This window comes from Lutibacter sp. Hel_I_33_5 (genome assembly GCF_007827455.1).
Lineage (GTDB): Bacteria > Bacteroidota > Bacteroidia > Flavobacteriales > Flavobacteriaceae > Polaribacter.
Genome location: NZ_VISM01000001.1, coordinates 1772571 through 2233943 on the forward strand (window position 1 = coordinate 1772571; position 461373 = coordinate 2233943).

396 protein-coding genes, 5 tRNA genes and 1 pseudogene (2 of these 402 running past the window's edge) are annotated in these 461373 nt (G+C 30.8%); 185 read left to right on the forward strand and 217 right to left on the reverse strand.

The window, feature by feature from the left end:
- Both OD91_RS07855 and OD91_RS07860 read right to left on the reverse strand, forming a co-directional pair.
- Window positions 1-267, reverse strand: partial view of a YHS domain-containing (seleno)protein gene (locus tag OD91_RS07855; RefSeq protein ID WP_144895835.1) — the 5' portion only. The gene continues 189 nt to the left of window position 1, outside the view; the window shows 267 of its 456 coding nt (coding positions 1-267); it begins with the start codon at window positions 265-267; the stop codon falls past the left edge of the window.
- Between the two features lie 42 nt (window positions 268-309).
- On the reverse strand, window positions 310-1284 hold the full coding sequence (locus tag OD91_RS07860; RefSeq protein WP_144895836.1) for an acyl transferase: 975 nt from the start codon (window positions 1282-1284) through the stop codon (window positions 310-312).
- A gap of 75 nt (window positions 1285-1359) precedes the next feature.
- On the opposite strand from OD91_RS07860, the gene OD91_RS07865 reads away from it, so the two are divergent.
- From OD91_RS07865 to OD91_RS07885, 5 genes are all read left to right on the forward strand, one after another.
- Window positions 1360-2049: a hypothetical protein gene (locus tag OD91_RS07865; RefSeq protein ID WP_144895837.1), complete on the forward strand. Its 690-nt coding sequence runs from the start codon at window positions 1360-1362 to the stop codon at window positions 2047-2049.
- 2 nt (window positions 2050-2051) lie between these two features.
- A complete protein-coding gene (locus tag OD91_RS07870) occupies window positions 2052-2453 on the forward strand; it encodes a hypothetical protein (protein ID WP_144895838.1) in 402 nt (133 codons plus the stop codon).
- A gap of 4 nt (window positions 2454-2457) precedes the next feature.
- A complete protein-coding gene (locus OD91_RS07875; protein WP_144895839.1) occupies window positions 2458-3015 on the forward strand; it encodes an RNA polymerase sigma factor in 558 nt (185 codons plus the stop codon).
- Window positions 3002-4342, forward strand: a complete 1341-nt coding sequence (locus OD91_RS07880) for an outer membrane beta-barrel protein (protein WP_144895840.1) — start codon at window positions 3002-3004, stop codon at window positions 4340-4342. Before OD91_RS07875 ends, OD91_RS07880 begins: the two co-directional genes overlap by 14 nt.
- Window positions 4343-4512: 170 nt before the next feature.
- On the forward strand, window positions 4513-4857 hold the full coding sequence (locus OD91_RS07885) for a hypothetical protein (protein WP_144895841.1): 345 nt from the start codon (window positions 4513-4515) through the stop codon (window positions 4855-4857).
- On the opposite strand, the gene OD91_RS07890 is transcribed toward OD91_RS07885, so the two are convergent.
- Window positions 4845-5888: an isoaspartyl peptidase/L-asparaginase family protein gene (locus OD91_RS07890; RefSeq protein ID WP_144895842.1), complete on the reverse strand. Its 1044-nt coding sequence runs from the start codon at window positions 5886-5888 to the stop codon at window positions 4845-4847. The two genes, OD91_RS07885 and OD91_RS07890, sit on opposite strands and share 13 nt — an antisense overlap.
- 111 nt (window positions 5889-5999) lie before the next feature.
- On the opposite strand from OD91_RS07890, the gene OD91_RS07895 reads away from it, so the two are divergent.
- Together OD91_RS07895 and OD91_RS07900 are read left to right on the forward strand one after the other, a co-directional pair.
- Window positions 6000-7541, forward strand: coding sequence for an aldehyde dehydrogenase family protein (locus tag OD91_RS07895; RefSeq protein WP_144895843.1), 1542 nt, complete (start codon window positions 6000-6002; stop codon window positions 7539-7541).
- A 263-nt stretch (window positions 7542-7804) separates the two neighbouring features.
- Window positions 7805-8617 carry a toxin-antitoxin system YwqK family antitoxin gene (locus OD91_RS07900; protein ID WP_144895844.1) on the forward strand — a complete coding sequence of 271 codons (813 nt, stop codon included), beginning with the start codon at window positions 7805-7807 and terminating at the stop codon, window positions 8615-8617.
- Between the two features lie 156 nt (window positions 8618-8773).
- Here the strand turns inward: OD91_RS07900 and OD91_RS07905 are convergent, their stop codons facing one another.
- The 5 genes from OD91_RS07905 to OD91_RS07925 form a co-directional block, all read right to left on the reverse strand.
- Window positions 8774-9442, reverse strand: a complete 669-nt coding sequence (locus OD91_RS07905) for a class I SAM-dependent methyltransferase (protein WP_370511744.1) — start codon at window positions 9440-9442, stop codon at window positions 8774-8776.
- A gap of 23 nt (window positions 9443-9465) precedes the next feature.
- Window positions 9466-10608, reverse strand: a complete 1143-nt coding sequence (locus OD91_RS07910) for an ATP-binding protein (RefSeq protein WP_144895846.1) — start codon at window positions 10606-10608, stop codon at window positions 9466-9468.
- A 3-nt stretch (window positions 10609-10611) separates the two neighbouring features.
- Window positions 10612-11364, reverse strand: coding sequence for an SDR family NAD(P)-dependent oxidoreductase (locus OD91_RS07915; RefSeq protein ID WP_144895847.1), 753 nt, complete (start codon window positions 11362-11364; stop codon window positions 10612-10614).
- A gap of 234 nt (window positions 11365-11598) precedes the next feature.
- Window positions 11599-12501 carry a hypothetical protein gene (locus OD91_RS07920; protein WP_144895848.1) on the reverse strand — a complete coding sequence of 301 codons (903 nt, stop codon included), beginning with the start codon at window positions 12499-12501 and terminating at the stop codon, window positions 11599-11601.
- Between the two features lie 79 nt (window positions 12502-12580).
- Window positions 12581-13069, reverse strand: coding sequence for a hypothetical protein (locus tag OD91_RS07925; RefSeq protein ID WP_144895849.1), 489 nt, complete (start codon window positions 13067-13069; stop codon window positions 12581-12583).
- A gap of 310 nt (window positions 13070-13379) precedes the next feature.
- Here OD91_RS07925 and OD91_RS07930 point away from each other — a divergent pair, with 310 nt between their 5' ends.
- The 4 genes from OD91_RS07930 to OD91_RS07945 all read left to right on the forward strand — a co-directional run bounded on the left by OD91_RS07930 (window position 13380) and on the right by OD91_RS07945 (window position 20449).
- A complete protein-coding gene (locus OD91_RS07930; RefSeq protein WP_144895850.1) occupies window positions 13380-16136 on the forward strand; it encodes a TonB-dependent receptor in 2757 nt (918 codons plus the stop codon).
- A gap of 1 nt (window position 16137) precedes the next feature.
- Window positions 16138-17889, forward strand: coding sequence for a hypothetical protein (locus OD91_RS07935; RefSeq protein WP_144895851.1), 1752 nt, complete (start codon window positions 16138-16140; stop codon window positions 17887-17889).
- Between the two features lie 82 nt (window positions 17890-17971).
- The gene (locus OD91_RS07940; RefSeq protein WP_222428674.1) at window positions 17972-19153 is read left to right on the forward strand and encodes a DUF4249 domain-containing protein; all 1182 of its coding nucleotides are present in this window, start codon (window positions 17972-17974) and stop codon (window positions 19151-19153) included.
- A gap of 24 nt (window positions 19154-19177) precedes the next feature.
- Complete coding sequence (locus tag OD91_RS07945) at window positions 19178-20449, forward strand: DUF4249 domain-containing protein (protein ID WP_144895853.1); 1272 nt, start codon at window positions 19178-19180, stop codon at window positions 20447-20449.
- Between the two features lie 154 nt (window positions 20450-20603).
- Here the strand turns inward: OD91_RS07945 and atpG are convergent, their stop codons facing one another.
- The 13 genes from atpG to trxA form a co-directional block, all read right to left on the reverse strand.
- Window positions 20604-21467, reverse strand: coding sequence for an ATP synthase F1 subunit gamma (atpG, locus tag OD91_RS07950; RefSeq protein ID WP_144895854.1), 864 nt, complete (start codon window positions 21465-21467; stop codon window positions 20604-20606).
- Window positions 21468-21536: 69 nt separating this feature from the next.
- Window positions 21537-23114, reverse strand: coding sequence for a F0F1 ATP synthase subunit alpha (atpA, locus tag OD91_RS07955; protein ID WP_144895855.1), 1578 nt, complete (start codon window positions 23112-23114; stop codon window positions 21537-21539).
- A gap of 21 nt (window positions 23115-23135) precedes the next feature.
- Entirely contained in the window at window positions 23136-23693 is a 558-nt protein-coding gene (gene atpH, locus OD91_RS07960; RefSeq protein ID WP_144895856.1) for an ATP synthase F1 subunit delta, read from the reverse strand.
- Between the two features lie 5 nt (window positions 23694-23698).
- Window positions 23699-24193 (reverse strand): F0F1 ATP synthase subunit B, encoded by a 495-nt coding sequence (locus OD91_RS07965; protein WP_144895857.1) that lies wholly within the window; start codon window positions 24191-24193, stop codon window positions 23699-23701.
- 77 nt (window positions 24194-24270) lie between these two features.
- The gene (atpE, locus tag OD91_RS07970) at window positions 24271-24477 is read right to left on the reverse strand and encodes an ATP synthase F0 subunit C (RefSeq protein WP_144895858.1); all 207 of its coding nucleotides are present in this window, start codon (window positions 24475-24477) and stop codon (window positions 24271-24273) included.
- Between the two features lie 20 nt (window positions 24478-24497).
- On the reverse strand, window positions 24498-25583 hold the full coding sequence (gene atpB / locus OD91_RS07975; RefSeq protein WP_144895859.1) for a F0F1 ATP synthase subunit A: 1086 nt from the start codon (window positions 25581-25583) through the stop codon (window positions 24498-24500).
- A gap of 130 nt (window positions 25584-25713) precedes the next feature.
- Window positions 25714-26115 carry a hypothetical protein gene (locus OD91_RS07980; RefSeq protein ID WP_144895860.1) on the reverse strand — a complete coding sequence of 134 codons (402 nt, stop codon included), beginning with the start codon at window positions 26113-26115 and terminating at the stop codon, window positions 25714-25716.
- Window positions 26116-26117: 2 nt separating this feature from the next.
- The gene (locus tag OD91_RS07985; RefSeq protein WP_144895861.1) at window positions 26118-26348 is read right to left on the reverse strand and encodes an AtpZ/AtpI family protein; all 231 of its coding nucleotides are present in this window, start codon (window positions 26346-26348) and stop codon (window positions 26118-26120) included.
- Window positions 26314-26721, reverse strand: a complete 408-nt coding sequence (locus OD91_RS07990) for a polymer-forming cytoskeletal protein (protein WP_186434422.1) — start codon at window positions 26719-26721, stop codon at window positions 26314-26316. Before OD91_RS07990 ends, OD91_RS07985 begins: the two co-directional genes overlap by 35 nt.
- Before the next feature lie 13 nt (window positions 26722-26734).
- A complete protein-coding gene (locus OD91_RS07995; RefSeq protein WP_144895862.1) occupies window positions 26735-28960 on the reverse strand; it encodes a tetratricopeptide repeat protein in 2226 nt (741 codons plus the stop codon).
- Between the two features lie 114 nt (window positions 28961-29074).
- The gene (locus OD91_RS08000; RefSeq protein ID WP_144895863.1) at window positions 29075-29770 is read right to left on the reverse strand and encodes an ABC transporter ATP-binding protein; all 696 of its coding nucleotides are present in this window, start codon (window positions 29768-29770) and stop codon (window positions 29075-29077) included.
- 16 nt (window positions 29771-29786) lie between these two features.
- Window positions 29787-31253 carry a DUF5687 family protein gene (locus OD91_RS08005; RefSeq protein WP_144895864.1) on the reverse strand — a complete coding sequence of 489 codons (1467 nt, stop codon included), beginning with the start codon at window positions 31251-31253 and terminating at the stop codon, window positions 29787-29789.
- Between the two features lie 125 nt (window positions 31254-31378).
- Entirely contained in the window at window positions 31379-31738 is a 360-nt protein-coding gene (trxA, locus tag OD91_RS08010; protein ID WP_144895865.1) for a thioredoxin, read from the reverse strand.
- 135 nt (window positions 31739-31873) lie between these two features.
- On the opposite strand from trxA, the gene OD91_RS08015 reads away from it, so the two are divergent.
- The 3 genes from OD91_RS08015 (at window position 31874) to OD91_RS08025 (ending at window position 35493) form a co-directional block, all read left to right on the forward strand.
- Window positions 31874-32248: a DoxX protein gene (locus OD91_RS08015; RefSeq protein ID WP_144895866.1), complete on the forward strand. Its 375-nt coding sequence runs from the start codon at window positions 31874-31876 to the stop codon at window positions 32246-32248.
- Window positions 32249-32346: 98 nt separating this feature from the next.
- The gene (locus tag OD91_RS08020; protein ID WP_186434423.1) at window positions 32347-34500 is read left to right on the forward strand and encodes a prolyl oligopeptidase family protein; all 2154 of its coding nucleotides are present in this window, start codon (window positions 32347-32349) and stop codon (window positions 34498-34500) included.
- A gap of 63 nt (window positions 34501-34563) precedes the next feature.
- Window positions 34564-35493 carry an ABC transporter ATP-binding protein gene (locus tag OD91_RS08025; RefSeq protein ID WP_144895868.1) on the forward strand — a complete coding sequence of 310 codons (930 nt, stop codon included), beginning with the start codon at window positions 34564-34566 and terminating at the stop codon, window positions 35491-35493.
- 93 nt (window positions 35494-35586) lie between these two features.
- Here OD91_RS08025 and OD91_RS08030 read toward each other — a convergent pair whose 3' ends face one another.
- From OD91_RS08030 to dinB, 4 genes are read right to left on the reverse strand one after another with little or no spacing between them, the layout of a single operon-like run.
- Window positions 35587-36036 carry a 3-oxoacyl-ACP synthase gene (locus tag OD91_RS08030; RefSeq protein WP_144895869.1) on the reverse strand — a complete coding sequence of 150 codons (450 nt, stop codon included), beginning with the start codon at window positions 36034-36036 and terminating at the stop codon, window positions 35587-35589.
- Window positions 36033-37139, reverse strand: coding sequence for an FAD-binding oxidoreductase (locus OD91_RS08035; protein WP_144895870.1), 1107 nt, complete (start codon window positions 37137-37139; stop codon window positions 36033-36035). Before OD91_RS08035 ends, OD91_RS08030 begins: the two co-directional genes overlap by 4 nt.
- Window positions 37140-37586 (reverse strand): GNAT family N-acetyltransferase, encoded by a 447-nt coding sequence (locus OD91_RS08040; RefSeq protein ID WP_144895871.1) that lies wholly within the window; start codon window positions 37584-37586, stop codon window positions 37140-37142.
- A gap of 57 nt (window positions 37587-37643) precedes the next feature.
- A complete protein-coding gene (dinB, locus tag OD91_RS08045; RefSeq protein ID WP_144895872.1) occupies window positions 37644-38726 on the reverse strand; it encodes a DNA polymerase IV in 1083 nt (360 codons plus the stop codon).
- A gap of 62 nt (window positions 38727-38788) precedes the next feature.
- Here dinB and OD91_RS08050 point away from each other — a divergent pair, with 62 nt between their 5' ends.
- Entirely contained in the window at window positions 38789-39802 is a 1014-nt protein-coding gene (locus OD91_RS08050; protein ID WP_144895873.1) for a carboxypeptidase-like regulatory domain-containing protein, read from the forward strand.
- On the opposite strand, the gene OD91_RS08055 is transcribed toward OD91_RS08050, so the two are convergent.
- On the reverse strand, window positions 39799-40641 hold the full coding sequence (locus OD91_RS08055) for a S9 family peptidase (RefSeq protein ID WP_144895874.1): 843 nt from the start codon (window positions 40639-40641) through the stop codon (window positions 39799-39801). The two genes, OD91_RS08050 and OD91_RS08055, sit on opposite strands and share 4 nt — an antisense overlap.
- Window positions 40642-40732: 91 nt before the next feature.
- Window positions 40733-42076: an NADP-specific glutamate dehydrogenase gene (gene gdhA / locus OD91_RS08060; RefSeq protein ID WP_144895875.1), complete on the reverse strand. Its 1344-nt coding sequence runs from the start codon at window positions 42074-42076 to the stop codon at window positions 40733-40735.
- Window positions 42077-42289: 213 nt separating this feature from the next.
- Here gdhA and pheS point away from each other — a divergent pair, with 213 nt between their 5' ends.
- Entirely contained in the window at window positions 42290-43309 is a 1020-nt protein-coding gene (gene pheS, locus OD91_RS08065; protein ID WP_144895876.1) for a phenylalanine--tRNA ligase subunit alpha, read from the forward strand.
- A 5-nt stretch (window positions 43310-43314) separates the two neighbouring features.
- On the forward strand, window positions 43315-43710 hold the full coding sequence (locus OD91_RS08070) for a hypothetical protein (RefSeq protein WP_144895877.1): 396 nt from the start codon (window positions 43315-43317) through the stop codon (window positions 43708-43710).
- On the opposite strand, the gene OD91_RS08075 is transcribed toward OD91_RS08070, so the two are convergent.
- A complete protein-coding gene (locus tag OD91_RS08075; RefSeq protein ID WP_144895878.1) occupies window positions 43711-45186 on the reverse strand; it encodes a Na+/H+ antiporter NhaC family protein in 1476 nt (491 codons plus the stop codon).
- Between the two features lie 92 nt (window positions 45187-45278).
- Between OD91_RS08075 and glpK the strand changes: the two genes are divergently transcribed.
- The 3 genes from glpK to OD91_RS08090 are packed head-to-tail and all read left to right on the forward strand — an operon-like array spanning window position 45279 to window position 48965.
- A complete protein-coding gene (gene glpK, locus OD91_RS08080; protein ID WP_144895879.1) occupies window positions 45279-46763 on the forward strand; it encodes a glycerol kinase GlpK in 1485 nt (494 codons plus the stop codon).
- 10 nt (window positions 46764-46773) lie between these two features.
- Window positions 46774-47319, forward strand: coding sequence for a pyridoxamine 5'-phosphate oxidase family protein (locus tag OD91_RS08085; RefSeq protein WP_144895880.1), 546 nt, complete (start codon window positions 46774-46776; stop codon window positions 47317-47319).
- Window positions 47319-48965, forward strand: coding sequence for a glycerol-3-phosphate dehydrogenase/oxidase (locus tag OD91_RS08090; RefSeq protein ID WP_144895881.1), 1647 nt, complete (start codon window positions 47319-47321; stop codon window positions 48963-48965). Before OD91_RS08085 ends, OD91_RS08090 begins: the two co-directional genes overlap by 1 nt.
- 1 nt (window position 48966) lies before the next feature.
- Here OD91_RS08090 and OD91_RS08095 read toward each other — a convergent pair whose 3' ends face one another.
- Genes OD91_RS08095 through OD91_RS08105 form a run of 3 tightly spaced genes read right to left on the reverse strand, consistent with a single transcriptional unit; the run spans window position 48967 to window position 51954 of the window.
- Entirely contained in the window at window positions 48967-50235 is a 1269-nt protein-coding gene (locus tag OD91_RS08095; protein WP_144895882.1) for an MFS transporter, read from the reverse strand.
- A gap of 4 nt (window positions 50236-50239) precedes the next feature.
- Complete coding sequence (locus OD91_RS08100) at window positions 50240-50899, reverse strand: hypothetical protein (RefSeq protein WP_144895883.1); 660 nt, start codon at window positions 50897-50899, stop codon at window positions 50240-50242.
- Window positions 50900-50958: 59 nt separating this feature from the next.
- Window positions 50959-51954 (reverse strand): NAD(P)H-dependent glycerol-3-phosphate dehydrogenase, encoded by a 996-nt coding sequence (locus OD91_RS08105; protein WP_144895884.1) that lies wholly within the window; start codon window positions 51952-51954, stop codon window positions 50959-50961.
- A gap of 96 nt (window positions 51955-52050) precedes the next feature.
- Between OD91_RS08105 and dut the strand changes: the two genes are divergently transcribed.
- Together dut and OD91_RS08115 are read left to right on the forward strand one after the other, a co-directional pair.
- A complete protein-coding gene (gene dut / locus OD91_RS08110; protein ID WP_144895885.1) occupies window positions 52051-52482 on the forward strand; it encodes a dUTP diphosphatase in 432 nt (143 codons plus the stop codon).
- Between the two features lie 18 nt (window positions 52483-52500).
- The gene (locus OD91_RS08115) at window positions 52501-52650 is read left to right on the forward strand and encodes a PspC domain-containing protein (protein ID WP_144895886.1); all 150 of its coding nucleotides are present in this window, start codon (window positions 52501-52503) and stop codon (window positions 52648-52650) included.
- Between the two features lie 6 nt (window positions 52651-52656).
- Here the strand turns inward: OD91_RS08115 and OD91_RS08120 are convergent, their stop codons facing one another.
- Both OD91_RS08120 and recA read right to left on the reverse strand, forming a co-directional pair.
- The gene (locus tag OD91_RS08120) at window positions 52657-53193 is read right to left on the reverse strand and encodes a GNAT family N-acetyltransferase (RefSeq protein WP_144895887.1); all 537 of its coding nucleotides are present in this window, start codon (window positions 53191-53193) and stop codon (window positions 52657-52659) included.
- A 78-nt stretch (window positions 53194-53271) separates the two neighbouring features.
- Window positions 53272-54279, reverse strand: a complete 1008-nt coding sequence (gene recA / locus OD91_RS08125) for a recombinase RecA (protein WP_144895888.1) — start codon at window positions 54277-54279, stop codon at window positions 53272-53274.
- A 98-nt stretch (window positions 54280-54377) separates the two neighbouring features.
- Here recA and dinD point away from each other — a divergent pair, with 98 nt between their 5' ends.
- Both dinD and OD91_RS08135 read left to right on the forward strand, forming a co-directional pair.
- A complete protein-coding gene (gene dinD, locus OD91_RS08130; RefSeq protein ID WP_144895889.1) occupies window positions 54378-55217 on the forward strand; it encodes a DNA damage-inducible protein D in 840 nt (279 codons plus the stop codon).
- Window positions 55218-55221: 4 nt separating this feature from the next.
- A complete protein-coding gene (locus tag OD91_RS08135) occupies window positions 55222-55791 on the forward strand; it encodes a pseudouridine synthase (protein WP_255513276.1) in 570 nt (189 codons plus the stop codon).
- Here the strand turns inward: OD91_RS08135 and OD91_RS08140 are convergent.
- The 4 genes from OD91_RS08140 to OD91_RS08150 all read right to left on the reverse strand — a co-directional run bounded on the left by OD91_RS08140 (window position 55780) and on the right by OD91_RS08150 (window position 58436).
- Window positions 55780-56220, reverse strand: coding sequence for a GNAT family N-acetyltransferase (locus OD91_RS08140; RefSeq protein ID WP_144895890.1), 441 nt, complete (start codon window positions 56218-56220; stop codon window positions 55780-55782). The two genes, OD91_RS08135 and OD91_RS08140, sit on opposite strands and share 12 nt — an antisense overlap.
- A gap of 46 nt (window positions 56221-56266) precedes the next feature.
- Window positions 56267-56701 carry a ribose 5-phosphate isomerase B gene (rpiB, locus tag OD91_RS08145; RefSeq protein WP_144895891.1) on the reverse strand — a complete coding sequence of 145 codons (435 nt, stop codon included), beginning with the start codon at window positions 56699-56701 and terminating at the stop codon, window positions 56267-56269.
- A gap of 541 nt (window positions 56702-57242) precedes the next feature.
- Window positions 57243-57413: a hypothetical protein gene (locus OD91_RS13500; protein WP_186434424.1), complete on the reverse strand. Its 171-nt coding sequence runs from the start codon at window positions 57411-57413 to the stop codon at window positions 57243-57245.
- Between the two features lie 114 nt (window positions 57414-57527).
- Complete coding sequence (locus OD91_RS08150) at window positions 57528-58436, reverse strand: diacylglycerol kinase family protein (protein WP_144895892.1); 909 nt, start codon at window positions 58434-58436, stop codon at window positions 57528-57530.
- Window positions 58437-58548: 112 nt separating this feature from the next.
- Between OD91_RS08150 and rnr the strand changes: the two genes are divergently transcribed.
- The 4 genes from rnr (at window position 58549) to OD91_RS08170 (ending at window position 63975) form a co-directional block, all read left to right on the forward strand.
- Window positions 58549-60771 (forward strand): ribonuclease R, encoded by a 2223-nt coding sequence (gene rnr, locus OD91_RS08155; RefSeq protein WP_144895893.1) that lies wholly within the window; start codon window positions 58549-58551, stop codon window positions 60769-60771.
- Between the two features lie 90 nt (window positions 60772-60861).
- A complete protein-coding gene (locus OD91_RS08160) occupies window positions 60862-63357 on the forward strand; it encodes a T9SS type A sorting domain-containing protein (RefSeq protein ID WP_144895894.1) in 2496 nt (831 codons plus the stop codon).
- 6 nt (window positions 63358-63363) lie between these two features.
- Window positions 63364-63687, forward strand: coding sequence for a YbjQ family protein (locus tag OD91_RS08165; RefSeq protein ID WP_144895895.1), 324 nt, complete (start codon window positions 63364-63366; stop codon window positions 63685-63687).
- A gap of 111 nt (window positions 63688-63798) precedes the next feature.
- The gene (locus tag OD91_RS08170; RefSeq protein ID WP_144895896.1) at window positions 63799-63975 is read left to right on the forward strand and encodes a twin-arginine translocase TatA/TatE family subunit; all 177 of its coding nucleotides are present in this window, start codon (window positions 63799-63801) and stop codon (window positions 63973-63975) included.
- 267 nt (window positions 63976-64242) lie between these two features.
- Here OD91_RS08170 and OD91_RS08175 read toward each other — a convergent pair whose 3' ends face one another.
- The 3 genes from OD91_RS08175 to OD91_RS08185 all read right to left on the reverse strand — a co-directional run bounded on the left by OD91_RS08175 (window position 64243) and on the right by OD91_RS08185 (window position 68036).
- The gene (locus OD91_RS08175; protein ID WP_144895897.1) at window positions 64243-65559 is read right to left on the reverse strand and encodes a LytTR family DNA-binding domain-containing protein; all 1317 of its coding nucleotides are present in this window, start codon (window positions 65557-65559) and stop codon (window positions 64243-64245) included.
- 133 nt (window positions 65560-65692) lie between these two features.
- Window positions 65693-66238, reverse strand: a complete 546-nt coding sequence (locus tag OD91_RS13505) for a LytTR family transcriptional regulator DNA-binding domain-containing protein (RefSeq protein WP_186434425.1) — start codon at window positions 66236-66238, stop codon at window positions 65693-65695.
- A gap of 877 nt (window positions 66239-67115) precedes the next feature.
- Window positions 67116-68036, reverse strand: coding sequence for an SPFH domain-containing protein (locus OD91_RS08185; RefSeq protein ID WP_144895899.1), 921 nt, complete (start codon window positions 68034-68036; stop codon window positions 67116-67118).
- Window positions 68037-68171: 135 nt separating this feature from the next.
- On the opposite strand from OD91_RS08185, the gene OD91_RS08190 reads away from it, so the two are divergent.
- Entirely contained in the window at window positions 68172-68864 is a 693-nt protein-coding gene (locus OD91_RS08190; protein WP_144895900.1) for a DUF4377 domain-containing protein, read from the forward strand.
- Here the strand turns inward: OD91_RS08190 and gltX are convergent.
- Window positions 68857-70392: a glutamate--tRNA ligase gene (gltX, locus tag OD91_RS08195; protein ID WP_144895901.1), complete on the reverse strand. Its 1536-nt coding sequence runs from the start codon at window positions 70390-70392 to the stop codon at window positions 68857-68859. The genes OD91_RS08190 and gltX overlap by 8 nt on opposite strands.
- 156 nt (window positions 70393-70548) lie before the next feature.
- Complete coding sequence (locus OD91_RS08200) at window positions 70549-71376, reverse strand: transporter (RefSeq protein WP_144895902.1); 828 nt, start codon at window positions 71374-71376, stop codon at window positions 70549-70551.
- 86 nt (window positions 71377-71462) lie between these two features.
- Here OD91_RS08200 and OD91_RS08205 point away from each other — a divergent pair, with 86 nt between their 5' ends.
- Genes OD91_RS08205 through OD91_RS08220 form a run of 4 tightly spaced genes read left to right on the forward strand, consistent with a single transcriptional unit; the run spans window position 71463 to window position 78125 of the window.
- Window positions 71463-74891 (forward strand): DUF4175 family protein, encoded by a 3429-nt coding sequence (locus tag OD91_RS08205; RefSeq protein ID WP_255513212.1) that lies wholly within the window; start codon window positions 71463-71465, stop codon window positions 74889-74891.
- Complete coding sequence (ybeY, locus tag OD91_RS08210; RefSeq protein ID WP_144895904.1) at window positions 74891-75304, forward strand: rRNA maturation RNase YbeY; 414 nt, start codon at window positions 74891-74893, stop codon at window positions 75302-75304. The genes OD91_RS08205 and ybeY overlap by 1 nt, the downstream gene beginning before the upstream one ends.
- Before the next feature lie 42 nt (window positions 75305-75346).
- Complete coding sequence (mnmG, locus tag OD91_RS08215; RefSeq protein WP_144895905.1) at window positions 75347-77224, forward strand: tRNA uridine-5-carboxymethylaminomethyl(34) synthesis enzyme MnmG; 1878 nt, start codon at window positions 75347-75349, stop codon at window positions 77222-77224.
- A gap of 43 nt (window positions 77225-77267) precedes the next feature.
- Window positions 77268-78125: a bifunctional 2-polyprenyl-6-hydroxyphenol methylase/3-demethylubiquinol 3-O-methyltransferase UbiG gene (locus OD91_RS08220; RefSeq protein ID WP_144895906.1), complete on the forward strand. Its 858-nt coding sequence runs from the start codon at window positions 77268-77270 to the stop codon at window positions 78123-78125.
- A 143-nt stretch (window positions 78126-78268) separates the two neighbouring features.
- Here the strand turns inward: OD91_RS08220 and OD91_RS08225 are convergent, their stop codons facing one another.
- From OD91_RS08225 to panB, 7 genes are all read right to left on the reverse strand, one after another.
- Window positions 78269-78667: a DoxX family membrane protein gene (locus OD91_RS08225; RefSeq protein WP_144895907.1), complete on the reverse strand. Its 399-nt coding sequence runs from the start codon at window positions 78665-78667 to the stop codon at window positions 78269-78271.
- A gap of 2 nt (window positions 78668-78669) precedes the next feature.
- Window positions 78670-78963, reverse strand: coding sequence for a TM2 domain-containing protein (locus OD91_RS08230; RefSeq protein WP_144895908.1), 294 nt, complete (start codon window positions 78961-78963; stop codon window positions 78670-78672).
- Between the two features lie 35 nt (window positions 78964-78998).
- Window positions 78999-79451 (reverse strand): hypothetical protein, encoded by a 453-nt coding sequence (locus OD91_RS08235; protein WP_144895909.1) that lies wholly within the window; start codon window positions 79449-79451, stop codon window positions 78999-79001.
- Between the two features lie 44 nt (window positions 79452-79495).
- On the reverse strand, window positions 79496-79885 hold the full coding sequence (locus tag OD91_RS08240) for a VOC family protein (RefSeq protein ID WP_144895910.1): 390 nt from the start codon (window positions 79883-79885) through the stop codon (window positions 79496-79498).
- Between the two features lies 1 nt (window position 79886).
- Entirely contained in the window at window positions 79887-80345 is a 459-nt protein-coding gene (locus OD91_RS08245; RefSeq protein ID WP_144895911.1) for a DUF1801 domain-containing protein, read from the reverse strand.
- Between the two features lie 23 nt (window positions 80346-80368).
- Window positions 80369-81307 carry a 2-hydroxyacid dehydrogenase gene (locus tag OD91_RS08250; protein ID WP_144895912.1) on the reverse strand — a complete coding sequence of 313 codons (939 nt, stop codon included), beginning with the start codon at window positions 81305-81307 and terminating at the stop codon, window positions 80369-80371.
- 95 nt (window positions 81308-81402) lie between these two features.
- The gene (panB, locus tag OD91_RS08255; protein ID WP_144895913.1) at window positions 81403-82221 is read right to left on the reverse strand and encodes a 3-methyl-2-oxobutanoate hydroxymethyltransferase; all 819 of its coding nucleotides are present in this window, start codon (window positions 82219-82221) and stop codon (window positions 81403-81405) included.
- Between the two features lie 152 nt (window positions 82222-82373).
- Between panB and OD91_RS08260 the strand changes: the two genes are divergently transcribed.
- The 4 genes from OD91_RS08260 (at window position 82374) to OD91_RS08275 (ending at window position 84560) form a co-directional block, all read left to right on the forward strand.
- Window positions 82374-82853, forward strand: a complete 480-nt coding sequence (locus tag OD91_RS08260; RefSeq protein WP_144895914.1) for a nuclear transport factor 2 family protein — start codon at window positions 82374-82376, stop codon at window positions 82851-82853.
- Window positions 82854-82902: 49 nt separating this feature from the next.
- The gene (locus OD91_RS08265; RefSeq protein WP_144895915.1) at window positions 82903-83475 is read left to right on the forward strand and encodes a sigma-70 family RNA polymerase sigma factor; all 573 of its coding nucleotides are present in this window, start codon (window positions 82903-82905) and stop codon (window positions 83473-83475) included.
- A 4-nt stretch (window positions 83476-83479) separates the two neighbouring features.
- A complete protein-coding gene (locus OD91_RS08270; protein ID WP_144895916.1) occupies window positions 83480-83743 on the forward strand; it encodes a hypothetical protein in 264 nt (87 codons plus the stop codon).
- Between the two features lie 175 nt (window positions 83744-83918).
- Entirely contained in the window at window positions 83919-84560 is a 642-nt protein-coding gene (locus OD91_RS08275; protein WP_144895917.1) for an O-methyltransferase, read from the forward strand.
- Here OD91_RS08275 and OD91_RS08280 read toward each other — a convergent pair whose 3' ends face one another.
- Genes OD91_RS08280 through mutS form a run of 3 tightly spaced genes read right to left on the reverse strand, consistent with a single transcriptional unit; the run spans window position 84561 to window position 88021 of the window.
- Window positions 84561-84842 (reverse strand): twin-arginine translocase TatA/TatE family subunit, encoded by a 282-nt coding sequence (locus tag OD91_RS08280; RefSeq protein WP_144895918.1) that lies wholly within the window; start codon window positions 84840-84842, stop codon window positions 84561-84563.
- A 38-nt stretch (window positions 84843-84880) separates the two neighbouring features.
- A complete protein-coding gene (locus tag OD91_RS08285; RefSeq protein ID WP_144895919.1) occupies window positions 84881-85441 on the reverse strand; it encodes a hypothetical protein in 561 nt (186 codons plus the stop codon).
- A gap of 6 nt (window positions 85442-85447) precedes the next feature.
- The gene (mutS, locus tag OD91_RS08290) at window positions 85448-88021 is read right to left on the reverse strand and encodes a DNA mismatch repair protein MutS (RefSeq protein WP_186434464.1); all 2574 of its coding nucleotides are present in this window, start codon (window positions 88019-88021) and stop codon (window positions 85448-85450) included.
- A gap of 122 nt (window positions 88022-88143) precedes the next feature.
- On the opposite strand from mutS, the gene OD91_RS08295 reads away from it, so the two are divergent.
- The 3 genes from OD91_RS08295 (at window position 88144) to OD91_RS08305 (ending at window position 91410) form a co-directional block, all read left to right on the forward strand.
- Complete coding sequence (locus OD91_RS08295; protein ID WP_144895921.1) at window positions 88144-88674, forward strand: RNA methyltransferase; 531 nt, start codon at window positions 88144-88146, stop codon at window positions 88672-88674.
- A gap of 71 nt (window positions 88675-88745) precedes the next feature.
- On the forward strand, window positions 88746-90728 hold the full coding sequence (locus OD91_RS08300; protein ID WP_144895922.1) for a sensor histidine kinase: 1983 nt from the start codon (window positions 88746-88748) through the stop codon (window positions 90726-90728).
- A gap of 4 nt (window positions 90729-90732) precedes the next feature.
- A complete protein-coding gene (locus OD91_RS08305; RefSeq protein ID WP_186434426.1) occupies window positions 90733-91410 on the forward strand; it encodes a response regulator transcription factor in 678 nt (225 codons plus the stop codon).
- A 749-nt stretch (window positions 91411-92159) separates the two neighbouring features.
- Here the strand turns inward: OD91_RS08305 and mgtE are convergent.
- The 4 genes from mgtE to OD91_RS08325 form a co-directional block, all read right to left on the reverse strand.
- Window positions 92160-93512: a magnesium transporter gene (gene mgtE / locus OD91_RS08310; RefSeq protein ID WP_144895924.1), complete on the reverse strand. Its 1353-nt coding sequence runs from the start codon at window positions 93510-93512 to the stop codon at window positions 92160-92162.
- Window positions 93502-94305: a 16S rRNA (adenine(1518)-N(6)/adenine(1519)-N(6))-dimethyltransferase RsmA gene (gene rsmA, locus OD91_RS08315; RefSeq protein WP_144895925.1), complete on the reverse strand. Its 804-nt coding sequence runs from the start codon at window positions 94303-94305 to the stop codon at window positions 93502-93504. The genes mgtE and rsmA overlap by 11 nt, the downstream gene beginning before the upstream one ends.
- A gap of 2 nt (window positions 94306-94307) precedes the next feature.
- Complete coding sequence (locus OD91_RS08320; protein WP_144895926.1) at window positions 94308-94637, reverse strand: DUF4286 family protein; 330 nt, start codon at window positions 94635-94637, stop codon at window positions 94308-94310.
- A 97-nt stretch (window positions 94638-94734) separates the two neighbouring features.
- Window positions 94735-96504 (reverse strand): tetratricopeptide repeat protein, encoded by a 1770-nt coding sequence (locus tag OD91_RS08325; protein ID WP_144895927.1) that lies wholly within the window; start codon window positions 96502-96504, stop codon window positions 94735-94737.
- A 123-nt stretch (window positions 96505-96627) separates the two neighbouring features.
- Here OD91_RS08325 and OD91_RS13510 point away from each other — a divergent pair, with 123 nt between their 5' ends.
- On the forward strand, window positions 96628-96771 hold the full coding sequence (locus OD91_RS13510; RefSeq protein ID WP_186434427.1) for a hypothetical protein: 144 nt from the start codon (window positions 96628-96630) through the stop codon (window positions 96769-96771).
- Here OD91_RS13510 and serS read toward each other — a convergent pair.
- The 4 genes from serS to OD91_RS08345 form a co-directional block, all read right to left on the reverse strand.
- Entirely contained in the window at window positions 96768-98042 is a 1275-nt protein-coding gene (gene serS / locus OD91_RS08330) for a serine--tRNA ligase (RefSeq protein WP_144895928.1), read from the reverse strand. The genes OD91_RS13510 and serS overlap by 4 nt on opposite strands.
- Before the next feature lie 58 nt (window positions 98043-98100).
- Complete coding sequence (locus OD91_RS08335) at window positions 98101-99033, reverse strand: bifunctional riboflavin kinase/FAD synthetase (RefSeq protein WP_144895929.1); 933 nt, start codon at window positions 99031-99033, stop codon at window positions 98101-98103.
- A gap of 96 nt (window positions 99034-99129) precedes the next feature.
- Window positions 99130-99549, reverse strand: a complete 420-nt coding sequence (locus OD91_RS08340) for a hypothetical protein (RefSeq protein ID WP_144895930.1) — start codon at window positions 99547-99549, stop codon at window positions 99130-99132.
- Window positions 99550-99607: 58 nt separating this feature from the next.
- On the reverse strand, window positions 99608-100819 hold the full coding sequence (locus OD91_RS08345; protein ID WP_144895931.1) for an aminotransferase class V-fold PLP-dependent enzyme: 1212 nt from the start codon (window positions 100817-100819) through the stop codon (window positions 99608-99610).
- A 96-nt stretch (window positions 100820-100915) separates the two neighbouring features.
- Here OD91_RS08345 and OD91_RS08350 point away from each other — a divergent pair, with 96 nt between their 5' ends.
- Window positions 100916-102238, forward strand: coding sequence for a serine hydrolase (locus tag OD91_RS08350; RefSeq protein ID WP_144895932.1), 1323 nt, complete (start codon window positions 100916-100918; stop codon window positions 102236-102238).
- Between the two features lie 6 nt (window positions 102239-102244).
- Here the strand turns inward: OD91_RS08350 and OD91_RS08355 are convergent, their stop codons facing one another.
- From OD91_RS08355 to OD91_RS08455, 21 genes are all read right to left on the reverse strand, one after another.
- A complete protein-coding gene (locus tag OD91_RS08355; RefSeq protein ID WP_144895933.1) occupies window positions 102245-104338 on the reverse strand; it encodes a T9SS type A sorting domain-containing protein in 2094 nt (697 codons plus the stop codon).
- A gap of 11 nt (window positions 104339-104349) precedes the next feature.
- Window positions 104350-106335 (reverse strand): DUF4114 domain-containing protein, encoded by a 1986-nt coding sequence (locus tag OD91_RS08360; RefSeq protein WP_144895934.1) that lies wholly within the window; start codon window positions 106333-106335, stop codon window positions 104350-104352.
- Window positions 106336-106432: 97 nt separating this feature from the next.
- Window positions 106433-107755, reverse strand: coding sequence for a glycosyltransferase (locus OD91_RS08365; protein ID WP_144895935.1), 1323 nt, complete (start codon window positions 107753-107755; stop codon window positions 106433-106435).
- Window positions 107755-109125 carry a hypothetical protein gene (locus OD91_RS08370; protein WP_144895936.1) on the reverse strand — a complete coding sequence of 457 codons (1371 nt, stop codon included), beginning with the start codon at window positions 109123-109125 and terminating at the stop codon, window positions 107755-107757. The genes OD91_RS08365 and OD91_RS08370 overlap by 1 nt, the downstream gene beginning before the upstream one ends.
- Before the next feature lie 26 nt (window positions 109126-109151).
- Window positions 109152-110516 carry a nucleotide sugar dehydrogenase gene (locus tag OD91_RS08375; RefSeq protein ID WP_144895937.1) on the reverse strand — a complete coding sequence of 455 codons (1365 nt, stop codon included), beginning with the start codon at window positions 110514-110516 and terminating at the stop codon, window positions 109152-109154.
- Window positions 110517-110727: 211 nt separating this feature from the next.
- Entirely contained in the window at window positions 110728-111747 is a 1020-nt protein-coding gene (locus OD91_RS08380) for a hypothetical protein (protein ID WP_144895938.1), read from the reverse strand.
- Window positions 111734-113146, reverse strand: a complete 1413-nt coding sequence (locus OD91_RS08385) for a hypothetical protein (protein ID WP_144895939.1) — start codon at window positions 113144-113146, stop codon at window positions 111734-111736. Before OD91_RS08385 ends, OD91_RS08380 begins: the two co-directional genes overlap by 14 nt.
- A 215-nt stretch (window positions 113147-113361) precedes the next feature.
- Window positions 113362-114072 (reverse strand): LytTR family DNA-binding domain-containing protein, encoded by a 711-nt coding sequence (locus tag OD91_RS08390; RefSeq protein ID WP_144895940.1) that lies wholly within the window; start codon window positions 114070-114072, stop codon window positions 113362-113364.
- Entirely contained in the window at window positions 114050-114391 is a 342-nt protein-coding gene (locus OD91_RS08395; protein WP_144895941.1) for an Hpt domain-containing protein, read from the reverse strand. The genes OD91_RS08390 and OD91_RS08395 overlap by 23 nt, the downstream gene beginning before the upstream one ends.
- Window positions 114392-114393: 2 nt before the next feature.
- On the reverse strand, window positions 114394-116112 hold the full coding sequence (locus tag OD91_RS08400) for an ATP-binding protein (RefSeq protein ID WP_144895942.1): 1719 nt from the start codon (window positions 116110-116112) through the stop codon (window positions 114394-114396).
- Window positions 116112-116651, reverse strand: a complete 540-nt coding sequence (locus tag OD91_RS08405; RefSeq protein ID WP_144895943.1) for a heme NO-binding domain-containing protein — start codon at window positions 116649-116651, stop codon at window positions 116112-116114. Before OD91_RS08405 ends, OD91_RS08400 begins: the two co-directional genes overlap by 1 nt.
- 6 nt (window positions 116652-116657) lie before the next feature.
- Window positions 116658-117062 (reverse strand): response regulator, encoded by a 405-nt coding sequence (locus tag OD91_RS08410; protein WP_144895944.1) that lies wholly within the window; start codon window positions 117060-117062, stop codon window positions 116658-116660.
- A 183-nt stretch (window positions 117063-117245) separates the two neighbouring features.
- Complete coding sequence (gene sufD / locus OD91_RS08415; RefSeq protein ID WP_144895945.1) at window positions 117246-118559, reverse strand: Fe-S cluster assembly protein SufD; 1314 nt, start codon at window positions 118557-118559, stop codon at window positions 117246-117248.
- 75 nt (window positions 118560-118634) lie between these two features.
- On the reverse strand, window positions 118635-119387 hold the full coding sequence (sufC, locus tag OD91_RS08420) for a Fe-S cluster assembly ATPase SufC (protein WP_144895946.1): 753 nt from the start codon (window positions 119385-119387) through the stop codon (window positions 118635-118637).
- Window positions 119388-119395: 8 nt separating this feature from the next.
- Window positions 119396-120238, reverse strand: coding sequence for an N-acyl homoserine lactonase family protein (locus OD91_RS08425; protein WP_144895947.1), 843 nt, complete (start codon window positions 120236-120238; stop codon window positions 119396-119398).
- 11 nt (window positions 120239-120249) lie between these two features.
- A complete protein-coding gene (gene sufB / locus OD91_RS08430) occupies window positions 120250-121698 on the reverse strand; it encodes a Fe-S cluster assembly protein SufB (protein ID WP_144895948.1) in 1449 nt (482 codons plus the stop codon).
- Window positions 121699-121708: 10 nt separating this feature from the next.
- Window positions 121709-122038, reverse strand: coding sequence for an iron-sulfur cluster assembly accessory protein (locus OD91_RS08435; RefSeq protein ID WP_144895949.1), 330 nt, complete (start codon window positions 122036-122038; stop codon window positions 121709-121711).
- 106 nt (window positions 122039-122144) lie between these two features.
- Window positions 122145-123161, reverse strand: coding sequence for a cytochrome-c peroxidase (locus OD91_RS08440; RefSeq protein ID WP_144895950.1), 1017 nt, complete (start codon window positions 123159-123161; stop codon window positions 122145-122147).
- Window positions 123162-123242: 81 nt separating this feature from the next.
- Entirely contained in the window at window positions 123243-124016 is a 774-nt protein-coding gene (locus OD91_RS08445; RefSeq protein WP_144895951.1) for an MbnP family protein, read from the reverse strand.
- A gap of 3 nt (window positions 124017-124019) precedes the next feature.
- Window positions 124020-125357, reverse strand: coding sequence for a hypothetical protein (locus OD91_RS08450; protein WP_144895952.1), 1338 nt, complete (start codon window positions 125355-125357; stop codon window positions 124020-124022).
- A gap of 10 nt (window positions 125358-125367) precedes the next feature.
- Window positions 125368-126786 carry a choice-of-anchor B family protein gene (locus tag OD91_RS08455; RefSeq protein ID WP_144895953.1) on the reverse strand — a complete coding sequence of 473 codons (1419 nt, stop codon included), beginning with the start codon at window positions 126784-126786 and terminating at the stop codon, window positions 125368-125370.
- 91 nt (window positions 126787-126877) lie between these two features.
- Here OD91_RS08455 and thiL point away from each other — a divergent pair, with 91 nt between their 5' ends.
- The gene (gene thiL / locus OD91_RS08460; RefSeq protein ID WP_144895954.1) at window positions 126878-127927 is read left to right on the forward strand and encodes a thiamine-phosphate kinase; all 1050 of its coding nucleotides are present in this window, start codon (window positions 126878-126880) and stop codon (window positions 127925-127927) included.
- Between the two features lie 57 nt (window positions 127928-127984).
- Here thiL and OD91_RS08465 read toward each other — a convergent pair whose 3' ends face one another.
- Entirely contained in the window at window positions 127985-128770 is a 786-nt protein-coding gene (locus OD91_RS08465; RefSeq protein ID WP_144895955.1) for an alpha/beta fold hydrolase, read from the reverse strand.
- A gap of 44 nt (window positions 128771-128814) precedes the next feature.
- On the opposite strand from OD91_RS08465, the gene brnQ reads away from it, so the two are divergent.
- The 5 genes from brnQ to OD91_RS08490 all read left to right on the forward strand — a co-directional run bounded on the left by brnQ (window position 128815) and on the right by OD91_RS08490 (window position 133013).
- The gene (gene brnQ, locus OD91_RS08470) at window positions 128815-130098 is read left to right on the forward strand and encodes a branched-chain amino acid transport system II carrier protein (RefSeq protein WP_144895956.1); all 1284 of its coding nucleotides are present in this window, start codon (window positions 128815-128817) and stop codon (window positions 130096-130098) included.
- Window positions 130099-130170: 72 nt separating this feature from the next.
- The gene (locus OD91_RS08475; protein WP_144895957.1) at window positions 130171-131010 is read left to right on the forward strand and encodes a helix-turn-helix domain-containing protein; all 840 of its coding nucleotides are present in this window, start codon (window positions 130171-130173) and stop codon (window positions 131008-131010) included.
- A 70-nt stretch (window positions 131011-131080) separates the two neighbouring features.
- Entirely contained in the window at window positions 131081-131752 is a 672-nt protein-coding gene (locus tag OD91_RS08480) for a DUF4386 domain-containing protein (RefSeq protein WP_144895958.1), read from the forward strand.
- Between the two features lie 291 nt (window positions 131753-132043).
- Window positions 132044-132592 carry a carboxymuconolactone decarboxylase family protein gene (locus tag OD91_RS08485; protein WP_144895959.1) on the forward strand — a complete coding sequence of 183 codons (549 nt, stop codon included), beginning with the start codon at window positions 132044-132046 and terminating at the stop codon, window positions 132590-132592.
- Window positions 132593-132623: 31 nt separating this feature from the next.
- Complete coding sequence (locus OD91_RS08490) at window positions 132624-133013, forward strand: cupredoxin domain-containing protein (protein ID WP_144895960.1); 390 nt, start codon at window positions 132624-132626, stop codon at window positions 133011-133013.
- A 132-nt stretch (window positions 133014-133145) separates the two neighbouring features.
- Here OD91_RS08490 and OD91_RS08495 read toward each other — a convergent pair whose 3' ends face one another.
- The 3 genes from OD91_RS08495 to OD91_RS08505 are packed head-to-tail and all read right to left on the reverse strand — an operon-like array spanning window position 133146 to window position 136429.
- Entirely contained in the window at window positions 133146-133763 is a 618-nt protein-coding gene (locus OD91_RS08495) for a GDSL-type esterase/lipase family protein (protein ID WP_144895961.1), read from the reverse strand.
- Window positions 133764-133771: 8 nt separating this feature from the next.
- Window positions 133772-135064 carry an aminopeptidase P family protein gene (locus tag OD91_RS08500; protein WP_144895962.1) on the reverse strand — a complete coding sequence of 431 codons (1293 nt, stop codon included), beginning with the start codon at window positions 135062-135064 and terminating at the stop codon, window positions 133772-133774.
- Window positions 135065-135121: 57 nt separating this feature from the next.
- Complete coding sequence (locus tag OD91_RS08505; protein ID WP_144895963.1) at window positions 135122-136429, reverse strand: DEAD/DEAH box helicase; 1308 nt, start codon at window positions 136427-136429, stop codon at window positions 135122-135124.
- A 45-nt stretch (window positions 136430-136474) separates the two neighbouring features.
- Between OD91_RS08505 and OD91_RS08510 the strand changes: the two genes are divergently transcribed.
- Window positions 136475-137512 (forward strand): tocopherol cyclase family protein, encoded by a 1038-nt coding sequence (locus tag OD91_RS08510; protein ID WP_144895964.1) that lies wholly within the window; start codon window positions 136475-136477, stop codon window positions 137510-137512.
- Between the two features lie 48 nt (window positions 137513-137560).
- Here OD91_RS08510 and OD91_RS08515 read toward each other — a convergent pair whose 3' ends face one another.
- Window positions 137561-137815, reverse strand: a complete 255-nt coding sequence (locus tag OD91_RS08515) for a hypothetical protein (RefSeq protein WP_186434428.1) — start codon at window positions 137813-137815, stop codon at window positions 137561-137563.
- Between the two features lie 166 nt (window positions 137816-137981).
- Between OD91_RS08515 and OD91_RS08520 the strand changes: the two genes are divergently transcribed.
- The 23 genes from OD91_RS08520 (at window position 137982) to OD91_RS08630 (ending at window position 166791) form a co-directional block, all read left to right on the forward strand.
- A complete protein-coding gene (locus tag OD91_RS08520; protein WP_144895966.1) occupies window positions 137982-140825 on the forward strand; it encodes a sialidase family protein in 2844 nt (947 codons plus the stop codon).
- Window positions 140826-140929: 104 nt separating this feature from the next.
- Window positions 140930-142681: a chondroitinase-B domain-containing protein gene (locus OD91_RS08525; protein ID WP_144895967.1), complete on the forward strand. Its 1752-nt coding sequence runs from the start codon at window positions 140930-140932 to the stop codon at window positions 142679-142681.
- A gap of 25 nt (window positions 142682-142706) precedes the next feature.
- The gene (locus OD91_RS08530; RefSeq protein WP_144895968.1) at window positions 142707-143333 is read left to right on the forward strand and encodes a hypothetical protein; all 627 of its coding nucleotides are present in this window, start codon (window positions 142707-142709) and stop codon (window positions 143331-143333) included.
- A 179-nt stretch (window positions 143334-143512) separates the two neighbouring features.
- The gene (locus tag OD91_RS08535) at window positions 143513-144589 is read left to right on the forward strand and encodes a Fic family protein (RefSeq protein ID WP_144895969.1); all 1077 of its coding nucleotides are present in this window, start codon (window positions 143513-143515) and stop codon (window positions 144587-144589) included.
- A gap of 120 nt (window positions 144590-144709) precedes the next feature.
- Window positions 144710-145387 carry a succinate dehydrogenase cytochrome b subunit gene (locus OD91_RS08540; protein ID WP_144895970.1) on the forward strand — a complete coding sequence of 226 codons (678 nt, stop codon included), beginning with the start codon at window positions 144710-144712 and terminating at the stop codon, window positions 145385-145387.
- A gap of 11 nt (window positions 145388-145398) precedes the next feature.
- Window positions 145399-147411: a fumarate reductase/succinate dehydrogenase flavoprotein subunit gene (locus OD91_RS08545; protein ID WP_144895971.1), complete on the forward strand. Its 2013-nt coding sequence runs from the start codon at window positions 145399-145401 to the stop codon at window positions 147409-147411.
- A gap of 27 nt (window positions 147412-147438) precedes the next feature.
- The gene (locus OD91_RS08550) at window positions 147439-147801 is read left to right on the forward strand and encodes a four helix bundle protein (protein ID WP_144895972.1); all 363 of its coding nucleotides are present in this window, start codon (window positions 147439-147441) and stop codon (window positions 147799-147801) included.
- Between the two features lie 39 nt (window positions 147802-147840).
- On the forward strand, window positions 147841-148587 hold the full coding sequence (locus tag OD91_RS08555; protein ID WP_144895973.1) for a succinate dehydrogenase/fumarate reductase iron-sulfur subunit: 747 nt from the start codon (window positions 147841-147843) through the stop codon (window positions 148585-148587).
- Between the two features lie 164 nt (window positions 148588-148751).
- A complete protein-coding gene (locus OD91_RS08560; protein WP_144895974.1) occupies window positions 148752-151568 on the forward strand; it encodes a TonB-dependent receptor in 2817 nt (938 codons plus the stop codon).
- Between the two features lie 92 nt (window positions 151569-151660).
- Entirely contained in the window at window positions 151661-152962 is a 1302-nt protein-coding gene (locus OD91_RS08565) for a 3-deoxy-D-manno-octulosonic acid transferase (RefSeq protein ID WP_144895975.1), read from the forward strand.
- Window positions 152962-153519, forward strand: a complete 558-nt coding sequence (locus tag OD91_RS08570; protein ID WP_144895976.1) for a YeeE/YedE family protein — start codon at window positions 152962-152964, stop codon at window positions 153517-153519. Before OD91_RS08565 ends, OD91_RS08570 begins: the two co-directional genes overlap by 1 nt.
- A 3-nt stretch (window positions 153520-153522) precedes the next feature.
- On the forward strand, window positions 153523-153936 hold the full coding sequence (locus OD91_RS08575; RefSeq protein ID WP_144895977.1) for a YeeE/YedE family protein: 414 nt from the start codon (window positions 153523-153525) through the stop codon (window positions 153934-153936).
- Window positions 153937-153941: 5 nt separating this feature from the next.
- The gene (gene moaA, locus OD91_RS08580) at window positions 153942-154934 is read left to right on the forward strand and encodes a GTP 3',8-cyclase MoaA (protein ID WP_144895978.1); all 993 of its coding nucleotides are present in this window, start codon (window positions 153942-153944) and stop codon (window positions 154932-154934) included.
- A gap of 300 nt (window positions 154935-155234) precedes the next feature.
- On the forward strand, window positions 155235-156422 hold the full coding sequence (locus OD91_RS08585) for a molybdopterin molybdotransferase MoeA (protein WP_144895979.1): 1188 nt from the start codon (window positions 155235-155237) through the stop codon (window positions 156420-156422).
- Window positions 156422-156913, forward strand: coding sequence for a cyclic pyranopterin monophosphate synthase MoaC (moaC, locus tag OD91_RS08590; RefSeq protein WP_144895980.1), 492 nt, complete (start codon window positions 156422-156424; stop codon window positions 156911-156913). Before OD91_RS08585 ends, moaC begins: the two co-directional genes overlap by 1 nt.
- Before the next feature lie 90 nt (window positions 156914-157003).
- The gene (locus OD91_RS08595) at window positions 157004-157921 is read left to right on the forward strand and encodes a tryptophan 2,3-dioxygenase family protein (protein ID WP_144895981.1); all 918 of its coding nucleotides are present in this window, start codon (window positions 157004-157006) and stop codon (window positions 157919-157921) included.
- A 68-nt stretch (window positions 157922-157989) separates the two neighbouring features.
- Window positions 157990-158766, forward strand: coding sequence for a DUF3108 domain-containing protein (locus OD91_RS08600; RefSeq protein WP_144895982.1), 777 nt, complete (start codon window positions 157990-157992; stop codon window positions 158764-158766).
- A 45-nt stretch (window positions 158767-158811) separates the two neighbouring features.
- A complete protein-coding gene (locus OD91_RS08605; protein ID WP_144895983.1) occupies window positions 158812-160077 on the forward strand; it encodes a peptidoglycan DD-metalloendopeptidase family protein in 1266 nt (421 codons plus the stop codon).
- A gap of 7 nt (window positions 160078-160084) precedes the next feature.
- The gene (gene pgi, locus OD91_RS08610) at window positions 160085-161656 is read left to right on the forward strand and encodes a glucose-6-phosphate isomerase (RefSeq protein WP_144895984.1); all 1572 of its coding nucleotides are present in this window, start codon (window positions 160085-160087) and stop codon (window positions 161654-161656) included.
- A gap of 214 nt (window positions 161657-161870) precedes the next feature.
- Window positions 161871-164561, forward strand: coding sequence for a TonB-dependent receptor (locus tag OD91_RS08615; protein WP_144895985.1), 2691 nt, complete (start codon window positions 161871-161873; stop codon window positions 164559-164561).
- Between the two features lie 102 nt (window positions 164562-164663).
- The gene (locus OD91_RS08620) at window positions 164664-165074 is read left to right on the forward strand and encodes a hypothetical protein (protein WP_144896947.1); all 411 of its coding nucleotides are present in this window, start codon (window positions 164664-164666) and stop codon (window positions 165072-165074) included.
- A gap of 3 nt (window positions 165075-165077) precedes the next feature.
- On the forward strand, window positions 165078-165806 hold the full coding sequence (locus OD91_RS08625; protein WP_144895986.1) for a 1-acyl-sn-glycerol-3-phosphate acyltransferase: 729 nt from the start codon (window positions 165078-165080) through the stop codon (window positions 165804-165806).
- A gap of 4 nt (window positions 165807-165810) precedes the next feature.
- Entirely contained in the window at window positions 165811-166791 is a 981-nt protein-coding gene (locus OD91_RS08630; protein WP_144895987.1) for an acyl-ACP desaturase, read from the forward strand.
- A gap of 83 nt (window positions 166792-166874) precedes the next feature.
- Here OD91_RS08630 and OD91_RS08635 read toward each other — a convergent pair whose 3' ends face one another.
- Window positions 166875-167657 carry an amidohydrolase gene (locus OD91_RS08635; protein WP_144895988.1) on the reverse strand — a complete coding sequence of 261 codons (783 nt, stop codon included), beginning with the start codon at window positions 167655-167657 and terminating at the stop codon, window positions 166875-166877.
- A gap of 156 nt (window positions 167658-167813) precedes the next feature.
- On the opposite strand from OD91_RS08635, the gene OD91_RS08640 reads away from it, so the two are divergent.
- Window positions 167814-170561: a PD-(D/E)XK nuclease family protein gene (locus OD91_RS08640; protein ID WP_144895989.1), complete on the forward strand. Its 2748-nt coding sequence runs from the start codon at window positions 167814-167816 to the stop codon at window positions 170559-170561.
- A gap of 1 nt (window position 170562) precedes the next feature.
- Here OD91_RS08640 and OD91_RS08645 read toward each other — a convergent pair whose 3' ends face one another.
- The gene (locus OD91_RS08645) at window positions 170563-171357 is read right to left on the reverse strand and encodes a universal stress protein (protein WP_144895990.1); all 795 of its coding nucleotides are present in this window, start codon (window positions 171355-171357) and stop codon (window positions 170563-170565) included.
- 75 nt (window positions 171358-171432) lie between these two features.
- On the opposite strand from OD91_RS08645, the gene OD91_RS08650 reads away from it, so the two are divergent.
- From OD91_RS08650 to OD91_RS08665, 4 genes are all read left to right on the forward strand, one after another.
- Window positions 171433-172767: an MATE family efflux transporter gene (locus tag OD91_RS08650; protein ID WP_144895991.1), complete on the forward strand. Its 1335-nt coding sequence runs from the start codon at window positions 171433-171435 to the stop codon at window positions 172765-172767.
- A 20-nt stretch (window positions 172768-172787) separates the two neighbouring features.
- On the forward strand, window positions 172788-173555 hold the full coding sequence (locus OD91_RS08655) for an enoyl-CoA hydratase/isomerase family protein (RefSeq protein WP_144896948.1): 768 nt from the start codon (window positions 172788-172790) through the stop codon (window positions 173553-173555).
- 107 nt (window positions 173556-173662) lie between these two features.
- Complete coding sequence (locus OD91_RS08660) at window positions 173663-174112, forward strand: 6-carboxytetrahydropterin synthase (RefSeq protein ID WP_144895992.1); 450 nt, start codon at window positions 173663-173665, stop codon at window positions 174110-174112.
- A 77-nt stretch (window positions 174113-174189) separates the two neighbouring features.
- The gene (locus OD91_RS08665; RefSeq protein ID WP_144895993.1) at window positions 174190-174723 is read left to right on the forward strand and encodes a hypothetical protein; all 534 of its coding nucleotides are present in this window, start codon (window positions 174190-174192) and stop codon (window positions 174721-174723) included.
- A 7-nt stretch (window positions 174724-174730) separates the two neighbouring features.
- Here the strand turns inward: OD91_RS08665 and pth are convergent, their stop codons facing one another.
- From pth to OD91_RS08685, 4 genes are all read right to left on the reverse strand, one after another.
- Window positions 174731-175297 carry an aminoacyl-tRNA hydrolase gene (pth, locus tag OD91_RS08670; protein ID WP_186434429.1) on the reverse strand — a complete coding sequence of 189 codons (567 nt, stop codon included), beginning with the start codon at window positions 175295-175297 and terminating at the stop codon, window positions 174731-174733.
- Between the two features lie 124 nt (window positions 175298-175421).
- Complete coding sequence (locus OD91_RS08675) at window positions 175422-177110, reverse strand: glycosyl hydrolase family 28-related protein (protein WP_144895995.1); 1689 nt, start codon at window positions 177108-177110, stop codon at window positions 175422-175424.
- A gap of 91 nt (window positions 177111-177201) precedes the next feature.
- Window positions 177202-177837, reverse strand: coding sequence for a 50S ribosomal protein L25/general stress protein Ctc (locus tag OD91_RS08680; RefSeq protein WP_144895996.1), 636 nt, complete (start codon window positions 177835-177837; stop codon window positions 177202-177204).
- A 19-nt stretch (window positions 177838-177856) separates the two neighbouring features.
- Entirely contained in the window at window positions 177857-178798 is a 942-nt protein-coding gene (locus OD91_RS08685) for a ribose-phosphate pyrophosphokinase (RefSeq protein WP_144895997.1), read from the reverse strand.
- A 130-nt stretch (window positions 178799-178928) separates the two neighbouring features.
- Here OD91_RS08685 and OD91_RS08690 point away from each other — a divergent pair.
- Window positions 178929-179010, forward strand: a tRNA-Leu gene (locus OD91_RS08690).
- A gap of 31 nt (window positions 179011-179041) precedes the next feature.
- On the opposite strand, the gene OD91_RS08695 is transcribed toward OD91_RS08690, so the two are convergent.
- Entirely contained in the window at window positions 179042-179524 is a 483-nt protein-coding gene (locus OD91_RS08695; RefSeq protein WP_222428675.1) for a hypothetical protein, read from the reverse strand.
- A 240-nt stretch (window positions 179525-179764) separates the two neighbouring features.
- Between OD91_RS08695 and OD91_RS08700 the strand changes: the two genes are divergently transcribed.
- The 16 genes from OD91_RS08700 to OD91_RS08775 all read left to right on the forward strand — a co-directional run bounded on the left by OD91_RS08700 (window position 179765) and on the right by OD91_RS08775 (window position 194874).
- Window positions 179765-180346, forward strand: coding sequence for a HupE/UreJ family protein (locus OD91_RS08700; RefSeq protein ID WP_144895999.1), 582 nt, complete (start codon window positions 179765-179767; stop codon window positions 180344-180346).
- 43 nt (window positions 180347-180389) lie between these two features.
- Window positions 180390-180812, forward strand: a complete 423-nt coding sequence (locus OD91_RS08705; protein ID WP_144896000.1) for a dCMP deaminase family protein — start codon at window positions 180390-180392, stop codon at window positions 180810-180812.
- Window positions 180805-182370, forward strand: a complete 1566-nt coding sequence (locus tag OD91_RS08710) for a S41 family peptidase (protein ID WP_144896001.1) — start codon at window positions 180805-180807, stop codon at window positions 182368-182370. Before OD91_RS08705 ends, OD91_RS08710 begins: the two co-directional genes overlap by 8 nt.
- 21 nt (window positions 182371-182391) lie before the next feature.
- The gene (locus tag OD91_RS08715) at window positions 182392-183156 is read left to right on the forward strand and encodes a UDP-2,3-diacylglucosamine diphosphatase (RefSeq protein ID WP_144896002.1); all 765 of its coding nucleotides are present in this window, start codon (window positions 182392-182394) and stop codon (window positions 183154-183156) included.
- Window positions 183157-183272: 116 nt separating this feature from the next.
- Complete coding sequence (locus OD91_RS08720) at window positions 183273-184262, forward strand: MoxR family ATPase (protein WP_144896003.1); 990 nt, start codon at window positions 183273-183275, stop codon at window positions 184260-184262.
- A gap of 86 nt (window positions 184263-184348) precedes the next feature.
- Complete coding sequence (locus OD91_RS08725) at window positions 184349-185215, forward strand: DUF58 domain-containing protein (protein ID WP_144896004.1); 867 nt, start codon at window positions 184349-184351, stop codon at window positions 185213-185215.
- Between the two features lie 10 nt (window positions 185216-185225).
- Complete coding sequence (locus OD91_RS08730) at window positions 185226-186146, forward strand: BatD family protein (protein ID WP_144896005.1); 921 nt, start codon at window positions 185226-185228, stop codon at window positions 186144-186146.
- Window positions 186133-187140 carry a VWA domain-containing protein gene (locus OD91_RS08735; RefSeq protein WP_144896006.1) on the forward strand — a complete coding sequence of 336 codons (1008 nt, stop codon included), beginning with the start codon at window positions 186133-186135 and terminating at the stop codon, window positions 187138-187140. Before OD91_RS08730 ends, OD91_RS08735 begins: the two co-directional genes overlap by 14 nt.
- Window positions 187141-187179: 39 nt before the next feature.
- A complete protein-coding gene (locus tag OD91_RS08740) occupies window positions 187180-187542 on the forward strand; it encodes a four helix bundle protein (protein ID WP_144896007.1) in 363 nt (120 codons plus the stop codon).
- 27 nt (window positions 187543-187569) lie between these two features.
- The gene (locus tag OD91_RS08745) at window positions 187570-188610 is read left to right on the forward strand and encodes a VWA domain-containing protein (RefSeq protein WP_186434430.1); all 1041 of its coding nucleotides are present in this window, start codon (window positions 187570-187572) and stop codon (window positions 188608-188610) included.
- 1 nt (window position 188611) lies between these two features.
- Window positions 188612-189415, forward strand: coding sequence for a tetratricopeptide repeat protein (locus OD91_RS08750; protein WP_144896008.1), 804 nt, complete (start codon window positions 188612-188614; stop codon window positions 189413-189415).
- Between the two features lie 41 nt (window positions 189416-189456).
- Complete coding sequence (locus OD91_RS08755; protein WP_144896009.1) at window positions 189457-191220, forward strand: BatD family protein; 1764 nt, start codon at window positions 189457-189459, stop codon at window positions 191218-191220.
- 1 nt (window position 191221) lies between these two features.
- Window positions 191222-191971: a tetratricopeptide repeat protein gene (locus OD91_RS08760; protein WP_144896010.1), complete on the forward strand. Its 750-nt coding sequence runs from the start codon at window positions 191222-191224 to the stop codon at window positions 191969-191971.
- On the forward strand, window positions 191972-192289 hold the full coding sequence (locus OD91_RS08765) for a hypothetical protein (RefSeq protein WP_144896011.1): 318 nt from the start codon (window positions 191972-191974) through the stop codon (window positions 192287-192289).
- A gap of 78 nt (window positions 192290-192367) precedes the next feature.
- A complete protein-coding gene (locus OD91_RS08770; RefSeq protein WP_144896012.1) occupies window positions 192368-194230 on the forward strand; it encodes a SulP family inorganic anion transporter in 1863 nt (620 codons plus the stop codon).
- 14 nt (window positions 194231-194244) lie between these two features.
- Entirely contained in the window at window positions 194245-194874 is a 630-nt protein-coding gene (locus OD91_RS08775) for a carbonic anhydrase family protein (RefSeq protein ID WP_144896013.1), read from the forward strand.
- 31 nt (window positions 194875-194905) lie between these two features.
- Here OD91_RS08775 and OD91_RS08780 read toward each other — a convergent pair whose 3' ends face one another.
- Entirely contained in the window at window positions 194906-195283 is a 378-nt protein-coding gene (locus OD91_RS08780; RefSeq protein ID WP_144896014.1) for a hypothetical protein, read from the reverse strand.
- A 66-nt stretch (window positions 195284-195349) separates the two neighbouring features.
- Window positions 195350-195865 (reverse strand): CvpA family protein, encoded by a 516-nt coding sequence (locus tag OD91_RS08785; RefSeq protein ID WP_144896015.1) that lies wholly within the window; start codon window positions 195863-195865, stop codon window positions 195350-195352.
- Window positions 195866-195927: 62 nt separating this feature from the next.
- On the opposite strand from OD91_RS08785, the gene OD91_RS08790 reads away from it, so the two are divergent.
- Window positions 195928-196287 carry a hypothetical protein gene (locus tag OD91_RS08790; RefSeq protein ID WP_144896016.1) on the forward strand — a complete coding sequence of 120 codons (360 nt, stop codon included), beginning with the start codon at window positions 195928-195930 and terminating at the stop codon, window positions 196285-196287.
- Here the strand turns inward: OD91_RS08790 and OD91_RS08795 are convergent.
- Window positions 196284-197078, reverse strand: coding sequence for an SDR family oxidoreductase (locus OD91_RS08795; RefSeq protein WP_144896017.1), 795 nt, complete (start codon window positions 197076-197078; stop codon window positions 196284-196286). The genes OD91_RS08790 and OD91_RS08795 overlap by 4 nt on opposite strands.
- A gap of 93 nt (window positions 197079-197171) precedes the next feature.
- Here OD91_RS08795 and OD91_RS08800 point away from each other — a divergent pair, with 93 nt between their 5' ends.
- Window positions 197172-198509, forward strand: coding sequence for a TlpA disulfide reductase family protein (locus OD91_RS08800; RefSeq protein ID WP_144896018.1), 1338 nt, complete (start codon window positions 197172-197174; stop codon window positions 198507-198509).
- Here the strand turns inward: OD91_RS08800 and OD91_RS08805 are convergent.
- On the reverse strand, window positions 198506-198865 hold the full coding sequence (locus tag OD91_RS08805; RefSeq protein WP_144896019.1) for a YraN family protein: 360 nt from the start codon (window positions 198863-198865) through the stop codon (window positions 198506-198508). The genes OD91_RS08800 and OD91_RS08805 overlap by 4 nt on opposite strands.
- Entirely contained in the window at window positions 198865-199839 is a 975-nt protein-coding gene (locus OD91_RS08810) for an LD-carboxypeptidase (protein WP_144896020.1), read from the reverse strand. Before OD91_RS08810 ends, OD91_RS08805 begins: the two co-directional genes overlap by 1 nt.
- Before the next feature lie 126 nt (window positions 199840-199965).
- Here OD91_RS08810 and metG point away from each other — a divergent pair, with 126 nt between their 5' ends.
- Window positions 199966-202035, forward strand: coding sequence for a methionine--tRNA ligase (gene metG / locus OD91_RS08815; RefSeq protein WP_144896021.1), 2070 nt, complete (start codon window positions 199966-199968; stop codon window positions 202033-202035).
- A gap of 45 nt (window positions 202036-202080) precedes the next feature.
- Here metG and OD91_RS08820 read toward each other — a convergent pair whose 3' ends face one another.
- Window positions 202081-202416 carry a single-stranded DNA-binding protein gene (locus OD91_RS08820; protein ID WP_144896022.1) on the reverse strand — a complete coding sequence of 112 codons (336 nt, stop codon included), beginning with the start codon at window positions 202414-202416 and terminating at the stop codon, window positions 202081-202083.
- A gap of 161 nt (window positions 202417-202577) precedes the next feature.
- On the opposite strand from OD91_RS08820, the gene OD91_RS08825 reads away from it, so the two are divergent.
- The 3 genes from OD91_RS08825 (at window position 202578) to OD91_RS08835 (ending at window position 204157) form a co-directional block, all read left to right on the forward strand.
- Window positions 202578-203117: a GNAT family N-acetyltransferase gene (locus OD91_RS08825; RefSeq protein ID WP_144896023.1), complete on the forward strand. Its 540-nt coding sequence runs from the start codon at window positions 202578-202580 to the stop codon at window positions 203115-203117.
- A complete protein-coding gene (locus OD91_RS08830; protein WP_144896024.1) occupies window positions 203110-203463 on the forward strand; it encodes a hypothetical protein in 354 nt (117 codons plus the stop codon). The genes OD91_RS08825 and OD91_RS08830 overlap by 8 nt, the downstream gene beginning before the upstream one ends.
- A gap of 130 nt (window positions 203464-203593) precedes the next feature.
- Window positions 203594-204157 carry a hypothetical protein gene (locus tag OD91_RS08835; RefSeq protein ID WP_144896025.1) on the forward strand — a complete coding sequence of 188 codons (564 nt, stop codon included), beginning with the start codon at window positions 203594-203596 and terminating at the stop codon, window positions 204155-204157.
- 3 nt (window positions 204158-204160) lie between these two features.
- Here OD91_RS08835 and OD91_RS08840 read toward each other — a convergent pair whose 3' ends face one another.
- Window positions 204161-204625, reverse strand: a complete 465-nt coding sequence (locus tag OD91_RS08840) for a CBS domain-containing protein (protein ID WP_144896026.1) — start codon at window positions 204623-204625, stop codon at window positions 204161-204163.
- 105 nt (window positions 204626-204730) lie between these two features.
- Between OD91_RS08840 and OD91_RS08845 the strand changes: the two genes are divergently transcribed.
- Window positions 204731-207034, forward strand: a complete 2304-nt coding sequence (locus tag OD91_RS08845) for a M28 family peptidase (RefSeq protein ID WP_144896027.1) — start codon at window positions 204731-204733, stop codon at window positions 207032-207034.
- On the opposite strand, the gene pyk is transcribed toward OD91_RS08845, so the two are convergent.
- From pyk to OD91_RS08870, 5 genes are all read right to left on the reverse strand, one after another.
- Window positions 207031-208458 (reverse strand): pyruvate kinase, encoded by a 1428-nt coding sequence (pyk, locus tag OD91_RS08850; RefSeq protein ID WP_144896028.1) that lies wholly within the window; start codon window positions 208456-208458, stop codon window positions 207031-207033. The genes OD91_RS08845 and pyk overlap by 4 nt on opposite strands.
- A gap of 1 nt (window position 208459) precedes the next feature.
- Window positions 208460-208930 (reverse strand): IPExxxVDY family protein, encoded by a 471-nt coding sequence (locus OD91_RS08855; RefSeq protein ID WP_144896029.1) that lies wholly within the window; start codon window positions 208928-208930, stop codon window positions 208460-208462.
- A 95-nt stretch (window positions 208931-209025) separates the two neighbouring features.
- Complete coding sequence (gene rnc, locus OD91_RS08860) at window positions 209026-209763, reverse strand: ribonuclease III (RefSeq protein WP_144896030.1); 738 nt, start codon at window positions 209761-209763, stop codon at window positions 209026-209028.
- A gap of 3 nt (window positions 209764-209766) precedes the next feature.
- Window positions 209767-211020, reverse strand: a complete 1254-nt coding sequence (gene fabF, locus OD91_RS08865; RefSeq protein ID WP_144896031.1) for a beta-ketoacyl-ACP synthase II — start codon at window positions 211018-211020, stop codon at window positions 209767-209769.
- A 7-nt stretch (window positions 211021-211027) separates the two neighbouring features.
- Complete coding sequence (locus OD91_RS08870; RefSeq protein ID WP_144896032.1) at window positions 211028-211264, reverse strand: acyl carrier protein; 237 nt, start codon at window positions 211262-211264, stop codon at window positions 211028-211030.
- Window positions 211265-211441: 177 nt separating this feature from the next.
- On the opposite strand from OD91_RS08870, the gene OD91_RS08875 reads away from it, so the two are divergent.
- Both OD91_RS08875 and OD91_RS08880 read left to right on the forward strand, forming a co-directional pair.
- Window positions 211442-212011 (forward strand): phosphoribosylglycinamide formyltransferase, encoded by a 570-nt coding sequence (locus tag OD91_RS08875; protein ID WP_144896033.1) that lies wholly within the window; start codon window positions 211442-211444, stop codon window positions 212009-212011.
- On the forward strand, window positions 212004-212639 hold the full coding sequence (locus OD91_RS08880; protein ID WP_144896034.1) for a viroplasmin family protein: 636 nt from the start codon (window positions 212004-212006) through the stop codon (window positions 212637-212639). The genes OD91_RS08875 and OD91_RS08880 overlap by 8 nt, the downstream gene beginning before the upstream one ends.
- A 120-nt stretch (window positions 212640-212759) precedes the next feature.
- On the opposite strand, the gene OD91_RS08885 is transcribed toward OD91_RS08880, so the two are convergent.
- The 11 genes from OD91_RS08885 to OD91_RS08935 all read right to left on the reverse strand — a co-directional run bounded on the left by OD91_RS08885 (window position 212760) and on the right by OD91_RS08935 (window position 229764).
- Complete coding sequence (locus tag OD91_RS08885) at window positions 212760-214838, reverse strand: gliding motility protein RemB (protein ID WP_144896035.1); 2079 nt, start codon at window positions 214836-214838, stop codon at window positions 212760-212762.
- The gene (locus OD91_RS08890) at window positions 214838-215410 is read right to left on the reverse strand and encodes an acyltransferase (protein ID WP_144896036.1); all 573 of its coding nucleotides are present in this window, start codon (window positions 215408-215410) and stop codon (window positions 214838-214840) included. The genes OD91_RS08885 and OD91_RS08890 overlap by 1 nt, the downstream gene beginning before the upstream one ends.
- Before the next feature lie 91 nt (window positions 215411-215501).
- Window positions 215502-215729 (reverse strand): energy transducer TonB, encoded by a 228-nt coding sequence (locus OD91_RS08895; RefSeq protein ID WP_144896037.1) that lies wholly within the window; start codon window positions 215727-215729, stop codon window positions 215502-215504.
- 102 nt (window positions 215730-215831) lie between these two features.
- Window positions 215832-216239 (reverse strand): hypothetical protein, encoded by a 408-nt coding sequence (locus OD91_RS08900; protein ID WP_144896038.1) that lies wholly within the window; start codon window positions 216237-216239, stop codon window positions 215832-215834.
- 99 nt (window positions 216240-216338) lie between these two features.
- The gene (locus OD91_RS08905) at window positions 216339-217058 is read right to left on the reverse strand and encodes an energy transducer TonB (RefSeq protein WP_144896039.1); all 720 of its coding nucleotides are present in this window, start codon (window positions 217056-217058) and stop codon (window positions 216339-216341) included.
- 64 nt (window positions 217059-217122) lie between these two features.
- Window positions 217123-217485, reverse strand: a complete 363-nt coding sequence (locus OD91_RS08910; RefSeq protein WP_255513220.1) for a VanZ family protein — start codon at window positions 217483-217485, stop codon at window positions 217123-217125.
- Window positions 217475-217855 carry a glycine cleavage system protein GcvH gene (gene gcvH, locus OD91_RS08915; RefSeq protein WP_144896041.1) on the reverse strand — a complete coding sequence of 127 codons (381 nt, stop codon included), beginning with the start codon at window positions 217853-217855 and terminating at the stop codon, window positions 217475-217477. The genes OD91_RS08910 and gcvH overlap by 11 nt, the downstream gene beginning before the upstream one ends.
- A gap of 17 nt (window positions 217856-217872) precedes the next feature.
- On the reverse strand, window positions 217873-225009 hold the full coding sequence (gene sprA / locus OD91_RS08920; protein WP_255513222.1) for a cell surface protein SprA: 7137 nt from the start codon (window positions 225007-225009) through the stop codon (window positions 217873-217875).
- 47 nt (window positions 225010-225056) lie between these two features.
- On the reverse strand, window positions 225057-225638 hold the full coding sequence (gene ruvA / locus OD91_RS08925; protein ID WP_144896043.1) for a Holliday junction branch migration protein RuvA: 582 nt from the start codon (window positions 225636-225638) through the stop codon (window positions 225057-225059).
- 30 nt (window positions 225639-225668) lie between these two features.
- Window positions 225669-227948, reverse strand: coding sequence for an NADP-dependent malic enzyme (locus OD91_RS08930; protein WP_144896044.1), 2280 nt, complete (start codon window positions 227946-227948; stop codon window positions 225669-225671).
- A gap of 79 nt (window positions 227949-228027) precedes the next feature.
- Complete coding sequence (locus tag OD91_RS08935; protein ID WP_144896045.1) at window positions 228028-229764, reverse strand: M48 family metallopeptidase; 1737 nt, start codon at window positions 229762-229764, stop codon at window positions 228028-228030.
- A gap of 484 nt (window positions 229765-230248) precedes the next feature.
- Here OD91_RS08935 and OD91_RS08940 point away from each other — a divergent pair, with 484 nt between their 5' ends.
- Together OD91_RS08940 and OD91_RS08945 are read left to right on the forward strand one after the other, a co-directional pair.
- Window positions 230249-232708: a DUF5686 and carboxypeptidase regulatory-like domain-containing protein gene (locus tag OD91_RS08940; protein ID WP_144896046.1), complete on the forward strand. Its 2460-nt coding sequence runs from the start codon at window positions 230249-230251 to the stop codon at window positions 232706-232708.
- 114 nt (window positions 232709-232822) lie between these two features.
- Window positions 232823-233515 carry a hypothetical protein gene (locus OD91_RS08945; RefSeq protein ID WP_144896047.1) on the forward strand — a complete coding sequence of 231 codons (693 nt, stop codon included), beginning with the start codon at window positions 232823-232825 and terminating at the stop codon, window positions 233513-233515.
- 48 nt (window positions 233516-233563) lie between these two features.
- On the opposite strand, the pseudogene OD91_RS08950 reads toward OD91_RS08945, so the two are convergent.
- Window positions 233564-234535, reverse strand: a pseudogene (locus OD91_RS08950) (IS110 family transposase).
- A gap of 323 nt (window positions 234536-234858) precedes the next feature.
- Between OD91_RS08950 and OD91_RS08955 the strand changes: the two are divergent.
- A complete protein-coding gene (locus tag OD91_RS08955) occupies window positions 234859-235101 on the forward strand; it encodes a MoaD/ThiS family protein (protein ID WP_144896048.1) in 243 nt (80 codons plus the stop codon).
- Between the two features lie 43 nt (window positions 235102-235144).
- On the opposite strand, the gene OD91_RS08960 is transcribed toward OD91_RS08955, so the two are convergent.
- Window positions 235145-235417 carry a DUF3817 domain-containing protein gene (locus tag OD91_RS08960; RefSeq protein WP_144896049.1) on the reverse strand — a complete coding sequence of 91 codons (273 nt, stop codon included), beginning with the start codon at window positions 235415-235417 and terminating at the stop codon, window positions 235145-235147.
- A gap of 138 nt (window positions 235418-235555) precedes the next feature.
- On the opposite strand from OD91_RS08960, the gene OD91_RS08965 reads away from it, so the two are divergent.
- Complete coding sequence (locus OD91_RS08965) at window positions 235556-235978, forward strand: molybdenum cofactor biosynthesis protein MoaE (RefSeq protein WP_144896050.1); 423 nt, start codon at window positions 235556-235558, stop codon at window positions 235976-235978.
- Here OD91_RS08965 and OD91_RS08970 read toward each other — a convergent pair whose 3' ends face one another.
- The 3 genes from OD91_RS08970 to OD91_RS08980 all read right to left on the reverse strand — a co-directional run bounded on the left by OD91_RS08970 (window position 235979) and on the right by OD91_RS08980 (window position 240056).
- Entirely contained in the window at window positions 235979-237748 is a 1770-nt protein-coding gene (locus tag OD91_RS08970) for a DNA mismatch repair protein MutS (RefSeq protein ID WP_144896051.1), read from the reverse strand.
- Between the two features lie 10 nt (window positions 237749-237758).
- Window positions 237759-238850, reverse strand: a complete 1092-nt coding sequence (locus OD91_RS08975) for a HesA/MoeB/ThiF family protein (protein ID WP_144896052.1) — start codon at window positions 238848-238850, stop codon at window positions 237759-237761.
- A gap of 69 nt (window positions 238851-238919) precedes the next feature.
- Window positions 238920-240056 carry a molybdenum cofactor guanylyltransferase gene (locus tag OD91_RS08980; RefSeq protein ID WP_144896053.1) on the reverse strand — a complete coding sequence of 379 codons (1137 nt, stop codon included), beginning with the start codon at window positions 240054-240056 and terminating at the stop codon, window positions 238920-238922.
- 264 nt (window positions 240057-240320) lie between these two features.
- Between OD91_RS08980 and OD91_RS08985 the strand changes: the two genes are divergently transcribed.
- On the forward strand, window positions 240321-241658 hold the full coding sequence (locus OD91_RS08985) for a deoxyguanosinetriphosphate triphosphohydrolase (protein WP_144896054.1): 1338 nt from the start codon (window positions 240321-240323) through the stop codon (window positions 241656-241658).
- A gap of 46 nt (window positions 241659-241704) precedes the next feature.
- Here the strand turns inward: OD91_RS08985 and dxs are convergent, their stop codons facing one another.
- Window positions 241705-243489: a 1-deoxy-D-xylulose-5-phosphate synthase gene (dxs, locus tag OD91_RS08990; protein ID WP_144896055.1), complete on the reverse strand. Its 1785-nt coding sequence runs from the start codon at window positions 243487-243489 to the stop codon at window positions 241705-241707.
- Between the two features lie 63 nt (window positions 243490-243552).
- On the opposite strand from dxs, the gene OD91_RS08995 reads away from it, so the two are divergent.
- Complete coding sequence (locus tag OD91_RS08995) at window positions 243553-244002, forward strand: nucleoside deaminase (protein WP_144896056.1); 450 nt, start codon at window positions 243553-243555, stop codon at window positions 244000-244002.
- On the opposite strand, the gene OD91_RS09000 is transcribed toward OD91_RS08995, so the two are convergent.
- Both OD91_RS09000 and OD91_RS09005 read right to left on the reverse strand, forming a co-directional pair.
- Window positions 243999-244205: a helix-turn-helix transcriptional regulator gene (locus OD91_RS09000; protein WP_144896057.1), complete on the reverse strand. Its 207-nt coding sequence runs from the start codon at window positions 244203-244205 to the stop codon at window positions 243999-244001. The genes OD91_RS08995 and OD91_RS09000 overlap by 4 nt on opposite strands.
- A gap of 1 nt (window position 244206) precedes the next feature.
- Window positions 244207-244737 (reverse strand): DUF2975 domain-containing protein, encoded by a 531-nt coding sequence (locus tag OD91_RS09005; protein WP_144896058.1) that lies wholly within the window; start codon window positions 244735-244737, stop codon window positions 244207-244209.
- A 77-nt stretch (window positions 244738-244814) separates the two neighbouring features.
- On the opposite strand from OD91_RS09005, the gene OD91_RS13515 reads away from it, so the two are divergent.
- Window positions 244815-244967: a hypothetical protein gene (locus tag OD91_RS13515; RefSeq protein ID WP_186434431.1), complete on the forward strand. Its 153-nt coding sequence runs from the start codon at window positions 244815-244817 to the stop codon at window positions 244965-244967.
- A 93-nt stretch (window positions 244968-245060) separates the two neighbouring features.
- On the opposite strand, the gene OD91_RS09010 is transcribed toward OD91_RS13515, so the two are convergent.
- The 7 genes from OD91_RS09010 to OD91_RS09040 all read right to left on the reverse strand — a co-directional run bounded on the left by OD91_RS09010 (window position 245061) and on the right by OD91_RS09040 (window position 252902).
- A complete protein-coding gene (locus OD91_RS09010) occupies window positions 245061-245501 on the reverse strand; it encodes a LexA family transcriptional regulator (protein WP_144896059.1) in 441 nt (146 codons plus the stop codon).
- 119 nt (window positions 245502-245620) lie between these two features.
- The gene (locus OD91_RS09015; protein ID WP_144896060.1) at window positions 245621-248938 is read right to left on the reverse strand and encodes a class I tRNA ligase family protein; all 3318 of its coding nucleotides are present in this window, start codon (window positions 248936-248938) and stop codon (window positions 245621-245623) included.
- Window positions 248939-249045: 107 nt separating this feature from the next.
- Window positions 249046-249588: a DUF2911 domain-containing protein gene (locus tag OD91_RS09020; RefSeq protein WP_144896061.1), complete on the reverse strand. Its 543-nt coding sequence runs from the start codon at window positions 249586-249588 to the stop codon at window positions 249046-249048.
- A gap of 95 nt (window positions 249589-249683) precedes the next feature.
- Complete coding sequence (locus OD91_RS09025; RefSeq protein ID WP_144896062.1) at window positions 249684-249797, reverse strand: FeoB-associated Cys-rich membrane protein; 114 nt, start codon at window positions 249795-249797, stop codon at window positions 249684-249686.
- Entirely contained in the window at window positions 249797-251911 is a 2115-nt protein-coding gene (gene feoB, locus OD91_RS09030) for a ferrous iron transport protein B (protein ID WP_144896063.1), read from the reverse strand. The genes OD91_RS09025 and feoB overlap by 1 nt, the downstream gene beginning before the upstream one ends.
- Window positions 251911-252135 (reverse strand): FeoA family protein, encoded by a 225-nt coding sequence (locus OD91_RS09035; protein ID WP_144896064.1) that lies wholly within the window; start codon window positions 252133-252135, stop codon window positions 251911-251913. Before OD91_RS09035 ends, feoB begins: the two co-directional genes overlap by 1 nt.
- Window positions 252136-252221: 86 nt before the next feature.
- Window positions 252222-252902: an SCO family protein gene (locus tag OD91_RS09040; protein WP_144896065.1), complete on the reverse strand. Its 681-nt coding sequence runs from the start codon at window positions 252900-252902 to the stop codon at window positions 252222-252224.
- Between the two features lie 169 nt (window positions 252903-253071).
- Between OD91_RS09040 and rseP the strand changes: the two genes are divergently transcribed.
- Entirely contained in the window at window positions 253072-254418 is a 1347-nt protein-coding gene (rseP, locus tag OD91_RS09045; RefSeq protein ID WP_144896066.1) for an RIP metalloprotease RseP, read from the forward strand.
- Between the two features lie 402 nt (window positions 254419-254820).
- Here the strand turns inward: rseP and bioB are convergent, their stop codons facing one another.
- From bioB to OD91_RS09070, 5 genes are read right to left on the reverse strand one after another with little or no spacing between them, the layout of a single operon-like run.
- Entirely contained in the window at window positions 254821-255918 is a 1098-nt protein-coding gene (bioB, locus tag OD91_RS09050) for a biotin synthase BioB (RefSeq protein ID WP_144896067.1), read from the reverse strand.
- 55 nt (window positions 255919-255973) lie between these two features.
- On the reverse strand, window positions 255974-257194 hold the full coding sequence (locus tag OD91_RS09055; RefSeq protein ID WP_144896068.1) for a beta-ketoacyl synthase N-terminal-like domain-containing protein: 1221 nt from the start codon (window positions 257192-257194) through the stop codon (window positions 255974-255976).
- A gap of 15 nt (window positions 257195-257209) precedes the next feature.
- Complete coding sequence (gene bioA, locus OD91_RS09060) at window positions 257210-258475, reverse strand: adenosylmethionine--8-amino-7-oxononanoate transaminase (RefSeq protein ID WP_144896069.1); 1266 nt, start codon at window positions 258473-258475, stop codon at window positions 257210-257212.
- Window positions 258472-259089 (reverse strand): dethiobiotin synthase, encoded by a 618-nt coding sequence (gene bioD, locus OD91_RS09065; protein ID WP_144896070.1) that lies wholly within the window; start codon window positions 259087-259089, stop codon window positions 258472-258474. The genes bioA and bioD overlap by 4 nt, the downstream gene beginning before the upstream one ends.
- The gene (locus OD91_RS09070; RefSeq protein WP_144896950.1) at window positions 259086-260231 is read right to left on the reverse strand and encodes a pyridoxal phosphate-dependent aminotransferase family protein; all 1146 of its coding nucleotides are present in this window, start codon (window positions 260229-260231) and stop codon (window positions 259086-259088) included. The genes bioD and OD91_RS09070 overlap by 4 nt, the downstream gene beginning before the upstream one ends.
- Before the next feature lie 54 nt (window positions 260232-260285).
- On the opposite strand from OD91_RS09070, the gene OD91_RS09075 reads away from it, so the two are divergent.
- The 5 genes from OD91_RS09075 to OD91_RS09095 all read left to right on the forward strand — a co-directional run bounded on the left by OD91_RS09075 (window position 260286) and on the right by OD91_RS09095 (window position 264939).
- Window positions 260286-260828, forward strand: coding sequence for a GNAT family N-acetyltransferase (locus OD91_RS09075; RefSeq protein ID WP_144896071.1), 543 nt, complete (start codon window positions 260286-260288; stop codon window positions 260826-260828).
- Window positions 260829-260861: 33 nt separating this feature from the next.
- Complete coding sequence (locus tag OD91_RS09080; protein ID WP_144896072.1) at window positions 260862-262118, forward strand: Y-family DNA polymerase; 1257 nt, start codon at window positions 260862-260864, stop codon at window positions 262116-262118.
- 66 nt (window positions 262119-262184) lie between these two features.
- Complete coding sequence (locus tag OD91_RS09085; RefSeq protein WP_144896073.1) at window positions 262185-262652, forward strand: hypothetical protein; 468 nt, start codon at window positions 262185-262187, stop codon at window positions 262650-262652.
- A gap of 49 nt (window positions 262653-262701) precedes the next feature.
- Complete coding sequence (locus tag OD91_RS09090) at window positions 262702-264111, forward strand: PAS domain-containing sensor histidine kinase (protein WP_144896074.1); 1410 nt, start codon at window positions 262702-262704, stop codon at window positions 264109-264111.
- Window positions 264112-264162: 51 nt separating this feature from the next.
- Window positions 264163-264939, forward strand: coding sequence for an enoyl-CoA hydratase/isomerase family protein (locus tag OD91_RS09095; RefSeq protein ID WP_144896075.1), 777 nt, complete (start codon window positions 264163-264165; stop codon window positions 264937-264939).
- 97 nt (window positions 264940-265036) lie between these two features.
- Here OD91_RS09095 and OD91_RS09100 read toward each other — a convergent pair whose 3' ends face one another.
- Window positions 265037-265621, reverse strand: coding sequence for a hypothetical protein (locus OD91_RS09100; protein WP_144896076.1), 585 nt, complete (start codon window positions 265619-265621; stop codon window positions 265037-265039).
- 194 nt (window positions 265622-265815) lie between these two features.
- On the opposite strand from OD91_RS09100, the gene OD91_RS09105 reads away from it, so the two are divergent.
- Both OD91_RS09105 and OD91_RS13520 read left to right on the forward strand, forming a co-directional pair.
- Entirely contained in the window at window positions 265816-266688 is an 873-nt protein-coding gene (locus tag OD91_RS09105) for an AraC family transcriptional regulator (protein WP_144896077.1), read from the forward strand.
- Window positions 266689-266704: 16 nt separating this feature from the next.
- Window positions 266705-266878: a hypothetical protein gene (locus OD91_RS13520; protein WP_186434432.1), complete on the forward strand. Its 174-nt coding sequence runs from the start codon at window positions 266705-266707 to the stop codon at window positions 266876-266878.
- Window positions 266879-267037: 159 nt separating this feature from the next.
- On the opposite strand, the gene OD91_RS09110 is transcribed toward OD91_RS13520, so the two are convergent.
- Together OD91_RS09110 and OD91_RS09115 are read right to left on the reverse strand one after the other, a co-directional pair.
- Entirely contained in the window at window positions 267038-267694 is a 657-nt protein-coding gene (locus OD91_RS09110) for an HD domain-containing protein (RefSeq protein WP_144896078.1), read from the reverse strand.
- A 114-nt stretch (window positions 267695-267808) separates the two neighbouring features.
- Entirely contained in the window at window positions 267809-268219 is a 411-nt protein-coding gene (locus tag OD91_RS09115) for a BrxA/BrxB family bacilliredoxin (protein WP_144896079.1), read from the reverse strand.
- An 81-nt stretch (window positions 268220-268300) separates the two neighbouring features.
- Here OD91_RS09115 and OD91_RS09120 point away from each other — a divergent pair, with 81 nt between their 5' ends.
- The 12 genes from OD91_RS09120 (at window position 268301) to OD91_RS09175 (ending at window position 332169) form a co-directional block, all read left to right on the forward strand.
- Window positions 268301-269056 carry a TerB family tellurite resistance protein gene (locus OD91_RS09120; RefSeq protein WP_144896080.1) on the forward strand — a complete coding sequence of 252 codons (756 nt, stop codon included), beginning with the start codon at window positions 268301-268303 and terminating at the stop codon, window positions 269054-269056.
- A 970-nt stretch (window positions 269057-270026) separates the two neighbouring features.
- On the forward strand, window positions 270027-291626 hold the full coding sequence (locus tag OD91_RS09125) for an Ig-like domain-containing protein (RefSeq protein WP_144896081.1): 21600 nt from the start codon (window positions 270027-270029) through the stop codon (window positions 291624-291626).
- Window positions 291627-291629: 3 nt separating this feature from the next.
- Window positions 291630-292547, forward strand: coding sequence for a type IX secretion system membrane protein PorP/SprF (locus OD91_RS09130; protein WP_144896082.1), 918 nt, complete (start codon window positions 291630-291632; stop codon window positions 292545-292547).
- A gap of 12 nt (window positions 292548-292559) precedes the next feature.
- Window positions 292560-294197, forward strand: a complete 1638-nt coding sequence (locus OD91_RS09135; protein WP_144896083.1) for an OmpA family protein — start codon at window positions 292560-292562, stop codon at window positions 294195-294197.
- 401 nt (window positions 294198-294598) lie between these two features.
- Window positions 294599-323410, forward strand: coding sequence for an Ig-like domain-containing protein (locus tag OD91_RS09140; protein ID WP_144896084.1), 28812 nt, complete (start codon window positions 294599-294601; stop codon window positions 323408-323410).
- A gap of 3 nt (window positions 323411-323413) precedes the next feature.
- On the forward strand, window positions 323414-324331 hold the full coding sequence (locus OD91_RS09145) for a type IX secretion system membrane protein PorP/SprF (RefSeq protein WP_144895660.1): 918 nt from the start codon (window positions 323414-323416) through the stop codon (window positions 324329-324331).
- Window positions 324332-324343: 12 nt separating this feature from the next.
- A complete protein-coding gene (locus tag OD91_RS09150; RefSeq protein WP_144896085.1) occupies window positions 324344-325984 on the forward strand; it encodes an OmpA family protein in 1641 nt (546 codons plus the stop codon).
- 119 nt (window positions 325985-326103) lie between these two features.
- A complete protein-coding gene (gene ileS, locus OD91_RS09155) occupies window positions 326104-329508 on the forward strand; it encodes an isoleucine--tRNA ligase (RefSeq protein ID WP_144896086.1) in 3405 nt (1134 codons plus the stop codon).
- Window positions 329509-329512: 4 nt separating this feature from the next.
- Window positions 329513-329890 (forward strand): TraR/DksA C4-type zinc finger protein, encoded by a 378-nt coding sequence (locus OD91_RS09160; RefSeq protein WP_144896087.1) that lies wholly within the window; start codon window positions 329513-329515, stop codon window positions 329888-329890.
- Window positions 329891-329926: 36 nt separating this feature from the next.
- The gene (locus OD91_RS09165; RefSeq protein ID WP_144896088.1) at window positions 329927-330583 is read left to right on the forward strand and encodes a hypothetical protein; all 657 of its coding nucleotides are present in this window, start codon (window positions 329927-329929) and stop codon (window positions 330581-330583) included.
- A 33-nt stretch (window positions 330584-330616) separates the two neighbouring features.
- The gene (locus OD91_RS09170) at window positions 330617-331207 is read left to right on the forward strand and encodes a lipoprotein signal peptidase (protein WP_144896089.1); all 591 of its coding nucleotides are present in this window, start codon (window positions 330617-330619) and stop codon (window positions 331205-331207) included.
- Between the two features lie 470 nt (window positions 331208-331677).
- Entirely contained in the window at window positions 331678-332169 is a 492-nt protein-coding gene (locus OD91_RS09175) for a DUF4230 domain-containing protein (protein WP_186434433.1), read from the forward strand.
- A gap of 50 nt (window positions 332170-332219) precedes the next feature.
- Here the strand turns inward: OD91_RS09175 and OD91_RS09180 are convergent, their stop codons facing one another.
- Together OD91_RS09180 and OD91_RS09185 are read right to left on the reverse strand one after the other, a co-directional pair.
- Window positions 332220-332402, reverse strand: coding sequence for a hypothetical protein (locus OD91_RS09180; protein WP_144896091.1), 183 nt, complete (start codon window positions 332400-332402; stop codon window positions 332220-332222).
- A gap of 27 nt (window positions 332403-332429) precedes the next feature.
- Window positions 332430-333740, reverse strand: coding sequence for a T9SS type A sorting domain-containing protein (locus tag OD91_RS09185; RefSeq protein ID WP_144896092.1), 1311 nt, complete (start codon window positions 333738-333740; stop codon window positions 332430-332432).
- A gap of 67 nt (window positions 333741-333807) precedes the next feature.
- Here OD91_RS09185 and OD91_RS09190 point away from each other — a divergent pair, with 67 nt between their 5' ends.
- Window positions 333808-333990: a hypothetical protein gene (locus tag OD91_RS09190; RefSeq protein ID WP_144896093.1), complete on the forward strand. Its 183-nt coding sequence runs from the start codon at window positions 333808-333810 to the stop codon at window positions 333988-333990.
- A gap of 15 nt (window positions 333991-334005) precedes the next feature.
- A complete protein-coding gene (locus OD91_RS09195) occupies window positions 334006-334254 on the forward strand; it encodes a hypothetical protein (RefSeq protein WP_144896094.1) in 249 nt (82 codons plus the stop codon).
- Here OD91_RS09195 and OD91_RS09200 read toward each other — a convergent pair.
- From OD91_RS09200 to OD91_RS09225, 6 genes are all read right to left on the reverse strand, one after another.
- Entirely contained in the window at window positions 334208-334558 is a 351-nt protein-coding gene (locus OD91_RS09200) for a hypothetical protein (protein WP_144896095.1), read from the reverse strand. The genes OD91_RS09195 and OD91_RS09200 overlap by 47 nt on opposite strands.
- A gap of 87 nt (window positions 334559-334645) precedes the next feature.
- Entirely contained in the window at window positions 334646-334933 is a 288-nt protein-coding gene (locus OD91_RS09205) for a hypothetical protein (protein WP_144896096.1), read from the reverse strand.
- Window positions 334934-334973: 40 nt separating this feature from the next.
- The gene (locus OD91_RS09210) at window positions 334974-335597 is read right to left on the reverse strand and encodes a phage tail protein (RefSeq protein ID WP_144896097.1); all 624 of its coding nucleotides are present in this window, start codon (window positions 335595-335597) and stop codon (window positions 334974-334976) included.
- Between the two features lie 109 nt (window positions 335598-335706).
- Entirely contained in the window at window positions 335707-336387 is a 681-nt protein-coding gene (locus tag OD91_RS09215) for a response regulator transcription factor (protein WP_144896098.1), read from the reverse strand.
- Between the two features lie 37 nt (window positions 336388-336424).
- A complete protein-coding gene (locus OD91_RS09220) occupies window positions 336425-337216 on the reverse strand; it encodes a sensor histidine kinase (protein WP_144896099.1) in 792 nt (263 codons plus the stop codon).
- 1527 nt (window positions 337217-338743) lie between these two features.
- The gene (locus tag OD91_RS09225; protein WP_144896100.1) at window positions 338744-339280 is read right to left on the reverse strand and encodes a hypothetical protein; all 537 of its coding nucleotides are present in this window, start codon (window positions 339278-339280) and stop codon (window positions 338744-338746) included.
- 164 nt (window positions 339281-339444) lie between these two features.
- On the opposite strand from OD91_RS09225, the gene uvrC reads away from it, so the two are divergent.
- Both uvrC and OD91_RS09235 read left to right on the forward strand, forming a co-directional pair.
- Entirely contained in the window at window positions 339445-341250 is a 1806-nt protein-coding gene (gene uvrC, locus OD91_RS09230) for an excinuclease ABC subunit UvrC (protein ID WP_144896101.1), read from the forward strand.
- The gene (locus tag OD91_RS09235) at window positions 341213-343426 is read left to right on the forward strand and encodes a patatin-like phospholipase family protein (protein ID WP_255513226.1); all 2214 of its coding nucleotides are present in this window, start codon (window positions 341213-341215) and stop codon (window positions 343424-343426) included. The genes uvrC and OD91_RS09235 overlap by 38 nt, the downstream gene beginning before the upstream one ends.
- A 368-nt stretch (window positions 343427-343794) precedes the next feature.
- Here OD91_RS09235 and OD91_RS09240 read toward each other — a convergent pair whose 3' ends face one another.
- Together OD91_RS09240 and OD91_RS09245 are read right to left on the reverse strand one after the other, a co-directional pair.
- Entirely contained in the window at window positions 343795-345324 is a 1530-nt protein-coding gene (locus tag OD91_RS09240; RefSeq protein ID WP_144896102.1) for an Rne/Rng family ribonuclease, read from the reverse strand.
- Between the two features lie 292 nt (window positions 345325-345616).
- Entirely contained in the window at window positions 345617-345907 is a 291-nt protein-coding gene (locus OD91_RS09245; protein WP_144896103.1) for an HU family DNA-binding protein, read from the reverse strand.
- Window positions 345908-346038: 131 nt separating this feature from the next.
- Between OD91_RS09245 and mutY the strand changes: the two genes are divergently transcribed.
- From mutY to gldD, 4 genes are read left to right on the forward strand one after another with little or no spacing between them, the layout of a single operon-like run.
- Window positions 346039-347076, forward strand: a complete 1038-nt coding sequence (mutY, locus tag OD91_RS09250; protein ID WP_144896104.1) for an A/G-specific adenine glycosylase — start codon at window positions 346039-346041, stop codon at window positions 347074-347076.
- Between the two features lie 45 nt (window positions 347077-347121).
- Window positions 347122-347556, forward strand: coding sequence for a single-stranded DNA-binding protein (locus tag OD91_RS09255; protein WP_144896105.1), 435 nt, complete (start codon window positions 347122-347124; stop codon window positions 347554-347556).
- 19 nt (window positions 347557-347575) lie between these two features.
- Window positions 347576-348898, forward strand: coding sequence for a gliding motility-associated protein GldE (locus OD91_RS09260; RefSeq protein ID WP_144896106.1), 1323 nt, complete (start codon window positions 347576-347578; stop codon window positions 348896-348898).
- Window positions 348891-349442: a gliding motility lipoprotein GldD gene (gldD, locus tag OD91_RS09265; RefSeq protein ID WP_144896107.1), complete on the forward strand. Its 552-nt coding sequence runs from the start codon at window positions 348891-348893 to the stop codon at window positions 349440-349442. Before OD91_RS09260 ends, gldD begins: the two co-directional genes overlap by 8 nt.
- Before the next feature lie 22 nt (window positions 349443-349464).
- On the opposite strand, the gene OD91_RS09270 is transcribed toward gldD, so the two are convergent.
- Window positions 349465-350511, reverse strand: a complete 1047-nt coding sequence (locus OD91_RS09270) for a heme A synthase (protein WP_144896108.1) — start codon at window positions 350509-350511, stop codon at window positions 349465-349467.
- A gap of 106 nt (window positions 350512-350617) precedes the next feature.
- Window positions 350618-351079, reverse strand: coding sequence for a cation transporter (locus OD91_RS09275; protein WP_255513227.1), 462 nt, complete (start codon window positions 351077-351079; stop codon window positions 350618-350620).
- Window positions 351080-351170: 91 nt separating this feature from the next.
- Here OD91_RS09275 and OD91_RS09280 point away from each other — a divergent pair, with 91 nt between their 5' ends.
- The 13 genes from OD91_RS09280 to tsaB all read left to right on the forward strand — a co-directional run bounded on the left by OD91_RS09280 (window position 351171) and on the right by tsaB (window position 360570).
- Complete coding sequence (locus OD91_RS09280) at window positions 351171-352043, forward strand: DMT family transporter (protein ID WP_144896109.1); 873 nt, start codon at window positions 351171-351173, stop codon at window positions 352041-352043.
- Between the two features lie 138 nt (window positions 352044-352181).
- Entirely contained in the window at window positions 352182-352871 is a 690-nt protein-coding gene (gene rplU, locus OD91_RS09285) for a 50S ribosomal protein L21 (RefSeq protein WP_144896110.1), read from the forward strand.
- Between the two features lie 33 nt (window positions 352872-352904).
- On the forward strand, window positions 352905-353165 hold the full coding sequence (rpmA, locus tag OD91_RS09290; RefSeq protein WP_144896111.1) for a 50S ribosomal protein L27: 261 nt from the start codon (window positions 352905-352907) through the stop codon (window positions 353163-353165).
- Between the two features lie 112 nt (window positions 353166-353277).
- Entirely contained in the window at window positions 353278-354180 is a 903-nt protein-coding gene (gene cyoE / locus OD91_RS09295) for a heme o synthase (RefSeq protein ID WP_144896112.1), read from the forward strand.
- Between the two features lie 3 nt (window positions 354181-354183).
- Window positions 354184-354768, forward strand: coding sequence for a cytochrome c oxidase subunit 3 (locus tag OD91_RS09300; protein WP_144896113.1), 585 nt, complete (start codon window positions 354184-354186; stop codon window positions 354766-354768).
- 53 nt (window positions 354769-354821) lie between these two features.
- Window positions 354822-355808, forward strand: coding sequence for a cytochrome c oxidase subunit 3 (locus tag OD91_RS09305; RefSeq protein WP_144896114.1), 987 nt, complete (start codon window positions 354822-354824; stop codon window positions 355806-355808).
- Between the two features lie 22 nt (window positions 355809-355830).
- On the forward strand, window positions 355831-356172 hold the full coding sequence (locus tag OD91_RS09310) for a cytochrome C oxidase subunit IV family protein (RefSeq protein WP_144896115.1): 342 nt from the start codon (window positions 355831-355833) through the stop codon (window positions 356170-356172).
- Between the two features lie 47 nt (window positions 356173-356219).
- Window positions 356220-356873 carry a hypothetical protein gene (locus OD91_RS09315; protein ID WP_144896116.1) on the forward strand — a complete coding sequence of 218 codons (654 nt, stop codon included), beginning with the start codon at window positions 356220-356222 and terminating at the stop codon, window positions 356871-356873.
- 88 nt (window positions 356874-356961) lie between these two features.
- The gene (locus tag OD91_RS09320) at window positions 356962-357606 is read left to right on the forward strand and encodes an SCO family protein (RefSeq protein WP_144896117.1); all 645 of its coding nucleotides are present in this window, start codon (window positions 356962-356964) and stop codon (window positions 357604-357606) included.
- The gene (locus OD91_RS09325; RefSeq protein WP_144896118.1) at window positions 357599-358138 is read left to right on the forward strand and encodes a DUF420 domain-containing protein; all 540 of its coding nucleotides are present in this window, start codon (window positions 357599-357601) and stop codon (window positions 358136-358138) included. The genes OD91_RS09320 and OD91_RS09325 overlap by 8 nt, the downstream gene beginning before the upstream one ends.
- Complete coding sequence (locus OD91_RS09330) at window positions 358131-358349, forward strand: hypothetical protein (protein WP_144896119.1); 219 nt, start codon at window positions 358131-358133, stop codon at window positions 358347-358349. Before OD91_RS09325 ends, OD91_RS09330 begins: the two co-directional genes overlap by 8 nt.
- Before the next feature lie 94 nt (window positions 358350-358443).
- Window positions 358444-359775, forward strand: a complete 1332-nt coding sequence (locus tag OD91_RS09335) for a TolC family protein (protein WP_144896120.1) — start codon at window positions 358444-358446, stop codon at window positions 359773-359775.
- A gap of 108 nt (window positions 359776-359883) precedes the next feature.
- A complete protein-coding gene (gene tsaB / locus OD91_RS09340; protein WP_144896121.1) occupies window positions 359884-360570 on the forward strand; it encodes a tRNA (adenosine(37)-N6)-threonylcarbamoyltransferase complex dimerization subunit type 1 TsaB in 687 nt (228 codons plus the stop codon).
- Here tsaB and OD91_RS09345 read toward each other — a convergent pair.
- From OD91_RS09345 to OD91_RS09355, 3 genes are all read right to left on the reverse strand, one after another.
- Window positions 360560-361360, reverse strand: coding sequence for a mechanosensitive ion channel family protein (locus OD91_RS09345; protein ID WP_144896122.1), 801 nt, complete (start codon window positions 361358-361360; stop codon window positions 360560-360562). The genes tsaB and OD91_RS09345 overlap by 11 nt on opposite strands.
- 78 nt (window positions 361361-361438) lie before the next feature.
- Window positions 361439-361792, reverse strand: a complete 354-nt coding sequence (locus OD91_RS09350; protein WP_144896123.1) for a DUF1304 domain-containing protein — start codon at window positions 361790-361792, stop codon at window positions 361439-361441.
- 74 nt (window positions 361793-361866) lie between these two features.
- Complete coding sequence (locus tag OD91_RS09355) at window positions 361867-362067, reverse strand: dodecin family protein (RefSeq protein WP_144896124.1); 201 nt, start codon at window positions 362065-362067, stop codon at window positions 361867-361869.
- Window positions 362068-362244: 177 nt separating this feature from the next.
- Here OD91_RS09355 and OD91_RS09360 point away from each other — a divergent pair, with 177 nt between their 5' ends.
- Complete coding sequence (locus tag OD91_RS09360) at window positions 362245-362595, forward strand: toxin-antitoxin system YwqK family antitoxin (protein WP_144896125.1); 351 nt, start codon at window positions 362245-362247, stop codon at window positions 362593-362595.
- 90 nt (window positions 362596-362685) lie between these two features.
- On the opposite strand, the gene OD91_RS09365 is transcribed toward OD91_RS09360, so the two are convergent.
- Both OD91_RS09365 and OD91_RS09370 read right to left on the reverse strand, forming a co-directional pair.
- Window positions 362686-364650, reverse strand: a complete 1965-nt coding sequence (locus OD91_RS09365; protein WP_144896126.1) for a hypothetical protein — start codon at window positions 364648-364650, stop codon at window positions 362686-362688.
- A 125-nt stretch (window positions 364651-364775) separates the two neighbouring features.
- Window positions 364776-367526 carry a TonB-dependent receptor gene (locus tag OD91_RS09370; RefSeq protein ID WP_144896127.1) on the reverse strand — a complete coding sequence of 917 codons (2751 nt, stop codon included), beginning with the start codon at window positions 367524-367526 and terminating at the stop codon, window positions 364776-364778.
- 337 nt (window positions 367527-367863) lie between these two features.
- On the opposite strand from OD91_RS09370, the gene OD91_RS09375 reads away from it, so the two are divergent.
- Complete coding sequence (locus tag OD91_RS09375) at window positions 367864-369063, forward strand: porin (protein WP_144896128.1); 1200 nt, start codon at window positions 367864-367866, stop codon at window positions 369061-369063.
- Window positions 369064-369132: 69 nt separating this feature from the next.
- Entirely contained in the window at window positions 369133-371403 is a 2271-nt protein-coding gene (locus OD91_RS09380; RefSeq protein WP_144896129.1) for an inorganic phosphate transporter, read from the forward strand.
- 57 nt (window positions 371404-371460) lie between these two features.
- Here the strand turns inward: OD91_RS09380 and OD91_RS09385 are convergent, their stop codons facing one another.
- From OD91_RS09385 to OD91_RS09415, 7 genes are all read right to left on the reverse strand, one after another.
- A complete protein-coding gene (locus OD91_RS09385) occupies window positions 371461-371832 on the reverse strand; it encodes a VOC family protein (protein WP_144896130.1) in 372 nt (123 codons plus the stop codon).
- 51 nt (window positions 371833-371883) lie between these two features.
- The gene (locus OD91_RS09390) at window positions 371884-374298 is read right to left on the reverse strand and encodes a helix-turn-helix domain-containing protein (protein WP_144896131.1); all 2415 of its coding nucleotides are present in this window, start codon (window positions 374296-374298) and stop codon (window positions 371884-371886) included.
- A gap of 1 nt (window position 374299) precedes the next feature.
- Window positions 374300-375022, reverse strand: a complete 723-nt coding sequence (locus tag OD91_RS09395; RefSeq protein ID WP_144896132.1) for a DUF2971 domain-containing protein — start codon at window positions 375020-375022, stop codon at window positions 374300-374302.
- A 140-nt stretch (window positions 375023-375162) separates the two neighbouring features.
- On the reverse strand, window positions 375163-376041 hold the full coding sequence (locus OD91_RS09400) for a bile acid:sodium symporter family protein (protein WP_144896133.1): 879 nt from the start codon (window positions 376039-376041) through the stop codon (window positions 375163-375165).
- A gap of 13 nt (window positions 376042-376054) precedes the next feature.
- Window positions 376055-376429, reverse strand: a complete 375-nt coding sequence (locus OD91_RS09405; protein ID WP_144896134.1) for a DUF2200 domain-containing protein — start codon at window positions 376427-376429, stop codon at window positions 376055-376057.
- A 99-nt stretch (window positions 376430-376528) separates the two neighbouring features.
- The gene (gene odhB, locus OD91_RS09410) at window positions 376529-377734 is read right to left on the reverse strand and encodes a 2-oxoglutarate dehydrogenase complex dihydrolipoyllysine-residue succinyltransferase (protein WP_144896135.1); all 1206 of its coding nucleotides are present in this window, start codon (window positions 377732-377734) and stop codon (window positions 376529-376531) included.
- A gap of 36 nt (window positions 377735-377770) precedes the next feature.
- Window positions 377771-380500: a 2-oxoglutarate dehydrogenase E1 component gene (locus OD91_RS09415; RefSeq protein ID WP_144896136.1), complete on the reverse strand. Its 2730-nt coding sequence runs from the start codon at window positions 380498-380500 to the stop codon at window positions 377771-377773.
- Between the two features lie 186 nt (window positions 380501-380686).
- On the opposite strand from OD91_RS09415, the gene OD91_RS09420 reads away from it, so the two are divergent.
- The 3 genes from OD91_RS09420 to OD91_RS09430 all read left to right on the forward strand — a co-directional run bounded on the left by OD91_RS09420 (window position 380687) and on the right by OD91_RS09430 (window position 381297).
- Window positions 380687-380760 (forward strand) — tRNA-Asn (locus OD91_RS09420).
- Between the two features lie 357 nt (window positions 380761-381117).
- Window positions 381118-381189 (forward strand) — tRNA-Gly (locus OD91_RS09425).
- Between the two features lie 22 nt (window positions 381190-381211).
- Window positions 381212-381297, forward strand: a tRNA-Leu gene (locus tag OD91_RS09430).
- A 35-nt stretch (window positions 381298-381332) separates the two neighbouring features.
- Here the strand turns inward: OD91_RS09430 and OD91_RS09435 are convergent.
- From OD91_RS09435 to pdxA, 8 genes are all read right to left on the reverse strand, one after another.
- Window positions 381333-381743, reverse strand: a complete 411-nt coding sequence (locus tag OD91_RS09435; RefSeq protein ID WP_144896137.1) for a hypothetical protein — start codon at window positions 381741-381743, stop codon at window positions 381333-381335.
- A 201-nt stretch (window positions 381744-381944) separates the two neighbouring features.
- Complete coding sequence (locus tag OD91_RS09440; RefSeq protein ID WP_144896138.1) at window positions 381945-382406, reverse strand: Lrp/AsnC ligand binding domain-containing protein; 462 nt, start codon at window positions 382404-382406, stop codon at window positions 381945-381947.
- Between the two features lie 95 nt (window positions 382407-382501).
- Window positions 382502-383839, reverse strand: coding sequence for an acetyl-CoA carboxylase biotin carboxylase subunit (gene accC / locus OD91_RS09445; RefSeq protein WP_144896139.1), 1338 nt, complete (start codon window positions 383837-383839; stop codon window positions 382502-382504).
- Window positions 383840-383936: 97 nt separating this feature from the next.
- Window positions 383937-384416 carry an acetyl-CoA carboxylase biotin carboxyl carrier protein gene (gene accB / locus OD91_RS09450; protein ID WP_144896140.1) on the reverse strand — a complete coding sequence of 160 codons (480 nt, stop codon included), beginning with the start codon at window positions 384414-384416 and terminating at the stop codon, window positions 383937-383939.
- A gap of 31 nt (window positions 384417-384447) precedes the next feature.
- On the reverse strand, window positions 384448-385443 hold the full coding sequence (locus OD91_RS09455) for a beta-ketoacyl-ACP synthase III (protein ID WP_144896141.1): 996 nt from the start codon (window positions 385441-385443) through the stop codon (window positions 384448-384450).
- Window positions 385444-385597: 154 nt separating this feature from the next.
- Window positions 385598-385795, reverse strand: coding sequence for a 50S ribosomal protein L32 (gene rpmF / locus OD91_RS09460; RefSeq protein ID WP_144896142.1), 198 nt, complete (start codon window positions 385793-385795; stop codon window positions 385598-385600).
- 1 nt (window position 385796) lies between these two features.
- Complete coding sequence (locus OD91_RS09465; protein WP_144896143.1) at window positions 385797-386333, reverse strand: DUF177 domain-containing protein; 537 nt, start codon at window positions 386331-386333, stop codon at window positions 385797-385799.
- 81 nt (window positions 386334-386414) lie between these two features.
- Window positions 386415-387449: a 4-hydroxythreonine-4-phosphate dehydrogenase PdxA gene (pdxA, locus tag OD91_RS09470; protein ID WP_144896144.1), complete on the reverse strand. Its 1035-nt coding sequence runs from the start codon at window positions 387447-387449 to the stop codon at window positions 386415-386417.
- A gap of 58 nt (window positions 387450-387507) precedes the next feature.
- Between pdxA and OD91_RS09475 the strand changes: the two genes are divergently transcribed.
- Window positions 387508-388092 (forward strand): riboflavin synthase, encoded by a 585-nt coding sequence (locus OD91_RS09475; protein ID WP_144896145.1) that lies wholly within the window; start codon window positions 387508-387510, stop codon window positions 388090-388092.
- Here the strand turns inward: OD91_RS09475 and OD91_RS13730 are convergent.
- The 3 genes from OD91_RS13730 to OD91_RS09490 all read right to left on the reverse strand — a co-directional run bounded on the left by OD91_RS13730 (window position 388089) and on the right by OD91_RS09490 (window position 389486).
- Window positions 388089-388274 (reverse strand): PID-CTERM protein-sorting domain-containing protein, encoded by a 186-nt coding sequence (locus OD91_RS13730; RefSeq protein WP_144896146.1) that lies wholly within the window; start codon window positions 388272-388274, stop codon window positions 388089-388091. The genes OD91_RS09475 and OD91_RS13730 overlap by 4 nt on opposite strands.
- A 106-nt stretch (window positions 388275-388380) precedes the next feature.
- Window positions 388381-388454, reverse strand: a tRNA-Ile gene (locus tag OD91_RS09485).
- 60 nt (window positions 388455-388514) lie between these two features.
- Complete coding sequence (locus OD91_RS09490; protein ID WP_144896147.1) at window positions 388515-389486, reverse strand: polyprenyl synthetase family protein; 972 nt, start codon at window positions 389484-389486, stop codon at window positions 388515-388517.
- A gap of 125 nt (window positions 389487-389611) precedes the next feature.
- Here OD91_RS09490 and OD91_RS09495 point away from each other — a divergent pair, with 125 nt between their 5' ends.
- The 6 genes from OD91_RS09495 (at window position 389612) to OD91_RS09520 (ending at window position 397173) form a co-directional block, all read left to right on the forward strand.
- A complete protein-coding gene (locus OD91_RS09495; RefSeq protein ID WP_144896148.1) occupies window positions 389612-390211 on the forward strand; it encodes a TetR/AcrR family transcriptional regulator in 600 nt (199 codons plus the stop codon).
- 46 nt (window positions 390212-390257) lie between these two features.
- A complete protein-coding gene (locus OD91_RS09500; RefSeq protein WP_370511745.1) occupies window positions 390258-391568 on the forward strand; it encodes a TolC family protein in 1311 nt (436 codons plus the stop codon).
- Window positions 391569-391575: 7 nt separating this feature from the next.
- Window positions 391576-392748: an efflux RND transporter periplasmic adaptor subunit gene (locus tag OD91_RS09505; protein ID WP_144896150.1), complete on the forward strand. Its 1173-nt coding sequence runs from the start codon at window positions 391576-391578 to the stop codon at window positions 392746-392748.
- A gap of 23 nt (window positions 392749-392771) precedes the next feature.
- A complete protein-coding gene (locus OD91_RS09510; RefSeq protein ID WP_144896151.1) occupies window positions 392772-393146 on the forward strand; it encodes a four helix bundle protein in 375 nt (124 codons plus the stop codon).
- 13 nt (window positions 393147-393159) lie between these two features.
- Entirely contained in the window at window positions 393160-396636 is a 3477-nt protein-coding gene (locus OD91_RS09515; protein WP_144896152.1) for an efflux RND transporter permease subunit, read from the forward strand.
- Between the two features lie 66 nt (window positions 396637-396702).
- Window positions 396703-397173, forward strand: coding sequence for a regulatory protein RecX (locus OD91_RS09520; RefSeq protein WP_144896153.1), 471 nt, complete (start codon window positions 396703-396705; stop codon window positions 397171-397173).
- A 48-nt stretch (window positions 397174-397221) separates the two neighbouring features.
- Here OD91_RS09520 and OD91_RS09525 read toward each other — a convergent pair whose 3' ends face one another.
- From OD91_RS09525 to OD91_RS09540, 4 genes are read right to left on the reverse strand one after another with little or no spacing between them, the layout of a single operon-like run.
- On the reverse strand, window positions 397222-400674 hold the full coding sequence (locus tag OD91_RS09525) for a T9SS type A sorting domain-containing protein (RefSeq protein ID WP_144896154.1): 3453 nt from the start codon (window positions 400672-400674) through the stop codon (window positions 397222-397224).
- 24 nt (window positions 400675-400698) lie between these two features.
- Entirely contained in the window at window positions 400699-403893 is a 3195-nt protein-coding gene (locus tag OD91_RS09530; protein ID WP_144896155.1) for a PA domain-containing protein, read from the reverse strand.
- A gap of 3 nt (window positions 403894-403896) precedes the next feature.
- Complete coding sequence (locus OD91_RS09535; protein WP_144896156.1) at window positions 403897-404424, reverse strand: nuclear transport factor 2 family protein; 528 nt, start codon at window positions 404422-404424, stop codon at window positions 403897-403899.
- Window positions 404421-405047 (reverse strand): hypothetical protein, encoded by a 627-nt coding sequence (locus tag OD91_RS09540; protein WP_144896157.1) that lies wholly within the window; start codon window positions 405045-405047, stop codon window positions 404421-404423. The genes OD91_RS09535 and OD91_RS09540 overlap by 4 nt, the downstream gene beginning before the upstream one ends.
- Window positions 405048-405358: 311 nt before the next feature.
- Between OD91_RS09540 and OD91_RS09545 the strand changes: the two genes are divergently transcribed.
- The 3 genes from OD91_RS09545 to OD91_RS09555 all read left to right on the forward strand — a co-directional run bounded on the left by OD91_RS09545 (window position 405359) and on the right by OD91_RS09555 (window position 407553).
- Complete coding sequence (locus tag OD91_RS09545; RefSeq protein WP_144896158.1) at window positions 405359-406327, forward strand: NAD-dependent epimerase/dehydratase family protein; 969 nt, start codon at window positions 405359-405361, stop codon at window positions 406325-406327.
- 47 nt (window positions 406328-406374) lie between these two features.
- On the forward strand, window positions 406375-406965 hold the full coding sequence (locus tag OD91_RS09550) for a thioredoxin family protein (protein WP_144896953.1): 591 nt from the start codon (window positions 406375-406377) through the stop codon (window positions 406963-406965).
- Window positions 406966-407055: 90 nt separating this feature from the next.
- Entirely contained in the window at window positions 407056-407553 is a 498-nt protein-coding gene (locus tag OD91_RS09555; RefSeq protein WP_144896159.1) for an ABC transporter ATPase, read from the forward strand.
- Here OD91_RS09555 and OD91_RS09560 read toward each other — a convergent pair.
- The 6 genes from OD91_RS09560 to mce form a co-directional block, all read right to left on the reverse strand.
- Entirely contained in the window at window positions 407540-408076 is a 537-nt protein-coding gene (locus OD91_RS09560; RefSeq protein ID WP_144896160.1) for a hypothetical protein, read from the reverse strand. The genes OD91_RS09555 and OD91_RS09560 overlap by 14 nt on opposite strands.
- 34 nt (window positions 408077-408110) lie before the next feature.
- Window positions 408111-408803, reverse strand: a complete 693-nt coding sequence (gene truB / locus OD91_RS09565) for a tRNA pseudouridine(55) synthase TruB (protein ID WP_144896161.1) — start codon at window positions 408801-408803, stop codon at window positions 408111-408113.
- Between the two features lies 1 nt (window position 408804).
- Window positions 408805-409599, reverse strand: a complete 795-nt coding sequence (locus tag OD91_RS09570; RefSeq protein WP_144896162.1) for an undecaprenyl-diphosphate phosphatase — start codon at window positions 409597-409599, stop codon at window positions 408805-408807.
- Between the two features lie 2 nt (window positions 409600-409601).
- Window positions 409602-409847 (reverse strand): DUF3098 domain-containing protein, encoded by a 246-nt coding sequence (locus OD91_RS09575; RefSeq protein WP_144896163.1) that lies wholly within the window; start codon window positions 409845-409847, stop codon window positions 409602-409604.
- A gap of 2 nt (window positions 409848-409849) precedes the next feature.
- Window positions 409850-410728 (reverse strand): ABC transporter permease, encoded by an 879-nt coding sequence (locus tag OD91_RS09580; protein ID WP_144896164.1) that lies wholly within the window; start codon window positions 410726-410728, stop codon window positions 409850-409852.
- A gap of 75 nt (window positions 410729-410803) precedes the next feature.
- Complete coding sequence (mce, locus tag OD91_RS09585; protein ID WP_144896954.1) at window positions 410804-411205, reverse strand: methylmalonyl-CoA epimerase; 402 nt, start codon at window positions 411203-411205, stop codon at window positions 410804-410806.
- Window positions 411206-411267: 62 nt separating this feature from the next.
- Here mce and rbfA point away from each other — a divergent pair, with 62 nt between their 5' ends.
- Window positions 411268-411663, forward strand: a complete 396-nt coding sequence (gene rbfA / locus OD91_RS09590) for a 30S ribosome-binding factor RbfA (RefSeq protein WP_144896165.1) — start codon at window positions 411268-411270, stop codon at window positions 411661-411663.
- A gap of 113 nt (window positions 411664-411776) precedes the next feature.
- Entirely contained in the window at window positions 411777-412919 is a 1143-nt protein-coding gene (locus tag OD91_RS09595) for an ABC transporter permease (protein ID WP_370511751.1), read from the forward strand.
- Window positions 412920-412954: 35 nt separating this feature from the next.
- Here OD91_RS09595 and dusB read toward each other — a convergent pair whose 3' ends face one another.
- The 5 genes from dusB to OD91_RS09620 form a co-directional block, all read right to left on the reverse strand.
- Window positions 412955-413953 (reverse strand): tRNA dihydrouridine synthase DusB, encoded by a 999-nt coding sequence (gene dusB, locus OD91_RS09600; protein ID WP_144896167.1) that lies wholly within the window; start codon window positions 413951-413953, stop codon window positions 412955-412957.
- 140 nt (window positions 413954-414093) lie between these two features.
- The gene (locus tag OD91_RS09605) at window positions 414094-414942 is read right to left on the reverse strand and encodes a DUF5777 family beta-barrel protein (protein WP_144896168.1); all 849 of its coding nucleotides are present in this window, start codon (window positions 414940-414942) and stop codon (window positions 414094-414096) included.
- A gap of 14 nt (window positions 414943-414956) precedes the next feature.
- On the reverse strand, window positions 414957-415343 hold the full coding sequence (locus OD91_RS09610; protein WP_144896169.1) for a hypothetical protein: 387 nt from the start codon (window positions 415341-415343) through the stop codon (window positions 414957-414959).
- Window positions 415321-415857, reverse strand: a complete 537-nt coding sequence (locus OD91_RS09615) for a YceI family protein (RefSeq protein ID WP_144896170.1) — start codon at window positions 415855-415857, stop codon at window positions 415321-415323. The genes OD91_RS09610 and OD91_RS09615 overlap by 23 nt, the downstream gene beginning before the upstream one ends.
- Window positions 415858-415874: 17 nt before the next feature.
- Window positions 415875-416216, reverse strand: coding sequence for a hypothetical protein (locus tag OD91_RS09620; protein WP_144896171.1), 342 nt, complete (start codon window positions 416214-416216; stop codon window positions 415875-415877).
- Between the two features lie 165 nt (window positions 416217-416381).
- Between OD91_RS09620 and lepA the strand changes: the two genes are divergently transcribed.
- On the forward strand, window positions 416382-418178 hold the full coding sequence (gene lepA, locus OD91_RS09625; RefSeq protein WP_144896172.1) for a translation elongation factor 4: 1797 nt from the start codon (window positions 416382-416384) through the stop codon (window positions 418176-418178).
- A gap of 52 nt (window positions 418179-418230) precedes the next feature.
- Here the strand turns inward: lepA and OD91_RS09630 are convergent, their stop codons facing one another.
- From OD91_RS09630 to OD91_RS09660, 7 genes are all read right to left on the reverse strand, one after another.
- Entirely contained in the window at window positions 418231-418494 is a 264-nt protein-coding gene (locus OD91_RS09630) for a hypothetical protein (RefSeq protein WP_144896173.1), read from the reverse strand.
- Between the two features lie 80 nt (window positions 418495-418574).
- Complete coding sequence (locus OD91_RS09635; protein ID WP_144896174.1) at window positions 418575-419339, reverse strand: LytTR family DNA-binding domain-containing protein; 765 nt, start codon at window positions 419337-419339, stop codon at window positions 418575-418577.
- A gap of 4 nt (window positions 419340-419343) precedes the next feature.
- Window positions 419344-420351 carry a sensor histidine kinase gene (locus tag OD91_RS09640; RefSeq protein WP_144896175.1) on the reverse strand — a complete coding sequence of 336 codons (1008 nt, stop codon included), beginning with the start codon at window positions 420349-420351 and terminating at the stop codon, window positions 419344-419346.
- Window positions 420335-420886 carry a hypothetical protein gene (locus OD91_RS09645; RefSeq protein WP_144896176.1) on the reverse strand — a complete coding sequence of 184 codons (552 nt, stop codon included), beginning with the start codon at window positions 420884-420886 and terminating at the stop codon, window positions 420335-420337. The genes OD91_RS09640 and OD91_RS09645 overlap by 17 nt, the downstream gene beginning before the upstream one ends.
- Window positions 420887-420891: 5 nt before the next feature.
- A complete protein-coding gene (locus OD91_RS09650; protein ID WP_144896177.1) occupies window positions 420892-421665 on the reverse strand; it encodes a CPBP family intramembrane glutamic endopeptidase in 774 nt (257 codons plus the stop codon).
- 5 nt (window positions 421666-421670) lie between these two features.
- Window positions 421671-424046: an outer membrane beta-barrel protein gene (locus tag OD91_RS09655; RefSeq protein ID WP_144896178.1), complete on the reverse strand. Its 2376-nt coding sequence runs from the start codon at window positions 424044-424046 to the stop codon at window positions 421671-421673.
- A gap of 209 nt (window positions 424047-424255) precedes the next feature.
- Window positions 424256-424954, reverse strand: a complete 699-nt coding sequence (locus OD91_RS09660) for a zinc metallopeptidase (RefSeq protein WP_144896179.1) — start codon at window positions 424952-424954, stop codon at window positions 424256-424258.
- 94 nt (window positions 424955-425048) lie between these two features.
- On the opposite strand from OD91_RS09660, the gene OD91_RS09665 reads away from it, so the two are divergent.
- The 6 genes from OD91_RS09665 (at window position 425049) to OD91_RS09690 (ending at window position 429389) form a co-directional block, all read left to right on the forward strand.
- Window positions 425049-426095 carry an asparaginase gene (locus OD91_RS09665; RefSeq protein ID WP_144896180.1) on the forward strand — a complete coding sequence of 349 codons (1047 nt, stop codon included), beginning with the start codon at window positions 425049-425051 and terminating at the stop codon, window positions 426093-426095.
- 236 nt (window positions 426096-426331) lie between these two features.
- On the forward strand, window positions 426332-427051 hold the full coding sequence (locus OD91_RS09670; RefSeq protein ID WP_144896181.1) for a MotA/TolQ/ExbB proton channel family protein: 720 nt from the start codon (window positions 426332-426334) through the stop codon (window positions 427049-427051).
- Between the two features lie 8 nt (window positions 427052-427059).
- Window positions 427060-427506, forward strand: a complete 447-nt coding sequence (locus tag OD91_RS09675) for a hypothetical protein (protein WP_144896182.1) — start codon at window positions 427060-427062, stop codon at window positions 427504-427506.
- Window positions 427507-427512: 6 nt separating this feature from the next.
- Window positions 427513-428142, forward strand: coding sequence for a biopolymer transporter ExbD (locus OD91_RS09680; RefSeq protein ID WP_144896183.1), 630 nt, complete (start codon window positions 427513-427515; stop codon window positions 428140-428142).
- A gap of 18 nt (window positions 428143-428160) precedes the next feature.
- A complete protein-coding gene (locus OD91_RS09685) occupies window positions 428161-428622 on the forward strand; it encodes a biopolymer transporter ExbD (RefSeq protein ID WP_144896184.1) in 462 nt (153 codons plus the stop codon).
- A 122-nt stretch (window positions 428623-428744) separates the two neighbouring features.
- Window positions 428745-429389, forward strand: coding sequence for a porin family protein (locus OD91_RS09690; RefSeq protein WP_255513232.1), 645 nt, complete (start codon window positions 428745-428747; stop codon window positions 429387-429389).
- Here OD91_RS09690 and OD91_RS09695 read toward each other — a convergent pair.
- The 11 genes from OD91_RS09695 to OD91_RS09745 form a co-directional block, all read right to left on the reverse strand.
- Entirely contained in the window at window positions 429384-429983 is a 600-nt protein-coding gene (locus tag OD91_RS09695) for a hypothetical protein (protein ID WP_144896186.1), read from the reverse strand. The genes OD91_RS09690 and OD91_RS09695 overlap by 6 nt on opposite strands.
- Window positions 429983-431440 carry an RNA polymerase factor sigma-54 gene (rpoN, locus tag OD91_RS09700; RefSeq protein WP_144896187.1) on the reverse strand — a complete coding sequence of 486 codons (1458 nt, stop codon included), beginning with the start codon at window positions 431438-431440 and terminating at the stop codon, window positions 429983-429985. Before rpoN ends, OD91_RS09695 begins: the two co-directional genes overlap by 1 nt.
- A 658-nt stretch (window positions 431441-432098) precedes the next feature.
- Window positions 432099-433532: an asparagine--tRNA ligase gene (gene asnS, locus OD91_RS09705; RefSeq protein ID WP_144896188.1), complete on the reverse strand. Its 1434-nt coding sequence runs from the start codon at window positions 433530-433532 to the stop codon at window positions 432099-432101.
- 82 nt (window positions 433533-433614) lie between these two features.
- The gene (locus OD91_RS09710) at window positions 433615-435990 is read right to left on the reverse strand and encodes an RND family transporter (RefSeq protein ID WP_144896189.1); all 2376 of its coding nucleotides are present in this window, start codon (window positions 435988-435990) and stop codon (window positions 433615-433617) included.
- Between the two features lie 97 nt (window positions 435991-436087).
- Window positions 436088-436642: a ribosome recycling factor gene (gene frr, locus OD91_RS09715; protein WP_144896190.1), complete on the reverse strand. Its 555-nt coding sequence runs from the start codon at window positions 436640-436642 to the stop codon at window positions 436088-436090.
- A 51-nt stretch (window positions 436643-436693) separates the two neighbouring features.
- Window positions 436694-437401 carry a UMP kinase gene (gene pyrH, locus OD91_RS09720; protein WP_144896191.1) on the reverse strand — a complete coding sequence of 236 codons (708 nt, stop codon included), beginning with the start codon at window positions 437399-437401 and terminating at the stop codon, window positions 436694-436696.
- A 109-nt stretch (window positions 437402-437510) separates the two neighbouring features.
- Window positions 437511-438482: a translation elongation factor Ts gene (gene tsf / locus OD91_RS09725; RefSeq protein WP_144896192.1), complete on the reverse strand. Its 972-nt coding sequence runs from the start codon at window positions 438480-438482 to the stop codon at window positions 437511-437513.
- Window positions 438483-438508: 26 nt separating this feature from the next.
- Window positions 438509-439366 (reverse strand): 30S ribosomal protein S2, encoded by an 858-nt coding sequence (gene rpsB / locus OD91_RS09730; protein WP_144896193.1) that lies wholly within the window; start codon window positions 439364-439366, stop codon window positions 438509-438511.
- Window positions 439367-439508: 142 nt separating this feature from the next.
- Window positions 439509-439895 carry a 30S ribosomal protein S9 gene (gene rpsI, locus OD91_RS09735; protein WP_144896194.1) on the reverse strand — a complete coding sequence of 129 codons (387 nt, stop codon included), beginning with the start codon at window positions 439893-439895 and terminating at the stop codon, window positions 439509-439511.
- The gene (gene rplM, locus OD91_RS09740; protein WP_144896195.1) at window positions 439895-440350 is read right to left on the reverse strand and encodes a 50S ribosomal protein L13; all 456 of its coding nucleotides are present in this window, start codon (window positions 440348-440350) and stop codon (window positions 439895-439897) included. Before rplM ends, rpsI begins: the two co-directional genes overlap by 1 nt.
- 102 nt (window positions 440351-440452) lie before the next feature.
- Window positions 440453-442426 carry an LTA synthase family protein gene (locus OD91_RS09745; protein ID WP_144896196.1) on the reverse strand — a complete coding sequence of 658 codons (1974 nt, stop codon included), beginning with the start codon at window positions 442424-442426 and terminating at the stop codon, window positions 440453-440455.
- A 98-nt stretch (window positions 442427-442524) separates the two neighbouring features.
- Here OD91_RS09745 and OD91_RS09750 point away from each other — a divergent pair, with 98 nt between their 5' ends.
- Window positions 442525-445143 carry a DUF5916 domain-containing protein gene (locus tag OD91_RS09750; RefSeq protein WP_144896197.1) on the forward strand — a complete coding sequence of 873 codons (2619 nt, stop codon included), beginning with the start codon at window positions 442525-442527 and terminating at the stop codon, window positions 445141-445143.
- A 1-nt stretch (window position 445144) separates the two neighbouring features.
- Here the strand turns inward: OD91_RS09750 and OD91_RS09755 are convergent, their stop codons facing one another.
- The 5 genes from OD91_RS09755 to aspS all read right to left on the reverse strand — a co-directional run bounded on the left by OD91_RS09755 (window position 445145) and on the right by aspS (window position 451001).
- Window positions 445145-446920 carry a chloride channel protein gene (locus OD91_RS09755; protein ID WP_144896198.1) on the reverse strand — a complete coding sequence of 592 codons (1776 nt, stop codon included), beginning with the start codon at window positions 446918-446920 and terminating at the stop codon, window positions 445145-445147.
- Between the two features lie 157 nt (window positions 446921-447077).
- Entirely contained in the window at window positions 447078-447785 is a 708-nt protein-coding gene (locus OD91_RS09760) for a DUF6503 family protein (RefSeq protein ID WP_144896199.1), read from the reverse strand.
- A gap of 4 nt (window positions 447786-447789) precedes the next feature.
- Window positions 447790-448632 (reverse strand): tetratricopeptide repeat protein, encoded by an 843-nt coding sequence (locus tag OD91_RS09765; RefSeq protein ID WP_144896200.1) that lies wholly within the window; start codon window positions 448630-448632, stop codon window positions 447790-447792.
- A complete protein-coding gene (locus OD91_RS09770; protein WP_144896201.1) occupies window positions 448604-449158 on the reverse strand; it encodes a hypothetical protein in 555 nt (184 codons plus the stop codon). Before OD91_RS09770 ends, OD91_RS09765 begins: the two co-directional genes overlap by 29 nt.
- A gap of 88 nt (window positions 449159-449246) precedes the next feature.
- On the reverse strand, window positions 449247-451001 hold the full coding sequence (aspS, locus tag OD91_RS09775) for an aspartate--tRNA ligase (protein ID WP_144896202.1): 1755 nt from the start codon (window positions 450999-451001) through the stop codon (window positions 449247-449249).
- Window positions 451002-451217: 216 nt separating this feature from the next.
- Here aspS and OD91_RS09780 point away from each other — a divergent pair, with 216 nt between their 5' ends.
- A complete protein-coding gene (locus tag OD91_RS09780) occupies window positions 451218-451577 on the forward strand; it encodes a cupin domain-containing protein (protein WP_144896203.1) in 360 nt (119 codons plus the stop codon).
- Window positions 451578-451579: 2 nt separating this feature from the next.
- On the opposite strand, the gene OD91_RS09785 is transcribed toward OD91_RS09780, so the two are convergent.
- Window positions 451580-452101 carry a DUF4287 domain-containing protein gene (locus OD91_RS09785; RefSeq protein ID WP_144896204.1) on the reverse strand — a complete coding sequence of 174 codons (522 nt, stop codon included), beginning with the start codon at window positions 452099-452101 and terminating at the stop codon, window positions 451580-451582.
- A gap of 80 nt (window positions 452102-452181) precedes the next feature.
- On the opposite strand from OD91_RS09785, the gene rsmI reads away from it, so the two are divergent.
- On the forward strand, window positions 452182-452853 hold the full coding sequence (rsmI, locus tag OD91_RS09790; protein ID WP_144896205.1) for a 16S rRNA (cytidine(1402)-2'-O)-methyltransferase: 672 nt from the start codon (window positions 452182-452184) through the stop codon (window positions 452851-452853).
- Window positions 452854-452859: 6 nt separating this feature from the next.
- Here rsmI and OD91_RS09795 read toward each other — a convergent pair whose 3' ends face one another.
- Together OD91_RS09795 and OD91_RS09800 are read right to left on the reverse strand one after the other, a co-directional pair.
- On the reverse strand, window positions 452860-453054 hold the full coding sequence (locus OD91_RS09795; protein ID WP_144896206.1) for a helix-turn-helix transcriptional regulator: 195 nt from the start codon (window positions 453052-453054) through the stop codon (window positions 452860-452862).
- A complete protein-coding gene (locus OD91_RS09800; protein WP_144896207.1) occupies window positions 453054-453497 on the reverse strand; it encodes a hypothetical protein in 444 nt (147 codons plus the stop codon). The genes OD91_RS09795 and OD91_RS09800 overlap by 1 nt, the downstream gene beginning before the upstream one ends.
- A 97-nt stretch (window positions 453498-453594) precedes the next feature.
- Here OD91_RS09800 and OD91_RS09805 point away from each other — a divergent pair, with 97 nt between their 5' ends.
- Both OD91_RS09805 and OD91_RS09810 read left to right on the forward strand, forming a co-directional pair.
- Window positions 453595-453936 carry a HopJ type III effector protein gene (locus OD91_RS09805; protein ID WP_144896208.1) on the forward strand — a complete coding sequence of 114 codons (342 nt, stop codon included), beginning with the start codon at window positions 453595-453597 and terminating at the stop codon, window positions 453934-453936.
- A 3-nt stretch (window positions 453937-453939) separates the two neighbouring features.
- Complete coding sequence (locus tag OD91_RS09810; RefSeq protein ID WP_144896209.1) at window positions 453940-454512, forward strand: uracil-DNA glycosylase family protein; 573 nt, start codon at window positions 453940-453942, stop codon at window positions 454510-454512.
- A gap of 49 nt (window positions 454513-454561) precedes the next feature.
- On the opposite strand, the gene OD91_RS09815 is transcribed toward OD91_RS09810, so the two are convergent.
- Complete coding sequence (locus tag OD91_RS09815; protein WP_144896210.1) at window positions 454562-455152, reverse strand: carboxymuconolactone decarboxylase family protein; 591 nt, start codon at window positions 455150-455152, stop codon at window positions 454562-454564.
- 78 nt (window positions 455153-455230) lie between these two features.
- Between OD91_RS09815 and OD91_RS09820 the strand changes: the two genes are divergently transcribed.
- Entirely contained in the window at window positions 455231-455653 is a 423-nt protein-coding gene (locus tag OD91_RS09820) for an OsmC family protein (RefSeq protein ID WP_144896211.1), read from the forward strand.
- Between the two features lie 15 nt (window positions 455654-455668).
- Complete coding sequence (gene recJ / locus OD91_RS09825; protein ID WP_144896212.1) at window positions 455669-457354, forward strand: single-stranded-DNA-specific exonuclease RecJ; 1686 nt, start codon at window positions 455669-455671, stop codon at window positions 457352-457354.
- Between the two features lies 1 nt (window position 457355).
- Here recJ and OD91_RS09830 read toward each other — a convergent pair whose 3' ends face one another.
- Window positions 457356-458408 (reverse strand): endonuclease/exonuclease/phosphatase family protein, encoded by a 1053-nt coding sequence (locus tag OD91_RS09830; protein ID WP_144896213.1) that lies wholly within the window; start codon window positions 458406-458408, stop codon window positions 457356-457358.
- A gap of 81 nt (window positions 458409-458489) precedes the next feature.
- Here OD91_RS09830 and OD91_RS09835 point away from each other — a divergent pair, with 81 nt between their 5' ends.
- Window positions 458490-461231, forward strand: a complete 2742-nt coding sequence (locus OD91_RS09835) for a TonB-dependent receptor (protein WP_144896214.1) — start codon at window positions 458490-458492, stop codon at window positions 461229-461231.
- Window positions 461232-461244: 13 nt separating this feature from the next.
- Window positions 461245-461373, forward strand: the 5' portion of a protein-coding gene (locus tag OD91_RS09840) for a DUF5689 domain-containing protein (RefSeq protein WP_144896215.1). The gene runs 1293 nt beyond the window's last position; only the first 129 of its 1422 coding nucleotides appear in the window; it begins with the start codon at window positions 461245-461247; its stop codon lies off the right edge, out of view.

A 461373-nucleotide genomic window follows, 5' to 3' on the forward strand; every position in this document is an offset into this window, starting at 1 on the left:
GTACGCACAATAACCCCCATATTGTGGAATATATTTCTTTGGATTTTTTTTAAAAGTTTCTAAATTTTCTTCTGATGAAAACTTAAATTTTGCGCCATCAAAAGTAGTTTGATGCTTCTTTTTTCCTTCAATCGGACTTTTTTCTATAAAGTAAGAAACTAAGTCATAGCCTTCTGCAACATACCCTTTCTTGGTGTTGTAATCAATCTGTTGTGAAAAAATGGAGGAAGTAAAAGTTAAAAATAGAATAATAATAACTTTTTTCATTTTTGTACGTTTTTAGTAGTTGTCGAAATAAAAAAAAGAAACTTACAGGGCCATTAAATTACAACCTCTAATATCAGAATTATCAAAACGTCCAATAACTTCAAAATTAGTATTCGTATGAACTTTTCCTAAGTCTTGGGTGGCGATAAAAGAACAAGAATTATAGTTTGCTAAATCAATGACATTAATTCCGCCAGTTTTTCCAGTCTTTAAAATTGTTAAAGCATCTTCGGTGTCACGCGTCAAAACTTTCATCCAAAGCGGGGTTTCAAATACTCCATTTCCTTTAGAATATGCTTGACTCAATAATTCTGTCATTCCATATTCCGAATGAATTTTATCCACATTAAAACCTTTTTTTAATATTGAATGCAACTCTTGACGTACCAATTCTTTCCTTCTACCTTTCATTCCGCCAGTTTCCATAATAATGGTATTTTTTAGGCTAAATTGATACTTTTCTATCAAATCTAACAACGCAAAGGAAACACCAATTAATAGTGTTTTTTGTCCGTTTTTGTCAATTTCTTGTAGATTTTTGGCTAATTCTGCTTCATTTTTAAGAAAAAAACCACTTTTTTTGTTTTTTGTTTTTTTGATTAAATCATCAACCATAAAAACTAAGGAAGAACCTTTTCTTTCTAAATAATTGGGTAACAAAGCAAGTACAACATAGTTTTCAATATCACCATAAAAATGTTTAAATCCTTTTAGGTAGCTTTTTTTATAAAAAGAAATATCTGTGACAAAATGTTTACTTGTTGCGCTTCCTGTTGTACCAGAACTAGTAAATGCTTCTTGAATTTTATCAGTGGATGAAAGTACTTCTCTACTTTTAAAAAACTGAATGGGTAAAAACGGAATTTCTTCTATCTTTTTAACATCAGATGGATGTACATTTATTAAATCGCAAAAAGAACGATACACTTTATTGTTTTTAAACTGATGTTTAAAAACATTTAACGCAACGTCTGTAAAATCTTCTTCAGATTGTATGTTAAAAATAGCTTCTTGCATATAATGTGCAAAAATAAGATTATTAAACGCAACCTTTTTATCAATTTTTCATCTACTTAAAAAACGAATGATATTTTGAAAAAAATCATTTTAATTCTATCTCTTTTTGTATTCGCTTCGTGTGAAAACAACTCGCCTACTATAAATCCAGACAATTTATTATTAGGCAATTGGTCTCATTCAGAATATAACAATGGCGAAATAACTTTTAAAAGAGTAGATCAATTACCGAACGAAGAAAATGGTATTTCTATTAAAGCCGAAGGGGTTTTTCTAGAGCGCACCTCTGGCTGGTGTGGTACACCTCCATTATCTTTTTTTGATATTGATGGAACTTGGACTCTATTAGAAAAAGATAAAATAGAAATACATACAGATACTTATCAAGGAACATTACAATGGAATATTATTTCTGTAACAGAAAAAGAACTTATTGTAACAAGAACTTTAACTGAACAGGAAAAAGAGCATCAAAATTTAATGAATTTGTTTGCAGAAATTCAAGATATAGCAAATAGTCTTTCTTGTAAAGATGCATTAGAATGGTTATTTACTGCTTATGGATCTAAAGCCTGCGGTGGACCACAAGGTTATATTGCTTATTCTAAAAAAATTGATACGGTGAATTTCCTAAATAAAGTAGCTATTTATACAGAGGGTGAAAAAGAATATAATATAAAATGGGATATTAATTCAACTTGTGATATTACACCCCAACCAACGGGAGTGAAATGTGAAAATGATTATCCAACGTTATTATTTTAATTATGAAAAAATTTATTTCGCTTTTTATAGGTCTTTTCATCTTTTATGCTTGCGCAGAAGATGATGAATTAAGTTATAAATATGAGTTTTTAAAAATAGATGAATATAATGTTCCTGCTAGTTTTAAACTTGGAGAAATCGATAGCATAACAGTAAAGTACACTTTGTTTGGTGGCTGTTATCAGTTTAATGATTTGTACTATGAATATCAAGATACAGCAAGGGTTGTTGCAATTACATCTGTAGTGTTTTTAGATCAACCATGTACAAAAGAATTAATTAAAAGAGAACATAAATTTGCAGTAAAAGCCACTCAAAAAGAAGATTATTTATTTAGATTTTGGAAGGGGAAAGATGCTAATGATAAAAATATTTTTGATGATGTAGTAATTCCTGTAAATTAGTATAATCAAATTAGAACAACTCATAAAAGAATGTTGTCAGCAAAAGTTAGCTGCCCAATCGCAAATTTATCAACTTTTTGCAGATAAATTATTTGTGGTTTGTTTAAAATATTCGAAGAATTATCAAGATGCGGAAGACACCTTGCAGGATAGTTTTTTAACTATTTTTAATAAAATAAGTCAGTATAAAAATAAAGGTTCTTTTGAGGGCTGGTTAAAAAGAATTACAATAAATACAGCCTTACAAAAGTATAGAAAGAAGGCGCCTTTACAGATTATAAAAGATGTTAATGAGATTGAAGAGGAAGAAATAGATTTAGATAACAATAGTTTTGATATAGATTATTTATTAAGCCTTATTCAAAAATTACCAGATAGATATCGATTGGTTTTTAATTTATATGTGTTAGATAATTATTCGCATCAAGAGGTTGCTGAGTTATTAAATATTACTGTCGGAACTTCTAAATCTAATTTATCTAGAGCACGACAAATTTTAAAAAAGGAGTTAGAAAACAACTCCAAACAAGAAACAAGAAGTATAATTAATGTTAGAAAATAAAAATATAAATCGGTTATTTCAAGAAAAACTAAAAGATTTGGAAGCCACTCCAAGTACTAAAGTTTGGAATAACATTGAAGCGAATCTAAAGAACAAAAAAAGACGTGTTTTACCAATGTGGTGGTATAGTGGTGGAGCTGCAGCTATCTTAATTCTTGGTCTTTTGTTATTTCCTTTTTCGGATAATAAAGAAATAAATGATCCCATTAAAAACAATAAAAATATACTAGTTACACCTATAAAACCTGATACTAATAGACAGATAATAAATGAAATAGACAAAAGTTTAGATCTTAATAGAGAAAGTGAAAACACATTAATAACACATCAAAAAAAGAAAACAAATACTAAAAAAAGAAAAAGAGTTACAGCTACAAATAACAACAATACAATAGTTGATTTTTCAGACAATAGTGCTGATTTGGTTAAAGAAAAAATTGCTATGAATAAAGAAAATTTCTTACCAAATAACACTCTTGAAAAAACTGATAAACAGCTTTTTACAGAAAAGATTCTTATTGCTCAAAATGATAAGGTTACTATAACGAAAGATTCTGTAAATATTAGTAGCTCTAAAAAAGATTTTATTGCAGAAGTAAAAAATGCTGCTATTATTGAAGAAAAAAAGTCAACTAAAAACCAATGGTTGGTGGCACCTGTTTTTGCAGTTTTAAACTCTAATTCGCTTACCAAAGCGTCTCCAATAGATAAAGATTTAGTAAATACAGAAGGAGAAAATAGTTACTCGTATGGTATTCAAGTTGAGTATAAATTAAATGATAAATGGGCAATTCAGTCTGGAATTCATCTTCAAGAAATGAGTTATTCTAATTCGGGATTAATTATTGACGTTTCATCTTCTTCTAAAGCTAGTGTTTCGTTTGATTCTGGAAATACATATTCTCTTTCAGAAACTTCATCAGATGCAATTAGCTCAAATGCATCTCTAAATTCTCTAAGTTTAAACGGTAATCTTTCTCAAAATTACGGGTATATAGAAATTCCTGTAGAAGTAAAGTATAATTTAACGGCAGCTAGTAAAAAATTAAACACTCAAATTGTGGCAGGATTTAGTTCGTTATTTCTTAATAAAGATGAATTGATTTTAGATATAGAAAATTCATCTAACGCTGGCAAATCTGGTAAGCTTAATAATCTTAATTTTAGTGGAAACCTAGGTGTTGAATTCAATTATAAAATTGATAAAAAGTGGTCTTTAAACTTAAACCCAATGATTAAGGCGCAATTAAATACCTTTAATACGGATTCTAATGGTTTTAAACCATACTTTGTTGGTGTTTATTCTGGAATAAAATTTCAATTTTAATTCTAAAAAAACTTAACAACCTCTATTTCAACGAATAATCTCTTCACCAATAATCTATCCTTTTTTAAACTTTACCGAAGATATTAACTCGTTTATCGAATTAATACCTTCTGATATTCAAATGATTACTACTTTTATTATGGATTTGACCCCACAATATATTTAGAATTATGAGATATTTAGCCACTACTTACAGAACCTTATCCGGTGTAAAAGAAATATTAGAAACACCTAAAAAAAAGGATACCCAATGGGTTGTTTATAGAGATAATAAACCTGCATATTTTGTAGACTTTTTCGATTTAGCCATAGAGTCAAATGCAATGATGAATAGTTTAGTTTTATGTACTAAAAGGTCTTTAGATGAAGTTTTAAGTATTATTAGCGAAAGAAATAATGTTAACTTATCTATTCCAAAAGTATCTAGATTAGGCTTAAAAATGAAGCTAAAATCAGAATATAGAGAATTAAATTTAGACCCAATACCAGAAAAATGGTTGGCTTATTCTTTATAGATTTTTAGCACTAATTTCCCTTTATCATTCATAGAAGCTCTGTACATTCCAGCAGTATTAAATTCAAAAGACATATTTCCTTTTTTATCTAAAGCAACAACACCACCGGTTCCACCCAATTTTGTTAATCTATTTTGAATGACATCCTTGGTTGCTTCTTTTAGTGTTTTTTGTTGATATTCCATTTGTGCAGAAATATCATAGGCAACTTGTCCACGTATAAAATATTCTCCCCAACCCGTAGAAGAAACTCCACATGTTTTATTATTTGCATAGGTTCCAGAACCAATAATTGGTGCATCTCCAATTCTTCCCCAACGTTTATTGGTCATCCCTCCTGTAGATGTTCCAGCAGATATATTACCGCTTTTATCTAAGGCTACACACCCTACAGTTCCGAACTTACTATTTTTAATATCCGCATCATAAAAAGCTGCTTTTTTATCATCATGATCTAATTCGGTTTTCTCTTTTTTCTTGATTCTCTGTAAAGAATTGAACCTTCTTTCTGTATAAAAATAACTAGGTTCAACAATTTCTAATCCTTGTTCTTTTGCAAAAATAGAAGCACCCGTACCAGAAAGCATCACATGGTCGGAATGTGTCATAACTTTTCTTGCAGCTTCAATTGGACTTTTTATATCTTTTACACCTGCAACCGCTCCTGCATTCTGAGTTTTTCCATCCATAAAAGAGGCATCTAACTCATTGGTTTCGTCATGTGTGAAAACAGCTCCTTTTCCAGCATTAAATAACGGAGATTCTTCCATTACCTGTATCGTTTTTACAACAGCATCTCCACTAGAACCTCCATTTTTAAGAATTGAATGCCCAACTTTTATCGCTTCTTCTAGTTTTGCTTTATAGGCAGCTTCAGTTTCATCCGTCATATTCTTTTTTAAAATAGTGCCTGCTCCACCATGAATAATGATTGCAAATTCATTTTGCTGTTTTTCTTCTGATGTTTTTTCTTCGGTTTTGCATCCAACAGCAATAACTAAAAGAGTTAGTAAAACGATTAATTTTTTCATGATTTAATGTTTAATTTTAAACAATTAATATTGTTTTTGTTAAATTTATGTAGTTGTAAAATAATTCGTAATTTCGTCCTTCAATTTAAACAACTTAAATCAATAAGCAAAATGGCAGATTTTGGGATTAAAGAAGCTTTATCAGCATTAGGATTAAAAGATATAAATAACGGAACTTCTACAGGTTCTAACAACTTTTCTAAGGGAGAAATTATTGAATCATATTCACCTGTTGACGGTAAATTAATAGGAAAAGTAGTTGCTACTACTAAAGAAGATTATGAAAAAGTGATGGAATCTGCAACTGCAGCTTTTTTATCATTTAGAAATATGCCAGCTCCACAACGTGGAGAAATTGTGCGTCAATTCGGAAATAAATTAAGAGATTTAAAAGAGCCTTTAGGGAAATTAGTTTCTTACGAAATGGGAAAATCTTTGCAAGAAGGATATGGTGAAGTTCAAGAAATGATTGATATCTGCGATTTTGCAGTAGGTTTATCTAGACAATTAAATGGGCAAACTATTCCGTCTGAACGTCCAGGACACGTTATGAGAGAACAATGGCATCCGATAGGAGTTGTTGGGATTATTTCTGCATTTAACTTTCCTGTAGCTGTTTGGGCTTGGAACACAGCATTAGCGTGGATTTGTGGTGATGTATGTGTATGGAAAGCTTCAGAAAAAGCACCTTTATGCTCTGTAGCATGTCAGAATATAATTGCAGAAATTTTAAAAGAAAATAACTTACCAGAAGGAATTTCTTGTATTATTAATGGTGATTATAAAGTTGGTGAAATGATGACAACCGACACTAGAATTCCGTTAGTTTCTGCTACAGGATCAACTAGAATGGGAAGAATTGTTGGTGCTACTGTTGCACAACGTTTTGGAAAATCATTATTAGAATTAGGCGGAAATAACGCTATTATAATTACACCAACGGCAGATTTAAAAGTTGTGGTTCCTGGTGCTGTATTTGGCGCAGTTGGAACTTGCGGACAACGTTGTACTTCAACAAGAAGGTTAATTATACATGAATCTGTTTACGATAAAGTAAGGGACGCAATTGTTGGAGCTTACAAACAAATAAAAATAGGAAACCCTTTAGATGAAAATAATCATGTTGGGCCTTTAATTGATCATGATGCTGTAAATACGTATTTAGCTGCTATTGAGAAAGCAAAAGCTGAAGGAGGAAAAGTTTTAGTTGAAGGTGGTGTTTTATCGGGCGAAGGTTTTGAAAGTGGATGCTATGTAAAACCAGCAATCATTGAAGCAGAAAATCATTTTGAAATTGTACAACATGAAACATTTGCACCTATTTTATATTTAATGAAATATACTGGAGAAGTGGAGGATGCCATTGCTAAACAAAATGGTGTTGCACAAGGATTATCATCAGCAATTATGACCAATGAAATGAAAGAAGCAGAAAAGTTCTTGTCTTATGCAGGTTCTGACTGTGGAATAGCAAATGTAAACATAGGAACTTCTGGTGCAGAAATTGGTGGAGCTTTTGGAGGTGAAAAAGAAACTGGTGGTGGACGCGAGTCTGGATCTGACGCTTGGAAAGTATATATGAGAAGACAAACAAATACGATAAATTACTCAGACGAATTGCCGTTAGCACAAGGAATTAAGTTTGATTTATAATATTTAGTATCTCCCAATACTATAATGATCTTTGTTAAAACTAACCATTTTATAAAGATTAAAGCCAACTCGAAAGAGTTGGTTTTTTTGTTTATAAAACAGTATATCATTACCCATAGGTTTTATTACTAACTAACTTTAAAAGAAATACAAATAAAAATTTAGTTTGATTCTAAACCAAAAATTCTCGAACTTCGCTAACTCTGAATTTAAATCGTTTAAAACGATGCATATTCGTAAAGTTGGCAACTATTTCTAAAAAAATGATTAAGAATTATTTATTCATCTTGTTTGCAATATTAATTTCAATTAATATTTATGCGCAAACTAAGAAAACACATTATTCTAATGGTAATTTAAAAACAGAAGGAAAATTATTAAATAATAAGAAAACAGGTATTTGGAAAATATACTATAAGAATGGAAATCTTGCAGCTATTCAATCCTATAAAAATAACAAAAAGACTGGTTTGTCAAAGTTATTTCATAAAAATGGTAAGCTAAAACAAATTGGGAAATTTGAGAATGATAAATTAATAGGTCTTTGGAAGTACTTTGACGAAAGTGAATACATATTACAGACTCAAAGATACATAAACGGAAAACAAACAGGAATAATAAAACACTATTTTAAAAATGGAAAAATAGAGAAATTTGGATTTGCTGAAAACAGAAGAACATATGGCATATGGAAAGTTTATTACAAAAATGGAGCTCTTTTTCAAATAGGCGAATTAAATAATGGAATCCAGCACGGTAAATGGAAAATGTATCATAGAAATGGAAAATTATTTACTGTTGGGCATTTTGAAAATGGAAAGCAAACTAAAAAATGGCATACTTATGATACATTAGGAAATTTAAATTCAATAGAAACGTATAAAAAAGGAATAAAAAATGGACTCTGTAAAATGTTCCACCTAAATGGAAAATTATTAGCAGTTGGACAAATATTGAATGGCAAACAAACAGGCGAATGGAGAGTGTTTTTTGAAAACGGAGAATTTCATAAAACATCAATATATAAAGAAGGTGAATTAATTAATAAAATTCCATCAATAATAAAAAAACAGTAGCCAACACCGTACAAAATTAATTTCTTGCTTTTAATCAACTTACGAAAATCCTCTCGGATTTAATTTGTCAATTATTATTTACTAAATTTAGTGCTTAAAACACGCAAATATTCTTATACAAACCGTTAGCGAAACATTCTTTTTTATTATAGAATCTTAAACCTCATACAAATTAGTTACAATTACTCCAAGATTATTTTTTAAATCAATAGCTACTAATTCTTTTACATATTTTACTTTAAAATTAAATGGAACTACTAATAAATTAATCCCACTTTGTTTTTTTAACCGAATTCCTTGTCCAGAGATAATGTCTTTATTTGGCGTGAAGTTTCCTGAAGGTAAATGCTCGGTTAGAATAATGTATCTATAATTGTATAATTTTTTTACGATATGTTGTACTTCAATATTCGATAAATGTTGTAAAACCTGCCGTATAATAACACAATCTGTCTTAGGTAAATCATCTGCTGCAATATCTAACTGTTGAAATTCTAAATTCGATTTTTTAAATATTACTTTATTTTCTTCAATAAGATCTTCAACGATGTCTACTGCTATATAGTTTTTAGTAAATTCTACCAATTCTTTACCTATATTAAAATCTCCGCAACCTAAATCACAAACAGAAAGTGGGTTTTTAAAAGAGGTTAAAAAAGATCTTACTGCGCTTAGATAAGGTTTTACAATAGTTGGATTATGAGAACCTTCTCCAGAATAAAACTTAGTATTATTAGTTCCCCAAAGGTTCATTTCATAAACTTGTTCCATCGCTTTTTTTGTTGGCCATGGTTTCTTGTTTCTTTTAAGGTTGGGAGTACTCATCATTAAAAAAGATAGTTGATTTTTTAATTATATTTCACTTTTCGTAAAACTCGCATTGCTTCTTTGTATTTTATATAGGTAGTTTTATCGTCGAGGTTTTTAATATAATTTTTAGCTTTTTTAAGTTGTTCTGGCGCGTCAAAAAATCCGTTTAAATAACAAATTAAATAGTTAGATGGCAGTCTAAAAACACCTTCCTGTTCAATGACAGAAAGCGCTATGTCATTTTCAATTTTTTTAATAATTGCATTGTTTTTATTATAAATATATTGAATATTGGATTTATCAAATTGCGGCAGTGTAAACAACAATTCTTTTACAATATCGTGCTTGCCGTTGTCCTTAAAATGAATGATTGTTTTTTCTAAAGGGTATCGTTTTTCGCTAGCATCAATTCCTAATAAAATATATTCGGTAATAATAAATGAGCTTTCGTTATAGGTAATTTGAACATCATCTAAAGAAGAAAAAAATAATCTAACTTGTTCGTTTATTAATTCAATATCTACGCGTGTAAAAAACTCTTCTTCATTAATAATTTTCTTTTTTCCTGCCCAACACAACACAAATTGCTCGTTAAAAACTTTATACTGTGGATTGTATTCTTCCTTATGATTCTTAATAAAATCGAACACGCCATTTAAAGTAAGTTCAATATTATTACTGGCGTTTTTTTCAATAGATTCAACAATAATATTGTTTGTATTTCTTAGTTCAAAATTGCTTCCCAAAAAAGGCATAGAATTACTTCCTCTTCTATAAAAAATAGTATTTCGTCTATATTTCCAAGCGTTTTTAAGTAATGATGTAACCAAATTATTTGAACTGATTGTTACCAATCCAACTACTTTATGACGCGGTAATCTTGGAAAAGGAACGTTTTCATATTGAATTTTAGGTGGGTTTTTTAAATAGGCATTTACCAAATTCTGAATCTTACTATCATCAAAAAAATCGACTCCCATAATTTTGTTTTCCTCGTCTTCTACTCCAATAACCATATAGGAATTATTGGCTGGATTAGAATTTGACAAAGCGCAAATATGTTTTAAAAATTTTGCTTTTCCTTCTTTAGAACCTAAGGATACTTTTTGCTTTTTATCATAAAAACTATTCTCATCATTATGAGAAAGTAGATTTTTGATAAGTAAGCGCTTATTAATCACAACTTACTTTTTATTGATTAAAGTAGCACTCGCTTGTGCAGTTGGATAAACGACTAAATCTTCAATATTTACATGATAAGGTCTTGTAATAACAAAATTGATAATGTCAGCAATATCTTCTGCTTGCAAGGCTTTGTAGCCATTATAAACCGTTTTTGCTCTTTCGGTATCTCCTTTAAAACGAACGTCAGAAAATTCGGTTTCTACCAATCCTGGGTGAATCCCAGCAACTCGTATGTTATATTGATTTAAATCTAAGCGCATAGACTTATTTAAGGCGTCTACAGCAAACTTTGATGCACAATATACATTTCCGTTAGCATAGACTTCTTTACCTGCTATAGAGCCAATATTTACGATAAAACCACTGTTTTCTTTTATCATTTTTGGAATGATGGCTTTAGAAACATACAATAAACCTTTTACATTAATATCTAGCATGGCATCCCAATCATCAATATTTCCATCTTGTATAGTAGAGAGTCCGTGAGCGTTACCTGCATTATTAACCAAAATATCTATCTGACTAAAGTTTTCTGGTAAACTTGCTATCGCTTTTTCTACTTGACTTCTTTTACTAACATCAAATTGCAATGTGATGACGTCTGTTAGTTTACTTAATGTGTTTTGTAAACTTTCTAATCGTTCTTTTCTGCGACCGCTGAGAATTAATCGAATCTTATTTTTTGCGAAGATTTCTGCGGTGGCTTTTCCAATTCCTGAGGTTGCTCCTGTAATAAATGCTGTTTTATTCATATTGTATATTATTGCTTAAAACCTTACCTTCTACATGCATAAAAAGGGTTCTATTTTTTCCAATTGATGGATGAATGATTTGTTATAAAAATATGAAATCAAGTGATTTAGAGTGTCTTTGTTTCTGTTAATTTTTCATCAAACTATCAACAACGAAAAAACCGCTCCTTGTGGAGCGGTTTTCGTTCAATTGGCTATTAAGAAATAACCAACCAAAAATCAACTAACCAAACTTTATTTTAAATTTCTTCTAATCTTTGTTTCTCTTTTTACCTTAGTTCGTTTTCTACCACTCTTCCTTACATCTTTTCTTAAGAATTGTATAAAATCTCTTCCTGAAAAATCATACGTGGTTTCAGAACTTATATGATATAGACGAATCTTATCATCTGTTATAACGCTTAATTCAAATTCTTCAATATCTCCGTCGTCATAATTAAGTGTTAATATTTTTAGATCTTCATAATCTTGTACATCATATATTTGATATCCTCCTACATAGTCCCACTTTAAATCTGCAATAGTTATGCCAAGATTATCTTGAGAAGAATAAAATGTTGTTATATTTTCTGGTGTAAACGCTAGATAATTCTCTTCATCAAATGCATTTGCTATACCACCAGTTGCATCTATTTTTTCCCAAGCATTAAATTCTTGTAAAAAATATTCTATATTTTCATAAAACAACTTATCATAATCAAACTCGTTTGTTTGATAGCCAATTAAATAATAGCTTACGTTTTGCGAAGCATCGTCAATTCTAATTTCATTAGCAGAAAGTTGATGTACATCAAAATTATATCCGCCATCTAAATCGTGAAAAGTTTCTAAATATCCTCTAGAAGTATTGTAATCTCCCACTAAAATACCAAGACCATTTCCAGTTCTACCAACATCAACAATGTTGTTGTTTGCATACATTCTTCCGTTTAAAAACGAAACCGTAAAGGCTTTTGATAAAAATGGAACATCTCCGTTTCCTGTAGTTCTATGATAATCGATATACCATAAATCATAATCTGAAACAACTTGTTCTAAAGAAATGTCATTGGTAACAACATCATCTAATAATACAGAACACGAGCTTAAGATTGATGTGGTAATAAATAATGTTAAAAGTAATTTTACAGTTCTCATAAGCTTAAATTTTATGGTTATGCTTAAGAGAATTCAAATTGCGTGCCAAAAATTATTGGTCGCCTAAAAAATTACGTAATTAGTTGTTATTATTGCCTTGAGGTTTTGCTGAAGGATAAAAAATTGTTCGCTGTTCTTTTAAGTGTTCTATTTTAAGATATTTTATTTTATCACCTACCATATAACTAATAACAGCCTCATTATCTTTTAATTCGAATGGAAACTTAGTTTCTGGAGCTTGATTCTTTAATTCTTTTACAGAATTTGAGTCTAATGTTAAGTCGTTATTTCTCTTTGCTGTACTAATATGACCAACTAAAATAGTCTTCCCATTACTGGTAGAAGTTTGTAATGTCCCAATTTTATTTCTAAAGAAAATTTCTTTAAAATCTGTTTTGTCATCTGCATTAAGCGCTAATTCTACTTTTATTCCACTAGCACCAGGAACTCCGCCTACCCAAGAATTAAAACTACCACTTGAAGCTTTAAAGGGTGGATTACTATCAAACTTTGTCGTTGCACATTGAGAAAATGTTAACGTTAGTATAAGTAAACTTAGATATTTCATGATTTTCATTTTTATGTTTTTTTGAGGTAGTTTCAAATGCTATGCCAAGGTAAAAAAAAAGAGCGAACCATTTGGTTCGCTCTTTAAATTAATTTTTGTTTTCTAATTCTTTATCCAAAATTACTTTAGCTCATTAAACTAGATTTTTCAAATCAAAAAGGTTTATATATTTAAATTGTTAATGGCTTTAAATCAAAAAAAAATATTATTTTTATATAATTCTTAATTATTACATATTAATTTTTAATTATTCTCTTTTTTTGAGAGACTTGTCATTGGTTTTGACAAAAAAAACGCTAGTATTAAAAAAATGAAATTACTTCACGTTATAATTTTATCCTTTTCATTCCTTGTTTGTAATGCACAAAATGCAAAAACTAATCTATCAATTAGTTTTGACAACTTAAGTATTGAAGATGCTATACTTAAAATAGAATCTCAAACAAACTATAAATTTTATTTTGTTAAAGACTGGTTGGATAAGGATATAAAAATTAATAAAAAATTTACAGATGTCTCAATTCAAAATATTCTTAAAGATATTTTTAAAGGAACATTACTTAATTTTTACATAACAAACACTACAGATATTATACTTACTAAAAATAACGCAATTCATGATATTATTCCTGATACTGAAATTTCAGATGCTTTGGAAAATAAACAAGAGGTAAACCCAATTTTTTATAATGATGACAAAAAAGTCATAGAACAAAAAGATAGTGTAAAAGAAAAACTTATAAAACTTGGAAAAGAGGAGGTAAATTCAGTTCAAAAAAAATATAAAATAAGCGGGTATATTCGTAATACAGAAAATGGCAAGCCAATAATAAACATCTCTGTTTCTGTAAAAGGGAGAGCAATTGGAACTTCTACAGATACCAATGGATTCTATGAGTTAATGCTACCTACTGGCTCTTATACTTTAGTAATAAAATCTATTAATGTTAAAACTCAAAAGAAAATACTAGTATATAACGATGGAGAAATAAATTTCAATCTGGTAGAAAAGTTTGAGGCTCTTGATGAGGTTTATATTGAAACTAAAGCAAATAGAAATGTAAAGGAAGTTATTGCTGGTGTTACTAAAATTGATGTGGAAAGCATAAAAAATATTCCTCTAGTATTAGGAGAAAGAGATATTTTAAAAGTGGCAACAACTCTGCCAGGGATAACAACAACTGGAGAAGGGTCTAATGGTTTCAATGTTAGAGGAGGTAAAACAGATCAAAACCTGATTTTACTTGACAATGCAGCCATTTATAATCCATCTCATTTCTTCGGAATTTTTTCTGCAATAAACCCCTTTACTACAGGAGAGGTAAATATTTATAAAGGTAATATTCCTTCAAAATATGGTGGGCGTTTATCTTCCGTTTTCGATATTTCTACTAAAGATGCCGATACTAAAAAAATTACTGGAGAAGTATCTGTTGGTCCCGTAACAAGTAACGTAACTGTAGAAGTTCCTGTTGTTAAAGGAAAATCAGGGTTATTACTAGGGGGCAGATCAACTTATTCGGGTTGGGTTTTAAGGTCTCTCAAAGATAAACAACTAAAAAACAGTAAGGCTTCATTTTATGATGTCATCGCTAAGTATAATCACAGCATTAACGAAGATAATGATTTGAGAATAACAGGTTATTACAGTAAAGATAGGTTTAGTATCACACCAGATTCACTTTATAGTTATAGTAACAGACTTATGTCTTTAGGGTGGAAGCACCGATTTAACGACAGACATAAAGGAGAATTAATACTTACCAATAGTCAATACCAATTTGATATAGAGTTCGATGGCGATTTTAATACAGATTTTAATTTAGGCTATAAAAACAACGAGACTGAAATTAAACTAGAGGCAAACTTTGACTATGATGATACAAAAGAGCTTAGTTATGGAATTGCATCGAAACTTTACAGTATTCATCCTGGAGAGTTTAAACCATTAAATAATGAATCAGACGTAAGCCCTATAACTCTTGATAAAGAAAAAGGGCTCGAATCATCAATATTTGTTTCTGGAAATTATGAAGTAAACGAGAAGCTTGCCTTTGATGTGGGAGCTCGCTATTCATTTTATGCATTTTTAGGCGATACCACTCAGCGAATATATGAAAGTGCGCAACCTAAGAATGTAACAAACTTGATTGAAACGCAAGATTTTGGGAATAACGAAGTTGTAAAAACCTATGGTGGTTTGGAGGGACGTCTTTCTGCTCGATATTTTTTAACAGAAGATTTTTCAGTAAAAACTAGTTATAACAACACGCTTCAATACATACATACATTATCAACAAATACAACAGTTTCGCCAACAGATACTTGGAAATTATCCGATAAAAATATAAAACCCCAGCGTGCTCAACAAGCCTCATTAGGCTTTTATAAAAACTTTAAAGAAAATCAATATGAACTGAGTTTGGAAGGTTATTATAAAACTTTTAATGATATTTTAGATTACAAGGTTGGCGCACAACTATTACTAAATGAATCGCTTGAAACAGAAGTACTTCAAGGTAAAGGAAAATCATACGGTATAGAATTCTTGATAAAAAAGAATAAAGAACGATGGAATGGATGGTTAGGATATACCTATTCAAGAACATTTCTAAAATTAGACAGTCAATTTGCAGAAGAGCGCGTTAATAATGGAAACTACTTTCCTGCTAATTATGATAAACCGCATGATTTTAGTGCGGTAATAAATTATAAATTGACCAAAAGATTTAGTTTTTCTGCCAATTTTGCCTACCAAACAGGGCGTCCAATAACTTACCCTGTAGGGGTTTACGAATTTGGAGGTTCACAGTTTACAGTGTTTAGTGATAGAAATGAATTTAGAATTCCCGATTATTATCGACTTGATCTAGGATTTAACTTTGAAGGAAATCACAAAGTTAAAAAGCTTTACCACAGTTTTTGGAACTTATCAATTTATAATGTCCTTGGAAGAAACAACCCTTATTCCGTTTTTTTTGTAACAGAAAATGGGCAGGTCAAAGCATATAAGAGTTCCATTTTTTCAATTCCGGTGCCAACATTAACATTTAATTTTAGATTTTAAAATGAAAAAACAGGTATATTTTATCATACTTTTTTTAGTAGGTGGCTTTACCTCAAAAGCACAATACATGCTGAAAAATGTAGAGGATGTAAAATGGTATAATAACATTGCGCAAGAAAAAATTTATGTGCATTACAATTCAAACCTTTTGTTGGCAGGTGAAGAATTGTTATACAAAGTTTATTGTAAAAATGCCAAAACAGATCAATTCACAACCAATAGCAAAATAGCTTATGTAGAATTGGTTGGAGAAGAAGGTGTGGTTTTTAAACATAAAATTCGTCTAGAAAGTGGTGTTGGTCAAGGGCACTTTTTTATTCCTTCAACTTTAGCTTCTAAAAATTACAAATTGCTGGCTTATACAAGATGGATGAGAAATGGAGATGGTAATCATTTTTTTAGTGCAGATATAAACATCATTAATCCTTATACTAGAATTAATTTTGATGATTCAGCACCTTTAATAAATATAAAGGCTAATAAGAACAAAAAGAATTCTAATCAAATAAACCTTACTATTAATAAAGACAGTTTAAATACCCGCCAAGAAGTTGTACTTACTATAGAAAGTTTAAATGCATCCAAAGCATTTGGAAAATATTCTATTTCTGTTAAAAAAAATGACAAGTTCCTTAGTACAATTAAACCAGATAACTCTCTTACATTTACGCGCCTTTTTACAGATTCAAAAGTAAGTAGAAAGCGAAACATTGGTGAAAAAGTATTTCTTCCTGAGTTTGAGGGAGAAATGATAACCGGAAAAGTTATAGAAAAAACATCAAAGCTGCCAGTCCCAAATGCTGAAGTTGCACTATCTATTTTAAGTAATGAAGCATGTCAAGATATGGTTTTAACCAATTCTAATGGTGTTTTCTTTTTTCATGTAAAATCAGATTACAGCTCATCCAAAGCAATGATTCAAGCACTTGGAGATAATAAACAAAATTATATTGTTGAGGTATTTAATCATCAAAAAGTTAATAAAGAAATGTTGAAATTCACTGAATTTAAAATTCATCCAACATTTAAACCAGCTATTCTACAACGTAGTATTTATAATCAAATTCAAAATGCATATCAAAACCAAGGTGTTAAAAAGAATAAAATAATTACACCCATTTACCCAAAACCCTTGTATGGAAATTATATGAAAACTTATGTTTTAGACGATTATAAACGCTTTCCAACTATTGCTGAAACCTTAATTGAAGTAGTAGAAAAAGCTTGGCATGAACGACGAAACGGTAAAACCAGATATGTAGAAATAAGAGGGCGTGAGAACGATCCGTATTTTGGAGTAAATTTACTACCAATGCTAATTGTTGATGGTGCATTAGAGGAGAATCATCAACGTTTTTTAGGTTTTAATGCAAAAAATGTGAAAACTATTTCTGTACTTCGAGACGAGTATTATTATGGAGACAGAGTATACCAAGGTGCATTACTTGTAAAAACCTTCAATGATAATTATACAAATGATCTTGAAGGTAGTTTTATAAAGAAATTCAACCTATTTAACCCTGAACTAAAAACAGCGTATTTTAATCAACTTTATCATAATAAAGAAGATTCTAAAAGAATACCTGATTATAGAACTCAACTATTATGGTTACCCTATTTTTATTTAAAAAAACAAAAAGATAAAATTCGATTCTTTACATCAGATAATAAAGGAACCTATGAAATATCATTAGAGGGGTTTACAAACGAAGGAGTTCCAATTTCTATAACTAAAAACTTTACTGTTAACTAGTATGAGAAAAATTATTATTATAAGTTTAATACTTACTTTTCTTAGCTGTGTTGAGAGAATAAACTTAATTAAAGAAACAACATTGAATAGCTTTCTTGTTGTAGAAGCTACTATTACAGATAAAATAGATTTTCAAGAAGTACACCTTAGGCGTTCTTCACCTTTAGATAGTATTCAATCTAATTTAGAAAATAATGCAACTATTAGGGTAATTGGAGATGAAGGGTCTGTTTATAGTTTCCAACAAAACGCAAATGGAGTTTATACTTCTCAAAATAAGTTTTCGGCTTCATTTGGAGTGAATTATTCTTTGGAAATTACAACACAAGATGGAAATCAATACAAATCAGAGAACTCATCTTTGACCTCAAAATCTAAAATAAAAAAACTTTATTTAAAACGCGATTTTAACGAAAAAAAGGAAGAAGGAATATCTATCTATGTTGATACTGAAAATCCTGAAAACCTGAACCAATTATTGAGGTTTGATTATCAAGAAACCTACAAAATTATTGCACCTACATACCACCCATATGAATTAATTATTCAAAATGATGATTTACCTTATTCTCCAGAAGTTTTAGCAGGTCTCACACCTAAAGAAGTAGTAGCATTTTTTGTTACCCTAGAACAAAAAGAAAAACAAGAACGTATATGTTATAATACAGTAAGATCTAAAAAAATTCAACTAGAAAACAGTAAATCTTTTGAACAAAATGTACTTGAGAAATATCGTATCAGATTTATAGATAGATTTAATTATATCATGTCTCATCGTTATAGCATATTGGTAAAACAATATACGCAATCTTCTCAAGCACACGAATATTACAAAACATTAAGACAATTTTCAGAGGGGTCTGGCAATGTGCTTTCTCAGGTACAACCTGGGTTTATCGAGGGTAATATCAAGGCTGTTAACAATCCTGATGAAAATATTATCGGATATTTTGAAGTGACATCGTTAGATGAAAAAAGAATTTACTTTAATTACAAAGACCTTTTTCCTGGAGAAGATTTACCTCCATATTACAAACCTTGCCATGGCACACATATACCAGAGTTGTATACTCGTGATCAGTTAACAGGTATTATTGATTCTTCTCCAATTCAAGAATATATAGTATGGACGGAAAATAAATATATACGCGATAACCCAGAAGATAATAATCTTAATTTTCCCTATGTAATGACAACTATTCCAGCTTGTGGTGATTGTACAGTATTAGGTAAAAATAGTGTTCCTGATTTTTGGCAAGATTAATAAAACGTTAGTAAAAAAACTAATATGAGAAAAATTATTATTATAAGTTTAATACTTACTTTTCTTAGCTGTGTTGAGAGAATAAACTTAATTAAAGAAACAACATTTAATAGCTTTCTTGTAGTAGAAGCTACTATTACAGATAAAATGGATTTTCAAGAAGTACACCTTAGGCGTTCTTCACCTTTAGATAGTATTCAATCTAATTTAGAAAATAATGCAACTGTTAGGGTAATTGGAGATGAAGGTTCTGTTTATAGTTTCCAACAAAACGCAAATGGAGTGTATACTTCTCAAAATAAGTTTTCGGCTTCATTCGGAGTAAATTATTCTTTGGAAATTACAACACAAGATGGAAATCAATACAAGTCAGAGAACTCATCTTTGACCTCAAAATCTAAACTAAAAAACCTTTATTTAAAACGCGATTTTAACGAAAAAAAGGAAGAAGGAATTTCTATCTATGTTGATACTGACAACCCTGAAAACCTGAACCAATTATTGAGGTTTGATTATCAAGAAACCTACAAAATTATTGCACCTACTTACCACCCATATGAGTTAATTATTCAAAATGATGATTTTCCTTATCCAATAAGAGTTTTAGCAGGTCTCACACCTAAAGAAATAGTAGAATTTTTTGTTACCCTCGAACCAAAAAAAAAACAAGAACGTATATGTTATAATACAGTAAGGTCTAAAAAAATTCAACTAGAAAACAGTAAATCTTTTGAACAAAATGTACTTGAGAAATATCGTATTCGATTTATAGATAGATTTAATTATATCATGTCTCATCGTTATAGCATATTGGTAAAACAATATTCTCAATCTCCTCAAGCACACGAATATTACAAAACATTAAGACAATTTTCAGAAGGGTCTGGCAATGTACTTTCTCAAGTTCAACCTGGATTTATCGAGGGTAATATCAAAGCTATCACCAACCCTAGTGAAAATATTATTGGATATTTTGAAGTAGCATCATTAGATGAAAAAAGAATCTACTTTAATTACAAAGACCTTTTTCCTGGAGAAGATTTACCTCCATATTACAAACCTTGCCATGCCACACATATACCAGTTTTGTTTACAGTTGATCCGTTTACAGGAGAAATTGTTGGTTCTCCAATTCAAGAATACATAGTATGGACGGAAAATAAGTATATACGTGATAACTTTGATAACCCACAAGATATTAATGTAAATTTACCCTATGTAATGACAACTATTCCAGCTTGTGGTGATTGTACAGTATTAGGTAAAAATAGTATTCCAGATTTTTGGCAAGATTAATAAGACGTTAGTAAAAAAACTAATTTAAAAAAAGCTAGAAAATGAATCAAAATAGTAGTTTTTAGATTCAAATAAAACAACAATACCAAGATAAATATACAGAGCGAACCAAATGTTTCGCTCTGTATATTTATTGTTCTATGTTTTGTTACCTTTAATTATTCAAAGCTTCCGCTCCACCAACAATTTCTAAAATCTCATTGGTAATTGCTGCTTGACGTGCTTTGTTATACGTTAATAATAACTCATCACGTAATTCTGTAGCATTATCTGTTGCTTTATGCATTGCTGTCATACGTGCCCCATGTTCTGATGCAAAACTATCTCTAATAGATTTATATAACTGAGTTTTTAAAGACTTAGGAATTAACGCTAAAACAATTTCTTCTTTAGATGGTTCAAAGATATAATCAGAGTTTGTAATTGCTTCTCCGCCTTCAATTGGCTTTATAGGTAAAAACTGCTCTACTTGTGGTATTTGTGTAGCTGCATTTTTAAACTGATTATAGACAATCTCAATTTTATCGTAAGATCCATCTACATATAAATCCATTAACTTTTCAGCAATTACAGCAACATTATCAAACGTTAAATCGTCATAAATATCATTTCTGTTTTCTATAACACTAAGCTGTTTCGCTAAAATAGCCTCTCCTTTTTTTCCAATAGCAAATAAATCTACAGTAGTATCTGAGTATTTTTCTTCAATAGTTTTAAGTACTTCTTTTGTGATTGATGAATTGAATCCACCACACAATCCTCTATTTGAAGTTACTACAACTAATAAAACCTTTTGTATTTCTCTTTGTGTTGAATATGCGCCACCAGCATCACTATCTAATGTAGCGCTTAAGTTTTGCAATAATTCTGTAAGCTTAGACGAATACGGACGCATTGCTGTAATTGCATCTTGCGCTTTCTTTAACTTTGCAGCCGATACCATTTTCATGGCAGAGGTAATCTGCATCGTAGATTTAATAGATGTAATTCTGTTACGTATTTCCTTTAAGTTTGCCATTGTTTAGGTGTTAGTAATTAGTAATTAATTTTTAGTAAATGTCTAAAAACTATAGACTAACGTCTTTTTTTATGCAAATTTTGCTGAAATCTCTTTCGCTGCTTCTCCTAATGCTTTAGTTACTTCATCAGTTAATTTACCTGACTTTAAGGTATCTAAAACGTCTCTATGTTTTGCGTTTAAGTAAGAAATAAAATCTTTCTCAAATTCTTTTACTTTCTTAACTGGAACATCTTTTAACAAGTTTTTAGATCCTGCATAAATAATTGCAATCTGATCTTCAACCGTAAAAGGATCATTTTGTGCTTGTTTTAAGATTTCAACATTACGTTGTCCTTTAGAAATTACATTCATTGTAGCTGCATCTAAATCAGATCCAAACTTTGCAAATGCTTCTAATTCTCTAAACTGAGCTTGATCTAATTTTAAAGTACCTGATACTTTTTTCATGGATTTAATCTGTGCATTACCTCCAACACGAGATACTGAAATACCTACGTTAATTGCTGGTCTTACACCTGAGTTAAATAAATCTCCATCTAAGAAAATTTGTCCATCAGTAATAGAAATTACGTTTGTTGGAATATATGCTGAAACATCTCCTGCTTGTGTTTCAATAATTGGCAATGCAGTTAAAGAACCTCCACCTTTAACAATTCCTTTTAAAGAATCTGGTAAATCGTTCATTTCGCTTGCAATCTTATCGTCATTAATCACTTTTGCAGCACGCTCTAATAATCTTGAGTGTAAATAAAATACATCACCAGGATATGCCTCACGTCCTGGAGGTCTTCTTAATAATAATGAAATCTCACGGTATGCTACGGCTTGTTTAGATAAATCATCAAAAACAATTAAAGCTGGTCTTCCAGAATCTCTAAAATACTCTCCAATTGCTGCTCCAGCAAACGGTGCATATACTTGCATTGCTGCAGGATCTGATGCATTTGCTGCAACGATTGTTGTATAAGCTAAAGCGCCTTTTTCTTCTAACATGTTTGCAATAGCTGCAACTGTAGAAGCTTTCTGACCGATAGCAACATAGATACAAAATACTGGCTCACCAGCATCGTAAAATTCTTTTTGATTTAAGATAGTATCTAAAGCAACTGTAGATTTACCTGTCTGACGGTCTCCAATAATCAACTCACGTTGACCTCTTCCAACAGGGATCATTGCATCAATAGATTTAATACCTGTTTGTAATGGCTCTGTTACAGGCTCACGATAAATTACACCAGGAGCTCTACGCTCTAAAGGCATCTCATACGTTTTCCCTTCAATAGGACCTTTTCCGTCAATTGGACTTCCTAAAGTATCTACAACTCTACCTACAATTCCTTCTCCAGCTCTTAAAGAAGCAATACGCTCTGTACGTTTTACTACAGAACCTTCTTTAATTGAAGTAGAAGCTCCTAATAATACAACACCTGCATTATCTTCTTCTAAGTTAAGTACAATACCTTCTAATCCGTTTTCGAATTCTACTAATTCTCCGTATTGAACGTTTGATAAACCGTAAACACGAGCAATACCATCACCTACTTGTAAAACGGTACCTACTTCGTTTAATGAAGCTGATGCTTCAAAATTTGTTAATTGTTGCTTTAAAATTGCTGAAACTTCAGCGGGTTTAATTGCTGCCATCTTGTATTATTTGATGTATAATTAAATTTTTGGAATATAATGACTATTGTCAAATTCCTTTCTTAATTCGTTTAAATGATTAGAGATACTTGCGTCGTATTGCACATCTCCAACACGTAATATAAATCCACCTAAAATAGCTGGATTAATTTCGTTTTCTAAATTTGCCTTTTTGCCAGTTAATGCTACTATTTTAGCTAAAACTTTCTCTTCTATTTCTTTTGTTAAAGAAACAGCAGTAGTAACTTTTGCTACTTGCATATGCTTAAGAAAATCATATATTATTGAATATTGCTTTGCAATAGACTCTAACATTGCTATTCTTTTATTTTCTTCTAATAAATTAAAAAGACCAAGCGAAATAGTATCTACTTTATCTGAAAACAACCCTCTTAAAACATTCATTTTATCTGAAGTTTTAATTACTGGGCTTTTTAACACTACTTCTAATTCGTCATTTTCTGCTATAGTAGACACAATTAATTTCATGTCTGCATCAACTGCAGTTTCAGAATTTGAATCTTTTGCAAGATTTAAGATTGCTTTTGCGTAACGTAATGCTGCTCTAGCGTCTTTCATGTTTCTTAATTTAAAGTAACTTCTTCTAACATTCCTTCAACTAATTTAAGTTGATCGTCTTTAGAAGTTAATTCTTTTTTAATCACAGATTCTGCAATACCAATAGACAAATCTGCAACTTGCTTTTTTAATTCTGCTAAAGCAGCTTGCTTTTCTTGTTGAATTGATGCTTGCGCTTTTTCAATTAAACTAGTAGTCACTTCTTTTGCCTCATCTTTTGCTTCTGCAATAATGCTTTCTTTAATCTCTCTAGCTTCTTTTAACATTGCGTCTCTTTCGATTCTAGCTTCTTTGATTAATTTTTCATTATCTGCAGTTAAGTTTTGCATTTCTTTTTTCGCTTCTTCAGCAGATGCTAAAGCATCTTTAATACTTTTTTCACGATCGCTTACTGCGCCTAAAATTGGTTTCCATGCAAACTTTTTTAAGATAAACAATAAACATAAAAATGTTATTGCTGTCCAAAAAATAAGTCCTAACCCAGGAGTAATTAAATCCATTTCTTTATTTTTTTTAAACTTAAATTTTAAAAACACAGAAGTAACCAACCGTTACTTCTGTTGTTTTTTTGTAATCCTTAAACGATTAAAGCTGCAACAACGCCAAATAACGCTACTGCCTCTACGAAGGCTGCTAAAATTAATGCAGAAGATTGAATCTTTCCGTGCATTTCTGGTTGACGTGCCATTGCTTCCATAGCAGATCCACCAATTTTACCAATACCAATACCAGCTCCAATAGCTGCTAAACCAGCTCCAATTGCTGCAATTCCAGTAATAGTCATAGTTTCAAAATTTAAATTAATTAATGATGTTGTTCTTCAGTTGCCATACCAAAATAAAGTGCAGACAATACTGTAAAAATATATGCTTGTATTGCAGTTACTACAATTTCTATAATTCCAATAAATAATGAGAAAGCTACTGAAACTGGAGCGACTGCTATTGTTTTAAATATAAATATTAAAGACATTAACGCTAATATAATTATATGACCTGCTGTAATATTAGCAAACAAACGAATCATTAACGAAATTGGCTTTGTAAAAATACCAATGATTTCTATTGGCATTAAAAATATTTTCATTGGTACTGGTACTCCTGGCATCCAAAAAATGTGCTTCCAGTAATTTTTGTTTCCACTTAAAGTTGTAATTATAAAAGTGAAAACAGCTAATGTTAATGTAAAAGCAATATTACCACTTACATTGGCTCCATTTAAAATTGGAATTAATCCAAAAATATTATTGATCCAAATAAAGAAAAATACCGTTAATAAATAAGGCATATACCTTTTATACTTCTGTTCACCTATCATAGGTATACCTATTTCATCTCTAACAAAGACAACTAAAGGTTCAATATATTTAGCGATTCCTGTAGGAACACCATCTTTAGATTTTCTATAGGATTTAGCTGTAGCTAAAAATATTAACAACAATACTAAGACAGAGATCCACATCATAAAAACATTTCTAGTGATAGAAAAATCAAGTGGTATTTTAGCATTTGTAGGGTGATGATCAGCATCAAAAGCAACAGTTGTTGCTCCTTCGTTTAACTGATATATTTTTTCGTGAAATTTTACGAATTTACCTCCGTTTGTTTCAACAATTGTATGCCCTTCGTCATCATGGTGAAATTCACTAGACATAAAAGTTGTTAAACCATTGTCAGTCCATAAAATAATAGGTAAAGAAAGAGAAACTGGTTTTCCTTTCCAATCCAACAAATGAAATTCATGAGCATCTTTTACATGATGTAGAATCATAGATTTTGCATCAAAATTCTTTGTCTCAGGTTCTTGATCTTTGTCAGATGCAAATCCATTTAAAGAATATGCTAAAAATAGCACTGAAAAAAGTACGTTTTTAATAGTATTTAATGTCATTGAGAATGTATTAAAACCCTGCTTAAAATTCGGTGCAAATGTAAGGACATTATCTTAATTGACAAACAATATTTTAAAGATTGTCTTCAAAGTTAATTAGCATTAAAAAAAAAGGCTGAAAAAGGTGTTTTTAATCTTTTTTTTGTAAAAACTTAGTGATCGAAAAAACTTCAAAAGCAAGAAGTAAAAAGTAAGGTATAAAGAAGTTAAAAACGTCTGGCTGCTTGTTTTTAACTTCAGAAAGTAACAGAGGTAATAAAAAAAGAATTACAAACACCATTTTTAAAAGTGTTCCAATCATAAAAACATTAAATATTTCAGTTTTTCCATGTGAATATTTATTATTAATTAAACTATATAATAAATAGGTAATTACTATATGAAAAACATAAATCTGCCAAAGTGGAAAGAAAAAAGCTGTTTTACTAGCAAAATGATGTAATAAATAAGAATGAACAGCTAATAGTAATCCTGCTACTATGATAAGTTGAATTAAAAAACTTACTTGTCTTTTTACAAAATCTGGATTCATTTTTATTCTTCTTTAGACATTGCAAGAATACGCCTTATTACAAAAACAATTGCCAAAATTACACTGGTTAATGATAATATAAGCGTAAAAAGATTGTTTTTATTAGGATATTTTTCATCTAGTTTTACACCAACAAAAGTACCAATTGCTATAATTGCTAACATTTGAAAGGCTATTCCAGAAAAACGAGCGTAATTACTAAGCGGTTTTTTCTTCTGCTTTTTTCCCTTCATTAAGATCTTTTACAGTTCCTTTCATACTACAAGTAGCGTTAAAAGTTGCTCCAGGTTCTACAGAAAGTTTGTTAATAACAACATCACCAGAAATTTTTGCTGTGGCTTTTACAGTCAATACTTCATGTACTAAAAGTTTTCCGGAAAATTTTCCTTCTATATCTGCATGAACTGCATCTACAACTCCGTTTATGTGTCCATCAACACCAATAATTACTCGTCCTTTAGTCGTTAAAGTACCTTCTAAAAGTCCATCAATTCTAAAATCTCCTTCAGATTTTATATCGCAACCGATAATTTTGGTTGTTTTAGCAACTACATTTCTTTCCATAGTTTTTGGGGTATAGTCTGTTTTTTCCTTGTTAGTAAACATAGGATAGTTATATTTAATTAATTAGTCTAGTTAGTATTTCTTTAGCTTTATCACCTTCTTCTGTACTCGCGTAATTTACAGAAACGAATTCTAGGGCTTGTTGATACGCTGCTTTACCGTAATACTTCCCTATAGCATAAGCTTTTAAAAGTTCAAATTTAGGAATTAAAACTGAATTCTGAATATTTGGTAGTGTTTCATCAACTTTTTTAATGGTTTCTGGATACTTTTTATCTTTATACAGATAATAAACTTCTTTATATAAATTCTGAGTTTCATCTACCGATTCTTCCTCTTTTAACGCTTCTCCTGGATTCTTAATAAGCTGTGCGAATTTAGTATCAGGAAAATCATTTAAAATAACGTATTCATGTTTTTCAGCCTTTGTTTTACTTCCTAAATCAGTATATAATTGATATAAATGATAATTTATTGGCAAAATCAAAGATTCGTCTTTATTAATTTTAGATACTCTTTCTAATCGGTTAATGGCTAAATCTGGATTTCTGAATTGCTCTTTATAAATAACACCTAATTCGTATAAAGCTTGATTTCTTTGCGTGAACAAACTATCTATTACTTCTTGTTTTTTAGGAATTTTAGCTAAGTAACTAGCTACATCATAACGTGAGTTTTTTAAAGAACTTACACTGTCTTTTTCAATTTCTGATCCAACCTCTGTAGGTTTTGAAGACCAGCGCCAATTATCTTCTTGTTTTCTTGTTCCCCAAATTTTTACAAACTCGGTTTTACCAAATTCTAATGATTGATTATTATAAAAATACCATCCGGCTTTACCAGCAGATTGTAAAGAACCACTTCCAAAAGAACCACCAAAAGCAATTGCATTTAACTGCTGTTGTGCTTTCTCTTCGTCTTCTTTTTTAATTCTTTCTACGTATTTTTCAAAAAATATTTTTTGTTCATCTTCAGATAAAGCAGCAATTTTTAGAATACTATCGTTTGTTACAAGCGTATTTTCGTACTTAATTAATGATGCTAAATTTTTATGCTTTCTTTTTACTCTTCTAATTCTAAGTTGCAAGGTGTCTTTAGTTGTTACTAATACACTATCATAATAAGAACTCGCTAATTGATAATTAGATTCTTTAAAATTTATGTTTCCAAGGCTTTCAAAAGAATATGTTTTTTGTTTTGTAGTCGCGTATTTGGTACGAATAGATTTTTTATAATATTCTCTTGCCGTATTTACACTGTCTCTATTTTCTTCTAAATTTCCTAATTGATAAAATAATCCGCTTAAATATTTTCTATTATCAATATCTTCAGTTAACTCAACCAACCTGTTTATTAATCCATTTGCAGTAGAATCATTAGAAAAATTCTTTGCTAATTCTATATTTGAATTAATACGATATTTATGAGGTGCTTTTTTGAAATTAGACAATTTTTGAAATACAGCGAAAGCCGAATCTTTTTTATTTTGATTGCTATAAATCTGACCCAAAATAAATAGATTTCTAGCCGATTGTTCTCTGTTTTCGTAGGTTTCTGTTGCTTTTGTTAAATGATGAATAACCTTCTGAATTGTATCTGTTTTTGCATACGCCATTGCTAAAGCAGTATGTGCTTGTTCTTTAATAATGTCAGGTAAATCTGCCTCTAAAGTATCACGAACCACCAATAATAAATTCATGGCCTCAATAGCCATTTCTTCATTATCTAATCTAATGTTTGCTTTTGCTCTCCAAATTTTAGTTTCAGCAATTAAATCTGCACTTGGATAATTAGCAATCACATAATTAAAAGCTTCTACCGCAGGAATAAAACGCTGGGTATAATATCTTGACTTACCTAATAATAAATACGCATCATCTATTTGACGATTTCGCTCTCTACCATAAATATTTATCGAATGTTTCTGTATTGCTTTCGTCGCTTTATCTTCTGCTTTATCAAAAGGAGAGTTCAATGTTTTTTCTTCCTCTTCTTCTCCATCAAACCCGCCACCAGGGCCATCAAAAGTTGTCGTTATTTTTACGTCTTCTTCTTTAAATTCAATCGGCTCTATAGGTAGTCTAGTAAAGAAATCATCTTCATACTTCTCATTAATCTCTTTAATTCCTTTTTTAAATTCTTCTTTTCCGTTAAAAAGCACATTATATTTTGTAGTAAGCGCGTGCCAATTTCTGGTAATTGCAGTATCTTTTTTTGTTGAACAAGCAACTGCCAATCCACAAAAAACTAAAACTAATACACTATTTTTAATATTTTTCATACAGACTAAAAAGGCTCTTACTACAACCTTTTTCTTTTAAAAATATTGTAATAGAGCCTGTAAAAATAGTAATAAAATCAGAAAGCCTTTTTTATTATCAAGAAAAGTTAATCTTTAAACCGAAAAATAACTTTCTAGTTCTTTCAAAGTTTTTGTTGATGTTTTAATGTCTTTTACTACATTTCCTTTGTCAAGAACAACAATACGCTCGCAAACTTCCGTTACATGTGTTAAATCGTGACTAGAAATTAATAACGTTACTTCTCTGTTATCTGTAATTTCTTTTATCATCTTTTTTAAACGGATTTGCGTTGTTGGATCTAAGTTGGCAAAAGGCTCGTCTAAAATAATTACTTGTGGATTTCCCATCATAGCAGCTACAATTCCTGCTTTTTTCTGATTTCCTTTACTTAAATCGCGTAAATATTTTCTCTTTCCTAGAATTTCTCCGTTAAAAAACTCATCAAACTGTGCTAAGAATTTTGTAACATCTGCCTTATTCATTCCTCGTAGATCTCCTATAAACTCAAAGTATTCTTCTGGTGTTAAATAGCCGATTAAAAAGCTTTCATCAATAAATGACCCCGTAAAGGTTTTCCAATCTTCACTTTTATTTACTTCAACATTATTATTTATAATTTTTCCTGTTGTTGGTCTAATTAAATCTAAAAGGATATTGAAATAAGTTGTTTTTCCTGCTCCATTATTTCCTACCAATCCAAAGCTTTCTCCAGTTGGTATGTCTAATGATTCTATATTAAGCACTTCTGCTTTCCCGTATTTTTTTGATATTTTTTTTGATTGTATCATGATGTTTTTTCTTTGATTATGATTCTTTTCCAAATGCGTTAATCATAGCATATTTGTCTTTAATGTATTTTTTTTCAATAAAATTCATTGCATAATTTTTTAATAAAAGGCTAATAATTCCGACTGCAGCAACTACAATAAACCCTGAATTATGACCGACAAACTTATCGAAAACCCAAAATAAAAGCATTGGGAAAAGCATTAACGGGATAATAATAATAAATTGTGTTGCACTAGTTCCCTGTGTATTTCCAAACCCACCTTTTGTTAAATCTATTCTTTTTCTATTGAATGAACCAGCATATAATAAAAACAATGAATTAAAACCAATATTAAAAATAGCTCCAGCAGTAATCATTAAAAAAATATTAGTTCCGAAATATAAATAAGGAAAACTTAATAAGTATAAAATAGTTGTCATTGTAACCATTAAGACCCATTTAGAATCTAAAAATTTTCGATACCTAAAACTCTGACTCATTAGCATTTTATAGTGTGCACTATCCCAGGCTGGGATAAACTGACCATAATTTAGTGTAAAGCCACCTGTAACAAATAACGAAGCAAACATTAACATTGGTAATGAATTTTTATATGCATCTAGCGTATAAAAAATCAATCCATAAAAAAGAAATAGGAAAGACATTAAAAACACTGTTTTCGTTCTTTTATTTCTCCAAATTAATCGAATATCATTTTTAATAAATGGCGCCACATCACCTAGCTTATCCGCCCAAGATAAATCAACAGAGTTTGCTTCTTCTACTTTTTTATTTACTGCCTCATCTAAATATACTTGATTACTTAGTTGTTTAAAATTTAAATAATAAACTATGATAAGAGCAACAAGTGGAATTAAACAATACAAAGGGGTGTTATAAATAGCGTCAAAAATTCTACCACCAAAACTGGCAACATCATATATATTATAGTATTGTAATCCAATTAAACTAGCTAATAAAACAACAATTGCTCCTAAAGCTATGTTGCTTTTGTTAATCAAAAAATTAATAAAATTTGCTATTTGAATGATTAAAATCATGGTAACTAACCATCCCAATACTCCGCTAATTATATATCCTTCTTTAATTAATACAATAGCAAAAGGGATGTAAAAAAACAGACCCATAAAATTAAAAAACGAAAAAGAAGATTTTCCTAAAACATAATGGACAAGTTTACTTTTTTTGATGGGTAAAAACAATAAAGGCTTGATATTCATTATTGGTAATTTCTGCATCAAATACCTAAAAATTAAATCACCTAAAATTGCAAAAACTAAATAAGAATTTACCATTTGCAGAGGATCTGCTTCTGGATACATTTTTTTAATGAAATAATACCCTCCAACTCCAATAGCTAAAAAAGAAACTATTAAGTACAGTGCAAAAAACACCATAATTACCTTAAGGGCAATACCTGATTGCCAATGAGACGAACGGAAATATTGCTTCCATTCTAAATTTAAGAATTTTGAAATCATGTTGGTTAATTAGTTTATTGGTAATAAGTAGTTTGTTTTTACTTTTTGTTACAAAATTTATGAAATAAAAAAAGTTCTAAGCAATATTGCTTAGAACTTTAAAGTTACTCATTTCTCTATAAAGTTTATTTCTCTACCTTCAAAACATCGGCAATAATACGCTCTAATTCTGGTTTTGGTAAGGCTCCATTTGCCATTTGTGGTTCTCCTTCTGCAGGACAAAATAACATAGAAGGAATACTTCTTATTCCAAACGCCGCAGATAATTCTGGTTGCGCTTCGGTATCAATTTTATAAATGTTTATTTTCTCTCCATATTCTTCAGAAAGCTTCTCTAAAACTGGAGCTAACATTTTACAAGGTCCACACCAATCAGCATAAAAATCTACTAATGCTGGTACTTTTCCTTCAAACTTCCATTCTTTATTTTCTTCAAAATTAAAAACCTTTTCTAAAAATGTTTCTTTTGTTAAATTTTCTGTCATATTTAATTTTATAATTGTGCTAAAGTAGTCGTTTTTATTAAACACAAATTACAATTATAAAAAACACATACTCTTAACTCTAAGTAATTTTTGTATCTTATACCCTCAACTATTTAATAATTAATCTTTTATATTATGAATTCTAAAGTAACTACAATTGCACAATATGTATTAGGTGTAGCCATGCTAATTTTTGGATTAAATAAGTTTTTTGGGTTTATGCCAGCACCAGATTTACCTTTAAAAGCAAAAATTTTTATGACTGCTCTAGATAGTAGTGGGTATATTTTTCCGCTTTTAGGTGTTTTTTACATTCTAGCCGGAATTTTACTAGTAACTAAAAAAGCAATACCATTTGCTTTATTGATTTTAGTACCTGTTTCTATAAATATTGTTGCTTTTCACTTAAAGCTAGATCCAAAAGGAGTATTATTTGCCTTAATTATTGCCACTCTAAACGGATACCTAATCTATGCTCATTGGGATCGATTTAAATCTTTATTTAACTAAAATAAAGTTAAAATTTAACAAAACCGTTTCATTTATTAACTGAAACGGTTTTATTTATATTAATTTTGATGAATTGTCAAATTTATAGACTCATAATTATGAAAAAACTAATCATACCTATTCTTTGCACCATTATTTTACAATCTTGTAAGGAAGAACAAAAACAAAGAAATATAGACGTGAATTATCCTGAAACAGCAAAAAAAGCAGTTATAGATACTATTTTTGGAACCGAAGTTATTGACAATTATAGATGGTTAGAAGATGATAGAAGCAAGGAAACAGAGGCTTGGGTAAAAGCAGAAAACGAAGTTACATTTAACTACCTTGATAAAATTCCATACAGAAGTCAATTAAAAGACAGGTTAGAGCAACTTTGGAATTATGAAAAAGTTGGGACACCTTTTATAGAAGGAGATTATACGTATTTTTATAAAAATGATGGATTACAAAATCATTACGTTTTATATCGTAAAAAAGATGACGGTAAAGAAGAAGTTTTTTTAGACCCAAATACCTTTGCAGAAGATGGAACAACTTCTTTAGGTTCAGTGAGTTTTTCTAAAGATGGAAAAACGCTTGCCTATTCTATTTCTGAAGGCGGTTCTGATTGGCGTAAAATATTAGTTATGGATGCCGAATCTAAAACCATAAAAGAAGACACCTTAGTTGATGTAAAATTCTCTGGAATATCTTGGTACAAAAACGAAGGTTTTTACTATTCTAGTTACGATAAACCTAAAGGAAGTGAATTATCGGCAAAAACAGATCAGCACAAATTATACTATCATAAATTAGGAACATCACAAAAAAATGATCCCGTAATTTTTGGTGAAAAAGCATCAGAAAAACATAGATATGTAGGCGGTTATTTAACAGAAGATGATAAGTATTTAGTAATTACAGCTTCAACCTCAACTTCAGGTAACAAGCTATTTATCAAAAATTTATCTGACAATAATTCGAAATTAATAACAGTTATCAATAATTTTGATAGTGATACATATATTGTAGAAAGTAGAGGAAGTAAATTATATTTAACAACTAATTTAAACACACCCAATAGAAAAGTAATAACCGTTGATGCTGCAAATCCAACCCAAGAAAACTGGAAAGATTTTATTCCTGAAACAGAAAATGTCTTGAGTTTAAATTCTGGTGCTGGGTATTTCTTTGCCAAATATATGGTAGATGCAGTTTCTAAAGTATTACAATATGATTTTGAAGGAAACCTTATTAGAGAGGTCAAACTTCCCGGAGTAGGTTCAGCCGGTGGTTTTAGCGGAAAAGCTAAAGCAAAAGAATTGTACTTTTCATTTACCAATTATAACACACCAACCTCTTCGTATAAGTTTAATCCGAAAGACGGAACCTATACTTCTTATTGGAAACCAGCAATCGATTTTAATTCTGATGATTACGAAAGCAAACAAGTCTTTTATGCATCAAAAGATGGTACAAAAGTTCCGATGATTATCACCCACAAAAAAGGAATAAAGTTAAACGGAAAGAATCCTACTATCTTATATGGTTATGGCGGATTTAACATCAGTCTAACACCAAGTTTTAGTATTACAAACTCTGTTTGGATGGAGCAAGGCGGTGTGTATGCTGTTCCTAATTTGCGAGGTGGTGGTGAATACGGAAAAAAATGGCATGTTGCAGGAACTAAAATGAAAAAGCAAAATGTTTTTGATGATTTTATTGCGGCTGCTGAATATTTAATCAAAGAAAACTATACATCTTCCGATTATTTAGCAATCCGTGGTGGCTCTAACGGAGGATTATTAGTAGGTGCGACCATGACGCAAAGACCTGATTTAATGAAAGTGGCTTTGCCTGCGGTTGGAGTTTTAGATATGTTACGTTACCATACATTTACAGCTGGAGCTGGTTGGGCGTATGATTACGGAACTGCCGATGACAACAAAGAAATGTTTGACTATTTAAAAGGATATTCGCCAGTACATAATGTAAAAGAAGGGGTGTCATATCCTGCAACTATGGTTACAACTGGAGATCATGATGATAGAGTGGTACCTGCACATAGTTTTAAATTTGCTGCTGAATTGCAAGACAAACAAACTGGTAATAACCCAACATTAATTAGAATTGAAACCAATGCAGGTCATGGTGCTGGAACTCCGGTTACAAAAACAATTGAACAATATGCAGATATTTTTGGATTTACATTATTTAATATGGGGTTTGACCGTTTACCAAATCCACCAAAAAGTAAAATAAAAGGATAATCAAATTATCTAAAAAACAAATACTTATTTTTGCCGCAGATATAAATTATCTGCGGTTTTTTTATGCTAAAAGTTAACACTATTTCTTTTTCTTACGATGATGATAAACCTGTTTTATCAAATATCAATTTCTCTTTAAAAAAAGGAGAACATTTATGTGTGATGGGAGAAAGTGGTTGTGGAAAATCGACACTTTTAAAAGTCATTTACGGATTATTAGATGTTAATAATGGAGATTTATTTTGGAACGAAACTCAGATTTTAGGACCAGAACACCATTTAGTCCCTGGAATGGATTTCTTTAAATATGTTGCTCAAGATTTTGATTTGATGCCGTTTATTTCTGTTACCGAAAACATTAAGAAATTTTTGTCTCGTTTTTATCCTGAAGAAGCTCAAAAAAGAACTGTAGAATTATTAGAAGTCATAGAAATGACTGAGTTCGCAAACGAAAAAGTTAAAAATTTAAGTGGCGGACAACAACAACGTGTTGCCATAGCAAGAGCTTTGGCAAAAGAACCTGAATTATTGCTGTTAGACGAACCTTTTAGCCAAATAGATAATTTTAAAAAGAACTCTTTACGCAGGAAATTATTTGGGTATTTAAAAGAAAAAAACATTGCCTGTATTGTTGCAACACATGATGGAAATGATGCTCTTTCTTTTGCCGATAACATGATTGTGATTCAAAATAATCGAATCATCGCAAATGATGCTCCAAAAAACCTATATACCAATCCGACGATAAAATATGTTGCAACGTTATTTGATGATGTCAACGAAATTGTTATCGACGGAAAAACTATTTTATTATTCCCACACCAATTAAAAGTGGTTGAGAATTCTAACCTTAAAGCGATTGTAAAAAAATCGTATTACAAAGGTTCTTATTGGCTGATTGAAGCTGAATTAGATGGAAATAAAGTGTTTTTTAATCATGCTTCTAATTTAAAAAAAGAAGAAAAAGTAAAGCTTCTATTTATTAAGAGATAATTTTATCGTACGATAAACCTAACATACAATAATTTTGATTGATATTTAGTAACCTATCACTAAGTTGAAATCAGTTCGCAGGAATGACATTTATTAACTAATTCCCTCTATTTTAATTGTATTTCCATTAAAAACAAAAACATCATTGAGTTCTTTTCCAAGTAATAGTTTTCCTATTGGTGAAGCTGAAGAAATTGCAAAATAAGTTTCATTTTCAACAGTTAATTGACCACAAGAAATAGATAAAAAATAATTTACTTTATTCGTTTTTACAATACTTCCTAAACGTATATTTTTTGAAGTTTTAGAAAAGTCAATTCTAACCAATACTTCCTTCATTTGTTGAATTCCCATAAGTTGCTGACCAGCTTTTTCCATTTCTAACTGCAACATAGCTCTTCCTGTTTCATGCTTATCACCAGCAGAACTTTTAGTTTCAGAACCTAGTGCTTTTTGATTGTCAGAAATTATCTTTTCAACCGTTTTTAAACGTTGATTTACATAGTTTTTACATTGGTTAAAAAGTTCTTGTTTTATCTTCATGTTAATTCTGCTAACTCTTTACCAATTAAGCTACCAATAGCAATTCCCATTCCGCCCAAACGAACTCCACAAAAAACATTAGTAGATAATTGATTTACAATGATTTTCTTTTGATTTCCAACACCCATAATTCCGCTCCAACGATGCTCAATTTCAAAGTCGGTATTCGGTAAAATGATATTTTTTAAAATATCTTCTAGTTTATTTTGAATCGTTTCTGTAACTCCAAAATCGGTAGTTTCTTCCGCTTTAAAGTCAAGGTTTCTACCGCCACCAAATAAAATCCGATTGTCAATATTCCTAAAATAATAATAGCCTTTATCTAAATGAAAAGTTCCTCTAATCTTTAAGTTATTAATCGGTTTTGTAATTAATACTTGCGCTCTAGCGGGTTGCACATTTTCATTTAATAACTGATTTGCAAAACCATTGGTTGCAATCAATAATTTGTTCGTTTTAAATTCAACTTGATTTGTTTTTACAGCAACCTGATCTCCGTTTTCAATAAACTTTTCTACGGTACAATTATTTATAATTTTAATGCCACTTTTTTTAGCTAAAGAAAGTAACTGCGTAGCCATTTTTCCTGTATCAATTTGTCCTTCAAACTGGTTAGTAATATAATTTTTATGAATATTATTAAAGTTAAAAATATTGTTATCAACTGTAAAAACATTATCATTAAAAAGAGGTTTTAATATGGTGTTTATCGATTCTTTTTTGGACAAACACTCTTCAAAAAGAGCTTCGTCTAAAAATAATTCATAGCCTTTATTTTGTTGAAAATCGATATTTTTATCTCCTAAATTCTGTCGTAATAATTGTAAACCTTCCCAACGTTTTTTCACCAAATTAAATACTTCTTTCTCAGAGTGTGTTTTTAAATCGTCTATCAGTTCAGATAAACTTCCAAAACAAGCAAAACCTGCGTTTTTTGTGCTAGCTCCTTGCGGTAACATTCCTTTTTCTATGATTAAAATATTCGCTTTTGGGTGTTTGTTTTTTAAAGTTAAAGCACAATTTAAACCTACAATTCCGCTACCAACAACCGTAAAATCAATGTTAGTAAACCATTCTTTTATTTCCCAATAACTATAGTTCATTTAAATCGTTTTTTCAAAACAAACACTGTTTTCTGCATCTTTATATTGACCATAATTCGGAATTTGATTATAACCACATTTTTTGTAAAATTTTAGCGCTTCAACCTGTCTTTTTCCTGTTTCTAGAACACACTTTTTATAGCCTAATTCAACTGTCCAAATTTCAAGTTCTTTTATTATTCCTTGAGCAAAACCCTTTCCTCTTCCATCCGAAGAAACAAACATTCTTTTTATTTCCATCGAATCGTCATTAAAATGTTTTATTGCTCCACAACCAACAGGAATCTCATCATTATAAATAACCACCACATTTTTTATAACATCAATATTATTATACTGATTATAAAAATCGTGCTCATCTCCGTCAGTAACTTTTAAGAATGCATCCAAATCTTTTAAAAGATTGATAAAATCTTGGTTTTTGGAATTGATTCTTATTATTTTCATATTGTAAATGGCATTCGATTCTGTGTCATTTTCAGTGAGACAAAATTAAAATTATCATCAGAATTCAAATTGTAATTGTACCCAAACAGGCTCCTTTTTTTCTGTGTCTAAGTTAGCAAAAGAAATGCCTAATAAACGAACAGAATTTTCTAGTTTGTTTTGATACAATAACTCTTTAACAATTGGTAAAAAGTCTTCTTTTTTTTGAATGAATTTTGAAATCGTTTTACTTCTAGTTTGTTGAGTAAAGTCTGAATATTTAATTTTTAATGTAATGGTTTTTCCTTTCGTATTTGTGCTTACCATTCTTCGCTCTAGTTCTTCAGCTATTTTCTCTAAACGCTCCATCATAAAAACTTCCGAAGAAATATTTTCATTAAACGTTCTCTCAGCTGCTATTGACTTTCTTATTCGGTTTGGTTTTACTTTACTATTATGAATTCCTCGAACAATATTAAAATAATGCGCACCAGATTTGCCAAATAACTTTGTTAGTTCTTCAATTGATTTTAGTTTTAAATCGATGCCTTTAAAAATCCCTAGATTGTACATTTTTGCAGCCGTAACTTTACCGACCCCATAAAATTTATTGACAGGTAATTCTTCTAAAAACTGAATAACTTCTTCTGGATGAACCGTTTTTTGCCCATTAGGTTTGTTAATATCAGAAGCAACTTTGGCTATAAATTTATTGATGGAAATTCCTGCTGATGCTCGTAACCCAGTTTCTTCAAAAATTCGAGCTCTAATTTCTCTAGCAATATCATTAGCAGAAGGATTCCCTTTTTTATTTTCGGTAACATCCAAATAAGCTTCATCCAAAGAAAGAGGCTCAACCAAATCTGTATATTCGTGAAAAATTTCCCTGATTTTAGTTGATATTTCTTTATAACGTGCAAAATCTGTTTTTACAAAAATTAAATGCGGACATTTTTGTTTCGCTAAAACTCCGCTCATAGCCGATTTTACACCAAATTTACGTGCCTCATAACTAGCTGCAGAAATTACACCTCTTGTTCCTCCTCCACCAACAGCAATTGCCTTTCCTCTTAATTCAGGATTATCCAATTGTGCTACCGACGCGTAATAGGCATCCATATCTACATGAATAATTTTACGGAACGGTTCTTGACACTTCATCTACCAAAAATAGTAACAAAGATTTTATTATTCAGATTTTTGTAACTTTAAGGAAAAAATTCATGAAACATTACTTTTTTTTATTGCTTTTTTGTGGAATTAGTGTTATTTCTTTTTCTCAAAAAATAACAGGTAAGGTATTAGATAATGAGACAAATGAACCTCTTTTAGGTGTTGCTATCTATTACGATAACACAAGTATTGGAGTCACAACAGATGACAATGGAGAGTTTTCTATCATTTTCAAAAACTTAAAAACCTCTTTAGTTTTTTCTTATTTAGGGTATCAAACAGAAAAAATTATTACATATAATCCTAATGAATCTATCGAGATTTCATTGAAGAGAAGTAATGAGAATTTAGACGAAGTGGTTATTTATAGCAAAGGTTGGACACGAGAAATGATGTTAAAAGAATTTACCAAGCATTATTTTGGAAAAACTTTAAACGGTAAAAGCTGTCAATTAATGAATCCTGAAGAACTAAAGTTAAGATACGATTCAAAAAAGAAATCATTAAATGCCTATTCTAAATCACCTTTAACTTTTAGAAATGTTAGGCTAAAGTATTTGATAACTGTAGAACTTGAAGTTTTTGAATTATATTACAAATATGTTAGCAAATCATTAAAAACAAAAACATTAGATTATGTTCATTACTTAGGAAGTAATTTTTACACATCAATGCAACCCAATCCTACAAAAGAAACAAAAAAAATAAGAAAAGAAACCTACCGTGGTTCTGTTTTACACTTTATGAGAGCTATCGCTAATAAAAGCCTTGCTAAAGACGGTTATTCAATTTTTGTTGCTGGAGTGCCTGTTAAAGCTGGAAGATATATAAATTCATACAAAGATGATTTTAGCGAATTTATCAAGGTGCGTCTAAAAATGCCTTTAACAATAAGGTATAAAAATGAATTTATTTCTCAAATTAAATCATTTACCGAGTACTTTACTATTGATTCTTTTGGAAATCACGCACCAACTGATTTGGTAAGATTTGGAGGGTATTTAGGAGGTCAAAGAATGGGCGACACTTTACCCTTAGATTATTTACATAAAAACAGGAATTAAGTTTTTAAAAACTTAAAACATAGTTCTAAAGTTTTTTTTAATTCTTCAGGTAAAATATTTTCTTCCCAAGGATGTTTTGCACCAAATACATGGTTCGCATTTTCTATAATTTCTAATTGACTTTCTGGATTCCATTGATGCTGGGTTTTTGCTTCATCAACCAAAACTGAAGTATCATTATCTCCATGAATAATTAAGTGAGGAATCTGAAGATTTTTAACTGCTCTTTTAATCGTTAAACGATTTTCGTTTTTGTAAAAATCTTCGTAAAATTGATAAAAATGTGGCATTTCTTGGTGAGTTCTACCATTTTTTACATAATAAACACCTTTTTCTTTCCATTTTATAAAATCATCATTTTTTGGAAAACGTGATTTATAATCTGAAACTCCTGCTAATGTTATTACGTTTTTTATCCGCATATCTTCTTCAGATTTTATACAAACAATTCCACCACCTCTACTATGACCAATTAAAGAAATATTATTTGTATTTATCTCATTTTGATATTCAGAATTCTCATAAATCCAATCTAAAACAGTTTCTAAATCGTCTAATTCTTTGGTATAATTATTATTTCCAAATGCTTTTAAATCTGGGAAATCTATAGGTTGTTCTGCGGTTCCTCCATTATGAGAAAAATTAAATTTTAGAAAGAAAAAATCGTTCTTAGCAAACGATTCTGCCATCAAATTCCATGCGCCCCAATCTTTAAATCCTTTATACCCATGACAAAAAATAATTATCGATTTTGGTGAGTTGTTTTCTTTATAAAAAACATCTAAAAGAATTGGTTTTTGATGTTTTCCGTTAAGTATAAGATTTGTAATTTTCTTCATGTAGGCTGAATTTATTTCAGTACCCATAAAAATAAAAAAACGCATCAAATAAATTGATGCGTTTTCTCGATTTAAATTTAAAAAAAGAAATTTATACGATTCCTTGAGCTAACATTGCGTCAGCAACCTTAACAAAACCAGCAATATTTGCGCCAGTAATATAATCTACAGAACCATCTTCTTTAGTACCGTATTGAACACAAGAAGCGTGAATTTCTTTCATAATTTGTTTTAACTTTTCGTCTACCTCTTCTCTTGTCCAACTTAAACGTAAAGAATTCTGACTCATTTCTAAACCAGAAGTTGCAACACCACCAGCATTAGATGCTTTTCCAGGAGCAAATAAAATATTTGCTTTTTGGAATTCTATAATTGCTTCTGGTGTAGAGGGCATATTTGCTCCTTCTGCCACACAAATACATCCGTTTTCAACTAATGTTTTTGCTTCTTCACCATTTAACTCATTCTGAGTTGCACAAGGCAATGCTACATCACATTTAACAGACCAAGGTCTCTCTCCTGCAAAGAATTTTGCATTTGGATACTTTTCTACATATTCGTTTATTCTCCCTCTTCTTTCATTTTTAATTTCCATCACATAGGCTAATTTATCAGCATCAATTCCGTCAGCATCATAAATATATCCAGAAGAATCAGAAAGTGTAACCACTTTTCCACCTAATTGGGTTGCTTTCTCAGTAGCATATTGTGCCACATTACCAGAACCAGAAACTACTACCGTTTTACCTTTAATAGAATCGTTGTTTCGGTTTAACATATTTTCTGCAAAATACACATCTCCATACCCAGTTGCTTCTGGTCTAATTAAAGATCCACCCCAAGTTGCTCCTTTACCAGTTAAAACTCCTGTAAAAGAATTTTTTAGTTTTTTATACATTCCGAACATGTAACCAATCTCCCTTCCTCCAACACCAATATCTCCAGCAGGAACATCTGTATTATGTCCAATATGTTTACACAATTCACTCATAAAAGCATGACAGAAACGCATAATTTCATTGTCTGATTTTCCTTTAGGGTCAAAATCTGATCCTCCTTTTCCACCACCCATTGGTAGTGTTGTTAAAGAGTTTTTAAAGACTTGCTCAAAAGCTAAGAATTTTAAAATACTTGCATTTACGGTTGGATGAAAACGTAACCCTCCTTTATAAGGACCAATTGCAGAATTCATTTGAACTCTATAGCCTCTATTTACTTGAATTTCTCCACTATCATCTACCCAAGAAACTCTAAAAGAAATTAAACGTTCTGGTTCTACCATTCTTAGTAAAATATTTTTACCGTGATAAATATCATTCTTAATGATATAAGGAATTACAGTTTCTGCAACTTCTTGCACCGCTTGCAAGAATTCTGGCTCGTGGTTATTTCTTTTTTTAACCAGGTCCATAAACCCTTTTATTTTTTCCTCCATAATTTTTAATGTGTTTTTTTATGAATCTTTCAAAAATTTGATGCGACAAATATAGTTATTTTCTTTATTCGCAAAATAAAAAAGATTTTTATTTATAATCTTAACCCCTAATTTCAATCGATTTCGTTTGGGGTTTAGGTTTTGTTATCATTTAAAATCTAAAACATCTTAAAAAACACTAAATTTGTACCCTTAATATTGGGAATTTTTAAGATGTTAGACAAAGTAAAAGAACTTATTGGTGATGTTAAAAGCTTTCAAACTTCGTCGAAAGAAGAGATAGAAGCTTTCAGAATTAAATATTTGGGTAGTAAAGGTTTGTTAAAAGATCTTTTTGCGGAATTTAAAAATGTAGATGCACATTTAAGAAAAGACTTTGGTCAAGCATTAAATAACTTAAAAAAATCTGCTGAAGAAAAAGTTAGTGAATTAAACGATTCTTTAGAAAATTCATCCGAAGAAAAAAGTTTTTATGGCGACTTAACACGTCCGTCTGAGCCTATTGAATTAGGTTCTCGTCATCCAATATCCTTGGTTAAAAATCAAATTATTGATGTTTTTAACAGAATTGGTTTTACCATTTCTGAAGGTCCTGAAATTGAAGATGATTGGCATAATTTTACGGCATTAAACTTACCAGAATATCACCCTGCGCGTGATATGCAGGATACCTTTTTTATTGAACAAAATCCAGATATTTTATTAAGAACACATACGTCTTCTGTACAAGTTCGTTATATGGAAAATAACGAACCTCCAATAAGAACTATTTCTCCTGGAAGAGTTTTTAGAAACGAAGATATTTCTGCGAGGGCACATTGTATTTTTCATCAAGTTGAAGGTTTATATATTGATACTGATGTTTCTTTTGCTGATTTAAAACAAACGCTTTTATATTTTACAAAAGAGATGTTTGGAAAATCGAAAATCCGTTTACGACCTTCTTATTTCCCGTTTACAGAGCCAAGTGCAGAAGTAGATATTTATTGGGGATTAGAAACTGAAACCGATTACAGAATAACAAAAGGTACAGGTTGGTTAGAAATTATGGGCTGTGGAATGGTAGATCCTAATGTGTTGAAAAACGCGAATATAGATCCTACAAAATATTCTGGTTATGCTTTTGGTATGGGAATAGAACGTATTGCCATGTTATTGTATCAAATACCAGATATTAGAATGTTTTACGAAAACGATAAACGTTTCTTAGAGCAATTTAAGTCAGTTATTTAAACTTTTTGAAAAAAGACATCCAAATACCAGAAGTTACTAATGTAGAAATTGCAGCGGTTTATGAATACAATGATATTTATAAAACTGATGATTGGAATATCTACATCATTAATAATAAAGATGTTGATTTAGAAATGATTGTTGTTGTAACACAGGGTTTTTCTGAAACCAAAACCACAACATTAACGAGAAAAAAATTAGATAAACTTCCTGCAAATTCATTTGCAAAATTAGAATTTATTCAACCTGAATTATTCAAATTAAACAATCGTTTTCAAGTCACTTTTTTTGATGGAAATACGTTGTTTGATAAAACATTTCTATTTGAAAAAAACACCGTTAAAGAAGGAGCTCTTCGGTTAATCCCTGAAATAAAAAAACGAGGGGTTTTGGCAAAATAGCTATCCAAAAAAACCAAACAACAAATACATTACTACTGTAATTCCGCCACCAATTAACGCATATGGTAATTGTGTTTTAACATGATCTATATGATCACTCGCCGACGCCATAGAAGATATAATAGAAGTATCTGAAATTGGTGAACAATGATCACCAAAAATTCCACCACCTAAAGTAGCGGCTACAATTAACGTAACATTTGCAGTATGAATATTTGCCATCGGAATTGAAATTGCTAACATAATTGCAAAAGTTCCCCAAGAAGTTCCTGTAGAAAAAGCAATAAACGAACTGATGATAAAAACGACTGCTGGCAATAATTCAGGAGACAACCAATCTTTTGTTACATTAGCAACATATATTCCTGTTTCTAACTCTTTACAAACATTTCCTATAGCAAACGCCAACAGCATTAATAAAGCTAAAGGCATTAACTCGCTAATTCCTTTTAAAGTTAAATTTACAGCTTCTTTTGGTTTCATAATTCCTTGAATAAAATACATTATCATAGCAACCAATAATGCAGTTATTACGGCATATAAAACAGAAGAAGATCCTGATCCTTTTCCAATAGCTTGCATAGCGTGATCAAAAAATGAAGTTGATTTTTCAATTGAACCCCATCCTGTATAAATTAAATTAATTGGCATCATGAAAACCATCACCAAAAGCGGTACAATCATATTATATGCTTTTGCTTTAATACCTTCTTTGGGCGGAAAAGAAGTCACCTCATCGGAAATCATCGGTTTAGAATTAGGGTTCATTAACTCTCCTGTTTCTAAAGTTCTTTTTTCTGCTTTTTTCATTGGTCCGATATCTTTTTTAGAAAAAATAACAATGAAAACAATTCCGATTGCCAATATTGGATAAAAATTATATTTAATAGAGGAAAGTAAAACTCCTATCGGATTTTTAATTCCTTGAGTTAACAAAAGTCCCATAATAAAAGCTCCCCAAGCATTAAAAGGAATTAAAATTGAAGATGGCGCAGAACTAGAATCTGCTATGTAGGCGAGTTTCTCTCTTGGTATTTTTAGTTTATCAAAAATAGGTCTGTATAAAGTTCCGACGGTTAAAGAACTTATGCTGGTTTCCACAAATAATAAAATTCCCGTTACGGTGGCTAAAATTTGAACCATCACTCTACTATAACCTGATTTTTTCTCTTCAAGTTTTACCAATTTTTTATTTAAAATATTAATAAAACCTTCAACACCTCTCGAGTATTGAATAAAAATTAACAAGGCTCCAACCAAAGCACTAAACATAATAGTTCTTGTGTTTCCTTCGGATTTAAAAACATTTACCATTCCTTCTATCATTGCAATCGTTCCTTCTAAAGGATTCCAATTGTTGATAATTAACCAAGAAAACCAAATACCAAATAATAATGCGATATATACTTGTTTTGTTCTTAACGCTAAAATTATTGCGACTATTGGCGGTAAAACCGATAAGAAACCATATTCCATAAAAGACTTGTTTATTTTGTTTAAAGATAGCAATAAAATCAAGATGCAAAAGCAGATTTTTTGTACATTGCTTCAACAGATTCTGTTTTATTATGGCAAATAAATACATTCTTTCCTTAGATCAAGGAACAACTAGTTCTAGAGCTGTTATTGTTGATGAAAAAGGTGTGATTATTGCCATGGAACAACAAGAATTTGAGCAACTATTTCCTCATTCTGGTTGGGTAGAACATAATCCTTTAGAAATTTTAGAATCGCAATTATCTACTTTAAAAAAGGTTGTAAAAACAACGAATATTCATCCTTCAGAAATAGTCGGAATCGGAATTACAAATCAACGTGAAACAACAGTTGTTTGGAATAAAAACACAGGAAAACCTATTTATAATGCCATCGTTTGGCAAGATAAAAGAACTGCGGTTTATTGTACTGAATTAAAAAATCGTGGATTAGAAAATCATATAAAACAAACTACTGGGTTAGTGATAGATTCCTATTTTTCTGGAACAAAAATTCATTGGATTCTAGAAAATGTTGAAAACGCGAGAAAAGAAGCTGAACAAGGAAATTTACTTTTCGGAACTGTAGACTCTTGGTTGTTATGGAATTTAACGGATAGGAAAATTCATGCAACTGATTACAGCAACGCAAGTAGAACCATGCTTTTTGATATTAAAAACTTGTGTTGGGATGATACATTATTATCAGAATTAAACATTCCTAAATCTATGTTACCAGAAGTAAAACCTTCATCATTTCATTTTGGTGATTATAAAATTGATGGTGTTAAAATTCCGATTGCTGGAATTGCTGGAGATCAACAAGCTGCTTTATTTGGACAAGCTTGTTTCAACAAAGGTGAAGCAAAAAACACGTATGGAACTGGTTGTTTTATGTTGATGAATACCGGTGAAGAATTACAGTTTTCCAAACACGGTTTATTAACTACAATTGCTTGGGGAATTGATACTAAAGTTTATTATGCCTTAGAAGGAAGCGTTTTTGTGGCTGGTGCGGCAATTCAATGGTTGCGAGACGGTTTAGAAATAATAAAATCTGCTGAAGAAAGTGAAATTTTTGCCAATAAAGTTGAAGGTGAAAATCCTGTTGTGGTCGTTCCTGCTTTTGCAGGTTTAGGCGCTCCATATTGGGACATGTACGCAAGAGGTGCAATTTTTGGAATCACTCGTGATACAGGAAAGAATCATTTAATAAAAGCGACTTTACAATCTTTAGCCTATCAAACAAAAGACCTTTTAGAGGTTATGCAAAAAGATAGTGAAGCTCCTTTAAAATCGTTAAAAGTTGATGGTGGTGCTTGTGAAAATAATCTATTAATGCAGTTTCAATCTGATATACTAAATACAATAGTAGAAAGACCAAAAGTTACGGAAACAACTGTTATGGGTGCAACTTATTTAGCGGGTATTTGTGTTGGTTTATGGACCCAAGAAGAAATTCTATCGCATAGAAAAATTGACACTAACTTCTCTCCTACTTTTTCATCAGAAAAAAGGGAGAAATTATATAAAAGATGGCTAAAAGCTGTTGAACGTTCAAAAAATTGGATTGATTAATAAAAATAATATGGCAAAATTTACAGATAAAATTACAAGTCGTGTTCAGAAATTTATAGAGGAACAAAAAGTGTTTTTTGTGGCTACAGCTGCAAAAACTGGACGCATCAATTTATCGCCAAAAGGAATGGATTCTTTTCGTGTGATTAATGATAAAACAGTGCAATGGTTAAGTGTTACTGGAAGCGGAAACGAAACGGCTGCTCACTTATTAAACGACAATAGAATTACGATTATGTTTTGTGCTTTTGAAGGCGCTCCGAACATTGTAAGAATCTATGGAAAAGCATCAGAAATTAAACCAAGTGATGCAAATTGGAATGAAGTATATTCTCAATTCAAGCCCATTCCGGGAGCCAGACAAGTTTTTAATATTGATATAGAAAGCGTACAAACTTCATGTGGAATGTCAATTCCTTTTTATGAATATACCGGAGAGCGAAATCAATTAAATGATTGGGCTGAAGATAAGGGTGAAGAAGGTATACAAGAATATTGGAAAGATAGAAATCAAACTAGTATTGATGGATTACCAACAAATATTTTAAAAAACTAATGAGCAACTTTTCATATTTCGATAGAGAAAATATTACCAAAGATTTAAAATCAACAGAGTTTGATGTCTTAATTATTGGTGGTGGAATTACCGGTGCAGGAATCGCTTTAGATGCAGCTTCTAGGGGAATGAAAGTAGCGATAATAGAAAAAAATGACTTTGCTTCTGGAACTTCAAGTAAATCTACAAAATTGATTCATGGCGGTTTGCGCTATTTAAAACAATTCGATTTTTGGTTGGTAAAAGAAGTGGGTACAGAACGTGCTATTGTACATAAATTAGCACCGCATTTAGTGATTCCAGAGAAGATGATTTTGCCTTTAATTGATGGTGGAACCTATGGTTCTTGGTTAACATCAATCGGGTTAAAAGTATACGATATTTTGGCTTCCGTTGAAGGTGAGGATAAGCGTAAAATGTTAGATAAAAAAGAAGCTTTATCAAAAGAACCCTTACTTCCAAAAAAGATTCTAAACGGTGCTGGGTATTATGCTGAATATAGAACAGATGATGCTCGTTTAACAATCGAAGTTTTAAAAACTGCTATAGAATTTGGAGCAAAAGCAATTAATTATACAGAGGCAACTGAATTTCTTTACAAAGAAAATAGAGTTGTTGGTGTAAAAGCAAAAGATTCAATAACAAATGAAGAATTTATTATAAACTCAAAATATGTGGTGAATGCTTGTGGTCCTTGGGTTGATGAATTACGTCAAATAAATCACTCTAAAACAGGAAAAAGATTACATCTAACAAAAGGTGTTCATTTAGTGGTTGCACATGAAAAATTGCCTGTGAAACAATCTGTTTATTTTGATATTCCTGATGGACGAATGATGTTTGCTATTCCGCGAGGAAAAGTAACTTATTTCGGAACTACAGACACTAATTATCAACAAGATAAAAATAATGTGGAAGTAAATTTAGTAGATGCTACCTACTTAATTTCTGCCGTAAATAATATGTTTTCAGACATCAATTTAAGTTTAGATGATATTCAATCTTCTTGGGCTGGATTACGTCCTTTAATTCATGAAGAAGGAAAATCAGCTTCAGAATTATCTAGAAAAGATGAAATTTTTGTTTCTGATACAGAACTTATTTCAATTGCTGGCGGTAAATTAACAGGATATCGTAAAATGGCTGAACGTATTGTTGATTTAGTAGCAAAGAAATATAAGCGAAGATTTGACAAAGAGTTTGACGATATAAAAACTGAAGAAATAGTGCTTTCTGGTGGAACTTTTAAAAACTCTAAAGAAGTACAAAGTTATACAGACGCTATATATAATAGAATTGCTGAAGTAGATTTCTCGCAAAAAGATGCTGAATATTTAGTACATAATTACGGTAAACAAACCGATCATGTTCTTAAAAAATTTGATGACCTTTCTGATGAAAATCAGCAAGAAAAAATGATTAAAGCTGAATTGTGGTTTACCTTAAATAACGAAATGGTTTGCACACCTACTGATTTTTTTATGCGTAGAACAGGGCGTTTATTCTTTGATCCTCAGAGTGTATTTTTATATAAAAACTTAGTTATAAAAGAAATTGGAAATCACTTTAATTGGGATGAACAAACCACTAAAAAATATCAAGAAGAATTAGAAGATAAAATAAAATTAGCAACTGAGTTTAAATAAATTACTCTTCTTTTTCACTAGCTTCGATATCTTCTGTCAAATCTAAGTTTCTTATTGTTGGACTTACAATTCCTGTGGTAACCGCTGTAATAATTGTCATAGTTCCACCAAAAACAACTGCGGCTACTGGGCCGATTAATTTAGCAGCTAATCCGCTTTCAAAAGCTCCTAATTCATTTGATGAACCCACAAACATAGAATTTACAGACGACACTCTTCCACGCATTTCGTCGGGTGTTTTTAATTGTAAAATTGTTTGACGTATTACCATAGAAATTCCATCTGCTGCTCCACTTACAAATAATGCTAACACGCTTACCCAGAAAATGGAAGACAATCCAAAAGCAATAATACTAAGTCCAAAAATAAAGACTGAAATAAGCATTTTTTTACCTGTATTTTTATTGATTGGAATATAGGTTGTTATCAACATTGTTAAAATACTTCCTAGTGAAATTGATGCGTTTAAAACCCCAAAACCTTCTGGGCCAACTTTTAAAATATCTTGAGCAAAAACAGATAATATCGCTACTGTTCCGCCAAATAAAACAGCAATCATATCTAAAGTTAAAGCTCCTAAAATAGCTTTGTTTTCAAAAACAAATTGTACCCCGACCTTTAAACTTTGCATCATTGGTTCTCCAATTTTTGTATTCAAAATTGGTTTCCTTTTTATTTGAAACATAAAAATAAATGACAAAGCAACCAATATAAAAACAAGGCATAAGGTATTATCAACACCAATCCAACTAATAAAAAAACCTCCAAAAAGTGCTCCAGTAACTGCTGCTGTTTTCCAGGTACTTGTACTCCATGTCGCTGCATTATGATAAATGTTTTTTGGTACAATTAAAGCAACCAAAGAAAAAATAGTAGGGCCAAAAAACGATCGTAAAAATCCACCAAAGAACACCAATCCATAAATTGAATATAAGACTGAATTTGTAGACCAACTGTTTACAATTGTATCTGTTGTTAAAAAATATAAGCCTAAACTAATTAATGAAAAAGCAGCGGTACAAATAGCTAATAGGTTTCTTTTTTCTTTTTGATCAACAATATGCCCAGCAAATAACGCCATAGAAAACGCCGGAATGATTTCCATTAAACCAATAATTCCTAGAGACAAAGGGTCTTTGGTAATACTATAAACTTGCCATTCTATGACAATAAACTGCATTGACCAACCGAACACTAAAAGAAACCGTACGAATAAAAAAATATTAAATTCTTTAATTCTTAGCGCTGCATAAGGGTCATTTTTTTTCATAAACCTAGCCTAGTTTCATATCCATTAAAATAGAAAAAGTCTCATTAATATCTTTTTCTTTTACAACAATTGTCATTTCATTTGTTGTAGAAATAATTTCTTGTAATGGAATGTCTGCCCAAGCTAATTGTTTTAAAATAAAATAATATATCCCAGATTGTTCAAGGTTTTCTTTTGGAAGTTTTATGGTAATTGACGCTAAATCTAATACGTTGTTGATTAAGTTTTCTTTCTTGAAAATTTCCTCAACAAAGGGTTGAAGGTTTTTACTTGTTACAATATTTGTTTCAAAAATTCCTTGAGAAACCGTTAAGAAGTAATCTTGATTTTCTGAAGACTTCGTTAATACTTTCGCTATTTCTTTTAATAATGAAGGTGTATTTGAAAATGTAAAATCACATAAATCTGAACGCACAATTACATCGCCTAAATCTAAGGCAATCTTTTTTATGTTCTTTCTAATTCGTAACTCACTAGCTGGAGATAGACGGTTTATAGCCATCATTACTGCGCCAACTTTTACATCTTTTTTAAGAATTTGTGAAATCTCTGGTAAAATAATTCGTGCTAATGAAGAAACATTAATCAGTTTTTCATTTAAAGCTTCTTCTATGAAAGGTGTTTTTCTTATGGTGCTTTCTACTGCTTCTTGAATTGTTTTCATTTTGTTTAAAATTATATCCTAAAGTGTAATTTTAAACAAAAGTACTAAAATTTAATCAATTAGTTTAATTTTTCGGTAAGACGATTAAATTCTTTCTTTGGATTTTTACCTTTATATAAAACCGCATAAACCGCATCTATTATTGGAGTTTTTGCTCCATTTTTTTGATTTATTTCAAAAGCACTTTTAGTTGCGTAATATCCTTCAGCAATCATATTCATTTCCATTTGAGCGGATTTTACAGTATACCCCTTACCTATCATGTTTCCAAACATTCTATTTCGACTAAATGTTGAATATCCTGTAACCAATAAATCGCCTAAGTAAGCTGAATTATTAATGTTTCGCTTCATCTTATGAACTTTTTTAATAAAGCGTTTCATTTCTCTAATCGCGTTGCTCATTAACACCGATTGAAAATTATCACCATAACCTAAACCATGAGAAATTCCCGCTGCAATCGCATAAATATTCTTTAATACAGCTGCGTATTCTGTCCCGATAATATCATCAGAAGTTTTTGTTTTAATATACCAACACTTTAAAGTCTTGCTGATAAACGTTGCTTTTTCTTCATCTCTACAAGCAATTGTTAAATACGATAATCGTTCCATAGCAACCTCTTCTGCGTGACAAGGGCCTGTAATTACACCAATATTATCAAAAGGAATGTTATACTTCTCATTAAAATGTTCTCCAACAATTAATCCTGTTTCTGGAACAATTCCTTTAATGGCAGAAAAAATGATTTTATCTTTTAACGGAATAGTTAATTTATCTAGTTCTGATTTTAAAAATGCAGACGGAATTGCAAAAATTAAAACATCATACGCTTCAACTATAGTGTTTATATCTGAAGACAGGTCTAATTTACTTGGAATAAGATCTGCAGAAGGTAAATAATTTGGATTGTGCTCATTTTCTTTTATATGCTCAATAACGCTTTCGTTACGCATATACCAACCAATTCTATCTCGATTTTCAGACAAGATTTTTACAATAGCAGTTGCCCAACTTCCTCCTCCTAAAACTGCTATTTTTAATTCTTTACTCATTTGTTTGGTTTTCTATGTGCGAAATTAATAAAACTAAAATGATCTTATTAAAATTGTGTTTAATATTCTATTTTTGGCATGACAAAATTCATATAAATGAACGTACAAATAATCAATAAATCTAAACATGCTACTCCAAGTTATGAAACTAACGGATCTGCAGGAATGGATTTACGTGCAAATATTGAAGAATCTATCACTTTAAAACCTTTAGAAAGAACTATTGTTAAAACAGGTTTATTCATTGCTTTATCTATTAGTTTTGAGGCACAAGTTAGACCTAGAAGTGGTTTGGCTGCTAAAAAAGGTATTACAGTTTTAAATTCTCCTGGAACAGTAGATGCTGATTATAGAGGAGAAATAGGGGTGATTTTAGTTAATTTATCGAATGATAATTTTGTTATTAATGATGGCGAACGTATTGCACAATTAGTTATTGCAAAACATGAGCGTGTGAATTGGCAAGAAGTTACGGTTTTAAACGAAACCGAACGTGGTGCTGGTGGTTTTGGTAGTACAGGAGTTTAATTTTAAAATAAATATAGTATGGTATTAGGAGTGTCTGAGTGGTTAAGTCCAAAATTAAATGTAGAAACAAAAATTATTAGAATTGGATTTGTTGTTGCTGTTTTATTAGCTGGGTTTGGTATTGGTTTATACTTAGTTTTATGGTTAGTAAAAATGTTTTCTAAGTAAAAATATTTATATTTTTTTATAAAGCTGACTCATTTTTCTTACCTCATCATGCAGTAATTCAAAAGGAAGAAAAGTATGAGAATGGTACTTAAAACCTAACTTTTTATAAAACTGAAAAGCTTGTGGTTGTTCGTCCATGGCATCTAGCCAAATAATTTTATAGTTTTTTTCTTTTGCTTTTTTCTCTAACCAAACAAGTATAGTTTTTCCTATTCCGTTTCCTTGTGTTTTTTGATGTAAATAAATACGGTGTAATTTAACTTGTTTTTCTTGTGATAAACCTTCTAGTCTTTCATCCCAAATAATTCTAAAGTTTCCAATAATTTCATCTTTATAAATAACCAAATAATAGGCTGCTTTCTCTTCTGAAATTTCTTTTAAAATATTTTCTTTTGAGTATTGAGTGTTAACATACCAATCTCCTTTATCCTCCCAAAAATGACTATATGCTAAAGGATATACTTCTTTCATTAATTGAAACAGCGTTTCACAGTCTGTTTTTTTAATCTCTTTTAATTGTATATTTTCTGATATTTTTATCATATTATAAATATAAAAAAACTGCTGTAGATTGATTACTTCTACAGCAGTTTTAATAATGGTTAGAACTTTTAAATTTACTTATTCTTGATTTTCAATAGCATCTTTTATTTTTCCTTCTAATTCTTCTGCTAAATCCGGATTGTCTTTAATTAATCCTTTTACAGCATCTCTTCCTTGACCTAATTTTGTTTCACCATAACTAAACCAAGAACCACTTTTCTTTACAATTCCTAATTCTACACCAATATCTAAAATCTCTCCAACTTTAGAAATTCCTTCACCATACATAATATCAAATTCTGCAATCTGAAAAGGTGGTGCAACTTTATTTTTTACAACTTTAACCTTCGTCATATTACCTATAACTTTATCGCCGTCTTTAAGTTGTGTTCTTCTTCTAATATCTAAACGAACAGAAGCATAAAACTTTAATGCGTTTCCTCCTGTTGTTGTTTCTGGATTACCGAACATCACTCCAATTTTTTCTCTTAATTGGTTGATAAAAATAACAGTACAATTTGTCTTAGAAATGGTTCCTGTTAATTTACGTAATGCCTGACTCATTAAACGTGCATGAAGACCCATTTTAGAATCTCCCATTTCACCTTCAATTTCAGATTTTGGTGTTAATGCAGCAACAGAATCAATTACAACAATATCAATTGCGCCAGAACGAATTAAATTGTCTGCAATTTCTAAAGCTTGCTCACCGTGGTCTGGTTGAGAAATAATTAAATTATCTATATCTACTCCTAAATTTTCTGCATAAAACTTATCAAAAGCGTGTTCTGCATCAATAAAAGCTGCAATTCCTCCAGCTTTTTGAGCTTCCGCAATTGCATGTAATGTTAAAGTTGTTTTACCAGAAGATTCTGGCCCGTAAATTTCAATAACTCTTCCTCTTGGATAACCGCCTATTCCTAACGCTAAATCTAATCCTAAAGAACCCGAAGAAATTGCATCTACTTCTTCAGTAACAACATCTCCTAATTTCATTACAGAACCTTTTCCGTATGTTTTATCTAACTTATCTAAAGTAAGTTGTAATGCTTTAAGCTTTGCTGTTTTTTCTTTATCTGCTGCCATAAAATGTTGTTGTTATTAATTTTTTTAGAGTGGTTAAAGTTACGAAAAACAGGATATATTTAATGCGTATTTTGTATTTTTATGAAAATTATTTTTTTATGAAAAAAGAAATTATACAAACTTTAGCAAATAGTTTTGAAGACCATTCTCAATCTACAGAAAACGAAATAGAGTTTTGGTTTGCGAGAGATTTACAACAACTTTTAGGATATTCTGAATGGAGAAATTTTCAAAAAGTAATTATAAAATCTAAAGTTGCTTGTGAAACAACAAATAATTTAATTTCAAACCATTTTGTTGACGTCAACAAAATGGTCTCTTTAGGTTCTGGTAGCGAAAGAGAAATACAAGATATTATGCTTACAAGATATGCTTGTTATTTAATTGCTCAAAATGGAGATCCAAGAAAAGAAAGTATTGCTTTTGCTCAAAATTATTTTGCAATGCAAACAAGAAAGTTTGAATTAATTGAACAAAGAATAAAAGATTGGGAAAGATTACAAGCTAGACAAAAATTAACTTTATCGGAAAAAGATTTATCTGAATTAATATATGAAAAAACAGGAAACGATAGAAATTTTGGATTAATAAGAAGTAAAGGAGACCAAGCTTTATTTGGTAGATCAACAAAAGATATGAAAACTAAATTAGGAATTCCTAATAATAGAGCTTTAGCTGATTATTTACCAACTATTACAATAAAAGCAAAAGATTTTGCTACAGAAATAACTGTTTTTAACACGAAAGAAAAAGATTTAAGAAATGAAAGAAGTATTTCTGCTGAACATATTACAAATAACCGATCTGTAAGAAAAATTTTACTAGAAAGAGGTATTAAACCTGAAAACTTACCAGCTGAAGAGGATATAAAAAAATTAGAAAGAAGAGTTAATTCAGAAACAAAAAAGTTAGGTAAAAATCCTGACAAATTGAATTAATTTGATAAAAAAACATCATCATTTTATAATTCATAAACCTTGGGGAATGATTTCTCAGTTTGTAAATCCTGCAAAAAGAAAGAAAAGGTTGCTAGGAGAATTACATCGTTTTCCAGAAGGAACTATGGCAATTGGGCGTTTAGATGTGGCTTCTGAAGGATTACTTTTATTAACTACAGACGGAAAAGTATCCGAAGAAATTAGATCTAGTAAATATGAAAAAGAATATTTAGTTCAAGTAGATGGAATTATAAATAAAGAAGCAGTAGATAGATTAAAAAAAGGCGTAGAAATCGGTTTTGATGGAAAAAAATACATGACAAAACCTGGTGAAGCTTTTTTAATTGAAAACCCTAAATTTCCTTTAAGAAGTCAAAAAATTAGAGATGCTCGTCATGGACCAACAAGTTGGGTAAAAATTATTATTAGAGAAGGAAAATTTAGGCAAGTTAGAAAAATGACAGCTGCCGTTGGTTTTCCAACATTACGTTTAATACGTGTTAGGATTGGAAATATTGAATTAAATAATTTAAAAGTTAATGAAGTTAAAGAAGTTAAAACTTTAATTTCGTAACATTTCAATATGTGGAATTCCATCTTCTAAATACTCCTCTCCTATTTTTTTAAATCCATGAGATTCATAAAATTTTTGAAGATAGGTTTGTGCAGAAATAGTAATTTTATCTGTATTAAATTGGTTTTTTATAGCAGTAATTGATGCTTTCATAATATCATGACCAAAACCATATTTTCTTTCGGAATTTAAAACCACTACCCTACCAATACTTGCATTATTAAAATAATCGCTAGGTTTAAAAATACGTGTATACGCAACTATCTTATCCTTTTTAATTCCAAAAACATGTAAAGATTTTTGATCTTTATCATCTATATCTTGATATACACAATCTTGTTCTACAACAAAAACTTCAGATCGTAATTGAAGAATCTTATATAATTCTGTTGTGTTTAATTCTTGGAAAGATTTAATAATTATTTTCATATAAAATAAGACCTTTCGACTGCGCTCAAGGTGACAGTAAAATTAATTAACAAGCACAAGAAATTTTATCAACTCTATTTGCATGACGTCCGCCTTCAAATTCTGTAGTTAAAAAAATATCTACAAAACCAATAGCTTGTTGTAAAGACACAAAACGTGCAGGAATCGTTAAAATATTTGCATTATTATGTTGCCTGGTTAATGCAACTAATTCATTATTCCAACATAATGCAGCTCTAATCCCTTGATGTTTATTTGCCGTCATTTGCGCACCGTTTCCAGAACCACATAAAATAACACCTAATTCTGCTTTATTAGTTTCTACAGCATCTGCAGTTGGATGAATTGCATCAGGATAATCCATAGAATCATTTGTATCGGTTCCAAAATTTAAAACAGTATATCCTTTATTTTCTAAATGTTTTATAATTTCGAATTTATATTTTGTTCCTGCGTGATCGTTACCAATGGCAATTGTCATAATAATTTGATTTTAATTTAGTTGTGTTCAACAAAAATACAGAAACTAAGGTTTATTTAAGGTTATTAACAATCTATTTTTTAAGTAATTTAATAACAAGTTAGTTTTTAAACTTTTACCTGTTTTATGTAATTGTTAAGAAGTATCTGTAACTTTTAAAAAGTTTTTTTGGTGGATTTAAAAATTATTACAATACAAGATCTTAGTTTACATACACAAGTTTTTTTATAAGAAACTCATAAAAGTTTATCAACATAAAAAAACCAGTTTATTTACATTAAAAATTATTTAACTATTAAAAAAATAAGGTTAAAATATGTTTATAAGTTATGTTAATAAGTCAATCTTTAATTTGATTTTAAACAACTTATCTATCTTATAAAATGTTACTAATTATTAATAAGTGATACTAAAAAATAAAAAGTAAAATTTTTATAGTAGCTATTCACATACTATTATAAACATCATATGTTTTTTAAAATTTATTAAAAGAAAAGTAATTATAATATAGAATGTTGATAACTGAAAAAAGAAAAAAAATTTAAACAGTTTTCTTTTCAGCTTCAATAAGATATAAAGTATCTTTTTTAGATTCTACAGTTTCTTGAGCAGGTTGTTTATTTAATGTAGTATTAATACTTCTTACAGTAATTAAAACTCCTGCAAGAAATATAAAGAGAAAAAGAGCAATTATTTTACGTAAGTTTTTCATTTATTAAATAACTTCTATACTCTAAAGACGAGTTATTTATGAAAACGTTACATTTTTTTTAAGATTTTCTTAACTTTTTATACTAAGCTTGTTTCAGTATTTATTTAAATTCTACTAATTAATAATAAATCGAATAGCTTTTTCTTTAATTTTTACTGTGAGTTTTCCAGTATTAATTATTTCACCATCTGCCTGAATAAAAGGATTTGAATTTTGAGGAAGTACTGTAATTTCTTTTGTTTTATAAGTTTCTATTTTTTGATGATTAACAATAGAACCTGAATATAATTTTCTAATATTAAAAATAATATCAAAAATTGTAAAATTCTTAGCAATCGTAATATCTAATAAACCATCGGAAGGGTTTACATCTTTTGTAAACTGCATTCCTCCACCAGAAAATTTACAAATTCCTATTAAAGTCATTAAACAATTAGTTTCTATAATATTATCTTTAATAAGAACTTTAAAAATAGATTTTTTATATAAAAATAAACCCGCTAAACCACTTAATAAATATGCAATTCCTCCAAAACGTTTTAAAGAATTTAGTTTATTAACAATATAACCATCGTACCCTAAACCAGCTACATTATTAAAATAAGAAATGGTTTTATTATTAGTTTCTAAAACACCAATATCTTGTAAAATTGTCTTTTTATGATGGATGATTTCTATAGATTTTTTGATGTTTTTAGGAATATCATACGTTTTAATCCAATCATTTCCAGTTCCAAGTGGAATTACTCCAATAGTTATATCAGAAGTTTTTATATATCTTTGCATCATTATTCCGTTAACTACATGATGTAGTGTTCCATCTCCACCAACAGAAATAATAGTTCTAAATCCATCTTGAATGGCTTTATTTACCAATTCAATTTCATGTTTAGAAAACCGAGTAAAAGCAAAAGAAAAGTTGATTTTCTTATTGTTTAATAGTTGCTGAATTTTTTTCCATTTTTTAGAAAAATTACCATTTCCTGAAGTAGGATTTGCAATTATAAAACAAGAATTAATCATAAATAATAATTAAAAAAAGACTAAAATAGAAGTTAGAAAGATAACGGTTTATTAATATAACAACCATCTTAAATAATTGTATTTTGGTATCACATAAAACAAGTAACATATTTTGACAAAAAAAAAGAAAATATATAAAAAGAAAGGTAATATCGTAAAAGATTTAACTAGAAATATATTTAAAGTATTAAACCAAGACAGTAGTAAATCATACAATCATAAACAAATTGCTGCAAAATTAAAAATTTCTGATACTGATGGTAAAACACAGATTATAAGAAAATTAGCAGAATTAACTGCAAATAAAAAAATTAAAGAAGTAGATAGAGGTAAATTTCAAATTAATATTGATAGAAAGTATTCTGTTGGTACCTTAGATGTTACCTCAAATGGAAATGGATATTTTATAACTGATGATTATGAAGATGATGTTTTTATACCAAATATTAATTTAGGAAAAGGATTACATCAAGATACTGTAAAAGCATTTGTATATTCTAAACGTAATGGTAAGAAATTAGAAGGAGAAGTTGTAGAAATTTTAGAACGCGCAAAAACAGAATTTGTAGGTGTTTTTCAAAAACATAAAAGCAAACCATTTGGATTTGTTATTCCAGATAATCATAAAATGTATGCAGATATTTTTGTTTCAGAGAATAAAATAAATGGTGCAGAAGATGGAGATAAAGTACAAGCAACAATTTCTGATTGGCCAAAGAACTCTAAAAATCCGTTTGGAAAAATTACAGCAGTTCTTGGTAAACCAGGAGAACATAATACAGAAATGCATTCTATTTTATTAGAATACGATTTACCTTATGAGTTTCCTAGAGAAGTAGAAAAAGATGCAGAATCGGTTTCTTTAGAAATTACAGATAAAGAAATTGCTAAGCGTAGAGATATGCGAGGTGATTTAACGTTTACGATAGATCCAAAAGATGCAAAAGATTTTGATGATGCATTATCATTCACAAAATTAGAAAATGGAAATTACGAAATAGGAATTCATATTGCAGATGTTTCACATTATTTACAACCAAAAACTATTTTAGATGATGAAGCTTATGCACGTGCAACTTCTGTTTATTTAGTTGATAGAGTAGTACCAATGTTGCCAGAAATTTTAAGTAATGGTGCTTGTTCTTTAAGACCAAATGAAGAAAAATTAACGTTTTCTGCTGTGTTTGAAATCAATGAAAAAGCACAAATTATAAAAGAATGGTTTGGTAGAACAGTTACCTATTCAGATCAGCGTTTTGCATATGAAGAAGCACAATCTATTATAGAAAATGTAAAATTATCTGATGATATTCAGCCGTACACAATGCCGCTTGATATTTCAATTATTGATAAAGAATATGAAGTAGCGCCAGAAATTGTAGAGGCAACTTTAAAACTAGATGAATTAGCTAAAATTCTTCGTAAAAAAAGAATGAAAGAAGGTGCAATTTCATTTGATAGAGTAGAGGTAAAATTTAATTTAGATGAAGAAGCAAATCCAGTAGGTGTTTTCTTTAAAGAATCTAAAGATGCTAATAAATTAATTGAAGAATTTATGTTGTTAGCAAATAGAAAAGTTGCAGAATTTATAGGTTTTTCAAAAGGAAAAGCAACTAATAAAACGTTTATTTATAGAATACATGATGAGCCAGATGATGAGAAATTAGCTTCGCTACAAAACATCATCAGTAAATTTGGATATAAAATTAATACAGATACTAAAGAGACTACTTCAGATTCTTTAAATAATTTATTAAGCGATGTAAATGGTAAAGCAGAATCTAATATGATTGAGACTTTAACCATTAGAACAATGTCTAAAGCGGCATATACAACTCAAAATATTGGACATTATGGATTGGCTTTTAACTACTACAGTCATTTTACATCTCCAATTAGACGTTATCCAGATGTGATGACACATAGATTACTCCAACATTATTTAGATGGCGGAGACACGCCAAAAGCAATTATTTATGAAGAAAAATGTAAACATTCTTCAAATAGAGAAGAATTAGCATCTAAAGCAGAACGCGCTTCTATTAAATACATGCAAATTAAATACATGCAAGATCATAATAATGAAGTATTTGATGGCGTAATTACTGGAGTTACAGAATGGGGAATTTACGTGGAAATTAAATCTAACAAATGTGAAGGAATGGTTAGAATTAGAGATATAAAAAGCGATCATTATATTTTTGATGAAAAACAATATGCTATTGTTGGTCAATCTTCAAAACAAATATATCAATTAGGTGATGATGTAAAAGTACAAGTAAAAAAAGCTGATTTAGAACGTAAACACTTAGATTTTAATTTAATTGAAGATTAATTTTTTTTTAAAGAAAACCTAAACGTTTTTTAAAGTAGGGTTTTTACTGTTTTAATTGTTTTATATTTATAATTCAGTAAATACCTCATAATGAAAAATAAATTTTTACTTATAACTATATTATCTTGTATATTAAGTTGTTCTCAGAAGAATAAAAATATAGAAAAAGAAGATGGATATTCCGTTTTTAAAAAACAGAAGAAATCTAAAAAAGGTTCTAAGAAAAAGAAACATATAGCTTCTAGATTTATAGAAAAATCAAGTAAAAAATCCATTCAAGAAACAGCAGCTATATTTCAAAAATATCAAAAAGAAATACTTGAATCCAATACTAGTTTTCAAGGTACTTGGGAAGAATTAGGGCCTACATATTATAATGATGAAACACCAAAAATTGGTAGAGTAACCTCTATAGCTGCAGAAAAAGGGAACAGTAATCATATCATTATTGGAAGTGAAACAGGTGGTGTTTGGAAAACGGTAGATGGTGGAACTAAATGGACTGTTTTAACCGATAATCAACCAAGTTTAGATGTTTTTTCTTTAGCGATTGATCCATCAAATGCTCAAAAATATTATTGGGGTTCAAAAGAAGGAACATTATATGTTTCTTCAGATGCAGGAAGTACTTGGAGTCTTTTAGCAGATGTCTCTGATAGAGAAGATAATAATGGTGTTAATAAAATTTTAATCCACCCTACAAATTCTAATATTTTATATTGTAGCTCCCAAGATGAGGGTATTTTTAGATCAACTGATAGTGGTGCAACATGGACAAAAATTCATCAAGGATCTTTAGCAGGTTTTGATATTGAATTTAAACCAGGAGATCCAAACATTGTTTATGCTACAGGAAATCATTTATTTATATCTAGAGATAATGGAGTTACGTTTAACAAATCTACATTATTACCAAACCCAGTATCATCACAAGGTCATCCTAATGCTAGAATGATTGGAGTAACTCCAGCTAATTCAAATGTAATTTATATTGTTGAAAACAATAGTGATCATTCGGGTTTTGGTGCTTTATATAAATCAATAGATGCAGGTGTTTCTTTTATAAAAATAGATGATAAAGGCAAAGATTATATTGGAGATAGTTTTGATGGTGGAGGCGAAGGCCAATCCCCAGATCATATGGATATTGCAATAGATCCAGCTAATGAAAATATTATACATATAGCAGGTATTTATATCAACTATATGGTAATAAATAATAATGCAGTGACTTTACCACTTACAAGACCACAAAATCAAGGAAATTTACATGTAGATTTTACCATAATGAAATTTATTGATAATAAACTTTATGTTGGTACAGATGGAGGAATTCAAATAATTGATAAACCAAATGATTTATCAGCTAGTAATAAATATTTAAATGATATATCAACAGGTTTGGGAATACTTCAAGTATATAAACTTGGAATTAGTCAAACAGATCCTGTAAATGTTATTGAAGGCGCTCAAGATAATGGTACTTTAATGTATGTTGGTAGTACAAAAAAATGGAAATTTGTTGGTGGTGGTGATGGAATGGAATGTTTTTTTGATAAGACCGATCCGTCAATTATCTATTATAGTGCGCAAGCAGGTGCGCTTTTTAGAATTACAGCGGATGATGAGAAGAGTATTTCTCCACAAGGAGCTGGTGTAGGAGCTTGGACTACACCTTTTGAACAAGACCTTACCTCTCCAAATACTATTTACAGTGGTTACAAACAAGTATATAAATCTACAGATAAAGGAGATTCATGGACTGCTATTTCTCAAACTTTCAATTTCGAATTAATAAATTTGAAAATAGCACCTTCAAATAATAAAATAATGTACTGTAATCCTTGGTTTGGAGAATTATATAAAACCGATGATGGAGGGGCAACAGAATGGAAAAAAATCACATCAATTCCATTAACAAGATCAGTATTTGGAACGTATCCCGCAATAAATACCATAGCAATACATCCAACAAATCCATTGAAAGTTGCTGTTGCAGCATCTGGAATTGGAGCACCTGAAAAAGTATACTTAACTAATGATGGTGGAGTAACTTGGTCATCTATAAAACACAATTTACCAGATTTTGAAGTAGATGCCTTAGAATGGGATAAAACAGCTGAAAATGGATTGTATTTAGGTATGAATTACGGAGTTTTCTATATTAATGATACATTTATAGCTAACAATAAATATTGGCAGCCTTTTAGTAATAATTTACCAAATGTTAGAATTTCTGAATTAGAAATAAATTATGCTGATAATAAATTATATACAGCCACTTATGGAAGAGGTATTTGGAGATCAGATTTATTTGATAGTAGTTTAGCTACGGATAAGTATAAATTTTCAGGATTAAAACTATACCCAAACCCTGTGAGAAATAATTTTAATTTAACCTGGAACAATACAGAAAAAGTAGCCGTTAGTATTTTTGATGCTTCAGGTAAATTAATTTCATTTAACAAAGACATTAGTTTAAATAACTCTTTTAAGGTTGATACAAGGAATTACTCAAAAGGAATTTACTTTGTAAAAGTAAATAACGCTAAAGGAATGACAGTTAAAAAAATAATAGTAGAATAATTACATATGATATTAACAACAACACCAAACATAGAAAATTTTAAAATAGTAGATTATTTAGGAATTGTAACAGGTACAGCATATAACACAAGCTATTCCTATAAAGGAAATAAAATATCTTTCAAAGATATGTTTAACACATCGAAATACTATAAAGCTTACGCAGAAGGTTTAGAGTCTTTAAAAGAACAGGCATTTCAAAATTTAAAAGATAATGCATTAAAACTTGGTGCAAATGCAGTTGTAGGAATACAATTAGATGTAGAACCTTTAGCAACATCCGCGACTGTTTTAGTATCTATTACAGGTACTGCTGTAAAAGTTGAATAAAAAGAGAGTAAAACACTAAAAAAGAAAAGGTTATCATTTAATAGGGTTAGAATTTTCTAACACTTTTTTTGTTTAAAATATTTGTACCTTTGTAGGATAAAATTTATTAAAATGATTACAAACAGTATTTTTTTAGGAATGATTGGGCCTTGGCAAATTGCAATTATAGTTGTATTGGTTTTATTAATGTTTGGAGGAAAGAAAATACCAGAGTTAATGAAAGGCTTAGGAACCGGAATAAAAGAGTTTAAAAGCGCTACAAAAAATGATGAAGATACAGATGAGTAGTGTCAAAATACAATTAATTATAAATAAGCCGAAACATTTGTTTCGGTTTTTTTATGCAATAAAAATCGATTGTCTTATTTCTTAAACACACAAAAGCTCATGAATACACATGAGCTTTCTGTTAATAAATAGATAGTCTAAAATTTGTCCCCACAAATATACTTAGATCTGAATTAACGACAGCTAAATTAGTCTTTTTTTTGAATTTAACAAAAAGAAGCCTGTTTTTGTTTTAATATGTTCTTTTTTGTGACAAACGGGAAGAAGTTATTTACTAATAATATCTAATATTTGTTTTTTACTAAAGATTCTTGATACTGGTATTTTTTCATTAACAATATCAGAATGTAAAATAAGCGCTTTAGAGTTTCCGGTAACTTGATTAAAAAATGAAGAGTTAACCATATAAGACTTATGACATTTAAAAAATGCTGAATATTCTTTTAGCTGCTCAGTTATTCTTTTTAATGAGATCCTTATTGTTTTAGAAAGTATTTTATCTTCTTGTTTATAAAAAAGGATCACATAGTTTCCATCAGATTTTATGTAAATTATATCATCTACGTTTTTTGAAAAAGTATCTTTAGCAACATTACTCAAAAAAGTAACAATATTATCTTTTGCCTCTTTTTTAAGATGAATACTGCTTATTAATTTTTCATTTATTTTTTTAACTTTTAAATAATCATCAAAAACTAAGAAAATCAAATTAGGTAGAAAACTCCCAAAAAAGCCAAATTTAATAACCTCTAATAAGGAGACGTTAATTGTTTTAATTCCTAAAAACAACGAACCATAGAAAATAATTGGACTACAGATGAAAACAAGTAAGACCATATATATAATAATATCTATTTTTCTAAGTGCAGTTTTAGGAATAAGCAATTGAGTAGTATAAACAACTATAAAGACAATTACACCTGAAAAAACCGTGTTAATGAAATAGTTTTCATTATTGTTTATTAAAACATAGGGCTTAAAGAGGTTAAAGAAAAGAAAAATATATAAACCATAGAAAAAAGAAATATAAAAGCGAAAATTTCCCTGCCTATTGTATCTATACCCAGGTTCAAATAACCATGTGTTTTTTATGTTGTCTATTCTAAGATGTCTGTCTGTTCTCTTGTTTAAATAAATTTTTTGAATGTGGTTATCTAAAATAAAGTATAATGAAGTGCATGATATAAAACAGATAGATAAATCTCTTAAATAAGGTAGAAAATTTTCATTAAAAATTTGGACATAATAATTATAGCCAAAACCTAAAACAAAAATGATAATGAAATTAAAAAGAATAAGTTTTAAAACACTTCCTTTGGTCCAATTTTTCTTTTTGAAAGAATCAAATTCAAAATAGATACCAATAAAAAAAGTTATAAAAAAAGATAAAAAGGAAATTAGTGCAGTACTCCACGCAACAGTCAAACACACTTTTGAAGTTGGTCCACAATCATAAAGTAATTCACAAAAAAGCATCAAAAACACTCCAGCATAAATTGCTGAAGTAATACAAGCTATAAACAAAAACTTAAATGTGCCTTGATAAAAAGAAGGCTTATTTAACCACTTTATTAATATTTTCAAGGTAAAACTATTAAATAAATTACAGGAGGTGACTGTCTCAAATATACTTAATAAAAACCAAAACAATTATTTTCTTTTGTAAAGTGTCGTTTGTAATTAATACATTTGAATTTATTTCCAATATTAATAACTATTAATATAATATTTTGTTTTGTAATTTTTTTTTAGAAAAACTTCTTGAAACAGGTATTAGCTGAGGAAATTTCTTTAATATCAATTTATAACCCTTAGAATTTCCTTTATAGTCAAGAATAAAGTCTTTGTTTACTATATAAGATCTATGAACACGAATTATATTTTCTTCTCCCTTTAATTCTTTTTCTATTTCAGAAATAGTATTTCTAATTACTTTTTCCTTTAACTCATTGTTTTTTAAAAGAAAAAAACTAACATAATTTCCTTGAGAATTTATATAAACTAATGAATTTGTTAAAAAAGAAAAACTCTCTTTTTTATTTAAAGAATAAATGGTTATTTTTTCCTTTTTATGACTTTTTTCATTTTTATCAAGTTTAATTTTAAAGTATTCATCAGAGATAAAAAAAATAAAATTTGGGATGATACTACCTAAAACTCCAAATTTTAATAAATCGAATAGTGTAATGCTAGGTGTATTAATATTTAAAAAAATTGAGCCGTAAAAAATGATTATTGAAATTATAATTGTTGCAAAAAGCATATATAATAAAACATCAATTTTTTTTATTTTTAAAATATTTAAAAGCGGGTTTTTTCTTTCAAAAATTTGGGATGTAATAAAAATAACAAAAAATACTACTATACTAGAAAAAACTGTCGACTCTAGATAGGTTTCATTATTTTTTGTTAATTCATAAGGTTTAAAAAGGCTAAAAAAAATAAAAACATATAAAGCATATAGTGTTGCAAACCAATAACGAATTTTTTTTATTGATTTAAAATTATAACTATTTTTTAAAAACCAACTATTTTTTAATGGGTTTAAATTGATTGGTTTACAATTATTTTTTAAGGATATGGATTTATCAAAAATAAAAAACAGCACTACAACAGAAATAAAACAAAAGGTTAAATTCTTTAGAAAAGGAAGAAAGTTTTTATCAAACACCCCGATATAATAATTATAAAGGAAACTTGTGTTGAAAATTATAAAGTAGTTAATAAAAATGTATTTTAATACACTTAACCTATTCCAATATTTTTCTTTAAATGACTCAAAATCAAATAACAAAGAAAATATAAAAGTTGTAAAAAACGATATAACCGTTGTTATAACAATACTTAAAGTTACTTTAAAGTGAAAATCATCCCAAAGGTTGTTAAATAACAGAAAAAAGCAACCTGTATAAAGACCTATAAATAAACAAAAAAATAATAGGCGATTATAAGACCCAAGATAAAAAGAAGGCTTATTTAACCATTTTATTAATATTTTTAAGGGGAAAATCATTAATTAAAAATGAGGGACATTACAACAAATATAAAAAATTAAACTAAATAAGTTTTTTTTTAATAAATAATCATTTTTACATACTTTTTTTTAATTATATAAAAAAAGAAATCTAAAAAAACTATAACTACTCTTTTTTCTTATTTTTTGAATTTTTCATTGCTTCCCCTATTTGATTACTTGCTGTAAAACTTGCTACCATATCATTAAGCATTTGGCTTCCAGCTTGAGGTGAATTAGGTAATAATATTAAGTTACTATTTGTTTCTTGACCTATAGATTGTAATGTATCATAATGCTGTGTAACAACAATTAAAGCTGAAGCTTCTTGAGAATTAATACCAACTTTATTTAAAACTTCTACAGATTCTTCTAAACCTCGTGCAATTTCCCTTCTTTGGTCTGCAATACCTTGTCCTTGTAACCTTTTGCTTTCTGCCTCCGCTTTTGCACGTTCTACAATTAAAATACGTTGTGCATCTCCTTCAAATTGAGCGGCAATTTTTTCACGTTCAGAAGCATTAATTCTATTCATAGCCTCTTTTACTTGACCATCTGGATCAATATCGGTTACTAAAGTTTTAATAATGTCAAAACCATAACCAGACATTGCTTCGTTTAATTCGGTTTTTACAGCAATAGCAATATCATCTTTTTTAACAAAAACATCATCTAATTTCATTTTTGGAACCTCAGCTCTTACCACATCAAAAACATATGATGTAATTTGATCGTGTGGATAATCTAGTTTATAAAAAGAGTCATATACCTTATCTTTAATTACTTTGTATTGAACAGAAACTTTAAGTTTAACAAAAACATCATCAAGTGTTTTAGTTTCAATAATAACATCTAATTGTTGAATTTTTAAGCTTAATTTACCAGCAATTCTATCAATCAACGGAATTTTAAGATGTAATCCAGATTGACGAATACTATGAAACTTCCCAAAACGCTCAATAATAGCAGCAGTTTGTTGTTTAACAATAAAAAAAGCAGATAAGATGATTAGTAATCCAATAAAAATAAAAGGAGCTATATATAACATAGTTGAAAAATTAAAAAGTTAACAGTTTTTTGTAAAGATATCAAAAGATATATCTAATTACAAGACGTTATTTTTTTAAATTGTTACAAATTTGGTTCAGTTTTTGTTATTTTTATGTAAAACAATTATCAAAAAATGAAAATAATAACACTTTTAGTAATGGGAATAGCATTTTTTTCTTGCGCAAGTCAAAAGAACATACATCAAGAAACGATATTAGTTGATAGTAAAAAAACAGACTGTATGGGTATGGTTATGATGAAATGTATGTCTATTAAACACTTAAATAAAAAAGATGCAAAATGGGAGCCTTTATTCGGTAAAATTGAGGGCTTTACTTATGAAGAAGGATTTACATATAAATTAAAAGTTTCTATAGAAAAATTACCAGATCATTTAGTTCCAGCGGATGCAAGTAATTTAAAATACAAATTAATTGATGTATTAAACAAAACAAAAGAGGAGGTTATTACTGAGAAAGAAAGTAAAATAACCGACAAAAAATGGAATTTAACTCATTTAGAGTCAGAAAAAATAGCTAAAAAATCAGATAAAAGACCTACACTTTATTTTGAAATTAAAGGAAAAAATAATGCAATAAGTGGAGTAGGTGCTTGTAATAATTTTTCTTCTGTGGTTGAAAAGTTAAATAATACTGAATTCATAGTAGCAGATAGAATGATAACTACCAGAATGGGATGTATGGATAATAATTTAGAATACCGTTATTTTCAAAAGTTAGTTGCAGCAAAAACTTATACTCTAAAAAATAACCAATTGTATCTATTAGATAAAGACAACAAAGAGATTTTACGCTTTTCTAATTAAGCGTATTAATTGCGTTTTCTATTCTAGAAATCGTCTCTTTTTTACCAATTAAAGTCATAATTTCAAATAAATCTGGCCCAGCAGGTTTGCCAACTAAGCTTAAACGCAACGGTTGCATTACCTTACCAAAACCGATTTCTTTAGAAGTTATCCACCCTTTAATTTCTGTTTGAGCGTTTTCTATGGTAAAATCATCTATTGAAGAAATAATTTTGATTAATTCTGCCATTAGAGAACCTGTTTCTGGCTTCCAATTTTTTCTTGAAGCTTTAGCATCGTATTCTGTTGGAGCGATGAAAAAGAAACTAGATAAGTCCCAAAAATCATTAACAAAAACAGCTCTTTCTTTAATTAAAGAAACTATTTTTTTAACGTAAGACTTTTCGATTTCGCTCGAAGTGTCATTAAGTTTATTTAATAGTATTGGTAAGTACAAATCAGTTAATTCTTCATCAGATTTGGTTTGTAAATATTGTTGATTAAACCAATTTGTTTTGTCTGGGCTAAATTTTGCACCAGATTTACTTACACGACTTAAATCAAAAGATTCAATTAACTCGTCTAATGAAAATATTTCTTGTTCAGTTCCTGGGTTCCAGCCTAATAAAGCTAACATGTTTATAAATCCATCAGCAAAATATCCATCTTCCTTATATCCACGTGAAACATCACCAGTTTTATCATTTTTATATTCTAAAGGAAATACAGGAAAACCTAATTTATCACCATCACGTTTGCTTAATTTTCCTTTTCCTACTGGTTTTAAAATTAATGGTAAATGTGCAAATTTTGGAGCGTCCCAACCAAAAGCTTTATATAATAAAACGTGTAATGCCATTGAAGGTAACCATTCTTCACCACGAATTACATGGCTTATTTCCATTAAATAATCATCAACAATATTTGCTAAATGATAGGTAGGCATTCCGTCTGATTTAAACAAAATTTTATCGTCTAAAACGTTTGTATCGATTTTAATTTCTCCACGAATTTCATCATTCATGATTAAAATTTCATCTTGCGGAGATTTAAATCGGACTACATATTTTTCTCCGTTTTCAATACGATTTTGCACTTCTTCTTCAGTTAAAACTAAAGAGTTTACTAATCGTCCTCTTTCTCTATTATGCCAATTATAAATAAAGGTTTTTCCTTTTTCTTCATGACCTTTTCTTTCATTATCTAACTGTTCTGCTGTGTCAAAAGCATAATACGCCTGTCCGCTTTTAATTAAAATATCTGCATATTTTTTATAAATATCTTTCCTTTCAGATTGACGGTATGGACCAAATTTTTCATTCTTATTTGGACCTTCATCAAAAGGAATATTACACCAATTTAATGCATCTATAATGTATTGTTCTGCGTTAGCAACATAACGTGTTTGATCTGTATCTTCTATTCTTAAAATAAAAGTTCCACCATTTTTTTTGGCAAATAAATAATTAAACAACGCTGTTCTTACGCCACCAATATGTAAAGGTCCTGTTGGACTTGGCGCAAAACGAACACGAATAGTAGATTCCATCTTTTCTAATTTTAGATGGCGCAAAGATACTTTTTATTGAAAAATATAGCGACTAATTCATATAATTATAGTTGTTATTGTGTTTTGGTCTGAACACATAGCTTCAAAGAAATCATAGAGGCACTATTAGCATTTAAAATAGTAAAGGTCAATTTTTTAAAACTTATGATAAACTCCAAACGTTAATGCTGGACTTTTAGCAACATTATTACCAAAGAAAGCACCACCTAAACCAGCATTTATTCCAAAATCATTTTTAAATTCATAAATACCTTTAAAACCGAAAGCACCATAATCTTGATCATTTACATACAAACCAGTAAAAGTATTTATTGCAGTTAAAACAGCATCTCCGTTTTTTAATGATTTTACAACATCTAGAAAACCTATTAACCACAATTTACTTGAAAGCTTTTTACCATATTCTCCTCCAATTTTAAAGTTGGAACTATAGTTGTTTGTTCTAATATTTGCCCCGATAAATGTTTGCAAATAACTTTTTCCAAAACTTTTCCCTGCTAAAAAAAGTGGTGTAAAAGACCATGCATCATATCCAGTTCTTATTCCTGAAGCAGCATCAAAACTACCAGTATTTGCTTCTACAGATAACTGACCTGATAGTACCCAATCTTTTTTGTAAAAGTTATGTTTTAATCCCAGTTCTATATTACCAAATGTAGATTCTGAAATATCCTTAAAACAAGGTGGCCCTGAACAAATAATGCTTTGTTTAACTTTAATTAGTTTATAGGGTAGGGTTAAAATTAAAGTGGTTTTGTCAGAAAGTCCAATTTCACCATAGAAATTAATAGTATTATCTGAAATACCATGTAGGTTCAATTCTGAATTACCAAAAATTTCAGTGTACTCCGGAATTATTGTATAAGATAATTGTGTGTATAATTTCCCCTTTTTTTGTGTCCACGGACTTTGAGCAAAAGTAATAGAAGTAACTAAAAATAATAGTAGGCTTAAATTTTTCATGATATTGATTTTACACATTAGTTGTTTAAAAAAAGAGTTGCTTACAAAGCTTTAACAAATTATTTATTCTTTATCATTTATAAAAAATGTATTTTTATGGGTTAGAGATGAAAAATTACCAACACATAGAATCAAAGTTACGTCAATTTGGACAAAAGTTTTATACAAACGAATTGATAAAAGGAATTATTCTCTTTTTAACTTTAGGTTTTTTGTATTTTTTCTTTACGTTGTTTATCGAATATTTTTTATGGCTTAAACCGAATGCTAGAACCTTTCTTTTTTGGCTTTTTATAGGTGTTGAACTTTTTCTTTTTGTTCGATTTATTTGTTTTCCAATATTTAAATTGATTGGTTTAAAAAAAGGAATTTCTTTAGAAGAATCTTCTAAGATTATTGGAAATCATTTTCCAGAAGTTCAAGATAAGTTGTTAAATATTCTTCAATTAAAAGAAAACGCGAAATCTTCTGAACTTTTATTAGCTAGCATCGAGCAAAAATCAACAGAATTACAACCCATTCCGTTTTCTAAAGCAATTGATTTTAAAAAGAATTCAAAATATTTAAAATACGCGCTTGTTCCGTTACTTATCTGGGTACTTGTTTTTTTTACCGGCTCAAACGGAGCGTTAACAAAAAGTTTACAACGTGTTGTAGATTATAAAACAAGTTATAATCCGCCAGCACCCTTTTCTTTTTTTATTGATAATGCTAGTTTAACAGTTATACAAGGAAAACCATATACGGTCAAAGTAAAAGTTAAAGGAAACGTGATTCCATCTGAAGCAAAAATTGCATATGATCATCAAGAATATTACTTACAAAACAATCTTGACGGTTCTTTTTCTTATACTTTTTCAGATGTTCAGCAGCCTATTAATTTTTATATAAAAGCGAATGAAATAACATCTAATGATTATGTATTAGACGTTATAAAAACACCTACAATTCAGCAGGTTAGTATGTTTTTAAATTTCCCTAATCATATAAAAAGAAAGAGTAAAAAAATCAACAATACGGGTAATATTACTGTTCCGGAAGGTACTTTTATTACCTGGCAAGTTTCTGCAAGTCAAACAGATACAGTTTCTTTTATTCAGCAAACAAGAAAGTCATTTACACAAAAAGAGGAGAATGTTTTTAGGTACGGAAAACGAATATTAAAACCAATTAACTATTCGATATCAAGTTCTAACAAGGCTTTAAAGGATTATGAAAAGTTACAGTTTTCAGTTGATGTTGTAAAAGATGAATTTCCTGTAATTTCTATGACATCTAATATAGATAGTATTTCACGTGGAACGGCGCAATTCGCAGGTCAGGTTTCTGATGATTATGGATTAAAAAAGTTGGAGTTGGTTTATTATAATGAAGAGAATCCCCAGCCGCAACAAACGCTAGAATTACCTCTTTCTAAAGAAAATATTCAGACGTTTTATTATCAATTTCCAGATCAATTAAATTTAGTTGAAGGGATAGATTACGAATTGTTTTTTAGAGTTTTTGATAATGACGCAGTAAATGGAAATAAGAAAGCGGTTAGTAGAAAATTCAACTACAGAAAGAAAACAAAAGAAGAGGTTGATGAAGAGTTAATGGAAGAGCAAAAAAACACGCTTAATTCTTTAGAAAATTCAATTCAACAACAAAAAAAGCAACAAGAAAAGTTAGAGAAAATTCAACAAGATATTCAGAATAAGAAAAATATTAGTTGGAACGATAAAAAGAAGGTTCAGGACTTCATAAAACTTCAGAAACAGTATAAAGAAATGATGCAGCGTCAAACAGATAAATTGCAAGAAAATTTTGACGAGAAAAAAGAAGAAACTCCTTCTTTACAAGAAAAGAAAGAACAGTTACAAGAACGTATAAATGAGTTAAAAAAATCAGCCTATCAAGAAAAGTTATTGAAAGAACTTCAAAAAATGTCTGAAAAGCTAAATAAAGAAGATTTATTAAAAAAGTCTAAAGAGTTAGCACAGCAAAACAAACAGCAGCAACGAAGTTTAGAACGTATGTTAGAAATGACTAAACGTTTTTATGTAGAGCAAAAAACAATGCAAATTGCAAGTAAGTTAGAAGAGCTTTCAAAAAAACAGGAAGAACTTTCTAAGTCTGAAGAAAATAATTTAGAGAAACAAAAAGAGATTAAAAAAGAGTTTTCAAAACTAGAAAAAGAGCTGAAAGAATTAAATAAAGAGAATGAGGAGTTAAAAAAACCGATGGAACTTCCAGAAACAGATTCTGAACAAGATGATATAAATAAAGAGTTAGAAAATTCTGAAGAAAAGTTAGAAGAACAGAATAAAAAGGAGGCTAAAGAAAGTCAAAAGAAATCTTCAAAGAAAATGAAAAAGATGAGTCAGAAAATGCAGCAACAAATGCAACAAAATTCAAGTGACTCAATAGAAGAAGATATGGGTGACTTAAGAAAAATTCTAGAAAATCTAGTTACTTTCTCATTTAAGCAAGAAGGCTTAATTAATCGTTTTTCTGAAAGCTCTACCAATCATCCTGATTTTGGAAAAAACCTAAAGAAACAAAATGAAATAAAAACGTATTTTAATCATATAGATGATAGTTTGTATGTGTTGTCGGTACGTGTTCCTAAAATTTCTGCCAGGATTCAAGAAGATCTTTCTTTAGCGCATTATAATTTGAATCAATCATTAGATAATTTTTCAGAAAACAGATTTTCTGCTGGGGTTTCTAATCAGCGTTATGTAATGACTGCAAGTAATAGTTTGGCAGATTATTTAAGTAATATTTTAAATAATATGAAAGAATCGATGTCTATGGGGAAAGGAAAAGGAAAGAAAGGACAGTCATTTAGTTTACCAACTATTATAGAAAAGCAAAAAGGGTTGTCTGAAAAAATGAAGAAAGGCATGGAAAAAGGTCAGAAACCAGGAGAAAAAGCAAGTGAGTCTGGAAAAGACGGAAAAGAAGGTAAGGAGGGTAAGAAAGGTGAAAAAGGAGGTCAAAAAGAAAATGGAAAAGACGGAGGTAAAGGCGGTAAAGGAAAGCAGGGCAAAAATGGTAAAGGTGGAGAAAAAGAAGGTGAAGGAGAAGGTGAAAGTGATGATTTAGATGGTGAGTTGTATAAAATATACAAAGAACAAAGTCAGTTGAGACAACAACTTGAAGATGCAATAAATAAAGGAAAATTTGGAAGTGGTGGTACCAAACAAGCTGCTAAAGTTGCTAAAGAAATGGAGCAATTAGAAAATCAAATTTTAGAAAAAGGAATTAATGCTCGCACATTCCAAAGAATGCAGCAATTAAATTATCAATTGTTAAAGCTTAAAAGTGCTGAACTAAAGCAAGGAAAAGATTCTAAACGTAAGGCAGCAACAAATTTAAAAGAGTATCAAAGAAAGAAACGTAAAGAGCTAGAATTCAAAAAATTGTTTTATAATCAAACAGAAATATTAAATAGACAATCCTTACCTTTGCGCCCGAATTATAAAAAGAAAGTACAAGAGTATTTTTCTTTACCTAAGAGCAAAAATTAATGATTCAATTTAATTACGAAACCAATTTCTCTATTGATAATGAAGAAGTATTTTCTAATTGGATACAAGGATGTATTTCTGAAGAGAAATTTGAGTTAGGAGAAATCAATTATATTTTTTGTGATGATGAATATTTACATAAGATTAATCTTGAGTTTTTAAAACATGATACCCTAACAGATATTATTAGTTTTGATTATAGTTTAGGGAAACAAGTTTCTGGAGACATCTATATTTCTATAGAAAGGGTAAAAGAGAACGCAAAGGATTTTAACGTGTCTTTTGAAGAAGAGTTGAATCGAGTTTTAATTCATGGGGTATTGCACTTTATGAATTATAAAGATAAGACAGACGAGGAAAAAACAATAATGAGAACTAAAGAAAACAATGCAATAAATACATTAAACAATTGATAGCCAGTTGATTAATGTGTTTGTTTCACGTGGAACGATACAATGAGTTTATTTTCAACAACATATGATGTTATAGTAGTTGGTGGTGGTCACGCAGGTAGTGAGGCGGCTGCAGCAAGTGCCAATATGGGTGCTCATACGTTACTTATAACTATGAATCTACAGAACATTGCACAGATGAGCTGTAATCCAGCTATGGGCGGAATTGCTAAAGGGCAAATAGTTCGTGAAATAGATGCTTTAGGAGGGTATAGTGGAATTGTTACTGACAAAACAGCTATACAGTTTAAAATGCTAAATAAATCCAAAGGACCGGCAATGTGGAGTCCAAGAGCTCAGTCAGACAGAATGCAGTTTGCAGAGACTTGGAGAAACATGTTAGAGAAAACCGATAATTTAGATTTTTATCAAGATTCCGTAAACGGTTTGTTGTTTGATGAAGATACAATTGTTGGGGTAAAAACTGCATTGGGTTTAGAGATAAAAGCTAAGACAGTAATTGTTACTGCTGGAACTTTTTTAAACGGGTTAATTCATATTGGAGAAAAGACTTTTGGTGGAGGTAGAGCAGGTGAAAAAGCTTCTACAGGAATCACTGAAGATTTATCTAAAAAAGGATTTGATCATGGTAGAATGAAAACTGGAACACCGCCAAGAGTTGATGGAAGATCTTTAGATTATTCTAAAATGACCGAGCAACCTGGTGATGAAAACCCTGAGAAATTTTCTTATATACAAGACATTAAACCGCTTACAAAACAACGTTCTTGCTACTTAACATATACGAGTCAAGAGGTGCATGATTTATTACGAGAAGGGTTTGATAGATCACCAATGTTTAATGGTAGAATTCAATCTACAGGGCCACGTTATTGCCCTTCGATTGAAGATAAAATTGATCGTTTTGCAGAGAAAGATAGGCATCAAATATTTGTAGAACCAGAAGGATGGAATACCGTTGAAATTTATGTAAACGGATTTTCTACTTCGTTACCCGAAGATATTCAAGACAAGGCAATTCGTTCAATTGCTGGATTTGAAAATGTTAAGTTTTTTAGATATGGATATGCGATTGAATATGATTATTTTCCACCGACTCAATTAACTCACTCTTTAGAAACAAAGCTAATTAAGAATTTATTTTTTGCTGGTCAAATTAATGGAACTACAGGTTATGAAGAGGCGGCGGCGCAAGGTTTAATGTCGGGTGTAAATGCGGCTTTAAAATCGCAAAATAAAGAGCCTTTTATATTAAAAAGAAGTGAAGCTTATATTGGTGTTTTAATAGATGATTTAATTACAAAAGGGACAGAGGAGCCTTATAGAATGTTTACTTCTAGAGCAGAATATAGAACATTATTAAGACAGGATAATGCAGATTTACGTCTTACTGAAAAGTCGTATGAACTCGGTTTGGCTTCAAAAGAACGATTTGACAATGTCCTTTTAAAGAAAGAAAATACAGCAAAATTAATTCAGTTTATAGAAAAGTTAAGTGTAAAAAAAGAAGAGGTAAATCCAATTTTAAAAGCAAAAGGATTAGCGGAAGTTAATCAAACAATGAAGCTTTTTAAAATTGCTGCTAGACCTCAATTACAGTTTTCAGACTTTTTTATTATTGATAAAGTAAGCGACTTTATTACCGAAAATAATATCAATAAAGATGTTATAGAGCAGGTAGAAATTCATTTAAAATATTCTGGATATATAGAGAAAGAGAAGAACAATGCAGATAAGTTAAATCGACTAGAAAACATTTCTATTCCCTCTAATTTTAAGTACGAAAAAGTAAAATCGTTATCTTATGAGGCTAGGGAAAAACTAACTAAAATTCAACCTACAACTATTTCTCAAGCTAGTAGAATTAGTGGAGTTTCACCAAGTGATGTTTCTGTATTATTAGTTTATATGGGAAGATAATTTTTAAATGTTCCTCGTGGAACATTTAATTAATTTGTAATTAATGTCAATAGAAAATAAGCTTAATATTAATCTCGATTCATACTTGACTTGTAAAGATTATACAGTTTCTAACACGTCTTTTCAAGTTCAAAAAAACAAAGAATACGAGTTGTTAGTTACACAACCTATTCCTAAAAATTTAGAAGATTATTATAAAAGTGAAGATTATATTTCTCACACAGATAGCAAAAAATCACTTACCGATATTTTATATCAAACAGTAAAAAATTATACTCTTAAGAAAAAGATTTCTCTTTTAAATTCATTTAAAACAGACAATAAAAAAGTCTTAGATTTTGGAGCTGGAACTGGTGACTTTTTAGGAGCATGTAAAAATAACAATTGGGAAGTTTTTGGTGTCGAACCAAATCTAAAAGCTAGAGAAATTGCTGCTAAAAAAGGCATCACTATTTTATCAGATATATCAGAATTAAAGAACATACAATTTGATGTAATTACACTTTGGCATGTGCTAGAACATGTAGAGAAATTAGAAGAAACAATTTTGCGCTTAAAGGAACTTTTAACTCAAAATGGCGTTTTAATTATTGCGGTTCCAAATTATAAAAGTTATGATGCAAATCATTATAAAGAATTTTGGGCAGCATATGATGTTCCAAGACATCTTTGGCATTTTTCTCAAACTTCGATTTCAAAAATATTTTCTGAGTTTTCTATGAATGTAGAAAAAACACTTCCAATGAAATTTGATTCGTATTATGTTTCTTTATTAAGTGAAAAATATAAAACAGGTAAGACAAATTTTTTCAAAGCATTTAAAGTAGGTTTTCTTTCAAATAAGAAAGCAAAGAAAACAACAGAGTATTCATCGCTTATATATTGCCTAAAAAAGAGTTAAAATCGATTTTAAAAACACTTGTTTAAGTTTTCTGAAAGAAAAGACAGAATCTATTTACTAAAAAAATAAAACCTCTTAAAACGCAAGTTTAAAGAGGTTTTATAATAAGTATTATTTATAATTATGTTTTCTTTGAATAGGTTTTAGTTATTTAGAAGAAAAACACCAAAAATTGTAATTATAAAATATACAGCTAAAGACATTGCTCCAGCATAATCTTTTGCCAATCGCTGACCGATTAATAAAAAAATTAACGTTAAAGCAGATAATTCTGCTCCAAGTAAAGCAAGATTTTTTATTCCTGATGTTGCTAATTGAAAAATTCCAACAACCATTAAAATTCCGGCAATTAATTCTATCACTAAAATAATTCCTAATAAAAGAGGAACACTATTTTTAAATGGTGAGTTTTTAAAATGATCTTTTATAAAAGAGACATTTCCGTTCCAATCTAGAATTTTATCAAAACCAGATTGTAAAAAAGTTATAACTAAAAAAAGTAAAATTAATATTTCTGTGATGTGTTCTTGTAAATATGCCATCTTTAAAACCAAGGTTTTTTATTATTTTGATAAGTTTCTATAAATTCATCATCAGATTTTGTTAGGTAAATAATTCCTTCTATCAAACCAATTAATCCAACAGCTCCAGATAATACCCCTAAAGAAATACACCCTAAGACAAAAGTTCCAGCTAACATTATTAAGCCTTCGTTTGTATAGCCTAAGACAAATTTATGTACACCTGCCCAGCCTAATAATATTCCTAAAACCCCAGTAATTATTCGTTTGCTTTCTTGATTTGGAATTACTTTTCCGTTTTCGTCTATTACATTCATTAGTTTAGTTTTTATAGTTAATTTTTAAAGTTTAGTTATTTACCAAATAATCGTTGAAAAAAGTTTTTCGTTTTTTTAGTTGCCTCTTCGATTTCTTCCTTAGCATCTTCAGCAAAATCGACAATATGCTCTCCTGCCTCACCAGCTATTTCAGCAGCTTTTTCCCCTACATCCTCTAAAACTTCTTTAGCTTCGCTTGCAAATTCTGTTGCTTTCTCTTTGGCAACTTCTGTGTATTCACCAACTTTTTCTTTTACTTTTTCAATATTTTCATCTGATAATACTTCGTTAATTTTTTCTTTCGCACCTTCTAAAGCTTCTTTAGCATCACCAACAAATTCGGCAGTTTTCTCTTTTGCTACATCAGCAAATTCAGCGGCTTTTTCCTTAGCATTTTCTAGCGCCTCTTTTGCATCATCTTTAATAGATTCTTTGTTGTTTTCTACAATGTTGTTGGCTTCTTCTAAATTGTTGTTTTCTTCTGACATTATCTTTTGATTTTTTTGTTAGTATGTAAAGCTAATCAATTATTTTATAAAAATGCTGCATCATTAGGTTCCCAAAGTTCAATTTTATTACCATCTAAATCTACTATCCAACCAAATTTACCATAATCAAACTCTTCAACTTTATCCATTACAGTAACCCCATTTTCTTTTAATTCAGCTAATAATTCGGTTAAATTTTCAACCCTATAGTTAAACATAAAGTCTTTTTTAGAAGGTTTAAAATAATCGGTGTCTTTTGTAAACGGACTCCATTGTGTAGAACATTTATTACCGTTTTCGTCTTTCCACCAAAACGTACAACCCCAATCATCTGTATTAAAACCAAGATTATTTTTATACCAATCTTTTGTTGCTTTAGGATCTTCAGTTTTAAAAAATAAACCACCAATACCTGTTACTTTACCTTTTTTCATCTTACCTGTTTTTTACATTAGACTCATATGTATCAACCCATTCATTTACAGATATTTTACGAACTAATTCTGCAATAAGTTCATAAGGTATTTCATCTAGTTTTTTAAAACGAACACAACTTTTGCCCATATCTAATTTACGTTTACAGTATTTTGGATACTCTGCAACAAACCAATCGTGAATTTTTTTATTCGCATAAATCCCTGAATGATAAAAGTTTACAGAGTTTTTTTGTGATGCAAAACTCATAAAAGGCAAAGGTTCTTTAGGATTACAATGATAGCCATCTGGATAAATAGAATGTGGTACATAATAGCTAATAAAGCTATATTGCATTCCTTCTTCAAAACCTTCTGGTAAATTATCTTTTATGGTCTTACGTAACTTTTTTAAAGTCTCTTTACGTTCCTCAGGAACTTGATTGATGTAATCTTCTGGCGAATTGGCTTTGTATTGCATAACATTAATTTAATGCTTACAAGTTAGCAAAATTTTCTTTTTATTTTATCCACAATAGTTTGTGCTAACTTTTCTTTACTTTCAATAGTCCATCCAGCAACATGTGGAGAAAGAAGTACGTTCTCAGAATTGATTAAATAGTTGAATGCTTCTGGCAATTTATTGTCAGAAAATAAATTCTCAAAAGACGATTTTTCATATTCTAAAACATCTAAACCAGCTCCGAGAATTTTACCCGATTTTAATGCGGTAACTAAATTTATTGTATTTACTGATGTTCCACGTGCAGTATTTATCAACCAAAAAGAGTTCTTAAAACCATTGATAAAGTCATGATTTACCATGTTTTTTGTTAGTTCGGTTTGTGGTGTATGTAAACTTAAAACGTCTGCTTTTTTTTGTAGTTCTGCTAAAGAAACCTGTTTGCAATTTTCATCACCTACATTCGGTTTTATATCATAACAAAGAACTTCAACATCAAAACCACGTAGTTTTTTTGCAAAGGATTTTCCCATGTTTCCGTAACCAATTAACCCAACAGTTTTTCCGTCTAATTCAATTCCGCGATTTTCTTCGCGCAACCATTTTCCGCTTCTAACTTCTTTATCAGCCTTGTTAAGTTTATTAAAAAGAGACAATAACATTCCTAACGAATGTTCGCCAACGGCATTTCTATTTCCTTCTGGAGCAGCAATTAATTTTATCTCTTTTTTTACTGCGTATTCACAATCAATATTTTCTAAACCAGCACCAACTCTACCAATAAATTTTAAGTTTTTTGCTTTGTCTAAAAAAGCTTTATCAATAGAAAAACGACTTCTAATAATAAAACCATCATACAAATGAATTTTAGCCTCAATAGCAGTTTTAGAAGACGTATAATCTTCATCATTTGTGTACCCTAAATCATTGAGTTGATTTATTATTAAGGGATGATTTGTATCTAAATGAAGGATTTTCATAAATCTGATTATTAGATTGTTGTCATTCCTGCGAAGGCAAGAATCTAAACTTACTTTTTATGGATTCCTGCCTTCGCAGGAATGACAAGTAGAACTTAATACTGCTCTTTATCACTAGGAAAATCACCACTTTTTACATCGGTAATATAGCCTTTAAAAGCCCCCGTCATATCAGCATATAAATCTAAATAACGTCTTAAAAAACGAGGATTAAATTCATGTGTCATTCCTAACATATCGTGAGTTACTAAAACCTGTCCGTCAACACCATTTCCAGCTCCAATTCCAATAACAGGAATGGTTAATGCTTCTGCTACTTTTTTTGCAAGTTTTGCTGGAACTTTTTCTAGAACAATTCCGAAACAGCCAATTCTTTCTAACATTAATGCATCTTCCATTAACTTTTCTGCCTCTTCTTCTTCTTTTGCTCTAACGGTATAGGTACCAAATTTATAAATGGATTGTGGAGTTAATCCTAAGTGACCCATTACTGGAATCCCAGCATTTAAAATTCTTTTAATAGATTCTTTAACTTCTTTTCCGCCTTCTAATTTTATAGAATGTCCGCCAGACTCTTTCATAATCCTAATCGCAGAACGTAGCGCTTCTTTTGGATCAGATTGATAACTCCCAAAAGGTAAATCTACTACTACCAAACAACGATCTATTCCTCTAACCACAGAACTAGCATGATAAATCATTTGGTCTAGTGTAATAGGTAATGTAGTTTCGTGTCCCGCCATTACATTAGAGGCAGAATCACCAACCAGTATAATATCAATTCCTGCGCCATCAACAATTTTTGCCATGGTGTAATCATATGCGGTTAGCATAGAAATTTTTTCACCATTGGCTTTCATTTCTGTTAGAGACTTAACCGTAATTCTTTTGTATTCTTTTTTTGCTGCAGACATTTTCTACTTTTTTTAATCTTTGTAAAAATACACATTTATTCTATGTGAAGAACGTACTTTTTACAGCGTTAATCTTCTGTTAATCTTTTTTAGAAATACTTTTTAAGTGATTGGTTTTAAATAGTTTTACAAAAGAAAATAAAAGAATAAACATGCATAGAATAATTACGGCACTGCTAGTTTTAGTAATAACTACCACAATTAAGGCGCAAGAAACATCTGAAGAAAAAGCAATAAAACTTACTATAGAAACATTCTTTAAAGGTCTTCAACAAGGAGATAGTGCTATTGTTAGTTCTACGTTAAATAAAACGATTAAATTACAAACTACATATACCAATAAAAAAGGCAAAAGAAAGTTAGTTACCGAAACAAAAGAGCAGCTTTTAAAGGGGATTGCAAATAAAAAACCAGAACATACATATTTAGAAAAATTAATGTCTTGGGAGATTAAAATTGATGGAAATTTAGCTTCTGTCTGGACGCCCTATGAGTTTTATTTAAACGGAAAATTTAGTCATTGCGGTGCAAACTCTTTTCAATTATTTAATAACGATGGAGGCTGGGAAATTATTTACTTAGTTGATATGCGAAGAAGAAGTAGTTGTGAAGCTTATAGTGACGAAAAATAAAACCTGTTAGTTGAATAATTTATAATATCTTTGATTTTCATTTTCCTCAATGTCAGAAACAACTAAAATCAACCTTTTAAATCCAGATAAATGGATTGATAATTACGCAGATTACCTGTTTAATTATGCTGTTTCTAGAGTTAACGATAGTGATTTAGCAAAAGATTTGGTGCAAGAAACTTTTTTTGCAGGCTTAAAATCTGCTAAAAACTTCCAAGGGAAATCAACAGAACGTACTTGGTTAGTGTCTATTTTAAAAAGAAAAGTGATTGATCATTATAGAAAAATCAATTCTAAAAAAGGACAAGCAGAGGTAAAAATGAATTTCTATTCCGATGGTGAAAATGAAGGGAATTGGTTAGAAGAACGTGTTCCACAGTCTTGGGATAATCAATCAGAAAAAAACTTAGAAAATCAAGAATTAAAAGATCAATTAGAAGATTGTATTAATAATCTTCCAGAAAAATATGGAATGGTTTTTAGGTTAAAAACTATTCAAGGTTTTGAAACAGAAGAAATCTGTAAGGAACTAGATATCACGGCGTCAAATCTATGGGTTATTATTCACAGAGCAAGAACTCAGTTAAGAAAATGCATGGAAGATAACTGGTTTAATAATTAAGATTATGTTTAAAAGTTTACTAATTTCTTGTGATGAAGCTACCATGATTTGTGATAAAAATCAATATGGTGAAACCAATTTTTTTGACAAGATTAAACTACAACTTCATTTTATTCGTTGTAAAATATGTAGATTGTATACCAAACAGAATATGTTTTTAACCAAAGCATATAAAGATCATGCACATAGTTGTAGTAAACAGAAGCAATGTATGAGCGAGGAAGACAAAGATAAATTGAAGAAAGAGCTTGAAAAGCAAACGATATAAACAATATTTTTTCGGTTTTTAGAAAACCGTATTTTGATTTTTTGTTAGATTGAACGGAGTTTATTGTAATGATAAACTCCGTTTTTTGTTACTTTTGAATTGTCTTCTCGAGCGCAGTCGAGAGGTTTTATTCTTATAACTAAATTAGGTCTCGACTGCGCTCGACCAGACAGAAATGCATTTTTTACCAGAAAAAATAGATAGGTACGCTGTAGAACACAGTCAAGAAGAGCCAAAAATTTTACAGGAACTAAGTAAAGAGACTTGGCAAAAAGTGTTAAATCCAAGAATGCTTAGTGGCGCTTTTCAAGGAAGAGTATTATCGATGATTTCTAAATTAGTTCAGCCTAAAAAAGTGTTAGAAATTGGTACATATACTGGATATTCCGCCCTATGTTTAGCTGAAGGGATCCCAAAAAACGGAACGATTTACACCATTGATAAAAACGAAGAGTTAGAAACGTTACAACAAAAATATTTCGAAAAGTCAAAATACACCAGTCAAATAAAACAGTATGTTGGTAATGCCTTGGATATAATTCCAGAATTAGAAACCACCTTCGATTTAGTTTTTATCGATGCCGATAAAGTAAATTATATCAACTATTTTAACTTAATTATTGATAAAATGAATTCGGGAGGAATTATACTTTCTGACAATGTTTTATGGAGTGGAAAAGTTGTAGAAGCGTTAGATCCAAAAGATAAAGACACCGCTGTTTTATTGGAATATAATAAACTATTGTCAGAAGATAAAAGACTAGAAACTATTTTGTTACCAATAAGAGATGGATTAACAATAAGTCGTGTAAAATAACTATAAACTACGTTTTATTGGCCCAGTAAAATCGTCGATATTGTCTTTTACATCTTCAACACTTTTTTTAATGTCTTTTGCAAATTCGGTATCGATTCCTTGGTTTTTTGCCGTTTCGTTTATTTCGTTTTTAATATCGTTGGTAGCATCTTTAATTTGACGCATTCCTTTACCCAGGCCTCTAGCAATTTCTGGAATTCTTTTAGCACCAAATAACATAACCACAATTAATATGATCACAAATATTTCTGGTCCGCTAATAAATAAAAGGTGCGTTTTCATGAGTACAAAGATACATATTGTTGTTATAAATGAGAAGTTTATCTGTAATATTCAGTAGAAAGAAAAAACCTTTTATATCCAATAAAAAATCTATAAAGTTGAAATAAGATAACTCCAATTAATAAAATTATTAAACTTTGGCTTTCTTTATAATTTATATTTCCGAAAAATAAAATAATAAATGAAAGAAAAATCCAAAAAAATAAACTCCCTCTATCTAAAATTAATCTTTTAAGTCTATATTTAAAAAGCTCTTTTTTTTTATTTTTTTTGACTAAAACTTCAACAAATCTTTTAGAAAAACAATAGTCTATAATTCCTAAATTTTCAGGATAAAGATAAACACATGGTACTTTATTTATTGAATAAATATTTTTCTTTTCTCTATACCTTTCTCTTTCTGCCTTACTGTGATTCCATCTGCCATAAAACTCAATATATACGTCATAATCACTTAAATAAAAATCAGCAGATCTAAATGATTTAGTATCTTCAGAAAGGTTAACAATTTTCTTTTCAATTTCAAAACGAATATTTTCAGATCTAAGATAGTCAGCTATAAATAATTCTCCTTCAGATTGTTTTTTATTGTCTTTCATTAAAGCTTATTTCTTAATCAACATTCTTTTAATCTCATTCAATTTCATGAGTGCCTCAATAGGCGTAAGAGTATCAATATTTGTGGCTAAAATTTCTTCTCTAATATTTTCTAACAAAGGATCATCTAATTGAAAAAAGCTTAATTGCATTTCTTCATGCTGTGCTTGATTTAAAACTTCTTTAACCTCAGCGTTTTTGTTGTTTTTTTCAAGTTGTTTTAAGATTTTATTAGCTCTATGAATCACCATATTTGGCATTCCAGCTAGTTTTGCTACATGAATTCCGAAACTATGATTAGAACCACCAGAAACCAATTTACGTAAGAAAATAATGTTGTCTTTTAGTTCTTTTACAGAAACATTAAAGTTTTTAATGCGTTCAAAAGTTGCGGTCATTTCATTTAATTCATGATAATGTGTAGCAAATAATGTTTTTGCTTTAGAAGGATGTTCGTGTAAAAACTCTGCAATTGCCCAGGCAATTGAAATTCCGTCATACGTTGATGTTCCACGACCAATTTCATCTAACAACACCAAACTTCTGTCAGAAATATTATTTAAAATAGACGCAGTTTCGTTCATTTCTACCATAAAGGTAGATTCGCCCATAGAAATATTATCGCTTGCACCAACTCTCGTAAAAATTTTATCTACAATTCCGATTTTTGCATTTTGAGCAGGAACATAAGAACCCATTTGGGCTAATAAAACAATGAGTGCAGTCTGACGTAAAATAGCAGATTTACCAGACATATTGGGTCCAGTAATCATGATTATTTGTTGCTGATTTCTATTTAAAACAACATCATTTGCAATATAATCTTCGCCAATTGGTAATTGTTTTTCAATAACTGGATGACGCCCATTTTTAATTTCTAAATCGGTGCTTTCATCCATCAATGGACGAACATAATTATTGTCAACTGCTAAAACTGAAAAAGACAATAAACAGTCAATTTTTGCAATAATTTGTGCATTTTCTTGTACTTTTTGTACAAATTGGATGATATATTGCAATAATTTAGAAAAAACTTCTTGTTCTATTTTGCTGATTTTTTCTTCTGCGCCAAGAATTTTTGTTTCGTATTCTTTTAGTTCTTCAGTAATATAACGTTCCGCATTTACAAGTGTTTGTTTTCTAATCCACTCTTCTGGAACTTTGTCTTTATGTGTATTTCTAACTTCAATATAATAGCCAAAGACGTTGTTAAAAGCAATTTTTAAACTGCTAATTCCTGTGCGTTCCGTTTCTCGCGCCAACATTTCATCTAAATACTGTTTTCCGGAAGAAGAAATTGCACGTAAATCGTCTAATTCTTGATGAACATTATTCGCAATTGCATTTCCTTTATTGATGTTTACTGGCGCATCATCAAATAAAGTTTCAGAAATTTTAGTGATTAAATCAGCACAATCATGTAATTGATTCCCTAATTCTTTTACCGTTTTGTTTTTACTTTTTACCGCGGATGCTTTTATCGGTAAAATTGCTTTTAACGAATTTTTTAAGTAAACAATTTCTCTTGGTGAAGCTTTACCTGTAGCCACTTTAGAAATCAATCGCTCAATATCTGAGATCTGTTTTAATTGATAAGTAACCGTTTCAGAAAATTCATCAGAATCAATAAAAAACTTTACTAGTTCATGACGATTTTTAATGGCTTCAATATTTTTTAACGGAAGCGCCAACCATCGTTTTAACAATCTTCCGCCCATAGGCGAAATGGTTTTATCAATTACATTTAAAAGTGTAACTGCATTTACAGAATTAGGATTGTATAACTCTAAGTTTCTAACCGTAAAACGATCCATCCAAACATAATTATCTTCAGCAATTCTGCTGATCGCTTGAATGTGTTTTAGTTGATTATGTTGTGTTTCAGATAAATAATACAACACTGCACCAGCAGAAATAATTCCGTTTTTAAGATCTTGAACTCCAAAACCTTTTAAGTTTTTTACTTCAAAATGATTTTGTAGTGTTTCGTTTGCGTATTCAGTTTGAAAAACCCAATCTTCTAAATAAAAAGAATAATACCTGTTTTCAAAAATTTCTAAAAACTGTTGTTTATGTTGTTTTTGAACCAAAACTTCACTCGGGTTAAAGTTTTGCATCAATTTATCAATGTATTCTGCATTTCCTTGCGCCACTAAAAACTCACCTGTAGAAACATCAAGAAAAGAAATTCCGAGCTGTTTTTTATCAAAATGAATGGCTGCTAAAAAGTTGTTTGTTTTGCTTTGTAAAACTTCGTCATTTAACGAAACTCCAGGCGTAACCAATTCCGTAACACCACGTTTTACGATGGTTTTGGTCATTTTCGGATCTTCTAACTGATCGCAAATTGCAACACGCATTCCTGCTTTTACCAACTTTGGTAAATAGGTATTTAAAGAATGATGCGGAAAACCAGCCAAGGCAGTTTCTGTTTCACTTCCAGCACCACGTTTTGTTAAGGTAATTCCTAATACACCAGCTGCTTTTTTAGCATCATCTCCAAAAGTTTCGTAGAAATCTCCTACACGAAAAAGCAACATAGCATCAGGATATTTATTCTTGATTGCATTGTATTGTTTCATTAAAGGAGTTACCTTTTTTACTTTGGATTTTGCCAAGTTTTAGAAATTTAGATTAGTTTTGCGAAGTTACAAAAAGTGTTTAGTTATTGGTTTTTAGTTGTTAGTGAATTTATCCACAAAGTATGAGAAAATTAAAGAATAATGAACTTGGTAGAATTAATGTTGAAGAATTTAAATCAGCAAAAAAAACACCATTAATTGTTGTTTTAGACAATATTAGAAGCTTAAATAATATTGGTTCTGTTTTTAGAACTAGTGATGCTTTTTTGATCGAAAAAATATATTTATGTGGTATTACGGCGACTCCGCCAAATAAGGACATTCATAAAACTGCTTTAGGCGCAACAGAATCTGTTGATTGGGAATATGTTGAGGATACACTTACTTTAATTCAAAAATTAAAAGATTCAAAAATTAAAGTTTTGGCTATTGAACAGGCAGAAAATAGTACTAAATTGAATGATTTTACTCCTGTTAAAGATCAAAAATATGCAATTGTAATGGGTAATGAAGTAAAAGGTGTTTTGCAAGAAGTTGTAAATAATTCCGACAGATGTATTGAGATTCCACAATTAGGTACAAAACACTCGTTAAACATATCTGTTACTACTGGTGTTGTACTTTGGGATTTGTTTCAGAAAATGTTAAAATAGCACTTGATTTTTCTGTTATTATAAGTTTTATTACTTTTACAATAAATAAAAGAGCTTCCCCCCACAAATAAATGATAAGAAAAAACACATTACTCCTAATGTTTTGTTGTTTTATTTTGACAGGATATAGTCAACAAAAACTAACAAAACATCAAGCAAAAGATTCTATTCTTAAGCTATTTGATTATTCTTTAATAGGCGAAGATAGCGTTAGTGTAGAAATCTTAAAGAACGCAAAAAATTTAGCATTAAAGTATTCGCTAGATTCTTTAGCTGTAGTAAGCTATTGTTTTCTATCTGATGGTTTGCTTTACAATAAAGATACTATAAGCTTTTTCAATAATTTAAATAATCTTTTAGCCTATTCTAAAGCAAAAAAGAATAAGTCTGCATTAGCACAATATTATAAAAATAAGGGAGTTTTTTTTAGTCAACTTCATGAACAAGATAGTGCCTACTATTACCACCATAAAGCTAAAGAAACTTTTGTAGATGCAAATGATTTTGAAAGAGCATCTATTATGTATATTCCTCTTATTAACATTCAATCTGAGGCTGGTGATGTTTTAGGCGTAGAAGAAACTGCAGTTGAAGCATTATCTTTTTTGGAAAAAACAAAACATAATGACGCAATTGCTAATGTTTATATGACCCTAGGTTTGAATACTCAAAAAAACAACTTAGAAAAAGCGTTAAATTATTTTGATAAAGCGCTACTACATAATGAAAAAGTAAGGGATCCGAATTGGAAAACAATTAATTTAATACAAACATATATTTATATAAGTTACTCGTATACCTATCATGAAAAATTTAATAAATCTTTAGAATATTCTAAAAAAGGGATAAAAATTGTAAATGATTCTACTCTTTTAAATGATAAAAATAAATTTTTAGTAACCTTATACCAAAATTTGGGCGTAAGTCAAATAGGTTTAAAAAAGAAGAAAGAAGGTTTAAAGCATTTAAAATTTGCACTTTCATTATGTACAGAGCGAGAACTACACCAAAAAGCAGAAATATATTATGACTTAGCGTACTATTATTTTAGTGAAGAGAATAGTTTATTGATGGGATTTGATTATGCAAATAAAGCATTAATAAAATCAAAAAAAATAAAGTTTACCCAAAAAGAATTAGAGATTTATTCTTTGTTATCTGAATATTCTACTGGTAAAACTAAAATTAACTATTTAAATCAGGTTGTAAAACTAAAAGACAGTTTATATAAAATTGAGGCTAGTGAAAAGGATAAATTTGCACTTGTTAGATTTGAAACTAAAAGAAAAGAGGAAGAAAACAAATTGTTAAAACAGCAAAATTTATCTAACAATATTCAAATACAAAACACACAGCAAAAAAATAAAATAATATTATTAATTTCTGCCGTAGTTTTATTGTCTGTATTGTTTTTTATAATTTCCTATACGCTAAGACAACGATCACTAACATACAAAAGAAACTTAGAAAAAGCAGAAGTTAGAGAAGAAGAACGTAAAGAAATATCTAAAATTTTACATGATAAAATTGCAGGAGATCTTAGAGTTATTTATCAAAAAACATTAAATAATTACATTCCAGAAGTATCAGATTCGCTTTTTAAGGTAAATCAAGAAATTAGAAATATATCACATAAATTAAGTACTATTAATTTTTATGATGTCAGCTTTAAAGATCAAATTATTAATTTAGTAAGCGATTATTTTTCACCTGATTTTAAAATTAAAGTTTCTGGTTTAAACGATATCGACTGGTCTTTAATAAATACTCCAATAAAAAGAACCTTGTATTTAGTAGCTAGAGAATCAATACAGAATAGTAAGAAACATGCGATAGCGTCTGAATTAAATATCGAGTTTCATACAGACAAGAAAAAGTTAAGCTTAAAAATAAATGATAACGGTAAAGGGTTTGATGTAGATTCACCTAAATACGGTTTAGGCTTAAAAAGTCAAAAAGAAAGAGTAGAAGAGTTAGATGGTTTGTTTACTTTACGGAGTATTTTAAATAATGGAACGACTACTATTGTTAATTTACCTTTAACTAATATCTAATATTTTGAAAAAAAAAATACGTGTTTTATTTTCTGACGATCATGCCGTAATTTTAAAAGGGCTTATAGCCATGGCAGAAGAAATAACTTCTTTTGATTTAGAAATTATTTCGAAAACCACTTGTGATGGAGCCTATGAAACAATTCTTTTTTCAGAAAAAAAGAATCCTTATGATGTATTTTTTACTGATCTAAGCTATAATAATCAACATGGTAGACTCAAGTCTGGAGAAGATTTGATTACAGCAGTAAGAAAAATTGCTCCTAATCTTAAAATAGGAGTTATTACTGGTCATTCAGAAACCAATAGAGTGTATAATGTTATAAAAAATCAAAATCCAGATGCTTATATATTAAAAGACGACTGTAATTCAGAAGAGTTGAATTTTGCTATTCAACAAATGCTTAACGGTCAGAATTACTATACGCATTTAGTGCATCAAAAAATATTAAAAAGAAGTATTGTTCAAATTTCTATGGATGATATAGCTTTGCAAATACTAAAAGAATTACCGAAGCACCATAAATTAAGTAATATGGTAGGTCATATTTTAAAAAGTGATGGTAATCCTTTAAAAATTAGATCTATTGAGAATAAATTATCTGACTTAAGATTAGATTTAAATGCTCAAAATAATACTGATTTGGTGTTAAAAGCTAAAGAATTAGGGATAATTGATTAGAGTTTTGCTGTAAACCACATTTATTATTGCGTAATTCTCCAAAACAAAAAAATCATTCGATTTATTTTTGTGCTCATATATTTAATTATATAGTTTTTTGCTATTATTGGAGGATAACTAGCAAAATTTTTTCTCAAGACTTTTAAAGGTCTTGGGTTTTTTTTGGTCTTTACTTATTTAAAGTAATGATTAAGTTGCAGAAAACCACATTTATTATTGCGCAAAACCTCAAAACAAAAAAGCCATTCGATTGTATCTTTGTACCAGTATATTTAATTATATAGTTTTTTGCTATTATTGGGGGATAGCTAGCAAAATTTTTTCCCAGGACTTTTAAAGGTCTTGGGGTTTTTTTTTGGTCTTTACTTTTTTAAAGCAACTATTAAGTTGCAGAAAACCACATTTATTATTGCGTAAAACCTCAAAACAAACAAGCCATTCGATTGTATCTTTGTACTAGTATATTTAATTATATAGTTTTTTGCTATTATTGGGGGATAGCTAGCAAAATTTTTTCCCGGGGCTTTTTTAAAAGTCTTGGGATTTTTTTTGGTCTTTACTTTTTTAAAGCAATGATTAAGTTGCAGAAAACCACATTTATTATTGCGCAAAACCTCAAAACAAACAAGCCATTCGATTGTATCTTTGTACCAGTATATTTAATTATATAGTTTTTTGCTATTATTGGGGGATAGCTAGCAAAATTTTTTCCCAAGGCTTTTTATAAAAGTCTTGGGATTTTTTATGGACTAAATTCCCAAAATAGATTTTGCAATCATAAAGTAAATAAGTATTCCTAAAATATCATTACTTGTAGTAATAAATGGACCAGTTGCTATAGCAGGGTCTATGCCTCTTTTATCTAAAAAAAGTGGAACAAAAGTACCAATAAGTCCCGCAACAATAATAACTGCAATTAACGAAACAGAAATTGCTAAAGAAATTGTAATTTCTTGCTTATATGCCCAAACAAATAGAAATAAAAACAAGGCTAATATGACCCCATTTAAGGTTGCTAAGAGCATTTCTTTTAGTAAACGACTATTGATACTCCCTTTTACATCATCATTGGCTAAACCTTGTACAATAATTGCAGAAGATTGAACTCCAACATTTCCAGCCATTGCGGCAATTAGTGGAGTGAATAAAAATAAGATGGAATACCCTTTATCAAACAACTTTTCAAAACCTTCCATTATTAAAAATGCACCAACGCCGCCAATTAAACCCAGTATTAACCAAGGTAATCGCGCTCTGGTAAGTTGAATAATACTATCATCAGAATCTACATCTTCTACTAAACCAGCTGCTAATTGATAATCTTTATCAGCTTCTTCTTTTATTACATCTACAATATCATCAATGGTAATTCTACCTAAAAGAACTTTGTTGTCATCTACAACAGGAATGGCTTCTAGATCGTATTTACGCATAATATTTGCTACATCTTCTGCTTCATCATTTATATGAACGGAATCTACTTTTGGAATATAAATTTTTGAGATTGCTGTTTTAGTAGAAGCTACTAATAAGTCTTTAAGTGATAATCGTCCTTTTAATTTTCCTTCATCATCTACAACGTAAATGGAGTGAACTCGTGTAACTTCTTCAGCTTGTTTGCGCATTTCTCTCACGCATTTTAAGACTGTCCAATTTTCATTGACTTGAACTAACTCTTTTGCCATTAAACCACCTGCAGAATCTTCATCATAGGTTAACAGTTCTTCAATCTCCTTTACATGTTCTTCATCTTCAATTTTAGACATTACTGCCTCTTGTCTTTCTTCAGACAATTCGGCAATTACATCGGCAGCATCATCAGAATCTAATTCCTCAACCTCTTCTGCAATCTCTTTGGCGGTAAGTTGTTTTAAGATTTTTTCACGAACATCATCATCAACATCCATTAAAACTTCCGAAGTCGTTTCTGAGTCTAATAAACGAATGATATAAACAGCTTCATCAAAAGATAATTCATCTAAAATTTCTGCAATATCTGCATGGTGCATTTCGCTAAAAATTGCAGAAAGCGCTTTATTATTTTGCGCAGTAACTTGTAGCGTTACATTTTCTAGAAGTTCTTTTGTAATCTCAAATGCCATTGTTTGCGATTTTAGACGTCAGTTCTATAAATTGATTTACAGACAATTGTTCTGGACGTTTCGCAAATATAGGTTCTTCTTTTAAAGAATCCGAAAGTTTGAATGATTTTAAACTACTTCGTAACATTTTTCTACGTTGATTAAATGCAGTTTTTACAACGGAAAAGAATAACTTTTCATCTACTGGAAGTGTATAATTTTCTTTTCTAATAAATCTAATAACACCAGAATCTACCTTTGGTGGTGGATTAAAAACTGATGGAGGCACTGTAAATAAATACTCAACATCAAAAAAAGCTTGGGTTAAGACAGAAATAATTCCGTAGACTTTGCTCCCCTCTTTTTCTGCGATTCTCATAGCTACTTCTTTTTGAAACATACCTGAAAATTCTGGAACAAATTCTCTGTTTTCAATCGCTTTAAAAACAATTTGAGAAGATATATTATAAGGGAAATTACCAATAATAGCTACTTGTTTTTTATTAAAAATTTCTGAGATTTGTTTCTTTAAAAAATCACCTTCTAGAATGGTAAATTTTTCTGATGAGGTATCTAAACTTATATGTTCTAAAGGAAAAGTTTCTTTTAGGTAAGCAACAGAATCTCTGTCAATTTCCATTACCGTAACTTTTGACTTTTTCTGTAATAAATATTTGGTTAAAACACCCATTCCTGGGCCAATTTCTAAGACATCATCATAGCCGTTTTCTGTTAACGAGTCTGCTATCTTTTTAGCAATATTCTCATCAGTTAAAAAATGCTGACCTAGGTGTTTTTTTGCTCTTACAGACATCTTTAATTATTAACAGAAGTTGGATAAAACTCTTTAATCACTTTTAATTCGGTTCTAAATGTTAGCATTTTATCAGCAAATTTTTTCATCCCTTCAGAACGTAATTTTGGAGCATCTTCTTTATAATACTCATCTAAATCTTCTCTAGAATTTGCTGTATATTGAATAGAATAGGTTATACCGCCCATGTCTTCTTCTACCAAAACCTGGGTTAATTTTGCGCTAATAAATTTACCAGTATTTAATACTTCAGATATATGATCTTGCATCCATGCCAACCATTCTTCATGAACACTTTCTTCAATATTTACGGTTACGTTGTATATGTACATTTTAGTGTTTAGTTGTTAGTGTTTAGTTGTTAGAGTCTGGATTAGTGTTTTATTTACATGGTAAATTTACCAGCAACTAATCCCTTATAACCAGTAACTATATTGTGTCTCCCCGAAGTTTTCTAAATTTCTTTCTGGCATCTACCAGATAAATACTTGAAGGATGTTCAAAAATAATCTTTTGATAGTATTCTTTTGCTTTTTCTGGGTTATTTAAATGATAATTATAAAGTTCTGCCATTTGATAATAGACATCATCTTTAAAAATCTCTGTTTGATCTGCAAGAATTGTTTTTTCAAACGATGAAATAGCCAAATCATATTGTTTAGATTTAACAAAGAGTTTCCCTTTATTAAAATGAGATTTACTCTCAATTGGCATTCCTTTGTATTTTGATAAAACCGTATCTAACAAAACCATCGCTTCTTGATTTTTATTTTGATAGCTAAACAAATCTGCTTGCGCAAATTCTTTTAAGCCAGACGGAATAGAATCTATAGGTTCGTTATCTGTAATCGTTAAGAAGAGATCTGCAGCATCATTTGCGATGAGTTGTGTAGTTGAACCTTTTAAGATTTTTAGTTGCGTTTTAGCCCATTTAAAGTCGCCTTTAAAATAACTGGTTTGAGCTACTTTAAAACGCGCTTCTTGTGCTAAAGGATGATTTTTTAATTGTGTTTGAATTTGAGAAAAGTAAATAAGTGCTTTATTAAATTTTCCTGTAAAGACTAAAACATCACCAAGTTTTAATTTAATTTTTGCTTTTTGAAACTTGTTTTTTGTCAGTTTTAAAGCCTTGTTAAGTACTTTTTTTGCCTGTAAAGGTTCGTTCTTTTCAAACGTTAAATAATCGGCATATTCGCTTTGTAAATTGATGGTATTTGTATTTTCTCCAAACTGTTTAAATACCGTTTTAAACTTATTCTCAACCTCATCATCTTTTTTGGCTATAGCAACTTTTAGTAAGTATAAATGTGCCTCTACCTTTTCTTCTATAAAGGTTGTGTTCTCTATGATATACGAAAAACATTTTGTGGTTGCGTCATAATCTAAATTGTCAAAGGCGACCAATCCTAATTCTGAAATTTTTGATAAATCTCCTTTATCTCTTTGATAAATTGCCTTTTCTTGATTAAAGGCTTTTCCATAGTCTTTTTGTTGTGCAAATAACCAGCTTAAAAGTTCGTTCCAAACATTTTTTGGTTTGCTAACCGCTTTTCTAAGCAGTGCTTTTTTTAATAAAGTATTGGTTTCATTTTGCGCATCTTCAGTAATATATTTACTCGCAAAACGCTTCATAAAGGTTACATTTTTTGGGTTTTTATCCACCAAATCTACATACGAATTAAACATCTCTTCAAATTTTCCTTGCTCTCCATAAATTTGAGCTATTTGAAAATTATAATCAGCATTTGGATTTAAAACCATTGTTTTTTTAAAGACAGAAACAGCCTGGTCTAGTAAATTATAATCTTTAAACATTCTACCTACAATTCCTCCATAACTAGGGTTTTTGCTAATAGAATTTATTGCGTTATTATAATATTGATTTGCGAGTTCTTTTTTCTGTTGACGTTCAAAATTATAGCCTAGTAAAACGTTTAAATACGTTAAAGTAGGTTGTCTTTTAAGTCTCTTTTGTAATAACTTTTCAGCTAATAAAAAATCATCAGTTTCTTGATAACATGAAATCAGTCTTTTTAAATACGTTGTGTTGTATGGACTTTTGTCATACAATGTTTTATAAATCTGAGTAGCTTTTTCATATTCTCCTTGTCGGTAATAGTTTTCACCAAGCATAAAGTTATTCTGTCCAAAGCTGGCACTACAAAAAACTACAAAAAAGAGGATTAAAAAACGCTTCATTATCAATCAAAGATAGGTAAGAAAATTGTTAAATTTTTATTAAACTCGACTCTTTTTAGGAATCATTTGTAACATTTTGGCACGGATATTGTCTATATAATAAATAACCAATCAATTTATATTATGAAAGACTTAACCAAAAAATACGAAACATCAAAAAAGAACTCAATCGAGTTTATGAAAATGGGTTTAATCTCAGATTATATTAATTCTCTTGTTGAGATGAATAGATATAAGAGATTAATGACGGCTATTGTTGCAAACTAATTTATACTAGTAAAACCAGTATAGGGAATCAAGACTTCCGGAACTTGAATTCCGTCTTCGGTTTGGTAATTTTCTAAAATTCCAGCTAAAACACGTGGTAGCGCCAAAGAACTACCGTTTAATGTGTGCGCCAATTCGCTTTTTCCTTCTTTATTTTTAAACCTCAATTTCAATCTATTTGCTTGAAATGTTTCAAAGTTTGATGCAGAACTTATTTCTAGCCATCTATCTTGCGCGGTAGAAAAGACTTCAAAATCAAACGTTAATGCTGCAGTAAAACCAGTATCGCCACCACATAATCGTAAAATTCTATACGGTAATTTTAATTCACGTAAAATATCTTTTATGTGTTCTACCATGCCATTTAAAGCATTATAAGAATTCTCTGGATGTTCTACACGAACAATTTCTACTTTATCAAATTGATGTAGTCTATTCAATCCTCTTACATGCGCACCATAACTCCCAGCTTCTCGTCTAAAACAAGGTGTATAACCTGTGTAGGTAATTGGAAAGTCTGACTCTTGTACTAAATTTCCTCTAAATATATTAGTGATTGGCACTTCCGCTGTCGGAATTAAATATAAATCGTCTATGGTAGCATGATACATTTGTCCGTCTTTATCTGGCAATTGCCCAGTTGCGGTTGCAGATTCTGTATTTACCAAATGAGGAACTTGTACTTCTGTATACCCTGCTTTAATGTTTTTATCTAAAAAATAGTTGATTAATGCGCGTTGTAATCGTGCGCCTTTTCCTTTATAAACAGGAAAACCAGCACCCGTAATTTTTGCACCTAAATCGAAATCTATGATATCGTATTTTTTTGCTAATTCCCAATGAGGTAATGCATTTTTACCTAAATTAGGAATCGTTCCTTCGTTAAATATTTCCTCATTATCTTCTTCACTTTTTCCTGCTTTAACAGAAGCATGAGGAACATTCGGAATTTGATACAAAAGATTTTCTAAGGTAGTTGATGCAGCATTTAATTGCTCATTTAATTCTTTAGATTTTTCTTTTAATTGACCAGTTTTTTCTTTTAAAATGTTTGCTTTTTGTACTTCTCCAGATTTAAAAAGGTTTCCAATTTCTTTGGATAGTTTATTAGATTCTGCCAGCGTGTCATCTAAAGAAACTTGTGTTTTTCTTCTGTTTTCATCCGCAGTTAAAACGTCTTCGATTACTGTTTCTGCATTCGCAAAACTACGTTTTGCTAATCCGTCTAAAACAGTTTGCTTGTTGTCTCTAATAAACTGTACTTGTAACATCTTTTAGATTTTAAGAACCGCAAAGATACAGGAAGTATAAGACTTAAACAATGGAAGCTTACAGCTTATTTTTAATGAAATCTAAGGAAGATTCTTGGTCTTTTTTTAACTGTTGAACTAAGGTGTCTATAGAATCAAATTTTTGCTCATCACGCAGAAAATAGAGGAGTTCAATTGTTAATTTTGTATCGTATAAATCGTTATTGAAATTGAAAAAATGAACTTCAATAGTTTGGTGTTTTCCGTTAACTGTAGGTCTATTTCCAATATTCATCATTCCATAAACTTCTTTCTTATTTATAGATGATTTTACCACATAAACACCAGTTTTAGGAATTAACTTATAGGTTTCTGTAATATCAATATTTGCTGTTGGAAAACCAATGGTTCCACCTAATTGTTTCCCGTTAACAACCGTTCCGTTTAACACAAATTGGTAGCCTAAATAGCGATTAGCAGTATTTAATTTACCTGTTGCTAAAGCTTTTCTAATTTTTGTAGAACTTACAGATACTGAATCTATATCTTGAACTGGAATCTCGTTTACTTCAAAATCGTACAACTTACTATATTCTGTAAGTTGTTCAATATTACCTTCTCTGTTTTTTCCGAAATGATGATCGTATCCTATTACTAGCCTCGAAATATTTAGTTGATTCACTAAAATATTACGCACAAAATCTAAGGCTGTTAATCTAGAAAATTCCTTAGTAAATGGATGAATAATTAAATAATCTAGTCCTGTTTTTTCTAAGAGTTTTGCTCGTTCATCAATGGTGTTAATCAATTCCAATTTCATGTCTTTTTGTAAGACCATTCTTGGGTGCGGAAAAAAGGTAAGTAAAACAGATTCTTTATGTTCTTTCTTGGCAACGGCTACTAATTTTTCAATTATTTTCTGATGACCAATATGTACGCCATCAAAAGTACCAATGGTAACAATGGTTTTTTTTGTTGAAGAAAAGTCTGAAATGGAATGAATTATTTTCAAGCGAAAATCTATATAAGATAAAGTACAAAGATACGATATGTTATTGTAAAAAAAAGACCTCAAATAGAGGTCTTTTATATTTTATATGGTGTTTTATTATTCTTTAAATGACAGCAATAAATCTACCAAAGCTTTTAATTCAGCTGGTGGATTCCCATGATCAAAGTTTGATGAGGTGTATGTTTTATCACCAGATTTTATACTTACCGTTGCATGTAGTGCTGCATCAAAGGTTCTTTTTTTACTTGGCGCTATTAAATCTCTTATTCCTTCAAGATTGATTTTAGTAATTTCAGCAACCATATTATTGCGTTGATCTTTATTAATAGATTTTGTTATAGAATCTTTTCTTGTTTTGTAAAAAACATTATTATTTACAATAGTAACACTCATAGAACTTCCTCTTGTGTGTGCTTTATAGATAACTTCTTTAATGTTATCGTCGTTTTTTTGAGCTGCACAATTTGCAAGTAAAATTAAAAAAACAATACTAAGTTTTGGAAGGAATTTTTTCATATCAGTAGATTTTATAGATGTAAATATATAAAAATAAGATGAGAATAATTTGCTGTTATTAAGACAGCATCATTTTAGCTTTTGTAACCGCGTTCACTAAGACGTCTATTTCTTCTTTAGTGTTGTAAAAAGAGAAGGAAGCTCTTACGGTTCCTGGAATGTTGTAGAAATCCATAATGGGTTGTGCACAATGATGACCTGTTCTAACTGCTACACCTAATTTGTCTAAAATAGCACCAATATCATACGGATGAATTCCTTCAATATTAAAAGAAATAACAGCTGTTTTAGAAACTGTACCATAGATTTTTAACCCGTCTATTTTAGAAAGTTCTTGAGTACCGTATTGTAAAAGTTCGTTTTCATAATCAGCAATAGTATCAAAACCAATGGCATTCATATAATCTAACGCAACTCCAAATGCAATGCCGCCACAAATATTAGGTGTTCCAGCTTCAAATTTATGAGGCAAGCCTGCATAGGTTGTTTTTTCGAATGTTACAGTATCAATCATTTCTCCACCACCTTGGTAAGGAGGTAGTTGTTCTAACAGTTTTTGTTTTCCGTATAAAAGGCCAACACCCGTTGGGCCACAAATTTTATGGGCAGAAGCCACATAAAAATCTACATCTAATTCTTGAACATCTGGTTTTATATGTGGTGTTGCTTGTGCACCATCAACTAAAACAACTGCACCAAATTTATGTGCTGCATGTATAATTTCTTCTATTGGATTTATAGTTCCTAATGCATTTGAAACATGATTACAGAAAACTATTTTAGTTTTAGAATTCAATAATTCGTGATAGATATCGATGCGTAAAGAACCATCTTCATCCATAGGAATCACTTTTAAAACAGCGCCAGTTTTTTCACAAAGCATTTGCCAAGGAACTATATTTGAATGGTGCTCTAAAGCAGAAACAATAACTTCATCTCCTTTATTTAAAAGTGCTGAAAAACCAGAAGCAATCATATTTATTCCATGCGTTGTCCCCGAAGTAAAAATTATTTCGTGTGATTTTTTTGCATTAAAATGTTTTTGAATTTTAATACGCGCTTCTTCATATTTATCTGTAGCTTCCTGACTTAGTGTATGAACTCCTCTATGAATATTGGCATTATAGTTAGAATAATAATCTACTATAGCGTCAATTACGATTTGTGGTGTTTGAGACGTGGCTGCATTATCAAAATACACCAATGGTTTTCCGTTTACAGAACGTTGTAAAATTGGAAAATCGGCACGAATTTTATCTACAGGAAACATAATAGGATGATTTATAGTACAAAGGTAGCAGTTGCAATTTAAAACTTACAAGAAACCTAGAATTAAATTCTTATTTTTACAAGTGAATAGCAGAATATGAAAACAATAAAAAGATTTTTTTTACTAGTGTTAACCATTTTTTTGGCTGTAATACTTTACAATTACCCAAAACTGAATATTATTGCTGGATATTCAGCAAAAAACACCGCTTCATCAGTTTTTGTAGCAGATAGAAGTTTAACATTTACAGATGTAAATGATAATGCATTTTCACCCATTAATTTAGCAAAAGATGAAGTAAATTCGAATGAAAAATCCGCTATTTCTTCAGTATTTGGATTACTAACAAGAACAGCTTTTAACAGAGAAGGTTTAGGGAGTGTATTAGCTTTAGATAAGGATGATATTAACAAAACGTATTTAAAACCTAAGAGAACACAACCAAATACGACAACACCTTTTCCTTACGGAAATTTAGAACCAAAAGATTCAGTTTTTACAACAATTGGTTATAAAACACTCGATTCAACATTTGATGTATTATTTGATTCGATTAATAAAACAAGAGCAGCTTTGGTAATTTATAAAGACCATATTGTAGCAGAACGTTATGCTGAAGGATTTACTAAAAAATCTAAGATTTTAGGTTGGTCGATGACTAAAAGTATTACAAGTACTTTATTTGGAATTCTACAAACCCAAGGAAAAATAAACGTGCAAGATAAAGCACCAATTGAAGAATGGAAAAATGATGAACGAAGCAATATTACCATCCATAATTTATTACAAATGAATTCTGGTTTAGCGTGGGTAGAAGATTATAATACTATTTCGGATGTTTCTAAAATGTTGTTTTTAGAGCGTGATATGACGCAACAACAAATTGATAAGTCTTTTGCAGGAAAACCAAACGAAACATGGAATTATTCTTCTGGTACCACCAATTTATTAAGCGGAATTTTACGACAACAATTTAAAACGCATCAAGAATATTTAGATTTTTGGTACACCGCTTTAATTGATAAAATTGGGATGAACTCTATGCTAATAGAAACAGATTTAGCTGGTAATTATGTGGGTTCATCTTATGGTTGGGCAACACCAAGAGACTGGGCAAAATTAGGGTTACTTTATTTAAAAAATGGAACTTGGAAAGGTGAACAGCTCTTTACAAAAGAATGGGTAGATTACGCAACCACACCTACACCGAATTCTGATGGTTGGTATGGTGCACAAATATGGTTAAATGCAGGAAACAGATATCCAGATGTGCCAAAAAACATGTACTTTTTTAGTGGTTATCAAGGGCAAAATGTGTATATTTTACCTGATGAAGAATTGGTAATTGTAAGAATGGGTTTAACTAAAAATGCAGATGTTAATGAGTTTATAAAAGGAGTTCTTTCTTCAATAAAATAAAACCTTTTATTTAACTATTATTTTTTTCATGAAACTCCCGTTTTCACCAGTTTTTAAAGTACAAAAATAAATTCCAGACACAATATTTAAAGTTGATTTAGATAAATTTATGTGTTGTAATCCTGAACTGTAATCCTTTGATTTAGATTTGTAAACAGTTTTACCTTGTATATTTCTTATTACAATTTGAAGTTTACTAAGATGCTTTAAGTCAACTTCTATATGAAGTTCATCTTTAATTGGATTTGGAAAAATTCGAAGTAAATCATTTAAACTTGGTGTTGATTCAACATTTAATGAACTTGTTAAATACGTTCTTAAAACATCTTTTTTGTAAAAAAGAAGATCATTTGTTTTCCATTTTTTAGAAAGAAAATTAATACTATTTCCATCTTCATCAGCTATAAATACATCTTCTAATTCTTGACCATCATTTATAATAAAACTTACGTTATTATTTATTGCTTTATTTTCATCAGATACAGTTACAAAAGCCATATTATTTGATATTTCTGTAGTGATATCTATGGTTTCCCTAGCTTTCCAATAATCACCAAAAACATTTAATTCTTCTACAAACATCCCTTCAGGTAATTTTGAAAGCAATAATTTTTGCGCTTCAAGTTTATAGTTTCTATTTGGGTGAATTAATAAAACAGCTGGTGCTTCATTTGCATCTGTTTTTTTAAGGACATCTAACCAAACGGCTACTTTATTAATATAATTATTCTCAGTAATCGGAGTCTCTTTAAAAATATCAGAAATTGTAACAGGTATTTCATAAACTTTAGATGTTTTACCACTAAAACTTCTGTTCATTTTATTTTGATAAGGAAAATGTGTTAAAACATCGTTTGCATTATTGCTAGAATTGTAAGAATACCCTAATGAATCTAACACATTTATTAGATAATTATTATAAGCAAGATGTCCAGACCTAAATGATTTAATTTCTAGTGAATAATCTTTTTCTAACATGTTTTTTGATACTTCGCATTCTCCAAAAACACTTCCGTTTTCTGTACTTTTTCCATCATTATAAGGAGTATAATTTTCTTTTGTATTGCCAGTTTTGCCTTCAGGAAATATACTACTGCTTGCAAAATCTGGAAAATGACCAACAGAATGTGATCCTATTGAATGACCCTTATTTATGATATTATTAATTTCAGTTTCTCTATTATTATAAAAATCTGAATTAAGTGCATCAGAAAAATAACGGACTGTTATATTAAAATTTGAATTAATATTCATTTCTCTTTCAGTGTCAGCAAATAAAGACATCATATCCATTCCAGAAGAACTATCTACATCATGTGTAATCATTAATGTTGATGTAGAATTACCAGGACTGGTATGTTTCCATGTTAAAAATTGAATGTGTTCTTTGGCTATAGATCTTATAAATAAGATAAAAACATCTTGAGTTGGTTCAAAACCATTCCCATTTGTTCTTTGAGCTTCATAATCTCGATTAAATTGATTTCGAAGAATTACATCTTTCCAAGAAACCCCAAAGCTATATGTAAAACCTTTACCACTTGGGCTTTTAAAAGCTGCAGTAGTTCCATTATTATAAGTTCCTAAAGAGGTAGCAGTATCAACAATATAACTATAGGTTTTAATTACTTTTTCTAAATCTTTATCTCCTAAAGAAATTTGTTTTTCATAATCATCATCCATCCAATTATAGTTTTTTGTAGAAAGATTTTTCGACCAATTTATAGTATGATTTGTTTTTGTACTCGAAAAACTAGAGATGTTAAACAAAGAAAATAAATCAGCATCTAACATTCTTGGAGTAATTAAAACACCTCCTTTAGCAACATAATCTATAAGTGATAATTTTTCATCATCACTAAAACTTTTAGAATTAATTTCTGATGAACAAAAAATAATAGCATGATCTAAAGATTCTATTAAGCTTTCTTTAATAATATACTGAATACCAGTAACTTTAAGAATGTGTTCTGCAGAAAACAAATTACTATCATTTGTTTCTGAGTTTCGCAAACTCATATCTAAAATAGCAATGTTTCTATTTTGATTAGTTGCGCTAATTGTTGTTATGGTAAACAGTATTATTATTAAAAGTTTCATGTTTTTATTTATTAGTTTCCTATTTGATTAAAACTTGCTGTGTTTAATGCATTAGGATTTGATGCCGAGATTTCAAATATCGCATCGTTAAAATCATTATCACCGTTTGGTACCGTAATGTCTTCAAAAGCAATCACAGTAGAATTACATGTTGCATCATAAAAAATAATACTTTGCTGTCTTCCACTTCTATTAAATTCAATATCTGTATGTTGAGAATAATAACCATCCGTTATTTTTCCATCCCTCCAGCCATTTGCTATTAAGAAAAAACTAATAACGGTTCCTGGTTCAAAATTGCCTAATAAACGCATTGTATTTCCTCTAATTAATTCTCCTCCAGAACGATCTGCTGATGCATTTGGAAATATGACTATTTTGTCTAATTGCTCTTCAGCAGTTGGTTTATTTCCTTCTTGGTAAGTATAATATCCTAAGACATTTTTATAACCAGCACCTTCATCAATAAACGTTAATGATAATTCTGTTTCTTCAGTTACTACTATGTTTTTAACTGGATTAGAAAAATACTCTGGATGATCTCTCATAGCGTTTCTTCTCTCGGGTAAAACATTAGCGTAAATGTTAGGTAATAATGTGCTACATACAATTTTATCTTCTTCTAAACCATCTGGTTTTCCGTTATTATTATAAGTAGTTATTGTTTTGTACTCGTCTTTTTTCCTTTTTCTTAAAATTTTAAAACCACCATTTCCTTTGGCTACAAAAACCCATTCACCATCAGCAATTATATAATTTGCAGATGCATCTTCTTCTGCTAAATCCCAATAAAAAACTGGATTAATTTTTTCTCCTGTAGTGGTTGGATGCGGAGAAATTGAAATACCATCAGAACCATTGGCAGCATAGACATAATCGATATCTGTAGAAACACCGTTGGTGTTTCCTGCAACTAACATAGTACCTTTAGATTCGTTTTTTATAGTTCCGTTTGTAACATCTACTAAAGCCAATCCATCTTTTCCTTTAGCTATATAAAGTTGATTATCATTAATTGGAGAAAATTCCATCGTAGATTTCCCTCTGTAGGTTTCAACAACATTTTGATGAAAAATTTCGCCAATAGTAAATGTTTCAGTAGTTAGATTATCGTCCACATTATCAACTTTAATTTTAGCATTATCACCTGTAACCAAACTCACTACTTTTTTACCATTTGATGTTCCGTTTACAGCGACATATTTTGCATTGCTATATTTTTCTGAAGATATTGGTGACAAATCGCTTTTACGTAATTGAATAGTACCACCAAAGGTTTTACCGGAAGTAACATATAGATAATCATCTGTTACAGCAATGCCATTTGCAGAAGCAGAAACACCATCTTTAAATATGTTTGATAAGTTTACTCTTTTATAATTTTCAGTAAATAAACCATTGCTTGTTTCTAATTCAATTAATTGCCCTCCATGAGTTGCATCAGACATTGCTAGCCATACTTTTCTTGCAGATGAATTTCCAGAAAAACCTGAAGTGATTGCATTAATATCAGATTTTAAGAAGGTTGCTTGAGTGCTGATTTCTGGAAAATTTGCATTGGTTAAATCTATAATTTCTACTGCTCCTAAATGTTCATCTCCTTGTTTATGATAACTTACATAAGCTTTATCATCATTTAATGTAATATGCGTTGCACTTAATGTTTTGCCTTGTAAAACTAGTGGTGCAACTTCTGCAACATGTTCCCAGTAATATAATTCTTGCGCTCCATTAACATTGGAAGCACTTTGTAATCTCCCGTTTGATAAACCACTTATAATTGGTTTAATGGTAGCTGTTCTATTGATATAATTAATTCTTGATGATAAAAGCGCAGTAGAATTGTTAATTTTATAAGGTACTTCCTCAATTTCTGCTTCAATTAAGGCATCCTCTTCTATAGTTGTTTGACAACTCGAAAAAATAATTAATATGATGAAACTATATAGTTTCATTTTTTTAGTAATTCTGAATAGGTACATAATTTTTGTTTTCATTTTTATTGATTTTATAAGTGTAAATGTATTTTTAAAGTCAAGTTTTATAGTTTGTTTTTAGACTATTGACTTTTTGCTTTTGACGAATGCCATTCGTCTACAGTCCAGCTCTTTTAGCTTGTATAGATGACTTGTATGGATTCCATGGATCTTCAAAAGAGCGTTTAAAAAAGAACTCTTTATAGTAAGCTATGGTTCTAATGATTCTTAAATATGTACCCGTATATAATGTCATAATTGACACGTAAGGCCACAAGTATTTTTCTTCTTTTCTTCTTTCTGAAAAAATATAAATACTTAACATCTGTATATAAGACATAACTAGATAAAGTGTAAAATTCATTGGAATAATAAATTTTAGCGAGCTACTGTAGTTTACAATAATGTCGATAATATAAATCCACCAAAGGATGTCTAAAACTACATTGTAAAACACATTTTCTGTAAGTGAAATAAAGTTTGACCAGTTAAAATTTGCCGTAGGAAAATACACATCTTTATGTTTTCTAACTCTAAAGCGAATAATCGATTTGTCCCAACGTAAGCGTTGTTTGGTTAATACTTTAAATTTTGACGGTGCGTTTGTTAGGCAAATTGCTTCTGGTTGAAAGTAAACTTTGTAACCAGATTTTCTAATTTTAACAGTTATATCTCCATCTAATCCTGGACCAATATCCCAACCACCAATACTATCGATTACATCTTTTCTAAAGGCACCAAAAGCACCAGAAATTATCTTGTAAATTCCTAAATAAGAGGTAATAATTCTACCAACAGAAACAGTTTTTAAATATTCAATTGCTTGTAGTTTTGCACATAAACTTTCTTTATAATTTCTCACTTTTACATTACCACCAACAGCGGCAATTTTATTATCTAAATAAAAAGGAAGTAATACTTTTTCTATAGCATCTGCATCAAAAGAACAATCTGCATCTAAGTGTACAATATATTTTCCTTTGCTATAACGTAAGGCTAAATTTGCTGCGGAAGCTTTTCCACCACGCATTTCATTTCTAATAAACATATCTATTAAGCCTAAACGTTCTAAGTTTTTTCCGATAATAGGCGTATCGTCATCAGAACCATCATCAACAATAATTAATTCAAAATTTTTAAACGTTTGTTCTGCTAATGATTTTGTGAGTTTAAATAAATGTTTTCCTTCGTTTTTACCAGGAATAATTACTGATACAAATGGATTTTCTTGAAAGAGTTTTCTTTTGGCTTCCTCAAATTTTTGACTTCTTTTTTTTCCTGTTAGATAAAAGATAAATGCAATGATATAGTCTATCACAATGTATCTGGTAAACTCGAAAATGATGAAATACCAAAACACTCTAATAAATTTTGGCAGACCAACTACAAACCAATAATTTAAATATTCTGGAACTAAATTATGTACACTTAAAAATATCATTAGAAAAAAGTGGTTAAGCTATCGGTTCCTAAAATTTTATGTGTATGGATTTCAATTTGTTGTTGTGTTCCTTCCAAATTATCTGTTAATAATTTGGTAAGGTTATATTGTATATTTTCTAAACGTTTAAGTTCAGTTTCATTTGTTTCTGGTAACAGTAAAAAGTAGTTATTATAAGAGTTTGCAGATAAAACATCCGAAGGATTTAAATAGGACTTGATGATAGTACTAATTTCTTTTGTTAGATCTTGTTTTAGATCTTTATTTAATAATGCTAATTGTTCATATTGAAAATGAATTTTTACAAACAAACTGTTTCCGTTTGTAACTTTAATTCTATTAATTTCTTGATTTAATAGTAGCTTAAATAAATTGGTGTTTAAAGAACCAATTGGAACAACATCATTTTGTTTTGTTGCATTTTCTTTGGTTTTGAAGAGGTATTGTTCGCCAATTTCTGTGATCTTATAATTACCAATAGTTTTTTCTAGCAATTCGTTTAACGTATTTTCTGTAGAACAGTCTAAACAAAGAGCTTTCATTTCTGCATTCTGAAATTCATGACTACAAGAATTACAAGAATAAATAGAAGATGGTTTGTCATAATCTATTCCGATATGACGCAAATGTTTGTCACATTTTGGGCATTCTAAACCATCATCAATTTTAAAATCTTTTTCTGGAGCAACGTGGGCACACACAAAATGATGCACCATATCGTTGGAAATAATATCTATAGAACTACATTTAGGACAACATTCTCTAAAGTTTAAATAATTACTTGTACAGCTTTTACACAAATGCACATAATCTTCTAATTTAAACGATACATAGTTGTTTTTTTGAGCTAATTCTAAGTTTTTTAATAATGATATTGCTTCATTATTTTTATAAAAAAGAGATATAAATGGATACTCATATCCTATTAAACTTTTTCTATTAGAAACTGGTGTTAAGAGTAAGTTTCTCGAATATAAAAACGCCAATGTTTTAAACTGAATTAAATTTTCATGTGTAAAATTTCTAGGTGATTTTAGAGTTGAAATTCTTTTATTAATTGTAATAATTCTTTGAATATATGAGGACAACATAACGGCATCTAATGTACCATCCGTATTGATCATAATTTCGTTGGATAATGAATACATGTTATTAATAAAAAGAGGTAATAAACTAACTTGAATATTTTGATGTGTTCTTACTTCTTTTACAATTGAATAAGCCTCTTTTTCTGAAGCTGTGTCTATTACAAAACCATCTAAACGCTCTAAATCCACTCCTTTAAGTTCGTTAACATGAGAGAGTAATAACAATTCATATCCCTCATGGATTAACGTTCTTTTATCGGATTTTTTTAAAATATTTAACATGATTTTTAATTTTATCAATTGGTAGTTTATAGAGACATATAAATCTCTTCTGGAAAACGATCTTTTTTATCACCTTTTACATCAAAAATGATAGTTTCTGAAGTGCCGTTTTTTAAATAATCGTAGTATGCTAAGTGCTTGTAGTTTTCATGATCTACCGCCAAAATAATAGCATCATATTCTTTTTTCGGGGTTTTTACAATATCGATTCCATATCTAGATTTTACCTCATCAGCTTCTACTAAATAATCATGAACATCAACATTAAAACCTCTACTAATTAGGTGTAAGCATAATTCTGCGGTTTTAGAATTCCTGATGTCATTTACATCCTCTTTAAAAGCAATTCCTTTTACTAAAATGCTAACTTGTTGTTTTCTAAATCTTTTAGAAAATAACCTTCTTTCTAGTTGCACGCCAATATGTTGAATCATACTTTCATTAACCTCTCTTACTTGTTCTAATAATTTAGGCGTGTACTTCATTTCTTTTGCTTTGCTGATTAAATAATATGGATCTACGCCAATACAATGTCCACCAACTAAGCCTGGAAAATAATTATGAAAATTCCATTTGGTACCTGCCGCTTCTAAAACATCTTTTGTATTAATGTTTAAATGACTAAAGATTTTTGATAACTCATTCATTAAACCAATGTTTACATCTCTTTGTGTATTTTCAACCACTTTTGCAGCTTCAGCAACTTTAATTGTTGGTGCTTTATGAACACCGGCAATCACAACTTCTTCGTACACTTTTGATACAGTTTCTAAAGATTCTTTAGTACTTGCAGCAACAACTTTTTTAATTTTAGTAAACGTATGTTTCTTGTCTCCGGGATTAATTCTTTCAGGTGAATAACCAACCGTAAAATCTTCATTAAATTTTAATCTAGAAATTCTTTCTAAAATAGGGACACAAATTTCCTCTGTACAACCTGGATAAACCGTAGATTCAAAAACAACACAGTCGCCTTTTTTTAAGTATTTAGCAATGGTTGCTGTGGCAGATTTTATAGGTGTTAAGTTTGGTTTCTTTTGATCGTCTATTGGAGTTGGAACTGCAACAATATAAAATTTAGCGTTTTTTAGTATTTCATCATTGGCTGTAAAGTTGATGTCTTTTCCTAAAAATTCATCTTCAGATAATTCGTTGCAAGGATCTTTATGTTGTAAAAGCTGTAATACTTTTCCTTCATTTAAATCAAAACCAATAACCTTAAATTTTGACGCCATATGAACTGCTAAAGGCAATCCAACATATCCTAAACCAACAACAGCCATTGAATTTTTCTTGTTGATTAAATTGTTAAATAATTGATCTTTTTTGTACGCTAATTTTGGAAAATTTTCCCCTTTACTTTCTTTGTTAATTTTAATTGCTGTATTCATATCTATTAGATTTTATAATGTTTTTATTTATACATCAAATTTACTTCAACATCAAGTATTTTGTTTGTATTATTGGCTTATCAAATAGTTCTCTGTGGATAAAATTGCAGTGAGTGTAGACGAATGGCTTTTATCGATTTTTAATCATTTAGCAATAAAAAAACCTCAACATAGTATGTTGAGGTTTAGAAGCTTGAATGATAAATTATTTTTAAAATTTCCCAATTTTTATTTTTAGGTTTAGCTTATAAAATTTAGCCCATTCTTTTGTTTGAGTTGTGTCTAGTGGCACAATTTCTGTAAGTATATTTCTTTCTGTAGGCTCATATTTTTTTTGAAATTCAGTCGGAGCTTTATAGGTAGAAATGTAGAGTTTATTTATAATTCCTTCGGATGTTGTTTTATCTGGAAATTCAACTTGAACGAGATCTCCTTTTTTAATATTTGCCAAATCTTTTAAATCAAAATACGCTTTAATAAATACTTTTTCTACATTATGTATGGTCATAACATTTTCTGCTTTATAACAAGATTCTTCGCTATTTTTCAAAATCTGACCCACAACACCTTTAATTGGAGAGATATACGTATTTTGATAGTTGTTTGAATTGTTTAATAAAAGGTTAGAACTTGGCTGTAACATCTTTTTTTGCAAAGACAGAAAGTACAATTCGTTTTTTAGGACATTAATATCATTTTCTACTTGTAGTTTTAAGGAAATTACACCGTCTAATTTTGTTTTTGTATATACGTCTAACAAGACTAATTTTGTTACTTTTTTTTCTTGAATTTTTAGATATGCTAACTTTTTTTGTAAACCTTTTAAGCGGATACTATTTAGATGTATCTGTTTTAAAATAGTTGCTAAATTATTAGATGTTTGTTCTTTTTTATCTAAATTTTTTAATACTAATGAAGCATCACTATCAAAATTATTTTGAAAATAATTAAACAGTTTTGTTCCAACTGTAACAGTATCTCCTTCATTTATAAAAAGTTGTTTTAAACGAATATCGTTTGTAAAATTTACATCTACTTTATCCATTAACATTTGTCCATTACCTTCTAACCAGACAGTTTTTTTATAAATAAAACTAGAGAGCCAAATAAACAATCCAAGAATAATTAATAAGTATAAAACTCTATCAAAATTAAATTTCTTCTTTTTTATTTTTGGTTCTTTTAAGGTTCTTATAATTGCTTTTCCTTTTTTATAATTAAATGCTTTCATGTTGTATTCTTTTAAGTTCTTCTTCAATAAAATTTTCTACTGTTTTTATTGTTTTTTGTTCTTTTTCAAGGATTATGATTGATGATTTTTTTAGTTTATTTCTTAGCTGATTATCCTCTAAAACAACTTCCCTAATTTTTTTAGCTTCAAGAAATTCTAATTGAAATTTGAGAGAATATTTTTTACTTTCTTTTAATAATAATGGTTGTTTTTTGTTCTTTTCATCAAAATAAAAATGTTTAAAAAGTGTGTTTAGATTATTGGTGTCATTTAATTCAAAAAAACGTGTAATAACTTTATACAACTGTCTTTTTAATTGCAGCATATTTTCTAGAACTTTAAATTGCTCTTCCATCATTTCTAAAATTAGCAAGCCAGAATTTTCTGTTTCAACTTCTTGTTTTAGAAGTTTTAAAACTCTAATCCGCTCATCTATTACTTGCCAACTTTTATATTGATTTCTTAAGTCTTTTAACTTTTCATTATATTCATTTACATAAGTAATTGTTAGATTATACCTACCTAAAGATTTGTCTGTTTCTTGAGCTTGTAAAATTTTAATTTTTGTTTTAATTATTTTTTTGCGATTATTAAATCTAATAGGAGCTTTAAAACGGAAACCAACAGCAGGAAAATAACGCTGTAAAGTTGGTGTTTGTAGATAATTCTGATTGACATAAAACGATAAGTTTATATCATTTAATGCATGATTTTGAAGTCGAATATTTTCTTCTGCGAATTGTTTTTTTTGAGGCGAATTTGTTACAGAAAAACTGTCTAAATTAACGACTAATAGAGGTAGTTTTTTAGTAGTTAAATATTTTTCAGAAACACTGTCTTGTAGTAGTATATTTTCCTTTTCTACCGTTTTAAGTTGATTTTTTAAAACCTGAATTTGATTGCTTACTTTTAGTAAACGTTCTCTTTTAATTAGTTTTTGGTAGTACAGTTTATTTAAAAAATCGAAAAAGCTATTTTCAAAGGCTAAGAAGTTTGTGTGAAGATTAATTACCTCTTTATTTAAAATAAAATTATAATCAATTCTAAACTGTCTTCTCCATAATTGTTTTTCAACTTTTTCTGAATCAAGTTTTAAAATTTCAATGATATTTTTTATTCTTTTGGCTTTAACCTTATTATAAACAAAACCCATTTTTAAAACATTCCACTCCAATTCTGCTCTAAAACTTGTTTTGATATAACTGTTGGTTTCTTCGTCTATTATATTTCTAAAATTATGATTTCCACTAGCTTTAAAAACTAATCCGATATCTTTTTTATATTGATTCGATTCTAATTCTTTTAAATCTATTTCTAATAAATTAAGGTTTTTATTTTTTTTGACTCCGGGTTTAATAAATGATAAAGAAGTGTTTTTTTCTTGATGAGGAAACGTCAAAAAAGGAGCTGTTTTATTGATTAAATTTTCAGATTCTTTAACTAACTCTAGTAAAGATTGACTGGAAATTTTACAGGTAAAGAACAATAATAGTACGATATATAAATTCCTCGGTTTCATTACTCAAAGCTATGAATAACAAGGGTTTTAGGTGTTTTTTATCGACTAATGATTCATTTACTGTGGATAAATGGTTTGTGAGTATTGCTAAAAGGTTACAATAAATTTAAACGTCTTTTAAGTTCATTCCTATTAGATCTACTTACCGGAATAATATCTTGTTTTATAAGCACACTACTATCTTCTATATCAACAATTTTATTGATATTTATTACATAAGATCTGTGTACTTTTAAGAAACTTTCCACAGGTAATTTTTCTTCAATCTTTTTTAAAGGACAATGTACAATGTGGTTTTTTTCTTCGGTTTTTATTTTAATATAATCTCCTCTAGCTTCAATTACATAAATACTTGGAATATCAATTTTAACCAATCGTCTGTCAATATTTACATAAAGTGTATCGGTACTATTTTGACTTTCCACTTTTTTTGTTGGCGTAGAAGTATTAACTAAACTAATGGCTTTTACTTTTGCAACAGCTTTCTTTAAACGTTCTAATTCTATAGGTTTTACGATATAATCTACCACAAAAGTATACTCAAAAGCTTCTATTGCAAAGTTTCTATCGGAAGTAGTTAATATAATTTTAGGTGGATTCTTTAAACTTTGAATAAAGTCAAAACCATCAAAATCTGGCATGTGGATGTCAAGAAAAATAACATCTACGGTGTTTTTATTTAAAAACTTCATAGCCTCTAAAGCATTAGAAAATTGCCCTACTATATTTAACTCAGGAATATCTTCTGCAACCTGACTTAAAATTGTTCTTGCCACTAATTCATCATCTACTATTATACATTCCATCTTGTAATTTATTTATATAATTTTTCATTAGGGGTAGCATTGATTCAAAATATTTTTGATTTATTATTTTTTCTTCTCGTAAGCTATTTTCAAAATCGTTGGTTAATTCATAACTTTTTTCAAGTCCCAAAATCACCATTTTATGTTTAATTCTATGTACTATTTCTTTAGTTTTCTTTAAATCAGATTCTTTAAAAAAACGATAGTAGTCGTCTATTTCTGTAAATAATTCTTCTTTAATTATGGTAATTATCTTTTTTTCAAAGTCGAAATCACCTTTAGAAATTGTTTTAATATATGATAAATTGGGTTCTTCCATCGTTACTTTTTTATGGTGAAATAAAAGGTAGTTCCTTTATTTACTTGAGATTCTACCCAAATTTCGCCTTTATAGATATCAACTATTTTTTTTACAACAGAAAGACCAATACCTGTAGAGTCTTTTGCTTTTTTAAGTGATTGAAAGATTTTAAAGATTTTAGTAAAATGCTTTTTCTCTATTCCAATACCATTGTCTTTTACAGAAAACTTATAAAAAGATTTATGTTCTTTAACATCAATTTCTATGGTTCCTTGCGGCTTATCATTAAACTTTATTGCGTTTTCAATTAAGTTCTGAAATAATCTTTGATATAAGGTTTTATCACCATACAATATAGGTAATTTCTTAGTAGTTTTTATTGTAATATTTTCTGGAACATATAAAAGTTGGATAATATCCTTTATTAAAACGTCTAATGCTACTGGGTCTTTTATTTGTTGATTTGCTTCTAAACTAGAATAACTTAAAACATCAGAAATTAATGATTCCATTTTTTCTAAGGTCAATTCTATATCATTAAAATACTGCAAGCTTGTTTGATTATAACTATCAATATTATCGGTTTTAAGCCAAGATGTTAATGCATATAAACTTCTTAATGGAGATTTTAAATCGTGCGTAACAATGTGCGCATATTCTTGTAATTCTTCATTATTTTTTTCAAGCGTAAGTAGCAATTCTTTGTTTTGGGTTTCTGCTTTTTTTCGTTCTCTTAAATTAATAGCGCTTTTAAGTTGTAGCGCCACCAAATTTGCAATGTTTTGTATGGTAATTAAATGCTCGGGTGTAAAATGGTTTTTATTTTTATGTTCTGCATCAATAATACCAATCACATTTCCTTCACTTATAATTGGTACAGTTATTTCTGACAAACGATTTTCATCATCCAAAACATACCGATTATCAATACTTGTATCATTAATTATTTCTGGATTTCCAGACTTTGCTACGCTGCCTACAATTCCTTTACCAATTGGTAAAATTATTTTATTTGCTATTTCTTTTTTAGGGTTTAGTTTGTTATCAAAAGCTGCTATTTGTTCTAAGGTATTTGTTGAATGATCTACTAAATATATAACACAATCATTTGTGCCAAGATAATTAGCTATCGAGCTCGATATTTCCCATGCTATTTCATAAATATTTTCTTTTCCTAGAATAGATTTTACGGTATTATTAATCATATCTAGGATAATTCTTTTTTCTCGTTGATGAGTAACATCTCTAATAATACCTTGAACAGCAATAGCATTTTTTTGATTATCGTACACTACACTAGCATTAATATTTACCCATTTTATTTGATTTTCTTTAGTGAGTATTCTAGCATTATAATTAGTGAAATTCCCAGTAATTAATAATTGTTTAAATGAGTTAATTGCATATGTATAATCCTCTTTATAGACTAAGCTGTTAATATTTAAATGATTGTTATTTAGAGTATAACCGAGAAGTTCCTCAGCATTTTCATTCATTTTTAAAACATTTCCTTCAATATCAACAACTATATAAGCATCGTTTATATTTTCAAAAATTCCTTTTAATTGCGAAGTTTTTTCGTCTAATAATGATTCTAATTTGGTATTTGCAACTTTTAATTTTTCTGAAGTATTATATAATTCCAAAGACTTTTCTTCAAGAATTTTTTCTGCTTGTTTTCTAGCTTTTATTTGCCTTTCTAGGGCTCTTTCTAATATTTCAATTTTTGAATTTTTCACTAATTTTTTTTGATAAAAAATCGGACTTCAGTACCATCTTCTTTAATTTTTTCTAATAAAATAGTTGCTGTTGAATTAAAATGTTCAAAAGTCTTATTCATTAAACCCAATCCAAAATGATGCATGGCTCTACTAGATTTATAGACCATTGTTAATGAGTTTTCGGTTTTTTCTTCTACAATAAAAGTAGGTAATTCTGCATCAGGATATATTTTTCTTACTTCTATATGAATATGATTTTCTATAGAAGACAACATTTCTATAGGGTCTTTATACGTATTTAAAAGACCAGGATAACTCTTCTCTAAAACACTAAAAAAGTGTTCTGCATAGACCAATAATAAATTGTCTATAGAAAGCCCTGTATTATTACTTAAATTACTTAAAAGACTTAACATTTCTGCAAACTTGTACGTGCCGATAGAGGTATAACTTCCGCCAGATTCTAATTTAGATTGTTCAATAATAGTATCCACCATTTCTAAACCAAATTTATCTTCAACTAAATCTAGAAACTCAGTAAAAACAATTCCTTTCATATTGTATTATGTTTTAAATTCATTAAGATTCCAGTATTTAATAACTGTAAGAATCTTTTCTTCGTACTCTTCATATTTTAAAGGTTTAATAATATATCCAGCTATACCAATTTCGTAACATTCTTTTATATCTTTTTTGTTGTTTGATGTAGTTAATACGATGGTAGGTATATGTTTTAGTGTACGATTATTTTTTAAAATTGTTAGAAATTCGATACCATTAGTATCTGGCATGTTTAAATCTAGTAAAATAATATTAGGTGTTTCATTTTTAAGTGAAATCAACGCTTCTTTGCCATTTATAACGTGCGATATATTGAAGTTATTTGCATTATTAGAAGTAGCTCTAGTAAATTTTAGCACTTCTAATCTATCGTCTTCTATCAATAAAATATTTAGTTTTTTTTCCAAGGATAAAAAGTAATTTTATATAAAAGTAATTTTTTTATCCTTAGAAATAGATTTGCTTAGTTAATTATCTGTTTTACTGTAGACCAATGGAATTTAAGTGTAGACGAGTTGTAGTTTTTGATTTAAAATAAAAAACCACGCAAAAAGCGTGGTTATATTTTATATAAAAAGTATTTTAAATGCTTACAAATCAAACCCAATATTAACACCTAATTTAGTTGCAATTAGCTTATTGATACGTTGTTTTACTTCTGGTATTTTTACACTTTCTAAAACCGTATTTGCAAAAGCATACATTAATAATGCTTTACCTTCTTTTGCAGGAATTCCTCTTTGTTGCATGTAAAATAAGGCATCATCATCTAATTGACCAATAGTACAACCGTGAGAACATTTTACATCATCAGCAAAAATTTCTAACTGAGGTTTTGCATTAATTGTAGCTTTATCACTTATTAAAACATTATTGTTTTGTTGATAAGCGTTTGTTTTCTGCGCCTCTTTTTCTACAATCACTTTTCCATTAAAAACTCCCGTAGAACGCTCGTCAAAAATACCTTTATAATCTTGATGAGATTCACAATTTGGCTCAATATGATGTACCAATGTGTGATGATCTACATGTTGTTTTCCTTCAATAATTGTAATCCCTTTTAAGATAGAGTCCATATGCTCACCTCTTTGATAAAAGTTTAAATTATTTCTAGTAATATTTCCTCCAAAAGAAAATGTATGAACAGAAACAACAGAGTTTGTTTTTTGCTCTATGTACGTATTATCAACCAATGAAGCGTTGATGTTATCATTCTGAATTTTATAAAAATCTACTGTCGAATTTCTAGCAGCAAAAACTTCGGTTACGACATTTGATAAAACTGCATTTGATGTTAAAGATTGATGACGCTCTATAATTTGAACATGTGCATTTTCTTCAACAACAATTAAATTACGTGGCTGAACCATTGTTGCAGCTTCAGAACCTGTAGTAAAATTGATGATTTGTATTGGCTTTTCTACCTCAACATTTCTAGGAATATAAATGTAAGCTCCTTCGTTTGCAAAAGCAGTATTTAACGATGTTAAATTATCCTGTTTTGCTATTTTATTGAAATAATTTTCAATAACTGGGCTATATTTTGATTTTGATAATGCTGAAGATAATAAACAAATATCTTTTTCATCATGCGTTACATCAGATAAAAAAGAGCTGTATTTTCCATCGATAAAAACAATTTTATAGGTGTCTATATCATGAATAAAGTACTTTTTTACATCAGCAAATTCAATCGTGTTTTCTTTGTTTGGAAAAATACTGTAATCATTCTTTAAAACTGAGTTTAAAGACGTGTATTTCCAAGCTTCTAACTTCTTGGTAGGAAACCCTAGTTTCTCAAAATTTTGTAGTGCTTCTGTTCTAATTTCATGAATATCAGAATTAATATCCAATCCATTTTCAAACGCTACATAAGATGATACTATTTTATCTTTTAATTCCATTATTTATGAGTCTTAAAGTCTAAAGTTAGAAAGTTAAAAAGGAAACCTTCTTTTAGACTTTTGGCTTTTCAACTTTTAACTATTTACTTCTTCTTTAATCCAATCGTATCCTTTTGCTTCTAATTCTAAAGCAAGTGAAGCATCACCAGATTTTACAATTTTACCATCGTGTAAAACATGTACATAATCTGGAACGATATATTCTAATAAACGTTGGTAATGTGTAATAACAATTACAGCATTGTCTTTAGATTTTAACTTGTTTACACCATTTGCAACAATTCTTAACGCATCGATATCTAAACCAGAATCTGTTTCATCTAAAATTGCTAATTTTGGTTCTAACATGGCCATTTGAAAAATCTCGTTACGTTTCTTTTCACCTCCAGAAAAACCTTCGTTTAAAGAACGTGATAAAAATTTACGGTCTATTTCTAATAATTCTGATTTCTCACGAATCATTTTTAACATGTCCTTTGCAGGCATGTCTTCTAACCCTTTTGCTTTTCTTGTTTCGTTAATCGCAGTTTTTATAAAATTTGTTACCGAAACTCCAGGAATTTCTACTGGATATTGAAACGATAAAAACACACCGTTATGCGCTCTTTCTTCCGGTGCTAATTCACCAATATCTTCTCCATTTAATTCAATAGATCCACCAGTAACTTCATATTCTTCTTTACCAGCAATAATATTTGCTAACGTACTTTTTCCAGCTCCATTTGGACCCATGATTGCGTGTACTTCACCTGCTTTTACTTCTAAATTCAATCCTTTTAAAATTGATTTTTCTTCTATTTCTGCCTGTAGGTTTTCTATTTTTAACATTGCTTACGCTATTTGTTTTTTAATATTTCTTCTAATTTTTTAAAGGCGATTGGAGAATGTTGAATAATAACTTCTGCGTTTTTTTCTTTCGCAAAAGCCTCAAATTTATCCATACTTTCCAATGTTTGTTTTACATCATAATTAAATGATGGAATCCCTTTTGTTGCTCTATTTTCTTCAAAATGATATAAATCTCCAGTCAATAAAATTGGTTTTTCTACACCAGAAACTTCAATATATAAAGCTTGGTGACCAATGGTATGACCCGGCATGTATTTAATGACCACTGTTCCGTCACCAAAAACATCATGATCTCCGTTTAATTTCTGAATTTTTTCCAACTTTTTTACTGCTGGGTTTTTCACTTTTGCAGAATCACCAGCAACAGCATTATATTCGTTTTCTTGAACGAGCCAAGTTGCATTTTTCATGTAGTTTGCATGCCCAGTATGATCGAAATGAGAATGTGATAATGCAAAATGACTAAAATCTTTAATTTTAAAACCAATTGTTTTTAATTGATTTACTAAGGAATCTGGTCTTTGTACTGCAAAAACTCCATTTTGAGTATGAAATGGTTCTGGAACAACTAATTGTTCTGGCAGACCTGCGTCCCACATTAAGTTTCCTTTTGGATGAGAGATTACATAATATGAGTCTGTAAATTGTTTTGTTTGACCTGTATATGTTGTGTCTTGAGAAAAAGCTTCTAGTTTTTTTACTAAAATAGAACCACCAACTAATTGATATAATTTTACAGTAGCTTTTTCAACTAATTTAGCTTCTTTTTTTTCTGTGTTTTTACAGCTAACAATCGCTAAACTTAAAAATAATAAGATAATTTTTTTCATACGAATTGATTTTATCCTACAGAACCTTCTAAGCTAATTTCTAATAATTTTTGAGCTTCTACAGCAAACTCCATTGGCAACTTATTTAATACTTCTTTACTAAATCCGTTTACAATTAAAGCAATCGCTTTCTCTGTATCTATACCACGTTGGTTACAGTAAAATAATTGTTCTTCACCAATTTTACTTGTTGTTGCTTCGTGTTCTATCTGTGCCGATTTATTTTTTGCCTCTATATAAGGAAATGTGTGAGCTCCACATGCATTACCCATTAATAAAGAATCACACTGAGAAAAATTACGTGCGTTTTCTGCTCTAGAATTTATTTGCACCAATCCTCTATATGAGTTTTGAGATTTTCCAGCAGATATTCCTTTAGAAATAATGGTTGATTTTGTGTTTTTTCCTAAGTGAATCATTTTAGTTCCAGTATCAGCTTGCTGATAATGGTTAGTTACAGCAATCGAATAAAATTCACCTACAGAATTATTTCCTTTTAAAATACAACTTGGATATTTCCATGTTACAGCAGATCCTGTTTCTACTTGTGTCCAAGAAATTTTTGCATTTGTTTCGCATAAACCTCTTTTTGTTACAAAGTTAAAAACACCACCTTTTCCGTTTTCATCTCCTGGAAACCAGTTTTGAACGGTAGAATATTTTATTTCTGCATCATCCATTGCAATTAATTCTACAACAGCGGCATGTAATTGATTTTCATCTCTTTGCGGAGCTGTACAACCTTCTAAATAAGAAACATAACTTCCTTCGTCTGCAACAACTAATGTTCTTTCAAACTGACCAGTTCCACCTTCGTTAATTCTAAAATAGGTTGATAATTCCATTGGACAACGAATTCCTTTTGGAATGTAACAGAAAGATCCATCAGAAAAAACAGCCGAATTTAACGCTGCATAAAAGTTATCTGTTGTTGGTACAACGGTACCTAAATATTTTTTTACCAATTCTGGATGTTCTTGAATTGCTTCTGAAATTGGCATAAAAATAATACCCTTTTCACCTAATGTTTTCTTAAAAGTAGTTGCAACAGAAACAGAATCCATTACAATATCAACAGCAACATTTGCTAATCTTTTTTGCTCATCTAAAGAAATACCTAACTTTTTAAAAGTCTCTAATAAATCTGGATCAACATCATCTAAACTATCTAATTTAGGTTTTTGTTTTGGTGCAGAATAATAAGCAATTTCTTGAAAATTAGGTTTTGGATAGTTCACGTTTGCCCAATCTGGTTCTTCCATTTGTTTCCAAACTCTAAACGCTTCTAATCTCCATTCGGTCATCCATTCTGGTTCGTTTTTCTTTTTAGAAATTGCTCGAACTACATCTTCATTTAATCCTTTTGCAAAAGTTTCACTTTCTATATCTGTATAAAAACCATATTCGTATTCTTTGGTTTTTAATTCTTCTGCTAAATCGTCTTCAGTATACTTTGACATTCTCTAATTTTTAAAGTGAAAATGATTCTCCACAACCACATGTGCGATTTGCGTTTGGATTGTTAAACACAAATCCTTTTCCGTTTAATCCACCTGAATATTCTAAAGTAGTTCCTACCAGGTATAAAAAACTCTTTTTATCAACGACGAGTTTAACGTTATTTTCTTCGAAAATTTTATCGTTTTCTTGAGTACTTTTATCAAAAGTTAAATCGTAAGATAAACCACTACATCCGCCACTTTTAACACCAACACGAACAAAATCTGTGCTTGCATCAAAACCGTCATCAGTCATTAATTCTACGACTTTCTTTTTAGCTGTGTTTGAAACTTTTATCATTTTTAAATAGATTAAATCTAAATTGGAGTGCAAATATACGATATAAGTCTCAATTTACCACCCAACCTTTCATTGTGATTGTTGATACTCTGATTGACTTTTTTGATTATTCTTGAAATGCAGGATTATTAATAAAGTCGTAATCTGAAAGAGTAAGTAAAAATGCTTTTAAATCTGACTTATCTTGAGTTGATAATTTAACCCCACCATTAGCAACTTTTTTCATTAAAGGATCTATGGTTGTTGAGTTTACTAGACCTTCAGAATAATGATTAATGACCTCTTCTAAAGTTGTAAATCGACCATCGTGCATATACGGAGAAGTAAATTCTAAGTTTCTTAACGAAGGTGATTTAAATTTTCCATTATCATTTGGATCACCAGTTACAGCTCCTAAACCTAAATCGGTAAAAGTAGCATCTAATCCGTTATTATGGAATTTGTTATCTGTCCAAAGAGGATTGTTATTACTTCCATGGCAATGAAAACAATCTCCTCTAGCTTCATCCATAAAAACGTTAAATCCGTTTTGTTCTTCTGGGGTTAGTGTAGTTTCTCCACGAAGATGTTTATCAAATTTAGATTCTCCAGAAATTAAGGTTCGTTCAAATTGTGCAATCGCTTTTGTAACCAATAAAGAATCTATTGTTAAGGTTGCAAATGCTTGTAAAAACAATGTTGGATATTCGGAATGATTCTGAAGTTTCTGAACAACATTCGTCCACTTACTATGCATTTCTATCGGATTTCGAACAGGTTCTAACGCTTGCCTTTCAAGACCTAATTCTTTACCGTCCCAAGCAAAACGTTCGTCAAAATTCCATGCTAAATTAAAAAGCGGCATTGAGTTTCTTTTACCAAACTTTCCATCTACACCATCACTAAATCTAGTGTCGTCTGTAAATGCTTTTTTAGGATTATGACAACTTGCACACGATTGTGTATTGTTTTTTGATAATATTTTATCAAAAAAAAGTTTCTTTCCTAAAGCAATTCCTTCTTGAGTAAGTGGATTATTACTTGGAATTAAAGGCGAAATTAGTTTATCTGAAAATAGTTTTGGAATTTCTAAGGTTGCAGGAATTGGTGTATAAACTTCTTCTTCTTTTGATGCGCAATTCATTATAAGAAAAAGAGCAAAAAAAGATATCCAATAGTGTTTCATTATTCAGACTTATCGACTGCACCGAAGTGACATTTAGATTTAATTTTGTGTTATTTCTCCTAAAGAGAAAACGCCTTCACCATTTTCACTCATCATTTTCTGAGCATCAAAATTTGGCATTAAAACGGTATTTAATACATTTAAATCCCACGTATTTGGGTTTTTAAACCATTCTGCAATGTTCATTTTAATTTCTATACTTGCATTATTGTCAATAATTACCTCTCCAAGATCTACAGCAATTGATGTGTCTTGAAACTTAAGATTATTTGGATCTGTTCTATCCACTGCTCTTATAGCGTGATAATTAAAGTTTGAATCTTGAATGTTTGTGTCTTTATACTTTCCATCAAATTGCATAAAATGATATCCGCCACCTAACATTGCAGGAACATTAAAATTAGCAGTATTCAAATCTTTATAGGCACTATCAACATTATCTGCATCTTTAAAACCAAAAATAAAAGTCAAATCATAAATTCCAGGATGTACAGTTTTTGGCGATTCATAAGATAACCCAGAATTTTCACCAATATTTATTAAATGATAGTTACTTAAAGTATCGATATTGTTTTTTGCATCAGTTAATAGAACATTAGAAATTACATAACGTAATCTTTCTATACTTAACTGTTCTCCGTTTTTAGTTGTGAATTTTATACTATTAAAATCTTCATTTGTGACTGGTGTTTCGTCCCAATGATGTGTAAAGTTTAATGTGATTTTAGCATTAATTATTGGAATATCATTATCTGAACTACAAGCGTTAAAAGTAATAATTAGGATTAAAAAAAGTAATATACTATTTCTCATGTATTATTTAATTGTAATGATTAATGCGTCTGTAAATCCTTTATTTACAGAGATATCTCTGTCTGAACTATTACTTTCTCCAACGGCAATTATGGTTCCATTATTCAATTCTGTTGCGTCATATGCAAAATCAATTTCAAAACCACCAACGGTTGTACTCCAAACTAAATTTCCGTTTGAATCTATTTTTAAAACCAACGCATCATTTTGTCCATTATTGATTAATTTATTGTCTGAACTTCTTGAACTCCCAGAAATTATAAATCCATTATCCTGAGTTTTTCTAACACCTCGACCAACATCAAAACTTGACCCGCCAAATGATTTTTCCCAGATGATTTTTCCATCAAGATCAATTTTTATGACCCATAAATCTGCTCCTCCTTTATTAGTAGAAACGTCTTGGTCTGAACTTCTAGTATCTCCAACAATTAGATAATTTCCATCATGTGTTTTTGTAATGGCTCTTGCTTCATCTATTTCTGATCCACCAAATGATTTTTCCCAAATCAATGTACCGTCATTAGCAACTTTTATTACCCAAAAATCATAGGTTCCTTTATTTGCTTTTATATCAACATCATTACTGTCTGATGAACCAACCATAATAAATCCTGCATCATCAGTTTCTACAACTCCGTATGGTGTATCTGTAAAAGATCCGCCATAAAACTTACTCCATTTTTTTTCGCCGTTTGCAGTAAGTTTAATAGCCCAATAATCTCCACCAGCATGTCTTCTAGCTATTTTTGAGTTTCCCTGTCCGTTTGATGCTGAAACATCTAAAACACCTGTTATTAAAAAACCGTTATCGGAAGTTTCTATTAAAGAAATACCAGCATCATTTCCTGAAAAGCCAAATGATTTTTGCCATAGAATTGTTCCACTCGAGTTTAATTTTGCAACCCAATAATCTTTAAAACCTGCATTTAAAGCAACGTCTTTATCGGCACTTTTAGAATAGCCAAGAATTGCAAAACCGCCATCTTTTGTTTGAATAATATCGCTACCTCTATCATCATTAGTTCCACCATAAGTTTTATTCCATTGTGGTTGATTTAATGTAGAAAATTTAAGTAGCCAAAAATCGAAATCTTCGCTAGTTTTATTAGTAATATCTCCATCATTACTTTGTGTATAACCTAAAACTGCATAACCGCCATCTACAGTTTTAGTAACTGCATTTGCTAAATCATTTTTAGAGCCTCCGTATGTTTTTATCTGTTCTATTTTCCCAGAAAAAGCAGGTGCTTTTGTAATATTTATTCCGTCATCAGAAGAACAAGAATAGTAAGTTGAAGTGATAATAATAAGAGAACAAACAAGTGCTTTTTTAAGCATATTATATCATTTATCGAACAATAAATTTCTTAGAAAAAGCATTATTTATTTTAACTAAATACAATCCTTTAGCAAAATCACCTATTTCTAATATATACTGTGATTGATTTATATTTTCCTTAGAAAACACTTCTTTACCTAAAAGATTAAACACTTGGATCGATTTTATTGTGTTTTTGTTGGATGCATTTATTACAGGGTTACCAATTGTAGGGTTAGGGGAAATAGAAAAGGATGATCTTAATTCTTCAGAATTTATCGATAAAGAATTACTTTTCTTAATAATAAATAATCCAGAATTAGAATCACTAACAATAATATTTCCACTTGGTAAATAAGGATACACATTCCAAACACCATTAAAACTTGCGTTGTCATTAGATGGATACGTGTCAAAAAAACCAATTTCAGAAAGATTTTTATTAGCGATATCAGCAATATCAATCATTCTAACTCCAGCCGTGTAACTTGCCAAATAAAAAGTATTGCCTTTCACATATCCGTTGTGATCAATAGCATTGTTTGTGCCTAAATATTCAGTATGAACAACCGGAACGTCTAGATTTGTTAGATCAAAAACAATAGATCTTGTTTTATGACCTAACCGTTGTTCATCTAATTCATCTCCTAAAATAAAATATTTTTTATCTTCTGTAAACCAACCTTGATGTGAGTATTTTACATTTGGATAGCTTAACCTAGCTATTTGTATAGGATTTGTTTTGTTGGAAACATCAACAATTGTAATAGTATCCTCATTACACGCAATTAATATTTCTTTTCCAGTATAATCTGTGTCTGGGCCATTATAAGTAACAACTTGTGCATCATGAGTATATCCATCTCCAGAAAAACCGCCAGGACTTGTTGGATTTTTTGGGTCTTGAATATTTATAAAATAAGGTCCCGCAGCAGATTTAGCAGAACCAACAATATAAGCAAAGCCAGAATCTTCATTAATAACAATATTATGCGCTTTACCGAATTCTGTATAGTGTTTATCTGCAGTAAAAGTTACTGGCGGATTTGAAACATTTCTTAATTTAGTTAAATCAAAAACTTGCATTCCATGATTAGATGCTTCACTTACTATAAATGCATGATCTTTATAAACTTTGACATCTCTCCAAGTACTATTAAACGTTGCAGTTGGTAGCTTTCCTAAAATAACAGGATTTGTTGGATTAGAAATATCTATAAAATGGACTCCATCATTTGTACACATTAATGCATACTCTTTATTTGTTGTTGAATCTACCCAACCCCAAGAATCGTTTCCAGAGCTACTTCCAAATTGAGCTAAAGAAACATGAGATTGTAAATCATAATCTTTACAAGGATAATTTCCTGCAAAACCATTTACACAAGGTGTTTGACTATATGAAAATATAGAAAACAAAAAAGCGAATAAGAGTAGATTTTTGTTCATAAAAAAGAGTTAACTCAAACAAATGTACCATTTTATGTATTTCTTCTTATAGAAAAGGTGTTAAAAATGATGTAAATAGTATCTTTGCGGCATGTTAGAAGACAAAAATCAAGGTAAAACATCGTTAGCAGAATTAGGTGAATTTGGATTGATAAACCATATCACTCAATATTTTAAAATTCAGAATTCAACAACTGTAAAAGGAGTTGGGGATGATGCTGCTGTAATTTCAGCAAAAGAAAAACAAACGTTAGTTACCACAGATTTATTAATTGAAGGCGTGCATTTTGATTTAAGTTATATGCCTTTAAAACATTTAGGTTATAAAGCTGTAATGGTTAATTTATCTGATGTGTATGCGATGAACGGAACTGCAGAACAAATAACAGTTTCTATTGCGGTTTCTAATCGTTTTCCTTTAGAAGCAATTGAAGAATTGTATGCAGGAATTCAATTAGCTTGTGACACGTATAAAGTTGATTTAATTGGTGGGGATACGACCTCTTCTACCAAAGGAATCTTAATTTCTGTTACTGCAATTGGTTCGGCTAATAAAGAAGATATAGTATATAGAAATGGTGCAAAAGCAACCGATTTAATTGTTGTTTCTGGTGATTTAGGAGGTGCATATTTAGGGTTGCAGGTTTTAGAACGAGAGAAACAAGTTTTTAATGTTGATCCAAACAATCAACCAGATTTAGATAATTACTCGTATTTGATTGAACGTCAGTTAAAACCAGAAGCACGTAAAGATATTTCGGGATTATTAAAAGAATTAGAAGTAAAACCAACTTCTATGATTGATATTTCTGATGGATTGTCTTCTGAGCTTTTTCATATTTGCACACAGAGTAAAGTAGGATGTAAAATTTATGAAGATAAATTACCTTTAGATCCGCAAGTAATTTCTACATGTGAAGAGTTTGAGTTAGATTCAACCATGGTTGCATTAAGTGGTGGTGAAGATTATGAGTTGTTATTTACAGTGCCTATTTCTGATTTTGAAAAGATAAAAGCAAATCCAAATTTTTCTATTATTGGTCATATTACAGAAGAAAACCAAGGTTTAAATTTAGTCACCAGAGCTAGCCAAGAAATTGAACTAAAAGCACAAGGTTGGAATGCTTTGAAGGGTAAGTAAAACTATTTTGAAACTTCGTATAATGGAAGTTAGCTGTTTTTTTTGAGAAAATCAAGTTTAACAACCCTTCACAAAATCAACTAAAGTAGCATTTAATTTTTCTTTATTCTCAACATGACTCATATGTCCATCTGGGAAAACAACAAATTCTGTGTTGGTCTCTTTTGCTTCTTTTAAAGATGTTTTATAGTCTAAAACTGGGTCTTTTTCGCCAATAATAAGTAGCTTTTTAAAATCGTTATTTTGTAATACACGATTTCTGTTTTTACGAATTCTCATGCCTTCATTTGCTGCAATATATCCTTGAAGTGGTGTTTTTAATGCCTCTTTTTTTACGAATGAAATTTCTGACTTAAAACGCTCTAAATTGCTTTGTCCAAATAAATTTGAAACGGATATTTTAACCATACTTTCAAAATTAGTCTGAATCATTTTATTAGCACGTGAGCGTAGTTTTTTTCGTTCTTCATCATCATCATTAGAGGTCGAATTCATTAAACACAACCCTTTTATTTTTTGTGGATTTTTTTCTGCGAAAGCTAACGCTACATAACCGCCCATAGAATGACCAATTACAATAAAACGCCTTAATCGTAAATGATTTAAAACGGCTTCTACAGCTTCTGCCATGGTTTCCATAGAATGGATATACCCTAAACATGCAGTTTTTCCATGTCCTAATAAATCGATGGCAATAATTCTATTTCTTTTAGAAAGTTCAGGAATTATATCTTTCCACATAGTTGTGTTTTCTAAAAATCCATGGAGTAAAACTACGGCAGTTCCTTTACCAACATCAGAAAATGATATTTTGGTGTTCTTAAAAAGAATAGAATTTTGCATCAAACAAAAATATGTATATTTCAAGAATAAAAATCTACTAAAAGATGAACAAAACAAAAGAAATTTGGATTGCTGGTTTTGCGTTATTTTCACTTTTTTTTGGTGCAGGAAACTTATTGTTACCACCACTTTTAGGTTACAACGCAGGTAATAATTGGTTTTGGGTAACCATTGGTTTTATGATTACCGCTGTTGTAATTCCTATTATCGGAATTATGGCGCATGCTAAATTACAAGGTACTTTATACGATTTTGGTAAAAAAGTTTCACCGACTTTTAGTTTAATTTATTGTGTTATAGTGTACATTATTTCTATAGCTATTCCATCACCAAGAACAGCATCTGCAACTCATGAAATAGCTATTCATCCAATTTTTGGTACAAGTCCACTTTTAACAAGTTGCGTTTATTTTGCTTTGGTATTGGTTTTTGTTTTAAATCGTTCTAAAATTTTAAATTTAATAGGTAAATACCTAACACCTTTTATTGTAATTATTTTGGTATTAGTTATTGGTATTGGATTGTTTTCTTCTGATATGATTATGAACCCAAGTAAATTTACAACACCAATTGTAGATGGTATCTTAGAAGGTTATCAAACTTTTGATGCAATAGGAGCAGTTGTAGTTGGGGGTGTAGTAATTATTTCTTTAAACTTAAAAGGACTAAATTCTTTTGATGAAAAAAAGGAATTGATAAAAAAAGCAGGAATCATTGCAGGTTCAGGACTCTTTATTATTTATGCAGGTTTAATAGCTGTAGGAGCATTTTATGGGTCAGAAGTTTTTGTAGATGGCTCTTTATCTAATGATATGCAAAGAGCTAATTTATTAAGAGGAATAAGTAAATCTACCTTAGGAAATATTGGAAATGTGTTTTTAAGCACATTAATTGCTTTAGCATGTTTTACTACTGCTGTTGGAATTATTACAGGAACAGCAGATTATTTTAAAGGATTATTTAAAGACTCGCAAAAAGCGTATATATCTACAGCAATTGTAGGTTGTTTAATCGGAATTTTAGTTGGACAAATGGATTTTCATTCTATTATTGTAATTGCATTGCCGGTGCTAATGTTTATTTATCCAATAACAATTGTGTTGATTTTATTAAATATTCTACCTGATAAATATGCTTCTAAATCAGTTTTTAGAACTGTAGTTTTGGTGACGTTTATTTTTAGTATTCCAGATTTTTTAGGTTTTATCATTCCAAGAGAAAATTTAATGGGTATAAAAAACATGATTCCGTTAGCAAACCAAAGTTTAGGTTGGGTGATTCCTGCAATAATAACCTTTATTGGTTTGAATCTTAAGAAGTTTCGCTAACTTTTGAATTAAGAATTAATATGAGTAAAGTTTACTACTATTTTTACGACTACTTTTTTGTAACAAACAAAAATGGCAATAGAAGACATTACAAAATATTCTTTTAAAAACACTTTTTCTTTAAGTACAGTTCAGTTTGATAAAGCTTGTACAATAGATCATCAAGAACAAATAGATGCCTATTCTATTTATTGGATTCAAGAAGGAAAAGGAACCTATAATATCGATTTTGAAAGTTATACTTTTGACGATAATGTGTTGTTTTTCTTATCACCAGGACAAGTATTTTCTGTAGATTCTGAAAAAATAAAAACTGCTTATAAATTGAGTTTTGTACGTGATTTTTATTGCATTCAAACCCATGATAAAGAAGTGGCATGTAATGGTGTTTTGTTTAATAATATTTATGAAACTCCGTTTGTAAAACCTTGTGCAAAAGACACCGAAAAACTCAACTTTATATTAGAAAGTTTAATTGAGGAATTTCAGCAAAATGAAACTGCGCAATATGATATGTTGCAATCTTATTTAAAACAATTTATTATTCATGCTGTGCGTGTGCAAAAAGAAAACCATGTTCTTAAAGAAGATACAGAAACACGTTTATTTAAAGACTTTAGTTTGTTGGTAGAGCAGAACTTTAAAAAACTTCATTCTGTTACTGAATATGCAAATAGATTAGGAGTTTCACCAAAATCGATCTCTAAACATTTTCAAAAATTAGGCACAAAAACGCCATTAGAATTTATTAAAAACCGTATTTTATTAGAAGCAAAACGTCAACTTGTTTACACAAATAAAACCGTAAAAGAAATTGCTTTTGAGCTTGGTTTTAATGATCCAGCTTACTTTACACGCTTCTTTACCAAGGCAATATCTAAATCTCCACTTCAGTTTAAAAAAGAATATTAGTATCTTGTAGGCAACTATTTTAAAGACAATTACGTCTTACTATTAATTGCTAACCAATTAAACATATACTATGAATTCAAACAAAAAAACAGGAAGAATTGCAGGTGCTTTGTTATTATTTACCTTTATTTCTGGGGTTATTATTTTTCAAGTTTTACAAAGCTCTGTACTCTCATCAAAAGATTTTTCCGGCATAGCTTTAAACAATGAAAACAATTTAATACTATCAACAATTTTGGGAACTTTTAGCGGAATTGCCTCAATAATTGTATCCATTTTATTATTACCAATTTTTAAAAAACAGCATTATAATTTAGCATTTTTATACGTCGCTTTTTGTATCGTTAATTTTGTGGCGATAATGATAGATAATCATAATGTTTTAGAGATGTTAGAATTCAGTAAAGCTTTTGCACAAAACGCTAACGAAGCTTCGAATTCGCTAAATATTATGAAAACTGTACTTTCTGAGAAACATTTATGGACACATTATTTTTACCTTCTAATTTCTACTTTTCCAGTATTTGTATTGTATTATACATTGTTCGTTTCTAAATTAGTCCCAAAAATTTTATCTGTCTTTGGTCTTATTGCTGTTTTATTAATGTTTATTCAAATAACGGCTACAATTTTTGGTAAAAATGTTAGTGGAAATATAATGCTACCAATGGCATTAATTCAATTAGTTTTTCCAATTTGGTTAATTATTAAAGGATTAAAAGCAGCTACTAGTACAGAATAACTTAATCTTACTTTTAAATAATAATAACCCATTTGTTACTCAAATGGGTTTCTTTTTTCTTCATTTTTTCTATCGTCCAAATCAAAGGAACTTTTGTCCATTTTTAAAGGTTGATTTGGGTCGCATCTTTGTATCAGAATTAAAAACAACCGATTATGAGAGCAACAGAAAATACACAATGCCCTAACTGTTGGGGATATCAAACTTATGATGAGCAAAACCCAGAACAACAACTTTGTGAATGCAAAACAGAAAAATAATTAATAATAAAATAAATTTAAAATAGAAATTATGAGCACATTTAATGTACCAACAAAAAACGAAGTATCAGAAAATAATCAAGCAATTTTTAATCAATTAGAAAAAGGACTAGGATTTGTACCTAACTTATATGCCTCTTTTGCACATAGCGAAACTGCATTAGGTAACTTTTTAGCATTCGGGAATGCTATAACAAGTTTTTCAGCCAAAGAAAAAGAAGTAATTAATTTAGCGGTAAGTCAAGTAAATGAATGTGTATACTGTTTATCTGCACACACTGCTATTGGTAAAATGAATGGTTTTACAGAAGATGAAATTTTAGAATTAAGAACAGGAGAAGCTTCTTTTGATTCGAAATTAGATGCATTAGCAAAATTTGCTAGAAGTGTTGCAATTAATAGAGGTGCAGCAACCCAAGAATCAATTGAAAACTTTTATAACGCTGGATATACCAAAGGAAGTTTAGCAGATGCAATTTTACTAATTGGTGAAATTACAATTACAAACTACTTCCACAGAACAACAGAAGTTCCTGTAGATTTTCCAGTAGCACAAACTTTAGAAATAGTAACAGCATAATTATAAACAAATAGTTAAAACAATAGAAAAGATGAAAAAAGTAATCGCAATTTTAGTAGTAGTATTAGGTTTTGCATTTAACACAAATGCACAAGACAAAATGATGAAAAAAGAAACAGTAAAAACAGTTTCTTTAGAGCAAACAAAAGGTGAGTTTACACAGAAACAAATTACGTTATCAGAAGGAACTTATGTTTTTGAAGTGTCAAATAACGATGCAGCTCCACAAGTAGGATTGGTTTTAATTGAAGATGGAAAAGATGGTTCTAAACCAGAAAATCATATAAAGAACGCTTACGTTTCTAAAATGGTTAAGCATGGTAAAAAAGAATCTTCTAAGAAAGTAACGCTTAAAAAAGGAACGTATAAATACTTTTGTCCTTTTAATAAGACTCCTCAATATACTTTAGTTGTAAAGTAATCGTTATATTGGCATAGTCTTTGAAATAAAGGCTATAATGTTAAGTAAGTATTTGTGGGGACAATTTCTCTTAACTAGAAAAAAAGCTTGCCAACTGGCAAGCTTTTTCATTTTTAAATATGGTAGTTTTTTTTAGATTTGAGTGTTTACAATAGGGTTTAAAATTTCAGCGATAAATTGATACCCTTTTTCGTTAGGATGAACACCGTCATGAGAAAGAAAAACTTCTTTATTTTTTATAAATTTTTTATGTAAATCAACATACTGTAAATTGTATTTTAACGCAATTTTTTGAAGACATACATTATATTTTATTACATCAGAACTTACTCTTGTTTTTCCAGGTTCCAATTGAATTCCGTCTATAGCATCAGAAATAGGTAAGATACTTAAGAGAATAATTTTTTGAGTTGTTTTTTTTGCAAGTTGAATTCCTTTTTCAATATTGTTTTCAAAAATTGAAAGAGGAACAACAAAGTTAGTATCAACAATTGCTAAATCGTTGGCACCATATCCTATAAAAATAATGTTGTTTTCTGGTGATTTTCTAGCATCAGTTTCTACTTCAATTCTTTTTAAGAGACCATGAGTAGTTTCCCCGCCAATTCCTAAATTAAAGATTTTTACTTGCGGATTTCCAGTATTAAATTCTTTAAAATAAGTTCTTTTTAAGATATCTACCCAACCTCCAAAAACAGAATCATTTTCGCCTAAAGTAATGCTGTCACCAAAAAAGAAACATGATGTCATAAAGAAAATTATTTATTCATTAAATCTTCAATTTCATCTGCTTCTATAGGAATATTGCGCATTAAGTTAAAAGGTTCTCCAGTTTCTTGAATCACAACATCATCTTCTAAACGGATACCAAAACCTTCATCAGGAATGTAAATTCCAGGTTCAACTGTAAAAACCATATTGGCTTGCATTGGCTCGTGCAACAAACCATAATCATGCGTATCTAATCCCATATGATGACTTGTACCATGCATAAAATATTTTTTATACGCTGGCCAATCTTTATCTTCATTTTGCACATCAACTTTACTCAATAAGTTTAAATCAATTAATTCTGATGTCATTATTTTACCAACTTCTTTATGATATTCAGCCCAATCTGCACCAGGAACTAACATTTTTGTCGCTTCTTTTTTTACACGATTTACAGCATTATAAACAGCTTTTTGTCTATCAGAAAAACGACCAGAAACTGGAATTGTTCGTGTCATATCCGAAGAATAATTTGCATATTCTGCACCAACATCCAACAACATTAAATCGCCAGCTTTACACTCTTGATTATTCTCTATATAATGTAATACGTTAGCGTTATTTCCACTAGCAACAATTGGTGTGTATGCAAACTTTTTAGAACGATTTCTTAAAAATTCATGCATAAACTCAGCCTCAATTTCATATTCCCTAACACCAGGTTTTGTAAACCCTAAAATTCTTCTAAACCCTTTTTCAGTAATATCACAGGCTTGTTGAATTAAATCAATTTCTATCGCGTCTTTTACAGATCGTAATCGCTGTAAAATAGGATTGCTTTTAGCCACTGCATGCGCAGGATATTTAGCTAATAACCATTTATTAAAACGATCTTCACGTGTTTCGGTTTCTACATTTGCACGATAATGTTCGTTGGTATTTATATAAACTGTTTCAGCTTGGGTCATGATTTCAAAAATCACTTTTTCCATATCTTGCAGCCAATACACGGTTTTTACTCCGCTTGTAGCTAAAGCAGCTTCTTTGGTTAGTTTTTCGCCTTCCCAAACCGCAATATGCTCATTGGTCTCCTTTAAAAATAATATTTCTTTATGATGTTCTCTCGGACAATCTGGAAACAAAACCAACACACTTTCTTCTTGATCTACGCCAGATAAGTAGAAGATATCTCTATTTTGTTCAAAAGGCATGGTGCTATCTGCACTGATTGGATAAATATCGTTAGAATTAAAAAAAGCAAGACTATTTGGCTTCATTTTAGAAGCAAAGTTTGCTCTGTTTTTAATAAATAATTGCGAATTAATTTTGTCGTATTTCATGAAGAAAAATTTAGAATAAGACAAATGTACTAATATAATCTTCTAAAAAAAAGACACTTATCTGCGTCTATTTCTTTTTGATCTCGATCTATTTCTATTATTAGAATTTTCCGATTTATTTTCTGGTGAATTAGATTTTCTAGAAGAACCACCTCTATGAGAAGCACCAACACCATTTTTCTTTTTAAAAGAACCTTTTTTCTGTGTAGCTGCTCTTTTTGGCGGAGCAGTATCAGTTGGTTCAAAACCTTCTAGTACTTCAGTTTTTAACTGCTTTTTTAGAATTTTTTCTATCTCTTTTTGATATTCAGTTTCTTCACTACACACCAAGGAAATAGCTTCTCCACTTGCGCCAGCTCTACCAGTTCTACCAATTCTATGTACATAATCTTCTGGTACATTAGGTAATTCAAAATTAATAACATGTGGTAATAACGGAATGTCTAAACCACGGGCAGCAATATCGGTTGCAACCAAAACACGAATGGTGTTATTTTTAAAACTAGCTAACGCTTTTGTTCTTGCTCCCTGACTTTTATTTCCATGAATTGCTGCTGCAGAAATTTTAGCACCAATTAATTTCTTTGTTAATTTATTAGCACCATGTTTAGTTCTAGTGAATATTAAAACTTGATTCCAATTTCCTTCACTAATTAACTTTATAACAAGTGCTGTTTTTTTACCTTTATCAACACTAAATGCTTTCTGAGAAACCATTTCTGCCGTAGAGTTTTGTGGAGCAGCTTCTACCGAAACAGGATTTCTTAAAATACCTTCAGCTAGTTTTTTTATGTCTTTAGAAAACGTTGCAGAAAACATTAAGTTCTGACGTTTTGAAGGCATAAAACTCATGATTTTGTTAATATCTCTAACAAAACCCATGTCTAACATCCTATCAGCTTCATCTAAAATTAAGACCTCAATACGCTTAAAAGACAGCGCTTTTTGATCGTGTAAATCTAATAATCTACCTGGAGTTGCTACTAAAATATCAACACCTCTACGAAGTGTTGCAATTTGACTTGCAGCTTTTACGCCACCAAATACAACAGCAGAATGTATATTTAAATATCTACTATATTCTCTAACATTGTCATAAACTTGGGCTGCTAATTCTCTTGTTGGTGTTAATACCAAAGCTCTTAATGGCCTGTATTTTGGATGTTTAGTTTCTGCTAATCGTTGTAAAACAGGCAAAGTAAAACCCGCTGTTTTTCCAGTTCCTGTCTGAGCAGAAGCCAAAAGATCTTTTCCATCTAAAATATGTGGTATTGCTTTTTGTTGAATTGGTGAAGGTTCTGTATATCCTTTTTCTTCGACAGCTTTTAATAAAGCATCAGATAATCCTAATGATTTGAATGACATAAATTTTTTTTAAAGCGATTTCACTTTTGTGTCATCCCTAAGAAGTTGCAAAGATACATCGATTTCTTTGTAGAAAAGAAGAAAGCAAAAAACAAATTTGTACATTTAAAAATGATTTTTAAAAGACTGAAAGCTTTATTTAACCCTGAAATTTATCATGGGTGGGGGAAATCAAAAAAATATTTTGAAGGCTGGTATTTTAAAATTGTAAATGCAGATGAAACTAAGGCGTTTGCAATTATTCCAGGAATCTCGATGGATTTAAAAGGGAATCAACAATCATTTATTCAAGTATTAGATGGAAAGAATTTATCAGCAGAATATCTTAAATTTTCTGCGGATGAATTTCAACCTAATCCAAATAAATTTGAGGTAACGATTAAAGACAATTATTTTTCAAAAAATAAAATCAGACTCAATTTGCCTACTATAAATGGAGAATTAGAGTTTAAAAACAATGTTTCTTGGCCAAACAGTTTTCTTTCTCCAGGAATTATGGGGCCTTTTTCATTTGTTCCATTTATGCAATGTTATCATGGAATTGTGAGTATGAATCATACTATTTCTGGTAAGCTAATTATTAATAATGATGAGGTAGATTTTACAAATGGTAAGGGGTATTTAGAAAAAGACTGGGGAAATTCTTTCCCTAGTGCCTATATCTGGATGCAATCCAATCATTTTAGCAATCCAACTATTTCTATAAAAGCATCTGTAGCAAAAATTCCGTGGTTAAAAAGTTCATTTGTTGGTTTTATAGCTGGAGTTTTAATAGATGATAAAATCATTCAGTTTACAACCTATAATTTTACTAAATTAAAGAAATCTTTTGCTGATAAAAATCACGTAGAAATTGAATTGGAAAACAAAAATTATAAACTTACTATTTTTGCTAAAAGAGAAAAGGCAACAGCTTTAGCATCTCCTATTTTAGGTTTTATGGACGGAAGAATTGAAGAAAGTATGACAGCAAATTTGGAAGTTATTCTGTATGATAAAAAAGCCAAGAAAATAATTTTACAAGACGTAGGAAGAAATGCAGGGCTAGAAGTAGCGGGTAACATAGAAGAAATAATCACATAAAAAACCACTCTAAATTAGAGTGGTTTTAAAGTTTGAAAAATTGATTCTCTATTTGTTCATCATGCCTTTTATCACACCAATAATTGCCATTAAAGCTCCACCACCTACTCCACCACCGGCAATACTTCCAATTATACCACTAAGGTCTAATCCAAGTGTGCTTAATAATTGCGCACCTAAACCACCACCAAGAATTCCTACAACAGAGTTCCAAAGAGTACCCATAGAAAACTTTTTAAGTAAAGCTCCAGCTAAGTTACCACCAACAGCACCTGTTAGTAAGCTAATAATCAATTCAGTCATAATTAATTGTTTTTAATTAGTTAATAGACTGTAATTTAGTTCTTTTTTTTAAAGAATCTTCATTTTGTTAATAACTTCGCTGTTATCAATATGTTAGTTTTTTAGTTAAAAATTTTGAAATCCTTAAATCTAATGGTAATTTCATTGCCTAAATTATAACCAAATCATGAAAACGTTATCAACAATTATTTGCCTTATTTTTTGTGCTTTATCATTAAAAAGTGTGGCACAACAAGTTGCAACTCCAGCTTCTACCATTAAAAAAGGAATTGAAGCTAAAGAGAAATTAGAAAAAACTTCACTCGTAAAAAACATAGCATTTACCAATATTGGTCCTACAATTATGAGCGGGCGTGTGGTGGATATTGATGTAAATCCAAATAATACAACTGAATTTTATGTTGGTTATGCTTCTGGCGGATTGTGGTACACAAACAATAACGGAACAACTTTTACACCAGTTTTAGATACTTCGTCGACACAAAATGTAGGTGACATTGCAATTGATTGGAAAAACGGAACTATTTGGGTAGGAACTGGAGAAAATAATTCGTCACGTTCTTCGTATGCAGGAATCGGAATTTTAAAATCTACAGATAAAGGTAAAACTTGGACAAATGTTGGACTTACAGATTCGCATCATATCGGTAGAATTTTAATCAACCCTAATAACCCAAACGAAGTTATTGTCGGTGCTTTAGGTCATTTATATTCAGCAAATCAAGAAAGAGGAATTTATAAAACTATTGACGGCGGAAAAACGTGGTCTAAAAAATTATTTATTGATGATAACACTGGAATCATAGACATTCAACCAGCACCAAATAATTTTAATGTATTGTATGCTGCTTCCTGGGAACGTGAAAGAAAAGCATGGAATTTTGATGGTGATGGGAGCAATTCTGCAATTTATAAAAGTTCAGATGCAGGAAATTCTTGGACTAAAATTTCTGAGAATAATGGTTTTCCAACTGGGAACGGAGTTGGTAGAATCGGCTTAGCAGTTTTTAATGAAAATGTTGCTTATGCGTTTCACGACAATCAGTTTAGAAGAAAAGAAGAGAAGAAAAAAGATAAAACTTCAAATGCGTTAACAAAAGACGATTTTAAAAAAATGTCTGTTTCAGACTTTTTAAAATTGACTGACAAAAAATTAAACACCTACTTAAAGACAAATGGATTTCAGGAAAAATATAGAGCAGAAAATGTGAAGCAAATGGTTCGTTCTGGAAATGTAAAACCTGTTGATTTAGCTAAGTACTTAGAGAATGCAAATTCGTTGTTATTTGATACGCCAGTAATTGGAGCTGAAGTTTTTAAAACGACAAATGGCGGAAAGTCTTGGAAAAAAACACATGAAGGCTATTTAGATGATTTGTATTATTCGTACGGATATTATTTTGGAGAAATTAGAGTAGATGAGCAAGATGAAAACGGAATTTATGTTATGGGAGTTCCTATTTTAAAATCTAAAGATGGTGGAAAAACCTTTACATCCATCAGCAAAGAAAACGTGCATGCAGATCATCAAACGCTATGGGTAAACCCTAAAAAACAAGGTCATTTAATTGATGGTAATGACGGTGGTTTAAATCTTTCTTATGATGATGGAGAAAGTTGGACGAAGTTAAATGTACCTTCTGTAGGTCAGTTTTATGCGATTTATGCAGACAATCAAAAACCCTATCGAGTATATGGCGGATTGCAAGATAACGGTGTTTGGGTTGCAAAACACAATGCAAGAATTAACAAACGTTGGCATCAATCTGGACAAAATCCGTATGAATCTATTATGGGTGGAGACGGAATGCAAGTACAGGTTGATGATAGAAATCCGAATATTGTGTATACAGGATATCAATTTGGAAATTACTTTAGAATTGATAGAGAAAGTGGAAAAAATAAATATATACAGCCGAAGCATCAGTTAGGAGAAAATCCCTATCGTTTTAATTGGCAAACACCAATTTTATTGTCTAAACACAATCAAGATATTTTATATTTAGGAGGAAATAAATTACATCGTTCACTTAATAAAGGTGATGATTGGGAAACTATTTCTAACGATTTAACACAAGGCGGGAAAAAAGGAAATGTTGCATACGGAACAATTACTACTATTGCAGAAAGTCCGTTTCAATTCGGATTATTAGTTGTAGGTTCTGATGATGGTTTGGTTCATATTTCTAATAATGGTGGCGGAAGTTGGACAAATATTTCTAGCACTTTTCCTAAAGATTTATGGGTAAGTAGAGTTGTTGCTTCCGCACATAAAAAAGAACGAATTTATGCCTCGCTAAATGGTTACAGATTTGACGATTTTACACCATATATCTATGTTTCTGACGATTCTGGAAACACATGGAAAAATATTGGAAGTAACATTCCAACATCCGCAGTAAATGTAATAAAAGAAGATCCTGCAAATGAAAATGTACTTTATGTTGGGACAGATAATGGAGTCTATGTTTCTTTTAATAAAGGTAATTCTTGGCAAGCATTTAGTAAAAATTTACCCAATGTTGCAGTGCATGATTTGGTAATTCAACCAACAGCAAAACATTTAATTATTGGTACGCACGGACGTAGTTTATATAAAGTTAATATTGCACCTTTACAATTGTTAACAGACGATTTAGCAAAAAAATCTACACATTTATTTGATATAAATACAATCAGAAAAAGTAGAAACTGGGGTAGTTCATGGAGTAAATGGTTAAAACCGAATACACCTAAAGTTAACATTCCTTTTTATATAAACAATGCTAAAAAAATTACGCTTAGCATTTTTTATAAAGATGTAAAAGTTAACGCAATTTCTGTTGAAGCAGACAAAGGTTTTAATGAAGCCATTTATGATGTTTCTTTTTCTAAAAAAGGATTAAAAAATTATTTAAAGGCGAATAAAGACGCAAATATCAAGAAAGCAAAAAATGATATGTATTATTTACCTAAAGGAAAGTACCTTGTAAAAAGTGAAGGTTCAGAAAGTGAATTTGAGGTGAAATAATTAAACAATTATTATTAAATCAGTAAATTCTTTAAAAAAAGTTCAGCTATTTAGAAGAAACACCTTAGATTTGTAAATTGGTTAACCAATTTACAAATCTAAAAATGAAACACATATTTTTAAAAAAGGGACTTCTTTTATTGTTATTAGTTTCTTTTATCAATGTTAAAAGTCAAACCATAGTAAATAATAGTTCTGAACTACAATCTGCGATTTCTTCTGCAACTGCGGGTTCAAAGATTTTATTGGCTGATGGAACTTGGAATAATATTTTTATAAATATTAATAAAAACGGCACAGATTCTCAACCTATTATAATTACTGCTCAAAATCTAGGTGCTGCTTTTATGACTGGTAACTCAAGAGTTTATATGAGAGGTAATTATATTACTGTTTCTGGCTTAGTTTTTCAAAATCCCTCAAACTTAGTTGTAAGTGGTTCTACAATTGAACCTATATTTGAGTTGAATCAATGTGATAATTGTCAAGTTATTAATAACAAAATTGATGCTTATAATGGTACAGATGCTCAAAAAACGATGAAGTTTAAGTGGGTATATATTGTTGATGGTCAGTATAATGAAATTGCCCATAATTCTTTTATTGGAAAACATGGAGTAGGTAGTATTATCAATGATAACAGATCCTTAGCGAATGCAGATTATTTGAAAATTCATCATAATTATTTTGCTGACAGAACACCGGTAAACAATGATATAAATGGATTAAATGATCAAGATGCAATTAGAATTGGAACAAGTACAACTTCTTTATCAGATTCTTATTCAGAGGTTTATAATAACTTTTTTTACAATTGGTCTGGTGAAGTAGAAATCATATCTAACAAAAGTGGAAAAAACAAATACTATAACAATACCTTTAGAGATTATCAAGGTACACTTACATTAAGACACGGTAATGGATGTGAGGTTTTTAACAACTACTTTTTTGCAAATAATAACTCATTTACTGGCGGTGTTAGGATTATTGGAGAAGACCATAAAGTATATAACAACTATATTCAAGGTATTAATTCATTTAAACCTAGTGGATCTTCATCCAACGTAACTGGTGGAATTAATGTAATGAATGGAGTAACAAATTCAGCTTTAAATCAATATTATCAAGTAAAAAATGTTCAAGTAGTAAACAATACTTTGGTAAATTGTGATTATGCAATAAGAGTTGGTACTTCTTTAGGAGGTACAGAAGAACCAGAAAATTTGAAGGTTGCAAACAATATTATGTATAATACAAGTAAAAATGCATACCAAATAAAAACTTCGCCTTCTGGAGCTTCTATTGCTGAAGGAAATATAACCCAAAATGGAAGTTGGGATTTAACCAATAATACAAATAATAATAAAACTGTTAGTTCTGGATTAATAAAATCTAGTTTAGATTTTTATAGAATTCCTTCAACAAGTCCAGCAATTGACGCGGGTGTTGGATCTTATACTTTTTTAACTAACGATATTTTAGGTTCTAGCAGAACATCAAGTTTTGATGCGGGAGCTGAAGAATTTGGAGGTTCTGGAAATAACATTCCATATATTGTTGCAGATGTTGGAAATAAAGTAGGTTTTTTATCAGTAAACAATGCTTCTTTAAATGTTGAAAAAAATTCATTAAAAGAACTTGGAATAAAAGTTTATCCTATACCAACAAATACTTTTTTATCAATTAATTCACAAAAAGAAACTATAGGTAAAATTGAGGTTTATGACATTCAAGGAAAGTTGTTATTAAAGAAAGAAAGCAATAATCAATTAGAAAAAATTAACACTTTAGAATTCAAACCAGGAATTTACATTCTTAAAATTAAAGGAGTGTATTCAAGATTTATTGTAAATTGAAAAATCTTTAATTAGATGACTTTTTATGAATAAACTTTTGCTTTTTCTTGTGCTACTATTTGCAACACAAACATTTTCTCAATCTAATTGGAAAAGTTTTAAAAAATTATCTGGACCAAAACAATGGTGGGTAATTTGGCATCCATTTAAAGCAAAAAAATCACATGAAATTTCTAAAGAGGTTACTAGAATTTCTGATTCGATCATAAAATCTAACTTATTAGATGGTGATGCTTCTGGTGGACAAGTAGATGCTTTTAGACATGCCTATTGGATGGCAAGATTAAAGCAAGAAATAGGAGAATCTGCCGCAAGAAAATTAGGAAAATCTCACGAAAAAGAAAATTATCAGACGTACAAAAAACAAAAACTAGAAGACGGAATTGTACCCGATAAGATTTCTTCAGAAATGGATCTACATAATAATGAAGAAGGTTTAAAACTAGTTTCTAAAGGAGGAAAAACACCAAGAAAAGGATTGATTTACCGAATTGTAAATGCAATTCAAGCTGGTAAAATGAAAGTGATAAAAAAAGATGAAAGAGGAAATTTTCTAACTTGTGAAGGCAAAACGATAACACCAAAATCTTTACAAGGGAAATGGAAAAATGATAAGTGTTTGGTAAGTTCAAGTATTTTACCTTTTGAATAAAATATTTACTACTCCTTGAAAATAAAGAAAAAGCCTATAAGCTTTACATATCATTAAAACATGTAAAGAAAATTGATTTTTCTTTACATGAAATATTATATATTTGTAAAACGTGTAAAGAGAATTAAATTTTCTTTACACAAGGTAATAATATATAAAAAAGAACCAAAAATATTAATATGATTTGGAAACCATCTAATTTGCCATATGATAAAGATTTAGAAACCAGGGTTGTTCTTAAAAAGTTAGCTGGGGCTCATCGAGCTTTAGCAGAATTGAAAGGAATTGCACAAACAATTCCAAAACAAGAAATTTTAATAAATACTTTAATGTTACAAGAAGCCAAAGATAGTTCTGAGGTTGAAAACATAGTTACGACTCATGATGATCTATATAAAAGTTCATTGGGGTTAGAAAAATATATTTCTCCTGCAGCTAAAGAAGTTCAAAATTACGTTGCTGCAATTAAGCGTGGGTTTGCCATTGTTTCTGAGAAAAAAATATTAACAACGAATAACATTATTGAGATTCAAGAAATTCTAGAGAAAAATAAGGCTGGGCTTCGTAAAATCCCTGGAACTAATTTAAAAAATCAACAAACAGGTGAAGTGATTTACGAGCCTCCACAAAGTGCAAAAGAAATTAAGGAATTAATGGAGAATCTTGAGTTATTTATTAATGACAATTCACTTATTGATTATGATCCTATAGTAAAAATGGCAATAATTCATTTTCAGTTTGAAAGTATTCATCCGTTTTATGATGGTAATGGAAGAACAGGGAGAATTCTTAATATTTTATATTTAGTCTTAAATGATTTATTGGAAATTCCTATTTTGTATTTGAGTAGATTTATAATAAGTGATAAAATGGCTTATTACCAAAACTTACAAAACGTTCGGGACAATGAAAGTTGGGAGACTTGGCTTTTATATATGATTTCTGCTGTAGAAGAAACTGCATATGATACTATTCGTTTGGTAAATGATATTAAGAAAGAAATGATGAAAATGAAAAATATATTACGAAATAATTATAAATTTTATAGTCAGGAATTACTCAATCACTTATTTAAACAACCATACACTAAAATTGAATTTTTAAAAAAGGATTTAGGCGTAAGTCGTGTAACCGCTTCGGGGTATTTAAATCGCTTAGCAGAAGATAAGGTTATTTTTAAATTTAAATTAGGGAAAACTAATTATTATATAAACATGGCTTTAATGAATGCATTAAGTCCTGAAAATAAAAACTAAACTCAAAATTTTCATAACCTATTTAAACCCATTCTAAATATTTAATAAAACAAAACATATAGCTTGTTAGAGAAACGCAATCGTTGTAAATTTGTAGTAATTATTTAATCAACAAACAAAATAATGGGATTCTTTAAATCTTCAATCGGAAGAAAATATGCAATGGCACTTTCTGCATTCTTCCTCATGTTTTTCTTATTACAACATTTTGCAATAAACATCACATCAATTTTTCCAGATAATGGAGCAACTTTTAACGAACTATCTCATTTTATGGGTAGAAATCCGTTAATTCAGTATGTAATGCAGCCTGTTTTAATTTTCGGTGTTATCTTTCATTTTGTTATGGGATTTGTACTAGAATTTAAAAATTGGAGTGCACGTAAAGTCAGTTATGCAAAAAACAATGGTGCTGCAAATTCTACTTGGATGAGTAGAAATATGATTTATAGCGGCGCTGCAATTTTAGCATTCATAGTTTTACATTTCATCGATTTTTGGTTTCCAGAAATCAACACAAAATTTATTCAAGGAGATTGGTCTGGTATGCATAATGGCGAACTTAGATACTTTCATGAATTACAACACAAATTTGTAAATCCGTTAAGAGTGGGTGCTTATATTATTGCATTTGTGTTTTTAGCACTACACTTATTACACGGTTTTACTTCTGCTTTCCAATCAGTAGGAGCAAATAATAAATACACTAAAGGATTGAAAACGTTTTGTAACATTTACTCAATTGGTATTCCGTTAGGATTTATCATTATTGCGTTATTTCATCACTTCAATCATTAATACGAAAAAGTATGGCTTTAGATTCTAAAACTCCAAAAGGTCCATTAAAAGATAAATGGACGGATTATAAAAATCACATCAATTTAGTAAATCCTGCTAACAAACGTAATATTGATATTATTGTTGTTGGTACAGGTTTAGCGGGTGGTTCTGCTTCTGCTACTTTAGCAGAATTAGGGTATAATGTAAAAGCATTTGCTTATCAAGATTCTCCACGTAGAGCGCATTCAATTGCGGCGCAAGGAGGAATTAACGCAGCAAAAAATTACCAAGGTGATGGAGATTCTGCTTACCGATTATTTTACGATACGGTAAAAGGTGGAGATTATCGCTCACGCGAATCCAACGTATATAGATTAGCAGAAGTTTCTGCAAATATTATCGATCAATGTGTGGCGCAAGGAGTTCCTTTTGCTCGTGATTATGGTGGATTGTTAGACAATCGTTCGTTTGGTGGTGTATTAGTTTCAAGAACTTTTTATGCCAAGGGACAAACAGGTCAGCAATTATTATTAGGAGCGTATTCTGCAATGAATCGTCAAATTGCTCGTGGTAAGATTGAAATGTTCAATCGCCATGAAATGTTAGATGTTGTTTTGGTTGATGGAAAAGCACGTGGAATTATTGCTAGAAATTTAGTTACAGGAGAGATTGAGCGTCATTCAGCACATGCTGTAGTTATTGCTTCTGGAGGATACGGAAATGTATATTTCTTATCAACTAACGCAATGGGTTCTAACGCAACAGCAGCTTGGAAAATTCATAAAAAAGGAGCGTATTTTGCAAATCCTTGTTATACGCAAATTCACCCAACATGTATTCCACGTTCAGGAGATTATCAATCTAAATTAACGTTGATGTCAGAATCTCTTAGAAATGATGGACGAATTTGGGTTCCTAAAAATTTAGAAGATGTAAAAGCGATTAGAGAAGGACGTAAAAAACCGACTGATTTATCGCCAGATGAAAGAGATTATTATTTAGAAAGACGTTATCCTGCGTTTGGTAATTTAGTACCTCGTGATGTGGCTTCTAGAGCAGCGAAAGAACGTTGTGATGCTGGTTACGGTGTAAATGCAACTGGTGAAGCAGTGTATTTAGATTTTGCTTCGGCAATTGAACGTTACGGAAAAGAGCAGGCGAAGATTCAGAATATTTCTAATGCTTCTGCAGATAAAATATACGAATTAGGTCAAGCAATTGTTGAGGCTAAATATGGAAACTTATTCCAGATGTATCACAAGATTGTAGATCAAGACCCATACAAAACTCCAATGATGATTTATCCAGCGGTTCACTACACAATGGGTGGTGTTTGGGTTGATTATAATTTGATGACTACCGTTGATGGATTATACTGTTTAGGAGAAGCAAATTTCTCTGATCACGGAGCAAACAGATTAGGAGCATCAGCTTTAATGCAAGGTTTGTCTGACGGATATTTTGTGTTACCTTATACAATCGGAGATTATTTATCTGATGATATTAGAACAGGAAAAATTCCAACGGATACTAAAGAGTTTGAAGATGCTGAAAATGATGTTAAAGAACGTTTAGATTTCTTCATCAACAATAAAGGAGAACATTCTGTAGATTATTACCACAAAAAATTAGGAAAAATTATGTGGGAAAAATGTGGAATGTCTCGTAACGAAAAAGGTTTAAAAGAAGCGATGTCTGAAATTAAAGCTTTACGTGAAGATTTCTGGAAAAACGTAACAGTACCTGGAAGTCAGTCAGAAATGAATCCTGAGTTGGAAAAAGCAGGTAGAGTAGCAGATTTCTTAGAATTAGGTGAACTTTTTGCTAAAGATGCGTTGGATAGAAACGAATCTTGTGGAGGTCATTTTAGAGAAGAATCTGTAGAATTAGACGGTGAACAAGAAGGAGAAGCAAAGCGTAATGATAAAGACTATGCGTATGTTTCTGCTTGGGAATACAAAGGAGAACCTGCTGATGCAGTTTTACATAAAGAAGAATTAGAATTTAACGATATTGAACTTAAGCAGAGATCTTATAAGTAAACTAGAAATTTAGCCAAAAGGCAAAAGATGGGCAGTATTTCTACATATAAAGATTTATTAATTTGGCAAAAAGGAATTCAAATTGTTAAAGAAGTATATCTAATTTGTAAAGAAATTCCGAAAGATGAGTTGTATGGTTTACAAAGTCAAATTAAACGATCATCAGTTTCAATACCTTCTAATATAGCAGAAGGTTGGGGTAGAAATTACACCAAAAGTTATATTAAGTTTTTAAAGTATTCGAGAGGATCTTTATTAGAGTTAGAAACTCAAATTATTATTGCAAAAGAACTAGAATTTATTTCAATCGAAAGTTTTAATAAAATTCAAAATTTAATCACAGAAGAAAGTAAAATGTTAAATGCCTTTATAAAATCAGTAGACAAATAACTATTTGCCTTATGACTATTGGCTAATAAACTAAATAAAATGAATTTAACCTTAAAGATTTGGCGTCAAAAAAACGCAAGTGATAAAGGAAAAATGGTTGACTATAAGGTAACCGATATTTCTGAACATATGTCTTTCTTAGAGATGATGGATGTATTGAACGAGCAATTAATTAATGCAGGTGATGAACCTGTTGCTTTCGATCATGATTGTAGAGAAGGTATTTGCGGAATGTGTTCGATGTACATTAACGGGGAAGCTCACGGTCCAGATAGAGGTGTAACAACCTGTCAATTACATATGCGTATGTTTAAAGATGGTGATACAATTACCATTGAGCCATTTAGAGCAGCAGCATTTCCAGTAATAAAAGATTTAGTGGTTGATAGAAGTTCTTTTGAAAGAATTCAGCAAGCTGGTGGATATATTTCTGTAAATACTTCAGGAAATACACAAGATGCGAATGCAATTCCGATTCCGAAAGAAGATGCAGATAAAGCTATGGATGCTGCAACCTGTATTGGATGTGGAGCTTGTGTTGCTACTTGTAAAAACTCTTCTGCAATGTTATTTGTAGGTGCAAAAGTATCTCAATATGCTTTATTGCCACAAGGACAAGTAGAAGCTACAGATAGAGTTTTAAACATGGTTGCACAGATGGATGCAGAAGGTTTTGGAAACTGTACAAATACAGGTGCTTGTGAAGTGGAATGCCCGAAAGGAATTTCTTTAGAAAACATAGCGCGTATGAATACTGAGTTCTTAAAAGCGAGTTTAAAAGGATAAAAAACATGTCACTTCGAGCGGAGTCGAGACGTCTTTAAAAATAAACATATAAAACGTTCAAACTTTGTTTGAGCGTTTTTTTCAATATTAATGTTAGATAATTCATTTTCTTATTCTAAATTGATATTTTTATAGTAGCTAAATATTTTTATAAATTATTAATTATGCGCTTATTATTAAATTTATTTGCTTCAGTTTTATTTTCTTTTAACATGTTGTATGGCATGCAATCAAATGTAATAAAAGGGATTGTTCAAGATGCTAAAACTGGTGTTTACTTAGAAGGGGTTACTATTGTTATAGAAGAATCTGATTTAGGAACATTTACCAATGAAAATGGTGAATTTTTAATTTCAAATTTAAATGCAAAAACAGTAGTATTAACTTGTACTTATTTAGGTTATAAAAAGTTTAAAAAGAAGATAGATTTAAGAAAAATTACAACATTTACTTTAAATATAAAATTAGAACCAATTAAAGAAGTTGTTTTAGATGAGATTGTTATAGTAGGATATCAACTTCAAAATAATAATATTATAAAAAAGAAAGCTGAAGCAATTCAAATAGCAGACTTTTTAATTCAAGATGATATTTCAAGGTATCCAGATTTTGCAATAGCAGATGTTGCTAGTAGAATTGTAGGTGTTACTGCTAATTTTGAAGAAGATGAAGCAACAAGAATAGGAATTAGAGGGTTATCTCCAATTTTTACATTTTCATCTTTAGATGGTATGATAATTCCAAGTGCAGAAAACCAAACTCGAATTGCAAATTTTGAAGCGATTCCTTCTTCATTAATAAATAGCATAGAAGTATATAAATCTAGAACTGCAGATTTAGATGGTAATGCAATTGGAGGTGTTTTTAATTTGAAAACAAGAAGTGCTTGGGATTCTAATAAAACATTTTTAAACCTAAGAAGTTTTTTTGGTAAATATAATTTTGATGAAGTTCCAAGAACAGGAAAAAGAAATGATATTAACAAAAACGGTTTGTCTTCAAGACATGAGGCTACTTTTGCAACTAAATTCGGTGCAAATAAAAATTTTGGAATAGTTCTAGCAGCAAGTTATAACTTAAAAGATAGAGATCAAACAAAACATCCCAAAGCAAATTATTCTTTTTTAGATAATAATCCTTTAAAACCAATTCCTTCAAGAATAAGAATTGATTCCTATGATAATATAGTAGAACGTTATGGTGGATTAGTAAAGTTTGAGTATAAACCAGAAAATAACCTATACATGAGTTTTTCTGCAGGACATTTTGTGAAAAATGACGATGAAATACGTCAAGGAATAAGGTTTGATCAATTATCTTTTGATGAATCTACAGCTTCTGCAAATAGTGTTAAATTTACTAAAGCACGTAGTAGAGTTTCTAGTAATATTTGGGACATTAATAGAGAAATTACAAACCTTGTTTATAACGCAAATTATGATATTAATTCTGATAGTAAATTAGAATTGATGTTTGGGTGGGCTTCTGGTAAACGAAAACAAGATAGTGGTTTCACAGAGTTTAGAGGGAGTTCAATCGAAGACAATTCAGGTTTTTTTAGTAGTAATGGAGCTTCTGCTTCATTTAGTTTAGATGATCCATCAACTTACAATGGAAATGCATCTAATAACTATTATAGCTTAAATACTCTTAATAATAGAAGGTCAAGTAATGTTGAGAAAAATACATCTTTAGCTATAAATTATACATTAAATTTTAAAGACAAAAATTGGACATTAAAAACTGGCTATAAGTTTAGAAATCTAGATTATGTACATAATGATTATTCATTAATTGCAGATTATATTGGAGGAACTCCTCTTAATATTTCAGATTTTTTAATCAAAACAAACTATATACCTAATGGTACAGATTATGCTATGCCTTTATTAGATCCTTATGCTATTAATAATTATATAACTTCAAACTCATCTCAGTTCAAAATACCAGATAATAGTATGGCTACTATTTTTGGACGAGGGTTAGTGTTTTTGCCAGAGGCTGAATTTAAAATAGAAGAAGTTGTAAATGCAGGATATATATCTACAAGATATAATAAAGATAAATTAAAATTAAATTTTGGGTTAAGAATAGAAAATACAAATTCAAAGTCTAATCGTTTAGTAAATATAAATAATCAATATGATGGAACTTTAAGTAATGTTAATACCAACTACACTAGCTTTTTGCCATCTTTAGGAATGTCTTATAATATCACTAATAAATTAAAGTTTAAATCAGCTTATAGTAAAGCTATAGGACGTCCCGATTATTTACAATTAGCGCCTATTGAAATTATTGATGAAGTTAATAATAGAATAAGTAAAGGAAACCCAGATTTAAAGCCTAGAATAGCAGATAATTTAGACTCATTTATTGAATTTTATTTTGGAGAAAAAAATCAAAACTTACTAACACTAGGTTGGTTTTATAAATATATAAAAGATGATATTATTAATGAAGTCAGTACTTTAGGACCAAATCAAGTAACAACTTTTGTGAATTCCGAAAGTTCTACCATTTCAGGAATAGAGCTTAATTTTATAAAAAACAAACTTGATTTTTTACCTGGTTTTGTATCTAATTTTGGGATATCTACTAATTATTTATTTATACAAGGAAAAACTCAATTAAATTCTGGAGAAAAGATTCCACTAGTTAATTTGCCAAAACATACTATAAATGCACAATTATTTTATCAACAAAATAAGTTTGATGCACGTTTGTCTTGGAATTGGACTGATAATACTTTAGAATCTTATGTGAAAAATAATGAATTAGAAAACAGTTACATTTTTTCTTATGGCACTTTAAATTTTTCTACTAGGTATAATATTTACGACAATTTATCTGTAATCTTAGAAGTAAGAAACTTAAATGATGCCAATAGAGGTTCATTTGTAGGGACAAATAATATAAACCCGATACGAGTAGATGAATTTGGGAAATCTTTTTGGTTTGGCTTAAATTATGCTCTTTAGTATTATTGTAATCTACAAGTTATAATTATTTAAAAGTATTGCTTCCTTTTTTATGCTTTTATATTTAGGTTGAATTTGTACATTTACAATTCATGAATTTCTTTTATAATATATTGGTTTTTAAAGCGTCAATCTTACTTTGGATTGTGTCTTTTTTCAATAAAAAAATCAAACTTTTTGTTGATGGAAGAAAAGAAACATTTTCTAAGCTTTCAGTATTAAAAAAAGAAGATACAATTATTTGGATTCATGCTGCATCTTTGGGTGAATTTGAGCAAGCAAGACCAATTATAGAGAAGTTAAAATTAAAGTATGAAGATTATAAAATTGTAGTCACTTTTTTTTCGCCTTCGGGATATGAAATCAGAAAGAATTACGATTTAGCTGATGTTGTTTGTTATTTGCCGTTAGACAGTAAATCGAATGCTAAAAAGTTTGTAGAAAAACTAAATCCGAAGTTTGCAATTTTTGTAAAATACGAGTTTTGGCCAAACCTATTAAACGAGTTAAAAGAGCGAAAAATTCCAACAATTTTAGTTTCAGGAATTATTAGAAAAAATCAACTATTTTTTAAATGGCATGGTGGTTTTATGCGAAAATCATTAGGGGCTTTTCATCACTTTTTTGTTCAGAATATTTCTTCAAAAGAATTGTTATCGTCAATTAACTTCAAGAATGTTTTTGTTTCTGGAGATACTCGTTTTGATCGAGTTTCAGAAATTTTAGATCAAGATAATTCTCTTGATTTTATAGCCAATTTTAAAAACAATAATTATACTGTTGTTGCAGGTAGCACTTGGAAAGAAGATGAAGAATTATTAGTGAATTACATTAATAATGAAGCTTCAAAAAATGAAAAATTTATTATTGCTCCACATAATATCAATCCAAAAGAAATTGAAAATTTACAGAAGCAAATAAACTTATCTTCAATAAAGTTTACTGATGTCATGTCGAGCGGAGTCGAGACTTCTAATAGACAAAACCTCTCGTCTGCGCTCGAGGTGACAGAAAATAGGTTAAAAGAATATCAGGTTTTAATCATAGATACGATTGGTTTGTTAACTAAGATTTATTCTTATGCAAATGTAGCTTATGTTGGCGGAGGTTTAAAAACGGGCTTGCATAATATTTTAGAACCTGCAACTTTTGGAATTCCAATTGTAATTGGTAATCAATATCAAAAATTTAATGAAGCTGTAGAATTGGTTGCTAAAAAAGGATGCATTTCTATAAGTAATCAAGAAGAGTTTTCTGTTATTTTTAATAAATTGAAAGAAGATGAAAAATATAGAGTTACAACAGGAGAAATCAACAAAAATTATATTAAAAATAATATTGGAGCAACTGCTCAAATACTAAATTATATTGAAGAACATTTAAATAAAAAATAATGGATTTTATATTACAACCTTGGCCTTGGTATGTTGCAGGGCCTTTAATTGCATTCGTACTTTTTCTGCTGTTTTATTTTGGGAGAAGTTTTGGTGTATCAACAAATTTAGAAACATTTTGTACCATTGGTGGTGCAGGAAAAGTGTCAGATTATTTTAAAACAGATGTAAAAACGAGAACTTGGAGCTTGGTTTTAGTTGTTGGTGTAATCATTGGTGGATACATTTCAAGTCATTTTTTAATGACTTCACAAGCAATCGATTTAAATCCTGAAACTGTAAAAGATTTAGCAGAACTAGGTTTTGCAAATGCTGGAAGTTCATATTTACCAACAGAAATTTTTGCTACAGAAAATATATTCTCTTTAAAAGGAATATCAATTTTAGTTGTTGCAGGATTGTTTATTGGCTTCGGTACACGTTACGCAAGCGGATGTACTTCTGGACACGCAATTACAGGATTAAGTAGTTTACAATTACCATCGTTAATTGCAACAATTGGTTTTTTTGCAGGCGGATTATTAATGACTTGGATAATTTTTCCACTAATTTTTTAAGATATGAAAAACATCAAATTTTTAATTGTAGGAATTATTTTCGGAATCATTTTAAGCAAATCAGAAGTAGTTTCTTGGTACAGAATTTACGAAATGTTTAAGTTTCAATCTTTTCATATGTATGGTGTTATTGGTTCTGCAGTTGCCATCGGAATTGTAATAATGCAACTTTTTAAAAGAGGAATTGTTAAAGATTTTCAAGGGAATCAAATCATCATAAAAGATAAGAAAAAAGGTTTTATAAGAACTTTTGTTGGCGGAAGTATTTTCGGTTTAGGCTGGGCTTTGGTTGGTGCGTGTCCTGGACCCATATTTGTTTTGTTAGGACATGGAGCATTATCTATTGTTATTGTTTTGTTGGCAGCCATTTTTGGTGCTTTTATTTATGGAGTTTTAAGTAAAAAATTACCGAATTAAGTTAGATGAGCAAATTAGTTGACAGTTTTGGTAGACAAATAAATTACGTACGTTTAGCGGTCACAGACCGTTGTAATTTGCGCTGTCAATACTGTATGCCTGCTCACGGAATTGATATTGTTCCAAGAAAAGAATTACTCACCTTCAAAGAAATGTATCGTTTAATTCGTGTGTTAACAGAATTAGGCGTTAACAAAATCAGATTAACTGGTGGTGAACCTTTTGTCCGTAAAGATTTTGTGGGTTTTTTAGAAATGTTGTCTTTTAATGATTTATTAGAGGATATTAATATCACCACAAATGGTGCGTTAATTTCTAATCATATTGATGATTTAGAAAAACTTAAAAAAGTGAAAAACATCAATTTAAGTATTGATAGTTTACAGGCGGATAAATTCAATGAGATAACAAGAAGAGATGTTTTTGATGAAGTTTTTAAAACGATGAATGCGCTCGAAAAAAGTTCGTTAAATTTAAAACTCAACATTGTTGTACAATCTGGAATTAACACCAATGAAATTACTGATTTTGTTGAATTAACAAAAGATAAAAATATTGCTGTTCGTTTTATTGAAGAAATGCCTTTCAACGGAAAAGGGCAGCGTGAAATGCAAGAAAATTGGACACTTAAAAAGATTTTAGAAGAAATAAAAACGAAGTTTGATGTTACTGAAATTCAATCAGAAAAATCATCAACTTCAAGAAATTATTCCATAAAAAATCATTTAGGTACTGTTGGAATTATTCCTGCATTTACAAGAACAATTTGTAATGATTGTAACCGAATTAGAATTACAAGCACAGGAAATTTTAAAAATTGTTTGTTTGATGATGGCGTTTTTAATCTTCGCGATTTTATAAGAAACGGAGCTTCTAATGATGATTTAAAAGAACTCTTTTTAAGTTTGATAAAAGAAAAACCAGAAAATGGTTTTATAGCAGAAGCAAATAGAACAAAAGGAAGTGTTTCTGAAAGTATGAGTACAATTGGAGGCTGATTAGATTATTAAAGATATGCTTGAAAATATTAAAACGTTTTTAAATAACAAGGAAAACAATAAAACAGGAGTATTAATATCATCAATTTTCACAATTCTAATTTTAATAATATTTCCTCAATTTTTTATCTTCTATTACATAATCTATATTATAATAATAGCTATTTTAATAGTGGTTATTCACAAATTTTTAAGCAAACAAGATAATGCTAATAGTTATTCTTGGTTGGTTTCTTTATTTGGAATAAGTTATATTTTATACTTTGGAATTAACTATCTTTTAGTAAATTTATATTGATAATGATTTCAGTAGAAGAAGCAAAAAATATCATATTAAAAACAACTCAAGACTTTGGTGTTGAAGAAATTCCGTTTATAAAATCTGTAGGTAGAATTTTAAAAGAAGAAATTGTTGCCGATAGAGATTTCCCTCCTTTCAATAGAGTTTCAATGGATGGAATTGCAATCAACTATTCATCGTTCAAGAAAGGGCAAAGAAACTTTAAAATTGAAGGAATTCAAGCTGCAGGAAGCAAACAAATAACACTTCAAAATTCAGAAAATTGTATCGAAGTAATGACTGGCGCAGTTTTACCAAATAAAACAAGTGCAGTAATTCGTTATGAAGATCTAACTATAAAAAATGGAATTGCAACAATTAATATTGAAACGGTCAATGACCGCCAGAATATTCATGGGAAAGGAAAAGATGGTAAAACTGGCGATGTTTTAATCAAACAAAACACTAAAATATCTGCAGCAGAAATAGGTGTTTTAGCAACTGTTGGAAAATCGACTGTAAAGGTTGTAAAACAACCGAAAGTAATGATTGTTTCTACAGGTGATGAATTAGTTGGGGTAGAAGAGAAGCCGTTAGAACATCAAATTAGAAGAAGCAATGTTTTTACATTGGTTTCTTTGTTAGAAAGAATACATATTTCTTCAGAAACAGATCATATTACAGATGATAAACCAATTTTAAAAGAAAAGATAAAAAAGTATTTACAAGAATATGATGTCTTACTTTTCAGTGGCGCAGTAAGTAAAGGGAAGTTCGATTATCTGCCAGAAATTTTTGAAGAATTAGGCGTTGAAAAATTGTTTCATAAAGTTGCGCAAAGACCAGGGAAACCATTTTTCTACGGAAAAACAGATAAATGTAATGTTTTCGGATTTCCTGGAAATCCAATTTCTACATTTGTAAATTGTTTAGCGTATTTTTATCCTTGGTATCATAAATCAGTTGGATTAAAAACAAAAGTAGAAACCGCAATTTTAGGAGAAGCTATTTCTTTTAAACCTAATTTAACCTACTTTTTACAAGTAAAATTAGAGAGTAAATTCGGGCATTTAGTTACTTTCCCTATTAAAGGAAACGGTTCTGGAGATTTAGCAAGTTTGGTAAAAACAGATGCTTTTATTCAGCTACCAAAAGAACAAATAGAATTTAAAAAAGGAGAAGTTTTTCCGATAATAAAATATAGATAATGAGTGATTTTAGTCATTTAAATTCTCAAGGAAACCCTAAAATGGTAAATGTTTCTGACAAGAAAATTACCAAAAGAATTGCTATTGCAAAAGCAACTATGTTTTTAGGAAAAGAAGTGATTTCTCATTTTACAAATGATGAATTAATTACCAAAAAAGGACCAGTTTTTCAAACAGCAATTATTGCAGGAATTCAAGGTGTAAAAAAGACATCAGAGTTAATTCCTATGTGTCATCCATTATTAATTAATGGTGTAGATATTGATATACAAATTATAGATTCAGAGAATATTGAAGTGTTTTGCAAGGTAACAATCGAAGGAAAAACAGGTGTAGAAATGGAAGCTTTAACAGGTGCAAATATTACATGTTTAACTATTTATGATATGTGTAAAAGTATCAGTCAAAAAATGGTGATTAAAGAAGTGAAATTAGTAGAAAAAACAGGTGGGAAATCTGATTTTAGAAATAAAACAGGAATTAGTTATTAAATAAGAAAATTTATATTAAGAAACAATACCAAAGAATTTAGATTTTTGTAAAAAGTCTTGTTTCTTTGCTTTTTATCTTTAAAAACAACAATGAGCAAAGACGAAATTTTAAAAGCCATAGAAGAAAAGTACGAAAAATTAGGAGTTCCTGTTGATGCTATGTTAGAAGGATTACTTTGGAGTACACCAATTACTTATTGGGATTATATTCAGACTGATGCCCTTTTAGGTTTGCAAACACCGCGTACAAATCAACCAGATGAGATGGTTTTTATCATGTATCATCAAGTAAATGAATTGTTGTTTAAAATGATTTTATGGGAAATTGATCAAGTTGCAAAATCCATAGAAATTTCCGCAGATAAATTTTCTACGCATTTAATGCGAATCAGTAGATACTTTTATATGTTGTGTAGTTCATTTTCAGTAATGGCTGATGGTATGGAACGTGAACAATATTTAAAATTTAGAAACACATTAACACCAGCAAGTGGTTTTCAAAGTGCACAATACAGAAAAATTGAGTTTGCTTCAACAGAGTTAATCAATTTAATTGATGTTCGTTATAGAGATTCTATCGATAGAAATTCGTCATTTAAAAATGCGTACGATCATTTGTATTGGCAAGCTGCTGGCGTAAATCATAAAACAGGAAAAAAATCGACTTTAATAAAATTGTTTGATAAAAAATATGTTGGAGATTTTATCGATTTTATGGAAGATTATAATGATTGTAATTTGTCTAAAAAATTCCAACAATTACCAGAAGATATTCAGCAAAATCCAGCATTAATTAAAGCAATGCGTCATTATGATTATACAGTAAATGTAAAATGGGTTTTGGCACATTACAATGCTGCTGGTAAGTATTTAGGTGGAGAAGAAAAAGAACTAGAAGCTACAGGTGGTAGTAGTTGGCGTAAATATTTGCATCCTAAATATCAAAGAAGAATCTTTTATCCTTATTTATGGAGCAAAGAAGAACTAGAAAATTGGGGGACTTTTTAAAATAATAACACTAATTTTTCGTTTTTGGAACAGTAATTGTCTTTACTTTTTTATAAGTTTGATTTTTTATGAAAAAAATTAGTGTACTTCTTTTAGTTTTTCTTCTTAGCACATTCGCTTTTGGGCAAGAAAAAACAGTACCATTTAAAGATGGTGAATGGCTTCGCTATAAAATGAGTTATAGTGGTTTTTTAAGAGCAGGTACCGCAACATTAGAAGTTAAAGAAGAAGAATTAAATTCTAAAAAAGTATATCATACCATTGGTAAAGGCTGGACTACTGGAATGATAAAATGGTTTTTTAAAGTAAATGACACTTATGAGAGTTATTTTGATAAAGAAACTACAAAACCTTACCTTTTTAAAAGAGATATTAATGAAGGAGGTTACACGATAAAAAGAGACATTGAATTTGATGTTGATGGTAAAAAAGCAATTGTAAAAGATTACAAAAAAAATACGACTAAAGAATTTACAGCAGATAATGTGCAAGATATGTTATCGTCTTTTTATTATCTAAGAGCACAAAACACTAAGAACCTTAAACCTGGTGATGAAATAAAATTGAATATGTTTATTGACTCCAAAATTTTTCCATTTAGGTTGAAATTTTTAAAGTTTGAAACTTTGGAAACCAAATTCGGAAAAGTTAATACTATGGTTTTTAGTCCTTTAGTTCAATCTGGAAGAATTTTTAAAGAAAATGAAAGTGTCGCTATATGGATTACAAATGACGATAATAAAATACCAATTAAACTAAAAGCGGCTATATCAGTTGGTTCTTTACGAGCAGAATTAGAAGCATATAAAGGTTTAGCAAATTCTTTTGAAATTATATTTGATTAAATTGTATTTTTGATGATTAATTTTTAATAGTTCAATTCTGTTTTTTTGAAAAAATTTATCGTCCTCCTCATTTTATCAAACTTCCTTTTTTCATGTAAATCTGATGAAAAAAAACCTATTCTTGAAAAAATTATTATCCCTAAAGTATTTTATGAGTATGGTTATAAACTAAACGACTTTAAAGTTATAAACGATACAATTAAAAATGGTGAAAGTTTTGGAATTATCCTTGATAGACATCATGTTTCTTATCCTAAAATAAATAAAATTGCAGGCTCAATTAAAGATATATTTGATGTAAGAAGAGTTAGAGCCGGTAAACCTTATACCGTGTTAGCTTCAAAAGATTCTACCGAAAAAGCAGAAATTTTCATCTATAAGCATGATAAAATAAATTCCACAATTGTAAATTTAAAAGATTCAACAATCACTGCTTATAAATATAAAAAACCAATAAAATTAGTTGAAAAAATTGCGGCTGGAAAAATTTCATCTAGCTTATCTGAGGCAATGGATAGTTTACATCTTAAACCTAATCTAACCTATACAATCGCAGACGATATTTATGCTTGGACTCTAGATTTTCAAAAACTTCAAAAAGGAGATGAATTTAAATTTATCTATGAAGAAAAATATATAAATGATACTGTTTTTGCAGGGTATGGTAAAGTAAAAGCAGCTGTTTTTAAACATAAAGGTAAGGATCTATATGCTTTTAGATATGTACCAGATTCTATAAAAGGAATCTATGAATATTATAATGAAAGTGGCGATATGCTTCGTAGTCAATTTTTAAAATCACCCATAAAATTTCAATATAGAATATCATCAAGATACAATTTAAAGAGGAGAATTGCTCATTATGGATATAGAATTAAAGCACATAGAGGTACTGATTTTGCTGCCGCAAATGGAACTCCTATTATGTCCACAGCAAATGGAACTGTTATAGAATCTACAAGAAGAGGTGGTAATGGTATTTATGTAGCTGTAAGGCATAATAATACGTATACTACTAAATATTTTCATATGAGTAGAAGAAAAGCAAGGGTTGGTGATTTTGTAAAACAAGGAGATATTATTGGTTATGTAGGTTCTACCGGAAGTAGTTCTGGAAATCATGTTTGTTATCGTTTTTGGAAAAATGGTAAAGAGGTAGATCCGTTTAAACAAAAATTACCATCGGCAAAACCATTGAAGAAAAGTTTAATTCCTACGTATAAAAAACATATTATTCCCTTAAAAAACAAACTTGAAAATTTTTCTTTTACTAAAGAAGAGAGAAACAAAGAACTCATTGTGAAACATTAACTAAGAAATGGCATTAAAAAATACCAATCCAACACAGACTAAATCCTGGAGTGAATTAACAACTCATTTTCATCAAACAAAAAACAAAACACTTAAAGAATTATTTAATGATGATCATCAAAGGAAAGAACACTTTTCTCTTGAATTTGATGATTTATTAGTCGATTTTTCTAAAAATAGAATCACAAAAAAAACAATCAATTTATTGGTTGAATTAGCAAAAGAAGTTGATTTAAAAGATGCAATTGAAAAACAATTTTCTGGTGCAATAATTAACGTTACAGAAAATAGAGAAGTTTTACATACTGCATTAAGAAGTAATTCTGATGAACCATTATTAATCGACGGAAAAGATATAAAACCTAAAATTCAAAGTGCTTTAAGAAAAATTAGAGCTTTTTCTAATAAAGTAATTTCTGGAAAATGGAAAGGATATACAGGTAAATCGATTACAGATGTTGTAAATATTGGGATTGGTGGATCTGATCTTGGACCAGATATGATTGTAGAATCTTTAAAATTCTATAAAAATCAATTAAACACCCATTTTGTTTCTAATGTAGATGGAGATCATGTTTCTGAAATTATAAAAAATTTAAACCCAGAAACTACACTTTTTGTCATTGTTTCTAAAACATTTACAACCCAAGAAACTATTTCTAATGCAGAAACTATTAAAAATTGGTTCTTAAAATCTGCTACTATATTCGATATTCCAAAGCATTTTGTAGCGGTTTCAACAAATTTAGAAGCTGTGGACAATTTTGGAATCGATAAAAGCAATGTTTTTCCTATGTGGAATTGGGTTGGTGGACGTTTTTCACTTTGGTCTGCTGTAGGATTGTCAATAAGTTTATCCGTAGGTTTTGATCATTATAGAGCATTATTAGATGGTGCTGAAGAAATGGATTTGCATTTTAGAAATGAATCTTTTGATAAAAACATTCCTGTAATATTAGCTTTAATCAGTATTTGGTATAATAATTTTTACAACGCAGAAACTGAAGCTATTTTACCCTATTCTCAATACTTAAAAAAATTACCCGATTATTTACAACAAGCTATTATGGAAAGTAATGGTAAGTCTGTAGATAGAAATGGTGATAAAATTGAGTATCAAACAGGAACAATTATTTGGGGAAGTACAGGTACAAATATGCAGCATGCATTTATGCAATTAGTGCATCAAGGAACAAAACTAATTCCAGCAGACTTTATTGGTTATAAAGAATCATTATATGGTTTGTCAGACCATCATAAAAAGTTAATGGCAAATTATTATGGACAAATAGAAGCATTGGCTTTTGGTAAAACGAAAGAAGAAGTTCATTTAGAATTAAAAACAAATGGAGAACTTGATAAAGTTTCTCAATTATTACCTTTCAAGGTATTTGAAGGAAATAGACCAAGTAATGCTATTTTGTTTGATAAGCTAACTCCTAAATCTTTAGGGAAATTAGTCGCTATGTATGAGCATAAAATATTCGCACAAGGTATTTTATGGAATATTTATAGTTATGACCAATTTGGAGTAGAATTAGGGAAGGAACTAGCAAAAAAGTTACTAAAAAACGAATAAAAAGTAGTTTTTGTAAAACATGGTTAAAATATTAACTGTGATTTTCTTTTTTGTTAACAACTCTGTTAATATTTAAAAGCCTAAAAATCAAAATTATACTTACAATTTTGATAATTTACATATCATAAATCAATGTTAAAAGTTAACATTAAATTAACATTAGAACTGTATGAAAGCAGGACTTTTGCAGTGCAATTAATTCAAATAATATAACATGAAAAATCTTAAAAACTTATTATTCGTAGCGTTGTTTTTTACATCAGCTATGGTCTTAGGACAAACTAAAGTGTCTGGTACAGTTGTAGACGAAACTGGAGAGCCTTTACCTAGTGCTAGTGTAGTAGAAAAAGGAACTTCTAATGGTACCTCTGCTGATTTTAATGGTGTTTTTACACTGACTACCGAATCAGATTCTGGAACAATTGTTGTTTCTTTTGTGGGTTACAAATCTATTGAAGTTAGTTTTTCTTCATCAAAAACAAAATTAGGAAACATTACGCTTGCTGAAGACGGTAACTTATTAGAAGAAGTAGTTGTTGTTGGAAAAGGTGTAATTGATTTAGCAGGTGGGAGAAAAACTCCTGTAGCTGTATCAACAATAAAAGCTGCTGAAATACAAAAGAAAATAGGTACACAAGATGTTACTATGACTTTAGTTAATACTCCTTCTGTATATGTTGCGGGTCAAGCTGGAGGTTACGGTGATTCAAGAATGGCAGTTCGTGGTTTTGAACAAGACAACACTGCTTACCTTTTAAATGGACAACCTATTAATGGTATGGAAGACGGTAAAATGTACTGGTCTAACTGGTCTGGTATTAATGATATTGCAAGTGCAATTCAAATTCAAAGAGGATTAGGTGCTTCAAAATTAGCGATATCTTCTGTTGGAGGTACAACTAACTTTGTTACTAAAACTACCGATAAAAGAAAAGGTGGTTATTTTTATGGAGGTGTTGCTAACGATAGTTATTTTAAATCTACGTTATTTTATAGTACAGGTAAATCTGAAAAAGGTTTTGGTACTTCAGTAATGTTTTCTCACTGGCAAGGTGAAGGGTATAATGAAGGAACTAAAGGACAAGGTCAAACTTATTTTATCTCTTTTGGGTATACGCCAAACGAAACACATAACTTTAACTTTTTAATTACTGGTGCTCCACAATGGCACGATCAAAACTTTTCTAAAAATATTTCAACGTATCTACAATATGGTAGAAAATATAATAATAACTGGGGTACTTATCAAGGTGAGTATTTAACAGAAAGAAGAAATTTCTATCATAAACCAGTAATGAACCTTAACTGGGACTTTAAAATTAGTGATGACACTAATTTATCTACTGTGCTTTATGGTTCTTGGGGTCGTGGAGGCGGAACTGGTGGTCGTGGTAGAAGAGAAAGAACTGCAGATGGATATATAGATTATAGTGCTATTTATAATAAAAATGCAAAAGCTACTGACGGTTTAGGAATTAACTTTGGTAATGATACATATATTACTAGAGCTTCTATGAATTTACATAGTTGGTATGGAGTTGTTTCTAATTTAGAAACTAAAATAAACGATAACCTAGTATTTAATGTAGGTTTAGACCTTAGAACATATTACGGAGAGCACTTTAGAGTTGTTGAAGATTTTCATGGTTTAACTTCATGGAAAGAAAATATTCGTTTAAGAGATCAAAATAATAATCATCAAACGTATGGAAGTTTTGGTACTCACAAACAAGTTACTACAACTAGAAGTATGCAAGCAAACCCTTGGGATGCATTATTTGCTGATTTTGAGCAAAAAGATAAAATAGCATATAGTAATGATGAGAGAATATCTTATGGTGGTATTTTTGCACAATTAGAATATGCAACAGAAGATTTTTCTACATTCTTCCAGGGATCTTTATCTCAACAACGTCACCAAAGATTTGATTACTATCAATATGCTGATCAAACGTTAATCGATGGTACTTCTACTCAAGCTACTGGTGCTTTACCAGCTGGAATTGAAGATGGAGTTACTTCAGAAAAAATTTCTAATGTTGGGTATAATGCTAAAGGTGGTATCGGGTATAACGTAAACGAAAATAGTAAAGTATTTGCTAATGCTGGTTTTTATTCTCGTCAGCCTTATCATGATAATATTTTCCCTGCTTTTAATAATCAAATAAATCCTTTTAGTGAAAATGAAAAGATTTTAAGTCTTGAAGCAGGTTACACATACTCTTCTAGTAACTTTAGATCTAATGTGAATCTATATAGAACATCTTGGAAAAATAGAGTTACAAATTCATCTAATTTTGTAGGTGGTTTAATACAGAATACTTTAGGTTTTGGAGTTGAACAATTACATCAAGGTATAGAAATTGATTTTAGTACACGTTTATTAAATGATCAATTAAGATTAAAAGGTTTTACTTCAATAGGAGATTGGCAATATAAAGGCTCTGCAATTAGTAGAGTACAAGACGAAGATCAAAATATTATCTCTGAAACTCCAGTTGATGTAGATGGAGGAAAAGTAGGTGATGCTGCTCAATTTACATTGGGTCTTGGGTTAGATTATAACTTTACACAAGATTTCTCTGCAGATATAGATTGGAGATATTACAATGGTTTATATGCTGATGTTGGTCCTGTAAAAACCAACTTAGAGTTACCTTCTTATGATATTGTTGATATAGGAGCTTCTTATAGATTAAAAATTGGAGAAGATAACAAATCGTTAAACTTCAGATTAAATATGAATAATGCTTTTAACGAAGTGTATTTATCAGATTTAAGAACCAATATTGTTGCTGGAGATACAAATGCAGATGGTACAGATTGGAACGGAATAGACACTGCTAACCAAGGTTATTTTGGTTTAGGTAGAACTTGGAACTTTAGTGTTAGATATAGATTCTAATTACTAGTCAAAATAAACATTTAAAAACCACCTCAAATGAGGTGGTTTTTTTATTTATAAATTCTGTAACTTTACCAAAAAATTAAAAACTAACTAATTATGATGAAAACGTTACACTCATACTGGGCATATGTTGTTTTAGCAGTATTAATTTATGCAGTAATAAATGCAATCATTGGATTAGCTAAAAAGAAAGAATTTACTCATAAAGACTTTAGATTAGGGCTCTTTTCTTTAATTACAATGCATATCATGTTTGTTTTAGGATTGATATTATATATTATTGAAGGAAGGTATCAAAACTTTGGAGAAACTATGAAAGTTGCTGAAGCAAGATTATTAGCATTAGAACATCCTTTAATGATGATTATAGCTATAGTTTTATTGACTATAGGCTGGTCTAAACATAAGAAACAAGTAAAAAGCGAATCTAAATTTAAGACATTTACAATTTTTTATGGATTAGCTTTATTAATAGTTTTATCAAGAATACCTTGGAGTAACTGGTTTTAAATCATGAAAATTTTAAGTTATATACTCTCACCAATCTTTGCATTGGTGTTTTTTTTACTATTACTCTTTTTTCATCCAATTCAATGGATAGCATATACTCTATTTGGTCAAAAAGGACATCAAAAGATAGTAAATATTATGAATTGGTTCTTGGTAAAATCCTTACTTATTTTATGTGTGCCAGTATATTTTAAAAACGAATACGACATTCCGAAAGACACAAATAACATCTTTGTTTCAAACCATCAAAGTATGTTCGATATTCCTCCAATTATTTGGCATCTAAGAAAACATAATCCAAAATTTGTATCTAAAATAGAATTGGCCAAAGGAATACCTAGTGTATCTTATAATTTAAGAAAAGGTGGAGCAGCTTTAATCAATAGAAAAGATTCTAAACAAGCATTGTTAGAATTAGGTAAATTCGCAAAAAACATCAATAAAAATAAATGGTCTGGAGTTATTTTTCCAGAAGGAACAAGAAGTAAAACAGGAAAACCTAAGACTTTTTCCCCAAACGGATTAAAAATGCTTCTTAAATACAATCCTGAAGCTTTTATTGTACCTTTGACCATCAATAATTCTTGGAAAGTGTATAAATACGGAAAGTTTCCCTTAGGAATTGGAGCTTCAATAAAAATTGAAACACATCAACCAATACAAGCAAACTCTTTACCTTTTGATGAATTATTAAAAAAAGTAGAAACTACTATAACCAACAGTATAAAATAATAGCATGTCTATAAAAAACATCCGAAAGGAAGTAATGCAAACACTAGAAAAAAATATTGATAGTTTTGTAGATGAATTTTTAATTCCCGCAGAAAAAATTTGGCAACCAACAGATTTTTTACCCAATTCTCAAAAAGATACTTTTATTAGTGAAGTTGAAGAAATTAGAGAACTTTCTAAAGAATTAGACGACGATTTTTGGGTAGTTTTAGTGGGGGATACCATTACAGAAGAAGCTTTACCAACCTATGAATCTTGGTTATTAGATTTAGACGGAGTTCATCAAGACCCTGATAATGGATGGGCAAAATGGGTGCGTTCTTGGACAGCAGAAGAAAATAGACATGGTGATACTTTAAACAAATACTTGTATTTATCTGGAAGAGTAAATATGCGTGAAGTAGAAATTTCTACGCAACATTTAATTGCTGATGGTTTTGATATTGGAACTTCTACAGATCCATATAAAAACTTTGTATATACTAGTTTTCAAGAATTAGCAACCTATATTTCTCACAATAATGTAGCTAAAATTGCACGTAAAAAAGGACATAAAGCCTTGGCAAAAATGTCTAAAATTATTGCAGGTGATGAAATGCGTCATCATGTTGCATATACACGATTTGTAAAGGAAATTTTTAAAATAGATCCTTCAGAAATGATGTTGGCTTTTCAGCACATGATGAAGTACAAGATTGTAATGCCAGCAATGCATTTAAGAGAGTCTTTTGGAGCTAAAGGAAGTTTATTTGATGATTTCTCTGCGGTTGCTCAAAGAGTTGGTGTATACACAGGATACGATTATGTAGATATTCTTAAAAAACTAACAGAGAGTTGGGAGATTGATAAGATTACAAATTTAACTCCAGAAGCAGAAAAGGCTAGAGATTATTTGATGAAATTACCAGAAAGAATGTATAGAATTACAGAGCGAATTGTAATTCCTGATACAAAGTTTAATTTTAAATGGATGATTCCAGCCTAAACAACTTTTTTCTTTGTCAAACTAAACTTGTTTTAGTTTCTCATATTTTTATTAAAGATTCGTAGCTACAATTTATACGACGTTTAAAGGAATTCAAAATTATCTTTATCATCTAAAAATCGAAATCTTTTTCGAGTGTTATTTTGACTTTCTTTATCTAAAGAAACTAATAAAACAGTTTCGTTATTTTTGTTGAAACATAGTTCTTTTCCTAAAGAATCGTAACAAGCAGAATGCCCTGAATATTCGTAATTATTAGCATCTTTACCAACACGGTTAACGCCAATTGTATAAGACATATTTTCAATAGCACGTGCTTTTAATAACGTGTCCCAAGCATTAATTCTTGGTTTTGGCCAACTTGCAACATACAATAACAAATCGTAGTTTTGAGTATTTCTTGCCCAAACAGGAAAGCGCAAATCATAACAAATTAGTGGATTAATTTTCCATTCTTTATAATCAATAATAGTATGATTTTTTCCTGCAGTAAATACTTTGTTTTCACCAGCTAAAGTAAAGGTGTGTTTCTTATCGTAAAATTCAATTTTTCCTGAAGGAAACACAAACAATAGACGGTTATAGAATTTAGATTCTTCTTCAATAATTAAACTTCCAGTTATAGCTGTATGTTTTTGTTGCGCAATTTTTTGCATCCACAAAACAGTCTTTCCATTCATAGTTTCAGCAACATTTTCTGCATTCATAGTAAAACCTGTAGCAAACATTTCGGGCAGAATAATTAAATCAATAGAAGAAGAAATCGTATTAATTTTCTCTTCAAAAACTTTTCTGTTTTCAGAAGGATTTTCCCAAATCAAATCAGATTGAATAAGTGCAATTTCTAAAGTAGATTTAGATTTCAAAGTATGTTATTTAGCATAAATGAGTTTCTCAAAAATAAGATAAATATTGTACATTGGTACAATAAAAAATGTCTCTTCGCTGTCATTCCTGCGAAGGCAGGAATCCAATTACGCTAATTTAATAGATTTCCATTTTTATGGGAAAGACAAGTTTATATGCAATCTTTTATTTCAGAAACTTTAGATGATATTTTAAAAAGTACAACTTCTTTTGAAAATGTGGTTTTTGTTTTGCCATCACAACGTGCAGGAGTTTTTGTAAAAAACACCTTAAAAGATAAAATTTCGACAGGTTTTTTACCTCAGATTTTAAATATTGAGCAATTTGTTAGTGAGATTTCTGAAATCAAAAAAATTGATTCGATTCAATTATTATTTCATTTTTATGCTATTTATAAAGAGATAGAGGGCAAACCAGATTCTTTTGATGTTTTTTCTTCATGGGCTATTACAGTGTTACAAGATTTTAATGAAGTAGATCAACATTTAATTAATTCTAAAGAAATATTTATCTATTTAAGAGATATTGAGCGCTTAAGAAAATGGTCTGTAAAAGGAACTTTTAAAGAAACCGAACTCATGAAAGATCACTATTCTTTTATGGAAAAACTAGGTGAATATTATACTGCTTTTTATCAATTTTTAATCAATAACAAAAAAGGATATCAAGGAGTTTTATATAGAGAAGCAACGAATAAAGTAGCAGGTTTTATTGAAAAAAACATACATAAAAAATTCTTTTTTATAGGATTTAACGCATTAAATAAATCAGAAGAATTCTTATTTCAACGGTTTTTAGAAACAGGAAAATCTCAAGTTTATTGGGATATTGATATCTCATTTTTAAAGTCAAATCATCAAGCAGGAAATTTTATAAGAAAATATAAAAGTAAGTGGAAATATTATGAAAAGAATGCGTTGAAAATAGTTGGAAATAATTTTTCAACTCCAAAAAATATTCAGGTAATTGGCGCATCAAAAAATATTACACAAGTAAAACATTCGGGAGAAATCTTACAAAACTTCTCTAATCATAATAATACTGCATTGGTTTTAGCAGATGAAACTTTATTACCAATCACCTTAAATTCTTTGCCAAAAAATGTAGAAGCGATTAATATTACGATGGGATATCCGTTAAAAGATATTCCGACAAGTAATTTAATCTTTGCTGTTTTTCAGTTGTTTTTAACTCAAGATAAATTACAGAAATCAGCATCAAATCAATTCTATTATAAAGATGTTCTGCGATTTATAAAACATGCTAATATTTATAAATTATTTTCTGAACAAAATATTGCTATTGATGTAATTTTAGATAAAACTATTATAGCTCGGAACTCAATGTTTGTTGATGTGGAAACTATTGAATCCATCAGTAAAAAACTGACAAATAAAGAAGTTTTATTATCGATTTTTAATCCCTTCAACGGAATTTCTGATTTTTTAGAGAGAATTATTAACCTAATCAACCTTATAAAAGAAAATACGACCGATTTAGAAAAGGAGTATTTGTACCGTTTTTATACGGCATTTAGACAATTACAAAATTTGCATTCAGAGTTTCATTTTATCCAAGATTTAAAGACCTTACATCAATTTTTTATACAATTAATTCAGTCGGAAAGTTTGTCTTTTCAAGGAGAACCATTACAAGGTTTACAATTAATGGGAATGTTAGAAACACGTGTTTTAGATTTTGAAAACGTAATTATTACCTCTGTAAACGAAGGAATTTTACCTGCAAATAGTAAGCAAAATTCTTTTATCCCTTTTGATGTAAAAACAGAATTTAATTTACCGACTTATCGAGAAAAAGATGCAATCTTTTCGTATCATTTTTTTAGGTTGATACAAAGGGCTAAAAACATTTTCATTTTATATAATACCGAAAATGATGCTTTTGGTGGCGGTGAAAAAAGTAGATTTATCACACAATTAGAAATGATGAATATTCATATTGATCAGAAAATTGTGAGTCCAAAAGTAGTATCATCATCTATAGATTTAAAAGAATTTAAAAAGAATGAAGAAGTATCAAATCGACTAAAAGAATTAGCAGAAAAAGGACTTTCTCCATCAGCAATTACCAATTATTTATATAATCCAATTGCTTTTTACAAACAGAAAATTTTAAAAATTAAAGAGTTTGAGGATGTTGAAGAAACGGTTGCAGTAAATACAATGGGAACCGTAGTTCATGAAACGTTAGAGGAATTATACAAACCTTTTATTGGGCGATTTTTAACTTTTGATGATGTGTCTGCAATGCAAAAAAAGGTCAAAAATTTGGTTGAAAAACATTTTGCAATTCAATTTAAAAATGGCGATTTAAAAACAGGTAAAAATAGATTGATTTTTGAAGTAGCAAATCGATTTGTTGTAAACTTTTTAAAACAAGAATCAGCAATTTTAAAAGATGAAAAAAATACACTTAAAATTATTGCGACTGAACAAAATTTAAAAACGGATATTTCTATTGACGGAATTGATTTTCCAATAAAAATTCATGGGCAAGTAGATAGAATTGACGAATTGAATGGCGTTACCAGAATTATTGATTATAAAACAGGAATGGTAAAAGCGTCTGATTTAAAAATCACTGACTTTACGAGTATTCAAGATTATAAATATAATAAATCGATACAAGTATTGCTGTATGCTTTTTTATATACTCAAAACGAAAACTACGATTTTAATACACCGTTAGAAGCTGGAATTATTTCTTTTAAAAACTTAAAAAGCGGCTTTTTAAAAATGAATTTTTCTTCAAACTATAGAACTCCAGATAATTTAATTACACAAGAAAAATTAGATGAATTTATGGAGGAAATAAAATCATTGATTTTAGAAATCTACAATCCAGAAATATCGTTTAAGGAACCTTTAGAATTGGCTTTTTAACTTACTCTTGCCCACTTAAAACTAACAAAGGAATAGTACAATAAAATTCAGATTTTAAAATTGTATTCTTTTCCCATAATTTTTTAAAGAAGCCTCGTTTACGTCTAAATACACATAACATATCTGGATTGTTAGATCTAAAATGTTCTAAAACTCCCTGGAATGTTGTCGCATTTTCTGAAACCGTTAGCTTGTTTTCTAACGATTTTAAGTTTTCATTAATTTCTAAATCTTCTTCTGTATAAGAAGGTGTTTTTACTAATAATAAATTCACATCAGCTTTAAATGTATCTTTAATATCTTTAAGAGGACTTAAAACTTTACTTTTATTAATAATCCCAGATTTAAAAGCAGTTAACACTCTTTTTACTGGCGAAAAAGTAAATCCATGAGGAACTACTAAAACAGGAATTTCTGTCTGCTTTACAATACTTCCAGAAGTATTTCCTAAAAACACCTCTTCCTTAATCGAATTACTTTTTGGTCCTGTAACTATTAAATCAATCGTTAATTCTTTATGAACCGCATTAATACTATCAATTACACTTCCTTTAGCAGCAATTAATTTTACAGCTACCTTTTTTGTGTCTACAGATTTTACAATTGTACGTAAATACAAGTTCGTTTCACGTTCAATAATACTATCAACATTTATAATAGTTCCTGCTTTTGTTTGCACATTATAGGCTCTAAAAACAAAAACATCTGCATTAAATTCTGCAGCAAAATCAATAGCGTATTGCAAGGTGCTTACTGCGTTTTCTGAGGATCCAATAGGAACTAAAATATGTTTCATTTCTTTAATTTTTTGTGGTACAAAGTTACGTTTTTTTTAAATGAAAGCGAGTAACTTTACATTTTGCAAAATAGTTTGAAAACAGATATTAGTTTTAAGAGTATAAATAAGTTAGCGATGCCTGCATTAATTGCTGGTATTGCAGAACCTATACTTTCTATTACTGATACTGCAATTGTTGGGAATATTGATACAAATGCTACCGAAAGTTTGGCTGCCGTTGGAATTGTTGGTGCATTTATTTCGATGCTTGTTTGGATTTTCGGACAAATAAGAAGCGCTATATCATCTATAATTTCACAATATGTTGGCGCAAATAAATTGGATGAAGTAAAAACCTTACCAGCGCAAGCAACATTAATTTTAGTCGCAACAAGCTTTTTAGTTTTATTAATTACTTATCCTTTTGCAAAACAAATTTTTCAGTTTTATAACGCAAGAGGATTAATTTTAGATTTTTCTATTACCTATTATAAAATAAGAATTTTTGGGTTTCCTTTTTCCTTATTTGTTTTTGCCATTTTCGGAACTTTTAGAGGATTACAAAACACTTTTTATCCAATGATAATTGCCATTATTGGCGCAATTTTAAACATCTTTTTAGATGTCATTTTAGTGTATGGAATTGAAGGATATATCCCCGAAATGCATATTGAAGGTGCAGCATACGCAAGTGTTTTAGCACAAATTACGATGGCAATTATTGCTGGAGTTTTATTACTAAAGAAAACATCAATTTCATTAAAATTCACATTGCCTCTTAATGTAGAATTAAGGCGATTATTAGGCATGGTTGCAAATTTATTTATTAGAACTTTAGCTTTAAATATTGCTTTATATTTCGGAACATCATTCGCAACAGCTTATGGAAACGAATACATTGCAGCGTATACAATCGGGTTAAACATATGGTTTCTAGGAGCTTTTATGATTGATGGATATTCATCCGCAGGAAATATTTTATCAGGAAAATTATTAGGTGCAAAAGAGTATGATACATTAGTCAAACTGAGCAATAAATTATTGATTTACGGAATTGCTACAGGAACAATTTTAGCTATTTTAGGATTTATTGGTTATGAAGCCATTGGTAGAATTTTCACAAAAGAAGAAACTGTTTTAAGAGAGTTTTACAACGTTTTTTGGATTGTTTTAGCAATGCAACCTTTATGTGCGGTAACTTTTATTTTTGATGCTATTTTTAAAGGAATGGGAGAAATGAAGTATTTAAGAAACCTTTTATTAGTTGCAACATTTCTAGTTTTTATTCCTTCTGTTTTCTTTTTTGATTCTTTAGAGTATCATTTATACGGAATTTGGATTACCTTTATTTTATGGATTGCAGCAAGAGGTTTTCCTTTAATTTATAAATTTAGAAGAAAGTTTTTACCGCTTGCGCAAAAAATGTAATTTTGATAAAAATAGCAACAATGACCACAAATAGACAAAACGGAAGTTTATATACCAGTATTCAGCAACAAGTAGCTACGGTAGAATTTGGTCATCCAGCAAGCAATTCTTTCCCTAGTATTTTGTTAGATCGATTAACAAAAGAACTAAATAAGTTATCTGAAAATGATGCTATTTCTGTTATTGTTTTAAAATCAGAAGGAGAAAGAGCTTTTTGTGCTGGTGCTTCTTTTGATGAATTAATTGCTATTTCTAACTTAGAAGAAGGGAAAAAATTCTTTTCTGGTTTTGCAAATGTTATCAATGCAATGCGTACTTGTTCTAAAATTATTATTGGTAGAGTTCATGGAAAAGCAGTTGGTGGTGGTGTTGGTTTAGCAGCAGCTTGCGATTATGTTTTAGCATCTGAAAATGCTGCAATAAAATTATCAGAATTAACCATCGGAATTGGTCCTTTTGTGATTGCATCTGCGGTAGAACGTAAAATTGGAGTCGCTGGTTTAGCAGAATTAACTTTAGATGCTAGTAATTGGAAAAATGCCTATTGGGCAAAAGAAAAAGGATTATATGCTAAAGTTTATGATGATGTAAACACGTTGGATAAAGAAGTTGAAATCTTATCAGAAAAACTAGCTTCTTACAATCCAGAGGCTTTATCAGAAATGAAAAAAACTTTGTGGAAAGGAACTGATAATTGGGGTTCTTTATTAATTGAAAGAGCAGAAGTTTCTGGAAAATTGGTATTGTCTGAGTTCACAAAAAAAGCATTAGAAAAGTTTAAAAAGTAGCATTGCTACATTAATTATAAAATTATGGGTGGAGATTATTTATTTATCGGATTAGCAATAGGTCTTGTAGTCGTATATTTTTACAACAAAAATAGAAATAGACGATAATGAGTACTATTAGAATTACCAAACAATTCAATTTTGAAACAGGCCATGCTTTGTATGGGTATGATGGAAAATGTAAGAACGTTCACGGGCATTCTTACAAACTTTCAGTAACTGTTTCTGGTCAGCCTATTACAGATAACTCTAATGTAAAATTTGGAATGGTTATCGATTTTTCTGATTTAAAGAAAATTGTAAAAGAAGAAATTGTTGATTTGTTTGATCACGCAACTGTGTTTAATAAAAACACGCCGCATGTAGAATTAGCGAAAGAATTAAAAGACAGAGGGCATCATGTTATTTTAGTTGATTATCAGCCAACAAGTGAAATGATGGTGATCGATTTTGCTAAAAAAATTAAAAAAAGATTACCTGAAAACATCAATTTATTTTCTCTTAAACTACAAGAAACGGATACTAGTTTTGCAGAATGGTTTGCAAGTGATCAATAATTTTTCGCTTAAAAACTAACATATTTTAACAATATCGTTTGTTTTTAAGAGTTATATTTGATGAAAAATATATTCTTATGAAATTATCAAAATTTATTTTAGTTGCATTTTTTGTTCTTGCTTTAACAAGCTGTAGTCATGATAATGAACCTTTACCATTTACCTTATCAAATGATAATTTAGCTGGGACATACAGTGTAAATACTATTGATATTGAAGAAATAGAATCTGCTACTTCTGCTGCTGGTGTTACTGTTGAACTTTCAAAGAATGAAAAAACTGGAGATACTTTTCAAGTAGACTTTTTAATAAATTCTAACGGAACATATGTTGTTACTGGTGAATATAGATCGACATCTACTGTTACTCCAACCCCAGACAAAGGTCAGGCAAGTCCAAAAATAATTATATTAAATGCTTCGGGTACCTATGCTATTAATGCACTTGAAAACTCAATTAACTTTAGTCAAAGTAATGGTAACTTTATTAATGGCGTTTTTAAAACGCTTATTTTTAATGAAACCGGCGTTAGTATTAATCAAGATGTAACTAATACCCAAGGTGGGATTTCAAATAATATAAAAACGGCAATTTCACTTAAAAGAAAATAAGCTTCAATTATTTACCGTTAAAAGTATTCATCGTATTAGCTAAACCTGCAGTACCAAAAGAAGTAATAATTTTTGCCGAAGTAGGAAGTCGTTCAATTAATTGACTCGTTTCCTCTTTATTCCATTCTCCTAAAACAAAATCTACTTGTCTGCCTTTTGAGTAATTACCACCTACTCCAAATCGAAATCTCGGGTATTTGTTAGTAGCTAATTTATCTTGAATGTCTTTTAATCCATTATGACCGCCATCACTACCTTTTCCTTTTAGTCGAATCGTGCCAAAATCGATGTTTAAATCATCTGTAATAATTAGAATATTATCGATCCCAATCTTTTCTTTTTGCATCCAATATTTTACAGATTTTCCGCTTAAATTCATATAAGTAGATGGTTTTAATAGGATAAAAGTTCTTCCTTTAAACCTAAACTGCGCAATGTCTCCAAGTTTTTCAGTTTCAAAATTTACATTGTGTTCGTCTGCAACTTCATCAACAATTTTAAAACCGATATTATGACGTGTATTTTCATACTTTTCGCCAATGTTACCCAAGCCAACAATTAAATATTTTTTCATGAGATCTTCTTTGCTTTCTTCATGGATTCCAAATAACTTCAAAAAGAATTTGTAAAACTTCATAGAGCAAAAATAATATTATTTATACGAATTTAGGTTTTGACTGCGCTCAACCTAATACAACTTATTTTTTCGATGCTAAACGCATTTTTAATTGAGTATCATATAAAGACACCATATTCGTTTTCTTATTTAATCCTTCAACATAAATCCATTCATCTGCTCTATCTTCCGTATTATTTTCAATTGAAAGTGTTTTTTCTGGATGATGAATTCCGACCATAATTGTTCTTAAATATTGTTTATGACAATCGATATGAAACTCGTTTTTAAACTTCTTCGGGTTTTTCCAAATCCATGAATAAAACAACTCATTAAAACCTTTTTCTTCATAACCTGTCATCTCTATATTCCAAAATGTGTTGTACTCTCCAGCATGCGGAATGTTAAAGGTTGCTCCTCCACCAGCAATACTTTTCACCATCGAAATATTTTCATATAAATTATACATCGGTGGACATAATTCTGATGATCCCATTCCATGTAAATCAATATCTATCGCATTTTTTTGTTTGATGTCTTTGTAAATATTTCCAAAACTTGCTCCTTCCAATCCTGGTCCATGAGTTCTGTCTGCTTCTAGATTGATGTTTTTTACCAAGTTATCTGAAGAACTATACATTTTTGGTCCATAATGTCCATTTCCACCAGTAATTGTTACATCAGAAATTGTAACGTTTCTAGAATTCATTAAATGTGTAGTTTGAGTATAATTATCAATAGTAATGTCTTTAATCCAACCATGTGAAACACGTTGCAAACAAATTGCTCCCCAACCATAATCATGGATTTTAGTTTTATGATGCGCATAATCTCCTCCTTTATATGCAGATTCAAAACGGAAGTTTTCTATACCAATGTTTTTTAGCATTTCAATTTTAGAAATAAATGCTTCAAATTGTGTTTTAATTGCTCTTCTTGCTGGTTGTTTTATTCGGATTGAAGTATCATTTATTACTTCATCAATTTCAACTGCCCATTGAAAAGAAGGCATTTTATTTTTCCCAGCTTCGGTGTACGATTTTTGAAATTCTTCAAATTTTAAAGGCGACATTAATTCGTTAATTAAATCACCTTTATCAGTTGTGTTTTTCATGGCGATAATGATAATATCACCGGATTTTAATTCTTTAGTATGTTCTAAATTGATGATTTTATCACCTTTTTTTACATCTGCAGTTATTTTAGAATGGATAGGCTCTTTACTTACAGAATACATATCTTGATTAGTATCTAAATTTAATCCAGAATGAAAAACAAAGGAAGATAACCATGGACTTTCTCCATGTAATGTTGTTGTCTCACTTCCGCTAAAAATAATAGTTCCACTTTTATCTTTCCCAGAACCACGTAAAATTAAATTAGAATAATTGATTCTGATAATGTCTTGTTTTGTTGTATCAGAATTAATTAAAAAACGTCCTTTTGGAAATAAAACGACTCCGCCTCCGTTTTTACCAGCTTCATTTATTGTTGCTTGTACAGCCTTAGTATCATCTTTTTCATCATTAGCTATGGCCCCAAAATCTTCTACCTTATAGGTTTTTAAATTATCTCCATTTGGTAATGCTGATTCTCCATAATTATAGCCCGCATAAGAATAATCTGGAAGTATGCTCTTAGTTCCATTTTCTTTAAATGTTTTTAAGATTTTTGGCGTCCAATCGCTACTTACTTTTGTTTCTTTTTCTGTTTTACAATTACTTAATAATAGGCAAATTAAGCTGATAGAAATATATTTACTAAGGTTCATCTGGAAGAATTTTGAGTTTGTTTGTTTTGCTAAAATAAAAAAGCGTTACTAAAATAGTAACGCTTTTAAAATATATTTATTTAGAATATGCTTATTCTGCTGCTGGAGCTGCTGCTTCAGCACCTTCTGCTGCTGCTTCAGTTCCTTCTCCTTCTTCTCCTTCTAATTCTTCATCTTCAGCTGCATTACGAGATGTTCTAACTTGAACAACTACTGTATTGTCTGGGTGTAAGAATGTACAGTTTTCACTTTTAATATCTGTTACTAAAAATTTACTTCCAATTTTTAAACCAGAAATATCTGCTTCAAAAAAGTCTGGTAAATCTCCAGGTAATGCTTTTACTCTTAATTTACGTTTTGGAAAACGTAAAGAACCTCCATTTAAAACCCCAGGTGATGTTCCTACAAGTTGAACAGGAATGTTCATTGTTACTTCTTTATCATCAAATAATTGATAAAAATCTACATGTATAATTTTATCTGTTACTGGGTGAAATTGAATATCCTGTAAAATTGCAGCATATTTTGTTCCATCAACATCAAGACTTGCAGTATATACATTTGGAGTGTATACCAAGTTCTTAAACGCTAATTCTGTAGCTGAAAAGTGAACAGGTTTGTCTCCTCCGTATAAAACGCAAGGAACCTTTCCAGCATTACGTAAGGCTTTGGTTGCTACCTTGCCCACGCTTTCTCTTTGTGATCCTTTAATTGTAATTGATTTCATTACTTTTTTATTAATTATTTTACATTAAAAATTGTCCGCTTATCGATGTGTTATCTTGTACTTTACGCATAACATCAGCGAATAAGGGCGCGCAAGATACTGCTTTTATTTTAGATGTACTCTTTTTTAATGGAATTGTATCTGACACTATTAACTCTGTTAAACTTGAGTTTTCTATTTTTTCATAGGCTCCTCCAGAAAGGATAGGATGCGTACAAATTGCACGTACAGAAATAGCACCTCTTTCCATCATTAAATCTGCTGCTCTTGCTAACGTTCCTCCAGTATCAATCATATCATCTACCAAAATAACATTCTTACCTTTTACATCTCCAATTAACTCCATATGACCAATTACATTGGCTTTTTTACGTTGCTTATAACAAATTACAACATCAGAATGTAAATGTTTAGAATATGCATATGCTCTTTTAGATCCACCCATATCTGGCGAAGCAATCGTTAAGTTTTCTAAATTTAAACTTTTGATATACGGCATAAAAATAGTAGACGCGAATAAATGATCTACTGGTTTTTCGAAAAATCCCTGAATCTGATCTGCATGTAAATCCATTGTCATAATTCTAGTTGCACCTGCAGATTGTAATAAATTGGCAACTAATTTTGCCCCGATAGCAACTCTTGGCTGATCTTTTCTATCTTGTCTTGCCCAACCAAAATACGGCATAACTGCTGTAATATGTCTTGCTGATGCTCTTTTAGCTGCATCTAACATTAATAACATTTCCATTAAATTATCTGCCGTTGGAAAGGTTGATCCAATAATAAAAACACGTCGTCCTCTAACAGATTCTTCTAATGCTGGTTGAAATTCGCCATCACTAAAAGGTGTAATTTTAACGTTTCCTAGTTCTGCTCCATATTCTTTAGCAATCTTTTCTGCTAATTTAATACTTTGTCTACAAGGAAATAATTTTGGTGTTAATGAATTCAAAGACATATAGTTGTGTGTTAAAAATATTTGTTAATTTTTTGTCGATGAGCAAAAATAAAATTAATTAACGAGTTACAGATTAAAATAACCGAGAAACTAAAATTATTTTTTAGATTTGCAATCCAATTGCTAAAATGCTCAAGTGGCGGAATTGGTAGACGCGCTGGATTCAAAATCCAGTTCTTTCGGGAGTGTGGGTTCGATTCCCACCTTGAGTACTAAAAAACCAAGATTAAAAATCTTGGTTTTTTACTTTTTAGTATACACATTCTTAACAAAAGGAAGCCAAGTTTTACCTGAGTCTTTAGTATAGCCAATAAGAATTTCGTGTTGTACAAAAGATATTTTTTTAAAGATTAGTTTAAAAGAATAACTAATTCCTTTTTTATTTTTTCTTTCTATTCCAGAATCAAGATTATTAAGTTCTAGTTTTTCATTTTTAAAAGTTCCTTTATAGGTATCTATAAGTCCAAAAGTAGTATCTAAAGTTAACATTGTATAGGTGTTATCATCAGAATTAAAACAAATAGTATTAATAATAATAATGTTTTTATTCTCTTTTACAACTTCTATTCGTTCCCTTATGGACATATTTTCAATAGAGTAATTAGAAAACCCTTTTCCACACTTTTTCCATTCGTTTCCTTCATCATGCTTAAAAACATCAACCGAAAAATCTCCTTTTAAATATTCAATATCAATAAAATGAGATGTAACAATTTCTTCATTCATTGTCGTCATGTAACTTAACATAGTCTTTAATGTTTAAATTAATTTTTCTGAAGTTGGCTGAGTTGATTGCAATTTATTCTCTTATAAAAATACTAGGGAAGTTTAACTTTGTCGGCAAGCCTTATAATAGTTTTCTAATCCGATAAAAATTTACTCTTATTTTACTGATTTTTATTAAAAAGATACTTAGCAATAAATTTTAGATTTTAATATATTTGAAATTAAAAAAACTCATAATAAATGGACGATTTTATTTTATATTTTAAAATGGGACTCAATCATGTGCTAGACTTTACAGCTTATGATCATATATTATTCCTAGTCGTTTTAGTGGTTGTCTACAATTTCAATCAATGGAAAAAAGTACTATGGCTCGTAACTTTTTTTACTATTGGACATTCTATAACATTAGCTTTTGCCGCTTACGGAATATTAACAATTAAGATGAAAATTATTGAATTTCTAATTCCGTTAACCATTTTTATCACTGGATTTGTTAACGTGCTAAGAAGTAATAAATCATCAAAAGAAAAAGAGAATATTAACCTGATTTTTGCATTATTTTTTGGATTGATTCATGGTTTAGGTTTTTCAAACTACTTTAAAATGATGATTGGAAGAGAAGAAGATAAATTTTTACCATTAATAGAATTTGCTCTCGGAATTGAAGCTTCACAAATCATTATTGTCTTAGTTATTTTAATTATAGGCTCCCTATTACAAAACCTTTTTAGGGTTAGTAAAAGAGATTGGATTTTAGTAACCTCAGCTATCGTTATTGGCTTTTCTATACCCATGATGATAGAACGTGTATTTTGGTAAATAATTAACGCTCAATTTTTTTAAAACTCCTTACTTTAGCTCCATGGATAAAAAACAACTCAAATTTGCTAGAGCTTACTTAAGAATGGCACATGAATGGGCAAAATTATCACATTGTAGCAGAAAACAAGTTGGTGCTTTAATAGTTAGAGACAGAATGATAATTTCTGATGGTTTTAATGGCACACCTTCTGGTTTTGAGAATTGTTGTGAAGATGATGAAGGAGTTACAAAATGGGAAGTTTTACATGCAGAAGCAAACGCAATTTTAAAAGTTGCAGCATCTACACAATCATGTAAAAATGCAACCCTATATATCACCTTATCACCCTGTAAACAATGCAGTAAATTAATCCATCAATCTGGAATAAAAAGAGTGGTGTATGCCAAAGAATATAAAGACATTTCGGGTGTAACTTTTTTAGAAAAAGCAGGTGTAGAAATCATCCATTTACCAAATGAATAAAAAGAATTTACCAATATATTTATCTATTGCTGTAATTTTCGGAATCCTTATCGGAACAGTTTTCAACGGAAATTCATCACAATTATTTTCATTTTCAGGAAAATCATCCAAAGAAATTAAGATAAAACGTTTAATAGATTATATTCAAAAAGATTATGTAGATACTATTAATACTGATAATCTTTTGGATGGAGCAATAACACAAATGTTAGGAAAACTAGATCCGCATTCGGTATATATTCCCAAAGAAAATTTACAAGCCGTTACCGAAAATATGCAAGGTAATTTTGTAGGAATTGGTGTACAGTTTAGAATGGTAAAAGATTCAATAACAGTTATTCAAACTATAAAAGATGGGCCAAGTGTAAAAGCTGGAATTAAGGCTGGAGATCGAATTTTAATTGCAAATAAAGACACCTTATTCGGTAAAAATTATGGCAGCAATAAAATTCCAAAATATTTAAAAGGCAAACCAGACACCAAAGTTTCTTTACAAATTTATAGAAAAACCAATGACAGTTTATTTACGGTTGATATTACAAGAAATAAGGTAAATATTAAAAGTGTGGATATTGGCTATATGCTAAATGATACTATTGGATATATTAAAGTTGATCGATTTGCACGTAACACATATAAAGAATTTAAAAGTTCATTATCTACTCTTTTAAATAATGGAATGACTGATTTGGTTCTTGATTTACGTGGAAATGGTGGCGGATTTATTGATATTGCGAATGATATTGTTGATGAGTTTTTAGAAGATGATAAACTGATTGTTTTTACAAAAAACAATAAAGGAAAAATTTCGAAATCATATGCTACATCAAAAGGGAACTTTGAAAAAGGAGGTTTATATGTTTTAATTGATGAAAACTCAGCTTCAGCGTCAGAAATTGTTGCAGGAGCTTTACAAGATAACGACAAAGGAACTATTATTGGTCGCCGTTCTTTTGGTAAAGGATTGGTGCAAGAAGAAATTGATTTAGGTGATGGTTCTGCGGTACGTTTAACAACCGCTAGATATTACACGCCAACGGGGAGATCCATTCAAAAACCTTATGAAAAAGGCAATACAAATGCGTATCAAAATGAATCATTTAAAAGATTACAAAACGGCGAATTAATTCATAAAGACAGTATAAAAACCAACAAAGATTTAGAGTTTAAAACACCTAAAGGAAAAGTGGTTTATGGCGGTGGTGGAATTATTCCTGATGTTTTTGTACCCATTGATACTACTGGATATTTACCTCCATTTTATTTTAATAAATTAAATAATTTTGCATTTAATTTTGTCGATAAAAATAGAGCAGAACTCAAAGAATATTCAATAAAAAGTTTTGTATCTGATTTTGATACAAATCAAAAAATTACAGATAAATTTTTAGCAACACTAAAAGATTTTAATCCATCCTATCAAACACAGGAATTGCTAAAAAAACATGTAAAAACAATAATTGGTAGAGAGTTATTTGGTGATGAAGCCTTGTATCGTTTAAATCAATCAGATGATAAAATGCTACAAAAAGTGTTCCAGTTGGAAGCTAACAATTAAAGCCGTTTCTTTGTTCTAACAATGATACAAATTACTACCAAAAAAAACACTAAAGTTTACTTCGCTTCAGATCAGCATTTAGGTGCTCCAACTCAAGAAGCAAGCTTTCCTAGAGAACAAAAATTTGTTGCTTGGCTACATGAAATAAAAAAAGACGCAGAAGCTATTTTTTTATTAGGTGATTTATTTGATTTCTGGTTTGAATATAAAACTGTAGTCCCAAAAGGATTTGTAAGAGTATTAGGGAAATTAGCAGAACTTAAAGACAGTGGAATCCCTATTTATTTTTTTGTTGGAAATCATGATTTATGGATGCGCGATTATTTTGAGCAAGAATTAAACATACCCGTTTATCACAATCCACAAGAATTTGAGATTGATGGAAAAAAGTTATTCATTGGTCATGGTGATGGTTTAGGGCCAGGAGATTATGGATACAAAAGGATGAAAAAAATATTCACTTTTAAACCTTTTCAATGGATGTTTAGATGGCTACATCCAGATTTAGGAATGAAATTAGGACAATACATGTCCGTTAAAAACAAATTGATTTCTGGAGACGAAGATGCTACATTTTTAGGCGAAGAAAATGAGTGGTTAGTTCAATATTCAAAAGAAAAACTAAAAGAAAAACAATACGATTATTTTGTATTTGGTCATAGGCATTTGCCGCTAGAAATTCAACTATCAGAAAACAGCACCTATATAAATCTTGGTGATTGGATTCATCATTTTACATTTGCATCATTTAATGAAGGAAAAATTAGTTTAACAAAGTTTAACTGAAATAGGTTGTAAAACCCCTATTTTCAGTGATATCTTTAACCTTCTTTTAACAAAATATTTTTGTTAGTTTTGTAGCTTTGTTTTTCGAAAAATTTAACACATAAATATATTAAAATATGGATGTAGATGTAAGAGCCATTAATGAAAAAATAGAAAGAGAAAGTGCTTTTGTAGACATACTTACTACCGAAATAAATAAGGTAATTGTAGGTCAAAAAGACATGATAGAAAGATTACTTATTGGTTTATTAGGAAATGGACATATCTTACTAGAAGGTGTACCTGGGCTTGCAAAAACGTTAGCTATTAACACATTATCAAAAGCTGTACAAGGAAGTTTTAGTAGAATTCAGTTTACGCCAGATTTATTACCTGCAGATGTTGTTGGAACGATGATTTACAACATGAAAGAGAATGATTTCTCTATAAAAAAAGGACCCATTTTTGCAAATTTTGTGTTAGCAGATGAGATAAATCGTGCGCCAGCAAAAGTACAATCAGCTTTATTAGAAGCAATGCAAGAGCGTCAAACAACCATTGGAGATACTACATTTAAATTAGACGAACCGTTTTTAGTAATGGCTACTCAAAATCCTGTAGAACAAGAAGGTACATATCCTTTACCTGAAGCGCAAGTCGATCGTTTTATGTTAAAAACTGTAATTGATTATCCATCGTTATCAGATGAACAAATCATTATGCGTCAAAATTTAAAAGGAGAATATGCAACTGTAAATCCAGTAGTATCAATTGAAGAAATTGTTAAAGCTAGAAAAATTGTAAACGAAGTTTACATGGACGAAAAAATAGAAAAATATATTCTTGACATCGTTTTTGCAACTCGTTATCCAGAAAAATATAATTTACCAGATTTACAACCATTAATTAGTTTTGGATCTTCTCCTCGTGGAAGTATTGCTTTAGCAAAAGCTGCAAAATGTTATGCTTTTATTAAACGAAGAGGGTATGTAATACCAGAAGATGTAAGAGCTATAGTAAATGATGTTTTACGTCATAGAATTGGAATTACTTATGAAGCTGAGGCTGAAAATATTTCTTCTTTAGATATTATCAACTCAATAATAAATGAAGTAGAAGTACCATAAAAAATTGTTGAATCGTGGAATTGTTTAACTGTTTGAAAAACAGATAAACACCCAATTAAACAAATACCCAATTAAACGATTAAACATTGGATACAAAGGAATTACTAAAAAAAGTTCGTAAAATTGAGATTAAGACACGTAGGTTGTCTAATCATATTTTTGGAGGAGAATATCATTCTACTTTCAAAGGTAGAGGTATGACTTTTTCTGAAGTACGACAGTATCAATTTGGTGATGATGTGAGAGCTATCGATTGGAATGTTACTGCGCGTTATAACGAACCTTATATAAAGGTTTTTGAAGAAGAGCGTGAACTAACCATGATGCTTTTAGTAGATATTTCTGGGTCAGAATTCTTTGGAACATCAACACAATTTAAAAAAGATACAGTTACAGAAATTGCTGCAACGCTAGCTTTTTCTGCAATCCAGAATAATGATAAAGTTGGTTTGATTTTATTTTCTGACGATGTAGAATTATACATTCCGCCAAAAAAAGGGAAAAGCCACGTTCTTAGAATTATTAGAGAATTAATAGAATTCAAACCTAAAAGTAGAAAGACAAATATTGATGAAGCTTTAAAATTTTTATCAAATGTGATGAAAAAGAAAGCGATTGTTTTTATGCTATCAGATTTTATGGATGATGATTATGAGCGTACGCTTAAAATTGTTGCCAACAAACATGATATTACAGGAATTAGAGTGTACGACAAACGTGATGAGGAAATTCCAAATTTAGGAATGGTTTCTATGGTAGATGCAGAAACTGGAAAGGTTGGATTAATTAATACAGCTTCAAAAGCTGTGCGTAAACAATATCATATTAACTCTTTAAAATTAACAGATTATTTTAAAAAAACCTTTAAAATAAGCGGTGCAGGGACTATTAACACCCGAGTTGATGAGAGTTATGTGAAAAAATTATTAGGATATTTTAAACAAAAAGGATAATCGTTTTATAGTGAAAAACCATTTATTATATATACTTTTTTTAGTTGCTTCACTTAGTTTTTCTCAAGAAAAACCAAAAGTGACTATAGCTGTAGACACTACTAATATTAGAATTGGTGAACAGTTTGAATACACTATTTCTGTTGATGGAACTGATAATGTAATTTTACCAAAACTTAATAACTTAAACAACTTAGAAGTAGTTGATTCTACTAAAATTGATACCATAAAAAACAGCTTAATTAGAAAATATATTTTAACTGGTTTTGATAGTGGTGCATTTTACATTCCGCAACAACAAGTGTTTATAAAAAATCAGGCATATTTAACCGATTCTTTATTAATAAATGTTGCTACAATAGCTGTTGATACTACCAAAATTAAAAAATTTCCTATTAAAGGAATCAAAGGAGAACCTTATCAATTTAATGATTTTAAACATTATTTATGGTGGGTTTTAGCAGCATTAGTTATCATTGGATTATTACTTTATTATTTTGTTTTTAGAAAGAAAAAAGCTGAAGAAGAAATAGAAGTTGTTCCAGACATTCCTCCTTATGATGAAGCAATGCAAAAGTTAAAAGCATTGGATACTAAACTACTTTGGCAAAACAATAAGGTTAAAAAATACTATAGTGAGTTAACGGAAATTGTACGTGGATATATTGAGCGTGAACTAAAGATTCCTGCGCTTGAAATTACTACTGATGAAATTATTGAAACATTATCAGGTTTTCAAAAAACAGAAACTATAGATACTTCAAAAGAAACCATTAAAAAATTAAAAGGACTATTACAAGAAGCTGATTTAGTAAAATTTGCGAAATCTAAACCAATGGCTGAAGAAATTGAAGATGATAGAAGAGATGCGGAAAATATTGTCAATAATTTGAAACCAAAAATAATAGAAGAAGAAAATGAAGTGGAATAATTTTGAATTTCATAATCCAGAGTTTTTATGGCTTTTAGGAATCATTCCTTTATTAGCGGTATGGTATTTCTTTACCCGTAAAAAAGATGGAGCAAAATTAACCATTCCAAGTGTTAAAGGATTTTCGGTCAAAAATTCATTTCTATCAAAACTAAAACCTTTTTTATATCTATTAAGACTAGCGGCATTGGCAGTCTTAATTGTAGCTTTAGCAAGACCAAGAAATGTTTCGGTAAGTAAAAAGACAAAAACTAATAGAGGAATTGATATTGTTATGGCAATAGACGTTTCTGCCAGTATGTTAGCAAAAGATTTAAAACCAAATCGACTTGAAGCATTAAAAAAAGTAGCGACAGATTTTGTGAATCGTCGCCCTAATGATAGAATTGGAATTGTAGTTTACGCCGGAGAAAGTTTTACTCAAACACCAATAACTAGCGATAAAGGAATAGTAAAACGTACAATTTCTGAAATTAAATGGGGTCAATTAGAAGGAGGAACAGCTATAGGGATGGGCTTAGGATCTGCAGTTAATAGATTAAAAGAAAGTAAAGCAAAAAGTAAAATTATTATTCTTTTAACCGATGGCGTAAATAATTCTGGATTTGTAGATCCAAAAACTGCTACAGAATTAGCAAAAGAATTAAGTATTAAAGTATATACAATTGGAATTGGAACAAACGGAATGGCTCCTTTTCCATGGAGTAGAGATCCAAGAACAGGGAAATTACAATTCAGAAATCAACAGGTAGAAATTGACGAAGCTTTATTAAAACATATAGCAACAGAAACCGAAGGAAAGTATTTTAGAGCTACGAATAATACAAAGTTGAAAGATATTTATGATGAAATTGATACGCTAGAAAAAACAAAAATAGAAGAATTTAAATACTATAATTATCAAGAAAAATATAGATTACTAGTGTTTTTAGCTGGCGGATTATTGCTGTTAGAGTTTTTATTAAGAAACACTGTATTCAAAAGTTTTATATAGTTATTGTTGAAAAGTTAAATTGTTAAAACGTAAAATTGAATGCATACATTTTCATTTGAAAAATTAGAAGTTTGGAAAGAAGCAATTAGCCTTTCAAAAAACATCTATGGATTAACTGGAAAATTTCCGACATCTGAAAAATTTGGATTAATTAATCAATTAAGAAGAGCATCAGTTTCAATTTCATCTAATTTAGCTGAAGGAACATCACGAGCTACTAATAAAGATAAAGCTCATTTTACAACAATATCGTATAGTTCTACGATGGAAGTTTTAAATCAATTAATCCTTTCTAAAGAATTAAAGTATATTTCTGAAGCAGAATATATCAATTTAAGAACTAGTATTTATAAAATAACAAACATGCTTAATGCTTTGAGAAAAGCACAATTAAACAGTTAAACAAAAAACAATTAAACCATCCAAAGGATGTACAAAATAGAAGAACCAATATATTTTTACTTTTTTGCAATTATCCCTGTGATAATTGTCATATTTCTGTTGGTTTTATGGTGGAAAAAAAGAGCACAAAAAAAGTTTGCTTCACCAGAATTATTACAGCAATTAGCACCAAATTCATCAACGTTTAAATCAGTTTTAAAGTTAGTTTTTTTAATTATTGGTTTATCATTTTTAATACTTTCATTGGTGAATCCAAAAATGGGAACAAAGCTACAAACTGTAAAACGTGAAGGTGTAGACGTTGTTTTTGCGTTGGATGTTTCTAAAAGCATGTTAGCAGAAGATATTGCGCCAAACCGATTAGAAAAATCGAAACAAATCATTTCTAAAATCATAGATAAATTAGGTAGCGATAGAGTTGGGGTAATTATTTATGCGGGGAATTCATATCCTCTTTTACCAATTACAACAGATCATGCGGCAGCAAAAATGTTTTTGCAAAATGCGAATCCAGACATGGTTTCAAGCCAAGGAACAGCAATAAACGAAGCCTTAGAATTGGCTAAAACATATTATAATAATGATGAGCAAACCAATCGTTTTTTAATCATTATTTCTGATGGAGAAGATCATCAAGAAGAAACAAAACAAGTTGCTCAGAATATTGCTAACGAAGGCATAAAAGTTTATACTATTGGTGTTGGAACAGAAAGTGGTGGTCCAATTCCAATGAAATTAAACGGTTCTTTAATCGGTTATAAAAAGGATAGAAAGGGTGAAACGGTAATCACGAAAAGGAAACCTGATGTTTTACAAGGAATTGCAGATGCCGCAAACGGAAATTACATTGACGGAAACAAAACAGATAATCCAGTAAAAACTATTGAAGGAATTATTACGAATGCACAAAAAAGTGAATTTGAAACAAAACAATTTTCGGATTATAAAGATCAATTTCAATGGTTTATAGGAATAGGAATATTGTTTTTAGTGTTAGATATTTTCTTGTTTGACAAGAAAACTAAATGGCTACGGAAAGTTGATTTATTTAACGAAGAAAAGAAATAACATGAACCATTTACAAAACATACTATTGGTTATTTTGATGCTATTTTCATCAATAAATATTCATGCACAACAAGACACATTAAAACTACAACGTGAAGCTAGAACTTTATTACGTAATGGTAATAAATTATACAATCAGCAAAAATTTACAGATGCTTCAGTTGCGTATAAAAAAGCCTTAGGTAAAAATAGTAAGTACGATAAAGCAAGCTATAATCTAGGGAATGCTTTGTATCAAGAAAAAAATTATAAGGAAGCTGTTCCGCAATTTGAATTAACCACAAAGACTGCAAAAACGAAAGTAGAAAAATCTGAAGCATATCATAATATCGGGAATGCTATGATGGAACAAAAGCAATATCAACCTGCTGTAGATGCCTATAAAAATGCGTTAAGAAACAATCCTAATGATGATGAAACTCGCTATAATTTGGCTGTTGCTCAGAAACTATTAGAAAAAGAAAAGCAAAAAAATAAGGACAAGAAAGACGATAAAAACAAAGACAAGAATAAAGATAAAAAGGACGACAAGAACAAGGATAAAAAAGATAATAAAGACGGAAAGGATAAGGACAAAAAAGACGATCAAAACAAAGATAAAGGAGACAATAAGCAGGATAAAAACAAAAATCCTGACAAGAAGAAAGATCAGAAAGAAAAACCTAAGCCAAAGCAAGGTCAAATGACACCTCAACAAATAAAACAATTGTTAGAGAATTTAAATAATGAGGAAAAGAAAACTCAGAAAAAAATGAATCTTAAAAAGGCAAAAGGTAAAAAAGTAAAACAAGAAAAAGACTGGTAAAATAATAGTTGTTAATTACTATTTTTGCTCAGATTTATAAAATGAAATTACGTTTTTACATATCATTAATTATTACGCTACTTACGTTTAATTTATATGCGCAAGAAGGTACTTTGGTTGCTAAAGTGAGTAAAAATAAATTAGGGCTAAACCAACGTTTACGTGTAGAGTTTTCTATAAACAAACAAGGTTCAGATAATTTTACACCACCCAATTTTAGAGATTTTAAAGTAGTTGGTGGTCCAAATCAATCTGTAAGTCAGTCTTGGGTTAATGGACGAGCAAGTTTTTCGCAATCATATACATATATCATTCAACCAAAAAGAAAAGGAGAGCTTTATATTCAGTCTGCAACAGTAGAAATCGGTGGAAAAACGGTTAAATCTACTCCTGTAAAAGTAGTTGTTTTAGATGCTGTAGATCTTCCTAAAGATCCTAACGATCCAAATTATATTGCACAACAAAATATTCATTTAGTTGCAGAAGTTTCAAAATCTAGACCATATGTTGGTGAAGGAATTTATGTAGAATATAGATTATATGTTAGTCAAAATATTAATGTATATGATTTTAGTACATCCGAAGCACCGCAATACAATGGTTTTTGGAATCAAGAAATAAAAAGAGATGGGTTGTCTGTAAAAAACGGAACCTATAATGGTGAGAGTTATCGTTATGTCGTTTTACAAAAAGCCTTATTAGTACCAACAAAATCTGGAAAACTTACTATTGATCCGATGAAAATGGAAATCCTTATTGGTGTTCCAACGGGTAGAGCAGATTTTTTTGGAAATGTAATTACAAAAAATATTCGTCGAGATTTTGCATCGCCTAAAAAAACAATTATTGCTAAATCATTACCATTAGAAGGTAAACCAGATAATTTTAATGGTGCTGTTGGTGATTTCTCTTTTAGTGTAAACTTGAGTAAAAACGCTTTAAAAGCAAATGAATCTTCGCAAATAAAAGTACGTGTAAATGGAAAAGGAAACTTAAAATTATTTGAGATTCCTAAGATTACAACTCCAGAAGAATTAGAAGTGTATCAGCCAGAAAGAAAAGAAAAAACAAGAGTGACTTCTACCGGAATAAGAGGTGAAGTTTATGATTTGTATACGGTTGTTCCACAATATAAAGGAAAATATAAAATTCCAAGTACTTCTTTTTCTTACTTTAATGCAAAAGAAAAAAAATACCATACAATTACTACTGAAGATTTATTTGTAAATGTTTTAGAAGGAAAAGAATTAAAAAGTAATTCTGATGTAAGTTCAGTTGTAAAACAAAACGTAAATACTACAGGAAATAATTTTAGATACATACAAACTAAAACATCTTTTTCAACTATAAAAACAGACGATTTTTATAACTCTAAATTGTTTTATATTTTATTGTTACTCCCTTTAATTGCTATTCCAATAGGAATTTTTATCGCCAAGAAAAATGAAGCAAGAAGCAATGATATAATTGGTAATAAATTAAGAAAAGCAGAGCGTTTAGCTAAAAAATATTTAGCTGATGCTCAAAAACAATTAGGAAAAAAAGAAGCGTTTTATGAAGCTTTAGAACGTGCTTTGCACAATTATTTAAAAGCAAAATTAGGCGTTGAAACTTCTGATATTAGTAGAGATAAAATATCTCAAATTTTAACTGATAAGAATGTAGAAAATTCAACCATAGATCGATTTATTGATGTATTAAAAGATTGCGATTTTGCACGTTATACACCAATAACAAATGTGCAAATGAAGGAAGAGTACGAAAAAGCGAAACAGATAATCATGGATTTAGATAAACAACTATAAAATGAAAAAAATATTCTTTTTATTGTTTTTACTTCCCAGCATATTGTTGGCACAAACCGCTAATGATTTATTTACAACCGCAAATAATTTATACAAAGAAGGAAAGTATAAAGAAGCCATAAAGGTTTATCAAAAGATAGAAAAAAAAGACCAAGTTTCTTCAGATGTATACTATAATTTAGGGAATTGTTATTATAAATTAAATGAAGTGGCAGCAACCATTTATAACTATGAAAAAGCCTTATCTATTAACCCGTTACATAAAGATGCAACCAATAACTTAGTCTTTGCAAAACGATTAACTTTAGACAGAATTGAAGAATTACCGAAGTCTATTTTACAAAAATTCAATGAGAATTATTTGCAAAAACTCACGTATAATCAATGGGCAATTGTAGTTGTGGTACTATCTTTTTTAGCTTCCATACTGTTTTTATTATTCTATTTTTCTGAAATCCCAACTAAAAAAAGGTTCTACTTTATAAGTAGTATTCTTAGTTTTATCATGTTGTTCTCTAGCTTGTTAATCACCATAAATCAATATAATTTAAGTACCTCTAAAAGGCATGCAATTGTTTTTTCTAAAAAGATAGATGTAAAAAATGCACCAACTTTAAACGGAAATGATGTCTTTACAATACATGAAGGAACAAAAATTATGGTTTTAGATGAAGTAGATAACTGGAAAAAAGTTAAATTAGCTGACGGTAAAATTGGCTGGCTAATTGCTGATGAAATCAAAGAACTATAAATGATTACATTATTTAAACATCACATTTTTAAATTTATACTTTTAGCTGTATTATCGCTAAAGGTATGTGTGTTTGTAGCAGATAATCTTTCTATTCTTTCTGATACTCCAACAGCTTCTCATATTGTTTTAGACGATTTTGAGAATGAAAATGAAGAGAATAAAGAAGTTGATGAATCAGAGAAAATTAATCAATCAATGTATCCAAACGCTTCAGAATCATCCTATATTATTGATAAAAACTTATCAATACATATTATAGAGAATTATAGAATTCAATATTTAGAGTATACAACTCCGCCTCCAGAATTTAGTTAATCAGTTTCTGGAAAAAAATCAACATTAATTTACAAACACGACTTGTCTAAAAGCAAGTAATTTTAAAAAATTTTATTCATGAAAAATTTATTTTCAAACATAAAAGGTGACGCTTTTGGTGGAATTACAGCAGGAATTGTTGCTCTACCGTTAGCATTAGCTTTTGGAGTTTCATCTGGTTTAGGCCCAAGTGCTGGATTATATGGAGCCATATTTATTAGTTTTTTTGCTGCATTATTTGGCGGAACTAGCACACAAATTTCGGGACCAACTGCACCTATGACAGCAGTAAGTATGGTTGTAATTGCAAGTATTATTGCTGCTAATGATGGTGATGTAAATAAAGCACTACCTATTATTTTAACGGTGTTTTTATTAGCTGGATTAATGCAAATTGGTTTGGGAGCTATTGGTTTAGGGAAATATATACGATATATTCCATACCCTGTGGTTTCTGGTTTTATGACAGCAATTGGAGTTATCATTCTAGTAACTCAAATTTTACCATCTTTAGGATATTACGCAAAAGAAGATGCTCAATTTGTTGAACAATTTAAACCTCAAGCAGAAGAAATTATCCTTGAGAATATTCTTAAAGAAGAAGCTGGAGAAGGAATTTTAGTTTTAGAAAATTTCAAAGAAACAATTACTAGAGCTGAAAAGATTTCTCAAGCAGATATTCTAAAGGAATCTAAAACTTTGGCAGGTAAAGAAGCTTCTGGAGTTTTAGGCGCGTTTAAAGTATTACCTAAAGCGTTACAAAATATTAATTGGCTAGAATTACTATTAGCGTTGGGTACTATTATTATAATTTATGGGTTTAAACGGATTACCACGGCAGTTCCAAGTACATTAGTCGCCTTACTGGTAATGTCTGGAATAGCAGTCGGTTTTGGGCTAAATTATCGTCCAATTGAAGAAATTCCAAGCGGATTCCCAATTCCGAATCTAGAAATATTTTCTAGTTTCTCCTTATCAAGTATTACACCTTATATATTTACTGCTTTAACATTAGCGTTATTAGGTGCAATCGATTCTTTGTTAACTTCTGTTGTTGCAGATAATATGACAAAAACGAAACATAAACCCAATAAAGAATTGGTAGGTCAAGGTATTGGAAATAGTATTGCAGCTATTTTTGGAGGGATTCCAGGTGCTGGAGCAACCATTAGAACCGTTGTAAACATCAATTCTGGTGGAAAAACGAAACTTTCTGGTATGATAGCTGGTATTATGTTATTAGTTATTTTATTAGGTTTAGGTCCCATTGCTTCACAAATTCCTGCAGCAGTTTTAGCAGGTATTTTAATTACCGTAGGTATTGGTGTAATGGATTATAAAGGATTAAAAGCAATTCCTAGTTTACCAAAAGACATTAAACTAGGACCACTAAAATTAAGTTCAGAAGTATTAATTATGTTAATCGTATTATTACTTTCTACTTTTTGGAATTTAGTATATGCAGTAGGAATCGGATTGGTAATTGCTTCTTTAATGTTTATGAAAAAAATTGGGGATTTAACCGCAGAGCGATCGGACGTAAAATCATTAAAAGAAGAGCCATGGGCAGATGAAAAGGATTTCCCTAAAAACTTAATAGAAGAAGTATTTATTAAACACATTAAAGGGCCATTATTTTTTGGATCTACAAGTGATTTTCAAGCATTAGCAAAACAGATTCCTGATACCGCATCAACTGTTATTTTGCGATTAGGAAGAATGCAATACATGGATCAATCTGGATTGTATGCAATGGAGGATATGTTACAAGATTTAAAATCAAAAAATGTTGAAGTCTTATTTGTAGAGTTATTAAAACAACCTAAATATATGATGGAAAGAATCGACATCATTCCAGATTTTATTCCAGAAAATCATATCTTTAGTTCTTTTGATGAATGTGTAGAATGGGTAAAACAAAACGTAAAGGATAATAATTAAAAAATATTAGAAAGATGAAAAATATAGCAATTAATAAAGAAGTTCAAGGAAAATTATCTCCAAAAGGAGTTTTAGGAGATTTACTTGATGGTAACGAAAGATTTAGAAACAATGAGTTACAAGCAGCAGATTATAACGCCTTAGTAAAAGATACTGTTGGTGGTCAGTTTCCAAAAGCTGTAGTATTGTCTTGTATAGATTCTCGTGTGCCTGTAGAGCAAGTTTTTGACCAAACTATTGGTGATATTTTTGTTGCCAGAGTTGCTAGGAATTTTGAAAATACAGACATTTTAGGAAGTTTAGAATACTCGTGTAAAGTTGCAGGAAGTAAATTAATCTTAGTTTTAGGTCACGAAAGTTGTGGTGCTGTTAAAGCGGCATGTGATGGCGTAGAATTAGGTAATATTACCGAAATGCTAGACAATATTATGCCTGCTGTTAAGAAATCTTCTGATGAAGTAGATGGAGAAACAAATTCTTCGAATAAAGAGTTTGTGGCTAAAACAGTTGAAAATAACGTACTGTTAACTATTGATAGAATTCGTGAAAAAAGTGGAATTCTTAGAGAGATGGAAGACAATGGAGAAATTGAAATAGTTGGTGCTGTTTACAAACTTTCCAGTGGTAAAGTAGAATTAGTATAAAAAATGAAAGGCTGGTTTTAACCAGCCTTTTTTATTTTAAAGTCATTCTACCCTCCCAGGTATTACCACCAAGGGTTGACTTATAATAGATTTTTTTTCCTCTTTTTCCAGTAATCTTTACATGGAGTTTTGAGCCTAGTTTAAAAGGGAAATTTGGAAGTGTTGCTTCGTTTATAATTAAATAATACTCGCATTCTGAAATCCATTTAATATCAGATTGAATAATATATTTACCTTCTTCGTGATATTCTGTGTGTTTATCTTCATTAAAAACAACCAAAACTTTATCCTTACCTAGCTTATAGGTAAAAGAATTATTCTTTAAAACAGTACAGTCTTGTTTTATTGAAAATGAGGACAGTGCAAAAAAGAGGCACAGAAATAAAAAGAGTCTTACTACAACTTTCATTATTCTTATTTAGCGGATGAGCAAGATACAATTTTCTTATGAGAAAAAAATATTTTTGTTGTTAAACTAGCTAAATTTGTTGAGATCAATTTCTTTTTCTTCACCTTTGATTATTGATGGTAAAATAGTTGGTGCAATCATTTTAACTGGACCATAGAGAATTGACTTATCTAATGTCTCCTTTTTAATAAATGGAAGTGTATCATTCATCTTTCCAAAAAAGATAAAAACAACACTTAAAATCAGTCCAATTTTTAAAGCGCCAAACACACCGCCTAATATTTTATTAATAATACCTAGTGCTGCAAAATCTGCAATTTTTGTTAATATTTTTCCCAATAATCCAATGACAATAATAATAACAACAAACGTTCCTGCAAAAGCGGCTAACGATATATATTCTTCGCTCCAAGAAACAGATTCTTTTAAATAATCGCCAATAAAATAAGAGAAATGTATTGCGCCATAAACACCTCCAACTAAAGCAACCAATGAGGCTACTTCGACAAATAACCCTTTCATTAATCCTCTAACGAATCCAAATAATAATAACGCTGCGATAATAATATCAAAAATATTCATTTACTAAATTTTTAGGTAAATATACATAACTCATTTGTATCTTTGATTTTATATTAACAAGTATGACTGAAGTTACTAATTTAAAAGAAAAATGGAATCTTTTGGTTACAAAATTAACCGATCGATTTTCTGAAGGAGAAACCCTTAATGTAGATGGAATCATCTATTTAATTGGTGTACAAGAATTAGGGCAAGGGCATAGAACTTTTAAAAAAGATGAAAAAGTTAACTTAATGCATATTGCAATTTGTAAACTTTTAGAGCCTTATGGGTATTATGAGTTTGATTATTTTGATGGTGATGGTTGGCCACATTATAAAACAATAACTGAATTACCGAATCTAAAACCCGGTGAACAAACAGTTTTGATGAAAGAAGCTATTGTTAATTATTTTGATGGGTTAAAATACATTACCGATTAAGTAACACTTAATTTACGAATCATATACGATAACAATTTAGGATAAAAACGTTTTGCATACACGCCTGACTTCTCTTTTAAACCAGCAATATAAACTTCTTCTTTTTTCTTAAAAATCGCTTTTGCCATTAGTTTTGCAAACTTCTTTGGATGAATTCCGTTTTGAGTGGCAACATCCATTTTTTGCTGTGGAGAACCATCACCAGTTAAAGCATTTTTAGAAACATTTGTTTGTACAAAACCTGGACAAACTAACGTTACTGGTATATTATCTTGATAATGTTCTGCTCTAAGGCTATCAAAAAAACCATGCAAGGCATGTTTGCTTGCAGCGTAACTAGAACGTAAAGGTGTCCCAATTTTTCCAACTATACTGGTAGTTACTACAAATTGACCTTGTTTATTTTTTATAAAATGAGGTAAAATTGCTTTTGTTAGTGCAATAGTTCCTAAATAATTAATATCTAATAACCGTTTATCAACATCAATAGAAGTGTCTTTTGCAAAAGATCTTTGACTAATTCCACCATTATTTACCAAAATATCAACTTTATTAAAACAAGAAATAGCCTTATCAACTGTATTAGAAAAATTGGTGTAATTTTCTAAATCTAACGGAAGAACTTTCACTTCTGAAGGATGTTTACATTCATTTTTTACAAGTTCTAATGCTTCCTTTTTTCTAGAGGATAAAATAATTTTCGCATTTAAATTAGAAAGCTCAATTGCCAGTGTTTTTCCTATTCCAGAAGAAGCTCCAGTAATCCAAATAACTTTATTAGAAAAATCCATTTTTGTAAATTTTGACTTACAAGATACCTATTTTAACAGAGAAATAGTATTTTTGGTACGTTTCTTGAAATTCTTTAGATAAAATCAATATTGATGAAATATATTCTACTTCTTTTGTTATTCCCTTTTATAACAAACGCACAACACACGGTAAAAGGAACTTTTAAATCTCCTAAACAATATCAAACAGCTTTATTATATAAGGTTGAAGGAGCAAGACAATTATATAAAGCGCATAGTCCTATTACATCTATAAAAAACCCAATAATTCCTTCAAATCATATTGGTAGCTTCACCTTAAAAGTTCCAGAAAACTTAAAACCTGGAGCTTACAGAATATTTTATGATACACAAAATAACGGGTATGTAGATTTTCTTTATAATAAAGAAGATGTTGTTTTTGAGTTTATTCAGAAAATAGAAGGAGAAATAAAATTTAAAGAATCTAAAGAAAATTTATTGTACACTAATTTTTTAGATGAAATAACTCCTGCTCAATATGTAACAGATTCCTTACAGCAAGTCTATTTAAAAACTCCTAAAAAAAGTATTGTAAAACAATATAAAAAGTCCTTAAAAAAAACAAAATCTATTCAAAATTCGTATTTAGAAAAATCTAAAGAAACAATGGCTTTAGACTTTATTAAAGCTTCTTTTAACCATAGATCAGCATTGCCTTTACCTGCAAATGAATTAGTTGAATATAATAAAAAGCATTATTTTGATAACATAGATTTTACGAATCAAAATTTACTAAATTCTTCTTTTGTTATAGAACGAGTTGCTAACTATATAAATACTTATAAAACTGAAGGGAAATCATCGTTACCACTTATAAAAACAGCTTTAGATAAAATTAATGATACTGCTTTTAAAAGTGGTATTGTCATGTATTTTATATCTCAATATGCACATTTAAAAGATGCGGAAATTGTTAATGAATTGTTTGAAAATTACTTTGATAAGCTGCCTAAAGAACATCAAGATGCAAGCTTTAAAGAAAAAATGAAAGAGCAAATAAAGGTTGCTTATAATGTTGTTGCACCAGATTTTTCTTGGAAAGATGGTAAAAAAACTAGTAAACTTTCAGAATTAAAAGATGGAGAAAACTACATCCTAGTTTTTTATAGTACAGGGTGTTCTCATTGTGTAAGAGAAATTCCACAATTATATACATTTATGAAGCAATATAACAACATAAAAGTTGTTGCTTTTGCTATGGAAAAAGATGAATATGATTGGTTAAATTTTAAGGCTGATTTAGAAGATTGGCATCACGCAATTGGTTTAGGAAAGTGGGAAAATAAAACAGCTAGAACATACCAGGTTCACTCCACTCCAACCTATTACATTTTAGACAAAGACAAAAAATTTATTGATTTTCCAGATAGCTTAAAAGATTTAAAAAAGGGAATAAAAGCCTTGAATTAAAAATGCAAAAAAGCATCTTTTAAGTGCTCAATTTTTGATGTATTATTTTGATAAATGATCCCAATAATATCAAACCGTACTTCTACATCTAAATCTTTTTCTATCACATAATAATCGATTGCAGAAAGTAATAATTTTATTTTCTTTGGATTGACAAAATCTTGTGGATTCCCAAAATAATCGGTACTTCTTGTTTTAACCTCAACAACAGCTAAGATATCTTCTTTCTGAGCGATTATATCTACCTCTGCTTTTTGATAACGGTAATTTTTCTCAAGAATAAGATATCCTTCTTCAATTAGAAAATCAATAGCTAATTGCTCTCCTTTTTTGCCAAGTTCATTGTGGTCTGCCATTATTCAAAAACTACTGAAGACTGATTACTGCTAACGGCCAACTTAATACTTCTTCCTAAAATCATAGCTCTATTATCCGATTCGTGCCCCGCAGGAAAATCAAATAATACTGGAATGTCTTTAGGTACAACATCTAAAATTAATTGCTGAATAGAACTTCCCCAAGGTGTTGAGTTTTTCTTCACTTTTGTCATATCACCGACAATAACGGCTTTTACTTTCGTAAAATATGCTGCACGTTTTAAACTTTGTAACATTCTATCAATAGAATATTTATATTCTCCAATTTCTTCAATAAACAAAATTTTTCCTTCAGTAGAAATCTGACTTTTAGAACCCAACATCGAGGCTAAAATTGCAATATTACCACCCACTAATTGCCCGTTTACATTTCCGTTTCTATTGTATTTTGAGGAAGGAATTGTGTAAGATAAATTATCTCCAAAAAGTGCTTTCTTGTATGTAGCAATTGTTTTAATAATTTCTTCAGGTTTTTCTTCTAAACTAGTTGGCATCATTCCATGAATAGTTTCTACACCTAAATTATGAATATGGTTGTGAAATGCAGTAATATCAGAATATCCAATAATCCATTTCGGGTTTTTTAAAAATTGGGTAAAATCTAGTTTGTCTAAAATTCGTACAGAACCATATCCCCCACGAGCAGCCCAAATTGCTTTTATGTTTGGATTGTCTAAAGCTTTTTGAAAATCTTCGCAACGTTCATCATCTGTTCCTGCAAAATGATGCGCTTGAGTAAATAAATTCTTTCCTAAAACAACTTTTAAACCCCAACTTTCTGCTAATTTTTTTGCCTTAGCAATTACATCTTTTCTATTTTTTAAAATTCCAGCAGGCGCAACAATAGCAATAGTATCTCCTTCTTGTAAATATGCCGGAGTAATTAATTTTATAGGTTTAGTTTGTGCTGTTAAAGAAGCACTAATCATCAATAAGAAAAGTATTTTTTTCATAATTCTGGCTTAAATCTTTTGGAATAGCAATCTAAAAATCTATTAATTGTAAATGTATTTAATTTCAATCAGTTTAAAAAATTGCTTTTTTGTACTTTTGTCAACCAAAAATCAGTCCAAAAGAACATGAGTTCACCGAAAAGATATACAATTACAGCCGCATTACCTTATACAAATGGTCCAATTCATATTGGGCACTTAGCTGGAGTGTACGTTCCTGCAGATATTTATGCACGTTTTTTACGTTTAACAAGTAAAGATGTTGCCTACATCTGTGGTTCGGATGAACACGGTGTTGCCATACCAATGCGTGCTAAAAAAGAAGGTATTTCTCCACAAGATATTATTGATAAATACCATGGAATGATTAAAAAATCCTTTGCAGAATTTGGTATTTCTTTTGATAATTATTCACGTACATCTGCAGAAATTCATCATGAAACAGCATCAGAGTTTTTTACAAAAATGTACAATGATGGTGAGTTTGTAGAAGAAGTTACGGCTCAATTGTATGATGCTGAAGCAAATCAGTTTTTAGCAGATCGATTTGTAGTTGGAACTTGTCCTAAATGTAATTTTGAAGAAAGTTATGGAGATCAATGTGAAAATTGTGGAACTTCTCATAACGCTACCGATTTAATCAATCCAAAATCTGCTATTACTGGAAATGTTCCATCAATAAAAGAAACAAAACACTGGTTTTTACCCTTGGATAAACACGAAGATTTTTTACGTGAATGGATTTTAGAAGGGCATAAAAAAGATTGGAAACCGAATGTGTACGGACAAGTTAAAAGTTGGGTTGAAGACGGTTTAAGACCAAGAGCAGTAACTAGAGATTTAGATTGGGGAATTCCTGTTCCTGTTGAAGGAGCTGAAGGAAAAGTATTATATGTTTGGTTTGACGCGCCTATTGGATATATTTCATCAACTAAAGAATGGGCAGCAAGGGAAGGTAAAAACTGGGAAGATTATTGGAAAAAAGAGGATACAAAGTTGGTTCATTTTATAGGGAAAGACAATATTGTTTTTCACTGTATTATTTTTCCATCGATGTTAAAAGCGCATGGCGATTATATCTTACCAGAAAACGTTCCAGCAAACGAATTCTTAAATTTAGAAGGAAATAAATTATCAACATCTAAAAATTGGGCAGTTTGGTTGCATGAGTATTTGGAGGAATTTCCAAATCAGCAAGATGTATTACGTTATACCTTAACGGCAAATGCTCCTGAAAGCAAGGATAATGATTTTACTTGGAAAGATTTTCAAGCAAAAAACAACAATGAATTAGTTGCTATTTTTGGTAATTTTATCAATAGAGTAGTTGTATTAACAAATAAATATTATTCAGGAATTGTTCCAACTCCTAATGATTTTACTGAAGTTGATGAAGATGTTTTAGTGGCTGTAAAAGAGTTCCCAAATGTCATAGCTAAATCTATTGAACGTTACAGATTTAGAGAAGCAAGTCAAGAATTAATGAATCTTGCAAGACTTGGAAACAAATATTTAGCAGACGAAGAACCTTGGAAAGTAATTAAAGTTGATGAAGAACGAGTTAAAACAATTATGTATGTTGCTTTGCAAATTTCTGCTGCTTTAGCAGTAGTTTCTGAGCCTTTTTTACCCTTTACTTCAGATAAGTTAAAATCAATCCTTAACCTGTCACCTCGAGCGCAGTCGAGAGGTCTTAGGTGGAAAGACGTTTCTGAAAAAGCTGTTTTAATTCCAGCAGATCATCAATTAAACAAAGCAGAATTGTTGTTTTCTAAAATAGAAGACAAAACAATTGAAGCTCAATTAGCGAAATTAGAAGCAACAAAATTAGCCAACGAACAAGAAAATAAAGTTGTAGAACCGCAAAAAGAAACCATAGAGTTTGATGATTTTACAAAACTAGATATTAGAGTTGGTACTATTTTAGAAGCAACTAAAGTTCCGAAAACTAAAAAGTTATTGCAATTAAAAGTAGATGTTGGAATTGATGTTAGAACCATTGTTTCTGGAATTGCAGAAAGTTTTTCTCCTGAAGAAATTATCGGACAACAAGTAACAGTTTTATGTAATTTAGCTCCGAGAAAATTACGTGGTGTAGAAAGTCAAGGAATGATTTTAATGACCGATACTCCTGATGGAAAATTAGCTTTTGTTGAGCCTCAACAAGCTATTAGGAATGGAGAACAAATAAGTTAAAAAAAGCCGCTAATTAGCGGCTTTTCATCACAGCAATATTCCCACTTATTTATTACCCAGCATCAAAAGTTCATTACAAACTACCTCAGTAACATATCTCTTTTCTCCTTCTTTAGTTTCATAAGATCTAGAAGTTAATTTTCCTTCAATAGCAACTTCATTTCCTTTTTCTAGATATTTTTCTATGATTTCTGCTGTTTTATTCCAGGCAACTACATTGTGCCATTGTGTGTCGGTTATTTTTTCACCTTGCGCATTTTTATAACTTTCATTTGTAGCAATAGAAAATTTTGCTAATTTTTTTCCACTCTCTAAAGTGATGATTTCTGGATTGTTTCCTAAGTTTCCAATTAACTGTACTTTGTTTCTTAACGTATTCATAAGATAAGTTTTAATGATTTATAAATTGTCAATTCGTTTTGACATTGCAAAGATGAAACATGATAAAAATTTAAAATGGTTGTTAAATACTTGTTTTCGTTTGTAAACGAATGTTGTCGTTTAATTATTTTTAATATATTTGTAATCAAATAGTTATAAACATGAAGTTTTATTTAGAAACAGAACGGTTAATTTTAAGAGAGGTCTTAGATACAGATATTGAAGGAATGTTTACCTTAGATTCTAATGTTGAAGTACATAAATATTTAGGGAAAAAGCCGATAAAAAGTTTAGAACAAGCAAAAAAGAATCTCAATTTTATAAGACAACAATATCAAGAATTAGGAATTGGGCGTTTTGCCTGTATAGAAAAATCGACTGGAGATTTTATAGGTTGGTCTGGTTTAAAACTGAATGTCGGAGAAAAAGAAGCACTAAACGGATTTACAGATTTTGTTGATATTGGTTATCGATTTATTCCTAAATATTGGGGAAAAGGATATGGATATGAATCTGCAAAAGCTTGTTTAGAATATGGTTTTACTACCATGAAATACAACACAATTTACGGAGCAGCAGATATAGAAAATATAGGTTCGAATAAAATTTTACAAAAAATAGGATTACAATTTGTCAACGAATTTGAATTTAAAGGGGTGGATGTGAATTGGTATGAACTTACTAAAGAAAACTATGAGTGATAGAAAATGTTTAGAATGTTCGGATAAAGTTGTTGGCAGGATAGATAAAAAGTTCTGTTCAGATTATTGTAGAAATGCCTACAATAACAAAGTAAATAAAGAAAGTAAAAACTTAATTAGAAATACTAATAATAGGTTACGGAAAAACTATAAAATATTAACCGAATTAAATCCTTCTGGAAAAACAAAAGTATCTAGAAGGAAGCTATTTGATCATGGTTTCGACTTCCAGTTTTTTACATCAATCTACACCACAAAAACAGGTAATGTATATTACTATATTTACGACCAAGGATATTTAATTCTAGAAAACGAACTCTATTTATTAATTAAAAAAGACAATTAAATTGCTATTATTCCAAATTAATATTTCTGAATACTTATTTCCAATATTGATTATAAGTGTAATAATTATCTGCGCAATTTTGTATTACTATTTCAGTAACAAGCAAGTTATTATTAGGGTATTAAAAAAGTTGCCAAAAAAATCTATTGGCAGTATAAGAACCAATGAGTTTACTAAAATTACAGGTAAAGCATTACATGTAAAAGAACCCCTGATTGCTCCTTATAGTAAAAGAAAATGTATTTTTTATACAATAAAAATTGAACAAGAAAAGAATAGTGGTAAAAGTTCATATTGGGATACAATTGTAAAAGAAGAAAAATTTCAAAACTTCTTTATTGAACAAAATGGAGATTATGTAATGGTTAAACCTATTGATTTTCCTAAAAATTTTAAAAGTCATTTAGTCATTGATAAAAATACATCATCAGGTACTTTTAATGACCCGAATCCGAAATTTAAAGCGTTATTAGATTATTATGACATTAAAAGTGAAGGTTTTCTTGGTTTCAATAAATCTTTGCGATTTACTGAAGCAATTATTGAAGTTGGTGAACAGATAACTGTAGCAGGAATTGCAAAATGGAAAAGTATAAAAGAACCTATAGAAGGATATTCTTATTCTAAAATTGCAGCCTTAGAAGCTTCTGATAAACAAAAAATTATTATTACAGATTTACCCAATTTGGGATAAAAATTACCAAGTAGTTCCGCTTAATTTCATGGCAGCTTTTAATACATCTTTCTGACTAATTTGACCTATTAATTTACCGTTTTCTACTACTGGAAAACGTCTTCTTCTAGAATTGATAAACTTATTTGCAGCATCAAAAACATTCATGTTTTTATCAATAGTATCAACTTTTGTATTCATGTTTTTACCAACCGTATTGTCACTATCCATTGGCATATTGTAGTATTTGCTATCAGAAATGTGCTTTATACAATCGGTTTCAGAAATTATTCCAACTAATTCATTCTTATCGTTTACAACAGGTCCACCAGAAATTTTGTTATTAATAAGCGTGCTAATTACATGATCTATAGGGTCTTCAGCTTTAAAAGTAATCAGTTTTTTTGTCATATAATCAGACACTAAAATAGGTTCACTTTGTTTCCCTTGCGATGCGTCTCTTTTTCCTTGAAAGTTAATTATCCCCATAATATATAGTTTTTATTGTAACTAAAGTTACTGATTTTAGGCTGTTTATAACAATGTTTGAAGTACTTTTTTTAAATTCATTACTTTTATATAAAATATTTACGAATGAAATTCGCTTCAAAACTTATATCAATATTCATTATAATCGCAACAATCTATTGGGGTTTTTCTGACATGAAACCTTCGTTATCATCTTATAATGAATCTACAGATAAAACTACATTTTCTTTAAATAATGCATTACATCATCTAAAAAAAATTACTCAAAAAGCGCATCATGTTGGATCTGATGAACATACAATCGTTCAAAAATATTTAGTAAACGAATTAGAAAAATTAGGGTTAGAAACACAGATTCAAAAACAAGTTGCCTCAAACGAAAAGTGGTTAGCAGTAACGACAACCGAAAATATTATTGCCAGAATTAAAGGTTCTGAGAGCGGAAAAGCATTACTCCTTTTAACACATTACGATTCTAGTCAACATTCTTCTTTAGGAGCAAGTGATGCTGGTTCTGGGGTAGTGACAATATTAGAAGGAATTAGAGCTTTTTTAGCAAAGAATCAACAACCAAAAAATGATATAATCATTCTTATTTCTGATGCTGAAGAATTAGGCTTGTTAGGAGCAAAAGCATTTGTAACCAAACATGATTGGGCAAAAGATGTTGGTTTGGTATTAAATTTTGAAGCAAGAGGAAGCGGCGGTGCAAGTTATATGTTGATGGAAACTAATGGTAAAAACAGTTCACTTATTCAGGAGTTTTTAGAGGCAAAACCTAATTACCCTGCTGCAAATTCATTAATGTACAGTGTTTATAAAATGCTGCCCAATGATACAGATTTAACAGTTTTTAGAGAACAGGGGGATATTAACGGATTTAATTTTGCCTTTATTGGAGATCATTTTGATTATCATACAGCGCAAGATTCTTATGAAAGATTGGATAGAGAATCATTACTACATCAAGCAGATTATCTAGAAACTACTCTTAACTATTTTTCAAATTCCGACCTAAGCAATCTAAACAGTAATGAAGATTATGTGTATGTAAACTTTCCTTTTAAAGGGCTTTTAACCTTTCCTTTTTCTTGGATTAACTACTTATTAATTGCTGCAATACTATTGTTTTTTGTTTTATTATTTTTTGGAATCTCATTAAACAAATTTTCACTTTCTGGGATCGGAAAAGGATTTTTAGCATTTCTTTTATCATTAATACTATGTGTTGGAATTTCATTTGGTTTATGGAGATTGTTATTAATAATTCATCCGCATTATCAAGACATGCTACATGGGTTTACCTATAACGGATATCAATATATTATTGCCTTTAGCTTTTTAAACCTTTGGATACTATTTAAAATTTACAACCGATTTTTTAAAGAACAAAAAACAACTGATTTATTAATCGCTCCAATAACTTTTTGGATTATTATTAATGCCTTAGTATTATTTTATTTACCCGGTGCCGGATTTTTTATTATCCCTATTTTTTGTGCTTTATTGATTTTATCGATTCTTGTTTTTATGAGTCTTAAAGAAAAATCTAAACCTATTTTATTTGCTATTCTTTCTATTCCAACTATCTATATTTTTGCACCAATGGTAAAGTTATTTCCTGTTGGTTTAGGTTTAAAAAACTTATTTATTTCAGCCATTTTTATTGTGCTAATTTTTGGATTGATATTCCCAATTTTTCATCAGAAAAAAAGAAAAAACAGGTTACAAACTATATTCGGTTTCTTAACAATTATATTCTTCGGAATGGCAACGTATAACAGTGGTTTTTCAGTTGATAAAAAGAAACCTAATAGTTTGGTTTATATACAAAATAACGATACTAATTCTGCCTCTTTTGGCACATATAATAAAAAAATAGACGCATATACAGAACAAATTTTCGGAGAAAACCCATCAACTGAAAAAAAGAATAATGCGGAGACAAAAAGCAAGTATAACACTCGTTTTAATTATATCAAAAAAACTGAAAATAGAAATATTGCTAGCGCACTAATTACCACGCAAATTGATACACTAATTGGAGAAGAAAGAGTATTAGATTTGATAATCACACCCCAAAGAAAGGTTCATAAAATTGAATTAAAAACTGAAGGAAAAGTAACATTTACTTCTATTTGTGCAAACGGAATTTATTTAAACGATAAAAAACCGTTAACAAAAGAAAACAAGTCTTTTCTGATCTATCATTTAGGAAATTCTGATAAACAAATACATCTATCACTTTCATTTGACAAGATGGTTAATCCAACTATACTAATGAATGAGATATCTTATGATTTGTTAAAAAATCCTGCGTTTAATTTCCGTCCAAGAAATGAAGAAATGATGCCAATGCCTTTTGTAACAAATGATGCTATTATTTGCGTACAAAAACTAACCTTTTAATCAACTTCAGAAACACGTAGGGTATTCACCATCCCTTTTGCTTCAACTGGCATAGACGTTAAGTTAATCATTAATTCACCTGGTTTTACAAAACCTTTTTCTTTGGCAATTTTATTAATGTCAACAACAGTATCGTCTGTACTTAAGTTTTTATCATAATAAAAAGCTTTAACACCCCAAAGCAAGTTTAGTTTTCCTAAAATTCTTCTTTCTGATGAAAATGCTAATACATGAGATTTTGGACGCCAAGCTGAAATTTGAAATGCTGTATAACCACTATTTGTTAGGGTTGATATTGCTGCTGCATTCGTGTCATTTGCCATTAAGGCAGCATGATAACAAACCGATTTAGTAATAAATCTATTGGTTCTAATATGTGGTGGTTTATGTGATAATTGAATTAATGGAGACATTTCTACGCTTCCAATAATTTCAGTCATCTTTCTAATCACTTTTATAGGATGTTTACCAACCGAAGTTTCTCCAGATAACATTACTGCATCTGCACCATCCATAATAGAATTGGCAACATCATTAACTTCTGCTCTAGTTGGAACAGAATTTTCAATCATGGTTTCCATCATTTGCGTAGCAATAATTACAGGAATTCTTGCTTTTTTAGCACGCATCACTAACATTTTCTGTATTAATGGAACTTCTTGCATCGGAATTTCTACCCCTAAATCTCCACGAGCAACCATTAATCCATCGCAATACGGAATTAAAGCATCAATATTTTCTACAGCTTCAGGTTTTTCAATTTTAGCAATTACAGGAACTCTATAATCAGAATGCAATGCAATTAAATCGCGTAACATTCTTAAATCTTCAGGAGTTCTTACAAATGATAAAGCAATCCAATCTACTTGCTGCTCTAAAGCAAAAACAGCATCTTTTTTATCTTTATCGGTTAGAGCTGGTAAAGAAATTGCTGTATTAGGAAGATTCACTCCTTTTTTAGAATTTAAAGGCCCTCCATCAATAACTCTGGTAACAACTTCTGTTTCTTTATTGGTAGAAATTACTTCAAATAATAATTTACCATCATCAACTAATATTTGTTCTCCAACTTTTACATCCTTTGGAAATCGTTGATAGGTCATAAAAGCCTTTTCATTTGTTCCAATACATTGCTCTGTAGTAAAAGTAAATGTGTCTCCATCATTTAAAATAACCCCATCTTCCATCACTCCTACTCTAAGTTTTGGACCTTGTAAATCACCTAAAATGGCTACATTAAAATTATTCTCTTCATTAATTTCTCTAATGATTTTTACCTTTTCTTTTACATCGTCATAATCTGCATGTGAAAAGTTAATTCTAAAAACATTTACACCAGTATTTGCTAAATCAAATAAAATTTCTTTCGTATTTGTTGCTGGTCCTAATGTAGCTACTATTTTAGTCTTTTTGTTATGAGGCATATTAAAAAATTAAAAAGTCTTTAGACTTTAATGTTGTTGAATCTATTGTGTATGAGGTTATTACTTGACTAATATTTTGAATTGCATCTATAGTTTTAGAAATATAACTATACTCTACATCGCCAATAATTTTAATAAAATAATCTACTTTTTTTTTCTCTGGAATTAAATACGTAGTTATTTCACTATCAAATAATACTTCGTTTGTTGATTTTATATTTTCTTGTTTAAAGCTATTTGCGATTAAAAACCAATCGAAATCGTATTGCTGATTTGTATAATTGTAAACAGAAAATGATGCATTGTTCTTTTCACTTTCAAAATCTAAATTATAATCAGCTCTATTAAAATTTGTTCTTAAATTCTGATTCAATAAATAAGCAAGTTTGTAATCTTCTAATGTTGTATGAACACCAATTAATGTGTACGAATCTTCTTGAAAATCATTAAAATCTAAAGAATGTACTTGCATAAAAACGGTAACCTTTATTTAGCTTTATAACTAGCTAAATTAAACATTGTTTAGCAAACGTGTTAAAAAAATAACGAAAACGTTATCGGGAGTGTTTAAGAATTAGTAATTAAATGCTGAAATGTATAATACACTCTTTTAGATGCTTGCTCTTCAGCTTTTTTCTTAGATTTTGCTCTTCCTTTTGCAATTAATTCTCCATCAATACTAACTTTTACACTAAAGTGTTTTATAGCTTGATTTCCTGTATCTTCATAGGTATCAAAGGAATATTTCTTTTTTTGTTTCTGACACCATTCAATAATCAATCCTTTATAACTGGTAATTTTTCCTTCTAGTTTTTCTATATCAACATAAGGCACAATTACTTTATCATAAATAAATTGCTTACAATAATTATAACCTCTATCTAAATAAATTGCTCCAACAAGCGATTCGAAAATATTTCCATGAATGTTATCTCCAATATTTCTACTGTCAATATTACTTTTTACATATTTTATTAACTCTAAATCTTTTCCTAACTCATTTAGATGTTCTCTACTTACAACTTTAGATCGCATTTGAGTTAAGTATCCTTCTGTACCATTTGGTACTTTTTGATAAAGATAAGAAGCAATTACAGAACCCAACATGGCATCACCTAAGAATTCTAGTCTTTCGTAATTTATTGGGATCCCTTTTTTATCAACCATTTTTACAGAACGATGTGTAAACGCCTTTTTGTAATGTGATAATTTTATGGGTTTAAAATTGAGAAGTTCTTTTATCTTATAATAGAATTCCTCATCTTCTTTATTCTGAGGTTTTACAATTCTACGAAGATAATTCATATGTTATTCCTCTAATTTTTTAAAGGCTACACAAGCATTATGTCCTCCAAAACCAAAAGTATTACTCATAGCAATGTTAACTTCTCGCTTTTGAGCTTTATTTAACGTAAGGTTTAAATCTGGATTGATTTTTTCATCAATAGTAGCATGATTAATTGTTGGTGGAATAATTCCATGTTTCATAGCTAAAATGGAAGCAATAGATTCAATTGCACCAGCAGCACCCAACAAATGACCTGTCATTGATTTTGTAGAGTTTATATTGATATTCTTTGCGTGATCTCCAAAAACTTCAGAAATAGCTTTTAATTCTGCTACATCACCTAATGGTGTCGAAGTTCCATGTGTATTAATATGATCTACATCTTCTGGATTAATTCCAGCGTTTTCTAAACAGTTTTTCATCACAGCAATTACACCTATTCCTTCTGGATGTGGTGCGGTAATATGATGTGCATCAGAAGACATTCCGCCTCCAATAACTTCTGCATAGATTTTTGCACCTCGTGCTTTTGCGTGCTCGTATTCTTCTAAAATAATAGCACCTGCACCTTCACCTAAAACAAAACCATCACGTTCTGCATCAAAAGGTCTTGATGCCGTTTCTGGACTTTCATTTCTTGTTGATAAAGCTTGTAAGGCATTAAAACCACCGATTCCTGAAATGGCAACCGCAGCTTCCGAGCCACCAGTTACAATAACATCACAATGTCCTAATCTAATATAATTTAGCGCATCAATCATTGCATTTGCAGATGATGCACAAGCAGATACGGTAGTAAAGTTAGGCCCCATAAATCCATTTTTTATAGAAATATGTCCTGGCGCTATATCTGCAATCATTTTTGGAATAAAGAAAGGGTTAAATCTTGGTGTTCCGTCTCCAGCACCATAATTTATAGCTTCGTTCTGAAAAGTTTCTAATCCACCAATTCCTGCTCCCCAAATTACGCCTACTCGTAATTTATTAAGTTTGTCTAAATCAAACTCAGCATCAGCAATTGCTTCATCGGAAGCAACAACAGCATACTGCGTAAATTTATCCATTTTACGAGCTTCTTTCCTGTGAATAAAATCATTCACAGTAAAGTTTTTAACTTCACATGCAAAACGAGTCTTGAACTTGGTAGCATCAAAATGTGTAATTGGTGCAGACCCGCTAACTCCGTTAACTAAGTTATTCCAATATTCTTCAATATTGTTACCAATTGGTGTTAATGCACCAAGTCCAGTGACTACAACTCGTTTTAATTGCATATAAATATTACTTTTTTGCTTCTTCTATATAGCTAACTGCTTGACCAACAGTTCCAATATTTTCTGCTTGATCGTCTGGAATTTGAATATCAAATTCTTTTTCGAATTCCATAATTAACTCAACAGTATCTAAAGAATCTGCTCCTAAATCGTTAGTGAAGCTAGCTTCTGAAGTTACTTCGTTATCGTCTACTCCTAGTTTGTCTACGATAATCGCTTTTACTCTTGATGCAATGTCTGACATAATTTTCTAATTTTTAAATTTAAAATCGAGGCAAAAATACCAATTTTATCAATTTAATCTAGTATTTACTCGAAAAATGAATCCCAATGTAAAGAAAAATGTTTAATCTTTCTTCTTAGAACCCATTATTGTTAATAATAATTCTTTTTTTTGTACCCATAAAATAGTTTGAAAAATATGAAACGTATTGTGATTTTTGCTTCTGGTTCTGGCACCAATGCTGAAAATATTATTAAGTACTTTCAATCATCTGAAACTATTCTGGTTACCAAAGTGCTAACTAACAATGAACATGCCAAAGTTATAGATAAGTGTAAAAATCTAAAAATCAATCATTTACATTTTGACAAAAATGCATTTTCAATTACTGACAGCGTACTAAACCTATTAAAAACAGAGGCTGATTACATAATACTTGCAGGGTTTTTATGGAAAATACCATCAAAAATAGTAGAAGCTTTCCCTAATAAAATCATTAATATTCATCCTGCGTTGTTACCTAATTATGGTGGAAAAGGAATGTATGGAATGAATGTTCATAAAGCGGTAAAAAAGAATAATGATAAAGAATCTGGTATCACAATTCATTATGTAAATGAAAATTATGATGAAGGCGCAATTATTTTTCAAGCAAAAACATCTATTTATGCAAATGATACTCCAGAAGATATTGCAAAAAAAATTCACAAATTAGAGTATAAGTACTTTCCAAAAATTATTGAAAAAGTAATTTTAAAAAATGGCTAAAAAAAAGTTTTATGTAGTTTGGAAGGGTCGTAAAAAAGGAGTTTTTACGTCTTGGAATGATTGCAAAAAACAAATAGATGGTTTTGAAGGTGCCCAATACAAATCTTTTATAAATAAGAAAGAAGCAGAAGATGCTCTTAAAAAAAACTACATCGATTATAAAGGGAAAAACACAAAGAAAGTAACACTAACTGCTACAGAAAAAGCTGCATATGGTTCTCCTATTTTAGAAAGTATATCTGTTGATGCTGCTTGTGCAGGAAACCCTGGTAAAATGGAGTATAGAGGTGTTTTAACCCATAACAAAAAACAAATTTTTATTAAAGGACCTTTTAAAAAAGGTACTAATAATATTGGTGAGTTTTTAGCTTTAGTGCACGGAATTGCCTTATTAAAAAGTAAAAACAATACTTCAACTCCTATTTATTCCGATTCAAAAATTGCCATGAGTTGGGTAAAAAAGAAACAATGTAGGACTAATATTGTCTTTGATGCTTCCAACAAAGATTTATTGGAATTGATAAAAAGAGCTGAAAAATGGCTCAACGAAAATACATACACAAATCCAATTTTGAAATGGGAAACAAAAGCTTGGGGAGAAATTCCTGCAGATTTTGGTAGAAAATAAAAACCCACTTTAATTAAATAAAGTGGGAAATTGCTATGAAAAAGAAAAAGAATGTGGTTAATAAATTAACCACACTCAAAGATACTTTTTATTTTTTATAAAAAAAAGTCTTTACAATTCTTAAAAGTCAAAATACCAATTAAATAATTCTGCTCTTAATCCAACTGTAAACCAAAGATTATTTCCTGGTGTTATTCTGGCTAAAGCAATATCTGATGTTAACTTTCTATAAGAAAGCCCAGAAAATAAACTTAAACCATTAGCTGGATTTAAAAGATAATTTACTTGTGTATCAATATGTAATATTATTGCTGTATTTCCTTGTGCTAAAGAGTTATTGGTATCGCTAAACCTATTATCATAAGATTGATAAATATTTCCACCATAACTTACTGTTTCATCTAAATCAAATCCTTTTTTTCCTAAAATAACCTTTCCGAAACCACTCCATCTATCTTTCTTATAACGAGCTATTCCAATAACTTCCCAGAAGTTTGAACCCCATAAATGACCTAGTGGTTGACTATAATGTGCGTAATTTAAAACTGGACTTCTATGCGCAAAAGTATAAGGTCTAGCGGTATTAAATTCCCCTTGTAAAAATAAATTCTCTACACCAAAAGCATCAAAATATTTTGCTCCAAATTGAAGCGCAAACTTATTTCTCCAATCTGATAAATTTCCTAAGTTTCCAACGGAAAATTCATCAATAACTAATTGAGAATATAAAGAAATATTATCGTTTAACTTATATTTAGTTGTTAATCCTACCATTGCATTTCCAGAATCTTCACCTCTATTAAACTCAACAGCTCGGTAAAAAATTATTGGATTTAAAAACCCTGCATCAAATCCATTTTGTCCAGCAGAAATAGCCGTTTCAAATAATCCGATATTCAACCTATCAGTAATATTAATACTTAAATAATGTGCAGCAATATATTTTCGTGCGTGTTCATTATTTATTACAGCTGGCGCCCTTACATCTCTTCCCCAAAGCCAAACGTTTGTATACTGAAACTTCCAGAAATCTACCTTCATTTTTAAATATAATGATGGTGCGCTAACATCTGATAGTAAAAAAGATCGATATCCATCACCTATAAAATTCTTTCCGTGTCCAAACTGGAAATTCATATATTTTGTTGGTGTAAAGGATAAATATCCTTCTGCAACAGGGTAATCAAATGCATCTGCTTTAAAACCTTTAGCTTTTCCTCTTCCTGGAACTAAACCTTCAGAAAAAGCTGGTTTAAAAAGTCCTGATTTATTACCTATATAATTATTAACATATTCAGCAAATCGTCCTTGACTTTCATAAATCGTTGCAGAAAATGAAAAATTATTACCAAAACCTCCATTAGCATTAAATACTCTTGTATTATTAAATGTATAGGCAACATTAGAATTATCTTTTCCTAATTGTACGTCTAATAATGCATCAATTGTAAACCAATAATCTTGATGTTTTATCTGCAATAAGTGTTCGTTCCATAATTTTTTACCCCACCAAGAATTCATTTCGGGTTTTAAAAATTGCCTTTTCTCGGCTGCAATATCAAAATGTTTTGAAATTTCACTATATAAATAGGGTTTTGAAGCTGTATGTGTTCCACTAGATTTATGTAAAGCAAATTCATAATCTACATATTTCTGATGTACAAACGGAATATTCAATTGACTGTTAACTTGTAGAAATATAGAATCTGTTTCTATACTAGTATCAACAACCTCTCTAATATCTTTTTTTTCCGATTGATAATTTGTTGTTGTTTCTACTTCGTCTTCGGTTACAACTTTGACTGAATTTTCTGAATATGGAAATACAAGCGGTAATGCAAACCTCATTTCTATATTATGATTATTATAAGTTGCTGGTTGTATTTCTGGAAATCTTTTAAAGGTTCTTTTTAATTCTGTCTTTAGTTCTTTATAAGGTGAATTTGCATAGATATAATTAAAAGTTCCGTCTGAATTTACTAGAAAAATAACATTGACAACTCCACGATAATTTTCATTTAATAAAATTGGTGGCACAATAAATTCTGAGAAAAAAGTTTCTTTAGTTTGTTTTAAAAAACAATTTTTTAATGCAGTTTGTGATGAACCTCTACAAGCATCAAAAACAGGAAATTTTTCTGATTGACTATAAGAAACCAGTGTAAAAAATAACACTAAAAAAAGACATAATTTTTTCATTATAACTTACTTACTTTTTCTTCTATTAATTGATATGTATCTTTTGATTCTGGGCAAATTGCCATTCCTTTTTCATCAAATTCTAACCGATGCCCATATTCACTTATCCAACCAATTTGCTTTGATGGATTTCCAACAACGAGCGCAAATGGTTTTACTTCTTTTACTACTACGGCTCCTGCACCTATAAATGCATATTCTCCAATATCATTTCCGCAAACAATAGTTGCATTTGCACCAATACTTGCGCCTTTTTTTACTTTTGTTTTTAAATATTGATCTCTTCTTTTGATAGCACTTCTAGGATTGATAACATTTGTAAAAACCATTGATGGTCCTAAAAAAACATCATCCTCACAAATAACGCCTGTATAAATTGATACGTTATTCTGAACTTTAACATTATTTCCTAAAACTACTTCTGGAGAAACCACTACATTCTGACCAATATTGCAATTTTCTCCAATCACACAATTAGACATAATATGACTAAAATGCCAGATTTTTGTTCCGTTTTTTATGGTGCAATTATCATCTATAACTGCTGTTTCATGCGCAAAATAATCGTTCATTACCAATCAAAAAGATTTAGCGTGAAAATACAATTATTTATTGATTTAGAAAGGTAAATGAAAAACCCAACTTAAAAAGTTGGGTTTATAATTATTGAATCATAAAAGTAATTGGAAGATTGTATTTTACTTTTACTGGTTTTGTTTGCATTTTTCCGGGAGTAAACTTAGGAAATAATTGAACTAGTTTTTTAGCTTCTTTCTTTAATTTTATATGTGGTGCTCTTACTTTTACATCGACCACATTTCCTTGTTTATCAATTATAAATTCTGTTTGTATTCTATATTTTCCTGATGCTAAACCTAGGTTTTCTGCCATTTCTATATTAAACTTTCTTTGAATATGTTTTTTTACTTTTTTATCGAAACATTTTTTGTTTTCTATTTCCGATAAACCTTCGCAGCCTTTATATATTGGTGTTTACTCTACTAACATATAAGGGATATCATTATCAATAACAGGCGGCTCAATTATTTCTACTATGTCATCAGCATTAATTATTTCTGGAATATCATTATCGGTAGGTATATCAATAATATCTTCAAATTTAATATCATCTCCTTTTGTTATTATATCTAAAATTTGAGGTTTTATTTTTTTAGGCTTAGTTACTTTTGGGTTATCTGTTTTAATAATTATAGGGTTATCTATAGGAATAAAATCTTCTTTGTGAATCCTTTCAGAAATAGTAGGAGAAATCTGTTTAAATAATGTTTTATGCTCTAGGGTAACATACACTATAAAAAGAGCTAATACTAGTCCTAACTGCATAAAAACAGCAGAATACTTTTCTAATTGTTTTCTTTGATACTTTTTTTTTGCTTTCATAATTATATTTTTTTAATGTTAAAATTATGTTAATCCAAAAAGTATGCCAATAAAAAAACCCAACCGTTAGGTTGGGTTTCGTATATGTTTTAACGAAATTTATTCTACAATTAAAGTAAAAGGAATTGCGTATTTAACTCCTACTGGTTTTCCACGTTGTTTCCCTGGTGTCATTTTTGGTAGTTTATTCATCACCTTAAGAACTTCTTTCTTAATTTTTGGGTGTGGTGCTCTAGCCATAATGTTAGTTACTTTTCCACTTCTATCAATTACAAATTGTATAGAAACTCTTTTTCTTCCTGGTGATAATCCTAATTCATTAGGTAACTCAGCATCAAATTTTCTAGTAAAGTGCTTTTGTACTTTTTTACTAAAACATTTTCTAAGCTCTGTATTACTTCCTTTACATCCTGGAAAAACTGGTACATTTTCAATAACCATAAAGTTTACATCTCCAACAATTTCTTCTTCTTCTTCTTCTTCTACAATGTCTTCAACCTCAACAGCTTCCGTTTCATCAGTTTCAGTAGATTCAATTACTGTTTCTTCAACTTCTTTTTCATCCTCAACAACTTCAATTTTTTCTGGAGCTGGTGGTGGTGGAGTTTTTGGTTTTGGTTGTTCTATACGCTCCGTGATTGGAATTTCTTCCTCTAATTCATCAGACATATTTGCCATTCCTAAGTCACCAAAAGTTCTATCATAGGTTTTTTGCTCAATGGCTGCATAGGTTACAAATAACGCTAGGACTAAACCAATTTGCATAAAAATCTTACTGTAGTTCTCCAAATTAGATTTTGGATTTTTCTTTATTTCCATCCTAAAAAGTTTTTAATAGTTTGCTAATTTAATTAAATTATTGTGTTTTAAACAAACGATATTGTTAATTAACTAATTTTTTTTGAAAAAACTTGTTAAAAATCAATAAAGCTATCAATACTCCTATAGAATTTGCAATCATATCTTTCCAGTCTGCTGTTCTATATGAAGTTAAAGTTCCTTGAAGAACCTCAAGAAGTATGCCATAAGAAATACACAGAAAAAAAACAGTTTTCTTAAGAGAATTATTTTTTGTTTTTAAATGAATTGTACAGAACCAACATATAGCAAGTACAAAATATGCTATTATATGTTCAATTTTATCTAAATATGTAAATTTGATAGATGGTTGATGAATCTTTACTAAACTTAATACTGCAATTAAAATAGTAATTGCAATAGAAAAGTATACAATACTACCCTTCAATAAGCTTTTTATATGCTTCTGCATCAATTAAATCATCTATTTGTGATGTATCAGAAATTTTCACTTTTATCATCCAACCTTTACCGTAAGGATCTGTATTTACTGATTCTGGTTCATCTTCTAATTCTTCATTAAATTCGATTACTTCTCCTGTTAACGGCATAAATAAATCAGACACTGTTTTTACTGCTTCTACAGAGCCAAAAACTTCTCCTTCTTCAACAGTATCATCTAGTGTATCAACATCTACATAAACAATATCACCCAATTCACTTTGTGCAAAGTCTGTAATACCAATTGTTGCTACATCATCTTCAATAAGAATCCATTCGTGGTCTTTTGTGTATTTTAATTCTGATGGAATATTCATCTTAATCTATTATTTTGTTAGTTTCCTAAGTTATAAATTATATTAAATCCTGCGTTTATCGATTGTCTAGGGAATGTTGTTGAAATAGCATACTTAGACGATTGATGGTTGTAATAAAACGATGCGGTTAAATTACTATTTAATCTGTAATCTGCTGTAAATTTTATTGAAAATAAATTTTGCCCACCACTTACTTGATTATTGTCTAAATCAACCGAACGTATCAAGGTAATATTATCTCTTAATGAAACATCTGCGCGTAAATTAATATCTCCTTTTAATGTTTCTTTTTTCCCAGTAAATCGTGTACTAAATTTAACGTCTTTAATAACATAACCAACTCCAAAAACATATTCTGTCCCTTTGATATCTGTTAATGTACTATTATTAAAATTTAATGTTAACGCTCTATCTCTTTTGATTTCTCCTCTTAATGAAATTGAATTTTTCATTTTCATATCCACTTTAATTAATGGCGAAAATTCATCAATTAAACTTACTGAAGAAATTAGTAATTCTGGCTCAAAATCTCCCGCAGCATTTTTTACTGGTTGATTATTAGTATCTAAACCGTATTGTAAATTATTAGTAAAACTTGCTACTGTATAAGATGATTTATAACCATGAGACACTACAAAAGTGCTAAAGTTTTTCTTAAACCATTTAAATTTCATGAATCCATTATAACGTAATGTCCAGTTTGGAATTGGTATATTCTTAAATAAACCAGTACTAACAGAATTTGGACTGTCGCCAGAGTAAGCAGCAACAAATGCTGGCATTAATACTTGTTGACTATTTGCTCCAAATCCTTTTATTGTTCCATCAATAGCATCAACATTATTAGGATCGTTTATATCGATTCCATTTTCTACAGCTAATCTTGAAGATAAAGCAACTCTATTATCTTTCATTTTCTGAAACAAAACATCCGAATCAGAAAAAACAGTTGATAGCATAGAATAACTAGTACTAAAGTTTCCGGTTTCTAATCCAGGAATACTTCTGTCTATTACTCCATTTAAATTACTTGGATCGCTATAATCTTTAATAATATCTAGTTGTTGAGATAAATCTCTTGTTTTAATTCTATTGGCTCTTAAATCGATATTTAAATCTCTTACAGGTTTTACAGTTAGATTATAATCAAACTTATTATAATGTGTTCTACTGTACGTTTTATTAAAATAAGCATTAGCGATTGGATCTGCCGTAGAAATTGTATCTCTCGGCGTAATTAACCAACCATTTTGTAAGGCTGTATTTCTGATATCTACTTGACTACCAAAAGCAAAACTTGTACTTGGTCCACCTAAGAAACCAAATTGCTCTCCGTAACCAGGTAAAAACTGTCCGTTATTTTCAGAATAACTCAGTTTTGCAGTTTTTACAGATGTAATAACATCATACAATCCTTTTAAAATTTTTGCTCCAGTTTTTTGCTTTTTCTTTACTCCTGTTTTTGCTTTACCTGGTACAGATGGTAAACCAGGTGTTTTTGGTGCTGTCTTTTTAGAACGCTTAGTCAGTAATTTATCTAAACCAATAGTTTTATAAAACTTAGAAAAGTTAATATTTGCGTTTAAATTATGTGTGTTTGCATTTTGTACAACATTCCCGATTTTATCAGAGATAGAAGTATCTTGAGAGGATGCTTCCCAATTAAAATCAGCGGTATACCCATAATCAGCAGTTAAAAAACCTAAATAAGGAATCTTATTTAAAGGTAATTTATAAGTAGCATTTAACTTTTGATTATACCTATTTGCATTCCCTGTATTAAAGAAATTATCAAATATTTCTAACTCTTCTCCACTTCCAAATGCATCATAGATATAACTATTAGTCGCATTAAAGTTAAACTGTAATGATTTTGTTAAATCAAAACCAATAGCATAATCCCAATCAAATAAAAATCTTCGTTGCGCCAATCTTGGTTGTGCCGCTAATCCTTGAATTAAATTTCTTGACCGTTGCGCTGTAAAATTTCTATTAATAGTAGAATTTACTGCAAAGGTTTTTGGAAAAGGATTTACATTAATATCTCTAATAAACTTCCAATATTTTCCTTTAAAAAAGTCTGACTTTTTAAACGGTTCATACGATTTTGCTGGAAAACTAAAATTATAAGATGCCGATGCACGAACACTCTTGTTTTCGTAACGTTCTATATTGTAATCTCTATGTTCTTCTTTATTAAATGCATAAGAAACCGACACATTTTCTACATCATAAAACTTAGGTTTTTTAGATGAGTTCGGATTTCTATTCTTTTTAACATTATTAAAACTAATACTTGTTCTTTTAGTATAATCACTAGAAAATTTACTGTTTGGGTTTTGATCTATTGCATCTTCTAATTTTACATCTTGGTATTGTGGATCAAATTTTGGGTTGATAAATTCTTCACCAATACTATAATTCATAGGTAATTGAATACCCCATTTTTTTGGCGTAAACATTTTTCCTAAATTTAAACTAGTATTAACAGTATATTGTTTTGTTTCGTCTAAACTACGTTGCTGTACTCTATCTTCTACATTTCCAAAACCTATGGTTTGCATTCTACCAGATAATGAAACATTAGCAACATCTGCAAAGTTTGCATCAGCATTAATTACTGCTGCCCAACCACCTTTGTTATCAAAACCAACAGACCTCAACTCATTAAACCAAACTTCTGCACTTTTAGTTTGTGACGAACGGTTTTTTACTCCTAACATAATTGTTCTTAATTGTGCTAAGGTTGGATTTCCTTTCACTTTAATAACAACTCCTGAAGGATCTGTATTATTTATTGAAGTATAGAGTTCATTTGGCAATAAACCCAAACCATCTCTTTCTAATTTTACTTTACCTAACTCTTCTAGTGCAGCATCTAAATTATTAGCTTCTGGCCAAACTTCTAGTGGAGATAAACTTCCTGAAGATTTTTGAAGTGGAATTTCTAATTGATAAAAGTTATCATTTAAATCAGTTCCTAAACGTATAATAGCAAGTAAATCAGTATTATCAACATTAGAATTTAAGATTTCTTCCATATGCACAAACATTTTTAATTGCTTGTATCTACGTAAATCTACACTAATGTTTTTGTAAATAGCTCTAATACCATCAGACGGTAAATCTTTTACTTTTAAAGAAACCGATTGTTCATTTTGTTGTTGTATCGTTGTTGTTCCTTGTAATTGTTCTCTAACAATTCCAGGAGGTAATACATACCTGTTTTCATTTTGTTCAATATTAACAACACCTACTTCAAAATCATTTAATTCTGGTTGTGTTAATTCTCTATCAGGATCAATGTTTTCATCTAAAGTTCTAGTGTAACGTCTCCAATCTCCTCTAACCAAACCTAATTCTCCAAAACGTAAAACAACTGGCATTTTAAAATTCGTCATAAACATTCTTATAAAACGAATGCTATTAAAATCTGAAACGCCATTTACTGGAGTTCCACTTCTTACAGGTACTCTAAATTGATACCATTTTGTGTTTTGAGTTCCTCCGTTTTCTAAAGTAACAGTGGTTGTTTTTTCATCAACAACAAAATTTCTTCCTACCACCAAATCACTTTTATTCATAGAGATTTTATATTCAAAATAACTCTCTACGGTATTCATGGTTTGATCTCTGTTGATGTCTTCTACATCTGGATATGTATTTGCTGATGTTGGAAACGCCTCTGGTGATTGATTTGATGTTGGCGAATTCCCTTGTGTATTATTAAACTTTTTATAACGCTTTAAGATTGAAGCATTTTCATTATCTAATTCAGTTCCTCTAAAAAACTGGTAATTATCATTAGATGGATCGTTTTGATCTAACCTAGAAAAATTCGGAATTAATGGATGATTCTGATATTTATTAATTTCTTCCGTATCATTTAAACCATCAAAACCAACATCTTGATTCACTCTTGCAGCATCATCTTCATCAAAAGCATAAACTATAGATTGATTTATTGGTACAAATCCCCATTTAAGATTATCATTAAAATCTTTAGGCTCTAATACATTTAATTTATCAATTTTATTACCATCAGCAGGTAATCCGTTTTCATACATTTTAAATCCATCTCTATTGATGTCTTCAGATACATTTCCTAAATTAATATATAAATCTCCTACTTGATTTGTTTGATCTTGTGGATTAACGCCAGGTCGTAAACCTTCTTCTTCTGTAATTGAATAATTTTCATATGGATCCATAATCCAAAACTGAATATATTCTACGTTTGCTTGATCGAAGTTATTAGTATTTAACGGGCGCATAATTCCACCCCATTGATCTTGCGGATTTAAAAAGTTACCGTTTCCATCAACTGTGTTATTTCTAGTATCAAAATTATAAGAACCTCTTTCACTTGGAAAATATGCTAAATCTAAGGTTCTAACTAACGTATTTTGAGTGATATCTAATTGTGTATTTGGAAATAATTCTTGGAAACTAATTTGTCTTGTTTCTGCTCTAGATAATTCATCTGCATCAACACTATTTGGTGTTTGTCCAGCACCATAAAATATCTGATCTACGCTATACCAAGCCAATCTAGATCGTTTAAAATTATAGCTTAAATCGTTACTTGCTCCATTATAAGTATTTGCTTGATTTTGTGGTGTACTTGCATTATACCATTGTAATGGCGACAATAAACTTATAGGAATTTGAGATGCTTCAAAATCATCTACATATGAAGTTGCTGCACCGGCTACATCAATACCGCTTGGACTCCCAGGAATTAAATATGCCATATCTGCTTTTACAGATATTTTAGACTCAACTTCGGTATCTACAAAAGGTAATTTATTTGCCCATTTAGTAAAGATTGGCATGTCTCTAGAAAAGTCTAAATTCAAACCTAAAATCGTATTATCTATAGGTTCTGCACCAAAATTAACTTTAGGTGTTATTGGTCTTTCATTTACATTTAAAAATGTACCTCCAACAACTAAATTATCTGAGAATTTATGCTCAACATCAATTCCGAAAAATGTTTTTCTTTGTTGATTAAAAATTGAATTATTCTCTGTAGAAACATTAATAGGTATTCCAGATGATTGTAATCCTGGATCAATAATTTGAACTCTTCCTAATTGATAATCTACCACATAATCAACACCTTCTACTAATTGACGTCCGCCAGCGGTTACTTTTACCGAACCTCTAGGAACATTAAATGCTCCAATAGGAATTCCGCCAGAATTTTCTGATTTAAAATATCCTTTTAATAAATATTTATCTTTATTCTGAAAATTGTTTTTTACGTTAATTTTTGTGTTTAAATATAGTTCGTTAAACAAATATTTTTTCTTGTCATCTGGAGTAGTTAATTGACTATCTAAATCTTCTCCAAAAGGTTCTGGTTCAGGAAAAATTACATATCCGTTTTGAGAATTTACAGTAATTCCTTCAACATAATCAAAAAATCCATCAGCAGTTTTAAACTGACTTTGATCTAATTGATCTAATCCAAAAACTTGTATTAATGGATCAATCGATAAATTAGGTGTTGTAGCATTTTGCAAGGTATTAGATGGAATACCTGTTTCATCATCTCTATATTGAATTTCAAACCGAAAACCTTCTTGTGTTAGCGGAAAAGCGCCTAATGCATATACGTTTTTCATCATTAATTTCCATGTTGGAAATGCTACATCAACACCACCTACTTCTCTTTTGGTTTGTAAAATTTCACTACGTAATAACTTTACTGCTAAATTATCTGGAGCCTGAATTCCATCATTAGAAAATTCACCAACTTTAAAAGAAGTATTTCCTCCTGAAGCACCAACAACGGTATATTCATAAGAAACAGCTAAAACTTCACCATCATTTAATCTTCTGTTTAACGAAATAAATCCTAGTTGCGGGTTTAACGTAAACTCATCTTGCTCTAATTTTCTTGCATTTTGTAGCAAAGAATAATCTGTTCCTTGTTGCATTTGAAAAGCTCCAAGATCTAATGTTTGACTTACTGAAGAAACATCTCGTATTCCACCTGACTGTACTAATAATGTTGATAGATTATTTGCTTCGTTTGCAGGTAAATTATTTGCTCCTACTCTTGGTGGATTTGTCGCTTGAATAGAACCGTTTGTACTTACTAAATTAACATTTTTAGACTCACCAATATCTGCAAAGGCAACAATACTTCTAAAATCTTCTACACTTGCATTTCTATTAGTAATCCAAACTTCAATTCTTGTAATATTTATAGGACTGTTTATTAACGGATATTGACTTAAGGCCTGCTTGTAATTTTCTCTAAAATATTGACCAAGAAAAAAGTGTCGGTCATTATCGTAATCTGTTGCTCTAATTTCAAAAGGTTGAATAGATGCTCCCGCTTCTGCAGTTACAGTTTTACTTTCTGAGTTTTGCTGAGAAAATACTGCCGTAATATTTGTATTTCCAAACTTTAATTGGGTTTTTACACCAAATAAACTTTGCGCTCCGTTTATTAACGAATTCTTAATTGGCATTGCAACATTACCAGCTTCAAATCCTTGCAGAATATCATCTTCTGTTGGCGTAAATTCTACTTTTACTAAATTTTGAAAATCAAACGTAGATTGCGTATCGTAATTTGCAGTAAAAGTTAATCGTTTTCCAACTTTAGCCTGAATACTTGCATTAATTTGTTGATCAAAATCAAACGTAAAACTACTTCTGTTTTCTTCTGATAGCTGTGGATTATCAGTATTCTGATAAATAAACCCAAGTTTTAAATTTAAATTTCCAGTTGGTGTAACTTTTATCGTATTTCCACCAAAAATAGATTCAAAAAAATCTGAATTTACATAATAGGTTGGTAATAAATTTCTTTGTGCAGCTTTAGATCCTTTTTTCTTACTATTTGTTGCGCTTACTTTAGATTTATAATAATCTAACATGTCTCGTTGAAGACGATACTTTCCGTATTCTCTAGGTGACATAAAAATAGGGTTACGTGCATAGTAATCTCCTATTTTTTCCACCAATACATATTTGTTTAAGTTCTTGTCAAATATGATGTCATACTTCGCTGGATCTTTTAAAAATAAGCCACCATTCTGAGCATGTTTAAAGTTATACTTTAATTTTATGGTATCTTTTTTTACTGCTAGTGTATCTTTTTTAGCATCTGCTTGTGAGAATGCAAATGTAGTCACCAAAAAGGCGCATATTAAAAATATGTGTTTTAAAAATTTACTCAATTTTATAAATTCTTTAATGCTAGTTTAATCAGCTGTTCTACTGTTGCACCTGCGTTTTCTTTTAAAATAGTTGTAATTACTTTATCAGATTGCTTTCTTGCAAACCCTAAAACTTCTAAAGCAGATAACGCTTCTTCTTTGTTTGTATTGCTTGCAGACACAGAAACTTCATCAAAATCAAAGGTTTTTAAGATTTTATCTTTTAAATCTACAATAACACGTTGGGCTGTTTTAGCCCCGATTCCTTTTACAGATTGAATAACAGCAACGTTTTCCGACGCAATTGCTTGTTGAATTTCTTCTGAAGTCATAGAAGATAACATCGTTCTTGCAATACTTGGACCAACACCCGAAACAGAAATTAAAAATTTAAAAATTTCTCTTTCTGTTTTATTAATAAATCCGAAAAGTGTGTGTGCATCTTCTCTTATTGATAAATGTGTGTATAATAAAACTGCTTCAGTATCTGGTAAACTAGAAAAAGTATTTAACGATATATGTAGTAAATATCCAACACCATTACAATCAACAACTGCATACGTTGGATTTTTTTCTACCAGCTTCCCCCTAACCTGTGTAATCATCTATTTATTTTAAGCGCACTAATGTAACAATTATTTACTTCTTTTTTCTCTTTCTTGCGCATCAACTACTGCTAACGCCGCCATATTTACCATTTCATCTACACTTGCTCCTAATTGCAATACGTGAACGGCTTTACTTAATCCTAAAATAACAGGTCCAATAGACTCTGCTTTATTCACTTCTTTTAAAAGTTTATAAGTAATGTTTGCTGATTCTAAGTTGGGGAAAATCAACGCATTTACTTTTTTACCATTTAATTTAGAAAACGGAAATTCCTTCGCTAACATTTCTGAATTTAAGGCAAAATCTGCTTGAATTTCACCATCTATAACCACTTTCGGAAAATGTCTATGAATATATGAAACTGCTTCTCTAATCTTTTTTGAAGTTTCAGTATTTGAAGATCCAAAATTAGAAAACGATAACATGGCAATGTTTGGTTTCATCCCAAACATAGAAACTAATTTAGATGTTAACTGTGATATTTTTGCTAAATCTTTAGCTGTAGGATTAATATTAATCGTAGTATCTGCTAAAAATAAAGGCCCCTGCTTTGTTAACATTATATTTGCCGCAGCAACTTTAGAAACACCTTTGTCTTTTTCAATTAGCTCTAAAATTGGCTTTACCACTGTTGGATACGGTCTAGAATACCCAGTAATTAATGCATCTGCTTCACCCTCATTAACCATCATTGCTGCAAAATAATTTCGCTCTCGCATTAATTTTTTTGCTTCAGATAAAGTTCTTCCTTTTCGTTGACGTCTTTTCCAATAAGCTTCTCCAAAACGATCTCTACGCTCGTTTTCTTCATCAGTTTTTGGATCGATAATAGGCACATTCGCTGTAAAACCTATTTCTTCTTTTAATTCTTGAATTAATTCTTTTCTTCCCAATAAAATTGGTTTTCCAAGTTTTTCATCATGTATTCTTTGGGCAGCTTTTAACACATCTAAATGATCTGCTTCTGCAAACACAACTCTTTTTGGTTTTCTTTTTGCTCTATTATGAATTAATCTAATTTCTTTACTTCCCGAACCAGAACGTTCCATTAATTCTTCTCGGTACTTTTTCCAATCAGTTATTGGCTCTAACGCAACTCCAGAATCCATTGCTGCTTTTGCAATTGCTGGTGGAATTTCATAGATTAACCTTGGATCAAAAGGTTTTGGAATGATATATTCTTTTCCGAATGATAAACTTACCTCATCATACACAATATTGACTTGTTCTGGTACCGATTTTTTAGCTAAATCTGCTAATGCATGTACAGCAGCCATCTTCATTTCTTCATTAATCTTAGTAGCTCTAACATCTAAAGCACCTCTAAAAATAAACGGAAATCCAAGAACATTGTTTACTTGGTTAGGATGATCTGATCTTCCAGTTGCCATTATAATATCCTCTCTTGTATCTATGGCTAAATCATAGGTTATTTCTGGGTCTGGATTTGCCATTGCAAACACAATTGGATCTTTTGCCATAGATAATAACATCTTAGGCGTTACTACATCTGCAGCTGATAATCCAATAAAAACATCTGCATTATGCATTGCCTCCTCTAATGTGTTTAAGTCTTGATTAGTAGCAAATTCTGCTTTTTGAGACGTTAAGTTATCCCTATCTTTTCTAATCACACCTTTGCTATCACACATAACGATGTTCTCTAGTTTTGCACCTAATTTCACATATAATCTGGTACAAGAAATAGCGGCAGCTCCAGCTCCATTAACAACTATTTTAACTTTAGAAATACTTTTTTCAGTAATTTCAATGGCATTTTTTAGTGCAGCAGCAGAAATAATTGCTGTTCCGTGCTGATCATCATGCATTACAGGAATATCTAACTCTTCTTTCAGCCTTCTTTCTATTTCAAAAGCCTCAGGAGCTTTAATATCTTCCAAATTAATTCCGCCAAAAGTTGGTGCAATTGCTTTAACAGTTTCCACAAATTTATCTACATCTGTTGCATCAACTTCAATATCAAAAACATCAATATCTGCAAAAATTTTGAAAAGCAATCCTTTTCCTTCCATCACAGGTTTTGAAGCTTCAGGACCAATGTTACCAAGTCCTAAAACAGCTGTTCCGTTAGAAATTACAGCAACTAAATTTCCTTTAGAAGTGTATTTGTAAACGTTGTTTTTATCTTTTGCTATTTCTAGACATGGTTCTGCAACACCTGGTGAATACGCCAAAGCCAAATCATGCTGAGTCGCATATTTTTTTGTAGGTACAACCTCAATTTTACCTGGTTTTGGTTTTGCGTGATATAGTAATGCTTCGCTTCTTTGTCTAGATTTGCTCATAAATTATTATTTCTAAGAGCCAACAAATATAATGTTATTCAATGAAAAGCAAACATTAATAAAGAAGCGTTTACTAACTTTAAAGTTTAATTAATTGAACTTTATCGTAGGTATTATTAAGTTTAAATAATTTAATTTTTTGACTTTGATTTGGTTTACTCCAATTGTAATATGTAGTTACCTTAAAGTATGTTGGTACTACTTTTTTATTTCCGTAATACTGTAAGTTTATTAACCAGTTTCCTTTATTTAATTCATCAATATAAAACTCTTTACTAGAAAATCCTTTGGTTTTTTCTTTATTAATAAGTTCTTGATTATCGGTTAAGGTATGTTGAAACTTAAACACCCTTTTGTCTGGATTTACAAATTCTATATCAAATTCTGCTTCAGAAGTATTCCATTCAAATACTAATCTTACATCTTTACTAAACTCTTTTACATCTTTATTTTTAGGAATAAAAGCTCTTTTTATTCCTGCTTGATTTTTTCTATTAAAAAACATCCACTCCATTTCGTTATAGATTGTTTCTCCAATACCTTCATCATTTGTGTCGTTGCCTTTTAACACATAACTCATATACAATCTCCAAGCTTTACTATACTGATCATTATCTATATATGCATTCGATAAGTCTCTAACAGACTGTGCATACTTAGGTCGTAATCTATAAGTTTTCTCATACAATTTAATTGCATCTCTTTTTAAACCAAGATCTTGCATTTGGTATGCTATTGCTTTTAAAATTTCTGGATTTTTTTGATATTTCTCAGTTAAGTTATTAAATATCAAATAACCCGTTTGTGGATCTTTAAAATGCTTAATAAATTTTTCTGCAACACCTAATTGAATATTAAAGTCAACCTTATCTTCTAATTCTTCTAAATAATATTTTTTTGCAGCCACTTTATCTTTAAATGTCAACAACTTGGTTTCGTATTTACTCAAAGTAGTTACATCGCCTGAAACCGCATCATCTTCATAAAAATTTTGATTTCTATATTTTTCTGCTACTTTCTCTTGTGCGGCTTTCGGGTTATAATTTCCTAATGAAGTTTTTATAACGATTACACCTCCAGCTCCTAAAGTTCCATATTTGTTGGTGGCAGAAAGACCTTTTAATGCATAGACGTTACTTATTTGGTCTAAATCTAATGCAACTGGCGGGTCACTTGTAAAAACTCCATCTACTTCCCATGCTACTGGTATAACATTATTAATAGACATACCAACACCCCTCATAAATGCTTTTTCTGTTACTTGATCGTAGACATATCCAGGTATCTTTCCATTTAATGCTTGTTGGATATTTGAATATAAACTTCCAATTTTTTTACCATCTACAAAAGAAACTGCATACCCGGCTTTTTTAGCGCTAAATTTTCCTCTCGAAGTAGAAAATTCTTTTTCTGCATTTAAACTATTATTATAACCCTCTCTACCAGAAGTTGATTTACCTTTTATAATAACCTCGTCTAATTTATTATTCTTAGGAACAAGATTGATAATTAATTCAGAAGTAATGTCTTCTACTAATATTTTAATTGTCTTAAAAGAAACATGACTATATTTAATTGATTCTCCAATTTTAGCCTCTATACTATAATTACCTTTGTTATCAGATTTTACAATTCTATTGGTATTTTCAATAAGAATATTTACATCTGATATTGGAGAACCTTGATACAAGGTTTTTCCATAGACAGTTCGCTCAGTAGATTGTGAAAATCCATGTTGAACAATATTAAAATAACTAATAAAAAGTATAGAAAATAATATAGCAGTCTTAATCTGTGGGGTTTTAAATAATTTCATTTTTCATTTTTTTTTTGCAAAACAAAGAAAACATCTTTTATTAAAATAATAAGTTAAAAAAAATAAAAAAATTACTATTTTGTTAAAAATTTAACATTTCTGGTTAGCGTCTTAAATGTTGTTCTTATTACTGCCGATTTATTAAAAACTCTATCAAAAATTTCTTCTATAATTTCTAATCAATTATTTTTTGGTTGAAAAAAATGTTTCATGGTGCAATTTTAAAAATCAATTCCAAGGACAAATATCTCCAGTTTTCTATTCATGATACTTCTTCTTCTAAAAAAACTGCTTTGTAAATTCGACAATCTAAAAAAAACCTAACCTTTTGGCTTGCTTTTTGATTAAATTGGAATATTATACTTAATATTTCAAATAGAAATGAAAAATTAAATTTAAGACTTTATTGTATCTTGTTTAACAAAATTTAAAGAATGCTTTTTCTTAGATAAAGTATGTTTGCAAATTATCAACCAAACCAGTTATGAAAAAAATCACTTTACTTTTTTGTATCCTTAATTCTTTTCTGACCTTTTCTCAAGTAAAGGGAAAAGTGACCGATACAAAAAATAAATCTTTATCCTTTGTTAATATTTATTTAGAAAATTCTTTAACAGGAACTTCTTCCAATGATAATGGCGAATATCTATTAGCAATTAACAAAAAAGGAAAACATACTATTGTTTTTCAATTCTTAGGATATAAAACCTTTAAAAAAACGATTAATATTCAAAAATTTCCGCATCAATTAAATGTAAAATTAGAGGAAGAGCAAATGATGTTGGATGAAATCTCAATCACTTCAGGAGAAAACCCAGCCATTAAAATTATTAGAAACGTCATTTCATCAAAAGAAAAAAACACCAATAATTTATCGAAATATACAGCAGATTTTTATTCTCGAGGGTTGTTTAAAATAAAAGATGCTCCAAAGAAAATATTGGGACAAGAATTGGGTGATTTAGGTGGCGGATTAGATTCTACCAGAAGTGGAATCATCTATCTTTCTGAAACAGTTTCTAAAATTACCTCGCTAAAAAAACCAAAGAAATTTAAAGAGATTATTGTTGCTTCTAAAGTAAGTGGAAGAGATAATGGTATTTCTTTTAATCAGGCTGCAGAAGTGAATTTTAACTTATATGAAAATCAAGTTCTGATTGCAGAATCTAAACTTTTTTCTCCAATTTCTGATTATGCTTTTTCATATTACAACTATAAATTGACAGGTAGTTTTTATGATAAAGAAAAACGATTAATCAATAAAATTGAATTAATTCCTAAACGAAAAAATGATCGGGTTTTTGGAGGTTTTTTATATGTTGTTGAAGATTCTTGGGCAATTTACGGATCAGATCTAACTGCAACAGGAGCGCAAATTGGAAATCCTGGAATTGATGTTTTACATATTAAACAAAATTATAATTTTGATCATAAAACAACTTCCTGGCCACTTATTTTACAAACCATCGATTTTAAAGTTGGGGCTTTAGGATTTTATTTAAATGGTCGGTTTTCGGCAGCATATTCAAACTATAATTTTAACCCAACTTTTACAGATAAAACTTTTGGAAACGAAATTTTAGCTTTCGAAGAAAATGCTACTAAAAAAGATGCTGCGTATTGGAATAATTTACGATCTGTTCCACTAACTAAAGAAGAAACGAACGATTATAAATTAAAAGACAGTATAAAAACAATTCGAAAGTCTAAAAAATATTTAGATTCTGTTGATAGTAAGAGAAATCGATTTAAAATTACCTCACCTATTTTAGGCTACACCAAAAGAAATACATTTGAAAAAAAATGGTTTAATTATAGTGGTATTATAGACAACTTAGGTTTTAATACAGTTCAAGGATTTAACACAACCGTGAATTTTAATTTCTTTAAACGTAAAAATGACAAAGGAAATTGGTGGACAATTGGCTCAGACATCGGCTACGGTTTGTCTGACAAAAAAATTAGACCTGTTCTATATTTCACAAAAAAATGGAACAGTATTACGAAAGATAGATTAGGTATTTCTGGCGGAAATACAATTCAACAATTTGATGCTAGAAATCCTATCTCAAATAGAGATAATAGTATTTATTCGGTATTCTATAAACGAAACTTTGCTAAGTTTTATGAAAAGACTTTTGCTAAAATTTATTTTTCTAAAGATATCGCCAATGGTGTTTATCTGTATTCTTCATTAGAATACGCTAATAGAAAACCGTTAACTAACACTACCGATTATTCTTTTTTTAAAAAAGATAGAGTTTATCAAACAAATAATCCATTAAATCCTATAAGTACTGCAGCTATCTTTAATCCTCATAAAATAATTACTGCCGAAGTTTCTACACGAATAAATTTTGGAAACAAATACTTGAGCTACCCAAATTTTAGAGCCAATATTAGCAACACTAAATATCCAATATTAATTTTGGGATATAGAAAGGCTTTTGGAACAAGTAATTCAAACTTAAATCATGATATTGTATTTACAAGAATTTACCAAAATGTTTCTTTAAGTAATTTTGGTGAGTTTAAATACAACACCCGTGGAGGCATCTTTTTACAACAAAAAAATATTGCATTTATGGATTATTATCATCCGTTAGGAAATGAAATAGATTTTGCACCAGAAAATAGAATGAGCAGCTTTAATTTATTGCCTTATTATACATTTAGTACCAATGATAAATATGCAGAAATGCATGTAGGGCATAATTTTAAAGGGTTTATTTTAGGGAAAGTTCCGCTACTAAATAAACTGAATTTTCATGTAGTTGGTGGAACAAAAGCATTATTTTCTGGTGGAAGAAAACCCTATACGGAATATTCAATTGGAATAGATAATATTGGCTGGGGAAAATGGCGTTTTCTAAGAGTAGATTATGTGCGTTCTAATTTTGGAGGCGTTAAAAATGATGGGTTCTTATTTGGAATTAGTTTGTAGTACTAATTTAGCTTGTTTCTAAGCGAAAAAATCTCGAACTTCGCTAACTCCGAATCTAAATCATTGAAACGATGCATATTCGTAAAGTTGCCCACCATTTGAAAAAAAATCGAAATGAAAATTAAAATTCTGATTTTAATAATGTTTACTAACATTAGTTGTCGACAAAAAGGTGTTGATATTTTGGAAACAAAAGTGAATCAAATTAATAGATTAGAAACAAAATCAAAACACAACCAGATTCCGGAGAAATGGAATATGGAACTTTATAAAAATGATAAAAAATGGTTAAAAAATACGAATTCTAAACCTCTGAATTCTTTAGCCTTTCCTGTTGAAAAATATGAATATTACGTTTTTAATGAACCTTTTAATTTTCAAATAAATGGTTTTCATTTTTCTGGAATTTCATTCGGAGAAAATACTGGAGGAAAAGATGACAAGTTTATATTCAAACATGAATTAACTTTAATATTTTATTCGGGGGAAAAAGATTATCAAATAAATGGAGATGTTTCTTCAAGAAATTTTCCTTATTTAACAATTCAAGGACAACTAAAATTGAATAATATTTATGATTTCATTGGAGTAAAAAGCCCTGAAAACTCTGGATATCTGATTGTTAATCTAAAATCTTTTGATTTGAAGTTTGGGCAAACTGTTATTATTTTTCCTAATAAAGATAATTCATTCTATTATTTACAATCAAATGAAAAACCCCAAATTAATGAAGACATTAAGAAATATGTTTACAGATTAAAAACAGACAAAAGAATTATGAAAATGATTAAATTGGCTGAAGAATAAAAAACGGTGGGCAACAAAGTACTGTGGTAAAAAACAAGTAAAAACTCATTAAATATTCACTAAAGTACTTCTATAAGTATCATCATATATTAATCCTGATTTAGCAATGGCAAATGCTTGTTTTAATAGTTTATTACACACCGCTATTAATGCTAATTTTTTACTCTTTCCTTTGGCAACTATTCGTTCATAAATTTCTCTACAAGCCTTGTTGTATTTACAAGCATTAAAACTACACATAAATAATAAATTTCGAAGCTTCTGGTTGCCTATTTTACTTATTCTGGATCGTCCATTTATACTACTTCCACTTTGTCTAATTACAGGAGTTAATCCAGCATAACTACACAATTCACTTCCGCTTTTAAAACGATCAAATCCATCTGTTAAAACAACTAACATTAGCGCTGTTTTATTTCCAATTCCAGGTATTGTTTTTAGGCGTGTTAAAACATCTTGATGTAGCTTTCTTACTAAAATTAATAATGCTGCCTCTACCTTTTCTATTTGTTATGTTACCTGTCTCAAACTACTTTTTAATGAGCTCGTAACTACTTTACTTGGATTGCCCAAAACTTCTTCTCCATGTATTTTGTTTTTTAACATAGTACTCTGTTTTGTATACACAGAAAGAAGTCTTGTCATTTGTAAGCTTTCTAACTGATGTTTTGAATTACCTTGCCATAACTTTAATTCAACTTGTTTTGCATACTCACAAATCAATCTTGAATCGCTTTTATCTGTCTTTATTTTTGATAACTTCATCTGGATAAAGCGTTTCACCGACAGAGGGTTTTCTACAGATACTTTTATACTGTTTTCCTGTAAAAAATAAGCCAACCTGTAATGGTAATAACCTGTAGCTTCCATTACACAATGACTATTGTAATCTAGATGTTTTACAAATTTTTTAAATCCAGTTACATTGTTTTTAAACTGATAATAATTACCAGAAGAATCTGTAACATCAAATACTAAATGACTAATGTCTATTCCAAAATATTTAATATCTTTATTCATAAGAAAATGTTTTAACGAAAGGACAACCTACGCGAGTTTCAACGACTTAAAATCGAGGTCTGAAGCCTCATAAAACTGTACGAAATCTGTGTAGAAAAGATAGGGGATTTTTAATGTTGACGAGATCAATAGTCTCTCCGTGTATAATAACCTTAATCCTCTCTTTTGTGCTTTCTAATTTATATGGCTTAAGTTAACCTTTTTATTAAAATGCTCACTTGCGAAATTCCTTCGGAATTTTGTCGTTCGTGTTTTATTTAGTAAATTTATTGCTTAAACAACGCATCAAAGCTTATACAAACACGTTAGCGAAACTCTAAAAAATGACCATTAAACTTTTACTTTTCGGAATCTCTTCAGATCTATTAGAAACCTCTTCTTTAGATTTTGAAGTAGCGAATAAGCATTCTGTTCAGAATTTAAAAAATGATTTATTAGAAAAATATCCGCAGTTAGAAAATATCGATTCTTATGCAATTGCCGTTAATGAAACCTATGCTACAGATGATGTAATTATACAAGAAAATGATATTGTGGCTATTATTCCACCAGTTAGTGGAGGGTAATTCATGTTATGTGATTCTGAAACAAGTTCAGAATGACGAAATGTTAACGTAAATACTTTTTATCAATATAAAAAGTACCAAAAGGAATTATTGAAGCTAATAAAACAATTCCTAACGTTTTGTTATCCCAATTCATTTGTTTTTTAATTACAATTGCCAAAACTATATATAACATAAAAAGAATTCCATGTGGCATTCCTAACATTTTTACATAGGCTTCATGTCCTTGTAAATACTTAATTGGAGTTGCAATAAATAATAAAAGCAGGTAAGAAACACCTTCTAAAACACTTACAATTCTAAATATATTTTTCATTGAAAACATTATTTAACACGTCATTGCAAATAAAATGAAGCAATCTCATAATTAAAAAAAGATTACTTCGTCGTTTCTCCTCGTAATGACAAATTTTGACGCAAAGATACATTTTGATTTCCTATTTTTGCGATAGTTATGAGTCAAACATCTATAAAAATAACTTCAGAAAAACTCGATTTACAAGAATGTTACAATTTTGTAAGGGATGATTCTTGTGGCGGAATTTCTGCATTTCTTGGCACTGTTAGAAATGACACAAAAGGAAAAGAAGTTCTTCAATTAGATTTTTCTACTTACAAACCAATGGCGATTAAAGAAATGCAAAAAATTGCAGATATCGCTTTAGACAAATTTGATATTAAAAAAATTGCGATTCATCATGCAGAAGGCATGTTGCAGATTGGTGATATTCCTGTAATTATTACTGTTTCTTCTAAACATAGAAAAGCTGCTTTTGATGCCTGTGAATTTGCAATTGACACCTTAAAAGAAACAGTTCCTATCTGGAAAAAAGAGCATTTTAAAGATGGTGAAGTTTGGGTTAATGCACATCCATAATTAAACAATCTCCATTTTCTTCAATAAAAAGGAAGCGTTCATATTTTTACAAATTCCGTTTTTTAAAGTATAATCAAAATGTAATTCGTCATTGATAATTTCCGCATCAAAATAGCAGTTTTTAATTTCAGAAAATTCATTTTCTAATTCACACAAACTCACATCATGCGTAGCAATAATTCCTGTCGATTTAGACTTGGTTAATTTCTCAACAAACTTTTTAGACCCAATTGCCTTGTCTTTACTATTGGTTCCTTTTAAAATTTCATCAAGAATGATGAAGTATTTCTCAGTATTAATTTCATCAACAATAAATTTTAGTCGTTTTAATTCCGAATAAAAATACGATTCATCTTCTGTTAAAGAATCTGAAGTTCGCATGCTGGTTATCAATTTTATAGGCGAATAATCAAATTTCTCAGCACAAACAGGCAAGCCACAATTTACCATAACAATCGATAAAGAAACCGTTCTTAAAAAAGTACTTTTTCCTGCCATATTTGCTCCTGTAACAATAAAAAATTGCTCGTCCTCAATTATAAAATCGTTGTCTATTCTTTTATTAGCATCTAATAAAGGATGCCCTAAATTGATTCCGTTTATGATTTCTTTATTTGTGTTTAATTCTGGAAAAACAAAACTTGGATGATTAAATTTAAAATTTGCTAACGAATTTTGAGCATCAAAATAGGCAACAACTTCAAACCAGTTTTCTACAATATCTTTGTACTTAAAAATCCACTGTTCTACTTTAGAAGCACTTCTAAGATCCCACAAGAAAAAACCATTTCCGATTACGGCAATTATAATATTATTTCGTTGATCGAAAGCATCTAGAATTTTAGCAAACTCTTTAAAAATTGATGATGCTTTTTTATCTTCAGACTTTATTATTTCTTGTTGATGATTTAAATTCTCAGCAGAAAAATTCTCTGTTTCAATCTCATTTAATAAAAGATGATATTGCTTAAATGTTTCTCTAAACAAGTCTGTTTCTGTATATAATTTTTGAGTTTTTTTAAAGAACTTTCCAGAGATAGAAAGGCCTATAAAAAACCATGCTATTAAAACAGAAAAAGGTAGTATACTAAAAGAGATTAAACCAATTAACACTAAAGATACTAGTGAAAATACTTTAGTTAATATTGATATATAACTTGGTAATTTCTTTGTGTAATTCGATACCCAATCAACAATTAATTTAGAGCTAGTTTTAACTGTAACCAAACTTGCCAATGCAGAAAAATGTTGACACCAAGTTACTTTTTTTGAAAGCTCGTTTATAGCATTCTGTTTTTCTAAAATTGCATCAATATTGTTTTCTGTAAATAAATTTGCTAATCTATTTTTACCATCAATAGTTGTAGTTCTATTCGTATATTGAAAAAACGAACCTTTCCCAAAAAGATCAATATCATTGCTATAAAAATGTACAGGATTTACAAATTCTTGTCCTGAATCTAAATGAAAAAAATCACGATTTAAAACCTTTATTTCAGTTTTGGTGATATTAATTTTTGCATCTACAATAGCTTTATCTCTTTTTAAATTGATGTATTTCAACACTAAAAAAGAAAATAATAATATTCCTAAAAAAGCAATAATAAAAACATCTGGATAGTTACCAAAAGTGAGATAAATTAAAAAACATATTCCTAAAAAAACGAATAATCTAACAACTCCCAAATTGATAAGTTTTTTCTTAAGATTAGAAGATTGATTTTCTAAATCAGAAAGTTGTTGCTTGTAAAATTCTAGTGGATTTTTCATTTATATAAAACTAATTATAGCTAGAAATTCCGCCAGTTAAATTCAATACTTCTAATTCTGGATATTCCTCTTTTAATAATTTTGTAGCCTTATAACTATTAAATCCACGTTGGCAAACCATTACATATGTTTTGGTTTTATCTACCTCAATATTATCAACATTAAAACTCTGAATAGGTATTGTTTTATCAACTTTAAAAGGTAATTTTAAATTAGGTAAAACTGCTATAATTTCTAGATTTCTCGACTCCGCTCGAAATGACAAACGTTCTTTTAATTCTGATGGAGAAATTTGCCAATCAGAATTTTGAGAACTACAAGCAGCATCAAAATAAGTTTGAAGTTTAAAAATTTTAGCAATCTTATCTTTTAAAACGGTTGGTTTCAATTTCATTTTTAGTTGCGAATTTTGAAGCGAATTATAGATCAATAATTCATTTGTTAAGGGTTTACCAATTCCTGTAATTAGTTTTAAAACTTCGTTTACTTGCTGAGTTGCAATCATTCCAACAATAGCATTTAACGTTCCTGCTTCCTCGCAATTTGGGACATCAGTTGCCATTTCTGGAAAAGCATCTCGTAAGTTTGCAGAATAACTTCCGTCATTTTGCAAAACATTAAAAGTAGCAATATATCCATCAAATTTATACAAAGAACCATAAACTAAAGGCTTCCCATTCATCACACAAGCGTCATTAAGCAAGTATTTTGTTGGTAAGGAATCTGTTCCGTCAACTACAATATCAAAATCTGAAATAATTTCAATCACATTTTCTTTTGTGATGGGTTTATTGGTATAACTAACTTCTGTAAAAGGTGCTCTTTTTTTTATAAATTCTGATAAAACTGCTGCTTTTGATTTACCAACATCATGTAAACTATAAAAAACCTGTCTATGCAAATTAGTTTCATCTATGGTGTCAAAATCCACTAAATGAATTTTCCCAATACCACTTGATGCTAAATAAACCGCTATCGGACTTCCTAAACCTCCACAACCAACTACCAAAACAGATGCGTTTTGTAGTTTTAGTTGCCCAACTTCACCAATATCAGACAAAGTAATTTGACGTTTAAAAAGTTGATTTTTTGTTATTTTCATTTTTTGTCATTGCGAAACTTTTAAAAAAGTTGTGGCAATCTCATTTTAATTAATAGATTACTTCGTCTTTCATCCTCGTAATGACGAACTATTTATCTCTTTTTTAGCAATTTCAAACTCTTCAGGAGTATTAATATTTCTGATAAAAGAATCGTCAATTTCTACAATTTCTACATCAGAATTAATCAACATTTTACGTGGACAAGAATATCCTTGCGCTAAATATTGTAATAAAATTGGATATGCTTTTGGCTCATAAATGGTAATTAACGGCTCAACAAATTCTTTGTTTTTTCCTTTTATTGCTGTTGCAACTTTAGATGAATTTCTTTTTTGTAACAACAACTGAATTATTTCATCATTTACAAAAGGAACATCAGTTGCTAACACAAACCAAGCGGAATTTGGGTCTTTTTGAAAGGCAGAACAGATTCCACCAAATGGTCCTAAATTCAAAAAAGTATCGTGAATTTCAGTTACATATTCAGAAGAATTTTGAACAGAATAAGACGTTTCTAAATTATTACTTTGTAGCAAATCTTTAGCAACTTCTTTTTGAGGTTTTCCAAAATAAATTAATTCAGATTTATCTTTCCCCATTCTTGTGCTTTTTCCTCCAACCAAAACTAATCCTTTTATGGGTGCAATTTTTTCTTGAATTAAATTATTGATATGATTTGCTATTTTATCAACTTCATCAATTGTATAAGAAATAAGGTTTCTTATATGAGGATATTTTTCCTCTAAAAAAGGAAAAAATTCTGTTTCAGATTTTAACTTTATAACAAACTGAATTCTATCTAATTGCTCCAATCTTTTTAAAACAGAAGCTTCTTTTGTTTTGTCTAAAATTAAAATTTGTTTTGCTCCTTGATAATGATTTCCGTTGATAAAAACATAATCGTATTGTGAGAAATTTAATCGTTGTTGAAACTTATTTATAGTTCCAGAAGTTGTAATCTGCACATTTCCTTGATGGTGAAAAGTATATTCTGATAACTGATAAGTGTCATCTCGAGCGGAGTCGAGAGATTTTGCATGAGAAGCATCAAAATATGCCAATTTATAATTGGATAGTTTTTCAGAAACTTGATTTACTAAATCAGAAATTACACCACAATTTGATCCTAAAATAGCAATCTCATTTGGTGCGAAAATGTCATTATCTCGCCTTTCTAAATTTGTATGTTTTTTGTGTTTTTTCAAATTTATTGTTCATTTTTTCATTCATTGACAAGTTAAGAAATCCGAAGACAAAATTAGCAATAATAAATTTTGTTGAATTAATAACTTTTAAGAATTAATTTTAGTTTTAAAAAATCAAAAAAGTAGGAGAGGAGTTGATAATCTTAATTCAAATTACTAGTTAGTATTTAAAACACTTTTTGATTTCAATATTATTCTTAAGAATTAAATGAAACAATAGAATTAAAATAAAGATTTCGTATTTTCGAAAAATTTACAAAACAAATGAACTGGCAACAATTACTTTCTTTAAAACGATTTGGCGATACCGAAAAACGTTTACGTGCAGCACAAGATGAAACACGTTCTGGTTTTGAAGTAGATTTTGATAGAATCATATTTTCATCCCCTTTTAGAAGTTTACAAGATAAAACACAGGTAATTCCGCTATCAGAAACCGATTTTGTACATACGCGTTTAACACACAGTTTAGAAGTTTCTGTTGTAGGAAGAACGCTAGGAAGACGTGTTGGAAAAGTACTGTTAGAACGTCATCCAGAATTGATTGAATTAGGATATACCTTCAACGATTTTGGGGCAATTGTTGCAGCAGCTTCTGTAACGCATGATATTGGAAACCCACCTTTTGGTCATTCTGGAGAAAAAGCAATCGGTGAATACTTTAAAACAGGAAATGGCGTAAAATATAAAGATCAGTTATCCGATAAAGAATATCAAGATTTAATTGATTTTGAAGGAAATGCAAACGGATTTAAAATCTTAACCGAAAGCAGAGAAGGAATTTCTGGCGGTTTGCGATTAAGTTATGCAACCTTAGGGGCTTTTTTAAAGTACCCTAAAGAGAGTTTACCAAAAAAACCAACCCAACATGTAGTAGATAAAAAATATGGCTTTTTTCAGTCTGAAAAAGCAGAATTTTTAGATGTTGCTACAGATTTAGGGCTACAAAAGAAATCAACCACTAATGATGTTTCTTTTTACCGTCATCCACTAGCTTATTTGGTGGAAGCAGCAGATGATATTTGCTATACAATTATCGATTTTGAAGACGGAATTAACTTAGGCTTAATCGACGAAAGTTACACATTAGAGTACATGTCTAAGTTGATAAAAAACATCAACAGAGAAAAATATTACGCATTACAACATAAAAAAGATAGAGCTGGTTATTTAAGAGCAATCGCTATAAATGCATTAATTGACGAAGCTGTCAATATCTTTTTAGACAATGAAAAATTGATTTTAAAAGGTAATTTTGATAGAGGTTTGTTAGATCGATGTCAATATGAAGCTCAGATAAATGATATTATAAAAATTAGTGTTGATAAAATTTACAACAGTAAAGAAGTAATAGAAAAAGAGGTTGCTGGGTATAAAATTATTGCTGATTTATTAGATGTTTTTGTTACCGCTTTAAATAATAAATTTGACGGAAAACCTTCTAATTTTGACAAACTAGTACTGAATTTATTACCGAAAGAATATCAAACAAAAACATCCAAATTGTATAGTAGAATTATGGCTATTTGCAGTTATGTTGCAGGAATGTCTGATGGATATGCCATGCGATTACATAAAAAATTAACGGGGAATATTTTCTAGTGTCTGGTTGAGTGTAATCGAAACCTATTTGTCTGAGACCTCTCGACTACGCTCGAGGTGACATATATTGGTTAATTTTTTTAGCAATAGATTTTGCATCTAAACCACAAATTTCTTCTAATTCTGTAACTTTTCCATGATGGATGAATTCATCAGGAACACCTAACAATTCAATTTTATTCTTATAGTTGTTTTTTGCAGCAAACTCAAGAACAGTTGAGCCAAATCCACCTTTTATCGTTCCATCTTCAATGGTAATGATGTTTTTATATTTCTTAAAAACTTCGTGTAATAAATTTTCATCTAAAGGTTTTACAAAACGCATATCATAATGCCCAATTTCTGATGAATTTTCTAAATTATTGATGGCTTTTGAAACATTATTTGCAATCGTTCCAATAGATAAAACTGCAATATCTTTTCCTTCTTGTAAACAAACTCCTTTTCCAAGTTCTATTTCTTGAAAAGGTTTTTGCCAATCGATTAAATTTCCTCTTCCACGAGGATAACGAATTGCAATCGGATTGTTTAATCCTAATTGCGCTGTGTACATGATGTTCCGTAATTCAATTTCGTTTCTAGGAGCAAAAACAATCAAATTAGGAATGCAACGTATATACGCCAAATCAAAAACACCGTGATGTGTTGCGCCATCTTCACCAACCAAACCAGCTCTATCTAAACAGAAAATTACTGGTAAATTTTGCAAGGCAACATCATGAATAACCTGATCGTAAGCCCGTTGTAAAAAAGTAGAATAAATATTACAAAACGGCACTAAACCTTGTGTTGCCATTCCTGCTGCCAACGTAACGGCGTGTTGTTCGGCAATACCGACATCAAAGGTTCTTTTAGGAAATTCTTGCATCATAAATTTTAATGAACTTCCTGTTAACATCGCTGGAGTAATACCTACTATATTTTTGTTTTCTACTGCTAATTCAACAATCGTTTTTCCAAAAATATCTTGAAATTTCGAATAGTTACTTTCTTCTTTTTTGATTCTCTCTCCAGAAATTTTATCAAATTTACCTGGTGCATGATATGTTACTTGATCTTTTTCAGCTTGCTCTAACCCTTTTCCTTTCGTAGTAATAACATGCAAAAATTTTGGTCCTTTTACCGTTTTTAAACGTTCTAATTCTGATAAAACCTTTGGTAAATTATGCCCGTCTATTGGACCTGAATAATCAAAATTCAAAGCTTTTATAATATTATTTTGTGCTGCTAATCGTTTATCAGATTTTACTTTTGTTAAATACTCTTTTAAAGCTCCTACCGCAGGATCAATTCCGATGGCATTATCATTTAAAATAATCAGAAGATTTATATCAGAAACACCTGCATGATTCAATGCTTCAAAGGCCATTCCGCTTGCAATTGAAGCATCACCAATAACCGCAATATGATGTTTTTCTAAATCACCTTTTAAATTAGAAGCAATTGCCATTCCTAAAGCTGCCGAAATTGACGTAGAAGAATGACCAACACCAAAAGTATCAAATTTACTTTCGCTTCTTTTTGGGAATCCTGAAATTCCGTTTAATTGACGATTGGTATGAAAATTTGCTTTTCTATCAGTTAATATTTTATGTCCGTATGCTTGATGTCCAACATCCCAAACCAATAAATCGTTTGGTGTATCAAACAAATAATGAAGTGCAATTGTGAGCTCAACAACGCCTAAACTAGCGCCTAAATGACCTTCTTTAGTTGCAACAATATCAATAATAAAATCACGTAACTCTTTTGCAACCTGTACAAGCTGCTCTGGATTTAATTTTCTTAAATCAGACGGATTATTGATATGTTGTAACAAATTATTTGTCATCCTGCAAAAATACAATTTTAGGCATCAAAAAGATTTTGTAATATTACTTTTTAAATATTTAGCATGATTCAACCTTTTGACGATACTTATTTTATGAAAAAAGCTTTTCAAGAAGCTGAAGCCGCTTTTGATAAAGGTGAAGTTCCTGTTGGTGCAATTATCGTTTTTAAAGATCAAATTATTGCAAGAGCACATAATCTTACGGAAACGTTAACTGATGTGACTGCTCATGCAGAAATGCAAGCATTTACTGCTGCTGCAGACTTTTTAGGTGGAAAATATTTAAAAGAATGTACGTTGTATGTTACTTTAGAGCCTTGCCAAATGTGCGCTGGCGCAAGTTATTGGACACAAATCGGTAAAATAGTTTTTGGTGCTTCAGAACCTGAACGTGGATTTGTAAATCTAAAAACAACCTTACACCCTAAAACAAAAGTAATTTCAGGAATCTTAGAAAACGAGTGTTCGCAATTGTTAAAACGGTTTTTTATTGAGAAACGGAATTTGAATTAATCGTTATTATATTCTAAAATATCAGCTGGTTGACACTCTAAAGCTTTGCAAATTGCCTCTAAAGTAGAAAAACGAATGGCTTTTGCTTTTCCAGATTTTAAGATGGATAAGTTTGCTGTTGTAATGCCAATTATTCCTGCCAATTCTTTACTTCGCATTTTACGTTTGGCAAGCATTACATCTAAATTTACTATGATTGCCATATTATATTGTTAATTCATTTTCTTTTTGAAGTATTTTAGCATTCTCAAATGATTTACTAAAAATTAAAAAGAATAAGCCTATAATAATTAGAAATGTCATACCTATATCTATTGATGATAAGTAAGATATAGCAATAGCATTTTGAATAGATTCATACATAGCTAATACATTAAGGAACTTTATTAAAATAGTAATTATACCAATAAAAAAAAATAAGTAACCAACTACCTTCAGATTTTTTATTACACTTTCAGAGAAAAATAAATTGTTTTTAAAAGGAATTATACATTTTTTTAAAAGTAATATAGCGTAAATAAAAACAAAGAAATTAATTAATGTAGTTATTGGTATTATAAAAAAACGCCAATCATTCATAAGATTAAAGACTTGTTTAAATTGTCTTAAATTATAAGGTAGGTAACTTTCGAAAAACATAAGCCCAAATATTAAAAATACTATTATTAAGGCAAAAATCACTAAGGTGTAAAATAAAAGATTAATTAAAAATCCAAGTGTATTTATAGTTTTCATAGTTATATTGTTAAGTCATTTTCAGATTGAACTTTCACTTCTTTTTTAAGTAGATAAATAATAAAAACAACCAAGAAATGAATAAAGAAAAAGAAGTGGGTTCATCAAAATTTAAATTTTTGTATTTAATAAAACTAATTACAATACCAAAGCCAAAAACTAAAAGAGAAAAAAATAATACAAATCCTGAAAAGAGACTAAACCCCCAAAAGAATATTTTTGATAATTGATATGCTATATTTTTCATCACAATAATTTATTTGATGAGACAAATATATAAAAATAATCGTAAAACGATAATAAATTATCAAAAAAGAGTAATTTTATATTTTTTTAATGACATTTGTTACAATTCCCCAAATAACAAAATCGTTGTCTTCAGTAATGTTTATAATTGGGTAATTAGGGTTTTCTGGTTGTAGCCAAACTTCATTTTTTTCTACTCTTAAACGTTTCACAGTAAACTCGCCATCTAAAAAACAAACAGCAATTTTGTTGTTTTTTGGTTCTAAACTTCTATCGATAACCAATAAATCATTGTCATCTAATCCAGCACCAATCATAGATTGCCCACTAACTTTAGCAAAAAAAGTAGCTTCTTTATTACTTATTAATTCTTCATCTAAAGAAATACGTGTTTCTCTAAAATCATCCGCTGGAGACGGAAAACCTGCAGAAATACCGGAATCAATAAAAATAGCACCGTTTGAATCTGTAGATTTTGGTGTAAAAAAAGTCAAACGATGTTGTGTTTTTGTAGTCATTTTATTTTTGTTATATGCTTAAATAAAGATTGTTAAAGTTAAAAAACATTTTTCACATTCTTTTAGTAACCTAAAATTAATCTCACAAACAAAATAATACCTATTGCAGATTGTGACTGCTAACCCACTATATTTACAATTTTACCTGGGACAACAATAATTTTCTTTGGTTCTCGTCCTGCGAGTTGCGCAATTGTTTTTTCGTGTGCCATTACTGTTTTTTCTATTTCTTCTTTAGATAAATCCAAAGGAAGTTCTAGGGTAAAACGCATTTTACCGTTAAAAGAAATCGGGTAATTTTTAGCACTTTCTACCAAATGTTTTGCATCAAAAACTGGAAATTGAGCAGTTGAAATACTTTCTTTATTTCCTAACTTGTTCCATAATTCTTCTGCAATATGTGGCGCATATGGCGATAATAAAACCAATAAAAGCTCTAAAATTTCACGCTTATTACATTTTAAAGTTGTTAACTCATTTACTGCAATCATAAAAGTAGAAACAGATGTATTAAAAGAGAAATTCTCGATGTCTTCTTCTACTTTTTTAATAGTTTTATGTAATGTTTTTAATTCGTCTTTTGTAGCTTTATCTTCTGAAACTTCAAATACTTCTCCATTAAAATACAGTTTCCATAATTTTTTTAAGAATGATGAAACTCCAGAAATACCTGAGGTTTTCCAAGGTTTAGCTTGCTCTAAAGGCCCTAAAAACATTTCAAACAAACGCAATGCATCAGCTCCATATTCTTCACAAATAGCATCTGGATTTACAACATTGTACTTAGATTTAGACATTTTTTCTACTTCTCTAGAAACTTTAAAAGTGCCATCTTCTTCTGTTATAAATTCTGCATCATTAAATTCTGCTCTCCAATTTTTAAAAGCTTCAATATCTAATTCATCAGAAGAGTTTACAAATGAAACATCAGTGTGTAATGAAAAAATTCCGTCTATTTTATCTTTTCCTGTTATTTGATAAACAGGATCTAACATTTTAAATAAAAACTTGCTTAAATCTTTTTCCTTACTCTTCGAATCTAATGTTAATAAATCAGAAGAAATAAAAATTGGACCTCCAGAATATCCTTTAATATTTAATCTATTCACAAAAGCAGAAGTCCCCAAAATCATTCCTTGGTTAATCAGTTTTTTAGCAAACTCATCAACAGGTACAATTCCTTTATCAAACAAGAATTTTTGCCAAAAACGTGCGTATAATAAATGTCCTGTTGCGTGTTCAGATCCACCAATATATAAATCAACTTCTTTCCAATAATCTAATGCTTCTTTGCTTGCAAACTCACTTTCGTTATTCGCATCCATGTATCGGTTAAAATACCAAGAACTTCCTGCCCAACCTGGCATAGTGTTCAACTCTAAAGGATAGACGGTTTTATTTTTTAGTTTTTCGTTGCTTACTACTTTATTTGCACGCGAATCCCAAGCCCATTCTGTTGCGTTTCCTAAAGGTGGTTTTCCATCTTCGGTTGGTAAGTATTTTTCTACTTCTGGCAACACAATTGGCAAGTGTTTTGCATCAATCATTTGCGGCATTCCGTCTTTATAATAGACAGGAAAAGGTTCTCCCCAATAACGTTGTCTGCTAAAAACAGCATCACGCAATCGGTAGTTTATTTTTCCTTCTCCATAACCTTGCTTTTCTAATTCGTAAATGGCAAGTTTCATCGCTTTTTTGTACGATAATCCATTTAAAAAATCTGAGTTTGCAATTTTGGTTCCTTCTTTATCTGCATGAGCGGCTTCAGAAATATCTACATTTTCAAAAATGTTAGGAATTTCGATTCCAAAATGTTTTGCGAAATCGTAATCACGTTGATCTCCACATGGAACCGCCATAACAGCACCTGTTCCGTAATTTGCTAGAACGTAATCTCCGATCCAAATCGGTACTTTTTTTCCCGTAAACGGATGCAATGCATACGCACCTGTAAAAGCACCTGAAATAGTTTTTACATCTGCCATTCTATCACGTTCAGAACGTTTTGCTGTTGCTTTTATATAAGCTTCAACTTCTACTTTTTGAGCGTCGGTTGTAATTTTTGAAACTAATTCGTGTTCTGGAGCAAGTGTCATAAATGAAACTCCGAAAATTGTATCTGGACGTGTAGTAAATACATCTATATTATGAGATTTCTCGACTGCGCTCGAAATGACATCCTTCTTAGTTTTCTTTTTTTCAATTTTTGGAAATTGAATTGCAAAATTAATTTCAGAAACTACTTTTTCAACATTTTTAATTATTTCATCGTTCGTAAAACGAATAACGTTAAAACCTTCATTATTGAAATATTCAGTTCTTGCATCTTCATCTTCTTTTCCCGAAAATTCAACAATTAAACTCTTTGCTAAACACACGTAATCAACCAAAAAAGCACCAATTGTGTATTTTTTTCTGAATTTTGAAGCACCTTTTTTATTTTTTAATTCTCCCCAAAGTGTGTTTTCTGCTTTGGAAGAGTTTAAACGTAATTCTTTTAAAGCTTCGAGCTCTTTATAAGATAATTTTACTTCTGAATTCTCTTTAGAAGGAAGTCCTTCAACTTTAAAGGTCACCATTGCACCTTGACTTCTTCCAATCCAATTTGTTTGCGAATCTTTTAAAGGTTGCGGCCAATCAATTGTATTTAAACCATCCAATAAACGTTGTGCATATGCAGAAATTCGCATAGACCATTGTGTCATTTTTTTTCTGACTACAGGATGACCTCCTCTTTCTGAAACTCCGTTTATAATTTCGTCATTTGCTAAAACAGTTCCTAAAGCAGGACACCAATTTACTTCGGTATCTGATAAAAACGTTAGTCGATATTGTAATAAAATTTCTTCTTGTTCTGTTTTTGAAAACGCTTTCCATTCATCCGAAGAAAAAGGTTTTATGTCTTCATCGCAAACAGCATTTACAGTTGCATTTCCTTCTTTTTTAAAGATTTTAATCAATGTAGCAACATCTTCTGCTTTGTCTGAATCTTTATTATACCAAGAGTTAAAAAGCTGAATAAAAATCCACTGAGTCCATTTGTAATATTCTGGACTTGAAGTTCTTACTTCTTTACTCCAATCAAAAGAAAAACCTATTTGATCTAATTGTCTTCTATAGGTTTTTATGTTTTCTTCGGTAGTTTTTGCAGGATGCTGTCCTGTTTGAATAGCATACTGTTCTGCTGGTAATCCAAACGAATCATAGCCTTGTGGATGCAACACATTAAAGCCTTTATGGCGTTTATAACGCGCATAAATATCGGACGCAATATATCCTAACGGATGTCCAACATGCAGCCCTGCTCCACTTGGATAAGGAAACATATCTAACACATAATATTTAGGTTTTTCACTTTCATTACTGGCTTTAAAAGTTTGGTTTTTAGCCCAAAATTGTTGCCATTTCTTTTCTATCTCTTGATGATTGTATTGCATTGCGTTTCTTTATGAAGCTGCAAATTTACGTTTATTGTTTGGAAGTAGAAAGCATAAAAAAACCGCAAACTTTGTTTGCGGTTTTTAACTCTTTCAAAAAAAGTTTTTTATCCTTTTAAAGGAAGAGATACTAATACCTTCCCCCATCCTAAATACATAGTTGCGTTGTTATCTTCACCTTCAAAAGCAATACCAAACTCCTCTAAAGTTTTTTCTGAAGTGGAAACCTCTGCACTTACTCTTACAACATCTTCCGATTCTTTATAAAAATAAGAACCCCAAACGTTAGAAGCTGTACTTAAAATAACAGTCCAATTTTCTTTATTTGGAATTGTAAATAGAGTATACGTTCCTGCTTTTACTTCTTTCCCTCCAAAGGTTACATCTTTATAAAAAGTAATTTCCGCTGCTTCGTTTGCACCCGTTCTCCAAACTTTTCCTTCTGGGGCTAATTTAGAAATACTTCTTCCTTTTAATTGCGGTCGACTGTACACTACTTTTACTAGTTTATTAGAAACTCTATAGCTACTTGGAAACGATGCTGCATCCATAGGGCTTTTGTCTAAATTTGGGAATTTTTGAGCAACTGTATCTAAAGAAAAGATAAGTGTCATTGCAATAACTGCAATTGATAAGATTGATTTTTTCATTTTTAGTATATTTTTATATTAAATTTCGGTTTAATCAGTCTTCAAAAATAAATTTCCTTACTAACAAGACTATTAATATTTTGTTAAGTTTTATGTTAACATCCACAGTCTGTACTACAATTTTTATCTTTTTTTGTTGGTAATAAAAACTTCTTCACAAGAAAAACAACTGCTAAAACAACTAAAATATAAGTAACTATTTCTTGCATTAACTTAGTATTTGATAAATGATAAGTGAGGAAATATAGGCTAAAGCTCCCATTCCAAATAATTGAATAAGTGGCCATTTCCAACTTTTTGTTTCGCGCTTAACAATGGCTAAAGTTGCCATACATTGCATAGCAAATGCATAGAAAATTAGTAAGGACATTCCGGTTGCAAAATTGAACCGTTTTTTACCAGTATCTGGATTTATTTCTGCTGCCATTTTTTGCTTAATGGTTGTTGTATTTTCCTCGTCAGCTTCAACACTATAAATAGTTGCTAGCGTTCCAATAAAAACTTCTCTTGCAGCAAAAGATGCAAGTAAACCAATCCCAATTTTCCAATCGTACCCTAATGGTTTTACAACAGGTTCTATGGTTTTCCCCATAATACCGATATAGGAATTTTCTAATTTTTTAGAAGCAATTTTTTGTTGAACTTCTTTTGAAGTTAACAATGAGTTTTCGCTATTTTCTATCACATTTTTTTCAACTTCATCAAAGGAATTTGGTCCATGAGAAGCCAAAAACCACAATACAATTGAAATTGCTAAGATGATTTTACCCGCATCAAAAACAAACGATTTGGTTTTTTCTAGTACCGAAAAAAGTACATTTTTTATTGAAGGAATTTTATAGTCTGGCATTTCAATTACAAAAAACGATTTGGTATTTATTTTCAATGTTTTTTGTAAAATAAATGCCGCTAGTATCGCAGTAGCAAAACCTAAAATGTATAGTGCTAATAAAGTTAATCCTTGATAGCCAAAAACACCTCCAATTGTTTTCTGTGGAATTACCAATGCTATTAAAATTGCATATACAGGTAATCTTGCAGAACATGTTGTAAATGGCGTTACTAAGATGGTAATTAAGCGCTCTTTCCAACTAGATATTGTTCTAGTTGCCATAATTGCTGGTATGGCACATGCTGTACCAGAAATTAGTGGAATTACGCTTTTCCCATTCATCCCAAAACGACGCATTATTTTATCCATTAAAAAGACAACTCTACTCATATAACCTGTTTCTTCTAAAATGGCAATAAATAAAAATAGAATGGCGATTTGTGGTATAAAAATAATAACTCCTCCAATACCTGGAATGATTCCATCTGTTAATAAATCTGTAAGAATTCCTTGTGATAGATTGTTTTTTACAAATTGTGATAATTTTGCAAATTGCGTATCTATAAAATCCATCGGAACACTAGCCCACTCAAAAATAGATTGAAAAATCAATAATAAAATTCCGAAGAAAATTACATATCCAAATATTTTATGGGTAAAAATTTTATCTAATTTTGCTCTCGTTCCTGTTGCTTTTTTCGCATCAATTTTATACGTTTTTTTAAGGATTTCATTTATTCGTTGATAGCGATAAATGGTTTCTTTATGTTGATACTTTTTTAGCTTAAAAATATCTTCTTTAAACGCTAATAATTGTTCTTTTTCTTCTTTCGTAACGCTTGATGGAAAATTATTTTGAGTTATCATTAGCCACAATTCATACAAGGTATAATTTGGACTTACCTTTTTTAACTCGGCAAAATAATCAGCATCAATTTTAGTGTTTACCGCACACATGGGTGCCGTTTTTGAAGCTACAAAACAAGTAACAATCGCTTTTTTTAAGTTTTTAAAGCCTTCATTTTTTCTCGCGCTAACTAAAACGATATCAGATTTTATTTCTTTTTCTAGCTGTTTAATATCAATAAAAATACCTTTACGTTCCATTTGATCTGCCATGTTAATCACCAATAATGTTGGAATGGCTAAATCTTTTATTTGAGAAAATAGTAAGAGATTTCTTTTTAAGTTTTGAGGTTCTGCTACTACTACAATTACATCAGGAGAATCGGCATCCTTCTTTTCTAACAAAGTTTTTAAAACAATACTTTCATCCAACGATGTTGGATTAATACTATACGTTCCTGGTAAATCTGTAATTGTTGCAGATTGTTGATCGGAAAGTTTAGAAGTTCCTTCTTTTTTATCAACTGTAACACCAGGATAGTTTCCTACTTTTTGATGTAATCCTGTAAGTTGATTAAAAAGTGATGTTTTTCCAGTATTTGGATTTCCTATTAAAGCTACTTTTATGTTTTTTTTTGTAGCCATTATTCTTTAATAATTGAAATTTTTGCAGCGGTTTCTTCTCTAATTGCTAAATGACTTCCATTTACACAGATATATAATGGATCTTTTAAGGGAGCAATTTGAATTAGTGTAACTTCTGCTCCAGGTAAACAACCCATTTCTAGTAATTTTAACGGAATATTATCTAAAGCAACTTCAGTAATAATTCCAGTTTCACCAATTTCTAAAGAAGCAATTGTATTCAATTATTGTTTTTTATAAAAAAATCCCTGAAAATGCAGGAATTATAAATGAAGTACAAAGATATGAATTTAGAATGATTCTAAACAAGTTATTTTCTGCTATACTCTTCTTTTAATAATGCAATGTCGTCCATGATTTTTTTCATGTCTTTTTGTTTTGTTCCATCGTACAACCCTACAATTCTTCGTTCTTTATCAATCAAAACAAAGTTTTCTGTATGAATGAAATCGTTTTCATCACCATTTCCTTCATCCAAAGCTGCAAAATAGCTTTTCCTAGCTAAGGCATAAATCTGCTTTTTATCTCCCGTAGTAACATGCCATTTAGCATCATTAACACCTTTTTCAATAGCATATTTTTTAAGTATAGAAACGCTATCAATTTTTGGTGTAACCGAGTGTGATAAAAACATAATATCATCATCATTTTTATAATAATCTTGTAACTCACTCATATTATAAGCCATCATGATACATATAGATTGGCAACGAGTGAAAAAGAAATCAGCGATATAAATTTTGTCTTTAAATGTATTATTAGTGACAAACTCTCCGTTTTGATTGATTAATTTAAAATCTGCAATGGTATGATTCTTCTTTTTATTTCTAACCGAAATATCCACTAAACGTGGGTTGATATCAATCGGATTTAAACGAGGTAACTTTTTATCAACCTTTAATAAATTATAAAAAACTGGAATTACAATGGCTGAGAAAACCACAAAAAAAAGGATGGTGAATTTAGATTTTTTTAAAAACTGTAGATTCATTTTGTAAACATCTTCTGCAAATTTAATACTTAAAAAATCACTGTAAAACTAAAGCGAGTTAATACTTATCAAAAAACTTTGTTAAAACAAAAATTCATTGATTTTAGGGCTTTTACAACTCTTTTTAAAAACGTACATTTGTGGCTATCTAAAAATTGAATTACAGCAGATGGAAATATTAATTAAGGCGTCGCAATTTATTTTAAGCCTTTCTTTATTAATTGTACTACACGAATTAGGACATTTTATACCCGCAAAAATATTTAAAACCAAAGTAGAGAAATTCTATTTATTTTTTGATTATAAATTCTCATTATTCAAGAAAAAAATAGGCGAAACTGTCTATGGTATTGGTTGGATTCCGTTAGGTGGTTATGTAAAAATTGCTGGAATGATTGATGAAAGTATGGATACCGAGCAATTAAAAGAAGAACCTAAACCTTGGGAATTTAGATCTAAACCAGCATGGCAACGTTTAATTATTATGCTAGGTGGAGTATTTGTAAATTTTGTTTTAGGTATCTTAATTTATATCTGTTTAATGTGGGCGTATGGTGAACAATATTTACCAAATGAAAATGTAAAAGATGGTGTTTGGGTACAAGATCAACTAGCTGTTGATTTAGGTTTAGAAACTGGAGATAAAATTTTAACCATTGATGGACAAACAATTAAAAAATTTAGAGATTTACCTATTGAATTTATTAATGGAAACAACTATCAAATAGAGAGAAATGGTCAAGTTTTAGATAAAGAAATTCCGATTGATTTTATTTCTAAATTAGTTGATAGAGGTAAAGATGCAGGTGGATTTTTATTTCCGAGATACCCTTTTGTTATTAGAAATCTAGAAAAAGATTCTTTAAATAGTAATGCCGATATAAATCCGAAAGATATTATTACTGCAATAAACGGTAAAAACCTACCTTATTATGATTTAGCTAAAGAAGAATTGGCAAAATATAAAGGTCAAGATATTTCTTTAACTATTAAACGAGGTAATGAAATTAAAGAAGTTTCTGTTAAAGTTTCTGATTATGGAAATATTGGTGTTGGTTTTGCAGGCACTACAAACAAAGATTTAGAAAAATTAGGGTATTACAAATTAGAAGATATTAACTATTCTTTTACAGAAGCTATTCCAGCTGGAACTAAAAAAGCATGGACTACATTAACTAGTTATATTAAACAATTAAAGAAAATTTTTAACCCAAGTACGGGAGCTTATAAAGGTTTAGGTGGTTTTATTTCTATTGGAAGTATTTTCCCATCAGAATGGAGTGCCCAATCTTTTTGGAACATTACAGCGTTCTTATCAATTATGTTAGGTTTTATGAACTTATTACCAATACCTGCTTTAGATGGTGGACATGTAATGTTTACTTTATGGGAAATGATTACAGGGAAAAAACCGAGTGATAAATTCCTTGAATATGCGCAAGTAACTGGTTTTATTTTATTAATTATATTATTGGTTTTCGCAAACGGAAATGATATTTTTAGACTATTCAATTAGTAATAAGAACTACTTTATTGATTTTTTAATATTTATAGAAAGGTTAAATGGCTTGATATAAAGATATCTTGCAAGGCATTTTTCGCATATATATGCTTTAGACATAGGAATAAATTTAAGTATAAATTTACGCTTACGTCTTTCTCTTTCTTTTGAGCCACAAGTTGGGCATGCTTTCATAAATTGGGGAACTTTAAAAGCAAGTTACATTATTTCTCATTAAAAAGAAAAAATAAAGCACTTGAACTTTATAGGGGAAACACCTGTTTTTAAAGAATATACTATTTATTTGTTCGTAAAATTGCTTGTTTATTTTTCCATTTTAGTATCAATTGTTGTAAAAACAGAAAATCATCAATAATTTTATTGATGATTTTTATAGTCTAAAAAGTAAAATAAAACTTACACGGTAATTTTTTTCCCTTTCAATTTTGCAGCTTCATTTCTATCAATTTTATGATCTGGTCTTGTCCATTTAGGCTTTTCTCCTAAAGATTGAAATTGAGAATCTTCTGCTTCAACAGTTTGAGGTTGCACCTTTTTTGTAAATGGTTTTTGAGGATGTAACCCTAAAAGTTTAAACATTTTCATGTCTTCATTTACATCAGGATTAGGTGTAGTCAATAATTTATCGCCTGCAAAAATTGAATTTGCACCAGCAAAGAAACACATTGCTTGTCCTTCTCTGCTCATTTGTGTTCTTCCTGCTGATAATCGAACTTGAGTTTCCGGTAATACAATTCTAGTTGTTGCAACCATACGAATCATATCCCAAATTTCAACAGGTTTTTCATCTTCTAAAGGCGTTCCTTCAACAGCAACTAAAGCATTAATTGGTGTAGATTCTGGCTGTGGATTCAACGTTGATAATGCCACCAACATTCCAGCTCTATCTTCAGCAGATTCTCCCATTCCAATAATTCCACCAGAACAAACAGTAACATTTGTTTTACGAACGTTATCAATCGTATCTAATCGATCTTGATACCCACGCGTAGAAATTACTTCTTTATAATATTCTTCAGACGAATCTAAATTATGATTGTATGCATACAAACCGGCTTCGGCTAATCGTTGTGCTTGATTTTCGGTAACCATTCCAAGCGTACAACAAACTTCCATATCTAATTTGTTGATACTTCTAACCATATCTAAAACTTGATCGAATTCTGGTCCATCTTTTACATTTCTCCAAGCAGCACCCATACAAACACGAGAACTTCCACTTTCTTTTGCTCGTAATGCCTGTGCTTTTACTTGATTCACAGTCATTAAATCATTCCCTTCTACACCAGTATGATAACGTGCTGCTTGCGGGCAATATCCACAATCTTCTGAGCATCCACCAGTTTTAATAGATAATAACGTTGAAACTTGAACCACATTAGGGTCGTGTTGTTTTCTGTGAATTGTTGCTGCCTCATACAGCAATTCCATCATCGGTTTATTATATATTTCTAGAATTTCTTCTTTGGTCCAATTATGTCTTACTTCGCTCATAAATATTGAGTTAATTTGGTGTCAAAAATAAGGATTATGAATTGTAATTTACGAATTATTTTGTCAATAAAATAGAAACTGCATTTCCGCCAAAACCAACGGCATTAACCAATATTTTTTTAACGGATTTTGGTTTGACTTGCTCTTCAGCAAAAGGGACAGGTATTACTTTTTGATATTGCAACATTAAGATTCCTAATTCTAGACTTAGCAAACCTGACGCCCCAAAAGTATGTCCGAGTTTCCATTTATTAGTAGTTAGAAAAGGAATTTTGTTACAAAAAAAATTTTTTATCGCGTTAATTTCCGATTGATCTCCTTTTATAGTTCCTGGTGCGTGCATTACAATAACATCAATTTCATCTAAAGAAATATCTCCTAAAGCCATTTTCATAGATTTCTGAAAACAAATTGCATTTGTAGAAATAGACGTATTATGTTTTAACACTTCTGTAGCAAAACCAATTCCCGAAATCTGCGCGATTGCATTCTTAGAGATACCTTTTTCTAAGCAAATAGCTGAAGCGCCTTCACCTAAAACCATCGTATTTTTTTTCTTCGTTAGATCAAAAGCTTTACATGGATAAAACTGCTTTGTCATTTCGAACGTAGTCGAGAAATCTATTTTATTTTGATGAGATTCTGAAACAAGTTCAGAATGACGGTTTGCATACACTTTTAACGCTTGCATCTGCGCGATTGTAAAATCGGTTAAAGCTGCTTCGCTTCCGCCAACTAAAAACTTGTCGGACATTCCTGAATTAATCCAAGCAACGCCATTTAGCAAGGAATGTAAAGCTGTGGAACAAGTAATAGAATGTGAAATTTCAGGACCGTTAGTTTGTAAATCATGGGCTACCCAAGATGAAATATTTCCCAATGTTGTTGTTGGCGAACTTAACGTTGAAGATTTTTTTGTGTCTAAAAATTCTTTGTAATAATTTTCAAAAAGCGTTGTTGCTCCTCTCGAAGATCCAAAGTTTACTCCAAAATTATCATCTTCTTTCCAGTCCGTTTGTTCAATTGCTTTCCTAGAAACATATATTGCAAAAAGAACCGTATCATCTAAATTTTTGTACTTAGAATCAGTATTCTTTAATAGCTCTATTTCTTTTTTATCTTCTTTAGAAAGTTGGGCTACTAAAGCTGAAAAATGATCAAACTTCTTTTCTGTTAGAAAATGATTATCGTTTAGATAATTATTCCAAATTTGAGTTTGATTACTTCCTAACGCAGAAAGTGATGCAATAGCTGTTATAGAAATTGGTTGCTTCATAAATAGATTGCAAAACTACACTATTTCTAAAGCTGCTTCAATAGTTTTATATACTTTTTGCAGTTCTAAGTCTGTAATTATATAAGGTGGCTGAATGTAAATTGTATTTCCCAACGGTCTTAGAAAAACACCTCTATCCATAAAAAACTGTAATAACTGATCGCGTAATGTACCGTAACGGCTAGAATTTGTATTCAAATCGATAGCAAGAATAACGCCTTTAGATCGTGTTGCGTTTACTTTAGAATGATTTTTTATACGTGCTTCAAATGCTTTATGTGCGTTTGAAATCTGTTTAATGTTTTTTTGAATTTCATCAGTTTGTAATAATTCAATGGCTGCTATAGCTGCGCTACAAGCAATTGGATTTGCAGAATACGTATGACAATGAAAAAAACCTTTTGCCATGTCATTACTCAAAAACCGACTATAAATTTCTTCTGTACATGAGGTAATTGCCATAGGAATCAAGCCTGCTGTTAATGCTTTGCTTAAACAAATAATGTCGGGTTTGGTAGCTATTTCGTTGGATGCAAAATGATTTCCTGTTTTACCAAAGCCAGTCATTACCTCATCTGCAATAGTTAAAATTTTATTTTCTGAACAGAATTTTAGGATTTCATTTAAATCGTCTGCTTTATGAATTTGCATCCCTGCGGCACCTTGTACTAAAGGCTCATAAATAAATCCTGCGATATTATTTTCTGCAATTATTTTTTCTAGTTGATGTATTATTTCTTTGTTATTTGTTCCATTTGGAACAGGAATTCGTTCAATATCCATCAGAAAATCTTCGAATGGGCCATTGTAAACAGACAATCCAGAAACAGACATAGCACCAAAAGTATCACCATGAAATCCGTTTTCTAAAGCAATAAAAGTATTTCGTTTTTCCCCTTTATTAAAATAGTATTGCAATGCCATTTTAATACCGGCTTCAACTGCGGTTGATCCATTATCGTTAAAGAAAATTCGATTCTGATTTTCTGGCAAAATTTTAATTAATTCTTCTGATAATTTTACGGCAGGTTCATGCGTAAAGTCACTAAACATTATTTGATCTAATGTTTGCATTTGTTTGTAAACACAACTCGTAATAAATTCATTACAATGACCAAACATGCAGGTGTACCAAGAAGAAATGGCATCTATATATTCGTTGCCTTTTTCATCGGTTAAAATGCATCCTTTTGCTTTTACAATACCTAAACTATTTGGATGCGTTTGATGCTGTTTTAATGGATGCCACAGATGTTTTTTGTCTCTTTCTTGTAAACTCATAACTTTTCTTTAAACAATTCTGCGTATTCTTTTATCACATTTTTATCAAAATAAGGTTCTTCATCTATGCGTCCAATAATTGGAATGTTTGTCATTTTTTTGATAATGCCTTCTGTTGTTTTATGTTCGCTTCCAGAGAAAATAATGGAGACATTAAAACCTCTTTCTTTTAATAAATTTACGGTTAATAAGGTGTGATTTATACTTCCTAAATAATGACGTGAAACCACAACTACATGATATTCAGGTTGAATAATATCTAAAATTGTATCAGTATCGTTTAGCGGAACTAGCAATCCGCCAGCTCCTTCAATTACTAAATTGTTACTAGTTTTAGGCGCTGTAATTTCATTTAAATCAATTGTGATTTTATCAATTTCAGCTGCTGCATGCGGACTTATAGGAGTTTCTAGCGCATACCTATTTTTATGAAAAACGGATTTAGAATTTGAGATTAAACTTTTAACTTTTTTGGTATCGCAAAACTCTAATTCTCCCGCTTGTACAGGCTTCCAATAATCGGCTTCTAAAGCTTCTGTTATAATAGCAGAAGCGACGGTTTTACCTACTTCAGTAGAAATTCCGGTGATGAAATATATTTTTTGTTTTTTCATGTTTTGGCAAAAGTATTGAACAACTCTAAAACTTTAGTTATTTCTTTTTTTGAATTGTAGCTATGTAAACAAAAACGTAAGCGTTCTCGATTTTTAGGAACCGTTGGTGATAAAATTGATTTCACGTCAAATCCACTTTTTTGTAAATTTTCTGAAATTGATTTTACTTTTTCATTTCCAGAAATTACACAGCAGTGAATTGCAGAACAACTCGGTATAAAACTTAATTGCAGACGTTTTATTTCAGCTATAAAATGATGGATATTTTCTTGTAATTTTTGTTGATGAGACTTAGAAGACTTCAACTCATTATAACTCATCTTAATAGTTGCTAAACTATGAGGCGAAAGCCCTGTTGTGTAAATAAAACTACGTGCAAAATTTACTAAATATGTTTTTAAATCTTCACTTCCTAAAATAGCCGCGCCATGACATCCAAAAGCTTTTCCAAAAGTAATTATTCTGGCAAAAACATCATTTTCTATGTTCATTTTTTGAACTAAGCCTTCATTAAAAACACCTACAGAATGCGCTTCGTCAACAATTAAAAAAGCATTGTTTTTAGTGCTTAATTCGGCTATTTTTTTTAAATCAGGAGAATCGCCATCCATAGAAAAAACAGCTTCAGTTACAATATAAATTTCGGATTCCTTAGTTCTCGACTGCGCTCGAACTGACAATACTCGTTTTTCTAAATTTGTAACATCATTATGTTTAAATTTATATGCTTTTGCATTACTTAATTGAATGCCGTCACGAATAGAAGCGTGTATAAATTCATCATATAAAATAATATCTCCTCGTTGTGGGATTGTTGAGAAAAACCCCAAATTTGCATCGTAACCAGAATTAAAAATAATAGCTGATTCTGATTGATGACATTCAGAAAGCATGTTTTCTACATCTTGATATAGAGAATGATTCCCTGATAGCAACCTGCTTCCGGTAGCGCCGTTAACTTTAATATTTTGATCGATTAAAAATTGATGAGTGTTATCGAAAATGGTTTCCGATTTTGCAAAGCCTAAATAATCATTTGATGAAAAATCAACGAGTTCAGATTGCTCTTTAAGCGTCCGTAAAGCGTTATTAGATAAGCGCGCATTTAATTTTTCTTTATTTTTTTTAGAAAGAGATTTCATCATTACAAAAATACAAAATAGGTTTCCTAAATTAGTGGAATATTTTCATTGATTATGATTCGCTATCACAGAGTAAAAAATGACGAAGATTTAGAAGATATATTAGCGCTTCAAAAAAGAAATTTAGGTATTAACCTGTCAGATGATGAAAAACTACATGAAGGTTTTGTAACCTTACAACACGATTTTGAAATTCTTAAAAAAATGAATGACGCTTGTCCTCATTTTGTAGCTAAAAAAGAAGGTAAAATTATTGGTTTTGCATTATCTATGTTAAAAGAATTTAAAGATGAAATTCCTTTATTAATACCCATTTTTAAAGAAATTGATACTGAAATTAGAAATCAGAATATCAATGATAATTATATTGCTATGGGTCAAGTTTGTATTGCTAAAGAAGCTAGAGGAAAAGGAGTATTTAGAGGCTTATACACAACAATGCAATCTGAATTCAAAAATAAATTTGATTCCATAATTACAGAAGTAGACACCAAAAACCTTCGTTCTTCTAACGCCCACAAGTCTATGGGGTTTAAATTACTTAAAAATTACACGAGTAATCATCAACTTTGGGAAATAATTATTTTAAAAGTATAGTTTCAAAAATCATTTTTTGGTACTTTTATAGACATGTTTGCTCTTGTAGATTGTAATAACTTTTATGCTTCTTGCGAGCGGGTTTTTAACCCTGCCTTGCAAAAAAAACCAATGGCTATTCTTAGCAATAATGATGGTTGTGTAATTTCTATGAGTGATGAAGCAAAGGAAATTAAACTTCCTTTTGGTGCTCCTATTTTTAAATGGGAACAGTTTTGCAAAGAAAATAATATTACAATTTTATCTTCTAATTATCCTTTATACGGCGATATGAGCGAACGTATTATGAAAATTTTAGCGCAATTTTCTCCAGATATTGAAGTATATTCTATAGATGAAGCTTTTTTGCAGTTTAAAGGCTTTGATAAATACGATTTTAATGAATACGGAAATACCATTAGGAAACGGATTCTAAAATGGACAGGAATTCCGACTTGTGTTGGTGTTGCACCTACTAAAGCATTGAGTAAAATTGCCAATAAAGTAGCGAGAAAGTTCCCTAAAGAAACAAATGGGGTTTATCTAATTGATTCTGAAGAAAAACGCATAAAAGCGTTAAAATGGATAAAGATTGAAGATGTTTGGGGAATTGGACGTCGTTTATCTAAAAAATTACGCGCGAAAGGGTGTAAAAACGGATTTGACTTTACACAGCTGTCAGAAGATTGGGTACGTAAAAACTTTTCCATTGTTGAGTGGAAACTTCAAAAAGAGTTGAAAGGAATTTCTAAAATTCCGTTAGAAGAAATTACATCTAAAAAGATGATTGCAACTACAAGAAGCTTTGAATATACGTATGCAGATATTGACAATATTAAAGAACGAATTTCTACGTTTGCAGCAAGTTGTGCAGAGAAATTGAGAAAGCAACAATCAAGTTGTCATATGGTTATTGTACAACTTTCTAGCAATCGTCATAAAAAAGAATTAGAACAACATAGAGTTAGTAAAACAGTTGTTTTTCCATATCCAACAGATTCTACTTTATTGATTAGCGAAGCTGCTGTCAAAGCTGTTGCCACAATTTTTAAAAGTGGAATAAAATACAAACGTGCAGGTGTTTTGGTTACTGGTTTAGTGCCGAATGATAATTTTCAGTTAGATTTATTTTCTCACGAAAACCCAAAACATAAACCATTAATGTCGGCAATTGATAAGTTGAATCATAAATTTAAGTCAGATAAAATTAAGTTAGGAAATCAAGATTTAAAAAGGACTTGGAAAATGCGTCAAGAAAGATTATCTCCAAAATTTACAACCAATATTAAAGAAGTAATTGTTGTGAAGTAGTGTATTTTCTATACATTCAAAAATAATATTATTTACCTATCTTGTCATTCTAAACTATTATAAAAAATGAAAACTAAAACTTTTTTGTTTTTATCAATTTTAGGAATACTTTTTGTTAGTTGTAAACAAGAAAAACCATTACAAGATTTTATGATAAATTCTTGGGAAACTACCTACTTAAAAATAGAAATGCCAACGGTAAATAATACAGATTCATTATCGGTTTATGAAGATAAATTTGATGCTAATCCACAGCAAATTGCGCAGTCTAATTATAATGCAGACGGAACTTTTTCTGCATGGTTTATAAAACCTGATAAAGTGAAATTTGGTGAATCTAAAGGCACATGGAAAACAGTAAATGATTCATTATTTATTGAATATGTTTACGGAGGTAGAGAAGTAAAAGTAAGCTATCATATTACAAAAACACCAGAAGGTTTTCTAGGGAAAAGCAAATATGATTGGGACGAAGATGGCGCATTTGATGATCTTTTAATTATGAAAACGAAGCGAATAAAAAACACAAATTAATTTGTTTAAAATCAGTAATATATCTCTTAGAATTAGGATATTTTTAGCAATGATTTTGCTAATTTTATTAGCGTCAGTGTTAATTCTGGGCGTGACTATTTATCAATATGATGAGCAAACAAAAGAATATAATATTCATCGATTTGGACGTAAAGAACAAGCTACAAATCAAAGTATAGATTTAGAGCTGAAAACGAAGACATCCTATCCAGTAAATACTAAAAATTTACCTAAAATTTTTCAAGAGCGTATTTATGAAATCTCTTCTATTCATAAGTTAAATATCACTATTTATGATATGAATGGAAAGCTTTTAAAATCATCTATACCAGCCGCTTTCGAAAAAGTTGAACAAATACCATTATCAAAAGAAGTAATTGCAGAATTAGCCAATAATTCTAACCATAGAATTTTAAAAATTGATAACAAAAAAGAAATAAGCTATCAATCTTCATACGCCTATATAAATGACCCAAAATTTAAGAGAATTGGAATTTTAGAACTTGAGTTTTCACAAGATAATTCGGAGCAAGAAAGAGAGCTAAGAGAGTTTATGTATCGCCTTGGTTTGGTGTATTTATTAATGTTTGTTATAGCTATTGCATTTGCGTATTTTTTATCTAGTTATATTACAAGATCAATTAAAAAAGTATCTGATAAAATGCAGCAAACACGTTTAAATAAACGTAATGAAAAGATCACTTTAGATGCAGCAAGTTCAGAAATAAATAATTTGGTAGATGCCTATAATAGCATGATAGATGATTTGCAAGAAAGTGCAGTGAAATTGGCAAAAAGTGAGCGTGAACAAGCATGGAGAGAAATGGCAAAACAAGTAGCGCACGAGATTAAAAATCCGTTAACGCCCATGCGATTATCTGTCCAAAGTTTTGAAAGAAAATTTGACCCAGAAGATCCAAAAATAAAAGAGAAATTAACAGAATATAGTCAGACATTAATTCAGCAAATAGACGTGATGAGTTCCATTGCATCAGCATTTTCAGATTTTGCTAAAATGCCAACTCAAAAACGTGAAAAAATTGAGGTGATTTCAGTTGTAAAATTGGCTTTAGATATTTTTAATGAAGAAGGAGTTTCTTACGTGCCTTTAGAAAATGAATTATATGCTAATCTAGACAAAACACAGCTGATTAGAATCGTTACAAATTTGATTAAAAATGCATTACAAGCATCAGAAAAAGAAGAAAAACCCATCATTGAAGTAAAAGTGAAATCAGAAAAAAACAATGTAAAAATTATAGTTTCTGATAACGGAAAAGGGATTTCTGAAGAAGTAAAAGACTTGATTTTTGAACCTAAGTTCACCACTAAATCAAGTGGAATGGGACTTGGTTTACCAATGATAAAAAATATAATTGAAGCTTATGACGGAACAATTTCTTTTACTTCAAAAGAAGGAATTGGAACTGTTTTTACTGTGATGCTACCTAAAACTTAATTTTAATCAGTCACCTTGAGCAAAGTCGAAAGGTCTTAAAATAAAAATATCATGAATTTCGAAAATTTACTTGTTACTATTGAAAACGGATTAGCAACAATAACGATCAATAGACCTAAAAAATTAAACGCATTAAATAAAGTTACTATAGAAGAATTAAATACAGTTTTTGAAGCTTTAGAAGATGACACATCTGTAAAAGTTATTGTGTTAACGGGTAGTGGAGATAAAGCTTTTGTTGCCGGAGCAGATATTTCTGAATTTGCACATTTTTCTGCTGAAGAAGGAGGAAGGTTAGCAAAAAATGGACAAGAAATGTTATTTGATTTTGTAGAAAATTTATCAACACCAATAATTGCTGCCATTAATGGTTTTGCTTTAGGCGGAGGTTTAGAATTAGCGATGTCTTGTCATTTTAGAATAGCATCAGAAAATGCAAAAATGGGCTTACCAGAAGTTTCTTTAGGTGTAATACCAGGGTATGGTGGCACACAGCGATTACCTCAATTAATAGGGAAAGGAAGAGCTATGGAAATGATTATGTCTGCCAATATGATTTCTGCTGAAGATGCAAAAGAGTATGGTTTGGTAAACCATGTAGTTTCCCCCGAAGAATTACTGCCGCTAGCAGAAAAAATAGCGAGTAGAATTATGCGTAACTCTTCAGTTGCCATATCAGCAGCAATAAAAGCAATTAATGATAATTTTAAGGACGGAATTAATGGTTTTGAAACTGAAATTAATGAGTTTGGAAATTGTTTTTCTACACAAGATTTTAAAGAAGGGACATCTGCTTTTTTAGAAAAGAGAAAGCCAAAATTTTCGTAAAAAAAAAACAATATATATGCAAAAAAGCAAGTCAAACTTGACTTGCTTTTTCTAACTAAAATAAATATGAAATAATTAACGTTACTTTTTCTTTTTTCTAGATTTTAAAGTTTTTAACATAGCTTCTATTATTATTTAAAATAACTAAACTATAATTCCCTTTTTCTTTTTCATCTAGTTTATAAACTCTATTGATTATTTTATCATTAGTTAAAGTTTCATTATAAATTATAGCGTCTTTATAATATAAAATAACTTTAAGAGGGGTTTTATCAAAAGATATTTTAGAAATCATCACCAGGTTTTTTTCATTTCGTATTACTGGTTTTAAAATAGACTCTTCTAAATTTTTATAAAAATTTACCTGATTCGAATTCACCTTAAAAGGCTTTATTAAGATTTCAAAATCTTTGTTTAACTCTATCTTGTAGTTACCATCTTTTAAAGAAGAAAAGTCAAAGAATTTAGTTAAATTTCCTTGTGCAATTACATTCTCTGTATGAAGTGTGAACCCACTTTCGTCTTTTATAGTTAATGTGTGTCCTTTTTTTACATTTTTAAATACAACCTTTACTTTTTTTGAGCTAGCTGTGTAAATAAAATCATTCTTGTCGTTTGCGTAGTTAAATAATGTTCCTAACATAAATACTACTACTAAAATTTTTCTTTCTATTGTTTTCATGATATAAACTTTTTAAAGATTTATACTGCAAATTTATAACAGGTTTTTGATTTTGATATCAACAGAATTGGCATATATATACGCTAAATTAACCCAAAAACTTATGTTAAATTAATGTAAAGTTAAAATAGAACACATTAATGGTAATTCTAAATACTTTTTCATTATTTTAGTGTTGTATTTTTGTATAAAGGATGAAACAGAAAAAACCTACATTAGAAAAGATTACTCCAAGTTTTAATAGCTCAATTTTAGTGAAAAAACATGTCGAGTTTTTAAAAACAAATACTCCTTTATGGCATTTTCATCCAGAAATGGAATTGGTATATGTTAATAAAGGAAAAGGAAAGAGGCATATTGGCAATCATGTAAGTTATTTTAATAATAGTCAATTAGTATTAATAGGTTCTAATCTTCCGCATGTTGGGTATATGGACAGGTTAACTAATAATGGATCTGAAACATTAATTCAATTTAAACCTAATTTTTTAGGTGATGTTTTTTTTGATATCCCAGAAATGGTAGCAGTTAAAACACTTTTTGAAAGAGCAAAAAAAGGAATTCGTTTTAATATAGATATAAAAAAAAGAGTAGGTCCAAAAATTGAAGAACTTGTTGATTTGGAAGGAGCTAATAGAATTATTTCTTTTTTAGAAATCTTAAAAGAACTTGCCCTAACAGAAGATTATACGTTGTTAAACGCAAATGGTTTTGCTTTTGAAACGTTACCACAAGACAGTGATAAAATAGAAGTAATTTATAAATATATAAATCAGCATTTTCAAGAACATATTAGTTTAGATGATATAGCAAATTTGGTAAGTATGACAGTACCAGCTTTTTGTAGGTATTTTAAAAAATCTACTGGGAAAACATTCACAAAATTAGTCAATGAATATAGAGTAGTACACGCTACAAAATTATTAGCAGAAAGTACCATGAGTATTACTGATGTTTGTTATGAATGTGGATTTAATAATTTCTCACATTTTAATAAATTATTTAAAGAATTTACAAGTAAAAGTGCTTCAGTGTATAGAAATGAAATGAAAAACCTGATTCAGTAATTAAAAGAAAAAAAACATGAAAGATAAAATTGATTTAGCATTAGAATATTATTCATTTAGAAGTAAAAAAGTGTTAGATTTTGTAAATTCTAATCAAAATTTAACACCAGATCAAATAATAGAATCTGGAGAAAAATTATCTATTTTAGAATATAAAATTACCTCTTTGGAAGTGGCAAAAGAAAATTAATTTTTAAGTAATTAAAAGGTGTTTTTCTAGAAAAAAGTAATTTTTACAATAAGTCAAAAAAAGCGAATTTTACTTAAAAACAGGTCAAAAAAGAAATAAAATAACTAAAAAAACATCAAAAACAGCATTTTTTAATAATTTTCGTTTTTGCTAAAAAAATCACTTTTCACCATTCCATTCATCAAAAAAACGTTGTAAAAAACCTTCCATAAATACATGTCTATCAGAGGCGATTTGCCTCCCAGTTTTTGTGTTCATTTTGTCTTTTAAAAGTAATAATTTTTCATAAAAATGATTAATGGTTGGCGATGTAGAATTTTTATATTCCTCTTTAGTCATGTTTAAATTTGGAGCAATATCAGGATTGTATAAACTTCTGTTTTTAAATCCACCATAATTAAAACATCTAGCAATTCCTATAGCACCAATTGCATCTAACCGATCTGCATCCTGAATAACTTCTAACTCTTTCGACGTAAATTTTTTATCAGAAGAAAAACTTGTCTTAAAAGAAATAAAGTTGATGATGTTTTCTATATGAACAATAGTTTCTTCATCAACATGTTCATTTTCTAAAAATAATCGTGCTTTTTTTGGTCCAATAGATTCATCACCATCATAAAATTTAGCATCAGCAATATCATGCAATAAAGAACCTAAAGAAATAATAAAAAGATCTACAGGTTCATGTTTTGCAATTAATAAGGCATTTTTATAGACACGTTCTATATGAAACCAATCATGACCCCCTTCAGCATTTTTTAAAGTTTCTTTTACAAAGATAATTGTGTTGGCTATAATTTGTTTTTTATTCATTAGTTAAAAATAAAAAAATCCATTCGTATTGAATGGATTTTTGTCTTAATTCTTATTCTCTAAAATCGTGCTTCTTTTAAAATATCTTCCTTTAGGGAAGGATTTAGGAAAGGATTAACAGAATTCTTCGTAAGCACCTGCTAAATTTTGTGCAATCATTTGTGCCGATCTTCCTTCTATGTGATGACGTTCTAACATATGAACTAAAGCACCATCTTTAAACAATGCAATAGCTGGAGAAGAAGGAGGAAAAGGAATCATAAACTCTCTTGCTTTAGAAGTAGATTCTTTTTCTACACCAGCAAAAACAGTAGTTAAGTTATCTGGGAATTTATCTGCGCCTAAAGAAGCAATGGCTCCCGGTCTTGCAGTTCCTGCTGCACAACCACAAACAGAATTTACCATTACTAAAGTTGTTCCTTCTTTTGCTAAAGCAGTTTCTACATCTTCCGCTGTATATAAAGCATCAAAACCAGCGTTAATTAATTCGTCACGCATTGGTTTTACTAATTCTTCTGGATACATAAATATTTATTTTTAGAGTACAAAGATACTGATAAAATCGAAATGTTTTTAGCTATATTTGAATCTAAATAAAATAAGAGTATGGCAAGTTTTGCAAAATGGTTAGGAGCAAGTTTAGGATTTTCTTTTGGTGGTCCAATAGGTGGTATTATTGGTTTTGCAGTAGGAAGTTTTGTTGATGGTTTTTCTGGAGACGATTTTTCTAAAGAACAAGAAAAATATGCTAGGCAATCTAGAGTAGGAGGAAAGGCGGAAATACAATCTGGTGATTTTGAAATAAGTTTATTAGTCTTAGCGGCTATCGTAATAAAAGCAGATGGTAAAATAGATAAAAGAGAATTAGAATATGTGAGACAGCAATTTATTGGCATGTATGGCAAGCAAAGAGCAGAAAATGCATTTAAGTTGTTTAAAGGAATCATAAAAAAACAAATCTCTGCCAGACAAGTATGTATGCAAATTAGACAGCATATGCCACATGCTTCTAGATTACAATTAATTCATTTTCTTTTTGGAATTGCAAAAGCAGATAATTTTGTTGAAACATCTGAAGTAGACGAAATAAAAAAAATAGCTGGATATCTATATATAAATCAACGAGATTTTGACTCTATAAAAGCCATGTTTTTTAATGAAATAAATAACGCATATACCATCTTAGAAATTGATAAAAATGCAACTGTTGCAGAGATAAAAAAAGCCTATAGAAAAATGGTTAAAAAATATCATCCAGATAAGCTTCAAGGTATGGGAAAAGAGCATATTAATGGTGCAGAAGCTAAATTTCAGAAGGTTCAAGAGGCATATGACCAGTTAAAAAAGGAGAAAAACTTCTAAAAAATACAATCGTATGTATTGATTTTATTGGAGTTGTAATTTTTTTTAAAGTTTTTGCGGTTTTTGTTTGGATATTTAAAAAAAATATTCATAGATTTGAACCGTAACTTATTCGTAGACTATAGATAGCTACATTTTAAGTTTCTTATTATAACATTTTAGTCCCCGCAAAGAAGAATTAACGTTCCTCTTCGTGACCCTTGTAAAACACAAGAAAATACATTACGATTGCTATCCCAAAAAAAGAACTTTAAATAGTTCATCCAATTAGGTATTATATTTAAGTTATTATTAACTTAAAGTTTAAAATTTAGGTGTTCACTCACCTAAACAAGTAAACATCCCTCATTATACCAAAATAGTATGCAAAAAACTATGTTGTAAAAACATAACATGGCTTTTGCCTATAAAATAATATTTTGATATGAAATTTTGCGCCCCACAAAGAAGAAGTAACATTCCTCTTCGTGATTCTTGTTAAGAACAAGAACACAGATTACGATTGCTATCCCAAAAATGAACTTTTAATAGTTCACCCAATTAGGTATTTTATTTAAGTTGTTTTTTACTTAAAGCTTATTATTTAAGCATTCCCTCATAATACCAAAAAGAATATGTAAAAAATTATGTTGTAAAAAAACATAACATGGCTATGCCTATAAATAATATTTTGATATGAAAATTCGCACCCCACAAATATCTGATCTTTTAAGATCATGTAAACAATACTTGAAAAAGAGTAGAAGTTTATGGAGTATTAATAATACTTCCAACAATGAAGTTTTCTTTATCAGAAGGTCAGTTTATCTAGCTCCAATTTTGGTGCTAGATAAATATGACCATTTTCAGTATGTGAATAAACAAACATCTCCCAAATACATTTTTTCAGAAAATAGAGTAAGTAAAAAATAAACAACGAGTAAGAGGATTTTATTAATGCCTCTATAATAAAAATTAAAAAATTTTAAAGATGAGAAAAAAGTTACATTTATTAGTAGTCTTATTGGCTTTTGGTTTTAACCAAACCCTAAAAGCAAATGTGTCCCTAGACCATAACGGCAGTATTTCTAAAACTATTACTACAAATACTCATAATTCAGGGACGAAATTTTTGAGTATTAACCCATTCTTCAAAGGGAAAAGAGGTACATGTTTGGTTGCTGCCGTTTCTAATAACTATTATTTAGAAACGAACGTCCAAGAAAAAACTCATCTTATATCAGCGTTAGAAAAACAAAGCGCTAATAAAACGTTTCACCTATTTACACATGGTAAATCAGGAGAACTTTTTATTAATAATAAATGGTTAAACGCTAGTCAGATAGCAGAATTTTTAAAAGAAAAAAATCTTTTAAAGAACAACAAACATCTTAATATATATGGTTGTGAATTTGCCAAAGGAGAAAAAGGTGAAAAAGCAGTATTACTTTTAGAGCATGAGCTTAAAATAATTATTTCGGCTTCAACTAATATTACCGGTAAAAAAGGAGATTGGATCTTAGAAACTAATAAAACGAATACTTCTGTACAACCTAAAAACTACAACTATAGTTTACAATGTGCAGGTACTGTTGGTGGAAAAGACGATGGCGATGATTTTGATGGAGACGGTATATGTAACGATACAGATCTTGATGATGATAATGATGGTGTTTTAGATACAGATGAATGTGGTTTATCTACTGGAGGAGGACAGTTTTTAACTCACTTAACAGATATTGTTCAATCATCTTTTCATTCTGTAATTGTAAAAACGGGTTCAGAGTTTACTGTGCATGGTGAGAATTCTAGAGCTAATGGAACCTCCGACCATTTGGTTCCTACACCAATAACTTCAGCAAATAGCTATAATTATACAGGAACACCACTTCATGCTACTTTAGGTTCTAATGGTGATGCTAAAGTGCAATTTGCCTTGATGACAACTACTGGTTTATATGTATGGGGTAATTATGATGTTTTTTCATCAGTAGGAAATAGTTTTCAGTCTCTAAATATGCCGCCTTCAGTTAGTCCTACAGATGTTAAAAAAATAACAGCTTCATCAAAAGCAATTATGATATTAACTAATTCTGGAGATGTTTGGGTATTAAATGATGGTGCAAATTCTATAAATGCTGTTTTAGGAAATGGAGGAGATGATCAAAATGACGATACAATATGGAAAAAAGCAAATTTAACATCAGTAAAAGAAGTTCGTTATAATGGACGATCTGCTTTTGCTCTTACTAATAGTGGAGATCTTTATACATGGGGTAGAGGAGGTTATCTTGGAAATGGAACAGGTATAGATGATGAAGATGGATTACTTGTCCCTACATTAATGACAAACCCTTTACCTTCTGGAGTTACGGCTATTCAAATTGCAACAAGTTATAGTGCAGAAGTATCAGCATCTGTATATTATGTTTTAGGAAGTAATGGTAAAGTATATAGTTTAGGAGCTAATAATGTTGGTCAATTAGGAATTGGTTCAAATATAACAGAATCAAGAACATGGGTAACTGTTCAAAACCCAGCTGGTACAGCAGACTTAGATAATGTTGTTTTTCTTTCTGCACAAGATAACGATGGAGAATCAAACGCTACTGCTTCAGTATTATTATCAGATAAATCTTTATTAAGTTGGGGTTTTAATGATGAAAGAAAAATAGTTGGACTAGATAATGACATTGAGAGATTACCATCAATTCCAAATGGTACAGCGTCTAATACTTACGATTTAGTAGAAAACGGAGGACATTTAACTCCATTAATATCTGCATCTGGAGATTATTGTAATGTTGGTCATAATTCAAATGGAGCTTTTGGAGATGGTACTACTACAAACAGGTCTTCATATATATGTAATAATATAAATAATTTTACTGTAGATACCTCAGTACCTACTTGTAATACAGATAATGATGCAGATGAAAATCGTTTCGATTTAGACAGTGATGGAGATGGTTGTTCGGATGCACTAGAAGCAGGAGCAACAACAGATACAACAGCTGATTATAAGTTTCCTGATGTAGATACTAATAACGATGGATTAGTAGATGCAGTAGATAATGGAGCTAATGGAGGTACTGCAAACGATGGTACAACAGATTATACGTTAACTTATGCAAAAGCCATAGACAATACTTTAAAAGATTGTACAGACACAGACGGAGATGGTGTATTAGATGGTGTAGATTTAGATGATGATAATGACGGCGTTTTAGACACCGTAGAAAACATGTGTAGTTCTTTTGTAAATGGAAACTCAACAACTGGATCTGTAGGTGTAGATCTCGAAAGTAATTCAACAGGAGCAATTTTGGCAGAAGGTACAACAGCAACAAATGCAAATAGTGCATATTTAAGAGCAAACGATATTCTTGTACTTACGCTACCTTCAGAAATAGCTACAGGTGGTGTTATCACATTAAGCATGGCAGATAGAAATGGCTCAGGTACAATCACTGTTACAGACGAAGGTACAGGTAGTTTAAGTGTTACCAGTTGGACAGCAGAAGATCAATTACAATATTTTAGTTTTACAGTAACAGCGCCAACAGATGTTTTAACATTTACAAGAAATACAGGTTCAGTATGGGTAGATGGTGTAAGTACATGTCAAACTTCAAACTTTTTAGACATAGATAATGATGGTATTATAAATAGTTTAGACTTAGATTCTGATGGCGATGGATGCCCAGATACTTTAGAAGCAGGAGTTCCAACGAACAATTCAGATTTACTAGCAGCAACTGTAACTAATGGAAATGGAACAGATGCAAGTGCAAACACTACATCTAGTATAGATAATGCGCAATTAAACGCTAATGGTACAGATACAAATAATGATGGTTTAAATGACAGTGTAGATAATACCCCAAAAGATGGGACTCCAGATTATGCACCTTCCTATGCAGCAAATGCATTAGATAAAAATGTACAAGGAGCAAATTGCCCGCTACCAGCATGTTCAGATCCAAATAAATATGCAGACAACTGTGATTTTGATGGAGATGGAATTGTTAATAGTTTAGATTTAGACGATGATAATGATGGAGTTTTAGATACTGAAGAGAAACATCAAAATTGCGTAGTACCACCGTCTGAAACATGTATGGTTGATAGACAATTTGATCAATTTATTACTTGGATAGAGGTAGACCCAACAGATTCAAATAAATTACTAGGAGAACTAGTAGTAGAAGGAGTTACAATAGATGTGAGCTTAAAATTTCCTACAGGTATAAATGCAGTTATTGGGATTCAAAATCATCCTCCTTATTTTGATGACCCTACGGGTTTCTGTCCTGCAACTCCTGATATAACAAAACGAAAAGTACCTCAAATTACAAAAGCTGGAGATTATAAACTTACCTTTTCTGAGGCTGTACTTTCGCCTAGAATTCATATATGGTCTTTGGGAGGTTTAGGTGTTACTCCAATTATGACTTTTAATCAACAGGTTACATTAGAGAAAAACTTTTCATTAACTCAGCTAGATTCTTTTAAAATACAAGCGCAAAATAATCCTTCACAAGGAGGTAATGGAACATTAGAAGTTAATGGAGCACAAACAGAATTAAATTTTAATTTTGATAGAAACGAAACATGGTTTGGTTTTTCTGTATCAACAATCCCTTTTGCGGGTTCTGCTGATTTATTAGCATGTAATATTGATACTGATAATGATGGTGTTCCGAATCATTTTGATTTAGATAGTGATGGTGATGGTTGCCCAGATGCTTTAGAAGCAGGAGTACCAGCAAACAATGTTGATTTTCAATCAGCCACTGTTACTAATGGTAATGGTACAGATGCCAGTGCAAACACAATGTCAAGTATAAATAATGCACAATTAAACCCAAGTGCAGGGAATACTAATGGATTAAATACTAGTGTAGATTCTGGTGGAGATGGAACAACAGACTATACATCAACGTATACAACATATGCGTTAGATAAAGATATACAAGGAAACAACTGCCCTTGTCCAGATCCAAATCATTACGGTGATAGTTGTGATTTTGACGGTGATGGAGTAAGTAATAGAGATGATTTAGATGATGATAATGATGGTGTATTAGATACAGATGAATGTAATCCTGTTGGTACAATAACAAGTTTTAAAGAATATGATGGTAAATGGTTAGATGATGATGGAAACGTAGCTGTTAGTCTAACAGCTAACAATGATACTTTTCCGCAATTAGTTGCAGATAAAGATGATGATGGTCAACTAACAGTAAATACAAATTCTTGGAGTGTTGGGCAAACACTACCAGAAGAACTTAGCTTACCGCTTACTGTTGCATGGCATAAAAGAGGTGATAATAGTGATTTCTTTTTAAATATATTTCCTTATGCTAATATTGGTACAGATGATCCAGCATATACATTAAGTACAGCTTTATCAATACAATCAAATACAGGTTTAGGAGCCTTTACATGGGGATTGTTTGGAGTTGGGGTTGGTGGTTGGAATGGTTTAGATGATCATGATTTTAAAATTGAAGTTTTTGATGCTGGAAATGGAACATCAACGGCACAATTATGGAGTAGACCTTCTGGAGGAACATATACAATGCATGTTGAAAAAACAGGACTTCCAATACAGACTTGGGCGTTAGCAGTTGGGTATCTTGCAGATATTAATTTATCTATAACAAGCCCAACATTTAGTGAAGGACCTACTTGTGATACTGATGGAGATGGTATTTATAATCATTTCGATTTAGATAGTGATAAAGATGGATGTTCAGATGCTTTAGAAGCAGGTGCTACTACAAATGCTACAGCTAATTTTCAATTCCCAAATGTAGATGCTAATAATGATGGGTTAGTAGATGCTGTAGATAACGGAGCTAATGGTGGTACTGCAAACGACGGAACAACAGATTACACTTCTACCTACTCAAATGCTTTAGATAATACGATAAAAGATTGTACAGACACAGACAAAGATGGTATTTTAGATACTGTAGATTTAGATGATGATAATGATGGTATTTTAGATACTGTAGAAGGATCTGGAGATATAGATGGAGATGGAATTATTAATAGTTTAGATTCAGACTCAGATGGAGATGGATGTTTTGATGCTTTAGAAGGTTCAGAAAATTATACCGAAGCTAATTTAACAGATGGTAGATTGCCAAGTACAGGTGTAAATCCAAATGGTCAAGTAGATGGTATAAATCAAATTATTGGAGATTCACAAAACGATTTAGTAAAAAGTTGCCCATGTCCTTTCGCGTCTGGTATAGATACAGATGGAGATGGTATAGATAATAGATGTGATTTAGATTCAGATAACGATGGTATTTTAGATACAGAAGAAAGTTGTCAAGCAGTTACAGACTGTTTAACTCAGAATTATGCAGGTTTTGATCGAACAGCAATCATAACACCAATAACAACAGACATAACTTTGCAAACAGGTGCCATTGCTAATGTTATAGATGGGGCTTTCCCAGATGCTAATTCAGTTTATTATACAAATGGAGAAGATATCGCAAATAAATCTCTTTATGAGTTTACAACAGCATGTCCAATTTTAATTAATAGAATTAGACACGATCATGGTACAGCAAATACAAATACTTTTTTATCAAATGGATCTAAAGTAATATTACAAGCTTATGATAATAATAGTGGTACATGGAAACCAATTTCTAACGAATTCACGGCTTCAGGTTCTCAAATAAATGCAGCAGGTGGAGGAGAATTTATTACCACAACTAATCTTAAATTCTTAGCGAACAAATTTAGATTGTATGGTATTTCAGGAACAACAGTAAATACAAAACTAGAAGAGATTTATATAGATAGATCTACAGAACTTAAAGACAATGTAGGTATTTGTGATACAGATAGTGATGGTATACCAGACAATTTAGACTTAGACTCTGATGGCGATGGTTGTTTTGATGCCGTAGAAGGAGCTGGAACTTATACCGAGGCAGATTTAACAGATGGAGAGTTACCAAGTACAGGTACAAATCCAAATGGTCAAATAGATGGTACAAATCAAACCAAAGGAGATTCACAAAATGCATTATTAAAAAGCTGTGTGTGTCCAAACCCATCAGGAGTAGATTCAGATAACGATGGTATTGATGATGCTTGTGATTTAGATGATGATAATGATGGTATCTTAGATGTAGATGAAGGTGGAGGTGGTGATTGTAGTCCAGTATTTAGAAAAAAGACAACAGTTTCTTCATCTGGATCTGGAACTTCTGGAATACCAACAATGACATATGAAGCGAATCCTAAACTAGGAAAAAAATTAATTTTTATAGTTTCTATAGAAAGAGACCATACACCAACTCCATATGGAGATAATTACGAAGAAATTAATAGTAATCCATTAACTAATGGAGCAACAATACCAGATCTTAAATATGGAACTACGACTATAAGAAAAAGGACAGGAGCCCAATCAGCTTTTAAAAAGAGCGGTTTGGAAGCTAAGATATCAAATTCTCTTTATATTTATGAGTTGTCTGGTACTGATATTCCTTCTGGTATACAAAACATTGATTTTACAGATTTTAGTATACCAAGTAATTCAGGAGATGAAATGATTGTTACTATTTTAGAATATGATAATGTTTCCTCAATAGAGGTTGATAGTGGTTCTGCCGAATCTGAAAGAAATGTAGACGGAGGTATTAGTCCAATAGAATATAATTTCCCAATATCAATACCATCTACAGCAACAACGTTTCCAGTTGGAGGCTCTTTGTCAGATAATCATTTTTTAGCTATTTCAACCAGTTCTACAGAAGCTTTAATTGCAACAGCAGAAAATAATTGGAAAACTATTTCTGTTCGTAAAGTGACAAATACAGCAGGTTCTTATGGTCAAGGTTCAGACTTAACAAATTCTACAGAAAATGACGGTTTAAATACCTTAATACAATACGAAACAGGAATTACAGCACAAAGCAACTTAACACATACAGTTGCAAATGGAACAGAGTCTTATAACCGAGCTGTTTTAAATTTAATTGGAATTTGTCCACAAGATACAGATAGTGATAACATACCTGATTACTTAGATTTAGACAGTGATGCAGATGGATGTTTTGATGCTGTAGAAGGTAATGGAACATTTGTAGAATCAAATTTAACAAGTGGAAGATTAACAGGTGCCGATGCAAATAAAGACGGTGTTATAGACACTATTACTACCCAAACAATTGGAGAATCTAGAAACGCAGCAATTACAGCTTGTTCTTGTCCTAACCCGTCTGGTATAGATTCAGACAATGATGGTATAGATGATAAATGTGATTTAGATGATGACAACGATGGTATTTTAGATGCTGTAGAGTGTCCTACTTTGGTAGCTAATGCTACACAACCTTTAGGTTACTGGCATGTTTCTTATTATGATGGTCATTTTGGAGTTACTAATGTTGATGGTATCGATAGCAATAATGATAAACAATCTAGAGATGCTAATAATGTATTAGGTAATCAACCAGAATTAAGGTGGACAAGTACAACAGATTCGAGTAGTAATAATTATATGTTAAATGCAGGAGAATCTAATGAACAACCAGATGGTTCCAATACTGCTGTTACTGGAGATATAAATAGCACATCACCCTATAATAATCCTATAAAGACATTTATAGCTCATTCTACTACATTACTTCCAGGTACTTATGTGGATCCAATGTATTCTGCAGATGGGAAAGGAACATGGGTGTTTGTTTTCAAGCAAACGATGGCAGCAAATGCTACGATTCAAATTGGTGTAGAGGATGAAACCATTGATGATTATGTAGAAGTTTTTGTAAATGGAGTTTTAGAAAGTTATATTGATGGATACGAATGGAAACTTCCAGCTAGTGAGGTTATTAACCAAAGTGTTCAAGCTGGAGATGTTGTAGAAATAAGATTAACAAACGGTTCAAGTGCAGGAGGTTTTATTATGAATATTACTACCCCGTCATCAACAGGAGTAGCCTGTGTAGATACCGATAACGATAGCATACCAAATTACTTAGATTCAGATTCCGATGGCGATGGCTGTAATGATGTATTAGAATCAGGTGGAGTAGATACCACACCAGCGGATGGTAAATTAGATGGAACAGGCTTTGATAGTGATGGTAAAGTCACAGGCGGCTCAGGCGGATATGATGGAGTTACTGGAAAAGAAATAATAGCATCCAAAGTAACGGTAGATGCTGCAACACCAGCCAATAGAACGGTAAGAGATACAGTAGATACAAGTTTAACCGTAACAGCTTCAGCAGAAAACGCAACAGCTTATAGCGGAGGAACACCCACCTATGGAACAGCTAATAATGGCGATTCAGATTTACGATACCAATGGTATTTAGGCGATCCAGCAAGTGGCGGAACAGCCTTAACAAATACAGCACCTTATGGAGGCGTTACCACAAATACGTTAGCCATTACAGGAACTCCATTGAGTTTAAATGGGAATGTATATTATGTGGAGGTTACCCATCAAAACAATAGTTGTTTTACATCCACAACCAGTGCTACATTAACGGTAGAAAAAGATACCGATGAAGATGGCGTTTCGGATGTTAATGATTTAGACGATGATAATGATGGTATTTTAGATACAGTAGAAGGAACAGGAGATATTGATGATGATGGCATCGCAAATGATAAAGATTTAGACAGTGATGGCGATGGATGTAAAGACTCAATAGAATCAGGAGGAATCGATGCAAATAATGATGGTCTTGTAGATGGCGATGGCGTAAACGCTATGGGTCAAGTAACTACATCAGGAGCTATTTTAGCAACCAGTTATAATGGCGCTACAGGCGATGAGATTATCGCAGTAAAAGCTACTGCCTTAGCTTCAACCCCATCTAGTACCACCACAGTAGAAGGTAACGACACCAATTTTACGGTATCCGCCTCAGCAGAGAGTGCAACGGCATATAGCGGAGGAACACCAACTTACGGTACAGCCAACAATGCAGATTCAGGATTACGATATACCTGGTATTTAGGCGATCCATCAGGATCAGGTGTTGCATTAACAGATGCAGCCCCTTATGGCGGAACAACCACCAAAACGTTAACAATTACAGGTACCCCATTAAATTTAAATGGTAAAGAATACTTTGTAACGGTTACCCATGCAAACAACGCATGTTTTACCGCAACAAGTAGCGCTTCATTATCAGTGACGGCAGCCAATGTAGGACCAGACACCAATGCGGTAACCAGTCCAACAATCAGTACCGAAGCAGGAGCAACTCTATTACCACCACCAACAGGAACCGATACAGATGGAACGATTGCAGGTTATATATTTACCAATTTACCAACAGGAGGTAGCTTACAATATACAGAAGACGGAACAGGCACTATAAAAACAGTTACAGAAGGCGAAGAATTAAGTGTCGCAGAAGCGAACACCTTAACCTTTGACCCAGCAGGAACTACCAGTACCGATCAAACCTTTACTGTTGCAGCCAAAGATGATGACGGCGTAACAGATACAAGCGGAGCAACCTATACCATTCCACTGAATGCACCACCAACAACGGATAATAAAACAGCGCCAGCTATTAGTAGCTCGGCAGGACCAACAGCATTGCCAACCTTTACGGCAAATGACCCAGATGGAAGTGTTGCAGGTTATGTTATAAAAACCTTACCAAGTGGAGGCGTTTTACAATACACAGAAGATGGAACAGGTACAATAAAAACAGTAACATCTTCAGAAGAGTTAAGCCCTACAGAAGTAGCGACCTTAACCTTTGACCCAGATGGAACAAGCAATGTAAATACAAGCTTTACCCTTGCGGCAAAAGATAATGAAGGCTTAGAAGATGCTAGTCCAGCAACGATTAGTATTCCATTAGCAAACACACCGCCAATAGCGGCAGAAGATACCTATACAACTCCAGAAGAAATGGCAGTTACATTAATGCCATTAACAGGAGATAGTGATCCAGATGGAGGTACCGTTTCGATTACTAAAATAGGAGGCACTACCTTAACAGGAAATGCACAAACGATTACCTTAACAGATGGTGTAGTAACAATAGATGCATCAGGGGTGATTAGTTTTACACCAAAAGATGATTTCAATGGATTGGTAACAATTCCATATGAAATAACCGATGGACAAGGAGAGACAACCACTTCAAATCAAAAGATTACAGTAACGGTTGTTAATGATGCACCGATAGCAGTAGAAGACACCTATACAACCAATGAAGAAACACCAGTTACTTTATTGCCATTAACAGGCGATAGTGATATCGATGGAGGAACTTTATCAGTTACTAAAATAGGAGGAGTTGCTTTAACAGGAGGAGCACAAACAATCACGTTACCAGAAGGCGTAGTAACAATCGATGCATCAGGAGCGATAAGTTTTGATCCAAAAGATGATTTTAATGGATTGGCAACAATTCCGTATGAGATAAGTGATGGACAAGGAGGAACAGCTACTTCAAATCAAAAAGTTACTGTAAATGCAGTCAACGATGCACCTGTAGCGAACAATGATGCTAAGACAATTAGTGAAGATCAGACAGGAACAATTGATGTAGTTTCAAATGATACAGATGTCGATGGTACGATTAATAAAGCAAGTGTAGATTTAGATCCAAGTACCCCAGGACAAGACACGAGTATTACGACTCCAGAAGGAACTTGGAGTGTTGATACAAATGGGGTCGTTACTTTTGATCCAAAAGATGATTTTAACGGAACAGCGACATTACCATATACGGTAAAAGATGATAGCGGTACGGTATCGAATCAAGGAACTATTACCATGAGCGTAACTCCAGAGAATGATCCACCAGTAGCCAATGCAGATAGTGCAACCACTACAGAAGATGTGAATGCTACGGTAAATATCATCACCAATGATACAGATTTAGAAGGAGCAGCGACTATTGATAAAGCAACGATAGACTTAGACCCAAATACAGCAGGCGTACAAGATAGTATCACTACTCCAGAAGGCGTTTGGACAGTAGATGGCAATGGTCTTTTAACCTTTGATCCAGTAGACAACTATAATGGAACAGCGAGTATTACTTATACAGTAAAAGATGATCAAGGCGCTGAGTCTAATAGTGGAGCAGTCTCGGTTGTAGTAAGTGCAGTAAATGATGCACCAGTAGCTACTAATGATGCGATAGGAACCAATCCAAATACACCCGTTATTATACCCGTATTAACCAATGATAATGATGTAGATGGCGATGATTTAACAGTTTCTTTAATCACTACCAATCCAACCAAAGGATCGGTAATGATTAATCCAGATGGAACGATTACTTATACACCAAATGCAGGTTTTATCAATGGAACCGATAGTTTTGAGTATCGCGTTTGTGATACCTCAAATGCATGTGATACAGCAACGGTAACAGTAAGTGTACCAAACACGCCATTATCACCAACAGCAAATCCAGATACTAATACCGTAGCGGAAGGCGGAACAGTAAGTGTTCCAACCCTAGGAGTATTAGCCAATGATACAGATGCAAATTTAGATGGTTTAACGGTTGTCGGAATTAAGATAGGAGCTCAAACCTTTACGGTAGGACAACCCGCAACGATAGCAGGAAAAGGAACGATTACGATCAATTCAGATGGTAGTTATGAGTTTACTGCCTTAGGAGATTTTAACGGCGCCTTCCCAGAGATTACCTATACGGTAAGTGATGGAACCAGTACAGCAGATTCAGAGGGTACTTTAAACATCACAGTAACCCCAGTCAATGATGCACCCGTTGCAAACAATGACGCTGTTACTATTGATGAAGATGCAACAGCTACTGTAAATGTAGCGACTAATGATACGGATGTAGATGGGGCTATCGATCCAAGTACGGTAGATTTAGACCCAAGCAGTCCAGGTGTACAAAATACATTAACAACCCCAGAAGGAGTTTGGAGTGTCAACACCAGTGGAGTAGTAACCTTTGATCCGGTAGATAACTTTAATGGAACGGCAAGTCTGCCATATACTATAAAAGATAACAATGGCTTAGAATCTACTACACCAGGAACGATTACCGTTACGGTAAATTCAGTGAATGACGCACCAGTAGCGACTAATGATACAGTTACAGTAGATGAGGATACGAATGCTACGATCGATGTAACGGCTAACGATACAGATTCAGATGGAACGATTGATAAGACAACGGTAGACTTAGACCCAACCACAAGTGGGGTTCAAAACACGATTACTACCCCAGAAGGAGTTTGGAGTGTTGATGCTAATGGAATTGTAACTTTTGATCCAAAAGATGATTTTAATGGAACGGCAAGTCTGCCATACAATGTGAAAGACAATGGAGGTACAATATCGAATAACGGAACTATAACAGTAACGGTAGACCCAGTCAACGATGCACCTGTAGCGAACAATGATGCTAAGACAATTAGCGAAGATCAGACAGGAACAATTGATGTAGTTTCAAATGATACAGATGTCGATGGTACGATTAATAAAGCAAGTGTAGATTTAGATCCAAGTACCCCAGGACAAGACACTAGTATTACGACTCCAGAAGGAACTTGGAGTGTTGATACAAATGGTGTCGTTACTTTTGATCCAAAAGATGATTTTAACGGAACAGCGACATTACCATATACAGTAAAAGATGATAGCGGTACGGTATCGAATCAAGGAACTATTACCATGAGCGTAACTCCAGAGAATGATCCACCAGTAGCCAATACAGATAGTGCAACCACTACAGAAGATGTGAATGCTACGGTTAATATCATCACCAATGATACAGATTTAGAAGGAGCAGCGACTATTGATAAAGCAACAATAGACTTAGATCCAAATACAGCAGGCGTACAAGACAGTGTAACCACACCAGAAGGCGTTTGGACAGTAGATGGCAATGGTCTTTTAACCTTTGATCCAGTAGATAACTATAATGGAACAGCGAGTATTACCTATACAGTACAAGATGATCAAGGCGCTGAGTCTAATAGTGGAGCAGTCTCGGTTGTAGTAAGTGCAGTAAATGATGCACCAGTAGCTACTAATGATGCGATAGGAACCAATCCAAATACACCCGTTATTATACCCGTATTAACCAATGATAATGATGTAGATGGCGATGATTTAACAGTTTCTTTAATCACGACTAATCCAACCAAAGGATCGGTAATGATTAATCCAGATGGAACGATTACCTATACACCAAATGCAGGTTTTATCAATGGAACCGATAGTTTTGAGTATCGCGTTTGTGATACCTCAAATGCATGTGATACGGCAACGGTAACGGTAAGTGTACCAAACACGCCATTATCACCAACAGCAAATCCAGATACTAATACCGTAGCGGAAGGCGGAACAGTAAGTGTTCCAACCCTAGGAGTATTAGCCAATGATACAGATGCAAATTTAGATGGTTTAACCGTTGTCGGAATTAAGATAGGAGCTCAAACCTTTACGGTAGGACAACCCGCAACGATAGCAGGAAAAGGAACGATTACGATCAATTCAGATGGTAGTTATGAGTTTACTGCCTTAGGAGATTTTAACGGCGCCTTCCCAGAGATTACCTATACGGTAAGTGATGGAACCAGTACAGCAGATTCAGAGGGTACTTTAAACATCACAGTAACCCCAGTCAATGATGCACCCGTTGCAAACAATGACGCTGTTACTATTGATGAAGATGCAACAGCTACTGTAAATGTAGCGACTAATGATACGGATGTAGATGGGGCTATCGATCCAAGTACGGTAGATTTAGACCCAAGCAGTCCAGGTGTACAAAATACATTAACAACCCCAGAAGGAGTTTGGAGTGTCAACACCAGTGGAGTAGTAACCTTTGATCCGGTAGATAACTTTAATGGAACGGCAAGTCTGCCATATACTATAAAAGATAACAATGGCTTAGAATCTACTACACCAGGAACGATTACCGTTACGGTAAATTCAGTGAATGACGCACCAGTAGCGACTAATGATACAGTTACAGTAGATGAGGATACGAATGCTACGATCGATGTAACGGCTAACGATACAGATTCAGATGGAACGATTGATAAGACAACGGTAGACTTAGACCCAACCACAAGTGGGGTTCAAAACACGATTACTACCCCAGAAGGAGTTTGGAGTGTTGATGCTAATGGAATTGTAACTTTTGATCCAAAAGATGACTTTAATGGAACGGCAAGTCTGCCATACAATGTGAAAGACAATGGAGGTACAATATCGAATAACGGAACTATAACAGTAACGGTAGACCCAGTCAACGATGCACCCGTAGCAATGGATGATGCAGTAGCTACTAATTCAGAGACACCAGTGGTGATTCCAGTATTAAGTAATGATACAGATATTGATGATAGTGGATTGGTAATTTCAAACATTACATCCAATCCAGCAAAAGGTACGGTAAATGTGAATCCAAATGGAACCATTACCTATACACCCGATGCTACATTTATCTCAGGAACGGACACATTTGAATACCAAGTTTGTGATTCAAGTGGATTATGTGATACAGCAACGGTAACGGTAACTACACCAAATATTCCTTTACCACCATCTGCAAATGCAGATACCAATACGGTGGTAGAAGGCGGAACCATTACAGTTCTAGCATTAGGTTTATTATCAAATGATACCGATCCTAATCAAGATAGCTTATCGATAGTAGAATTTAAAATAGGAACAGATACCTATCCCGTTAATCAACCCGTTACCATTGCAGGAAAAGGAACCTTAACAATAAATGACGATGGTAGTTATGAGTTTACGGCTTTAGGAGATTTCACGGGAGCATTCCCAGAGGTAGTTTATACCGTAACAGACGGAACAGGTACACCTACAGATACTAGTACATTAAATATTACGGTAAGTGCTGTTAATGATGCACCCGTTATTGTAGATGATATGGTAACGATTACCGAAGAAAGTAAAGCGACTATAAATGTAGTTTCTAATGATACGGATGTAGATGGATCTATAGATCCAAATACGGTAGATTTAGACCCTATTACACCAGGAGTACAAAATACAATAACCACACCAGAAGGTCTTTGGACTGTAAACCCAAGTGGTGTTGTTACCTTTGAACCGGTAACGAATTTTACAGGAACGGCAAGTTTACCGTATACAGTACAAGATAACAACGGATTAGAAGCTACCACACCAGGAACTATTTCTGTAACGGTGACTCCAGTAGATGATTCACCAGCAGCAGTAGATGATACAGCAACAACTACAGAAGGCGCTAATGTATCTGTAAATGTAACGAGTAACGATACAGACCCAGATGGAACTATAGACGCTACTACAGTAGATTTAGATCCAAGTACACCAGGACAACAAAGTACGATAACCACTCCAGCAGGAGTTTGGACAGTAGATCCTAGTGGTGTAGTTACTTTAGATCCAGCAGATAACTTTACAGGAACCGCAACAATACCTTATACTGTAAAAGATGATAGTGGATTAGAGTCTAACCAAGGAACGATAAGCATCATTGTGGAGAAAGACACTGATGGCGATGGTATAAAAGACTCGGTAGATTTAGACGATGATAATGATGGTATCCCAGATACAGTAGAACAAGGAGGAAATCCTACCTTAGATTCAGATGGTGATGGAATTCCAAACCATTTAGATTTAGATTCCGATGGCGATGGTATGACAGACACGCAAGAAGCAGGAGGAACAGATGCTAATGGTGATGGAAAAATAGACGGTTTTACCGATGCCAATAATGACGGATTAGATGATGCTACAGCTGCAACACCATTAACCACAACAAATACAGATGGAACAGGTAAGCCAGATTACTTAGATGTAGATTCCGATGGCGATGGTATTACAGATAATTTAGAGTCCCAAGCACATGCTTCTTATATAGCACCAAAAGGGATGGATACCGATGGCGATGGAATTGATGATGCGTATGATCCAGATAATGGAGGAACACCCATAACAACTCCAGAGAATACCGATGGAACAGGAGGTCCAAATCATTTAGATTTAGATGCTGATGACGATGGAATTGTAGATACCATAGAAGCACAATCTACTATAGGATATCAAGCACCAGGTGTTGATACCGATGGTAATGGCTTGGCAGATAATTATGAAACAACACCAGGGTCAGGTATTTTAAAGAATGCTCCTGTAAATTCAGACGGAACAGATGTTCCAGATTATTTAGACAGCGATTCAGATAATGATGGTATTTCAGACTCGATAGAGGCTTACGATACTAACGGAGATAATATCGCAGATACAACAGCGACAGGAAATGATACTGATGGTGATGGAATTGATGACGGATATGATTTAGATGCAGCAGGTATTACATCAATTGACGCAGCAACAAATGGAGGACAAGATGTAACAGGATTCCCGAATGATCAGAATGCAAATACAGCAGAAGTAGATTTTAGAGATGATAGTACACCAGCTTCAGAAGCGAATAAAGATACAGATGGCGATGGTATAAAAGATACAGTAGATAAAGATGATGATAATGATGGAATCTTAGATTCAGTAGAATCATTAGGCTTTACACCAACAGCAAATGCTGCTGACCCATGTGGATTCCCAACAGTTAATTTTACAAGCCCAACCTATGTTGCAGGAACAGGATTAACAGGAGATGGTTCTATTAATGCACAATACAGATTTGAGAATGTAGCAGATTATGGAGGATCTATAGGTATTGTAGATGCTATTGTTGAGATTACAGATATTGTAGGAGGAGCCTCTTTATTAAATATTGATAAAGGAACCACAGGAGATCCAAATGCATGGCAACCAGAATTTACGGTACCAGTAGGAGGTAATCCAGCACAGATGGCATTTAAAGTAAAATTTGTGTTAGATGGAACCTCAAATCAATTTAATATAGGAAGAATCGGTGGAGTTATTTATGATATCGATGGAGCTAATGCGCAAGAGGCCGTGATTTTATCACGACCAGGGTTGTATGCAATAGATAGCCAAAGTTTAATCACTGTAAATTCAAATCCTTCATCAGGTAAGGTAACATTTACAGGACCAGACGATACGTATTCAGGAGTAGATTTATCGCCTAAATTGGCAGCCTACTTTAACTATTATAATTCATCAGAATTTGAAATTAGATTCTCAGCAAATTTATTGTCCGCTACGGCCAATACAAACTTAGGATCTGTGTTATTTAATATTTGTGGAATTAACGGATTGTTTGAAGGAAATACAACGACAGCCACTCCATCACAAGTTAATGGAACATCTGAGCCTTCAGGACCAGGAACGTTCCCAGTCTTTACAGTAAATGATGGTATAGACAGTGATGCCGATGGGATTCCAAATGAATTGGATATCGATTCAGACAATGATGGAATTCCAGATAATGTAGAAGCACAAACAACGTCAGGTTATGTAGTACCAGGAAATTCAGATACCGACGGTGATGGCTTATTAGAGAATTATGAAGGTACAGGCGATCAAGGATTACAAGCAGTGGATACCGACGGTGATGGAACCCCAGATTATTTAGATACCGATTCAGATAATGATGGAGAAAATGATACGATAGAAGCAGGTTTAATGTCTTCTAACTCAAATAATGATACCGATGGAGATGGTCTTATAGATGTGTATGATGATGTAGCTACAACAGGAGGATTATTTGATGTAAATGATGACCAAAACAATGGAGCAGCAGATACAGCAAATACAGATGACCCATCAACACCAGAGGTAGATTTTAGAGAAGCATTAGATACCGATGGTGATGGTATTCCAGATATTACAGATATCGATGACGATAATGATGGAATTCCAGATACGGTAGAACAAAAAGGAAATCCAACCTTAGATACCGATGGCGATGGAATCCCAGATCATTTAGATCTAGACTCAGATGGCGATGGCGTAAAAGACATTGTAGAAGCAGGAGGAACAGATGCTAATAATGATGGAAAAATAGATGACATCAATCCAGATGGAAGTTTAAAAAATGATACAGACAATGATGGATTAGATGATGCAGTAGATTCAGATAATGGAGGAACAGCACTGCCAATAACAGATACCGATGGCGATGGTATTCCAGATTTCCAAGACACCGATGATGATGGCGATGGAATTGATACCAAAGACGAAGATGTTGTTACAACCAATGGAAATCCAAGAGATGATGATACCGATGGCGATGGGATACCAAACTATTTAGATACCGATGATGATGGAGATGGTGTAGCTACCAAAGACGAAGATGTAGATACTGATGGTGATTTAACCGACGATGATACCGATGGCGATGGTATACCAAATTATTTAGATGATGATGATGATGGCGATGGTGTTGATACCAAAGATGAAGATGTCAATAACAATGGAGATTCAAAAGATGATGATACCGATGGTGATGGTATACCAAATTATTTAGATACCGATGATGATGGTGATGGCGTTGATACTAAAGATGAGGATGTCAATAACAATGGAGATTCAAAAGATGATGATACCGATAAAGATGGTATTCCGAATTATCTAGATACTGATGATGACGGAGATGGAGTAGACACTAAAGATGAGGATGTCAATAACAATGGAGATTCAAAAGATGATGACACCGATGGCGATGGTACACCAAACTATTTAGATACCGATGATGATGGTGATGGCGTTGATACTAAAGATGAAGATGTCAATAACAATGGAGATTCAAAAGATGATGATACGGATGGTGACGGAACACCAAACTATCTAGATACCGATGATGATGGTGATGGTGTAGATACTAAGGATGAAGATATCGATAAAGATGGAGATTCAAAAGATGACGATACGGATGGTGATGGCACACCAAACTATTTAGATACCGATGATGATGGCGATGGTATTGATACTAAGGATGAAGATGTAAATAATAATGGAGATTCAAAAGATGATGACACTGATAATGATGGCACACCAAATTATCTAGATACCGATGATGATGGCGATGGCGTAGATACCAAAGATGAAGATGTAGATAAAGACAATGATGCTACCAATGATGATACCGATAATGATGGTACACCAAATTATCTAGATACCGATGATGATAACGATGGAGTTGATACTAAAGATGAGGATAATAATAATGATGGTGATGCAACTAATGATGATAGTGATGGTGATGGTACCCCAGATTATTTAGATCCAGATGATACTGATGGCGATGGGATTCCAGATTCAATTGATATCGATGATGACAATGATGGAATTCCAGATGCTGTAGAGCAAAAAGGAGATCCAAATAGAGATACCGATGGCGATGGTACACCAGATCATTTAGACTTAGATTCAGATGGTGATGGAGTAAAAGATATCATTGAAGCAGGCGGAATAGATACCAACAATGACGGAATAGTTGATGCGATTAATCCAGATGGTAGCCTTATGAATGATACTAATAACAATGGATTAGATGATAGTGTAGATTCAGCTAATGGAGGAGTTAGTTTACCAATTACTGATACCGATGGTGATGGTATTCCAAACTTCCAAGATGTAGATGATGATAATGATGGCGTAGACACTAAAGATGAAGATGTAGATAAAGACGGTAATCCAGCAGATGATGACTCAGATGGAGATGGCATTCCAAATTATTTAGATACCGATGATGATGGCGATGGTATTGATACTAAGGATGAGGATGTGAATACTAATGGAGATTCAAAAGATGATGATACCGATGGAGATGGTATTCCTAACTATTTAGATACCGATGATGATGGTGATGGCTTAGATACTAAAGATGAGGATGTTGTTACAACAGATGGAGATCCAACCAATGATGATACCGATGGCGATGGTATACCAAACTATTTAGATACCGATGATGATAATGATGGAGTAGATACCAAAGATGAAGATATCGATAATGACGGTAATTCAGCAGATGATGATAGTGATGGAGACGGAACACCAAATTATTTAGATACCGATGATGATGGAGATGGTGTTGATACTAAAGATGAAGACATTGATAAAGATAACGATCCAAAAGATGACGATTCAGATGGCGATGGTATTCCAGATTATTTAGATACTGATGATGATGGCGATGGTGTTGACACCAAAGATGAAGATGTAGATAAAGATGGAGATCCAGAAAATGATGATAGTGATGGAGATGGCGTTCCAAATTATTTAGATACAGATGATGATGGCGATGGTATTGATACTAAAGATGAAGACATTGATAAGGATGGGAATCCAACAGATGATGATAGTGATGGAGACGGAACACCAAACTATTTAGACTCAGATGATGATAATGATGGCGTAGATACTAAAGATGAAGATGTAAATAATAACGGAGATAATTCAGATGATGACACCGATGGCGATGGTATCCCAAATTATTTAGATACCGATGATGATGGTGATGGAGTAGATACCAAAGATGAAGATGTCAATAATAATGGAGATAACTCAGATGATGATACCGATGGTGATGGAACACCAGATTATTTAGATACTGATGATGATGGAGATGGAGTAGATACCAAAGATGAAGATGTAGATAATGATGGTGATAACTCAAATGATGATACCGATGGCGATGGTATCCCAGATTATCTTGATACTGATGATGACGGAGATGGAATTGATACTAAAGATGAAGATATTGATAAGGATGGAGATGGTACAAACGATGATACCGATAATGATGGTATCCCAGATTACTTAGATCCAGATGTTGATGTAGATTCAGACGGAGATGGCGTGCCAGATAATGTGGATATTGATGATGATAATGATGGGATTCCAGATTTAGTAGAGAACGGTGGAGATTTTACCTTAGATACCGACAGTGATGGTATTCCAGATCATTTAGATTTAGACTCAGATGGAGACGGTGTATTTGATTTAGTAGAATCAGGATCAGGCGCTCCAGATGCAAATAATGATGGAGTGATTGATGGAGATAGTTCAGCCTTTGGAAAGAACGGATTGTATGACGGAATCGAAGTAGTTCCAGATAGTGGCGTATTAATTGTTAATCCAATTGATACAGATGGAGATGGTATTAGAGATTTCCAAGATGTAGATGATGATGGTGATGGAATAGATACTGCTGATGAAGATGTAGTCACTGTAGATGGAGATCCAACTAATGATGATTGGGATGGTGATGGTATTCCTAATTATCTAGATACTGATGATGATAATGATGGAACATTTACAGAGAATGAGTCTATGTTAGATTGTGATGAAGATGGAATACCTGATCATATTGATATTACTGACTGTGATCTAGTACCAGAAGGGTTCTCTCCAAATGGAGATGGTGTAAATGATACATTAATAATACCAGCTTTAGCGGATTATCCTAACTTCAGGTTAGAGGTTTATAACCGATGGGGTAATAAAGTCTTTGAACATGATAACAAAGGAAAAGGCAAGGTTACCTGGTGGGATGGAAAGTTTAATGTAGGGTCAAGTATTAACAAGGACTTAGGTGTCCCAGCGGGAACCTATTATTACATTATTTATTTCAACAAAGACAATAGAAAGCCGATTGCAGGTTGGGTTTATTTAAACAGATAAGATATGAAATTAGAGAAGATATTAGTAGGGTTATTAATGCTATTGAGCGTAAGTATTTACGCTCAGCAAGACCCACAGTACACGCATTATATGTACAATATGAACATTGTGAATCCGGCCTATGCAGGATCACAAGAAGCGATGACGGTTAACTTTTTAGGGAGAAGCCAGTGGATTGGTATCCAAGGCGCCCCCCAAACAGTAACTCTAGGAATTCATGCACCTGTAGGAAAAAAGGTAGGATTAGGACTCTCTATTATAGCAGATAGACTAGGACCTGTAAGAGAACAAAGCTCGTATGCAGATTTTAGTTATACCCTGCAAGTAGGAGAGGACAAACACTTAGCCTTAGGATTAAAAGCAGGATTCTCCTTTTTAGATGTGAACTTGCCTTTTATCCAAACAACCAACCCAGGAGATGTGGCTTTTGCCAATCGAATTAACAGAGCGCTCCCAAACTTTGGAGCAGGAGTTTTTTATTATACTGATAAGTTCTATGCAGGAGTCTCTTTACCCAATATGTTAAAGACCCTCCATTTTGATAAGGCAGGAGGAAGTATAACAAAAGCAAGTGATGTAGCCCATTACTTTATTACCAGTGGATATGTATTTGATTTAAGTGAAACTTTAAAGTTCAAACCTTCATTTATGGTCAAGACCGCACCTGGAGCACCAACCTCGATAGACCTATCAGGAAACATACTATTGAATGATAAACTAGAATTTGGACTCTCATACCGTTTTGATGATTCTATATCAACCCTTATCAATGTACGAGCAACTAACAACCTGAGATTAGGCTATGCCTATGATCATACGGTTAGTAATTTAGGACAATTTAATTCAGGCTCCCATGAGGTGTTTTTATTATTTGATTTTTCATTTGTTAGTGATAAGATAAAATCACCAAGATTCTTTTAAAAACGATAGGCCATGAAAACATATGTACACAATATTAAAAAGACAATAAAACAAAGTATCATCGTAGCATTAGTACTGCTACTGGGTACTACACAAATAAACGCACAAGAAACTACTTATAGCGTTTATAGCGTAGAAGGCATCAACACAGAAGGAGCAGACTTTAGTCCGATGTATTATAAAGACAATGTAGTTTTTGCTTCAGAAAGACCAGACAAACGTACGGTAAGACACCGTTGGGGAAAAGACAAGAGAACCTTTTTAGACCTATACATAGCCAAAGTAGAAGATTCAACGAACTTAGTTAAAGAGATAGACTACTTCTCAATCGATAAGTTAAACACGACCTATCATGAATCTAATGCCGTGTTTACAAACGATCATCAAACAATATATTTTACACGCAATAATTATTATAAGAAACGTTATAGAACCGATAAGCGAGGAATCAATAAACTAAAACTCTACAAAGCAACAAGAAACGAAGAAGATACAGCTTGGGAAGATTTAGAAGAACTCCCTTTTAATAGTGATGAATTTTCCACAGGACATCCAGCATTAAGTGCAGATAATAAAACACTGTATTTTACCTCAGATAGAGAAGGCGGCTTTGGAAAGACGGACATCTATAAAGTTAAAATAAATGAAGATGGAAGTTATGGAGAAGTAATGAACCTAGGACAAGATATCAACACAACAGGAAAAGAGATGTTTCCGTTTGTAACCAAAGACAACAAATTGTATTTTTCATCAGACGGAAGAAAAGGTTTAGGAGGCTTAGATATATATAAGTACAACCTAAATAGTAAAGATAAAGCAACAAGTTTAGGAACATCAATAAATAGTAGTGCAGATGACTTTGGAATTGTCATCAATGAAACTCAAAATCCAAGAAGAGGGTATTTCTCATCGAACAGAGCAGGTGGATTAGGAGATGATGATATTTATGGATTTACCGAACAGCGAATCGCAGAAGAAATCAAACCCTGTGAACAAAGTGTAACAGGGTATGTAAGAGACAAAGAATTAAAGATTCCATTAGCCAATGCAAAGGTGACTATTAAGCAAAGAGAAGATAGTAAAACAATAGCAACAATAACAACAGACTTACAAGGAAAGTTTAGTTATAAACTACCTTGTAATAACAACTACACTGCTATTGCATCAAAGGAATATTATAAGCCAGATCAAGATATTTTTAGTACAACAGATACAGCTAAATTAGATTTAGATCTAGCCTTTGATTTAGGTTTAGTAGATGGCTTGACTTATAACAACAGGAATGAAATTATCATCAATATAAAACCAATTTACTTTGCTACTAATAAGTCAACAATTAGACCAGATGCTGCGAGAGAGTTGGATTATATTGTAAGTATAATGCAGAAGTATCCAAAGATGATTATCAAAGCAGCATCGCATACAGATTCAAGAGGAAGAGATTCTTATAATGAAGCTTTATCAAAAAGAAGAGCAGAGTCAACGATGAACTACATCACAAGAAAAGGAATTAGTTCAAACAGAATCACAGCACAGGGATATGGAGAAACTCAATTGACCAATGGATGTATAAACGGCGTACGATGTTCTAAAGGAGAACATCAATTGAACAGAAGAACTGAGTTTATCATTATAAGATTAAAAGAGTAAAAATTTCTAACAATTGATTAAAATTAAAAAGCATCTCTTTAAAAAGAGGTGTTTTTTTTATCTAAAAATTTATTAACAAGTAAAATAAATTTTAACAATAAAAATCTACTAACAAACGATTAAAAGACACCACTTGTCTAAAAAAAAGAGTTATTAACAATGTTTTATATTATATTTGTTTTAATAGGTCTAATTTTATTTGTTAAAAAAGTCTGAAAAATAAAGAAATTTTATAGTTTCTTAAAAAATTGCTAGCATACATTATTTGTATTGCTGGCATTTTGTGTTATTAAAAATGCCTACAAATAAATTAAACCTTTTTGTTGTTTATATGTCTTATTTATTAAATAATAACACATATAAGCATAATTAAAATTTTGCCCCAGATAATACAATAAAGTATGATACGTTATTCTCGTTTTAAAAAATCACAAAACAAACCATTAATAATACTAGTGTTTATGTTATTAATGGTTTTTAGCATTAATGCTCAAACCTATAGTATAAATGAGGCCGCAGATGTTACTACATGCTCAGGTACATTTGTAGATTCTGGAGGATCAGGTGGTAATTATTCTAATGATGAAACGTTTTCTAAAAAGTTTACTTCAACTACAGGCACGCCTTTACAATTTGAATTCACATCTTGGAATGTTGAAGATGAGACAAATTGTAGTTGGGATGTTTTAAAAATATACGATGGGGCAGATGCTACAGCAACTTTATTAGGTACTTATTGTACAAATTCTCCAGGAACTATAACATCAACTGGAGATTCATTATTTTTTGAGTTTGAGTCGGATTTCTCTGAAAATGAATCTGGTTGGGAAGCAACAATTACTTGTGTGGTAATGCCATGTACAGATGGAGCAATAGTAGGAACAGTTACAGCAAATGATCCTGATGCAGATGGAATAAATAATGAGTGTGATACAGACGATGATAATGATGGTATTTTAGATACTGAAGAATCATGTACAGGAAATGCAAATCCAAATTCAGGAACAGGTAAAAGAAAAGAAGAAATTTATATTTTCGATTGGGCAGGAGCGCCTTTAGACGATGGTATTCAAGATGGAGACACAAAAACAGTAACACTTGCAACTGGATTAGAAGTTACAGCTACATTTTCTGTAGATGCAGCAAACGCTACTAATGCAGCTGCGGTTAGAGCAGTAGATTTAAAAAAATGGGGAGGTTCGAATTTATATAATTTATATGATACCCCTAGTGATTTTGATGCTTTAGAAATTACAGGTGCTAGAACTGTTGAATATTCGGTCAATTTTACAGCAACATTAAATGGTGTTGCAACTCCCATAAATTTACTTGCTTTAGATGGAGAAGAGACAAACACCAATGAATTTATAAGCTTTGAAACCAATGGAGATCCTTGGGAATTTTTAGAATCACAAGGAGATGGAGGTAATTGGACTGGCGTAAATACAAATACGGTTTCTACTGATAGTACAGACAATGGAACTAGTGTACATTATTCAACAAATGCAAGCACAATTACTATAAATTTAACTGCTGTAGGAGGTGCACAAGCAAGCTCTATAGGTCTTTGGTTTGAATGTAGTGTAGATACAGATAATGATGGAATAATAAATAGTTTAGACTTAGACTCTGATGGTGATGGTTGTAATGATGTTTTAGAATCTGGAGGTAACGATCCAGATGGCGATGGTATATTAGGTGAAGCACCTTATACTTATAACAATACAACTAATGACGCTACATATGGTCAAGTAACTGGAACAAATGCTACAAATGGTTATAATGGTCTTACGGCAAACAAAGAAGAAACAACTGCAATCCAAACAGTAATTACTACACCAACTGCAAATCAAAATGTTGCAAGTGAAGGAGATGCAGCTAGTTTTACAGTTGTAGCAAGAGCAGATACTGCAACTGGTTATACTTCAGGTACACCAACGTATGGTACAGCAGGTGATGCAACAGGTCTAAATTATCAATGGTATTTAGGAGACCCATCTTCTGGTGGTACAGCGTTAACCAATACAGGGGTTTACAGTAATGTAACTACGGCAACATTAAATATAAGTAATTCTACAGGTTTAGGAGACAACCAATATTTTGTAGAAATTACGCACAATAATAATGCATGTTCAAAAGTACAAAGTGGTGCTACATTACTTTTACCAGATGCATGTGTAGTAGGCGCAATTGTTGGCACAGTAACAGCAAACGATAGAGATGCAGACGGTATAAATGACAGTTGTGATCTAGATAATGATAACGATGGAATTCTAGACACCAACGAAGGTTGTGTAGATTCTACAACAGATTATGATGGATATTGGCCAATGGATAATTCTACCAATGACCAATCTACACCAGCATTTAATGCAGACAATCCAGGAAGCGTTAATGCACCAGGTTTTTCATCTACAGATAAAAAGTTTGGTACACACTCAGCTACTTTTAATGGTACAAATCAAGGAGTAAGATTTGGTTTAGGAGCTAGTGATTTTTTAGAAGCAGCAATTACAAATTTTACACATGCATTGTGGTTTAAAGCAAATGATCTTACAGGTATTCAAACAATAATAGACGAAGGTGGTGCTACAAATGGAGTTGGAATTAGATTAGATGGTTCAACCTTAGAATTTGTTGTACAAGAAGGACAAGACATGTATAAAACGTTTTCTTCAAACATATCAGCAAACGTATGGTATCATGTTGCCTTAGTTTATGAAAATGGTGTATTTACTTCCTATTTAGATGGTGTTGCAAATACTTCACTTTACCTAGTAGAAGATAATAACGTACTTCAAAATCCTATTGTATTACAGCCTAATAATAATACAGGTTTTGGTGAATTAGCAAGACATACTAGCGATTCTGGTTTAGGGTTTTCAAATGCAGGAGATGCTTTTGATGAAGGGAATGGTGAAATTAACTTCTTTCACGGTTTAATGGATGAAGTTTATCATTACGATAGAGCTATTACCCAAGCAGAAATAAATGCAATTATAAAAAATGAACCTTTAGTTTCCTGTGTAGGTGCTAGAGATACCGACAATGATGGTACACCAGATGGTTTTGATTTAGATTCTGATGGAGATGGTTGTAAAGATGCCATAGAATCTGGAGGTACAGATGCCAATGATGATGGAATTTTAGATGGAGATGGTTTTAATGCAACAGGACAAGTAATTACATCTGGAACTATAGCAACAGGAACTTACGACGGTGTTACAGGAAAAGAATATGAAGCTACACAAGTAACTGTTACACCTGCAACCTTAGCAGATAAAAACGAAAATGAAGGAGTAGCTACTACTTTTACAGTAACTGGAAGTGCAGAAACAGGAGTAACTTATGTAGGAGGAAATCCGGCATATGGTGCAGCAGGAGGTGCAAATGCAGGGCTAAGATATCAATGGTATTTAGGAGATCCAGATGCAAGTGGTACCGCTTTAACAAACACAGGAGTCTATACAACAACAACTACCAATACATTAAACATAAGTAGCACTACAGGGTTAAATAACAATCAATATTATGTTGTTGTTACTCATGTAGATAATGCGTGTACTAGAATTATAAGAAGTGCAACACTAACAACTACAGATCCTTGTGCAAACCCTACACCAGGTTTTGTAACTCCAAGTGATTCTGATGGCGATGGTGTAAATGATATCTGTGATGTAGATGATGATAATGATGGTGTTTTAGATACCGATGAAGTTGGAAACACAGACGGTGTTACACCAGTAAACAGCTTAGATTTAGATTCTGATGGAGATGGTTGTTCTGATGCTTTCGAAGCAGGTGCAACTACAGATAAAACTGCAGACTTTAAATTTCCATCTACTACTTTAAGTGGTGATACTAATAAAGATGGTTTAGCAGATTCATTAGATACAAATTTAGATGGTATTCCAGATTATTCGGTTTCTTCATCAACCTATACAACCTATGCATTAGAAGGTACAATTAATGCTTGTACAGATACAGACAATGATGGTGTACCAGATGTTACCGATCTAGATGATGATAATGATGGGGTATTAGATACAGAAGAATCATTAAGTTGTGGAACTGAAGAAGATTTAACTAGTTTAACTTTTCATGGGACAACAGCTATAATTGATAGTTTTAATGGATCAACATTAGAGTTAACAAGTAATAATGCTTGGAGATCAGCTTATTCAGATCAAGAATATTCTTTACCCATACACTTAGAATTTACAGCTAAAGATACAAATGGTACTGCTATGATTGGTTTAATATCTACAAACCAAACAGAAACACCAATTGGTTATTTAGATAGAGGTGAAAAAATTTATCTAAGCCACGGTGGCTCACTTTCGAGATTGCATAATAATGTACAAACAGGGATTGGATCTTTTTCCGCGAATGATAAGTTTGAAATGGATATAGATAATACAGGATTTATAACCTTAAAGAGAAACGGTACACAGATTGCCGCTTATCAAGGTACAAATAGTAAATATAAAATTGTTTTTTCTGCAGGAGTTTTTGACAAATCAATTGAAGGTTTTAAGCTTTCCGAAAAAGATTCAAAATTTTCTTGTATAGATAAAAATACAGATGGAGATGCTTTAGTAGATAGATTAGATCCAGATTCTGATGGAGATGGATGTTCTGATGCTTTTGAGGCAGGAGCAACTACAGATACAACAACAGATTTTACGTTCTCTACAACAACTGGTACAATTACTGACGCCAATAGTGATGGACTACCAGATGCAGTTGATGCTGCACCAGGATCGGACGGTGTACCAGATTATGCATCTACTTATTTTAGAGCCCTAGATAATATGGTAAAAGCTTGTTTAGATACAGATAATGATGGGGTACCAGATATTACAGATTTAGATGACGACAATGATGGTATTTTAGACACAGTAGAATTAAATTGCGGTATAGGTGCAGCACAAACAACTACCTATGGTACTGCAACAAAAATGATTGCAGGAAACTTTTCTAGAGGGAATGCTACAGTAGATTATACAATTGATCTTTCAGATGCTGTATTTGCTTTAGTAGCAGCAAATAATTATTCCACTGCAGAAGGGGTACATTATATATTTAATGATAATGTTACAGCTTTTACTTCAACAACTACATTAACGCCACAAGCAAATAGTTTATTAAATAAAGTAACCTGGGGACCAGGAATTTTAAGTAATGCTGATACAGAAAACGATAATATAAGTCAAACAATTGTTTTAACATGGTCGCCAAATGTACCAGCTACTATTATGGATCCAGACGGGCAACTTTCAGGATCACTTGATAATACTACCATTAGTTCTGGAGCTTCAATCACTCAAACAGCTAGTTTTACAGATACAAATCAACCAACTTGGCAAATTGTATTCGACACTTCGTTTGCATCAACAGCATTTACGATAACAACAGCTCATACAGGAACAGCAGCTTTAGGAACAGAAGGATATGGTTTAATGACAGATGTTTGTTTCTTAGAAAACACAGATGGTACAGGAGAAGCAAATCACTTAGATTTAGATTCTGATGACGATGGTTGTTCAGATGCTTTTGAAGCAGGAACAACAACTGCAACCACAGCTAACTTTAAGCATCCAGCAATGGCAGGTACAGCTACAGATCAAAATAGTGATGGTCTTCCAGATGCAGTAGATTCAAATACAGATGGTAATCCAGATGCAACTCCAACGTATTATTTAGCCATAGTAAATTCATTAAATAAATGTACAGATACCGATGGTGATGGCGTACCAGATATTTCAGATTTAGATGATGACAATGATGGTCTTTTAGATACAGCAGAACTAGAATGTGGTGTAGGAGAAGCAGCAATAACCACAGCTAATACTGTAATTACAGGAGCTACAAAATCATTTGAAGGCGCTTTTACAAAAGGAGCAGTTTCTGCAGATTATAAAGTTTCATTAAATAATGTTGCCACAAATTTAGCAGCATCAAATTTAGTTGCAACTGCAAATGGAGTACATTATAATTTAGACGACTCTTCTACAAACGGATCTTATCAGGCAGTAATTTCGGTAACTCCACAAGCAAATACTGTATTAAATACAGTAGAATGGGGACCAAATTTAGTAGGAAGCACCAATGCTAAAAATGATAATGATGAACAATCAATTAAATTAGTTTGGAATCCTGGGGTTACTGCAACAGTAATAGATCCAGATAATCAATTAAATATAGCAGACGGAACAATTATTACCTCTGGACAATCTATTTTACAAGGAGCAGAATATGATAATGGAACTCCACCAACATGGAAAATAGTTTTTAATACACAATTTTTAGATCAAAAATTTGAATTTACAGCAAGTCATACTGGATTTACTTCACCACAAGCAGATTTTAGAAACGAAGGATATAGTTTAGTATCCAACATTTGTCAATTAATAAATACAGATGGTACTGACTTAGCAAATCATTTAGATACAGATTCAGATGACGATGGATGTTCAGATGCCGTAGAAGCTGGACATATAGAAAGTACAACCAAAGCAGGTGAAGTAGCTGGAACAGGATATGATGCAACAACCGGACAAGTAACAGGTTTTGCAACAGCATATACAGGTACTTCTGCACCAGTAACTACTGTAGGAACAGCACCAACTTTTACAACACAACCTGCAGATCAAACAATTGCGGTAGGAGCGACTATAACAATCCCTTCTGCTTCAAACGGAACTATATTTCAATGGCAAATTAGTACCGATGGAGGAACAACGTTTACAGATGTTACAAATGCTGGAAATTATTCAGATGCAACCACCAATACATTAAAAATTACTGGCGCAACGGCTGCAATGGACACACATAAATTTAGAGTTAAAATATCGACTACAGATTATAAGTGTGAAGTAATTTCTGATGTGGCAACCTTAACGATTCCAACACCACCCGTAGCTGTTGATGATTTAGGTTTTTCTGCACCAGAAGATTCAATGGTAATTGTCCCAGCAATAGGAGGTAACGATACGGCTTCAGGTAGTACAACATTAGTCCTTGGATCCATTGTTTTAATAGACCCAGCTAATCCATCAAATACTGGTAATTCAACAACACCATTAGTTATTGTAGGTAAAGGATCTTATACTGTAACCAATATGGGACAAGTATCTTTTACACCTGAAATGGGTTTTAATGGAGATGCAAGTATAAACTATACGATACAAGATGCATTAATGCAAACATCGAATCAAGCTACTATTGGAATCGCAATAAACGGAGTTAACAATCCGCCAATGGCAGTAAATGATACAGATGATACGCCAGAAGATACACAATTAACGGTCTTAGGAAGTAGCCCAGATGGATTATTAAAAGATGATACAGATTCTGATAGTGCAACCCTAAATATTACACAGTTTACTATAAACAGCATGAATTATCCAGCTGGAACAACAGTAATGTTAACCGAAGGAAATTTAACAATAAATTCTGATGGTGGATATGTATTTAACCCTGCAAGTAACTTTGTTGGTACAGTGCCTGTAGCTACTTATACAGTTAGTGATGGAGAAGATATAGATACTGCAACGTTAGCATTAACGGTAACACCAGATAATGATACACCGGTTGCAAACCCAGATACAAATACAACTACAGAAGAAAATCCAATTACGGTTGATAAAGCAAACGGATTAATAGATTTAAACGATACAGATGTAGAAAGTAATACCTTATTAATTACCAATATAGAAATAGGCGGAACAAACTTCACAAACATTGGTGATCCTATTACGATTATGGATGGGGCAGTTACGGTTGGTGTTATAGATATAGAGCCAGATGGTAGTTATGTATTTACACCAGCATCAAATTATAATGGAACTGTACCACAAATAACGTATACAGTTACAGAACAAATTGCAGGAGGTTTAACAGCTTCTAGTACATTAGATATTACAGTAACTGCAGTAAATGATCCACCAGTGGTAGTGGATGATACAAATACAGTTACAGAAGATACAACATTAACTGTTTTAGCTGGAAGTGGTGATGGATTGTTAGATGACGATTCAGACCCAGAAGGATCTGCATTAACAGTTACACAATTTACAGTAGGAGGAACAACATATCCAGCAGGAACAACAGTACCATTAGCTACTGGAAGTTTAACAATCAATAGTGATGGTAGTTATGTGTTCATTCCAAATGAAAACTCAACAGGAACAATTCCAACTATTACGTATACAGCAAGTGATGGAGTATTAACAACTAACGGAACATTAACTTTATCTATTACACCAGTAAATGATGCACCGGTTGCAGAAGATGATACAGCAGCAACAGATCCAGGCGTAGCAATAGATATACCAGTTTCACCTAACGATAATGATCCAGATGGAGATACTTTAACCACAACTATTGTTGCAGCTTCGGGGCCAAGTCAAGGAACAGCAACAATAAATCCAGATGGTACAATAAAATATACACCAAACCCAACTGTTACAGCAGCAACAGATAGTTTTATGTATCAAATTTGTGACCCTGCTGGTTTATGTGATACTGCAACGGTTACGATAACAGTACCAACAAGTAATTTACCACCTGTTGGAAATAATGATGCAGGAAGTGTAAATGAAGACACAACATTAACAGTGGTTACTGCAAATGGTTTATTAACCAATGATACAGATCCAAACTTTAATGACACAAAAACTGTTACAAGTTTAAGTGTAAACGGAACAACATTTACAGTAGGTGATCCTTTTGATGTAAAAGATGCAATGGGAACAACTGTTGGAGTTTTAGATGTAGAATCTGATGGTAGTTATGTGTTTACACCCGCTGCAAACTTTAGCGGAATGACACCGACTATTATATATACAGTAACAGATTCAACCAGTTTAACAGATACAGCAGAATTAAAAATTACCGTTACAGAAGTAAATGATGCTCCTACAGTTGTTGATAATACAAATACAACAACAGAAGATACTACACTAACAGTTGCTAAAGCAGATGGTTTAATAGATACGAATGATACCGATGTAGAAGGTGCGTCATTAGCAGTTACAACATTTACAGTTGCAGGAGATGCAACCGTTTATAATGCAGGACAAACCGTAAATTTAGCAAAAGGAGATTTAACCATTAATTCTGATGGTAGCTATACATTTGTTCCTAATGCAAATGAAACTGGAGCAATACCTCAAGTAACCTATACAGTTACAGACGGTGCAACTACCAATCCAACAGCATCTGCAACATTAGATATTAATATTACACCAGTAAATGATACACCAGTTGCAAGACCAGATACCAATACAACAGCAGAAGATGTTACTTTATCTGTAGTTGCGGCAGATGGATTAATAACTTCGGGAGGAAATGCAGGTTCTGAAGATACAGACACAGAAAGTGATGCACTTTCTGTAACAGAATTTACTGTTAATGGAGCAACTCATGCAGCAGGTACAACAGTTACGTTAACTGAAGGGATTTTAACCATAAATTCAGATGGAAGTTATGTTTTTGATCCAGCAGATAATTTTATTGGAGATTTAGATGTAACCTACACAATTTCTGATGGGAATTCGCTTGCTACAAGTACATTAAAAATTACGACAACTGCAGTAAATGATGCACCAGTCGCAAACCCTGATACTAACACAACTATAGAAGATACAAATTTAACGGTAGACAAGGCAAACGGATTAATAGACTTAAATGATACGGATGTAGAAAATAATGCGCTATTAATTACCAATATAGAAATAGGAGGAACTAATTACACAACTATTGGAGCTCCAATAACTATTATGGATGGTGCAACTACAGTAGGTACAATTGATATTGAAGCAGACGGAAGTTATGTATTTATGCCAGCTTCAAATTATAGTGGAACTGTACCAACAATTACCTATACAGTTACAGAACAAATTTCTGGAGGTTTAACAGCTACGAGTACGCTAGATTTAACAGTTACTCCAGTAAATGACCCACCTGTTGTAAATAATGATACTAATACAGTTACAGAAGATACAACACTTACAGTAGACGCAGCAAATGGTTTGCTAAATAATGATACTGATACAGAATCACCAACAGGATTAACCGTAACAGAATTTACAGTTGGCGGAATGACATACCCTGCTGGAAGTACAGTGACAACACCAGAAGGAACAATTACTATTAATTCAAATGGTAGTTATGTATTTATTCCATCACCAAATACAACGGGTGCAGTACCACCAATTTCTTATACAGCGACAGATGGTACTAATACAGATTCAGGAATATTAAATTTATCAATTACAGCTGTTAATGACGAACCTGTAGCTACCGATGATGTTTCAGGTACAGATCCAGGTGTTCCAGTAACCATAGCAATTTTACCAAATGATGTAGATAATGATGGTGACCCATTAACCGTAACAATTACTACGCAACCACCAAACGGAATGGTCGTTGTGAATATAGATAATACAGTTACTTATACACCTAATGCAGGATTTGATACAGGAACAGATACATTTACCTATCAAATTTGTGATAATAATTCACCAACACCAGCTTGTGATACAGCAGATGTTGTTGTAACAGTACCAATTAATCCATTGCCACCAAATGCGAATCCAGATACAAATACCTTAGATGAAGATTCAACATTATCAATAAATGCAGCTAATGGATTATTAAATAATGATACAGATTCTAATGGAGATAACTTTTCTGTTACAGCAATTACAATTGGTGGTACAAGTTATACTGTAGGTTCGCCAATTACTATTCCAAATGTTGGAGTATTAGAAATAGAATCTGATGGTAGTTATACTTTTGCGCCAGCTGCTAATTTTAGCGGAACAGTACCAGAAGTAACCTATACAATTACTGATACAACAGGATTATCAGATGCAACAAATAGTGTTAGTACACTTAATTTAACTGTAAATCCATTAAATGACGCTCCAATAGTAGCACCAAATACAAATACAACAGCAGAAGATACTACATTAACTGTTGCTAAAGCAGATGGAGTAATAGATACCAACGATTCTGATGTAGAAGGAGCAAACTTAGACCTTACTACATTTACAGTTGATGGAATGACATATAATGCAGGTCAAACTGCTAATTTGGCCAAAGGAGATTTAACAATGAACTCTGATGGTAGTTATACATTTGTTCCAAAAGCAAACGAAACTGGAGCAATCCCACAAGTTACGTATACAGTAACTGATGGAGCTTCAACAAATGCAATAGCAACAACAACGTTAGATATTACCATTACACCTGTTAATGATGCACCAATAGCACAACCAGATACTAATTCTACATTAGAAGATACCGCTTTATCAGTAGTAGCTGCAGATGGATTAATTGTTTCAGGAGGGAATGCAACTTCTAATGATACCGATATAGAAAATGCAACATTAACCGTTACAGAATTTGTAATTGGTTCAACTACCTATGCTGCAGGAACAACAGTTACAGTTGTAGACGGAGGAGTTACACAAGGAGATTTAACCATTAATTCAGATGGTAGTTATGCATTTATACCAGCTACAAACTTTAGCGGTACAGTTGCAACAGTAAATTATACGATAAGCGATGGTGCAGCAACAGCAACAAGTACATTAAATCTTTCAGTTGGTCCAGTAAATGACCCACCAGTTGCAGTAGATGATACCGCTTCTGTAGATGAAGATTCAATATTAACATCTACCGCGGCTACTAACTTATTAGCAAATGATACAGATGCAGAAGGAACCGCTTTAACTATTATTACCAACCTAGAAATAGGAGGAAATATGTATCCAGTAGGTTCTGAAATAAATTTACCTGAAGGTAAACTTACTATCAAAAGTGATGGTAGTTTTACATTTGATCCAGCAGATAATTTTACTGGTTCATTACCACCAGTTACTTATACAGTAAGTGACGGTAGTTTAACTGATACAGGTGTATTTAATGTTACAGTAAACCCAATAAATGATGATCCAACTTTAGTTGCAGATACTAATTCAACTTCAGAAGACACCGATTTAATTGTTAGTGCTGCTAATGGAGTATTAATGAATGATTCTGATACAGAAGGAACAACATTAACAGTCTCAGGTATAAAAATTGACGGGGATGCAACAGTATATCCAGCGGGAACAACAGTAACAATTACTGACGGATCAACTGTACAAGGAACTATTACTTTGAATAGTAACGGTAGCTATGTATTTGATCCAGCAGCAGATTTTAACGGAACTGTAAAAGAAATAACGTATACAGCAACAGACGGTGTTAATTCTAAAGACACAACATTAAACATTAGTGTTAGTCCAGTAAATGATGCACCAGTTGCAAATCCAGATACAAATACAGTTGCAGAAGATAGTGGTACAACTACAGTTGCAGGGCCAGGAGTATTAGCCAATGATACAGATGTAGATACAAGCACAACCTTAACAGTTAAAGAGTTTAGTGTTGGAGGAATGACCTATCCAGCAGGTACAAAAGTTACCTTACCAGAAGGAGAAATAACATTAAATCCTGATGGAGGCTATACATTTACACCAGCTGCTAATTTTAGCGGTAGTTTCCCAGAAATTACATATACAACTACAGATGGTACATTAGACAATAGTAGTACATTAAACTTGGCTGTAACCCCAGCTAATGATATTCCAGTTGCAACGGATGATACTTCTGGAACAGATCCTGGAGTTGCAGTTATTGTAAATGTTTTATTAAACGATTCTGATGGTGATAATGATGCCTTAACAGTAAATAGTATTGCTACAGCACCATCAAACGGAACAGCTACTATAAATGCAAATGGAACAATTACATATACTCCAAGCGCAGGATTTACAGGTACAGATACATTTGAATACCAAGTTTGTGATGGTTCATCAGCGTGTGATACAGCAACGGTAACAATTACAGTTCCTTTAAATCAATTACCACCAGAAGCGAATCCAGATACAAATACAGTAACAGAAGATAGCGGAACAACTTCGGTTCCTGTGGCAAGCGGATTATTAAGTAATGACCAAGATGTAAATCCTGGAGATACTATATCTATTACCGATATAATGATTGGAGCAACTTCTTACACAGTTGGAGATCCGATAACAATTCTAAATGTTGGAGTATTAGATATAGAAGCAGATGGTAGCTATACATTTACACCAGATACAAACTTTAGTGGAGCAGTACCTCAAGTAACCTATACGCTTTCAGATAATAATGGAGCAACAGATACTAGCACTTTAGATATTACGGTAACAGAAGTAAATGATGCACCAGTTGCAAAACCAGATACTAATGCTACAAATGAAGATACCTTGTTATCTGTTTTAGCAGCGGACGGATTGATAACATCAGGCGGAAATGCAGCTTCTGAAGATACAGATGTAGAAGGTTCTAATTTAACAGTGTCAGAATTTATTGTTAATGGAACAACATATGCTCCAGGAAGTACAGTTACGTTAACAGAAGGACAATTGACAATTAATGGAGATGGTAGTTATGCATTTAATCCAGCAGAAAATTATAATGGAGCTGTACCACAAGTAACTTATACCGTTACTGATGGTAATAAAACAGCATCGAGTACATTAGATATTACGATTAACGCGATTAATGATGCTCCAGTTGCAAATCCAGATACAAATAATGTAACAGAGGATACAAAACTAGAGATTACAGCTGCAAATGGATTAATTACTCCAAATGATACAGATGTAGATAGTACTACATTAAAAGTGACTCAGTTTACTGTTAACGGAACAAATTATACCGTAGATCCAACTACAGGAGCTACAGCTAACTTACCAGAAGGAACGTTAGTTATTTTAGAAGATGGAAGTTATTCATTTGATCCAGCTGCAAATTATAATGGACCAGTTCCACAAGTAACCTATGTAATCAGTGATAATAATGCAGTGAATCCATTAACAAGTAGTAGTACGTTAGATTTAACTGTAATGCCACAAAATGATCCACCAGTTGCAAATCCAGAAACGAACAATACAAATGAAGACACTGATTTAGTAGTTGATAAAGCAAACGGATTATTAATTAATGACACAGATACAGAAAATGTAGCGCTAGTTATTACAGAATTCACTGTAAACGGTGTTACAAATCCAGCAGGAACAGCAGTAACAATTCCAGAAGGAGTGATCACAATAAATGCAGATGGTAGTTATATTTTTGATCCAAAAGATAACTTTAGTAGTGCGCCAAATGTGGTTGCAACCTATACAATTACTGATGGAATAAACACTGCATCTACAACATTAACAATTACTGTAGATGAGGTGAATGATACACCAGTAGCAGAAAATGATACAAACACAGTAACTGAAGATTCACCATTAACAGTAAATGCTGCTAGTGGTTTATTAGCAAACGATACAGATTCTGATGGCCCTGCATTAATGGTTTCAGAATTTACTGTAAACGGAATGAGCTATACTCCTGGAACAACAGTTAATCTTACCGAAGGAGATCTTACAATAAATGCAGATGGTAGTTATACTTTTGCACCTAAAGCAGATTATAATGGCCCAGTACCACAAGTAACGTATACTGCTACAGATGGTACTTTAACAGATACTGCAACGTTAGATTTAACAGTTCAGCCAGTAAATGATGTTCCAGTAGCCGATGTAGATTCTGTTACAACTCCAGAAGATACCGATGTATCTGTCGATGCAGCAAATGGCTTGTTAAATAATGATTCAGATCCAGAAGGAGTTGCATTAACTGTTACAGAATTTAGTATTGGAGGAACAACCTATCCAGCAGGAACAACAGTAACACTTACAGAAGGAGAATTAACAATTAATCCAAATGGTAGTTATGTATTTAAACCAGCCGAAAACTTTAGTGGTTCAATTGCACCTACCTATACAATTACAGACGGTGTAAATACAGCAGGAAGTACATTAACTATTAATGTTACTGAAGTAGATGACCCACCAGTTGCGGTTGCAGATACAAATACAACACCAGAAGATACAGATTTAGTGGTAACAGCTGCTAATGGAATTTTAGCGAATGATACCGATTCAGATGATCCAGCAGCGAGCCTTATGGTTACTGCATTAAGTATTGGAGGAACTCCATACACAGTTGGTACTGAAATAGTTTTACCAGAAGGTAAGTTAACAATAAATGCAGATGGAAGTTATACGTTTGATCCAACAGATAATCAAACTGGAGCAGTTCCACAAGTAACCTATACAGTTACAGATGGAGATAATTCTGTGACCAGTACATTAGATATTTCTATAACTCCGGTTAATGATACACCAGAAGCAGAAAACGATGTAAATGAAGTTACAGAAGATGTAACTTTAACAGTGTTAGCTGCATCAGGATTATTATCAAACGATACAGATTCTGAAGGAACTACATTAACATTAACTCAGTTTAATGTTGATGGAATGAATTATCCAGCTGGAAGCACAGTAGATTTAACTTCAGGAAAATTAACAATTAATTCAGATGGAAGTTATGTATTTGTTCCAACACCAAATTATGATGGAGCAATTCCACTTGTAACCTATACAGTTTCCGATGGAGCTATAACAGATACTGCAACATTAATACTTACTTTAAAAGCAGTAAATGATGCACCAGTTGCCGTTGATGATGAATCAACAACTAATCCAGGAGTTGCAGTAATTATTTCAGTATTACCAAATGATACAGATGTCGATACAGGAGATACCTTAACTATTTCATCAATAACACAACCTATTCCTGCAGAAGGAGTAGTAGTTGATAATGGTGATGGTACATTAACTTTTACACCAGCAGCAGGATTTAATGCAGGAAAAGCAACCTTTACATATACAGTACAAGATTCTGGAGGAGGTACTGATACAGCAATAGTAAGTGTAAAAGTTCCAAAAGACCCATTACCTCCACAAGCAAATCCAGATACAAATACGTTGGATGAAGGAACTATGGTTTCTGTAGCAGCTTCTAGTGGTATATTAAGTAACGATATAGACCCAAATAACGGAGATGTTATTATGGTTACCGGTATTTCTGTAAATGGAATGTCACATACAGTAGGAGATCCAATTACAGTAACAGACCCAAGTAATGGTGGAGCAACAATTGGTACTTTAGAGATAGAAGCAGATGGTAGTTATACGTTTGTATTAACAGATAAAGATTTTAACGGTACTGTACCAGTAATAACTTATACGGTAAGTGATAATGATGTTACGATGATTCAATCGGATTCAAGTACATTAACAATCACGGTTAATCCAATCAATGATGCACCAGTAGTTGTAAACGATACCGAAGAAACCAATGAAGATGTAACAATTAATAAAGATGCCGCATCAGGTGTATTAAGTAATGATTCAGATGTTGAAGGAGTTGGTTTAACAGTTACACAGTTTGTAATAAATGTAAACGGTACAGATAAAACCTATACAGCAGGTTCATCAACAGGATCAGATTTATCAGAAGGAACATTAACATTAAATTCTGATGGTAGTTATACATTTGTTCCTGCACCAAATTATATTGGAGCAGTTCCAAAAGTTACCTATATAGCAACAGATGGTTCATTAACAACCGATGGAGAATTAAACATCACTGTTAAACCAGTAAATGATCCACCAGTAGCAACAGATGATACTGGAAATACAGATGAGGATACAACCTTAACTGTTAGTGCTGCAACAGGATTATTAAATAATGATACCGATACAGAAAATAATACACTAACAGTAACACAATTTTCAGTTTCTGGAAATACATATGTAGCAGGAAGTACAGCTAATTTAGCAAAAGGAAAACTGACTATAAATTCTGATGGTAGTTATGTATTTGTACCTACGGATAATGAACATGGAGCAGTTCCAACAGTTCTTTATACTGTTTCTGATGGAAATGATACAGACACAGCAGATTTAGATATTACAATTAATCCAATAAATGATAATCCAATAGCTGTTGATGATACAAATACCACAGCGGAAGATGCAGACTTAACTGTAGATGCAGCAAATGGATTATTATCAAATGATTCTGATATAGAAGGAACTACAATTTCAGTAACTAAAATTACTGTTGGAGGAATGGATTATACACCAGGAGCTTCAATTCCGTTAACAGAAGGAACAATTGTAATCAACCCTAATGGTAGTTATACATTTGAACCAGCAGATAATTATAGTGGAACAGTACCAGTAATTACGTATACAGTTTCAGATGGCGTAAATACCAGTACAGCAAACCTTAATTTAACAGTAACGGCAACAAATGACCCTCCAGCTGCATTAGCAGATACAGGAGAAACAGATGAAGATACCACTTTAACAGTTACTGCAGCAACAGGATTATTAACTAATGATACCGATACAGAAAATGCATCGTTAGTCGTTGCAAGTTTTGATGCAGGAGGAACAAATTATCCAGCTGGAAGTGCAGTAACCTTAACAGAAGGTACGCTTACAATTAATTCAGATGGTAGTTACATTTTTGTACCAAAAGACGATTACAATGGTACAGTACCAGCAATTTCTTATACAACATCAGATGGTTCGTTATCAGACACAACAACATTAACAATTACTGTTAAACCAATCAATGATGCGCCAACAGCAGTTGCAGATACAAATACAACTTCAGAAGATACGGCACTTACAGTTGCTGTTGCAGATGGATTGTTAAATAATGATACGGATACAGAAAATTCTACCTTAACAATTACAGCGTTATCCATTAATGGAAATCCTGAAACTGTTGGTAGTCCTATAACAGTAATGGATATCTCTGGAAATACTGTAGGAGTATTAGATATAGAACCAGATGGAAGTTATGTATTTACACCAGAACCAAACTTTAATGGAACGGTTCCACAAGTAACGTATACAGTTTCTGATGGAGATAAAACAACAACAAGTACCTTAGATATCACAGTAACATCAACCAATGATGAGCCAATTACAATGATAGATATGGTTACAGTTGCAGAAGATGGTAATGTATCTGCATTAGCAGCTACAGGTTTATTAAGTAACGATTCAGATCCAGAAGGACAACCTCTAAGTATTACACAGTTTACAGTTGCAGGAATGACATATCCAGCAGGAAGTAAAGTAACACTTACAGAAGGTGAATTAACTATAAATTCTGATGGTAGTTACATATTTACACCAGCAGAAAATGTAAATGGAGCAGTACCAGATGTTGTTTATACCGTAAGTGATGGTGTAACTACAAGTACAGAAACATTTAAAATAAACATTACTCCAATAAACGATGCGCCAGTTGCAGCAGACGATGTTTCAGCAACAGATCCAGGAATAGCAGTACCAATTAGTATTTTACCAAATGATGTAGATGCAGATGGAGATACATTAACAATTACAATTACAAATCAACCACCAAATGGAAATGTAGTTGTAAATGGAGATAATACAGTAACCTATACTCCAGATGCTGGATTCCAAACAGGAACTGATACATTTACATATCAAATATGTGATGCTTCAGGTGCTTGTGATACAGCAGATGTTGTGGTTACAGTTCCTAAAAATCCATTACCACCGCAAGCAAATCCAGATACAAATTCTGTGAATGAAGATGCAACGTTAACAGTTGCTGCGGCAGACGGATTATTAAAGAATGACGTAGAACCAAATATTGGTGAAACAATTTCAGTAACAGGAATAGAAATTGGAGGAACAACATATACCGTTGGAGATCCAATAGTATTAACAGGAGTTGGTACATTAGAAATAGAAGCAGATGGTAGTTACACATTTACACCAGAAACAAACTATAGTGGAGCAGTACCTGTTGTAAATTATACAATTAGTGATACTGGAACTACAGTACAAACTGCAAGTAGTACATTAACATTAAGTATTGTTAGTTTTGACGATACACCAGATGCAACAGATGATACAGGAACAACAAATGAAGATACAGATTTAGTTGTAGATGCTGCAAACGGATTATTGAATAATGATACAGATCCAGAAGGAGCAAGTTTATCGATTACAGAATTTAGTGTTGCAGGTGGAACATATCCAGCAGGAACAACAGTAAATTTACCAGAAGGAATGTTGACTATAAATTCTAATGGTAGTTATACATTTGATCCAGCTGATAATGTAAATGGAGCTGTACCGCAAGTAACCTATACAGTTACTGACGGAAATTTACTAGATACGGCTAATTTAGATATTACTATTACGGCAGCAAATGATGCACCAACAGTAATGCCAGATACCAACACAACTACAGAAGATACGTTATTAACAGTAGCGGTAGCAAATGGAATACTAAGTAATGATTCTGATACTGAAAATGGGCCATTAACAGTAACAAGTCTTTCTGTAAATGGAATGAATCATGTTGTTGGATCTCCAATCACTTTAACAGAAGGAGTATTAACAATAAATGCTAACGGTAGTTATTCTTTTGATCCAGCAGATAATTATGTAGGAACAGTACCACAAGTAACTTACACGGTTGCAGATGATAAAGGAACTACAAGTGCATCAACATTAGATATAAGTGTAAGTCCAATTAATGACGCACCAGATGCGGTTGCAGATACAAATACAGTAACAGAAGATACTTTATTAACTGTTGATGCAGCAAACGGATTATTAAATAATGATACGGATGTAGAAAATGCAACATTGTCTGTTCAAGAATTTACAGTTGCAGGAATGACATATCCAGCAGGAACAACAGTAACCCTACCAGAAGGAGTATTGACAATTAATGGAGATGGTAGTTATACATTTGATCCGGCAGATAATGCAAGTGGTAATGTGCCTCAAATTACATATGTAGTAACAGATGGAACTTTAACAGATTCAGCTACATTAGATTTAACAATCAATGCTATAAATGATGCACCTTCTACTAATCCAGATACAAACTCAACAGATGAAGACGTAACATTATCTGTTTTAGCAACAGATGGATTATTAAAGAATGATTCAGATACCGAAGGGACAACATTAACGGTTTCACAATTTAATGCTGGCGGAATGAATTATCCAGCAGGAACTACAGTTAATTTACCAGAAGGAGACCTTACAATTAATGCCGATGGTAGCTATACTTTTGTTCCAAAAGCAAACTTTAATGGAACAGTTCCGCAAGTAACTTATACAGCTTCAGATGGTAGCTTATCACAAAGCAATACTTTAGATATTACTGTAAATGCTATTAATGATGCCCCAGATGCGGTTGCAGATACAAATACAGTAACAGAAGATACCTTATTAACGGTTGATGCTGCTAATGGATTGATAAATAATGACACGGATGTAGAAAATGCAGCCTTAATGGTTGAAGAGTTTACAGTTGGAGGAATGACTTATCCAGCGGGAACAACAGTAACTTTAACAGAAGGAGTATTAACAATCAATGCAGACGGTAGTTATACGTTTGATCCAGCAGATAATACTAATGGAACTGTACCACAAATTACATATGTTGTTACAGACGGTGTATTAACAGATTCAGCAACCTTAGATTTAACAATCAATGCAGTAAATGATGCGCCAATAACAAATCCAGATACAAATACAGTTGTAGAAGATATGGCATTAACAGTTTTAGCTGCAGATGGATTATTAAAGAATGATTCAGATACAGAAGGGACTGCATTAACAATTGCACAATTTAACGCAGGCGGTACGACATATCCTGTAGGAGCAACGGCTATTTTACCAGAAGGAGCATTAACCATAAATGCAGATGGTAGTTATATTTTTACTCCAGCGGAGAACTTTAATGGTAATGTACCACAAGTTACTTATACAGCAACAGATGGTAATTTAACCCAAAGTAATACGTTAGATATTTCTGTAACACCAGTAAATGATGCACCAGTTGCAACAGATGATATTTCAACAACAGACCCAGGGGTTCCAGTAGTGGTAAATATATTACCTAATGATGTAGATGTTGATGGAGATACGCTTACAGTAACAATTTCATCGAATCCTACAAATGGAACTGTAGTTATTAATCCTGACGGAACAATAACATATACGTCAACAGCAAGTACAATTGCACCAACAGACTCTTTTATTTATCAAATTTGTGACCCTTCAGGGGAATGTGATTTAGCAACAGTGAATCTTACGCTTTCTAAGAATTTCTTAGATCCACAAGCAAATCCAGATACAAATACAATAGATGAAGACAATACGTTAACGGTAAATGCAGCAGACGGATTAATAAAGAATGATATTGATCCAAATAGTGGAGAAGTAATTACTGTAACTCAATTTGTTGTTAATGGGGATTCTACGGTTCATACTGCAGATGGATCTAATGTTACAATTAGTGGAGTAGGTACAATTGCAATTAATGCAGATGGAAGTTATGTATTTACACCAAATCAAAATTATAACGGAATAGTTCCTGTAATTCAGTATACAATAACTGATGATAGTGGAATGACCCAAACAGATTCGAGTACGTTAAGCATTACTGTAAATGGTATTAATGATGCACCAGATGCACAAGATGATTCAGTAACAACAAATGAAGATACACCTATAAATGTTACTGATGCAGCACAAGGATTATTAAAGAATGATTCAGACATAGAGAATGCAGCCATAAGTATTACAGAGTTTACTGCAAACGGAACTACATATCCAGCAGGAACAACTGCAACACTTCCAGAAGGAATGTTAACCATAAATTCTGATGGAACCTATTCATTTGTTCCAAATACAAATTATAATGGAACCGTTCCTGCAGTTACGTATACACTTACAGATGGGGCTGAAACAGACACAGCTACATTAACAATTAATGTTGCAGCATCTAATGATGCTCCAATGCTAGTAGCAGATACTAATACCACACCAGAAGACACTGCTTTAAATGTGTTAACTGCTCAAGGATTATTATCGAATGATACGGATACAGATAGTTCATTAACAGTTACTCAATTTTTAGTTGCTGGTGATACAACGCCACATACGGCAGATGGATCTAATGTAACTATTACAGGAATTGGAATTATTGCAATAAATACAGATGGTAGTTATACATTTACACCAGATGCTAATGTAATTGGCACAGTTCCACAAATTACTTATACAGCAACAGATGGACAAACTCCAGTAACGTCAACATTAGATATCACTATTTCACCAATTAATGATAAGCCAGATGCACAAAATGATACGGCAACTACTAATGAAGATACACCTATAAATGTTACAGATGCAGCACAAGGATTATTAATGAATGATTCAGATGTTGAGAATGCAACCATAAGTATTACAGAGTTTACAGCTAATGGAGCAACGCACCCAGCAGGAACAACTGTTACACTTCCAGAAGGTGCATTAACCATTAATTCTGATGGAACCTATTCATTTGTTCCAGTAGCAGATTACAACGGAACAGTTCCAGCAGTAGTATACACACTTACAGATGGATCAGAAACAGATACAGCGTCATTAATTATAGAAGTGACCGCTGTAAATGATATGCCAATGTTAGAAGTAGATACTAATACAACGTTAGAAGATACAACGCTAAGTGTATTAGCGGCAAACGGATTATTATCTAATGATACAGATACAGAAGGAGAGTCATTAACTATTTCACAATTTGTTGTAGGAACGATGACATATCCAGCAGGAGGAACAGCAAATCTTACAGAAGGTAATTTAACCATCAACTCAGATGGTAGTTATATCTTTGTTCCAAATACAAACGTTACAGGTACTGTTCCTCAAGTAACTTATACAGCTACAGACGGTACAACACCACAAACGTCAACATTAGATATAACTATTACACCAGTAAATGATTCGCCAATTACGGTAGCAGATACAGCTTCTGTTGCAGAAGGTTCTAATGTTGAGGTTACTGCTGCAAATGGTTTATTAGCAAATGATTCAGACCCAGAAGGTATTGCACTTTCTGTAACAGAGTTTACGGTTGGTGGAATGACATATCCAGCAGGAACAACTGTAACTTTACCAGAAGGAGAATTAACTATAAATTCTGATGGTAGTTACACATTTGTACCAGACCCAACATTTAGTGGTTCAGTTCCACAAGTAACTTATACAGCAACAGATGGAGTATTAACAGATAGTAATACATTAGATATTACAATTACTCCAGTAAATGACACACCAGTTGCAGTAGATGATTTAACAGGAACAAATCCAGGAGTACCAGTTACAATTAATGTATTAGCAAATGATACCGATGAAGACGGAGATACATTAAATGTTTCAGGAATTTCTACCCAACCAACAAATGGAACGGTATTAATAAATCCAGATGGAACAATAACCTATACACCAAATGCAGGATTTATTACAGGTTCAGATACATTCGAATATCAAGTTTGTGATACAAAAAGTGCTTGTGATACGGCTACGGTAACTGTAACAGTTCCGTTAGGACCATTACCACCAAATGCAAATCCTGATACGAATACAATTGCAGAAGACATGACATTAACTGTTGCTGCAACTGCAGGATTATTAATTAATGATACAGATCCAAATACAGATCCATTAACAGTAACTCAGTTTAGTGTTGCAGGCATGAGTTATATGGCTGGAGATACTGCTACTTTTGCAGAAGGAACACTAAAAGTTAATGCAGATGGTAGTTATACATTTACACCAGCAGCAAACTTTAGTGGAAGTATTCCTGAAGTTACCTATACAATTTCAGATGGAACAGGATTCTCAAATTCATCAACATTAAACATTAATGTTACAGATGAAAATGATGCGCCAATAACAAATCCAGATACAAATAGCACAAACGAAGATGTTAATTTAATCGTGAATGCTATGAATGGATTATTGGCAAATGATTCTGATACTGAAGGAGCAAACTTAACGGTAACCGATTTTACCATTGATGGAAATAATTATCCATCTGGAACAACAGTTACATTAACAGAAGGAGTATTAACTATTAATTCAGATGGTAGTTATGTATTTAATCCAGCTGAAAACTTCAACGGAAATATACCAGAAGTTACGTATACATCATCAGATGGAGCAATTACAAATACAAATACATTAAACATTGCAGTTAACCCTGCAAACGATGCACCAACTGCAACACCAGATTCAATAACAACACCAGAAGAGCAAACATTAACAGTAACTGCTACAGAAGGATTGTTAAAGAATGATAGTGATATTGATGGAGACAACATTGCAGTAACAGAATTTACTGTAGGTGGAATGACACAACCAGTTGGAACAACGGTAACATTGCCAGAAGGAACAATCACAATTAATTCTGATGGTAGCTATACATTTGTACCAGCAGATAATTTCTCTGGCGCTGTGCCACAAATCACCTATGTAATAAGTGATGGAACGTTAATAGCTTCTAGTACATTAGATATATTAGTTGATTCTGTAAATGACGCACCAGAAACACAGCCAGATACCAATACAACATTAGAAGATGTAGACTTATTAGTATTTGGAACAAACGGATTATTAGCAAATGATGCTGACCCAGAAGGTGTGAATTTAACATTAACTAAGTTTACTGTTGGTGGAATGACTTATCCAGCAGGAACGAAAGCTACCATTCCAGAAGGAGAAATTACTATTAATGCAGACGGAAGTTATTTATTTAGTCCAGCAGAAAACTTCAACGGAAACGTACAACAAATAACATATGTTGCTTCCGACGGAGTATTAGAAGCTGTAAATACATTAGACATTTCTGTTACACCAGTAAATGATGCGCCAGATGCAATGGACGATTTAGGAACAACAAATCCTGGTGTGCCAGTTACAATATCAATTTTACCAAATGATGTTGAACCAGATGGAGAAGCATTAACAGTAACCATTACTATGAATCCACCAAATGGAACAGTACTAGTAAATGGAGATGGAACAGTAACTTATACACCAAATGCAGGATTTATAACTGGAGATGATACGTTTGTTTATCAAGTATGTGATGCAGCTGGATTATGTGATACTGCAACGGTAACAGTAAAAGTACCAGAAACAGATTTACCACCAACAGCAAATCCGAATACAAACGCTACAGACGAACCAACAACGTTAACAGTAGCAGCTGCAGATGGGTTATTAACCAATGATACTGATCCAAATGGAAATAACACCATAACGGTAACAAGTTTCCAAATTGATGGAATAACAACTACTTATCCAGCAGATGGAAGTGCAGTAACAATTCCAAATGTTGGTACTATTGCGTTAAATGCAGACGGTAGTTATGAGTTTGTTCCAAATGGAACATTTAACGGATCAGTTCCTCAGATTACGTATACGGTTACAGACAATAAAGGACTTACAGATACAAGTACGTTAGACTTAGTTGTTAATCCAGTAAATGATGCACCAACTGCAAATTCAGAAACTGTAGATACTTTAGAGGATACACCAATAAATGTTGATGCAGCAAACGGATTATTATCGAATGATACAGATGAAGAAAACGGAACATTAACAATTACTAATTTTGAGATTGATGGCGTAGTGTATCCAGCAGGAAACACGGTACAATTAACAGAAGGAGCGTTAACCATTAATGCAGACGGTAGCTATACATTTGTACCAGCAGAAAATTACAGCGGTACAGTACCACAAGTTTCGTATACTGTAACTGATGGAACAGATACAGCTAAAACTACATTAGATATTACTGTTACACCAGTAAATGACGCACCAGTTGCAGTAAATAATACGCAAAATGGAAATATTGGAAGTCAAGTTACAATTCCTTTAGTAGCAGATAATGATACAGATATTGATGGAACTATAGATCCTACATCAATCATTTTAATTGACCCAACAGATCCAACAAATACAGGTAGTACAGGTACATCGTTGGTAATTGCTGGTCAAGGAACATATACAGTTGATGCAACAGGAAATGTAGTCTTTACACCAGAAAGTGGATTTACAGGAAACATTGCAAGTATTAACTATACAGTAAATGATAATGACGGATTAAACTCTAATGTTGCTACCATCAGTCTATCACTTACTTTAGATTCAGACGGAGACGGCGTTCCAAATAGTTTAGATTTCGATGATGATAATGATGGAATCCCAGATTTAGTTGAACAAAATGGTAATTCAACAAGAGATACAGATGGTGATGGAATCCCAGATCATTTAGATTTAGATTCAGATGGCGATGGAATTAAAGATATTATTGAAGGAGGCGGAATAGATGCTAATAATGATGGTGTTGTTGATAATATCAATCCTGATGGAACATTGATAAATGATTTAGATAACGATGGTTATGATGATACGTATGATTCAGATGCAGGTGGAGTAAGTTTGCCTTTAACAGATACAGATGGTGATGGTATACCAAACTTCCAAGATGTAGATGATGATGGTGACGGAATAAATACTACCGATGAAAATGTAATTTCAAATGATGGTGATCCAACTAATGATGATACAGATGGTGATGGTATCCCTAACTATTTAGATACAGATGATGATGGAGATGGCGTAGATACTAAAAATGAAGATGTTGTAAATAATGATGGTAATCCAACCAATGATGATACAGACGGTGATGGTATCCCAAATTATTTAGATACCGATGATGATGGCGATGGCGTTGATACTAAAAATGAAGACGTAGTAAGTAGTGATGGTAATCCAACCAATGATGATTCAGATGGCGATGGCGTTCCAAATTATTTAGATACCGATGATGATGGCGATGGTATTTTAACATCAGAAGAAGATGTAGTAAGTAGTGATGGTAATCCAACAAATGATGATACAGATGGTGATGGCGTTCCAAATTATTTAGATACAGATGATGACGGTGATGGTATTTTAACATCAGGAGAGGATGTTGTAAGTAGTGATGGTAACCCAACCAATGATGATTCAGATGGTGATGGCGTTCCAAATTACTTAGATAAAGATGATGATGGCGATGGCGTTGATACTAAAGACGAAGATGTTGTAAGTAGTGATGGAAATCCAACCAATGATGATACAGATGGTGATGGTGTTCCAAATTATTTAGATACCGATGATGACGGTGATGGTATTTTAACATCAGGAGAGGATGTTGTATCAAGTGACGGAAACCCAACTAATGATGATACAGATGGTGATGGCGTTCCAAATTATTTAGATACCGATGATGACGGCGACGGTATTTTAACATCAGGAGAAGATGTAGTAAGTAGTGATGGAAACCCAACCAATGATGATTCAGATGGTGATGGCGTTCCAAATTACTTAGATACCGATGATGACGGTGATGGTATTTTAACATCAGGAGAAGATGTTGTAAGTAATGATGGAAATCCAACCAATGATGATACAGACGATGATGGCGTTCCAAACTATTTAGATACAGATGATGATGGCGATGGTATTTTAACATCAGGAGAAGATGTTGTAAGTAGTGATGGTAATCCAACCAATGATGATACAGACGGTGATGGCGTTCCAAATTACTTAGATACCGATGATGACGGTGATGGTATTTTAACATCAGGAGAGGATGTTGTATCAAGTGACGGAAACCCAACGAATGATGATACAGATGGTGATGGCGTTCCAAATTATTTAGATACCGATGATGACGGTGATGGTATTTTAACATCAGGAGAAGATGTAGTAAGTAGTGATGGTAATCCAACCAATGATGATTCAGATGGTGATGGCGTTCCAAATTACTTAGATACCGATGATGATGGCGATGGTATTTTAACATCAGGAGAAGATGTTGTAAGTAGTGATGGTAATCCAACCAATGATGATACAGACGGTGATGGCGTTCCAAACTATTTAGATACCGATGATGATGGCGATGGTATTTTAACATCAGGAGAAGATGTAGTAAGTAGTGATGGAAATCCAACAAACGATGATACAGATGGTGATGGCGTTCCAAACTATTTAGATACCGATGATGATGGCGACGGTGTTTTAACATCAGACGAAGATGTTGTAACAAGTGACGGTAATCCAACGAATGATGATACAGACGGAGATGGCACACCAAACTATTTAGATACAGACGATGACGGTGATGGTATTTTAACGTCAGACGAAGATGTAGTATCAAGTGATGGAAATCCAACAAATGATGATACAGATGGAGATGGTACACCAAATTATTTAGATACTGATGATGATGGTGATGGCGTTTCAACAATAGATGAAGATGTTGATAACGATGGAAATCCAAATGATGACGATACCGATGGAGATGGTACTCCAGATTATTTAGATACTGATGACGATGGTGATGGAATAGATACTAAAGATGAAGACTCTAATAATGATGGAAATCCAGCAAATGATGATACAGATAATGATGGTATACCAAACTATTTAGATAATGATGACACAAGTTTAGATACAGATGGCGATGGCGTTCCAGATACGATAGATATCGATGATGATAATGATGGTATTCCAGATTTAGTAGAAAATGGAGGAGATTTCACATTAGATACTGATGGTGATGGTACACCAGATCATTTGGATTTAGATTCAGATGGCGATGGTATTTTTGATTTATATGAATCAGATTCAAATGCACCAGATGTAGATGGAGATGGAGTTATTGATGGAGATGGATCGTTATTTGGAAGAAACGGATTATATGATGATATTGAAACATTTACCGATAGTGATATATTAAAGACAGACCCAATCGATACAGATGGCGATGGAGAAAGAGATTTCCAAGATGTAGATGATGATGGAGATGGTATAAATACAATTGATGAAGATGTGGTTTCTGTAGATGGTAATCCAATCAATGATGATACCGATGGTGATGGTATTCCAAATTACTTAGATATCGATGATGATAATGATGGAGTTTCTACCGCAAGTGAATTTATGTTAGACTGTGATGAAGATGGTATTCCAGATCATATTGATGTTACACTTTGTGATTTAGTACCTAATGGATTCTCTCCAAATGGAGATGGTGTTAACGATACTTTTATTATACCAGCTGTTGCAAAATATCCTAATTTCCAATTGAAGATTTATAACCGATGGGGTAATATTGTTTATGATTATGATAATAATGGTAAGTCTAAACCTACTTGGTGGGATGGTACTTCCGCAGAACGATTGACCTTTAATAGAGAGAAAGGCGTTCCAGTGGGTACTTATTATTATACTATTTATTTCAACAAGGACAATAGAAAGCCAATTTCTGGTTGGGTTTATTTAAACAGATAAAATATGAAATTAGAGAAGATATTAGTAGGGTTATTAATGCTGTTGAGCGTAAGTATTTACGCTCAGCAAGACCCACAGTACACGCATTATATGTACAATATGAATATTGTGAATCCAGCTTATGCAGGATCACAAGAAGCGATGACGGTTAACTTTTTAGGTAGAAGCCAGTGGATTGGTATCCAAGGCGCACCCCAAACAGTCGCACTAGGAATTCATGCACCTGTAGGAAAGAAGGTAGGATTAGGACTCTCTATTATAGCAGACCGACTAGGACCTGTAAGAGAACAAAGCTCGTATGCAGATTTTAGTTATACCCTGCAAGTAGGAGAGGACAAACACTTAGCCTTAGGATTAAAAGCAGGATTCTCCTTTTTAGATGTGAACTTGCCTTTTATCCAAACAACCAACCCAGGAGATGTGGCTTTTGCCAATCGAATTAACAGAGCGCTCCCAAACTTTGGAGCAGGAGTTTTTTATTATACTGATAAGTTCTATGCAGGAGTCTCTTTACCCAATATGTTAAAGACCCTCCATTTTGATAAGGCAGGAGGAAGTATAACAAAAGCAAGTGATGTAGCCCATTACTTTATTACCAGTGGATATGTATTTGATTTAAGTGAAACTTTAAAGTTCAAACCTTCATTTATGGTCAAGACCGCACCTGGAGCACCAACCTCGATAGACCTATCAGGAAACATACTATTGAATGATAAACTAGAATTTGGACTCTCATACCGTTTTGATGATTCTATATCAACCCTTATCAATGTACGAGCAACTAACAACCTGAGATTAGGCTATGCCTATGATCATACGGTTAGTAATTTAGGACAATTTAATTCAGGCTCCCATGAGGTGTTTTTATTATTTGATTTTTCATTTGTTAGTGATAAGATAAAATCACCAAGATTCTTTTAAAAACGATAGGCCATGAAAACATATGTACACAATATTAAAAAGACAATAAAACAAAGTATCATCGTAGCATTAGTACTGCTACTGGGTACTACACAAATAAACGCACAAGAAACTACTTATAGCGTTTATAGCGTAGAAGGCATCAACACAGAAGGAGCAGACTTTAGTCCGATGTATTATAAAGACAATGTAGTTTTTGCTTCAGAAAGACCAGACAAACGTACGGTAAGACACCGTTGGGGAAAAGACAAGAGAACCTTTTTAGACCTATACATAGCCAAAGTAGAAGATTCAACGAACTTAGTTAAAGAGATAGACTACTTCTCAATCGATAAGTTAAACACGACCTATCATGAATCTAATGCCGTGTTTACAAACGATCATCAAACAATATATTTTACACGCAATAATTATTATAAGAAACGCTATAAAACCGATAAAAAAGGAATCAACAAACTAAAACTCTACAAAGCAACAAGAAACGAAGACGATACAGCTTGGAAAGATTTAGAAGAACTCCCTTTTAACAGTGATGAATTCTCCACAGGACATCCAGCATTAAGTGCAGATAATAAAACACTGTATTTTACCTCAGATAGAGAAGGCGGCTTTGGAAAGACGGATATCTACAAGGTTAAAATAAATGAAGATGGAAGCTATGGAGAAGTAATGAACCTAGGACAAGATATCAACACAACAGGAAAAGAGATGTTTCCGTTTGTAACCAAAGACAACAAATTGTATTTCTCATCAGACGGAAGAAAAGGTTTAGGAGGCTTAGATATATATAAGTACAACCTAAATAGTAAAGATAAAGCAACAAGTTTAGGAACATCAATAAATAGTAGTGCAGATGACTTTGGAATTATCATCAATGAAACTCAAAATCCAAGAAGAGGGTATTTCTCATCGAACAGAGCAGGAGGATTAGGGGATGATGATATTTATGGTTTTACAGAGCAGAGGAAAGAAGAAATAAAGATTATCAAACCCTGTGAACAAAGTGTAACAGGGTATGTAAGAGACAAACAATTAAATATTCCACTAGCCAATGCTAAGGTGATTATAAAACAAACAAAAGACAGTAAAACAATAGCAACAATTATGACAGACTTACATGGAAAGTTTAGTTATAAACTACCCTGTAATAATAATTACACCGCTATTGCATCAAAAGAATATTATAAGCCAGATCAAGATACTTTTAATACTACAGACAAGGCAGAGTTAGCATTAGACCTAAACTTTGATTTAGGCTTAGTAGATGGGTTGACATATAATGATAGAAATGAGATGATTATCAATATAAAACCAATTTATTTTGCAACGAATAAGTCAACAATCAGACCAGATGCCGCAAGAGAATTGGATTATATTGTAAGGATTATGAATCAATACCCAAAGATGATCATCAAAGCAGCATCGCATACAGATTCAAGAGGAAGAGATTCTTACAATGAAGCTTTATCAAAAAGAAGAGCAGAGTCAACGATGAACTACATCACAAGAAAAGGAATTAGTTCAAACAGAATCACAGCACAGGGATATGGGGAAACTCAATTGACCAATGGATGTACAAACGGCGTACGATGTTCTAAAGGAGAACATCAATTAAACAGAAGAACTGAGTTTATTATTATGATAGAAAAGTAATAATATAAATTTATTAAAAAATAATAGTTAAAACATCTCTTAATCATAAGAGATGTTTTTTTATACCAAAAAACCAAGAAAATACGTAATTTCGCAAATCGATTATAGAGAAGGACGAAATGAGTAAACAATTTACTGAATATAAAGGACTTGACTTGCCAAAAATAGCCGAAGAAGTATTAGGTTTTTGGGAAGAAAATAATGTTTTTGAAAAAAGTATTTCTACAAGAGAAGGTAAAAAGCCTTTTGTGTTTTTTGAAGGACCACCATCTGCAAATGGATTACCAGGAGTACATCATGTTTTAGCGAGAGCTATTAAAGATATTTTTCCGCGTTATAAAACCATGAAAGGATACCAAGTAAAGCGTAAAGCAGGTTGGGATACACATGGTTTGCCAGTAGAATTAGGTGTTGAAAAAGAACTTGGAATTACTAAAGAAGATATCGGTAAAAAAATTACGGTAGAAGAGTATAACGAAGCGTGTAAAAAGGCTGTGATGCGTTATACAGATATTTGGAACGATTTAACTCAGAAAATGGGGTATTGGGTAGATATGGATGATCCATATGTTACTTACAAGCCAAAATATATGGAATCTGTTTGGTGGTTGTTAAAACAGATTTATAATAAAAACCTGATATATAAAGGATATACGATTCAACCGTATTCACCAAAAGCAGGAACTGGTTTAAGTTCGCACGAATTAAATCAACCAGGGACTTATCAAGATGTTACTGATACAACTGTTGTTGCTCAATTTAAAGCAATAGAAAATACATTACCAGAATTTTTAAAGCGATACGATCATTTACACTTTTTAGCTTGGACAACTACTCCTTGGACGTTACCATCTAATACCGCATTAACGGTTGGTGCAAAAATCGATTATGTGGTTGTTGCAACTTATAATCAATATACTTTTGAGCCAATTCATGTAATTCTTGCTAAGAATTTAGTTGGAAAACAGTTTGGTGGTAAATACGAACAAACAGAAGAAGTTTCTGTACTTTCTGGGTATACTAAAGAAGATAAAAAGATTCCTTTTTTAATTGCAACTGAGTGTAAAGGAAAAGATTTATTAGAAATAAAATATGAGCAATTGTTGGATTATGCATTGCCATATGAAAATGCAGAAAATGCTTTTAGAGTAATTCCTGGAGATTTTGTTACTACAGAAGATGGAACAGGAATTGTACATACAGCACCAACTTTTGGAGCAGATGATGCATTAGTTGCTAAACAAGTAACACCAGAAATTCCGCCATTATTAGTATTAGATACAAATGACAATCCAGTTCCTTTAGTAGATTTACAAGGTAAGTTTCGATCAGAAATGGCTGAGTTTGCAGGTAAGTATGTAAAGAACGAATATTATAATGATGGTGAAGCGCCAGATAAATCTGTAGATGTAGAATTAGCTATCAAATTAAAAACAGAAAATAAGGCCTTTAAGGTTGAAAAATATGTGCACAGTTATCCAAATTGTTGGAGAACAGATAAACCAATTCTATATTATCCTTTAGATTCTTGGTTTATAAAAGTTACTGATGTTAAAGATAAAATGCATTCTTTAAATGAAACAATCAATTGGAAGCCAAAATCTACAGGAACTGGACGTTTTGGAAATTGGTTAAAAAATGCTAATGATTGGAATTTATCTCGATCACGATTTTGGGGAATTCCGTTGCCAATTTGGAGAACTGAAGATGGTACAGAACAAATTTGTATCGGTTCAGTTGAAGAGTTAAAAGCTGAAATGGAACGTGCTGTAGATGCTGGTATGATGGATTCTGATATCTTTTCAGAATTTGAGGTTGGAAATATGACTGAAGAGAACTATGATAAAATCGATTTACATAAGAATGTAGTTGATAAAATCACATTAGTTTCTGCATCCGGAAAACCAATGAATCGAGAAAGTGATTTAATTGATGTTTGGTTCGATTCTGGTTCTATGCCTTATGCACAATGGCATTATCCGTTTGAAAATAAAGAAAAAATTGATGAAAATAAATCGTTTCCAGCAGATTTTATTGCAGAAGGTGTAGATCAAACCCGTGGATGGTTTTATACATTACATGCTATTGGAACGATGGTTTTTGATTCTGTTGCCTATAAAAATGTAGTGTCAAATGGATTGGTATTAGACAAAAACGGACACAAAATGTCTAAACGTCTTGGAAATGCAGCAGATCCTTTTGAAACATTAAAGAAATACGGAGCAGATGCTACGCGTTGGTATATGATATCTAACGCAAATCCGTGGGATAATTTAAAGTTTGATATTGCTGGAATAGAAGAAGTAAGAAGAAAGTTTTTTGGAACTTTATATAACACGTATTCATTCTTTTGCTTGTATGCTAATATTGATGAATTTAGTTATTCAGAAGCTGATATTGCAATAAATGAACGACCAGAAATTGATCGCTGGATTTTATCAGAATTAAATTCATTAATAGAAAAAGTAGATACTTTTTATAATGATTATGAGCCAACAAAAGCAACACGAGCAATATCTGATTTTGTACAAGACCATTTAAGTAATTGGTATGTGCGTTTGTGTAGAAGACGTTTTTGGAAAGGGGAGTATCAACAAGATAAAATTTCTGCATATCAAACATTATATACATGTATGCTTACGGTTGCAAAATTAAGTGCGCCAGTTGCACCATTTTTTATGGATAGATTATACAAAGATTTATCAGAAGCAACATCAACAGAAAGTTTTGAAAGTGTGCATTTAGCTGAATTTCCAGTATATAATGAATCATTTGTAGATAAATCTTTAGAGAGAAAGATGGAAAATGCGCAAACTATCTCTTCTTTAGTTTTATCGTTAAGAGCAAAAGAAAAGATTAAGGTTCGTTTACCATTACAGAAAATAATGATTCCTGTATCTGATACTACTCAGAAAGAAGAAATTTTAGCTGTTGCAGATTTAATAAAATCGGAAGTAAATGTAAAAGAGATTGAAATATTAGATGATGCATCGGATATTCTTGTAAAACAAATCAAGCCAAATTTTAAAACTTTAGGACCAAAATTTGGAAAAGATATGCGTTTTGTAGCTGCTGCAATTCAAAACTTTACACAAGATGAAATTTCTACTGTTGAAAAAGATGGAAAAATTTCTGTAAAAGTTAATGATAAAATGATTACTTTGGACGTGAGTGATGTTGAGATTTCATCCAAAGATATTGAAGGATGGTTAGTTGCAAATGCTGGCGGATTAACAGTTGCGTTAGATGTTACTATTACCGAAGAATTACGTAAAGAAGGAATTGCTAGAGAATTGGTAAATAGAATACAAAACGGGCGAAAAGATACCGGTTTAGAAGTAACAGATAAAATTAAGTTAACAGTAGAAAAGTTTGCTGATTTGCAGGTTTCTATTGAAGAAAATAAAGAATATATTATGAGCGAAACATTAGCTAAAGAGTTAGTTTTTGTAGATGCTTTAGAAGATGGGACAGAAATTGAATTCGACACCATAAAAAGTAGAATATTAATCCAAAAAGTGTAAGACTATGCCCGAAATAAAAGCAAGGTATTCTGATGAAGACTTACAAGAGTTTAAGGAAATTATCTTAAAAAAAATAACAAGAGCAGAGGAAGATTTAGCACTATTACAAAGTGCGTATAAAAACGATGCTAATAACGGAACAGACGATACGTCACCAACTTTTAAATCGTTTGATGAAGGTTCTGATACTATGGCAAAAGAAGCCAATGTTCAGTTAGCGATACGGCAAGAGAAATTTCTTCGTGATTTAAATAACGCGTTAATGCGTATAGAAAATAAAACGTACGGAATTTGTAGAGTGACTAAAAAACTGATACAAAAAGAACGTTTAAAATTAGTTCCTCATGCTACTTTAAGCATAGAAGCTAAAAGAAAACAATAATCCTAAAGCATCCAAATTTGGATGCTTTTTTGTTTTATGGTAAAATACCTTAGCATATTATTTCTATGTTGCTTTTCTATTGTTAATGCACAGCAAAAAACGCATAAAACAATTTCTAGTGATGCGCCTTTTATTGAGATTCACACCAAAGGAGTTGATCTCTTAAAAATAGAAACTTCTAAAACGAATAACATAGAATTGATATTAACCGATGATGACAATATTGGTGTTATCGAAAATATTTCTTGTAATGATTACAATTGTGTTTTAAAAATTGAAACTCAGCTTAAAATTGTAAATGCTACAACCGATAAGATGAATCAATTTTCATTGCCACCACCAAGTAATGTTAGTATAACTATTAAAATACCTAAAGATAAAAAAGTAACCGTTTTTGGAGGTTTGTTAGATGTTGAAGAAAATAATTACAACGGAATTCTACGGCTTTTAATTGATAAAGGAATTGTTAGAATTAAAAAAAATCATGGAATTACAGAAATAGATTTACTTTCTGGAGCTGTATTTGCAAATACAAAAAATACTGATTTACATATTAAATCAAGAAAAGGGACGATAATTAAGAACGGAGAAAAAGTAAAATCACCTTTAAAAGAGAAAGTAAAAAAAGGAGCAAAACTGATTGTGAAATCTGTGTATGTAAATGTTGAGTTAATTACTGAAGAAACACAATAATATTCTTATTTTTGTCTGAAATAAATCACCAAAATGTCTAAAAAAAATATTGCAATCCTTACTGTTATAGTCGCTATTTTGATAGATCAAATAAGTAAAATATATGTAAAAACACATTTTTATTTAGGCGAAGAAGTTGTGGTATTTGCAGACTGGTTTAAAATTCATTTTACCGAAAATAACGGAATGGCTTGGGGTTTTGAGTTTGGTGGTAGAACGGGTAAACTATTTTTAACTTTGTTTAGAATTGCTGCAGTTTCTGGAATTTGCTATTGGTTATGGCAAACGATTAAAAGAAATACTCATACAGCAGTGGTAATTGCAATTTCATTAATCTTAGCAGGTGCCGTTGGTAATATTTTAGATTCAGTTTTTTACGGAATTATTTTTGACTCTTCTCAACATAAAGTGGCAACTCTTTTTGCAGAAAACCCATATGGTGAATTGTTTTATGGAAAAGTAGTTGATATGTTATATTTCCCGATGTACGAAGGTGAAAGCTTCACTTTTTTTAATGCGATCTTTAATGGAGCAGATTCTTGGATTAGTATTGGTGTTGTCATTCTTTTTATATTTAATAAACAAGCTTTTCCTAAAGAGGAAGAAAAAGAAATTGTAGAATAAATATTACCATTTAGCCTCTGTCTTAAATTGAGTTCGACGTAAGAGATTAAATATTTATCAGTATTATAAAACGTCTAGTCATTCCAACGAAAGTCGAAATCTATAAAAATATTGGTATTTAGATTCCCGTTTTCACGGGAATGACATTAATCCTTTCTGATTAATACTACAATTAACTGATAGTTAAAATTTACTATGATGAATTTACATTTTTTTAGGTTTCTCTACATTTTTGGTTAGCAACGGGCTTAAATTCTAAAAAGATAAGTTTTCGTATATTTCTAACACCTAACACCTAACACCTAACACCTAACACCTAACACCTAACACCTAACACCTAACACATGCGCTACTTAAAATATTTTGCAATCTTTTTACTAGGTTTTTTTATCGCCAAGTTTTGGTTTGAAAAAAATGAAACGAAACATCAGCAAGAAGAAATACAGGTTGTACTTAACCAAATAAAAAGCATGAGTAAACTAGTGGTTTCTGAAGGAACTTTTTCTGAAATCTATAATTATTCTGATGCTAAGAAATATTTTTATGACTATCTGTCTTTTGATAAAAAAGCCATTGTTTCTGTAAACGCAAAAGTTGAGGTTGGCTATGATTTATCTAAACTTGAGATACAGATTGATTCTATTGGAAAGAAAATTGTCATCAATAAAATACCAAAAGAGGCAATTGTAATTTCTCCAGATATAAAATATTTTGACTTACAACAAAGTAGTTTTAATTCTTTTACTAAAGATGAATTGAATAAAATCAATAAAAAAAGTATTGAAAAAATAAAAGAAACAATAGAATTAACCGAGTTAAAAACTAAAGCTAAAACTAGATTGTTTGAAGAGCTTTCTAAAATTTATCAACTATCTGTTGTTTATGGTTGGGAAGTAGAAGATAACACAAATTCAACAATACTAAGCGGCCTTAAAAAATCTAAGGCAGTATTTATTCATTAAAAAAGGTTGCCTAAAATTAGACAACCTTTTTTATTTTATATTTTTTTAATCTAATTAAATCCACTACCTGGAGCTTCTGGAGAAGCTGCTTGAGCTTTTTGTGGATTTAAAATTAGATAGGTTCCTAAAGCTGTTAAGGCTGCATACTTACCGTAATTACCTATTTTTTTAATTGCTTCTTTACGAGTAATTTCTTGAGCTTTATCTTGAGTATTTTTGTTTTGTTTTTTCATGATGTTTTGTATATAAAATTCTCGTTATTATTCTAAAATTATTTTCTTGTTCAACCTTCCTTTATCGGTTTGGAGCTGTATAAGATAAACACCAGAGGCTAATTTTGGTAAAGAAATATCTTTAACACCATTAGATGTAAACGATGTACTTAAAACTTGCTTACCAACAATATTAAATAGTTTAAGAGAAGTTTTACTGTTTTGTTGTACACCTACAATTCTTAATGTGTTCCCATTCGTTTTATAGATACTTACATTGTCTAAAACAACATCTTTTGTAGTTAATGAATTTCTAGAGGTATGCATATAAAACCTTCCAATCCCTTTTAAGGCAGAAGAAGTAGTAATTTTATAGCTACTATTTGCTTCATCTAAACGCGTAAATGTATTGGTTTCTCTATCTTCTAAGAAAACTTTTAAATCTGTTGGTAAATTTAAGTCTTCAGCAGAAAAGGTAATTTCTTTTCCAGCCGCTGCATTTAATCCAACAGGAATCACCATGTTTTCATAATTATCTATAGGTAAAGCTTGCTTCATAAAATTAATACCTTTACTATCACTTACTAAATGCGTATAGATTTGAAAGCTTGTAGACTGACCAGTAAAAGTACCCGAGTCATATCTAGGATCTAACCCTGTGGTTTTATCAGCTAGATAATTAATTTCTGTAGACCCAGTATTTGTACCATCGCTCATCATTAATGTAATACTTGGATTAGTAGCTGTTCTGTAAAATGTAATTCCATTTTGATCACTCTGCATTGCTTTTGTAAAAGTAACAGTAGTTGAAACTACATTAGAATTTACAAAGAAACCTTGTCCTGGATGAATATGCCCAGTAGTTAATGGTTCGTATAGTCCAGTGGCTGCGTTCCAAACATAAACGTTTTCATGCGAATCTTTTAAAGGAGTAGCATTAACTGATAAAAAAGTAGCAATGTTAACGTGTGCTGGAAATGGATTACCTACCAATGTCCACCTGTTTTCTGTTGCAGGAGTACCAATATTACTTGCTGAGATAGTTGGATTAATTGGTGAAACTGGAAAACCACCATTAAAAGTATATTCTCCAGCACTTGTTCTTTTAGTAGAGTAACCTATACCAGCACCAAAAGTTGTAGCACCTGCGCCATCTTGATAATACACCCAATCACCATCTGCATCACTAGTATTAATATAAGAAGCAACGGCTTCGTTATTTCCTGCTCCAGCAGTATTTATACTATTAGCATCATTCCACGTATCATCAAATTGCTCACCAACAACAGGAGAAGAAATTAAATGCCAATCAGTCTCAGGAATGTTTACTTTGTATATAAAGTCTCCATTTTTAGTCATTACACCATCTATTATTAAAGACCCTCCGCTATTTACTGTTAAAGAACTACTTGCGTCTATAGTAATATTGTTTGCTACTGCCCCAACATCGCTATCAATAATTGGTTTAGTTCCTACATTTGGTATTACTACATTATCAGTAGCAATAGGAATAGAGTTAGGATTCCAATTAGTAGCAACATCCCAATTAGCATCTGTTGCACCAGTCCAACGTTTACCAGCAGTAGTTAAGTCTGTAGCTGCTCCATAAGAAGTCCCTACATTATTGGTAGCGTATGCTTTAAAAGTATATGTTGTACCTGGAGTTAAACCTGCAATAGATTCTGAAAAGACTCCTGTTCCGGAACCGTTGGGATCATTTGTAACACCACCACCACCAATTAATGGATCAGCATTTGTAGCTTTTACAGCATATACAATCCCTCTAGCTGTAACAGTAGCACCGCCATCTGCGGTAACATTACCTGCTAAAGTAGCAGAATTGCTAAGAACAGAACTAGCGCCGTTGTTGTAACTGTAGGTGCTGTAGCTGGAGTTAAAACAGTAACACCGGCTTCTGGAACTCTAACTTCCTCTATCCTAATATATTCTTGAAAACTATCGAAATTAGCACATACACTGACATTTAATTTGTTAGCACCAGAAGCTATCGCACCACTAGGAACAGTAGCTGAAGCATCACCAGTATCAAACCCCAAATATTCTATTGTATGAGGACCTCCTCCAACTTGATTTGCTACTTGAGTCCAAGCTCCTTCATCAATACTATATTCAACATCTATATAATCACTAGCACTATCAAGCCCTACCCAACTCACATCAACAGCAATATTTATAGTCCCTCCTATTGCAGAAATATCGAGTACAGGAGATTCCCAGCATACCTCTCCATCAATGTCAGAAAATTAAAACAAACCACAGATTGTTTTTGCATAATCACCTGCTGCCATACCAGTTAAGACCCCATTAATTGTCCAATTCACACCAGTAAAATTATTATTTGTACAATTAGTACTAATATTATCACCACAAGGTCCGTTAACAATTCCTCTATCTGCTGTAGCAAATGTTTCTGTATATTGTCCTAAGGAAAGATTACTAAAACTAATAAACATTAAAAATGTAAATACATACAATTTTATTCGATTATTCATTAAATTTTGTACATCTAAAATTTTTGTATTTTTTTTCATAAAAAGAAATTTTGATTGAATAGCAATTATTTAAAAAAGATTAATTCCTAGAAGGATAAATTCCTTGTAAACAAATAAGGTAAGTCATACCTAAACTTGGTTGTATATTGCTAAAAGGAGTATTAGAACCTGTAGTACCAACCGCTACATTACCACCAGTTGCAGTTATAGCTACAGGTGCTGTAAAAGGTTTTAAGGTTTTGTTTGCAGCAGCTGATGAATACATGTTGATTTCATTTTTGCCTGATATAACTTCTCCTGCACCAAAAATAGCATTATTACCAGGCTCATAAGTATTTGCTACACTACCTGTAGCAGGAATTGAAACAGTTGCTTCTGCAGTTGCATTAATATCACTAACTGTAGCAGTATGCTTATGTGCTGGAATATTAGGAATTGCTAATGTTGTTTTGTCTCTACCTACTTTTTGTCCTATAGGTATTTCTATAAGCCCAGGGCCAGCTCCTGTTCCTACAGGTACTCTACCTCGTAGATCGGGTAAAGCAAAAGTAGTTCTTCCGTCTCCACCATAGGTGGTTCCAATAATTGAAAATAACGCTGTGTTACTAGCGATTGATAATAATTGTCCTTCGCATTTTGCCCAGTTTCTAATTGGAAAATCTCCTGCGAATAAAATAATTGACCCTATAAATGATGGTTCCATGTTATTAAGTTTTTTTTTTGGTTAAACAAGTTCTAAATTTAGTAAAAATAAATTTTCCGAATAGAGAGAAAATACTGTGAAACTAAAACAGGTAATTTTACCTTTAGGATTAAAAATTAATATCTGGAGTAATTTCTATAAATTTTTTTTGGATTCCATATATTACCAATCCAGCCACATTTTTAGATTGAGTTTTTAATAATAAATTATTTCTATGCCCTTCTACAGTTCTTGGACTAATAAATAGTTTTTCACCAATTTCACTTGTAGTTAATTGCTCGCATATTAATTCTAAGACTTCTATTTCTCTTTTAGAAAGTAAATTGTTATCCAAATCACTTTTTATACGTTTTCCGCTTGAAGAAATTATATTAGTATGAATAATTTCTAACACTTTTTCATCGTAATAAAATCCTTTTTCAAAAACTTCATTAATAGTGTTAATTACTTCTTTTGGTGTGGTATTTTTAAGTAAGTAAGAAGAAGCGCCAACATCTATCATATTAGTAATAAAAGATTTACTTCCGTAACTTGTTAAAGCTATAATTTTTATATCGGGATATTTTTTATGAATTGCCTTAGTAGCTTCAACACCATTAATTTCGGGCATTTTTAAATCCATTAATATAATATCTGGCAATTCTTCAGTAACATCAATAAAGTCTATTAACTCTTTACCATTAGACGCTTCAAAAATAATGTTTAGATTTTTTTCTCTTTCTAACAAAAAACTGATGCCTTTTCTAAAAAGCTCTTCGTCATCTGCAATGATTATATTAATATTTTCCATAGTAGTTTGGTTAAGTTACTATTAAGTAGAAGTAGGTTTATATTTTTATATTTATTTTAAATCCTTTTCCGTCTTCACTTTTTATTTCTTTTTCTCCATTTAATAAAGAAATTCTAGTCTCTATATTCTTCATCCCTAAACCTTTGGAAAATTTTTGATCATTCATGTTAAATCCTTTACCGTTATCAGTATACTTAAAAAGTAATTTTTGATCTTCAAAATTAATATCTAATGTGCTAATTTTTGCTTTTCCATGACGTACAGAATTATTGATTAACTCTTGTACTATTCTAAAAAGATGTAACTCGTTTTCTTTAGTTAAATAGTTTTTATGATAGTTGATAGTGTAGTTTATGGTAATCTTTTTACTGTTATTAAAAGAATCTGCAAGTTCTTCTACAGCGTCTTTAAAACCAAACTTTTCTAGAATTGGCGGTAACAAATTATGTGCGATTTTTCTAGCGCTTTCTAATGTTTTGTCGGTTGCTTCTAAAATATTATTATTTACCGTTTTATATTCTTTTGTATCTAAATCACCATCCTTTAATAAGTTGGCGTTTAAATTGATGACATTCAATTTAGAGCTAATATCATCATGTAAATCTTGGGCAATCCGCTTTCGTTCTTTTTCTTGCGTTACAATTATAGATTGTATCATCTTTTTCTGATGATTAATTTCCAACGATTTTTTTTCCAGCTCTTTTTCTACTATTTTTTTTCTAGAAAAGAAAAAGAATAATAGTAGGGCAACTCCCATAAGTAGGAGTAATAAAACACCAATTAATACAATAGCAATCACTTGATTTTCTTCTGCCAAGAGTTCTTCCATTAGTGCTTTTGAGAGTTCAAAACAAATCTACGGAAAAATCTCTTTTAAGTAAATTTACAAGTAAGAAACTTAAAAAGAAAGCTTAATGGTAAAAACAGGTGTTTATACGGGGGTAAAAAAAGTTAAGATTATTAATTAACTTTTGACGGATTTCTAAAGTTTTTGTACCATTCTATAAAGATTAATATTTGTAAAAGGATATAAAGAATATTATTGAATAACCATAACCAAATCTTTACTTCTTTTATAGCATCAATAATTCCACAAGAAAAAAGCAGCGTACTACAAAATAAATAAATAAAAAAACCAGAATTTATGTAGATAAATTTTTTATTAGTGTTATTTAAACTTTCGATTATGAAATAAAAACTATAAAATATTAGAGGAATATTTGTGGTAATAATTTCCACTATATTAAACTTATAGTAATAAGAAGTATTATAGTAATAATATATTATAAAGCTTAGAACAATTAAAACTAAAAGTATACTTATTAGCTTTTTTAATAACATGTTTTTTAATACACTTCGATAGAATAAACTCAATAAAATAAACTGTTCTATAAAATAATAATGAGATAAAAATAAATTATTAGCTTTAAAAGAGCTTAAATAAGCGGAATAATATTGAATTATTAAAGTTGATAAAAGGTATAATAATACTAGTTTATATGGTTTAAGTTTTATTCGATAATTTTTGAGATAAACAATACAATTAATAGCTAAAATTATATACCCAATATTGTTTAAGCAATCTAATAAAGTTTTCAATTATTAAAGTTTTGTCTGGTCATAATTGACTAAACAAAGCTAAGAAATATCTTTCTAAGTGAATTTAATAAGTATGAAACTTAAAATCATGGTTTTTTGTTGTTTAAAAAATGGTGATCAAAGTTCAACTTTAGTGGGTTTTCTAAAGTTTTTGTACCATTCTATAAAAATTAAGATTTGGAAAATTACATATAAAGACATGTTAAAATACCATATAAAATTCTTAATCGAAGATTTTAAATTTCCAGCAGAAAATAATAATAAACTACATGATAAATATAAAAATAATCCTGAATTTAAATGTAAATACTTTTTATCAACTGTATCTATTTTTTGAAAAAAGAACAAAAGGCTATATATAATTATCGGTAAAGAAGTAATAAAAATTTCAAACAAATTAAATTTAAAAAAATTTACTTGAAAAAAAACTAGATAAAATGTTAAAATTAGTAATGTGAAAATTAAATAAAGTTTAATAATTTTTTTTAGACGTTCTTTAAAAAATATTTGATAATAAAAAACACTTAGTATCAAAAATTGACCAATAAAAAAAACATGACTAAGGAATAAATTATTTTCTTTGTATAAAAATAAAACGTAGTAAATACCTTGTATAATTAAACTAAAGAAAAGATAAATAGTAAAAGTTTTAAAAGCTACAGAATATTTTCTGTAGCTTTTAAAATAGTAAATAGTATTTATTAGTAATAATAAATTACCAATATTAACTATAATTTCATAAGATTTCAATGAGTAATTAATTATATAAAGGACTACCATTGTCGCATAAATCAGGACACGGAGTTGTTAAATCATAAACGTTACCACCACCTTCCGCTAACTTCTTAATTTCAAGGTTATTGTCTATTCTTTCAGATAATATGTCTTTATTGTCTTTTACCCCAACAATCATTAATTTTTGTTCATAGGTTCCAAGATCATTAGGATTCTTGCTTTTAATATTTTTTGGTTTAGTTAAATCTTCTACACCTGTATAAGCTCTTATACCATCGCTTTTGCCAATTTCACCTGACATTATTTTTTCTTCTAACTCTACTAAATTAGTAGCGCCAAAAACCTCAATTAATGCTTCAACTAAATCTATAGCAGGAATAAAGAATCCTTTCACTCTTTCAACTCCAAGTTTAATTTTTGTGGCTTTAGGATCTTTTTTCGATTTGGTTTTTACAATATTAAAATTGGAAGTGTCTTCTCTCCAGTGTTTCGCCCAATCTTGAGCTGTTTCTAATGAAATAATGTTTTCTGGGTTTGGTGTAGGTACGTCAATTGACATAATAATTTAAGTTTTGGTTAATAATAAGTTTTTGGTTGCCATAAAACTATATAAAAAATTAAACAAAACAGGTACTTCTACCTAAAAATAATATAAAAACAGGTGTTTCTACTTATTAACTTTATCTAAACTTATTTTGCAACAAAAATGTGTATTTTCGTTGTATGCCAACAAGTTTAGAGCTTCAAATAAAAACATTACCACAATCACCTGGTGTTTATCAATATTATGATAAAGATGAGGTAATACTCTATGTGGGTAAGGCTAAAAACTTAAAAAAACGTGTTGCTTCTTACTTTACCAAAAACCATGATAATGCGAAAACAAGAATTCTAGTCAGAAAAATTGTAAGCATCAAACATATTGTAGTAAATACAGAAACCGATGCTTTATTATTAGAAAATAACCTCATAAAAAAATACCAGCCTAAGTATAATATTATGCTTAAGGATGATAAAACTTATCCGTGGATTTGTATAAAAAAAGAACGTTTTCCTAGAATTTTTTTAACGAGGAGAGTCATAAAAGACGGGTCGGAATATTTTGGACCTTATACTTCTGTAAGAACGGTACGAATTTTACTAGACTTAATAAAAGAGCTTTATACGCTTAGAACCTGTACCTATGATTTAAGTGAAGAAAAAATAAACGCAGGTAAATACAAAGTATGTTTAGAATACCATTTAGGCAATTGTAAAGGGCCGTGTGAAGGGTTGCAATCGGAAGTCATTTATCAGCAAGATATTAAAGCAATTAGAAATATTATTAAAGGTAATTTTAAAGAGAGTTTGGAAGTCTTTAAACAAATGATGTTTACTTTTTCTGAAAAAATGGAGTTCGAAGAAGCCCAAAAAATTAAAGAAAAACTCGATTTATTAGCTAATTACCAAGCAAAATCTACCATTGTAAATCCGTCTATAAATAATGTAGATGTGTTTTCTGTAATTTCTGATGAAGGCTACGGATATCTTAACTTTTTTAAGATTTCTAATGGATCTATTATTCAATCATACACCACAGAAGTAAAGAAAAAACTAGACGAATCTGATAAAGATTTATTGGAGCTTTTTATTGTTGAAACTAGACAACGATTTAATTCTCAATCTACAGAAATCTATGTTCCGTTTACCGTTTTTGTAGGTGATACAATTAAAGTGACGGTTCCTAAATTGGGTGATAAAAAAAGAATTGTAGAGCTTTCTGAAAGAAATGCAAAATATTACCGACAAGAACAATTTAAGCAAATTAAAATTGTAGATCCAGATAGACATGTAAAGCGAATTATGGCGCAAATGCAAAAAGATTTACGCTTGCAAAGTGAACCAAGACATATTGAGTGTTTCGATAATTCTAATATTCAAGGAACGCATCCAGTTGCTGCTTGTGTGGTTTTTAAAGACGGAAAACCAAGCAAAAAAGAATACCGCCATTATAATATAAAAACAGTGGTCGGTCCAGATGATTTTGCTTCTATGGAAGAAGTGGTTTTTAGACGCTATAAGCGATTATTGTCTGAAGACGAGCCATTGCCTCAATTAATTATTATTGATGGTGGAAAAGGACAACTATCATCTGCTTTAAAAAGTTTAGATATTTTAGGCTTACGAGGTAAAATTGCCATAATAGGAATTGCTAAACGTTTAGAAGAAATCTATTACCCTGGAGATTCTATACCGATGTATTTAGATAAAAAATCGGAAAGTTTAAAAATCATTCAACATCTAAGAAATGAAGCACATAGATTCGGAATTACCTTGCATAGAAATAAACGTAGTAAAAGTGCCATTCAATCAGAATTAGAACAAATTCCTGATGTTGGTAGGCAAACTATTACAACTTTATTGCGTAAATTTAAATCAGCAAAAAGAGTAAAAGAAGCTTCGTTAGAAGATTTAATTGCTGTTATTGGAAATGCGAGAGCAAAAAAAGTGCATGAATATTATCACGCTAAAAAAGAAAATGAGAGCTAAAATTCTATTATTTTTTATTCTAATTCCAATGTTGTTTTTTGGTCAGAAAAAGCAACCAAAAGTTGGTTTGGTATTAAGTGGTGGTGGTGCAAAAGGATTTGCGCATATTGGTGTTTTAAAAGAAATTGAAGCATCAGGAATTCAGATAGATTATATTGGAGGAACAAGTATGGGTGCTATTGTTGGCGGATTGTACGCAGCAGGTTTTAGTGCATCACAAATAGAACATATTGTGATTACTACCGATTTTTCTGATGTGTTAACAGGGAATTTACCAAGAAATGCACGTCCATTTTTTACCAAAGAACATGGCGAAAAACATGCCATAAAACTACCTGTTATCAAAGGAGTTATTGGTTTACCTAAAGGAGTTTCTAAAGGGCAGGAGGTGTTAAATATGTTAACGACACTTTTATATTCATCGGGTAACGAAACATTTTCTAAACTAAAGATCCCTTTTTTCTGTATTGCCACCAATGTAGAAACTGGCGGACAAATTTTGCAAGAAACAGGTTCGTTACCCTTAGCATTACGAGCAAGTGCATCATTTCCAACCTTACTAAATCCAGTTGAAAAAGATGGTAAATTATTGATTGATGGCGGTATTGCTAATAACTTCCCAATAGATATTATGCAACAAAAAGGCATGGATATTATTATTGGCGTAGATGTTCAAGGAAGGTTGTTTCAAAAAGATAAATTAAAGTCCGTTGTTGCTATTTTAAATCAAGTGATAAGCTATCAAATGTATAGTAAAAATAGTGATTTAAAAGACACTATTGATCTTTATATACAACCTGATATTTTTGAATTTAATGTGGTAGATTTTAATAAAAATAAAGAATTATTACAAAAAGGAAAAGAGGCGGGGAAAAAATATAGAACCGTTTTTAATGAAATTGCAAAAAAACAAGCTCATAAAAAAGAGCGAAAAATAATGCCCTTTAAAAGCGAAAAAATTAAGGTTGATGAGGTTCGTGTTACTGGATTTAAAAATTATACTCCTGCGTATGTTTTAGGGAAATTAAATATAAAAAGAGGCGATAGTATCAGTCATAAAGAAATTGCTGAAAAGATGCCTTTTTTGTCGGCAACCAACAATTATGAGCGTATTGATTATGAAGTTGTCTCTAAAAAAAATAAAAATCATTTAAATTTTTCGGTCATAGAAAATGAAGAAAAAGCCAACGTAAAACTAGGCGTTCATTACGACTTTCTTTACAAAACAGGAATTTTAGCAAACTACAATCATAAATATTTATTTATAGAAAATGACATCCTTTCTTTGGATGCTATTTTAGGTGATAACTTAAGATTTAACCTTAACTATTTTGTAGATAATGGTTTTTATTGGAGTTATGGCGTGCGTTCTAGATTCGATCATTTTAGAACCAATACATTGTTTAATTCGCCAGAGAATCCAAATATTAATAATATCAATTTAAGTTATACAGATTATACCACAGATCTTTTTGCACAAACAACTTTTAATAGAAAATTTGCCTTAGGTTTTGGTGTAGAGTATAAAATTTTAAGGGCGTTAACAGAAACTATTTTAACCAATAAAGAGCCTACTTTTTTTGATAAAAGTAATTACGTAAATGCATTTGCGTACCTAAAATTAGACACTTACGATGAAAAGTATTTTGTTACCAAAGGTTATTTTGCTGATATAGAATTTAAATGGTATTTAAGGTCTTCAGATTTTCTGAATAACTTTAATAGCTTTTCTCAAGTAAAGGGAAAAATAGGCTTTGCAACTTCTATTTGGGATAAAGTTACTTTTCAAATTAATGGTGAAGGTGGTTTTTCTTTTGAAAACCCTGTGTCTACAGTTTTTGATTATCGTTTAGGCGGATACAATCAAAATTATGTAAATTCTTTTGTCCCTTTTTACGGATATGATTTTGGTGAACTATCAAACAGTACGTTTATTAAGTCTGAATTTAATATCCGATATCAATTTGCGAAAAATCACTACTTTTCATTTATAGCAAATTATGCTCGATTAGATAGTAACGTTTTTAGAGATGCCGATATTTTTAAAGACATAAAATCGGGTTACGCTTTTGGATATAGTGTAAATACGTTTATAGGACCTATCGAGTTAAAATATACCTTGTCTCCAGATCATAAAAAAAACTACGTATTATTTAATTTAGGATTCTGGTTTTAGAATTTTAAATAATTTTTGTTAGTTTTTAAAAAGTTGGTTACTTTTGCATAGCTTCTTCCCACAAAAGATATCCCTATTTTAAAATTTGATTTTTCATTTAAGTAACTTAAATGGTTAGTCGCCCATCCCTTAAAATATATAATTAGAAATACAAAAAATAGAAATAAAGAGGTTTTTACAGGCTTCAATAAAAAATTATTTTATGTATGTATTAAAGTTAGTACTAAGAAAACCTTACGTTACAGGTTTATTAGTGTTGTTAGTTTTATTTGCTATTTCTTTTTAGGGATAAAGAAAGAAATATTGTTATAAAACAAAACCCCGCAACTTAATAGTTGCGGGGTTTTTTGATAAAAATTTATTGCCTCTTATTTACGTTGTACTTTAAATTTGTAGTGTAAATAAGTGTAAGCGTCTCTAGGTATAATTGTAATCCACTTTTTATGTTGTAGAAACCAATTGAATCTAATTGATTTAATTCCTTGGCTTAAATAAGCAGCAATAAAAGGATGCACATTTAAGCTTATCTTTTTATTTTTAGGATTAGAAACTAAACGTTCTAATTCTCCTTCTATCTTATCTACCAATACAATTGGTGCTTCTACTTCTCCGTTTATATTTGGATTTTTCTCTTTCGTTTTAATACTTAACTCTTGTCTTACACGTTGACGAGTTATTTGTATCAATCCAAATTTACTTGGAGGTAATATTTTATGCTTTGTTCTATCAAAAGACATTTGATCTTTTAAATGCTGAAAAAGTTTTTGTCTATTCTCTGCTTTGTGCATATCAATAAAATCAATAACTATAATTCCGCCCATATCACGTAATTGTAATTGACGCGCAATTTCTGTTGCAGCAATTATATTAACTTCTAGTGCGGTTTCTTCTTGAGATCCAGCTTTGTTAGAACGGTTTCCGCTATTTACATCAATAACGTGGAGTGCTTCTGTGTGCTCTATTACTAAATAGGCACCACGACTCATTGAAACTGTTTTACCAAACGATGTTTTTATTTGGCGCTCGATACCATATTTTTCAAAAATTGGTACTTGAGATTTGTGATACTTTACAATTTTTGTCTTTTCAGGATAAATTTCTTGTAAATAATCTTTAATCTCTTCTTTAAGCGTTTCATCATTGGTAACAATGTTTGTAAAAGAATCATTCATTACATCTCTTAATATAGAAGATGCTCTGTTAAGCTCACTCAGAATCTTTGTTGGTGTATTTGTGTTTGCAATATGCTTACACAAAGTTTTCCAGCGTTCTAATGAGTTTTGCAAATCTTTGTCTAATTCTGCTACCTTTTTTCCTTGGGCAACAGTTCTTAGTATTACACCAAACCCTTTTGGTTTAATGCTTTTTGCTAATCTTTTTAAACGTTCTTTTTCTTTATTATCTTCTATCTTTTGCGATACAGATACTCGGTTAGAAAAAGGAACTAACACTAAAAATCTACCTGCTATTGATAGCTCGGAACTTAATCTTGGTCCTTTGGTAGAAATAGGTTCTTTTACAATTTGTACTAATAAATTTTGTCCTGATTTAATGACATCATTTATTTTTCCGTCTTTGTTAATGTCTTTCTCGTGTCGAAAGTTTTTAAAAGTGAATTCTTTATACTTACCTGTGCTTACCTTCTTAATGAATGAATTTAAAGAGTTTACTTGCGCACCTAAATCATGATAATGTAAAAAACCATCTTTTGGATAGCCTACATTTACAAATGCTGCGTTTAAGCCTGGTAACACCTTTCCTATTTTGGCTAAAAAAATATCGCCAACAGAAAATTTGTTATCAGTTGTTTCTTTATTTAATTCAATAAGTTTTCCATCTTTTAATAAGGCAAAATCGATATCAGTTGAATGCGAACGAATTATTAATTCTGTTTTCATACTGAAATAGTTTTAACACTACACATAATTGTGTAGATGGATTAATATTGTCAGGTATTTTTAATACCATGCGAGGTCTAACGATAACCTCTTATGTCAATGAACTTTTAGCTAAATGCCTACTCTAAGTAGGCAAGCAAAAACGAAAAAATAAGTAGAAACTACTTATTTTTTCTTATGTCTATTTGCTCTAGCTCTTTTCTTACGTTTGTGTGTAGAGATCTTAGCTCTCTTTCTTTTTTTACCACTTGGCATAATTGTCTTCTATTTTTTACCTGTTAGGTATTAATTATTATTTTACTAACACTTTGCTTTTTACACCATCAGTAAAAACTTTTGCTGGCTTAAATGCTGGAATGTTGTGTGCTGGAATTTTAATTGTAGTATTCTTAGAAATATTTCTACCAGTCTTTTCTGCTCTTGTTTTAATTATAAAGCTACCAAAACCTCTTAAGTATACATTGTCTCCATTTTCTAATGCATCCTTAACTTCATTCATAAATGCTTCAACTGTTGCTAAAACATCTCCTTTTTCTATACCTGATTTGTCTGAAATTTTTGATACGATATCTGCTTTCGTCATGTCTTTATTTTATATTAATTTTATTCCAAAAATGCGGAGGCAAATATATGATAATTAATCAATTCCAAAAAGATATACACTTAAATTTATGTGAATTTTAAAATGTAATATTGTAAACTGATTATTTATCGATGAAATTTTCTAACACATTAATTTACTGGTATTTACAAAACGATAGAGATTTGCCTTGGCGCAAAACTAAGAATCCTTACCATGTGTGGCTATCAGAAATTATTTTACAACAGACAAGAGTTGCTCAAGGTCTGCCATATTTTTTGAAATTTATGGAAGCTTTTTCAACAGTTTTCGACCTTGCAAAAGCAGAAGAAAATACCGTATTAAAACTTTGGCAAGGACTCGGATATTATTCGAGGGCTAGAAACTTGCATTTTACAGCAAAATTTGTTGCAAATGAATTAAACGGAACGTTTCCAGATAATTATAAGGATTTACTGAAATTAAAAGGAATTGGAGATTATACCGCTTCTGCAATTTCATCAATCTGTTTTAATGAAGCAGCAGCAGTTGTAGACGGAAATGTATATCGAGTATTGGCAAGGTATTTCGGAATTAAGACAGCTATTAACTCCTCTAAAGGCGTAAAAGAATTTAAAGCATTAGCGCAGACTTTAATTGACCCAAAGCAACCAGGAACGTTTAATCAAGCAATTATGGATTTTGGCGCGTTGCATTGTAAGCCGCAAAATCCGTTATGTGAAACTTGTCCATTTGCTGATAGTTGTGTAGCTTTTGATAAAAAGCTGATTAAAGATTTACCTGTAAAAGAAAAGAAGTTAAAAGTTAAGAAACGCTTTTTTAATTATTTAGTTGTGATTACGGACGATAACAAAACAATTTTATCAGAAAGAAAAGGAAAAGGTATTTGGCAAGGTTTGTATCAATTTCCATTGTTGGAAACTAAAAATAATATTGATGAAAAAGAGTTGGTGAATCACCCTGAATTTATCGATTTATTTAAAGAAGAAACAACAATTTCGTTATTCAATCAAAAAGAAATCATTCATAAATTATCACATCAACATTTGAATACCAGATTTTGGATTGTGAAAATCAAGAAACATCAAGAAGCAAAAATAGAATGGAAGCAAGTAAAAGAATTTCCTGTGCCTGTTTTAATTGCAAATTTTTTAAAAGAAAATCAATCGTAAATCAATCAATATTTTTGGTATATTTGATTAGTTAAATTTTAAGCTATGGCAGGAACAATAAACAAAGTAATTTTAATAGGTCATTTAGGTGATGAGGTTAAAATGCATTATTTTGAAGGAGGAAATTCTATTGGAAGATTCCCTATAGCCACCAACGAAAGTTATACCAATAAGCAAACTGGAGAAAAAGTAACGTCTACAGAATGGCATAATATTGTTGTTCGAAATAAATTAGCTGAAATTTGTGAAAAATATTTATCCAAAGGAGATAAAGTGTATTGCGAAGGCAGGATTAAAACACGCCAATGGGAGCAAGAAGGGCAAAAGAGATATACAACGGAAATTCATGTTCAAGACATGACTTTTTTATCGACTAAAAAAGATCCGAATGCAACAAATGTTCCGCCAGTTAGTAATCAACCAACAACAGAAGCGCCAAAATCTGTTGCGCCGCAAGAAAATGATGATTTACCATTTTAGTTCAATTAAATTTTAACTTTTGGATCCAGACCCAGAACCTTTATTGCTTTTATTAAACATTAATTTTTTAGCTACAATTAGTATTGTCGTTCTACTCGTATTACTTATTTGTTCTGCATTAGTTTCTGGAACAGAAGTAGCGTTTTTTTCTTTATCGAAAACACAATTAGATGAACTTCTATCTACATCTAAAACCAAAAACTTAGTCGTAAAATTATTAGAAAGGCCAAAGAAATTACTGGCAACAATATTAATAACCAATAATTTTATAAATATCTTAATTGTTTTATTATTTGCTTCTTTAGGTGAACAATTATTTAGTGAATTTGATTATTCAGTAAATTTATATTTCTTCCAATTACCTATTCGTTTTTTAATAGAAGTTGTGCTAGTTACTTTTCTAATATTATTATTTGGGGAGGTTTTACCAAAAGTATACGCGTCTAGAAAATCCTTGCGTTTTGCTAATTTTATGGCAAAACCAATTAATATTTTAAATACTTTATTAACGCCTTTAAGTATTCCGTTAACAAGTCTAACGAATGTTATTGAAAATAGGTTAGGAAGTAAAAACACCAACTTATCGGTAGAAAAATTATCACAAGCATTAGAATTAACTTCTGATGATGCAACGACTAAAGACGAACAAAAAATATTAGAAGGAATTGTGAGTTTTGGAAACACAGAAACGGTTCAAATTATGAAACCAAGAACCGATGTTTTTGCAATTTCTGATGAAGAATCTTTTGAGTCGGTTTTAAAGAACATTCTTAAAAAAGGATATTCTAGAAATCCAATATATCAAGAAAATATTGATACAATAGTAGGTGTTTTATATGCAAAAGACTTATTAGCGCATATCAATAAGAAAAATTTTAAATGGCAAAAATTGATCAGAGAACCCTTTTTTGTTCCTGAAAATAAAAAGTTGGACGATTTATTAAGTGAGTTTCAAGAAAAGAAAAATCATCTTGCTATTGTGGTTGATGAGTATGGCGGAACAAGTGGAATTGTAACACTAGAAGATGTAATTGAAGAAATTGTAGGTGATATAAATGACGAATTTGATGACGATGATTTATCGTATTCTAAAATAGATAAGAGCAATTATATTTTTGAAGGTAAAACAACTATTAAAGATTTTTGTAGAGTTTTAGATGTTGAAGAAGAGTTGTTTGAAGATGAAAAAGGAGAATCTGAAACCTTAGCGGGATTCATTTTAGAAATTTCAGGTAAATTCCCAAAGAAAGGAGAGAAAATAAACTTTAGCAATTTTACGTTTACCATAGAAGCGTTGGATAGAAGGCGCATAAAACAAGTAAAAACGACTCTAAATGCGTAATCTTTTTTTTATACTTTTTATTTTGATTTTTGTTTCCTGCAAAGAAGATGTTTTGCCAAAACCAAAAGCTTATTTAAGTTTAAAATATCCTGCAAAATCATATAAAAAACTACACTTTGAAAGACCTTATGTTTTTGATGTGGAAAAAAATGCTACCGTTAAAGACTCAAAAAATAATTGGTTAACAATTAAATACCCAAACTTAAAAGCGACCATTGATATTACTTACAGACCTATAAAAAACAATTTGAAAGAATTATTAATAGAATCTGAAAAATTGGTTTTTAAGCATACTGTAAAAGCCGAACAAATTGTTTCAAATGATTTTATAAACGAGTCTGAAAAAGTCTTTGGATCTATTTATGAAATCACTGGGAATGCAGCTTCACAAATACAATTTCATGCTACAGATAGCACAGAACATTTTATAAAAGGTGCTTTGTATTTTTACACACAACCTAATTACGATTCTATTTTACCAGCAGTTGATTTTGTGAAAAAAGATATTGTTAGAATTATGGAAACACTTCGATGGAAGGATTAGAAAAAAGGAATGATATACTAAATTATTTTTTCACTTTGCGAGACTGCATCCACAAATAAAACTGAAGTCCAAATAATATTGCTCCCGTTAATAAATGTGTTGCTTGTGTACCAATTGGGAATTCTGCATAGTACATTAATATTCCAGTAATGGTTTCTAAAAAGATTAAAAACAAAATCCAATTCACTAATTTATAACCTAGATTTTTAACCTGATTCAAATAGAATAAACCAAGATTTACTAATACGATGGCAATGGTGAATGATCTATGAAAGTAAAACTTAAAACTAGGGTTTAGTAAACTAAATTGTTTGTTTTCAAATCCAAATAATTTTACTTGTTCATCAATGAATTGTCGGACTTGAGTTCCCATTGCGATTTGTATCACAGAAAAAATCACAGAAATTAGTACTAGTTTATTAAATAGTGAATGATACTTTTTCTTTTCTGTCACTTCCTGGACAGTCAAGTGGTTTTTGTTGTTTGAAACGATTGAAAGCAGCCATAACAACAACGCAACAATTATTAAACCAACCACCATATGAATGGTAATAATGGTAGGAGTTAGGTTTGAGTCTACAACGGTTTTTCCTAGCCAAGCTTCAAAAAGAAACAGCAAAAAAACTCCAAAAGAAATAAGCGTAATTGCTTTTTTCTCTTTCCAATATTTAAATGAAAAAACTACCATTAACAATAACGGAATCCCAGCTAAAGCAGAAGTTAGTCGATTAATATATTCTGTCCAAGTATGATATTTATTAAACTTTGCGTAATCGTGTTTTGTGTATTCTTGCCAATGTGTTTGATTAAATTCAGAAGTAGTTTTCACATCATTTTCTGCAACAAATAAGGTTTGATTTTTAATGATAATCATTCCCTCTTTATACTCAGCGTTTGGTTGCCAAGTAATTTGTGCTTCAGATGTAGGTGGAATTATATAGCCAAAACATTTTGGCCAATCTGGGCAACCCATTCCAGAACCAGTCATTCTAACAATTGCGCCCGCTAAAAAAATTAAATAGACCGCAATTAATGTCAGTTTTACTAGAAGAGGAAAGTGTTTTTTCATTAAAAATAACTAATCAAATAAATGTCATATCGAGCGCAGTCGAGATGTTATTAATTAAAGAATTTTCTTGAGTTCTCGACTACGCTCGAACTGATAACTATTTATTTTAAGCTTTTTTTTCAGTTTCTTTAATGCAACATTCTTTTTTGCATTCGGTAGAACATGTTTTTTTACTTTTAGTATCACATTCTTTCTTGCAATTTTCCTTACAAATGTGTGCTTTTTTTGCACATTCAGACGCTTTGTATAATCCGCCATCGGCAATCCCATCAACAAAAGCGATTAAATCTTTTTTAGAAGTTTTATTTGCGTCGTATTCAATGTTAGCAATACTATCTTTAAAAACAACCTTAGCTTCTAAAACGCCAGCTTTTTTAGATAATTTAGATTGAATTGTTTTTGCACATCCAATCTCACAAGTCATTCCAGAAATATTTAAAGAAACTTTTTGAGTATTTGCTGCTAATTCAACTTTAGGAGCGTCTGTTTTTTTACTTTCTGTTTTGCAAGAAGTTAAAAGAACACAAACTACCAATACTGCGGAAATATATTTTTGGATTTTCATCATTTTAAATTATAGATTAATAATGCAAATTTATTAATTAAAGCCCTGATATCGATATAAAAACACGAATTTTGCATAAGATTTAACATGCTTTATGAATAATCAACAACAAAAATGGCTCTATTTAATAATACTTTCTCTTGTTTGGGGGAGTTCTTTTATTCTGATGAAAAAAGCATTGATTGGTTTAACGCCAATTCAGGTAGGAGCTTTACGAATGATTATTACCGCGATTTTTTTACTGATTGTTGGATTTAATAGTATTAAAAGAATTCAGAAAAAGCATTGGATTTACATTTTATACACGGCGCTTTTAGGAACGTTTTTTCCAAGTTTTATGTTTGCGTATGTTGTAAAAGGGTTGGATAGTTCTATTGCATCTATTTTAAATTCATTTACACCATTTAATACATTAATATTTGGAGCTATAGTCTTTGGTTTTGCTTTTAAAAAGAAACAAGTTATAGGTGTTTTAGTTGGTTTGGTTGGAACAATACTGTTAATTTTAAAAGGAGCAGATTTAAATCCAGATCAAAATTATTGGCTAGCTTCTTTGATTTTATTAGCCTCTGTAGGCTATGCGTTTAACGTAAATATTGTGAAAAAACATCTTTCAGATTTAGATGCTTTAGCAATTACAACTGGTAACTTTATATTGTTATTAGTTCCAGCATTAATTGTTTTAGGGTTTACAGATTTTTATACCGCTTTTGAATATACAGAAACTAACATAGAATCTTTAGTATATATTACAATTCTATCAATTGTTGGTACTGGGATTGCAAAAACCATGTTTAATAAAATGGTACATATTTCTTCGCCAGTATTTGCTTCATCAGTTACTTATTTAATTCCGATTGTTGCAGTTTTTTGGGGGATTCTAGATGGCGAAAAACTTAGTTATATTCAGTTAATTGCTGGTCTTGTAATCTTGTTCGGTGTTTATTTGGTGAATAAGGCAAAATAAACCTATTTATTCTCTTGATTTTGATGCTATTATTTTTGTAAAACAACATTGTTTGTTATTAAAAATAATGTATATTTGCACCCGCATTTTCTGAAAAAAGGAAGTGTTTAATAAGTATAAATACGCAAAACAAAAAGTATGTACGCAATCGTAGAGATAGCAGGGCAGCAATTTAAAGTAGCAAAAGACCAAAAAGTTTACGTTCATCGTTTACAAGACAAAGAAGGATCAAAAGTAACTTTTGATAACGTTCTTTTAGTAGAGGATAAAGGAAATGTAACTATTGGCGCCCCAGCTATAGAAGGAGCCGCAGTAACGGCCAAAATTTTAAGTCACCTTAAAGGTGATAAAGTAATCGTTTTCAAGAAGAAAAGAAGAAAAGGTTACAAAAAGAAAAATGGACATAGACAGTATTTAAGCGAGATTCAAATAGAATCTATCGCTGCTTCTGGTGCTAAAAAAGCAACTAAGAAGAAAGCTGCTCCTAAAAAAGAAGAAGCTAAAGTAGCAGCTCCAAAAGCTGAAGCTAAAGCTCCAAAGGCTGCCGCTCCTAAAAAAGCTGCACCAAAGAAAGCTGCTAAAGCAGATGATTTAAAGAAAATTGAAGGAATTGGTCCTAAGATTGCAGAAACATTAGTAGCTGCAGGAATAGCAACCTATGCAGATTTAGCAAAAGCTAAACCAGCAAAAATTTCTGAAATTATAGAAGGTGTTCGTGGAAATCACGTAACAGACACTTGGCCAGCACAAGCTAAATTAGCAGCTGCTGATAAGTGGGATGAATTAAAAGTATTACAAGATAAGTTAGACGGAGGCGTTGAAAAATAAATCCGTAAGTTTAACCTATAAAAATATAATAAAATGGCACATAAAAAAGGTGTAGGTAGTTCGAAGAATGGTAGAGAATCAGAATCGAAACGACTAGGAGTAAAGATTTTTGGAGGACAAGCTGCAATTGCAGGGAATATTATTGTTCGTCAAAGAGGAACAACACACAATCCAGGTGAAAATGTTTACATGGGTAAAGATCATACTTTACACGCTAGAGTTGATGGTGTTGTAGAATTCCGTAAGAAAAGAGATAATAAATCGTATGTTTCTATAGTTCCTTTCGAGGCTTAAGAAATTTAGATTTTATAAAGTATAAACGCCCAAACATTGTTTGGGCGTTTTTTTATGTTCTACCTAGGTAAATCCATTATTATAGAATATCTTTGCAGTCGAATTTTAAGCAATGAATTCTTCAGCAATAACAAATACTAAAACGTCTGTAAAAACTTTGGTTTCAGACTTTAAACAGCTTACTAAAGTTGGTCTGTCCTTAAGTGTCGTTTTTTCTTCAGTAGCGGGATATTTATTAGCTGTAGAATCCATAAACTACACTACACTAATTTTATTAGCATTTGGCGGTTATTTAATGGTTGGTGCATCCAATGCATTTAATCAAGTAATAGAAAAAGAAACCGATGCGTTAATGCAACGTACAAAAGATAGACCTTTACCAACAGGTAGAATGAGTGTTTCGGTAGCGTTAACTATCGCAATTGTATTTACTATTGGTGGCCTTGCAATATTATATAGTATCAATCCTAAAAGTGCATTGTTTGGCGCCATATCCATATTTTTATATACTTGTGCATACACACCTTTAAAAGCAGTTACACCTTTAGCTGTTTTTGTGGGGGCATTTCCAGGAGCAATTCCGTTTATGTTAGGTTGGGTTGCTGCAACAAATGAGTTTGGTGTAGAAGCAGGATTTTTATTTATGATTCAGTTTTTCTGGCAATTCCCGCATTTTTGGGCAATTGGTTGGTTACAATTTGAAGAATATAAAAAAGCAGGTTTCAATATGTTGCCGATGAATAAAAAAGATAAAAACGCTGTAAAGCAAATTATCTTTTATACCATTATTATGATTTTAGTTTCTGTGTTACCAGTTTTAAAAGTAAGCGGAACATTTTATATACTTCCTGTAACAGCAGTTGTAGTAGCTATTTTAGGAATTGTAATGTTGTATTACGGAATTAAATTACATAAATCTGAAACCAATGTTGATGCTAGAAAATTGATGTTATCTAGTGTTTTATATATTACAGTTGTGCAAATAGTGTATGTAGTTGATAAATTTTTACATTAAAAAATGAGCGAACAAACTTTACAAGACGAATTAAAAGGAGCTAAGAAAAAATCTGCAAAACCTATGTTATGGGTTTCTATGATAAGCATGGTAATGTTTTTTGCAGGGTTAACAAGTGCCTATGTAATTAGTATGAATCGTGAAGATTGGGTTACTTTTGATCTGCCTCAGGCGTTTTATATCAGTACTTTTTTAATTGTTGGGAGTAGTATTACTTTATTTTTATCGCAACGATTTTTAAAGAAAAGTAATCTTTCAGCCTCAAGAATATTATTGGTAATCAGTTTAATTTTAGGAATTGGATTTATTTTTTATCAATATGAAGGCTTTAATCAATTAAAATCTGTAGGATTATATTTTACGGGTAAAGGGAGTACAGTTTCTACATCTTTTATCATCGGAATCACATTAATGCATGTTTTGCACCTAATTGCAGGTGTAATTGTGTTGCTAGTTGTAATTTATAATCATTTTAAAAATAAGTACTCAGCTACCGATATGCTTGGGTTTGAGCTAGGTGCAATCTTCTGGCATTTTGTAGATGTATTGTGGATTTATTTATTTTTCTTTTTCTATTTTATTAGGTAACAGAAATTGATTAATTTTGGCAAACTATTTAAAAAATAATTAATAGAAAATATATGGAAGCAAATGTTGCTCTTTCTTCTAATGACAAGCAAACCTGGAATGGTGGAGGTGCTAAACCTTTTGGTGCTAGTTATGGTAAAATGATGATGTGGTTTTTTATCGTATCGGATGCTTTAACCTTTACAGGATTTTTAGCTGCTTACGGTTTAACACGTTTTAAATTTATTGATTCTTGGCCAATTGCCGATGAAGTATTTACTCACTTTCCGTTTTTACACGGGGTTCATGCGCCAATGTATTATGTAGCGTTAATGACGTTTATCCTTATTTTCTCTTCTGTAACGATGGTATTGGCAGTAGATGCTGGTCATCATATGAATAAAAAGAAAGTAACTATCTATATGTTTTTAACCATTATTGGTGGTGCTATTTTCTTAGGATCTCAAGCTTGGGAATGGAAAAACTTTATTACAGGTTCTTACGGAGCTGTAAAAACTACTGATGGTAAAATTTTACAATTTGTAGACGGAACAGGACATCAAATAGCCTTATCTGATTTTGTACATGGAGAAAGACAAGATCATAGAGAAGAACATGTAAAAAATAATGGATTGTGGTTTGAAAGTGAAGAAACTATTTCTCAATATTCTATAGCACAAGTACAACAAGCATTTGCAGCAAATCCATATATAGGAATTCGTACAGAATTAATTGATGCATCAACAAAACAAAAAACAATATTATCTAGAGAAAAAGCTTTAGCCGAGTTAGCTAAAACTAAGTTGGTTGTAGAAGGCGCAAACCTAAAAGTAAACGAATACGGAAATGCAATCTTTGCAGATTTCTTCTTCTTTATTACAGGTTTCCACGGTTTTCACGTATTCTCTGGAGTATTAATAAATATTATCATTTTCTTTAATGTAATCTTAGGTACTTACGAACGTAGAGGACATTATGAAATGGTAGAAAAAGTAGGATTATATTGGCACTTTGTAGATTTAGTTTGGGTATTTGTATTTACCTTCTTCTACTTAGTTTAATTATAAAAGATTTATAAAAGAAATGGCACACGCAAACGAATCTAACGTAAAAAGAATTTGGATAGTTTTTGGAATTTTATCTCTAATAACTATTGTAGAGGTAGGTTTTGGTATTGTAAAACCTGCATCATTACACTTAACAAGTATTTTAGGAACAAGTCCTTTAAACTGGATATTTATCATTTTAACATTAGCAAAAGCCTACGGAATTACATGGGTTTTTATGCATATGGAAGGGGAGAAAAAATGGTTTAGACGTTCTGTAGTTTGGACAACAGTTTTCTTAGTCTGTGTATTAATTACGTTTTTGATGGTTGAAGGCGATTATTTATATAGCACACTTGCACCACTAGTAAGTTGGTAAACAAAAAATAACAAGGTGGTTTTATCCACCTTTTTTTATATAAAAAAATGAGGTTTACAAGTAAAAAGTTTTTAGTGCTTTTTGCACTTTTCATTCTCCCGTTAATATTTTATCTGTTTCTATCTTCTGGAATCAATAATTTTGCAAAATTACCAGTGGTAACAAAGTCTGTTGGAGATATTTCTTTAATAGATAGTACGAACACACATACGTTTAAAAGCAAAATATCTGTTGTCTGTTTTTTAGGAAATGATATGCAATCTGTAAAAGGAGGTTTTTTTAACCTGAATCAGAAGATTTATAAACCTTTTTACGGATTTAAAGACTTTCAATTGATTGCGATTTATCCAAAAAGTAAACATGCAGAAGCAGCTATTATAGAAAAAGAAATAGGAGCGTTTACAGATATGGCGAAATGGAAATTTGTAAGTGCTTCAGATGAAGAAATAAAAATAATATTCGATAGTTTTAAAACAAACGGATCTTTAGCAAATCTATACACTAACAAAGCTTTTTTAATTGATAAAGAAGGAAACTTACGTGGTAGAAATGATGATAAAGACACCGTCAATGGAACTTTATTTGGTTATAATATGCAATCTGTTGCAGAGCTAAATAAAAAGATGAAAGACGATGTTAAAGTTGTTTTAGCAGAATATAGATTAGCGTTAAAAAAGAACAACGCAGATAGGGAAATATAATCATTTGTCTGGTCGAGCGCAGTCGAGACCTCATATTAAGTTAAAAAAAAGACCTCTCGACTCCGCTCGAGGTGACAAGAAAAACAACATGACTAAAAAATATTCATACGTCGGGATATCATTTATCATACTTATATTCGGAATTTATTCTGTTCCTAAAATTGTAGATCGGTTTAAAAAAGCAGACTTACATACGTTTAATAAAGTACCAGCTTTTGAGTTTATCAATCAAAATGGAAAAACTATTACCAATAAAAGTTTTGAAGGAAAAGTGTATGTTGTTGAATTCTTTTTTACAACATGCCCAACTATTTGTCCGATTATGAATAGAAATATGGTGACCATTCAAGATGCTTTTTTTGGAAACCCAGAATTCGGAATTGCTTCAATATCGATTACACCAGAAATAGATACACCAGCAACGTTAAAAGAATATGCTAAGAATTTTGGAATAACGCATAAAAACTGGCATTTGTTAACTGGTAAATCAGATGATGTTGTTTTTGCATTATCGAATAGCGGTTTTAAATTATTCGCAGGAAAAGGAGAAGATAATCATGGAGGTTTTGAACATTCTGGTTTGTTTGCTTTAGTGGATAAAAATGGATTTATTAGATCTAGAAAAGATGAGATTGGGAATCCAATTATGTATTATAGAGCTATAGAAGAACATGGATTTAAAGATCAAATAGCTGAATTAAAAGAAGATATAAAATTACTGTTAAATGAATAATGAAGCACGCGAGAAAAAAGATAAAAGACTAATCACCATAGTTTCAATTATAATACCAGTTGTAGTTGCAGCACTTTTTGGAGTGAATCTAAAAAAGTTAGGCTTCGATGTAGAACCATTAACTTTTTTACCACCAATTTATGCATCTATAAATGGATTAACAGCTGTACTTATAATTGCGGCCGTTGTAGCTATAAAAAAAGGGAATAGAAGATTACATGAACAATTAAATACTTCTGCAATAGCATGTTCAGTGCTGTTTTTGGTTTTGTATGTAGCATACCATATGACATCAGATTCTACAAAATTTGGTGGAGAAAGAATTATAAAATATATCTATTATTTTATACTTATTACACATATAGTATTATCAATAATTATCATTCCTTTTGTATTAACAACGTATTTAAGAGCAATTACTGGTAAGTTTCCAGAACATAAAAAAATTGCAAAAATTACGTTTCCGCTTTGGTTATATGTGGCAATTTCGGGCGTTGTTGTTTATTTAATGATATCTCCATATTATGGGTAAGAGAATAGTTATACTCTTTTTTTTGTTGATTTTTTTTATTGAAAAATCTGTTGCACAATGTGCTATGTGTAAAGCTGTGGTAGAAAACGGAGACGCATCTATGGCAGAAGGAGTAAACAATGGAATTACCTATTTAATGGTATTTCCTTATATTTTAGTAGGTCTTTTATTCTACTTTATTTTCCGATATAAAAAGAAAGTTAAAAATTAACATTTCAATAAGAGGAAAATTCTGTAACATATTTTACTTTTAGTCGTCATATAACAGACTCGATAAAAAACCAACGAACCAACGAATACAATTTATGAAAACGAAAATCATAGTTCTTATTGCATTACTTTCTGTAACTTTTGGGTATTCACAGAAAAAATGGACACTTAAAGAGTGTGTAGATACAGCGTTAAAGAATAACTTAACCATCAAGCAAAATAAATTAAACTTAGATATTGCAGAACAAGATGTAAAAAGTGCCGATGGTAATTTTTTGCCAACAGTTAGTGCAAGTACAAGTGGAAACTTAGGTTTTGGTTCTACTTTTGATCCTGTATCAAATAATAGAATTTCTACAACTAATTACGGTGGATCTGTAGGTGTACGAGCTGGATATACTGTTTTTAGTGGATTTAGAAATTTAAATTTACAAAAGCAAGCTGAACTTGGTGTAGAATCTAGTAAACTGAATTTAGAAACCATACAAAACGATATTTCATTAAGAGTTGTAAACTCTTACTTAAATGTATTGTTCGCTAAAGAGAACTTAAATGTTGCGAATGTTCAATATGAAATTAGTCAAAAACAAATAGAAGCGGCACAAAAACGTTTTGATGCAGGGGCAATACCTAAAGGAGATTTATTAAATGTACAATCTACAGCAGCATCAGATGCACAAAATGTAGTTACTTTCGAAAATACGTTAAACATTGCGTTATTAAATTTAGCACAATCTTTACAAGTTCCTTTTGAAGGTTTTGATGTTGCATCTCTTAATGTAGGTACACCATCTGCAAATTTATTATATAATAATTCTAATATCGTATATCAAAAAGCACTAGATACGAGACCGGAAATTAAAAAGGCAGAAATTGATATTGAAAGTGCAGGTTTAGGTGTAGAAATTGCAAAATCAGCTTATATGCCTACAGTAACTGCATCTGGAAGTATCGGTTCAAATTATGGATATAGTTTTGATTTACCTGCTGGTGTTTCTAATACGGCATTATTTACTCAATTAGATAATAACTTAGGATATGGATTAGGTTTTAATGTAAGTATTCCAATCTTTAACGGATTTAGAACTGATGCTAGTGTAAGTAGATCTAAAATAAATAGAGATATTGTTATTAATAGTTTGGAGACCCAAAAATTACAACTACAACAATTAATTGAACAAGCATTTTTAGATTCCAAAGCTGCTGCAAAATCATATGAAGTTGCGCAAATATCATTAGAATCTCAAAAAGAAGCTTTTAAAAATGCGCAAGAAAGATATACCCTTGGAGCTATGACATTATTTGATTTTGATCAAGTACGTAATAGATACGTAAATGCTCAAGGAGCAATGATTAGAGCAAAATACGATTATGTTTTTAAATCTAAAGTATTGCAATTTTATTACGGAGATTTACAATTAGACTAATTGAAATTGTCATCCTGAACTTGTTTCAGGATCTAAAAAAATATAGACCTCGTAGAAATACGAGGTTTTCTTTTTCTATGAACTATATTTGTCAAAAATTTTACTGAATTGGCTACCATTTTAAATATAGAAACTGCAACTAAAAATTGTTCTGTTAGCATTGCTAAAGAAGGAAAAGTGATTGCTATAAAAGAATTAAATGATGGTAATTATTCTCATGCAGAAATGTTACATCCTTTTATTAAAGAATTAACCGAAGAGTCTGGGGTTTCTTTATCTGAAATTGATGCTTTTGCAGTCAGTAAAGGGCCAGGTTCTTATACAGGTTTAAGAATTGGTGTTTCTGCCGTTAAAGGGTTGTGTTTTTCTTTTGATAAGCCGTTAATTTCTATCGAGACTTTAAAATCTCTGGCATCTAAAATCTCAGAAAAGAAAGGTTTAATTATTCCAATGATTGATGCAAGACGTATGGAGGCCTATACTGCGGTTTTTGATGCTAATCATCAACAAATAAGAGAAACGAAAGCAGAAATTATTACATCAGAATCTTATCTTGAATATTTAGAAAAAGGTATGGTCTATTTTTTAGGAGATGGAGCAGAAAAATGTAAAGAAGTAATCACACATAAAAATGCAGTATTTGTAGATAATCAATTTCCTTCTTCCAATGAAATGGCAGGATTATCATTTGAAAAGTACAAAAAAAACGACATCGAAGATGTCGCTTATTTTGAACCTTTTTATTTAAAAGATTTTATTGTGATTCCTGAAAAGAAAAAGAAATCTATTTTTTAATCTCTACAGTATGAGGATAAGGAATTTCAATTCCTGCTTCATCCAATGCTAATTTTACGTTTTCGGTAACATCAAAATATACATCCCAATAATCATCTGTATTACACCAAGGTCTTGTCGCAAAATTTACTGAACTATCTGCTAATTCAGAAACTGTTACAGCTGGTGCAGGATCTTTTAAAACCTTTGGATGAGAAGTTAATACATTTAAAAGAACTTCTTTCGTTTTTTTAATATCTGCATCATAAGAAACCCCAAACGTTAAATCTACACGTCTTGTGCCTTCAGAAGTGTAATTAACAATGTTGCCATTTGATAAGGCTCCATTAGGCATTATAATTTCTTTGTTTGATAAGCCTGTTATTTTGGTAGTGAAAATCTCAATTTCTTTTACCACCCCTAATTCACCTTGCGCTTCAATTAAATCACCTACTTTAAAAGGTTTAAAAAGCATGATTAATGTTCCGCCAGCAAAATTAGATAACGAACCTTGTAATGCTAAGCCAATTGCCAAACCAGCAGCACCAATAATGGCTGCAAAAGAAGTTGGCGCAACACCTAGTTTAGAAATTACAGCGATAAATAAAAAGGCTTTTAATGCCCAATTAATTAAATCACTTAAAAATTTCTGAACTGTTATATCTACCTTTCTTCTTTTCATGATAGATTTTGTAATTCTAGTAATAAAACCGATTACAATTAACCCAATAATTAATATTGCTAAAGCAATTAAAATATTTGGTGCATATTCAAAAAGTAATTCTTTTGATTTTTCAATATAATTTTCCATGTCTAAATTTTGATAAAAATAAAGCGCAAAAATAGTTGTTATCTTTAATTAAAGAAAAGGAAAGTTGATAATTTACAGTTAAATTAATAAGAAAATTATTCCTAGTGCAGCTGGGATAGATTGGATGTATAAAATACTTTTTTTCTTAGTAGAATAAGCGCCGTAAAGACCAGCTACAAATACACAACCTAGAAAGAAAAGCGCAACATCTGTTTTAACAGCAACTAAAGACCAGATTAAACCAGCAACTAAAAAACCATTGTATAACCCTTGGTTAGCAGCAAGTACTTTAGTTTCTTCTGCAAACTCTTTGCTTTTTAAGCCAAAGGTTTTAATACCTTTAGGTTTTGTCCATAAAGCCATTTCGATGTAAACAATATAAATATGAATGATTGCCACAAGTCCGACTAATATAATTTGTACGTATGTCATGTTGAAAAAAATTAAAAAAGCGATTTGAGGTTAATCCAAATCGCTTAATAGTAGTATTTAATTAATATAGAAATTTACTTTACTTCGAAAGTAACTTTTAAATTCACTCTAAATTCTGCAACTTCATCATTATTTACAACAACACTTTGCGATTGTACAAATGCAGATCTAATGTTCTTTACAGATTTAGAGGCTTGCTTAATTGCTTTTTTTGTTGCTTCTTCCCAACTTTTTTCTGAGTTTGCTAAAATCTCAATAACTTTCATGATAGCCATAACTTTTCGATTTTTTTAGATTAATACAGTAAATATAAGGATTTTAACTTAAAATAAGTAGAAGCTTTTATGTTTAGGGAAATCCTAATGTTAATTTAATGTTACGTAATTGTTTGTTAATTGTAAGTTTTTATATATATTTGAGTAAGTATTATATTAAATAAAAATTTTAGGAAGATGAAGAAAATTATATTATTAGCAGCAATTTTTGTGTCAAGTTTAGGATTTTCACAAGAAATTAAACCTACATATAAAAAACAAGGAGATTTAGTAAAAGCAACATATTATCATGAAGATGGTAGTAAAAGTGTAGAAGGTTTTTTTAAAGACAAAAAATTAACAGGTACTTGGACTAGTTTTGATACTGAAGGAAATAAAACTAAAATAGCCAATTATAAAGAAGGTAAAAAGGTAGGAAAGTGGTTTGTTTGGAATAAAGATGCTTTAAAAGAAATCACATATGACAATAATGTTATTGTTAGTGTTAACGATTGGAAATCTGAATCTAGATTAGCATTCAACAATTAACAACTCAATTCAAATATTTATACAATAAAAAAGCAGGCATTTGCCTGCTTTTTTAATTAATTCAGAATCTAAAATTTTACTAAACTGTTATTATAATCCTTTATTTCTCCAAGACCAAGCAGAAATATCTACTTTAGTACCTGTTTTATAATCTTTTGCAGGATCTGCATCTGCACCATCAATAATTACATTAGCTAATGGTCCACCATCTTTCATGTCTATATTTTTGGTATAACCTTCTAACCATATGTTAGTGATTGTAGCACCTGAAGTCTTTTTAAATTGTAATCCAGTTCCACCTACAGTTGAGATTGCTGTTAAGTTAATAAATTTAGGATTTCCGTTATCTTTATCACCTTCAAAAGCTGTAGAAAACCCTGCTATGGTATGTGAAATATAAGTGTTTGTTACGGTTCCATTCCAACCTTCTGTCCAATCTACTGAATCATCTTCATTGTTTTCTAGGTATACATTCTTAGCAGAAACAGTTCCTCCAAAAAATTCAACTCCATCATCTGCACCATTTATTACAGAAACATTTTCTATAGTTGTTCCAGATCCAACAGCATATAATGAAATTCCGTTGTATTGAGAATCTGCATTAATTTGAGCTCCAGTTCCTTTTATTACTAGATACTTTATTGAACCTGAATTATCAGTATCGGAAGTACCACCATAAATAAATCCACCAACTTCAGCAGTTGCATCTACACCAGCTGTAGTAGTAGCTTTTCCACAAATAGTTAATCCTCCCCAATCACCTGGATTAGCTCCTGGAGATGAAATTACTACAGGATTATCAGAAGTTCCTTGAATATCTATTTTCCCGCCTTTTAATACTGCAATGTAAACACCAGTTCCACCATTTCTAGCCTCAATCTTTGTTCCAGCTGGAATTACTAAGGTTCCACCATCTTGAACAATATAAGATGAGTTTAATTGGTATTTTGTTCCGGCATCTAAAGTAATAGTTCCAGAAACAGTTCCTTGTAATACAGAAGAAGGTATAGAAACATTTGAGTTTACCCAACCAAAACTTGCTTTAGTAGTTACAGGAGTGTTTGTATAGTTTAATGCAGGATCTGCTGTAACACCATCAATAATAACATTTGTTAATGGGCCACCATCTTTCATATCTATAGACGTATCATATCCTGTTAAAGATAATCCCGTAATAGTTCCACCAGATTCTTTTTTGAATTGTAAAGCTGTTCCACCAACAGTAGAAACTGCAGTAATATTATTAAATTTAGGGTTATTATTGTCTTTATCTCCTTCAAAAACAGTTGAAAATCCAGCGATTGAATGTGAAATATAGGCATTATCCACTGTACCATTCCAACCTTCTGTCCAGTCGATTGAATCATCTTCATTATTTTCTAAATATAGGTTGCTAACAGAAACTGTACCACCAAAAAACTCAATTCCATCATCAGAACCATTTAATACAGCAATATTATCTATTTTAGTACCAGAACCAACGGCATATAAAGAAACTCCATTGTATTGAGAATCTGCATTAATTTGTGCCCCTGTTCCTTTTATTACTAAGTAGTTTATTGAACCTGAATTATCAGAATCATTAGTACCTCCGTAAATAAATCCACCAACTTCTGCTGTTGCATTTTCTCCAGCTGTTGTAGTAGCTTCTCCACAAATAGTTAAGCCTCCCCAATCTCCAGGATTACCAGAAGCAGAAGACATAAATACAGGATTAGAAGAGGTTCCTTGAATGTCTATTTTACCCCCTTTTAGAATAGCGATATAGACATTTGTTCCTCCGTTTGCTGCTTGAATTCTAGTTCCAGCAGGTATTGTGATTGTTGCTCCTTTTTCTACTATAAAAGAAGAATTTAAATTATACACAGTATTAGCGTCTAAAGTATAATCTTCTTGTAAATTACCATTTAATATTCCGGCTTTTAAGTTTTTTACAACTTCGGTAGAAGGCTCTTCAATAATAATATCTGGTTCATCACTCCCACAATTTGTTAATGTTAACGTAACAAGAATAAATGCTACTAGGCTTAAAGTTTTTAAAACTGATTTTTTCATTTTTATATTTTGTTGTTTTATGCTACAAAGAAATAGCCTTATCTTTTATTTTACTTTACCTAAATATTAATAGTATGTTAGGTTTTTTTAAGATTCTTCATATTTGTTAACTAATAGTTAATTGGTTAAAATTTATAATTAAAACTAAGATTTAACTGACTTCCTTTTTTATAAGAAAGTACTGTTTCATTAGTTTCTATATTGGTAATTAAATTTCTAACCAATTGAGTTTGTTTTATGTTTGGGTTTATTAAATTTCTACCAACAAACTTTACAGATAGGTTTTTTGTGATTTTTTTACTCATAACTAGGTCAAGAGAAACAAATCCTTTTTCTATAATTTCATCATTATATAAGGTTGCACTATTTGTTTTATCTTCCGGAGAACCTAAAGCAAATATTTTATCTGAAGAATAATTACCAGTTAAGGTTGCAATAAATTCCTTTTCTTTATTATTATTAAAACTTAAAGATCCATTAACAATAAAATCGGAAGCACCTTGTAAACTAGATGTGTTCGTGTTTTTATATTGAAAATCTTCTAATAAATCTTGAGATAACCACATCTTAGTAATATTCCCAGTTATATTTAAAATACTTTGGTCATCCTCGTTTTTAATCAAGTCAGATCTTGCTTCTATTTCTAAGCCATAAATATTTGCTTTTTCACCCGTATTAAAATAACTGAAATACCCAGAAGAACCTCTACTTAAAGCTAAGTTGATTGGATTGTTAATTTGTTTGTAAAATGCTGTAGCTGAAAATAATTGACCTCTTTGTGGAAACATTTCATACTTTAAATCTAAATTATAGATTTCAGATTTTTCTAAATTTTGATTTCCTGCAATTACACGACCAGTTGGAGAAACATATTCAAAAGGTGCTAATTCTTTAAATTCTGGTAAGGTCTGTGTAATACTTGATGCAAAACGTAAAAACGTATTTTCATTTAATTCATACTTTAAATTTACACTTGGATATAAACTTTCGTAATTTTTTTCAATAGTTCCAATTCTACCAACAAAGTTTGCTACATCCCAAATGATATCAATTTTATCTTTTTCAAAACGTAAACCTAAATTACCAGATAAGTTATTGTCAAATTTAAAATCAAAATTAGCATATGCCGCCAAAATGTTTAAATCTGCTTGATATCTATCTGTTTCTCTTGTTTTTAAATCTAGACCATTGTTAAAACCTGTAGAGGTAAATGTTGATGATAATTCATCTATCGATGGAGCCGTAAAACCTTTAGCTCTAACTCCTACAAAATTAGATCTAAATTTACGTTCCTTATTTCTAAAATTAATACCATAATTTAATGAATATGGTTTATTATCATCTTCATCTTTAAAACCTAATTTCCATTTGTTTTCTATAAAGGCATTGACTTCTTGATCTTCAATTTTTTGACTAGATTTTCTTTGTTGAAAGTCTCCAACATGCGCATATTGAATTGTAGGAGAAGAAGCAATATCTAAAATGTTTACTTCATTTCTAATTCTATTTGGCTCTTCTGCTAAAACAAAATTGTAACCACCAGCCCAATTTAAAGTATTGTTTTCATTTAATTTATGCTCTCCCATTAATTGATTGACAAATAAGGTTGTTTGTTTAAAATTTTGATCTCTAACAAATGCGCCATTTTCTTGTGGATCTTGATCGAAAACATACCCTAAACCATCTCTACCTTGCTCATATAAATTATCTGTACCAGTATTAACAAATAATGTATTGTATTTAATTTTATGATTATCATTTAATTTTAATCCTACATTTATATAGCCAGTAGTATTAGAATTTAAATTGTATTGTTCTGCATCATTGTAACTAGTATTTAACACATTAGATCTATATGATTTAAATACTCCTTTAAAATGATTAAAAGTTTTAGAATGTGAACCTGTTAGAAAAATAGATAATTGTTTTCCAAAAATTTCAAATTTTCTAGCCGCAGAAAAAGAACCACTAAAATTTATAGGTGTAGATTGTGTTTCCGTATCCCACCCTTGAAAAGTGATTAAATTCTGTAGTGCATATTTTTTTTGATGAAAACCAAAAGTAACATCATTATTTATTAAGGTTGTTCTAAAATCATTGTCTAGTTTCAAAATATTTGTATTTGTTCCACTAGATAGAGATATTGAATATCCTTTTTTAGAATATTCCTTAGAATTTACATCTACATTTCCAGAACCTTGATCAGCATAACTTGATGTGTCATAAGTTTTACTGATACCCACATTTTTAATAATGTTAGTAGAAAATAAATTTAAATTTATATTTTTATTTGAAACATCATCAGAAGGAATTGTTAATCTGTTCATTGTTGTAGATAAATATCGATCTCCTAAACCTCTAATGTAAATATCTCCAGTACCTTCACTTTTTGTTACCCCAGAAATTTTTGTGGTAGCGTTTGCAGCATTAGAAACACCAATTTTTTTAAGTCTTTCTGCCCCAATACTTTCTTTAATTACTGTTGCTTTTTTCTGTTCTAAGATTAATGCATTTACAGTTTCCTTACTAGAAGAAGACTTTATAACAACTTCATCTAAAGAAACACCTTCTTCAGCTCCTAAAACTTGATTGATAGTTATTGTTTGCCCTGCAGTTATAGTTACCGATTTTTCAACAGTTTTATATCCTAAAAAACTAAATACAATGGTTTGATTTCCAGCAGGAACAGATAATGTATAGTTTCCATCAAAATCTGTTGTTACACCAATTGATGTTCCTTTAATAAATACATTTGCAAAAGGTAACGGTTCATTATTTGTTTCTTTATCAGTTACTAAACCTTTAATAATTCCTTTGTCTTGAGCAAAAGCTACTTGACTTAATATTAATAAACTTGCGATTAAAAATTTCTTCATTTCTATTGTTATGTTTAACAAGTGCAAAAGTCTATTAGAAATGTAAAATCAATGTAAGCTTTAGATTAATCTTAGTTTATGGAAAGTTTAAATTAAGGTTAAGATGTAAAATTTGATAACATTTATTTAATTTTTAATAAACAATAACATTAAAGAATAGCGAGAGATTTGCAGTAATCTTATAGGATTAATGTCATTTTAAAATTATTAGTTTTTGTCGACTATTTTTATTTGACTAACTGCCTTTGGCCAAGGCAGTTTTATTTATTTATTAATATTTCAATAACATTAATTTAACATAGCTATTGGTTCTTTGCAGCGACAAAAACTAATAATTATGAATTATAAATCAATACTTATAACTTTAAGTATGGTTGCTTTCTTAAGCGTTAATGCTCAAGAAACAAATGCTCCAAAATTTGGAAAAGGACTTTTCAATTTAGTTGGAAAAGATAGTAGCTTCACAATGAATATTGGAGCTAGAATGCAATTTCTTGGAACTTCTCAATGGGATTCTGATGGTGGTTTAACCAACCCAGAATCAAATATGCTTGTTAGAAGAGCTCGTTTAAAATTTGGAGGGTATGCATTTACACCAAAATTACAATACAAATTAGAATTAGGATTATCTAATAGAGATATTGGTAAGGCATCTGCTTTTACAAATGAAGCACCTAAATATATTTTGGATGCTGTTGTAAAATGGAACTTTTCTGGTAATTGGGTACTTTGGTTTGGACAAACAAAATTACCAGGTAACAGAGAGCGTGTAATTTCATCTGGAAATTTACAACAAGTAGATCGTTCTTTATTAAATAGTAGATTTAATATTGATCGTGATATGGGAATGCAATTAAGACATAAATTTAAACTTTCTGATACATTTATTGTAAAAGAAGCATTTTCTATTGCGCAGGGTGAAGGTAGAAATATTACTACTGGTAACTTAGGAGGTCATCAATATACAGCGAGAGTTGAATTATATCCTTTCGGAAATTTTGCAAGTAAAGGAGATTATAAAGGAAGTGATTTAAAATTTGAAGAGAAACCAAAATTAGCTGTCGGTTTTTCATATGATTTTAATAATGATGCAGTAAAAAACAGGTCTAATCAAGGATCTTATATGACAAACGATACTGGTTTTTATTCAACAAATATTTCAACATTATTTATTGATGCCATGTATAAACATAAAGGATTTTCTTTTATGGCAGAATATGCAAATAGAGATGCAGAAGATCCTTTTGCAAAAAATTCTGATGGTTCTTTAACGGGTGATGAGGTTCAAGTTGGAAACGCTTTAAACTTACAAACAGGTTATATGCTGTCTAAAACTGTTGAACTTTCTGGTAGATATACAAATATTGAATGGGATAAAACGGTTACAGGAAAAGGTGCAGAAAATCAATATACATTAGGATTATCAAAATATATTGTAGGACATAAATTAAAAGTACAAACAGATTTGAGTTATTTAGATTTAACAGGTAAAACAAATCAACTTTTATATAGATTACAGGTAGATATACATTTTTAAAAAAATAACATTTACATAACATCTTAGCAAAAAACTCTATTGATATTTGCTGAAAATTAAAATTAAAGTATGGATAATATTTATTTACTTATGTTAATCGCTATTATAGTGTTAGCTGTTGCTGATATTATAGTAGGTGTTAGTAACGATGCAATTAACTTTTTAAATTCTGCAATTGGTTCTAAAGCTATCTCTTTAAGAACTATTATGATTGTTGCAAGTTTAGGGATATTTATTGGTGCAGTGTTTTCTAGCGGTATGATGGAAGTTGCTAGAAAAGGTATTTTTATTCCAGCTCAATTTGAGTTTGGAGAAATCATGCTCATTTTTATGGCTGTTATGATTACTGATATCTTGTTGTTAGACTTTTTTAATACATTAGGAATGCCTACATCAACTACGGTTTCTATAGTATTTAATTTATTAGGTGCTGCAGTAGTGATGTCTTTAATAAAAATTAGTCATTCAGAATCTGAAACTTTTGCAGATTTAGCAAACTATATAAACACAGCAAAAGCGATTGAAATTATTTCAGGAATTTTACTATCTGTGGTGATTGCTTTTTCTGTTGGTGCATTAGTACAGTGGATTTCTAGAGTATTATTTACCTTTAATTATGAAAAAAGAATAAAGAACTTTGGTATTTTATTTGGAGGTGTAGCTTTAACGGCTATCACATATTTTATCTTCTTAAAAGGTTTAAAAGGAACTCCTTACTATAAAGAATTAAAAGGAATATTAGTAGGTAATGAAGTGTATATTATCTTAATAAGTTTTGTTTTTTGGGTTTTATTTTCTTTCATTTTTGAAAAACTAACTAAAAAAACGGTATTGTTAGTTGTAATAGCAGTAGGTACTTTTGGATTGGCTTTAGCTTTTTCTGGAAATGATTTAGTAAACTTTATTGGAGTGCCAATGGCAGCTTATCATTCTTATGAAGCTTGGGTTGCTGGAGGTATGGATTCTACAATGTCTATGGCTGTATTAGAGAAAAAAGTGCCAGCAGAACCAGTTTTATTATTTATTGCTGGGACTATTATGGTATTAACATTATGGTTTTCTAAAAAAGCAAAGACCGTTGCCGAAACAGAAATTAGTCTTTCTCGTCAAGGAGAAACACATGAAAAATTTGAGCCAAACAGTCTTTCTAGAGCTGTAGTAAAAGTAACTACAAGATTATCTAATTCATTTTCTGCAATTGTACCATCCTCTTTAGGAAATAAAATTAGTAAGAGTTTTGAAAAACCAAATTATACAATGAGTAAAGATCAAAGTATAAAAGCACCTGCTTTTGATATGATCCGTGCTTCTGTAAATTTAATGGTTGCTGGTGTATTAATTGCAATTGCTACTTCTATGAAATTACCTTTATCTACCACTTATGTAACTTTTATGGTTGCTATGGGAACATCTTTAGCAGATAAAGCTTGGGGTAGAGAAAGTGCTGTTTATAGAGTTGCGGGTGTATTAAATGTAATTGGTGGTTGGTTTGGAACTGCTATTGGAGCATTTATTGCTGCAGGAACCGTTGTGTTTTTAATTAGTTTTAATCCACGTGTTATCATACCAATATTACTTTTATTAACAGTAATTTTATTATACAGAAATTACAAATCTCACAAAACTAAGTCAACAAAAACAGACGACGAAGATACTTTAAGTGAAGCAGAAAGTAGTTCTGTACAGGGTGTTATACATGAAAGTGCAAAAAATATTTCTAAAGTGGTTAAGCGTACAAATAGAATTTATACAAATTCGATTGCTGGTTTAGCAGAACAAAAATTACCACTACTTAAAAAGAGTAAAAGTCAGGTAATTAAGCTGTCTGATGAAATAGATGATTTACGTGATAATATTACTTATTTCATTAAAAATTTAGATGCTTCAAGTTTAAATGCTAGTGGATTTTACATAAATATTTTAGGCCATTTACAAGATATGTCCCAATCTTTAGAGTATATTTCTAAGATTAGTTATAAGCATATTAATAATAATCATAAGAATTTAAAATCTTCTCAGATTAATGAGCTTAGGGAAATTGATGACAAGTTAGAGGTTTTATTTTCTGATACTGAAAAAGCTTTTAAATCTGAATCTTTTGATGAGATTGGAGTGATTTTAAACGGTAAGAAAGTAGTTTATGATTTAGTAAATGAAAAGATTGCAAAACAAATAGAGCGAACTAGAACAGAAGAATCGAGCCCAAAGAATACAACATTATATTTTGGTCTTCTTATTGAAACAAAAGATTTATTAGATTCAACAATGAGTCTTTTAGAAGAGTATCATAGTTCTTTTGATGGTTCTATTGAACCAGCAACAATTAGTCCATCAAAATAGTATAATAATATTTGACATGAAAAACCGAGCTTTTAGCTCGGTTTTTTTATGTTCAATTTAAACATGTTGATCTATTAATATCATATTTCCATCAGGATCTAATACCATAAAGCTTGCAGGTCCAGAAGTGGTTTCATCTGCTTCTGTAGTTAATTGTACTTTTTCACTTTTTAAATGTTGTTGTATCGTTCTAACATCAACAAAATCCTCTAATTTGTTAGCGCTTTCATCCCAACCAGGATTAAAGGTTAAAATATTATTTTCAAACATTCCTTGAAATAGCCCCACTAAAGAATTACCGTTTTTCATAATTAAATAATTCTTTTCAATCTGACCTGCAAAAACAGTAAAGCCTAATGTTTCATAAAACGCCTTAGATTTATGGATGTCTTTTACAGCTAAACTGATGGACATTGCACCTAATTTCATAATCGAAAGTTTTTAGTTAATCCATTAAAGTTAAGAAATAAAAAATTGAAGTTACAGTTCTAATGTCATTAGAACCATTTTTAACTCAACATAAGTGTAAGATTTATCTACCTTTTCTTTTAATTCTGTTAGGTTTTTAAATTTAGTATTTTCAACAGCATTTAATATTTTTTTATACCTTTTTTCTGGAATCAATTCTAAAATATTTACTTCTCCAGACGGAATAAAGTTTGCTAAATGATTTTCTATAGTACCAACAGTTAAACTTCTTTCTTTGGCAATCTCTTTAATAGACAAACCAGATTTAAAGAGCTCAAAAGATATTTGTTTGGTCGATTTTTTATCTTCCTTTTTTTGTTCATTGAATTTATTAATTCCGTTTTCAGAACAATAAATTTCAATAACTTCTAAGATTTCTTCTCCGTATTTTTTAACACGGATTTTACCCATTCCATTAACTTTTAATAGTTCTTTTTCCGATCTAGGTAAAGCATCACAAATTGCATACAACGTTTCTTGGGTAAATATTTGAAAAGCTGGTATGTTTTCTGCTATTCTAATTTCATCTCTTAATTCACGTAATTTTAAAGCTAATAAAGGATCTTTTCTGGTTGATAATTTCTTCTTTTTAGTGGGAGCTGTTTTTTGTAAAACAGCATTTGCTCTTACTTTTAAATATTCTTTAACTTTAAACCTATCAGTCATTTTTTGAAGTGCAAATAATTTTTCTTCAAGTTTTTCTTGAAGACTATCAAACTGTTTAGAAAAGTCTTTTTTTACTGCTTTATTATCAGAAGAAAAAGAAATTGCATCCAATGGTTTTTGAATGTTGTTTTTAGTATTGCTTAAAAAATAATCAACTGCTTTTGTAAATCGTTCTTGAATTTGAGAACTGTTTTCTGGAAGGACGCTGTCCTCTGAGAGATTATTTAATTGATTTTTAAATCCATTTGAAACTTTCATTAAAGCAACAATACCATCATCTTTAATGGTTTGTAAATGATCAATTACATCTCCTTTTATACTTGTTCGATTTTTGTAAAAAATGTCAATTAATCTTGTTGTTGGATATAAAAATGACTGATAATCAAATAATTCTGAAATTAAATTCAACTGAAAATGTTTTTCAGATTCGTTTAAAATAGCTTCATCAGGATGGTTTTCTTCAACACTTTCGTTAAAGACACTTACTGTTTTATCATTGATGATTGCATTACTAGAAATAGGCGTTTTTAAAACCAACCCTTCTAAAGAAGTACATCTACTTAAAGCAACATAGGTTTGTCCGTGAGCAAAAGAAGCTTCTGCATCAATAATCGCTTTTTCAAAGGTTAACCCTTGACTTTTATGAATAGTAATTGCCCAAGCCAATCTTAAAGGAATTTGAGAAAAAGAACCAACAATATCTTCTTTAATTTCTTTGGTTTCTTCATTGATAGAATAATTTACATTATCCCACATTTCTCTTTCTGTAACAATTTCATCAATTTCATTGGCACATTGTACTGTAACATTTTCTCTAGAAATAGCTGTAACAATTCCTATTTTACCATTATAATACCTTTTTTCTGGCGATGAATCATTTTTGATGAACATTACTTGCGATCCAACTTTTAACTCTAATTTTTCATCATTAGGAAAAGCATTTTCATTAAACTTTCCAGAAACATCTGCTTTAAAAAAGTAACTTTTATTTTTGAGTTTATTCAGTTCAGAATCATTAATTAAATTCGCTCTTTTATTATGAGTAGTTAATGTAATATAACCTTCTTCTTTATCTGGTGAAAAAGCGGGATTATATCGCTCATTTAAAATTTTTGCAGATTCATTTGATAAATTATCGTTTCTAATTTCATTTAGAATTTTGATGAAATCTTCGTTTTTCTGACGATAAATATGCTTTAATTCTATAGAAACCACATTTGCTTCTTGATAGGCTTTAGAACTAAAAAAATAAACTGTATTGTAATATTGTTGTAGTAAACTCCATTCATTTGGTCTAACAACGGGCGCTAATTGTTGCAAATCACCTATCATTAAAACTTGTGCACCACCAAAGACTTTGTTTCGGTTTTTATAACGCCTCATTACCTGATCTATTCCATCCAATAAATCTGCTCTAACCATAGAAATTTCATCAATAATTACTAAATCTAACGATTTAATAATATCAATTTTTGTTTTCGAAAATTTGCGTTGCGCATTAGAAGTATTTGCAATTTGATTGGGTAAAATAGGACCAAAAGGCATTTGAAAAAACGAATGAATGGTAACACCTTTTGCATTAATTGCTGCAACTCCTGTTGGAGCAACAATAACCATTCTTTTTAAAGATTCGTTTTTTATTTTATGTAAAAAAGTAGTTTTACCTGTACCAGCTTTTCCTGTGATAAATAGATTTCTATCTGTTTTATTAATAAAGTTAAAAGCAAGATCTAGTTCAAGATTTTTGAGCGTATTCGACATATTATCTATTTATTTCCCATCTTTTTATTTCATTTCTTTCATAATAAACTTTGTAAAAAGGAAGACTTATGTTTAATAAGTCAAATATACATGGGTAATAGTATGTGCTCATAGACAACCCAACGTAAACACCAGATAAAGATTTTTTTATTTTTAAATAATTTCTTGTATTATCAATTAATAACAATCTTATTTCAGATTCTTTTTCCCAATATTTTGATTTTGTAAGAAATAGAGATTTGTAATTCTTCTTAATTATATTATTAATATTTTCCTCTTTTGAAAGTCTTTTATCCCAATAAATTGAAGGTTTTTTTTCAAACAAGTATTTAATATTTTCAAATTTAAAAAAATTAATAGAAGTATTTTCTTCTATAAATTTATCTACATCGATTTCTAGACATAAACCTTTATGATTTTTTCCATAATGAGCCCACATCATTTCATTTTTAAAACCATCTTCTTCATCAGAATTGACAAAACTTAATGCTTGTACTTTTCCTTTAATTTCTTCACCTAATTTTTGCTGACAGAATATATGAGTATCATTTGAATACTCATTTGGATAAATACTTTTATAATCTATGTTTATTCCACCAAATGCCCATTGTTGATTTTCCTTTGGGTCATTCATTTCACTTAAATAATTTGTTCTTAAAGATTTATGAGGTAGGATAAACTCAATGGCATTTTCAAAACTTGTATAGTGATATAATTTAGGCATAGTAACTTTTTAATGCAATATAATCATTAAAAGAATAAAGTCAACAAACGAGCTTAACCCTTATAGAGTTTTTGTTTGAGCTCTTTTTGAGGTGGGAAAAAAACGAGTTACAAAATCGAAAAAAAGCTTCAAATAAAAAATTATTCAGAATCTATTTCAGTTCTTTTACCAAAATACCACATTAAAATTCCGCCAGTAATAAACATCCATAAAGAATAGGCACCAATAGGGATTCCCATTTCTACATTATTTAATATTGTTGTGGCAATTACAAATGCAAGTGTTCCATTTTGGATTCCGCTTTCAACTGTAATAGAAATTGTATTTTTTAAATTTAATTTAAAGAATTTTGCAGTTACATATCCTAAACCCATTGTTAGAATATTTAATGATAAGGTAACCAAACCAACTTCTTTCATTCCTACACCAATCATTTTATAATTTGCTGCTAAGACAGCAATAAAGACAAGAATAAAAATTACTGTTGAAGCAATTCTCATGGGTTTTTCCATTCGTTTTGCAAAATCTGTTTTGTATTTTCGAATTAACATTCCTATAGATATTGGAATCACTGTAATGACCATTATTTGCAGGATAGTATCAACAATTGGAAGTTGAATAGTAACATTAGTTTCGGTACCAAAATAGGATAATGCATAAGACAAAATAAAAGGAATTGTTAGAATACTAATGATACTTGCAATTGCAGTTAACGTAACTGATAAAGCAATATTTCCTTTACAAATTTGTGTTATTAAATTACTTGTTGGTCCTCCAGGACACGTAGCTAAAATCATTAAACCAACAGCCATTGTTGGGTTTAAATTAAAAATGATTGCTAATAAAAAACCAATAATTGGTAATAAAACAAGTTGATTTGTTAGTCCAATTATTGCAGCTTTTGGGTATTTAAATATTCTTGTAAAATCTATAGGAACTAAAGTCATTCCCATTCCAAGCATAATAATTGCTAAGGATAGAGGTAAAAATATTTTACCTATAATTTCAGCTGCTGTCATAATTATTTGATAGTTATTTTTGTTTTCTTAAAATCTTTTCCATTTTTCTCCCTTTTGCTAATTCATCAATCAGCTTTTCCATTTGCCTACATTGTTTATATAATTCGAATTCATCGGCTATTTCTTCAATTCTATAACCACAAACTACTCCTTTAATCATGTGTGCATTTGGATGGATTTTTGCTTCCTCAAAAAATGTTCTAAACGTTACTTTTTCTTTGATAAGAGATTGTAATTTATTTTCATTAAAACCTGTAAACCATTCTAACACTTTATGGAATTCTTCTCTTGTTCTTCCATGTTTTTCTAATCTATTCCAGTAAAGTGGGTAAATAGATGCAAAGATCATATTAGCAACCTTTTCGTTTTTTTCAGCTGTAACCTTCATTTTATGAATTGTTTATGTAGCAATTTACGAAATTCTAACTAACAAAAAATCCCAAGCTATCAGCTTGGGATTTTAATATCTATATGGCAAAATGGTTGCCTACATTTCTAATGCTTTTGTAGGATTATTATCCATTAATAATTCAACTGGATTTTCTAGTGCTTCTTTAACAGCAACTAAAAATCCAACAGATTCTCTACCATCAATAATTCTATGATCGTAAGATAAAGCAATATACATAATAGGTTGTATTACAACTTCTCCATTAACAGCCATTGGTCTTTGTACAATATTATGCATTCCTAAAATTCCACTTTGAGGAGGATTAATAATAGGAGTAGAGAGCATAGAACCAAATACACCACCATTTGTGATTGTAAAAGTTCCACCTGTCATTTCATCAATCGTTATTTGTCCATCTCTTGCTCTTAAAGCTAAACGTTTTACTTCAGATTCTACACCTCTAAAAGATAAGTTTTCAGCATTTCTAATAACTGGAACCATTAACCCTTTAGGACCAGAAACTGCAATTGATATATCTTGAAAATCGTGTTTTATTTGGAAGTCTCCATCTATCATTGAATTAACATCTGGATATAGTTTTAATGCTCTAACAATGGCTAACGTAAAGAAAGACATAAATCCTAAACCAACTCCATGTTTTGCTTTAAAGTCTTCTTTAAATTGTTTACGTAAGTCAAAAATGGGTTGCATATTAACTTCGTTAAACGTAGTTAACATAGCTGTTTCGCTTTTTACAGCTACTAAACGTTCAGCAACTTTTCTACGTAACATAGACATTTTCTTACGTTCAGAACCACGTTGTCCATTATCTGGTAAACTTCCCATAGAAGGAACTGCTTTTACAGCATCTTCTTTAGTGATTCTTCCATCTTTTCCTGTTCCTTTTACGCCATCAGAAGACATTCCTTTTTCAGCTAAAATCTTCTTTGCTGATGGAGAAGCTGTACCAGTAGCGTATGTTTCTTTTGCTGAAACAGATTCTTGAACTTTTGCTTTTGGAGCTTCTTCTTTTTTAACAGATGATGAACCACCTTCTGGTTTTTCAGCACTTGTATCAATTAAGCATACAACCGCACCAACGGCAACTGCATCACCTTCTTCAGCTTTTAGTGTAATAATACCACTTTCTTCAGCTGGTAATTCTAAGGTAGCTTTATCAGAATCTACTTCTGCAATAGGTTGATCTTTTTCAACATAATCGCCATCTTCAACTAACCAAGTTGCTATTTCTACTTCTGTAATAGATTCCCCAGGTGAAGGAACTTTCATTTCTAAAATCATCTTTATAATTTTATATTTTGAATTTATTTTTAATTCTTAATCGAATACTTTATCAATAACTTTTTGATGTCTTTTCTTAAATCGTGCGCTAGAGCCCGCAGCTGGAACTGCATGATATTCTCTAGAAGCAACTTCTAATCTAATTTTTGGGAAACGCTCTAGCATAAAACTCCAAGCTCCCATATTTTTTGGTTCTTCTTGTGCCCAAACAAATCGTTCGGCATTTTTATAACCATTTAAAATAGCTTCTAACTGACTTTCGTGTAATGGAAATAATTGTTCTATTCGTACTAAAGCAATATCATTTCTATCTAACTTTTCTCTTTCTGCAAGTAAATCGTAATAGAATTTACCCATACAGAAAACTACTTTCTTCACGTTAGATTTATCAACAGATGTATCATCAATTACCTCTTGAAAAGTACCATCTGCTAAATCTTCTATTGGATTTACAACTTTTGGATGACGTAATAAACTCTTTGGTGTAAAAACAACTAATGGTTTTCTATAAGTACGTTTCATTTGTCTACGTAACAAATGATAAAAATTTGCAGGTGTTGTACAATTTGCAAGCGTCATATTGTCTTTTGCACATAACTGTAAATAACGTTCTATTCTTGCAGATGAATGCTCAGAACCTTGTCCTTCATATCCGTGAGGAAGTAAGACAACAATTCCGTTTTGCATTTTCCATTTATCTTCGGCAGCAGAAATATATTGATCGAACATAATCTGCGCACCATTAGAAAAATCTCCAAATTGAGCTTCCCAAATAGTTAAGGTATTCGGATTTGCCATTGCATATCCATAATCGAACCCAAGAACTCCATATTCTGATAATAACGAATTATAAATCGTCATTTTTCCTTTGTTCTTCGGATTGGTATTTAAAAGATTAATACGTTCTTCAGAAACTTCATCTCTTAAAATGGCATGTCTGTGTGAAAAAGTTCCTCTTTCTACATCTTGACCAGAAATTCTAACATTAAATCCTTCTTCCATTAAAGAACCATAAGCTAAATTTTCCGCCATTCCCCAATCTAAAGAATTTGTTTCGAAAGCCATTTTTGCTCTTCCTTGTAAAATACGTTCTGCTTTTCTAACAAATTTTACATTTTCTGGAACAGTTGAAACTACTTTGGCTATATTTTTTAAACTATCTAAACCGTATTTTGTGTCTATTGGTTGTAGCATGGCATCTAAACGCTGACGTTTAAAATCTTTCCATGTAGATTCCATAAACTCCTTTACTTTAGAAGTCTTTACTTTTTTAGATGCATCAAATTCTTTTTCAAGCATTTGTTTAAATTCAGAAGTAATTGATGTTAAATAGTCATCATCAATACTTCCTTCACTAGTCAATTGTTCAGCATAAATTTCTTTGGTGTTTTTATGTTTTGCAATTGCTTTATATAACTTTGGTTGTGTAAAACGAGGTTCATCACCTTCATTATGACCATATTTTCTATAGCCTAATAAATCAATGAAAATATCTGTTTTAAACTTCATTCTAAATTCTAAAGCCATTTCCATAGCATGGCAAACAGCTTCTGTATCATCTGCATTTACATGCAATACTGGCGATAAAGTTACTTTTGCAACATCTGTACAATAGGTACTAGAACGTGCGTCTAAATAATTTGTGGTAAAACCTATTTGATTATTTACAACAATATGGATAGTTCCACCTGTTTTATACCCATTTAGTTTTGCCATTTGAGTAACTTCATAAGCAATTCCTTGACCTGCAATTGCAGCATCACCATGGATTATAATAGGTAATATTTTACTTTCATCACCATTATATTTTCTATCAATCTTAGCTCTCGTAATTCCTTCTGCAACAGAAGCAACGGTTTCTAAGTGGGATGGATTTGGAACCAAATTCATTTTGATTTCATTTCCGTCTCTATAAGTTTTACTTAACGTTAATCCTAAGTGATACTTTACATCTCCGTCAATATTTTGATCTTCAAAATCCTTGCCTTCAAATTCACTAAATAGATCACGAACAGGTTTTTTAAAGATATTCACTAAGGTGTTTAATCTTCCTCTATGCGCCATTCCTAAAACACATTCTTTAACACCAAACTTTTCTGCTGCATCACGAAGTAAAACACTAATTCCAGGAATTAATGTTTCTCCGCCTTCTAATGAAAAACGTTTTTGACCAACATATTTTGTTTGTAAAAAACTTTCGAAAGTTACCGCCTGATTTAATTTTGATAGAATGTATTTTTTTGCGTCAATAGAATAATTAGGGTGATTATCGTTCGAGTTTAATTGATCCTGCCACCATTTTAATTTTTCTGGGTTTCGCATGTACATATACTCAACGCCAATAGAGTCACAATAAACAGTTTCTAGGTGTTGTACAATTTTAGAAAGTGTGGTTTTACCCAGTCCTAAAACTTCTCCTGCGTTAAAGGTAGTATTTAAATCTTCTTTAGAGAGTCCAAAATTTTCAATTGCTAGCGTAGGAGTGTACTTTCTTCTATCTCTAACTGGGTTTGTTTTGGTAAATAAATGACCTCTTGTTCTGTATCCATTTATTAAGTCTACTACTAAAAATTCTTTTCTAACTTCTTCAGGAATTTCAGAAGAAATATCCTCATCAGTTAAAGAGTAGTTTTCATTAGCTAAATCATATCCTTGAAAAAAGCTTCTCCAGCTTGGTTCTACAGTATCTGGCTTTTGTAAATACTGTTCGTATAAATCGGCAATAAATCCTGTATGTGCTGCGTTTAAAAACGAAAATTTATCCATAAAAAAAGTAGCTCTTATTTTGCGAACTAATAATTATTACAAAAATACAACTTTTAGAAAAAGTAGAATTCATTTTTTTGATGAATAATCCTCAAAAAAGAGGGTTATTTTTAGTAATATTTTTTTGGCAGTGTATTAAAAAGGTATATATTTGCACTCGCAAAACACAAAATTTGTGATGCAAACTCCTCCTTAGCTCAGCTGGTTAGAGCATCTGACTGTTAATCAGAGGGTCCTAGGTTCGAGTCCTAGAGGGGGAGCAAAAGCCATAACTATTTAGTTATGGCTTTTTTATTGACTAAATAATTTGTTTAGTATAAGTAAGTTATGTGTTTTACGGATTAAAAATTTATAACTTACGTATGTTAACATTCGAAATCATTGATTTTCATCTTCATTATTTTTTATGATTAGGTAATAAAAAGTATTTTTTTTGTAGAAAATTTAAGATGAGTTGTCATTTTTTTATTTGTGGTTTAGTCGTTAATTTTTTCGAATAAAATTTAGATTAATTTTATTCAAAAAATAATTTTTAAATTCAAAAAACTTTATATATTTGCACCTCTCTTATAAAAGCTCATTAAGCTTGTAGAGATTGTTCTTTAATATACGACTACGCGAAAGTAGCTCAGGGGTAGAGCATCACCTTGCCAAGGTGGGGGTCGCGGGTTCAAATCCCGTCTTTCGCTCTATACCTTATAAAATACCAATGCTGAAGTGGTGGAATTGGTAGACACGCTGGACTTAAAATCCAGTGGGCAGTAATGCCCGTATGGGTTCAAGTCCCATCTTCAGTACAAAAGCCTTAACAGAAATGTTAAGGCTTTTTATATTATAAATAGTTTCTAATAAATCGAATCTTTTTCACCTTTAGACTGTCTTGAGATAAATAGACAATTTTCCACATTTTTTTACTGTACCGAATCGAATCTTTATATTCTAAGATTAAAATATTATTTACTTTATTAAATATCCATTTCCCCGATTTTTTAGGAGTTTTATATTTTAATGAAGGATGTGAGTAAGAAAGAAACAATGTACTGTCTCTATTAAATCTATATTTACTTCTGCTTTTAACAGCATTGCATTTTTTGTTTTCAAATACTTTAGCTTTTCTACTGTCTGAAATTATCTCCCAACAATTATTTACTAAAGAATTTATTTTTTGCTCTTGAGTGTTTGCCTTTTGAATATTAAAAAAAGAAATGAGGGAAATTAAAAGAATAATACCTTTTATTTTCATGATAACTGATACTTTAGGCAAAATTAAATGCGCAAAGATTTTTTAAATATTTATAAAAATTAAATATTTAATTAAGTACAGTTTTTTGACTTGGATATGTGATGGAGGAGATATATTTGGGGTTGCAAACAAATTGTGAATAACAATACTGGAGGTTGTTATTTGAATGGCTCAAAGATACAATTTTAAAATTAATAGTATTTAAACCTTAATCTGACGTTTAATTTGTTGATCTAAAGAAATAAAAGTTTCTGTTCTAGAAACCCCTTTAATACTTTGAATTTCTTTATTCAATAAATTCATTAAATCCTCATTATTTTTACATAGAATTTTAATGAATACAGCGTAATTACCAGTAGTATAGTGGCTTTCTACAACTTCTGGAATTTCTTTTAGTCTTTTAATAGCTGAAGAATATAAGCTAGATGAATCTAAAAATACGCCTACAAATGCTGTAGTATTATATCCTAAGGCTTTTACGTTTATAGATAAATTATAGCTTTCAATTAAATCAGATTGTTCTAGTTTTCTTAATCTTTGATGAATAGCTGCACCAGAAATACCTACTTCTCTTGCAATACTAAGAATAGGTGTTCTTGCATTTTCTACTAATCGTTTTATGATCGTTTTATCAATTCCGTCTATTTTTAATTTTAAAGCCATGAAGTTATAGATTATAATTGGTAAATATAAAAAAAATAGAGAATACAAACTGTATTCTCTATTTTGATTTATTTTATAAGAAATAAATAGGTTTATTATTTCATTTCGAAATCCTCCATAAATTTAGTTGTGTAGTTACCTGCAACATAATCTGGATGATCCATTAATTGTCTATGAAATGGAATGGTAGTGTTAACTCCTTCAATTACAAATTCATCCAAAGCACGTTTCATCTTATTAATTGCTTCTTCTCTGGTTTGAGCTGTTACAATTAATTTAGCAATCATAGAATCATAGTTCGGCGGAATCATATAACCAGCGTATACGTGTGTGTCCATTCTAACTCCGTGTCCACCTGGTGCATGAAAAGTAGTTATTTTTCCAGGAGCTGGTCTAAAGTTATTGTAAGGATCTTCAGCGTTAATTCTACATTCTATAGAGTGTAATTTCGGAAAATAATTTTTTCCAGAAATTGGCACACCAGCAGCAACTAAAATTTGCTCTCGAATTAAATCGTAGTTCACAACTTCTTCAGTAATTGGGTGTTCTACTTGAATACGAGTATTCATCTCCATAAAGTAGAAATTTCTATGCTTATCAACTAAAAATTCTACAGTACCAGCGCCTTCATATTTTATATATTCAGCAGCCTTAACACCAGCAGCACCCATATTCTCTCTCAATTCATCAGTCATAAATGGAGAAGGAGTTTCTTCTGTTAATTTTTGATGACGACGTTGAACAGAACAATCTCTTTCTGATAAATGACATGCTTTTCCAAAAGAATCTCCAACAATCTGAATTTCTATATGACGTGGTTCTTCAATTAGTTTCTCCATGTACATATCATCATTTCCAAAAGCAGCCTTAGATTCATGTCTTGCAGAATCCCAAGCATCTTTTAAATCCTCAGCTTTCCAAACAGCACGCATTCCTTTTCCACCACCACCAGCAGATGCTTTAAGCATTACTGGATATCCAGTTTCAATAGCAAGTTTTTCACACTCTTCAAAATTTTCAATAACACCTTCACTACCAGGAACACAAGGGACTCCAGCAGCTTTCATAGTAGATTTTGCATTTGCTTTATCTCCCATTTGGTCAATCATTTCTGCAGAAGCACCAATAAATTTAATATCATGCTCTTCACATAATTTAGAAAATTTAGCGTTTTCAGATAAAAATCCATAACCAGGATGAATAGCATCAGCATTTGTGATTTCTGCTGCCGCAATAATATTTGACATTTTCAAATAAGATTCACTACTCGGTGGTGGGCCAATACAAACAGCTTCATCTGCAAACTTTACATGTAAACTTTCTTCATCTGCTTTAGAATAAACAGCTACAGTCTTTATGCCCATTTCTTTACAGGTTCTAATTACACGTAATGCAATTTCACCTCTATTGGCAATTAATATTTTTTTAAACATATCTTTTTAGTTTATTCGTTTGTTTAGTTATTTAGGAGTTTAAGGAATAGCTAATGAGCTTCTAAACTTCTAAACTTTTAAACTTTTAAACTTAATGTTATGATGGATCTACTAAGAATAATGGTTGGTCAAATTCTACCGGAGAAGAATCGTCTACTAAAACTTTAACAATTTTACCTGAAATTTCAGATTCAATTTCGTTAAATAACTTCATTGCTTCAATAACACAAACCGTATCGCCTGTATTAATTGTGCTACCAACTTCTACAAACATAGGTTTGTCTGGAGAAGGTTTTCTGTAAAATGTACCAATGATTGGCGATTTTATAGTAATGTATTTAGCATCTTCAGGCGAACTTTCTGAGTTCGTTGTTTCTGCAATTGGCTGAGCTACGGCAATAGGAGCTGGTGCAGCTTGTGGTATTTGTGCTATAGGAGCAGCTTGTACAATGGTAGTTTCTGTTTTTTCAGAACCAGTTTTTATTGTAATCTTTATATCTTCCATTTCTAACTTTACCTCGCTAGCGCCAGATTTAGCTACAAATTTTATAAGACTTTGAATTTCTTTAATATCCATATTCTTAGTTTTAAAAGTTTTTTAGTTGATTTTATGAATTATATGCCCATTTTAGATAAATAGCTCCCCAAGTGAAACCGCCACCAAATGCTGCAAAAATTAAATTGTCTCCTTTTTTCAATACTTTTTCATAATCTGCAAGTAATAATGGTAAAGTTGCAGAAGTTGTGTTTCCGTATTTATGGATGTTCACCATTACTTTTTCTGATTCTAAACCAACTCTATTAGCAGTAGCTTCAATAATTCTATTGTTAGCTTGATGAGGAACTAACCAATCAACATCGTTTTTGGTTAAATTATTTCTATTCAGTATTTTTTCTGATACATCTGCCATATTAGAAACTGCATATTTAAATACAGTTCTTCCTTCTTGTTGAATAAAGTGTCTGCGATTTTTCACAGTTTCTTCAGTTGGTGGCATAATTGAACCACCCGCTTCAATCTTTAAGAATTCTCTTCCAACTCCATCACTTCTTAAATATTCATCTTGCAATCCTAATCCTTCTGTATTTGGTTCAAAAAGAGCAGCACCAGCTCCATCACCAAAAATGATACATGTTGCTCTGTCTGTATAATCTAAAATAGAAGACATTTTATCGGCTCCAATTAATAATACTTTTTTGTATCTACCAGATTCTATATAGCTACTGGCTGTTGACATTCCGTATAAAAAACTAGAACATGCTGCTTGTAAATCGTAAGAAAAAGCATTTACGGCACCAATTTCTGTTGCAACATATGCTGCAGTAGCTGCGACCATTAAATCTGGTGTAGCAGTAGCAACAATAACCATGTCTATTTCTTCTGGATTTAAGTTTGATTTTTGAAGTAAATCTTCTGCGGCTTTAATAGCTAAAAAAGAAGTTCCTTTGCCTTCTTCTTTTAAGATTCTTCTTTCTTTTATTCCTGTTCTGGTAGTAATCCACTCATCGTTAGTATCTACCAAAGTTTCTAACTCTTTATTTGTTAATACGTATTCTGGCACGTATTTTCCTACTGCGGTAATCGCTGCAGTGATTTTAGTCATAATAGTTGTTTAGTGTCCAATAAATTGGATTTCAAAGAAATGAAATTTATTTCACATTTTGGTCAAAAAAAGACGAAAAACGTTCAATTTTGATTAAAAAACGCAAAAAATCCTTCAAAAGTGAAGGATTTTTAATTTTTTATAAAGTTGTATTTTATGCTTCTGCGTTATCAGATGCATCTAATACTATTTGACCTCTATAGTATAATTTACCTTCACTCCAGTGTGCTCTATGGTATAAATGAGCCTCACCAGTTGTTGGGTCTTTTGCTATTTGTTGAGTTGAAGCTTTATAATGTGTTCTCCTTTTATCTCTTCTAGTTTTGGATATTTTTCTTTTAGGATGCGCCATCTTACTTATTTTTTTCTGTTAATAAATCTTTTAATTTATCCCACCTTGGGTCTGTTTTTTCAACAGTTTTACTTTCTTTTATTTCTAATTGTTTTAATCTTTTTAAAGCTTCTGATTCTAGTGTTCCATCAATTACTTTTGGATGCACTCTTTTTGTAGGTACAGCAAGCACTATCATTTCATAAATATATTGCGCTACATTTATCTCATAAGAGCCATGTGCAACAATAATTAATTCTTCATTATCATCATTATATTCCTCTCCAAACTTTATTAATAATGGTAATTTTCCATCTATTATTAAGTCAAAAGGTTCATTAGTTATATCGCAAGGAACATTTATGGTTCCATTTACTGTAAATGATAATTCTAATAGTGTTGGTTTCTTTACAAAATTTATTTGAACATTTAGGTTTGAATCTAAATACTCATCAAAATTAAAAGCTTCAAAGAACGTATTGTCAATTTGGTATTCAAATAAATGACTTCCTTCTTTTAATCCGACAAACTGAATGTTGAATTTTTTCAAGTCTTTCATTATCAATCTATAATTGAGCGTGCAAAGATATGAAAAAAGTTATGTAACATGGTAAAAAAAGAAAAAATATAAAGATTTTAATTACTTGACTACCAAAGGCTTTTTAGTAAGTTCTTTATGTTGGTTTCTAGTTTTAAAAATTTTGATAGCTGTAAAGAGCGCTTCTTTAAACGATGTTTCATTTGCAACACCTTTACCTGCAATATCAAAACCTGTTCCGTGATCTGGAGAAGTCCTAATTTTATTGAGTCCAGAAGTGAAATTCACACCATTTCCAAATGATAGAGCTTTAAAAGGTGCTAAACCTTGATCGTGATACATGGCTAAAACGCCATCAAATTGTTGATAGGTTTTAGAACCGAAAAAACCATCTGCGGCATAGGGACCAAAAACTATTTTTCCAGACTCTTTTATTTCTTCAACTGTCGGTTTTATAATTTCTTCATCTTCTTTACCAATAACACCTTTATCGCCGCAATGAGGATTTAATCCTAAAACAGCAATTTTTGGTTTGTTAATGGCGAAATCTTCTTTTAAAGATGCATGCATAATAGCTACTTTCTTTTTTATTAAGTCTGGCGTTATGGTTTCTGCAATTTTTGATACTGGAATATGACCAGTTATAAGCCCGATTCTTAAATTATCAGACATTAATATCATTAGACTTTCTCCTTCTAATTTATCTTCTAAATATTCGGTGTGTCCAGGGAAATTAAAACTTTCTGACTGTATGTTTTCCTTGTCAATTGGAGCTGTTAAAAGCACATCAATAGCACCTTCATTTAAATTTGTAACGGCAACTTCTAGAGAGTTAGCTGCATATTTCCCAGAAGTTTCTGTTGGATTGCCGATTTCTATTTTAATGTCTTCTTTCCAGATATTAAGCAAGTTAATTTTATTATGCGCTAGTTGATTAATATTATTTATTCCATTAACAGGAATTTCTAAATTCAGTGCTTTTTTATGATAAGAAATAACTTTTGTTGAACCAAAAATTACTGGAGTACAAAATTCTAACATTCTTTTATCTCTAAATGTTTTTAAGATGATCTCAATTCCAATTCCATTTAAATCTCCTATTGAAATACCTACAATAATTTTGTTAGTTTTGTCCATATTAACTCTTGTATAATTCCTATTTTTGAATATACAAAAGTAACTAATTTTTAATGATATGTTTACAGGAATAATTGAAGTACTTGGTAAAGTTGTAGAAATTACAAAAGAGAAAGAGAATCTTCACCTTACTATAGAAAGCAATATTACACCTGAGTTAAAAATTGACCAAAGTGTTGCGCATAACGGTGTTTGTTTAACAGTTGTTAATATTAACAAAAATCAATATACTGTTACTGCAATAAAAGAAACCATAGATAAAACGAATGTAGGAGAATTAGTTGTTGATGATTTTGTGAATCTGGAGCGAGCTATGAAGCTTGGAGATCGTTTAGATGGGCATATTGTTCAAGGACATGTTGATGAAACTGCTTTATGTACTAAAATTAAAGATGATAATGGAAGTACAATATTTAGTTTTTCTTATACTTCTGATAAAAATAATGTGACCATAGAAAAAGGGTCTATTACTATTAATGGTGTTAGTTTAACGGTGGTAAATTCATTTAAAAATGAATTCAGCGTAGCAATAATACCTTATACAAAAGAACATACGACATTTTCTCAACTTAAAGTTGGAAACAAAGTTAACTTAGAATTTGATGTAATTGGTAAATATGTGCAACGTTTAATGAGTAATTAAAACTTCCTTTTAATCTTTTTTACACCGTAAAATAAACCTGCAATTAAAAGGAAAATTGACCCACTATCTATAGGTATGCCAGGAGGTGGAGGTGGAGGAACAGGCGGAGGAACAATCTGAGAATGTCCCATAAATACAACTGTTACCACTAAAAAAAGCAGTATGTAGTTTCGTTTCTTCATTTTATATCCCCCCAGATTAAAACTTTGAAATTCAAAAGCTTCGAAAAACAAATATATTGTATTTAATAATATAAATACAAGTTTTGTTTAATAATCATATAATTTGTGGACCCACCAGGGCTCGAACCTGGGACCCTCTGATTATGAGTCAGATGCTCTAACCAACTGAGCTATGGGTCCTTTTTATAGTTGGCAAATGTACTATTATTTTTAAAAAAACTACTATTTATAAGAGAAATTTTACACTTCTCTATTCATTAAATTTAGACCAAAATCTTTTAATTTAAATTTGTTTTCTTCTGAGATATTTAAATTATCTAAAGATTGAAACGCAAGGTCTGTATAGCTTTTAATTAATTCTTTTATCAATTCAGGAATTTTATTAGCTAAAAATATATTTTTAACTTCTTCAATCTTAGTGGTATTATCTTCTAACTTTTGATTGAAAAAACTTTTAAGTTTATTTTTATCTTCAGGTGTAGATATTTCTAATGCTTTTAAATATAAATACGTTTTTTTATTTTCTATAATATCTCCACCAACTTGTTTCCCAAAAGTTTCTGGATTCCCGAAAGTATCTAAATAATCATCTTGAAGCTGAAAAGCAATACCAAGGTTAATACCAAAATTATAAATTTCATTTAAATTTTCTTCCGATGTTTTTGCTACAATTGCTCCCATTTGCAAAGCAGCACCAACTAAAACGGATGTTTTTAAACGAATCATATTAATATATTCGTCAATTGTTACATCATTTCTAGTTTCAAAATCAATATCTAATTGTTGTCCTTCACAAACTTCTAGTGCAGTTTTGCTAAAAAGTTTTGCTAAATTTTGAAAAACTTCAGGTTCATAATTTTCAAAATATTGATATGCTAAAATTAATGTAGCATCACCAGAAAGAATACCAGTATTGATGTCCCACTTTTCATGTACGGTTTTATTACCACGTCTTAATGGAGCATCATCCATTATGTCATCATGAACTAAAGTGAAATTATGAAAGACTTCTACTGCTAATGCAGCTGGAAGTGCTTTTTTATATTCTCCTGAAAAAATTTCAGCCGCCATTAATGTTAAAACCGGTCTAATGCGTTTTCCTCCTAAACCTAAAATATATTTTATTGGCAGGTATAAGTTTTTGGGTTCTTTAACCCATTTTTTACTTTCTAAATACTCTAAAAAGTCGTTTTGATAAGTAAGAATATCCAAATTTAAATTTTTTGTAAAAATACGCCAAAGAAGTTTTTTAGTCTAATAGAAATGTTAAAAAAACATTAAAACTTAGGAAACTTTTTTTGTTTCTAAAGTTTCCTGTTGTACATTTGCATCATATTATGAGAGATAAAATTTTAGAGAAATCGACAGAAATGTTCTTAAACTTAGGATTTAAGAGCGTTACAATGGATGATATTGCTGCTGCTTTAGGTGTTTCTAAAAAAACCATTTATAATCATTTTAGTAATAAAACAGATTTAGTACAAGAAGTTACTTCTACCGTTTTTGAATTTATTTGTACAGGAATAGATTTTATTCATGAGCAACAACAAAATCCAATAAAGGAGTTATATGAAGTAAAACGTTTTATAATGCATTACTTGAAAGATGAAAAATCTTCTCCCCAATATCAACTTCAAAAATATTATCCAGAAATATTTTCATCTTTAAAACATAAGCAATTTGAGTTTATGCAAGAATGTATTCAAGAAAATTTAATAAGAGGAATTAAACAAGGGCTGTTTAGAAAAGAAATTGATACTGATTTTACTGCTCGCTTATATTTTAATGGAATGTTAGGGATTAAAAATCCAGAGTTATTTCCGTTACAACAATTTTCTATGAATGATTTAATGAATTATTATTTAGAATATCATTTGAGAGGAATAGCTACTGTAAAAGGAATACAAGAATTAGAAAAACAATTAAAAGAGAAATAATCATAAAATGAAAAAGTATATATATGCATTCTTAACCCTACTTTTTTTGAGCACATTTCAAGCTCAAGAGAAAACGGCAAGTTTGTCTTTAAAAGAGGCTGTTGATTTTGCAATTGCCAACAATTACAATAATCAAATTGCTGAAAATGATATTAAAGCCGCTGAAAAAAGAAAATGGGAAACAACAACTTTGGGGTTGCCACAAATTAATGCACAAGTAGATTATCAAAATTGGTTAAAACAACAGGTATCATTATTGCCTGCAAAAATTTTAGATCCAAATGCGGCAGAAGGAGATTTTACACCTGTTACTTTTGGAACTCAACAAAACTTAAATGCTAGTGTAACATTATCACAATTATTATTTGATGGTTCTTATTTAATTGGTTTGCAATCGGCAAAAACATATTTAAAAATTTCTAATCAAGCTAAAGAGAAAACAGAATTACTTACTCGTGAAGCTGTAATTAATGCTTACGGAAATGTTTTGGTGGCGGAAAAAATGATTGAAATTTTAAAGAGGAACAAAAAAACTAATGATCGACTTTTAAGAGGCGCAAGAATAGCCAACAAAAATGGTTTAGCAGAATTAGAAGATGTAGAGCAGTTTGAAATTACTGAAGGTACTATTAAAAGTAGTATTAGAAATGCAGAAAGAATGCAAGAAATTGCATATAAGATGTTAAACCTATCAATAGGAAAAGAAATACATACTAAACTTAATTTAACTGATAGTTTAGGTGCTTTAACGTTAACAAATACGGATTTAAATTTATTGTCCTCATCTTTTGATTTAAGTAATCATATAGATTTTAAAATTGCAGAAAACGCCAGAGAGAGTAATCGATTATTAATGAAATACGAACAAAGTAAAGCATTACCGAGTTTAAGTGCTTTTGTAAACTACGGAACAATGGCAAATTCTGATACATTTTCGTTTTTTAATAATAATCAACAATGGTTTAATTCTTCATTATTAGGAGTTAGTTTAAAAGTCCCAATTTTTAGTAGTTTAAGAAGAAGTGCTAAAACTGCGCAGGCAAAAATTGCATTGCAAAATTCTGATATACAATTGGAAGAAACTAAACAACGATTAAATCTTGAAGTAGAAACTGCGAAAAGCAACTATCAATTAAGTATAGAAAATTTAGCAACCGCAAAAAAGAATTTAGAATTATCTGAAAGAATAGAGAAAAAACAACAAATAAAATTTGACGAAGGTGTTTCTAGTAGTTTCGAATTACTACAAGCGCAACAACAATTGTACGCGCAACAAAACAATTATGTGCAATCAATGTTAAACATTATTGCGAATAAAGCCAAATTAGAAAACGCATTAAACGTACCCATAAAATAAAATAACGATGAGAAGAATTTATTCATTAATACTAGTAACTGTATTTTTAATCTCTTGTGGAGGTGAAAAAAAACAATCTGTTAGTGATGTAATTGCAACTAAAGATATAAAGCAAATACAGACAAAAAAAGCAGCATTAGATAAACAACAACAAGAAGTTTCTGCTGAAATTAAATTATTAATTGACGCAATTGATAAATTAGATACTAATAAAAAAATGCCTTTAGTTTCTACCTTTAAAACTGTTGAAAAAGAATTTACACATTATCTTGAATTACAAGGAAATGTACAAACTAAAAAGAACGTTTTAATATCGCCAGAAATGAATGGTTTGCTAAAAGCTATTTATGTAAAAGAAGGTCAATATGTAAAAAAAGGACAAGTTCTAGCAAAAGTAGATGATAACGGAATGTCTAATCAATTAGCGCAAGTTGAAGCTCAGGCAGCATTAGCAAAAACTACTTTTGAACGTCAAAAACGTTTATGGGATCAAAAAATTGGATCAGAAATTCAGTTTTTACAAACCAAGACAAATTACGAAGCTCAGAAAAATGCTGTTTCTCAACTTAGAAAAACATTAGCCAAAACTAGTATTACTGCGCCTTTTTCAGGTGTAATTGATGATGTAATTATAGAACAAGGGAATTTAGTTGGTCCAGGAATGGGAGTTTTTAGAATTGTTAATCTAAGTAATATGTATATTGAAACAGATGTTCCAGAAAGCTATATTCCGAATGTAACTAAAGGAAAATCCGTGATTGTAGAATTTCCAGTTTTAGGCACAAAAATGATTTCAGCAATTCGTCAAACAGGTAATTTTATCAATCCAGCAAACAGAACATTTAAGATTGAAGTTGCTGTTCCAAATAAAGATGGAAATATCAAGCCAAATTTATCAGCAAAGCTTAAAATCAATGATTATACAAATGAAAAAGCTGTTTTGATTCCACAAAGTATCATTTCCGAAAATGGGAAAGGACAACAGTATGTTTATATCGTAGAAAACTTAAAAGATAAAATTGGTGTTGCGAAACAAGCTTTTATTTCTACAGGTAAAACGAATGGAGATGATATTGAGGTGTTATCAGGGTTGACCAATGGAGTTGAAGTGATTAGTGAAGGTGCTAGAAGTGTAAAAAATGAACAAAAAGTTGAAGTTTTAAACAATTCTAGTCTGTAGTTTTTAGACTTTAGTAATTAGCTATGGAAGAAATAAAGTTCAAATTCGAAGATTTAAAAGTATATCAAAAATCACTTGATTTTATTAATTTGATATATAAAACTTGTGAAAAGTTTCCTAAAGAAGAGAATTACAGATTGACCTCTCAATTTATTAGAGCTGCAAATTCAATAGCTTTAAATATAGCAGAAGGTTCTGGAGATACAAATTTACAATTTAATAGATTTTTGCAAATAGCAATAGGTTCTGTGAAAGAATGTGTAGTATGTGCTACAATTGCTAAAAATCAAAAGTATATATCTTTTTCAGAAGAAAAAATAATAAGAAGTTATTTAGAAGAATTATCAAAAATGATAACGAGTCTTCAAAAATACCTTAAAAGCAACACTAATGACTAAATACTAGTGACAAATGACTAATAATAAAGTAGATAAAGAGTTTGGTTTATCCTCCTGGGCGATAAATAACAAAACAACCATGTATGTGTTAATGGTTTTAATCTTAACACTAGGTATGTCGGCATTTTTTAATATGCCAAGAGAAAATTTTCCTGAGATTAGAGAAACTAAAATCTACATTAGCTCTATTTTCCCAGGGAATACAGGAGAGGATGTTGAAAAACTGATTACGGATCCATTAGAAGATAAGCTTAAAACGGTAAGTGGTGTTGTGAAAATCACATCAACTTCACAAGAAGATTATTCTATGATAATTGTTGAATTTGATGAAAGTTTATCGGTTGAATCAGCAAAGCAAAAAGTAAAAGATGAGGTTGATACAAAAACTTCTGGAGAAGATTGGCCAACATTTAACGGCGCAAAAGTAGAGCCTAATATTTTCGAATTAAGTATGTCCGAAGAAATTCCGATACTTAATATTAATATTTCTGGTGATTATCCGGTTGATAAATTAAAAGAGTTTGGAGAATATTTACAAGACGAAATAGAAGATTTACCACAAATTAAGAAAGTAGATATTCGTGGCGCACAAGATAAAGAAGTAGAGGTTGCTGTAGATATCTATAAAATGATGGCTGCAAAAGTTAGCTTTCATGATATTATTGGCGCCATTAATAATGGTAATATGACGCTTTCTGCTGGTAGTTTAATTGCCAGCGGTCAACGTAGAACTATAAGAATTGTTGGAGAAATTACAGACCCTAAGCAGTTAGAAAGTTTTGTTGTAAAGTCAGAAAGAGGGAGTTCTATTTATTTAAGAGACGTTGCAAACGTAACGTTTAAAGATAAAGAGAAAACTACCTACGCAAGAGAATATGATGTTGTTCTAGGAAAAGGAGCGCCTGTTGTTATGCTAGATGTTAAAAAGCGTTCTGGTAAAAATATGGTTGTGGCTGCTGATAAAATTCTAGAAATAGTTAAAGATGCAAAAGCCAATGTTTTTCCAACAAATTTAAAAGTAACGATTGCAAATGATCAATCTTCTAAAACGATTGGTCAAGTAGATGATTTGGTAAATAATATCATTTTCGGAGTTATTTTAGTAGTAACTGTTTTAATGTTTTTCTTAGGATTTAAAAACGCATTATTTGTTGGTTTTGCTATTCCAATGTCCATGTTTATGTCTTTAATGATATTAAGCCTATTGGGATACACCATGAATACCATGATTCTTTTCGGGCTCATAATGGGTCTCGGGATGCTGGTAGATAACGGAATTGTCGTCGTCGAGAACGCATATCGACTCATGGAAGACGAAGGTTTATCTAGTGTTGAAGCAGCTAAAAAAGGAATTGGAGAAATAGCTTTTCCAATTATTATTTCAACCTTAACAACGGTAGCAGCATTTGTTCCACTTGGATTATGGCCAGGCGTTATGGGGCAATTCATGAAATACTTTCCAATAACATTATCTGTTGTTTTAGGATCTTCTCTTTTTGTTGCAATTTTCTTCAACTCAGTAATGGTATCTCAATTTATGAACATTGAGGATAAAAACATGCCATTAAAAAGATTGACAATAATTACATCAATTTTAGGGATTATTGGTTTATTGATTTTATTCTTTGGAGGAGATTATAGAGCATTAGGAACTTTAATGGTTTTTGCCGCAGTTAATTTTTGGGTGTACAGATATATTTTACGTCCGTTAGCAAATGGGTTTCAAAACAATGTGTTACCACGTTGGGAACAATTTTATGAGAAAATTTTATCATCAGCTTTAAGAGGATGGAAACCAATTATAATCACGTTTGGAACTTTTATTTTGTTGTTTTTAGCCTTCGGTGGATTTGGTGCTTCGATTGCTAGTCAACGAACAAAAATTGAATTTTTCCCAGATAACGAACCAAACCAGATTATTGTTTATATAGAGTATCCACAAGGAACTGATATAGAAAAAACTAATAAAGTTACTTTAGATATAGAAAAGCGTGTTTATAAAATTTTAAATGCCCCAGAAAATATCGATAATGGTTATAATTTCTTAGTAGAAAGTGCGGTTTCGCAAGTTGGAGCAGGAGCAGGAAACCCTCAAACTGACGGTGGATCTGCAGCGGATATGCCACATAGAGGGAAAATAACTGCTTCTATGCGAGAGTATAAATTTAGAAGAGGAGCGGAGTCTAAAGATTTGCAGAAAAAAGTTCAGGAAGCGTTACAAGGAATTTATCCTGGAATTTCTATTTCTGTTGAAAAAGACGCAAATGGGCCACCACAAGGCTACCCAATTAATATAGAATTAGAAGGAAATGATTATGCTGAATTGATAGAAACTGCAGAAAAAATGCGTGATTTTATCAATACAAAAAGTATTGCTGGAATCGATCAATTAAAAATTGATGTGAACAAATCGAAACCTTCTATGTTGGTGAAAGTTGATAGAAAAAAGGCTGGAGAATTAGGAGTTAGTACAGGTCAAGTTGGTCAACAATTACGTAATTCTGTGTTTGGTGCAAAAGCAGGAATCTATAAAGATGATGGTGAAGATTATGATATCTATGTTCGTTTTAATGAAGAGAATAGATATAATTCAAACGCAATTTTTAATCAGAAATTAACTTTTAGAGATCAAGCTTCTGGTAAAGTAAAAGCCATTCCTGTTTCTGCAGTTGCATCTCAAGCGAATACTTCTGGTTTTAGTGCAATTAAACATAAGAGAGTTAATAGGGTAGTGACTGTTTATTCCGCTTTAGCTCCAGGTTATACAGATGCGGCGGCAATTGTTTCTCAAGTTCAAAAAGAAATGGAAACATTTACTCAGAAACCAAATGACGTTAAAATTGATTATACAGGTCAGATTGAAGAGCAAAACAAACAAATGACTTTTTTAATGGGTGCATTTTTTACTGGTTTAGGATTAATCTTTTTTATATTGATTTTCCAGTTTAATTCAGTTTCAAAACCAGCTATCATAATGCTAGCTATTTTCTTAAGTCTAATAGGAGTTTTTGGTGGATTAGTAGCAACTGGAGCGCCGTTTGTTATTATGATGACAATGATGGGGATTATCTCGTTAGCAGGTATTGTGGTAAATAATGGAGTGGTATTATTAGATTATACCCAGCTTTTAATAGATAGAAGTAAAATTGATCACTATATTGATGAAAATGCTTTTGTACCTGTGGATATATTAACAGAATCTATTATTAAAGGAGGAAAGGCACGTTTAAGACCTGTTTTATTAACAGCAATAACCACTATTTTAGGACTTATTCCTTTGGCAATTGGTTTTAATATTAACTTCTTTACGTTGTTTAGCGAGTTTAATGCGAATATTTATATTGGTGGTGATAATGTGATTTTCTGGGGACCTTTAGCTAAAACAGTAATTTACGGATTAATCATAGCTACTTTCTTAACATTAATAGTTGTGCCAATTTTATATTATTTAGTTACTAGATTTAAAATGTGGTTACGTACAGTTTTATAATTTGAATGAGCAATAAAAGAATTGAAGGGTTGAAATTATTTTCAACCCTTTTTATATTTTAGCACAATGGATAAAAAAGTGTTTACTGTTAATGAAATAAAACGAAAGTTAGAGCAGTATTGCGTTTATAGAGATCGTTGTCATAAAGAAGTGGAGCAGAAAATGAAGGAGTATAAATTAATTCCTGAAGCAAGAGAAATGATTCTTTTAAGTTTAATGCAAGATAATTTTCTAAACGAAGAACGTTTTGCAAAAAGTTTTGCAAGAGGAAAATTTAGAATAAAACATTGGGGTAAAAATAGAATTGTTAGAGAATTGAAGTTTAGAAATATTTCAGCCTATATTATGAAAACTGCCCTTAAAGAGATTGATGAAACTGAATATTCTGAAAAATTAATACAAATTGCTGTTAAAAGAAATGAAATCATAACAGAAACCAACCACTATAAAAGACGAAAAAAATTAGCTGATTACCTTTTTAGAAAAGGCTTTGAGTCAGATTTGATTTATAAAGTATTGAAAGAAGTACTAAACTAAAAAACCTCGCAATTGCGAGGTTTTTTAATAACAAGTATTTCTAAATTTTTATTTTAAAATAAGCTTTTTAGTTGCTTGTTTTCCATCACTATTAATTTTAGCAAAATATAATCCTTTACTAAAATTATTCATAGTTAATTTATATGAATTCGTTTTAATGTTTTTCTTTTGATGAATTAGTTTACCTGTATAATCAAAAATAGAAATTGTTGCTTTTTCTGTCCCATTCCAATTAAAATTAAATGTATCATTAGAAGGGTTTGGATATACATTAAAAGTATTCTCTAATACAATGTCTTTTGTAGATAATATTCCATTGATTACAAAATCATCTATAGCAACACCTTCTTCATTTGTATAAGCATCGGCAATAAATTTAAATCGAAAGGTAATGTTAGATTCATTAGTAAAAGCAGCTAAATCATACGAATAATCATGATAATCTGCATTTTTTCCTCCACCAGCATGACTAGATTCTCCAAAACCAGTCCATTGTTTTCCAGGTAGGGAAGATTGATTTGTATCATTAGTAGTTGCCGCACTATTATACCAATTAGGATCGTTTGCAGTTCCTAAGATATTCCATTTTTCATCTTGGTTGGTTCTATATTCTACAACTAAATGATCCCAATCTAGCTCTATATCAAAAGCCATCTTAAATGCCATAATAGGATTAACAACTTTAGTTAAATCATAACAATTGGTGTATAGAAAACCTGTTGTTGCATCAGGATGATTCCCTCTAAGTTTTGTTACATATACTTTGTCACCTGATGATGCTGAATTTAATAAAGTTTTAGTTGGAGTTCCTAGCTCCCACATTGTTATTCCAGTTGATTGAATTAAAAGTTCGTCTCCAGAATTTTCAAAAGAATTTAAAGTCGTTGGTGTTGTACTAGTTTTATTTATAGAAAAAGAAGATGATGCAGTATTATTTATAGGATATGCATCTCCATTAATTTGTGTTTCAACATTTAGTGTATAACTGCCAGGTGTTAAATTTATAGTTGGAATATTTATTGTTTCTATTTGTTCTGAATTTAATACTCCTGTCCAGTTATATGTTTCTGAATTTCCATTATTAAAATTATAATTTACGGTTATAGAGTTAATAACATTTTTACCTTGATTTGAAACTTTGAGACTAGGAGATAAAGATGTTGAACAACTTATATTTTTAGGAGTATTTTCTAAAGCTAATAGTCGTAAATCATTTTGAGGTAACTCTCTTGGAATATCTGTAACAAATGCACCTCTTCCATAGGTTGCTGCAAATAGTTTAGAATCCTCTTCATTTATTTCTAAATCTCGTACAGCAACATTAGGTAAATTGATATCAAAAACCTCCCAATTACCATTAGAAGTATCGTTTAGTGTATAAACTCCCAAGGTTGTACCTACATAAATTGAATTATTCCCACTCCTTTCGTGATGTTTAACTACCAACTTAGAATCTGATGGTAAATTATTAGAAATATCAGAAAATGTTGGTGAAGTACTTAATATATTTTCAGTTTTGTAGATGCCTGAATTTGTTACAATCCAAGCAATGTTTGAGTCTAAATTGCTAATTTCAATTCCGTTTATACTTCCATTCTTATAACTGAATAATTGGATAAAAGTTACACCAGCGTCAATACTTCTATAGATTTTATCCGCTTGCGAAACATAAATATTGTTGTCGTTTTTAGGGTCAATTTCGATATGGGATATATCTCCAAACAAAAATAAACTAGATTGTTTTACCCACGCACTATTAACAAGTTTATATAAATTTTTATATCCTGCATAAATTTCTCCCTTACTATTTGATGCCATGGGTGTAACCCAAGCACCACCGCTATCATTACCACTTCTTTCAGCAGCAGGTGCTGCAGTAACATATGAGCTTGTTCTACCACCATTAGTAGTTTTATTTAAGCTTCCGCCATATTGAGTAAAACCATAATGAGTATCTGGATTGGTAGGATCTGCTATTCCTTCCATACCATCACCACCATGATAATTCCTCCAAAGTTCATCATTTAATGCAAAACCACCGTTGTCTTGTAATCCTCCGACAACATTATTAGAGTTTTGTGCAGCCACAGAAATTTTGTAAAATTGACTAATAGCTAAGTTTTTTGTTAAATCTTTAAATTTAACCCCTTCGTCTTCTGATACATAAATTCCACCATCTGTTCCAGCATAAAATTTTCCATTAATAAATCTCATGAAATGGATATCTGCATGCGTATAAGAAGGTTGATTAGGATTTGCCCAATCATTTAATTTAGTAAAATCATTCCCCCCATCTGTAGATTTCCAAATATCTAACACACCAACATAAACAATATCTGCATTTTTAGAAGATACTGTTAAGGCAAGATCATACCATGCTTGTGAACTCTTGAAAATATCGCTAATTTCACTCGTTTTGGTAAATGTAGTAGCGCTGTCTGTAGATTTAAAAACACCATTAAATTTATATCCAGGAGCAGCACCAGCACTTACTACATAAACATATTCTGGATTTGCTTGTGTAACATCTAAAGTTAATCTAGTAGATGTACCTAGATTAGGTAATGTTATCTCGGTAAAAGAATCTCCGCCATCTGTAGATTTATAGAATGTTCTATTTTTAACGGCATACCATATATTAGGGTCCCCTGGTTTCATCTTTAAGTCTAAAATATTAGCACTTAAAGAGTTTGACCATTTAGCACCCCCATCTATAGATTTAAAAATCCCTCTATTAGTAGCAACCAATATGGTTTCTGTAGCAGTTGGATGAATGTAAATTTCATTCATCGAATTTGGGTTTCCTGCCATATTACCCGTATTATTCCAACTTAGTCCCCCATCTATAGATTTCCATACTCCAACAGAATATGAATCTGAAGCATCATCATCACCAGTAGAAATATATATGATATTTGAGTCTGTTGGGTGTATAGCAATACCAGATACACCAATTTGTGGTAAGTAATCAGTTAAAGGATTCCAGTTTACACCATTATCTGTTGATTTCCAAATACCTCCAGCAGGGGCACCAATATATATAGTATTAGGATTACTCGGATCAACAGCAATAGCATTAACTCTTCCTTGTCCTGTTTGTTGAAAATTAGAGGCATTAAATGTATTAGAGTTGTTGTAAGGACCCAAAGCTTTCCAATTACTTTGGTTTATTTTTTTTGATACTCTTTTTAGTTGGTTTTTTTGCTCCCATGCTTTCCATAAATCTTTTGCAGGGAGAATGGTACCATTTTCTTTTGTGTAATAGTTCCAATGATATTTCCATCTTTCATAGGGTTTTAATCCACTACCTTTTTTATTTACTTCTAATGTGCTAAAATATTCTTTAGCTGCTTTGTCAATTTCATTAATTGTAATAATATCAGAATTAATGGTTCTTTGGTTTGATTTAGCCTTGGAATTCATCCAAGGAGCAACATTTTGAAACTGAGAATACAATATAGAACAGGTTAAGAAAAATAATATTGATACTAATTTTTTCATGATATTTTATTTGAGGATATTTTTTTAATTGATGATTAATTTCTTAGAATATTTATTGTTTTTTTTATCAATTAAATTAATAAGATACATTCCTTTGGTAAGATTGTTAATATTAATTTTATGTTTTTCGTTATTGTTAAAGTCTATTTTTGAATTATAAACTTCTTTACCATTTAAATCTATTACGGAAACTTTAGAGTTTCCTAAATCTCTTTTTGCAAATAAGGTGAAGTTTCCATTGTTTACCGTTGGGTATATTGTGAAATTTAATTTGTCTTTATTTACCTCTTCGACGGATGCTGGTGCATCAGTAAACTTAGCAGAAAAAACACCTCTACCATAAGTAGCAGCAAATACTGTATTGTCATTTCTTAGATCTAAATCTGTAACTTTTACATTGCTCATTCCATTAAAAGACTGAAACCAGCTAGGGGATTCATCATTAAAATTAGCGGTTCTCCAAACACCTAATTCTGTTCCAACAATTACTTCATTTGTATTTAATGGGTTTCTTAAGATTGTTTTAACAGGTATATCTGGTAAGTTCCCTTCTTTGCCTTTCCAAGTTGTCCCTCCATCGTTGGTATACCAAATATTTTCTACGCCATAATTATGCATTGTTACAAAAATTTCATTTTCATTAACACCAAATTCAATATCTGAGACAGAACCTATAAAATCTGGCCCCGCAATATCACTATAAGACGGATTATCTGGGAATTCTGCGTATGTATCTGCTACTTTTATTAGCTTACCATTTCTTAAGCCAACATATAAATTAGATTTTTTATCTTCAAAAGGTGATGTCTTTAATGCAGTTGGAGTTGCGTCCATATTTCGCCACAATATTTTTTTAATACCAATAGTTCCTGATTTTATGTTAGAATATGCTCTTATTGAAATGCCAGATGCATTTGAATAGTTAGAGTATAAAATATCTAAATTAGAATCTAAAGTTTGTGGGTTAATAAATGATCCATTATTACCATCTTCGGAACTATCTCTATTTATTGTTCTGGATGTATTATTTCCATAATTAAATAGTACTGTTGATCCATTCCATTGTGTATTTACAATGTAGTATTTATCAGTTCCGTCAATATCAAAATGACAATATGCTCCATCACCACCTTGTGCTTGAGTAGAACTATTAACCCCAGCGTTTCCATTTTCGACTAATTGACTACCATTATCTTGAGCACCAGCAACAAAATAATCTGAAGTTGTTAAACCTTTTGGGGCAACAGCAACTGTGTAAAATTGTAAGGTATTATACCCTTTGTTTCTGGCTTGAATTGTAGTGCCGCTGTCATTAGAAAAATAAACTCCACCATCATTTCCAAAGACCATTCTTGAAGAAGAAGAAAAAGCAATACCATGTTGATCTGGATGAACTTGTGAAGTATTGTTATTACCATAATAATAAGAAATTTGATTCCAACTATCTCCACTATTTATAGATTTAAAAATATCAATTCCACCAGTATATAAATTATTATCGTTATTAGGGTCTACATAAATATATAGATCATACCAAGATTGTCCATTAGTAAAATCATTTGCAGGTAAACCTCCGTTAGCAATAGGTAATGTTAAAGTTTTTATCGATTTGAAATTATCAGTTGTTTTATATAATCTTACTGGATTTGTTCCTGTTTGAGAGGCAAGAATATAAACTGTATTTGCATTTTGTTTAGAGGGAGCAATCTCAATTCTTCTACCATTTTGGAATGTATGTTTTAGAATAAAAGTATTTCCATCTGTAGAATGAAATATTGCTCCACCTCCTCTATTAAAAGAATCGTCTGTTGTAGAAACAAAAATAGAATTATCCGCTCCTAAGCGTATTTTATTTGGTTCATATTCAGAATTACTACTTGTTTTTGGGATATTTAATTTTGAGAAGTTTGCGCCATCTATAGATTTATAAATGCCTATTTCATTAACACCTAAAAGTGTTAAGGGGCTTGATCCACCATATATAGCTTCACCCGCAGCAACATATACTTCTGAGACACCATTATTATTTCTTACAAGAACATCATTTATATGTTGTATTCCAGGAGAGATATTTGAGCCAGCAGTTAATGATCCTAACTTTAATGTACCATTAACTCCATTTGTTAATTCAGCAACAATTTTATTCCCGTCAGCCATAGAAACCATTGCAGATGGAATTGTAATGTTTAAAGCAGTTTCAGGTGTATCACCTTCAAAACCTAAGCCATCACCTCCCATGGAAATTGGAGCTGTAGCAACATTGTTAATTACAATAACGGCAATTGCACCTGCGTCTTGAGCTCTTTTAACTTTGTCATCAAAATTACAAGAACCTCTTCTAAGTAACGCTATTTTCCCACTTAATTCTGTAAGATTACCTATTGTAGTACACGCATCATCAGTAGGTGCACTATTATCAATTACTAGTGAAAGATTAGCAGTTATGTCTGATGTTAAATCACCTCCAAAAGCAGTAGTTAAAACAAAATCATAATCACCTACAGCTTTACTAGAATTAATTACTAATCTAGATTTTGGAGAATTATCTATGGTAGAAGAGCCGGTAACCCCACCAAAAATCTTATTCCAAGTTGTTCCACCATCAATAGATTTCCATAACCCATTACCAACTTCTGCATTTGTATAAGATTCTCCAGTTCCAACATACCAAATCATAGAGTTATTTGGATCAATAGCAATAGAAGACACAGCAAGGTTTTCTGAAATTCCAACTCTTGTCCAAACAGAATTTGGATCGGAAATTTTTGTGTTTTTCCATAAACCGCCACTTACACCACCTGCAAAAACTGTCTCTTGTGTAGTATCATTAGGATCAAAAATTAAAGCTCTTGTTCTACCTCCAACATTATCTGGCCCTCTTTCTACCCAAGCATTGTCTGATTTATCTCCTGGAACTCTTAATAATGTTCTTTTTTTATTTAACTTTTCTTGAAGTTTAAAGAGTTCTTTTTTATGAGTTCTTCCCGTAGTTGGATTCATCTCATTTAAGTATTCTTGTTCAAAATATGCATTAGGAGGTAACCCTAAAGATTTTCTTTTTTTTCTAGAAATTTTCATCGTTTTATTAAAAGGATGATTTTCAACAAAAGATATATGCTTTTCACGCAATTTTTCTGTCTCTGTTTTTTGAGTATTACAGCTGTAGAATATAATTAAACTAAGAATTGTAAGTATTGAAAATTGTACTTTTTTACTCATAATTTATTTTTTTGTATTTGAATAATTATTTAAAAATATTGAATCTTTTTCTTTTTTTATGTTAATGATTTCTTTTACATCATCGTTAGGTATTGTAATTGATAGTACATAATGTTTTATTTTCCATTCGGTATTTGTTTTTTCTAAAACACCAGATCCTCTACAGGTTCCCATCCAAGTGTTTAGCAATTCGTCAAACCAAACAGTGTTGTTGGTCTTATTAATATAAATATTTCTTTCTAAAGCTGTAAAACTCCAAGCTTTTCCTTTATCAAAATAGGGTTTACTAAATTCAGAAAATTGTGCCTTGGTCCAATTTTCAGATGCATCTGTACCTATATAAACAGAATTACTGTCTAATACCCTAAAATAATTTTCATAATTTGCTTCAGATGCAGCTTTATGCCAATCGTCTAGTACAGTATTAATTGTTTTTTTAATTTCTGTTGGATTAACAACTGTAGTACTGTTCTTCTGTTTACAAGCAAAAAACATTCCAAAAAAGAAAAAAAGTAAGATCACTTTTTTCATAGGTTACTTTTTTTTAAAGGTGTTATTTCCTCTATTTTAATCTCTTGCTCTTGTTTTTTAATTGTTTTTAATGATATACTGTCAATTTTAGTCGAGTCTATGCCTATAAAACTTTCATCAAGAGTTAAATTTTCTTCAAACTTTTTTTGCTCTAAAACAGCATTTATTTTAGCATTAAGACCAGAATAACAATTTAATATTTTAGCAACTTGCGTATTCACTTCTGTAGCTTTAATAGCAGAAATATAGGTCATGTCCTTTAATCTTAAAGCTTCATTTTGTAAAATATTTACTCTAGTATTAAAAGCTGGATTATCTAAAAAGGTAGGTTTTACACTATCCTTAACTATTTTGATAATATCATTTAACTCCAGAGCATTACTTAAGGCTATATCTGGAGATGTGTTTTTAAATTTAGAAATAAATTCTTTTAACGAATGATATTCCTCCCAACCTTTAAGTTGATCCTTAAAATTATAATTAACAGTAGTGTGTTTTTCATGTTTTTGTAAAACACTATTTATGTCCTTAGAAGTTGTCGCTAAAGTTTTTTTCTGCTTTTTTTCTCCGCAAGAAATAATCAAAATACAGGCTACTATTATTTGCAATAACTTTTTAATCAACTTTTATTAAAGTTTAAGAACGTAAAAATAAGTAATAAAGGAATAATAATATTAATTTTTAATAAAAAAAAGACCTCTAAAAGGTGTTAATTTTTGAATTCATTAAATTTTAAGTGATAAATGTTTTAAAATCGTAAAAATTACTCTTAAAAAAGGGTTCTATCGATTCTTTTTATTAAATAAGGATAGCGGTTTAGTTTTTCTAAAAAAAGAAATCATAATTACGAATAATAAAAAATATATAATTTGTTTTTACGAATATCAAAAATAAGTATCTTTGTATTGGGTAATAATTTTAATATTCGTAAAAATTGAAAAACAATATTCTTATTCTAGGTGCTAGCGGTCAAATTGGAACCGAATTAACTCAAAAATTAAGAGTTTTATATGGGGATAATCATGTAATCGCATCAGACATTAAAAAAGGAAATAGTACTGTATTAAATACTGGACCATTTGAAATTTTAGACGCAACTGATAAAGAATCAATTTTAAGAATTGTAAAAAAATATAAGATAAATCAAGTGTATTTAATGGCGGCAATGTTGTCTGCAACTGCAGAAAAACTCCCGCAAAAAGCTTGGAATCTTAACATAAGTTCTTTGCTTGCTGTTTTAGATTTAGCAAAAGAAAAACATATTCAACAAGTATTTTGGCCTAGTTCTATGGCTGTTTTCGGGACTACTTCTCCTAAAATTAATACACCACAACAAACCATAATGGAACCTTCTACCGTGTATGGAATTAGTAAAGTTGCTGGCGAGCATTGGTGTAATTATTACCATGAAAATTATGGAGTTGATGTAAGAAGCATTCGTTATCCAGGAATTATTAGTTGGAAAACAAAACCAGGAGGAGGTACCACAGATTATGCAGTTGACGTCTATTTTGATGCACTTGAAAAAGGTAATTATGAATGTTTTTTATCTGAAAACACACAACTTCCTATGATGTATATGGATGATGCAATTAAAGCAACAGTTCAAATAATGCAAGCAGAAGAATCAAACATTAACATTAGAACATCTTATAATTTATCTGCGATAAGTTTTACACCTCAAGAAATTGCTTTAGAAATAAAAAAACACATTCCAAATTTTAAAATTAGTTATAACCCAGATTTTAGACAAAAAATTGCTGATTCTTGGCCAAATTCTATTGATGATTCTTTTGCAAGAAAAGATTGGGATTGGAAGCATGACTTTGATTTATCATCTATGACAAAAGATATTATTAGAAATCTTAAGGCTAATAAAAACATGTTTTTTAAAGCAGTGTAAGTTTATTACAGATAATTCGTCAAAATTGAAAAATGAAAGAATTAATCATGAGTAAACATATTCAAAAAAGCTTAGACAAAACATATACCTATCAAGAATATAGAGATTTGGTAGCAAGTTTAGTTACAGAAGGGAAGTCTACTGGTCCAAATCAATCGGAAGCATTATCAAATTATAGTATGCTAAATGATAAACGTATGAAACGTTTAGATAAAACTATTAAGTTGTCTGAAAATACTATTTCGAAAGCTAAAAAAGTTGATGATAAACAAACGTGGATTGTATTAACAGAAAGCTGGTGTGGTGATGCTGCCCAAACAATGCCTGTTATTAATAAAATAGCGAACGAAAACGAACATATTGAGTTTAAAGTAGCTTTACGTGATGAAAATCTAGAGTTAATGGATGAGTTTTTAACGAATGGAGGAAGGTCAATTCCGAAGTTAATAGTTTTAGATTCAGGAAATAATGTAGTTAATTCTTGGGGGCCAAGACCAGCGATTGCAACAAAAATGGTTGCAGATTATAAGGCAGAACATGGAAGTTTAGATCCTCAGTTTAAACAAGACTTACAAGTTTGGTATAATAAAGACAAAGGTAAAAGTACGCAAGAAGACTTTTTAAGTCTTTTGCAATAAAATATAATTTAATATTGATTTAAAACCGTTTAGAATTATGAATCTAAACGGTTTTTCTTTTGGCTATATTTGCAGCGTTAAAAATTAAACATGTTTGTAGATTTTAATAGTTTGCCTGAAAATGCTAAAGTTTGGATTTATCCATCTAGTAGAAAGTTTTATCCTAATGAAATTACTGCCATGGAAGAGAAGCTTAAAAACTTTATTGAAACGTGGAAAAAAGAGGATGAAAACTTTAAAGCAACTTATCAATTTTTATATAATCGATTTATAGTTTTTATAGCAGATGTTGAAGGTTCTTCATTAACAAATACAGATATTGATGCATCAGTTTCTTTTATTTTAGAGCTACAGGAAACGTATGATGTACAACTTTTAGATAAGATGAATGTTTGTTTTAAGCAAGGTGAATATGTTCAGTATAAAGATTTAAAAGATTTTAAAAAACTATTAAAAAACAAAGCAGTGACAGCTAAAACAATAGTTTTTGATAATTTGATTACGACAAAACAAGATTTTGAAAATTATTGGGAAGTATCAATTGAAGAAAGTTGGTACAATAGGTATTTACCTTCTAAAAAAAAGTAAAACCAAACCCAATTGAAATACTATCTAGGTTGCCATTTTTGAAACCCGCTATTTTTTTTCTATTGATATCTACTCTAAAAGTTCCTTTCCATCTATTATCACTAAAAGATAGTCCGCCAAAACCAACTCCATAATAATTACCATTCCCAAAGTTCGAAACTGTTCTCCACATTTTTCCATAATTAGCTTCAATAAAGTAAGCTTCAGAAGAATTTACAGCAATATTGTACCGTAAACTACCATATGTTGGAATTGCAACGATATCATATTTAAAATGATAATCAAAACCAATATTTAAGCCTACTGCCCATCTTTTAGTTAGTTGATGACCAACACCAAATCTTAATAAAAAAGCTGAAGGTAAAATTAAAGGTTCACCATCATCTAGTTCTATTGTATAATGTTCATTAATACCAAAAACAATGTTTGCAGTACCTGTTAAATATGGTTTATGAACTTTTATTTGAGAATGTAAGTTTTGAATTACAATAAATAAAAAAGAAAAAAGTAATAGTTTTTTCATGGAATAGTTTTTGTTTCGATTAACGAAACAAAAACTATTCCACTTCTAAATCTTTAATAAAATTTTCTATTGATATTGCTTTTTTAACATCATAGTCACCAATTTTTGTTCTTCTTAAAGTTGATAAATGTGCACCAGAACTAAGTGCTTTACCGTAATCAAAAGCCAAAGATCTAATGTAAGTTCCTTTGCTACATATTACTCGAAAATCTACTTTTGGTAAATCTATTTTCGTAATTTCAAAAACAGAAATTTCTACTTCCCGAGATTTTATCTCAGTTGTTTCTCCTTTTCTAGCTAATTCGTACAGCCGTTTTCCATCTTTTTTTATTGCTGAAAAAATAGGTGGTTTTTGCTGAATTTTACCAATAAATTGTTTTGTGGTTTCGTTTAGCAGTTCTTTAGAAATATGTTCTGTAGGAAATGTTTGGTCAACTTCAGTTTCCAAATCATAACTAGGTGTAGTTGCCCCTAAAGTGAACGTTCCAGTATATTCTTTTATTTGACCTTGGTATTCATTAATTTGTTTTGTCTGTTTACCTGTGCAAATAATTAATAACCCAGTAGCTAATGGATCTAACGTTCCGGCATGACCAACCTTAATTTTTTTTATATCAAAGCGTTGTCTAATATGCCAGCGTAATTTATTTACAACCTGAAAAGAAGTCCATTCAAGTGGTTTGTCTATCAGTAATACTTGACCGTTTTTGTAATCTTCTCCAGTCATTTTATTGCATCAAAGAATAACCAATTGCAATAATTCCTACAATAGCGCAGTAAATAGAAAAGTAAATTAATTTACTATTTTTTACTAATGCAATCATCCATTTACAAGCTAATAAACCTGCAACAAATGCAGCAATAAATCCCGCTGAAAGTGGAATAACTTCTGAACTATCAAAATTAATATCACCTCCTAAAAGATCTTTAGCAACTTTACCAAAAATTAATGGTACAACCATTAAAAATGAAAATTTTGCGGCTTTTGTTCTATCAATTCCTAGTAATACTGAGGTTGAAATTGTTGCTCCAGAACGTGATATTCCTGGTAACATGGCAATTGCTTGAGAAATTCCTACAATCAAAGCATTTTTAAATGAAACTTCTTTTGTGGTATTTTTAGCTTTATCGGCTAATAAAAGTAAAATGGCTGTTACTAAAAGCATTAAACCTACTAATAATATTTTCCCTCCAAAAAAAGATTCTAATTGTTCTTCAAATAATAAACCAACAATTACAGCGGGAATCATTGAAATGATAATTTTTACTGAGAATTTAGCTTCATCATTCCATTTGAATTGAAACAATCCTTTAAATATTTCTGCAACTTCTTTTCTGAAAATTACTAAGGTGCTTAATGCGGTTGCGGCGTGTAAAACTACAGTAAATGTCAAGCTTTCTTCGGGTACAGAAGTATCGCCTAAAATAGCTTTTGCTAATTCTAAATGTCCGCTAGAAGAAACTGGTAAAAATTCTGTTAATCCTTGGATGATTCCAAGAACAATGGCTTCTAAAGTATCCATACTTATTTGTTAGGATTTAATAAAATAGCATAAATCTCAATTCCTAACCCAATAATAACAAGTGTTGGCGCTAAACGGATTCTTCGCCAATTATAAATTTCTTCGTTAAAAACATTTGGATTATCGCTTCCACCTCCTGCCATTAAGATAAAACCTAAGGCAATTACAGCAATACCGATAATCATAAATAGGTAGTTCTTTTTTCCAAAAAGAAACTCAGGTTTTGTATTTTTTTTCTTTGAACTCATATTTAATAATATAATTCGTCTGTTTGTAAATTTAAAAATCGTTGTGTAGCAAAATAAGTGCTTAGCCAGGTAATAATAAAAGCTGCAATTAATACGCCACCAACCAAATATCCTAAAGTGATATAATCTTTAATTAAATCTAAAGCTGGCAAATATGCATCTACATAATAAATTAAGCCTGCTAAACTTAATAAAGCTACAAAAGCACCTAAAAAACCTAGCTTTATACTTTGCCAAATAAAAGGTTTTCTAATGAAGCGTTTAGTTGCTCCAACCATTTGCATGGTTTTTATATTAAATCTTTTTGAATAAATTGACAGTCTTATTGAACTATTGATTAAAATAATGGCAACTAAACCAAAAAAGCCACTTAATACTAATAACCAAAAACTGATTCGTTTAATGTTTTTAGTTAATAATTGTATTAGTGGTTTATCATAAGAGACTTCCGAAACAAAAGCGTTTTTACTGAACTCATTTTCCAATTCAGTCATTTTTTTTGGTGTCACAAAATCTGCATTTATATAAATATCGATGCCATTTTTAAGTGGATTTTTTCCTAGAAACTTCAAAAAGTCTTCGCCAATATCTTTAGAATATGCTTTAGCGGCTTCTTTTTTGGTAATGTAAATTACTTTTTTTGTGAAAGGCTCTTTTATTAAAGATGCTCTAAATCCCTCTAGTTGTTTTTTGGTAACATCATCTTTTAAAAACAATGTCATAGCTACTTTTTCTTTAAAATGATTGGCGACTTTGGTCGATTTTAATACGACTAAACCTAAAACACCAACCATAAATAAAACTAAGGCAATACTAATTACCACCGACACATAAGACGATTGTAATCTGCGTTTTTGATAAGAATCAAAAGATGATGCCATGAATGTAGTAGCTAATTTAAGTTGGCAAGATACTAATTACTGTTCAGTTGGTAAATAGTGTTAGCAGTATTTTAACTATTCAATTTCTTGACATAGCTCTATTAAAACTCCATTGGTAGATTTTGGGTGTAAAAAAGTGACTAATTTATTGTCTGCTCCTTTTTTTGGAGTGTCATTTAATACGGTAAATCCTTCTTTCTTAAGTCGTTTGATTTCTTTTTTAATATCAGTCACTGTAAAAGCAATATGATGAATTCCTTCCCCTTTTTTTTCGATGAATTTTGCAATAGGACTATTTGGATTGGTGGCTTCTAATAATTCAATTTTATTAGGACCATTTTTAAAGAATGATGTTTTAACACCTTCAGAAAGTACCTCTTCAATTTTGTAATGAGGTTTTCCAAACAGCGAAGCAAATAATTGATTAGATTTTTCTAAATCTTTTACAGCAATACCAATGTGTTCTATTTTTTTTATCATAATATTTACAGTAATTCAAAAATAAGCATTCTTTTACTAATTATGTGTAAATTTGCCACATGGAAGAAACCAATAGGCAAAGAAAGATAGCGGGTGTGTTGCAAAAAGATCTAGTAGATGTTTTGCAAAAAGCAGCGCAAGATGGAATGAAAGGAATTTTAATTTCTGTTTCTAAAGTTTTTGTTACTTCAGATTTAGGAATAGCAAAAGTGTATCTAAGTGTTTTTCCTTCAGATAAAAGAGAGGAGTTATTAAAAGGCGTACAATCTAATACACAGTTAATTCGTTATGAAATGGCAAAACGTACTAGAAATCAACTACGTAGAATGCCAGAATTACTATTTTTTGGAGATGATTCTTTAGATTATATAGAAGAAATTGACAAGTCTTTAAAAGGGAATGATGCAGACCCAATAAAAAATCCTGATGTACTTCCAAGACGTCAAAAAAGATAATTATTTTATAATGTCATATCGAGCGGAGTCGAGATATCTTAAAAATTTAAAACATTAAATTTCCTTTCTACATAGCAAAAAGATACTTATTTACTAAAACAAGTAACAACGCTATAAATATTATCACAATAATTGCTTCTTTTGGAGTTATTATAGGTTCTCTCGCTTTATTTATCATCCTTTCAGGTTTTTCTGGATTACGTACTTTTAGCAATACGTTGTTAAACGTTTCCGATCCAGATATTAAGATTTCGGCAGTAAAAGGGAAAACTTTTTTGTATACGGATAAGATCCAGCAAGTCTTAAAAAAAGATGCTGATATTAAATCATTTTCTAAAGTAATTGAAGAACGTGCATTTTTAAAATTTAAAGAAAAAGAAGAGATTGCTTTTATTAAAGGGGTAGATTCAAATTACAATAAAATTACGGGTATAGATTCTACCTTATATTTAGGTAATTGGTTAGATACTGACTATAAAAACACTGCGGTAGTGGGATATGGGATATCCTATAAGCTTTCTACGGGAGTTTTAAATCTCAATGAAAATTTAGAAGTTTATGTTCCTAAAAAAGGTAAAGGTTTATTAAACCCAGCAAATGCTTTTAATAGAATTAATTTACAGATAACAGGTATTTATTCTGGTAACGAAGACTTTGTTAATAAATTTGTTTTTGTCGATATTTCTAAAGCAACTGAATTATTGAAGTTGAAAAAAAATGAATTAACTGGGATAGAACTCAAGCTAAAGAATAATGACGATGCAAGTACAATTGCAGAAAAGTTACAGAATAAATTTGGAACTCATTTAAAAGTCGAAACAAGAGCAGAGTTGAATGCGCTTTACTTTAGAGTGATGAATACAGAGAATTTTGTAGTGTATTTAATTTTCACGTTGATTGTGATTATTGCATTATTTAATGTGATTGGAGCCATCATTATGATGATAATTGATAAAAAACGAAACCTTAAAACTTTGTTTAATTTAGGAACAACATTAAAAGAGTTAAAAAAGATATTTGTACTTCAAGGATTTTTATTGACTCTTTTTGGAATGTTAATTGGATTAAGTATTGGTGTAGCTTTAGTATTTCTCCAAAAACAATTTGGATGGTTTATGATTACACAAACACTTCCTTATCCTGTAGAATTACAATTAAAAAATGTATTAATAGTTATTGTTACTATTACTGTTTTAGGGTTTATCGCTTCAAAAATTGCAAGCAGTAGAATTTCTAAAGAATTTATTGATAAATAACAATTGATGTCACCTCGAGCGAAGTTGAGAGGTCTTTATATTTGAGGAATAATAGTGTTCCCAAATTTTTCTTCCACTTCATTAAAAGCAGCAAAAACATCTTTTGGATCATCTGAAGTAACCATTTTTAAACGATGTTCCTTAAAATGAGGAATTCCTTTAAAATAATTAGTGTAATGTCTTCTAGTTTCTACCACACCTAAACGCTCTCCTTTCCAATCTATTGACATTTGTAAATGTCTTCTAGCCATTTCTGTTCGTTGTGCAATAGTTGGTTTTGGTAAATATTCACCCGTTTCAAAAAAGTGTTTTACTTCATTAAAAAACCAAGGATAACCAATAGAAGCTCTTCCAATCATAGCACCATCTAATCCATAAATATCACGCATTTCCATGGCTTTTTCTGGCGTTGTAATATCACCATTTCCGAAAACTGGAATATGCATTCTTTGGTTATTTTTTACTTCGGCAATAGGTTTCCAATCAGCATTTCCTTTATACATTTGTGCTCTTGTTCTTCCATGAATAGCAATGGCTTTACAGCCCACATCTTGTAATCGTTCTGCTACTTCTATAATTCTAATAGAATCATGATCCCAGCCTAAACGAGTTTTAACAGTTATAGGTAAATCTGTATGTTTTACCATAGCTTCTGTTAGAGAAACCATTAAATCGATGTCTTTTAAAATTCCTGCGCCAGCACCTTTAGATACTACTTTTTTTACAGGACAACCAAAGTTGATGTCAATAATGTCGGGTTTAGATTTCTCTACAATTTCGATTGTTTTTAACATCGAATCTAAATTGGCACCAAAAATTTGAATTCCAACAGGGCGTTCTTTTTCGTAAATATCTAGTTTGATAACGCTTTTAGCCGCATCACGAATTAATCCTTCTGAAGAAATAAATTCAGTGTACACAACATCAGCACCATTTTCTTTGCATAATGCTCTAAATGGAGGATCAGAAACATCTTCCATAGGCGCTAATAAAAGCGGAAAATCGGGAAGTTCTATGTTGCCTATTTTTACCACGGGACAAAGGTAGTTTTTTCTTTAAAAATAGCATAGTTAACTTACGAATATGTCATTCCTGCGAAAGCAGGAATCTCAAAACTGTAAAGAATTAATGATAAAATAAGATTCCTGCTTTCGCAGGAATGACAGTTAATAGTTTAAAAAACTCTCACAACATTAAATCCGAATAAAATGTCACCTTCGGCATTATTAATAAATCCAGGCTCATTAGTAGATTGTGCATTTGTAAATAATAACTGAAATACATGTCCGCCAGTTTCAATATCTAAACCAAATGCATAAGAATCGCTAAATGGATTATTTTTAACTCTAGAGGTATTATATACATATTCTGCATTAAAACTCACACGTTTACTCAACTTATATCGCCCTCCAAAACCAACAGCAAATTGATTGTGTTTTGCTTCTGAAAGCACATTAAGATTTTGAAGGTTTTCTCTTACATATGTTGGTGCAACTTGAAAAGAAAATTTTTCAGAAAAACGTTTCGATATTAATAATTGATGTGCAAAACTATTTCTGTCTGCACTTTGTAATGCTGGAAAAGCCGTTTCATCCACTAAAGTATTGATGTTCATTGTTGAATAGCCAACAATATTAAATGGAAACTTTGCAGATTGTCTAGCTAATCTATATTTAACAGCGGCAGCAAAGGTTCTGTTGTATGATTCTCTACTTACAGAAAATTGAATTCCATCCCAAAAACTATATAATAATTGAATTTTAGTATTGGCTTCATCTAGTCCGAAGAACGTATCTAGTCCTTCTTTTAAAGCACCAAATCTATGTGAAACAATTAAATATAAATCACCTTGATCAGCAATTTTAGTGGATTGTAAATTACCAATCTTCATGGCTTTAAAGGCAGGTAATTCGTATGAAGAATCTGTTGCTTCGTTATCTAATTCACCTAATAAATCGTCTTGAGAAAATAATAGTGATGTGCATAAAAATGCAGCGGTTAGTAGTAGGTATTTTTTAATCATAGTTAGTTTGGTTGTTATTTAATAATGCATTGATCTAATTTTAATTCTTCTAGTAAATCATCATAGCCAATTACACGTCCTTTTAATGTTAATTGTTGGTTGTTTTCTAAAGCAGAAAAATTTACATCTTCTCTAAATTGACAATAAATTTGATTGCTTAAGGTGATTCCTTTTTCGTCTTTAGAAGTTATAGTTCCAGTAAGTTCTACAACTTTATCTTGCCAAATTGTAGCATTTTCTTGAATTTTAGTCAAAAACACATCAGAAGTTCCAATAAAATCTACAGCTTTTGTTTCAATTTTTGCTGGCGCTTTCATCATATATTTAAATCCGAAAAATCCAACTAGAAAAGCAAGTATTAAAAATAGAATTAGTGTTTTATTTTTTTTCGACAAGCTCATAATCTAAGTTTATGTTAATGCTTTTTGCAATTTTTTTACGAACCACACTCGGTATATCAATCTCAAAATCTTGAGGTTTTACTGAGAAATTAGCTTTCAATAAAATTTTATCTCCAGATTTAGAAAAAGTAGCATCGGCTTCAATTTCTTTTTTTACACCTCTAATAGTAAGTGTTCCTTTAATTTTTTTGTTGTTATTAATATTGTCAATATCATAATCAACAATTTTTCCTCTAAAAGTTGCTTTTGGATGTTTATTAGAATCCATATAATTTTCATTAAAATGCTCTTGCATTAATGCGACTCTAAAACGAAAAGCTTTCATAAATAAAAGAGCTGCAATTTCGCCTGTATCGGTTTTTAAAACTACAGAAGTACTTTTATTAGTTGCCTCTACAGCTTCAAAAGCTTCTACTGAAGCTTTAAATTGTGTTGTTCCAGTTTTAGTAAAGAATTTTTGAGCACTTACGCTCATGCTTACTAAGAAAAGTAAAGAGAATAGTATTTTTTTCATCACTAAGTATATTTAGGTTAATTTTCTAGAAAACCATCAGTTTTCCATTGTTCAATTAATGCTATGGATTCAGGACTCATAGGTCCTGTAATAGGAGGCATTGTTCCGTTTTTAATTCTAGCAATAACATTGCCGTTTTCAGTTGCATTTCTTAACGCTGCATAATTAGATAAATTTAATCCTGCGTCTAATTGAGTTGACGGGCTATGGCAAGTTATAGTGCAGTTTGTTGTAATTATTGCCTTAATATCAGTAGTGTAATTTATTGTTTTTGTAATTTCAATTTTTTCAATAACTGCGTCAGAACAACTGGTTAACAAAGCAAAACAAATTGCTGCTGGGAGAATAATTTTTTTCATTGTGTAGTAGATAGTTTGAATCATAAATATACAAAAAAACTTCAAAAAGTATTTTTTTAGGAATATGTGATATAATTTTTTTAATTGTAACACTATTTTTTTATCTAAAAACTTAGACTAATTAAAGTATATTTGCAGACTAGTTTTAGAAAATAAATTTAACAGATGAAGAATATTAGAAACTTTTGCATTATCGCACATATAGATCATGGAAAAAGTACGTTGGCAGATAGATTGTTAGATTTTACGGGTGCAGTAACAGAGCGTGAAAAGAAAGCTCAGTTATTGGATAATATGGATTTGGAGCGTGAACGTGGTATCACTATTAAATCGCACGCAATTCAAATGGATTATGTACATGAAGGTGAAGATTATATTCTAAATTTAATTGATACTCCTGGTCACGTTGATTTTTCTTACGAAGTTTCTAGATCAATTGCAGCCTGCGAAGGCGCTTTATTAATTGTTGATGCTGCACAAAGTATACAAGCACAAACAATATCTAATCTATACCTTGCTTTAGAGAATGATTTGGAAATTATTCCAATTTTAAATAAAGTTGATTTGCCTTCTGCAAACCCAGAAGAGGTAACTGATGATATTGTTGATTTATTAGGGTGTGATCCTGAAGAGGTAATTCACGCAAGTGGAAAAACAGGTTTTGGAGTAGATAATATTTTAGAAGCAATTATTGATAGAGTTCCAGCTCCAAAAGGAGATCCAGAAGCCCCATTACAAGCTTTAATTTTTGATTCTGTTTATAATTCTTATAGAGGAATTGAAACGTATTTTAGAGTTTTAAATGGTGAGATTAAAAAAGGTCAGGAAATTAAATTTATGGCAACTGGCAAAAATTATTTTGCTGATGAAGTAGGTACGCTAAAATTAGAGCAAGTTGTAAAAAAATCTGTAAAAACAGGTGATGTTGGGTATTTAATTACAGGTATTAAAACAGCAAAAGAAGTAAAAGTAGGAGATACTATTACGGATGCTGCAACACCAACAACAGAAACTATTGATGGTTTTGAAGATGTAAAACCAATGGTTTTTGCTGGTATTTATCCTGTTGATACAGAAGATTATGAAGAGTTGCGTTATTCTATGGAAAAACTGCAATTAAACGATGCTTCTTTAGTTTTTCAGCCAGAAAGTTCTGCTGCTTTAGGTTTTGGATTCCGTTGTGGATTCTTAGGAATGTTGCACATGGAAATTATTCAAGAACGTTTAGAACGTGAGTTTAATATGACGGTGATTACTACGGTGCCAAACGTTTCTTATCACGCTTACACCAAGAAAAATCCTGAAGAAATTATATTATTAAATAATCCAACTGATTTACCAGATCCTTCTAGATTAGAGAAAGTTGAAGAGCCTTTTATTAAGGCTTCTATTATTACAAAATCTGATTTTGTAGGGCAGGTAATGAGTTTGTGTATCGAAAAACGTGGGCAAATTGTAAATCAAACCTATTTAACAACACAACGGGTTGAGTTAATTTTTGAAATGCCTTTAGCAGAAATAGTCTTCGATTTTTATGATCGTTTAAAAACTGTTTCTAAAGGTTACGCTTCTTTTGACTATCATCCAATAGGAATGAAAGAATCTAAATTAGTAAGAGTAGATATTTTACTAAACGGACAACCAGTAGATGCGCTTTCTGCACTTTTGCATGCTGATAATGCCTATACAATTGGGAAGAAAATAGTTGAAAAATTAAAGACTTTAATCCCAAGACAACAGTTCGATATTCCTATTCAAGCTGCCATTGGTGCAAAAATTATTGCTAGAGAAACTACCAAAGCGTTGCGTAAAGATGTTACTGCAAAATGTTATGGTGGTGATATTTCAAGAAAGCGTAAACTGTTAGAAAAGCAGAAAAAAGGAAAGAAAAGAATGCGTCAAGTTGGAAATGTAGAAATACCACAAGAAGCATTTATGGCTGTTTTAAAGTTGAATGATTAAAAAAAATCAGATGAAAATTCCATCTGATCTTTTGTTAAATTGTAATTAATCTTTAAGAGCAATTTAGACCATCAACAACACCTTGAGTTGATATTACTGCAGCTCCTTCCAAACAGCCATTATCTAATAATTTTTGCATGGCAGCTTTATAAGCTCTACAGTTTTCATCAGATTTTTCTGTTCCCCATGTAGTTCCTTTATCTAAAGCGTCTTTAGATAAAGATGTGCAATCTTCATCATTTGTGTCATTATCATCGCTACAAGAAATAAATAGGATGCTAAAAGCTAAAACAATTGGAATAATAATTTTTTTCATAAAATTAAAATTTAGGGGTTTATATTAAGATAATATCTTTATCAAAGAATATGCCAAGAACTTTGAATTAAAATAAGTATTTACTGCTCTAACCACTTTCTAAAGTCAGAAGTTGTAGAAGAGCTGGTCATTACTTTTTCTTTTGTGCCAGTTGTAGTAATTAATAGTCGGTTTTTAAAATGACTTTCTATGTTTTCAATAAAGTCAATATTTACAATTTCACTTCTATTGATTTTAAAGAATTTTACAGGATTCAATTGCTGAAAAATGCTTCCTAAAGTTTGTGAAATTGTATGTCTTTTTCCTGAACTATCTGTAGCAATACAAAAATCTCCAGAAGCTTCAATTAAACTAATTTCAATAACGTTTAAAAGTTGAATCCCTTTCGCTTTTTTAATTACAAATCGTTTTTTATAAGAAGTATTTTCTTCTTTAAGTGCCGATTTTAAATTAGATAGAGTATCAGAATTTAATGCGTTATAGTTTCCTTGAGTAAACAAAGATTGATATTTTTCTATTGCTTTATTAAAGTCTGATTTAGAATAGGGTTTTAAAATGTAGGCAATTCCGTTTGTGTTAAACGCTTTAAAGAGATATTCATCGTGAGCAGAGCAAAAAATAATTGGACAATCTATTGAAACATCATCAAATAAATCGAAAGAAATTCCATCTAATAGTTGAATGTCTGATAATATAAAATCATATTTATTTTGCGCGAGTAATACTTTTCCATCTTTATTTGAACGGGCGATATCATGAGATACTTCTTTACCAAAAAAATTAGTTAAATAACTTACTAATTTTTGATATGCTGGAATTTCGTCTTCGAGAATTAAAATTTTCATAACGCTAGTTTTCTTCACTCAATTTTATAATCGGAATAGAAACAACAAAAGTGTTATTTGCATTTTTGATTTCAACTTTTTTATCAGACAACAATTGATAACGCGTCTGTAAATTTTGTAAGCCTGTTCCTAGACTATCTTTAGTAGGGTTTGTTGTTTTGGAATTGTTAACCGTTAGCCAATCATTTTTTATTGTAATTCTGGTTTTTATTGGTGTATTATTAGCTTTATTGTGTTTTACAACATTTTCTAACAAAGCTTGTAAAGCACCAGTTGGTATAAATTTATCTTTAGTATTTACATTTTTTTCGATAGTAAATTCATAATCATTTCCAAATCGGGTTTCAATTAAAAAAATATAATTTTCTGCAAATTGTAACTCCTTAGAAAGTTCCATAACTTCTGCATCTTTGGTCTGGATTAAATATCTGTAAATTAATGATAATCGATTAATATATTCTTTTGCTTTTTCTGCATTAGAATCTATTAAACTATCTAATGTGTTTAAATTATTAAATAAAAAATGTGGGTCTATTTGAGAGCGTAATAACTTCAGTTCGTTCTCTTTTTGTTCTTTTTCAATTTTTGAAATTTGCGTTTGTGATTCGTAAAACTTCTTAGTTAGTAAAACGCCTAAAGGAAACCCGATAGAATCAGAGCCATTAAAAATAGAATAGAGTATTAAATTAAATGCAGAAGGGAATTTGTCCCAACTATTGCCGCCAGAAATAAACCCCACTACTCTTTCTATAATTCCAATAAAAAGGACTACTAATAAACCCCAAAAAGCGAATTGAATATATTTTTTTTGCTCAACAAGAAATTTTGGAATGATAAAGTACATGAATATTAAAACACCTATATAAGAAGTAACAATAAACATAGGGATATCAACTAAAAATTCTATTAGCTCATTATTTTGATTATAATAATCTAAAAAGTTTAATGCAGCACTTATTACATAAAAGATAACAAGTATAATATAATCCGACTTTTTAAGCTTGGTATTCATTTTTTTGTTTTTTATAAAAAATAACTCCAAAACCAATTGCAGTAATTAAATATACATAAATTAATCTATGAGGTATAAATCTACCAAGGAAGACAATTAAGGTTGCTAGAACAATTAAAGAAACACCAAGTTTATGTTTTTTGAAATAATTGAAACTCAAAATTAATAACCCTACGTTTAAAAAATTAGGGCCATATTTTATAAATGGGTTCCAAATTGAAGGTATTTTAGATATTTGTCCAGCAAATTCACTTCTAACTTCTTGGTTTGGCTGACTCCACCAAATAAAATCTAAAACACACATTCCGATGATGCAAACAATCCCAATTATTATTGTTGGAACACCTAGATATGTGAAAATCGATTTAGGAAATTGCCCAATTTGGGGTGTTAATAAAGCTGCTCCTAAAAATAAAGACCAATGTGCAAAATCAATTGGTTTTAAAGCATAAACAAAATCATTTCCCTGAGCTAATAAAAGTTGCCCGATGGCTTCAAAAATCAGTCCTAAAATAAATATTGGTTTATAATTCATATTAATTATTTTATAGGTACATGTTTTTTTAAAATGTAAATACCGTAAATTAAACAAGGTAAGGTTAGTACTATTGTTAATATGGCGCTTTCTAAATCCATAAGATCATAAACGAATTTCTTTACAGGTTTATTAATTGCATCTAATTTTGCAGCAAAGTCTATTATTGCATGAATAATAATTAAAGGATAAATTCTTTTAATAACTAGAAGTAAATACCCAAACATAAGGCCTATAAAAGTTGCGAAAAATACTTGAGAAATTTCACCATATAAACCTTTGTCAAATTTTATTAAATGTAATAATCCAAAGATTAATGACGATATCAGTACCGCTTTTATTTGTGCCTTTCTATCGTTTCCAAAATATTTAGAAATTAAAGGCAGTAAAACACTTCGGATGCTTAATTCTTCAGAAATCCCAATACTCAAACAATAAATTGCAAGTAAACTTATATTTAAAGTAGTAAAATTCGGAATTGTATCTAAAAATAAAACATTCAATACTACTAGAAATGCTAGCGGAAAAATTATGAGAACTAGTTTTTGAGGTTTTCTATCTGATAAGCCGCCAACGTCTATTAAATCTAACTTTTTTGCCACAAGAAATGATACGACTCCAAAAATACAATTACTTAAGATTTTAAATGTAAGGTGAATGTTATAATCAAATATATCATTGTTGATTAAGTAGGTTTTAATTCCGTTATTAGCTAGTAAGATTAACCCAATAAAAAGAGTGAAAAAAATAATTTGTACTAAGGTTGGTTTGCTTTTCATTTGAATTAGTTATTATCTTGAATTCTATTTTCTTCATCTCTAGAAGAGTTTCTGCTAGATTTTTTCTTGCCAAATTTAGATCCAAAACTATAGACTAACCGTAACTGAATATTTTGTCTTGAACCGTTACTTTCTACTTTAGCGGTACCATTTCCATAATCGATAGTTCCATTAAAACCTCTGTTGAGCATTTTATTAAAGCCTAAGTTAACTTTTAGTTTATCGTCTAAAAACTTTTTACCAAAAGAAAAATCTAACCCTGCCAACCAATCAACTTCAATTTGCCCTTCTAAAGCACCAGTTCCGTAATTTCCACTCATCTCAAAATTAACTCCCCAAGGTAATTTATAGCTTGCTTGGATAAACCAAAAAGTTGCCCATTTAGATAAGTTTACTCCATGAATTGCAGAGGTGTAGCTATTTTTATTGACAATAAAACCTGTATAACCTTCAACTCCTTTTATAAAACTTAACGGTCCAAATATTCTAAAATTCCAATTGGTGTAATCTTCAACATTTACTGCTTGTTGTCTAATTTGAGCTGTAGTATTATCTTGTTTAATTAAATCAAAGATAACATCATTTGTATTGCTATAACCAACAGTAAAAAAGGGTTGGCCTTCATAGGTTAAATTAAATTGATAGTTATTGGTAAATGCAGGTTTTAAATTTGGATTTCCTTCTTCAGCAGAAAATGGATCTAAGAATTCTTGAAAAGAATTTAAACTATTGTAGGATGGTCTTCTAATTCTGTAACTATAAGAAACACTTGCGCCTAATTGTTCATTGAGCTTTCTGCTAACAGAAGCACTTGGAAATATTTTTTTAATAGGTCGTTTTTTTACTTCCTCAACCATTTTTCCGTTTTTAAGAAAAACAGAAGTTCCATCTGTATTACTGTTTTCATAGCGCAATCCACCAGAAAAAGACCATTTTCCAGAAGTGGCGTTTACTTTAGAGTAGGCTGCAAAAATAGTTTCATCAACTAAAAACTGACTACTGCTTGCTTGATCTAAATCGAAACCATTTGCATTATTCTCTAGAAAAGATTGTAAATCACTATCTGTTTTTACCATGGCATATTTACTACCAAAACTAAATTTAAAATTGTCTGAAAATGTTTTAGAATAATCTGCTTTATATGTTTTAATAGTATATTCTCCATTTTGGTTATACTTTCTGTCTATAAAAGGTAGTGTGCTTCCAGTAACATCAGACAAGGTATTGGTGTTATCATTTTTATAATCTATATAATTAAAGTCAATCACTAATTTATCGGTATCAGATTTGTATTCGTAATAAGGATTGATATTAAAGTTATCTCTATCTCTTTCAAAATTGTTTTCAGAAAACAATGTGTTTGTTGTGTTTAAATCTGAAATAATTGTTCTACTACTTGTAATCCTATCAGATTTTCTGGTATTCCATCGTCCACCAATTCCTATAGAATTGTTGTCATTAATATAATAATCAATATTCCCACTTACTCTAAAATTTGTTGGATCGTAAGGTGATTTTGTAATTTGATCATAGGTTTCGCTACCAACCGTTCTTACTAAAAACAAATCGTCTCTCCAAGTTGGTTCAGAGTATCCAATACTAGTTTGCCAATTTAATTTATTCTTATAGCTAGCAATAGACGCTCTAGTTCCGTATTCAAAACCTTCATCTTCGCCAACCCAACCTGTTATGCTTCCATGAGTTCCTAATCGTACATTTTTCTTTAAAATAATATTGATAATTGCTCCAGAACCAGAAGCTTCATATTCTGCGCCAGGTTGTTCTACTACTTCTATTTTTGCGATATTGTCTGCAGGAAAATCACGTAATAAAGTTTCAACGTCCATATATTCTGTGGTTTTTCCGTTGATTAAAATTCGTACACCACCTTTTCCAGCAATTGTAATTCCGTTATTGGTAACTAAAACACCAGGAACTTTTCGCATAACATCTTGTAAATTAGAATTTAACATTTCTGTTTTTTCTAAATCTACAATTAATTTTTCTGCAGTTTGTTTGATGACAGGTCGTGTAGATTTTACAACGACTTCATCTAATTTCTGACTTTCTTCTTTTAAAACAATGTTGACTGTTTTATTTGCTGATAGTTTAAATTCTTTAATCTTTTCAGTTTTAAAACCTAACATAGAAACTTCTATCTTATAAGTTCCGTTAGCAATATTTTCTATAAAATAATTTCCATCATCATCAGAAACTGTTCCTTTAGGAGTTTTTTTACTACCAATTTCATATAAAATAACATTTGCAAATGGTAGGGGTTGATTTTGTTCATCAACAACTTTTCCGCTTATTTTGTTTTGAGAAAAGGAGGATAAAATTCCGAATAGTAAGATAAATAATGTAGTAGTTAATTTTTTCATTACAGATTGTTTTTTTAATAACACTTCAAAAGTGCTCATTTTGTTACAGTAGAAAAATAGAAATCTGCCGAATTGGGATAATTTTCCGATGAACAGATCTTCTTCTCCATTAAATTAAGACGCGATCTAAAGCAATAAAGTTTCCTGTAAAAAAAAATACTCTTAAATTGTAATTAAGAGTATTTAGAATAAATTATATGATACTAGTGTTAATCTCGACCACCTAAAATTTGTAATCCCCAATATAATAACATAGCTAAAGATCCTAGCGCAGCTACTAAATATGTTCTTGCAGCCCATTTAAGTGCGTCTTTAGACCCAGCAAACTCTTCTCTAGAAACCATGTTTTTGTTTTTTAACCAAGCCAAAGCTCTATTGCTTGCGTCATATTCTACAGGTAAAGTAATAAAGCTAAATACTGTTCCCATAGCCATAAGCCCTAAACCAGCAATAGCAATATAAAGACCAATTCCTGCAGCTCCAGAAGCTGCTCCCATAATTAATCCCCCAAAAATTAAATATTGAGAAAATTTAGAAGAAATACTTACAACTGGGACTAATTTAGAACGCATTGTTAGCCATTGGTATGCTTTTGCATGTTGCACAGCGTGTCCAACTTCATGAGCTGCAACTGCTGCTGCTGCTGCATTTCTTTGATTGTAAACACTTTCGCTAAGATTAACAGTTTTATTTTTTGGATTATAATGATCTGTCAACATTCCGGGTGTAGAAATTACTTTTACGTCAGAAATTCCATGATCAGCAAGCATTTTCTCTGCAATTTCTGCTCCGCTCATTCCATTTCTTAACTGAATTTTGGAGTATTTTTTAAATTTTCTTTTTAGTGTATTACTTATTAACCAGCTCACTAAAGAAATTGCACCGATTAAAATATAAAATCCCATCATATTATCTATTGTTTAAAATTTTTTAATCAAATTTGTTTGATAAATTTACAACATAAATTATTCCAAACTGGTTTTGGATTAAAAAAATGTCAAAATGGCAAAGAAACTTACAATTTTACTTGTATATACTGGTGGAACGATTGGTATGATTAAAGATTATAAAACGGGTGCGTTAAAGGCATTTGATTTTAATCAGATTTTAAAGAAGATTCCAGAATTAAAACAGTTGAACTGTGAAATTTCTACTATTTCTTTTGATGAGCCTATAGATTCATCAAACATGAATACCGATTATTATGTTAAAATAGCAGAAATAATAGAAGAGAATTACAGTCAATTTGATGGTTTTGTTGTGTTAACTGGTTCGGACACCATGTCTTATACGTCTTCTGTGATTAGTTTTATGTTTGAGAATTTACAGAAACCAGTAATTTTTACTGGATCTCAATTACCAATAGGGGAATTAAGAACTGATGCAAAGGAAAATTTAATTACTTCTATTGAGGTTGCATCAGCTAGAGAAAATGGCCAACCAATTGTTTCTGAAGTCTGTTTGTATTTTGAATATAAATTATACAGAGCTAATAGAACCACGAAAGTAAACGCAGAGCAGTTTGAAGCATTTGCTTCGATGAATTATCCACCTTTGGCAGAGAGTGGTGTGCATTTATATTTTAATGAACATTTGTTATTTAAATCGGAAGATAAAAATCAACAATTAGTTGTTAGAAAAAAGTTGGACACTAATATTGTAATTCTAAAGTTATATCCAGGGATTACCAAAAAAGTAGTTCAAAGTATTGTAGGAATACCGAACCTAAAAGGTATCGTGTTAGAAACTTATGGCGCTGGTAATGCGCCAACGGAAAAGTGGTTTTTGGAGTTATTAGAAAAAACGATTAGTAAAGATGTTAACGTTGTAAATGTTACACAATGTGCAGGAGGAAGTGTAATTATGGGGCATTATGAAACTAGTATTGAGCTTCAAAAAATAGGTTTGGTTAACGGAAAAGATATTACAACAGAGTCCGCAGTTGCCAAATTAATGTATTTATTAGGTGAAAAACTGACTAAAAAAGAGTTTAAATATCATTTTGAAAAATCTTTACGAGGTGAAATTTCTGATACTAATAAAGTATAAATTGTTAATTTTTAACCCTTAATCTTATCGAATTGCAATTTTTAAAGGTTAAATTTTATAAATCTTGCATAAATTCCTTCCATTTTTTTTTAATGGCTCAACATTTTTTTGTTACTTGGCACTCTCAATAAAACAAAAGGAGATTTCTTAATAAATCACATTTGATATTTTTGTTTTGTTGAAAGTAAAATTTATATCTTTAACCCGTTAACTATTAAAATTTAATTATAACAAAGATGAAAAAAGTAGTAAATATCCTTACTGTAACAGGATTTATGTTTTTTGGAGCTATTCAATCAACTTTCGCACAAGAAGCAGTAGAAGCAGAAACATTTCACCAAATCTTAAAACAACGTTTTATAGAAGGTGGACCAATGTTTATGGGAATTGTATTAGTAGCCTTAATATTAGGATTAGCTATTGCCATAGAAAGAATTATTTATTTAAACATGGCAACTACCAACACTAAGAAATTAGTAGCAAGTGTAGATGATGCTTTAAGTTCTGGTGGAATAGAAGCTGCTAAAGAAGTATGTAGAAATGCAAAAGGACCTGTAGCGTCTATCTTTTACCAAGGTTTAGATAGAGCAGATGAAGGTGTTGAAGCGGCTGAAAAAGCAGTTGTTGGATACGGTGGAGTACAAATGGGATTATTAGAGAAAAACATTTCTTGGTTATCTTTATTTATTGCCTTAGCACCAATGCTTGGGTTTATGGGTACAGTAATTGGTATGATTGATGCGTTTGATTCTATTCAAGTTGCAAATGATATTTCTCCAGCAGTAGTTGCTGGTGGTATTAAAGTAGCATTATTAACTACAGTATTTGGTTTAGTTGTAGCAATTATATTACAGATTTTCTATAATTATATTGTATCTAAAGTAGATAGTATCGTAAACAATATGGAAGATGCTTCAATATCATTAATTGACCTTTTGGTTAAGTATAAAAAATAATAATAAGAATGAATATATCTAAAATATTAACCATTTTAGTTGCAGTCATAGCAGTCATAGGTATCGTCCTATTTGCTAATGTATCTGCAGCTGGTGAAGATGCAGAAGCCCTAAGTGGCGCTGTAGCTCCATTGGTAGGGTTTTCTACGTTGCTATTATATGCAGCAATAGGTGTAACAATAATTCTATCTTTATTAAGTTTAATAAAGAATCCAGAAAATTTAAAGAAAACATTAATGGGATTAGTAGCTTTGGCTGTTGTCTTATTAATTGCATATTTCTTAGGAGATAGTAATGCCGTTTTAAATGCACAAGGTGGTGTAATTGAAGGCGGAGAAGCTGGAGCAGCGTCTAATAAATGGGCAAGTACTGGTATATGGTTTGCAACGTTATTAGGTGTCGTTGGCGCAGGATTTTTTGTTGTAGATTTAGTAAAAGGAATTATAAAATCATAAGTAGTCATGGCAAGAAAAGAAACACCAGAAATTAATGCAGGATCTATGGCAGATATTGCTTTCTTGCTACTTATCTTTTTCTTAGTAACTACAACAATGGATGTAGATTCGGGTATTTCTAAAAGATTATCTGAAAAACCACCAAAAGATTACGTTCCGCCTATTATTAAACAAAAAAATATTTTTGAAGTAAATATCAATAGAAACAACGCGTTATTAGTTGAAGGTAGTGATATGGATGTTAAAGATATTAAAGAGGCGGCAATAAAATTTATTGATAATGGTGGAGGTTTAGGAAAACCAGGAGAAGATGGTACACCGGGATTACCGTGTGATTATTGTAAAGGTGAACGAAGTGCAGAATCTTCAGATCACCCGAATAAAGCTATTATTTCTGTGCAGTCTGATAGAGGAACTGAGTTTGGTACATATATTGAAGTACAGAATGAGTTGCTTAAAGCGTATAGAGAGTTAAGAAATAGATTATGTCAAGAGCGTAACGGAATGTCTTTTACTGAGCTTGAAAAAGCTTATAAAGATAAAAAGACAGATGAGTCGTTGAAGAAAAAAATTGATGCTATAAAAAAAGCATATCCTCAAATTATTTCTGATGCTGAACCTACATCATCTAATTAATTTTTAATATTTAACAATATGTCTAAATTTAAAAAGAAGAAAAAAGGATTACCTGCTGTAAATACATCAGCGTTACCGGATATCGTTTTTATGTTATTGTTCTTTTTTATGGTTACAACCGTAATGAGAGAAACTGAATTGAAAATTGAAAACCCAAAGTTGCCTAATGCTACTGAGATTAAAAAACTTGAGCATAAAAGCTTAGTTAGTACAATCTATGTTGGTAAAGCAAAAGATAAAACTATTGGAGGTGGAGATAAAATTCAGTTAAACGATAAAATTGCAACAGCAAAAGAAGTACCTAGCTTTATTTTTAATGCTAGAACTAAAGTTTCTGAAGCTGAAGTGCCTTATATGACAACATCTATTAAAGCAGATGTAGAATCAAGTGTTGGTACTATTACGGATATTCGTATACAATTAAGAGATGTGAATGCTTTAAAAATAAGTTATTCTGCTAGACAAGCAGCGGAAAACTAAAAATAAAGTTTTTTAAAAATATAAAAAGGTAATTCATTTTTGAGTTACCTTTTTTTGTGTAAAAAAAGTATCTTTACAAGATAAAAGATAATATGAAAAAAGTTCTTTGCTTTTTATTTCTTATGATATCACTTTTGAGTTATTCTCAAAAAGATTCCTTGCAATTAGGAGATAGATATGCAGACGATCAATTGTATTTGTCTGTAACGTATAATCAATTATATAGTCAACCAACTGGTGTGAAAGGAAGTGGGTTTTCTTACGGATTTTCTGGTGGAATTTTACAAGACATTATTCTAAATAAAAAAGGAAGTTTTTCTGTTGCTTTAGGATTAGGGTATAATTACGATTTTTTAAATCAGGCGTTAAAAATTGAGGAAATTAATAATACTCCTACCTTTTCTATTGATGAAAATTTAAAATTAAATGAGTTCAGGTTACACGCAATTGAATTTCCAGTAGAGTTTAGATTACGTACTTCGGATGCTAATAAATACAAGTTTTGGCGTTTATACGCAGGTGTTAAGTTTTCTTATAACCTACATAATAAGTTTAATTTTACTGATGAAAATGATGCTTCTTTCGAATTCTCTAACATCACAGGTTTTAACAAATTCCAGTATGGAATAACGTTGTCTGCTGGATATGATTTAGTGACTTTTCATGTCTATTATGGTTTAAAGCCATTATTTAAAAATGGATTTATTGGTGCAGAAAGTGTAAATACGAAGCTCTTAAAAATGGGGTTGATTTTTTATATTTTATAAAAAAGCATTCACAAAGTAAGGGCATAAAAAACCAATTATAAATCCTGAATAAACTTCAAAAGGTGTGTGTGCTTTTAAATGTAGTCTTGCACTTCCTAACAATCCAGAAAATAAAATTGAAACTGCAATGATTGGAAAAAAAGAGATTCCATAATTATTCTGTATTAATAGAAAAAAACCAACAGCAATTCCCATAGAAAGTAAATGCAAGCTTGTTTTTAACTTCGTTAAAAAAAGAACGTAGACTAATACTATTCCTAAAGATGTTGCATAAAATAAGATTCCCAAATCACTTACACTACGTAGTTTTATTAATGTACTACCAAGGAGATAAAAAAGCACCATCATAAACGCTAAAGGTATTTTACGCTCTTTTATGGTAGTTACATGATAAGATTCTATAGATCCAATAGCTTTTAAAACAGCTAATAATAATACAGGTATTAGATAAGTAACTACAAAAACTAACCCCAGTATTGTTAATTGTAATTGCTTTTGAATCGTATTAGGCACTAATAAAAAATAGAGTAAAACACCAATTGTTGGAATTACGATTGGGTGTAAAATTACCGATATGATTTTATGAAAACGCACTAAATTTCTTTACGCAATCTAGCTACAGAAATATCTAATTGCTCTCTATATTTTGCTACAGTTCTTCTGGCAATTGGATACCCTTTCTCTTTAAGAAGTTTCGATAGCTTATCATCAGTTAACGGTTTTTTCTTGTTCTCTTCAGAAATTACAGTCTCTAAAATCTTTTTAATTTCTCTAGTTGAAACATCTTCTCCTTGATCGTTTTTCATAGATTCAGAAAAGAATTCTTTAATCAACTTTGTGCCGTAAGGAGTAGAAACGTATTTACTGTTTGCTACACGTGAAACGGTAGAAATATCCATCTTAATTTTGTCTGCAATATCTTTTAAGATCATTGGTTTTAGCTTGCGCTCATCACCAGTTAAAAAATAATCATATTGATACTGCATAATAGTGCTCATAGTGATCATTAAAGTTTGTTGACGTTGTTTTATAGCATCAATAAACCATTTTGCAGCATCTAATTTTTGCTTAATAAAAAATACTGCATCTTTTTGAGACTTACTTTTTTTAGTAGATTCTTGATACCCTTTAAGCATATTATTATACTCTCTAGAAACATGTAATTCGGGAGCGTTTCTAGAATTTAAAGTCAAATCTAGTTCACCATCTAAAATTTTTATTGAAAAATCAGGAACAATTTGTTCTGCTATTTTATTGTTTCCAGCATAAGAACTTCCAGGTTTCGGATTTAACTTTCCAATTTCGGTATTAATCTCTTTTAATTTATTTTCTGAAAGATTAAATTTCTCAATTAACTTTTTGTAATGTTTTTTTACAAAATGATCAAATGAGTTTTCAAGAATATTAATAGCTAAACTTCTAATCTCAGTTTCAGATTTTGCTTTTAATTGAATGATTAGGCATTCTCTTAAATCTCTTGCACCAACACCAATAGGATCTAATCTATGAACAACAGATTTAAGAATTTCAATTACTTTTTCTTCAGTTGTAAATATATTTGCAGTAAATGCTAAATCATCTACCAAATCAATAATTTCTCTTCTAATATATCCACTGTCATCAATACTACCAACTAAAAACTCTGCAATTGCACGTTCTTCTTCGTTGATTCTAAATGTATTTAATTGATTTTTTAAAGACTGATGGAAACTTGTTCCAGCTGCATAAGGAACATTTTTTTCTTCATCATCTGATGAATAATTATTAGCTTGAGTTTTATAACTAGGATACTCATCATCACTTAGATATTCATCAATATTAATATCTTCAGTTTCAATTTTTTCTGTTCCTGTATCGTCATATTCATCAGCTAAAGAATCTTCAAAATTTTCAGGTTCTTCTTTACCAGTGTCTAGGGCAGGGTTCTCTTCAATTTCTTGTTTTAAACGTTCTTCAAAAGCTTGCGTAGGCAATTGAATTAACTTCATCAACTGAATTTGTTGTGGAGATAATTTTTGAAGTAATTTATAATGTAAGCTTTGTTTTAACATAAACAGAAATCAAAGTAATATTATTTACATATATTGTATATGGAAAGTAAAAGTAATGATTAAAAAAAATGTATTATAAAAAAATAAGAAATTATTTATCATCTTTTCTCTTCCTTAGTTTTATCAATCAAAATATCATTTATTAATAAAATCATAATTCAAGTTGATAAAAACATGTATTAATAACGGTTTTAAAATAGTAATAATAATTTTATTTTATTATTGCTTTGAAAAATTGACCTTGAATCTCGGTAGGTTAATTTTTAACTATTTAGATACTGTTTTTAAAATTATAGAAAATGATTATACTGTAATTTATAGAATTTTTATAGATACATTTTTAGTAATTATCGTAATAAGTTCGTTGCAATATTTAGTTAATAAAATTAAAAGACAAGATTCGAGGTATACTTCTTTTTTATTAGCAATTATACTTGCTCCATTATTTTATGAAATATCATTTCAAAGAATTTCATGCGTTGGTTGGTTTAATGAAAATTCAGTATGGTTTATTCCTCTTAGATTACATATGTTTTTGATGGTAATTTATTTTTTATATAAAAAGCATAAAATGTTCAACCTCAATAATTATATACTAGCTATAGTGTCAGGTTTTTTATATGTTATTACTATGTGGTTGATTTAAACTACTAATTATTTAAAATTCAGCATTTTGAGGTGTTCTTGGAAATGGAATAACGTCTCTAATATTCCCCATTCCAGTTGTAAATTGAACTAAACGTTCAAAACCTAATCCAAAACCAGAATGAACAGCTGTTCCAAATTTTCTTAGGTCTAAATACCACCAAAGTTCTTTTTCGTCAATATTTAAAGCCTTCATTTTTTGAACTAAAACATCATAACGTTCTTCACGTTGTGCGCCACCAACCATTTCTCCAATACCAGGGAATAAAACATCCATAGCACGTACCGTTTTTCCATCTTCATTTAAACGCATATAAAATGCCTTAATATCGGCAGGATAATCGAATAAAATCACGGGGCATTTAAAATGTTTTTCAACTAAATAACGCTCGTGTTCAGATTGTAAATCCGCACCCCATTCGTTAATTAAAAATTGAAATTTCTTCTTCTTATTTGGTTTGCAATTTCTAAGAATATCGATAGCTTCTGTATAAGAAACACGTTTAAAATTATTGTCAGCTACAAATTTTAGTTTTTCAACTAAACTCATTTCACTTCGCTGCGCTTGTGGTTTTGTTTTTTCTTCTTGTGTAAGTCTATTATCTAAAAAAGCTAAATCGTCTTTACAATTTTCTAAAACATGTGTTAAAACCGATTTTATAAAATCTTCCGCTAAATCCATATTACCATCCAAATCCATAAAAGCAACTTCGGGTTCAATCATCCAGAATTCTGCTAAATGACGTGTAGTATTAGAATTTTCTGCCCTAAAAGTAGGGCCAAAAGTATAGACTTTTCCTAATGCCATTGCATAGGTCTCTGCTTCTAATTGACCAGAAACTGTTAAGTTGGTTTCTTTACCAAAAAAATCTTGACTGTAATCTATCTTTCCATCTTCTGTTAAAGGTGCTTTATTTTCTTCAAAAGTTGTCACCTTAAACATTTCTCCTGCACCTTCAGCATCAGAACCTGTAACAATTGGTGTGTTTACATAGTTAAATCCGTTTTCTTGAAAATACTTGTGTACTGCATAAGATAGTAAAGAACGCACACGCATTACAGCACTAAATGTATTTGTTCTTACACGTAAATGTGCATTTTCTCTCAAAAATTCGAAACTGTGTTTTTTAGGCTGAATAGGATATTCATCAGGATTTGAGTCACCCAAAATTTCTAATTCAGAAACTTGAACTTCCATAGTTTGTCCTTTCCCTTGACTTTCTATTAATGTTCCTTTTATACTAACAGCAGCTCCAGTAGTAATTCTTCTTAACGTTTCTTCATTGGTGTTTTCAAAATCAACAACACATTGAATGTTTTTAATGGTTGAACCATCATTTAAAGCAATAAAACGATTACTTCTAAATGTTCTTACCCAGCCTTTAAGTTGTACTTCTTGTAAAAAAGTTTCTGATTTTAAAATTTCTGCAACGCTACTTTTCTTCATCTTCTTATTTGGTGTTAAAAAAGTAAAGATACTTTTTTGTTAGAAGATGAGCAATAGTATTATAGTGAAGAAAAGCTTAAATTTATTCTTCTATTTTTTCTTCTTTTGGAGGCAAAATTCTCATTGCAGGTTCTTTAAATACTTTTTGATTGGCAATTTTTTTCTCGAAAGTAAGTAATAAAGAAGGTAATAAAAGTAAATTAGAAACCATTGCTAATAACAATGTTACAGAAACCAGTCCTCCTAAGGCTATTGTTCCTCCAAAACTAGAAACTGTAAATACTAAAAAGCCAAAAAATAATACAATTGATGTGTAAAACATACTTACACCTGTTTCTCTTAGAGCGGCATAAACCGACGGTTTAATTTTCCATTTATTAGCAATCAATTCTTGCCTATATTTCGCTAAAAAGTGAATGGTATCATCTACGGAAATACCAAATGCAATACTAAATACTAAAATAGTTGAAGGTTTTATAGGGATGCCAAAAAAGCCCATTAATCCTGCCGTAATTAATAATGGCAGCATGTTAGGTATCAACGAAATTAAAATCATTTGTGGTGATCTAAACATCCATGCCATAAATAAGGCTATTAAAAACACTGCTAATGATAAAGAAATCACTAAGTTTTTAATTAAGTAATTTGTTCCCTTTATAAATACTAAAGCTTTTCCAGTTAATGAAACGGTATAACGTTCTTCTGGAAATTCTTTTTTAATCACAGCTCTTAATCGTTCTTGAATGACATCCATTTTATCGGTACCAATGTCTTTCATAAAGGTTGTAATTCTTGCGTATCTTCCTGTAGAATCGACAAAACTCTTTAACATACCAGCATTGCTGTTAGAATTTTTTGTGTATGCAAAAATGTAGCTTTGTTCTTGACTAGTTGGTAATTGATAATATTTAGGATTTCCTTTGTAGTAAGCTTGTTTAGAGTATTTTACTAGATTTATTATTGAAATTGGTTTAGATAGTTCTGGAAAAGTTTCGATTGCATCATTTATTTTATCCATGCGTTTTAAAGTGGATAATTTCATGACTCCTTTTTCCTTTTTTGTATCAATTAGAATTTCTAAAGGCATGATACCACCAAACTCTTTTTCAAAGAATTTAATGTCTTTGTAAAACTGCATTCCCTTAGGCATGTCTTCGATTAAACTACCAGAAACTCTAATTTTATAAACACCAATTATCCCTAAAATTATAACAATAACGGTTGTGATATAAATGGTAATTCTTCTTTTTCTAACCATTTGCTCCATCCAATCCACAACATTTTCAATCCACTTTTTTTCAAGATGATTTAAATGCTTTTTCTTAGGCAACGGCATAAAACTATAAATAATCGGTATAATTAATAATGCCAGAATAAAAATACTTATGATATTAATAGAAGCTAAAATTCCGAATTCTCTTAAAAGTTGACTTTTAACAAATACAAAAGTTGCAAAACCTGATGCAGTAGTTATGTTGGTCATTAACGTAGCATTCCCAATCTTAGAAATTACACGTTGCAACGCTTTTGCTTGCATACCGTGTTTTTTTACTTCTTGCTGATATTTATTGATGAGAAAAACTGCATTTGGAACACCAATGACAATTATTAATGGCGGAATTAATGCTGTTAATACTGTTATTTCATATCCTAATAAACCAATAAATCCGAATGCCCAAACAACCCCAATAATTACTACTAATAGTGTGATAAAAGTTGCTCTAAATGATCTGAAGAAAAAGAAGAAAATAATTGCTGTTATAAGCAAAGCGCCACCCACAAAAAGTTGAATTTCATCTTGTATGTTCTGGGAATTTAACGTTCTAATATATGGCATTCCAGAAACACGAATATCTAAGCCATTTTCCTTTTCAAAAGCTTCTATTTTTGGAATTAAAACATTCTGAATTAAATCTCTTCTAACAGGAGTATTTACAATTTTTTTATCAATATAAATTGCTGTTTGAAGTGTTTGTGTGTTTTTATTATAAAGTAAATTATCGTAAAAAGGGAGCTTTTCAAAAAGTTGTTTTTTTATTTCATTAACTTCTTTTTTTGTTGACGGTTCTTTATCAAACAAAGGTTCAAAAACAAACTTCCTTTTCTTTCTATCTGCTTTTAATTTTTTAACATCAGCAATAGAAATTGTAAATTCAACTTCTTTTAAAGAATCGAATGATTTTACTAAACCATTCCATGCATTAAATTTTTTAGGTGTAAATACTGTAGCATCTTGTACTCCAAGAATGATTAAGTTTCCTTCTTCTCCAAAAATTTCTAAAAACTGATTGTAATCTAAATTTGCCTGATGATTTTGAGGTAAAAGGTTTGCTTCTGTATATGAGAATCGCATATGTTTCATTTGCAAAGCCAAAAAAGTTGTAGCAATTGCTATGCAAATCAATACTAAATATCTATTTCTTAAGATAAAACCTGCGACTTTGGTCCAGAAGGTCATTTATAAAATTTTAAGCAAAGGTAATTAAATTGTTGTTGGATTTTGACCAAAAAAAAGAGTGTTTTTAACACCCTTTTTTATAAATTTTATAAGGTTATTAAACTTTCATGATTTCTGCTTCTTTAACCGTAAATTTCTCGTCAATATCTTTAATGTGTTGATCTGTTAAAGCTTGAACTTCAACTTCTGAATTTTTCTTTAAATCGTCTGAAACGTCTAATTTTTTAATTTCGTTATTAGCATCTTTTCTTGCATTTCTAATACCAACTTTTGCATGTTCTGCTTCAGCTTTTGCTTGTTTTGCTAATCCTTTTCTGCGTTCTTCTGTTAAAGGAGGAACATTGATAATAATATTTTCACCATTATTCATTGGGTTAAAACCAATATTAGCAATCATAATTGCTTTCTCGATTTCTTGTAACATGTTTTTCTCCCAAGGTTGGATGCTAATAGTTCTAGCATCTGGTGTATTTACATTTGCAACTTGGCCTAATGGTGTTAAAGAACCATAATAATCTACTTGAATGTTAGATAACATCGAAGGAGATGCTTTACCTGCTCTTATGGTACGTAATTCTTTAATCAAATGCTCTATCGCATTTGTCATAGCTTCTTTAGCTGTGTCTATAATAAACTCAATATCTTCGTTCATAATTATTCTAATTTAAAACCTATTTTTAGGTAGGTGATAACTTTATTTTAATCAATTATCAACTATTGTTCCAATTTGTTCTCCAGAAATTAACTTCATTAAATTTCCAGTAGTATTCATATCAAAAACAATAATAGGTAATTTATTTTCTTCACTTAAAGTAAAAGCGGTCATATCCATTACTTTTAACCCTTTTTCTATCACATCTTTAAAAGTAATATTTTCGTATTTGATGGCATTTTTATCTTTTTCTGGATCTACATTGTAAATTCCATCAACACGAGTTCCTTTTAAAATTGCATCAGCTTGAACTTCTATAGCTCTTAAAACGGCAGCAGTATCTGTAGTAAAATATGGATTTCCGGTTCCAGCTCCAAAAATAACAACACGTCCTTTTTCTAAATGACGAATTGCTTTACGTTTAATATAAGGTTCTGCGATTTCTTTTATTTCTAATGCTGTTTGTAAACGTGTATACACACCAGCGTCTTCTAGTGCACTTTGTAATGCTAATCCGTTAATACAAGTAGCTAGCATACCCATATGATCTCCTTGTACACGATCCATACCATTGGCTGCGCCAGCAACACCTCTAAAAATATTTCCACCGCCAATTACAATGGCAACTTCTACACCTTTGTTTACTACTGCTTTTATTTCTTCTGCATATTCTGCTAAACGTTTTGGGTCAATTCCGTATTGACGTTCACCCATTAAAGCTTCTCCACTTAATTTTAGTAATATTCTCTTGTATTGCATGGTTTTTTTGAAAGTTGAACAAAACTACATAATTTTTTTGATTTTTAAATTTATCAAAAACAAAAAACCTCGCAAATTTGCGAGGTTTTTAAAATATGTTGTAATAAAATTACCCTAAAGTAACTCTTTTAAATCCACTAACAGAAACATCACCATATGATTTAACATATTCTGCAACGTTTTTCTTTTCATCTTTAATGAAATTTTGATCTAATAAACATTGTTCTTGATCTAAAGTAGTGTTATCAGAAATAAAACGCTCCATTTTACCTGGAAGAATTCTATCCCAGATTTGTTCTGGTTTACCTTCAGCTTTTAATTCAGCTTTTGCAGCTTCTTCAGCTTGTGCAATTACTTCATCAGTTAATTGAGCTCTAGAAATATATTGAGGTACGTTTTTTAAAGTTTTACCTAATCTACCTAATTCAATATTATCTTTTTCTATAACTGCAATTCTTGCTTCAGTTTCTGCAGCTACAAATGTAGGGTCAAAATCTTTGTAAGATAATGTTGTTGCTCCCATAGAAGCAATTTGCATTGCTACATCTTTAGTTAAAGCATCTGCATTATCAACGACGCTAGATAAACCAACTAAAGCGGCAATCTTACCAATGTGAGTGTAAGAACCAACATAAGCAGCTTCAAGTTTTTCGAAAGAAGTAATGTCTAGTTTTTCACCAATTACACCAGTTTGTTCAATTAACTTTTCAGCAACTGTGATACCTCCAAAATCAGCAGCTAAGAAAGATTCTTTATCTGAATGATTTAAAGCGATATCAGCAAATTGACCACCTAAAGCAACAAAAGATTCGTTTTTACCAACAAAATCAGTTTCACAAGCTAATACAATAGCAACACCTTCAGTTTTGTCTGCATTAATTTTTGTTACTGCAACACCTTCAGTAGATTCTCTATCAGCTCTTTTTGCAGCAATTTTTTGACCTTTCTTACGTAAGATGTCAATTGCTTTATCAAAATCTCCAGCAGCTTCAACTAATGCCTTTTTACAGTCCATCATTCCAGCTCCAGTAGCTTCTCTTAATTTTTTAACATCAGCAGCGCTAATCTTTACCGTTTCCATGTTATTTATAGTTTCTTAAATTGTAATTATTTTTTTTCTTCAGTAGTAGCTTCTACAGTTTCTGCAACTTCAGTTTTTGCTTCTTCCTTTTTAGGAGCAGCAACTTCTTTAGTTTCTTTTACTTCTGTTTTAGCTTCTTCTTTTTTCGGAGCAACAGCTTTAGCTTCTTTTGCTTTGTCTTTGCTCTCTTTTTCTGCTTTTCTGTTAGATAAACCTTCAGAAATTGCACCTGTTACATGAAATAAAACTTTCTCTATAGATTTAGAAGCATCATCGTTAGATGGAATTACAAAATCTACTTGTCTAGGATCTGAATTAGTATCTACCATTGCAAAAATTGGAATATTTAATTTTTGAGCTTCTGCAATTGCAATATGCTCTTTTTTAATATCCACAACAAATAAAGCTCCAGGTAAACGAGTCATATCAGAAATAGAACCTAAATTCTTTTCTAATTTTTCTCTCTGACGATTGATTTGTAATTTTTCTCTTTTAGATAAAGCATTAAAAGAACCATCTTGCTTCATTCTATCAATTTGAGCCATTTTTTTAACAGCTTTTCTAATAGTAACAAAGTTAGTTAACATACCACCTGGCCATCTTTCTGTGATGTAAGGCATGTTTACTGCTGCAGCTTTTTCTGCAACAATATCTTTTGCTTGCTTTTTTGTTGCAACAAATAAAATCTTACGACCTGAATTTGCAATTTTTTGCAATGCAGTAGCAGATTCTTCTATTTTTGCTGCTGTTTTATACAAATCGATGATGTGAACACCATTACGTTCTGTATAGATATAAGGAGCCATGTTTGGATCCCATTTTCTAGTTAAGTGACCAAAGTGTACGCCACTTTCTAATAATTCTTGAATGTTTACGTTTGCCATTTTAAAAATGTGTTTACTTTCTGTTTTGAAATCAATATATAAGTAGTCTTTCGAGTCTTATATATTTAGATGCTAAACTGTTAATATTAAATTTATATAACAGTCTCGAAACATTTTGCACTGAACAATGTCCAGTATAAAATTAACGTTTAGAGAACTGGAATTTCTTACGTGCTTTCTTCTGACCAAATTTCTTACGTTCAACCATTCTTGGGTCACGCGTTAATAATCCTTCTGGTTTTAAAACAGCTCTATGTTCTTCATTAATAGAAACTAATGCTCTAGTAATTGCTAAACGAATAGCTTCTGCTTGTCCAGTTACACCACCACCGAAAACATTAACTTTAATATCGTAAGATTTTAAGTTGTCTGTTAACATTAATGGTTGTTGCACTTTATATTGTAAAGTTGGAGTTGTAAAATAGTTGTTTACATCTCTCTTGTTTACTGTAATGTTTCCTTTACCTTCTGAAAGATAAATACGCGCTACAGCAGTTTTTCTTCTACCGATTTTGTGTACAGTTTCCATTATTTAAGATCGTTTAAGTTAATAGCTTTAGGATTTTGCCCTGCATGTTTGTGCTCTACACCAGAATACACATATAGGTTTCTGTATAAAGCGCTACCTAATTTGTTTTTAGGTAACATACCTTTTACTGCTTTTTCGATTAATCTTGTAGGATCTTTCTCAAACATTTCTGTTGCAGTTAACGATCTTTGTCCTCCTGGATAACCCGTATGACGGATGTAAGACTTATCAGTCCATTTTTTACCAGTTAGATTAATTTTTTCTGCGTTGATAATAACCACGTTATCTCCACAATCTACGTGAGGAGTATAATTTGGTTTGTGTTTACCTCTAATAAGTTTTGCAATATTAGAAGCTAGACGACCCAACGTTTGCCCGTCCGCATCAACTAAAACCCACTCCTTATTTGCGGTAGCGCTGTTTGCTGATACTGTTTTGTAACTTAATGTGTTCATAATTACACCTTTAGTTTTTGTCAATTAATAATTTATAGTTTTTCCTTAAAAAAGGAGTGCAAATCTACAACTAATTATTCAATTGACAAATAGCTGTTTAGTTTAATTTTTTGAAGTATTTTGGATTTTTAATCCGTCGTTTTTAAACAGATCGAAAGCAGATTGATAATACGATATTGTTTCTTTAAGAAAGATTGAATCTGATTTAATTGGAGAAATGTCGTTTTTTTCTTTATTCCAATTGAAAAATGTATGTTTTCTTGGCGCTTCTAACAGCATGAGTTTCCCTTTTTTTAATAAACCAACTTTACGATGATTTCCTATAAATGCACGTTCTTCTTTTGGCGTCATTTTATTGATGTCTTTACCGTAAAAATTGTTATTGTAAGACCAATTTAAGTATCCAAAAAGTGTAGGGAATATATCTATTTGAGAGGATAGTTTGTTTATTTTTATAGGGTTATGATTTTTTAAATTTGTAATTAATGCAGGGATATGATGATTCTCTACATTAATTTCAGTTCTACCAGCACTAAAACCACAATGGTCAGACATAATAACAAAAACGGTGTTTTTATACCATGATTTTGTTTTTGCTTTTTTAAAGAATTCATGTAAACTTTTGTCTAGATATTTTATAGATCCAATTACATTTTCACCAGATGGTATATCAACCACTCCATCTGGGTAGGTATATGGTTTGTGGTTAGAACTTGTCATAACAAAATTAAAAAAAGGTTGATTGTTTTTTGCTTGCTCATCAGTAACCTTTAAAACTTTATTAAATAAATCTTGGTCACATACAGCCCAAGCATTTTCAAAAGTCATTTCGTCATCATTAATTCTTGTTCTTTTGGTTGGTAATTTCTGTTCTAAACGATGTAATTTTCTTCGGTCAACTATATCAAATCCATTATAACTAAAGTAGTTTGCCATATTATCAAAATGACTATCTCCTCCATAAAAAAAAGTTCTACTATATCCTTTTTGTTTAAAAACATGACCAATTGTAGCAAGATTTTCATTGTTGTCTCGCTTTACAATACTTCTACCAGGAGTTGGAGGAATAGATAAGCTTATAGCTTCAATACCCCGTATGGTTCTTGTTCCGGTTGCATATAGGTTTGTGAAAAAAATGGATTCTTTTGCCAGCGAGTCTAAAGTAGGTGTCCAATTATCTTTATTTGTAAAACTTTGCATGAACCGAGCATTCAAACTTTCTAATCCAATAAAAATTACATTTGGTTTAGTTTCTATGCTATCATTTTTTGTGTATCTGTAGATACTGTTTCCATAAAGTAAACTATCGTTCGATGCTTTTATATGTTGATTTAGTATTTTAAATACTTCTTCTTTAGGCAATGTTTTATAAAACTCGTTATAATTCAATTCATTTCCTTTGTAGGCATTAAAAAAAGAGTACATACCCGATTTTGCTAATTCATTTTCATTAATAGTGCCAAAAACTTCTGCATTAGAATTTGTTATAAAATAATGATAAAATCCAAAAACTATCAACAAGATTGTTAAAGGGATAAGTTTCGTTTTAAAAGAATCTGAATTATTAAATGTGTTTTTATAAGCGTTTTTCTTTGATGCGTATTTAATGCTAAGAATTAATATTAGAATAATGAAAAGAATTAATAATGGGAGAGGAAAAGATTCATGTATATTTTGAATTACTTCGTATGTGTATAATAAATAATCTACAGCAATAAAATTGAATCTTCTTTGGTATTCTTGCCAAAAAGGAATTTCAGCTAAAAAAGAAAATATATAGACAAATAAGAAAAACCCGTAAGCAAATTTTGTAAGAAAACGATCTAGTAAATTTCCATAAAATTTAGTAGGAATTAATAATAGGTATATCGCATAGAATGCTAATAAATAACTAAGGTTACCAATATCAAAAAATAATCCGATAAAGAATATTTTTATAAAATTAAGTATAGAAAAGTCGATATACTTAAAAGCAAAAAAATATAAAATGAGTCTAACCAGAAAAGCAAAACTTATTACAGTAATGCTAAAGGTTTTTAATAATTGTAATCTGTTTGGTATAGATTTGAAAAACATTCATCACAAATAAAGAAAAATTATTTATGATTTTAAAAATTAAATTAACAAAAACTTATGAAAATAGTATTTTACATTTGATGTACAAATCAAAATCAATGAAAACTAACCTCATTCTTGTTTTTTGTTTTTTAATTATAATTCAAAAAACCTTCGCTCAAGAAACTAAAATTGTAGTTCCAAAAAAGATTTATACAACAAAAATAATTACTAGTATACCAGTTATTGATGGAATTTTAGATGATGAAAGTTGGAACGCTGTTGAATGGGGAACAGATTTTACAGAAAAAGATCCTGACGAAGGAACGCCACCTACATACCAAACAAAATTTAAAATCACCTATGATGAGAAGTTTTTATATGTAGCTATCAGAGCCTTTGATGATGAGCCAGATAAGATTCAAAAAAGGTTATCTAGAAGAGACGGTTTTGCAGGAGATCGAGTAAATGTAATTATAGATAGTTACCATGATAAACGAACCGCTTTTGTATTTACGATTACTGCTGCTGGTGTAAAAGGTGATGAATTTGCTACACAAAACGGAAATAATTGGGATGATAGTTGGAATCCGATTTGGTATACGAAAGCAGTAACTGATGATAAGGGTTGGACTGCAGAAATGAAAATACCTTTAAGTCAATTACGTTTTGGAAATGATAAAGAACAGATTTGGGGATTAAACGTAAATAGAAATTTATTTAGAAAAAATGAGCGTTCACTCTGGCAAAGAATACCTAATTCTGCTGCTGGATTTATTAGCGAAGCTGGAGAATTGCATGGATTGGTTAATTTAAAATCACAAAAGCAATTAGAAATTCAACCGTTCACGGTTTTGCAATATGATACATATCAAAAAGAAGGAAGTAATCCTTTTAGAGATGGATCTGATTTTAAAATTAATGGAGGGCTAGATGCGAAAATTGGAATTACAAACGATTTAACCTTAGATTTAACTATTAATCCAGATTTTGGTCAAGTAGAGGCAGATCCAGGTGCGATTGCTTTAGATGGATTTCAAATATTCTTTAATGAACAAAGACCATTTTTTGTAGAGAATAAAAATATTTTTGATTATCGATTTGCAAACGGTCAAGACAATGTGTTTTATAGTAGAAGAATAGGGCGAAGTCCACAAGGAAGTGCTAATCTAGCAAATGGTGAATTTGCAAATACACCTATTAATTCAACAATTTTAGGAGCTGCAAAATTTTCTGGAAAAACTAAAGATGGATGGTCAGTAGGTTTATTAGAGACTGTTACAGCTAACGAATATGCAGAAATTGATAATAACGGAACTCGAAGAGAAGAATTAGTAGAACCGTTAACCAATTATTTAGTAGGAAGAGCTCAAAAAGATTTTAATAATAGAAATACCTATGTTGGCGGAATTTTTACAGCAACTAATAGAAGTTTACAAGGAAAGTTAAATCATTTAAGAAAATCGGCATATACTGGAGGATTCGATTTTAGACACAATTGGCATAATAGAGATTATTTTTTTCAAGGAAACTTGGTGTTAAGTTCTGTAAATGGAAGTAAAGAATCTATTGAAAATACTCAAAGATCTTTAACACATTTATTTCAACGAGTTGATGCAAGTCATGTAAATGTAGATCCAAATAAAACGTCTTTAACAGGAACAGGAGGGAGATTTTTTGGAGGTAAAAGAGGTGGTGGAAACTGGCGTTATACTTTTGGAGGATTGTGGAGATCTCCAGAATTAGAACTTAATGATGTAGGTTTTTTAAGACAAGCTGATAATACGCGACAGTTTGCAGAATTAGAATATTTATGGCAAACACCTACAAAAATTTATAGAAGAGCACAGGCTAAAGTTGAAGTGACAACTGAGTTTGATTTTGAAGGGAATTTTAATAGAATTCAATATGAAACTAAGGGTTTTATTAATTGGAAAAATAATTGGTGGACAGAAATAGGAGGAGCTCACAAACCTAGAATTTTCACCAATACTTTTTTAAGAGGAGGACCAAGATGGCGTTTTTCTGAAGAAAATTTTATGTTTTTGTTTTTCGGTTCTGATCAAAGTAAAAAGTTCAATTTTACAATAGGGCAAATTTATAGTGGAGCTAAACAAGACAATTTTTCCTTTACACGCTATGTTTTACGTTTTAATTACCAGCCTTTAAATGCTTTAAGTATATCTTTAAATACAGAATTTACTGATAACCCAAGTAAAACTCAATATGTTGGAGAGCAAATTTTTGGAAATGATACGCGTTATATTTTAGGGAATATAGATAATCAGAATTGGTCTACAACCCTGCGTTTAAATTATAGTATCAATCCTAATATGTCAATTCAGTTTTATGGACAACCATTTATTGCTCGTGGCCGTTTTAATAATTTTAATTATGTAAATAACGCTGTGTCACAAGATATAAATGACAGGGTTACTTGGTATAGCAACAATCAAATATCAGAAAGTAACGGTGTTTATAATGTTGATGAAAATTTAGATGGAACTATAGATTATAGTTTTGATAATCCTAACTTTTCTTTTGTACAATTTCGTTCAAATTTAGTTGCACGATGGGAATATATTCCAGGCTCAGAATTATTTTTTGTATGGTCACAAGGCATCACAGGTTCAGGTGATTCTAGCAATTCTTTATCTCGTGGATTAAATAATCAGATATTAAATCAACCTTTAGATAATACATTTTTAATAAAAGCGACGTATCGATTTGTGAAGTAACTTAATTCGTTACCTCAATCAATTTATTTCTATAGGCAGTTAATAATTTGGATTTAGAGATAAATCCAACATATTTATGATCTTTTATAACAGGTAAATTCCAAGCATTACTTTCTTTAAATTTCTGCATGATTTTTTCTACAGAATCAGTATAAAAAATTATTCCAGGAGCAGTCTTCATTACAGTTTCAACGGTTACTTTATCGTACATTTCTCTATCAAACATTATAGGTCTAATATCATCTAACAAAACAATTCCTAAAAATTGCTTTTCATCATTTATGACAGGAAAGATGTTTCTAGTTGAATTTGAAACAGCTTTTTTTAGCATAGTTCCTAATAGCATTTCTGGTTGAACGGTTTTAAAATTTGTTTCAATAAGCTTATCAATTTTCATCATCATTAAGACATTTTTGTCTTTATCATGTGTAATAAGTTCACCTCTTTTTGCGAGTTCCACTGTGTAAATAGAATTTGAAATAAAGTATTTAGTAAATGCATATGAAATTGCAGCGACTAACATTAGCGGGACAAATAAATCATAACCGCCAGTAATTTCTGCAATCAAGAAAATGGCGGTTAAAGGGGCATGTAAAACACCAGCCATTAAGCCTGTCATGCCAATTAATGTAAAATTAGATTCTGAAACATTACCTCCTAATTGATTTATAATTTTAGCAAACACATTTCCCAGTGCAGAACCCATCACTAAAGTCGGTATAAAGATTCCTCCAACACCACCAGCCGCAAAAGTAGTGGTCATGGCAATAGCTTTGAATAAAGTGATTAGCAATAAAAAAGCAATGACAATCCAAACATTTTCAAAGTTTACTTTGTAGGGAAAATCGTTTAAAACTTCTACCGTATTTCCTTGTAATAAATTATTGATAAGACCATAACCTTCTCCATATAACGGTGGAATTAAATACAGCATAATTCCGATAGCAATTCCACCTAAAATAAGTCTATGAATTGGTTTTTTAATTCGTTTAAAAAAGTTGGTAATTCTAAAATAAATTTTAGAAAAATAGACAGATGCTAAACCAGTTCCTAATCCTAATAAAATATAATAGAAAATATCTTTTACTGCAAAAGAATCGATTAATTCAAAGCCTAGTAAAGCATCTTTCTCAAAGAAAAAATACGAGGTAATTACAGCAGAAACCGAAGCTAATAATAGCGGAACTAATGAAGCGAATGCCAAGTCTAAACTAAAGATTTCAATCGCAAAAATAATTGCGGCAACAGGCGCTTTAAACATTGAAGACATAGCACCAGCAGTTGCACAACCAATCAGTAGCATTCTGGTTTTAGTATTCATATGGAACATTTGTGCCAAATTAGAACCTAACGCTGCTCCTGTACTTACGGCTGGACCTTGTAATCCTGCAGAACCCCCAAAACCAACAGTAATAGGTGCAGTAATTAATGATGCATAGATTTTGTATTTTTCTATAATTCCACTTCGTTTAGAAATTGAATGTAGTGTTGTAGAAATTCCATGTCCGATTTCTTTTTTAATGAACCTTTTTTTGATGTAATACACTAAAATCAAACCAATAATTGGGAAAATAAAATACAAGGAATAATGAAAGTCTTTAATAAATTTCCCTTCTAGAATATTCTGGAAAAAGAAGGTTAAGTTTTTTAAAACTACAGTTCCTAAACCTGCTAAAAAACCAACTAAAATACTTAAAACATATATAAATTGTTGTTCGGAAATATGCTTATATCTCCAAATCAGAATTTTTTTAAATATGTCTTTTGTCTGTAGCATTAATTTTCTTTACATATTCTACTTGAGTGTAGTCGAAAGGTTTTTGTAGTTCTCGACTGCGCTCGAACAGCCATTTTTCATAATATTTTCATTGCAAATAAAATGAAGTTATCTCAGAAATAATTTAATAGATCGCTTCTTAAAATCCCGATGACATTTAGTTAGATTTTTTCAAAATATCAGTCCCTAAATACCCATCATCTTTATTGTAATACCAAGCTCTAGTTTTAGGCATTTTTACACCATTAATTATTTCTTCACCTGTCAATAAAATATACTCTCCACTATCTTTAACTTTTTTGTAAAATTGATACACTTCCATTGCATAGGTTTTCGGGTTGAAGTAAAAATACCAGGTATCTTTTCCAACTTCTTTTGTGTAGGTTGCTTTTAAAACCAAATAGTCTTTTCCTTTAAATTTTCTTTTCTCAATTTTTGAGTCAAGAATAGTTCCAGGGTCTTTTAATTTCATGGGTAAGCCATACAAATAGGTGTAATAATTTTTATACAAATTTGCTCTTTTGCAACTTAATTTATGCTCAGTTTTAAGTTCTTCAGATGGGTTTTCATCACCATTAAAAACAATTTTACACGCATCTTTTGTAACTTGATATTCAGTTGTGTTTTCTCCAGAAGCTGCTTTTACATAAAAAAATTCTTCAGGTAGATTTATGCTGATTGTACTATCACGATTTGGTTTTTTAGGAATCTCCATCGTAACATATAAAGTTCCTTTAAATGTTTCCCAATTTCCGTTAGGATCGTGATACTTAATTGCTTTGTCTAATAGTTGTTCTCCTGTAAGTTCTTGTGAAAAACTTAATACAGTTGTAAATAGGAATAAAAGTGTGGTTAGTTTTTTCATGATATTATTTTTTTGTCAATGATAATTTTAACGCTTCAAAATCATCTAAATATAATTGCCTTAACGTTTCTACATATGGTCTTTTATTATAATATCCTTCATTAAAATCTTTAATAGCATCGTCAATCATTGTTTTTGCTTCATTAATTTTTCCTTGTTCTTTATAAATTAACGCTAAATAGTATTTTCCATCGGCACTAAAACCATAAGAATTTTTTAAAAGACGATTAAAATTAGCTTCAGCTTTTTCAAGGTTTTTTGATTCAAAATATGCAATGCCTTTATATAAAAAAGCTGTTACATCAACAGAATTTTCACTAAAGTCTTTAATTTCTTTGTCAATGTATTTATCAAAATAATCAATAGAATTTTTATAATCTTTTAAACCTAAGTATGCTATTCCTCGCCAACAATCTACACTTAATCCTTGAGGAGCATCTATAAAGTTAGGTGTTAGTATATCCGATGCATCAAAATCTACAATTGCTTTTTTATAATCTCTATAAAACCATAGATATAAATATCCACGCCAAGGTTGCCAGTAGGTAGAGTCATATAATACTGCTTTATCAAATAAAGGCTTCCATTTATGAGGCATTCCTCTTTTTAAATATGGGATTGATAATTCTCTCCAAGCATCTCCATTTTTTGGATTTAAAGCAATTGCTTTTTCAGTATAAGTCATCATTTTAGGCGATCCTTGCAAATATGGACCTAAAATATAATGTCCTCCGTTAATCATTTCATCAGATTTGATGATTTTTTCTTTTATTGTTAGTTCTTTTTTACAAGAATTAATAGATAAAGCAATAATTATACTAAGGCAATATTTCAACAATTTTTCCATTTTCAATTCTATATAGTATATACATGTGGTAATTATATTTTTTTTCGTTTTCGAAACTTAACTCATTCCAGTTTTCTGAATTTGATGTTAATTCTAATAATTCATTTACCATTTCATCATTTAGATTTGTTTCCTCTAAATCTAAATTCATTTTGGTAATTTTAAACCAACCTGCTTTTCCTTCACAATTGATTAAGAAACGGAAGTTTAAATAACCTGAATCTGAAAACTTTTTTGAATTATATTTTGATAAAATATTTTTTCTGAAATATCCTTTGTTTTTATAAAAAGCATATTTGGGTAATCCATGATGTTTACCTAGAATTTTTTTTTCACCACATAACTTCATATCGTTTAAAAGTGAAGTTTTTTCATCTATAAATCCAATATATTTAGGGTATTTCTTAAGGTCTTCTGAGTATTTCCCTACTTTAGTGTAGTATATTATGGATAAAGCTAGAAATATTAAAAGTAAAAGACTTACTATAGATATACCAGTAATTTTAAAAATCTTCTTTTTCTTCATTCAATAAAAATACTAAAAAATCCCAACCTAAATTTAGATTGGGATTTAATATTATTATGTGAAACTGAAACAAGTTCAGTTTGACGTTTTATTCCTCCATATCTAACTGAATACTCAACTCTTTTAATTGATCGTTATCAATAGTTGCAGGCGCGTCAATCATTACATCACGCCCAGAATTGTTTTTAGGGAAGGCAATAAAATCACGAATCGTTTCTTGACCACCTAAAATTGCAACCAATCTATCCAAACCAAAAGCCAATCCACCATGTGGCGGAGCACCATATTCAAAAGCATCCATTAGAAATCCGAATTGTGCTTTCGCTTCTTCTTCAGAAAACCCTAAATGACGCAACATCGTTGCCTGAATTTGTTTATCATGAATTCTAATAGAACCCCCACCAATTTCGTTACCATTTAAAACTAAATCGTATGCATTTGCTTTTACTGCACCAGGATCGGTATCTAATAATTCTAATTGACCAGGTTTTGGAGACGTAAACGGATGATGCATTGCATGATAATGACCCGTTTCTTCATCTAATTCTAATAACGGGAAATCGATTACCCAAAGTGGTGCAAATTCTTTAGGATTACGTAATCCTAAACGCTCAGCCATTTCCATACGTAAGGCAGATAATTGCGCTCTTACTTTATTGGTTTCGCCAGATAAAACACAGATTAAATCACCAGCTTTTGCGCCAGTAACTTCCGCCCATTTAGCCAAATCACCTTGATTGTAAAATTTATCAACCGAAGATTTAAAAGTACCGTCATCATTACATCTACAATATACCATTCCTAAAGCGCCAACTTGAGGTCTACGTACCCAATCAATAATTTTATCAATCTCTTTTCTTGTATGTTTATTTCCACCAGGAATTGCAATTCCAACCACCAATTCAGCATTGTTAAAAACACCAAATTCTTTATGCTGTGCAACTTCGTTTAGCTCGCCAAACTCCATTCCAAAACGAATATCTGGTTTGTCATTTCCATACAAACGCATGGCATCATCAAATAACATTCTTGGAAATTTATCAACGTCAACACCATTAATTTCTTTTAATAAATGACGCGTCATTCCTTCAAAAACTTCCAAAATATCTTCCTGTTCAACAAACGCCATTTCACAGTCAATTTGAGTAAATTCAGGTTGTCTGTCGGCACGTAAATCTTCGTCTCTAAAACATTTTACAATCTGAAAATACTTATCCATTCCACCAACCATTAAAAGTTGTTTAAATGTTTGTGGACTCTGTGGTAATGCATAAAACTGACCAGCATTCATACGAGAAGGAACTACAAAATCTCGCGCTCCTTCTGGCGTAGATTTTATTAAATACGGAGTTTCAACATCAATAAACCCTTTGTCAGATAAATATTTTCTAACTTCCATAGAAACCTTATGACGAAAAACTAAACTGTCTTTCACAGGATTTCTACGAATATCTAAATACCGATATTTCATTCTAATATCTTCACCACCATCCGTTTCATCTTCAATTGTAAAAGGCGGAAGCTTAGCTTCATTAAGTATCTCCAATTTGTTTACAAGAACTTCAATGTCTCCAGTTTTTATTTTGTCATTTTTAGATTCACGCTCTATTACAGTTCCTGTAACTTGCACCACAAATTCTCTACCTAAAGATTTTGCTTTGTCCATCATTGCTGCAGGCGTACGTTCTTCGTCAAAAATTAACTGCGTAATTCCGTAACGATCACGTAAATCTACCCAAATCATAAAACCCTTATCGCGGCTTTTTTGCACCCAACCAGCTAACGTTACTTCTTTATTTATATCAGACGATCTTAACTCGCCACAAGAATGACTTCTATACATTTCTATCGAAAATTTAAGCAACAAAATTAATCATTTTCTATTGAATAACCTTTTTTTGGGCGTTCATTTCTAAACAGAAATATCCCGCTTTTCGTTATATCTTTTTAATTTTGTTCTCGATACAATTCTGCGAAAAGCAGAATTACTCGAAGCGACAATTAAAAAGGATGTCACTTCAATCGGTAACGCAACATTTAGTTTCGTAAATTTGTTGCTATGAGTGTAATAAATATTCAAGAAAAGTTTGACCTTTTTTCAGATCATTGGTCTCCTAAAAAAATAGGCGAATTAAACGGACAGCAAATCTTACTAGCAAAAATTAAAGGCGAGTTTGTATTTCATAAGCACGATAATGAAGACGAACTTTTTATGGTAAAAAAAGGAACTTTAGAAATAGAATTACGTGATAAAACGGTCACAATAAACGAAGGCGAATTTTATATTGTACCCAAAGGTGTAGAGCATAAACCCATTGCAAAAGAAGAAGTTCATATTTTGTTGTTTGAACCACTTTCTACCAAACACACAGGTGATGTTGTTGCAGATATAACTGTTGAAAAATATGAAGAAATTTAAAACTAATTTGCTTTAGAATATGCTTCTTTTAACCAATTAACCAATTCATTATCAATTTGCTCTGCATTCGTAAGTTGTACTCTATGAGTACACATAGATCCAAAAGGTCCAGAATTTCCTAATCTTTCTGTTGTAGGTTTGTCTTTTAGTTTTAAACCTAAATCAATTCTTGTTTTTGTTGCAGGTTTTATCAACGTAAATTGCTTTTTTCTAATAATACTAACACTTGTTTTTTTAGGTGTAATTGTTACATCACTTCCAAAACCAGAAACCACTTCTAGCAGTTTTTTATAAATTGGCAATAATTGCTCTTTTCCTTTATATTGATTTACAATCAAATCTTCTGAAGTGTCCTTGTTTTCTTTAGAAAGTGTTACAATGGTGTTGGCAAAACCATGTGTAACATTGTGTTCTTGTTTTAAGAATTTTACAGTTTCACCATGTTTTGCAAAAGATTTTATTTTTAAAATTTCTTTCCATTCTTCTAATGATTTACCTGTTTTTTCAGGCATGTTATTAATCATTGTTTGTAAGCATCACTCATAATAAAATATTTTGCGAAGTACTAAAGTAGAAAATTTAAATTAATAATTACATTTGTTCTATGAGCAAACTATTTTTAGTACCAACACCAATAGGTAATTTAGAAGATATTACGTTACGGGCTATTCGTGTTTTAAAAGAAGTAGATTTTATTTTAGCTGAAGACACACGTACAAGCGGAAAACTCCTAAAACATTTTGAAATCGCAACGCAAATGCATTCTCACCATATGCATAATGAGCATAAATCTGTTGAAGGTGTTGTGAAAAGAATTAAAAATGGAGAAACCTGTGCGTTAATTTCTGACGCAGGAACACCAGCAATTTCAGACCCAGGATTTTTATTAACCAGAGCATGTGTGCAACATACTATTGAAGTTGATTGTTTGCCAGGTGCAACTGCTTTTGTGCCAGCGTTGGTTAATTCTGGCTTACCTAATGATAAGTTTGTTTTCGAAGGTTTTTTACCTGTTAAAAAAGGACGTCAAACACGTTTGTTATTATTAGCACAAGAAACTAGAACCATGATTTTTTACGAATCGCCACATAAATTGGTAAAAACATTAGGGCATTTTGCAGAATATTTTGGAGAAGAGAGGCAAGTTTCGGTTTCTAGAGAATTAACAAAAATGTTTGAAGAAACCAAGCGAGGAAATATAAAAGAAGTGCTATCATATTATAAAAATAAACCACCTAAAGGTGAGATTGTTGTAATTGTTGAAGGAAAGAAGTAAAATATATTACTCTTCGATATCAAATAAATATTCTACAGTAACATTAAAAAAACGAGCCATTTTAATAGCCAACGTTACAGAAGGATTAAATTTGTTTTTTTCAATGGCATGTATAGTTTGTCGAGAAACACCTAATTTTTCTGCTAATACTCCTTGAGTTAAACTATGTCTGGCACGTTCAACTTTTATTAAATTTTTCATTAGTAAACTCGTTTTTTAAGTGCAAAAATAATTAGATAGGACATTAAAAATAAAGTAGCAAAAGTGTCAATACTTAATTTTAAATTTTCTGATAAAGCATAAATACCTAATGATAAAACCAATACTATAATTGAAGTAAGTTGATATGATTCTAAACGTAATTTATTTATATAATCGTCTTCAATTTTTTCTTTAGATAACATATAAATTAATAAGCCTAAAATTGTTAATACTTCAAACAGATGTACAGCAGATTCGCCAAACCATTTTTCTATAAAAACAGGTTCTAAATCTATAATTTCAGTTGTATTAGTATTGTGTGAATTATAACCTTCACATAAACTTTTTCTACTATTTACTGCAGTAAAAACAACGAAAAAACCAATAAAAAAAAGTGATAATCCTATTTTTTTCCCCCAATTTGGTAACATTTTTATCTTCATAATTCTATTATTTTTATACAAATGTAAATAAAACTTTACATTTTTTACATAAAAACATACTTTTTTATTTGTTTATTTTTGCTTCAAATAAAACTAAATGACGATTCTAGAGTTCAATACCAAGCTAAAAACAAGTCCAACATCAATTCTTTTTGCAGAAACTATGCAAGTAATTGAAGACAATTATAATTTTACTCCAACAGAATTTACAAATGGAGAAATAACAAATAAAGCAGGAGAAAATTCTGGTTCTTGTAAATTATTTGCATTTGCAATAGATCAACAATTAACAAAAGAAGAAACATTGTATTGTTTTGGCGAGCATTATAAAAGTGTTTTAGAAGATGAGCATGGAACTTCTCATCAAAATATCAGAAACTTTATGAAAACTGGTTTTGAAGGTTTATCTTTTAAAGGTGAAGCTTTAACACTGAAATAATAAATGGAGAAACTATTATCAGAAATAAAACAATGTACTATTTGCGAACCTCATTTAGATTTAGGTGCAAATCCTGTTGTGAGTGGTCATAAAAATTCTAAGATTGTAATTATTGGTCAAGCTCCAGGAACAAAAGTTCATAAATCTGGCATTCCTTGGGACGATGCGAGTGGAAAACAACTTAGAAAATGGCTAAATGTTTCTGATGAAGATTTTTACAATGTAGAAAATTTCGCAATTGTTCCGATGGGATTTTGTTATCCTGGTAAAGGAAAAAGTGGCGATAAACCGCCAAGAAAAGAATGTGCACCACAATGGCACAAACAATTATTCGATTTAATGCCAAATGTTGAGTTAATCATTCTAATAGGAATGTATGCTCAGAATTATTATTTAAAAGACAAGGCAAAAAGAACACTAACAGAAACGGTAGATAATTATCCAAGCTATTTACCTAGGTATTTTACATTGCCGCATCCATCACCTAGAAATCGATTTTGGTTAACTAAAAATCCTTGGTTCGAAAGGAATGTAATTCCTGAATTACAGAAAAGAGTTTCAGAAATTTTGACATAAAAAATACCATCAATTTGATAATGTTTGGAATCTTCTTATGATAAAAATATTAAACATGTTTTCCAACTTCAAAACCATGTTTTCCTAAAAATTGATTTCCACTTTCTATGGCATCGTCTTCAAGTGTAGTTCCCATAGAATCATTCCATCTATTTAAATATCCAAAGAGAGAAATTACACCTAGCATTTCTACGATTTCTCCTTCATTCCAATATTTATATAGTTCGGTTTTTATTGTTTCATCAACTGCGTTTGGAACCATAGACGCAGCTAAAGAAAAATCTAAAGCGGCACGTTCCCCATCTGAAAAAGCAGCATGAGTTTTGTATTCCCAGATATTATCTAATTGCTCTTGTTCAGCACCATAACGTTCAGCAGCTCTAATTGCGTGTGCTTGACAATATCTACAGCCGGTGGCATTACTAGAAACCCAAGCAATCATTCTTTTTAAAGCAGAAGTAACTCTGCCTTCGTTTGCCATTACAGCTTTATTTAAATTGATAAACGCTTTAGATATTAAGGGTCTGCGCTGCATTGTTAAAACAGAATTTGGGCAAAATCCCAGTGTTTCGTTGAAAAATTCTGCTAATTTTTTTGTCTCTAAATCATGCTCTGATGATAATGGAGTAACTAATGGCATAAATATTTATTTTTTGATTAAGGGTTTGACGTGTGTTCATTACATTTGCTTACACAAGAAACAAAAAATAATTAATATATGGCTGATAAAATTACTACACATTGGAAAAGAGATATGGTTTTTGAATCTGATAACCCAAGATGGGATTCTATAATGATGGATGCATCAAAAGATTTTGGAGGCACAGACTCTGGAATGGCGCCAAAAGCAATGATGTTATCTTCTTTAGCAGGTTGCTCTGGACTTGATGTTGTATCAGTTTTAAATAAGATGCGCGTAAAATTTGATGATTTTAAAATGGAAGTAGAAGGTGAGTTAACAGATGAACACCCAAAGTATTATCATAGGGTAACTGTTGATTACCATTTTTATGGAAAAAAATTGAATGAAAAGAAAATTAATAATGCCGTAGATTTATCAGTTGATAAATATTGTGGTGTGATGGAAATGTTTCGTCAGTTTGCTGAGGTAAAAACAAATATTCATTTACACGAAAAATAAATTCAACAAATTGCTATGCGTTGGAAACCAAAAGAAAAACCAAATCAAGAGATTGTTAATTCTTTAGCTAAAGAATTGGCAATTGATAAAACGTTGGCAAGTATTTTAGTACAGCGTAACATCGATACTTTTAAAAAAGCAAAACAATTCTTTAGACCTTCTTTAGATGATATTCATGATCCATTTTTAATGAAGGATATGAAAGTTGCTGTAAAGCGTATTGAAGCAGCAATTGCAAATAAAGAAAATATTTTAGTGTATGGCGATTATGATGTTGATGGAACAACTGCCGTTTCTTTAGTTTCTTCTTATTTAAAAACAATATCATCAACTATTGCGACCTATATCCCTGATCGATATGAGGAAGGCTATGGTATTTCTTATCAAGGAATTGATTTTGCTGAGGACAATAATTTTTCTTTAATTATTGCATTAGATTGTGGAATTAAAGCCATCGATAAAGTTACTTACGCTAAAGAAAAAAAGATTGATTTTATTATTTGCGATCATCATAAACCAGGAAAAGAAATTCCGAAAGCAGTTGCAATTTTAAATCCAAAACAAATCGATTGTACCTATCCATTTGATGAATTGTGTGGTTGTGGAGTTGGTTTTAAATTGATACAAGCTTTAGGTGTTTCTCGAAATGAAACTATTAAAGATTTTATTCCTTATTTAGATTTAGTGGCTACTGCAATTGCAGCAGATATTGTACCCATGGTTGGTGAAAATAGAACACTGGCTTTTTTAGGGTTACAAGTTATAAATCAGAATCCTAGAAATGGTTTTAAAGCCATCATCCATCAAATTAAAAAACCTGAATTAACAATTACAGATGTAGTTTTTATAATCGCTCCGCGGATAAATGCTGCGGGTAGAATGAAACATGGAAATTATGCGGTGGAATTGTTAACTGAAATGGATTTTGATACTGCCAAAGAATTTGCTTCAGCCATAGAAAAGTTTAATTCAGATAGAAAAGACTTGGATAAAAAAATAACCCAAGAAGCATTAATTCAAATTGAAGAAAATAACGAGAAAGAAAAATTTACGTCTGTTGTTTTTGATGAAAATTGGCACAAAGGTGTTATTGGAATTGTAGCGTCTCGTTTAATAGAAACGTATTACCGACCTACTTTAGTTTTTACAAAAAGTGGAGATAAATTAGCAGCTTCTGCAAGATCTGTTAAAGGTTTTGATGTTTATGATGCACTTGAACAATGTTCTGAATTTATTGAACAATTTGGCGGACACAAATACGCAGCTGGATTAACGTTATTGCCAGAAAATTATATCAATTTTAAAAATAAATTTGAAGAGGTTGTTTCAAAAACGATTGATAAAGAATTACTAACTCCAGAAATTGCTGTTGACGCAGAAATTGATTTATCAGAAATAACACCTAAGTTTTTTAGAATTATTCAACAAATGGCTCCTTTTGGACCACAAAATATGAAGCCTGTTTTTTCTACTTTTTCAGTAAGAGATAATGGTTTTGGAAAACAAGTAGGAGAAGATAAGTCTCACTTAAAATTAAACCTAATTCAAGGTTCGGATAAAAAAACCTACAATGCAATCGGTTTTGGTTTGGGTAAAAAAATGAATGTTGTAAATGAAAGATTTGATATCGCTTATAATCTAGATGATAATACGTGGAATGGAATTACATCTATTCAGCTTGTTCTAAAAGACATCAAATAAATTACTTTTTCTCTTTTATTAAGTACATATAAACAGGGTAATGATCGGAATATCCACCTGTATAATTTCCGTAAGAAAAACTTCTAAAAGGATATCCTTTAAATCGACCTTTATTATTGATTAAAAAGCGCTTGTTAAAAATCATTGCTTTAAACATTTTATAGGAAGAAAAATCTTTTTCCCCTTTATCTAATAATGGTGATGTTATTAAAATTTGGTCAAATAAATTAATTCGATCTCTGTAACCTAATGTATTATGCCCTCTTCGTAACATGTCTTCATAGGGGTTGTAAATATCTCCTTCTAAGACATTCTTTTTTTTACTTTTTGTTTTTAAAACCTTTTTTAAACTTGTATTTGTTGGGTCGTCATTAAAATCTCCAATGATTAAAATTTTGGGATTTTCTTCATCCTCTTTAATCTTCGCTATAATTTTGGTGTTTTGATAGGCTGCTTTTTCACGTTTATGTCTACTTTTTGATTCGCCTCCACGTCTAGAAGGCCAGTGATTTACGATAACATGAATTAATTCATCATCTAAATATCCAGAAACCAACAATTGATCTCTTGTATATACTTTTCTGTTATTTGAGTAGATATTTGGATTAAACGCTTTATGATTAATTGGGTTGAAATATTTTTTTTGATACAACAGCGCTACGTCAATTCCTCTTTTATCGGGAGAATCGTAATGTATAATTCCATAATCTAAATTTTTCAAATACTTAGAATTAGTTAGATCTTCTAAAACTGTTCTATTTTCTATTTCTGCTACCCCAATAATAGCGGGAGCAGTTTTAGTTTTATCCTTTCCAATTTGAGAAATCACATTACTTAACTTATCAATTTTGTCCCAATAGACTTTAGATTTATTGCCTTTCAATTGCATCATAGGGCTTGCTTCATCATTTTTAGAGACATCATTTATGGTATCAAATAAGTTTTCTAGATTATAAAAAGCAACCGTTCTAATTTTATAGTGTTTCTCTTTGCTTTGAGAACAAGAAGTTAGTGTAAGGCTTATTAAGAATAGTAGTGTAAGAATCTTCTTCATAGATCAAAAATAGACAATCAAAAGTAAAAGACGTACCTTAGTGATGAAATTATAAGATTGCTACATAAATAATTCAACGCTATGAAAAAGTTTATTTGTGCAATTATTTTGTGTTTTTGTGTGCATTTTAATCACTATGCTCAAAATATTGTAAAAGGTATTGTTATTGATAGTCAAACAGAAAACCCTTTAGTAGAGGTTTCTATTGAGATATCAACAATAAAAAAGAAGACTTCAGAAAATGGAGCTTTTTCCATTTCAAACTTACCAAACGGAAATTATATTCTCAATATTTTTCTTAGAGGATATGATAAAAATAGTTTTCCAATTGAATTAACTGGTCAAACCATAGATTTAGGAACTATTTTATTGTACAAAAATAGTACAGAAGAACTTGATTTAAGTACAATTACACTTACAGATGACGAATTAAATGACGATAGTGTTAATGCAGATAATATTACTGGATTATTGCAGTATTCTAAAGATGTTTTTTTGAGAACTGCTGCGTTTGAATGGAGTTCCTCTTTTTTTAGCATTAGAGGTTTAGATTCAGAAAACGGTAAAGTCTTGATTAATGGAATTGATATGAATAAAGCCTATAATGGGAGACCACAATGGAGTAATTGGGGTGGATTAAATGATGTTTTTAGAAATCAAGAATTCAATAATGGTTTTACACCTTCGGCCTATACTTTTGGAGGTGTTTTAGGGTCAACAAATATAACTGTAAGAGCCTCAGAACAAAATGCTGGAACCAGAATTTCTTATGCTTCATCTAACAGAAGTTATGTGCATAGAGTTATGGCTACTTATTCTTCAAGTTTATCAAGAAATGGTTGGGCATATACTTTTTCTGCTAGTAGAAGAGCAGGTAAAGAAGGTTTTGTAGACGGAACTATGTATAACGCGAATTCTTTTTTTGCTTCAGTAGAAAAAAAGTTGAACGACAAGCATAGTTTAAATTTTACTTCTATTACAGCATTTAATAGAAGAGGTAAATCTGCGCCAAATACCCAAGAAGTTTTCGATTTAAAAGGAATAAAATATAATTCTTATTGGGGATTACAAGATGGGAAAATTAGAAACTCACGAATAAAGGAAGTTTCTGAGCCTATTTTAATGCTAAATCATTATTGGACTTTAAATGATAAAACAGTTATAAATACAAATATCTCTTATCAATTTGGAAAAATTGGAAATACTAGAATAGATTATAATGGTGGCAGAAATCCAGACCCCGTGTATTATCAAAATTTACCAAGTTATTGGTTAGATAGAAATAATATTCAACAAGCATACGAGTCTGAAAAACGCTTTTTAAGCGATGGTCAATTAAATTGGAATGAATTATATAGTGCAAATATCAACAGTACTTCTAATGGAGGAAGTAATGCATTTGTTTTATATGAAGATAGAAATGATGATAAATTATTTACCATCAATACAATTTTAGATAAAGAGATTAATGATAATATTACTGTAAATGCAAAATTACAATACAGTAAATTAAGCTCGCATAATTTTGCAAATGTTATCGATTTATTAGGAGGTGATGGTTATTTAGATATTAATCGTTTTGCAAATATTGGAGAAGATGCTAGACAAAATAATTTATTAAACCCTAACAAACTTGCTGCTGTTGGCGATACCTTTAAATATAATTATAGTATAGAATCTACTTTAATTAATGCATTTGCTCAAGTACAATTTAAATACAATAAAATTGATTTTTATGTAGCTGGAGAAGTTTCTAAAGCTTCACATCTTAGAAATGGTCTATTTCAAAATGGGAGGTTTTCAACCAATTCTTTAGGAAAATCCCCAAAACAAGGTTTTATGAATTTTGGATTTAAAGCTGGAGCGACTTATAAAATTACAGGTCGTCATTTAGTTGATTTAAATGCAGGTTATATTAAGAAAGCACCAACTATTAGAACTATATTTTCTAATCCAAGAGAAAATAATGCAGTAATCAATGGTTTAGAAAGTGAAAAAATAATGTCTGTAGATGCTAGTTATATTTTTAGAAGTTCAATAATACAAGCAAAAGCTACAGGATATTTTACAAAAATTGTGGACGCTACAAATATTGGTTTCTTTTTTACACAAGGAGCTTTTACAGAAGCTTTTGTACAAGAAGTCACAACAGGAATAGATAAGTTGCATTTTGGAGCAGAAATAGGAATTGAAGCACAAGTAACTTCAGCAATAAAATTAAAAGGTGCAGCAAATATTGGACAATATACATATGATAGTAATCCAAATATTTATGTTACTTCCGAAGATTTTATTACAGATGTAAATCCATTAGGAATTAATGATTTAGGAAAATCATTTTTAAAAGATTATAAAATTGCTGCGGGGCCACAAAAAACATATTCTTTTGGGTTTGAATACCGAGACCCAAATTATTGGTGGTTTGGAGCTACCGCTAATTATTTAGATGATATTTATTTGAATGTGAGTCCAATTTCTAGAAGCGAAGCTTTTTACAAAGATGTGGATGGTTTACCATTTAATAATTATGATTCCGGTATAGCAAAAGAATTATTAGAACAAGAGCAGTTTGATGGTTATCTAACAATAAATATTATTGGAGGGAAATCATGGAAAGTTGGCAATCAAAAATATATTGGATTGTTTGCAAGTGTGGGTAATCTATTAAATCAACAATTTAAAACAGGTGGTTTTGAACAAAGTAGAAGATCTGATTATCAGCAATTAGTAGAAGAAAAAAATAGGTCAAAAAGATTATTTGGGCCAAAATATTGGTACGGAAGAGGAACTACTTACTTTTTGAATATTAATTATAGATTTTAAAAAAAACGCGACTATGAAAACAATTATTAACCGAATCATTTTATTAGTACTTGTCACTAGTATTTCTTTTGTTTCTTGTGTGGAAGATGGAACTTTTACAGTTCCAGAATCATTAAATAATGAAGAAAATATAGAATTAACA

Coding starts and splice junctions, on each gene's coding strand:
- OD91_RS07860 (WP_144895836.1), bottom strand. CDS start 1,284: ATGCAAGAAGCTATTTTTAACATACAATCTGAAGAAGATTTTACAGAC.
- OD91_RS07870 (WP_144895838.1), top strand. CDS start 2,052: ATGAAAAAATTTATTTCGCTTTTTATAGGTCTTTTCATCTTTTATGCT.
- OD91_RS07880 (WP_144895840.1), top strand. CDS start 3,002: ATGTTAGAAAATAAAAATATAAATCGGTTATTTCAAGAAAAACTAAAA.
- OD91_RS07885 (WP_144895841.1), top strand. CDS start 4,513: ATGAGATATTTAGCCACTACTTACAGAACCTTATCCGGTGTAAAAGAA.
- OD91_RS07890 (WP_144895842.1), bottom strand. CDS start 5,888: ATGAAAAAATTAATCGTTTTACTAACTCTTTTAGTTATTGCTGTTGGA.
- OD91_RS07895 (WP_144895843.1), top strand. CDS start 6,000: ATGGCAGATTTTGGGATTAAAGAAGCTTTATCAGCATTAGGATTAAAA.
- OD91_RS07900 (WP_144895844.1), top strand. CDS start 7,805: ATGATTAAGAATTATTTATTCATCTTGTTTGCAATATTAATTTCAATT.
- OD91_RS07905 (WP_370511744.1), bottom strand. CDS start 9,442: ATGAGTACTCCCAACCTTAAAAGAAACAAGAAACCATGGCCAACAAAA.
- OD91_RS07915 (WP_144895847.1), bottom strand. CDS start 11,364: ATGAATAAAACAGCATTTATTACAGGAGCAACCTCAGGAATTGGAAAA.
- OD91_RS07920 (WP_144895848.1), bottom strand. CDS start 12,501: ATGAGAACTGTAAAATTACTTTTAACATTATTTATTACCACATCAATC.
- OD91_RS07925 (WP_144895849.1), bottom strand. CDS start 13,069: ATGAAATATCTAAGTTTACTTATACTAACGTTAACATTTTCTCAATGT.
- OD91_RS07930 (WP_144895850.1), top strand. CDS start 13,380: ATGAAATTACTTCACGTTATAATTTTATCCTTTTCATTCCTTGTTTGT.
- OD91_RS07935 (WP_144895851.1), top strand. CDS start 16,138: ATGAAAAAACAGGTATATTTTATCATACTTTTTTTAGTAGGTGGCTTT.
- OD91_RS07945 (WP_144895853.1), top strand. CDS start 19,178: ATGAGAAAAATTATTATTATAAGTTTAATACTTACTTTTCTTAGCTGT.
- atpG (WP_144895854.1), bottom strand. CDS start 21,467: ATGGCAAACTTAAAGGAAATACGTAACAGAATTACATCTATTAAATCT.
- atpA (WP_144895855.1), bottom strand. CDS start 23,114: ATGGCAGCAATTAAACCCGCTGAAGTTTCAGCAATTTTAAAGCAACAA.
- atpH (WP_144895856.1), bottom strand. CDS start 23,693: ATGAAAGACGCTAGAGCAGCATTACGTTACGCAAAAGCAATCTTAAAT.
- OD91_RS07965 (WP_144895857.1), bottom strand. CDS start 24,193: ATGGATTTAATTACTCCTGGGTTAGGACTTATTTTTTGGACAGCAATA.
- atpE (WP_144895858.1), bottom strand. CDS start 24,477: ATGACTATTACTGGAATTGCAGCAATTGGAGCTGGTTTAGCAGCTATT.
- atpB (WP_144895859.1), bottom strand. CDS start 25,583: ATGACATTAAATACTATTAAAAACGTACTTTTTTCAGTGCTATTTTTA.
- OD91_RS07980 (WP_144895860.1), bottom strand. CDS start 26,115: ATGAATCCAGATTTTGTAAAAAGACAAGTAAGTTTTTTAATTCAACTT.
- OD91_RS07985 (WP_144895861.1), bottom strand. CDS start 26,348: ATGAAGGGAAAAAAGCAGAAGAAAAAACCGCTTAGTAATTACGCTCGT.
- OD91_RS07990 (WP_186434422.1), bottom strand. CDS start 26,721: ATGTTTACTAACAAGGAAAAAACAGACTATACCCCAAAAACTATGGAA.
- OD91_RS07995 (WP_144895862.1), bottom strand. CDS start 28,960: ATGAAAAATATTAAAAATAGTGTATTAGTTTTAGTTTTTTGTGGATTG.
- OD91_RS08000 (WP_144895863.1), bottom strand. CDS start 29,770: ATGATACAATCAAAAAAAATATCAAAAAAATACGGGAAAGCAGAAGTG.
- OD91_RS08005 (WP_144895864.1), bottom strand. CDS start 31,253: ATGATTTCAAAATTCTTAAATTTAGAATGGAAGCAATATTTCCGTTCG.
- trxA (WP_144895865.1), bottom strand. CDS start 31,738: ATGACAGAAAATTTAACAAAAGAAACATTTTTAGAAAAGGTTTTTAAT.
- OD91_RS08015 (WP_144895866.1), top strand. CDS start 31,874: ATGAATTCTAAAGTAACTACAATTGCACAATATGTATTAGGTGTAGCC.
- OD91_RS08020 (WP_186434423.1), top strand. CDS start 32,347: ATGAAAAAACTAATCATACCTATTCTTTGCACCATTATTTTACAATCT.
- OD91_RS08025 (WP_144895868.1), top strand. CDS start 34,564: ATGCTAAAAGTTAACACTATTTCTTTTTCTTACGATGATGATAAACCT.
- OD91_RS08030 (WP_144895869.1), bottom strand. CDS start 36,036: ATGAAGATAAAACAAGAACTTTTTAACCAATGTAAAAACTATGTAAAT.
- OD91_RS08035 (WP_144895870.1), bottom strand. CDS start 37,139: ATGAACTATAGTTATTGGGAAATAAAAGAATGGTTTACTAACATTGAT.
- OD91_RS08040 (WP_144895871.1), bottom strand. CDS start 37,586: ATGAAAATAATAAGAATCAATTCCAAAAACCAAGATTTTATCAATCTT.
- dinB (WP_144895872.1), bottom strand. CDS start 38,726: ATGAAGTGTCAAGAACCGTTCCGTAAAATTATTCATGTAGATATGGAT.
- OD91_RS08050 (WP_144895873.1), top strand. CDS start 38,789: ATGAAACATTACTTTTTTTTATTGCTTTTTTGTGGAATTAGTGTTATT.
- OD91_RS08055 (WP_144895874.1), bottom strand. CDS start 40,641: ATGAAGAAAATTACAAATCTTATACTTAACGGAAAACATCAAAAACCA.
- gdhA (WP_144895875.1), bottom strand. CDS start 42,076: ATGGAGGAAAAAATAAAAGGGTTTATGGACCTGGTTAAAAAAAGAAAT.
- pheS (WP_144895876.1), top strand. CDS start 42,290: ATGTTAGACAAAGTAAAAGAACTTATTGGTGATGTTAAAAGCTTTCAA.
- OD91_RS08075 (WP_144895878.1), bottom strand. CDS start 45,186: ATGGAATATGGTTTCTTATCGGTTTTACCGCCAATAGTCGCAATAATT.
- glpK (WP_144895879.1), top strand. CDS start 45,279: ATGGCAAATAAATACATTCTTTCCTTAGATCAAGGAACAACTAGTTCT.
- OD91_RS08085 (WP_144895880.1), top strand. CDS start 46,774: ATGGCAAAATTTACAGATAAAATTACAAGTCGTGTTCAGAAATTTATA.
- OD91_RS08090 (WP_144895881.1), top strand. CDS start 47,319: ATGAGCAACTTTTCATATTTCGATAGAGAAAATATTACCAAAGATTTA.
- OD91_RS08095 (WP_144895882.1), bottom strand. CDS start 50,235: ATGAAAAAAAATGACCCTTATGCAGCGCTAAGAATTAAAGAATTTAAT.
- OD91_RS08100 (WP_144895883.1), bottom strand. CDS start 50,899: ATGAAAACAATTCAAGAAGCAGTAGAAAGCACCATAAGAAAAACACCT.
- OD91_RS08105 (WP_144895884.1), bottom strand. CDS start 51,954: ATGAGTAAAGAATTAAAAATAGCAGTTTTAGGAGGAGGAAGTTGGGCA.
- dut (WP_144895885.1), top strand. CDS start 52,051: ATGAACGTACAAATAATCAATAAATCTAAACATGCTACTCCAAGTTAT.
- OD91_RS08115 (WP_144895886.1), top strand. CDS start 52,501: ATGGTATTAGGAGTGTCTGAGTGGTTAAGTCCAAAATTAAATGTAGAA.
- OD91_RS08120 (WP_144895887.1), bottom strand. CDS start 53,193: ATGATAAAAATATCAGAAAATATACAATTAAAAGAGATTAAAAAAACA.
- recA (WP_144895888.1), bottom strand. CDS start 54,279: ATGGCAGCAGATAAAGAAAAAACAGCAAAGCTTAAAGCATTACAACTT.
- dinD (WP_144895889.1), top strand. CDS start 54,378: ATGAAAAAAGAAATTATACAAACTTTAGCAAATAGTTTTGAAGACCAT.
- OD91_RS08140 (WP_144895890.1), bottom strand. CDS start 56,220: ATGAAAATAATTATTAAATCTTTCCAAGAATTAAACACAACAGAATTA.
- rpiB (WP_144895891.1), bottom strand. CDS start 56,701: ATGACAATTGCCATTGGTAACGATCACGCAGGAACAAAATATAAATTC.
- OD91_RS13500 (WP_186434424.1), bottom strand. CDS start 57,413: ATGAAAAACTTACGTAAAATAATTGCTCTTTTTCTCTTTATATTTCTT.
- OD91_RS08150 (WP_144895892.1), bottom strand. CDS start 58,436: ATGATTAATTCTTGTTTTATAATTGCAAATCCTACTTCAGGAAATGGT.
- OD91_RS08160 (WP_144895894.1), top strand. CDS start 60,862: ATGAAAAATAAATTTTTACTTATAACTATATTATCTTGTATATTAAGT.
- OD91_RS08165 (WP_144895895.1), top strand. CDS start 63,364: ATGATATTAACAACAACACCAAACATAGAAAATTTTAAAATAGTAGAT.
- OD91_RS08170 (WP_144895896.1), top strand. CDS start 63,799: ATGATTACAAACAGTATTTTTTTAGGAATGATTGGGCCTTGGCAAATT.
- OD91_RS13505 (WP_186434425.1), bottom strand. CDS start 66,238: ATGCTTTTTGCAACAATTATAATTTCAATAATCATTTTTTACGGCTCA.
- OD91_RS08185 (WP_144895899.1), bottom strand. CDS start 68,036: ATGTTATATATAGCTCCTTTTATTTTTATTGGATTACTAATCATCTTA.
- OD91_RS08190 (WP_144895900.1), top strand. CDS start 68,172: ATGAAAATAATAACACTTTTAGTAATGGGAATAGCATTTTTTTCTTGC.
- gltX (WP_144895901.1), bottom strand. CDS start 70,392: ATGGAATCTACTATTCGTGTTCGTTTTGCGCCAAGTCCAACAGGACCT.
- OD91_RS08200 (WP_144895902.1), bottom strand. CDS start 71,376: ATGAAAAATTTAAGCCTACTATTATTTTTAGTTACTTCTATTACTTTT.
- OD91_RS08205 (WP_255513212.1), top strand. CDS start 71,463: ATGTATTTTTATGGGTTAGAGATGAAAAATTACCAACACATAGAATCA.
- ybeY (WP_144895904.1), top strand. CDS start 74,891: ATGATTCAATTTAATTACGAAACCAATTTCTCTATTGATAATGAAGAA.
- mnmG (WP_144895905.1), top strand. CDS start 75,347: ATGAGTTTATTTTCAACAACATATGATGTTATAGTAGTTGGTGGTGGT.
- OD91_RS08220 (WP_144895906.1), top strand. CDS start 77,268: ATGTCAATAGAAAATAAGCTTAATATTAATCTCGATTCATACTTGACT.
- OD91_RS08225 (WP_144895907.1), bottom strand. CDS start 78,667: ATGGCATATTTACAAGAACACATCACAGAAATATTAATTTTACTTTTT.
- OD91_RS08230 (WP_144895908.1), bottom strand. CDS start 78,963: ATGAATGTAATAGACGAAAACGGAAAAGTAATTCCAAATCAAGAAAGC.
- OD91_RS08235 (WP_144895909.1), bottom strand. CDS start 79,451: ATGTCAGAAGAAAACAACAATTTAGAAGAAGCCAACAACATTGTAGAA.
- OD91_RS08240 (WP_144895910.1), bottom strand. CDS start 79,885: ATGAAAAAAGGTAAAGTAACAGGTATTGGTGGTTTATTTTTTAAAACT.
- OD91_RS08245 (WP_144895911.1), bottom strand. CDS start 80,345: ATGCAATACAAAGCCAATTCGCCAGAAGATTACATCAATCAAGTTCCT.
- OD91_RS08250 (WP_144895912.1), bottom strand. CDS start 81,307: ATGAAAATCCTTCATTTAGATACAAATCATCCCTTAATAATAAATCAA.
- panB (WP_144895913.1), bottom strand. CDS start 82,221: ATGTCTGCAGCAAAAAAAGAATACAAAAGAATTACGGTTAAGTCTCTA.
- OD91_RS08260 (WP_144895914.1), top strand. CDS start 82,374: ATGCATAGAATAATTACGGCACTGCTAGTTTTAGTAATAACTACCACA.
- OD91_RS08265 (WP_144895915.1), top strand. CDS start 82,903: ATGTCAGAAACAACTAAAATCAACCTTTTAAATCCAGATAAATGGATT.
- OD91_RS08270 (WP_144895916.1), top strand. CDS start 83,480: ATGTTTAAAAGTTTACTAATTTCTTGTGATGAAGCTACCATGATTTGT.
- OD91_RS08275 (WP_144895917.1), top strand. CDS start 83,919: ATGCATTTTTTACCAGAAAAAATAGATAGGTACGCTGTAGAACACAGT.
- OD91_RS08280 (WP_144895918.1), bottom strand. CDS start 84,842: ATGAAAACGCACCTTTTATTTATTAGCGGACCAGAAATATTTGTGATC.
- OD91_RS08285 (WP_144895919.1), bottom strand. CDS start 85,441: ATGAAAGACAATAAAAAACAATCTGAAGGAGAATTATTTATAGCTGAC.
- mutS (WP_186434464.1), bottom strand. CDS start 88,021: ATGAAACAATACAATGCAATCAAGAATAAATATCCTGATGCTATGTTG.
- OD91_RS08295 (WP_144895921.1), top strand. CDS start 88,144: ATGAGAAAATTAAAGAATAATGAACTTGGTAGAATTAATGTTGAAGAA.
- OD91_RS08300 (WP_144895922.1), top strand. CDS start 88,746: ATGATAAGAAAAAACACATTACTCCTAATGTTTTGTTGTTTTATTTTG.
- mgtE (WP_144895924.1), bottom strand. CDS start 93,512: ATGGCATTTGAGATTACAAAAGAACTTCTAGAAAATGTAACGCTACAA.
- rsmA (WP_144895925.1), bottom strand. CDS start 94,305: ATGTCTGTAAGAGCAAAAAAACACCTAGGTCAGCATTTTTTAACTGAT.
- OD91_RS08320 (WP_144895926.1), bottom strand. CDS start 94,637: ATGTACATATACAACGTAACCGTAAATATTGAAGAAAGTGTTCATGAA.
- OD91_RS08325 (WP_144895927.1), bottom strand. CDS start 96,504: ATGAAGCGTTTTTTAATCCTCTTTTTTGTAGTTTTTTGTAGTGCCAGC.
- OD91_RS13510 (WP_186434427.1), top strand. CDS start 96,628: ATGAAAGACTTAACCAAAAAATACGAAACATCAAAAAAGAACTCAATC.
- serS (WP_144895928.1), bottom strand. CDS start 98,042: ATGTTACAAGTACAGTTTATTAGAGACAACAAGCAAACTGTTTTAGAC.
- OD91_RS08340 (WP_144895930.1), bottom strand. CDS start 99,549: ATGAAAAAATTCCTTCCAAAACTTAGTATTGTTTTTTTAATTTTACTT.
- OD91_RS08345 (WP_144895931.1), bottom strand. CDS start 100,819: ATGTTTCCTGTAGATAAAATTCGTGCCGATTTTCCAATTTTACAACGT.
- OD91_RS08350 (WP_144895932.1), top strand. CDS start 100,916: ATGAAAACAATAAAAAGATTTTTTTTACTAGTGTTAACCATTTTTTTG.
- OD91_RS08355 (WP_144895933.1), bottom strand. CDS start 104,338: ATGAAACTTTTAATAATAATACTGTTTACCATAACAACAATTAGCGCA.
- OD91_RS08360 (WP_144895934.1), bottom strand. CDS start 106,335: ATGAAAACAAAAATTATGTACCTATTCAGAATTACTAAAAAAATGAAA.
- OD91_RS08365 (WP_144895935.1), bottom strand. CDS start 107,755: ATGATATTTTTAAGTGTACATAATTTAGTTCCAGAATATTTAAATTAT.
- OD91_RS08370 (WP_144895936.1), bottom strand. CDS start 109,125: ATGTTAAATATTTTAAAAAAATCCGATAAAAGAACGTTAATCCATGAG.
- OD91_RS08375 (WP_144895937.1), bottom strand. CDS start 110,516: ATGAATACAGCAATTAAAATTAACAAAGAAAGTAAAGGGGAAAATTTT.
- OD91_RS08380 (WP_144895938.1), bottom strand. CDS start 111,747: ATGAAAGCATTTAATTATAAAAAAGGAAAAGCAATTATAAGAACCTTA.
- OD91_RS08390 (WP_144895940.1), bottom strand. CDS start 114,072: ATGGAATGTATAATAGTAGATGATGAATTAGTGGCAAGAACAATTTTA.
- OD91_RS08395 (WP_144895941.1), bottom strand. CDS start 114,391: ATGGAAGAACCCAATTTATCATATATTAAAACAATTTCTAAAGGTGAT.
- OD91_RS08405 (WP_144895943.1), bottom strand. CDS start 116,651: ATGAAAGGAATTGTTTTTACTGAGTTTCTAGATTTAGTTGAAGATAAA.
- sufD (WP_144895945.1), bottom strand. CDS start 118,559: ATGGAATTAAAAGATAAAATAGTATCATCTTATGTAGCGTTTGAAAAT.
- sufC (WP_144895946.1), bottom strand. CDS start 119,387: ATGTTAAAAATAGAAAACCTACAGGCAGAAATAGAAGAAAAATCAATT.
- OD91_RS08425 (WP_144895947.1), bottom strand. CDS start 120,238: ATGAAAAAAATTATCTTATTATTTTTAAGTTTAGCGATTGTTAGCTGT.
- sufB (WP_144895948.1), bottom strand. CDS start 121,698: ATGTCAAAGTATACTGAAGACGATTTAGCAGAAGAATTAAAAACCAAA.
- OD91_RS08435 (WP_144895949.1), bottom strand. CDS start 122,038: ATGATAAAAGTTTCAAACACAGCTAAAAAGAAAGTCGTAGAATTAATG.
- OD91_RS08440 (WP_144895950.1), bottom strand. CDS start 123,161: ATGAATTGCGCATCAAAAGAAGAAGAAGTTTATACACCAATTCCTGCA.
- OD91_RS08445 (WP_144895951.1), bottom strand. CDS start 124,016: ATGAGAAATAGTATATTACTTTTTTTAATCCTAATTATTACTTTTAAC.
- OD91_RS08450 (WP_144895952.1), bottom strand. CDS start 125,357: ATGCTTAAAAAAGCACTTGTTTGTTCTCTTATTATTATCACTTCAACT.
- OD91_RS08455 (WP_144895953.1), bottom strand. CDS start 126,786: ATGAACAAAAATCTACTCTTATTCGCTTTTTTGTTTTCTATATTTTCA.
- thiL (WP_144895954.1), top strand. CDS start 126,878: ATGTTAGAAGACAAAAATCAAGGTAAAACATCGTTAGCAGAATTAGGT.
- OD91_RS08465 (WP_144895955.1), bottom strand. CDS start 128,770: ATGCAAAATTCTATTCTTTTTAAGAACACCAAAATATCATTTTCTGAT.
- brnQ (WP_144895956.1), top strand. CDS start 128,815: ATGAACAAAACAAAAGAAATTTGGATTGCTGGTTTTGCGTTATTTTCA.
- OD91_RS08475 (WP_144895957.1), top strand. CDS start 130,171: ATGGCAATAGAAGACATTACAAAATATTCTTTTAAAAACACTTTTTCT.
- OD91_RS08480 (WP_144895958.1), top strand. CDS start 131,081: ATGAATTCAAACAAAAAAACAGGAAGAATTGCAGGTGCTTTGTTATTA.
- OD91_RS08485 (WP_144895959.1), top strand. CDS start 132,044: ATGAGCACATTTAATGTACCAACAAAAAACGAAGTATCAGAAAATAAT.
- OD91_RS08490 (WP_144895960.1), top strand. CDS start 132,624: ATGAAAAAAGTAATCGCAATTTTAGTAGTAGTATTAGGTTTTGCATTT.
- OD91_RS08495 (WP_144895961.1), bottom strand. CDS start 133,763: ATGACATCATGTTTCTTTTTTGGTGACAGCATTACTTTAGGCGAAAAT.
- OD91_RS08500 (WP_144895962.1), bottom strand. CDS start 135,064: ATGAAATACGACAAAATTAATTCGCAATTATTTATTAAAAACAGAGCA.
- OD91_RS08505 (WP_144895963.1), bottom strand. CDS start 136,429: ATGTCATTCAAATCATTAGGATTATCTGATGCTTTATTAAAAGCTGTC.
- OD91_RS08515 (WP_186434428.1), bottom strand. CDS start 137,815: ATGACTGAATTGATTATTAGCTTACTAACAGGTGCTGTTGGTGGTAAC.
- OD91_RS08520 (WP_144895966.1), top strand. CDS start 137,982: ATGAAAACGTTATCAACAATTATTTGCCTTATTTTTTGTGCTTTATCA.
- OD91_RS08525 (WP_144895967.1), top strand. CDS start 140,930: ATGAAACACATATTTTTAAAAAAGGGACTTCTTTTATTGTTATTAGTT.
- OD91_RS08530 (WP_144895968.1), top strand. CDS start 142,707: ATGAATAAACTTTTGCTTTTTCTTGTGCTACTATTTGCAACACAAACA.
- OD91_RS08535 (WP_144895969.1), top strand. CDS start 143,513: ATGATTTGGAAACCATCTAATTTGCCATATGATAAAGATTTAGAAACC.
- OD91_RS08545 (WP_144895971.1), top strand. CDS start 145,399: ATGGCTTTAGATTCTAAAACTCCAAAAGGTCCATTAAAAGATAAATGG.
- OD91_RS08550 (WP_144895972.1), top strand. CDS start 147,439: ATGGGCAGTATTTCTACATATAAAGATTTATTAATTTGGCAAAAAGGA.
- OD91_RS08555 (WP_144895973.1), top strand. CDS start 147,841: ATGAATTTAACCTTAAAGATTTGGCGTCAAAAAAACGCAAGTGATAAA.
- OD91_RS08560 (WP_144895974.1), top strand. CDS start 148,752: ATGCGCTTATTATTAAATTTATTTGCTTCAGTTTTATTTTCTTTTAAC.
- OD91_RS08565 (WP_144895975.1), top strand. CDS start 151,661: ATGAATTTCTTTTATAATATATTGGTTTTTAAAGCGTCAATCTTACTT.
- OD91_RS08570 (WP_144895976.1), top strand. CDS start 152,962: ATGGATTTTATATTACAACCTTGGCCTTGGTATGTTGCAGGGCCTTTA.
- OD91_RS08575 (WP_144895977.1), top strand. CDS start 153,523: ATGAAAAACATCAAATTTTTAATTGTAGGAATTATTTTCGGAATCATT.
- moaA (WP_144895978.1), top strand. CDS start 153,942: ATGAGCAAATTAGTTGACAGTTTTGGTAGACAAATAAATTACGTACGT.
- OD91_RS08585 (WP_144895979.1), top strand. CDS start 155,235: ATGATTTCAGTAGAAGAAGCAAAAAATATCATATTAAAAACAACTCAA.
- moaC (WP_144895980.1), top strand. CDS start 156,422: ATGAGTGATTTTAGTCATTTAAATTCTCAAGGAAACCCTAAAATGGTA.
- OD91_RS08595 (WP_144895981.1), top strand. CDS start 157,004: ATGAGCAAAGACGAAATTTTAAAAGCCATAGAAGAAAAGTACGAAAAA.
- OD91_RS08600 (WP_144895982.1), top strand. CDS start 157,990: ATGAAAAAAATTAGTGTACTTCTTTTAGTTTTTCTTCTTAGCACATTC.
- pgi (WP_144895984.1), top strand. CDS start 160,085: ATGGCATTAAAAAATACCAATCCAACACAGACTAAATCCTGGAGTGAA.
- OD91_RS08615 (WP_144895985.1), top strand. CDS start 161,871: ATGAAAAATCTTAAAAACTTATTATTCGTAGCGTTGTTTTTTACATCA.
- OD91_RS08620 (WP_144896947.1), top strand. CDS start 164,664: ATGAAAACGTTACACTCATACTGGGCATATGTTGTTTTAGCAGTATTA.
- OD91_RS08625 (WP_144895986.1), top strand. CDS start 165,078: ATGAAAATTTTAAGTTATATACTCTCACCAATCTTTGCATTGGTGTTT.
- OD91_RS08630 (WP_144895987.1), top strand. CDS start 165,811: ATGTCTATAAAAAACATCCGAAAGGAAGTAATGCAAACACTAGAAAAA.
- OD91_RS08640 (WP_144895989.1), top strand. CDS start 167,814: ATGCAATCTTTTATTTCAGAAACTTTAGATGATATTTTAAAAAGTACA.
- OD91_RS08645 (WP_144895990.1), bottom strand. CDS start 171,357: ATGAAACATATTTTAGTTCCTATTGGATCCTCAGAAAACGCAGTAAGC.
- OD91_RS08655 (WP_144896948.1), top strand. CDS start 172,788: ATGACCACAAATAGACAAAACGGAAGTTTATATACCAGTATTCAGCAA.
- OD91_RS08660 (WP_144895992.1), top strand. CDS start 173,663: ATGAGTACTATTAGAATTACCAAACAATTCAATTTTGAAACAGGCCAT.
- OD91_RS08665 (WP_144895993.1), top strand. CDS start 174,190: ATGAAATTATCAAAATTTATTTTAGTTGCATTTTTTGTTCTTGCTTTA.
- pth (WP_186434429.1), bottom strand. CDS start 175,297: ATGAAAAAATATTTAATTGTTGGCTTGGGTAACATTGGCGAAAAGTAT.
- OD91_RS08675 (WP_144895995.1), bottom strand. CDS start 177,110: ATGAACCTTAGTAAATATATTTCTATCAGCTTAATTTGCCTATTATTA.
- OD91_RS08680 (WP_144895996.1), bottom strand. CDS start 177,837: ATGAAATCAATTACAATTAAAGGATCACAAAGAGAAAGCGTGGGCAAG.
- OD91_RS08685 (WP_144895997.1), bottom strand. CDS start 178,798: ATGTCTTTGAATTCATTAACACCAAAATTATTTCCTTGTAGACAAAGT.
- OD91_RS08695 (WP_222428675.1), bottom strand. CDS start 179,524: ATGAATGAAGAAATTGTTACATCTCATTTTATTGATATTGAATATTTA.
- OD91_RS08700 (WP_144895999.1), top strand. CDS start 179,765: ATGGACGATTTTATTTTATATTTTAAAATGGGACTCAATCATGTGCTA.
- OD91_RS08705 (WP_144896000.1), top strand. CDS start 180,390: ATGGATAAAAAACAACTCAAATTTGCTAGAGCTTACTTAAGAATGGCA.
- OD91_RS08710 (WP_144896001.1), top strand. CDS start 180,805: ATGAATAAAAAGAATTTACCAATATATTTATCTATTGCTGTAATTTTC.
- OD91_RS08715 (WP_144896002.1), top strand. CDS start 182,392: ATGATACAAATTACTACCAAAAAAAACACTAAAGTTTACTTCGCTTCA.
- OD91_RS08720 (WP_144896003.1), top strand. CDS start 183,273: ATGGATGTAGATGTAAGAGCCATTAATGAAAAAATAGAAAGAGAAAGT.
- OD91_RS08735 (WP_144896006.1), top strand. CDS start 186,133: ATGAAGTGGAATAATTTTGAATTTCATAATCCAGAGTTTTTATGGCTT.
- OD91_RS08740 (WP_144896007.1), top strand. CDS start 187,180: ATGCATACATTTTCATTTGAAAAATTAGAAGTTTGGAAAGAAGCAATT.
- OD91_RS08745 (WP_186434430.1), top strand. CDS start 187,570: ATGTACAAAATAGAAGAACCAATATATTTTTACTTTTTTGCAATTATC.
- OD91_RS08750 (WP_144896008.1), top strand. CDS start 188,612: ATGAACCATTTACAAAACATACTATTGGTTATTTTGATGCTATTTTCA.
- OD91_RS08755 (WP_144896009.1), top strand. CDS start 189,457: ATGAAATTACGTTTTTACATATCATTAATTATTACGCTACTTACGTTT.
- OD91_RS08760 (WP_144896010.1), top strand. CDS start 191,222: ATGAAAAAAATATTCTTTTTATTGTTTTTACTTCCCAGCATATTGTTG.
- OD91_RS08765 (WP_144896011.1), top strand. CDS start 191,972: ATGATTACATTATTTAAACATCACATTTTTAAATTTATACTTTTAGCT.
- OD91_RS08770 (WP_144896012.1), top strand. CDS start 192,368: ATGAAAAATTTATTTTCAAACATAAAAGGTGACGCTTTTGGTGGAATT.
- OD91_RS08775 (WP_144896013.1), top strand. CDS start 194,245: ATGAAAAATATAGCAATTAATAAAGAAGTTCAAGGAAAATTATCTCCA.
- OD91_RS08780 (WP_144896014.1), bottom strand. CDS start 195,283: ATGAAAGTTGTAGTAAGACTCTTTTTATTTCTGTGCCTCTTTTTTGCA.
- OD91_RS08785 (WP_144896015.1), bottom strand. CDS start 195,865: ATGAATATTTTTGATATTATTATCGCAGCGTTATTATTATTTGGATTC.
- OD91_RS08790 (WP_144896016.1), top strand. CDS start 195,928: ATGACTGAAGTTACTAATTTAAAAGAAAAATGGAATCTTTTGGTTACA.
- OD91_RS08795 (WP_144896017.1), bottom strand. CDS start 197,078: ATGGATTTTTCTAATAAAGTTATTTGGATTACTGGAGCTTCTTCTGGA.
- OD91_RS08800 (WP_144896018.1), top strand. CDS start 197,172: ATGAAATATATTCTACTTCTTTTGTTATTCCCTTTTATAACAAACGCA.
- OD91_RS08805 (WP_144896019.1), bottom strand. CDS start 198,865: ATGGCAGACCACAATGAACTTGGCAAAAAAGGAGAGCAATTAGCTATT.
- OD91_RS08810 (WP_144896020.1), bottom strand. CDS start 199,839: ATGAAAAAAATACTTTTCTTATTGATGATTAGTGCTTCTTTAACAGCA.
- metG (WP_144896021.1), top strand. CDS start 199,966: ATGAGTTCACCGAAAAGATATACAATTACAGCCGCATTACCTTATACA.
- OD91_RS08820 (WP_144896022.1), bottom strand. CDS start 202,416: ATGAATACGTTAAGAAACAAAGTACAGTTAATTGGAAACTTAGGAAAC.
- OD91_RS08825 (WP_144896023.1), top strand. CDS start 202,578: ATGAAGTTTTATTTAGAAACAGAACGGTTAATTTTAAGAGAGGTCTTA.
- OD91_RS08830 (WP_144896024.1), top strand. CDS start 203,110: ATGAGTGATAGAAAATGTTTAGAATGTTCGGATAAAGTTGTTGGCAGG.
- OD91_RS08840 (WP_144896026.1), bottom strand. CDS start 204,625: ATGGGGATAATTAACTTTCAAGGAAAAAGAGACGCATCGCAAGGGAAA.
- OD91_RS08845 (WP_144896027.1), top strand. CDS start 204,731: ATGAAATTCGCTTCAAAACTTATATCAATATTCATTATAATCGCAACA.
- pyk (WP_144896028.1), bottom strand. CDS start 208,458: ATGCCTCATAACAAAAAGACTAAAATAGTAGCTACATTAGGACCAGCA.
- OD91_RS08855 (WP_144896029.1), bottom strand. CDS start 208,930: ATGCAAGTACATTCTTTAGATTTTAATGATTTTCAAGAAGATTCGTAC.
- rnc (WP_144896030.1), bottom strand. CDS start 209,763: ATGAATTATCTTCGTAGAATTGTAAAACCTCAGAATAAAGAAGATGAG.
- fabF (WP_144896031.1), bottom strand. CDS start 211,020: ATGCAATTAAAACGAGTTGTAGTCACTGGACTTGGTGCATTAACACCA.
- OD91_RS08870 (WP_144896032.1), bottom strand. CDS start 211,264: ATGTCAGACATTGCATCAAGAGTAAAAGCGATTATCGTAGACAAACTA.
- OD91_RS08875 (WP_144896033.1), top strand. CDS start 211,442: ATGAAACGTATTGTGATTTTTGCTTCTGGTTCTGGCACCAATGCTGAA.
- OD91_RS08880 (WP_144896034.1), top strand. CDS start 212,004: ATGGCTAAAAAAAAGTTTTATGTAGTTTGGAAGGGTCGTAAAAAAGGA.
- OD91_RS08885 (WP_144896035.1), bottom strand. CDS start 214,838: ATGAAAAAATTATGTCTTTTTTTAGTGTTATTTTTTACACTGGTTTCT.
- OD91_RS08890 (WP_144896036.1), bottom strand. CDS start 215,410: ATGAACGATTATTTTGCGCATGAAACAGCAGTTATAGATGATAATTGC.
- OD91_RS08895 (WP_144896037.1), bottom strand. CDS start 215,729: ATGGCAGAAAACCTAGGTTTAGCATCAGGAAAATATAGAATACAAACA.
- OD91_RS08900 (WP_144896038.1), bottom strand. CDS start 216,239: ATGAAAGCAAAAAAAAAGTATCAAAGAAAACAATTAGAAAAGTATTCT.
- OD91_RS08905 (WP_144896039.1), bottom strand. CDS start 217,058: ATGGAAATAAAGAAAAATCCAAAATCTAATTTGGAGAACTACAGTAAG.
- gcvH (WP_144896041.1), bottom strand. CDS start 217,855: ATGAATATTCCATCAGAATTAAAATACACAAAAGACCACGAATGGATT.
- ruvA (WP_144896043.1), bottom strand. CDS start 225,638: ATGATTACACAGGTTAGGGGGAAGCTGGTAGAAAAAAATCCAACGTAT.
- OD91_RS08930 (WP_144896044.1), bottom strand. CDS start 227,948: ATGAGCAAATCTAGACAAAGAAGCGAAGCATTACTATATCACGCAAAA.
- OD91_RS08935 (WP_144896045.1), bottom strand. CDS start 229,764: ATGAAATTATTTAAAACCCCACAGATTAAGACTGCTATATTATTTTCT.
- OD91_RS08940 (WP_144896046.1), top strand. CDS start 230,249: ATGAAAAAAATCACTTTACTTTTTTGTATCCTTAATTCTTTTCTGACC.
- OD91_RS08945 (WP_144896047.1), top strand. CDS start 232,823: ATGAAAATTAAAATTCTGATTTTAATAATGTTTACTAACATTAGTTGT.
- OD91_RS08955 (WP_144896048.1), top strand. CDS start 234,859: ATGACCATTAAACTTTTACTTTTCGGAATCTCTTCAGATCTATTAGAA.
- OD91_RS08960 (WP_144896049.1), bottom strand. CDS start 235,417: ATGAAAAATATATTTAGAATTGTAAGTGTTTTAGAAGGTGTTTCTTAC.
- OD91_RS08965 (WP_144896050.1), top strand. CDS start 235,556: ATGAGTCAAACATCTATAAAAATAACTTCAGAAAAACTCGATTTACAA.
- OD91_RS08970 (WP_144896051.1), bottom strand. CDS start 237,748: ATGAAAAATCCACTAGAATTTTACAAGCAACAACTTTCTGATTTAGAA.
- OD91_RS08975 (WP_144896052.1), bottom strand. CDS start 238,850: ATGAAAATAACAAAAAATCAACTTTTTAAACGTCAAATTACTTTGTCT.
- OD91_RS08985 (WP_144896054.1), top strand. CDS start 240,321: ATGAACTGGCAACAATTACTTTCTTTAAAACGATTTGGCGATACCGAA.
- dxs (WP_144896055.1), bottom strand. CDS start 243,489: ATGACAAATAATTTGTTACAACATATCAATAATCCGTCTGATTTAAGA.
- OD91_RS08995 (WP_144896056.1), top strand. CDS start 243,553: ATGATTCAACCTTTTGACGATACTTATTTTATGAAAAAAGCTTTTCAA.
- OD91_RS09000 (WP_144896057.1), bottom strand. CDS start 244,205: ATGGCAATCATAGTAAATTTAGATGTAATGCTTGCCAAACGTAAAATG.
- OD91_RS09005 (WP_144896058.1), bottom strand. CDS start 244,737: ATGAAAACTATAAATACACTTGGATTTTTAATTAATCTTTTATTTTAC.
- OD91_RS13515 (WP_186434431.1), top strand. CDS start 244,815: ATGAATAAAGAAAAAGAAGTGGGTTCATCAAAATTTAAATTTTTGTAT.
- OD91_RS09010 (WP_144896059.1), bottom strand. CDS start 245,501: ATGACTACAAAAACACAACATCGTTTGACTTTTTTTACACCAAAATCT.
- OD91_RS09015 (WP_144896060.1), bottom strand. CDS start 248,938: ATGCAATACAATCATCAAGAGATAGAAAAGAAATGGCAACAATTTTGG.
- OD91_RS09020 (WP_144896061.1), bottom strand. CDS start 249,588: ATGAAAAAATCAATCTTATCAATTGCAGTTATTGCAATGACACTTATC.
- OD91_RS09025 (WP_144896062.1), bottom strand. CDS start 249,797: ATGCAAGAAATAGTTACTTATATTTTAGTTGTTTTAGCAGTTGTTTTT.
- feoB (WP_144896063.1), bottom strand. CDS start 251,911: ATGGCTACAAAAAAAAACATAAAAGTAGCTTTAATAGGAAATCCAAAT.
- OD91_RS09040 (WP_144896065.1), bottom strand. CDS start 252,902: ATGAATCTACAGTTTTTAAAAAAATCTAAATTCACCATCCTTTTTTTT.
- rseP (WP_144896066.1), top strand. CDS start 253,072: ATGGAAATATTAATTAAGGCGTCGCAATTTATTTTAAGCCTTTCTTTA.
- bioB (WP_144896067.1), bottom strand. CDS start 255,918: ATGAGCGAAGTAAGACATAATTGGACCAAAGAAGAAATTCTAGAAATA.
- OD91_RS09055 (WP_144896068.1), bottom strand. CDS start 257,194: ATGAAGCAACCAATTTCTATAACAGCTATTGCATCACTTTCTGCGTTA.
- bioA (WP_144896069.1), bottom strand. CDS start 258,475: ATGAGTTTACAAGAAAGAGACAAAAAACATCTGTGGCATCCATTAAAA.
- bioD (WP_144896070.1), bottom strand. CDS start 259,089: ATGAAAAAACAAAAAATATATTTCATCACCGGAATTTCTACTGAAGTA.
- OD91_RS09070 (WP_144896950.1), bottom strand. CDS start 260,231: ATGAAATCTCTTTCTAAAAAAAATAAAGAAAAATTAAATGCGCGCTTA.
- OD91_RS09075 (WP_144896071.1), top strand. CDS start 260,286: ATGATTCGCTATCACAGAGTAAAAAATGACGAAGATTTAGAAGATATA.
- OD91_RS09080 (WP_144896072.1), top strand. CDS start 260,862: ATGTTTGCTCTTGTAGATTGTAATAACTTTTATGCTTCTTGCGAGCGG.
- OD91_RS09085 (WP_144896073.1), top strand. CDS start 262,185: ATGAAAACTAAAACTTTTTTGTTTTTATCAATTTTAGGAATACTTTTT.
- OD91_RS09090 (WP_144896074.1), top strand. CDS start 262,702: ATGATTTTGCTAATTTTATTAGCGTCAGTGTTAATTCTGGGCGTGACT.
- OD91_RS09095 (WP_144896075.1), top strand. CDS start 264,163: ATGAATTTCGAAAATTTACTTGTTACTATTGAAAACGGATTAGCAACA.
- OD91_RS09100 (WP_144896076.1), bottom strand. CDS start 265,621: ATGAAAACAATAGAAAGAAAAATTTTAGTAGTAGTATTTATGTTAGGA.
- OD91_RS09105 (WP_144896077.1), top strand. CDS start 265,816: ATGAAACAGAAAAAACCTACATTAGAAAAGATTACTCCAAGTTTTAAT.
- OD91_RS13520 (WP_186434432.1), top strand. CDS start 266,705: ATGAAAGATAAAATTGATTTAGCATTAGAATATTATTCATTTAGAAGT.
- OD91_RS09110 (WP_144896078.1), bottom strand. CDS start 267,694: ATGAATAAAAAACAAATTATAGCCAACACAATTATCTTTGTAAAAGAA.
- OD91_RS09115 (WP_144896079.1), bottom strand. CDS start 268,219: ATGTATCCAGAAGAATTAGTAAAACCAATGCGTGACGAATTAATTAAC.
- OD91_RS09120 (WP_144896080.1), top strand. CDS start 268,301: ATGGCAAGTTTTGCAAAATGGTTAGGAGCAAGTTTAGGATTTTCTTTT.
- OD91_RS09125 (WP_144896081.1), top strand. CDS start 270,027: ATGAGAAAAAAGTTACATTTATTAGTAGTCTTATTGGCTTTTGGTTTT.
- OD91_RS09130 (WP_144896082.1), top strand. CDS start 291,630: ATGAAATTAGAGAAGATATTAGTAGGGTTATTAATGCTATTGAGCGTA.
- OD91_RS09135 (WP_144896083.1), top strand. CDS start 292,560: ATGAAAACATATGTACACAATATTAAAAAGACAATAAAACAAAGTATC.
- OD91_RS09140 (WP_144896084.1), top strand. CDS start 294,599: ATGATACGTTATTCTCGTTTTAAAAAATCACAAAACAAACCATTAATA.
- OD91_RS09145 (WP_144895660.1), top strand. CDS start 323,414: ATGAAATTAGAGAAGATATTAGTAGGGTTATTAATGCTGTTGAGCGTA.
- OD91_RS09150 (WP_144896085.1), top strand. CDS start 324,344: ATGAAAACATATGTACACAATATTAAAAAGACAATAAAACAAAGTATC.
- ileS (WP_144896086.1), top strand. CDS start 326,104: ATGAGTAAACAATTTACTGAATATAAAGGACTTGACTTGCCAAAAATA.
- OD91_RS09160 (WP_144896087.1), top strand. CDS start 329,513: ATGCCCGAAATAAAAGCAAGGTATTCTGATGAAGACTTACAAGAGTTT.
- OD91_RS09165 (WP_144896088.1), top strand. CDS start 329,927: ATGGTAAAATACCTTAGCATATTATTTCTATGTTGCTTTTCTATTGTT.
- OD91_RS09170 (WP_144896089.1), top strand. CDS start 330,617: ATGTCTAAAAAAAATATTGCAATCCTTACTGTTATAGTCGCTATTTTG.
- OD91_RS09175 (WP_186434433.1), top strand. CDS start 331,678: ATGAGTAAACTAGTGGTTTCTGAAGGAACTTTTTCTGAAATCTATAAT.
- OD91_RS09180 (WP_144896091.1), bottom strand. CDS start 332,402: ATGAAAAAACAAAACAAAAATACTCAAGATAAAGCTCAAGAAATTACT.
- OD91_RS09185 (WP_144896092.1), bottom strand. CDS start 333,740: ATGACTAAAAATGGAGACTTTATATACAAAGTAAACATTCCTGAGACT.
- OD91_RS09205 (WP_144896096.1), bottom strand. CDS start 334,933: ATGAAAAAAAATACAAAAATTTTAGATGTACAAAATTTAATGAATAAT.
- OD91_RS09210 (WP_144896097.1), bottom strand. CDS start 335,597: ATGGAACCATCATTTATAGGGTCAATTATTTTATTCGCAGGAGATTTT.
- OD91_RS09215 (WP_144896098.1), bottom strand. CDS start 336,387: ATGGAAAATATTAATATAATCATTGCAGATGACGAAGAGCTTTTTAGA.
- OD91_RS09220 (WP_144896099.1), bottom strand. CDS start 337,216: ATGGAAGAACTCTTGGCAGAAGAAAATCAAGTGATTGCTATTGTATTA.
- OD91_RS09225 (WP_144896100.1), bottom strand. CDS start 339,280: ATGTCAATTGACGTACCTACACCAAACCCAGAAAACATTATTTCATTA.
- uvrC (WP_144896101.1), top strand. CDS start 339,445: ATGCCAACAAGTTTAGAGCTTCAAATAAAAACATTACCACAATCACCT.
- OD91_RS09235 (WP_255513226.1), top strand. CDS start 341,213: ATGAATATTATCACGCTAAAAAAGAAAATGAGAGCTAAAATTCTATTA.
- OD91_RS09240 (WP_144896102.1), bottom strand. CDS start 345,324: ATGAAAACAGAATTAATAATTCGTTCGCATTCAACTGATATCGATTTT.
- OD91_RS09245 (WP_144896103.1), bottom strand. CDS start 345,907: ATGACGAAAGCAGATATCGTATCAAAAATTTCAGACAAATCAGGTATA.
- mutY (WP_144896104.1), top strand. CDS start 346,039: ATGAAATTTTCTAACACATTAATTTACTGGTATTTACAAAACGATAGA.
- OD91_RS09255 (WP_144896105.1), top strand. CDS start 347,122: ATGGCAGGAACAATAAACAAAGTAATTTTAATAGGTCATTTAGGTGAT.
- gldD (WP_144896107.1), top strand. CDS start 348,891: ATGCGTAATCTTTTTTTTATACTTTTTATTTTGATTTTTGTTTCCTGC.
- OD91_RS09270 (WP_144896108.1), bottom strand. CDS start 350,511: ATGAAAAAACACTTTCCTCTTCTAGTAAAACTGACATTAATTGCGGTC.
- OD91_RS09275 (WP_255513227.1), bottom strand. CDS start 351,079: ATGATGAAAATCCAAAAATATATTTCCGCAGTATTGGTAGTTTGTGTT.
- OD91_RS09280 (WP_144896109.1), top strand. CDS start 351,171: ATGAATAATCAACAACAAAAATGGCTCTATTTAATAATACTTTCTCTT.
- rplU (WP_144896110.1), top strand. CDS start 352,182: ATGTACGCAATCGTAGAGATAGCAGGGCAGCAATTTAAAGTAGCAAAA.
- rpmA (WP_144896111.1), top strand. CDS start 352,905: ATGGCACATAAAAAAGGTGTAGGTAGTTCGAAGAATGGTAGAGAATCA.
- cyoE (WP_144896112.1), top strand. CDS start 353,278: ATGAATTCTTCAGCAATAACAAATACTAAAACGTCTGTAAAAACTTTG.
- OD91_RS09300 (WP_144896113.1), top strand. CDS start 354,184: ATGAGCGAACAAACTTTACAAGACGAATTAAAAGGAGCTAAGAAAAAA.
- OD91_RS09305 (WP_144896114.1), top strand. CDS start 354,822: ATGGAAGCAAATGTTGCTCTTTCTTCTAATGACAAGCAAACCTGGAAT.
- OD91_RS09310 (WP_144896115.1), top strand. CDS start 355,831: ATGGCACACGCAAACGAATCTAACGTAAAAAGAATTTGGATAGTTTTT.
- OD91_RS09315 (WP_144896116.1), top strand. CDS start 356,220: ATGAGGTTTACAAGTAAAAAGTTTTTAGTGCTTTTTGCACTTTTCATT.
- OD91_RS09320 (WP_144896117.1), top strand. CDS start 356,962: ATGACTAAAAAATATTCATACGTCGGGATATCATTTATCATACTTATA.
- OD91_RS09325 (WP_144896118.1), top strand. CDS start 357,599: ATGAATAATGAAGCACGCGAGAAAAAAGATAAAAGACTAATCACCATA.
- OD91_RS09330 (WP_144896119.1), top strand. CDS start 358,131: ATGGGTAAGAGAATAGTTATACTCTTTTTTTTGTTGATTTTTTTTATT.
- OD91_RS09335 (WP_144896120.1), top strand. CDS start 358,444: ATGAAAACGAAAATCATAGTTCTTATTGCATTACTTTCTGTAACTTTT.
- OD91_RS09345 (WP_144896122.1), bottom strand. CDS start 361,360: ATGGAAAATTATATTGAAAAATCAAAAGAATTACTTTTTGAATATGCA.
- OD91_RS09350 (WP_144896123.1), bottom strand. CDS start 361,792: ATGACATACGTACAAATTATATTAGTCGGACTTGTGGCAATCATTCAT.
- OD91_RS09355 (WP_144896124.1), bottom strand. CDS start 362,067: ATGGCTATCATGAAAGTTATTGAGATTTTAGCAAACTCAGAAAAAAGT.
- OD91_RS09360 (WP_144896125.1), top strand. CDS start 362,245: ATGAAGAAAATTATATTATTAGCAGCAATTTTTGTGTCAAGTTTAGGA.
- OD91_RS09365 (WP_144896126.1), bottom strand. CDS start 364,650: ATGAAAAAATCAGTTTTAAAAACTTTAAGCCTAGTAGCATTTATTCTT.
- OD91_RS09370 (WP_144896127.1), bottom strand. CDS start 367,526: ATGAAGAAATTTTTAATCGCAAGTTTATTAATATTAAGTCAAGTAGCT.
- OD91_RS09375 (WP_144896128.1), top strand. CDS start 367,864: ATGAATTATAAATCAATACTTATAACTTTAAGTATGGTTGCTTTCTTA.
- OD91_RS09380 (WP_144896129.1), top strand. CDS start 369,133: ATGGATAATATTTATTTACTTATGTTAATCGCTATTATAGTGTTAGCT.
- OD91_RS09385 (WP_144896130.1), bottom strand. CDS start 371,832: ATGAAATTAGGTGCAATGTCCATCAGTTTAGCTGTAAAAGACATCCAT.
- OD91_RS09390 (WP_144896131.1), bottom strand. CDS start 374,298: ATGTCGAATACGCTCAAAAATCTTGAACTAGATCTTGCTTTTAACTTT.
- OD91_RS09395 (WP_144896132.1), bottom strand. CDS start 375,022: ATGCCTAAATTATATCACTATACAAGTTTTGAAAATGCCATTGAGTTT.
- OD91_RS09400 (WP_144896133.1), bottom strand. CDS start 376,041: ATGACAGCAGCTGAAATTATAGGTAAAATATTTTTACCTCTATCCTTA.
- OD91_RS09405 (WP_144896134.1), bottom strand. CDS start 376,429: ATGAAGGTTACAGCTGAAAAAAACGAAAAGGTTGCTAATATGATCTTT.
- odhB (WP_144896135.1), bottom strand. CDS start 377,734: ATGATTTTAGAAATGAAAGTTCCTTCACCTGGGGAATCTATTACAGAA.
- OD91_RS09415 (WP_144896136.1), bottom strand. CDS start 380,500: ATGGATAAATTTTCGTTTTTAAACGCAGCACATACAGGATTTATTGCC.
- OD91_RS09435 (WP_144896137.1), bottom strand. CDS start 381,743: ATGAAAATAAAAGGTATTATTCTTTTAATTTCCCTCATTTCTTTTTTT.
- OD91_RS09440 (WP_144896138.1), bottom strand. CDS start 382,406: ATGGCTTTAAAATTAAAAATAGACGGAATTGATAAAACGATCATAAAA.
- accC (WP_144896139.1), bottom strand. CDS start 383,839: ATGTTTAAAAAAATATTAATTGCCAATAGAGGTGAAATTGCATTACGT.
- accB (WP_144896140.1), bottom strand. CDS start 384,416: ATGGATATTAAAGAAATTCAAAGTCTTATAAAATTTGTAGCTAAATCT.
- OD91_RS09455 (WP_144896141.1), bottom strand. CDS start 385,443: ATGACTAAAATCACTGCAGCGATTACCGCAGTAGGAAAATACGTGCCA.
- rpmF (WP_144896142.1), bottom strand. CDS start 385,795: ATGGCGCATCCTAAAAGAAAAATATCCAAAACTAGAAGAGATAAAAGG.
- OD91_RS09465 (WP_144896143.1), bottom strand. CDS start 386,333: ATGAAAGACTTGAAAAAATTCAACATTCAGTTTGTCGGATTAAAAGAA.
- pdxA (WP_144896144.1), bottom strand. CDS start 387,449: ATGGACAAAACTAACAAAATTATTGTAGGTATTTCAATAGGAGATTTA.
- OD91_RS09475 (WP_144896145.1), top strand. CDS start 387,508: ATGTTTACAGGAATAATTGAAGTACTTGGTAAAGTTGTAGAAATTACA.
- OD91_RS13730 (WP_144896146.1), bottom strand. CDS start 388,274: ATGAAGAAACGAAACTACATACTGCTTTTTTTAGTGGTAACAGTTGTA.
- OD91_RS09495 (WP_144896148.1), top strand. CDS start 389,612: ATGAGAGATAAAATTTTAGAGAAATCGACAGAAATGTTCTTAAACTTA.
- OD91_RS09505 (WP_144896150.1), top strand. CDS start 391,576: ATGAGAAGAATTTATTCATTAATACTAGTAACTGTATTTTTAATCTCT.
- OD91_RS09510 (WP_144896151.1), top strand. CDS start 392,772: ATGGAAGAAATAAAGTTCAAATTCGAAGATTTAAAAGTATATCAAAAA.
- OD91_RS09515 (WP_144896152.1), top strand. CDS start 393,160: ATGACTAATAATAAAGTAGATAAAGAGTTTGGTTTATCCTCCTGGGCG.
- OD91_RS09520 (WP_144896153.1), top strand. CDS start 396,703: ATGGATAAAAAAGTGTTTACTGTTAATGAAATAAAACGAAAGTTAGAG.
- OD91_RS09525 (WP_144896154.1), bottom strand. CDS start 400,674: ATGAAAAAATTAGTATCAATATTATTTTTCTTAACCTGTTCTATATTG.
- OD91_RS09530 (WP_144896155.1), bottom strand. CDS start 403,893: ATGAGTAAAAAAGTACAATTTTCAATACTTACAATTCTTAGTTTAATT.
- OD91_RS09535 (WP_144896156.1), bottom strand. CDS start 404,424: ATGAAAAAAGTGATCTTACTTTTTTTCTTTTTTGGAATGTTTTTTGCT.
- OD91_RS09550 (WP_144896953.1), top strand. CDS start 406,375: ATGAGTAAACATATTCAAAAAAGCTTAGACAAAACATATACCTATCAA.
- OD91_RS09555 (WP_144896159.1), top strand. CDS start 407,056: ATGTTTGTAGATTTTAATAGTTTGCCTGAAAATGCTAAAGTTTGGATT.
- OD91_RS09560 (WP_144896160.1), bottom strand. CDS start 408,076: ATGAAAAAACTATTACTTTTTTCTTTTTTATTTATTGTAATTCAAAAC.
- truB (WP_144896161.1), bottom strand. CDS start 408,803: ATGACTGGAGAAGATTACAAAAACGGTCAAGTATTACTGATAGACAAA.
- OD91_RS09570 (WP_144896162.1), bottom strand. CDS start 409,599: ATGGATACTTTAGAAGCCATTGTTCTTGGAATCATCCAAGGATTAACA.
- OD91_RS09575 (WP_144896163.1), bottom strand. CDS start 409,847: ATGAGTTCAAAGAAAAAAAATACAAAACCTGAGTTTCTTTTTGGAAAA.
- OD91_RS09580 (WP_144896164.1), bottom strand. CDS start 410,728: ATGGCATCATCTTTTGATTCTTATCAAAAACGCAGATTACAATCGTCT.
- rbfA (WP_144896165.1), top strand. CDS start 411,268: ATGGAAGAAACCAATAGGCAAAGAAAGATAGCGGGTGTGTTGCAAAAA.
- OD91_RS09605 (WP_144896168.1), bottom strand. CDS start 414,942: ATGATTAAAAAATACCTACTACTAACCGCTGCATTTTTATGCACATCA.
- OD91_RS09610 (WP_144896169.1), bottom strand. CDS start 415,343: ATGAGCTTGTCGAAAAAAAATAAAACACTAATTCTATTTTTAATACTT.
- OD91_RS09615 (WP_144896170.1), bottom strand. CDS start 415,857: ATGAAAAAAATACTATTCTCTTTACTTTTCTTAGTAAGCATGAGCGTA.
- OD91_RS09620 (WP_144896171.1), bottom strand. CDS start 416,216: ATGAAAAAAATTATTCTCCCAGCAGCAATTTGTTTTGCTTTGTTAACC.
- lepA (WP_144896172.1), top strand. CDS start 416,382: ATGAAGAATATTAGAAACTTTTGCATTATCGCACATATAGATCATGGA.
- OD91_RS09630 (WP_144896173.1), bottom strand. CDS start 418,494: ATGAAAAAAATTATTATTCCAATTGTTTTAGCTTTTAGCATCCTATTT.
- OD91_RS09635 (WP_144896174.1), bottom strand. CDS start 419,339: ATGAAAATTTTAATTCTCGAAGACGAAATTCCAGCATATCAAAAATTA.
- OD91_RS09640 (WP_144896175.1), bottom strand. CDS start 420,351: ATGAATACCAAGCTTAAAAAGTCGGATTATATTATACTTGTTATCTTT.
- OD91_RS09645 (WP_144896176.1), bottom strand. CDS start 420,886: ATGAATTATAAACCAATATTTATTTTAGGACTGATTTTTGAAGCCATC.
- OD91_RS09650 (WP_144896177.1), bottom strand. CDS start 421,665: ATGAAAAGCAAACCAACCTTAGTACAAATTATTTTTTTCACTCTTTTT.
- OD91_RS09655 (WP_144896178.1), bottom strand. CDS start 424,046: ATGAAAAAATTAACTACTACATTATTTATCTTACTATTCGGAATTTTA.
- OD91_RS09660 (WP_144896179.1), bottom strand. CDS start 424,954: ATGATGGGATTTTATATTTTAATCGGTGCAATTTCTTTAGTGAGCTGG.
- OD91_RS09665 (WP_144896180.1), top strand. CDS start 425,049: ATGGCAAAGAAACTTACAATTTTACTTGTATATACTGGTGGAACGATT.
- OD91_RS09670 (WP_144896181.1), top strand. CDS start 426,332: ATGAAAAAAGTAGTAAATATCCTTACTGTAACAGGATTTATGTTTTTT.
- OD91_RS09675 (WP_144896182.1), top strand. CDS start 427,060: ATGAATATATCTAAAATATTAACCATTTTAGTTGCAGTCATAGCAGTC.
- OD91_RS09680 (WP_144896183.1), top strand. CDS start 427,513: ATGGCAAGAAAAGAAACACCAGAAATTAATGCAGGATCTATGGCAGAT.
- OD91_RS09685 (WP_144896184.1), top strand. CDS start 428,161: ATGTCTAAATTTAAAAAGAAGAAAAAAGGATTACCTGCTGTAAATACA.
- OD91_RS09690 (WP_255513232.1), top strand. CDS start 428,745: ATGATATCACTTTTGAGTTATTCTCAAAAAGATTCCTTGCAATTAGGA.
- rpoN (WP_144896187.1), bottom strand. CDS start 431,440: ATGTTAAAACAAAGCTTACATTATAAATTACTTCAAAAATTATCTCCA.
- asnS (WP_144896188.1), bottom strand. CDS start 433,532: ATGAAGAAAAGTAGCGTTGCAGAAATTTTAAAATCAGAAACTTTTTTA.
- OD91_RS09710 (WP_144896189.1), bottom strand. CDS start 435,990: ATGACCTTCTGGACCAAAGTCGCAGGTTTTATCTTAAGAAATAGATAT.
- frr (WP_144896190.1), bottom strand. CDS start 436,642: ATGAACGAAGATATTGAGTTTATTATAGACACAGCTAAAGAAGCTATG.
- pyrH (WP_144896191.1), bottom strand. CDS start 437,401: ATGCAATACAAGAGAATATTACTAAAATTAAGTGGAGAAGCTTTAATG.
- tsf (WP_144896192.1), bottom strand. CDS start 438,482: ATGGAAACGGTAAAGATTAGCGCTGCTGATGTTAAAAAATTAAGAGAA.
- rpsB (WP_144896193.1), bottom strand. CDS start 439,366: ATGGCAAACGTAAACATTCAAGAATTATTAGAAAGTGGCGTACACTTT.
- rpsI (WP_144896194.1), bottom strand. CDS start 439,895: ATGGAAACTGTACACAAAATCGGTAGAAGAAAAACTGCTGTAGCGCGT.
- rplM (WP_144896195.1), bottom strand. CDS start 440,350: ATGAACACATTAAGTTACAAAACAGTATCAGCAAACAGCGCTACCGCA.
- OD91_RS09745 (WP_144896196.1), bottom strand. CDS start 442,426: ATGTTTTTCAAATCTATACCAAACAGATTACAATTATTAAAAACCTTT.
- OD91_RS09750 (WP_144896197.1), top strand. CDS start 442,525: ATGAAAACTAACCTCATTCTTGTTTTTTGTTTTTTAATTATAATTCAA.
- OD91_RS09755 (WP_144896198.1), bottom strand. CDS start 446,920: ATGCTACAGACAAAAGACATATTTAAAAAAATTCTGATTTGGAGATAT.
- OD91_RS09760 (WP_144896199.1), bottom strand. CDS start 447,785: ATGAAAAAACTAACCACACTTTTATTCCTATTTACAACTGTATTAAGT.
- OD91_RS09765 (WP_144896200.1), bottom strand. CDS start 448,632: ATGGAAAAATTGTTGAAATATTGCCTTAGTATAATTATTGCTTTATCT.
- OD91_RS09770 (WP_144896201.1), bottom strand. CDS start 449,158: ATGAAGAAAAAGAAGATTTTTAAAATTACTGGTATATCTATAGTAAGT.
- aspS (WP_144896202.1), bottom strand. CDS start 451,001: ATGTATAGAAGTCATTCTTGTGGCGAGTTAAGATCGTCTGATATAAAT.
- OD91_RS09780 (WP_144896203.1), top strand. CDS start 451,218: ATGAGTGTAATAAATATTCAAGAAAAGTTTGACCTTTTTTCAGATCAT.
- OD91_RS09785 (WP_144896204.1), bottom strand. CDS start 452,101: ATGATTAATAACATGCCTGAAAAAACAGGTAAATCATTAGAAGAATGG.
- rsmI (WP_144896205.1), top strand. CDS start 452,182: ATGAGCAAACTATTTTTAGTACCAACACCAATAGGTAATTTAGAAGAT.
- OD91_RS09795 (WP_144896206.1), bottom strand. CDS start 453,054: ATGAAAAATTTAATAAAAGTTGAACGTGCCAGACATAGTTTAACTCAA.
- OD91_RS09800 (WP_144896207.1), bottom strand. CDS start 453,497: ATGAAGATAAAAATGTTACCAAATTGGGGGAAAAAAATAGGATTATCA.
- OD91_RS09805 (WP_144896208.1), top strand. CDS start 453,595: ATGACGATTCTAGAGTTCAATACCAAGCTAAAAACAAGTCCAACATCA.
- OD91_RS09810 (WP_144896209.1), top strand. CDS start 453,940: ATGGAGAAACTATTATCAGAAATAAAACAATGTACTATTTGCGAACCT.
- OD91_RS09815 (WP_144896210.1), bottom strand. CDS start 455,152: ATGCCATTAGTTACTCCATTATCATCAGAGCATGATTTAGAGACAAAA.
- OD91_RS09820 (WP_144896211.1), top strand. CDS start 455,231: ATGGCTGATAAAATTACTACACATTGGAAAAGAGATATGGTTTTTGAA.
- recJ (WP_144896212.1), top strand. CDS start 455,669: ATGCGTTGGAAACCAAAAGAAAAACCAAATCAAGAGATTGTTAATTCT.
- OD91_RS09830 (WP_144896213.1), bottom strand. CDS start 458,408: ATGAAGAAGATTCTTACACTACTATTCTTAATAAGCCTTACACTAACT.
- OD91_RS09835 (WP_144896214.1), top strand. CDS start 458,490: ATGAAAAAGTTTATTTGTGCAATTATTTTGTGTTTTTGTGTGCATTTT.